The organism is Sphingomonas montanisoli (assembly GCF_008274695.1).
GTDB lineage: Bacteria > Pseudomonadota > Alphaproteobacteria > Sphingomonadales > Sphingomonadaceae > Rhizorhabdus > Rhizorhabdus montanisoli.
This window is the reverse complement of sequence record NZ_VTOU01000001.1, coordinates 672,766-1,123,989: the sequence shown is the minus strand read 5'-3', so window position 1 is coordinate 1,123,989 and position 451,224 is coordinate 672,766. Positions and strand designations below refer to the sequence as shown.

Here is a 451,224-nt window from a genome sequence, read left to right as displayed (position 1 = left end):
AGCGCCTCGACGAAAGTCTGGTGTCCCCATGGGCCGTCGGCCTCGCATCGATCGAGCCTGCGCCAGCGGTTGATGTTCCAGGCGCGCGGGATGGCGCGCCATTCACCGTCGACCCCGGCCGCGTTGGCGATATTGTTCGAACCGCCCAGGGGCAGGATGCCGATCGGTATTGCGGTGCGATCGAGCGTCGACACGACATCGGCGACCGTCCCGTCGCCGCCCGCCGCTATGACAAGGTCAACCGTGGTTTGCAGCGCTTCGGCGAGATCATCCTCGCCATGCGCGCAGTAGAGCGGTTCGATGGCGGCATCGCGCAACACGGCCTCTATTTCCGCACGCGACAGCGGATGGGTTCCCGCATTGGCATTGTGAACCAGCAATGCGCGCAGCATCTCCGTATCCCCGCCGATCAAGTGTTGTGCGACCCCGCCTGAAGCGCTTCGCTCATGTCGGCGACGGTGGCGCCGCGTTCACCCAGCGGGCGCGGGTGGCCGCTGGTCGTGTCGACTGCGGTCTGACGTTCGGCCTCGGCATTGACCAACGCGCCGATCAGGACGGCATAAGCGGATATGTAGAGCCACATCATCAGCACGACGATCGCGCTCAGCGATCCGTAGGTCACGTCATATCCGGCGAAATTGGCTGCGTAGAAGCCAAAGCCAATCGTTGCGAGAAACCACAGGACCGTCGCAAGCAGCGCGCCCACGCTTACCCATTGCCAGCGGGCATCGCTTCGATCGGGCGCAAAGCGGTACATTGCACCGATTGTGAAACTGGCCAGCATCGCGGCGATCAGCCAAGTCGCGATCCGCACGATCAAAGCTCCGATCGGTCCGATCGCGGCGACCATGTCGCCCACCAGGCCCAGCATCGATGCCGACAGCACGCCGACGATTCCGATCGCGATCGCGCCGACGATCAGGGACGAGGCGATCAGCGTAGAGCGCACGAAAGAGCGCCGATCCGCCTGCTCATAGACGACGTTGAGCGCGCTCATCATGCCGCCTGACGCGCGGCTGGCGCCGTAGATCGAAACGGCGAGGGCGATGATCAGGCCGAACCCCTTCTTGCTCGCCGCAGTCGTCGTGAGCGCGATCAGCTGATCGTAGATGAGCTTCGCGGCATCGGCTGGCACCAGATCGATGATCATCTGCATATGCCGCGCCACCACGGCCGGGTTGGCGATCAGTCCGTACGTCATGACCAGCGCGCCGAGCAGCGGCACGAAGGAAAGAAACGCGTAGAATGCCACGCCGCCGGCCATGAGGCCGACATTGTGTCGGCCCGCATTGATCCAGACGCGCCCCAGGATCGCCTTCCATGCCGGCCATCCGTAGGACGTGGGTGTCTCGGCCCGCGCGCCGAGTTCGATCTGCTTGTCTGTCGCTGTGGTCATCTCGCTTCCCGAACCGTCCAACGCGCAAAAAGTGCGACAGAGGGAGAAATTTATGTCCCGCAGGAACATTGCGACGAGTCAGTCTTTGTCGCGTTGATAAGGCGTCTGCGGCCGGCAAAGGCCGGCGTGGGTGCGACAAGGGGGTCTGGTTTGCGTTTCTGTTCGCTGCTGATGGTGTGCAGCGCCGGCATGGGTCTGGCGACGATTGCCAATGCCCAATCCAACGATGAATTGCTGAGCGATCCCGCCTTCGACGGGAGCCTGCCCGCGCTGTCGGCAACTGTGGCTCCGTCCATCGATGCGCCCGAAGCCGCGCCCGCCGCCGATCCCGAACTGACCGCGCCGCTGCCGCCGATCGCGACCTTCGATAGCAATCCGCCGCCGACGATCGACGTGGCCGACGAAAAGGCGCCCGAGGTCCGGTACAAGCTGGTCATCGACGGGTTGAAGGCGATCGGGCTCGAAAGCGAGTTCCGCGATCTTTCGGCCTTGCTCAGCGACGGTCGGGACGCCGCCAACGCCGCGCAGGTCTCCGCCCGCGCCGATGAGGACGTCCAACTCGCCGAGCGGCTGATGCGCAGCGAGGGCTATTATGACGCCATAGCCACCACCGCGATCGACACATTGCCCAACGCGACCAACAGCCTGACGGTTAAGCTGACGGCGACGCCCGGGCTGCGCTACACACTGGGCGACATCCGCATCACAGGTGCCGCGCCCGAGCCCGAGGGCATCGCTCGCGAGGCGCTGACGATCAAAACGGGCGATCCGATCGTCGCCGCAGACATCCAGAGCGGGGAGGCGAAGATTGCGCTGCGCCTGCCCGAGGCCGGCTACCCGTTCGTCAAGGTCGGGCAGCGCGATATCCTGCTCGACGAACGCGATCATCGCGGCGACTACAGCCTGCCCGTCGATGCCGGCCCCAAATCGAGCTTCGGATCGATCCGCACCGATGGCGACCCGGTGTTCACCCCCGACCATCTGACCGTCATCAGCCGCTTCGATCGGGGCGAACTCTATGACAGCCGGCAGGTCGACGATCTGCGCCAGGCATTGATCGCGACGAGCCTGTTGGGGACGAGCGCGATCGAGCCTGTACGCACCGGGCAGACTGCCGCCGACGGGACCGAAATCGTCGACGTGCTGGTCACGCAGAGCAAGGGACCGGCGCGACAGCTTGCCGCGAGCGCAGGTTACGGCACCGGCGAGGGTATCAAGCTCACCGGTTCATGGACGCATCGCAACCTGTTTCCGCCCGAAGGTGCACTGACGGTCGAGGCGGTGGCGGGCACGCTGCAACAGAGCGTTGGTACCACTTTCCGCCGATCGAATGCCGGGCAGCGCGACCGCGTCTTCGCGCTCGGTGCCTCGGTCGCGCGGCAGGATTTCGATGCCTATAATGCACAGACGCTCACCCTGTCGGGCAGCCTTTCGCGCCAGAGCACCCCGATCTTCCAGAAGCGGTGGACGTGGAGCGTGGGCGGCGAGCTGATTGCGACGCGCGAGACCCCGTTCGAGATTGCTACGCTCGATCGCGATCGAAATACGTACTTCATCGCCGCGATCCCGCTACAGATCGGCTATGATCGATCGAACAGCCAGCTCGATCCGACCAGGGGTTTTCGCCTGTCCGCGCGGCTCAGTCCGGAGGCGCAAAAGCGCAGCGGCGGCGGCTTCGATGTCTATGGCAGGATGCTGGCCGAAGGCAGCGCTTATTATCCGATCAGCGACGCGATTACGCTTGCTGGTCGCGCGCGCGTGGGATCGATCCTTGGTGCTGCGCGCGACGATATCGCGCCGTCGCGGCGGCTCTATTCGGGCGGCGGCGGATCGGTGCGCGGCTTCGGCTATCAGCAACTCGGCCCCAAGGATATCGACGACAAGCCGATCGGTGGCCGATCGCTGACCGAGTTCGCGCTCGAGGCGCGCTACCGCTTCGGCGACTATGGCATCGTGCCCTTCTTCGATGCTGGCCGCGTCGGCGAATCCTCGACCCCGTCGATCAAGAACATGCGCTACGGCGCGGGCATCGGCGTGCGTTACTATACCAATTTCGGGCCGTTCCGGATCGATGTCGCGACACCGATCAACCGGCAGCCGGGTGAATCGAGGCTCGCCCTCTACATTTCGATCGGGCAGGCTTTTTAATGGCCGACACCGAAACCGCCGCCGCCCGCCCGCGCTGGCTGGGCTTCGCCAAATGGGCGGGGATCGCCATCGCCGGCCTGCTATTGCTGGTGGTGTTGGCGGTGCTGGGACTCGATACCGCGCCCGGACGGCGCTTCGTGGTCGATCGGGTCGCCGCCTTCGAGACCGCGTCCGGCATGAAGGTCGGCATCGGCCGGATCGACGGATCGCTTTACGGCCGGATGACGCTGCGCAGTATCGAGTTGCGCGACACGCAGGGTACGTTCGCCCGCGCGGGGGAGGTCACGGTCGACTGGCGGCCCTTCGCTTATCTCGGCAGCAGCAAGGTCGACGTGCGCGAATTGCTGTCGCCCGAGATACGCTTGCTCCGCATGCCCGCTCTCAAGGCAGTGCCGCCCGATCCGGACGCGCCGATCCTGCCCGATATCGACGTGGCGATCGGCCGGATCGCGATCGATCGGATCGTGATCGAACCGCCGGTGACTGGGAAGCTCCATGTCGGGCGCCTTGCCGGATCGGCCGATATCGCGAGTGGCCGTGCGCGGGTGACACTCGACGCGCGCACGCTGAAGGTGGCGGGCGCCGCCGGGGGTGACGTGCTGACCCTGCGTCTCGATGCCGTGCCAGATGCCAACCGCCTTCAGGTCGACGCCGCGCTGGTGGCTCCGATCGGCGGCTTGGTCGACAGTTATGCGGGCCTCGGCAAGCCGCTGGCGGTCAAGCTCGCCGGACGGGGTGACTGGAAGGCGTGGGACGGTTCGCTCACCGGCCGGGCCGGCGATGCGCCGCTCGCCGATATACGCCTCACTGCGCGCGACGGCACCTTCACGATAAAGGGCGATGCGATGCCGGGCGCGATCCTGGCCGGCCCCGCCGCGCGGCTGACCGCGCCGAAGCTGGTGATCGACATGGCCGCGACGCTGGGCGAACGCCGCGCCGACCTGCGCTTTGCCGCGCGGTCTGATGCCGTAGCAGTCGACGGATCGGGTCTCGTCGATCTTGGCCGGAACAGCTTCGGCAATCTGAAGATCGCCGCGAAGCTGCTGACGCCCGGGGCGATCGCCGACAATGTGCGCGGGCGCGATGTGGCGCTCAACGCCACGATCGACGGCCCGTTCTCGACCCCGACGATCGCCTATGATCTGTCGGCGACCACGATCGGCTTCGGATCGATGGGAATCGAAGGGCTGCGCGCGCAGGGCAGGGCCGTGATCGATGCCAAGCGCATCCTGATCCCCGTCCATGCGACCGCACGGCGCGTGACCGGGCTTAACGCCGCGGCTGGCGGGCTCCTGACGCGCCTGGCGATCGACGGCGACCTCGCCTGGTCCGACGGCCGGCTGATGTCAGATAATATGCGCCTGCGATCGTCGCAGATCGACGCGACCGCGCTGATCCTCGCCGATCCGGCGAAGGGGCGATATACCGGCGCGATCAAGGGTCGCGTCAACGATTACCGGATCGACGGGCTGGGTCGGATCAGCCTGACGACCGATGCAAAGCTGGTGCCGGGCCCCAAGGGCGGCTTTGGCATTCAGGGCGTCGTTCGCCTCGTCACCCGCAGCCTCGACAATGCCACGCTGCGCGACACGCTGGGCGGCAATGCGGTTACGACCGCGCGCTTCGGCTTCGACGAGAACGGCACCGCTTCGCTCACCGGTCTGCGGCTGACCGCTCCGGCGTTCAGGATCACGGGCGGACGCGGCAGCTACAATATCGATACGGGTCGAATCGCGCTCGATGCGCGGGCGATGTCGAAACTCTACGGCCCTATCGCTGTCACCGCATCGGGCACGCTCGAACGCCCGCTGGTCCGGCTTCGCGCCGCGCGACCGGGGCTTGGTGTCGACCTGCGCGATCTCCGGGCCGAACTGCGCGGCGTGCCGGCGGGCTATGCGGTGCGCGCGACCGGGCAGACGGCTTATGGTCCCCTCGCCGCCGACCTGATCGTGCGAAGCGGGCGCGGACCGTTGGCGATCGACATCCGCAAGGCGACCTTCGCCGGAATCGATGCGAGCGGACGTCTCACCCAGACTTCGGCGGGCCCGTTCGCGGGTATGCTCACGCTTGCCGGATCGGGGATCAACGGCACCGCGCGCCTCTCCGCCGCTGGTGCGGATCAGCGCGCCGACCTCGACGTCAGCGCCAATGCCGCGCGGATTCCCGGCACGGTTCCGATCACGATCGGCGCAGGCAAGATCAGCGCCAGCGCGGTCCTTGCTTCCGCCGGCCCGTCGGTCACCGGTCGCTTCGCGTTGCAGGACGTGCGCCAGGGCGAGACGATCCTCAACCGTGCGCAGGGGCGCGTGGCTTATGACAAGGGGCGTGGCACGATCGCGCTGGTGGCGGATGGACGCAGCGGCGTGCCGTTCGACGTGCGGATGCAGGCATCGCTGGCCCCAGAACGGATCGTGGCCAATGCAAAGGGGCGCGCCAACGGCATTGCCTTCTCGCTCGCCGCTCCCGCCGTCATAACCAGGACGGGCAGCGATTGGACGCTCCAGCCGACGACATTGGTGGTCCCGCAGGGCAAGGTCGACCTGAGCGGCACCTATGGGCGCGCGACCACGCTCAAGGCGCGGCTCGCCAATATGGACGTGTCGATCGCGCAAGCCTTCATGCCCGGCCTCGGGCTGGGCGGCCGGGCGACGGGCACGATCGACTATAGTCAGCTTGCCGGGGCTACGGTGCCGTCGGTTCGCGCGCGTTTGGATATCGCGCGCTTCACCCGCACAGCGGCTTATGTCGTATCGACCCCGGTCGATATCGCGCTGCTTGGCACGCTCGGCGATGGTGGTGGCGAACTGCGCGCGCTGATCCGGCGCGGAGGTGGCATCGTCGGACGGATGCAGGCGCGGCTCGCGCCGTTGGGTGAGGGCGCGACCCTGTCCGATCGCCTGTTCGCAGCGCCGCTATCCGGAGGCATCCGGTATAATGGCCCTGCCGAGGTGCTGTGGACGCTGACGGGCATCGGCGGGCAGACCGTCAGCGGGCCCGTTGCGGTCGGTGCGGATTTCGGTGGGCGGCTCGACCGGCCGACCCTGACCGGCGTGGTGCGCGCCAATGCGCTGCGTTACCAGAATGACAGCTACGGCACGGTGATCAGCGATCTCACGGTCGATGGGCGCTTCACACAGTCGTCGCTGATCCTCACGAAGCTGACCGGCAAGGCGGGCAGCGGCACGGTGAGCGCCAGCGGCACGATCGGCCTCGATGCGGCGAGCGGCTTCCCGATTGACCTGAAGGCGGAACTCCGCCGTGCACAGCTCGCGCGCAGCGATGCGCTGGGCGCCACTGTGTCGGGCACGATCGCGATCACCAACAGCAAGGCTGCCGGCGCGCTGATCAAGGGCGATCTGACGATTCCCGAAGCGCGCTACCAGATCATCCGGCAGGGTGCCGCCGAGGTACCCGAACTGACCGGCATCCGCCGCCGTACCGACCAGCCGGTGAAACCGGGCGCAGCGCCGGATGGCGGTGTTCCGAGCAACTGGAAGCTCGACATCCGCATCCGCGCCGACAACAAGTTGTTCGTCAGCGGCATGGGGCTGGAGGCCGAATGGGCGACGGACCTGCGCGTCGGCGGCACGGCCACCGACCCACGCGTCACCGGCGCGCTGAAGGTCGTGCGCGGCACCTACAGTTTCGCCGGCCGCCGCTTCGATCTGGATGAGGATGGCGAGGTCCGCTTCCAGGGCGGACAGATCGCCGATCCCCAGCTCGATCTTTCGGCCGATACGACGGTCGAGGGGGTCACGGCGACGATCAATATCGGCGGCCGCGCGATGAACCCGCAGGTGACCTTCACGTCGACGCCCAATCTGCCGCAGGATGAGGTGCTGTCGCGCCTGCTGTTCGGAAGCTCGGTGACATCATTGTCGCCGACCCAGGCGATCCAGCTCGCCGCCGCACTCAATTCGCTGCGCGGATCGGGCGGCGGGCTCAATCCGCTCGGCAAGTTGCGCTCGGCGTCGGGGATCGATCGGCTGCGCGTGCTGGGCGCGGACAAGACCGCCGGTCGCGGCACCGCGCTGGCCGCCGGGCAATATATCTCGAACGATATCTATGTGGAGATCATCACCGACGCGCGCGGCTTCACCGCCACGCAGATCGAGATCGCCTTGTCCAAGGCGCTGAGCATCCTCAGCCAGACCGGCTCGTTCGGTGGATCGAATGTCGGCCTGCGCTATTCGAAGGATTACTAAGCCGCGCGGGCCTGCTGTTCGCGGTCCAGCGCGCTGAGCAGCGGATAGAGGACGGAGATTTCGCTCTGGATCCGCTGGCGGACGTGGAAGCGGATCCGACCGGCCGCCTGGAGATATTCGTCCCAATGGCGCTCGATCTCGGGGGCGTTCCACCGGGCGATATGCCCTGCCGCGTCGCTCATCCGCTGCCGTGCATCGTCGCGCAGGGCCATTACTGCCGGATCGTTGCGGTCCTTGAGCAACGCCGGATAGACGTCTGTCTCCAGAAAGGTGAGCCGGTTGCGGCTCGTTACCATCAGCCGCAATCGCGCGCTGGAGAGGACGGCGATGGCCGGCCGGCCGCTCCGGACGAGGGCATCGATGGTGCCTGTGGCGTCGAGCGCGTCGGCATGGAAGGAGCGAAGTCGGTTGAGCACGCTTAAGCTAAGCGCGCATCAGGTTAACGGCTTCTCTGCCTTTGCCGGAGCGTCCGACTAAAGTTGGGCGCAGCGCGCGATTAGTGGCGCGCTTTGGCGATCATGTGGACGATGCCGGCCAAGGCGATACCGGCCACGAGACCCAATATGCCCGAAGCAGTGGCTGTCACGACCCAGTGGATGACGGCCGATCCGGCGCTCGACAGGCTGGCTGCTGTTCCGGCCAGCGCCTCTATCATATGGGCCGGCTGGGGCCATCCGAGCTGTTCGAGGCCGTGGACGATAATCCCGCCGCCCACCCAGATCATCGCCGCCGTGCCCACCGTCGCGATGATGCGGAACACGACAGGCATCATCCGGACCAGCCCATCGCCGATGCTGCGCAGCGGCTCGGCCCGGCGCGCGAGATGCAGGCCGATATCGTCCATCTTCACCAGGATACCGACCACGCCATAGACCACGACAGTGATCGCCAGGCCGACGGCGGCGAGCGCGATCGCCTGCGTCAGCAGGGGAAGATTGCCGACCTCGGCGAGCGCGATCGCCATGATTTCCGCCGACAGGATAAGGTCTGTACGGATCGCGCCAGACACACGTTCCTTTTCCAGCGCGACCGGATCGGTAACGGGCGCTGCCTCGGTTTCGTGCGAGGCTCCAGAAACCGCTTCCCAGACCTTTTCTGCACCTTCGAAGCAAAGGTACAGGCCGCCCAGCATCAGGATCGGCGTGATGGCCCAGGGCGCGAAGGCGCTGAGCAGAAGCGCGGCGGGCAGCAGCAGGAGAAGCTTGTTGCGTGCCGAGCCGAGCGCGATCTTCCAGATGATCGGCAACTCGCGTTCGGGCGTCAAGCCGACGACATAGCTTGGAGTCACGGCGGTATCGTCGACCACGACGCCCGCCGCCTTTGCACCAGCCTTGCCTGCAGCGCCCGCGACATCGTCGAGCGAGGCCGCAGCCAGCTTCGCGATCCCGGCCACGTCGTCGAGCAGCGCGATCAGTCCGGTCGCCATGTTCCTGTCGTCTCCCCGCGTGTAAAACCCACGGCACGAATAGATCGAGGCGGGCGAAGTTCCCCGCTCGGATCGGTCGAAGCCTGACGGCGTCTATGACGGTGAAAACGCGAACGGGCCATGGCAGATGAGGCGTCGGGCCAAAAAGACTAGATCGAACGAGCCTCGGCAAGGCGGGTCTGCAAGTCCGCGACCTGCGCTTCGAGTCGGGCGACGGTCTCGCGAAGCGGCTCGACCGCGGTGGCGATCTCCGCCTCGGTAAAGCGTGGCGTGATGTGCTGCGGGCAGTTCCAGTCGAAGGACTGGAGATGCAGCCGGTAGATGCGCTCGATCCGCGCGCGATAGCCGGGGACGGTCACGTCGCGGGTCAGGTCGGGATCGGCGTGAACATCGAGCACGTCGATATGCACGTAGATCTTGAGCCGCGCGCGGCGCGGATAGTCCATCAGGAACAGGCACGCCCGGTCGCTGGCGCGCAGATTGCCGGTGCTGATATATTGGCGGTTGCCGGCATAGTCGGCGAAGGCGAGGGTGCGGCTGTCGATCAGCCGCACGAAGCCCTTTGGGCCGCCCCGATGCTGGACATAGGGCCAGCCCGTTTCGGACACCGTGGCGATGTAGAAACTATCGCGATCGGCGATGAACGCCGCCTCGCGATCGGAAAAGGCATCGAAGGCGCGGTCGCCCGCGAAGTCCATCCAATGCTTGTCGACGCCCATGCCCGCCTGAACCTCGCGAACGCTGGGCGTGATCGCGGTCTCGAGAAAGCCGTAGGGCATCGCCATCTCCCCATAACGTCGGCGCCGGCTGTCGATCGACGGCCGGCGCGCGGAACGACATCATGCTCTTACGCAAGCGGGGGGGCAACGGGCCCGTAAGCGTCGAAGTAGAAGGCGAAGCGCTTGCGCAGTTCATCGCGCGACGCGCCGAAATCACGCTCGATATTATAGCTGACCTGGCCATGTTTCCCGCGGGGGTGCGTATCGACGAAGTGGCGGATTTCGGCATCGGCCTTGTCCGATAAAGGCAGCCCCGCCTTGCGCTGGACGGCGTGCACGAACGACATCTCGTCCTTCATCAGCGCCTCGAAGGGCACATCGACGCGCTGCGCCTCGGGCCAGACATCGCGATCCTGCACGCTGGCGCGCAGCAGTTGCTCGACGCGGTCCGCCCAATAGTCGAATACCCAGCGGGCATCGATATCGGGGTAACGGGCACGTTCGGCATAGGTCATCATCGTCGCCGCCGACTGGATCGCGTCGACGGGGTCGCGATAGGTCATCACCACGATCGCGTCGGGATAGACCTTCTTGAGCACCGGCAACTGCTCCAGATGCTGCGGGCATTTGTTGACCCAGCGGGTCGGCCCCCTCTTGTGCTGGAGAATCTTCAGGACCGTGCGCTGATATTCGTAGTGTGACGTCTGGTCGGTCGATGTGTGGAAATCGCGCCACTTCGGCACGCGCGACATCCATTCCCAGAAATAGGTCGCGAAGTCGGGGCACATGAGGAACAGATCCTCATCGAAATCGTCCGGCCCGACGAGGTGCATCGCGGCGGTCAGCGGGGAGGATGCCATCGCCGCCTCATGTTCGGCGACCGCGCGGGTGTAGCGCGGATCGATCCCATCCGGGCCGATGGGCTTCAGCGGATTGGGCAGCGGCTCGTTACCCTCCCACATTGGCAGCGATCGCAGGCGGCTGTCGGCGGCGAGCAGGTTGAGCAGGTGGGTCGTGCCCGATCGGGGCAGGCCAACGACGATGATCGGGCGGTCGATCACCTCGTCATGCACGTCCGGATGTTTCTTCAGATAGTCCTGGATCAGCAGGCGATTGGCGGCATGACGGCTGGCGACGTCGAACAGGATCATGCGATTGAGCGCGGTCATCCGCGTATCGCCGTTCCATTCGTCGACCAGGCGCGTTAGCCGGGGCCGGAAATCGTCCGGGCCGAAATCGGTGAGGCCGGTATCCTTGCGCGCCTTGCCGAGGATAGCTTCGACCGACAGCTCGATCGGATTGGCGGCGGCGTAGGCGAGCCCGCCCTTCACCGCGTCGGACAAGACCGGGTTCAGCAGGTCGGTGATCTCGATCTTGTTGCTCACGCTGCGCCTCCAACTGCCTGTTCGAGTTTCGCGACATGCGCGCGCAGCCATCCGGCCTCCCAGAAATTGGGCGGATCGGTGCGGGCGAGCAGCGCGCGATGTGCGTCGAGCGAGAGGGCGAGCGCGCTGCGATCGGCCGGCGCCTTGGCCAGCGCGACTTCGGCGAGGAGTTGCGCCACCTCCGGATCGCCCGCGTCGAACTTGGTCCGTCCCAGCGCCACAACGGCATCGACGCCCGCGAGTGCCGCCAGATCGGCGTAGATATCGGCGGGTTGCGCCGCATACATCTCGCTGGTCGCGCGGGCCTTGAACCAGCCCATATATTGTTCCCAAACGGTGCGGACGACAAAGCTGATCTTGCCGTAGCCTTCACCGACATAGAGGTGATCGGGCAGCTTCACCTCGCGCATCAGTGTGAAGATGTCCTTGCCCGCATTCATCCCGTCGAGCGTGGTCTGGTGGACGTAGGATACGGCGTCGTGGAGCCGATCGAGGCAGGTGCGGATCAGGTCGCGCCCGACGATCGGTTCAAAATGGCCGGTGATCAGCAATGCGGGTTCGAGATCGCGCACGCGGCGCAATGACGCCAGATAGGGTTCGGCGAAGCGGTAACGATCGCCCCGGATTGTGACGAGGTTCGGGAAATGCGGGAACAGTGGCCCGAACATATTGCCGGTGAAAACGATGCGATGCTGCGGCAAGTGGATGGCGAGGCTGTCGACCGTCTCACCCCCCGGAACCGAGAGCAGTTCGAGATCCAACCCGCCCAGCGTGAAATCTAGGCGATCGTCGACAAGGATGTCGGGCTTCGGCACGTCCTGCAGCGGCGCGGTGCCGGGCGCGTGCAGCGTCGCGGTCTGCATGGGAAACCAGGTCGACGACTGGATATTGCGGACCGTCTTGATCCGCTGATCATCGGCCTGGCAGTCGCCATTGTTCTTCTGCGCGATCACCTTCGTCTCGGGCTGGCGAAGCTGCGCGACGCCGCCGACATGATCGACATGCCCCTGCGTCAGGATCAGATAGGGCAGGGGGCCTGACCGGACGGGGGCGAGTTCCTTCGCGATTGTCGGTGCCTCGAAGCCCATGCCGGCATTGATCTGAATGTCGCCCTCGGTCGTCTTGATCAGATACACGTTGGAAACCGAAGGCACGCAGTGGATGAAATCGTTGATCTGGAAACGCTGACCCTCGCGAGCAATTTGCAGGCTCCACATATCGGGTCGCTTGGCGACGAGATCCCGGACGACGTCCATAGTTATTCTCCGTGTCAGCCGAGGGTGAGGATGCGGATGGGATCGCTGCCGTCCCAGTCGCGCGCAGCCTCGCGCGTCATCGCGGCGAGGCCGGGATTGCCGCCGGGCATGCACAGGATTTCCAGCAGGGTGCCGTCGCCGCCCTTGGTGTCGACATAGATCCATTCGGGACCGAAATGCCGACCTTCGTGGACCACGTCATATCCTTTCTCCGCCGCCAGCGCACGCGCGGCGGCCATGTCGTCGACGACGATGCAGGTGTGGTGGACGCCGTCCTTCCCGGCGTCGAACCAGTCGCTGTAGATCGATTTTCCGGGGTTCTTCTGCCGGATGATCTCGATCTGCATCTCGCCCCAATTGCCGAGTGCGATGTCGAGGACGATGTCCTTCTCGACCCCATAAGCCGCGGTCCATTCGGCCTGATTGTCCTGCAGGATGAAGAAGGGGCCGGCGCCCTTGTTCAGCCAATGCTGGATCGCGCCATCGAAATCCTGCGGCACGAACGCGATCTGCATGATCCCGCCCATGTCCGCCAAAGTCGGTGTTTTTGCCATGTCGATCACCCCTGAATGGAAAAGCCGCCGTCGACGGCGAGGGTCTGTCCGGTAATGAAGGAGGCCGCCGCGCTGCTCAGGAACAGCGCCGGCCCCGCGCAATCCTCGGCCTGGCCGATGCGGCCCAGCGGGGTGCGCGCGACGAACGGCTCCGCAAAGCCGGGATAATCGAGCGCGGGCTTGGTCATCCGCGTCTCGATCATGCCGAGTGCGAGCACGTTGGCGCGAATATTGTGGCGGCCCCAGGCGACCGCCATCGCGCGGGTCAGGCCCAGCAGGCCGGTCTTGCCCGCGCCATAACCGGGCACAGCCTCGATCCCGAACAACGACGACATCGATCCGATGCCGGTGATGACCCCGCCGCCGCGCCGCTTGCTCGCGCCCAGCCGGTCCTTGAGCGCATGCGAGAGGCGATATGCCCCGACCAGGTGCATGTTCACGGCGCGCGCGAAGACGTCCGGCTCCCACTCGTCGAGGCCCACCGCCATCATGCTCATGCCGGCATTGTTGATGAGGATATCGACTTCGCCGACCGTGGCCGCCACCGTATCGATCGCGGCGGCATCCTCCATGCTGGCGAGTTGGAGGTAGCGATAGGCCGACAGATCCTCGTCATAATCGGCGGGCCCACCGCGCGTGCCCGTGATCGTCACGCTCGCGCCGTCGGCGGCATAGGCCGCGGCGATCGCAGCGCCGATGCCGCTGGTGCCGCCGGTAATCAGAACCCGTGCGCCCTCATGTTCCATGGTGGCTTCCTCCCCTTGATCTTATGAATATTCGACCAGCACCTTGGCGGCCCGTTCGGGATCGGAGGCGATCGCGAACGCCGCCAGAAAATCGCCGCCTTGAAAGCGGTGGCTGACCATCGGACCGACATCGACCGCGCCGGAGCCGACCAGATCGAGCATCTGCGCGAACTCATCACCATAAGCGCAGGCGGTGGTGATCGTCAGTTCGCGCGCGAGGAGTTGCTGAAAATCGATCTGGACCGGCTTCTTCTGCACCGAAACCACGCATAGCCCCGCGCCCGGCGCGGCCATCGCCAAGATGTCGCCGATCACTGGCGCGCCCGAAGCCTCGATATAGCGGCTCGTCGCGGCCATCTCGCCGAACCAGCTTTGCGCGGTTCCGTGCAGACGCTTGAGTGCGTCGGCGACGTCCTCCGCGCGCGGATCGATCACGGCGTCGGCGCCCAGCACCAGGGCACGCTCGCGGCGAAAGGCCGACAGGTCGATCGAGACGATATGGTCGACGCCGTTACGCTTCAGGTTGATGATCGTCGCCAGCCCGATCGGCCCGGCGCCGAAGACCGCGACGCGATCGCCCTTGCCCGCGCCCGAGCGGTTGGCCGCATGCGCGCCGACAGCGAGCGGCTCGACCAGGGCGGCGTCCTCGAACGCGACATGATCGGGTATCGGCAACAGCGCTCCGGCTTGGTCGGCAACGCCGCGCACGAGCAGATGCTCGGCAAAGCCACCTTCCGGGCCGCCATTGCCGATCAGGTTCGTCGTCGGATTGACGATCACGCGCTGGCCAACCGCGAATCCTTCGACCGCTTCTCCAACCTGCGCGATCGTGCCTGCGAGTTCATGGCCCAACGGAACGGGGCGATCGGATGGCCCCGCGACGCCACCCATCGCGACATAGCCGATATCGCTGCCACAGATACCGGCACGCGCGATGCGGACGACGACATCGTCGGGCCCGGCGACGGGCGCGTCGATCTCGTCGAGGCGCAGGTCTCCCGGTCCGTGAACAAACGGAACCTTCACGACATCCTCTCCTATCCGCCCGGTGGTTCTAGGCCGCTCGGGTCGATGGGATGATCAAGCCGCGACTTTGCCGGCGGATCAACCGCCGCGGTTTAGGCGTTTCGGAGTTTCGGCCACGAAGGCCGCGATCAGTGTCGCGAGCGCAGTCGGAAGGCGGTTGGCGTCTCGCCGGTCGCGCGGCCGAAGGCGGTGGTGAAGCTGCCCTGCGTGGTGAAGCCGAGCCGCGCTGCGATCATCTTCATCGGCATGTCCGTGGTCGTCAGCCATTCGCACGCCCGCGCGCAGCTTACGTCCTGCAGCCGATCGCGCAGCGTTGTGCCGAACGATTGCCTGAACGCGCGGCTCAGATGGCGCTCGCTCAACCCGAGCAGGGTCGCAAGCTCGCCGACGGTCGGTATCGGCCACTGCGCATCGTCTAGCCGGGCGTCGAGCCGGGCGATCTGATACGGCGTCAGTCCACCCTGATCGTAGCTGTTGTCCTGCCCGAAACCCAAGGATCGCAGCAGATTGACGATCAGCAGCGACGCCATGCCGTCGACATAGGATCGGCTGGCAAAGCCCGGCTGCGCCAGCTCGGCCGACAGACCTTCGAGCAACTGGCGAATCGGTGTAGCGGACAGGTTGACGCTTTGTGTGAGCTGTTGCGCCTCCCAGTTGAGCTTGCGTCCGCTCACGGCGTCGAAGCGCTTCTGGCTGATCCGGCAGCGCAGGATCGTCTGCCGTCCTCCGTCATTGCGGGCCAGCAGGGTTCGGCCTGCGGGCTGGAAGGCAATCTGGCCCGTGGGCGTATAATCCATGTCGGCGCCGACGAAGCGGCTGCGGCTGTTGCGCGGCGCTTCGGACAGGCACAGTCCGAACGAGTGGTGGTCGTCGACGAACGCCATCTCGGTCGCGCTGTCGAACCGAAAATCGGAGACGTCGAGCACCATCCCGGGAAGTGCGATCCGGCGCACGACGTCCACATCATAAGCGGCTTGCTGCATCGTGATCGCCACGGCGCTCTCCTGTCGGTCCCGCTCTGTGGCGAGTTCATCGCCGAGGCTGATCTCGACGACGGCGAAATTGTGCACCGTGCAGCTTCGCTCGTCCAGCGTCCGTAGTATCAGGACTCCGGATCGGCTCCGGCGAGGATGGCTTCGATCTTCGCTGCCGACGTTTTGAATACGGTAGCGAGTCCATCGACCGTCGCACCCCGCCGCGCGAGGTCGCGGATCCGTCCCGCATCGACGACGGTGGTGAAATGGCGGGTGTCGCGCTCCACACGGATTTCGCCGGTACGGCGAAGCGATCCGGACGGGCGGCGCTTGGGTGCCGGCTCCTGATCGCTCGCCTCGGAGGATCGGCGTGCGGGGAGGGCGTCCAGCCGCGCGGACCGCCGCGCCTCGCGCTCACGCGATGCCTCCTCCCGCTCGGCCGCTCGGCGATCGGCGCGTCCCTGCGCCATCTCCGCACGTTCGGCGGAGCGCCGCTCGCGGGCTTCCTCGCGGGCACGGGCGCGATCATCGCGGTTCGAAGGGAGCAGTGGGTCGGTCACGGATCATCCGGGTTAGAGGACGGGGCCGTCCTCATAGCGAGGCGGCAGAATCGCGCCAGCTAGAACCAGATGCGGATGCCCGCGACGAAGCCGGTGCTCTTGGGATCATCGCCGTCGGCGCGGGCATAGCGGGCCGTTTGCCCCACCTTCGCTTCGTGCGAGACGCCGACATAAGGCGCGAACTGGCGAGTGATCTCATACCGCAGTCGCAGGCCAAGCTCGGCGCTGCTCAGGCCCGCGCCGATCCGGTTTTCGCTAACGTCCTGCGCGGCGAGATTGAGTTCGACGCGCGGCTGGAGGACGAGGCGTTGCGTGAGTCGCTGGTCGTAGTAGGCTTCGAACCGACCGAGCACGTCGCCCTTGTCCGACAGGAAGGCGGCGGCTTCGACCTCGAACCAGTAAGGCGCGAGACCCTCGACCCCGACGACTGCATAGGTGCGCGACGGATCGGGTCGGAAATCGTGACGGATACCCGCCTGCAGGTTGAAATACGGGCCGATCGCGCGGCTGTAGAGCGCCTGGATCTCTGCGGCTTCGACGCCCCCGCGCCGCGCGCCTTCGCCCTCGGTCTTGATCGTCAGCCGGTTTATGTCGCCGCCGAACCAGCCTTCACCGTCCCAGCGATAGCCGTCGCTGCCTTTGCGTGCCTGCACTTCGGCGATGTTGAACATGATCAGCGCCATTGTCTGTCCGCCGCCTTCACGCATCATCATGTGCCGCGCCTCGGCCATGGCGGCGGGGGCAAATTGGCGGTCGGCATAATGATCCATCGGGGCGGCCGGGGCGGGGGCGTTGCCGGCAGGAAGGTTGGTGCCCGTCGGCTCGCCCGGCGACATGTCGTGGCCTTCATGGCCGGCCGACATGTCCATGTCGCCCATGCTGCCCATGTCGAGCCCCTCGTGGCCGGTGGCCGGCTGGGCGGCGGGTGGCGGCATGTGGTGCGAATGATCCTGCGCGACGGCGGGCGAGGCGAGCGCGACAAGAGCGAGGCAGGCAAGCCGCATCATGCCGCATCCCCCTTCGGACGAACGCTCACGACGCGCATCATCCCGGCCGCCATGTGGTAGAGCATGTGGCAGTGGAACGCCCAGTCGCCCACGGCATCGGCGGTAAAATCCCACGTGACGATCCCGCCCGGCTGGACGATCACGGTGTGCTTGCGCGGGGCATGATCGCCGTGGCCGGTCACCAGTTCGAAGAAGTGGCCGTGAATGTGGATGGGGTGCGCCATCATGCTGTCGTTGATCAGCTTCACGCGCACCCGCTCCCCTTCGACGAAGGGGATGGGTTCGTGCACGTCGGACATCTTCGCCCCATCGAACGACCACATGAAACGTTCCATATTGCCGGTCAGGTGGATGTCGATGCTGCGCGAAGGGGCGCGGACGTCGGGGTTGCGATCGAGCGCCATCAGGTCGCGATAGACCAGCACCTTGTGCCCGACATCGGCGAGGCCCTGGCCCGGATCGCCGGTGCGATCGACCGGCATGGGGGATAGGGTCTGGACGCCCGGCCCGCGCTTCACCTGCGGGGCATTGGCGAAGTCGCGCATCGCCATGTCGTGGTTCATGCCGCCCATGTCGTGGCCGCCGTGGCCCATCGCGGCGTGATCCATGCCGGCGTGGGGTGGAGGGGCTTCGGTGGTCGTCGCCAACTTGCGCGAGGCATTTTGTTCGGCGCTGGGATCGACGGCGCGGGGCGCGGCCTCACCGCCCATGTCCATCCCCATGTCCCGCATCGTGGCGAGCGGACGGGGGCGGAGCGCGGGGACGGGGGCGACCATGCCCGCGCGCGGAGCGAGCGTGGCGCGCGCCATGCCCGATCGATCGACCGCCTCGCCGACGAAGGTGAAGGCGCGGTCCTCGGCCGGGGTGACGATGACGTCATAGGTTTCGGCGACGCCGATCTGAAACTCGTCGACCTCGACCGGCATCACATTCTGCCCGTCGGCCTGCACGACCGTGAGCCGCAGGCCGGGGATGCGGACGTTGAAGTTGGTCATCGACGATGCGTTGATCACGCGCAGGCGCACGCGCTGCCCCGGCGTGAACAGGGCCGTCCAGTTGTCGGCGGGGCCGTGGCCGTTGATCAGATAGGTGTAGGCCGCACCCGTCGCGTCCGAAATATCGGCCGGGTCCATCCGCATCGCGCCCCAGGCGAGCCGATCCTTTAGGCTCTGGTCGCGATCGCCGATCAGGCCCGACAATGTCTGGCGCTGGAAGTTGAAGTGGCCGGGATTGACCTTCATCCGGTGGAAGATCGCCTCGGGCGACAACTGGCTGTGATCGGACAGCAGGATCACATGCTCGCGATCGGCGGCGACCGGATCGGCGCCGGCGGGATCGATGATGATCGGGCCGTAGAGGCCGATCTGTTCCTGAAAGCCCGAATGGCTGTGATACCAATAGGTGCCGTTCTGCCGCACCGGGAATTGGTAGAGATAGCTCGATCGCGGCCTGATGCCGGGGAAGGAGACGCCGGGCACGCCGTCCTGTTCGGGCGGCAGCAGCAGGCCGTGCCAGTGGAGCGAGCTGTCCTCGTCGAGTTCGTTGATCACGTTGAGGCGGACATTCTGCCCCTCGCGCAGCCGGATCAGCGGGGCGGGGACGGTGCCGTTGATCCCGACAGCCGGCGATCGGCGGCCGTCGATCGTCATCACCTGCCGCGCGATGCGCAGCGTGATATCCTCGCCCGAGACGGTGGGCAGCCCTTCGGACACCGGCTGGGCCCAGGCGGGCATGAACGCGGCAATGCCGCCGAGAGCCAGCGACCCACGCAGGATCGCGCGGCGATCCACCATCGGCCGGTTCACTTGACGAGCATCCAGATTGCCATTGCCACCATCATCAGATTTTCGACCAGCGACACGAAGCCGAGCGGCACCTTGCTCGAACCGCCCACACAGGCGCATTTGATCTCGCGCTTGTCGATATAGACGGCCTTGAACACCGATACCGCGCCGATCCCGCCGATGACCAGCGCGATGGGTGCCGAGAGCCACGTCAGCACGCCCGCCGTCATCAGCACGCCTGCCGCGCCCTCGGCAAAGGGATAGGCGTAGGAATAGGGCACCCAGCGGCGTGCGAGCAGATCGTAATTCAGGAACATGGTCGCGAAGCGCTCGACATACTGCAGCTTGAGCAGCGCCAGCACGCACATGCTGATCGAGATGAACCATTCGCCCGCGCGCATCCCATGTTCGGCCTTGAAGGCATCGGTTTCGGCGCGCGTGGTGAGCCAGCGATCGTCGACCGTGTAGCCCCGGCTTTCGAGCAGGTGTTTGGCCTTCAGGCCATAGGGGCAGATGTGGGTCGGCATCACCATGCGGTGGAGCGTCGCCTGCCTGGGCGGATGGGCGGTCATATGCGGGTCTCGTCGGCCTTGCGATGGATCGGACCCGACCCCTATAGGTGCCGTACCATAGTACGGAGTCAAGGCGTGAACGGGCTGACGATCGGGAAGCTGGCGGCAAAGGGCGGCGTGGGCGTCGAAACGATCCGTTATTATCAGCGGCGCGGGCTGCTGACGGAGCCGGCGCGCGGCGATGGCGTGCGCCGTTACGGTGATGAGGATGTGCGGCGGCTGCGCTTCGTGCGGTCGGCGCAGTCGGCGGGCTTCACGCTGGAGGAGATTGGCGAGTTGCTGGGGCTGGACGCGGTCGACGATCGGGCGCGGGCGCGCGAACTTGCGCGGGCGCGGATCGCGGCGATCGACCTGAAGATCGAAGAATTACAGGCGGCACGCGCCTCGCTGTCGCGGTTGACGAAGGATTGCGCGAAGGGCGGCGCCGGGCCGTGCCCGATCATCGCCGCCTTCGATCATTGAGGGGCAGGCGCTTCCTCAGCCAGCCTCCGACATCGGCCGGATCTCGATGATCCGATCGCCCGGTTCGAGCGCGGCGGAACCCGGCTCCCAGAAGCCGATCGCGCTGCGCTCGCGATAGATGCGGACGCCAAGCCCGGTCTCGATCGCCGACAGCGGCTTACCGATTTCGGCCGGCGCCACCGCGCGTTCGCGCAATGAAACCCGCCCGCTATGATTGGCCAGATCGGCCAGATAGTCGGCCAGATGCTCGCTCTGTGTGGAGCCGGCGAGGAGCAGACCGGCGAAGCTGGCCGGGTTGATCACGGTGGTCGCCCCCGCCTCCCGCGCCAGCCCTTCATTATCCTGCGAGCGGATGATCACGCTGACGGGCACGCCCGGTGCTACGCCGCGCGCGGTGAGCGCGATCAGGATAGTGGTGTCGTCGCGCCCGGCGGCGATGATGATCGATCGAGCGCGGACGATCTGCACGGCTTCGAGCGTCGCGTTGCGCGTCGCGTCGCCCAGCAGGACGTTGACCCCGCAATGCTCCGCCGCGTCGATCGCATCGGCATTGGCATCGATGACCACGATCGTGGCGGGATCGGTGCCGCGGCGCACGAGTTCGGCGACGGCCTCCGTGCCTGAGGTTCCATAGCCCACGACGACGATATGATCGTGGAGCCGGTTCTGTATCAGCTTCATGCGCCAGCGCTCCCAAACGCCCTTGAGCAGAAAATCATAGGCCGTCCCCAGGAAGATGAGCCACACGAACAGGCGGATCGGGGTGACGACAAAGGTATCGAACAGGCGCGCCTGTTCGGTGACGGGTACGATGTCGCCATAGCCGACGGTCGTGACCGTGATCATCGTGAAATAGAGGACGTCGACGAAGCTGACCGATCCATCGACATTGTCGCGCAGCCCGTCGCGATCGAACCAGTGGCCCGCCAGCGCAATCCCGACCAGGGCGAGAGCCAGCCCGATCCGCCAGAGGATCGACAGCCAGACGGGCACATCGCTGCGGCGACGCAAGGGTGCCGATGTCTTGAGCCGCCCTCTGGTCAACCGATGTCCCTTCATCCATCGCGCGCTGATAGACGCCTCACGACGCCGATCGATCCACGCGGGGATTAGCGCTCCAGACTATATTCGTCGATCAGCGGCGGGATGGGGTGGAAGTGGCCGAATTCGTCGCTGAAGCCATGATCGGCGCCCAGTTCGGCGGACCAGCGGTGCTGGCCGGATAGCGCCGCGCGATCGGGGCTGGCGGCGAGGTGGGCGATGGCACGGCCGGTGTAACGCGGAGTTTCAGGCGGCTGGCCGGGCAAGGCATGGCCGTTGGGCCAGACCGAGGCGATCGTGACGCCCAGTTCGCGCAGATCGAGCGCGGCGTCGCGGGTCAGCCGCTCGATCGCGGCTTTTCCGACGCCATAAGCGACGTTGTAACGATAGGCGGTCCCCGCGCGACCCGAGATGTTGACGATCAGCCCGGCGCGACCGGCTTTGGCGGAGTCTGCGAGCAGAGGCGTCGCGTGGCGGATCGCGGCATAAGCGGCGCGGGTGGGGATGGTGACGACCTGTTCGAACAAGTCGGCGGAGGTTTCCCAGATGCGCTGGCCGATGGAGGGGAAGAATTCGCCTGCCAGGAACACGCTGTTGATCAGGATGTCGATCCCGCCGTGCCGCGTGCGGATATCGTCGATCAGGCGGCCGACCGCGTCATAATCGGCGCAGTCGCAGGCGATCGCCTCACCGTCTCCGCCCATCTCGCGGATCATGTCGATCGTCTCCTGCGACGATCCGCCGCGTGCGCCTTCGCTCGCGCCGGTCGAGCGCGAGACGGCGATGACATAGGCGCCTGCCCCGCCCAGCTCGATCGCGATGCCCCGGCCTATGCTGCGGCTGGCGCCCAGCACGAGCGCGACCTGGCCGGCCAAGAGATTTGGGTTCGTGTCGGTCATGGTCCTGCTCCTCGCGCCTTTTTGGGGAGCTTCGCACCCGATCCTCCGCCCATCAATGCGCGAAGTGCGATTTTCCGGAGGGCGACAGGATCGCCTTGATGTCTGCCGAATAGAGGCGGCCGACGTTGAGTTCGACGCCCGATGTCAGGCGCACGCGGAAGCGACCGTAACCGGCGGGGAGCAGGCTTTCGATCCGCTGGCGCTGGACGATGGTCGATCGATGAACACGCAGGAAGCGTTCGGGGTCGAGCCGCGTCATCATCCCGGCCATCGTTTCGCGCAACAGGAAGCCGCCATCACCGCTGTTGAGCCGCACATAGTCACGCTCGGCACCCACCCATTCGATGTCGTCGACATTCAGGCGGACGAACTCGCCGCGCCGCTGCACCCAGATCTCGCGCTCGTAGCGGTCCTGCACCTCCAGCGCGCGGCTGGGTGCGCGCAATGCTTCGATCAACGCGCGCAGTTCGGCCTCGCGCCCTTCGGCGTCGGCGGCGTGGATCCGCTCGCGACAACGCGCGAAGGCGGCGCGGAGGCGATCGAAGTCGACGGGCTTGAGGACATAATCGACAGCGCTCACCTCGAACGCGCGGGTGGCGAAGGCGTCATAGGCCGTGACGAACACGACCTGCGGGGCGCGCTCGCCCGAAAGCGCACCGACGACGTCGAAACCGGTCATCCCATTCATGCGGATGTCGAGCAGCACGACGTCGGGATCAAGCCGCGCGATCGCGTCGAGCGCTTCCGGCCCGTCGCTCGCGGTGCCGATCAGGCGCGCTTCGTCCATATGGTTGACCGCGATTTCAAGCCGGCGAAGCGCCAGCGGCTCGTCATCGACCGCGAGGACGCGCAGCGGGGCCGACATCAGGCGGCCACCAGCGGCATGGTGAGTTCGACGCCGAAGCCGTGGGTGGACGCGACCGCGCGAACCTGAGCGCGATCGCCGAAGCGCGCGGTCAGTCGCTGGCGGACATTGTCGAGCCCGACGCCGGTGCCGACAGGCGCGCGCGTGTCCATGCCCGCGCCGTCGTCGCGCACTTCGATGATCAGATCCTGCATATTTTCGCGTGCGCCGATGTGGAGGTTGAGCCGCTTGCGTCCGTCCGACATGCCGTGGCGGATCGCATTTTCGACGAGTGGCTGGAGGAGGAGGCCGGGAAGCCGCGCCTCGTCCAGCGCGGGCGGCAGATCGATGTTAACGCGCAGACGGCTGCCGAAGCGCGCCTGCTCGATCTGCAGATAGAGCCGCTGCAGCGCCATCTCGTCCGCCAGCCGCACGTCGCGCAAGGGATCGCCGTCCAGCGTGGTGCGGAAGAAGGTGGCAAGCGCGAGGAGCATCCGTTCGGCATCGCCGCTGCGCCCGTCGAGGATCAGGGCGGAGATCGAGTTGAGCGTGTTGAACAGGAAGTGCGGATTAACCTGGAAACGCAGCGCGCGGATCTGCGCGACATGCGCCTGGCTTTCAAGCTGCGCGAACTGGCGCTCGCGCTCGCGCATCTCGCCATTATAGGCGAAAGCCAGGGCCGCGCCGGCCCACAGACCGATCGGGGCAAGCCAGACGATCGATCCGCGCATGAAGCGGATCAACGTCATTGGCTCTGGATGCAGCAGCAGGTTGACAGACAGGTTGGTGAGCAGGGTGAAAGCGCAGGCGCCGGCCGTCATCGCCGCTATGGCGGAGAGCAACTGCCAGCGCAGCCGCCAGCCGCGACCCGCGTGGATCGCCATATAGATGGCGTAGCAGATCAGCGCCCCGAACGCGCAGCACAGAAGCTCGACCGGCTGCAGGAAGAAGATCGCATAATCGATCGCGAAGCCGATCAGCGAATAATCCTCGAGCGCCTTGAGCCCCAGATATTCGGGATCGGTCAGCACATAATAGACGCAATAGATGAACTGGAACGCGACCCAGTAGATCGCGATCAGCGCGAACAACAGGCCATGATCGGCCGGAATGCTCCGCCTGCTATGATCGATTCCGTTATTGGGAACAGCATCTTGGCCCATGAAGGCCATGTCCCATCCACAAGCGGCGAAGTCGATTGCCGTTCGTCGATGCGTCGTGCCGTTCGTCGATCAGCTTCGCCGTTGAAAGCGTGCCGCGCCTCTTCGTCGCGTCGCATCTTACCGGCTGCTTCGGCGCCAGCTTAGCAATGCCTCAGTTTGATCGGCGCAGAGTGCGAAAGAAGCATGCGCCGGACAATCGACAATCAGAACGGATGCGCGCGGGCCGGGAGGGCCGCGACAGCCATCATTGGGGCTTAAGCAAGATGAACCTTTCACGATCCCTGATCCTCCGCGCACTATTGGGCGGCGGTTCGGTCCTGTCGGCCTGTGCCGCACTGGCACCGATCAGCCCGGCGCACGCGCAGGATATCAGCTCGGCCGCGATCAGCGGACAGGTGGTCGATCCTACGGGCGCTCCCGTAGGCGGCGCGACGATCACCGTCAGTGCTGATGCGCGCGCTCTCAGCCGCACCGTCACCAGCGGCCCCGATGGCTCCTTCTCGGTCGTGCAGCTTCCTGTCGGCAGCTACACGCTCAAGGCCGAGAAGGCGGGCGTCGGCGCAGTCGAGATGACCGGCGCGATGGTCGCGCTGGGCGGATCGAGCTTTGTCGTGAAACTGGCCGAAGTCGATGGCGCGCCGATCATCGTCACCGCCGCCAAGGCGCGTGAGCTCGATTTCTCGCAATCGGCGACCGGCCTCGTCATCGACGTCAAGGAAACCTTCGATCGCGTGCCGATCGCGCGCGACGTGGCCGCGCTCCAGCTGCTCGCGCCGCAGACGACGGCGGGCGACAGCGCGTTCAACAGTTTGACGGGTGGCACCAACGTCGCGTTGTCGGGCGGTTCGGTGGCCGAGAACATTTATTATGTGAACGGCATGAACATCACCAACTTCCGCACCTTCCTGGGCGGCGGTCTGGTGCCGTTCCAGTTCTATGATCAGGTGCAGATCAAGACGGGCGGCTATCAGGCCGAATTCGGCCGCGCGACCGGCGGTGCGGTGATCGCGCTGACGCGGTCGGGCAGCAACGACTATGCTGGCGGCTTCAACGCCTACTGGTCGCCCAGCGGCCTCCGGTCGCGGGCGCGCGACACCTACATTTCGAACAATGATCGCGACAAGCGACAGGATTATGAGGGCAATCTCTGGGCCTCGGGTCCGATCATCAAGGATCGGCTCTACTTCTTCGGCTTCTTCAACCCGCGCTACCGCAGCGAGTTCGACGCGACCCAGCCGATCAACGGTTCGGTGACCGAAACCTTCGCCAAGTCGAAGAAGCCATTCTTCGGCGGAAAGATCGATTTCGACGTGACCGAGGATCACCGCCTGGAATTTACCTATTTCAACAACAGCAATGCGGAAGAAGGCACGATCCGCACGCGGGTGCTGTCAGGGGCGGTGCCCGATCTGGTGACGCCGTACAGAGTGTCGGTCGGCGGAGACAATTATATCGGCAAATATACCGGCCACATCACCGACTGGCTGACCATCTCGGCGCTCTACGGTCGCACCGATGCGGATCAGACATCGTCGAGCACGCAGCCCTATATCGTCGATCAGCGTTCGGGCACGGCGGTGCAAATTGCGGGCCATCCCGATGCGACGCTCGACAGCGGTGCGGATCGTCGCGAACTCTATCGCGCCGACGTCGACATCTTGGCCCACCTGCTGGGCGAACATCACATCCGCTTCGGCGTCGACCGCGAGGATCTGTCCTCGCGCGTGTCGACCACCTATTCGGGCGGCGTTTCCTATCGCTATCTGCGGGCGGGGGCCACGGGCGCGCTCAATGGGTTGATCCCGGCGAACACCGATTATGTCCGCGTCCAGTATCTCGACCGCGCCGGCGCGTTCAAGGCGCAGAACACCGCCTTCTACCTGCAGGACAATTGGGACGTGAACGACCGGGTCAACCTGAGCCTGGGCGTCCGCAACGAGACCTTCGAAAACCGCACCGCCTCGGGCGAGGTGTTCACCAAGCTCAAGAATCAGTGGGCGCCACGCCTGGGCGCGACCTACGATCTGTTCGGGGACAAGAGGACCAAGTTGTCGGGATTCTTCGGCCGCTATTACCTGCCGGTCGCCGCCAACACGAACATTCGGATGGCGGGCAACGAATATTTCACGCGCGCCTTCAACATCCTGAACGGGGTCGATCCCGCCACCCGCCTGCCGACGCTGGGCCGGGAGGTCAGCTTCCAGGTCCTGTCCGATAGTGCGGGCTCCGATCCGCGCACGCTGACCTCGCAGAACCTTAAGCCGCAATATCTCGACGAGTTCATGATCGGCGTGGATCAGCGGATCGGCGAACGGTGGCGCGTGGGCCTGAACCTCACCCACCGCAACCTCAAGAGCGTGCTCGAGGATACCGACCTCGGCTATACGATCGCCAATTTCTGCGCGACGCAGAATATGCCCGGGTGTAACCCGAATGCGGTGCCGGCATCGTACGGATCGGGCGGCTATGTACTGCTCAATCCGGGCAAGGACGCGATCATCAATGTTGATCTGACCGGCAACGGTCAGCTGACCCAGATCACCATCCCCGCCGCGATCGTCGATCTGCCCAAGGCCAAGCGCAAATATTGGGCGGCAGAGGCCAATTTCGATCGTACCTGGGATGGCACCTGGCAGCTTTCGGGCAGCTATGTCTGGTCGAGCCTGAAGGGCAATTACGAAGGCGGGGTGAAGTCCGACAACGGGCAGGACGATACCGGACTGACGCAGGACTTCGACGAGCCCGGCTGGATGGACGGCGCCAATGGCTATCTGCCGAACCACCGCCGCCACACCTTCAAGCTCTACGGCGCCTATGCGGTGACCGATCAGATTCAGCTCGGCGGCTTCGCGCGGCTACAGAGCCCGCGCAAGTTCGGTTGTATCGGCGTTTATGACGAGGCGCTGGGCGGCGCGGGCCGCGCGGCTACCGACACGTCGGCGTCCTGGTATTGCAACGGCCGGCTTGTCGGTCGCGGCAAGGCGCTGGAAAGCGACTGGCTGAAGCAGATCGATCTGTCGCTGTCCTACACCGTCAAGATCGCTGGGCTAAAATCGTTCCAGCTACGCGCCGACGTGTTCAACGTCTTCAACTGGAAGTCGAAGCTCGATCTTCGCGAATATGGCGAGGACGACGGCGGCAACCCCGATCCCAATTATGGCAGGGTGACCAGCTATCAGGCGCCGCGCCAGGTCCGCTTCGGCGTGTCGATGGATTTCTGACACGCCGGGCCACGGCCGGTTTTCCCTCTACGCACCCCAAGAAAGCCGGCCGTGGCATATCGTTCATCCCCGGATGACGCTCCATCGAGCAGCATCTGCTTCCTCCGCTCCGATGTTTTCGCGCTTGTCCGCATGAGCGCCACGCCCGATCCGCGCGTCCGCGCGAGCGAGATCGAGGCGGCCTGTCCCTTCCCGATACGCCTTGCCGCGATCGAGACGGGCGGGCCGCAGCGCGAGGCGGAGCTGGCGCTGATGTTCGCGCGCGACCGCATCTGTCCGGGCTGGTTCAACCTGTCCCCCGCGCTCGACCGCTACATCGCGCGGCTCGGGGGCGGGCAGGTCGCTTTGGCCCGCTTAGTTTCCTGTCAATGAGTTGCTTTCATGTCCATCGACGTTGTCGAGGCGCCCGAGTGCGCTTCACTCCTTCCCGCTGAATCCGTTCCTATGTTGCCGCGTCGCCCCGCGTTTCGCGCGCGCATTCTGATGATCGTCGCGATCAACAGCCTGCTGTGGGGCGCGATCCTGTGGCTGCTGCTCGGTTGCGCCATGCCGTCTGCCCAATCCGCGACGATGCGGACCGGCGGGATCACGATGCCGCCCGCCGGTTGGCTCGGCTATTGTGGCCGCCATGCTGGCGATCCGGGGTGCGGGCCGGTCGCGCTCGACGACAGGCGCTGGCGCGAACTCGAAGGCGCGTTATCAAGCGTCGCCCACGTCATGCGGCGCCATGATCGTCGGGAGCAGTGGGAAACGGCTGGCAAGACCGGCGATTGCGAGGATATCGCGCTTGCGATGCGCGCAGATCTGCTCGGTAAGGGCTGGCCGGTGGAGGCGGTGCGGCTGGCGACGGCCTGGACCGAACGCGGTGATTATCACGTCGTTCTCACGCTGGATGGCGCGCGGCGGGGGCAGGGGCCGTCCACTTTCGTCCTCGACAGCCGCTTCGACCGGATCATGACCTACAGCGAACTCATCGCGCGCGGCTATCGCTTCCATATGCGGCAGGCGGGGCGAGGCCCGTACTGGCTGACCGCCGCTTAGCCGAAATCCGCAAGTCCGGACAACGCACGGCAAGCTTCTCGTCCATACCCCAACCGGTATAAGCTTTCTGCAAATCAGACTGTCAGATCTGAAAAACAGAATCAGAGAGGCCCGATGGCGATGAAAAAGATCTATTATGGCTGGTACCTCGTTGCCGCCTGCATCCTGATCTACATGGCTGTGATAGGAACGGGCTCGGCCGCTTACGGGCTGTATGTGAAGCCGGTCGCAGCCGAGTTCGATTTGTCGCGCGCGACGATGAACACCGGCATGATCCTGTTCAACGTCGGCATGGCGCTGACCGCTTTGGTGGTGGGGCGGCTGATCGATCGCTTTCCGTTGCGGCCGATCATGATCGTCAGTGGCATCGTGCTGGGTGGATGCATGGCGCTGCTGGGCCTGTCCGACAATCTGATGCTCGACGCCTTCGTCATCGTCCTGCCGCTGGCGGCGGGAACGGTGGGCGCGGGCACGCTGACCGTCACGGTGCTGCTGGCGCGCTGGTTCACCAAGCAGCGCGGCCGCGTGCTGGCGCTGGCCGCGATGGGTATGTCGCTGTCGAACCTGACCGTCATTCCGGTGATCGGCCATCTGATCGCGCAATATGGTTGGCGTCATGCGCTGGTTCTGTCGGGTATCGGCATCGCCGTCGTGGTGTGCGCGCTCGCGATGATCGTCCGCGATCGGCCCAACCCTGACGAGGTCGAGCCCGGCAAGCCGTCCGTCGCCGTCGCCGGGGCGCCCGCGCTGGGCGTGCGGCTCACGGTGCGCGACATCCTGACCAACCCGCATTTCTGGCTGATCGGCATTGGCGCGGGCATCGGGCTTGCGATCATGCAGACGCTCGGCGTCTCGCTCGTTCCGCTGGCGACCGACGGCGGGCTCACCATTGTGCAGGCGACCAGCCTGCTGTCGGTCATGGGGATAACGGCGGTGGCCAGCAAGCTCACGCTCGCCGTCGTTGCCGACTATTTCGATCGATCGACGCTGCTCGCGAGCTGCTTCACGCTGCTTGCCATCGCCAACGCCACGCTGTTGATCGATCATAGCTATGGCGTTCTGTTGGCGATCTGCGTGCTGATCGGCATGGCGAGCGGCACGGGTGCCCCGCTTTATTACGCGCTGGTCGCGGATCGCTTCGGGACGATCTCGCTGGGGACGGTGCGCGGTCTGATGACGCCGCTCACCGCCGCGCTGGCCGCAGTATTCCTCCGCTTCGGCGGGGAAGTGTTCGATCGCACCGGCAGCTACCGCGTGATGTTTGTCAGCTTCGCCGCTGCTGCCGTCATCGCCGCGCTCCTGCTGCTCGCGCCGCGTATCTTCCCGACCAAGCCTGAACTGGCGCTGACCCCCGCGACCTGAGGACAAGGCGATGGTGACCGACGCGATCAACCGCCAGTGGGTGCTCGCGCGCCGCCCGCGCGGCGCGGTGCGCGAGGATGACTTCGCTTATGTCGAAACGGCGCGGCCGACGCCCGATCTCGGCGCGGGGGAGATCCTCGTTCGATCGGCGATGTTCAGCTTCGATCCGGCAATGCGCGGCTGGGTCGACGATGTGCCGAGCTACCTGCCGCCCGTCGCGATCGGCGCGCCGATGCGGGCGTCTGCGGTCGCGGAAATCGTCGAGTCCGCCGATCCCGCCTTTCCGGTCGGTCGACTCGTGATAGGGTTGCTGGGCTGGCAGGATTATGCGGTCGTCAATCGCGCCGGCGAGCGGCCGATCACGCTGTTGCCCGAAGGCGTATCGCCAGCCATTGCGCTGGGCGTGATGGGCGGCAGTGGACTGACGGCTTATGTTGGGCTGTGCCGGGTAGGTGGCCTTAAGCCCGACGATAATGTGCTGGTAACAGGCGCGGCGGGTGCGGTCGGCAGCGTCGCGGCGCAGATCGCGCGTATCAGGGGGGCGCATGTCGTCGGTGTCGCGGGTGGCGCCGAGAAGGTCGGCTGGCTGCGTAGCGCGTGCGGGATCGCGGAGGTGATCGATTATCGCGCAGAGGATCTCGACCGGCGGCTGGGCGAGCTGTTTCCCAAAGGCATCGACCTGTTCTTCGACAATGTCGGCGGCAATCAGCTCGAAGCCGGGATCGCGCATATGGCGGATCATGGTCGGATCGCTTTGTGCGGTGCCATCGCAACCTACAACGATGCCGAGCCGCGCCCCGGCCCGCGCAACATGATGAAGGTCATCACCGCGCGGCTGCGGATGGAAGGCTTCATCGTCATGGATCATGGCGCGGCGGTGCCTGGCATCATGGCCGAACTGGCGGGCTGGGTGGCCGAGGGGCAGATCGTGTTCCGCCACGACATCCAGACCGGTTTCGCCAATATCCCGGCGACGCTGCTGCGCCTGTTCAGCGGCGAGAATCGCGGAAAGCAGTTGCTGGACGTCGACTGACGATCAGCCGCGCAGCATATCCTCAAGCCCGAGGATGATGTTGCGGACGCCCAGATCGTAGATCTCGTCCGCCGCGTCCATTCCCGGATCGGACATCGAGACCGCGACGATCAGCGCGCGGTCCTCGTCGGACATATCGGCGAGCGGGGCTGCGAAGTCGCGGACCGACGTGCCCTCTTCGGGCAGTGCGCCGCGCGCCATCAGCAGAGACAGGCTGACGCGCGTGATCCAGTTCGACGTGACGAAAATCTCGTGGTCGCTCAGCCCCATATTGGCGAGCACGCGCACCAGCGGGGTCAGCACGCCGATCCACGACGGCGAGACTTCTCCCTCCAGCTTGATCAAATAGAGGCCGACCGGATAGCGATCCAGCAGGCGGCGCAATTCGTGGAGCCACGCGGTCATCGCCTCGCGCCAGACGAGGCCGGGCGCCGGCGCTTCGAAGCTGCTGAAGATCGTGCTCGCGACCTCGTTGAGCAGCGCGTCGCGGCTGGGGAAGTAGGTGTAGAGCGTCATCACCGACACGTTGAGCCGCAGCGCGAGCTTGTGCAGCGTGAAGCTGGCCAGCCCCTGATCGGTCAGCATATCCAGCGCGGCGGCGATGATCCTGTCGTGATCGAGGATCTTCGGGCGCCCGCGCTGCGCGGTCCGCCGGCGCTTTTCGGGTTCGGGGCCGGGATCGACGGCGGCGGGGGCGTTACGGGTCATGCCGGGCGACACTAGGGCTCCCGGCATGACCCCACAAGCTTAGCCGAGCAGGCTTTGATCGGCGTCGCCCCACAGGTCGCCCGGTCCGCGCGTAAAGCCCAGATCGGCGGCGATGTCGTCGAGCTGCCAGTCGAGATACTCTTCCCAGTTGACGATATGCAGCGGCTTCTTGAGCCCACGGCCGGCCGCGATGCCGAGTTCGGTCGCCTCCAGCAGGCGCGGCATGCCCGCCGAATAATGCAGGCCGCTGCGCATCAGGTTCGCCGAAGCGAGGAAGTACGGCGAGCGCGAGAGATAGGCGGCCAGTTCGGGCCGGAAGAACCCGGCATTGCCGGTCACGTTCATCATGATCAGCGCATGTTCGCCGGCGATATTGGGGCCGAAGCCGGACACCATATGCTGGATGTCGTGGCACTCGCTCGACCGCTTCATCAGATATTGCAGGTCGTTCGCGGGGGTTACGCCCTTGTCCATGAACTCGATGTCGAAGCCCGACTTGAGCATGAAATCGCGGATCGTCGCCCCCAGCGTGCCCGCCGCATACTGCGCCATCTCATGCGGGTTATAGCGGGTCGAGCGACGCTGGTTCAGCCAGTCGGCGAAGACCGGATTCTCAGCCTTCTCGATCGCGACCTGCTGCGCCCAGTCGGCATAGTCGGTCACGTCGTCGATCCCGCGCGACATGTCCGGAATGTCGTAGGTGGTGGGCACATCGTCGCCCAGCCGGCGCAGCGACAACTGGCTATAGGCGTGGACGAACAAGGGGCTGTTGAGGAAGCGCGAGGTCGACATCGGGACGCTGCCGGCGACGGGCTCGATACCCTGTCGCATGTAAGCGATCTCGGCCGGCGTCATCCCGCCGCGCTTGCGGGCCGGCTCGGCATCGTTGGCGGCGTTTTCGATGGGTTTTGCGGTCGCCATGTCGATCACTCCGCTGCTTGCGCCAGGGGTGGGACGGTCGATGCGGCGGTGACCACCTCACCCGGAAACTTGCCGGTGAACTCGCCGCGCACGAAGGTCGCCTCGCCATTGACCAGGGTGAGGCGCATCGGCGCCGCCTCGCGGCTGTAGCGATAGGTGACGCCGCCTTCGCCATCGGGAACGTCGAAGCGCTTATATTCGGGGCGCCGCTCGATCTCGTCGAGGTTGAACACCGTCACGTCCGCCTTCTTGCCGACATGCAGCGTGCCGCGTTCGGGCAGCAGGTTGAAGAAGTCGGCGATCCGCCCAGTGAGCAGGTGCACCGCCTGTTCGATCGTCAGATCCTGGCTGTCGCGGACATGGCGGGTGAGCAGCAGGACGTTGTCGCCGGCACCGCAGAACATCTTGCCGTGTGCCCCCGCGTCCGAGAGGTTACCGATCGCGAGGTCGTCGGCGAACATATAGGGCAAGGCGTCCTTGTGCTTGGGTGCTTCCTCCATACGCAGGTTGGAATGGACGCCGTTCTCGATCACCCAGTCGGCCAGCGCGTCCGAGGGATGGTCGTAGCCGCGGTCCTTCATGAACTGGCTGAGCAGGATGCCCGTCGGCCCGGCATTGGTTTCACTGTCGAACAGTTCGAAGGCGTCGGCATGTTTGGCGCGCGATACGTCGCGCACGCTGTTCCAGCTTTCGCGGGCACGAGCGCGCCAGGTGGGATCGGCGAGCATGTCGAGCTTCTTCTGCTCGTCGCGCTCGTCGATGATCTCGTTCCAGACATAATTGTTGATCTGCGCCCAGACGAGCGAGTTCATGAAGCCGATCAGCACGGTCGACGCGACGTGATGATAGCCGGCCCAGATATCGAGACCCTCGGCCTTGCGCGCCTCGTGCATCTCGATCGCGGGGGCGACGATCTTGTCCTGATAGGCCAGCGTCGGCACAGCGCCGGTGAATTGGGTGCGGATGTTGCGGCCGCGCAGCAGGCGCACGAAGCGGTCCATCGTGGCGGGCGCATCGACGCGCATCACCCAGTCGACGATCACCTGGAACACGCGGCCGGGATAGCGTTCGAGCACGTCGAACAGAGCGTTCATCTCTGCATCGTCGGCCAGCTTGGTGACGATGCGGCGATCCTTGCCGTCATTGTCGAGATAGTTGGTCGACAGCCCGATTGCGCCGGCGGCGAGTGCCTCATCGAGCAACTCGGCCATCTTGGCGATCTCGTCCGGCGTGGCCGCGCGGTCCCAGGCCTCGAGGCCCATCACGGTCAGGCGCAGCGGGATATGGCCGCAATAGGAGGCGAAGTTGAGCGGCAGCTTCAGGTTGCGTTCGATCGAGCTGCGATATTCGCCCCACGTCGTCCAATCCCACGGCAGGCGATCCATGAAGGGCTTTTCGGGAATATCCTCGAAGAAGGAAAAGATCTTCACCGCCTCCAGCCGCACGTTCGGATCGTCGCTGACCGGCGCTGCGCCGAAGCCGCAATTGCCGTTGATCGAGGTGGTCACGCCATAGCCTGGCATCGGCTCCATCGACGGTAGCCACCACATCGGCGCATCGAAATGGTTGTGCGTTTCCATGAAGCCGGGGGCTACATAGCAGCCGGTCGCGTCGATCACCTGTTCGCGCCCGCGCCGTTCCAGATTTTGGCCGATTTCCGAGATCACGTCGTCGGTGACGCGGACGTCCGCGCGATAGGCTGGGGCGCCGGTGCCGTCGACGACCGTACCGCCTTTGATCAGGAATCCGAGTCTCATGCTGCCTCTCCTCTGTCCCGCGAATCCACCTAAGTGCCTCGTCTGGATCAATAATTTTCTTATGGCGTATATATAATATAGTGGAGCGCCTAACTATCGGTGAAAGCTAGACAATCCGGAACCCCGGAAAAGTCCGCGATGCGCGTTGCCGTTTCGTGATGCGGGAACCAGCAATCCGCGGCCGAAGCCTGAAACCAGCACGAGATCTGGATCGGGCCATGACTATGGGAGAGGGTAATGAGGGCATCTATCGCCCCGCTTTTTGCGGGCATTTCGATTCTGGCCGCCACACCGGCGCTGGCGCAATCCACGACGACGACGACGACGACGACGACGACGGCGCCGGCGGCCGAGGCGGATCAGGCGGAAGGGCTGCAGGACATCGTCGTCACCGCGCAGAGGCGCGAGGAAAGCCTGCAGAAGGTGCCCGTCGCCGTCACCGCCGTCACCAACGCGCAGCTGACCGATCTGCGCATCACCAGCATCCGAAATCTCTCTGTCCTCGCGCCGGGTCTCCAGATCGTGACGCAGGGTCGCCAGACCGTCCCCACCGTCGCGATCCGCGGCATCAATTCGGGCAGTACGATCGTCGCGGTCGATCCCAAGGTCGGCATCTATGTCGACGGCGTTTACATCGGCCGTGTTGTCGGTTCGGTGTTCGAAGTCGCCGAGCTTGACCGGGTCGAGGTGCTGCGCGGTCCGCAGGGCACCCTGTTCGGCCGCAACGCGACCGGTGGCGCGATCAGCCTCGTCACCGCCGCGCCGACCGGCGAGTTCGGCGTGCGCGGCACGGTTTCCTACGGCAATTATGATGCGAAGCGCGCGAAGGTGTCGCTCGATCTGCCGCAGTTCGGCCCGTTCTCGGTCCGGATCTCCTACCTGCATGACGACATCAAGGGTGACGTCCGCAACCTGATCGGCGGGCAGAGCTTCGACATTTCGGCCGTGGTGCCCAAGTTCGGCAAGATCAAGGCGGCCAACCGGCTCGGCGGGCGCAATGTCGACGGCGCGCTGCTAAGCGTGCGGGGCGATTTCGGCGCGGTGCAGGCGGACTATCGCTTCGACTATACCGACAGCCGCTCGGTCGGCCGGGTGCAGCAGAGCTATGGTGTGCTGCCGACGGACACGCTCGGCCGCCTCGTTGCGCCGATCCTCGCGCTCCAGCCGCTCTACGGCGGCATCACCAACGTCTCGACGACCCCGCTCGATGCCGTCGCCAACGCCAGCAGCGTCGATCATATCAAGACGCAGGGCCACAGCCTGACGCTTCAGGCCGAAGCGACCGACTGGCTGTCGCTGAAGAGCATCACGTCGTTCCGCAAGCTCGATCAGTCGCCGTCCAGCTTCGATCTCGCCGCGTCGGGTGGCCTGCTGTTCAGTCGCGCGCAGTTGCTGGGTCTCGTCACCGGGAACGCCGCCGCGATCACCAATCCGGCGAACCGGCCGGGGCCGAACGACCACTTCTTCTCGTTGTTCAACGTCTATGAAAACCACCAGAAGCAGTGGAGCCAGGAAAGCCAGGCGACGATCACCACCGATGCGTTCAACCTGATCGCGGGCGTCTTCTACTTCCACGAACAGAACCCGACGACCAACTTCCTGGCATCGCTCGCGTCGTTCACGAACAACGTGTTCACGCCGATCTCGCCGGTGCCGCCGATCACGCGGCTCAGCACCGATAACGATGCCTGGGCCTTCTACGCGCAGGGCACCTGGCACGTGACCGACCAGTTCGATCTGACCGGTGGCATACGCTATTCGCTCGACGATCGGCGGACCAACATCTTCCAGCTGTCGGGTGCGCAGCAGGGCGCGATCGGTGTCGGCAATTTCCGCGCGACCTTCGATCGGATCAACTGGGCGGGGATCGCGACCTGGCGGCCGACCGACGAGATCATGGCCTATGCCAAGGTCAGCACGGCCTATGTGTCGGGCGGCATCTATGCCGGCGCACGGTTCGATCCCGAGGATCTGACCGCCTATGAACTCGGCCTCAAGGCCAAGCTGCTCGACAATCGCCTGCGCGCCAATTTCTCGGTCTATCAGAACGATTACAAGGATCTGCAGACGCAGGTGTTCGCCAACGGCGTCTCGATCATCGCCAATGCGGGCAAGGCGCGGATCAAGGGCGCCGAGGCGGAGATCGAGTTCGTGCCGGTGCGCGGCCTGACCCTCAGCGGCAACATGGCCTACACCGACTTCAAATATCTGCGCTATGTGCTGGGCGGGGTCGATGTCGCGGCGATCGCGCGGCCGCCGTTCAACTCGAAATGGACCGGCCGCGCGTCGATAGGCTATAAGGGGCCGGAGTTCGGCAGCGGCGCGCACCCGATCGCGCGGCTCGACGCCAGCTATCGCAGCAAGACCCAGCTCGGCCCGCTCGCGGTGCTCGACACCAACGGGCAGCGTGCAGCGGTTGACCAGTTCAACACCGCATCGGGTTATTGGCTGGTCGACGGCCGGCTCGGCATCGCCGACCTCCCCGTGAGCAACGGCACGATCGGCATCTCGGCCTTCGGCGCCAACCTGCTGAACGAGAAATATACGGGCTACGGCGCCAACATCGCCCAGCTCGTCCGCGGCGTCGAACGCGGCCGGACCTACGGTGTCGAGGTCGGTTTCAAGTTCTGAACCCCTTAGGTCCTCCCCCTGATGGGGGGAGGATTGAGGTGGCTGCGCGCCCTATCTATAGTCGGCGCAACACCTTCAAAAAACAGGGGAAGCGCTCATGAAATCCCGGCTCCTTCTCGCCCTCTTCCTGGGCGCATCCGCCCTTTCGCCCGCTACCGCCGCGCAGGATGGGCCCGAGCGCGCCTTTACCGGGCGCGACCTCTTCAGCCTCGAAGGCGCGACCGAACCCGAGATCAGCCCCGACGGCACGCAGATCGCCTATGTCCGCCAGTCCGCGGACATCATGACCGACAGCATGCGGCCGAGCATCTGGCTGATCGACGTGAAGACCGGGCACCAGCGTCCGCTCGCAGCGGGTGGTGGCTCCGCTTCATCGCCGCGCTGGTCGCCCGATGGCCGGCGGCTGGCCTATGTCGCAGGCAATGGCGAAGGCGCGCCACAGCTTCACGTTCTGTGGCTCGATAGCGGCGCCACCGCCAAGGTCACTGGCCTGCCGCAGAGCCCGGGTGCGCTCGCCTGGTCGCCCGATGGTCGCTCGATCGCCTATCTGATGCGCGTTCCGGGCGAGGGGCTGAAGCTGGGCAAGGCGCCCGACAAGCCCGAAGGCGCAAAGTGGGCCGAGCCACTCGAGATCATCGATCGCGTGACCTATCGCAGCGACGACGGCGGCTATGTGAAGCCGGGCTATCGGCACATCTTCGTCGTGCCCGCCGATGGCGGCAGTCCGCGCCAGCTCACCTTCGGCGATTTCAACGATGGCGGCCCGCTCAGTTGGACGCCCGACAGCCGTTCGATCCTGTTCAGCGCGAACCGCAGCGCCGATTGGGAGCGCGAGGGGAAGAACAGCGAACTCTTCACGCTTGACGTCGCCAGCGGCGCGCTGAAGCAGATCACCACCCGTAAGGGCCCGGACCAGGAGCCGCTGGTTTCGCCCGACGGTCGCCGCGTCGCCTATCTCGGCTTCGATGACCATAACCGCAGTTACGAGAACGCCCAGCTGTATATCGCCAATATCGACGGCAGTGGCGCGCGTTCGTTGACCGCGAAACTCGATCGCAGCGTCAACGAGATGCACTGGGCGGGCAATGGCGGCCTCGTCATCTCTTATGACGATCATGGCCTGCGCAAGATCGCCCGTGTCGGGCTGGATGCCGCGATCCGGCCGGTGGTCGACGATGTGGTTCCGGGCGAGGATTTCGACCGGCCCTATACGGGCGGGTCGTTCACGGTCTCGACCGGCGGGACAATCGCCTACACAGGGGGCGGCGCGCTGCGCCCCGCAGACGTGAAGGTGGTTGCGGGCGGGGGATCGCGCCAGCTGACCCAGCTCAATCAGGGGTGGATGGCGGCCAAGGCGATGGCGCCGGTCACCAAGCTGCCCGTCACGGCGCCCGACGGACGCGCGATCGATGCGTGGCTGGTGACGCCACCGGGGCGTCAGCCGGGGCAGCGCGTGCCGCTGATCCTCGAAATCCACGGTGGGCCCAATGCGGCCTATGCGCCGACCTTCTCGACCGACGATCAGCTTTATGCCGCGCATGGCTATGCGGTGCTCTACATCAATCCGCGCGGCAGCACGTCTTATGGCGAGCAATTCGCCAACCTGATCGACCGCGCCTATCCGGGCACCGACTATGACGACCTGATCGCCGCGGTGGACGCCGCGATCGCCGAAGGGACCGCAGACCCCGACAATCTGTTCGTCACGGGTGGATCGGGCGGCGGCGTGCTCACCTCATGGATCGTCGGCAAGACCAACCGCTTCAAGGCGGCGGCGACGCAGAAGCCGGTGATCAACTGGACGAGCGAGGCGCTGACGATGGACGGCACCACCTTCACCTCGCGCTACTGGTTCGACAAGAAGCCGTGGGAAGATCCCATGTCCTATTGGAACCGCTCGCCGCTCAGCCTCGTCGGCAACGTGACGACGCCGACGCTGGTGGTCGTCGGCAGCCAGGACTATCGGACCCCGGTCAGCGAGGCGGAGCAATATTATGCCGCGCTTCAGATCCGGGGCGTGCCGACCGCGCTGGTCAAGGTGCCGGGGGCGAACCATCATCTGCTTGCCGGCCGCCCGTCGCAGTCGGCGGCCAAGGCGGCGGCGATCCTCGCGTGGTTCGACAAATACCGGGTAAAGCCGAACTAAAAGTCCCTCGCGACCGTCAGCTTGGCGGTGCGGGGGCGCAGCGGGGTCATCTGATTGCGGTTGCCGACGCCGAAGGGGTTGCCGAGCGAGAAGCGGTTTGCGTGGCTGTTGGCGATATTGTCGATATCGAGCATCACGCTTAACTTCCCGCGCTGCCACCCCGCACCCGCGCCGAACGTCGCATAGTTGCCCTGCATGATGTTGAGCATCGGGCCGAAGCCGACATAGGAGCGCCCGACATAAGCGGCCGTCCCGCGCACATGCCATTGCGAGGTCGAGGGATCGCCCCACTGATAGGATGCACGCGCACTGCCGTTGGCGCGCGGCGTATCCGCCAGTTCGTCGCCCTTTTGCGGGGTGAGCGCGAGGATCGGGTCGTGCAGGCTGCTATGGTTGAGGAAGATCGATCCGCCGAGGTTCAGCCCGCGCATCGGCACCCAATCCGCCGTCGCCTCGAATCCGCGGATGCGGCCGTTGCCGATATTGGTCGAATAGGGAAAGCCGAACCTGTCCACGAGATCGGCCTGGATCTGCTTCCAGCGCGCATAAGACAGGGTGGCGGTGGCGGACAGGCCGGTCACGCCGTCGCGATCCAGCCTCAATCCGGCCTCAGCCACACGGATGCTGTCGGGGGTGAAGTTGGCGACCCGCCCGATCCCCGGCGCGACCGCCAGCCCGCCCGTGCGGAAGCCTGATCCGTAGCGCGCGAACAAGGCGAACCGTGGGGAGAGCGCGTAGGACGCCGCCGCCATCGGGCTGTAGCGGATGCTCTTGCGCCCACGGATGAAGGCGGTGCCGCGTCGCACGAAGGTCGGATCGCTGTCGGTGCGGGTGCGCGTAAGCCGCCCGCCGCCGGCGATCGATAACGCGGGGGTCAATGCGATCGTCACTTCGCCGAAGATCGATGTGTCGCGCGCTCGATTGGTGACGCCGGTGATGTCCTGTGGCCGCCCGGGCTGGCCGAGTTCCCGCTCGATCCGATCGTCGTCGTCGATATAGCCGACGCCGATCAGCCAGCTATTCCCGTTGGACAGCGAACGGGACAGCCGCGTCTCGTGCGTCGTCATGCGGTTGCGATCGTGGCTGTCATAAGCGAGCGGCGTTGTGGGGCGCAGGCTGGTTGCGTCGAAGCGGTCGTCCGAATGATGGCGCACCTTCGCGGTCGCGCTCACCAGTTGCAGCCCGCTGTCCCAGCTCTTGCGGATCACGATCTGGCCCAGGCTGAAATCGCCCTCGAACGGCTGGGCGATCGTCGATGCGCGGGTCAGCGCCGGCATGCCGCGCATCGTGTATTGGCTGTCGATCGCCTTGTTTTCCTGCGCGACGGCGCCGAGATCGATCGTCCATCCGTCACCGGGAGCGAAGCGCAGCGCCGCCCGCCCGCCACGCGTGCGCTGGCGGTTGATGTTGCGCAGGGCTCGCTTGCTGTCGTCGATGAACCCGCCGTCGCGAGTCTGATAGCCGACGAGCCGGATCGCGATCATGTCGTTCACCAGCGGCACGTTCACCATCGCCGCCAGCTCATGTCCGTTGGCGCCGTCCTGCGTGGCGCTCGCCGATGCCAGTACGCCTGCCGCGATGCGATCGAGTGCCGGATCATGGGGTACGATCCGCACGATCCCACCGATCGATCCGGCGCCGTAGAGCGCGCCCTGCGGTCCTTCCAGGATCTCGATCCGCTGCACGTCGTAGAGGTTCAGATTGGGGTCGGCGCCGTTATAGCCAAGCTGCGTTTCGCCGAGATAGACCGATGCCGTCGATCGGGTGGGGCCGACGAAGCTGCTGTCGGCGATGCCGCGGATGAACAGCTTGTTGCGGCCGCTGCCCAATTCGGTGCTCTGCAGGATGGGCAGGCTGTCGGCGATCGAATGCACGTCGCGCCGATCGCCCGCACCCAGCATGTCGCCCGCCTTGGGCTGGATCACCGCGATGCTGCCGGGATACCGCAGGAGCGGCGCGTCGCGCTTGCTGGCGACGACCAGGATGGTTTCGGCGGCTGGTTCGGTTTCCGGCGCAGACTGGATCGGGCGGGGCTTCGCGCGTGCTCGCACCGGCGCGCGTTCGATCCGGAAGCTGGTCGGGTCGATTCTGACAGCGCGATAGCCGGTGCCTTGCAGCATCCGACCGAGTGCGGCGTGCGGCGAAAGGCGGCCGTGGACGGCCGGGCTGCGCGCGAGCGCGACGGCGGGATCGGTCGTGCCGATGTCGACACCCGTCAGCTGCGCCAGCCGCGCTATAGCGATATCGAGCGGCCCGGCCGCGATCTCGATGTCCCGGCGGTCGCTTCCCCAGGCGACCGAAGGGATGGCAGTGATCAAAAGCAGTGCGGCAGCCGCAAGCCTAGCGGCTTTCATCACCCTTGGTCGTCAGCATCCAATTGTCCCCCTCGCGCCGCCAATCGGCACCGACCAGCGTCGCAACGCGGGGGATCAGTCGTCCTTGCTCTCCGGTCAAGTGGATCGTGCCGGTGAAGGTCCGGTTGGCCAGCGAAGGTTCGACTTTCAGATGAGCCCCGGTCGAACGTGCCACCGCATTCGCCACGGTTTCGATCGGCGCGCTGCGGAAGCTGACGACGCCGCGCCGCCATCCGCCCACGCTGTGCGCTGCGATTCGATCGAGTTTCGGTTCGGCCAGGTCCTCGTGCGCGGAGAGCGCCATACCGGGGGTCAGCGTGACGTTCTGCCGATTCGGTTCGAACGCGACCGAACCCTCCGCAACCTCGACGCCCAGTCTCTTGCCCTCTCGGGTCACGTTAAACACGGTGCCCAGATCGCGGATCGCGTAGCGGCCCGATTGAAGCTCGAAAGGATGATCGGCATCGTGGCGGACGTGGAAGGTCGCTTCGCCGGCTTTGAGCGCGGCAAAGCGCGCGTCGCCCTGGCGGAAGCTCATCTTCGTGCCGCCATTCATCTCGATGGTCGTGCCGTCGTCGAGCTTGACGGTGCGGGTTTCGCCGGGCTTCGTCTCGACCGTGTAGGACGCGACCGCCTGCGTCTCGGGCAGCAGCATTGCGACAGCCAGCGCGGCGGCGGCGGCACCCCCGCCCAGACCCGCCCAACGCCCAAAGCGGCGCGGCGGCGCGGCGTCGTTGGCGGCAACCGGCGGCTTTCCGAGGTCGAGCGACGGCGCGATCAGTGCATCGTCCATCGTCACCTGATCATAGGCCGTACGATGCGCTTCGTCGGCCTCCAACCATTCGACGAAACCACGCCATTCCTCGGCGCCAGCATCCGCCAGACGCAGGTGCCAGGCAATGGCCTGATCGACGATATCCTCTGAACCCACAGTCAAGACCGACGGTCCTCCTCATCAACATGACGTCGCGGCAGGGCGGGAGCCGTACTATTTTTTCTTAAGGCGTCGTGAATGGAGCGGTATCCCTGTTGCAGCAGCTTCTCGACCGAACTGAGGCTGAGGCCCAATTCGGCCGCGATCGCCTTTTGCTGGCGACCTTCGAAACGGAACAGGCGAAATACGCGCGCGGTCCTTTCGGGCAGAGCGTCGATCGCGGCCTCGATCTGGCGCAGCCGCTGGCGGGCGATCAGGTCATCCTCCAGCGTCGGCATCTCTTCCGCTGTCGACTGCACCGACAGCCATTCGGTGTCGCGAACGGCGTGGCGCGCAGCAGAGCGACGACGGTCGAACGCGAGGTTGTTGGCCATGCGGAACAGATAGGCGGCGGGCTGCGCTACGGGACCGGACGGCAGCGTCTCCAGCTTCAGCCACAGATCCTGCAGCACGTCCTCGGCATCGTCGCGACTGCCCAGCCGCGCGGTCAACAGCCGCAGCAGCATCGGCCGTTCGGTCAGGAAGACACCGCGAAGCCCTGAGTCGCTCATGATGCCCTTTTGACATCCTGCGTGAAAAAGAGCGCGACAATGACGAGCGCGACCGCATTCTGGATCAGGCCGTGCCAGCCCGCGCCGTCGACCCCGATCCACCACAGCAAGGCGGGCAGCGCCGGATAGAGCGCGAGGTTGGTAATCAGCGCGACCGCCATCGATCGCTGCGGATGGCCGAGCGCGGTCAGCCCTGCGGCGATCGGCGTGGCGGCGAGAGCGGTGAGCCGGCCGATCGCGACGAGGATCAGCAGCGTGGTCCCGCCGGTGAAGCTGTGCCCGCCGAGCAGGACGAGCAGCCGATCGCCCAGCAGCCCCAGCACCGCCACGATCGGCACCGCCACCGCGCCCGCAATGGCCGCGCTGCGCCACACGGTGTGGCGCAGCAAAGCGAACTGGCGCTTGGCGACCTGATCCGCCAGCACCGCATAGCTCGCCTGCGACAACAGGGTCGCGGGCTGCTGGAGCAATGCCGAGGCGCGTTGGGCGAGCCCGAGCAGCCCCGCCGCCGTCGGCCCCAGAACCCAGCCGACCGTCAGGGGCGCGAGATTGGGCGCCAGTTCGCGCAGCGTGATGTCGAAATTTGTGAGCAGGATGAAGCGCCCGAAGCCGCCGCGTTCACGCAGCACGCCGCGCCAGGGGCCGGTCAGCCGGCGCCCGTCGGCCAGCTTCCTCCACGCGATCATGCCCAGCCACCACATCGCCACGCCTTCGACCAGCGATGCGATCAGCCACACGGTGATGAACCCAGCCAGCCCGCCGCTCATTGCCCAGACGATCGCTGCACCCATCAGCCGCACTATTGGCGATATCGCCTGATGCAGCCCGATCAGGTCAAAGCGGCCGGCGATCTGCAGGATGCCCTGCGGTGTCGCGCGGACGGTGGCGAGGACGGCGAGGCTGTAGGGTATAGCGAGCATCATCGCGTCGTCCGACCAACCCAGGCGTGGCCCGACGAAAGGCACGATCAGCGCCGCCAGAACTAGCGCGACCACACCGAACCCAAGCTCCACTACCGCCATGAAGCGCACGATCCGCGCCATGCCGTCGATATCGCCGGCCTCCAGCGCCTGCGATCCATAGCGCACGACGCCGTGATAGCCGGAGAAGGCGACCACACTGCCCATGAACACCGCATAAGCGTTGACGAGGATCAGCACGCCGTAATCGCGCGCGCCCAGACTGTGTGTGACGATGATCAGGTAGATGATGCTGACGATCCCCGCGATCGCCTTGCCCCCCAACAGGTGGAGCAGGTTCCCGATCACGCGACGCACGCCCGATTGCGGCGCGGCGCCTGTCATGTCGGGATTCGTGTCGTCGGCCGGCGGCATGATCGATTGCATAAGGGGGTGCGCCGCCAATTGCACCCTCTTGGGAACGGCCTGCTTTGTCCTAAAAATGTCTTACGGGTGGATTCGGACGGCGACGTCTTGCCGATATGAGGATCGGCTTTCTGTTCAATCACGACCAGGTTCACCAGGTCGCCCACTCGTTGCCCGTCGCGCTTGCGATGCGCCGGAACCATCCCGCGGTCGAGGTCGTCATCGCGACGACCAACGCGCGCCTCACCGCCGAGGTGAAGCGGCTCGCGGCGCGGATCGGTGATCGTGTCGATGTAGTGGAGCTTGGCCTGCGCAGCGCGATGACCCGCTTTGCGGCGAAGCATTTGGAAGCGGTGCTGCCGGTTTCGAAGATCGCGATCTACCGCGACAATCTCGATTTCTTCCGCAGCCTCGATGCGCTGGTCGTCGCCGAAAAGACCTCGCTGCTGCTCAAGAGCCGCTACGGCCTCGATGATCTCAGGATCATCCACACCCGCCACGGCGCGGGCGATCGCGCGATCGGCTTCAACAAGGCGAGCGCGGGCTTCGATCATGTGCTGGTGTCGGGCAGCAAGATCCGCGAGCGACTTATCCGCGATGCGGGCGTTGCGCCCGATCGGATGAGCCAGGTCGGCTATCCCAAGTTCGATCTGCTGCCCGAACGCCCGCAGAAGCTGCCGTTCCAGGACAATGGCAAGCCGACGGTGCTCTACAATCCGCATCCGTCGCCGCATCTCTCGTCGTGGTTCGAACATGGCCGTCAGGTGCTTGAACATTTCCTGAAGGACGATCGCTACAATCTGATCTTCGCGCCGCACGTGATGCTGTTCCACCGCAGCTTCGTGGTGACGATCGACAAGTTGCGCATCGATCGGCCGGGTCGGATCGACCGGCGCTTCTACGATGCGCCCAACATCCACATCGACCTGGGCAGCAGCGCGTCGACCGACATGACCTATACGGCGGCGGCCGATATCTATCTGGGCGACGTCAGCAGCCAGATCTACGAATTCCTGCACACCCCCAAGCCGTGCCTGTTCCTCGATACGCACGGCGCCGACTGGCGCGGCAATCCAAACTATGCGCATTGGCAGGCGGGGGAGGTGATCGCCGATCCCACTAATCTGGGCGCGGCGCTCGATCGCGCGGTGCGCAGCCACGATCGCTATCGCCCGATCCAGCGCGAACTGTTCCAGCGCAGCTTCGAGCTGACCGCCGAGCGTTCGGCCGATCGCGCCGCGCGTGCGATCGTCGGCGTGCTCGCGCCCGCCGCGCCGATGCCGATATTCGATCCGCAGCCTGCGATTGCGCCCAATGTCGTGCCGCTTCGCCGGCGTCAGGGCGGCATCGCGGCCTGATCGATGGGATTGCGCAAGGACATCTGGCGGCCGGCGATCGTGTCGGCGACGATCGATCAGATCGTGGCGCGCGGCACGGTCGAGGGTTTCGACATAAGCTGGCTGCCGCCGATGGGGTCGTTCCGGTTCATCGCCGATCCCTTCGGCCTGTGGCGCGACGACAAGCTGTATCTGTTCGTCGAGACTTACGACTATCGCGTCCGCGTCGGCGCGATCGAGGTGCTGGTCTATGACCACGACTTCACGCTGATCGATCGACGGATGGTGATCGAGGAGCCGTGGCATCTGTCCTATCCATTCGTGTTCGAAGCCGATGGCGAGACGTGGATGCTGCCCGAGGCGCATCGTTCCAACAGGCTGACGCTGTACCGCGCGGTCGACTTCCCGTTCCGCTGGGAGCCGGCACATGAGATCGTCCTCGATCATGTGCCCGTCGATGCGACGCCGTTGTTCCACGAAGGCCTGTGGTGGCTGTTCTACACATCGGCCAGCCGCGAGCCCGACAAGATGAGCGCGCTTCACGTCGCCTTCGCCGAGAAGCTGACCGGGCCGTGGCGCCCGCACCCGATGAACCCGGTGCGTGTCGACATCACCAGTTCGCGCCCGGGCGGCACGCCGTTCCTGCTCGACGGGCAGGTGGTTCTGCCGGTGCAGGATTGTTCGGCGACCTATGGCGGCGCGATCCGCCCGCTCGCGATCCCGATCCTCACCCCCGACCGCTTCGAGGCGGAGGCGTGCCTGCCGATCCGCGCGCCGGCCGACTTCGCGCCTTATGTCGAAGGGCTGCACACGCTGGCCGCGGCGGGACCGGTGACGTTGATCGACGCGAAGCGCACCGAGCTATCGGCGCATGGCCTGTCGATCGAGATTGCGCGCGAGACGAAAAAGCTCCTCCGCCGGGTGCGCGCCTAGAAGCTCGCCATTCGCTCGACGATCGAGCGGCCGATCGCTTCGAAATTCTCCGGACCGAAACGGTCGAGGACGCGGGTACGCCCGGCCATTCCCATCGGTGCGAACCGTTCGGGACGGGAAAGAGCGGTACGCAGCGCCTTCGTCAGCGCATCCGCATCCCCCGGAAAGGCGGTCCAGCCAGTCTGCCCTTCGGCGATGCTGTTGGGCATCTCGCCGACCGCGCTTGCGACGACGGGCAGCCCGGCCTGCATCGCCTCATGTGCGGCAACGCAGAAGCCTTCGGACCGAGACGGCTGCGCATAGAGGTGGATATCGGCGAGGAAGCCGCGCGGATCGCCGACATAGCCCGCAAACCGGACATTGGAGAGGCCCGCCGCGCGTACTGCCGTTTCCAGAGCCGCACGCTCGCCGCCGTCGCCACCGATGATCAGTTCGTGCGAGACGGGGTGGTCCTTCAGCCGTGCGAGTGCATCGATCAGCACGTCATAGCCTTTGACCGGATGGAGCCGGCCGAGCGTGCCGATCCGCACCGTCTCCCCCGGGCTCCAGACCCGCGCCAGCGGTGCGGCGGGATCTGCGCGGAAGATCGGCCAGGTGACCAGCCGTTCCTGGCCGATCCCCAGCCGTTCGGCGCTCAGTTGCGTCACGCGATCGGAATCGCCGATCCACAACCGCGACAGCCGCTGGGTCGTGCGTAGCAGGCGGCGGTTGGCGGGCTTGAGATAAGCGGCATGCTGCCAGCTGACGACGGGTATGCGGCGCCTGAGCCCTGCGATCTGGCCGAGCAGGGTCGCGCGGGTCAGTGAGGTCCATAAATGGCTCGGTTGCCATTCGGCGATCTGCCGATCGAGCCAGGCGAGGGCCGCGCCATGATCCTTCTCGCCGCCGCCGCGTACGATCGTTTCGAGCCCGACATTAGCCATGGCGGGCAGGGCGCGGCCATCGCGGCATGTGAGCGCGAACAGCCGGACTTCGGCGCCCGTGCGGCGGAGGACTTCGGCGATCGACGGTACAGGCAGGGCCGCGCCCCCGCCTTCGACGGAGTTGATGACATAAGCGATACGCATGATCTTAGATTACAATCTTCCGTGCGGCCGAAGCCTGTTCGAACAATGCCATATAGGCTTCGGCGACCGGGCCGATCCGGTGGTGAGCGACGCAGTCCGCCAGCATCCGCGGGTCGGGATCAGGTGCCTTGAGTTGCGCCGCGATCGCGCGCGCCATGGCCGCCGGATCGCCGATCGGCACGACCGCGCCGCTGCCCGATCCTTCGATCAGCGGCGCGGCAGCCGCGGTGCAACGGGTGGCAATGACGGGACGGCCAGCAGCCAGCGCTTCGACCATCACCGCCGGATAACCTTCGAAATGCGACGACAGCACGAACAGCCGCGCATCATCCAGCCAGGGACGAATATCGGCGACATAGCCGGGCAGGATCAGGCGATCGCTCACACCGCGCGCGGCGGCCCGATCGATCAGCACCTTGCGATCGGGGCCGTCGCCGACGATCACCAGCCTGGCGTCGTGATCGTCGAGTAAAGCGAAGGCGTCGATCAGGTCGGCGAAGCCCTTTTCGGGGACCAGCCGTCCCGCCGCCATGATCGTTCGGTTGGATGGGATCGGGCGCGGCGATGTGACATCGTCAGCCAGTGCGGGCAGGGCGATCGTCGTGGCGCGGCGCCCGCCGGCGATCCGATCGGCGGCATCGCGCGCCTGATCGAACAGCGCGACGATCGCGTCGGCCCCCTGCAGCAAGCGACGCATGCGCAGGCCGAAGCCCCATTGGCGCAGTCGCCCGCGCTGCGGCTTGTCGAGCGAGGCGCTGACCTGCGCGATGATCGCCGGGCGGATCTCGGCGGGAAGAGCGGCGGTCGCCGGCACCGTTTCCCAGTGGAAGTTACCGGGGACGAACAGCGCATCGACCGGTTGCCGTGACCAGAATGCCGCGGCGGCCTTGCCCAGCTTGCGGCGCGATCCCGGTCCCCGGGGAATCGCCGGCTTGGCGCTGATCACCTCGACCGAATGGTGCAGAAGCCCGATCAGTGGCCCGTTCATCGATCCGCAGAAGATCGTCACCCGCGCGCCGGCCTCGACCCAGGCCACCGCCAGGCGCACCGCGATCCGCTCGGTCCCGCCCAGCGCGAAATCATGCAGTACGATACCGATCCGCAACGGCCGCTCCATCGTGGTTCGCGCGCGCTGCGGGGCATGGCGATACCAGCGACGATCCTTCATAGTCATACGCCGCATCTGCATCAGGTGTGTGGGCCCGCAAGCGTAGGGCGCCGCCAGTCATAATAAGCGATATAGCCGACATGATCGGACAGCATCGTGCCGTCGGCTTCATGGCCGAAGGGGGTCGCGATCTGGCGGGTGTCGAATGCGATCCCGCCGCCATGGCCCAGGAACTGCCAGTCGCGACGGCGCTTCATCGAATAACGCGCATCGTCCGAAAGGCCCGCCGCGCACGCATCATCGGCGGCGCAGGCATGCATCGCGTCGGGAAGCACGGTCTGACCGGCGCCGTTCCACCAGCGCGTGGCCGCCTGTTCGACATAAGCGGCGCGCGCCTTGTCCTTGCCGATATTGAAGTCGCCCGCGACGATCAGCGGTGCGCCCGAAACATAATTGGCCTTCAGGAAGGCGCTGAGCGCGTCGACTTGGCGATGATAGGCGTAGAGCGACCGATCGAACGAGACGCCAGCGGCGTAGCGCGAATTGAGGTGGGTATCGACCACCGCGACCGGCGCGGAAAGGGCGGGTACCTTGATCAGCGCCATGACCGCGCCCTTGTTGGCGAGGCAGTCGAAGCCTCCGCACGCAAAGGCGGGGAAGGCTATGCGCCTGACGCCCACGATCGGATAGTCGGACAGGATGCGCAGCCCGCTGCCGGTCCACTTGCCGTCGGCCTCACCCTTCAGCTGGCTCGCCTCGTTCGCGAAGGCGATATCGGCGGCGGTCCGTGGCAGCGCGCCGGCCAGATCGCGCGACGGCCCGTCCGCAATATAGCGATAGCCGCCCAGCGCGCCGATCTTCGCGGCGTCTTCGGAGAATGCTTCCTGCAGCAACACGATGTGGGGCTGGCGCCCGACGCTACGCAACTCACGCAGCCGCTCGCCGATCGCGGCAAGCGATCTGCTACGCCCGATCCGCGCCGGGAAGGGCAATCCTTCGACATTGTAGGTCATCACCGACAGCGGATGATCGATCGGGATCGCGCTGTTCAGATTGGGGGTGCCGCCGCGCGCAGGGCGCACAGTGAACATGATCGCCACGGCGACCAGGAGCAGAAGCACCAGGGCGAGGGAGCGCGACGAACGCGGCGGCGCAGGGCGGATCATCGTCAGAATCCCGTGCTGAAGGAGAGTGCGATGCTCGAACGGTCGCGGCCGGACATCGTCATCACCTGCGCATCGCCGCTTGCGATCCGATCGCGTCGCGCGGCGATGCCGACGCGGGGGGCCACGGCATTCTGGAAGTCGGGGCTGTACGAAATGCCCGCGACCATGCTGCTGCCGCTGGCTCGCGCACCGGCCGAAAGCTCGATCGCGCGGCGCCAATTGGCATGGCGGCTCGACAGCTGATCGATCAGGTAGCGTGCGCTCAGCTGCCAATGATCGTCCTGCACCCAGCCGGCGGAGATGCTCGCCTCGCCGGTCTTCATGACATGGCCGCCGACGATCGCGGTCATCAGCCGTTTGCGCTGCGCGCTCAGCCCCGCCGAAACCCAGAGCCGACCCGCATCCTCGAACGGGGTCGCATAGGTGACGAGCATCGACGAATGCGATTCCCGCTCGCGCCGCGCGCCGAGGCGGTCCGCCTTGCGCCCCAGGTTTGCCTGCCGCTCGATCGTGAACAGGACGATGCCGAGCGACGATATGTCGGTGAGCGTCGTCAGCCGCTGCACCCGGCTCGCCCCTACGGACGATGCGCGATAGCTGTGCCAGAGCTGGTTGCGACCGGCCATCGCCCAGTGCGGATCGATCCCAACCGTCGGCCCCTGCAACGCTGTCGGATCAGCCGCGTCCGTTGCGGCCGAAGCCCCCGATGACACCAACGCACCCAGCACCGCAGATATGCTCCACGCCTTCCAGCCCAACGTCGTTCCCCCCGAAACCCCTCGATAGGAAGACGTCGCCGTTGAAACGGAGCCGCAAAGAAAGTGTCGTACTTTTCCTTTTTTAACTTTTCTGCGCGTGAGCGCTCAGTTCCTCGAGGTCGAGATCGCGCTCGAGGTCGTGGAGAGTCTCCTCGTCGATGTCGCCGGCGCGGTGGAGGCGGATCAGTTCGGTACGGCCAACCGCGACCAGTTCGAGGACCATGTCGAAATGGGCGACGAGGCCCGATCGCATCTCCGCTTCCTGCTCGACATAGCGATCGGTCATCGATGCGCGGCGCTGATAGCTGTCGAGCAGGCGGGGGTGGATCAGCTTGCCGTTGGCGTCATAGGCGCGTTCCTCCAACATCGCGACCTGGGCCCGGCTGATCGACGCTTCGGCCTGACTGAGCGAGAGCCGGGGGCGATCGTCTTCGCTTTCGGCGGGTTTGAGCTTGCGGATCAGCCAGCCCAAGGTCGTTCCTTGGATCAGCACGGTGCCCAGGATGACCGCGAAGGCGGTGACGAGCATCAGATCGCGGCCCGGGAAATCCTGCGGCACGCTGAGCGCCACCGCCAGCGTCACCACGCCGCGCATGCCGGCCCAGGCGATAACGGTCGATCCGCGCGCGCCGACGGCGGTGTAGCGGCGGATGCCCAGGCGCCGCACGAGCGCGATTATCGCGTCCGAACCATACATCCACGCAAAGCGCGAAGCGGTGAGTGCGAGGAGGATCAGCAGGACCGGGCCCGCCATCTGCGCCACCACCACGTCGACACCGCCGACGCGATCGATCACCCCGCGCAGCGACGATCCGATCAACATGAACACCGACGCTTCCATCAGGAAGATCATCACCGCCCAGAAGGAGGTGCCGCGCATCCGCACCGATGCGGGGAAGACGACATGCTGATACCAGCCGCAGATCAACCCGGTTGCCACCGTCGCGAGCACGCCCGAGACATGCGCGGTCTCGGCGAGGAGATAGGCTGCCCAGGGGACAAGGATCGACGAGGCTATCATCAGATAATCATCGCCCAGCCGCCGGACGAGCAGCACCCAGGCGGCGCCCACGGCCGCGCCGACCGCAAGACCGCCCGCCGCGAGCAGCAGGAAACCGCCGATCGCCTCACCGGCGCTGAACGCGCCGGTCAGCCCCGCCGCGATTGCGAAGCGGAAGAGGACGAGGCCGGCGGCGTCGTTAAGCAGGCTTTCGCCTTCGAGCAGGATCGACAGGCGTCGCGGCAAGGTCACGCGCTGGAGAACCGCGCGGGCCGATACCGCGTCGGGCGGCGAGACGATCGCGCCCAGCGCCGCGCACGCTGCCCATGGAAGGGCGGGGAACAAGGCGTGGGTGACGATCGCGACGACCGCAGTGGTGAATACGACCGCGCCGACCGCGAGCGAGAGGATACCGATCATGTGCCGCTTGAGATGGCCCAGCGCGATGAACCATGCGCCGTCCATCAGCAACGGCGGCAGGAAGATCACCAGCACCAGTTCGGAATTGAGTTCGATCACCGGCAGGCCGGGCAGGAAGGCGAGCAGCGCGCCTCCCGTCAGCAGCGCAACTGCGGGCGGCAGACCCAGCCGGTGTGCGCCATAGTGGAGCGCGATGATCGCGAGCAGCATCGCGATCATCAGTTCGAACAGTTGCAGCGGTTCCATCAAAGCTCCTCGGGTGTCGCGCCCACCATAGCGAAGTCGCGCCTGGCGACAATTTGGCGTTCGGGAGCAAAGGCGTGTGCTTGTCAGGGTGTCGCGGCAGGCTATGCACAGGACAATCGGCGCCGGATCAACAAGCGCCGGCAGGGACGAGGGGACGGCGATGCAGCGGATCGGGCGCGGGGTTCTGGCGGGCATGGTCGCGACGGGACTCGCAATGGGGGCGGTGGCCACGGCGAAGATGGGCGCGGGCAGCGACATCGGCTGGCCGATGCACGGGTTCAACGCCGGCGAGGATCGCTATTCGCCGCTGACCGCCATCGACAAGACGAACGTCTCGCGCCTCGGCCTTGCCTGGTTTCACGAGTTCGATACCGATCGCGGCCAGGAATCGACCCCGATCGTCGTCGGCGACCGGCTCTACGTCACGACCGCGTGGAGCAAGGTCGGCGCGTTCGACGCCGTCACCGGTAAGCAAATCTGGTTCTTCGATCCCAAGGTGCCGGGTGGGCGTGGCTTCGATGCGTGCTGCGACGTCGTCAATCGTGGCGCCGCGGTCGATGGCGATCGTCTGTTCGTCGGCACGATCGACGGCCGCCTGATCGCGCTCGATCGGCGTACCGGCAAGCAGCTCTGGTCGGTCCAGACCACCGATCCGACCAAGCCTTATACGATTACGGGCGCGCCGCGCGTCGTCCGCGGGAAGGTGATCATCGGCAATGGCGGGGCCGAATATGGCGTGCGCGGGTACGTCACCGCTTATGATGCGGCGACCGGCAAGCAGGTCTGGCGCTTCTACACCGTCCCCGGCGATCCCGCGAAGGGCCCGGATGGCGCCGCATCCGATCCGCAGATGGCCGAGGCGACCAAGACCTGGTTCGGCAAGTGGTACACGATGGGCGGCGGCGGGACCGTGTGGGATTCGATCGTCTATGACGCCGATCTCAACCGGCTCTACATCGGCGTCGGCAATGGCGGCCCCCACAATCAGGGCGTGCGATCGGAAGGGAAGGGCGACAACCTGTTCATCGGATCGGTCGTCGCGCTCGATCCCGACACCGGCAAATATATCTGGCACTATCAGGAAACGCCGGGCGACACGTGGGACTATACCTCAACCCAGTCGATCATCCTGGCCGATCTTCCGATCGACGGCGTCAATCGCAAGGTCATCCTTCACGCGCCGAAGAATGCCTTCTTCTATGTGATCGACCGGCAGACGGGAAAGCCGATCTCGGCCACGCCCTATTCGAAGCAGACCTGGGCGACGGGCGTCGACATGGCGACGGGCCGGCCGATCGAGGCGCCGGGCGCGCGCTGGTTCAACAGCGACAAGCCATTCCCGCTGCTGCCCGGGCCCAACGGCGCGCACAATTGGTATCCGATGGCCTACAGCCCCAAGCAGCGCCTGGCCTATATCCCGACGACCGAGAACAGCCTGTCGCCGCTGTCGCCCGCGAAGGAGTTCAAATTCCGCCCTGGCTCGTGGAACATGGGCACCAATCTGGGCGCGGGCAAACTTCCCGATGATCCCGCGATCATCAAGAAGGTCGCGGCGTCGCGGACCGGCGCGCTGGTCGCGTGGGATCCGATCGCGAACAAACAGAAATGGCGCGTCGATTATCCGACCAACTTCAATGGCGGCATTCTGGTGACCGCCAGCGACCTGCTGTTCCAGGGCACGGCGACCGGTCATTTCCTCGCTTATGGTGCGGATGATGGCGCGAAATTGTGGGATTCGGGCGATGTCGGCACGGGTGTGATGGCTGGCCCCGTCACCTACACCGTGAAGGGCGTCCAATATGTCGCGGTGATGGCGGGCCTGGGTGGTTCCGCAATTTCGTCGGGCATCCTCGCGCCGCAGCAAGGGCGGCGCAACGGCCGGCTGCTGGTCTTCCGGCTCGACGGCAAGGCAAAGCTGCCGCCCTATCAGCCGATCGAATATCCAGACTTCCGCGCGCCCATGCCGCAGGCTTCGGCCGAAGTGCTCGATAAGGGTCGCGTGACCTATGCCGACAATTGCATGGTCTGCCACGGCCCCTCGGCCGACGGCGGCATCCTGCCCGATCTGCGCCGCTCGCCGCTGATCGCGGAGAAGGCATCGTTCGATGCGGTCCTGATCGACGGCGCGCTGGTCCCGAACGGGATGATCAGCTTCAAGGGCAAATTGTCCGAGGAAGAGATCGAAGCGACGCGCCTCTACCTGATGCAGCGATCGGCCGAGCGGAAGTAGGCCGTTAGACGTCGGGGTGGCGCGTCCATGTCACCTCGACGATCCGCTCCTCGATACCGGCGGACAGAACCAGGGTGTTGCCGTCGAATGTGTAGGCGCGCGGCTGATCGGTGTTGGCCATCGCCGGATCGAACGCGCCGATGACGTGGTGCGTCACCACCTTCGCGGCTTCGTCGATCGTGAAGGGGCCGTGATAGCTGCTATAAGACGATCCGATCGTGCCCTCGCCACCGAATGCCATGTGGCACGACATCCAGCGTTCGGGCGTGTAGAGGATCACGCCGATCGGCGCGGTGCCATAGGGGCGATAGATCGTCCCGTCGGGAAAGCGGATCGCGCAGGCGGTCAGCTTCCATGTGCCGGTCAGGCGCTCGATATCGGTCATGGCAGGCCATCCCCTTGTGTCTTTCGGGGCACGCTAGCCTATCGCGCGCGTTCCGTCGCGGGCCGATCGACGCTCTGGTCGCCGCCAAGTGTCTGATAGAGGGTCACGAGGTTGCGCGCCTTTTCCAGCCGCGTCGCGATCAGAGTGCGGCGCGCACCATAGGCCGTGCGCTGCGCGTCGAGCGCGGTGAGGTACGTCCCGATCCCACCGCGATAGCTTGCATCGGAAAGAAACGCATTGTCGCGCGCGGCAGATTCGAGCTGGCGGTCCGAGGTGAGCTGTCCATCGATCGTGCCACGGCGGGCGAGCGCGTCCGAAACTTCGCGGAACGCGGTCTGAATCGCGCGCTGATAGGTGGCGACAGCAACGTCGCGCTGCGCCTTGGCCGAACGCAGGCTGTTCAGGTTGCCGCCCCAGTCGAAGATCGGGAGCGTCGCCGAAGGTACGACCGACCAGGTAAAGGCGTCGCCCTGAAACAGCGACGACAGCGCGGTGCTGGTGAAGCCGGTGAGCGCGGTCAGTGCGATGCGCGGGAAGAAGGCCGCGCGCGCCGCGCCGATCCGGGCATTGGCGGCGTAGAGCTGATATTCGGCCTGCACCACATCGGGCCGGCGCAGCAATATGCCCGAATCCAGTCCCGCGGGCAGTTCGGCGAGCAGCCCGTCGACATCGTCGAGCCCGCCCGGCAGCTCGGCATCGGCGACGGGACCGCCGACGAGCAGTTCGAGCGCGTTCCTGTCCTGCGCGACGGCGGTGATCTGGCGTGCCTGGTCCGACCGGGCTTGCGCAAGGATGGTTTCGGCCTGGCGCAGATCGGTGCGTGGTGCGATCCCGCCCTTGAGCCGCGCGCTGGTCAGCTCGACGCTGCGGCTCGCGCTCGCCTCGGTGTCTTTCGCGATCGCCAGCAGGCTGCGGTCGGCGGCGAGCTGAAGATAGGCATTGGCGACTTCGGACACGAGCGTCAGCCGCACCGCGCGGGCCGCCGCTTCGGTGCCCAGATATTGGTCGAACGCAGCGTTGGACAGGCTCTGGAGGCGGCCGAACAGGTCGACCTCCCAAGATGTCACGCTCGCCTGCGCCTGATAGGTGGTGCGCACGCCGCCGCCACCGCCCTGGCCAATATTGGCGCCGCTGCTGTTATCCGGGTTGCGCCGTTTGGTTATGTTGCCCGCGGCGTTGAGCTGCGGGAAGATATCGGACCAGGCGACGCCATATTCGGCGCGCGCGACCGCGACATTGCCGATCGCCACGCGAAGATCCTGATTGCCCACCAGCGCGCGCTCGATGATCGCCTGCAGCTTGGGATCGCGCAGGATGTCGCGATAACCGACGCTCGGCAGCGTGGCCTCGCTCTGGCGCAGATAAGCGTCGCCCTGCGGCCAACTGCGCGGGATGATCGGTTCGGGCCGTTTGGGATTCGGGCCCATCGAACAGCCTGCGAGCAGAGCCGCCGCGGTCAGGGCGAATAGGCGCTTCACGCCTTCGCCTCCTGCGCGTGGCCGCGGAACAGCTTGCGGATGAGGACGAAGAACAGGGGCACGAAGAAAATCGCGAGGAAGGTCGCAGTCGTCATGCCGCCGATCACGGCGGTGCCGATCGCGACGCGACTCTTGGCGCCCGCGCCGCTCGCGATCGCCAGCGGCAGCACGCCGAAGATGAAGGCGAGGCTGGTCATCAGGATCGGCCGCAGGCGGATGCGCGCGGCCTCCAGCGCGGCCTCGAGCGGTGCCTTGCCCTGCTTCTCGGCCTGCTCGGCGAACTCGACGATCAGGATCGCATTCTTAGCGGACAGGCCCATCGTGGTCAGCAGGCCGACCTGGAAATAGATGTCGTTCTCCAACCCGCGCGCCAGCACCGCCAGCGTCGCGCCGACCAGGCCCAGCGGGATGACCAGCATCACCGCGATCGGGATCGACCAGCTTTCGTAAAGCGCCGCGAGGCACAGGAACACGACCAGCAGCGACAGCGCGTAAAGATAGGGCGCCTGGCCACCCGACAGCCGCTCCTGATAGGAAAGGCCCGCCCAGGCGATCGAGGTGCCGGGGATTTCGGCCGCAAGCTCGGCGATGCGGTTCATCGCGTCGCCCGAGCTCTTGCCCTCGGCCGCCTGTCCCTGGACCTCGTAGCTGGAGACGCCGTTGAAGCGCGCCAGCGTGTTGGGCGCTCGGGCCCAGTGGAAATCCGCAAAGGCGGAGAAGGGCACCATTTGCCCTGTGGTCGATCGCACGAACCAGTCGTTCATATCCTCGGGGCGCGAGCGGAACGGCGCATCACCCTGCACATAGACGCGCTTCACACGACCGCGATCGACGAAGTCGTTCACATATTGGCCGCCCCACGCCGTCGACAGGGTATTGTCGACGCTCGCCTGCGAAACGCCCAGCGCCCCGACCTTTTCCTGATCGATATCGATCGCGATCGTGGCGGTGTCCTCAAGATTGTTCTGACGGATCTGCGCCAGCGCCGGATCATTGTTCGCGGCCTGGATCAGTTCGTCGCGGCGGGCCTTGAAGTCTTCACGGCTGAGACCGCCCGAATTGAGCAGTTCGAGGGTGAAGCCGCTCGACTGGCCGAGGCCACGCACCGCGGGCGGGCTCAGTGCATTGAACTGCACGTCGCGCAGTTGGCGTCCGACGGCGGCGGTCGCGCGCTTGGTGATCGCTTCGACCGTGTTTTCCTTGCCCTTGCGATCATCCCAGTCGGCCAGCGAGATGAAGCCGCGGCCCGTATTCTGACCCTGTCCCTGGTTGGACGAACCGATCACCATATAGATGGTATCGACGTTCTTCCTTTCCTTGGTCAGGAAGTAGCGCTCGACTGCCGTCGCCGCCTCCAGCGTGCGGCTCTGCGTAGCGCCGGGCGGCAGCGTATATTGAAGCTGACCGATACCCTGATCCTCGACCGGCAGGAAGCTGGTCGGCAGATTCAGGAAGACGACGATCAGCAATGCGACGAGCGCCCCGAATACCAGCAATGCCGCCGTCACATGGTTGAACAGCTTCTGGACGCCCTCGACATAACGGTCGGTCGTCCGCTTGAACCAGTCGTTGAAGCGGTCGCCATATTCATGGGCCTTGGTGACCCAACCCGCCTCATGCGCGATCGCATCCTTGTCGCGGCGCTTGAGCAGGGTGGCGGCGAGCGCAGGCGACAGGATCAGCGCCACGAACACCGACAGCACCATCGACGAGACGATCGTGATCGAGAACTGCTTGTAGATGACGCCCGTCGATCCGCCGAAAAAGGCCATCGGCAGGAAGACCGCCGACAGGACCAGCGCAATCGCGATCAGCGCAATGTTGATCTCACCCATCGATTTGATGGTCGCCTCGCGCGGGGTGAGATCGGGTTCCTCCTCCATCACGCGCTCGACATTTTCGACCACTACGATCGCGTCGTCGACGAGCAGGCCGATCGCCAGGACCATGCCGAACAGCGTCAGCGTGTTGATCGAGAATCCCGCCGCCGCCAGCACGCCGAACGTGCCCAGCAGCACCACCGGCACCGCGATTGCGGGGATCAGGGTCGCGCGCCAGCTCTGCAGGAACAGGAACATCACGATGACCACCAGGACGATCGCTTCGATCAGCGTGATGATTACGTCCTCGACCGACAGCTTGATGAAGCGGGTGCTGTCGTTGGGGAATTTGTAGGCGAAGCCGTCGGGCAGCGACGATGCGCGATCGTCCATGAAGTTGCGCACCAGTTCGGCGGTCTTGAGCGCATCCGAACCGGGGGCGAGCTGGATCGCGATGCCCGCGCCGGGATGCCCGTCCAGCCGGCTGACGTTGGTATAGCTTTCGCTGCCCAGTTCGACCCGGGCAACGTCCTGCAGCAGCACGCGCGACCCGTTGCCCTGCGTTTTGACGACGATGCGCTTGAACTGATCGACACTGGTCAGTCGCGATTTCGCGGTGACGATCGCGTTGAGCATCTGGCCTTCGGTCGACGGCAGGCCACCGATCTGGCCGGCCGCGACCTGCGTATTCTGGGCCTGTACCGCCGAAATCACGTCGGCAGGGGTCAGTTGCACCGCCGCCAGCCGGTTGGGGTCGAGCCAGATGCGCATCGCATATTGCGCGCCGAACACGTTGACGTCGCCAACACCGGGAAGACGGCCGATCGGATCCTGCAGGTTCGACACCAGATAGTCACTGACATCGCGGCTCGTGATCCGGTCGGTCGTGTCGTAGATGCTGACGACCATCAGGAAGTCCGAATTGGACTTGGTTACGGTCAGGCCCTGCTGCTGCACCTGCTGAGGCAGGCGGGACAGCGCCTGCTGCACCTTGTTCTGAACCTGCACCTGAGCAATGTCGGGGTCGGTGCCTTTCTGGAAGGTGACGGTGACGTTCACCGAACCCGACGAACTCGATGTCGACTGAAAATAGATCAGCCCGTCAATCCCGGTCAGTTGCTGTTCGATAATCTGAGTGACGCTCGATTCGATAATTTCCGCCGACGCGCCCGGATAGCTGGCGCGGATGTTGACCGTGGGTGGTGCGATGTCGGGATATTGCTCGACCGGCAGCGTCAGAATGCCGCCGACGCCAAGCAGCATCACGATGATCGCGAGCACCCAGGCGAAGATGGGTCGATCGATGAAAACGCGCGACAGCATGGGTTAGCTGCGATCACCCTGCTTCTTGCCGCCAGCGGGCGGCGAGCCTGCGGGAACCGGCTTGATGTCCTGCTTGGGCCGGATCTTGCCTAGCCCCTCGACGATCAGCTTGTCGCCGGGCTTGAGCCCCTGGGTGACAAGCCATTTGTCGCCGATGGTGCGACCGGCGGTGACGGTCTTCTGAACCGCCTTGTTGTCGGGGCCGACCAGCATCACGGTGGCGTCGCCCTTGGCATCGCGGGCGAGGCCGCGCTGCGGTACGAGGATCGCATTGGTGGCAGTCGCCTGGCTCAAGGTCGCACGGACATACATGCCCGGCAGCAGCAGGCCCGAGGGGTTGGCGAAGCGCGCGCGCAGCGTGACCGTGCCCGTGGCCGGATCGACCATCGCTTCGGTGAACTCAAGCCGCCCGCTTGCCGGATATTCGCTGCCATCCTCAAGCTTCAGCTTCACCGCGGCCGAGGAAGGGGTGGCCGTGCCGCCGCTCGTCAATGCGCGGCGCAGCGACAGATATTCGCTCGCCGACTGCTGGATATCGACGAAGATCGGGTCGAGCCGCTGGATCGTGGTCAGCGGCTCGGCCTGGTTCGCCGTGACGAGCGCGCCTGTGGTGAACAGCGAACGTCCGACCCGCCCGGTGATCGGCGCAGGAACGCGGGTGAATCCCAGGTTGATGCGCGCAGTTTCAAGGCCGGCCCGATTCTGTTCGACCGTGGCGGCCGCCTGGCGCGCGGCGGCGCTGGCGTCGGTATAGTCCTGTTGCGACACCGCCTCGATCTTGGCGAGCGGTTCGAGACGCTTGGCGCGGGTGGCAGTCGCTTCGCGATTGGCCTGGGCGTTGGCGAGGTTGGCGTTCGCCTGATTGAGCGCGGCGCGATAGAGGCGAGGGTCGATCTGGTACAGCGTTTCGCCCGCGCGGACGATGCTGCCTTCGGTGAACAGGCGGGCCTGGATCAATCCGGAGATTTGCGGGCGGACTTCGGAGGTTTCGAAAGCGGACGTGCGACCGGGCAATTCGACAGGCAGCGCGACCGACTCCGTCTTGACGACGATATAGCCGGCTTCGGGCGTAGGACGCTTCTGTTCGTCCTTCTTCCCGCATGACGACAGCAGCATCGTTGCGGCGAGCAGTGCCGCATATTTCCACTCCGACCCCGCCTTCATTGCCGGAGTTGCACCGTCGTCATCGTAATCCTCGCTTTGCTGCGCTGCGTTATAAGCAGCAGTCGCGGGCAATCGGAAGCGATTAGCTGCATAAACAGCGAATTTCACGCGTTACGCAGCCGTAGCATCGCGCCGCTCCGATCTCGCCGCTGCGGAACAGGATCGGTTTCCCGACTGTTTCTCTCTCGTACCGACAAGAAAATGTGGAGAGTCTGCGATGCTCGGAACCGTGCTTCTCGTGATCCTGATCCTGATCCTCGTCGGCGCGCTGCCGACATGGGGTTATAGCAGCGGCTGGGGTTATGGCCCGTCGGGGATCCTTGGCGTGGTCGTTGTAATCCTGCTCGTGCTGCTGCTGCTCGGCCGAAACTAGGCGCTCAACCGGTCGACCAGCGCCTGCGCTGCGCGATCGACCTGATCCCACGTTGTATCGAAGCCGTCGTCGTCCCCGAAATAGGGGTCGGCGACGGACTTTCCTTCCATTCCGCCCACGAGATCGAGCAGCAGAGCCACCTCGGCGGTGCCATCGGCCGGAGCTACGCGCGCAAGATCGGCAAGGTTCTGCGCGTCCAGGGCGAAGATGTGGCTGAAGTTACGGAAATCCGCCGGCGCGATCTGGCGTCCACGATAGCCCGAAATATCGATCCCGTTCGTCTGCGCGACGGCCTGTGCGCGGTCGTCGGGCGGTCGGCCGATATGCCAGTCGCCCGTGCCCGCGCTGTCGATGGTCACGTCGATCCCCGCCGCCTGCGCGCGCGCACGAAACGCGGCTTCGGCAAGCGGCGACCGGCAGATATTGCCGAGGCAGACGAAAAGGATCGAATGCTTGCTCAGTTGCCGCGCTCTTCGCGACGGGCTTCGAATTCCGCGCGCGCCTTGGCAAGTTCGGCCTTGTCGACAGTACCGTCGCTGTTGGCGTCGAGCCGATCGAACATCGGCGCGGGCGCCCTGTCGAACTCCGCGCGGCTGACCTTGCCGTCCTTGTCGAAATCGGCCTGCGCGATCATCCGCTCCATGCGGCGACCGCCGCGTTCGTCGCTCGCGGCGTCGGCGCTCGACAGGAAGCCGTCCTTGTTGGCGTCCATCTCGGTGAAGTGCGATCCGCGATAGGCGAGATATTCGGCCTTGCTGATCGCGCCGTCGCCATTGGTGTCGGCCGCCTTCAGCATCGACATCGGATCACCGCCACCCATCTGCGCGAGCACCGGCGCGCCGAGGCTTAGCATCGTCACCGCGGCAAATGCCGTCATCCGCTTGGTCATCACAATTCTCCCGACAGGAATTGGCGCCGCTTATACAGCGGCGCCTTTTTCCTGCATGAACGATTTGTCCGTCAGGCGACTTCGGCGGCCTTGGCCTTTTCCGCCGCCTCGGCCCGCGCGTTGCGGATGTTGGAGAAGAGGTAGCAATAGGTGTCCTCGGGGATCTGATCGTGCGGCAGCGGCTGATCGACCTGTTCCTTGGTCGGGCCATATTTCGCCGCGAGCGGCTTGAGTGCCTCGAGATCGAACTTGTAGAGCTTGGCCGCATTGAGGCCCAGCACCTTGCGGCGCCGCGTCTCGCTCATGTCGTCGAAGGTGAGGCGCAGCGATTCCAGCGTGTAGGGATAGGTACCCTCATAATGGGGGTAGTCGTTGCCCCACAGTACGTTGTCTTCGCCGACCGCTTCGATCCCGTCGAGCTCAGCCTTGCTGGGGAAGCTGGCGCCGTAGAAGCAATGCTCCTTGGCATATTCGCTGGGCAGCTTCTTGAGCACCCAGTCCTTCGGATCATAGACGATCTCGCCGGAAACCCCGCGCATGATGCTCTTGTGGATGCCGTCGAGCTGCTGGAGCATCGGGCCGGCCCAGGCGCAGCCGGACTCGGTCAGGATATATTTAAGCTTCGGATAGCGTTCGAACACGCCCGACAGCAGCAGGTAGCGATAGCCCGCCTGCGCATAATAGCCGACCTCCGACATCCACACCGCCTGGCCGACAAGCGAGGTGCCGTGATCGGGGATGCCCGCGCCGGTATGCTGGTTCATCACCAGATCGTGATCCTGGATCGCGGCGAACACGCGCTCCCATGCCGGATCGTAGAGCCGCTTGAGCCAGGTCGCGTCGGGCGAGATCAGCGGCAGCAGCACGCCGCCGCGCAGGCCGGCCTTGGCGATGAACTCGATATCCTTGACCGCTTCGTCGAGGTCGTTGGGCAGGAACACGCCGATGCCCGCGCGCCGTACCGGATCCTCGGCGCAGAAATCGGCGAGCCAGCGGTTATGAGCGCGAATGCCGGCGTTATAGAGTTCGTAATCCTCGGGCTTCACGGCGGCCGGCGGCATCACCAGTGGCTTTTTCCAGAAGGGCGGCACCGTGTTGGGATAGATGACCTCGCCGACGACGCCCTGGCTGTTCTGATCCTGCGAGCGGACTTCGAAATCCCAGTTCTTGAGCTTCTTGGTGCCGTAATGCCCGGTCTGCGGATTCTTGTACGCGCCGCGCCACTCGTCGAACCGCTGGCGATACTGGGGATCCAGATATTCGCGATACGTGGCATGGTTGGCACCGGCATGGGTGTCGGCGGTGATCAGGATATAGGGGTCGTCGCTCACGGCAGGCTCTCCAAGATTATAACGCAGTATAATCATGGTTCGAGAGAGCGTGCAACCGAGTCGCTGCGCCGACGCTCTGAGGACGCGGAATTACCGTCTCTGGCTGCGCCAGCGGTTCACCACTGCTTCGACCGCCTCGTCCTCACCGCCCGTGCGCCGCCACAGTTCGGAGAAGACCGGGTCGTTCGATGCGGGACGCAGCGCTTCCTCCAGATCGTCGAAGCGCAGGCGGATCGGGATCGCGACGCCTTCGCCACACACGATGGCCTCTCGATTGCGTAGCGCAGGGATCGATTCGAGGAAGCCGCGCGACCCTTCCGGCATTGCCGCCTTCACGAACGCCTGGTCGCGATCGTTGTTGAGGCGCATCGCGATGATCGTGCCACACTGGCTCAACACGCCCTCGGCCAGATCGGACGGCCGTTGGGTGATCAGGCCCAGCGACACGCCATATTTGCGGCCTTCCTTGGCAATCCGTTCGAGCACCTTGCGCACCGCCTGCCCCCGCCCGGTATCGGCGGCGGGGATGTAGCGATGCGCCTCCTCGCAAACGAGCAGCACCGGATGCTCGGCCACGCCGCGTGCCCACAAGGCATAATCGAATACCATCCGCGCCAGCACCGATACGACGACCGACGTAATCTCGGACGGCACGCCCGACACGTCGATCACCGAGATCGGCCGCCCGTCGCCCGGCAGGCGGAAGATGCGGGTGATGAACGCCTTCATCGCGTCGCCGACAAGCATGCCGGAGAACATGAAGGTGTAGCGCGGATCGTTGCGTATCTCGTCGATCTTGGTCCTGAGCCGCAGATAGGGCGCGCTGTTGTTCGCCTTGTCGAGCTTGCCCATTTCGGCGGAGATGATCGCGGTCAGTTCCGACAGGACATAGGGGATGGGGCTGTCGACGGTCAGGCGGGTCAGCCCCTCGGCCATCCGGCTTTTCTGCCGCGCGGCGAGCAGGCATTTGGCCAGGATGTCGGCATCCATCTGCCGCTCGGCGCCACTGGTGGTCAGCAGCACCTCGCAATGCTCTTCGAAGTTCATCAGCCAATAGGGCATGGCGAGGTTGGAGACGTCGAAGGTCGCGCCGACGTCACCGAAGGCCGCGCCATATTCGCCATGCGGATCGATCATCACGACATGGCCGGCCGGCGCCATCTGGCAGATGCGGTGCAGGATCAGCGCGGTCGCGGTCGATTTGCCCGTGCCCGTAGATCCCAGCAGCGCGAAATGCTTGCCGAGCAGTGCATCGACCTGCAGCGCGGCGGGGACGGCGTCGGTCGGATAGACGGTGCCGACGCGAATGTCGGGTACCCCCGCCGTCCCGAAGATCGCGCCCATATCGACGGTCGACACCGGTGAGACGATGTGGCCGGGCAGGGGGAAGCGGGTGACACCACGGCGGAATGCCACGATGCCGCCATCGGGTGCGGCCTTGCCTTCGCCCAGAAAGTCGATGTCGGCGACGATGCCGCCGTCCGCTGCGCGCAGCCCTTGGATCGCCGCAACGACGATCTGGGATCCGACACCGATTCGGACCAGCGATCCGACCTCGCCCGCCATGGCCGTCACCGCATCCGGATGCCGCCCCGCCGCCGCGATCGCGGCCGCATCGATCCGCGCCGTCGCGACTGATCCCGAAACGGCCTCGATCGAACCGATGGCGATGCTGTCGTTGGTGGGGGCGAAGCTGCTGTGCGCGACGAAATCGTTCATCCCGCCCGCTTATGCGCGCAGGCGTTAATTCAGCGTTTCAGGCGATCGGAAATCTGCCCGGCGATCCAGCCGAGTGTGAGCGATAGCGCGATCGCGAACAGGCCGTAGATGATCGCGTGTTTTTCGGACCAGCGCGACACGAATGCCTCGAAACCCGATTTGGCGATATCGATATCGCGCGTCGCCGCCGCCACCACGCGCCCATCCTGAATCAGATAGGTTTCGGCGGTATATCGTCCGACCGGAACGCGTGCCGGGATGGCGATGCGCGCGCGATAGAGGACGCCTTCGCTGATCTCCACGCCGTGCGCCGATTCCGAATAATATCCGCCACGGCGCTTCAGATCGACCACGCCCTCCTCGAACCGCCGTGCCTCGGCCGGATCGCCCCCGCTCGACGGCGAGAGCTGGAGATTGTCGATGCCGAGTTCGTAAATGACGGCAGTGCGCGGCTGGACGATCGTGCCGATCGGCTTCGATGATGCCAGAGCGTAAAAGGAGGGAACCGATCGATAGGCGTTGCTGTCGGCGTTGATCCAGATGCCCGCGATCCGCGCCTTTTCACGCACCAGCACCGGCTCGGGCGGTCCCTTTATGACCACTGCGATCTCGGGCGGCTTCGTGGGCGCGCGGCCGCCCGGATAGAGGATCGCGCCGAACAGCAGCAGTTCGGCGCCGGTGAAGCTGTATATGATGTCGATCTGCCGCTGCGACACATCGGGCACCAGCTTGGGTTGCTCCGCGCCCATCAGCATCGGCGCGATCGTCAGCAGAGGGAGAAGCCGGCGGCGCTTCATGCCAGCGGCTCGATTGAATAGATTTCGGCCGGCCGCCAGCCCAACCCGAGCCCCATCCGAATCGCCACCACCAGCACGATGAAGGCGAGCGCGAGACGCAGATATTCGGGCTTGATCCGCTGGGCGAAGCGCGCGCCGATCTGGGCACCGGTGACACTGCCGATCAGGAGCAGAGCGGCCAGCACCATATCGACGGCGTGGGTCGTCAGCGCGTGGACCATCGTGGTCGCGGCGGTCACGAACAGGATCTGGAACAGCGAGGTGCCGACCACCACCCGCGTCGACATGCCGAGCAGGTAGATCATCGCGGGAACAAGGATGAAGCCGCCGCCCACCCCCATCAGCACCGTCATCATGCCGGTCGCGAAACCGAGCAAAGCGGGGGCGAGCGGCGAGATGTAGAGGCCCGATTTGTAGAAGCGCCAGCGCAAGGGCAGAATGGCGATCAGCGGATGATGTCGTCGCGCCGCCGGACGGGGCGCCGCACCGCGCCACTGGCTGACGAGCAGGCCGATCGATTCGCGTGCCATCATGATGCCGATGCTGCCCAGCAGGACGACATAGAGCAGGCCAACGACGGTATCGATCTGCCCGAGTCGCTGCAGAGTCCGGAACAGCCAGCCGCCCGCAAGCGAGCCAATCGCACCACCCGCCACCAGCACCCAGCCCATGTGATAGTCGACCCCGTCGCGTTTCCCGTGCGCGATCACGCCCGATACGCTGGCGCCCGTGATCTGCGTCGCCGACGATGCGACCGCGACGGCGGGCGGGATGCCGTAGAAGATCAGCAATGGCGTCGTCAGGAATCCGCCGCCCACGCCGAACATGCCCGACAGCAGCCCGACGACCCCGCCGAGGCCGACGATGACCAGCATGTTCACCGACAAGCCGGCAATGGGCAGGTAAAGGTCCATTGCTAAGACCGCTAAACCATTTCGGTCCCGGGGGCCAAGAGGCGAGCGAGCAATGATTCCTCACCGGAAAATGGCAGACCGTTACAAGATTCCGGCGCTATAGGGGCGGCAGCAATCGATTCGAGGAATGTGATGAAGTCGGCCGATGCCGTAAACAAATCGGGCCAGGCGCTGGGTCGCAAAGGCCACGGAACGCGGCAGCGCGTGATAGAGGCAACCGAGGCGCTGCTGAAGGAATCACGTGGTATCGCGCCCCCGGTTGCCGCGATCGCACGGGAGGCGGGCATCTCGCCGCCGACCTTCTATCTCTATTTCACCGATGTCGGCGAAGCGATCTTCGCGGCCATGGAAACGCTCAACGAACGCTTCGACCCCGTCGTCGCGCTCCTGACGGCGGACTGGCCGGAAGCCGAGCGGCTCGTCCATGCCCGCGCTTATGTCGAGGCATTCTTCGCATATTGGCGCGACAACGCCACTTTGCTGCGCGCGCGAAACCGTCTGGCCGACGAAGGCGACGACCGCTTCGTGCAGATGCGGCTGGAATCGGCGGCGCGCCTCGCCGAACCCTTCACCCGCAAGATCCCCAACGCGATGGCTGACGGGAAGGTCGTCGCCGAAAGCTACGACATCGCGGCCGGGCTGATGGTGGCGATGGAGCGGATGGCGACCGTCATCACCCTCGAACTCTACCCCGAAGCCCGCACCGCGCCCGAACCGAACATCAACGGCCTCGCCTGGCTGCTGGCGAGCCACCTGACGCGGTAACTTCTTGATCCTCCCCGGGACGGGGAGGGGGACCGGCGAAGCCGGTGGAGGGGGCGAGAGGCTGGGCGGAATCGCTTGTGGCCAACCCCCTCCGTCGCCTTCGGCGACACCTCCCCGTTCCGGGGAGGATTTGGCTAAACCCGCGCCGTCAGCCCGCCATCGCACGACATCACCGATCCGGTGATGAAGGATGCGTCGTCAGACAGCAGGAACAACACAGCCTTCGCCTGATCCTCGGGTGTGCCGATGCGCTTCACGGCCTGGTTGCCGATCAGCATGTCGACATATTCCTGCGGCGTCTGGCCGCGGAAGGCGGGCGTGTCGGTCATGCCGGGGGCGAGCGTGTTGATGCGGATGTTGCGCGGGCCGAGCTGTTTCGACAGCGACAAAGCGATCGAATTGAGGCCGAGCTTCGCGGCGCTGTAATGCCCGCCCGCCATCCACGCGGCCGACGAACTGACGTTCACGATCGCGCCGCCGCCTGCCTTTTCCATGTAGGGCACCGCCGCGCGCGTCATCGCGAGGCTGCCGAGCAGGTTGATGTCCATCAGCCGCTTGAGTTCGTCCCAGTCGATATCGAGCAGCGACTGCATCGACATGCCGCCGAACAGAGCGGCATTGTTGACCAGATAGTCGATTCGCCCGAAGCGTTCGGCCGCGAGCGCCGCCAGCGCGGTGCAGCTTTCGAGCGAGGCGATGTCGACGATGCCATAGGTCGCCTCGCCGCCCGCCGCCTCGATCGCAGCCACGGCCGCCTTGCCGCTCTCATCCTTTGTGGCGCCGACGGCGATTTTCGCGCCCTTGGCGACCAGCGCATCGGCGATCGCCTGGCCGATATTGCCCGGCTTCACCCCCGTCACGATCGCGACCTTGCCTTCGAAGCTCATCTCGCATCCCCTCCTGTCTTTGGCCAACCGCTACCATCGCGTTCCGAACCGCGCTACCGCTGGCAAAAATCGGGAGAGAGACATGAGGAATTCTGTTCGGCGCAAGGCAGTTATCACGGGAGCGAGCGGCGGCATGGGCCGCGCACTGGCGCGACGCTTCGGCGCGACGATGGACCTGGTGCTGACCGACGTGGCGGCTGACAAGCTGCGCATGTTCACTGAGGAACTGCGCGGCGAAGGCTATACCGTCGCCGCCGCGCTCCCCGGTGATCTGGGCGAAGATGCGCTGCTGACCGAACTTGTGAGCGTGACCGGCGGCGAAGGCGGCCTCGGCGCGCTGCTGCACGCGGCCGGCCTTTCGCCCCAGCTCGCGGACTGGGATCGCATCATCCGGGTCAATCTGGTCGCGACCGAAAAGCTGCTCCGCGCGATCGAACCCGCGCTGGCGCCCGGTTCGGTCACGGTGCTGATCGCGTCGGTCGCGGGGCATCTGATGGGGCCGAATATCGAGATCGATACCTTGCTGTCCGACCCGGTCGACCCGGCTTTGATCGATCGGCTGCGCCCGAAGATCGCTGCACCGGGGACGAGCGATTTCGGCGCGTCGGCAATGGCCTATGGCGTGTCGAAGCGAAGGGTGATCGACATGGCCGAACGTCGGGCCGGCCGCTGGGCGGCGAAGGGCGCGCGAATCGTCTCGATCTCGCCAGGGCTGATCCACACCCCGATGGGGCTCCGTGAGGTGGAGGATCCGAGCGCGGCCGGCATGCTTGCGATGACCCCCGCCGGCCGCTGGGGCACCGTTGCCGACATTGCCGAGGCGGCTTGGTTCCTGTGCGGGGAAGGCGCGAGCTTCATCACCGGTTGCGACCTGCGGGTCGATGGGGGCGTGATCGGAGCGATCCGGACATCGATCGATCCGGCGATGCGCCCGATGCTGGCAAACGCGGAGTGATCCGGAGCAGCGGAGAAATCCGCCGCCGCGCTTTCCAAATCTGCGACAGGATGTAACGTCCAACGAGCATGGGGGATCGGCGATCACAGCCGACCCGACACAGGAGAGACGAATGGCGATCACATTGACCTACCCCGAAGGCTGCGCGCTCGTTTGCGGCGGCACGGGGCGTGTCGGGCAGGGCGTCGTTCGGCGCATGGCGCAGACCGACGTGCCGACCATCTTCACCTATCGCAGCAACAAGGACGCCGCCGACGCGCTCGAGGCCGAGCTGCGCGCCGAAGGGCTCAAGGTCTGGGCGCGGCAGATGGATATGGAGGACGATGCCTCGATCGACGCGACGATCGCTTTCGCACAGGAACAGGCTGGTCGCCTCCACAGCGTCCTGATCCCCGCGGGCGCGCCGGTGCCGTTCAATCGCATCGCCGATTTCACGACCGAAGAGGTCGAAACCTTCTTCAAGGGCGATGGCCTCGCCTTCTTCCGCGTCGTCCAGCGTGTCGTGCCGCATTTCCGCAAGGCGGGTGGCGGCAGCTTCGTTCTGTGCACCACCTTCGCGAACAAGCGCGTCATCGACTTCGATGGCATCTCGCCTTTCTCCAAGGGTGCGGTAGAGGCGCTGATCCGTCAGGTCGCGGCGGAGGAAGCTCCGCACAATATCCGCTGCAACGGCGTGGGCATCAGCGTTGTGGTTCCCGCGACGATGGAGCAGTTCAAGGCGATGTTGCCGCCGGATCCGGGCGCGGGTCTCGATGTCACGACGCCTGAGCAGATGATGTGCAACCTGCTCAACCGCGTCGTCAGCTGGTTGCGCACCGGCCGTCCGGCGGCTCCGGAAGAAGCGGGCGACCTGTTCGCTTATCTCGCGTCGAACCAGGCGTCTTACGTCAGCGGTCAGATCGTCATCGTCGACGGCGCTGCGGCGCTTTAATTCTTGCGCGGCTGGCCCGCGCAGAAGCTGATAAGGCTCTCGCTGCCATCGGCGGCGAGGGCCGAGACGCCGAAGAAGGTATCGTCTATGTTGACGTCCTTCAGGAAAAGCTCGGCAGCGCCCTTCACATCGCGATGGTCGGTCCAGTCCATCCCGTCGGCGCGGCGCCAATAGACGCGGTAGCCGGCGGCGCCCGGCACGGCATCCCACTTCACCGTCGTATCGTTCGATAGCGCGCCGGCTATCGTCGCATTGGCTGGCGCGGCCGGCGCGTTGGCGAGGGCCGCGATCGTGGCGACATTGATGTCGGTCACGCGCGCCAGATATGGGAAGTCCATCGCGTCGATCGTGTCGCCATAGACGCGGCCATTTTCGGTCCGCAGATCCTGATGCTCGCGATCATAATTCTCGGTCGCTTCAGAAAAGCGGATCGCGGGATAGCCGAGGTCGAGCGACGGGCTGTGATCGCCCCCGCGCTGGAAACGGTCGGGGCGGCGGATCGCCAGAACCTCCAGCCCCTTGATCCTGGTCGCGACCCCGTCGACATATTTGGCGAGCGCGCGCGACGGGCCGTCATCCTCGCCGCCGATTCCGCGCCGCAGCTTGGCCGCATCGGCATCTTCGGAGGAGCGTATGCCTTCGCTGAACACACGGACCTTGTCGTCGATATGATTGCCGGCGGTGCCGTGGGTGTTGCCGACGATGTCGTTGTTGAGCATCGCGGTCACCTGCCAACCGCGATCCTTCGCGGTGCGCGCAAGCAGTTGGCCACCCCACAGCCCCTGCTCCTCGCCCGACAGCAACGCGTAGACGATCGTTGCCTTGGGTCTTGTCTTCGATAGGATCCGTGCGGCTTCGACCACCAGCGCACTGCCCGATCCGTCGTCGTTCGCACCGGGGGCGTCGGACGTGAAGTTCATCACGTCGGTCACGCGACTGTCGATATGGCCTGCGATCATGATCACGCGGTTGGGTTCTTCCGAACCCTTCTGGATCGCGAGCACGTTGGCGACGACGATCCCTTTGGGCGCGCGCGGGCCGGTGAACGTGTCGGCGACCTGCTCGACGGTCAGGCAACCGCCGCACGCCTTCGAAATCTCGCCGAAGCGATGCGCCGCCCAGGTCCGCGCCGCACCGATGCCCCGCCGGGGATCGGTTGTCGTCGACAGCGTGTGCCGGGTGCCGAAGCTCACCAGCTTCTCGACAGTCGCGTGCAATTCCTTGGGGTTCGCCGCCTCCGGTGCTGCCAGGGCCGGCGCCGCGGTGAGGAGGAGGGCGAGAAGGACCGGAGATTTCATGGCAACCTCAGCTCAGGCGATCGAGGGCTTCGTCGGACAACGAACCCGGGATGATCATCAGCGGGCAGGGGAGGGCGCCCGCATCGGCGCCCGCGAAATGCGCGATCAGCTTGCCGGGCGATCCCGATGCCGCGGCGCCCAGCACCAGCGCCGCGACGCCAGGCCGCTCCTCGAGCAGCGCGCGGACCACGGCGACTCCGTCGCCCTGCCGCACCGTGATCGACGGACGCAGGCCGGTTTCCTCGATCAGGGCGCCCGCCGCCTGAGCGACCAGAGCCTCGGCGCGCAGCCGCGCTTCCTCTTCCATCGCCTGCTGAACCGCGCCCCACTGGACGAATTCGGGCTGATCGACGAGCGCTAGAATCTCGACCGCGCCGGCCGTCTTGGCAGCGCGGCGCGCGGCGAAACGCAGCGCAACGCGTGCCTCGTCGCTGTCGTCGATGACGACCAGATATGTCCGCATTGCCCCACGCCCTCTCGAATTTTCGCATGAAAGCTGGCGCAATCATGACGAATGTGCAAGTCGAGGCCTTGACCTTCCGTGGGCCAGCGCGGAAATGAACCCCGCATTCCTGAGCGTCCCCTACGCCGAGGTCCATTCATGCCGATCGAACTGAAAATGCCCGCGCTTTCCCCCACGATGGAGGAGGGCACCCTGTCCAAATGGCTCGTAAAGGAAGGGGACGCCGTCAAGTCGGGCGATCTCCTGGCCGAAATCGAGACCGACAAAGCCACGATGGAATTCGAGGCCATTGATGAAGGCACGATCGAAAAGCTCGTCGTTGCCGAGGGCAGCGAAGGCGTGAAGGTCGGCGCGGTGATCGCGATCATCAAAGGTGAGGATGAGGGCGATGCGCCCGCACCCAAGGCCGAGCCGAAGAAGGAAGAGGCTCCCAAGGAAGCGCCTAAGGCCGATGCTCCAAAGGCTGAAGAACCCAAGGCTGAGTCCAAGCCCGCTCCGGCGCCCACCGCTTCGTCGGGCGATCGCGTGAAGGCGAGCCCGCTCGCCCGCCGCCTCGCCGCCGATGCGGGCATCGATCTCGCGCAGGTCAGCGGTTCCGGCCCGAACGGTCGCATCGTCAAGGCCGATCTCGACGGTGCGCCGAAGGGCAGTGCCAAGCTGGCCGAGGCTCCCAAGGGCGAAGCCAAGCCGTCCGAGGCGCCCAAGGCCGAGGCCGCGAAGACTGCGCCCGCTCAGGCCGCATCGGGCGCCGGCAATCCGGACATCCCGCATGAAGAGGTCAAGCTTTCGGGCATGCGCAAGACGATCGCGCGCCGCCTGACCGAATCGATGCAGCAGAGCCCGCACATCTACCTGACGGTTGATATCGTGCTCGATCCGCTGCTCAAGCTGCGCGGTGAGCTCAACAAGTCGCTCGAATCGCGCGGCGTGAAGCTGTCGGTCAACGACATGCTGATCAAGGCGCTGGCGATCGCGCTGATGGAAGTGCCCGACTGCAACGTCAGCTTCGCCGGCGACACGCTGATCAAGTATAAGCGCGCCGACATCTCGATCGCGGTGGCAATCCCGGGCGGCCTTATCACCCCGATCGTGACCGGCGCCGACACCAAGAGCCTGTCGGCGATCGCAACAGAGGCGAAGGATCTTGCGGCCCGCGCCAAGGAAGGCAAGCTCGCCCCCAACGAATATCAGGGCGGCACCGCCTCGATCTCGAACATGGGCATGTTCGGCATCAAGCACTTCACTGCCGTCATCAATCCGCCCCAGGCGATGATCCTGGCTGTGGGTTCCGGTGAGAAGCGCCCGCATGTCGTGGGTGACGAACTGACGGTCGCCACGCTGCTGACCGTCACCGGCAGCTTCGATCACCGCGCGATCGACGGCGCGGTCGGTGCCGAACTGATGGCCGCATTCAAGCGCCTCGTCGAAAACCCGCTGGGGATGCTGGCGTGATCTGCCGCTCTCCCCGAAAGGGAGAGGCGCGATGAGCGATGAGCTTCCCCCAATCGGCGAGCCCGCGATCCGCGTGGTTGCGATGCCGGCGGATACCAACGCCTATGGCGACATCTTCGGCGGCTGGCTGCTGGGGCTGATGGACCAGGCGGCGGGGGTAGTCGCGGCGCGCTATTCGCGGGGGCGGGCAGTCACGATTGCGCTCGACGGGATGACCTTTCACCGGCCGGTCAAGATCGGCGAAGTGGTGTCGGTCTATGCCGAACTGGTCCATGTCGGACGCACCTCGATGAAGATCGACGTCGCCGCCTGGCGCCGGGAGCGCAATGGCGAGGAGACCGACAAGGTTACCCACGCCGTCTTCACCTTCGTCGCGATCGGTGAGGATGGCCGACCCCGCGTCATCGAAAATATCAAGGGAGTCTGACCCAGTGGCTGACAGCTATGACCTGATCGTTCTCGGTTCCGGCCCCGGCGGCTATGTCGCCGCGATCCGTGCCGCGCAGCTCGGCCTCAAGACCGCGATCGTCGAGCGCGAATTGCTCGGCGGCATCTGCCTCAACTGGGGCTGCATCCCCACCAAAGCGCTGCTGCGCTCGTCCGAGATTTTCCACTATATGAAGCATGCCGACAGCTTCGGCCTGTCGGCGGGCAAGCCCGATTTCGATCTGGCCAAAGTGATTGCGCGTTCGCGTGGCGTGGCCAAGCAGCTCAACCAGGGCGTCACCGGCCTGATGAAGAAGCACAAGATCGCGGTCCATTTCGGTGACGGCAAACTCGTCGCCAAGGACAAGATCGCGGTGACGAAGGACGGCGCGACCACCGAGATCAGCGCCAAGAACATCATCATCGCCACCGGCGCCCGCGCCCGCGAACTGCCCTTCGCCAAGGCGGACGGCGACAAGATCTGGACCTATCGTCACGCGATGACGCCCAAGGAGATGCCGACCAAGCTGCTCGTCATCGGTTCGGGCGCGATCGGGGTCGAGTTCGCCAGCTTCTATAACGATATGGGCGCTGAGGTGACGATCGTCGAAATGCTCGACCGGATCGTGCCGGTCGAGGACCAGGAGGTCAGCGCCTTCATGACCAAGGCTTTGACCAAGCAGGGCATGAAGATCCGCACCAAGACCGGCGTCCAGAAGATCACGTCGTCGGCCAAGGGCATCACCGCCGAGATCAAGGATCCCGACGGCAAGGTCACGACCGAAGAGTATAGCCACGTCATCGTCGCGGTCGGCATCGTGCCGAATGTCGAAAATATCGGGCTGGAGACGGTCGGCGTCGAACCCGACAAGCGTTACCACATCAAGACCGACGAGTATGGCCAGACCAACGTGCCGGGCATCTATGCGATCGGCGATGTCACCGACGGCCCCTGGCTCGCGCACAAGGCGATGCACGAGGCGGTGATCGCGGTCGAGCATCTGGCCGGCCAGCATCCGCACGCGATGGACCGCAACAATATCCCTGGATGCACCTATTGCCACCCGCAGATCGCGAGCGTGGGCCTGACCGAGGCGAAGGCCAAGGAAGCGGGTTACGAGCTGAAGGTCGGCAAATTCCCGTTCATCGGCAATGGCAAGGCGATCGCGCTGGGCGAGCCGGAAGGCTTTATCAAGACGGTGTTCGACGCCAAGACCGGCGAGCTGCTGGGTGCCCACATGGTCGGCGCCGAAGTGACCGAACTGATCCAGGGCTATGTGATCGGCAAGACGCTCGAGACCACCGAGGCTGAGCTGATGGGCACGATCTTCCCGCACCCGACGATCAGCGAGACGATGCACGAAGCGGTGCTGTCCGCTTACGGGCGCCCGCTGCATATCTGAACCATGCGCTTCGTCGAACGCCGTCGTGCGTTCGGCGAAGCGACATTGTCTTGGCGGCCCGTTGGTCGCCCTCTCCGATGGGGTCGCTCCACTCGGGGTCTAAGGAAGCGTTTTGAGTATCAAGAAGATGGTGCCGGGGCTGTTGCTCGCCTCGTTGATCTGGATTGGTTGCTTCGCATTGCTGCAATGGCACCGCGCGACCCTTGATGACGATGTCGCGGTTCAGGGGGAGGAGCAGGCTCCCGGCCTCGGCAAGCTGCTCCCAATGCCGGAGCGCGTCGTAGAGGCGGTTATCCTCAACTCGCTCGGCTGATCATCGGCGAAACGTAGTCGGCGTCGTGTGCGAAGGGCATTTCTGTGCCCGACCGCAGGGCATCGAGTATAGCGGCGAAATCGGTCGGGCATCGATAACCCAGCCGTCGCTCCATGTGCCCCGCATCATAGACGCGTCCGATGCTTTGGGGCAGCGACCAGCCGCGTGCCGCGTAGAGTTTGGCCGCGTCGGGGAAATGGCGCACGATCAGCGAAGGGGCATCTGCCTTGAGCTCGGCGGCCTCATCCGGCGTGAAGGGCGTTGCGGCCGAAACGATGAAGATGTCGTGACCGATGTTTGGCGCGCGTTCCAGCGCGGCGAGGTGCGCGGCGGCGGCATCCTCCACCGTCAGGCGCCGGTTTAGGAACTCGTTCGCCTTCATATTCTCGCCGGAAAGCGCGCGATGCGTATCGTCCTCCTCGGGGAAGAAGCGCCCGGTGCGTAGGACGATCGCGTTCAGGCCGTGATCGGCGCTGTAGAGCCGGCAAAGCCCTTCGGCCGCCAGCTTGGTGACGCCGTAGATATTGCGCGGGGCGAGGGGGCCGGTCGCCTCGGTCAGCCATACCGCCTTGTCACCGTCTTCGTCGCGGATCGCCTGGGTGATCATCAACGACGTGGTCGAGGTGAAGACGAAGCGATCATGCCCGGCCCGCGCCGCCGCCTCCAGCAGGTTGAGCGTGCCTGTGACGTTGGTGTCGACGAAGCTCTGCACGGGGAAGCGCACGATATCGGGCTTGTGGAGTGCGCCGCCGTGAATGACCGCCTCGATCCCATGTTCGCCGAAGATGCGATCGATCAGTGCACGATCGGCGACGCTGCCGATCACGTCGGTATCCGGCCCACCGACGACGTCGAGTCCGACGCAGTGATGCCCCGACCGACGGAGCAAAGGGGCGAGATAGCGGCCCAGCCATCCGCTCGATCCTGTCAGAAGCACGCGCATGCGGGGCATTTAAATGGGAACCGCCGCATCGTCACCCCCGCGAAGGCGGGGGCCTATCCAATGTTTTCTCGTGCGGGCAGACTGGATAGGTTCCCGCGTGCGCGGGAATGACGACAGGAGGTGGGGCGAGGTTAGCGGCAGACGCGGACACGGTTGCCACGGCGCCATTCGGTCCAGCAGCGGTTGCGATGGTTGCCATACCAGCCGCGTCCGTCGCGCCAGCGGCGCTCGTTGCGCCAGTCGCGGCGATTGTCCCAACGGCGATGGTCACGCCAGTCGCGGCGATTATCCCAGCGATGGTCGCGGCTGTCATGCCAGCCATCACGGGCCTGTGCGGGGGTAGCGGCAACGCCGAGCGACGCGATGGCGATGCCGACGGCGGTGAGCATATGGGCGATCTTCATGACGAACATCCTCTTGCCGCCCGGGGGGATCGGGCAAGGAGGAGGATGGCGTGATTCGCTCGAATCCGCGCTGAACGCGGTTGTCAGCGAACGTTAATCCGCGTCGCCTTGCTGGACGGGATTGAGCATCATCGCGGGAATCGGCCGCTCGGATCGGTTGAGCGCGAAGCCCGACGAGGCGAGCAGGGCCGTCATGTCGGGCTGCCCACCCTGTGCGCGGATCTGGAGCGCGGTGAAACCGCTGTCGAGCAGGCGGGTGATATCGCGGTCGCGCGACCAGCCTGTGGGGGCGCCAAGCACCACCGCGATCAGCCGGCGCCCGTTACGCTCGGCCGAAGCGGTCAGCGTGAAACCGCTGTCGACCGTGAAGCCGGTCTTGATCCCGTCGAGCCCGACATAATTGCCCAGCAGATGGTTGTGATTGGCCATGCGCAGCTTGCCGTAGCTGTAGCTGAGCGCGCTGAAATTGCCGTAATATTGGCGATGATTGCGCAGTAAGGCGGCCGACAGCGTCGCGATGTCGCGCGCCGACGTGAAGTGTGCGGGATCGGGCAGACCGCTGGCGTTGACGAAATTGGTCTGACGCATGCCCAGCGATCGGGCCTGCTGGTTCATCATCCGGGCGAAGTTCGCTTCGCTGCCACCGATCTTCTCGGCTAGCGCGACGGCGATGTCGTTGGCGGATTTGACCGCGACTACGCCGATCGCGTCCGAAACACTGATCGACTGGCCTGAGCGCAGGCCCAGTTTGGACGGCGCCTGCCCTGCGGCATGCCAGGAGATCGGCACGCGATCGTCCATCCGCAGCGTCCCCGCGTCGAGCGCGTTGAACGCCAGATAGAGCGTCATCACCTTGGTGATCGAGGCGGGGTGCCGGATCGCGGTCGGCTGTTCCTCGTAGAGAACCTCGCCGCTGTCCGCGTCCATCAGCACCGTCGCGAAGCGCGCGGGGCCGAGCGGGCTCGCCGCAGTGGCGGGTGTCGCCACGATCGCGAACGTCGTCGGAAGCAGCGCGGCCGCAATAGTCAGAGCCAGCGCGCGGGATGTCGTGAGCCGTTTCGCCACATCCAGTCCCCTTTGTTATCGACTAGATGCGATTGAATCTACGCCGTTTTTCCGGGATGGGACAGTCGTCACGCGGCCCCGGATCAAACGATTGGACTCATTTCAGGCACGGTCGACCTTGTCGGCATAGATCAGGCGGCCGGGGCCAAGGCGCTGCATGACATAATTGAGGTCATTCTGGCCAAAGGCGAAGCAGCCTTCCGAACGGCCCAGTTTGCCGTGCTGCGCGATCATCTGCCGTTCGGCATACCAGGCGCCATGGACCACGACCGCGCGCGCGCGGGCGTTGCTGTTCGTGGGGTCAAGCCCGTCGATGCGGCGCGAGCGGCCATGATTGCCGACATATTCTTCCGCCGTGACGAAAGCGCCCTGCGACGAGGCGGCCGATCCCGGGGCGTTCGAAAACTGCTTCAGCCATCCGGTGTGCGCCGGATCCGAACCACGGCCATGGGCGACCAGCAGGCTCTCCAGCTTACCCGACTGAACATCCAGCAGGTGGAAGCGCGGCGACGACGAAGCCTCGTCGAAATCGCAGATGCCGATCACGTCACGGCATTTGATGCGGCTAATATGGCGGCTCATCGCGGCGAGCGCGCGGGTCCGAACTTCGGGACGCAGAACCGGGCGGCCGATCGTCGCGGCAACGGCCGTGCCGCTGCCCGCCAATGCTATACCCCCGACGAGCCCCGCTCCAATGCCCGCACCCAGCAGTCCGCGCCGGCTAACCGGCGTGTTGATCAAATCGGTCACTAACCCACCCGCTCATTACGCTTACTAATGAAGACGTTTTATCAGGGATGGTTAACGATTTCGATCAACGAGTGGACGTTTGTTCCCCAGTTTTCAGAGGTTTCACCTCAAACGTCACACGGTTCGTCGGTATGTTTAGTCTTTCGTCGAATTTCCCGTCCTTCCTTCACTCAAGTTGGAAGGGCGGGTTTTCGTCTCAGTTCGAAGCCATCTGCATGTGCGGATTGAGCCGCGCGGTCATCTTGGTGTCGCGATCATAGGGGTCGTCGAGATAGCGGATCGTCCCGTTGGCGTCGGCCTGTGCGGTGAAATAGACGATATAGACCGGCATGGACTTTTGTAGCTGCAGCACCTTGGTCTTGGGCTGGGCGAGCGCCTCGTTAAGTTGGCCGCTGTCGCCTTCGAGAGACGAAGCGAGCTCGCTGATGTTCTGCACCCGGATGCAGCCGTGGCTCAGCGCGCGCTTGTCGCGTGCGAAGGCTGATTTGGTCGGCGTGTCGTGCAGGTAGATCGCATAGGGATTAGGCATGTCGATCTTGATCTGGCCCAGCGCGTTACGCGGTCCCGGCGGCTGGCGATAGCCGATGCTGCCGTCGGGGCGGCGGAACGCGGCGACGCCACGGCCAAGCTCGCCCTTGTTGATGATGCTCTGCGGCACTGTCCAGCTTGGGTTGGCGACCACCGACGAAGCGTGGAGCAGCAACTGCGGGGTGGGGGTCTTCGGCGCGCCCACCACGACATTATAGATAGCGGCCTCGCGCCCATCCTCCATCACCTGGAGCTGATAAGTTGGCACGTTGACGTAGATATAGCGATCGCCCAGGTCGCGTGGCATCCAGCGCCAGCGCTCCATATTGGCGGCCAACCGTGCGCGGCTCGCGCTGTCGACCGGGTCGGCCTCGGCATAAGCGGCCTTGAGCGCGCGATACTGGTGGTTGTCGGGCAGGAGCGAGTCCAGCCACGTGTCGACCTTGTCGTCATCCAATGCCTGATCCAGCCCAACCTTCAGGGCGTTTAGGTCCGTCTGCGGTTGGATATGCCAGTCGAATGCGGCCTTGTCGTCGATCCGACCGTCGGCATAATCGTGCGCAAGGCGGAGTGCGGCGCCGTTGGCGAGCTGATCGAGCGCATCGCCCTTTTGTCCGGTCGCAACGGCGCTGCGCAGCGCATCGGCCGAATAATCGGCGGGGTCGAGCCCTTCAGCGGCCGACGCTTCTACAGCCTTGAGAAGATCCTTGGCGTCGCCGACCGACCACCGGCCTTCGACGGGGGCGGGGCGCGCCATCTCGATCGTGTCGACAGATGGGCGCTCTTCAGCCTGTGCGGGGGCGTTGCCGCGCAATATCGCAACCAGCGCGATGACGGGGAGGGCGGCGATGACGCGGGTGGCGCGCATCTGGCGCTTGCGACGCTCAGCCCACAAATTGGTGGGCGATACGCTCTTCCGAGAAGCAACACGAAACATGGCGAACCTCCTGAACCGGTCCGCCAATAACGTGGATGTGCGCAAACCGATCCGGATCGATGCGCAAATATAGATGCTCGCTGCATAGGAACTATTTCGTTCCTGCGCAATTCAAAAGCGGTGTTGTCGAAACTTTTTCGTCGGCCGCTTCCGTGCGGGCGCGGCGCCGCTACAAAGGCCGTCCCATGACAAGCATATTCGCATGAGCGGTGATACGCCCCACGGCAACAAGCTGACCCTCTACGCCGCGCTCGGCGCCAATCTCGGCATCGCGGTGGCCAAGTTCGTCGCGGCCTCGATCACCGGTTCGTCGGCGATGCTGACCGAAGGCTTCCACTCGGTCGTCGACAGCCTCAACCAGATCGTGCTGCTCTACGGGCAGAAGCGATCGAAGCGCCCGCCCGACGAGCGTCATCCGCTTGGCTATGGACGCGAGCTCTATTTCTGGAGCTTCGTCGTCGCGATCCTGATCTTCGCGACGGGCGCGGGACTGTCGATCTACGAAGGTGTGCTCCACATATTGGAGCCCGAGCCGATCCGATCGCCGATGATCAACTATGTCGTGCTGGCCTTCTCGATACTGCTCGAGGGCGGCAGCTGGTGGATCGCGGTTCGCGAGTTCGATCGATCGCGGGGCGACCTGGGCTGGTGGCAGGCGATAGTCCGGTCGAAGGACCCGCCGAGCTTCATCGTGTTGTTCGAGGATTCGGCGGCGATGTTCGGCCTCGTCGTTGCGGGGTTCGGCATCACCGCCAGTCTGGTGACGGGCGATGCGCGCTTCGACGGCGTCGCTTCGGTCGTGATCGGGATCGCGCTGGCGACGGTCGCCTTCGTCCTCGCGCGGGAATCGAAGGATCTGCTGATCGGGGAGCCCGCCGATCCGGTAATGGTCGAAGCGGTTGGCAAGGCGATCAACGGCCGCCCCGAAGTCACAGGTGTCAACGAGGTGACGACGATCCATATCGGCCCCGACAACATCTTCCTCGGTCTCTCTGTCGATTTCGAAGATCATGTCCCCGTCGGCCGGATCGAGGCGATGATCGCCGAGGCGGAGACCGAATTGCGCAGCCGTTGGCCGGCGATCCGCGCGATCTACATCAAGCCGCAGGCTAAGCCCAAGGGTTGACTCGGGCGGCGGCCTGATGATCAGCTATCCCCGACAAAAAGGGGATTTCATGCGCTTTCGCCTGCTGGCCGCCGCTGTGGCCTGTGCCTTCGCTACGCCATCCTTCGCGGCGAGCACCGTCGTCACCGCGGCCCATCTGTTCGATCCCGCCAGCGGCAAGACACTCGATGCTCCGATCGTCGTCATCACCGACGGCCGCGTGGCCGCGCTGGCGACCGGCAACAACATGCGTATCGCGATCCCTGAAGGTGCGAAAAGGATCGACCTGGGCGACGTCACGATCCTGCCTGGCCTGATCGACATGCATGTCCACGTCACCGGCGACCCGACGATCGATACCCAATCCGCGCTCGAACATAGCGACGCCTTCTGGATGACGGTGGGCGTCCACAATGTTCAAAAGATGCTCCGGGCGGGGTTCACGACAATCCGCAACGTCGGCAGCGCGAACTTTGCCGATGTCGGGCTCAAGCAGGGGATCGACGACGGCTATATCCCCGGACCGCGCATCGTCCCCTCGGGCTATGCGATCGGCGCGACCGGCGGCCATTGCGACGGGACCGAAGGGCTCCCGCAGAGCTTCGATAAGATCGACAATCCTGCGGTCGCGGACGGTGCCGAGGCTCTGCGCGCCAAGGTCCGCTGGATGCGCAAATACGGCGCGGAGGTGATCAAGTTCTGCGGGACCGGCGGCGTCCTCTCGCGCACCGACGCGGTCGGCGCGCAGCAATATACGCTCGACGAGATGAAGGCGCTGGTCGAAACCGCGCACGCTTTGGGCATGAAGGTCGCGGTCCACGCGCACGGCACCAGCGGCATCAACGACGCCCTGCGCGCGGGTGCGGACACGATCGAGCATGCCAGCCTGGCCGATGCCGAAAGCTTCAGGCTCGCCAAGGCATCGGGCGCGTGGTTCTCGATGGATATCTATGACGACGACTATATCCTGTCGGAAGGCGAGAAGAACGGTCTGTCCAAGGCGTCGCTCGACAAGGAGCGCGCGATCGGCCGCAAGCAGCGCGAGACGTTCCGCGATGCGTGGAAGGCGGGCGTGAAGATGGTGTTCGGCACCGACAATGCCGGCGTCTTCCCGGCGGGGCAGAATGCGCTCCAGTTCGCCAAGATGGTCGAATGGGGCATGACCCCCGCCGAGGCGATCCGCGCCGCGACCAGCGAGGCCGCCAAGGCGCTCGGCAAGCCCGGCGACGTCGGCTCGCTCGAACCCGGCCATTATGGCGATATCGTCGCGGTGGCAGGCGATCCGTCGAAGGATGTTCGCCTGCTCGAACATCCGGTGGCGGTCATCAAGGGCGGTGAACTGGTCGCGGGGGTGTCGCGCTGACGCAGGCGGTCATCATCTTCACGAGCTGCGGCTCGGCGGGGGAGGCGGAACGCCTCGCCGAGGCGCTCGTCGCCGAACGCCTTGCCGCGTGCGTGCAGATGCAGCCGGTGACGAGCATCTACCGCTGGCAGGGCGCCGTCGAACGCGCGGCGGAGGTGCTGCTCCATATCAAGACCCGGTCGAGCCTCTCGGCGGCGGTCGAAGCACGAATCCGCGCGCTGCACAGCTATGATGTGCCCGAGGTCGTCGTCGTGCCCGTCAGCGCGGGATCAGCCGACTATCTTGCATGGATCAGGGGCGAGACCGACTAGGGAGCACGACCCGACCGTGGCGAGCGCGTTCGGCAGGCGACTCGGTTGACCCGCCGCGACTCCTCACCTATAGGCGCGCCCTCTGCTCTGGGCCGGTTCGCCGTGTTCGGGGCTGAGCTTGAACATTGCTGATGCGTGAGAAGGTTTCGGGAGGTCGCAGGATCGCCGGGGCTTTCGTGCATTTTCGTCGTTTCCGGTCATCGGCTGGTCGGCGGGAGGCAAGTTGGGCATTGGTAAAGTAACACTCTGAAAGAGGTGAAGGGCTTCATGCCAACGATTAACCAGCTGGTCCGCAAGGGCCGCGACCCGCAGAAGGCCAAGTCGAAGGTCCCTGCGATGGAAGCAAACCCGCAGAAGCGTGGTGTTTGCACCCGCGTCTATACGACGACCCCGAAGAAGCCGAACTCGGCGCTTCGTAAGGTGGCCAAGGTCCGTCTGACCAACAGCCGCGAAGTCATCAGCTACATCCCCGGCGAAGGCCACAACCTTCAGGAGCACTCGGTGGTCCTGATCCGCGGTGGCCGTGTGCGCGACCTTCCGGGCGTGCGCTATCACGTCCTTCGCGGCGTGCTCGATACGCAGGGTGTCAAGGATCGCAAGCAGAGCCGTTCGAAGTACGGCGCCAAGCGTCCTAAGTAAGAGGTAGTTTGAAATGGCTCGTCGTCGTCGTCCAGAAAAGCGTGAGATCCTGCCGGACCCTAAGTTCGGTGATGTCATCCTTTCCAAGTTCATGAATTCCGTCATGCTCGACGGGAAGAAGTCGATCGCCGAAGGCATCGTCTATTCCGCGCTCGAGACCGTCGAGACCCGCGCGAAGCGCGATCCGATCGGCGTGTTCCATGACGCTCTCAACAACATCCGTCCGGGCATCGAAGTCCGCAGCCGCCGCGTCGGCGGTGCGACCTACCAGGTCCCGGTCGAGGTTCGTCCGGAGCGTTCGCAGGCGCTGGCGATCCGCTGGCTGATCTCGGCGGCGCGCTCGCGCAGCGAGACCACCATGTCGGCGCGTCTTTCGGGCGAATTGCTCGATGCCTCGAACAATCGCGGCAACGCGGTTAAAAAGCGCGAGGACACGCACCGCATGGCGGAAGCGAACCGCGCGTTCAGCCACTACCGCTGGTAGGAGCGGGCTTCGGCCTTTCGCTGGTAACAAACCGCACTATATCATGGGGAGCCGGACCGTCCGGCTCCCCATAAGCTTAAGGAAGCAACGATCATGGCCCGCAGCCATCCGCTCGAGCGTTATCGCAATATCGGCATCATGGCGCACATCGACGCCGGTAAGACGACGACGACTGAGCGCATCCTCTATTACACCGGCAAGTCCTACAAGATCGGCGAAGTGCACGAAGGCACCGCCACGATGGACTGGATGGAGCAGGAGCAGGAGCGCGGGATCACGATCACGTCGGCTGCCACCACCTGTAAGTGGAAGGCCGAAGAGGGCAATGGCCCCGAACATCTGATCAACATCATCGACACCCCGGGCCACGTCGACTTCACGATCGAAGTCGAGCGTTCGCTGCGCGTGCTCGATGGCGCGGTTGCGTGCTTCGACGGCGTTGCCGGCGTTGAGCCGCAGTCGGAAACCGTGTGGCGTCAGGCCGACAAGTACGGCGTGCCGCGCATGTGCTTCGTCAATAAGCTCGACCGCACCGGCGCCGACTTCTATTTTTGCGTCAACTCGATCATCGATCGCCTGGGCGCGCGTCCGGCGGTGCTGTATCTGCCGATCGGCATCGAGGGCGGCTTCAAGGGTCTCGTCGACCTGGTCGAGAACCGCGCGATCATCTGGCTCGAAGAGAGCCTGGGCGCGAAGTTCGAATATCAGCCCATCCCGGACGATATGGCCGAAAAGGCTGCCAAGTATCGCAGCGACCTGATCGAGATGGCGGTCGAGCTCGACGACGAGCTCATGGAAGCCTATCTCGAAGGCAACGAACCTTCGGTTGCCGACCTCAAGAAGCTGATCCGCAAGGGTACGCTCAGCATGGCGTTCGTTCCGATCGTCTGTGGCTCGGCCTTCAAGAACAAGGGCGTGCAGCCCCTGCTCGACGCCGTCGTCGATTATCTGCCGAGCCCGCTCGACGTTCCTGCGATCAAGGGCATCCTGCCCAATGGCGACGAGGCCGATCGTCCGTCGTCCGACGAGGCGCCGTTCTCGGCGCTGGCGTTCAAGATCATGAACGATCCGTTCGTCGGCACGCTCACCTTCGCGCGCATTTACTCGGGCAAGCTCGAGACCGCGTCGCAGGTGATGAACTCGGTGAAGGACAAGAAGGAAAAGGTCGGTCGCATGCTGCTGATGCATGCGAACGAGCGCGAGGACATCCAGGTGGCTTATGCGGGCGACATCGTCGCTCTGGCGGGCCTGAAGGACACGACGACCGGCGACACGCTGTGTGCGTCGAACGCGCCGATCATCCTGGAGCGCATGGAGTTCCCCGAGCCCGTTATCGAGCTTTCGGTGGAGCCGAAGACCAAGGCCGACCAGGAAAAGATGGGCGTCGCGCTCAATCGTCTTGCGCGCGAAGACCCGTCGTTCCGCGTGTCTTCGGACAATGAGAGCGGCCAGACGATCATCAAGGGGATGGGCGAACTCCACCTCGAAATCATCGTCGATCGCATGAAGCGCGAGTTCAAGGTCGAAGCCAATGTCGGCGCGCCGCAGGTGGCGTATCGCGAATATCTCGCGAAGCCGGTCGACGTCGACTACACCCACAAGAAGCAGTCGGGCGGCACCGGCCAGTTCGGTCGCGTGAAGCTCAAGCTGGTTCCGGGCGAGCGCGGTTCGGGCATCATCTTCAAGGATGAGGTCAAGGGCGGTAACATTCCGAAGGAATATATCCCCGCGATCGAAAAGGGCATGCGCGAGACGGCGGCTTCGGGCGCGCTGGTCGGCTTCCCGATCATCGATTTCGAGATCAACCTGTATGACGGCGCCTACCATGACGTCGACTCGTCGGCGCTGGCGTTCGAAATCACGGGCCGTGCCGCGATGCGCGAAGGTGCACAGAAGTCGGGCATCAAGCTGCTCGAGCCGGTGATGAAGGTCGAGGTGGTCACGCCTGAGGATTATCTCGGCGACGTGATCGGCGACATGAACAGCCGTCGTGGGCAGATCCAGGGCACCGACAGCCGGGGCAATGCCCAGGTCGTCGAGGCGATGGTCCCGCTCGCCAACATGTTCGGCTACGTCAACCAGCTGCGTTCGTTCACGCAGGGGCGCGCGCAGTACTCGATGCAGTTCTCGCATTATGACGAAGTGCCGCCGAACGTGGCCGAAGAGGTCAAGGCAAAGCTGGCGTAATCGTTTTTTTGAGGTTATGGGCGCGTCCGCATCGGGCGGCGCGTCCCGAAGATGATTCGAAAGAAGGTAGGAAAAAATGGCGAAAGCTAAGTTTGAGCGGACGAAGCCGCACTGCAACATCGGCACCATCGGCCACGTCGACCATGGCAAGACGTCGCTCACGGCTGCCATCACCAAGGTTCTCGCCGAAACCGGCGGCGCGACCTTCGTCGACTATGCCAACATCGACAAGGCTCCCGAAGAGCGCGAGCGCGGCATCACCATCTCGACCGCGCACGTCGAGTATGAGACCGAGAAGCGCCACTATGCGCACGTCGATTGCCCGGGCCACGCCGATTATGTGAAGAACATGATCACCGGCGCTGCGCAGATGGACGGCGGCATCCTGGTCGTCTCGGCCACCGACGGCCCGATGCCGCAGACCCGTGAGCACATCCTGCTCGCTCGTCAGGTCGGCGTGCCGCAGCTCGTCGTGTTCATGAACAAGGTCGACCTGGTCGACGACGCCGAGATCCTCGAGCTCGTCGAACTCGAAATCCGCGAGCTGCTGTCGTCGTACGACTTTGACGGCGACAACATCCCCGTCATCGCTGGTTCGGCCGTCTGCGCGCTGAACGGCACCAAGCCCGAGATCGGCCATGAGGCCGTTCTCAAGCTGATGCAGGCTGTGGACGAGTTCATCCCGCAGCCGGAGCGTCCGCTCGATCGTCCGTTCCTGATGCCGATCGAAGACGTGTTCTCGATCTCGGGCCGCGGCACCGTCGTCACGGGCCGCGTCGAGACCGGCATCGTCAAGGTTGGTGAGGAAGTCGAGATCGTCGGCCTCAAGGACACCCGCAAGACCACCGTCACGGGCGTTGAAATGTTCCGCAAGCTGCTCGACTCGGGCCAGGCTGGCGACAACATCGGCGCGCTGATCCGCGGCGTCGGCCGTGAAGAGGTCGAGCGTGGCCAGGTTCTCTGCAAGCCGGGTTCGATCAAGCCGCACACCGACTTCTCGTCGGAAGTGTACGTTCTGTCGAAGGAAGAGGGCGGCCGTCACACGCCGTTCTTTGCGAACTATCGTCCGCAGTTCTACTTCCGCACGACCGACGTCACCGGCACCGTCGAGCTGCCCGAGGGCACCGAGATGGTCATGCCCGGCGACAACGTGAAGCTCGGCGTCAAGCTGATCGCTCCGATCGCGATGGAAGAAGGTCTTCGCTTCTCGATCCGTGAAGGCGGCCGCACCGTCGGCGCCGGGGTTGTCAGCGCGATCTCGAAGTAATATAGGCGCAAGCCTTACGAGCCGGCCGGCTCCCCCTTGGGAGTCGGCCGGTTTGCTATTTATGGAAGGGTGGCTCGCCACCCGCGGCTCTTTGAATCGGTAGGACCATGGAAACGCAGAACATCCGCATTCGTCTGAAGGCGTTCGATCATCGAGTGCTCGACCAGGCGACCGGCGACATCGCCGACACCGCGCGCCGCACCGGCGCGCTCATCCGTGGCCCTATTCCGCTGCCGACGCGCATCGAGAAGTTCACGGTCAACCGTGGCCCTCACATCGACAAGAAGTCGCGCGAGCAGTTTGAGGTGCGCACCTATAAGCGCCTGCTGGACATCGTTCAGCCCACCCCGCAGACCGTCGACGCTCTAATGAAGCTCGATCTCGCTGCAGGTGTTGATGTCGAGATCAAACTGGCGTAAAGCGCCGGCTCCCGTGAGGTCGAATCGACATCGCGGTGTTATTTGTCTCTCCTGATGGATTGAGGCCGATAGCGAAAAGACAGGGATACCGACCGGCCCGAGGTTCTTAGAACCGAAGGTGCCGGTGTCCGAGTCCCCGCCTTCGCATCCTGGATAGTCCGGGATGCGATAACCGAGCCCGGGCGGGGGCTGTCAGAATATGGGCTGGAGGCTTCGGTTCACCGAAGCCTTTTTCGTTGGCACGCTCGACGCTAACTCGAGCCTCTGTTTGGGAAGGAGCAGATCATGCGCACAGGCGTGATCGCGAAGAAGATGGGGATGACCCGCCTGTTTCAGGACGACGGCCGGCACGTGCCGGTGACCGTTCTGCAGCTGGAAAATGTTCAGGTGGTGGCGCGCAAGGAAGCGGACAGCGACGGTTATGTCGCGGTTCAGCTCGGTGCCGGCACTGCCAAGGCGAAGAATGTCGCCAAGCCGCAGCGCGGCCACTTCGGCAAGGCCGAGGTGGAGCCCAAGGCTTTCGTCGCCGAGTTCCGCGTGTCGGAAGACGGCCTGCTTGACGTCGGCGCGGAAATCACCGCCGATCACTATGTCGCGGGCCAGTTCGTCGACATCCAGGGCAGCACCCAGGGTAAGGGTTTTGCGGGCGGCATGAAGCGTTGGGGCTTCGGCGGTCTGCGTGCGACCCACGGTGTTTCGGTCTCGCACCGTTCGCTCGGTTCGACCGGTCAGCGCCAGGATCCGGGCAAGGTCTTCAAGAACAAGAAGATGGCCGGCCACATGGGCGCCGCCAACCGCACCCAGCAGAACCTCGAGATCGTCCAGACGGACGCCGAGCGTGGCCTGTTGTTCGTGAAGGGCTCGGTGCCCGGCTCGAAGGGTGGCTGGTTGCTGGTGAAGGACTCGGTGAAGATCGCGCGTCCCTCCGACGCGCCGTATCCCGCTGGTCTGCGCGCCGCCGCCAACAGCAATGTTTCCGACGTGGCCGAGGCTCCGGCCGACGTCGCACCCGAAGCGACCGAAGGCCAGGAGGGCTGATCATGAAGATTACGGTTCAGACCCTCGACGCCAAGGCGTCGGGCGACATCGAGCTCAACGACGAGATCTTCGCCGTCGAGCCGCGCGCCGATATCCTGCATCGCGTCGTCACCTGGCAGCTCGAGAAGCGCCGCGGCACAGCCCGCGGTGCGCGCGAGCGCTCGGACGTTGCCCGCACGGGTAAGAAGTTCGGCAACCAGAAGGGCGGCGGTACGGCTCGTCACGGCGATCGCCGCGCCCCGAACTTCATCGGTGGTGGTAAGGCTCACGGTCCGCGTGTCCGCGACTTCAATCCGTCGCTGAACAAGAAGGTTCGCGCGCTCGGCCTGAAGATGGCGCTTTCGTCGAAGGCGAAGGACGGCAAGCTGGTCGTGCTCGACACGCTGGCGATGGCCGACGCCAAGACCAAGGTGCTGGTCGGTCAGATCGGCAAGCTGGGCTTCGGCAACACCACGCTCGTCATCGATGGCGACATGGTCGACAACGGTTTCGCGCTGGCGTCTTCGAACATTCCGAAGCTCAACGTGATGCCGGCCGTCGGTGCCAACGTCTATGACATTCTGAAGCATGAGACTCTGGTGCTGACCCGCGCCGCGGTCGAGAAGCTGGAGGCGCGCTTCAATGGCTAAGAAGCAGGAAGCCGTGGTGGACATCCGCCACTACGACGTGGTGCTCAAGCCCCACATCACCGAGAAGACGACGCTGCTCTCCGAGCATAATGCGATCGTGTTCCAGGTCGCCGGCTCGGCTACCAAGCCCGAGATCAAGGCAGCCGTCGAGGCGCTGTGGGGTGTGTCCGTCAAGGGCGTCAACACGATCGTCGCGAAGGGCAAGACCAAGCGCTGGAAGGGCGAAGCCTACAAGCGCTCGGACGTGAAGAAGGCGATCGTGACGCTGGCCGAAGGTCAGTCGATCGACGTGACGGAAGGCGTGCGCTGAGATGGCACTCAAGCATTATAACCCGACGAGCCCGGCCCGCCGTGGCCTGATCCTCGTCGACAAGTCGAGCCTGTTCAAGGGACGCCCGATCAAGGCGCTCACCGAAGGCAAGTCGAAGTCGGGTGGCCGTAACAACCAGGGCCACGCGACTGCGCGCGGCATCGCTGGCGGTCACAAGCAGAAGTATCGCATCGTCGACTTCAAGCGCCGCAAGTGGGATCAGCCCGCGACCGTCGAGCGTCTTGAGTACGATCCCAACCGTTCGGCGTTCATCGCGCTGGTGAAGTATGAGGATGGCGAACTCGCCTACATCATCGCGCCGCAGCGTCTCGCCGTCGGTGACAGCGTGGTGGCGGCCAAGAAGACCGACACCAAGCCGGGCAACGCGATGGAAATCGGTCAGGCTCCGGTTGGCACGATCGTCCACAACGTCGAGATGAAGCCCGGCAAGGGTGGTCAGATCGCACGTGCTGCGGGCACCTATGTGCAGATCGTCGGTCGCGACAAGGGCATGGTGATGGTTCGCCTGAATTCGGGTGAGCAGCGCTATATCCGTTCGGATTGCATGTGCACGGTCGGCGCGGTTTCGAACCCGGATAACGCCAACCAGAACCTGGCGAAGGCCGGTCGCAACCGCTGGCTCGGCAAGCGTCCGCTGACCCGCGGCGTCGCGAAGAACCCGGTCGACCATCCGCACGGCGGTGGTGAAGGCCGCACCTCGGGCGGCCGTCACCCGGTCACCCCGTGGGGCAAGCCGACGAAGGGTGCGCGCACGCGCTCCAACAAGTCGACCGACAAGATGATCATCCGTTCGCGTCACGCGAAGAAGAAGAGGTAATCCATGGCCCGTTCCGTCTGGAAAGGTCCGTTCGTCGATCTGCACCTTCTTCGGAAGGCGGAAGGCGCTCAGGACAGTGGCGCGCGCGCTCCGATCAAGACCTGGTCGCGTCGCTCCACCATTCTCCCGCAGTTCGTTGGACTCACGTTCAACGTCTACAACGGCCGCAAGTTCGTGCCGGTGTCGGTCAACGAGGACATGGTCGGTCACAAGCTGGGTGAATTTGCGCCGACGCGCTACTTCCCCGGCCACGCCGCCGACAAGAAGGGTAAGCGCTGATGTCGAAGCCCGCATCTCCGCGTCGGGTTGGTGAGAAGGAGGCCCTTGCGGTCGCCACCACCGTCCGCGGCAGCGCCCAGAAGCTCAATCTTGTTGCGGCTCTGATCCGCAACAAGAAGGCTGGCGACGCGCTCAACATCTTGGCCTTCTCGAAGAAGGCGATGGCGGTTGACGTTCGCAAGGTGCTCGCTTCGGCGATCGCCAATGCCGAGAACAATCACAACCTCGACGTCGACGCGCTCGTGGTGAAGGAAGCTTCGGTCGGCAAGTCGATCGTCATGAAGCGTTTCGCCACCCGCGGTCGCGGCAAGTCGACCCGCATCATCAAGCCGTTCTCGCGCATCCGCGTGGTCGTGCTTGAGCAGGAAGAGGCCGAATAATATGGGTCAGAAGTCAAACCCGATCGGTATGCGGTTGCAGATCAACCGCACCTGGGACAGCCGCTGGTACGCCGAAGGCGCCGATTATGGCCGCCTGCTTCTTGAGGACATCAACATCCGCAAGAAGATCTTCAAGTCGCTGCCGCAGGCCGCGATTTCGAAGGTGGTTATCGAGCGTCCGGCCAAGCTGTGCCGCATCTCGATCTTCGCTGCTCGTCCCGGTGTCATCATCGGTAAGAAGGGCGCGGACATCGAGAAGCTGCGTCGCATGCTCGGCAAGATGACCACTTCGGAAGTCTCGCTGAACATCGTCGAGATCCGCAAGCCGGAGATCGATTCGAAGCTCGTCGCGCAGGGTGTTGCCGATCAGCTCGAGCGTCGTATCGCCTTCCGTCGCGCCATGAAGCGTGCGGTTCAGTCGGCGCTGCGTCTTGGTGCCGAGGGTATCCGCATCACCTGCGCCGGCCGTCTGGGCGGCGCGGAAATCGCCCGCACGGAGTGGTATCGCGAAGGTCGCGTGCCGCTGCACACGCTGCGCGCAAATGTCGACTATGCCGAAGCCGAAGCTCACACCGCCTATGGCGTGTGCGGCATCAAGGTCTGGATCTTCAAGGGTGAGATCCTGGGCCATGATCCGATGGCTCAGGACCGGCTGATGATGGAAGCTCAGACGTCGGGGGTCCGGCCGGCGCGATAAGGGGTTTCCCCTTATCAGCGTCGCCTGATCGACCGGACAATCGGTGTCAGAAGGCGATAGAAAATGCTGCAACCAAAGCGCACAAAATTCCGCAAGGCCCACAAGGGCCGCATCCACGGCAACGCGCCTGGCGGCGCGACGCTGAACTTCGGTTCCTTCGGCCTCAAGGCCATGGAACCGGACCGGATCACCGCTCGCCAGATCGAAGCGGCCCGCCGCGCGATCACGCGTCACATCAAGCGCCAGGGGCGTTTGTGGATCCGCGTGTTCCCGGACGTGCCGGTTTCGTCGAAGCCCGCCGAAGTCCGCATGGGCTCGGGTAAGGGTTCGCCCGAATTCTGGGCGGCGCGCGTCAAGCCCGGCCGTATCCTGTTCGAGCTCGACGGTGTTCCCGGCCCGCTCGCCCGCGTCGCTTTCGAGCGTGCGATGGAAAAGCTGCCGATCAAGACCAAGGTCGTCGCTCGCTTCGGCGAGTCGATTTACGAGGAAGCGTAAGATGGCGAAGATTGCCGATCTCACCGGTCTCACCGACGACCAGCTCTCGCAGGAGCTGGGCACCCTGAAGCGTGAGCAGTTCAACCTGCGCTTCCAGGCGGCGACCAGCCAGCTGGAGAAGCCGACCCGTGTGCGCGAAGTTCGCCGCACGATCGCGCAGATCAAGACCCTGCAGACGCAGCGCTCCGCTGCGGCTGCGAAGTAAGGAGAACAGCCATGCCGAAGCGCGTGCTGACCGGAGTGGTCGTCTCCGACAAGACCGACAAGACTGTCGTGATCAAGGTGGAGCGTCGTGTGAAGCACGGCCTCTACGGCAAGATCATCAAGCGGTCGAAGAAGTATCACGCCCATGACGAAGCGAATGAGTTTCGCGAGGGCGAGACGGTGCGGATCGAAGAGACCGCGCCGATTTCGAAGCTGAAGACGTGGAAGGTGATCGAGCGGGTTGATACCCACGCGACGCCGAACCACGCCTGATAACGGAAGGGTCTGACACATGATCCAGATGCAGACGAACCTCGACGTCGCCGATAACAGCGGCGCCAAGAGGGTGCAGTGCATCAAGGTGCTGGGCGGGTCGAAGCGCCGTTTCGCGACCGTGGGCGACATCATCGTCGTCTCGATCAAGGAAGCGGCTCCGCGCGGCAAGGTGAAGAAGGGTGACGTGCATCGCGCGGTCATCGTTCGCACTGCCAAGGATATCCATCGCGCCGACGGATCGACGATCCGCTTCGACGGCAACGCTGCGGTTCTGATCAACAAGAACTCGGGCGAGCCGATCGGCACGCGTATCTTCGGTCCGGTGGTTCGCGAACTCCGCGCCAAGAACCACATGAAGATCATTTCGCTCGCTCCCGAGGTGCTGTGATGAGCGCGCTGAAAATCAAGAAGGGCGACAAGGTCGTCGTCCTGTCGGGTAAGGACAAGGGCAAGACCGGTGAGGTCACCAAGTCGTTCCCCAAGGACGCCAAGGTGATCGTGTCGGGCATCAACGTCTCGACCCGCCACCGCAAGCCGAGCCAGGCCAACCCGCAGGGCGGTCTGGAGCGCATCGAGGCACCGCTGCACGTTTCGAAGGTCGCGATCGCGACTGCGGACGGCAAGCCGACCCGCGTGCGCTTCGAGGTGAAGGACGGCAAGAAGGTCCGCGTGGCCGTCAAGACCGGGGAGACGATCAGTGGCTGATGCTTACACTCCGCGCTTCCGCAAGCTGTATGACGACACGATCGTCAAGGCGATGACGGAAAAGTTCGGCTACACGAACCCGATGCAGGTCCCGAAGATCACCAAGATCGTCCTCAACATGGGCGTTGGTGAAGCGACGCAGGACAAGAAGCGGGTCGAGCAGGCAGCGAACGAAATGACGCTGATCGCCGGCCAGAAGTCGGTGATCACCAAGGCGAAGAAGTCGATCGCGCAGTTCAAGCTGCGTGAAGGCATGCCGATCGGCGCGAAGGTCACCCTCCGCCGCGAGCGCATGTACGAGTTCCTCGACCGCTTCGTCACCGTCGCACTGCCGCGCGTTCGCGATTTCCGTGGCCTTTCGGACAAGTCGTTCGATGGCCGTGGCAATTATGCGACCGGCCTCAAGGAACAGCTGATCTTCCCGGAGATCAGCTACGACAAGGTCGACAACATCCGCGGCATGGACGTGATCATCGCGACATCGGCGAACACGGATGAAGAGGCGCGCGAACTGCTGCGTCTGTTCGGCTTCCCGTTCCCGCTCGCTAACCAGGACCAGAAGCAGGCCGCGTAAGCGGTCTGCTGGATAAGGAAGAACTTAAGTCATGGCGAAACTGAGTTCGATCAACAAGAATGAGAAGCGCAAGAAAATGGTCGCGGCTTACGCGCCCAAATATGCGAAGCTCAAGGCGATCGCGAACGACAAGAACGCGGACGAGACCGAGCGTCTGATCGCTCGTCTGAAGATGGCCGAGTTGCCGCGCAATGCGAACCCGACCCGCGTCCGTAACCGCTGCGAAGTGACGGGCCGTCCCCGCGCTTATTATCGCAAGTTCCGGCTTTGCCGTGTGCAGCTGCGTGATCTGGCCAACAAGGGCCTGATCCCCGGCGTCACGAAGTCGAGCTGGTAAGGAAAAGAACAGATGGCTCTGACCGATCCCTTGGGTGATTTGCTCACCCGCATCCGCAACGGGCAGCGCGCCCGCAAGGACAGCGTGGTTTCCCCCGCGTCCAAGCTGCGCGCCCGCGTGCTCGACGTTCTCCAGCGCGAAGGCTACATTCGTGGCTATAGCGAGGAGCTGGTCGCCGGCCATGATGGCCTGCGCATCGAGCTGAAATACTTCGAAGGCCAGCCGGCGATCCAGCATGTCGCCCGCGTTTCGAAGCCTGGTCGCCGCGTCTATTCGGGCTCCAAGGAGCTTCCGCGGGTGCGCAACGGCCTGGGTATCACCATCGTCTCGACGCCTAAGGGTGTTCTGTCCGACGCGGAAGCGCGTGAGCAGAATGTCGGCGGCGAGGTTCTTGCGGAGGTCTTCTGATGAGCCGCATTGGTAAGAAGCCCGTCCCGGTTCCGGCCGGCGTGACTGCTTCGATCGAAGGCAAGACGCTGTCGGTCAAGGGTCCGAAGGGCACGCTCAGCATTGGTCTGGCCGATGAGGTCACCTATGCCGTCGAGGACGGCTCGATCACGGTCCAGCCGGCGAACGAGACGAAGCGGGCGCGGTCCTTCTGGGGCATGCAGCGCACGCTGGTCCAGAACCTGATCACGGGTGTGACGGAGGGTTATTCCAAGACCCTGCAGATCACCGGCGTCGGCTATCGCGCCAACGTCCAGGGCAAGAATCTGAAGCTGCAGCTTGGCTACAGCCACGACGTCGACTTTGCGATCCCCGAGGGGATCACGATCGCGACGCCGGATCAGACGACCGTCCAGATCACGGGTATCGACAAGCAGAAGGTCGGCCAGGTGGCCGCGGAAATCCGCCGTTGGCGCAAGCCCGAGCCCTACAAGGGCAAGGGTATCAAGTACCAGGGCGAGTTCATCTTCCGCAAGGAAGGGAAGAAGAAGTAATGGCCAAGGGTCTCTCTCTCTTCGAACGCCGCCGTCGGCGCGTTCGCACCGCGCTCCGCGCTCGTGGTGGCATGCGTCCGCGCCTGTCGATCCATCGCTCGGGCCGGCACATCTACGCCCAGGTGATCGACGACGCGCAGGGCCGTACCCTGGCGGCGGCTTCCACCCTCGACAAGGATCTGCGCGAAGCGACCGGCGCCACCACCGAGGCAGCAGCCTCGGTCGGCAAGGCGGTTGCCGAGCGTGCCAAGGCGGCGGGCGTCACCCAGGTGGTGTTCGATCGTGGTGGTTTCCTGTTCCACGGTCGCGTCAAGGCGTTGGCCGATGCGGCCCGCGAAGGCGGATTGGAGTTCTAAATGGCTGACGAAACCGAAATCCAGGCAGCCGCTCCCGCGGCAGCCGCTCCCGGCGCCGAAGGCCAGGGTGAGCGTCGCGGTGCACGTGGCGGCCGCGGCCGTGGCGGTGGCGGCGGCAACGATCGTGGTGGCGGCCGTGGCCGTGACGGCAATCGTGGTCGTCGCGACGATCGCAACAAGAACCCGGAAGATCAGGGCGAGGAGCTGATCGAGAAGCTCGTCCACATCAACCGCGTCTCGAAGACCGTGAAGGGTGGTAAGCGTTTCGGCTTCGCCGCGCTCGTCGTGGTCGGCGATGGCAAGGGGCGTTCGGGCTTCGGCCACGGCAAGGCCCGCGAGGTTCCTGAGGCGATCTCGAAGGCGACCGCCGCTGCGAAGAAGGCGATGATCCGCGTTCCGCTGAAGGAGGGCCGCACCCTCCATCACGACGGCAAGGGCCATTTCGGCGCGGGCCGCGTCAGCGTTCGCACCGCGCCTCCGGGCACCGGCATCATCGCCGGCGGTCCGATGCGCGCCATCTTCGAGAGCCTGGGCGTTCACGACGTGGTGACCAAGTCGGTCGGCACTTCGAACCCCTACAACATGATCCGTGCGACTTTCGAGGCGCTCAAGGAACAGACGTCGCCGAAGTCGGTGTCGCAGCGCCGTGGCAAGAAGATCGCCGACCTGCTGGGTCGTGGCGGTGTTTCGAGCCAGGCTGCCGAGGCCGAAGCGGCCGCGATCGCGGAGTAATCGAACATGGCTACCGTCAAGGTCACTCAGATCGGTTCGCCGATCCGCCGCACCCCCGATCAGCGCGCAACGCTGATCGGCCTCGGCCTCAACAAGATGCATCGCACCCGCGAGCTGCAGGATACCCCTGAAGTGCGCGGCATGATCAAGAAGGTGCAGCACATGGTGAAGGTCGAGGACTGATCCTCGATCGCACCCGATGCCGGCATGGCCGGCGTCGACGCAAAGTTCAGGCCCGCCTGAGGAAACCTTGGTTTTCCTCGGCGGGCCTTTTCTTTTCCGACGGCAGGCGCCGCTCTCATTGCGGCTACGACCACATCCTTGGGGAGCAACTGACATCCGGATCCGAGACTGATCGGCTTCGGATCAGTATCCCGGGCCAGGCGCAGTAATTCCCGAAAATCTGCGTAATTAATTCGCGTCATTCGCCGAGGGGGGACGAAATGACGCGAGCGTTGAGCATCATGCTGGTCGGGCTGGTCTTTGTTCTGGCGGCCATCGTGAAGTTGCCGTCCATTGCAGATGGCGCGCCCAATCTCGAAGCGACGTATCATGTTATCCTAACGGATCGGGCGCTCGCCGAAAGCCCGGCGTCGGAGCATCATTTCCTGCCCACCATCTCGCTCGGAAAGCCACAGGACAAGCGCCTCGCCTGGGGTGCGACGCTCCCGCTCTCGTCGGGGCATTATGTTTATGCGTCGTTTCCGATCGCAGGCTTTCTGGCGCCCTATCTCTATTTCCGTGTAACCGGGCAGGAGCCGGGGCGGCTGCCGTTGTTTCAGTTCACCATCCTTCTCCAGGCAGGGGTGGTACTCGCGCTGATGGCCTTGCTGGTGCGGGTGCTGCGTGCAGTGAATGTCCCGAAGGATCGCATCTGGCCCGCCGCCGCCGCTGGCGCGCTGACGCAGATACTCGCGTGCGAGGCGATGCTCTCTTACGGCCCGATCTATTGGACGCAGCAACTCTACCAACTGGTGCTGATCCTCGGTCTCCTGTGCCTGCTCGAAATCGTGCGGCGCGATGCGCGCGGCTGCGCAGTTCCGCTGGCCGCGCTTGCGGTGATTTGTTTCGTGGGGCCGTGGTTCGAATGGACGTGCCTGGTGTTCAGCGCGGGCATTCTGGCCCTTTTTGCGTGGAAGGGGCGGCAGGCGCCATCCTATCGGCGACCCGCGCTGCTGATCGCGGGCGCAACCGCGCTCGGCATTGTCCTGATGATCGCGCATTACGCGGTCTTTGCCGGGTTCAACGACACGCTTCGGGCATTGGCGCGGCAAGGTGTGACGCGCTCGGCGTTGGCGGCGAATCCGCTCAAGTTGGCGATGGGCTACGGGACGTCCTATGGATTGCTCCTGCCGATCGGCTTTGCCGCGGCCGTGCTCGTCTGGCAACGGAGGGCGCGGCTGCCCGAACCGTTCATCCGCATCTTTCTGCCGATCCTGTTCCTCGCAGCCTTTCCGCTCCTCGAAAATCTCGTCGTGCTTCAGCACGCCGTTCGGTTCAGCTATGATCGCCTCAAGTTCATTCTGCCGCTGGCGATTCTGATTGCCTACGCGATGACGTTGATGGGCCGGCGCATCTGGATTGCCTGGGCACTGCTCGCGATCGCATTCGCACAGAATGTCTGGAGCTATCAGCACTTGCTCGATGCGAGATCCGGATGGGCAGCCGTCGATGTCCACAACCGGCGCTTTGCCGCCGCGGTTGGAGCGCGCACGGATCTATCCTGCGCCACGATCGCGATGGCCGGCCCTGCGCGCGCTTATATCAACCTCCTGTTCGATCGCGGCATCCGTGAGCAGACCCATTTTGCGGATTTCCGCCGGGTGGCCGAAGGCACGGGGGGCGCGGGATGCGGTTTCGTTCACCTCACCGCGGTCCGATTCGGGCCAGATCTGCCGCGCTTCACGCAGGCGCGCATCTGGCGTGACGGCCGGTGGAGTGAAGTCGTGGCACGCTGATCCGGCGATTCCGGCGTGACAAAGCTCGCATCAGCCGTTATGGGCCGCGCCTTCCATCAAGCGCGAACATAGCGAAAGCGAGTGCACAGACATGAAACTCAACGATCTTCGTGACAATCCCGGCGCCCGCAAGGGCCGCGTCCGTGTCGGCCGCGGTATCGGTTCGGGCGTGGGCAAGACGGCCGGCCGTGGTCAGAAGGGCCAGACGAGCCGCTCGGGCGTTTCGATCAACGGCTTCGAAGGCGGCCAGATGCCGCTCCACATGCGCATCCCGAAGCGTGGCTTCAACAACATCTTCGCCAAGGACTTCGCCGAAGTGAACCTGGGCGCGATCCAGAAGCTGGTCGATGCCGGCACGCTGGAAAGCAAGGGCGTGATCGATCATGCCGCGCTCAAGGCCGCTGGCGTCGCTCGCGGCGGCAAGGACGGCGTTCGCGTTCTGGGCAAGGGCGCGCTGACCGCGAAGCTCTCGTTCAAGGTCGCCGGCGTTTCGGCCGGTGCCAAGGCCGCGATCGAAGCCGCTGGCGGTTCGGTCGAGGTGATCGAGGTCATCGATCCGGCTGACAAGCACAAGGCCAAGCACCGCACCGTCCAGAAGGCGCGTGCGGCCGACAAGGAAGCCAAGAAGGCCGCTGCGAAAGCCTAAGCCTTTCGCCGCTTGTCCGCTTTCGGGCTGACAAGCCCTTAGCATGCACTATATGGAGCGGCGGGGCGGGCCATCGGGCTGCTCCGCCGTTCTTTTTTGGGGTCAAAGCACATCATGGCATCCGCCGCCGAACAGATGGCCGCCAATCTGAGTCTGTCGCAATTCGCGAAGGCTACCGAGCTCAAGAAGCGCCTGTGGTTCACGCTGGGCGCGCTCATCGTCTTCCGTCTGCTCAGCCATGTTCCGCTGCCGGGTCTCGATCCGCGCGCGTTGCAGACGCTGTTCGACACGACCAAGGGCGGCGTGCTCGATTTCTTCAACACCTTCTCGGGCGGGGCGCTGACGCGCATGTCGCTGATCGCTTTGGGCGTGATGCCGTACATCACCGCCTCGATCATCGTGCAGCTGGCGACCTCGCTGTCGCCCGCGCTCGCCGCGATCAAGAAGGAAGGCGAAAGCGGCCGCAAGAAGCTCAACCAGTACACGCGCTACGGCACGGTGCTGCTGACCGCGATCCAGGGCTATTTCATCGCTGTGGGCCTTGAAACCTGGGGCACCAGCTCGGGTATCGAGGCGGTGATCGTCAATCCATATCTTTTCCGCGTCACCACCGTGATCTCGCTGATCGGCGGCACGATGTTCCTGATGTGGCTGGGTGAGCAGATCACGAGCCGCGGCATCGGCAACGGCATCTCGCTGATCATCATGGCGGGCATCGTCTCGCAGCTGCCGACCGCGCTCGCCAACGTGTTCGAAGGTGGTCGCACCGGTTCGATGTCGCCGATCCTGATCGGCGGCGTGATCATCGGCGTGATCGGCCTTGTTGCGTTGATCGTGTTCATGGAGCGTGCGCAGCGCAAGGTGCTGATCCAATACCCCAAGCGTCAAACGGCCAAGGGTATGATGCAGGGGGACAAGAGCTTCCTGCCGCTGAAGATCAACACCGCCAACGTGATCCCGCCGATCTTCGCCTCGTCGCTGCTGCTGATGCCGCTGACGATCAGCCAGTTTGCGGGCCAGCGCGTCGCGGGTGAGAGCACCTGGGGTGATTTCATCATCACCGTGAACCAGTATCTGCAGCACGGCACGCCGCTCTACATGGCGCTCTATGCGTTTGGCATCATCTTCTTCTGCTTCTTTTACACCGCCGTCGTCTTCAATCCGGAAGAGACCGCGGACAATCTGAAGCGTTATGGCGGCTTCATTCCTGGCATCCGTCCGGGCAAGACGACCGCCGATTATCTCGATTATGTGTTGACGCGCATCACAGTGTTGGGTGCGGCGTACCTGACCTTCATCTGTCTGGTGCCTGAATATCTGGTCGCGCAGGCGGGCATCCCTTTCTATCTGGGAGGCACCAGCCTGTTGATCGTCGTCAACGTCACGATCGACACCGTCACGCAGATCCAGAGTCACCTGCTCGCGCATCAATATGGTGACCTGATCAAGAAGGCGAAGCTCAAGGGGGGAATGCGTAGGTGAACATCATCCTGTTGGGCCCCCCGGGGGCGGGCAAGGGCACGCAGGCGGAGAAACTGGTGGCGGAGCGGGGCATGGTCCAGCTCTCCACCGGGGATATGCTTCGCGCGGCCGTGAAGGCCGAAACCCCGATCGGGTTGCAGGCGAAGGCCGTGATGGAAGCGGGGCAGCTCGTCTCGGACGAGATCGTCTCCGGCCTCATCGGCGAGAAGCTCGATTCGATGGCCAAAGATGCCGGCGCGATCTTCGACGGCTATCCGCGCACCGAAGCCCAGGCGCTCTCGCTCGACGAAATTCTCAAGAGCCGTGGTCGCACGCTCGATCATGTGATCGAACTCGAAGTGAACGAGGATGCGCTGGTCGAGCGCATCACCGGTCGTTTCACCTGCGCCAAGTGCGGTGCGGGCTATCACGACACGTTCAAGCAGCCCAAGGTCGAAGGCGTCTGTGACGTCTGCCAGTCGACCGAGTTCAAGCGCCGTCCCGACGATAATGAGGAAACCGTGCGTACGCGCATGGCCGAATATCGCGCCAAGACCGCACCGATCCTGCCGACCTACGAAGCGCGTGGACTGGTCAAGCGGGTCGACGGCATGGCCGCGATGGATGCCGTTTCCGCGCAGATCGCCGCGATCCTCGACGGCAAGTGATCCTCGATCCTCTCCCCACGCGCGGGGGAGGCGAAGAAATGCAGGGGGCGGATATGGCGCGATGGCGACCATATCCGCCCCTTCTCCGTTTTCGCGATTATCCCCTTTTTGAGGGATGATCGGTCGAGTGGTCGTCGTTACGGCGCTGTCGTCCCAAAACTGAAATTCTCTTGGCTTTACGGTATTTTCATGGTTGCCTAAGCTTTAGAGACCGGATGCCGAACGCGATGGAGCCCCAACCGAAGATCAGGAAACGCCGCCGGCGCCGCCGGTCACGCGCACTGCAGGAAACGCAGGCGTGGATCGTTTTGCTCATCCGTTATGCCAGGACATTGTGGCATTGGGCGATGCTGATCGCACTGATCCTGTTCATCCTGCTGGTCGGTTTCGCCTACCCCACGCTCGCCTGATTTAGACGATAATATTTCTGCGCCTTCGCAATTATTTGGGTCGTAAGTCGCTTATCCCCTTGCCGTCGTAACAATTTCGCGGGATGCCTGTGATCAGAGCCTCGTCCCAGGGCAATGGACTTGGCAGTTTTCAGCAGGGGGAGGTGCCAGATGGCCGTTTCAGATCATGTCGACTTGCCGACGTTCATCGATGGCGTGAAGAAGCGCAATCCCGGTCAGCCGGAGTTCGTTCAGGCGGTGCAGGAAGTCGCCGAAGACATTTACGACTTCATTGCCGACAAGGAAGAATATCACAAATATCAGATCCTGCGCCGCATCGCGGAGCCCGATCGCGTGATCAGCTTCCGGGTCTGTTGGGAGGATGACAGCGGCAATATCCGCGTCCAGCGCGGTTGGCGCGTCCAGAACAACAATTCGATCGGGCCTTACAAGGGCGGCATCCGCTTCCACCCGTCGGTGACCGAAAGCGTGCTAAAGTTCCTGGCGTTCGAACAGACGTTCAAGAACGCGCTCACCGGCCTCCCGATGGGCGGCGGCAAGGGCGGCTCGAATTTCAACCCGAAGGGCAAGAGCCCGAACGAAGTGATGCGCTTCTGCCAGAGCTTCATGAACGAGCTTTATCGCCATATCGGCGCCGACGTTGACGTCCCCGCGGGTGATATCGGCGTGGGCGGTCGCGAAATCGGCTTCATGTTCGGTCAGTATAAGCGCCTGACCAACGAGTTCACCGGCGTCCTCACCGGCAAGGGTCTCGAATATGGCGGCTCGCTGATCCGTACCGAGGCGACCGGCTATGGCGCGGTCTATTTCCTGTTGGAGATGCTCAAGAACAAGGGCCAGGACCTCGTCGGCAAGACTGCGGTCATCTCGGGCTCGGGCAACGTCGCGACCCACGCGGCCGAAAAGATCAACCAGCTCGGCGGCAAGGTGCTGACCCTCTCGGACTCCGAAGGCTTCATCTATGATCCGGAAGGCATCAGCCAAGACAAGGTGAACTGGGTCAAGGATCTGAAGAACAAGAAGCGCGGCCGCATCTCCGAATATGTCAAGGAGTTCAAGGGTTCGGAATTCCACGGCGGCGGTGCGCGTCCCTGGGGCGTCACCTGCGACGTGGCGGTGCCCTGCGCGACCCAGAACGAGCTGAACGGCGATGAAGCCCGCCTGCTCGTGAAGAATGGCTGCATGGCGGTGTCCGAAGGCGCCAACATGCCGACCACGCTGGAAGGCGTCCACGTCTTCAAGGACGCCAAGATCCTCTACGCCCCCGGCAAGGCCGCGAACGCGGGCGGCGTCGCCGTCTCGGGCCTCGAAATGAGCCAGAACTCGGCGCGCATTTCGTGGAAGGAAGAGGAGCTTCAGCGCCTCCTGGTCGACATCATGCAGGGCATCCATTCGCGCTGCGTCGAATATGGCACCCAGTCGGACGGCCATATCGATTATGTGAAGGGCGCCAACATTGCCGGCTTCAAGAAGGTCGCCGACGCGATGCTCGCCTACGGCGTCGTCTGATCCTTCACGACAGTTGAAACGAAGAGGGGCGCCGGAGATGATCCGGCGCCCCTTTTGCTTTCTTGATCCTCCCCGGAACGGGGAGGGGGACCATCCGCAGGATGGTGGAGGGGGCAGAAGGCTGGCGGTATCGCCCGAGACCAGCCCCCTCCGTCGCCTTCGGCGCCACCTCCCCGTGCCGGGGAGGATTTGCGGTTAGAACCCCACCGCGATGCTCTTGTGCTCCAGGTAGCTCTCGATGCCGTACTGGCCGAGTTCGCGGCCCAGGCCCGAGCTTTTGAAGCCACCGAAGTCGAGGTCGCCCAGGAAGCCGTTGTTGATCGTGATCGTGCCCGCATCGAGCCGCGCGGCCAGCCCATGCGCGTTGCGCAGGTTGGTGGTCCAAATGCGCGCGGCCAGCCCGTATTGCGTGTCGTTGCCCCACGCGGCGAGCGTGTCGAGATCGTGCGAGTCGGTGAAGCGCTGAGCGACCAGCACCGGACCGAAGATCTCTTCTTTCACCAGCGTCTTGGTCTGGTCGACATTGGCGATCAGCGTCGGCTCGATGAAATAGCCATCACCGGGCAGCAGGTTGCCGCCGGTCACGATTTCGCCGCCTTCCTTGCGGCCGATCTCGAGATAGTTGGTCACGCGATCAAGCTGCTTCTGCGAGATGATCGGGCCCATCGTCGTGTCGGTTTCGAGCGGCTGACCGACCTTGGCGGCCTTGGCATGCTTCTCGAAGCCCGCGACGACCTTGTCGTAGATCTTGTCGTGGATGTAGAGGCGCGTGCCCGCGGCGCAGAACTGGCCGGTCTTGTAGAAGATGCCGTTCGAAATGCCCGCGATCGCCGCATCGACGTCGCAGTCGGGGAACATGAACACCGGCGACTTGCCGCCGAGTTCGAGCGTCACGCGCTTGAAGGTGGGGGCGGCGAGGCGCAGGATTTCGGCGCCGGTCGCGGTCGATCCGGTGAAGCCGACCTTGGCGACGCCCGGGTGCGACGCGAGCGGGGCGCCGGCTTCGGGGCCGGTGCCGGTCACGACGTTGAACACGCCCTCGGGGATGCCGGCTTCGAGCACCAGTTCGCAGAAGCGCAAAGCGGTCATCGGCGCCAGTTCGGCGGGCTTGTGGACGAAGGTGCAGCCCGATGCGAGCGTCGGCGCGATCTTGAACATCGACAGGATCATCGGCGCGTTCCACGGCGTGATCGCGGCCGCGACACCGACGGGCTGGCGCGTCGAATAAGACAGCATTTCGGGGCCGCTGTTCGACATCGGCACCTGCCCGAACAGCTTGTCGGTCCAGCCGGCATAATAACGCAGATAGGCGACGGCCATGGCGATATCGCCGTGGCGGACGTGCATGATCGGGTTGCCCGCGTCCATGACTTCCAGCGTCGACAGTTCGTCGATGTTCGCTTCCATCAGGTCGGCGAGCTTGTGCATGATCGCGGTGCGTTGCGCGGCGGTGAACTTGCTCCACGGGCCGTGGAAGGCCTTCTCCGCCGCCTTCACCGCCAGGTCGATGTCCTTGGCGTTGCCCGCTGCGACAGTCGCCAGCTTCTGCTTGGTCGACGGGTTATAGACGTCGAGCGTGCCGCCATCGACGGGGTCGACCCACTGGTTGTTGATGAACAGCTTGTGCTTCCGGGGCAGGAAGTCGGCTTTCAGCTTCTCGGCGTGGTTCGCGAATGGCGACAACATGGGTCAGGCTCCTCCTGGGGACTCCGCGCGTGCACGGCGTCTCGCTTTGCGTGTCGAGGAAATAACCGAACCGCTCGGGCCGACCTACCAGTTCTGGGGTAGGCGATAACCCGGTCCGTCTTGCCATTTCGTCATTGCGAGGAGCCGGAGGCGACGCGGCAATCCACTCCGCAGTTCGGAATGGATTGCTTCGCTATGCTCGCAATGACGAGTCTAGCGGCGGGAGATCATTCCGCCGCGATGGGCTCCGGGCTGGGCGCGCTGTCCTTGAACGCCGGATAGACCTCCTTCGCCAGCAGCTTCAGGCTGTCGGCGGTGTCCTTGTGGTCGAGATATCCTCCTTGGCCCATCATCAGGAAGTGGCCGAGGCCGCCGACCTGATCGGCGAAGCGCTGGATCTGATGCACCACTTGATCGGGTTTACCCCAGAAGAGCAGCCCGGCTTCGGCCAGTTCGTCCAGCGTGGGTTTTGCGGGCAGCGGCTTGCCATCGGGCAGCAGGCCCATCGACATCTGCTTGGCCGGCCCGGACAGATAAGCCTGCGCATTCGCCTCGACGGGCGCATAGCCGGCGGGGTTGAAGGTGCCCGCGGGCGAACGCGGCACGGTAGACCAATAGGCATAAAGCGCATGCGCGCGCTTCTCCGCTTCGGCCTGATTGTCCGCCGTCACCGCCATGCCCAGATAGGCGAGTCGATCGAGCGGACATTCGCGCCCCCACGTCTCTTCATAGACCTTGCGATAGCCCGCGAAGGTCGCCTTCGCCTGATGCCCGCACAGGAAGCTGGCGAGCGTATAGCCCTTTTGCGCGACGATCTTCGCCGACATCGCGCTGCTGCCCGGCATCCACATCGGCGGGTGCGGGTGCTGCCAGATGCCGGGGATCACGTTGACCGTGCGGTAATGGAAATGCTTCCCCTCCCAGCTGAAGGGGCCGTCGCGCGTCGCCCACGCCTTCAGGATCAGGTCGTGCGCCTCCCAGAAACGCTCCATCATCCGCGCGGGGTTCGAATTGGAGATGTAGAGTTCCCAGCCCGACCCCTTGACGAAGCCGAACTCCAGCCGCCCGCGCGAGATCATGTCGATCATCGCCAGTTCCTCGGCGACGCGCAGCGGGTCCATCCGGTTCGCCATCGGCACGCCCAGGCACAGCAGCCGCGCCTTCTTCGTCTCGCGCGCCAGCACCGCCATCGGGATGGCGGGGACGGAGGACATGCACGTCATCGACGCATGGTGCTCGTTGACCATGATGTCGAAGCCGAGTTCGTCGGCCAGGCGATATTCGTCGAGATAACGGTGGAACAGATCGGCCACGACCTCGCGGTCCATCATCGAACTCGGTGGCACGATGCGAAGCGGGTCGGTCGTCTTGTCCCAGCCGGGGTGATAGCTTTGCTCGGTGAAGTGCCAGAAACGCATATTGGCTCTCCTCAGGCCGTGACGGGCGCGACGAAGGTTTCGATCGCGCGCGCGGTCGCTTCGGTCTGCTCGACATGGGGGAGGGCGCCGGCCTCCTTGATCAGTTCGAAGCGTGCAGCCGGGATGCGTTCGGCATAGGCGCGGCCATAATCGACCGGCGCCAGCCGATCGCTCTCGCCCCACAGCACCAAAGTCGGCGCGGTGATGCGGTGAAGCCGGTGCACCAGCTTGGGATTGTGGAGCAAAGGCGACCAGCCGTAGAGTGAGTGGCTCTCGCGGTTGCGCGCGATCCGCCGCGCGCCCTCGATCGTCGGCGCCTTGGTGCCGGGGCGCGGGCTGTGCCAGCCCATCTCGGCGATCACTTCGGGCAGCAGGTAGAATATGTCGGCGACATCCTGCTTGTCGCGCGAACCGACCTTGATGCCATAAGCGTCGATCAGCACGACCTGGCTGATGCGGTCGCTCCCCATCGTCGCGATCTCTGCGGCGATCCACCCACCAAACTGCGCGCCAACCAGCACGACGTCTTCCAGCCCCTCCTGCTCGATATAATCGAGATAGAAGAAGGCGAGATCATCGACGCTATCATAATGGCTGGGCAGGTCGCTGCCGCCGAAGCCCGGATGCGAGAGCGCGTGGACCTCGTAATTCTGGCTCAGCCGCTCGATGAACGCCGCGCCGAACTCGATCCCGCCGCCATCGTGCAGGTAAAGTAGCGGCCGCCCGCTCCCCATCTTGACGCGCTCGGCACCCACGCTCGCGACGTCGATCCTCTCAAGAGGCAAACTCTCCAACACGCGCTCTCCTTTCTGCCGTGGAGGCGTTGATTGGAGCGCAATATCGAACCGATCGGTCCATGACGCCAATGATTTTTGGGAGCGCGTTTCGATCGCAAAAGCGCATCAACTCTAATCCTCCCCCTGGCGGGAGAGGATTGAGGGGCGGCCTACCCCATTTGAGGAAGCCGCCCTTGCGCCCGCCGGGCAATGACCGGCAGGATCGTTCGGCCAACGAACGGATGGGGAGGAAGTGCGTGAGCGAGGCGGACAGCCCGAAGCTGAACTATGACCTGCTGATGGCCTATGAAGGCAAGGGCAAGCAGGACTGGTCGGTCAAGGACACGATCATCTACAATCTGGGTGTCGGTTTCGGCATTTCGGCGATCGACGATCCCGAACAGCTTCGCTTCGTGCTGGAAGACAAGATCGCCAGCTTCCCAACGATGGGCGCGGTCGTCGCGATTTCGGCGGGTATGTATGCCGATCCGCGCTACGGTATCGCCTATAACAAGATCCTGCATGGCGAGGAGGCGATCGAGCTGCTCCGTACGATGCCGCCCAGCGCCAATTTCACCTCGACCAACAAGGTCGACGGCATCTGGGATCGCGGGGCGGAAGGCGGCGCGATCATGCAGGTCAGCCGCACGGTCTTTGCGGATGACGAGGCGGTCGCGATCAACCGATCGGTCTATATGCTGCGTGGAAACGGCGGCTTCGGCGGATCGATGGAGGGCGCGCCCAAGGCGGCCGCGGCCCCCGATCGCGATCCGGACGGCTATTATGATCTCGCCACCCGCGACGAGCAGGCGTTGATCTACCGCCTGTCGGGGGACACGAATCCGCTCCATTCGGTGCCCAAGGTCGCCGCGAAGGCGGGCTTCCCCAAGCCGATATTGATGGGCCTGTGCAACTGGGCGATCGCCGCGCGCGGCCTGGTCGCGGGCCTCGCCGATGGCGATCAGACCCGGCTCAAGCGCGTCGGCGCGCGCTTCGCCAGCGTGGTCTATCCGGGCGAGACGATCCGCACCGAATATTGGAAGCTGGGCGACGGAGACGTCGCCTTCCGCTGCCGCGTGGTGGAGCGTGACCAGATCGTGCTGACCGGCGGCAAGGCGACCATCGCGTAACAAGATACGGGAGAGCGACGATGAAGGACTTCAAGAGCAAGGGCGTGTTCATCACCGGTGCGGCCAGCGGCATCGGCTTCGGCCTCGCGCAGTCGTTCAGTGAGAAGGGCGCGAAGGTCGCCATCGCCGATATCCGCGTCGAAGCGGCCGAGGAAGCCGCCGCGAAGATCCGCGCCGCGGGCGGTGAAGCGGTCGCCGTCCAGCTCGACGTCGGCAATCCCGAAAGCTGGAAGGCGGCGGCGGATGCGGCCGAGGCGGCGATCGGCCCGATCTCGGTCCTGTGCAACAATGCCGGCACATCGGGCGCGCAGGCCGTCGTGGGCGTGAAGCCGCTCGACGAGATGATGCCTGCGGAGTGGGAATTGCTGACCCGCGTCAACTTCTCCGGCCCCTTTTACGGCATTCAGACCTTCGTTCCCCGCTTCAAGAAGCGCGGAGGGGAGGCGCATGTCGTCAACACCACCTCGATGGCCGGGATCATGCCGCAATATGCGGGCCTGCCGCCGGCCTATGTCGCGACCAAGTTCGGCGCGGTCGGCCTGACCGAACAGCTTCGCCTCGAGCTGATGGACGAGTTTCCGAACATCGGCGTCTCGATGCTCGCGCCGGGCACCGTCGCCACCGACGTCCGCAAGTCCGCGCTCCAGGTCGCGACCTATGGCGACGACGTGACGCCCGACGGCTTCAAGGATGGCTATGCCGAGTTCATGGAAGCCGCGATGAGCCCGTATAAGGTCGCGCAGGCGGTTCTGAAGGCGGTCGAGGAGAACCGCTTCTACGTCTTCACCCACCCCGAATATAAGGGCATGTCGGACCACTTCGCCGCCCGCATCGCCGCCGGTTGGGGCGAAAGCGCCGATCCCACCTACACCGATCCGCTGCCCGAGCCGCGCTAAGCCATGACGATCACCGGCGGATGCGTGTGCGGTAGCCTGCGTTACGCAACGCAGGATCCGCCGCAACTTGCCGGCAAATGTTATTGCCGCGATTGCCAGCGGGAGACGGGGACGGGGCACATGACCTTCGTGGTCTTCCCCGCGGCGGGCCTGGCGATCACCGGTGAGGCGAAGGACTATGTACGCCAAGGCGACAGCGGCAGCGAAGTCGTGCGGACCTTCTGTCCTTCCTGCGGCAGCACGATCTTCGGTCGTCCAGCGATGCTCGGCGATGTCGTCATCGTCCGCGCCGGCACGCTCGACGATCCTTCGGCCCTCGACATGGGTTTCGCCACCTACGCCAGCCGCGCCCACCCGTGGGACGCACCGCCGGCTGGCCTAACAACGTTCGACACGATTCCGCCGGGGGTTTAGCGCCGCCCTTCAGGCGAAGTTCGCCTGCCCGCCATCCAGCGGGATCACCGCGCCGGTTACATAGCCAAAGGCCGGCCCGCACAAGGCGGCGACCGCCGCGCCGATGTCCTCCTCGCACCGGCCGATGCGGCGCAAGGGGATCGTCTTGAAGAAGGCGGCGGCTTCCTCGGAGTTGTTTTCGATCCACCATTTGAGGCCCGGCGAGTCCGCATGGGGTGCGACGGCCAGCACGCGGATATTGTCCTCGCCCCATTCGGCCGCCGCCGCGCGGGTAAGGGACTCGGTCGCGCGCTTCACTGCGCCATAATGGCCGAACCCCGCCATGTCCCAGCGCCGCGTGGCCGATGTGGTGAGGTTGATGACGATCCCGTGCCCCGACGTCTTCAGATAGGGATGGCACAGCCGCATCAGCCGCAGTGCTGCGAGCGGCCCGGAATCGAAGCTCGCCTCGAAATCGGCGTCCGACACCGACAATATCGTGCCGAGCGCGACCTCCTGAGCATTGTTGACGAGGATATCGACCCCGCCGAACGCCGCCACCGTCCCCTCGACGAGCGCGCCAATCGACGCCGCATCCTTGACGTTGCATGCGAACGCGTGCGCGACGCCGCCCGCAGCCTCGATCTCGCGCACGACGGTATCGAGCTTGTCGACCGTTCGCCCCGCCAGCGCGATCTTCGCCCCCGCCCTGGCGAGCGCCAGCGCGATCCCGCGCCCCACACCCTGCCCGCCGCCTGTCACGATCGCGGTTCTTCCCTCCGGCATCGTCCATCCTCTCTATTGTTGAGACGATGTGTAACGAGCGTCGTGGCGCCCACAAATCACGCGATGCGGCTTTCCGGGAAGGAGGAAGGGCTATCCCCAGGATAGGGTTGATCGCTCCTGCCTGATGCTGCACCCCTCTGCTGCAAAAGAGGAGGGGACGGTGGCGGACGAGTTTTTGGACCTGTCGGCGCATGAGCAGGTCGCGGCGCTGGCGGCGGGGACGATCGGCGCGGTCGAGTTGACGCAGGCGGCGATCGCCCGGATCGATGCGCGCGACGGCGCGATCAACGCGGTCGTGGTGCGCGATTTCGATCGCGCGCTGGTGGCAGCGGGGGAGGCCGAGGCGGCGATCGCGCGCGGTGAGCGTCGGCCGCTGCTGGGCCTACCGATGACCGTCAAGGAATCGCACAATGTAGCCGGCCTACCCACGACATGGGGGTTCGAGCCGTTCCGCAACGCCGTCGCCGGTTCGGATTCGCTTGGCGTTGAGCGACTGAAGGCGGCGGGCGCGATCATCCTGGGCAAGACCAACGTGCCGACCTGGCTTGCCGACTGGCAGAGTGTCAATCCGATCTACGGCCGCACCAACAACCCCTATGATACTGGCCGCTCGCCGGGCGGCTCATCGGGCGGATCGGCGGCGGCGCTGGCGGCGCGGATGGTCGCGCTCGAATTCGGATCGGACATCGGCGGATCGATCCGCGTGCCGGCGGCCTTTTGCGGCGTCTATGGGCACAAGCCCAGCTGGCAGCTGATCCCTGGACGCGGCCATGTTCCGCCCGCTGGCGAACCGGGCGCCTTCCCGCCTTTGTCGGTGGTCGGTCCGATGGCGCGGACGGCGCGCGACCTGGAGATCGCGATGACGGTGCTTGCCGGGCCGGATAGCGACATGGCGGCCGGTTACAGTTTGGCGCTACGCGAACCGCGTGGAAAGCAACTGTCGGACTATCGTGTGCTGGTGGTCGATGCGATCGGCGACCTTGCGATCGATCCTGAAGTTGCGGGCGCACTATCCGACCTGGTCGACAGGCTGGCGATGGCGAATGTGACGATCATCCGCGACACGTCGATCCTGCCGGACCTGGCGGCGGCACGCGCCGCTTATGGAACGATGGTGACGACCATCACGAGCGCGCGTTCGGGTCAGCCCGCGGCGATCGATGCGCATGGCTGGATCGAGATCCTGAACCATCAGGCGCGCTTTCAGCGGGCGTTTGCGGCCGCATTCCGACAAGTCGACATCGTACTGAGCCCCGTATTCGGCACGGCGGCCTTTCCGCATAACGACGCCGAACCGATGAAGCGTGTGTTGAGCATCGGCGGAGAGGACAGCCCCTATTTCGGTCAGATCGGCTGGATTGCGCCAGCGACCTTCGGCCATCTGCCCGCAACATCGGCTCCGATCGCGCAGACGGCGGGCGGACTGCCGATCGGCGTCCAGATCATCGGCCCGTCGCTGGAAGACCGCACCCCGATCCGCTTTGCGAGGCTGATCGAGGAAGCGTTCGGTGGATATCGGGCGCCGGCCGGATATTGAATGGCAACGAAAAAGGGCGGCCCCCGCAGGAGCCGCCCTCTTCATTTCAGCGTCACTGGCTCAGGCGATCACGCCTCGTCGGGCGCGCTGTAATATTCGTACAGGACGCGGTGGAAGTTCGAGACCGAGACTTCCTGGACCGGGTTGGTGCGCCCGCCGTGGAAGCCGCGCGACAGCATGCCCTTCTGGGTCGCTTCCATGTTGCCGAAATCTTCCTCGAGGAACGGGTTCTTGCCCTCGAATTCCTTCGGCGACGGATAGAAGTCGCGGCCCACTTCGGGTTCCTGGCCCTCGGGAAAACGTTCGAGCGCCCAGAAGTCCCACAGGCACGATGCGGGGTCGTCACCATTCGGGCGCATCCGGTGCCACAGGGTGGCGTCACCGCCCGGCACCAGGGTGGTGTTGGGGAAGATGTGGATGTCGGTCGGCGCGTCGCTCATCAGGAACTCGCCGGTCAGGCCGGCGGGCCACTCGATGCCGGCCTTGGCCAACTCTTCCTTGTGGAACTCACCGAGCTTGATCAGCACCGTCATGTCGTCGGCGTCGGCGGGCAGCTCGTCGAGCCGCTTGGTCGCCTCCAGCAGCATCGGGGTGATCATGCTGCCCGCATAATCCCACAGACGCTGGGTCTTGTACTGGATCTTCTCCTTCACGCTCGCATCGACGACCGAAGGCAGCACCTTCTCGCTGCGGTCGATCGAAGGTTCGCCCGGCTGGTAGAAGGCACCATGCTTGCCCAGTGCCTTGGTGGTCGACGAAGGCCAGCCATGCTTGAACACCGACGGGTGCGTCGCGGCCGAGTGATAGGCTTCGTTGAAGGCGTCGACGACGACCTTCCAGTTACACGGCACGACGATCGTGGTGTAGGAGCGGAAGCGCTGCTTCTCCAGCTCGAACGGATCGAGCAGCGCCGTCACCGGCTGCAGATAATCGTGCAGCGGCTCGATGTTCGGATCCATGCTGATCCAGATCCAGCCACCCCAGGTGTCGTGCTTCACTTCCTTCAGGTTGACCTGGTCGTCGGAGAAGCTGTCGCAGCCGTCCCAGTCTTCGCGGTTCAGGATGCTTTCGATCGAACCGTCGATGTTGAAGCGCCATCCGTGGAAGTTGCAGCGGATGATCTTGCCGGTGCGCCCGCAATGCGTGTCTTTCAGGCGGCGGCCGCGATGCTGACAGACGTTGTAGAACGCCTTGATGCTCTTGTCGGCCTGACGGACGACCAGGATCGAATCCTTGCCGATGTCGAAGGTCACGAAGTCGCCGGGGCGCGGCATCTCCTCCTCGCGCGCGGCGAGCAGCCACGTCTTGGGCCAGAGTTTCTCTTCCTCCAGCTGAACATAGCTCGGATAGACATAAGCGTCGGCCGGCACGAAATCGGGCCGGACGGGCTCGGGCAGTTTGATCGACACGTCCTTCATGGTCATCCCCGCAGATTTCAAAGGCGCATTCCGCGCCGGCTAATGGCATTCCCTGAAAAAATACAACGCGCTTTGACAATTCTCAATCGCGACGCTTTTTCCTCTATGGCGACGCTCTATCCGATCATCCCTGCTTCGGCGGCACACGGACGACGAGGCCGTCGAGCGCCTGCGTCAGCGCGATCTGACAGGAGAGGCGGCTGTTCGGAGCAACATATTCGCTGAACTCGAGCAGCTCGTTCTCCACCTCGGATGCGGCTCCCACCGCGTCCATCCATTCGGGCTCGACCAGCACATGGCAGGTCGCGCACGAACAGGCGCCGCCGCATTCGGCGATGATGCCTTCGACGCCCGCCGACTGGGCGACTTCCATGACCGAGAAATTCGGCTTGCCTTCGCCGGTTCGCTCGGTGCCGTCAGCTTCTATATAGGTTACGCGGATCATCTTTTTAACTCATGCGCCTCAATCGTGGCCGATGTTGATGCTGCCCTTGTTCGGGTGACGCGAGTGCCAGACCTCGACGTCGGGCGCGCTCGCCAGCTGCGGGCGCATCACCTGCGCCAGGCCTTCAAGCGCGTAGCTGCCCGGATGCTCGTTGAAGAGGCGGGTCTTGATATATTGCGTCATCGTCAGCCGCGTGTTGCGCAGGGTGACGGGCGAGCAGGTCTTGATCAGGTTTTCGGCGACTTCATAGGCCCGCGCCAGCAGCTTTTCGCGCGGGTGCTTTTCCGCGACGAAGCCCTGCGTCACGGCGTCATCGACGCTGATCGACTGGTGGAGATATTGCATCGCCCGCGCGCGGTTGATCCCGACCAGCATCTGCCACAGCACCTGGATGCCGTCGCCCGCGACCACGCCGACCGCGATGTGCGAATCGTCGCGGAAGAAGGCGTCATCGGCGGCCAGCACGACGTCCGACAGCAGCGGGATTTCGGCGTGATAGGTCGCCGGCCCGTTGACGATGCCGATCACCGGGACCGGAATGTCGAGTAACTGGGTGAACAGGTCGCGCTCTGCGCGGTAGAGATAGTCCCACCACAAAGGCGTCACGCCTTCCTGATCGGGATAATTTTCCAGGTCGTAATCGGTGCACCAGCGGTCGCCGCCGCTCGTCAGGATCACAATCTTGTTTTCGGGATCGTGGCCCACGTCGAAGAAAGCCGCACCCGCCTCGTGCTGCGGACCGTCGGGCATCGCGCTCCACTTGAGCGGGCCACCGTCGGTCGTGAAGGTCATCAGGAGGATGCCGTCGCGGCGCTCGAACGTGATGTTGCGATACTTGTTCTTATAGTCGTCGAGCTTTGTGAACATGTCCGCTCCTCTCAGGCCTCTTCCGTTGGGTCTCTATGGACCCACTGCGCGTCGATTCTTCCTACCGTGCCTGTCCTACGCCGAGCTACCATATTTGGAGTGGATCGCCGGTTGCGCGCGCCTACCTATTTTGGGATAGGGCATCCATGTCCCCCGATCCCGCCACCCTGATCGACGCCATCTACGCGGGCAGTCTCGAAGATCCGCCGTGGGATCGTTTCCTCAAGCTGCTGGCCGAGGCGACCGGATCGAGCTACGCGACGCTCCACCTGAGCTTTCCAAACGAGCGGCGGCGCGGGATCATGCTCAATTCAAAGGTCCACCCATCGGGCATGGACAGTTTCGAGCGGGTCCCGCGGGAGACCGATCCCTTCCGCACTCTGCCCGATCGCAAGGCGGCGATCTTGTCCGAATTGCTGCCGGGCAAGGAATTGGAGCGGCATCCTTATTACCGCGATCACCTGCGCAAACTCGGGCTGATCGATCTGCTGGCGATCAACGTGGTCGATCCCAAATCGGGCCTGCGCGTCTTCCTGCGCTGCGCCCGGGTGGAGGGGGAAGGGCGTTTCGGTGCGGCAGAGCGCGAATTGTTCGAGTTGCTGGAACCGCGTCTGCGCGTGGCGCTGCGCGGTTATGCAGGCTCGGTCTTGACCGGTTATCAGCGTGACGTTCATGACGAGGTGACGCGCAGTCTGGCGATCGGATCGATCGTCCTCAACCGCGAGCGCCACGTCCTCCTCGCCAACCAGTTCGCCCAGAAGATTGTCGACGGTCGCGACGGGCTGTTCGTGGCGCACGAGACGCTCCACTGCGTCGATCGCGACAGCGAGAGACGGTTCGAGCGCGCCTGCGAGGCGCTGTTGGCCGGGGAGGAACCGCGCCAGCGCACGCTGATCGCGCGTGGCCGTGCCGATGGCGGCTTCTGGAGCCTGCAGCTTCGCGCGGTCGATCGTGAGGTTCTGGTCGACGAGGATCATGCCGCCGCGATCATCGTGCTGCTGAAAGGCGGCATCCAGCGCGTCGTCCCGCCCGCCTTCCTGATCGACGTCTTCGGTTTCACCGCGCGCGAGGCCGAACTGGTCAGCGCCCTGGCGGGCGGGATGAGCATCAAGGAAGCGGCGGTGGCGATGTCGATCTCGGAAGGGACGGCACGCGTCCACCTCCGCTCGATCTTCGCCAAGGCCGATGTCGAGCGCCAGTCGCAACTGGTGGCGCTCGTATTGGCCCACGCAAACGCAGTGTGGTGACATTTGATTCCTCCCCCTGGCGGGAGAGGATGACGAAGCTACCGCGCCAAAAACTCCAGCAGGTCGGCGTTCAACCGCTCGGGCGCGGTGGCGAACAGGCCGTGAGGTTCGCCGTCATATTCGATCAAGGTCGCGCCGGTGATGCCAGCCGCGGCCGCGCGGCCGGTTGGATCGATCGGCACGGTCTTGTCTGCGGTTCCGTGGATCACCAGCGTCGGGATCGTGAAGGACTTCAGATCCGGACGGAAATCGGTTTCGCCGAACGCGGTGATACAGTCGAGCGTCGCCTTCGGGCTAGCCATGATGGCGAGGATGAAGGTCCAGTCGAGCAGCGCGCTCGACACCGGTTTGGAGACCAGACCGACGCCGTAGAAGGTCTTGGCGAAGGTTTGCAGGAAACCAAATCGGTCCTTTCGGATCTCTGCCTTCATGTCGTCGAACACGTTCAGCGGAACGCCGTCGGGATTGTCGTCGCGCTTGAGAAGGAACGGCACCACCGAACTCACTAGCGCGGCGCGCTTCACCTTCGACGCGCCGTGGCGCGACAGGTAGCGCGCAATCTCGCCGCCACCCATCGAGAAGCCGACCAGCGATACGTCGCTCAGCGCCAGATCGTTGATGATGTCGGCCAGATCGTCGGCGAAATTATCATAGTCGTAGCCGCGCGCGGGATGCGCCGAATGGCCGAAGCCGCGCCGGTCGTAGGTGATGACGCGATAGCCGGCCTCGATCAGCGCGAGTGTCTGATATTCCCACATGTCGCCCGTCAGCGGCCATCCGTGAATCAGGATCACGGCGGGGCCGGTGCCCATATCCTTGACGTGAAGCGGCGCTCCATCGCGGGCGTTGACGGTGGGCATGGGGAGGTTCTCCTGTTGTAGAGCCCCTGAACCCTGTGCGGCCGATTTCGATCCGGTCGTTACGGCTTCGACTTAGCTGGAACCCAGCAGCGCCCGGCGACGTCCATAGCCGAAATAGACCGCCAGCCCGATCGCGTTCCAGATCAGGCAGTAGAGCAGGGTCCGGCTCGGCAGGCTGACGAACAGATAGAGGCAGCCGGCGATCGCGCCGACCCCGACCAGCCATGCCAGCGGCGCGCGGAACGGGCGCGGCAGCTCGGGCGAACGCTTGCGCAGTACGATCAGGCACGCGCCGACCGACATGAACGCGATCAACGTCCCCGCATTGGCCAGCGCTGCGATCTGGTCGATCGGCAGCACGCCCGCCAGGATCGCGACGAGCACCGCGGTCAGCGCGGTGATCCGTGCGGGCGTACCGCGCTTGGAGATCGCAGCAAGGCTCGGCGGCAGGAAGCCGTCGCGCGCCATCACCAGAAAGATCCGGCTCTGCCCGTAGAGGAAAGCGAGCAACACCGTCGGCAGCGCGATCACGGCGGCGGCTGCGACGATCTGTGCCACCCCCGGCCGCCCGATTTCGCGCAGGATCAGCGCGAGCGGCTCGGGGCTGTCGGCGAAGCGGGTGAAGGGGATCGCGCCCACCGCGGCGGCCGCGACGCCGATATAGATGAGCGTGCAGATCACCAGCGAGCCGACGATCCCGATCGCCAGATCGCGTTCGGGTCGCTTGGTCTCCTCGGCCGCGGTCGAGATCGCGTCGAAGCCGTAAAAGGCGAAGAAGATGATCGCGGCGGCGGCCATCACGCCGCGCTCTACGCCGTCGGGGCTGGCCATCTTGGCGAAGCCGAATGGCATGAAGGGGTGGAGATTGTCTGCCTGGAAATAGGGCAGGGTGACGGCGACGAACAGGATCAGGGTTGCGATCTTGATGATCACCAGCACGCTGTTGAGCCGGGCGCTTTCGCGCGTGCCGACCATCAGCAACCCCGCCACCACCGCGATGATGAAGATCGCGGGCAGGTTGATCAGGCCGCCCAGTTCCGGCCCCTTCGCCAACTCGGCCGGGAAGCCCACGCCCGCGAGCAACGGCGCCGCATAGCCCGACCATCCGACCGCGACGGTGGAGACGACCAGCGAATATTCGAGGATCAGGCTCCATCCGACGACCCAGGCGAATATCTCGCCCAGCACGACATAATTGTAGGTGTAAGCGCTGCCCGCCGCGGGCATCATCGTCGACAATTCGGCATAAGCCAGCGCCGCGCACGCGCAGATCGCACCGGCGATCGCGAAGGACAGAAGCACCGCCGGACCCGCGCGGTCGACGCCGACGCCGATCAGGGTCAGGATACCCGTCCCCACGATCGCGCCCACCCCGAGTGCCAGCAGATGCGGCCAGGACAGGCTCTTGACGAGTCCTGCACCGTCGGCCTGCGCCGCGAGCCGCCCGATCGGCTTGCGCCGCATCCAATCCGCCATTGTCGTTGCTCCGTTCGTGTTGGGGCGGAGCGTATCGCCGTTTGGGGACGTCGTCACCCCAAGCCGCCGTGTGAAGAGGCTAGATCGCCCATCCGGCAATCTACGAGGCGGGAAGAGGAGCGATCTGCCGCGGACGCATTTGTGGCGTAGAATCAGGACAGGGAGAGGTCGACGCGTCCTGCCAATGGGGCACCCGGACGCGGGTAACAGGGTGGTCTGGTGCGGGCATGGCTGGGGCCGGCGGAGCGTGGGCCCGAGCCTGTCACCAGGCTATGGGCGCGCCCAACGATTGGCTGCGGCCGCCCTTGCGAGGCGACCCCGGTGATGGGATTGGGAAAAGGTCTGTCCGGTCGGGGCTACCCGGGATGCGGGCTGTGACGCCCGCAGTGGATCGGCCCTGTCTTTCCTTCGAAACCCAAATCCGCTTCCGCACACCGGCGGTTTTACCAGCACATGCCGGCGGGAGTCCGGATGACTTCGCGCCGACCTTTTCACGGCCCGGAAACGGAGCGAGCTCTGCTCCGGGCCGGTCCTGCATCCGTCCCGCCCGTCGGCGAGGGGATGGGTAAGTGAATAACCTAAATGGTTCATTTTGTCAAGACTCTCGTCATTGCGAGCTTAGCGAAGCAATCCAGGCCCGCATGTGAGAGGCTCCTGGCCTTCTCCAGTACGGGTCCGGATTGCTTCGTCGTCTGCGACTCCGCGCAATGACGATGAGCCCGGGTCAGGCTGTCTCGCGCTCGGCATAACGCGCGGCGATGTCCTCCAGCGCCCTGACCAGTTCGGGTACGTGCGTCACGTTGGGCATGTGATCGCATTCGAAGGTGATGACCTCGGTCGGCCTCGACACGGCGATCATCGCGCGCTGGTTCGAGATCGGGAGGGTGCGGTCGAGCGTCGTTTCGATGTAGATGCGCGGGATAGATCCGTAACGCTCGGCGGTCAGCGAGACCGGGGTTGCCAGCGGGATCATCGGTTCGTGGCCGACCTGCGGGATCGCCCAGGCGCGGTCCTCCTCACTGCAATCGCCATAGAATATCTCGTCCGCGCCTTCGTTGGGGAGCAGGGCGGTGCCGTCGGCATTGGGGCGCGGCGTGATCAGGCCCATCTGCAACTCGATCCCGGCTTCGGCGCCGATATCGGCCATGTGCATTGCGGCTTTGCCATTCGGCAGCATCAACGCGGTCAGATAGACGAGCGCGGCGATCTTCTCAGGCACCGTCTCGGCGACCTGGCTGATCGGCAGGCCACCGCGGCTGTGGCCCAGCAGCACGACCTTGCCGTCGATCCCGTTGAGCAGCGCTGCCAGATCGTCGGTCCAGCGCTGCAGCGTCACCTGCATCGGCGGGGTCTGATCCTTGCCGCAACCGGCGAGATCGGGCGCGTGGACGATGTGGCCGTCCGCCTCCAGCGCGGCCTTCACCTTGTCCCAGCACCAGCCGCCATGAAACATTCCGTGGATCAGTACGAAGGTCGCCATCAGTCTCTCTCCTGTTTCTTGTGTCGAAATCAGACGCGCCGCGCGGCATCCTTCTTCATCACCCCCTTGCGTGCGACGTTTCGCATCGCATCGGGGAAGATCCGCGCGAACAGCCGGAAGATCTTGGTCGGCCGCCCCACCGGATAGTGCAGCGCCTTGCCGTGCACCGCGTCCCACACCGCCGCAGCGGGCATGGCGGGCGCATGCGAACCATTGCGCGCCATCTCGTCATTGAGCGAGGTGTTGCGATCGAACCCGCTCTGGTGGACCATCGGCGTGTCGGTAAACCACGGCATCACGCAGCGCACGTCGACGCCCAGCGGCGCGAACTCGCCGTCCAGCGCCTCGGAAAGCCCGCGCACCGCGAACTTCGTTGCGCTGTAAACCGCCAGGTCGGCCCCGCCATAGATCGCGCCGGCCGAGGCCATGTTGACGATAGCCGGACGGGTTCCGGCACGCAGATGGGGCAGCGCGATGTGGCAGCCGTTGATCACGCCCTTGATGTTGATGTCGACCAGCAGATCCGAATCCGTCGGATTGCTCGCGACGAAGCGGCCGTAGCGGACGATGCCGGCATTGTTGACGAGGACGTCGAGCGCGCCCTCGGGGCCGCCGCAAAAGGCATCGAGCGCGGCGTGCCACTGATCGCGATCGCGCACGTCGAGGGAGAAGAAGGCGACGCCGTCGATCGGTTCCTTCGGCTGCTGGATGTCGCCGATCCCGACGCGCCAGCCCTTGCTCGCGAACAGTTTTGCGGTCGCATGACCAATGCCGCTGGCACCGCCCGTTATGAAGATCGACCTCATCGCCCCTGCCTCCCCTTTATGGTGTCGCGTCATACTCCGCGATCAGCCGTTCGAGCGCCCGCTCATAGTCGCCCAGCGCGGGCGGCAGGCCGGCGGTGGCAAAGCCTTCGCCCAGCGCCGGAAGGCCGCTGGCGTCGCAGGCTGCGATCAGTTCCTGGCGCAAGGCGTCCGGCCCGCCCGCTGCCGCTTCGGCCGACGCGCGATAATGCATGCCCACCGCGGCGCCGACCACGATCTGGTTGACTTCGAAATAGAGCGACAGCGCGCGCGGGGCAGCGATCCCGCGATCGACCAGCAGCTTCACTACATGATCGAAATAGACGATATCGGCCAAGGTGCGGCGCGTGCCGTCCATCATATGGCCGATCAGCTGCGGGTGGCGGCGATAGACCGCGAAGATCGCGGCGGCATGTTCGCGCAGCACCGCCTGCCAGCTCTGTCCATGATCGACGATCAGCGTGCTGCGCGCCAGCCGCTGCAGCGTCAGGTGAACCAGGTGATCGTAATTGTCGACATAGCCGTACAGCGTCGCAACCCCGGTGCCGAGCTTCGCGGCGAGCCCCGCCATGTCGAGCCGGTCGATTCCGATCTCGCAGGCCGTGTCGATGATGGTGTCGATCGTCAGCCGGCGCGGGCGGCCCTGTGGGCGTCGCGGGGTGGGGGATGCGGATATGGTCTGGTTACGCGCGGTCATGGACGTTGGATAGCGGACCATTTTCGGAAGGCAATTCGGGAAATGCTTACTGACATAACTGAAGGTGATTCGGCGGCTTGTCAGGTTCGCGCAGACCTTCGCGCCATGGGCGGTTCGGGGCTTCGACCTTAGTATAAACGCGCCACCCAAAGTTATACCTCAGTATTAGAATGGCGATTAGCAAATGGCGTCGAGACCGTTTGTCGCGACCGAAAATAACTCCTGATTAAGCAAGCGAGCGCACCCCCGAACATGCGTTAGGGGAGTTGCGTTCTGTTGCGTTTGCTTGAACTTCGGATTGGTCGCCGGGCATGGGCCGGCGCTGTTGCTTCGGCGACAGCGCTGATCGCCTGCCTGTCGATCAATCCGGTTCATGCGGCGACCGAAGCGGGCACCGCCATCCGCAACGTCGCCCAGGTCCAATATGGCATCGACGGCCAGACCAGCACGATTGCGTCCAACCCCGTCAGCACGCGCGTGGACGAACTGATCGACTTCACCGTCGATCCGCTGCCCGCCTGCAGCAACCCGACCGGGGATGTGACCGCGGTCGGCTTCGAAATCCTCAACACCGGCAATGGCGATGAGAGCTTCATCATCGGCGAGCCGGTCGCTACCGGCAATTTCCAGGTCACCGGCCTCGCCGCCGACGCCAATGACAATGGCTGCTACGAGCCGGGCATCGATCCCCGCATCCCTGCCGGCACCGAAACCCCGCTGCTGCGCCCGTTCGCGCGCTATCGCGTGTTCGTGCTGGGCACCGGGACGCTCGACGGCAGCACGGTCGAACTGCCCGTATCCTCGCGCTTCGGCCGCCGTCGCGTGGGCGAGGTAATCACCGGCGCGGGCGAAAGCGGCAGCGACGTCGTGATCGGCGGCACCGGCGGCCACGTGAACGGTCGGCCGATCCGCACCACCTCGGTTCAGGAAGTCCAGGCCGAACTGGTCAAGACGCAGGCGATCAAGGCGCGCGACGGCAGCGAGACGCCGATGCGCGGCGCGATCATCACCTACACGCTGGAAGGCCGCTTCACCGGGGGGGGCACCGCGAGCGATGTCGTCATCGCCGATCCGATCCCGGCCGGCACCGCCTATGTCGCGGGTAGCCTCAAGCTCGACGGCGCCGCGCTGAGCGACGCGGGCGATGGCGATGCGGGCAACTTCAACGGATCGGGCATTTCCGTCGCGCTGGGCAACGTGCCCGCGCCCGCGACCCGCACCGTCAGCTTTCAGGTTCGAATTCAATGAAATGGAGTGACACCATGACCCGCACCACAGCCCGGCTGGCCGCGATGTTCGCGGCCTTTTCGGCCGTTCCGGCGCTGGCCGGCGGCATCACCCTCGATGCCCGCGTACTGCGCGTGGAGACTGTCGCGGGCACCGAACGTCTCACGCCGGCGGCCAAGGCCGTGCCGGGCGACCACATGGTCTATGTCCTGGCCTACAAGAACACCGGCGATCAGGCCGCGCGCGATGTGGTGCTGAACAACCCGGTTCCGGCCGACATGCTCTATCGCGGCGCTGGTGACGGCGGCGAGCCCGAAATGTCGGTCGACGGGGTCCAGTTCGGCCCGCTCGCCTCGCTCACGGTCGCCGGCACCGACGGCAGCCGCCGTCCCGCCCGCCTCACCGATGTTCGTCAGCTGCGCTGGCACCTGAACCAGGCGATCGCGCCGGGCGCATCGGGCCAGGTTTCTTTTCACGCGGTCGTCCGCTGATTTTCGTTTTCAACAGGGAGTAGTCTGTCATGTTGCGTAAGCTTATCAAACCCTTGCTGCTGTCGGGCTCTGCCCTGGCGCTGGCAATGCCCGGCATCGCGCATGCCGCCGGCACCGTCGCGGGCACGACCGTGACGAACACCGCGACCGTGAACTTCTCGGTCGGCGGCACCGCGCAGAATGCGGTCTCGTCGAACGCCGCGAACTTCCTGGTCGATCGCAAGGTCAACGTCACGGTGTCCGAAGTCGGCGGCGCGGCGACGACCGTGACCTTCGGTTCGACCAACCAGGTGACGACCTTCGCCGTCACCAACAACACCAACTCGGTGATGGACTATCGCCTGTTCGCGATCGAGCAGCTCGCGCTCGTTTCGACGATCTTCGGGCATCAGGACAATTACACGGTCAGCAACATCCGCGTTTTCGTCGATAGCAACGGCAACGGGATCTACGATGCGGGCGTCGACACCGGCACCTTCGTCGACGAACTGGCGCCCGACGCCAGCGTGGCGGTGTTCATCGTCGCCGACATTCCCGCGACCGGCCCGTCCAACGCGGTGGCCGGGATTTCGCTGACCGCCGTCGCCGCGACCGGCGGCACGGGCGGCGCGCTGGGCGCCGATACGATCGCGTCGCTGCTGGGCGACAATCCGGGCGCCGTCGACAACGTCTTCGCCGACGGCGCGGGCGCGATCGATCTGGTCCGCGACGGCCGTTTCTCGGCCTTCGACGAATATGTCGTGGGCACCGCCGCCGTCACCGCGATCAAGACCGCGACGACGATCATGGATCCGGTCAACGGTTCGCTGCTGCCCAAGGCGATTCCGGGCGCGACCGTGGAATATTGTATCCAGGTGGCGAATGCCGGCCCCGGTACGGCGCAGGACGTGGTGGTGGAAGACGCCATCCCCGCCAATTCGACCTATGTTCCGGGCAGCCTCTATGTCGGCGGTTCGACCCTGCTGGGTGCGTGCGTCGCCGACGGCTCGTTCGAGGATGACGATACGAGCGGCGCCGACGATGCCGACGGCACGACGGGTTCGTTCGACAATACGAAGATCCATTCGTTGATCGCGGCCGTCCCGGCGTTGAGCACGGTGACGACCCGCTTCCGCGTGACCGTCAACTAAAGCGCACTTGCGCCTATTGTCTGCCTTGAACGCGCGGCAGCGCGCGGGCGGCGGCGAAGCCAACTCCCTGGGCTTCGTCCGCCGCCCGCTGGCGCGCGCGCTATGTGCCTTCGCGGCGGTCGTATCGACCGCTTCGGGGGCCGCACCCATTTCCAACACGGCCACGATGTCCTTTCGCGCAGGCGGTGCCGCGCATGTGTCGACGTCGAACACCGTGCAAGTCACCCGCGCGGCAGGAACGCCCGCAAAGATCCATTTCACCCGCCTTGCCGCCAATTATGCCGGGGAGATTCCCGCGGCGATCTGCACAAGCGGGATGAACGCGCTCAACGGATCCGATCATGCCCATGATCATAACGATCTGAGCAACGAACCACCCGCGAGCGCCTATAGCGATACGCACAGCTATTCTTCGACGGCGCCGATCCTGATCGAACTGATCAACCCGACCGGCAACCTCGACCCCGAAGCGCGCGATCATGCCAAGGTCACGCTCACGTCGGGGCGTGGCGACGTCGAACATCTTACGCTCGACGAGACCGGTGTGGACACCGGCGTCTTTTCGGGGGCCATTCCGAGCGCCATCGCCCAGGTCGTTCAGGATGACTGCCAGATCCAGACGCTGCGCCGCGACAAGCTGCACGTTAACTTCGACGGCGACGACGAAGGAACCAATGACAGTGACGATGATGCGCTGATCGATCCATTTGGGTTCGTTTTCGACTCGGTTACGGGCCAGGTCGTCAACGGCGCCCGTATCACCGTGATCAACGACGCCACCGGACTGCCCGCCCAGGTGTTCGGTGACGACGGGGTTAGCGCCTATCCCAACACGATGCTGAGCGGCGAGACCGTCTCCGACGCCAGCGGCGCCCTCTATCCCGGCTCGCCCGGCCGGTATCGCTTCCCGCTGCTCGCGGCGGGCCGTTATCACCTCAAGATCGAACCGCCGGAAGGCTATGCCGCTCCCTCTGTCGCGACGCCCGCCCAGCTCGCGACCCTGGAAGGGCCGGCCGGCAGCTATATCATCGACGGCCCGTCCTATGGACAGGCCTTCCTGCTGTCGGATCCCGAGCCGCTGCAGGTCGATATTCCGCTCGATCCCGGCAATGCCGCGCTGACCCTCGACAAGGTGGCTTCGACCCGCACCGCTTCGCCCGGCGATGTGATCCAGTACCGCCTGCGCCTGGTGAACCGCGACGCCAATCTGTCGGCGGTCGGCGTGACGATCAGCGACGTCCTGCCCGCCGGGCTTCGCTATCGCCGTGGATCGACGCGCGGCATTGCCGAGCCCGATGTTTCGGGCGACGGACGCAGCCTGACCTTCCGTGCGCCGCTGATGCGGCCGGGAAGTGCGGCCGAAATCCGCTATACGGTCGAGGTTACGCCCGGCGCGCCCGTCGGCGAGGCGCTGAACCGCGCGATCGCGATGAACGCCAATGGCGAACGCAGCGCCGAAGGGCGCGCGACCGTGCGCATCCGCTCGCTGCTGAACACCGACGCCATCACCATCATCGGCCGCGTGACCCAGGGGCCGTGCGAGATTCCCTTCGAACAGCGAAAGGGCGTGGCCAACGCCCGGATTCTGATGGAGGATGGAACCTATGTGGTAACAGACAAGGATGGTCTGTACCATTTTGAAGGGGTTCGCGCTGGCAGGCACGTCGTTCAGCTCGATGTCGGCGGATTGCCGGCGTCGCTGACGCCGATCGACTGCGAAAAGGACACCCGCACCGCCGGCAGCGCGATCTCGCGCTTCGTAGAAGGGCAGGGCGGCACGCTGCAGCGCATCGATTTCGTACTCAATCGCGATCCGGCGAAGGAGAAGGCCGAGGAAGTGCTGATTCCGCAGGCCGCCGACGATGCGAGCGCGGCGGGCAACGGGATCGACTGGCTCGACGGGATCGAGCCGGGGGTCGATTTCCTGTTCCCGACCACCGACCACAATCCGCGCGCGCCGGTGCTGCGCGTCGTGATCAAGCATCTGCCGGGGCAGAAGGTGGCGTTGCGCGTCAACGGCGCGCCCGTCGACGAACTGCTGCGCGATCAGGGCGACGGCAATGGCCAGATCGCGATCGCCAAGTGGAGCGGCGTCCCGCTGAAGGATGGCGACAACCAGGTCGAGGCGCGTGTGACCGACGCAAACGGCCGCGAAGTCGCCGTCCTGCGCCGCACGGTCCACTATGCCAACGTCGCCGCGCATGCCGAATATCTGCCGCAGCGTTCCAAGCTGATCGCCGATGGCGTGACCAAGCCGGTGATCGCGGTGCGGCTGACCGACCGCGAGGGCAAGCCCGTGCGCGCCGGCACCCCCGCCGCCTTCACGATCGACGCGCCCTATCGCGCGGCGATGGAGACGGCAGCGCAGGAAGCACGCCCGCTGCAGGGGCTGGGCAACAGCAGCCCGGCCGCGCGCGTGACGGGTGACGAAGGCATCGCCTACATCCCGCTCGATCCCACCGCACAGGCGGGCGCCGCGCGGATGGTGTTCAGCTTCCCCACCGACGGCCGTGCGCGCACCGAGGAGGTTCGCCCCTGGCTGCAGGCGGCGGCACGCGACTGGGTGGTCGTGGGCTTCGGCGCGGGCACGTTCGGGCATCAGGTGCTGTCGGGCCAGGCTAAGAAGGCCGGCGGCCTGAAGAAGAGCGACACGATCACCGACGGCCAGGTCGCGCTCTATGCCAAGGGCCGGATCAAGGGCAGCTGGCTCGCCACGATCGCCTATGACAGCGACCGCAAGGTCGATCGCGATCGCGGGCTGATGGGCGTGATCGATCCCGATCGTTATTACACCGTCTATGGCGACGGTAGCCAGCAGGGCTATGACGCGGCAACGCGCGGCAAGCTGTACCTGCGGTTGGAGCGGCAGCAATTCTACGCTCTGTTCGGCGATTTCCGCACCGACCTGACCGAAGGGCAACTGACCAAGTTCAATCGCACGCTGAACGGCTTCAAGAGCGAGTTCCGCGCCAAGAGCGTGTCGATCGCCGCCTTCGCCGCGAACAGCGACGACCTGCACGGCCGCGACGAGATTCAGGGCAACGGCCTGACCGGTCCCTATCGCCTGCGGGCGCGCGAGATCGTGCCGAACAGCGATCTGGTGCGGCTGGAAACGCGCGATCGCTTCCGTTCCGAACTGGTGATCGCGACGCGCCAGCTGAGCCGCCACATCGATTATGATGTCGATGCGACCAACGGCACTTTGACCTTCAAGGCGCCGGTGCCGACCCGCGATCTGGACGGCAATCCTGTCTTCATCGTCGCCGATTACGAACTGTACGGTACCGGCACGAAGCGGCTGGTGGCGGGCGGCCGCGCGGCCGCGACCCTGCTGAACGGCCGGGTCGAGGTGGGCGCGAACCTGATCCGCGACGAGACGTTGGGCAATGCGACGCTGGGCGGCGTCGACCTGAAGGCCAAGATCACGCGCACCACCACTTTGCGCGCCGAGGCGGCGACGGGCGGGCCGGACGGGCTGAAGCAGAACCGCGCCTATATCGCCGAGGTCGAGCATCACGACAGCCGTACTGACGTGCTGGCCTATGTGCGGCAGCAGGATGCGCGCTTCGGCCTGGGCCAGCAGAATGTGGTCGAGGCGGGGACGCGCAAATATGGCGCGGACGGGCGGATCCGCATCTGGAAGGGCCTGTCGGCCTCCACCTCCGTCTGGCATCAGGAATCGCTGACCGGCCCGGCGACGCGCGACGCGATCGACGCGCGGCTGGAGTGGAAGGGCAGCGACATGACCCTGCACGCCGGGGTCAAGATCGCCGACGACAAGGGCAATGCCAATGTCGAGCGGGACTCGCGCCTGATCGCCGTCGGCGGCACGCGCGATTTCTTCAACCACAAGCTGACCGTGGCGGCCGAGAACCAGTTCGCGCTGGGCGGCAAGAAGGACAGCCTCGATTTCCCCGTGCGCCGCACCGTATCGGCCGCGTGGACTATCAGCGACAGCGTGCGCCTGATCGGCGGCACGGAGTTTGCGGAAGGGGCGCGTTATTCGGCGCGCAACATCCGCGCAGGTTTCGAACTGAGCCCCTGGGCGGGGGCGAAGATCAGCACGACCGGCAACCGGGAGGTGGTGGGTGAGAACGGGCCGCGCAGCTTCGCGCAGTTCGGCCTGGCCCAGTCGCTGCCGATCGGCGAGCATTGGACGGTGGACGCCGGATTCGACAGCAGCCGCACGATCAAGGGCAAGATCGCTGAGGGTGATATCGTCAATCCGCTCCAGCCCGTATCGACGATCGGGTCGATCGGGCAGGACGGCCGGCTGAACGAGGATTATGACTCGATCAGCCTGGGTGCCGGCTTCCAGTACGGCCAATGGTCGTGGAACGGCCGCATCGAAGGGCGCAAGGGCGAAAGCGCCGATCGGTGGGGCATTTCCAGCAACGTCATGCGCCGGCTGGGTGAAGGGCGCACGATCGCATCCAGCCTGCGTGCCTACCGGATCAAGAACCAGAACGGTTCGGTGGCGGCGTTGATGTCCGGCGATGTTGCGGTGGCGTGGCGGCCGCTCGACAGCCGCTGGGCGGTGCTGGAGCGGCTGGAGGTGCGGCACGAGCGCGGCGACGCGGGCGTGGGCGCGGGCAATGTCCTGGGCGTGGGCACCGCCAACGGGCAGGACGCGCTGTCGACCCGGATCGTCAACAACCTGGCGGTCAACTGGCGCTCGGGACTGGAGGCGTGGCCGAGCAAGTGGGAGGCAACCCTCTACAGCGGCGTGAAATATGTGCGGGGCAAGTTCGACGACGACAAGTTCGATGGGCTGATCGACGTGACGGGCTTCGATCTGCGCCGCGACATCGGGCATCGCGTCGACGTCGGGCTGAGCGTCAACGTACAGCACAGCTGGACGCAGAAGACTTTGGCCTACAGCTTCGGTCCCTCGGTGGGCGTATCGCCGGCGGACAATCTGTGGATCAGCGTGGGTTATAACGCGAAGGGCTTCCGCGACCGCGATTTCGAGGACAATCGCTATCTGAAGCAGGGGCCGTATGTGACGCTGCGCCTGAAGTTCGACCAGCAGTCGATCGCGACGATCGGCGGCAAGGCGAAGGGGGTGTTTCGGTAATTAAATCCTCCCCGGTACGGGGAGGGGGACCGCGAAGCGGTGGAGGGGGCGAGAGGCCGGGCGCATCGCTTGCGGCCAACCCCCTCCGCCGCCTTCGGCGCCACCTCCCCGTATCGGGGAGGAGCTTTTTGGTGCGCGCCTCGTTACGGCTTCATTCCCAATTCAGCCCGCGCCCGGCATAGGGGCAGCGTCCTGACATAAAGAGAAGCCCATGCGCCCCTTCATCCTGCCTATCATCGCCGCCATTTCGATCGCGGCCCCCGCCGCCGCGGCCGAGCCCACGATCGATCAGGTCCAGGCGCATTTGCGCGGGATCACCACGATGACCGCCGATTTCGTGCAGACCGACAAGATGGGCAAGGCGGTGGGCGGAAAGCTCACCCTGCGCCAGCCCGGCCGCATCCGCTTCCAATATGAAAAGGGCGTGCCGCTGTTGATCGTCGGTGACGGAAAGTGGCTGACGATGATCGACTATTCGGTGCGACAGGTGTCGCGCTGGCCGGTCGGAGGATCGCCCTTGTCGGTGCTGATCGATCCCAAGCGCGACATTGCGCGCTATGTGAAGCCGGTTCCCTCGCCGATGCCGGGCACGATCATGCTGGAGGGTCGCGATCCCAAGCATCCCGAATTCGGCACGATCAGCATCGTTTTCGCCAAGGGCAGCGGCCCGGGCGGGCTCGCCCTGCAGGGCTGGACCGTGCTCGACGCGCAGAACGGACGATCGACCGTGCGGCTGTCGAATCAGGCCTATGGCGCACCGATCAGCGACAGGACGTTCAAATGGGACGATCCCCGCCCGCGCAGCCTCGGTAAATAATCGCCCTGTTCATGTGGGCGACAGGAACGCTTGTCTAGAGATGGTCATGCGGTCGCGGTGCCCGGAATTCCCCCTGTTGTCCGGGGTCACATCGCGTCCCGCCTCGCGTGAAGAACGCCAGGTAGGCCCTCGCTCCTCGCCCCCGGAGCGAGGGCCATTCCTTTTCCGGCCGCTTCGATTATCCTTGCGCTCATGAAGCAGACCATGACCGGCGGCTGCCAGTGCGGGCGCGTGCGTTACAGCGCGCAGATATTTAGCGACGACGCTTATCTGTGCCACTGCCGGATGTGCCAGCGCGCGACAGGCGGGGTTTCGATCGCGTTCGTCAATCTGAAGAAGGCCGACCTGCACTGGGCGCATGAGCCGGACTATTATGCGAGCTCGCCGATCGCGCATCGGCCGTTTTGCTCCGCATGCGGAACGCCGCTCGGCTTCGCCTATCCCGACAGCGAGAATATCGACCTGACCGTCGGCAGCTTCGACGATCCGTCGCGTTTCGTGCCCAGGCATCATTTCGGCGTGGAGACGATGCACGAAGCATGGATCGACACGACGGACTTGCCCCGCTACCGGATCGATCAGAACCCCTCCACCGTCGACCGATGGATGAACAAAGTTGGCAAACTCCCCGACTGACCTGACCACGCACCATTTCAAGGGCGCGCACGGCGACCAGATGGCCTGGCACGAGATGGGCCCGGCCGATGGTCGCCCGCTGATCCTGATCCATGGCCTATTCTCGAACGCTTTCACCAACTGGGTAAAATATGGTCATGCGGCAAAGCTGGCCGCGAAGGGCCGGCGGGTGATTATGCCCGATCTGCGCGCCCACGGCGAAAGCGCGCGCAGCCACGACAAGGCCGATTACACGCCCGATATTCTGGCCGACGACAATCTCGGTCTCGTCGAGCAACTCGGCTTCGGTCCGGGCGACTATGACCTGGGTGGTTATTCGCTGGGCGGGCGCACGACTGCGCGGATGCTGGCGCGCGGGGCGAAGCCGGGCAAGGCGATGCTGTCGGGCATGGGCCTCGAAGGGCTGCTCGATCTGGCCAACCGCGCGGATTTCTATCGCGGCGTCCTCGAAGGGCGCGGCACGCATCAGAAATTCTCGACCGAGTGGATGGCCGAAGCTTTCCTGAAGACCACGGGCGGCGATCCCGAGGCACTGCTCCTGCTGATGGACAGCTTTCCCGCGATCCCGCGCGCAGCGCTCGACGGGTTCGATATGCCGATCATGGTGCTGACCGGCGCCGACGATAATGACAACGGTTCGGCCAAGTCGCTCGCCGACGCGCTGCCCGACGCTGCGTTCGTGGAAATTCCCGGCAATCACATGAGCGCGGTGACGCTTCCCGACATGGGCGACGCGATCGCGAACTGGTTCTGACCTTTATCCTCCCCCGCCAGGGGGAGGTGGCGCCGAAGGCGACGGAGGGCCGCGGCCAACTCCAGATCATCGCATCCTCCCCCTCCGTCAGCTGCGCTGACACCTCCCCCTAGCGGGGGAGGATTGATAAGAGGCGTTCTATGACCATCGCCACCCTCTTCGCCGCCGTGGTCCGCGCCAAGCCGATCACCGGTTTCATCGTCGAGGACGATCCCGACAGGCCGCAGCTCGCGCGATCGATCGGGCTGCTGCACCTGACGATGATGGGCGTCGGGGCGACGATCGGGACGGGCATCTTCGTCGCGCTGACGACTGCCGTGCCCGAGGCGGGGCCGGCGGTGACGCTCTCCTTCGTCATCGCGGGGATCACCGCCGCGCTGACCGCATTATGTTATGCCGAGCTGGCGTCGGCGGTGCCGGTCGCGGGATCATCCTACTCTTATGCCTATGCGACGCTGGGCGAGTTGCCGGCCTTCCTGATCGGGGCGTGCCTGCTGCTCGAATATGGTGTGTCCTGTTCGGCGATCGCGGTCGGCTGGGGGCAATATTTGAACGAACTGCTCGCGATCACGACCGGCTGGCACATCCCCGACGCGCTCGCCCGGCCGCCGGGCAACGGAGGCGTGGTCAATCTGCCTGCGATCCTCCTGATCGGCATGTGCCTGATCCTGCTGTTGCGCGGGGCGAAGGAATCGGCGACCGCGAACACGGTGCTGGTGTTCGCGAAGCTGGCGGTGCTGGCGCTGTTCGTGGGGATCGCGATCGCGCATTTCTCGGCCGCCAATTTCCACCCCTTCGCGCCCAAGGGGATGGTGGGGATCGGAACGGCGGCTTCGTCGATCTTCTTCTCCTATATCGGCATCGACGCGGTTTCGACCGCGGGCGAGGAGGTCGAAAACCCCCGGCGCAACCTGCCGCTTGCGATTATCCTGTCGCTGCTGATCGTCACCGCCGCCTATATACTCGTGTCCATCGCCGCGATCGGCGCGCAACCGTGGACGGCCTTTGCAGGCCAGGAAGCCGGGCTGGCGGTGATCCTCCACAATCTGACGGGCGCGGCGTGGCCGGCGGTGCTGCTGGCGTTGGGTGCGATGGCGTCGATCTTCAGTGTGACCCTGGTCGTGCTCTACGGGCAGACTCGCATCCTTTACGCGATGAGCCGGGATGGCCTGCTGCCCAAGCTGTTCCAGCGGGTCGACGGGCGGCGCGGGGTGCCGCGGCAGAACAGCTATATCGTGGCGGCCGGCGTGGCGCTGCTCGCCGCCGTCTTTCCGCTCGACGTGCTGGTCAACCTGACGAGCATGGGTACGCTGATCGCCTTTGCCGCGGTCTCGATCGGGGTGATCCTGCTGCGCCGATCGCGGCCCGATCTTCCGCGGGGGTATCGCGTGCCGCTGTTCCCGATCCTGCCGATCGTGAGCGCCGGCTTCTGCGCCTATCTGATCGTCGGCCTGCCGGCTGATACCTATGCCTTGTTCGCGGTGTGGATCGCGGCGGCATGCGTCATCTACTTCGGCTATTCGATTCATCGGTCCGCGCTCGCCTAAAGTTGCACGATTCCCTAAATGGTAGGTGGCGCAGGGGCAGTCTTTGGGTCAGGTGAGATGCCGTCATGCTCGGCGCGTTTCGACGGTGTCACGATGTCCCTGATTTCTCTCCTCTATATCAGCACCAGCACCCTGTCGGCGGACGAGGCGTCGCACGAGGTCGCCCGTATCGTCGCTGTATCGCGCGATTTCAACGCGACCGCCGACATCACCGGCGCGCTGCTCTTCACCGGGCCGCACTTCGCCCAGATACTGGAGGGCGATGAGGCGCCGGTCGCGGCATTGCTCGAGAAGCTGCACCACGATCCGCGTCACCGGGACCTGCGGGTCGTCCAACGCGGCCCTGCGATGATGCGGCGCTGCGCGGGTTGGAACATGGCCTATTCGGGATCGTCGACCGGGGTCGCGAGCTATGTGATGCGCGTCCTCGAGGCGTCCAACGAGGCGACCCGCACCGCCGCCGCCCGGGCGCTCGCGAATCTGATGGTGGAGTTCGTCGGTTAGCGCTTACCCTCTCTCCAAACATGGGAGAGGACGATGGCTGGACGGCTGGACGGCAAGGTGGCGCTGATCAATGGCGGCGGCGCGAAGAGCGATGACTGGAGCAACGGCAAGGCGGCGGCGGTGCTGTTCGCGCGCGAAGGGGCGAGCGTCGTTATCTCCGACATCGATCCCCAGGCCGCTGCCGCGACCGCTGCGATCATTGAGGACGAGACCGGCACGCGCCCGCTGACGATCGAAGCCAATGTCGCGGTCGCGGCCGACATGGACCGCGCGGTTGCGGAGACGATCGCGGCGCATGGCCGGATCGATATCCTGCTCCACATCGTCGGTATCGCGAGCCGGGGCGATCTGCTGACCGAGACCGAAGAGGATTTCGATCGGGTGATGGGCGTCAACATGAAGGGCGCCTGGTTTGCGGCGCGCGCGGCGGTTCCGCCGATGATGGCGCAGGGGCGGGGCGTGATCCTCACCGTCTCCTCGCACCACGGCAATGTCGCGACCGACCGGGGCCAGGCTTTCTCCTACGCGATGTCGAAGGCGGCGCTGAAGCAGATGACGCGCAAGATTGCGTGGGAATATGCGCCCAAGGGCATCCGCGCCAACGTGCTAACGATCGGGATGCTCGATACGCCGATGACCTATCGCAACATGGGCGAACGCGGCGAAGCCTATCGCGCGGCGCGGCACGCCGCATCGCCGACGGGCAAGCAGGGAACGGCGTGGGACAGCGCCTATGCCGCGCTGTATCTGGCGAGCGACGAGGCGGGCTATATCAACGGGCTCGATCTTGTGATCGACGGCGGGCTGACCGTTGGTGTGGTGCCGGTGTTCCGGGAGAATTCCCACTGATCCGCCCCCTGGCGGGGGAGGATTGGTAGTGACCCACTCTTGACCCGCGCGCGTGGGCGATGTTCACATCGCGGCAATCAAGATATTTTCGTGAAGGGGTTTCCATGAAGATCGCGATCCGGGCGGCATCGTCCGCGCTGGCGCTTGCCGCCATTCTCGCGTCCGCCACGCCTGCGCTGGCCAAGAAGAAGGAAGCGGCCGCGCCGGTCGCTGCCGCCGCCGCGCCCACCGCCGCCGATGCCGACGCGTTCGTCGCCTCGGTCGAAAAGGAATATGGCGATTTCTCGCTCTACGGCGCGCAGGTGGCGTGGATCAACGCCACCTATATCACCGACGATACCGACGCGGTTGCTTCGCGCGTCGGCGCCGAGGGCACCGAAATGGGTGTGCGCTTCGCCAAGGGCGCGGCGAAATATGACGGGGTTTCGGGCCTCAATTACGATACGCGCCGCAAGCTCGATTTCCTGAAGCAGGGGCTTGTCCTCCCCGCGCCGTCGACGCCGGGCGCCGCCAAGGAACTCAACGACATCGCGACGCGCATCCAGTCGCAATATGGCAAGGGCCGCGGCACGTTGAATGGCAAGGAAATCAACGGATCCGACATCGAAGCCGAGATGGGGAGCAACCGCAACCCTGCTCAGCTGAAGGAGATGTGGGTCAGCTGGCACGACAATGTCGGCGCGCCGATGCACGACGATTATGCCAAGATGGTCGGCATCGCCAACAAAGGCGCGGTCGAACTCGGCTACAAGGATGTCGGCGCGATGTGGCGCGCGGGCTACGACATGCCTGCCGACGATTTCGCCAAGATGATGGACAAGCTGTGGCTGCAGGTGAAGCCGCTCTACGATCAGGTTCATTGCTACACTCGCGCCAAGCTCAATGCGAAATATGGCGATGCGGTGCAGGCCAAGACCGGCCCGATCCGTGCCGACCTGCTCGGCAATATGTGGGCGCAGGAATGGGGCAATATCTACGACATCGTCGCACCCAAGGGCGCCGGCGACATCGGATATGACATCGGCGACCTGCTGACCGCCAAGGGCTATGACCCGGTCAAGATGGTGAAGACGGGTGAGGGATTCTACTCGTCGCTGGGCTTCGCGCCGTTGCCCGACACCTTCTGGAAGCGATCGCAGATTGTAAAGCCGCGCGACCGCGAGGTGATCTGCCACGCATCGGCGTGGGATCTCGACAACAAGGACGATCTGCGCATCAAGATGTGCACGAAGGTGAACTCGGACGATTTCGTCACGATCCACCACGAACTCGGCCACAATTACTATCAGCGTGCCTATAACAAGCAGCCGTTGCTCTATATGGGCGGCGCGAATGACGGCTTCCACGAGGCGATCGGCGATTTCGTCGCGCTGTCGATCACGCCCGAATATCTCGTCCAGATCGACCTGCTCGACAAGGCGAAGGTCCCGAGCGCGGACAAGGATATCGGCCTGTTGCTGCGCCAGGCGATGGACAAGGTCGCCTTCCTGCCGTTCGGCCTGTTGATGGACAAGTGGCGCTGGGGCGTCTTCTCGGGCGCGGTGCCGCCGCAATATTACAACAAGGCGTGGACCGATCTTCGCCTGCAATATCAGGGGATTACGCCCCCTGTGGAGCGCAGCGACGCAGGCTTTGATCCCGGCGCGAAATACCATATCCCGGGCAACACGCCTTATGCGCGCTACTTCCTCGCGCGGATCCTGCAGTTCCAGTTCTACAAGGCGGCGTGCGACCAGGCGGGCTGGAAGGGGCCGCTCCATCGCTGCTCCTTCTACGGTGACAAGCAGGTCGGCGAGAAGCTGAACGCGATGCTCGAAATGGGCAATTCGAAGCCGTGGCCCGACGCGCTGGAGAAGTTTACGGGCAGCCGTGAAATGGATGGATCGGCGATGATCGCCTATTTCCAGCCGTTGATGACGTGGCTGCAAGAACAGAACAAAAATCAACAGTGCGGCTGGTGATCCGAATTCGGATCATTTGCGTCGAGTCGAAATTGTAAACTGATCGGCCGACAAGTCTGTGCCGCCTTGGGACAGACTTGTCGGCTTTCTTTACAGTCGGAACGGATGCGGATCGAACCTTTGCAATAAAGCTGTCGATTCGATCCCAATTGGCCTTGCTTTTTTGCTTGGAGAGCGGCAGGGCGACGCGCATTCTAATAAAGGGGCGCCGAAATGGGCGGGGGAGCTGGATGAGCAGGACGTCCGGCAACGGTCGAAGGGTGGCATGAACGCGGCACAAATCAATGTCGTGAACCTGCAGTTCATTGCAGTGGTTCTCGCTGCGATTCTTACGGTCGCCTGGCGCAACTTCGCGCGCCCGCAACATGCTGCGGTATGGGCGTGCGCTTATGGCGTCGCATTCTTCGCGTGGCTCACCAATTTCGTGATGCTCACCTATTTCCCGGGTAACGTCTATTTCTTCACGGGGATATCGATCCTCACATGCACGTCGAACGCGCTGATCGCGATCGGCTATATGCAGCGCGCTGGTCAGCCGAAGGCGTGGGTCCGGATCTACAGCGCGCTGATGGTCGCCGCGATCGGCATCGCGATATTCGGTTTCGGCCTCCCGCATCGCGGGCTGCGCGATGCGACGTGGTTATGCTTCAGCGGCGCGATGCTGGCGATCAGCGCGGCCAACGTGACCCGCAGTATCCGCACCGCGACCACGCCCGAGCGTGCGACCGTGGTGATGCTGGTGCTGTTCGCGGCGCTCGACTTCGTGTCAGCGGGCATGGCTCTGCGCCAGGGCGCGGCTGGGCAGGGGGGCGGGCTGGCGGCGTTCCGCCTGACCTTGATCCTGCTCTATCCGCCTGCCTTTGTCGGCGTGGGCCTGGCGACCGTCTTTCTCGTGGCTGCCGATCTGGCGGAGCGGATGCGCTCGCTGGCGGTGTCGGACCTGCTGACCGGCATCTTCAACCGGCGCGGGTTCGAGGAAGCGGCCGAGCGCGCGATCCGCAACGCACAGCGCCAGCGGCAGCCGCTCGCCCTCGTCGTCACTGATATCGATCGGTTCAAGGCGGTCAACGATCGCTTCGGTCACAATGCCGGCGATCGTGCGATCAAGCATTTCGCGATCCGCATGGAGCGCATGGTCCGCCGTGGCGATCTGGTCGGTCGCGTCGGCGGGGAGGAGTTCGCGCTGCTCCTGATCAACACCAACGCCAGCGATGCGCTGGACGTGGTCGAGCGCATCCGCCGCGACGTTGCGGCGATGCCGGTCGCGGGGCCGGAAGGGATTTCGCTGACCGCCAGCTTCGGCATCACCGGGCTGCGGCCCGGCGATACCTCGCTCGCCAGCATGTTCGCCCGCGCCGACCGCGCGCTCTACCGCTCCAAGGTGGAGGGGCGCGATCGCGTCACCTGCGCCGAGGTGATGGAGGAAGCGGGCGGCGGGGCGAAGGCGCTGACCGCGGGCGAGGCGATCTGACCTTCTAATCCTCCCCCGCCAGGGGGAGGTGGCGCCAAAGGCGACGGAGGGGGAGGAGACGGCCAATTCGAATGTGCCCCCGTCCGCCCCCTCCGTCAGCTGCGCTGACACCTCCCCCTGGCGGGGGAGGATGATAAGTTACCTAAAGGGCGGCTCGTTGAACGCGCGCAGCTTGCGGCTGTGGAGGCGTGCGCCTTCGCCGCGCAGCTGGTCGACCGCGGCGATGCCGATCTGGAGATGCTCGGCAATCGCGCGCTCGTAGAAGCGGTTCGCCTGGCCGGGCAGCTTGATCTCGCCGTGGATCGGCTTGTCCGACACACATAGTAGCGTGCCGTAGGGGACGCGGAAGCGATAGCCCTGCGCCGCCAATGTCGCCGACTCCATATCGATCGCGACCGCGCGGCTCTGGCTGAAACGCAGCGCCGAGGCTGTGTAGCGCAGCTCCCAGTTGCGATCGTCCGACGTGACCACAGTGCCGGTGCGCATGCGCAGCTTCAGCTGCTCCATGCTCTCGCCCGAGACGATTTCGGCGGCGTGGGTGAGCGCGTTCTGCACCTCGGCGATGGCCGGGATCGGAATTTCCGGCGGCAGGACGGCGTCGAGGACGTGATCGTCGCGCAAATAGGCGTGGGCGAGGACATAGTCGCCGATCCGCTGGCTGGGGCGCAGGCCGCCGCAATGGCCGATCATCAGCCAGGCGGCAGGGCGCATCACCGCCAGATGATCGGTGATCGTCTTGGCGTTGGACGGGCCGACGCCGATGTTGACCAACGTGATGCCCGAATGATCGTCGGCCATCAGGTGATAAGCCGGCATCTGATGCTTGCGCCACGCGCTGTCGGCGATCACGCGATGCGGATCGGCGTCACCGCGCCGGATCTCAACCCCGCCCGCGCCCGACAGCATCGTGTAGCGATTATCCTCGTTCAGCTGATCGATCGCCCAGCTGACGAACTCGTCGACATAGCGGTGATAGTTGGTGAACAGGATGTAGTTCTGCGTGTGGCCCGCAGGCGTGCCGGTATAGTGGCGCAGTCGCAGCAGGCTGAAATCGACGCGCTGCGCATCGAACAGAGCAAGCGGACGGGGCGCTTCCGGATCCTGCAGCCATAGGCCGTCGGCCAGTTCGTCGCCGATCGCGGCAAGCTCGGTCGACGGGAAGATGCGCGCAAGCTCGGTCGGCGCGGCACCGGTCAGATCGAGATCGTCGCCCGCGTCGAGCACGAAATTGTAGGGGATTTCCTGGCTGCTGAGGCCGACGGCCACTTCGACGCCGAAATCGTCGACCAGCATGTCGATCTGGCGCGCCAGATAGTCGCCGAACAAGGTCGGCTGGGTGACGCTGATCGCATAATCGCCTGCGGTCGACAGGCGGCCATAAGCGCGGCCGAGCGGACCGGGATCGTGGAGGCCGTCATAGCTGACGCGGATTTCGGGATAGGCGAAGGCGCCATTGGAGCGGTCTTCGGGGGCGGGGCGCTTGCCTTCGCGTATATAGAGCGTGAGCGCCGCACGCAGCCGCGAAACCGACTGCCGATAGAGGTCGTCGAGCTGTGCGACGATTTGGGTGGCTTTATCTGATGCCATCAAAACTCCTGTTCTGCTTTTGCGCCGAGGGGTTCGGATCGACCTGCGGTCGCCGGCTTGCCGAACTCCTCTGACGGATTATCGCGACGATTTGCGGAACACGCGCCTCGCCGTGAGGATTTTCCTTACACGAAAAATGACCGCTCTCCAATCCTCGCGGGGGAGCATGTTTGAGGTCACACCCGGTCGCGGAAGCGGATCAGGGGGCCGGCGAGGAAAGGCAAAGCGCGGATCAGGACCATCGCGATCCGCCAGCGCGCGCTGCGTTCATGGACTGCCGCGCTGCGAAGCATCGAGACGCCTTCGCCCGTCGCGCCCTCGCGGATGCGGTCGAGGCCTTCCTCGGCCGCGATTGCGCGTTCGGTCTGGCGGCACATGGCACGCGCATCGCTGGCTTCCGGCCGATTTCCGAGCCGTTCGGCGGCACGGGTGTAAACGGTCAGCGCCGACTGGAGCATCACCGGCACGTTGCTCGACATCTGTCCGGGGCGGCGGCGGTAGCGGGCGAGCGCCTCGGGAACGTAGCCGACCTCCCAGCCGGCCTCGGCCAACCGCAACCACAGGTCGAGATCTTCGGCCGATTTGAGCGTCGGATCGAACCCGCCGACCTCCAGCACCGCGTCGCGCCGCAGGGTCGCGCAGATGAAGACATTGAACTCGCGCCGGATCAGCCGACCAAGGTTCACCGGCGGGCGCTGCGGCACATAGGTCGAGAAGCGCTCGCCCACCCGATCATGCCCGAAATAGGTCGCGTCGCAGCTGACGACGCCACGCTTGGCCGATGCCTCGATCGCCGCGATCATCCGCGCGACATAATGCGGCATATAGGTGTCGTCGGCATCGAGCAGCGAGATCAGGGGCGCGCGTGCTTCGGCGATGGCGCGATTGCGCGCGACGGGCAGCCCGCCATTCTCGGTCCGGAGCAGGCGGATCCGCGGATCACCCGAAAAAGGCTCGAAATATTCCGCGACGCGGGCATCGCCATCATCGATGACGATCGCCTCCCAATCGTCGCGCGTCTGTGCGCGCAGCGAATTGAGCGCGTCGGCGAGCATCGTCGTCACGCCATAAGCCGGGACGATCACCGACAGTGCAGGCGTCCCCGCAGCGGCTTCCCCAGCGTCCATTATTTGCGTCCCCATCGGACCTATCTATAAAATCGACATCATGGATGCGCCAGTCTCTCTCGCGGGCCAATATCTGCTGGCCCTACCCGGCATCGGCGACCCGCGCTTCGAACGCGCGGTGATCGCGATGTGCGCGCACGATACTGACGGGGCCTTGGGAATCGGGGTCGGACGGCTGATTCAGGGCATCACGCTGCACGGTCTGCTGGAACAGGTGGACATCGAACCTGGCGTGGCGCCCGATGCCGCGATCCACGTCGGCGGGCCGGTCGAGCCGCAACGCGGCTTCGTCCTGCACTCCCCCGAATGGAAAGGCGGCGACACGATTCGCATCGACGACCGCTGGGGGCTGACCTCGACGCTCGACGTGCTGCGCGCGATTTCAGAAGGCGTCGGCCCGACACGCTGGCTTGTCGCGCTGGGCTATGCGGGATGGGGCGAGGGGCAGCTCGACGGCGAGATGCGGCGCCACGGCTGGCTGGCGACTCGGGGCGACGACTCGATCCTGTTCGACCGTCACGCGGCCGATCGCTGGGAAGCCGCGATGCGATCGACCGGGATCGATCCGCGATTGTTGTCGGCGACAAGCGGCAGAGCGTGAACTGGGACCGATATCAGCGTGCCTTTTGCGGATAGAAAGTCTCACCCCGCGCAAGCATCTCGACGAAGGCCGCAATCTTTCGCCGCCGCCCGGCGTCAGTCTTCACATTGTGCATGCGGAAGGCGAGGGCGAAGCGGTTCTTCTCGGTCAGCCGGGAGAGCATCGCCCGGGCGGCGGGATCGGCATCGATCGCGGCCTGAAGGTCGTCGGGGATTACGAAGTCCTTACCGCTGCCATAGGCCTTGTCCCAGCGGCCATCGGCCTTGGCGGCGTCGACCTCTTTAAGACCATGTTCGGTCATCCGGCCCTCGGCGATCAGCCGCGCAACATTATCGACGTTGATCTGGCTCCAGATGCTCTTGCGCGTGCGGGGCGTGTAACGCTGGAGATAACTGGTCGCGTCGAAGCTCTTGCGGATAGCGTCGATCCAGCCCCAGCACAAAACCACGTCGATCGCCTCCTTCGGGGTGATCGACGGGCGGCCCGAGGCAACCTTGTGGATCTTGATCCACAGTTCGTCCTCGCTGCCATGATGCCCGGCAAGCCAATCGTAGAAGGATTGCGCGTCGGCGAATTCGCGAACCTTGTCAGGGTTTACGGCAACCGGCGGCACGGATCCCCCTACCGCGCCAGCAGCCGCCGGGCCTGTGCCGCGATCTGCGCGAGCATCGCGGCGCTGGGCGTGGCAGTGATGCGGGCGCGGTCGACCAGCTCCTTGAACTGGGCGACACGCGGGCCGTGGGTCGATAGCCATTCGCGCACCGCGCCGATCGGATCCTTACGGCCATGCTTGCCGAGGAAATCGAGCCGTAGCTGACCGAACTCGCGCACCAGCCCCGCGACAAGCAGGCGATCCCACGCGTCGCCGCTGCGGAAGCGGGCAGCCTCCGCCTTCGCCCAGTCGAGCCCGAGCGCCTCGCCCAGCGTGACATAGGCATCGGTGACGTCGAGTTCGTCGACCGCGAGTTCGCTGGCGAGTGCGGCGGTGCCGATCGCGCCTTCCATCTCGGCCAGGCGCGCGATGCGGTCGACCAGGGCAGCATCGACACCGTCAGCGCTGATATGGTCGCGAAGCTGGCGCGACAGATCGACCGCCTCGGCCTTCAGCAACGTGTCGCGTTCCTTGTCGAGCCGCGACAGGCCGGGCTTGAGGAGGTCGATCCGCGCGCCGATCTCGGCTGCCGGATCGAGGCTGCGGAGCAGATCGGCGACATGCGCGCGGGCGGCGGCGCCCAGCACTTCGAACAAGGTCAGGCGCGGCTGTTCGTCGAGCTTCGCATCCTCGATCGCTTCGAAGATCGCTTCGATATCGAACAGGCGATCGACGGTGATATAGGCCGCGGCGACCTGCGCCATCGATACCGCTTCCTCCTCTGCCATCTCGAACGGGCCGACGAGGCCGAGCCGGTTGATGACGCGGTTGGCGAGCTTGGTCGCGATGATCTGCGGACGCAGGCGGTGCGCGTCGATCGCGGCACCGAAGCGGTCCTGCATCGGCTGCGGGAAGGCGGCGTGGAGCATCGGTGTCAGCGCCGCATCGGCGGGCACATCGCTATTCTCGATCGCGTCCTGCAGCGACAGCTTGCCGTGGCTCAGGATCACCGCGAGTTCGGGGCGGGTGAGGCCATGGCCATCCTGCGCGCGGCGCAGCAGCAGATCGTTGCCGTCGAGCCCTTCGACCGCGCGGTTGATCCGGCCCGACGCTTCCAGAACGTCGATCACGCGGGTCTGCGATGCGACGGCGTCAGCACCGCCACGTTCGGCGAGCGAGAGCGCCAGCGTCTGGAGGCGGTTGTCCTCCAGCACGATATGCGCGACATCGTCGGTCATGCTGGCGAGGAAGCTGTTGCGGTCCTCGAACTCCAGCCGGCCTTCCTGCATTTCGCGGTTGAGCGCGATCTTGATGTTGACCTCGTTGTCCGAACAATCGACGCCGGCCGAATTGTCGATGAAGTCGGTGTTGATGCGGCCGCCTTTGGTGGCGAAGGCGATGCGCCCCGCCTGCGTCACGCCCAGATTGGCGCCTTCGCCGATCACGCGCGCGCCGACATCCTCACCGTCGATGCGGTGGGGATCGTTCGAACGATCGCCGACCTCGGCATTGGTCTGGCTCTTGGCCTTCACATAGGTGCCAATGCCGCCGAACCACAGCAGATCGACCTTGGCCTTCAGGATCGCGGCGATCAGCGCGGAGGGATCGAGCACGTCGGCATCGATGCCAAGCGCCGTCTTCACCTCGGCGGAGAGCGGAATCTCTTTCATATCGCGCGGGAAGATGCCGCCCCCCTGCGAGATCAGGCTCGTGTCGTAATCCGCCCAGCTCGACCGGGGGAGCGCGAACATGCGCTCGCGCTCCGCCCAGCTCCTGGCCGGATCGGGATCGGGATCGAGGAAGATGTGGCGATGATCGAACGCCGCGACGATCTTGAGCGTCTTCGACAGCAGCATGCCGTTGCCGAACACATCGCCCGACATGTCACCGCAGCCGACGACACGGACCACGTCGGACTGAACATCGACGCCCATTTCGGCGAAGTGGCGCTGCACCGAAACCCACGCGCCCTTTGCGGTGATGCCCATCGCCTTGTGATCGTAGCCGTGGCCACCGCCCGATGCGAAGGCGTCGCCCAGCCAGAAGCCGCGATCGGTCGCGATCTTGTTGGCGACGTCGGAGAAGGTGGCGGTACCCTTGTCGGCGGCGACGACGAAATAGGGATCCTCGCCGTCGCGGATCACGACCCTCGCGGGATGTACGACCTTGCCGCCTTCGATATTGTCGGTGATCGACAGGAGCGCGCGGATGAAGATGCGGTAGCTCTCGGTCCCCTCGGCGAGCCACGCGTCACGATCGGACGCGGGCGGCAACACCTTGGGATAGAAGCCGCCCTTCGCGCCCGTCGGCACGATCACGGCATTCTTCACGACCTGCGCCTTCATCAGGCCCAGGATCTCGGTGCGGAAATCGTCGCGGCGATCGGACCAGCGCAGGCCGCCACGCGCGATCGGCCCGCCGCGCAGGTGGATGCCCTCCACGCGCGGCGAATAGACCCAGATTTCGCGCCACGGCACCGGCTGCGGGAGGCCGGGAATGCCGCTGGAGTCGATCTTGAACGCCAGTGCTTCGTCCGATGCGGGCGAGAAGGCATTGGTGCGCAGCGTCGAGCGCACGACCGCGCGGAAGCGACGGAGCATGCGATCATTGTCGATCGCGCTGACCGCCTTCAGCCCCTGCTCGATCGCGTCGTGCAGCTGTTCCGCCTTTTTGTCGTCGCGGCCCTTGGGATCGTGGAGCGCGCGGAAATAGCCGATGATGTCGCGGCCGACGTCGGGCGCGACCGTCAGCGCCTCGATCGCGGTCGCCAGCCCGTACGAAAAGCCGGTCTGGCGCAGATAGCGAAACCACGCGCGGAACAGCACCGCTTCGTGCGGGGCGAGGCCGATCGTGACGGTCAGCGCGTTGAACAGGTCGTTCTCCGCGCGGCCCTCCAGCGTCGCGGCGATCGCGGCCTCGACCACGTCGGTCCGATCGAGCAACGCAATAGCGACATCGGCGCTCGACAGGTCGACGCGGAATTCGTGGATATGGCCGATGCCTGCGAGCGCGGTCGGAACTTCCTCGATCACGCGGAAACCGAAATTCTCCAACACCGGCACTGCTTCGGACAAGGGAATCAGCGGGCCGCGGCGATAGATCTTGAGCCGCAGGCGGGCATCGCCCTCGGTCTCGTCGTCATAGATGCGGACGTTGCGGCCATCTTCGTCGTCGAGCTGGATCAGCCGGGCAATGTCGGCGGCGGCATCGGCTGGCGTCGCTGTGCCGCGATAAGCGGCGGGGAAGGCGGCGGCATAGTCGATTGCCAGGCGCGCCGATCGGCGCGCGGGCAGCAGTTCGGCCAGGCGCGCCTCGACCGCCGGCTCCCAGCCGCGCAGCATCTCACCGATGCGATGATCGAGCGCTGCGACATCGGGCAGGGCCGCGCTTTCGGGGAAGCGCAACGTGTAACGGATCAGCGCAAGATCGCCGTCGCCGAGCTGCAGCGCATAGCTCATCAGCGCGCCACCGGTCGCTTCCGCCAACATCGTGCCGATCTGTTCGCGCCGTCCGGTGGTCAGCAGGTCGCGCGGCAACCAGAGAAACGCGATCAGGTGCCGGCCGAGCGCGGAGGACACCATCTCCAGCTTCGGGCGCGGGCGATCGGCCAGCGACATGGCGGTCAGGACGACCTGCTCGGTCGCGCTGGGGGCGAGGGTGAGCGCCAGATCGTGCGGCAGCTCGGCCATCGCATGGCGCAGCGCCTTGCCGGCATGGCCGCGCGGATCGAAGCGCAGCTTCTCGTCGAGTGCCTTCAGCATCCCGCGCAGGACGGGAATGTTCTCGGTGGGGCTGCGCAGGGCGGCGCTCGTCCACAGACCGACGTGGATCGACAGGCCGGCGATCGCGCCGCCATCGCGCACCGGCACCACGATCATGTCGAGCGCGGCGCGGCGGTGGACGTTGGTGATCGCATCGGCCTTCACCAGCATCGGCACCGCACCCCCGCGCTCGAACCAGGCGAAGGCGTCGGCGCGCGCCGAATCGGACCAGAGCACGGTGTCGCTAACGCGCAGCACGCCCTGCGGATCGCCGGCTTTGCCGTCGCGCGTCTCGATGCGGTGGCCCAGCAGCGTCATCTTGCCGTCGAGGAACCAGCGCAGCAGCGCCGCACCCTCGCCGTCGGGGAGGCGTTCAGCATCGTCGCGCAGCTTGACCTGCAGCGTTTGCCAGTCGCGCACCGCGGCGCGGACCTCGGCCAAGGTGGTTTCGAGTTCGGTGACGAGGGTGCGCCGATTGCGCGCGTCGATGCGATCGGCCTCGACATAGATCACCGACTCGCGGCGTTCACCCTCGGCATCGTCGACGATGTCGGTCAGGGCGCCGGTCGCGTCGCGGCGCACCGCGATGACGGGGTGGAGAAGACGACGGATCTCGATGTCGTGCGCGGTCAGCACGCCCGCGATCGAATCGACCAGGAAGGGCATGTCGTCGTTGACGATAACGATACGGATCGCGCGATCGGTGGCACTGCCCGACACGCTCTGGATCGCGATGGCCGGGACGCCAGGCGCGCGGAGCGCGGCGGTCTCGGCGGCGAAGGCGGCGGCGCTGGCCATATCGGCCTCGCCCATCCCCTCGGTCTCTCCCGGCAGCGCGCCGCGGCCGAGCAAAGCGGCGAAGCGGGCGACGAGTTGGGGGGAAAGTGCGGAATCCTGAGGCCGGTTCATCGGTTCGGCAACATCCATGCTGGTCCACTCCTCGGGCCGCCGCACCTCTGCTCGGGCGCTGGCTATCGAAGGTGAACCATATGGACCCCCTCGCGAGGCGTAACAAGCGCAGGCGCGCCCGTCCGTTCATTTAGCAACGGTCGTGCGCGCGGCTAAGATGTCGCGAAAGCTTGTTAGGCAGGACGTATGCCGCGCGACATTTCGCGGGCGTTATGGCGTTGCTCAGCCCTCGATCGAGCGCAGCACCCGATCGACCAGCGCGTCGGACGCGGGGGCTGGGGCCATTACCGCAAGCGTGCCATTCCCCTCGCGCCGCGCGACGAGCAGAACGAAGTCGCCGCCCGCCGCATCGATCGACACCGTGGCGACCGGCGCCGCATCGCGCAGCCGTTGACGCACGAGGCCGGCCTTGTCGGTCTTGAGCGCGGGGCGGCGTTCGAGCCGTTCGGCGGTAACGACGCCCTTGATGCCGCCGTCGAACTGGCTCAGCCATGCTTCGACCATTCCCGCGCCCAGGCACAGGCGGCGGGCGTGGGTAAGGACGGCGGCATATTCGGTGACGCGCTTGGCATCATAATCGGCACCGAACACCAGCTTGACGATCGGGGTCATCGGCGCGCGCGCCTGAGCCGCGATGCCGGCGCCGTCGATCAAGGCGGTGATCGTCTCCGGATCGGCGTCTCCGGCCAGCGCGATGTCATAGGCCAGGCCGATCGCGCGATAGAGCGACGCGCGACCGCGCTCCTCGCCTTCGCGCGCGGCGGCGGCATGATCGCGTGCGGTCTGGACGAGCGCTTCGATGCGGACTTCGGTCTCGTCTTCCTCGGCGTCGAAATCGGCCCAGTCGATCGCGCCCTCTTCGGGTTCGGGCAGCGGCTGGGCGGGGCCGGCGAAGGCGGTGGTGACGGCGGCAACCACGTCGGCTGGCAGGTCGGTCTCCTCGGCCAGCTTCCAGTTGATGACGCCGTGGACGAAATCGATCGTGTCGCCACTCGACGAATAGGGCATCAGGATGCCGCGATAGAGCGTGGGCTCGCCGCGATTGTTGGTGAACTCGGCCTCGAAGCCCACAGGCGCGCGGTTGCGCAGCACCTCGTCATAATGATCGGTCAGCCGCGACAGGAGCGAGCCGGCAGGCACATCGCCTATCGTTTCGAGATCGCCGTCGAGATCGCCTTCCTCGCGCAGCGCGCGGCCCAGGAAGGTGATCGCCGGATTGCGTGGCGAGATCGAGAAATCGAGGAGGGTGCTGTAGGGGCCGAACTCGCCCAGCATCGCGGCGTCGAGATCGGTGATCGCGGGATAGGATCGCCCGTCGAGCAGCGACACCCAATGTTCATAGGCGCGCACATGCATGCGGCGCTCATCGGTGCCGATCATCGGGGGCATGTCCATGCACGGCTCGTCAGCGACCGGGAAATCCCACTCGGCCGATCCTGCGCCCCACGAACGATAATCTTCCATAGTCCCGATTCCCCGGCGATTCTCTGCCGGCCAGATGGCCCGGATCGCGTTGAGGAATGGTAAACCACGCGGCAATCGCCACGGGTTCGCCAACAAAGCGCGGTCGACGACGCTCGGCACTTGCATGGAGGCTAAGCCGCTGTTAATGGCGCCCCCCTGTCCCCGGGCCGCTTTAGCTCAGTTGGTAGAGCATCGCATTCGTAATGCGGGGGTCACAGGTTCGAGTCCTGTAAGCGGCACCACGACCCCATTCGCCAGCGTCCGCGAAACGGTCGAAAACCATTGAAAAATATGGCATTATCGCCCTCGGTTCATCCGTTGGCGTTCGCCTGAATCCGCCCCCGTCCGGGCGATTTGGGGGCCACGGTGGGGCCACGAGATCAACCCCCAAAAGTCGTGGCCCCACATGGCGCTCAGTCCTCTCGAAGTCAGTTCGGCCAAGCCCGGCCCGAGTCCCTACAAGCTTTCCGACGAGAAAGGCCTGTTCCTGCTCGTCCAGCCATCGGGGGCCCGGCTGTGGCGGCTGAAATATCGCATCCACAAGGTGGATCGGAAATTGTCGCTCGGCGCCTATCCCGAAGTCTCGCTGAAGCAGGCGCGCGACCGGCGCGACGAAGCGCGGCGGATGGTCGGTGAAGGCATCGATCCCGTCGCCGTCCGTCGGCGCGAGAAGCTGTCGCAGGAGGTGCGCGCGGCGACGACCTTCCGCCTCGTGGCCTACGAATATCTCGAGAAGATGGAGGCCGAGGAGAGGTCCGAAGCGACGATGAAGAAAGCGCGATGGTTCCGTGATCTGCTCGACCGCGACATCGGCCCCTTGCCCGCTGCCGACATCACGCCCCAGGAATTGTTCGCCGCGCTCCGCAAGATCGAGCGGCGCGGGCATCGCGAGACCGCCAATCGGACGCGGGCCTTTGCCTCGCGGGTCTTCCGCTATGCGATCGTCTCGGCGCGCGCCGAGACCAAGAGCCTGTCGGAATTCTCATCTGTTCCGGCAGTTCTCGCCCCAGTTGCAGACATCCGCATGAGAGGGCACGCTCGTAATATGCGATGGCAATTTGTAGCCTTGCTGAGCGTGGCTCTCGGAGGCTGTAGCAGCAGCGTCCCCGACGCTACTTCTTTGTGCGATTTGCCTCGGAGCCTTGCGGGATGGTCGGGCGCAACTGTGCGTTGGAAAGGACTAATCGTAAACGCTCAGCCACACGGCATTAGCTTGATATCCGAGGATTGCCGTCATCGAGGAGTTACTATCATCGGTTTTTCTCGCGAGGCAGGTGCCCAATACGCCTTACTACAACAGCGATCCTTTGGATGGGCTTGGGCAGACCTTACCGGGAAGGTCGTAAGCGGCGGGCTGCGGATCGAATCATTCCATCGTGTTGCTTCCCTCTCGGGCGAGGAGGCGTATCAGCGCGCAAGGCGCGTGGGTTTTTGAGCGGCAGCTAACCACCCCAAAGCCGTCGAGTGGGACGCAAAATCGGACTGACAGCTCACAAGTGGCTGCGATACTGGCCCCTATGTCCGATTATAGGGCGCAAACCTGACTTTCACACGCGCGATCGACAGCCTGCCAGACGATAGGGAAGCGTTGTCGGATCAACGGCCAGTAGAGGCGCATTTCAAACGCAGGCACTGTCCTCGTCACGGTAAATAGGATTGGCGATGCGAACCTCAGCTGAAACGAGACTGTACATCCACGAGACGATCGAGATCACCGTTCGTCACCGGCAGGATTTCTAGGCGCATTTCTTGAGCTGGGCAGAGCCGGCGCGCGAGCTTTACGGCATGCGCCTGTTCGGGACGTGGGCGGTCAACGGATCGACCCACAGGTGGCCTGAAGCGATCCGGGACAACCGATTTTGGGGCGCTTTGCTGCCCTTAACTGCTATTTGCAACAACCTGTAAGGTCCGTATCTGCTCGTTCAGGACCGGTCCACTGAGAGAAGGTCTTCCCAGTAAAAAGCCTTGCGCTTCCGAACAGCCTTCCGAGCGCAGCATTTCGAGCTGGGCTTCAGTTTCAACCCCTTCGGCCAGTACCGGCATCCCGATCGTCGACCCCAGCGCGATAACGGCGCGGATTATCGCGCGCGCCTGCTCGCTGCGGTCTGACTCCATCACGAACGAGCGATCGATCTTGATCTTGTCGAACGGAAAGGAGTGGAGCGTTTCCAACGATGAATAACCCGTGCCGAAGTCATCGATCGCGATCGACACGCCCATCGCCTTGATCTGGCGTAAGATATGAAGCGCGCTGGCCTTGTCGGCGATTAACGCGGTCTCTGTGATCTCGAGTTCTAGCCGGCTGGGCGGAAGCCCGGTTTCAAGCAGGATCTCGGCCACGGTCGTGGCAAGGATCGGGCGCGTAAGCTGCACCGGCGACAGGTTCACCGCGACACGATAGGGCTCCGGCCACAGCACGGCCTCGCGGCAGGCCCGGCGTAATACGCAGTCGCCCAGTTCAATGATGCAGCCGCTCTCTTCGGCCACCGAGATAAATTCCTGCGGCGCGATCCAGCCGGCGACCGGGTGATGCCACCGCGCGAGCGCCTCATAACCGGTGACTTCATTGGTCACGAGCGAACGCTGAACCTGATAAGCGAGCGACAAGTCGTTGGCGGCTATCGCATCGCGAAGATCCGCGGCCATCGACCTACGCTTTCGCGCGACCTCGTCCATGCCATACTCATACTGGCACAGCTGCACGCCATGCGTCGCCTTGGCCCGGTACATGGCAAGATCGGCGTTGCTCAGTACTTGCTCCCGATCAGAACCATCGTCGGGAAAGAGCGCGACGCCGAGGCAGGCGCTGGGCTTAATCTCAAGTCCGTTGGCTTCGACCGGCGTGTCCAACACTTGCCTCAGCTGATCGAGGAAGGTTGTCAGTTCCGTTTCGTCGTCGAAGCTGTACGACGCCGCGAATTCATCGCCGCCAAAGCGAGCGAAAACTTGGCCGTCGCCGAGCATCGCTGACATCCGATGTCCCAAGCTTCCAAGGATCCGATCCCCCGTCGCATGACCATAGGTGTCGTTGATCTCCTTAAAGCCATCGAGATCGATCACCACCAGCGCAACCTTGCTGTGGCCCGCCTCGGCGCGCCGCAAGGCGTCGTCAACCTGCCCATTGAAATTGGTACGGTTCGGCAGGCCGGTCAGATCGTCGTGCATCGCCATATGTGCGATGCGGGCCTCGGACCGGTGACGCTCGCTCACGTCCTCGAAGGTGGCGACGAAGCCACCTTCAGGCAGCGCTTGGTAGGATATGTCGACCACGCCGCCATCGTCGAAATTTGTCGTCACCGATCCGCCGCCACCCGGCTGCGCGAGGCAGGCACGCAGCCATCCGCGACCGGCTTCGATACGCTGTTGATCGACGATGACGTTTCCGCGAGCGAGCAGCGACGTGCGCATGAAATCGGAGAAGCTCAGTCCTTCGAGCGGCAGGTCGGGATCCAGCCGGTACATCATCCGGAACCGCGCGTTGACGAGAGCGACCCGTTCCTCGCGATCGAACAAAGCGAGACCCTGGTGCATATTGGTGAGCGCCGCATCCAGCTTTTCGGTCAGCGCAATTAAGCGATCCTGATCCTCTTTCTGGCGGCTGATATCGCGTGTGAGCTTGGCGAAGCCAATGATATCGCCCTGTTCGTCTACGACAGCCTCGATCGTGACATTGGCCCAGAAGCGGCTGCCATCCTTGCGGTGACGCCATCCTTCGGCGGTGAACTTTCCCGCATCGCGCGCCGCGGCGATCGCGCGCTGGGGAATGCCAGCCGCCTGATCCTCCTGCGAGTAAAAGCTCGCAAAGTTGAGACCGATTGCCTCGTCGGATGTAAATCCCTTGAGCTGTGCCGCACCCGCGTTCCAGCTCACAACGCGCCCATCGAGGCTGAGCATGTAGAGCGCGCAATCGGTGATACCCTCGACCAGTATGCGGAACTCGCGGCCCTGCGACCTGATCGCCGCGACGGCCGTGGCGTTGATGACCGACGCACCGATGCCGATCAAGAGAACTGCAAATGCCAGCGCACCGATCACGATCCCAAGTGTGACCGGGGACAGGATATTTTCGCCCTGGCCGCCGTCGGCGTCCGGGACCACCTGAAGCGCCATCATGCCGGTAAAGTGCAGCGTCAGGATCGCCAGCATCAGCAAGCCGCCCGCGGCCAGCCCGCTTGCCGAGCCGCGTGTGCGCAACGCGAGGACCAGGGCCGGGATTGCGAAGGCCACGGCAGAGAGGGCCGACAAGGCTACCAACTCGGCATCCCACCCGAAATGACCTGGAAATTCGACGGCGCTCATGCCGATATAGTGCATCGCGACGATGCCCGCGCCGACGAGGGCTCCACCGGCAGCCAGAAACGGCAATGAAAGATTACGCACATAGGGCAGCATGAAGCCGCCGATCGTGACGCCGATCGCGACCATCAAAGACAATGCGGTCGGCCCGTAAGCATAGCCGACGACTACGGGGCCAGTATTGTAGCCCAGCATCGCGACGAAATGGGCCGACCAGATGCCGAAACCGGTCATCACGCCTGCCGTGAGCCGCCACCTGCGATCGATGGATGGCGTCTCGCCGCGCTGCTGACGGAGAAGCGTGACGGCAGCGAGGCAGGTAAGGCCGCAGACTAGGCCCGCGAGCGCGACCAACCGCCAATCATGCTGATAACGCACACAATACCAAAGGCTAAGCAACTCGTGTCCTCAATGGAAATAAGAGGCAACCGGCGAATCAAGAACGCCATTGGTCCACAGCATTACCGCCTAGCCTCGAATTCCTTGATATTCAGCAAACGATACCGGAACTTCGGCGACACGATGTAAACAATTGTTACGGCATCTCTGATGTGCGTTGGCGTAGAGTCGCTGCCGGAGACACTGACTCCCCTTGCGAGCCGATCGGCACCCTGACCACGCGATCATTCAGACCGTTTTGCTCGAACAGGACCGAGTACGTCGGTACAACTGAATGGCCGCTTCTGGGGGCGCCTCGGTCCACGCGGAATGTCCGCACTTAGGGCGTATTCCGTTGAAAAACTCGGCTGCGGGAGCGTTTGGGGTGTGGGCCGCGACAGGGGCGAGTGGCGTTCCACGCCCGTCAGGCCAGTGCCGGTCTCGCCATGGGGATGATCTTGGCCATTTTTCGCAGGTTCTGGGCTGCGGCGGCCAGGTGGAACTCGTCTCTTGCACCATTCGGCCCTCTTAGCGCAGACGATCCAGCTTCAGGATGCGCTTGAGGTGGGCAAGCAGCATCTCAACCTTCTTTCGCTGGCGGCGTGACGCAAGATAAGCGTCTGTGGTGGCGATATCGCGCGCCAGGTCGCGTGCGCCTTCATGGATCGATCGAGTAACTTTGCGAGCGGGCATGTTCGGGGTGCATTGCTGCCGCAGGTCGCAGCTCTGACAGTCCTGCTGACGCGCGCGGTAGCGGATCGAACCGTCCTTATTCACACCATCGCGCGGGATGCTGAAAATTGCGATTGGATCGCCGCAGGCGGTTGCCAGTCGGGCAGACGTAGCTGGCCTCGAATACATCGCATGTCCTTCTCCATGAGTTGTTTGGACAGCGCCTTGTTGTACGGCCCGCACAAGACGCTCTACAACCGTTGGAAGCGGTCTATAATGGCACCAAGGCCTTCGTCGACAATTTCACCGACGCGATCAGGAACGAGATCAAGGACGCCAAGGGCGTCACCTTGACCACCCTGATGCCGGGGCCGGTCGAGACCGAGTTCTTCGACCGCGCCGACATGAACGATACTTCGGTCGGCGCCGACCCGAAAAAGAGCAATCCGGTCGATGTAGCGCAGGATGGCTGGGACGCGCTGATGGACGGCAAGGCGAGCGTCGTCTCGGGCTGGAAGAACAAGATCCAGCAGGCGATGGCGAACGTGACACCTGCCGGCATCCTTGCTGAACAGCACCGCAAGATGGCCGAGCCCGGCAGCGCGACTCCCGAGGCGCTGGCCAAGGCCGAGCGGGCGGACCACTGATGTAGGCGAAGACTATCGGCCGTGCGATCGGCGCGGCCAACCTCGCCTTCGGCGTCACCGACATCCTCGCGGGCAGGAGCTTCGGCGGCGGCATCGGCGCGGGCGCGGTCGAGGGCGGCACGCACCACTCGCGTTAGAACGACGTTCCCGAGGGCCTGGAAATTGGCTCGATCACAAAAGCGGTGCCGACGCATTTTTCCGGCTTCGAGCATTCGGTTACGTCTGTCAGCAGTGGGTATGCGGATCAGCGGTGAGAAGCGCGATGCTTCTGGCTGAAATCCCATTTCGGAATTTTAAATCTATGAAGCGTGATGGCGGCGGCGCGTTCGGGCTTTTCTAGAGGCGGCTGACGCCGAGGTTGTGCCGGCCTGGGCATAGCCGCCGCCGCGGCCATCGCGGCGCTTATCCTGCTGATCGCTTGGATCTGATATCTGTCAGGTTCATCCCGCGCGGCTGAAGGCAGAAGGTTACGTCCAGCGCGCATCGCCAAAGTGTAGTGCGAGGATGGCACTTAGAGGTAATCGCTACCCTCATCTGCGCCGACCGCGACATTGAGCTTGAGACGGCGCGAACTCTCCCTTCGCTCGCCGTTATTGATGTATTGTAAGGCAAAGATTGGTTTTGCTGCGCCAGATAATTGACTAACCTAACCTGTCAGTGGGCAGGCACTTCGCCAGCACACACGACCCGATGCAGAACACGATCGCTTGAGACCGCATCGCCTACCGCCGAATGCATGGTGCAGCGATTGTCCCAAATGACGACATCGTCCTGCATCCACCGATGCCGATAGACATTTTCCGGCCGGCAGGAATGATCGTAGAGAAACTTCAGTATCGCAGCGCTCTCCTGGGCAGGCACGCCGTCGATATTCTGCACACGATCGAGCGATGTTAGATAGAGTGCCGTCCGTTTAGTCAGTGGATGCACGCGCCGGAGCGGATGGTGCGGGACACCTTCGGTAAGCTGGCTGGGATCGGTTAGCCGGGCGGAGCCGTGCCGTGCGGTGGCATCTCTGAGGTAATCCTGCAGTGCCGGAGAAAGCGTCGCCCAAGCCGCATACTGGTTCGAGAACATCGTGTTGCCGCCGAATGCCGGGACTTCCATACCGGCCAGGATTGAGTAGGACGGCGGACGCGGCAGGAACGACGCGTCGGAATGAAAGAAGTCGGCGCCAGCGCTGCTGCCCGCCGGATTCTCGACCACGAACAACTCGGGTTGTTCGACATGTCGCTTCACGCCCGGCACGATGAGAATGTCTCCCAAGCGCCTGGCGAACTCGACCTGCTGAGGCGGCGTCAGGGGATTGTCACTTATCACAACCACGCATGCGGAGCTGATCAGCATAGCGAGCTGCCTATATTGCGTGTCGTCGAGGTCCAGGAGGTCCATCCCGCTGAGCCGCACACCCGTTTCAGCGGACAGCCTCTCCGCTGCCCCCGGCAACATGGGAATCTCCCACGCAGACGCGTCCCGTGATGCGCTGAGGCTTTTCATTTCATCCACTCCCAGGACGGCCATCTTCGCGTGTCCGTCCTGGGAGCATTGGTAGGCTCGCTTCGCCAATGATTTCAAGTTTAGCCCAGCGGCACCGACGTCCCCGCCGCTGCTCGGGATGGGTGCAGCAGCAGCGCGTGAGGAGGTCGCCGAAAATATGCTCGAAGCCCTGACCTTCGACTTGCCGCTTCGCGACAAAGGAACAGCAAAGGACCATTTCCGTTGTGCCTTTCGACAGGAGAGAAAAATGGCGAAAGTTGATCAGGCCGCGAGCATTTGGAGCATGCTCATCGTGATCGGTCCTATTATGCTAGCGCTTACAGTAGCATGGGCGCTTTCACGCAATTACTGGCTCGTTCGTGCCCATCAGAAGCGCAAGGAATGGCGCGCACACCGCAATCGGACGGCTCCCACGCCCCGTATCATTCGAGCCGCGCATCGGGCGGTGTATTAAGTGGCTGCGTTGATGGCAACGGGCGGCACCGCCTGGGGTGTAGCCACTATGTTCGCCCCTCTCGCGATCGGCGCTTTCATCTTCGGCGCGGCCGTAGTGCAATCGCGCACACCCGAAGGAGATCTGATGCACCGCGAGCTTGAAGACCGCGAACGCTAGGACCGGTCGGGGCAGATGATCCCGGAGTTTGGCTGGGCGCCCACCAGCTAAATTATTGTGGCCGTCGTCATTATTGTGGCCGTCGTCTTGATCACGACCGTCGGTGTCGCTGGCATCGCCGCAGCGTTCCCCGACGACGTCACAATCGCGACCAGTGGCGGCAGCGCGCACGGCATCGTCCTGCAGCATGGCGCACGGGTCGCTGCCCGCGACACCGATGTCGGCGTGACCGCTGCGGCGCTCTACGTTCTCGGCGATGTCGGCCCCGCGTCGATCGCGAACTTGGCCAACAGCGGGCTAGCCAACGCGGGGCCGACGATCGGCGCGGGCGGCCAAGCGAATATCGATCTCACCAACACAGTGGTCGGCGCGCAGCTCGGCTCCGCAGGCTTGCCGGGCGGCAATGTGCAACGACTGCTGGTCGGAACGAGCGCGGACTTTCCGCTGCTCGCCCCATCCTTGCACTCAGCCCCGTCGTCGACGGTCGCGCCGATTGCTTATTCGATCGGGAAGTAGCCGATCACGTCAGAAAGCCTTTGAGCGGCAGGTCGTTGACGGGCAAACCGAGGAGTGCAGCAAGTGCGTTAGCGACGGCGGGCGCGACGGCGGATACCGCAATCTCGCCGACGCCCGATGGCGGCTCTTCCGATGGCGTGAGATGAAGGTCGACCAAGGGGACGTCGGTGATCCGCAGCACCTTGTAGCTGTCGAAATTGCTCTGTTCGGGAACGCCCTTGTCGAGGGTGATCTCACCCGACAGGGCGGCCGAAAGGCCGAACATGATCCCGCCCTCGATCTGGGCCGATACGAGATTGGGATTGATCACGCGCCCGCAATCCACGGCCGTGGTGAACCGCTCGACACGGTAGCCCTCGCCGATGCGCCGCACTTCGGCGACGTGCGCGACATAGCTTCCCGCCCAGGTGGAAATGGCGAGGCCCAGCGCGCGATCGGCGGGGCGGGGGCGGTGCCAACCCGAACGTTCCGCCACCACGGCCAGCAACGCGTGGAAGCGCGACTTGGCAGGAAGCATCAACCGTCGGAGCGCCAGCGGATCCTGTTTCGTCCGCCGGGCGATCAGGTCGACGAAGCATTCCATCGCGAACACATTGTAGCTCGACCCCACCGATCGCCACGGCATCACCGTCACACCGACCTTGGGCGAATGCAGCTCAAGCGCCATGTCGGGCAGGTCATAGGGCGGATCGATTGCGTTGCGGATCGAGATCGGGTCGATGCCGTTCTTGACCAGCCCGGGAATGGGGATCGTTTCGGCGATCGATTGCACGACGATGCGATGGCGCCAGCCCCGCAAGCGACCATCGGCATCGACCGCCGCATCGAGCCGATGACGCGACATCGGACGATAGCAGCCGCCGGTGATGTCGTCCTCGCGTGTCCATTGGACGCTGACTGGGATGCCAGGGGGCAGCGCCTTGGCGATCTCGACCGCCTCGACGACGAAATCGGCGGTGAAACTGCCCCGCCGGCCGAAGCTGCCGCCCGCCGGAAGCGTGTGGATCGTCACCCGGTCTGGGGGCAGGTTCAGCGCCGCGGCGACGTGTCGGCGATCCCCGCCCGGGAACTGGCAACCATACCAGAGCTCGCAGGACCGATCCTCACGCCGCACGACGCAGTTCAACGGTTCCATCATCGCGTGGGCGAGATAGGGCGCCCCATATTCGGCGGTGATGGTCGTCGGCGCGGCAGCCAGCGCCGACGCAATGTCGCCTTGTGCGCGCGCGACGGAGCCGGGGCGCTGGGCCAGCGCCCGAAAGGCGACGTCCAACTCCTCGCTTCCGCGCTGTTCCGCGTCGCGATCGTCCCACGCGATCTGCAGGCTCTCGCGCCCCTGGAGTGCCGCCCAATGGGTGCGCGCGACCACCGCGATGCCGGTCGGGATCTGCACGACTTGCAGGACGCCGGGGGTGGCGAGCGCGGCTGCCGCATCGAACGAACCGACGCGCGCACCGAAGCGCGGCGGCCGCCGCACCACCGCCCGCACCATGTTCGGAAGATCGAAATCGGCGGTGAAGATGGTCGCGCCGCGAATCTTGCCGGGCGTATCGAGCCGATGGACGTTTTGCCCGACCAGGCGGAAATCCGAAGCGGCCTTGGGGACGGGTTTGCTCGGCGCGGGGATGGCGCCTGCCGCCTGCGCGAAGGTCTCCAGCCTGGCTTTCTTGCCCGATGCGACATGTCGAACGACGCCCCGTTCGATCCCGATCTCTGCTGCCGGCACATCCCATTGCAGCGCGGCGGCCTGCACGATCATCGCGCGGGCGGCGGCACCGGCATCGCGCAGTTCGGCGTAAGAGCCCATCATCGAATTGCTGCCGCCGGTACCCTGATCGTGCATGACGGGGTTGGCGTAATGCTGCGGATTGACGGGGGCGGCCGCCACCTTGATCCGCGTCCAATTCGCATCCAGTTCCTCGGCTACCACCATCGCCAGGCCCGTCTCGATGCCTTGCCCCATCTCCAGATGCTTGCTGACGATCGTGATTCCGGTCGGCGAAATGCGGATGAAGGCGTTCGGCGCGAAGGGCTCCGCCGCCGCGAGCGCCGCCGCGCCGCGAACCGGCAGGGCGAAACCGATCACGAGCGCCGCGCCGACCCCTTTGAACAGACCGCGGCGATCGATCTCGCCGGTGGTCATGCCGGTGTGCTCAGACTGGCCGCCGCCGACTTGATTGCCGCGCGAATGCGACTGTAGGTTCCGCAGCGGCAGATATTCCCGGCCATCGCGCTGTCGATTTCGGGATCGTCGGGGTTGCGGACGCCGCTCAGCAGTGCCGTGGCGCTGACGATCTGGCCCGACTGGCAATAGCCGCATTGCGGAACATCGATTGAGGTCCAGGCCGCGCGGATCGCATCGGCCTCGCGCCCGCTGAGCCCTTCGATCGTCGTCACCGGGCTGGTGCCGACGCTCTCGACCGGGGTGATGCAGGAACGGATCGGTTGGCCATCGACCAGCACCGTGCACGCGCCGCACTGGGCGATGCCGCATCCGAATTTCGTGCCGGTCAGCTTCAGCGTATCGCGCAGCACCCATAGCAATGGCGTGCCGCCATCGTCCGGCACCGACCGCAACTTCCCGTTGACGCGTATTTCCACGAGGCCCTCAACTCTCCGGTCGTATGACCTTTGCTATGTCGAGGTTCGCATGATTGACATGATCCATGCCGATCGCAAGGTGACGGACAAGAACAAGTGCGTGAAACGACGCGAGGGGAGAAACCAGGATGCGCCGAAGCTTTTGTGGCGTGATCGCTAATATCGGAATCGCGGTGTCAGCATCGAACGCTGCGTCGCCAAGCCTGCAGGATCCGGCGATCGGAAGCCACTGGCCGGCGGAATCGAGCTTCGCGACGCCGCCCGTTCGTGCGAAACCGGTGCCGGGTTCGGCATGCGACGTCGCCGACCGCTATGTCACCTTGCAAGGCGCAGGGCGCCAGGACGAAATCACCGCGCTGTTTGCGCCGACCGCGAGTCTGCTCGGAATTTCCGAAACTGTCGTCCGCGGGCGCGATCAGTTGACGGCGCATTTCAGCCACGCGATCTCGCGCAAGGTGATCCCGATCAGCTTCGTCGACCGTGGCCGCGAATGCTTCATGGAACTCGCGTCGCCCCGCCTTGGAGACGATGATGGCCCTTATCGGCTCGCCGCGATCGACCATTTCGTCCTGGATCAGAATAACCAGATCGAGCGGCTTGTGATTTACATCAAGCCGGGGATAGCGAGCGCAGCCACAGGAAAATGAGCATTCTGCCCCGGCCATAGCCGGTCCGGGCGGTGGCTAGAGCCCGGGCCTCTGCCACAATGGCTCCGATATAATCTTTGTACAGGTCAACCAGCAGGCTGATTACAGCCGACACGCCGTCATTCGAACAGGCTGTCGATCGCGTTGGCGATGTTATGGGTGGTGTAGGGCTTCTGCACGACTGGGGTCGATCGGTGCTGCATCGGCAAGCTCGCCTGTTCGCCATAGCCCGACGCGAAGAAGAAGGGCACGCCGAGTTCCACCAGGCGGTCCGCGATCCCGAAGCTCGTCTGGTCGCCCAGATTGATGTCGAGGATCGCGAAGTCCATCTTCGCCTTGTCGAGGATGTCGTGTGCGGCTTCCGGGGTCGATGCGGTCGATACATCCGCGCCGAAGCGGTCGAGAATGTCTTCGGCGTCGAGCGCGATGATCAGGCTGTCTTCGACCAGCAGCACCGTGCGGCGGTCGAGCAGGTGCGGGTTGACGATCTCCTGGCTGGACGCGCCGACGCGCTGAGGACGCACCACCGCGGCACCGTAACTCTTCGGTTCGGACACATGGCGCGCGGGGATGCAGAACTCCGCGCGCACGCCGTCCGGCGCATAGTCGATGCTCGCGCTGCCGCCGAGGTCATATGGCACCGATCGTGTTACGATCGTCGTGCCGAAGCCCTTGCGCTTGGGCGGCTTGACCGTCGGACCGCCCGTCTCGTGCCACGTGAATTCGAGATCGCCGTGGTGGTTGCGCGACCAGTCGATATGCACCTCGCCACTGGCCGACAGACTGCCATATTTGGTCGAGTTGGTGACGAGTTCGTGGATCACCAGCGCCATCGTCGAATAAGCCTGCGGGTTGAGCAGGACAGGCGATCCGTTCGCGATGATCGCGCTTCGTCTGTCGGCAGCAAAGGCCGCCGCTTCCGCGTCGATCAGCGCGTCGAGCGGCGCGGGCCCCCAATGATCGTCGGTGATCTGGTTGTGCGCGCGGGCGAGCGCGTGGATCCGCCCGTCGACCAGCCGCACGAACTCCTTCACCTCGGGGCTGTCGGGCTGTGACTGGCGGATAAGCCCACGGATGACGCCCAGGATGTTGCGCACGCGGTGGTTGAGTTCGGCGATCAGCATCTCCTGTCGCGCGGTCGACTGACGCCGCTCTGCCGCAGCCTCGTCGGCCAGTCGCAACACCACCTCGATCAAGGTCGCGCGGAGCGTTTCGGCGACGCGCAATTCGGACAGGGTGAACGGCTCCGAATGACCGTCGACGGCCTCCTTCCACTCTTCGAAACTCTCGCGCGGGGTAAGGCGCGGGCCGTTCGGGCCATATTCGATGGGCTTGTGCGGATCGCCAGCCCAGCGCACCGATTGCTTGAGCTCGGATCGGAACAGGATGACATAGTCGCGCGGGGAGCGGGAAATGGGAATAGCCAGCAGACCGGCCGCGCGATCGGCGAACTTGCCCGCATCGGGGATCAGGCTGCCAATATTGTCGGTCGTGAAGACGCGGCCCGCTGCCGTGCCGTTGAGCGCGCGCACGATCCGGCGAAAATCCTCGGTCGGCGGTGTGACGCCTGAAAAAGCGTAATTGCCGTTGATCCATACGCCGACGCCATCGGCGGGGATGGCGCTGGTCAAGATGTCGCCCAACCAGTCGGGATCGTTCAGCAGCGTTTCGTCCGACGCGACCGCGCCCAGCAACTGATCGGATATGTCGCGCGCGCGCCGCTCATATTCGACGATCTGTCGCCGCTCGCGCGATTCCAGCCGCATCGAGAACATTTGCGCGAACAACTCGCACACCGATCGCCGCTCGAACGTTGGTGATCGTGGGGAATAATTGTGGCAGGCGAACAGGCCCCACAATTCGCTATCGACCAGGATCGAGATCGACAGTGTGGCGCCGACGCCCATATTCTTGAGATATTCGATATGGATCGGTGACACCGATCGCAGGATCGACAGCGACAGATCGATCGACCTGCCCGCCGGATCGAGCGTAGGGATGATCGGGATCGGATCGGCATTCACGTCGCGAACGATGCGGACGAGGTTGCGCTTATAGAGCGCGCGCGCCTGCACCGGGATGTCGCTGGCGGGATAATGGAGGCCCAGAAAGCTGCCGATGCCCGACTTCACTGCTTCCGCGACGACTTCGCCCGCGCCGCTCGCCGCGAATTTATAGACCATGACGCGATCATAGCCGAGCAGGGCGCGCACCTGTCGCGCGCCCTCGCGATAGAAGGCGGTGATATCCTTGGCCTGATCGAGCCGCGCCATCATCGCGCGCACCGAATTGGTTGCGTCGCCGGCATGGGCGGTCCCCGCTTCGGCCTCGATGACGATCTGCCCGCCCGAAAAATGGACCGCAACGTCATAGGGCTGGCCCGACGTGCCGATCTGGCAACCGAACTGCCGTTCCACCATGTCCGGACCGGACAGATAGGACACGCGGTTGCGCAGTTCGTGCAAAAGCGACGCGGGCACGAAATCGACCAATGGCTGGCCGATCAACTGGTCCGGGTCATGGCCCAGAAGGTCGCGAATGTTCTTCGAAACGCGCGCGATGATCCAGTCGGTGCTGACCGCGATCAAAAACCCGCCGGGTTGAATCGCCCCGAGAAGGTGGATCGGCTCACGATCGCAGTTGGTCAGATCGACCCTATCGAACTCGGACACGCATTCCCCATCATTGCTACGGCAGCCACGGTAACGCGGCTATGCCACCCAGGTTCAATCGTGTGCGGGATGCGCCGATCTTGAACGTCCCGCAATCGTTGGTAATTGTCGCGCGACTGCAATTTGCCAGACACTTCCATCGGCGAGAATGGCTGAGTCGGGATGAATCTAAGAAGGACGAAAGGTTGTTTATGACCGAACTCGACGATGAAGCAGCCTATCTGCTGCGTCGAGCGCGTGAGGAAAAGGAGCAGGCCGCAGCGGCTGCGCATCCAAACGCCACGGCCGCGCACCGCGCTCTCGCCGAGCGTTATACGACTCGCGCCTTGATGGCCCAGATCGACGCCGATGAGGATCCGCTGATCAAGAAATAACCTGGATCGCGCGGATCACGACGATAGTCGCTGGCTTCGCCGTTCGGTCTTGAATGTCGTCCGATCGAACACCTCGGTCGACCGGGTCGTCAGCGACGGCAGGAACAGCCATTCGTTGCTGGCGGCGCTGCGGGTGAGGTTAACCACCATATAGCCGCGGCGGCTGGTGTCGCACCACTTCAGGAGCGGGTTTGTCGCGGTAAAGTCCGCCGCAATCGCTTTGGGGTCGCCGCCGAAGCGCTTGTCGATACCGAAAGACGAGACGCTGTGGCCCGCAAACTCGACGCCAACGGGCTTTCCGTCGTGGACGAGATCTGACGCCCACGCATTGTGGCTGTCGCCGCTCAACACGACCAGATTCGCCTTCGCCTGCGCGGCACTGCCCAGCAACCGATCGCGCGCGGCGGGATAGCCATCCCAGCGGTCGAGCCCTTCCGGAATGCCCATCTGCGTCAGCATCGCGGCAAAGCGCAGCTCGGCTTCCGCCTTCGGGGCCGGGGCGACGTTCGGTGCATACCAGGACGGCTTGACCGTCGGCAGAAGCAATGGGGCCATCACTGTCTGCTGCGCCAGTATCTGCCACCGCGTCCCGTCACGGGTGGAACGGGCGATCCCGTCGCGCAGCCATTGTTCCTGTGCGGCGCCCATCATCGTTCGCGCGGGGTCTGCAAGCGGTCCCTTGCGGAATGCCTCCGCCGCGGCACGCGGATCGCCGCCGGCGCGCAAAATCTCGCTCAGTTCGAGCTGCTTCGTGCGGCCGATCAATCGGGTTTCGAGTCGGAACATCGTGGCGAGATCGCCGATCTGATAACTGGCATAATCCGCATTGGCCATCGGCAGCCATTCGCGGAAGGCACGGATGCCCGCCGCCTTGCGTATCTCCCATGGCCCGTCTTCGGGGCCATGGTTCTTCGCGCCGTTGGTCCAACTGTTGTTGGCGGTTTCGTGATCGTCCCACATCGTGATCATCGGGAAACGGCGGTGGAGTTCCTGCAATGCGGGGTCGGCGCGATAGCTTGCGTAGCGCAGCCGATAATCGATCAGCGAGATGGTCTCACCCGTCGGTGCGATCTCCCGCGCTTTCGCCAGCGCCGGGATCGCGTCGGACCGATCGGTCGGCGATTCATAGATATAGTCACCGAGGTGAACGATGAGATCGATATCTTCGCGGGTCGCGGCGTGCGCATAGGCATTGAACCAGCCCGACGTGGCATTGGCGCAGGAGAACACGCCGATGCGGAAGCTTTCGATCGATCCCGCCGGCAGCGTGCGGGTTCGGCCGACGGGCGACATACTGCCATCCGGCGCGGTGAAGCGATAATAATACCAGCGGCCCGGCTTCAGCCCGGCCGGACGCGCGTGCGCGCAATGATCGTTAATCGGCGACGCGGTCGTCGTCCCGCGCGCGGCGATGCGCTTGAAGCGATCGTCCTCCGCGACCTCAACCGCCAATGTCGTCTCGCCGCCTTCGGCGGCAATAAAGCGCGTCCAAAGCACGATACTGTCGCGTGTCGGATCGCCGCTCGCGACCGAATGGGTGAAGCCCGCGAGCGGCGCCGCCCCCAGCCGCATCGGTGCGAGCAGCGAGACGGCCGGCGCCAGTGCGGCGGCGCGGAGAAGAGTACGGCGATCCCAGAGAACAGGCATGGTGGCTCCAATCCCGATGCCGCCTAGCACGCGCTTTGTGACAGCGCGGTGACGCCCGCGAGCCTTGGTTTTCGGCATGGGCACTGTCATCGATCGGTCTTGTGGAGGCAATATGAGAGTCTTAACTCTCGTTTAGGCGCTCCCCCGATGGCGCGGCGCAACGCCGCTTTCCGGGGGACGATCCAATGCAGAAATTCTCATCGAAGATGGCGGGCGCCAGCAGTTTCGCACTGCGTCTCGCGATGCTGGCGGGTGTCAGTATTCCGACGATCGCATATGCGCAGGATGCGGCCGACGGCATTCAGGGCGACGAGATTGTCGTCACCGGCGCCCGCGCCCAGCGTGAACTCGCGATCGAGCGCAAGCGCGACCAGGTGACGATTTCGGACGTCGTCGCGTCGGACGGGATCGGCAAGCTGCCCGACTATAATACGGCCGAGGCTTTGCAGCGTCTCCCCGGCGTGTCGGTCCAGATCGACCAGGGCGAACCCCGCTACGTCGTGGTGCGTGGTATCGATCCCAATCTCAATCAGGTCACCGTCGACGGCAATCTGGTCGGCATTCCCGAAGCCGAGGGGCGCCGCGTCGCGCTCGACACCATCCCGTCCGATCTGGTCGCCGCGATCGAGGTCGTGAAGGCGGTCACCCCCGATTATGATGCCAATGCCATCGGCGGCAGCATCAACCTCGTCACGCCGACCGCCTTCGACAAGAGCGAGCCCTTCACCTACGGCACGCTGCGCGGATCCTATAACAACAAGTCCGAAAAGCTGGGCTATGGCGGCAGCCTGACGCACGGCGGCACGTTCGGCGCCGACAAGGAATTCGGCATCGTCGTCGCGGCGAGCTATTCGAAGCGCTACATCGACAGCGATCTGGTCGAACCGACCAACTGGGCAACCTTCACCACCGCCGGCACCTCGATCAACGCGCCGACCAATCTGGTGATGTTCGATTATCGGATCATGCGCGAACGCATCGGCGGGATCGTCAATCTCGACTGGCGGCCGAACGACGACACCCGCGTCTATCTGCGCACGATCTACAACCAGTTCACCGATCATGAGGAGCGCGATCAGTTCAACTTCGTGCTGCTCAACGGTGGCACGCCGACGGTGCTGAGCCCGACCTCGATCCGTTTCCCCAATGGCCGCGCCACCCGCCAGTTCCGCCAGAACAACCAGACGCAGAAGCTCTACAACATCTCCCCGGGCGTCGAATGGACCTTCGGCGCGGTCGAGGCGGAGCTGAACTACACCTACGCGCATGCGCAGGAACATACGCCGATCCGAGACGACCTGGAGTTCCGCACGGCCGCGAACCGCACCGCGACGCTCGATCTGTCGGGCAAGCGCCCGGCCTTCGCCGCGATCGATCCGACGCTCTATGATCCGGCCGCTTTTCCGCTGCGGCGTATCCGCGAACGGCGCGAACAGATTGACGAGGATCTGCACACCGCCCGCGCCGACTTCAAGATCGCACTCGATGACGGTGCCACCAACACGTTCGTGAAGGTCGGCGCCAAGTTCATCGATCGCGTGAAGGATCGCGATAACCAGCAGTCGCAGCGCGACGCCGTCGGCAATTCGACCTTCGCGCAGACGGGGCAGGTGCTGTCGCCGCCGGACGATTTCTACAACGGCGAATATATGTTCGGCCCGCGCATGAACTATCAGGGCGTGCTCGATTTCTACAATCGCAACCCGCAGCTGATCGCCCTCAACGCCGGGCAGACGGCGATCAACAATGCGTCGCTCGATTATCGCATCCATGAAAAGATCTACGCCGGCTACGTCATGGCCAATGTCGAGCTGGGCGATCTGACCGCGATCGGCGGCGTGCGCATCGAGCGGACCGAGGGGCGATACAACGCCAACCAGCTCCGCACGACCACGGGCATCACGCCGCTGCGCTTCGGCAAGAACTACACCCACGTCCTGCCCAGCCTGCACCTGAACTACAATGTCGCGCCCGACTTCAAGCTGCGCGCGGCATGGACCAACACGCTCGGCCGCCCGAACTATGATGCGGTCGTGCCGACCTTTACCGAGGATGCGGGCGTCGGCACGGCGGGCAATCCCAACCTCAAGCCCTATACGTCGATGGGCTTCGACGCCTCGGCCGAATATTATCCGGGCAGCGACAGCATCGTCGCGGTGGGCATGTTCTACAAGCGGCTGAAGAACCCGATCTTCACTCAGACGATCCAGAACACCAGCTTCGCGGGCGTGCCGCTCACCTCGCTGTCGCAGCCGCAGAACGCCGATCGTGGCGAACTGTTCGGCATCGAGGCGAATGTGCAGAAGCGCTTCACCTTCCTGCCCGCGCCGTTCGACGGCTTCGGCATGTCGGCCAACGCGACCTATGTGAAGTCGAACGTCGACGTGCCCGGTCGTGAGAACGAGGATCTGCCCTTCTTCCGCCAGTCGGACTGGATCGCCAACGCGACCCTGTTCTTTGAAAAGGGTCCGTTCGAGGCGCGCGTCGCGCTCGCCTATCGCTCATCCTATATCGAAAATGTCGGCAATGCGGCGCAGGGGACCACGGCCGATATCTATGCCGGCCCGCGCACCGTGCTCGACGCGCGGGTCAGCTACCGGGTGATGAAGGGGGTCGAACTGTTCGCCGCAGCGTCCAACCTCAACGAAGCGCCGATGACCTTCTATCAGACGACCAAGCGCCAGACCTATTCGCGCGAAGTCTATTCGTGGAATGGCGACTTCGGCGTCAGCGTGAAGTTCTGATCTTGCGAATGCCCCGCGTGGCAATCACTGGCGCGCGGGGCAACATCTCATATTCGATGGCTCAGCGGCCGCCTTGTTGCGGCTTCGGACAAGTATAGAAGATGATGCATCCTTCATGATCGGGTGCCGACGAGAGGATCAGCAATGCCAACCGCGGACGGGCGGGCTAAACCGCAGCAGGGTCGTTCGCAGCAGACCTATGAACGCCTGCTCGACGTCGCGGGCGAACTCGTCGCCGAACAGGGTTTCGAAAGCATCTCGACCAACCTGATCTGCGCGCGCGCAGGCTTCGCCCCGTCGGCGCTCTATCGCTATTTCAAGGATAAATATGGCGTCCTCGAGGCACTCGGCGAACGCCTGATGGTCCGGCAGAACGAGGCGCTGGAAGCGTGGGTCGCACGCCATCAGCCGGGCGGGCTCGATCATATGCGCAGCCATATCGGCGAGCTGTTGCACGATACCGCAGTGGCCACGAACAGCGTGCCCGGCGCTGTGTGGATATTGCGCGCGCTCCACGCTTCGCCACGGATGGTCAGCATCCGTCTGGAATCGCACCGATATGTCACCGATCGGCTGACGGAGGCCTACGCCTCCTATCTTCCCGGAGTTGATCGTGAGGAATTGTGGCGTCGATTGCGCCTGTCGGTGGAAGTCGGTTTCGCGATCGACGAGATGTTGCAGGAGGAGGATCGCGTCTCGCCGGAAGCGGTCATGCGGCAGACCGCCCAGATGCTCCGCGCCAGCGCGATCGAGTGACCTTCGAAGCGGCCGGCTCATCCAGCGCTGACGCTTATCGCACCAACGCCACACCGATACGAAAACGGGTGATGCGGCGATTATAGTCGAGCAGATTTTCGCCATAGCCATGGAAGCTTTGGCCGAAGAGGTAGAAGTCCGGCCCGCCGCCCAGCAGCGAGCGCAACGGATAGGAAATGTCGGCGGATATCGCACCCTTGCCGCTATCGATATTGAAGCGGGACGAGGTGGACAGCCGCGGGCCGTCTTCCTGGCCGATTTCCAGGAACAGACCACTATTGCCGCGATAGCGCCGGATATCGGGATTGTCGGATCGATCGCCGACATACAGCCATAATCGTGGAGCGACCGAAAGGCGCCAGCCGTCGCCCAGCGAAAAGGCGCCCATCGGCGCGACATAGGCCATGTTGATGCTGCGCGACGCGGCGCCGGCGCGGCCGTTCGATTCATGGCGCAAGCCGATCTGTCCGCTCAGCGTCGCGCGGTCCGACAGCGCCAGGGGCTGCGACAGATAGAAGAGTTCAGGCTGATAATCGACGTTGCGAAAGGGAGAGGACGACGCCCCCAGATCCCAGAACATGCGCTGGGTATAAGCGAAATAGAGGCCGTCGCGGATCGAGGCATGCCGGCTCTCCCGCGCGCGGCTGCCGTAGAGCTGATATTTGAAGCTGATCTGGATGCGCGCGTCGGTGTTGGTGCCCGGGCCATAGACCGCATAGATCGGGTCATAGGCCGACAGATTGTCGAGGAAGGCGTTGCCGACCGAGCGATCCGTCGCCGGCGGCGTCACCGGCGCGGGGGACGACGCGGCCATCTGCTCCGCGGGCGTCGCCAACGCCGGGGTGAGCGCAACCTGCTGGGAGCTCCAGCGCGCTATCGACAACAGGGCGCCGGACGTCGCGTCGACGGCGCTCAGGCGATAGTGCGCGGACACGAAGCCACCGGCCGGGATCGTCAGCGAAGTGGGCGTATCCGCCGCGCGTTCCAGCCAGATCGCGCGCGATGCACCGTCGGCGGTGGCGATTTGCGCTTCGACCCGATCCGGCAAGTCGAGGGTGCCGGCCGCCGCACCAGGGTTCAGCAAGCGCAGATCGACAAGCGCGCCGCCGCCGATTTGTACCCCTGCCCGACCGATCACGACCTCGATGCCGCTGCCCTGCGCATAAGCGGGCGTTGCGACCAGAACAGCGGCGACGAGCGCCGGCAGCCTCCAGCGCAAACGGCACGCGCGTTTGATCATTTCCGCGTTGCTCATCGCCTGCGTCTCCCGTTGGCGGACTCAGCGACCGGCCGTAACGACCTTGATGCGCAATGGGGCATCGCCGGCTGCGATGGCGAGGAGACGATCGACATTCGGATGCGCGCCCGGCCGATTGCGCGCATCTTCCGTATGTTCGCCGAACACGATCAACCCATGTTCGGCCGCCTGTCCATCCAGCATGTCGAAGCACTGGGCGAGATAATTATAGACGGCCAGCGAACCCTGCTTGCCAGGCTGATTTTCGATGCTGGCGGCCACAGTGCCGGCGCTGTCGATCAGGTCGATACGCTGCACATCATCGATCGGCGGCAGCTGCTGAAGGGTGTCCTTGAACGTTGCGCCTGGTTGAATCATCGCAGCTCTCTCGAACCTCGTGGTTGTGATGCGCGGCGCTCTAACAGGTTGATGGGCCGTCCGCCACGCTGTGCGGGGTGGCAAGCGGCGGGACGCCCGGATAGGGTCGATCGATGCTTCGATCGATGTTCCTTGGTGCGCTGCTCCTGCTCCTGACCGGCTGTTGGACCAGCCGTCCCTGGTTTGCCGCATCGGATGGCAAGCCGGTCATTCCGGATGGCCATTATCGCTTCGTCACGGGCGAAATGCCGGGGGAGGGCGATCTGCTTTCGACCCACAACGGTCCCGACGGAAGCATGGCGATCGACGGTGGCGATCAGCGACTGGTCGCGATCCTCGTCCCGCTCGGCAAAGGCGATACGCATCGCCACATCGTCCAGCTCCAACGCGATGATGGCGTGGCGCGCAACGCGCTGTTCATGCTGCTCGACGACAGCAAGGGGCGATATCGGCTGGCGCTGCTGCCCTGCGCAAAGCCGTGGTCGGAGCGTGCCGAGGCATCGGGCGGTTCGATCGTGCGCGATCCGCAATCGGCGGCGAGCTGCATCTTCGCGACGCGCGCGGCACTGCTCGCCGCACTCACGGCGGTTTCGAAAAGCGCCAGCTTTGACCTCGAATTGATCCCGGAGGCACGATGAACCGCCGCGCTACGATTGTTGTCCTGATGTTCGCGCTGCTCGCTCCGGCATCGGCGGGGGCGGACGAGACGCCGAAGGGCGCGATCGTCGCCAAGCCTTCGTCGGCGAAGGTGTTTCCGTATGAGGCGGGTATTGTGGACCTGCTCGTCACGGGGGCGGCCGCGCGTAGCCTGTACGACGCCCTGCCCGGACAAGGGCAGGAGCAGGCGTGCGGCGCGATCGGGCTACACAAGGGCGACGGCAAGATGAGCTGCGCGAAAACCGGCGATGATTACGCGTGCCACATCTGGCTCGACGTGAAGGCGCAGGCACTCGCCCTGCCCGAGACCGACGACTGCTGAGACGCGTCAGGCCCGATCGCGGAAGGGCGAGGGGACAAGAAAAGTGAACAACCCGGCCCACAACAGCCCGAAACCCCAGCCAGCCAGAACATCGCTCGGCCAGTGAACGCCCAACGCCAGGCGCGAGAGGCCGACGAGGATCGGGAAGATCAGGCAGGCGGCGGCAGGGGTCGGCGGCGTCCTGAACAGCAGCAGCATGGTGGCCACGGTCAGCATCGATCCGGCGGCGTGTGAACTGGGGAAGCTGGCGGAGGACACGTCGACCAGATGGCCTGCGGCGTCTGGCCGGACCCGCCCGATCGTCTCCTTCAGCAACTCGATCGCGATCCGGCCCGATCCGATCGCCGCGAACAACCATAAGCCGGCCTGCTGCGCACCACGAAGCACCAGCATAAGCACGACGGCCAAAGCGAAGGGGATCAGCGCCGCGGCGCCGCCCATCCGCGTGACCGCGATGATCGCGGGCACGGAGCGCCCGTCCGCAGCGGCATGAAGCCACGCGGCTACCGGCACTTCCTGTTGCTGATGCCCGAACCACAAAGCGAGGCCGGCGAGCAGAAGCACGGTCCCCAGCCATATCGCGATCTTCGGTTTCATGCCGCCCCCTAGCAACCGATGCCCTGCCGCGTCAGCAATCTATTTGACGGGCATCTTTTCGAGCTTGCGGGCCAGAGTGCGCCGGTGCATGCCCAAGCGGCGGGCGGTTTCCGAGATGTTGAAGCCGGTTTCAGCCAGCACCTCGTTGATCATCTCCCACTCGTGGGTCTTGATCGATGAGGATCGCGCCGTGACCCGAACGTCGGGATCGCCTGACGCCCGGCCGAAAGCCGCCTCGATATCGTCGGTGTTGGATGGCTTTACCAGATAGTGGCACGCACCCAGCTTGATCGCCTCCACCGCCGTCGCGATGCTGGCATAGCCGGTCAGCACGACGATCAGCATTGCGGGGTCGATTGCATGGAGCTTCGCCACGCACGGCAGGCCCGAGGCATTGCCGAGCTTGAGATCGACGACGGCATGGCCCGGCGTTTCCGCGTCGAGCAGCACGTCCAGCTCGGCCGGGCTGGCGGCAACCCGGACGCGATAGCCGCGCCGTTCGAAGGACCGTTGCAGCGTGCGCGCGAAGGTCGCGTCGTCCTCGACGATGATCAAGCTGTGATCGTCCATCAGCGGGCTCCCGCGTTGACGAGCGGCAGCAGCAGCCGGACTTCGGCGCCCCCGCTTTCCCGATTCCGCGCTTCGAGCCGACCGCCGAGATGGCGCATGGTGTTGCTGGCGAGGAACAGGCCGAGGCCGTGGCCGACGCCCTTGGTCGATTGATAGAGGGTGCCGACCTTGCCCAGCGCGGCGGGTGCGAAGCCGGGGCCGGAATCGCGCACCACGATCGCCAGCATCTCGTCCTCGATCGTCGCGTCGAGCCATATCCCGTCGGGCGATACTTCGGCGGCGTTGTCGAGCAGGTTCCAGATCGCCTGGCGTAGCGCGGGATCGGCCGCGATGACGACGCCGGCGGCTCCCGCGCGATCATAGGCCAGCGGGACTGGCATATGGGGGGCGCGCCATTCCGCGACGGCCGCGTCGAGGAACGCGGCGGCGGCGAGGCTCTCCATCGCTTCGCCGCGCGGCTGCCCCGCCGAATGCAGAATGTCCGACACGATCGCCTTGCACCGCTGGACCTCGCCAACCATTTCGTCGACTTCGCCCGCGAGTTGATCGTCCTGCCGGATTGAAGGCACGCGGCGCCAGTCGGCCAGGATGACCGAGAGCGTGCCAAGCGGGGTTCCGAGTTCGTGCGCGGCGCCGGATGCGAACAGGCCCATGCGGACGATGCCCTCTTCCTCTGCCGCATGCTGGCGCAGATCGGCGACGTGCGCGTCGCGGGCGCGCAGGTTGCGGATGATGCGGATGATGAACATGCCGAGCAAGGTCGCGACCATCACGAAGCTGATCCAGCGGCCGATCGCAAACAGATCGACGCCCCCGGCGGCGAGTTCCGGTGGCAGCCGCAAGGGCACAGAGCGAACGCTCAGCAGCGCGTAGCTGAGGGCCGTCGCAGCGCCCAGAACAGCCGCCGACGCGGCTTCCAGCAGGATTGCGCCCAGCACCACCTGCAGCAGATAGAGCGAGATGAAGGGATTGCCCGCGCCGCCGCTGAAATAGAGCTGGAGCGTGAGGACGCCCATATCGACGAGCAGCGCGAGCATCACCTCCCGCTCGCGGACGTGATGGCGCTGCCTTGCCAGCGTCGCGAGCAGGTTCGTTGCCGCCAGCAGCAGCGCCACGCCCAGCATTTCGGCGACGGGCAGCGCCACGCCCAGCCCATAATGGACGAACAGGATCGCGATCGTCTGCCCCGCCACGGCAATCCAGCGCAGCTGGATGAGCTGGCGCATATTCTCCGCCGCCACCGTTTCGGTGGTGGAGCCGGCGGGCCTGCGCGCGAGCGCGAGGAGCGGGGCGTCCATCAGCGCGGCCGGGCCTTTGCGAGCAGGAAGGCCGCAAAGCCGCTCAGCCCCGCCAGACCGAACCAGGTGAGTGCATAGACCAGATGGTTGTTGTTGAAGCGGACCACGGTGAGACCGCCTATCGGATAGGCGGCGGAATTGGGAGAGGCATCGGCGTCGACGAAGACCGGCGCGATCGGGCCAAGCCTGCGCGCCGCGGCAATCGCGGCGACGTCACGCGAATACCAGCGGTCGGCGACAGGGGCGTTCGCGCGCAGGAAGCCGCCATGCGGTTCGGAGATGCGCAGCAGCCCCGTCACCGTGACGTCGTGCGCGCGCTCCCGCGGCGCACGCCATCCCGCCGGCACGAAGCCCCGATTGACCAGCACTATGCCCTGCGCGGTTCGCAAGGGGGTGAGCAGCCAGAAGCCCGCACCACGCTCGGTCAACGCCTGAACCCGCGTCGTCTTGTCGTGCAGCAAGGTGCCGGTCGCGGTGACCCGGCGATATTCGTCGCCCCGCGCGTCGGCGATCGGCACGGGTGGGGCGTGGATTCGTGCCTCGACGCGGGCGATCAGGTCGAGCTTCCACGCCCGCCGCTCGACCTGCCAGACGCCAAGCGCCCCGAAGCCGAGCATGAGGATCAGCGCCAGCGCGATCAGGGCCGCCCGTTTCATGGCGCGGCGCTCAGGGTTGGGCGTCCATCCCCGAACCCATCATCGGCATCATGTTGGAGTTGAGGTGGTACATGATCCACAGCGAACCGATGATCACGATCAACACCAGGACGGCGGTGAACGCATAAGCCAGCAGGGTCCAGCCGCCCTCCGAACTGGTGTTGACGTGGAGGAAACAGACGGTGTGCACCAGGATCTGGACGACGGCCGCCACGATGATCGCCAGCGCGGTGGTCTGCGGATCGAACACATGGTTTATCACCAGCCAGAACGGACCGGCGGTCAGCACCACCGACAGCAGGAAGCCGATCAGATAGGTGCGGCGCGAACCGTGCGGGGCGGCGGCGTGGGTGGCGTGGCTCATCACAGGACCCCGAGCAGATAGACGAAGGTGAAGACGCCGATCCAGACGACGTCGAGGAAGTGCCAGAACATACTAAGGCACATCAGCCGGCGCTGGTTTTCCGGATGCAGCCCGCGCTGCGACAGCTGCACCAGCATCACCACCAGCCACAATATGCCGAAGCTGACGTGCAGCCCGTGCGTGGCGACCAGAGTGAAGAAGGCTGAGAGGAAGGCGCTCGTCTGCGGCGTTGCGCCTTCGTGGATCAGCGTGCTGAACTCGTACAGCTCGATTCCCACGAACGCGGCACCGAGCAGGCCGGTGATTGCCAGCCACGCCTTGGTGCCGCCCAGCTTGCCTTCCTGCATCGCGATCATCGCGAAGCCGTAGGTGATCGACGAGACCAGCAGGATCGCTGTGTTGAGCGCGACGAGCGGCAGTTCGAAAATCTCCCGAGGCGAAGGGCCACCGGCAAAACTGCCACTCAGCACGCCATAGGTCGCGAACAGCGTCGCGAAGATGAGCGCGTCGCTCATCAGGTAGATCCAGAAGCCCAGCAGCGTCGCGCCGCCGGCGTCGTGATGCTCCTCCTCGGTGACGAAGAAGGTGGTGTCGGGCACGGTTTCGGCGCTCATGGTCACGCTCCCGCCGCGAGCAGCTTCGTGCGCGCGTCTTCCTGTTCGGCTACCTCATCCGCCGGGATATGGTAGTCGCGGTTATAGTTGAAGGTGTGGATGATCCCGCCGATCAGCAGCGCACCCGCAGACAGCGCGGCGAGCCACCAGATATACCAGACCATCGCGAAGCCCAGCACCATGGCCAGCCCCGACAGGATCACGCCCGCACCGGTGTTGCGCGGCATGTGGACCGGAAGGAAGCCCTTCACCGGCCTTTCGGCACCACGATCCTTCATGTCGTACCACGCGTCCAGATCGTGGACCTGCGGCGTGAAGGCGAAGTTATAGGCGGGCGGCGGCGAGCTGGTCGACCATTCGAGCGTGCGGCCGTTCCACGGATCGCCCGTCGTATCGCGCAGCTTGTCGCGGTTGATGATGCTGACCGCGATCTGGATCACGAAGGCCAGGATCCCGATCAGGATGATCACGGCGCCGATTGCGGCGATCACGAACCAGATCTGCAGGCTGGGATCGTCGAAATGGTTCACGCGGCGCGTCGTGCCCATCAGGCCGACGATATAGATCGGCGTCCAGGCGACCCAGTAACCGATCACCCAGCCCCAGAAGGTTACCTTCCCCCAGAACCGGTCGAGCCGGAAGCCGAACGCCTTGGGGAACCAGTAATCCATCCCCGCGAACAGGCCGAACACGACGCCGCCGATGATGACGTTGTGGAAGTGTGCGACGAGGAACAGCGAGTTGTGCAGCACGAAGTCGGCCGGCGGCACCGCGAGCAGCACGCCCGTCATCCCGCCCACCACGAAGGTGAGCATGAAGGCGACCACCCACATCATCGGCAGTTCGTAGCGGATTTCGCCGCGATACATCGTGAACAGCCAGTTGAAGATCTTCGCGCCCGTCGGGATCGAGATCACCATCGTGGCGATGCCGAAGAAGCTGTTGACGCTGGCGCCCGATCCCATCGTGAAGAAGTGGTGCAGCCAGACCAGGTAGCTCAGGATCGTGATGACGACCGTGGCATAGACCATCGACGAGTAACCGAAGAGGCGCTTGCCGGTGAAGGTCGACGTGATCTCGGAATAGATGCCGAACACGGGCAGGACCAGGACGTACACCTCCGGGTGCCCCCAGATCCACACCAGGTTCCAGTACATCATCGGGTTGCCGCCGAGATCGTTGGTGAAGAAGTTGGTGCCGACATAGCGATCGAGCATCAGCAGCGCGAAGGCACCGGTCAGAACCGGGAAGATCGCGATGGCCAGCACGTTGCTGCACAGCGCCGTCCAGGTGAAGATCGGCATCTTCATCATCGACATGCCGGGCGCGCGCATCTTGATGATCGTCGTGACCATGTTGATCGCGGATAATGTCGTGCCCACGCCCGCTATCTGCAGCGCCCATAGATAATAATCCGGCCCGGTATCGGGGCTGTTCTGCAGGTTGGTGACCGGCACATAGTTGAGCCAGCCGCCGCGCGAAAATTCGCCGACGAACAGCGATACCATCACCAGCAGCGCGCCCGCCACCGTGAGCCAGAAGCTCAGGTTGTTGAGGAAGGGGAAGGCCACGTCGCGCGCGCCGATCTGCAGCGGCATGACATAATTGACGAGGCCGACGATCAGCGGGATCGCGACAAAGAAGATCATGATCGTCCCGTGTGCCGAGAAGATCTGATCATAATGGTGCGAGTTGAGATAGCCCTCGCTCGCCCCGAACGCGATCGCCTGCTGTGCGCGCATCATCAGCGCGTCGGCAAAGCCACGCAGCAGCATGATGATCCCCAGGATCATGTACATGATCCCGATCTTCTTATGATCGACCGAGGTGAACCATTCGCGCCACAGGAAGCCCCACAGCTTATACTTGGTGACCGCGGCGACGATGCCGAGGCCCAGCGTCATCACCACGATGAAGGTGACGAGCAGGATCGGTTCGTGGACCGGGAAGGATTCCCAGGTCAGGCGACCGAAGATCGTCTTGATGACGGATTCGTCGAACATGATGGCTCCGTCGATCAGGCGGCGGCGACGCGGGCGGTGCCCGGCGCGGCGTGATTAAGGTTGAGCGAGCTGTGGTGGTCGTGGTGCTGGCCGGCCGCGGGCGGCGGTGACTGGCTGCCGGGCTGCGGGGTGACGCTTTCGCCACCCTTTTTCTCCTGCCCTTCCTTGAAGACCGCGCCTTCCGGCTTGCCTTCTTCGGGCTGCGAACCGTGCATTCCGGTCATGCAGGGGGTGCCCGGCTTGGTGCAGCGCTGCAGGATGCGGCGGAACAGATCGCCATCGACCTGCGAGAAACGCATGACCGGCACACGCTGGCTGGGCTTTTCGAGCTCCAGGTAGCGATCGGTGTCGAGCGCCACGCCACGGGCACGGACGCCCGCCACCCAGGTCGCGAACCCATCGTCCTTCACGCCATGCAGCTTGAAGCGCATATGCGAGAAGCCGGCGCCGCTATAATTGGCGGACAGGCCGTCATACGTTCCTTCGCGGTTGATCACCGCGTGGAGCGTGCTGCGCATCCCCGGCATCGTATAGATCATCCCCGCCAGCGTCGGCGCGTAGAAGGTGTTCATCATGTTGGTGGACGTCAGATCGAACCGCACCGGCCGATCGACCGGCAACACCAGCTCGTTCACCGTGGCGACGCCCTGTTCGGGATAGATGAACAGCCATTTCCAGTCGAGCGAGACGACCTGGATCACCAACGGCTTGACCTTGGGATCGACCGCCTTGGTCGCCGACACGCGGTCGAGCGGGCGGAACGGATCGAGCAGGTGCGTGCTCCACCATGTCAGGGCGCCCAGGCAGATGATGATCAGAAGCGGCGCCGACCAGATCACCAGTTCCAGCGCGGTCGAGTGATCGAAATTGGGGTCGTATTTCGCGCCCTTGCCCTTGCGATACCGCAAGGCGAACACGACGATCAGCACCATAACCGGTACGATGATCAGCAACATCAGCGCTGTCGAGATATAGATGATGTCGCGTTGCTGCGCCGCGATGTCGCCCGCTGGATCGAGCACGGCCCGGCTGCAGGACGACAGCAGCATCGCCGCCGAAAGGATGGTCGCGGCCTTCAGGGGACGCGGGATTGCAGGAAAAGGATGTTCGCGCATGATCACCGCCTATCCCGGTGGGCCGCCGTGCCGACATTGGACATTTTGTCCTATCCCCCTGACGATGCATTTCTGGTGCAAGGAGCGCCGAAACAAAATACTATCAGGCTTGTCCGCCGGAGCGAACCCTTATGACTGCACCGATCGCCGGATCGAATTCGACCTCCCTTGAGCGCGACGCGCGGCACCTGTCCGCGCGCGATCATCGCATCGCGCCCGGCGAGATCGCCATCGGCGTCGTCGTGGGGCGCACCAGCGAATTCTTCGACTTCTTCGTCTATGCGATCGCGTCGGTGCTGGTGTTTCCGTCGCTGCTGTTTCCCTTCGTCGATGCGGTGACGGGCACGCTCTATTCGTTCGGTCTGTTCTCGCTGGCGTTTCTCGCACGGCCGCTCGGTTCGGCTTTGTTCATGTGGATCGATCGCCATCACGGCCGCGGCGTGAAGCTTACCATCGCCCTGTTCCTGCTGGGCGGATCGACCATGTCGATGGCGTTCGTGCCCGGTTATGATCAGATGGGCACGGCCGCGATCTGGATGCTGGCCGTGCTGCGGATCGGGCAGGGCATGGCGCTGGGCGGCGCATGGGACGGGTTGCCGTCGCTGCTCTCGCTCAACGCGCCGGCGAACCAGCGCGGATGGTATGCGATGATCCCGCAGCTCGGCGCGCCGCTGGGGCTGATCGTGGCGGCGGGCCTGTTCGCGTTCTTCCTGACGACGCTGTCGGATGCCGATTTCCTGTCATGGGGCTGGCGCTATCCCTTCTTCGTCGCCTTCGCGATCAACGTGGTGGCTTTGTTCGCCCGCCTGCGGCTGGTCGCGACGCCCGAATTCCAGCATCTTTTCGAAAGCCGCGAGCTGCAGCCGGCGCCCTTCTGGGAAACCGTGCGCCTCGATTGGCGCACGATCGCGCTGGGCTCCTTCGCGCCACTGGCTAGCTTCGCCTTGTTCCACCTCGTCACGGTGTTCCCGCTGTCCTGGGTCATCCTCAACACCGGCGAATCGGCAGAACGCTTCCTGTTGATCGAGATCGTCGGTGCGATGGTCTGCGTGCTGGCGATGCTCGCGTCGGGCGTCGTCGCCGATCGGGTCGGGCGACGCGCGGTGCTTGGTATCTCGGCCGGGCTGATCGCTGCCTATAGCGGCTTCGCGCCGCAACTGCTGGGCGCGGGCGGGCTTGGCGAGGCGGTCTATATGCTCGCGGGCTTCGTCCTGCTCGGTATCGCCTTCGGCCAGTCCTCGGGAGCGGTGAACGGCAGCTTTTCCAGCGAGCGCCGCTACACCGGCGCCGCCACGGTCGCCAATCTCGCCTGGCTGATCGGCGCGGGCTTCGCGCCGCTGGTCGCGCTGGCGCTGGCGACGCGGTTCGGCCTGTGGTCGGTCGGCGCCTATCTGCTGTCGGGTGCGATCTGCACGCTGGCCGCGCTCCTGATCAACCGTGACTGGGCGCGGCCGACCAGCGCGGGATAAGCCGCAGTCCCTCATCCTTAAGTCTAACCCTACCGAGCCGTTTACTGAATCCACACACCGCGCGGGCCATGGGGCCTCGCTTGTAGTTGTGTGCCGGGGTTCAGGCGTTGCGTTGGGTATCGAAAGGCGAAGGCTTTCTTCAGCGCCTGCGGAGGGACGTCCGCGGGAACGTGCTGGTGATCAGCGCCATGACGATGGTGCCGCTGATGGCCTTCTCTGGCTGTGCCGTCGATACCGCCCGCATGTATTTCGTGAAGATGCGGCTGCAGCAGGCGTGCGATGCCGGCGTGCTGGCCGGGCGGCGCTTCATGGCCGACACGTCGATGGCGAATACGACACTGGATACCACCGCGTCGGCGCAGGCGAACGCCTTCTTCAACAATAACTTCCGCACCGGCTGGTTCGGCGCGAAGGCGGTCGGCTTCACGCCCACCAAGACCAGCGAGGCGCAGGTCGCGGGCACGGCTGTCGCCACCTTGCCGATGACGTTGATGTCGATGTTCGGCGTGCCCGCCCAGCAGATCCGCGTCGCGTGCGAGGCACGCTACGACGTTGCCGACACCGACGTCCTGTTCGTACTCGACACCACCGGATCCATGGCCTGCCTGCCGCAGGACGATGATGTGACCTGCAACAACTATGTTCGTGATGCGGGAACGACCAGCTTTTCGCGCCCAGCCGATGGCACCGGCAGCGGCAATGTCAGCACCGCAGGCTATCCCGGCTCGACAGCCTTTTATGTGCCCGAAAAGAGCGGATCGCGAATGGCGGCGCTGCGCGCTGCGGTGCTCGGCTTCTACGACACGTTGGCATCGGCGGCCGATCCGTCGACCAACATCCGCTACGGCTTCGTCACCTATGCGTCGTCGGTGAACGCCGGCAAGGCGATCATGCAGATGTCGCCCGCGTACATGGTCGGCGGTACGGGCAATGCCAACAAGATCTGGAACTACCAGAGCCGTTCCCGCAACGGCAATTCGTGGAATTACCAGCAGATGAGCTACGACGTCAGCATGTTCGTCGGCCAGACGAGCGTGACCGATCCTAGCAAGACGGGCGGCAACAGCAGCTGGCCGGGCTGCATCGAGGAACGCTTCACCACGTCGGGTACGACGACGTTCAGCCAGTTGAACCTGCCGAACGACCTCAATCCCGACCTGATCCCGACCGGCGATATCCAGACCCAGTGGAAGCCGGCGTGGTCGGACGTCGTCTATATCCGCAATGCTGTGGCCTCGTCGTCGGCCGGCGAGCTGCTCGCGACTGCCACCGGCTATGGCGGCCCTGCGGCGGTCGCGTGCGGCAAGCCGGTATCGCGCCTGAAGACGATGACGCGGACTCAGGTGTCGAACTACGTCAACGCGACCGATTTCCGCGCGTTGGGCGGCACCTACCACGATATCGGGATGATCTGGGGTACCCGGATGCTGTCGACCAAGGGCATCTTCGCCACCGACAACGGCCCGTGGCCCGGCCACAATGCGACCAACAAGGTGATCGTGTTCCTGACCGATGGGGATATGTCGCCCAACTATACGGTCTATGGCGCCTATGGCGTCGAATTTTTTGACCGGCGAATTTCCAAGACGACGGATTTCGACAGCGCCACCCTGAAAGCCTATCACAACGCCCGCTTCCTGGCCGAATGCACGGCGGCGAAGGCGCGTAACATCAGCGTGTGGACGGTCTCGATCGATTCCGCGGCGACCAGCGAGATGACGAAGTGCGCGACTGTCCCGGCGCAGGCGCTCTACAGCACCACCGGCACCGGCCTTTCGGATGCGTTCGCTGCGATCGCCAAGCAGATCGCAATGCTGCGGATCACGCGATGAGGCGGGCGATCCGAAGCGATGCGCGTGGCGCGGCGGCGATCGAGTTCGCCTTGGTCGTGCCGTTTCTGCTGCTGCTGATCATGGGCCTGTGTGAGCTCGCCTATCAGGGTTACATTCGGGCGATCCTGACCGGCGCGGTCGAGAAGGCCGGTCGCGACAGCACGATCCAGGGCGCGGACATCGACACGATCGACGATCAGGTGCTGACCCAGGTGCAGCAGGCGGCGCCCCGCGCGTCGTTTTCGACCGGCTTCCCGCTGCGCAAGAGCTACACCAAGTTCGGCTATATCCAGCCCGAACCGTTCACCGATCTGAATGGTGACGGCGTCCGCCAGACCGGCGAATGCTATACCGACATCAACAACAACAAGTCGTGGGATGCCGATCCGGGCTCGAACGGGGCGGGCGGCGCCAGCGACAGCGTCGTCTATACCGTGACGATCAACTATCCGCGGCTGTTCCCGCTGGCGGCATGGCTCGGCTGGACCGGGCGGCAGGTGTTGACCGCGACGACCACGCTCAAGAACCAGCCTTATGGCACGCAGGCGGTCACCGCCCCTGCGACCGTGTGCCTATGAAGAGCGCGCTGACGCGGTGGGTGCGGCGGCTGCGGTCGGACCGGCGCGGCATTTCGACAATCGAGTTCGCGCTGTCGGTGCCGCTGCTGCTGGTCGCCGGCGGCTACGGTATCGAGATGACCAATTACGCCATCGCCAACGTCCGCGTCAGTCAGGCGGCGCTCGACCTGGCCGACCACGCGTCCCGCGTCGGCGCGGCGACGTCGTTGTCGATCACCCAGTTGCGCGAGGTCGACGTCAACGATGTGCTGCAGGGCGCCCGGATTCAGGGCGATGCGATCAACCTGACGACCTATGGCCGGGTGACCCTGTCCAGCCTCGAAAACGTCAAGCAAAGCTATGACAGCGCGGCCGTGCAGCGGATCCACTGGCAACGCTGCGTCGGCCTGGCGAGGGGCACCGGCTACGACTCCAGCTATGGCACGACCTCTGCCGCAGCGGGCACCGACGCGACCCAGGGGGCGGCGGGAACGACGGCGGTTTCGGGCATCGGCGATCCGGGTTTTCAGGTGAGCGCGCCGTTGGGAGCGGGCCTGATGTTCGTCGAAGTGAACTACGATTACCAACGACTGTTCGGATCGCTGTTCATGAAGCCGACGAAGATCCACCATGTCGCATCGCTTATCGTCCGCGACCGGCGCGATTATTCGCAGATGTTCAACCCCTCGCCCACGGCCGCGCGCGCGACCTGCAACCTGTACGCGGCCTAGAGCTTCAGCGCATCCTCGGTCTCGACCAGGATGTTGCGGACCGAATTGAGGTCGAGCAGGTGGGCGCTGCTCCTTACCCGTTCCTCGCTCAGAAAGGCGTCGCTGTTCATCTCGCGCTCCATCGTCTCGCGGTCGTCGAAGGCGAGTTCGACGATCGCGTGGGCATCATAACCGTCCAGCGCGCCGTCGACCGGGAAGCAGCCTTCGTAATGGCGCAGCCCCGGCAACAAGGATCGCACCAGCGGGACATGCGTGTCGCGCCAATAGGCGCGGAACTCGTCGGGTGTCAGCTTCGGGTTGCGGCGGAGGAGCGAGATGATCTTGATCATGAGGCCAGCGTAACGGCGGTCGCGGCGCCTGCCCATAAGGTTTCGCTTTGGCCGCGCGCGGCTTTCCGTTAGCGGGACGTCGAGCATCAGTATCGCGGGGGAAGGACGATCACGAACACCGATCCGGGCAGGCGCCGCCATCGGGCGCTGCTCCCCATCGCCGCATTGCTGGTCCTGCTTGCGGCCTTCGCATCGCTCGGCTTCGGCGCGGTCTCGATCGCGCCGGGGCGCGTGGCCGCCGCGCTGATGGGGCAGGGCGACTGGATTGCGCGGACGATCGTGATCGATCTGCGCGTGCCGCGCATGGTCATCGGCCTGCTGGTCGGCGCGATGCTCGGGCTCGCGGGCGCGGTATTGCAGGGCTATCTGCGCAATCCGCTGGCCGAACCATCGGTGCTGGGCGCGTCGAACGCGGCGGCCTTGGGGGCGGTGGCGGCGATCTATTTCGGGCTGGCCGAGGCCCATGTCGTCGTACTGCCCCTGCTCGCGATTCTGGGCAGCCTCGGCTCGCTCCTGCTGCTGTTTGCGCTGGCGGGCCGTTCGGAAAGCAGCCTGACGATGATCCTCGCGGGTATTGCGGTGTCGACGCTGACGGGGGCGGGGATCAGCCTCGCGCTCAACCTGTCGCCCAATCCCTTCGCGGCTATGGAGATCATGAACTGGCTGCTCGGATCGATCGAGAACCGTTCGGTCGAACATATCTGGATCGCTCTGCCGTGCATCGTGATCGGTATCGCCTTGCTGCTGGTCGACGGACATGCGCTCGACGCATTGTCGCTGGGCGATGATGCGGCACGGTCGCTGGGCTTCGACCTGCGGCTGACGCGACTGCGCATCCTGATCGGCGTGGCGATCGGCGTGGGTGGTGCGGTCGCGGTGTCGGGGGCGATCGGGTTTATCGGGCTGATCGTGCCGCACATCGTCCGCCCGCTCACCGACCGGACCCCGTCGGCGATCCTGTTGCCGTCGATGATCGGGGGTGCTGCCTTGCTCACCTTCGCCGATGTGCTGGTGCGGCTGATGCCGACGACGAACGAGTTGAAGCTTGGGGTCGTCACCGCCTTTCTGGGCGTGCCGGTCTTCCTGGTTCATCTCCTGCGGGAGCGGCGCCTGTGGTGATGGTTTCGATCGAAAACCTGTCCGTGGCGCTCGGCCAGCGGACGGTGGTGCAAAATGTGACCGCCGAACTGCGGCCGGGCGCGCTGATCGGGGTGGTTGGTCCCAATGGCGCGGGCAAGTCGACTCTGGTGCGCGCGATGCTGGGGCTCGTGCCGCGATCGGGCGGGCGCGTGCTGCTCGACGGGCGCGACGTGGCGGGGCTGTCGCCGCGCGATATCGCCCGGTCGATCGCCTATCTGCCGCAGGGTCAGATCCTGCACTGGCCGCTTGCGGTCGAACGGCTGGTGGCGCTGGGGCGGCTGCCGCACCTCGCACCGATGTCGGGCATGAGCGCGGCGGATCGCGATGTGGTGGCCGATGCACTGGCCCGCGTCGATGCGGGGCACCTTGCCGGCCGTATCGCGACCGAATTGTCGGGCGGCGAGCGCGCGCGGGTGATGCTGGCGCGCGCGCTGGCGGTCGGCGCGCCGGGTCTGGTGGTGGACGAACCGCTCGCCTCGCTCGATCCCGGCCATCAGATTGACGTGATGGAATTGCTGGCGCGGGAAGCGCGCGGCGGCGCGATGGTGGTCGCGGTGCTGCACGATCTCACGATGGCCGCGCGTTACTGCGACCGGGTGCTGCTGCTCGACAAGGGCGCGATCGTGGCGGACGGAACACCGGCGCAGGTTCTCGACGCTGATCGGCTCAGCGCGACCTACGGCATCTCGGCGATGATCGACCTGAACGGAGCGGCGCCGCTGGTGGTGCCGCTCCGCCGGATCTAGGCACCCGCGCTCTTCATCGCGAAGGCGACGAGCGCCTTGCCGGCCAGCGCAAGCTGTGGATCGAGATCGGACGCTTCGAGGCTTTCGGCGGCAAGCGTCAGATCCTTCTGGCCGATGCCGGTCTGGCTTTTGAGCAGTTCGGATCGCTGGGGGCTGGCCGCCGCGTCGCCCGCGATCCGCGCGTCGAGCAGCGACTGGACCGCGGGCGTCAAATTGCCGTTGGCTTTCAGGATCGCACGCATCTGATCGAGCTGGACGCCGTTCGCCGCCGCCAATGACGCCGCCTGCATGCCGACGACGATGTGGGTCCACGTGATCATGTTGTTGGCGATCTTCGCCGAAACCCCGGCGCCCAGCGGCCCCATATGCTGGACCTCGGTGGAAAAGGCGTCGAGCATCGGTCGCGCGCGGGCGACATCGGCATCGTCCCCGCCGACGATCGAGACGACGAACTTGTCGTCGTCGGTCATCCGCGTGCGTGACACGGCGGCATCGATCACGCCGACACCGCGTTCGGCCAGCTCGTCACGGATCGCGCGCACCGTATCCGGGCGGATCGTGCTGTGAATGGCGATCAGGCCGCCCGGCGCGATCCCCGCTGCTGCCCCGTCATCGCCGAAGATCGCGCCGCGCACCTGTTCGTCGTCGCGCACGCAGATGCCGACCAGCTCGGCGCCTTGCGCTGCGTCCTTCGCCGATGCGGCAAGCCGGGCGATACCGGAGAAAGCTTCGATCGCGGCGGGGAAGGGGTCATAGACGGACAGGTCGAATCCCGCCTTTGCGATCAGGCGTGCCTGCGGGGCACCCATGCTGCCCAGGCCGATGAACGCGATCTTGGTCATGATGTTGCGATTTCCTTTAGCGAGCGTGTCTTCAGCATGGCCGCGAGCATGACGAGCCCCAGTGTCGCCGCCATGACGGCGATGGCGAGCAGCGAGGCGGGCGTGCCGGCGCGGTGGTTGATCCACTCGAGCGCGAATTGGGTGAGGAAGGGGCTGCCGAAGTAGACGCCCTTGACCAGCCCGATCATCGCCGCGCGCCTGTCCGGCGGCGATAGCTCGATGGTATAAAGTGAAAGGTTGGGGGTGAGCAGGCCGACGCCGACCCCCTCGAGCAGCAGCCCCAGCGCAACCTGTGCTGGCGTGCTGGCGATCGCCATGATGATCAGGCCCAGCGCCGACATGAACCCGCACAGCATGAACACGCCATGGATCGACAGACGCCGCCGGACGATGCCGTAGGAGAAGGCCGCCGCGCCGATCAGCAAGGTGTTGGGCAGCGCATAGAGCGCGATGTCCTGCGCCGATTCCAGGCCCACTTCGCGAAGCCGGAACGGCCAGTAGAGCGACGTGCCGGTCGCCAGCGTCCCCGCCGCAACGCCGAGCAGCAGCGCGGCGAACGGCACACGCCCGCGCGGGGCCACCGATTGTGGCGCCGCCGATAGAATCCGGCGTGGCACGCCGATCAGCAGCAGGATCAGGCAGGGAAATGCCATCGCATAGACGAGGAACGCCTCTCGCCAGCCCAGTTCGGCGAGCATCCCGGTGATCGGGTTCAGCGCCACGACCAGGAATGTCGCCAGCGCCCCGTTGATGCTCAGCCATTTGCTCTGCGCGGAGCCGCTGAAATGATCGCCGATCAGGGCGATGTAGCCAGTGGATATCGTGCCGACCATCAGCCCGACGATGAAGCGGCCGAGGATCAGCTGCCACAGCGCAGCGGCGAAGGCCATGCCGCAGCCGACCAGCCCGAAGATGACCGTCGCCGTGGCGAGGATTGGGGGGCGGCCCCAACGATCGGACAGCCAGCCGCCGATCGGCGCGCCGATCATCATGCCCAGGCCGGTGGCGGTGGCCACCATCTTGATGAACAGGCCGTTCTCGCCATTGCCGAAGGCGTCGGCGATACCGGGCAGCATCACCGATATCGTGCCCAGCGCCACACCGGGCAGCACGCCGCCCAGCGCGATCGCGGTCTTGCCCGCAGCGTTCACCGGCGCATGGGTCAAAATGACGGCGGTTGCACCGGCGCGCCGCTCTGCACCTTCGCGATCACCTGTTCGGACGCCATCATGCACACCGAGGCGTTGGGAAAGCCGATATAGGGCAGCGCCATCAGGACGACGCCGCGCAGCTCGTTCGCGTCCATCTCCCCGTTGCGCAGTGCGCATTCGGCGTGGATCGTGAACATGTCCGCGCGGCCATGCGACAGCAGGCCGCCCAGGATCACCATGCGCTTGTCGCGCATCGAAAGCTGTTCGATCCCGCCCCAGAAATCGTTGAACATCTTCATCGTCATGCCGCTGAACCCCTTGGGGTCGATGCTGGGCGGCTGCGGCACGACGCCGCGATAGCAATCGTCGAACACGGCCTGGCCGCGCGCGATCATGTCCTGTTCGGTGGGATTATGGTCGGCCATGCAACACCTTGGGAAAGGGCCCGGCGGGAGGGCACCCGCCGGGCCAGGGAGATCAGAATTCCACCGCCAGATCGACGCCGTAGGTGCGCGCGCGCTCGTAAAGCGCCGAGCCTACGGGGCCGAGGCCGACGAACTGGATGATGTCGTCATTGTCGAGGATGTTGCGGCCCCACACCGCGACGGTCGCCTTGGTGCTGCCAAGGTCGAAGTCGGTCAGCGCCACGCGCCCGTTGACGATCCACGCAAAGGGCTTGGTCGCGGCCTTCACGAGGACCGGATCGGCCTGCGAGGTCGGGCCGGTGCCGGGGGTGAGATCCGAGGTGAGCGAGTTCTTGCTCTGGAAGTTGCCGTCGACGCGGAACATCATGTGGCCGCCCGCGATGATCGGTGCGGTTTCATATTGCGCCGAAAGATTGCCGGTCCACTTCGGCCGCGCGAACTCGCGATAGCCGGGCGCACCCGACTGGAGCACGAAGCCGCCGGTGCAGCTTGGCCCCTGGCATCCGATCCCGCCGAACACGGTATCCTGATCAAACTTGAAGTGCAGGTAGCCGAAGTTCGCGCCCAGCGTCAGGCCGTCGACCGGAATGAATGTATTCTCCCATTCCGCGCCATAAGCCTTGGCATCGGCTGAGGAGATGATCGCGACCGAGAAGGGAAAGGCTGCCGGCACGCCCGAAATCGTCCCCGACGTGTTGTACTGGATCGCCTTATACTTCACGTCGAAGACCGACAGGTTGGTGCGCAGGCGCCGATCGAGCAGATCGGCCTTGATGCCGGCTTCCCACGACTTGGCGGTTTCGGGCTGGAACGGGATCGTCGCCAGCTGACCGCCCGAAATATAGCCGGTCGAATATTTGGCGTAGGTGAGGATGCCGTCGACGGGCCGATAGTTCACGCCGACCAGGAAGTTCTGGTGCGAGCTGCGATAGCGGATCGGCGAGATCAGGCGCGGCAGCGCGGGGTTGGTCGGCTGGTTGGGCAGATATTCGTTGCCCTTCTTGCGATCCTTGGTGATGCGCCCGCCGAGAACGAGGTCGAGCCGATCGGTCAGGTGGAATTCGGGCTGCACATAGACCGCGTTCGAATTGACCTTGATATTGCCGGGCTGGAAGCCGGGATTTTGCGGGATCACGAAGGCGGTGCCCTGCGCGCTGGTCCCCTGGCCGTAGAAGGCGGTCAGGATGTTCGTGTTGAACACGTCGTTGAGACCGCCGGTCTGCTGGAACATGTGGAAGTAGAGGTAGCCGGCGGTGATCGTGAACCAGTCGGTGTTGATGTTGACCTGGAACTCGTTGCTCCACTGCTTGAGGTTGTTGAACGAGTTGTTGGTCAGATAGGCGAAGGGCTTGCCCACGCTCTGCAGACACGACGTCGACGGGACGGGCGCAAGGCAGGCTTGACCCGGATTGCCGCCCGGCAGCCAGGCCGGCGGCACGATCGCGGTGGCCGATACCGGAACCGCCGGCGTATTGAGCAGGCCGCCCAGACCATCGAGCTGGAAGGTGTTGTAAAGCCGGGTCGTGCGGCGGGCGAGGATGTTCTTCACCGACACCGTATCGTTGATCTGCCACTTCGCGGTCAGGTTGTGGCCGACATTCTTGGAATAGCCCGGCGTGGTGAAGTTGTTGTTCACCGCCTTGGGCCGCTTGAGCGTGACAGGGGTGCGGGTCGCCGCGCTCTGCGCCGCATAGAGGCCGGACAGGAAGCCGGTCGGGAAATAGGCGACGCCGGCGGCTTCGGGGGTGAAGTCGTTCTGCGAATAATCGAACTTGTAGATCAGATCGAGATCGGGGTGCAGATCGAGCTTGGCGGCCGCCGACACGGCCTCGACATTCTCGTCGCCCAGATATTTGGGTGATGTTTTCACGCCGATCTTGCCGCCGGTGGCGGGGCCGTAATCCCAGCGCGTGCCTGCGCCCAGGTTGCGCGTGTCGCCGCGGCGTTCCTTGTGCAGATAGGTCGCCGACAGGCTCAGCGGGCCGAATTGCGGCAGGTCGACACGCGTGCGCGACCGGATCTGATCGTAATTGCCGTAGGTGAACTCCTGCCGCACCCCGAACTCGCCGGTCGGGTTGCGGGTGATGAAGCTCACCGCGCCGCCGGTGGCGTTGCGGCCGAACAGGGTGCCCTGCGGACCCTTCAACACTTCGATCCGCTCGAGATCGGCGGTTTCGAATACCGAACCGGCCGTCGCCTGAATGTAGACTCCGTCGATGTAGAGTGCGACGCCCTTGTCGGTGCCGACCGCCGAACCGCCGGTCAGGATACCGCGCAGCGTATAGTTGGGCAGCTGCGAGCCGCCGCCCGACGGACGGACTGTCAGGTTGGGGACGACAGCGCTCAGATCGCGCACGTCCTGCACACGATTCGCCTGCAGCGCATTGGCGGTCATCGCGGTGATCGAAATCGGCACGTTCTGCAGGTTCTGTTCGCGCTTCTGCGCGGTGACGATGATCTCTTCGACGCCGGTGACGCGGTTGTCGTCCGCAGGCGCGCTCTGCGCAAAGGCGGGCGCTGTGACGGCGGCTGCCGCCGACGCGAGGAACGCGACACGAGTCCTGTTCAGAATTTTCATTAAATCCTCCCCTCCATCGCGCTCGCCCCGGTGGAACGGCGCTTTCTCCTAAGGTTCCGTGCTGCGTCTTGATCGCGTCAGCATCGGAACGATTCGTTTTCGAATCGATTCAATTATATCTTTGCATCGCAAAGCGCGCTGCATCTGGCAACCGTCTCTGAAAGATCGGTCGATGAGCAATGCATAAAACAGAACATACGTCAGTTAAAGTCGCGCTTTTTGCGACACGGTTTTTCCGGTCCTGCCGCAAGCGCGTGAAACGATATTGTGAACCTGTTCAGTTGCGCGATAGAGGGCGCGCATGTTGAAGCCCGCCGCCCGCCCTGCCGGTCGCCCCCGCCGCCTGACCCTCGAACGCGTGCTTGACGAAGCCTGGGCGATGGGCATCGACAATATCGAAATGGCGCCGCTCGCCCGGCGGCTCGGCGTCGCGGTCGGCACGCTCTACAGCTACGTCAACAGTCGCGAGCATCTGATTTTCCAGGTCGCGTCGCGGCGGGCGCAGGCGATGGTGGTCAAGGATGTCGGCCAGGGATGGCAGGACATCATCCGCGAACATGCCGCGCTCACCTTCGAACGGATGCGTGGATGGCCGCAGCTGATCGCCAATCTCGTGTCGGGCAATGCCGGCACGCATTTCGGCGCCGAGACCCGCCGCGTGATCGTCGATCTGCTCCACACGCGCGGCTTGACGAAGCGGGTGGCGAACGATCTCTATTTCGAAACCAACCAGACGGTGCTGGGCGCGGTTGTCGCCACGCAGTTCATGGAAACGACGCTGGTGCCGCTGGCCGAAGGACGAAGCTCGGCCGAGGCGTTCGGCATTCCGGCGAACTTCGGCAGTTACGAACCCGCGCTCGAACGGATGATCGCCTGTTATGAAGGCTTGCTGGCCGGCTGACCGCCGCGCAGCGCCTGCACCAGCAGCACCAGTTCGGGCAGCCGCCGCGTCCCCGTCTTGGCGTAGATCCGGCGCATGTGTGTCTTGAGCGAATTGGCGCCGATGCCCAGCCGGCCATGCGCCTCGGCGCGGGTGACGCCGCCGGCCATGACGCGCAACGCCCGCACTTCGGCGGGCGTCAGGCCATATCGCGCCGCAAGTTGGCGATCGAACGGATCGTCGCGGACGAAGGCGGGGGCCAGCCGGTCTTCATCGTATAGGATCACCTGCAGCCCGCGTTTCGCCTGAAAGGGGGAGAAGCGCCGCGCGTCTTTCGCGAAGGCACGGCGGAGGTGCGGGCCGATCCGGTCGAACAGGTCGACATCGTCCTCGCTGAAATTGGGCGCACCCGTGCTTCGGACCGCGAACAGCCGCACGCGTATGCCGGCAATGTCGACGTCGATCATCACGCCGTGGCCCAGACTGGTCAGCGCGCTCTGTTCACGGAACCAGCGCGCATGCCGCAATTGCGGTTCGGGGACGATATCGGTGAAGCGCCGCGCCAATGGGAAGCGCGCGCCGGTGACAAGGCCGGCGCCCGGATCGTCGGTCATCGGCAGCAGCTTGTCCATCAGCCTGCGTGAGATCGACCGGCCCGATCGCACGAGCGTGTGCGTGAGCATCAGATCGTCGGCGTCGTAGATCGTCACCCCGGCGCCGGCCGCGCCCACCGCATCGCGGATCAGCTCGAACATGTGCGACAGCGACCCGCCCGCGATGCCCGCGTCGTAGATTCCGCTGATCAGAGCGTCATATCCGTCCATATCGAACATCGCAGATATCACCCTTAAGGGTGACGACGCGCTTGCGCCAGCGTGACAAGCATCGCCCCAGACAGACCCGCCGGCACAGGCGGGCGATCCCAAGAGGAGCCAGCGATGTCCGATATGGAAACCCAGCTTCAGCAATTGCTCGACAAGCAGGCGATCACCGAACGCATCTACGATTATGGCCGTTCGATGGACCGGCTCGACAAGGAACTGGGCTATGCCGTGTTCCATGCGGATTGCGCTGCCGACTATGGCGAGCAGATGTTCCAGGGGACGGGACACGGCTTCGTCGACATGTGCATGTCGGTCCACCCGCACTTCCACGCCCATTCGCACCAGTTTTCGAACATCCGCATCTGGATCGACGGGCCGGACAAGGCGCGCAGCGAAACCTATGCCGACGTCACCCTGCGCCGGTACGAAGGCGAACAGGCGCAGGATATCCGCAATCTTGGCCGCTACATCGATCGCTGGGAAAAGCGTGACGGCGAATGGCGCATCGCCGAACGCAAGTTCGTGCTCGATTTCGACGTGAGCGGCCCCGCGACCGGCGCCTTCGCCACCACCGGCAAGCGCGACCGCACCGACCCCAGCTATTTCGGTAACTAAGGAGAGACCCCTCATGGCATCCGTTCTCGAACCGTTCGACCTCGGCCCGATCCGCCTCAACAACCGCCTCGTCATGGGGCCGATGACCCGCGCGCGCTGCCCAACCGGCACGCCCAATGCGATCATGGCCGAATATTATGCGCAGCGCGCCTCGGCCGGCCTGATCCTGACCGAAGGCGTGTGGCCGGAGATCAATGCGCAGGGCTATTTTTCGACCCCCGGTATCGAAAATGACGAACAGACCGCCGGATGGAAGGCCGTCACCGACGCCGTCCACGCGCGCGGCGGCAAGATTTTCATGCAGCTGATGCACTGCGGCCGCGTTGGCGATCCGGTCAACAATGGCGGGCACCAGCTGGTCGCGCCCTCGGCGGTGCAGGCCGATTTCCAGATTCTGACCATCGGCGATGACGGCAATGTCCAACTCGTCCGCATGGCGATGCCCCGCGCGCTCGAGACCGACGAGGTCGACGGCGTGCTCGACGGGCTGGAACGCGCGGCGGTCAACGCCAAGGCTGCCGGCTTCGACGGGATCGAACTGCACGGCGCGTCGGGCTATCTGCCGATGCAGTTCCTGTCGACCAACACCAACCAGCGCGACGACAAATGGGGCGGCACCCCCGAAAAGCGCACCCGCTTCGCGATCGAGGCGATGGAGCGGCTGTTCAAGGTGTTCGGGCCGGAACGGACCGGCATCAAGATCGCACCCGGCATCCGCTACAACGACATCGACGATGCCGAGGTCGAGCCGACCTACGACCTGCTCGTCCGCAAGCTCGACGCGATGAAGCCCGCTTATCTGCATTTCCAGACAAGCCTGTCCTACCAGCATCTCAACGAATTCTCGACCGTGGCAAGCACCGAGGGGCAGGTCGAAGTGTGGTCGCACTGGCCGTACCAGTTCCTGCGCGACCGCTTCAGCGGTCCGATCATCGCCTCGGGCGATCTGACACTCGATCTCGCGCAAAAGACGCTCGATGCCGGTATGGCCGATTTGTTCGTGTTCGGCCGCCGCTACATCTCCAACCCCGATCTGTTCGAACGGTTCAAGATCGGCGCCGAACTCGCCGATCCGAACCAGATGACGATCTATGGCGGCGCCGAGGCAGGCTATACCGACTATCCGGCAATGGCCGGGTGATAGGGGCGTTGGTCCGGCATTACCGCCGGACCAACCATCTTACCGGAGGGTAAGGCCCTTCATGTCGCCCGCATCGCGCCACGTCTTGAGCAGCGCGTTGAAGGCGGTCGCTCCGGGGGCGTAGCTCTCCGCCCAGATCGTAACGCCGCCCTTGCCCTCGTTGTTGTAATAGCCGGGCGTGCAATTCTCGTAGAATTCGGGCGGCCGCTTGTTCGATGCGCGGATCTCGTCGAGCCAGCCCTGCTCAGCCTCGGCGGTCGGTTCGATCACCGTCGCGTCGCGCTTCTTCGCTTCGGTCAGGATATAGGCGAGGTGCTTGGCCTGATCGTCGACCGTGGTCGTGTAGTTCGCGGCGACCGCATTCTGCCCCTGGCCGATGTAGAACCAGTTGGGGAAATTGTGCGCGGTCAGGCCGTGGAGCGTGCGCATGCCCGCGCCCCAATGATCCTCCAGCATCACGCCGTCGCGGCCCTTGACCGGGAAGGTCACGCGCTGGCCGACCGTACCGATCACCTGGAAGCCTGAGGCGTATATGATCAGGTCGACCGGATAGTCTTTGCCGCCCGCGACCACGCCGGTCTCGGTGATTTCGCTGATCGCATCGTCGCCGCTGGCGTCGACCAGGGTCACGTTCGGACGGTTGAAGGCGTCGAGGAACTCGTCGTTGAAGGTCGGTCGCTTGCAGAACAGATTGTACCAGGGCTTGAGCTTCTCGGCGGTCTCGCGATCCTTGACCGTCTCGTCGATCCGCGCGCGCCGGCCGTTCATCACCTGAATGTCGGCCATCATCGCGCGCTTGCCCATCTCCTCGGGCGTTTCGGGATGCGCCGGCTTGCCTTCGCGCAGGATGCGGCCGGTCTCGGTCCATCCGTCGCGTATTTCGCTGTCGTCGCACAGCCCCGATGCGGCATCGAGGAACAGCGACCGGCGATATTCCTGCCAGCCGGGCTTCTGCGACTTATACCATTCGACGTCGGTCGCATGGTTGCCGCGGATGCCGACCGACGATGGCGTACGCTGGAACACGGTCAGATGCTTCGCGGTTTTGGCGACGCGCGGGATCAACTGGATGCCCGTCGCGCCGGTGCCGATCACGGCCACCCTCTTGTCGCCCAGTTTGTCGAGATCGGCATGGGTATCGCCGCCCGTATAGCCATAGTCCCAGCGGCTGGTGTGGAAGCTGTGTCCCCTGAACTTTTCGATGCCGGGGATGCCGGGCAGCTTGGGCCGGCTGACCCGACCGACCGCGAGCATGAAATAGCGCGCGGAGAAACGGTCGCCGCGATCGGTGTTCACCTGCCAGCGTTGCGTGGCCGCATCCCACTCGACGTCGGTCACCCTGGTCTGGAAGCTCGCCTTGGGATAGAGATCGAAATAACGACCCAGAAACTGCGAATATTCGCGGATCTCGTCACCATAAGCATAGCGATGCTTGGCGACATAGCCCGTCTCCTCCAGCAGCGGCAGGTACGAATAGGACTCGATGTCGCACTGAACGCCCGGATAGCGATTCCAATACCATGTGCCGCCAAAGTCCGACGCGAGGTCGAGGATGCGGACATCGGTGATTCCCGCTTCCTTGAGCCGTGCGGCGGTCAGCAACCCGCCGAACCCCGCGCCGACGATCAGCACCTCGACCTCGGCCGTGATCGGATCGCGCTCGATGCGCGGCGCGGCATTGGGATCGGCATCGCCGAAGCGCGCGAGCGTCCCGACCGCGTCGACATATTGGCCGTTGCCCTTCGCATCGATCCGCTTGTCGCGCTCGGCGCGGTAGCGGGCGAGGATCTCGGCGGGACTTTCGGGGCTGATCGTGGCCATGTCTTTCTCTCCTATGCAGCAGGTGCGAGTGCGGCCTTCAGGCCGGCGGTCGCGCGATCGAGGGCGTCGTCGGCTTCGGGCAGGATCCCGAAAGTGCTGACGAAACCGTGGAAGACACCCGGATAGACCTTGGTATCGACGGGCACGCCCGCCGCTTCGAGCCGGGCGGAAAAGGCGAGGATGTCGTCGCGCAGCGGATCGCATTCGGGGACGATGATCGTAGCCGACGGCAGACCCGCGACGCTGTCCGCGCGCAGCGGCGATGCATTGGGTTCGGTGCGGCGGGCAGGGTCGGGCGTATAGGCGCCGACGCACATCGCCGAAAAGGCGGCGTCGAGCATATAACCGCCCTGTCCGAATTCGCGCTTGGACTCGGTGTCGCTTTCCAGGTCGAGGCCCGGATAGATCAGCATCATGTGCCGGATCGCCGGGCCGTTGCTGTCGCGTGCGTTGAGCGCCGCGACGATCGAGAGCGTGCCGCCCGCGCTGTCGCCGCCGATCGCGATCCGGCTGGTGTCGATGTCGTGCTTGCCGCCCTCGCGCGCGACCCAGCCGAGCGCCGCGATCGCGTCCTCCACGGCGGCGGGATAGGGATGTTCGGGCGCCAGGCGATATTCGACCGAGACGACCGCGCAATCCGCCTTGCGCGCAATCCGGTGGCACAGCCGGTCATAGTTGTTGACCGTACCCGACACGAAGCCGCCGCCATGCATGAACAGCAGCACTGGCAACGGATCCGTTCGTTCGGCGGGGCGATAGATGCGCACCGGCACGCCATCGGCATCGGCATCCCGCGCAACGATATTGTCTTCGCCCGTCGGCGGCTGTCGATTGGCGGTCAGGTAGTCGCGAAACGCGACCGGACCAAGTTCGGCCCAATCATGTCCGCCCGCCATCCGATCGACCAGCATGCGGCTGAGCGGCGTCAGCTTATCCATCATTCTCTCCGACTCGCTTTATTTTTAAAGCATGCTATATTTTTGTGATTGGTCGGCAAGAGGCAAATTGCGAGGGGGACAAAGTCGCCTTATGGCTAGGGCATGATCGAAGCGGCTGCGGGGCGCCGGGAAAGCGCGAAGGAGGGACGGCGCCAGGCGCTGGTGAAGGCCACGCGCGCCAGCCTGGCGAACGGCGAATTCTCAATGCGCAAGGTCGCCGAACTCGCGCAGGTATCCGAAGTCACCCCCTATAATCTGTTCGGATCGAAGGCAGGTTTGCTCGCCGCGCTCTACGAACGGATGATCCGGGAGAGCGAGACGCGGTTGCTGTCGGCGGGACAGATCGATCCGCTGTCGCGCGTCTTCGCCGCGATCGACGGCTTTGGCGACAATCTCGATCGTCACCCGGCCTTCTATCGCGCCTTCTTCGCCGCGCGGCTCGAAAGCCGGGGGGGCAAATCCTATGTCACGCAGGTCGATGAAGGCGTTGATTACTGGCACCGGCTGATCGGGGCCACGATCGATGCTGGGCAGATCAAGGCCGGTCTTTCGGCCGATCTCGTTGCGCGCCACTTCATCCATATACTCAGCGGCGCGGTGCAGGAATGGATCGACGACGCGATCGATCCGGCCGAATGGCGCGCTTTGGTCGCGCACGGTTTCGCGCTCGTCGCGCTGCCGCTTGCCTCGGCCGAAGGGGCCGCGATCCTGCGCCGCGAGATGGCCGATGCCGCGCGCGGTTTGCGGCCGATGGGGGAAAGGCGCTAGAGGCCGCTTCCGGATGGGGAGAAGCGTGCCGTAGCGATGGCGGAGTCGGGCCTCGAAGCCATATTGATGCAGAACCGCGGGGCGTTGCTCCGCTTCATCGCCGCGCATGGCGGGGGCGAGGAGGCGGAGGACATCCTTCAGGAATTGTGGATGCGCGTCCGCGCGAATCCGCCGACCAAACCGATCGCGCAGCCGCTTTCCTATCTCTATCGGGCGGCGAACAACCTGATGCTCGATCGCTATCGTTCGGCGAAGCAGGCGGCCAAGCGCGATTCCGACTGGTCGGACAGCGCGGTTACCGAACCGGGGCGCTCGGACGAACCGTCGACCGAACGTGGGCTGATCGCGCGCGAACAGCTTGATATCGCGCAGTCCGAACTCGACGCGCTGGGCGAACGGACCGCGCAGATCTTCCGCAGGCACCGGATCGACGGTGTCGCCCAACGCGACATCGCGCAAGAACTCGGCATCAGCATCAGCACGGTCGAATCCGACCTCCGCCGCGCCTATCGCGCGATGATCGATCTCAGGAGACGCTTCGATGAGGTTTGAGGCGATCGACTCCGTTTCGTCTTCCGGAGGCATGAGATGACGACCGAAGACGAAGCGCTCGACTGGGTGATCCGCCTGCGCGATCCCGGTTTCGAAGACTGGGAGGCGTTCGGCGCATGGATGGCCGGCGATCCCGCGCGCGCCGAAGCCTATCATGCACTGGCCATCGCCGAGGAGGATCTGGGCGAGATGCTGCCGGCCGAGACTGCGCCTGTCGTCGTGCCGAGCATCGCGGATGCCGCCCGCCTGCGCCACGGCCGTCGTACCACGCGCCGCCTGTGGCTGGGCGGGGCGCTCGCGGCGTCGGTCGCGGCGTTGGTCGGATCGAACATGCTCGATCATCGCGGCGGCGACATTTCGGTCGCGACCGCACCGGGCGAGCGGCGCAGCGTCGCGCTGGCCGATGGCAGCCGGATGATCCTCAACGGCAATACCGTCGTCCGCCTGGACAGCGCAGACCCGCGCATGGCGACGCTCGATCGCGGCGAGGTGCTGTTCGAGATCCGGCATGACGAAAAGAACCCGTTCCGCGTCTCGGTTGGCGGTGATCAACTGCTCGACGTCGGCACCGCATTCAACGTCGTGCACGAGCATGGCGTCACCGCGGTCCAGGTGTCCGAAGGTGCCGTGATGTACAATCCTGATAGCGACGCGGTGCGGCTCGACGCGGGCAAGTCGTTGCGGGTCGCGGGCGATCAGGCTGTCGTCGGATCGGTCGTGCCCGGCGATGTCGCGGCGTGGCGCGACGGCCGCCTGATCTCGGACGGGCAGACGATGGCCGAGGTCGCGGCGCATCTGAGCCGCTATACCGGGGAGCGCGTGTCGGCGACGGCCGAGGTTGCGAACCGGCCGTTCCGCGGCGTGCTGTCGCTCGGCACCCGGGAGGATATCGCCGCGCTCGGCCCGATCCTTGGCGTTGCCGTCCATCGCACGCCGAAGGGCTGGGAGCTGGCGGCGCGCTGACGATGAGGCAGGTCGGGGCCATCCTGTCGGGAGTCGCGCTGGTCGTTGCCGCGCCCGCATCGGCGGAGCGTTTCGATCTGCCTGCGGGAACCCTGCGCGACGCGGTCGGCGCGATGGCGCGGCAGGCGAGCGTCAACGTCGCGGTCGACGATCAGGCGCTCTGGCTGCGCGCAGTGCCTGCCGTTCGGGGCGACATGAACGCAGGGTCCGCGCTGCGCCGGATGCTGGCGGGCACGGGCGCGAAGGTGCGGCGAATCGATGCGCGCAGCTGGCGCGTGTCGCTGCCGCCCAAGGCCGTCCGCAGGCCCACGACGATCCGCATTGTCGAGCTTGCGCCCCGGCGCGACGACATCGTCGTCACCGCCAGCAAGCGCGACACGCGGCTGCGCGACTTTGCCGGATCGGTCGGCATGCTGAGCGGCCGCGACCTGATGTTCGGCGGCGAACAGGGGATGGAATCGATCCTCGCGCGGATGGCCAGCCTGTCGTCGACCCATCTCGGCGCGGGTCGCAACAAGCTGTTCATCCGGGGCATCGCGGATTCGAGCTTCACCGGCCCGACCCAGGCGACGGTCGGGCAATATCTGGGCGATCTGCGCCTGACCTACAACGCGCCCGATCCCGACCTGCGCCTCTACGATATCCGCTCGGTCGAGGTGCTCGAAGGGCCGCAGGGCACGCTCTACGGCGCGGGGTCGCTGGGTGGCATCATCCGGATCGTGCCGAACACCCCCGATCTCGATCGGCCGTCGGGCAGCGTTTCGGGCGGCCTGTCGGTGATCGCGCATGGCGATCCCGGCGGCGATGTCGGCGGGACGATCAACCTTCCGGTCAGCGAGAAGCTGGGCCTGCGCGTCACCGGCTATGGCGTGCGCGAGGGCGGCTATATCGACGATGTCTGGCGCGACCGGAAGGATGTGAACCGCACCAGTATCGGCGGCGGTCGCGCGACCCTGCGGGTGGCACCGGGCGACGGCTGGACGATCGACCTCGGCGGCGTCTTTCAGGATACCGACGGCCGCGACAGCCAATATGCCGATCGCGGCCAGCCGCCGCTGACGCGCGCCAGCCGCACCGACGGTGGGTTCGATGCCGATTATGTGCTGGGCCAGCTGGTGGTCGGCAAGGCGTGGGACGGGCTCTCCTTCCTCTCGTCGACCGGCTATGTCCGCCAGCGGCTGGCCGAGCGTTATGACGCGACGGCGACCGGCGGGCCCGATCGCATCTTCCTGCAGAGCAATCGCACCCGCATGTTCGCCAGCGAGAACCGGCTGTGGCGGCCGATGGCCGAAGGCTTTGGCTGGGTCGCGGGCGTCAGCTACACGCGCAACCGCACCTACCTTGCCCGCGCGCTCGGGCCGGTCGGAACCCCGCCGCCGTCGACGGGCGTCGTCAACCGGATCAGCGAGCTGACCGGCTATGGCGAACTCAGCGCCCAGCCGCTCGACGGCCTGACCCTGACCGCAGGCGCGCGCTACACCCATGCGCGGCTGTCGGGCGACGGTGCCGACGTCGCGCCGGTCTTCGCGCCGGTCATCACCCGGCTGGGGCTCGAGGCGAAAAGGCGCGACAACCGCTTCCTGCCTTCGGCATCGGTATCGGGCGCGGTGATGCCCGGCCTGCTGCTGTTCGCCCGCTATCAGCAGGGTTTCCGCCCCGGCGGCCTCGCGATCGAAGGGCCGATCGTGCGCCGCTTCGAAAGCGATCGGGTGCGCACGATGGAGGCGGGGTTGCGCTATGGCGAACATGGCCGCGACCCGTTCGATCTGTCGCTCAGCATCGCGCATACCCGCTGGAGCGACATCCAGGCCGACTATGTCGACAGTTCGGGCCTGCCCTCGACCGCCAATATCGGCGACGGGCGCATCTGGTCGCTCAGCGCGGCGATGGGGTGGAAGCCGGTGCCCCGCCTGCTGATCGAGGCGTCGGCGGCCTACAACAACAGCCGCGTCACCAATCCCTCGCCCTCCTTCACCTTGTCGATCCTCAACAGCTTCACCTTCGCCGCGCTCGGATCGATTTCGAGCGGGGTCGTCGACAATGCCGTCGCCGTCCGCGCTGCGGCGGGGATGAAGCAGATCCCCAATGTCGCGCGCGTGTCGGGCCGGATCGGCGTCGACTACAGCATGCCGGTGGGCGACACGATGGACCTGCGGGTGGGCGGATGGCTGCGCTACGTCGGCAAGTCGCGGCTTGGCATCGGCCCGGTGCTGGGCGAGGAGCAGGGCGACTATCTCGACAGCGCGCTCACCGCCCGGCTGGGGACGGCGGAGTGGGGCGTAACCCTGGGCCTGACGAACCTGACCGACGAGATCGGCAACCGCTTCGCGCTCGGCACACCCTTCGCGGCGGGCGGCGGACGGCAGATCACGCCGTTGCGGCCCCGCACGATCCGATTGGGGCTAGATCGCAGCTTCTGACAAGATTTGATCTTCACTGGATCATAAAATCGCGCGACACTTTCCCCAACGAGAATCGGGAGAGCTGCCATGTCGAAATCGAAGTTGCTGATCGCATCCTGTGTTCTGCTTTTCACCGTGTCCGCGCAGGCGGCCGCGCCGATCACGGGGAACTGGATCACCGATGGCGGCAAGAACAGCGTTAGCATCACGAAATGCGGCGCGGCCCTGTGCGGCAAGATCGTGAAGGTGCTCAAGACCAAGCCCGGCGAACCCTCCTATCCCGGCGCGCTGTTGCTGTCCGAACTGGTGGATTCGGGCGGGATGTGGACGGGCAAGATCCACAATCCGGGTAGTGGCAAGACCTACAAGGCGAAGGTGAAGATCAATCCGGACCGGACGCTGAGCGTGTCGGGCTGCGTCGCGATGTTCTGCAAGGACATGATCTGGACGCCGGGGGCGTGATCGCGGTGTGAAGGCGAAGGCCAATATGGTTGTGGCTTTTGTGGCCTTCGAGATTCCCGACATTTCAAAGAGCGGAATAGGGTGGTGTATTTATCGATCCTCCCCCGGAGGGGGAGGGGGACCGGCGAAGCCGGTGGAGGGGTAGTCGCCGCGAGCGCAGGTGATGATGTGGTGCAACACCGCCTCGACATCGTCCAGAACCTCGGCGGCCGGAATGCGGAGGGTCGCTAAATTCTGCGCCCGTAGCCAGGCGTCGCGCTGAATATCGCGGGCGGGTTGGTCGCCGCGCGAATGGGCTTCACCATCGATCTCGACCGCAAGTCGGTGACGCGGGCAGAAGAAATCCAGCGAATATGGACCTGCGGGATGCTGGCGTCGAAATCGCAGACCGGCGGGCCGTTTGCGTAGTTCCTGCCAGAGAAGCACCTCGGGCAAACTCATATTCTGTCGAAAGTTTGCCGAACGTGTTTGCGTGGATTTCGGACCGTGCAGCATGTGACGAAATACCCCTCCACCACTCGCTCCGCGAGCGGTCCCCAGTGTCAGGTCGATCATGCCCCCGGCATGATCTTGGATTGCCGGGGGCAATCCAACCTGACGCTCCCTCCGGGGGAGGATCAAATGCAGCCGTCCACCGCGCACCCGTCTTTGCAAGCAGCAGCAGCGCGGCCACGATGATGATGATGATGATGATGAAAATGCCCATGTCCTGCTCCCCCTTCAGCACATCGACTCCACATAGAACAAAACACGAACATTGTCAAGTCCGCTGGAAAAAGTTCGCGTCGGCCCAAGGCTGCGCGTCCGTCGCTCCGTCCTGATCGGTGAACGAGGGGGAAGACCCCCGGCCACGGAAAGGGACCCTGTCCGACATGCGTACTCTGCTGACTTCGACCTGCCTTGTCTCGATCGCCGCGATGATTCCCGCGATCGGCCATGCCGAGACATTGGTCGATGCCAAGCGCACCGATCCGGTTCGCACTTCGACGATCAAGGCGGGGGCCGCCGATGATGTCCGCGTGACGAGCGCGGGCAATCTGAACCCGACATCGGGCGTCGCGCTGCTGATCGACAGCACCAACAAGGCGACCAACGAGGGGACGATCCAGGTCACGAACGCCGACGGTTCGGTCGGCATCGCGGCCGAGGCGGGGCGTGCCGGGTCGATCACGAACACGACCACCGGCAAGATCATCGTCGACGAAACCTATGCGCCGACCGATGCCGACAATGACGGCGATATCGACGGGCCGTTCGCAGCGGGCACCGGCCGCGCGGGGATCCGCACGCTGGGCGGGTTTACCGGCGACGTCGTCAACAATGGCGCGATCACGGTCGAGGGCAATGACTCGCAGGGCATCGACCTGCGCGGGCCGCTGAGCGGCAAGCTGACCACCGACGGCACGATCGCGGTGACGGGCGATCGCACCGTCGGCGTGCGGACGGGCGCGATCAGCGGGCCGGTGCGGATCGCCGGCACGATCACCGCGCAGGGGCAGGGCGCCCGCGCGGTTTCGATCGAGGGCGATCTGGCAGGCGCTCTGGTGGTGCAGGGGGCGCTGACGTCGACGGGCTATCGCACGACCACGGTGCCCGCCGACACGAGCAAGCTGGACGTCGACGATCTGCTGCAGGGCGGGCCGGCGCTGGCGATCCAGGGCGATGTGCTGGGTGGCGTGATCCTGGCGGTGCCGCCCAAGGACGCGAGCACCACCGACAATGACGAGGACAAGGACGGGATCGAGGACAGCAAGGAAGGCAGTGCTGCCGTCACGTCCTATGGCGCGGCACCGGCGGTGCAGATCGGCGCCACCAACCGCGCGGTCACGATCGGCCCGGTCGCGGGCACGGGCAGCGGCCACGGGCTGGTGATCGACGGCGCAGTGCTGGGCGCGGGCCTCTATGCGGGCGTCAACGGCACCGGCGTGCAGATCGGCGGGCTTGGTGGTGCGGTGAATATCGCCGGCGGCATGACCGTGAACGGCAAGGTCGACGCGACCTCCAACGGTGCGACGGCGACCGGCATCCGCATCGGCGCGGGCGCGACGGTGGCGCAGGTGCGCGTGGCGGGCGCGGTTTCGGCCGCGGGCCTGAATGCCACCGCGATCCAGCTCGATGCCGGTTCGGCGACGTTCAACATCGCGAACAGCGGATCGATCAAGGCAACCGCGACGTCGGCTGGCACGGCTTATGCGATCCGCGATCTTTCGGGCGAGCTCGACCTGATCGACAATAGCGGCGCGATCTCCGCCAGCGGCGGCGCGACCAATGTCGCGATCGATCTGTCGGCGAACAGCACCGGCGCCCGCGTGGGCCAGACATTGGTGGCGGCGGGCGTGACCGCGCCGTCGATCACCGGCGACATCCTGTTCGGCAGCGCCAACGACATACTCGATATCGCCGACGGATCGGTGAAGGGCGCGACCCGCTTCGGCGCGGGGGCGAACCAGCTGACGATGTCGGGCGACGCGACCTATGACGGCGCGGTCAGCTTCGGCGCGGGCAATGACCTCGTCGCGATGTCGGGCACGACCAACTTCAACGGCAGCATCGATTTCGGCGGGGGCAGCGACACGCTGACGCTCAACGGCGCCGCGCGGCTCAACGGTGCGCTCACCAACGCCGGCGGGCTCGCGGTGACGATCAACGGCGGACGGCTCGACGCGGGCAAGTCGACCGCGTCGATCGCGTCGCTGACGGTCGGCGCGGCGGGCACGCTGGGCGTCACGATCGACACGGCGGCGCGCAGCAGCACGCTCTATCAGGTCGCGGGCAATGCCAGCTTCGCACAAGGCGCCAAGGTGGCGGTGCGGATCGACGGCATCGCCAATGCCGAGGGACGCTATACCTTCCTGCGTGCCGGATCGGTGACGGGGACGACAGGTTTGGCGACCAGCGACACCGTGCTGCCCTTCATGTTCAAGAGCAGCATCGTGGCGACGACGCCCAACGAACTGGCGATCGACATCGCGCGCAAGACCACGACCGAGCTGGGTCTGAACCGATCGCAGGCGAGCGCCTACAACGCGATCTACACCGCGCTGGGCAAGGATGCGAAGGTGGCCGGCGTGTTCCTCGATACCACGGACGGCGTGCGCTTCCGCAAGCAGCTGCGCCAGATGCTGCCCGATCATGCGGGCGGCGCGTTCGAGACGGTGACGATGGGATCGCGTGCGACCGCCGGTTTCCTGGCGGACCCGAATGCGCCGTTCAAGGACGAGGGCAGCTGGGGCTGGTTCATCCAGCAGGTCGGCTGGGGCACGTCCAAGAGCCTCGACGATACCGCCGCTTATGACCTGACCGGCTGGGGCATCGCGGCGGGTGGCGAGATCAAGACGGGCAGTGCGGGCAATTTCGGCCTTTCGCTCGCCTATCTCTACGGCCGCAACGCCGATGGCGGGACCGACAATAACGTCAATTCCGGCCAGTATGAGGTCGCAGGATATTGGCGCGGCACCTTCGGCCCGATCACCGGCTGGGCGCGCGGATCGTGGGGGCATGTCGACTTCAAGGGCAAGCGCAGCTTCGACGGGACGATCGGCACCGAGGCGGTGGCGCGGCGCGCGCGCGGCGACTGGAGCGGGCAGCTTGTCTCGGCATCGGGCGGCGTGAACACCACCCTGCAGATGGGCAGCTTCAGCCTGCGCCCGATCGCGGCGGTCGATTATTATCGGCTGAAGGAAAAGGGCTATGCCGAACGCAATGGCGGCGATGCCTTCAACCTGATCGTCGACGGGCGCACCAGCGACGAACTGGCGGTGTCGGGCACCGTCGCAGCGGGCTTCGATTTCGGCGGGTGGGACCGGGATTCGGGCTGGTTCCGCTTCGAAATCGAAGGCGGGCGGCGCGAACTGGTCGGCGGCAAGCTCGGCAAGACCACCGCGCATTTCGCGGGCGGGCAGAGCTTCACGCTGACGCCCGAGGACCGGACGAGCGGCTGGGTCGGCAAGGTTCGCGCGATCGGCGGCAATGGCGACTTCCGCCTGGGTGGCGAGGCCGGCGCCGAACAGCAGCAGGGCCGCGTGGCGTTGTCGCTGCGCGCGAGCCTGGTGGTCGGCTTTTGATCTGACCTGACGCGTTCCCCTCCCGACCCCGGAGGGGTGGAGGGCGGGCAGCCCCCTCGGCCACCTGCGACCCCAGGCCGATGTCCGCCCTCCGACTTATGACCTCCCCTCCCTGTAAGGGAGGGGAGCTAAGTGGTCAGGCAATCGCCTCGATCGCGGCGAGGATCTGCCGGCGCCGCGTCGGTTCGCGCGTCACTTCCAGCATCGCGCTCAGGCTGTCCTTGGCGCCAGTGGGATCGCGCGCGACGAGGCGCAGGCGGGCGAGCTCCCACCAGCCCATGCCATCCTCGGGCGCGAAGACCGTCATGCGTTCGTACAGCGCGGCGGCGCGGGCGCCGTCACCCTCGCGTTCGGCGCGTGTCGCCTGGTTGAGCAGGAGGCGGACGAGGGTGCGGCGGTTGCTCATCGGATCGGCGCCGCCGTCGCCAGCTTCCATCAGCGCGGCCAGCTTTTCGTCGCCCACCGCGGCGCCACCGGAGAAGGCGTCGACCAGCAGGGTCGCCTCGGGCGTCGTCAGCCGGACGAGGACATGGCCGGGCGTATTGAGCGGTTCGGCGTGCCACCCCATCTGCCGCGCCAGCGCGACGTAGAGGATCGACAGGCTGACCGGCAGGCCACGCCGCCGATCGAGCACGCGGATCATGTCGGCGTTGACCGGCGCGTCATAGCTGTCGCGGTCACCCGCGAAGCCGAATTCGCCGGCGATCACCTGCGCCAGCGCGGCGCGCTGCTCCTCTACGGTCAGGGCCGCGGCGCCGACGATGCCGAGCCGTTCCTCCATCTCGTCGAGAAGGTGGATATAGGGGGCAAGATCGAGCGCCGGATGATCGAGCGCGCTGAGTTCGATCGCGGCGGTATCGAGCCGAATCTCGTCGTCGTCGACCAGACCGAGCCAGGTGATGCTGTCGTTCATCGATCCAAGATGGTCGCGGTGGGCGCGCCGTGCAACACGAAGAGCCTAAGCTGGCCGGAAAACGCACATCGGTCGCGCGCTTTTCGGGGGAGGGGCGGGCGGGCAGGCGCTTGACCTGCGCCCGGCGAACGTGAACCCGTAGCGGCAAGATCCGCGCGGATGAGCGGACGATCGGGGGATGCATGGCGAGCGTGGCCGAAGACCAGACCTATCCTTCGCCGATCGCGGCGTGGGGGGCGGTGGCGATCCTGTTCACGCTGTCGATCGTCTCGATGCTCGATCGCAACCTGCTGTCGCTGCTGGTGCCCGAGATCAAGGCCGATCTGGGGATCAGCGAGGTCGAGGCCGGGACGCTGATGGGCGTGGCGTACGCCTTGTTCTACGCGCTCGGGGCACTTCCGCTCGGCTGGGCGATGGACCGCTACAGCCGGCCCAAGGTGATCTGGTTCGGCGTGACCTTGTGGTCGCTGGGGACGGTCGCGTGCGGCTTTGCGCGCAGTTTCTGGCCCTTCTTCGCGGCGCGTGCTGTCGTGGGCAGCGGCGAGGCGGCGATCATTCCGGGCACCTATTCGCTGCTGCCCGACATGTTCCCGCGCCACAAGCTGGGCTTCGCCATGTCGATCTTCTCGATGTCGTCGAAGGTGGGGGCGGGGGCGTCGCTCGCGCTCGGCGGGCTGCTGACCGCGTTGATCGTGCCGGCGGCGGCGTTCGGGATGCCGCTGATCGGCGAGATGAAGGGGTGGCAGCTGATCTTCATCATCGCGGGGGTTCCCGGCCTGCTGCTCGCGCTCACGATCTTCCTGGTGCGCGATCCGCGTCGCGCGCGAGGCACCACGGCGCAGTCGGCCGCCAGCTTCGCCGATTATGGCCGCTTCGTCTGGGCCAATCGCCGCTTCATCTTCTCGCACCACATCGCGATCATGCCGCTCGTCGCGCTGATCTTCGGCTTCTATGCGTGGCTGCCGTCCTTCTATCAGCGTGTCCACGGCCTGAACCCGGCGGAGCTGGGCGGCTGGCTGGGCCTCGCCATTTCGACCGGGCCGGTGCTGGCGCTGCCGATCCACGGGCTGGTCACCGACCGGTGGTTCCGATCGGGGCGAAGCGACGCGCATCTGCGCTATCTGATCGGGTCGCTGCTGGTGTCGCTGCCCTTCGCGGTGGGGGCGTTCGTGGTGGCGTCGCCTTATGTGTCGTTCGTGATGATCGGAATCTTCTTCTTCGCGGCGTCGAGCTATCTCAGCCTGCCGACGGTGACGCTGCAACTGGTGCTGCCGCACGATCTGCGGGGAAAATCGGCGGCGGTGGTGTTGATGATGAACGGCATCATCGGCGCGGGCGGCGGGCCGATGGTGGTCGCCGCGTTGAGCGAGAAGCTGGGCGGGCCGGAAAAGGTCGGTCAGTCGCTGATGATCTGCGCGGCAGTGGCGCTGCTGTCGACCGCCTTCCTCTATCTGTTCGCGCTCAAGCCGTTGCGGACGATGCTGGCGCGACATGCCGCCTGACCTGCCTGTCATGAGCGCGATAAGCGGTCTGCGGCCGACGCTGGCGCGGATGAGCCTGTGGACCGACGATGCCGACAGGCTGGCGCGATTCTATGCCGATCTGTTCGGGTTCGAGATTGCCGCGCGCACCACGTTGCAGCCAATGGCTTCGGAGGCGTGGCACCTCGAGGCCGACGATCTGATCGAGGTGCTGCTGCTCCGTGCGCCGCGCGGCGATACCGAACTTGGGATCAGCGCGGTCAAGGGAAGGGCGCTGCCGCCGGGGCCGACGATGCGGGAGGCGCCGTTGGCGGGATCGGCCTATCTGGTCCTCTACGTGCCCGATCTCGACGCCGTGATCGCGCGGTTCGGCGGCGACTATAACCGCAAGCCCAAGCGATTGAGCGACCCGCAGGGCCGGGTCTATTACGAGATGGCGATCTACGATCCCGACGGGCGCGTGCTGCTCGTCGTCGAGGACGTGGTGTAGCCGAAGTTGGGCGGCAGGCCGGGTTCGGGCCAGTCCATCGATATCAACCGCCCGCTGGCTGCAAGCGTGATGAAGGCGGTGCGCATGTTGGCGCCGCCGAAGGCGATGTTGGTGACGTACAGATCGTCGATCGGGGTGAACTGCGTGCCGCCATTCGGGCCGATCGTGGTGATCCCCCCGGTCTTGAGCGTGCCGACGCAGATATTGCCCGATGCGGTGACGGCGAGGCTGTCGAAGCGCGTGTCGCCGGGCGCGGTCGCGACCCATGTCGGTGCGCCGAGGACGCCGGGTGCCTCGACCGCAAACCGCCACAGCCGCGCCGACTGGGTTTCGGCGACATAGACGAAGCGTTCGTCGGGCGAGAGGCCGATGCCGTTATACGAAATGCCGCCGCGCCAGGCCGCGACGCAGGTGCCGTCGGGGCGGAGGTAGCAGACCGCGCTGGTTTCGATCGCGCCGTCGATCGTCTTGCCCATGTCGGTGAACCACAGGCCGCCCGCCGCATCGAAGACGAGATCGTTCGGCGCGCGCAGCGGACGACCGTCGATCTGATCGCAGAGGCGTTCGACCTTGCCGGTCGACGGATCGATCCGCTCGATGCGGCCAGTATCGGGGGCGCTGAGGCCGCGCGCCCAGTCGATCCCGCCATTGTTGGCGATATAGAGCGCACCGTCGGGGCCGAGCTGTGCGCCGTTAGGGCCGCCGCCGGGGGTCGCGATCACCTCGAACTTGCCCTCGCCCCAGATGCGGCGGACGGTGCCGGCGCGCAGCTCGACGACAACGATCGATCCGTCGGGCATGACGACCGGACCTTCGGGAAAGGCGAGTCCTTTGGCGAGGATTTTCATAGGTTTTGTCTATCAAGAATCAGGCTTGCCGCGCGTTCGCCTATCATGATCGCGGTGGCGTTGGTGTTCGCGCTGATCTGGCGCGGCATGATCGATGCGTCGGCGACGCGCAGCCCTTCGACCCCGCGCACGCGCAGTTGCGTATCGACGACCGCATCGACGTCGCTGCCCATCCGGCAGCTCCCAACCGTGTGGAGGCCGGTGCGGCACACCGCCTTGAGCGCGCCGACGATCTCTGCGTCGGTCATGTTCGCGCGGAAGGGCGGGGCGTCGTCGATAACGTGGCTCGCCAGCGGTTCGGTCGCGTAGATGCGTTCGCACAGGCGGACCGCGCCGATCAACGCCTTCACGTCGCGTTCGTCGCCCATCATCTGGAAGTCGATCTTCGGCGCGCTGTCGACGCTGGCGTCGCGCAGCGAGATGCGGCCGCGCGCATGGGGGCGGGCGACGACCGCACCCAGGCCCACGGCGGGCTTTGCGTGCATCACCGGCGGCATCTTGGTCAGGTCCATCGCGAAGGGCAGCCAGCTCATGTGCAAATCGGGCTGTTCGAGCGCGGGATCGCTCTTGAGCCAGCCCATCACCTGCACCGATGGCGCGGCAAGCGGGCCGGCGCGGCGCAGGACATAGTCGATGACGTGCTTGAAGCCGTGGCGGAGGTTCATCTCGCTATTGTAGGTCGGGACGTCGACATGTTTGGCGATCGCGAAGCCGATATGTTCCTGCAGATTGCCGCCGACCTGTTCGCGATCGGCGAGCACGTCGATGCCATGATCGCGAAGCTGCGCGGCGGGGCCGATGCCCGATCGCAGCAGCACGAGCGGCGACTGCATCGTCCCCGCGCTGACGATCGCTTCGCGCCCCACTCCGATATCGTGTGACTGGCCGTCCTTGACGTAACGAACCCCGCTGACGCGCTTGCCGTCGAACAGGATGCGATCGACCCGCGCGCCGCTGATAAAACGCAGGTTGGGCCGGCCGAGCGCGGGGATCAGGTAGGCGCGCGCCGAACTGACGCGCATCCCGTTCGCCTGGCTGCCGACCGCATAATAGACGCCTTCGCCATCACCGGCGGCATTGTGATCGGCGAGGTGCGGAAAGCCGAGCGCCTCGCCCGCCGCGATCACGTCCTTCGCGAGCGGGTGCGGCCTCTTCATCGGCGAGACGGAGAGCGGCCCCATCTGCCCCAGCGCGCCATTGCCGGGGCCGGTATAGCCCTCGATCCGGCGAAACCACGGTTCGACATCGGACCAACCCCAGCCGGTTGCGCCCATCTCCGCCCAATCGTCATAGTCGCCGCGCCGGCCGCGAATATAGACCATGCCGTTGATCGAACTGCCGCCCCCCGCCATCCGGCCCGCATGCCAGAACAATTGGCGGCCATCGATCGACGGATCCGGTTCGGCGCGGAACAGCCAGTCGAAGCGGGGATTGGCCATCAGCAGCTTGGTGACGCCGGGAATCTCGCGAAAGCGGGTCGGCTGTTCGACCCCCGCATCGAGCAGGGTGACGCGGTTGCGCGGATCCTCCGACAGCCGCGCGGCGAGCGCGCAGCCCGCGCTCCCCGCGCCGATCACCACATAGTCGCTGTCGGTGTCGTTGCGCGCCATCATCCCCCGGCTCTCTTATCGTCGGGTCAGTGGAGCAGGACGGGTATGGCCGACATGCCCCGCTGTTCCAGACCGCCGACGATCCTAGGCGGCGGCGCGGCCGGGTCCAGCCGCATATTCGGGAAACGGTCCATCAAAGCGTTGAGCGCGACGATCATCTCCTGCTTGGCGACGTTCATGCCCAGGCACTGATGCGGGCCGAGGCCGAAGCCGAGATGGTATTTCTTCTCGCGGAACAGGTCATAGACGTCCGGATTTTCCCAGCGACTGGGATCGCGATTGGCCGAACCCAGGCACATGTCGATCCGCACGCCTGCGGGCACGGGCACGCCGTCGACGACCGCATCCTCGGTCATCAGGCGGGGGAAGACCGGATCGGTCGGCATCCAGCGCGCCGATTCCTCGATCGCCGCCTCGATCAGGCTGCGATCGTCGCGGCACGCTTCCCAGAAATGATAGTTGCTTAGCAGCGCGTAGATCGTGATCCCCAACTGCCGCCAGGTCGTGCCGCCGCCCGCCAGGATGACGAGGCGGCAGAAGCCGATGATCTCCTCGTCGCTCAGCTTGCGGGTGCCGCCGTCGGCCAGCTTGAAGTCGTTGTGGATCAGGCCGGTGATGACGTCGTCACCGGGTTCGGCACGGCGAAGCTGGATCAGGTCGCCGAGCATCCGGCCGACCTCGATATGCGAGGCATGTTGCTCCTCGCGCGTCACCTTGCGGACGCCGGTGGCCTTGAGCAGATGATCGCGGAAGACGAGCGCCATGCGCCCTTCCATCCCGATCCCGCGCGTGACGACGTTGACGGGCAGGCGCGCGCACAATTCGATGTTTAGTTCGGCAGTGTCGCGACCGTCGAGCCGCTGCATGAGCTGTTCGACGATCTCGTCGATCCAGTTCGGCCCCCACCAGTTCACGGCGCGGGGCTTCAGGAACATCGACTGGGCGACCGCGCGGGTGCGGCGATGCTCGTCGCCCGTCATCGCCAGGATGACCGGACCCATGCTGCGCACGCCCGGTGTTTCGAGATAACCGGCCGACGAGAAGGTGAGGTTTTCGCGCAGCGCCCGATCGCAGGCGGCGAAGGACAGGAGGGTGTAGCTGTCGCGCTCCACATCCCAATTGTTGATCGTATGGCCGTCGAGCTCGAGTAATTGCTGGAGCGACCCCGGCATCACCGGCGCCGCATCGCGCAGCGCGTTCATCGCCGGGACGATATCGACGTGGATCTCGTTGCCGATCTCCTTGGCTTCGTTCGAAACGTCGAACAGCTCGCGATAGAGCCGTTCCTCTTCCTCGACATCGATCATGGCGTCCTCTCCCGCTCGTTCGGAGGCAGAGCTATGCCCGTTGATCATGATGGTCAACAATATTGTCGACAATCCAAAGAGGGCTTCTACGATGGGTGGCGAGCGGTTAGGACGGAGCTATGGAAGGGCAGGCAGGCAAGAGCAGGATAGACGGCGCACTCGCGGCGCAGCGCGTCGTCGCGGGGGTGAAGGACGCGCTCGAGACAGGCGAGTTCGTGCCCGGCCAGCGGCTGATCGAGGCCGATCTGTGCCTGCGCTTCGGAGTGGGGCGCAGCCATGTGCGCGAGGCGCTGCACAGGCTGGCGTCCGAGAATATCGTCGAACTGTTTCCCAATCGCGGCGCCGCGGTGCGCAAGCTGACGCCCGAGCAGACGAGCGACGCGGTCGAACTGATCTCGCTGCTGATCGGCCATACCGCGCGCCTGGCCGCCGAGCGCGCCACCGACGAGAAAGCGCGGCGGGCGCTGAGCCAGGCGGCCGACGGCATCGATCTGGCCGAAAACGGCATCGATCTGCTGCGCGCACGCCGCACGGTTCATTACGCGCTGATCGATGTGGCGCGGAACGACGAACTCGCGCGCATTCTCAACTCGCTCCAATATCATGTGCTGCAGGTGCAGGTGCTGCTTCCCCGGCTGCATGACGAGATGAACAACGATCTGAAGGCCATCGTCGCCGCCGTGCTGGCCGGGAAAGCCGGCGAGGCAGAGGCGCTTGCCCGCGCGCACATCCGGAAGATGAGCCCGGCCTACTCTAGCTGATTCCGGGGCTGATTCCGGCATCGCGGAAGCCGGGAGGCGGACATGGGCCGCGCGGCGGCGACCTCCTATCGATCATCCGTTCATCCTCCCCCGCCAGGGGGAGGTGTCAGCTTTAGCTGACGGAGGGGGAGGGCGGCGACCAACTCGATCTGGATCGGGTCCGCCCCCTCCGTCGCCTTCGGCGCCACCTCCCCCTGGCGGGGGAGGATGAGAGAGGGAGGATTTCATGAAGGCACTGGTTTTCGAAGGCGCCAACAAGGTCGCGCTGCGTAACGACGTCGAAGTGCGCGAGCCGGGCGAGGGCGAGGTGCTGATCAAGATCGCGGCGAGCGGGCTTTGCCACAGCGACGTCAGCGTCGTGAACGGCACGATCGGCTGGCCGGCTCCTTCGGTGCTGGGCCATGAAGGCGCGGGCGTGATCGAGAAGGTCGGCACCGGCGTCGTCGATCTGGTGCCGGGCGACCATGTCATCATCCATACGCTCGCCAATTGCGGCCGCTGCGCGCAGTGCAATTCGGGTTTCCCGACGCGCTGCCGCCGCACGCTGGGCAACCGCACCGAGCCCTTCACGCGCGACGGACAGGCAGTCGGCAATTTCGCGGCAACCTCGACCTTCGCCGAATATACCGTGGTGAAGCAGGGCCAGGCCGTAAAGATCGACAAGAATATCCCGCTCGACGTCGCCTGCGTGGTGGCGTGCGGCGTGCTGACCGGCGTGGGATCGGTGATCAACCGCGCCGATGTTCGCGCGGGCGAGACTGCCGCGGTGTTCGGGATCGGCGGTGTCGGCCTCAACGTGATCCAGGGCCTGCGGCTGGCGGGCGCGTCGCGGATCATTGCGGTCGATCTGCTCGCGTCGCGTGAGGAGATGGCGCGGCAATTCGGCGCGACCGACTTCATCAACGCATCCGAAGGTGGCGCCGTAGAGAAGATCCGCGAGATGCTTGCCGATCCGATCGCGCCGACCGCAAGCGGGGTCGACTGGTCGTTTGAATGCGTCGGCAACAAGCATGTGCTGCGCGATGCGATCGCGGTGCTGGGCTGGGGCGGCAACTGCATCATCGTCGGCACGCCTTCGGCCGAAGCGACGATCGAACTGCCGATCGCGCCGATGGGCTTCGTCGACAAGGGGATCATGGGCGCGCGCTACGGCCGCTCGCAGCCGAACCGCGACATCCCCCGCATGGTTGCGCTCTATTCGAAGGGGCAACTCATGCTCGATGAGCTCGTGACCAAGCGCTACAAGCTCGAGGATTACGAGCAGGCGTTCCACGATCTGGAGGAAGGCAAGCTGGCGCGCGGGGTGTTCGTGTTCTGATGTTCCTTGATCCTCCCCCTGGCGGGGGAGGATCGGTAGGTTAGAGCGTCTTCTTCACCGCCACGATGCGGGGGTCGAAGATGTTGCTCGCGTTCCAGCCGCCGTCGACCAGAACCGCCGAGCCCGTCGTGTAGCTCGACATGTCGGAGGCTAGGAACAGGACGGCCTTGCCGATCTCGTCGGTGGTGCCCGAACGGCCGATCGGGAGCGGGCTCTGATCGAGGATCGCGCGCATCGAATCATTGTCGGGCAGGCGCGGGGTGGCGATCGATCCGGGGACGACCGTGTTCACGCGGATACCGCTGCGGCCCCATTCGGCCGCCATCGACTTGACCAGGCTGATCAGGCCCGCCTTCGCCGCGCCATAGGCCGCGTGGAAGGGCGATCCCATGATGCCGTCCATCGATGCGATGCACACGATCCGGCCGTCGACCTTGCGATCGATCATCGACTTGGCGGCCGTGGTCGCGGTGACATAGGCGTAGCGCAGGTTGCGGTTCTGATCGAAGTCCCACTCTTCGTCGGTGAGGTCGAACAGCGGCTTGAAGATCGCCTGGCCGACGATGGTGACGAGGATGTCGAGCCCGCCCAGCGCCTCTTCCGCGCGCTTGATCGCGTCGCGGGCAGACGTGGCGTCGAGCATGTCGGCGACGATCGCAATGCCCTTGCGGCCGCGCTTGGTGACTTCATCGGCGCCGTGCTGGGCGCGGCCTTCATCGACGTCGAGCACCGCGACGTCGCAGCCGGCTTCGGCCAGGAAGTTCGCGCTGCTCTCACCCATGCCGCGGCCACCGCCGACGACGATCGCCTTCTTGCCTTCGAGACCGAAAATCGCTGCGGCCATAGTCCCTCTCCCTTATGATTGTTCAGGCTACCGGCGCGTCCTCGAACAGCGCGCGCACATCGCGCAGGCTGGGCTTGAGCGAGGGCGTGCGCGGCAACGCGTCGACGATGCGGATCGCGGTGGGCACATAGGTGGGCGCCAGCGCATTGCGGATATAGTCGGACAGCTCGGCTGGCGTGGTCGTCATGCCATTCTTCAACTCGACCGCCGCGACCGGCACCGCGCCCAGCCGCGCATCGGGCAGGCCGACGACCGAGGCATCGGCGATGGCGGGGTGCGACCGCAGCACCTCGATGATCTTTTCCGGCAGGATCTTGAAGCCGCCGCGGACGATCGCGCCGTCGCTGCGCCCCTTGTGGAAAACGTAGCCGTCGGGATCGATCGCAACGAGATCGGTGGTACGCACCCAATCGGGGCGGATCTGGGGGCAGAAGACCTCCATCACGCCCGTCTCACCCGTGGGCAGGACCGCCCCGGTATCGACGTCGGCGACGCGCAGTTCGATCCCCGGCATGGCGGTGCCGATGCTGCCGCGCTTCGAATTGCCGACTTCGGCGCGCATCGCGGGGGTCCAGCGGATGATCGTGCCGCAAAATTCGGTCGCGCCCATCGCCCAGTAGATCGGGATACCGAACTTCGCCTCGAACTGGTCCTGGATATCGGGATCGAGATGCGCCGAACCGCCGAAGATGCCCTTCACGCTGGCGAGATCCTTGGGATCGAACTCGCCGTTGAGCAGCATCGTGACGGCAGTGGGCGAGAGGCCGAGGCTGGGCGGCTGGTGCCGCTTCACGGCCGCGACGAATTCCGCGACGTTGAAGCGATCGAGCAGGACCAGCGGGGTGCCGGTCGCCGCGCTGCCCGCGAACAGGCAGAGGCCGCCGACGCCCGACAGCGGCCAGACGCTGATCTGGACCGGCTGGTCGCCTTCGGTCTCGGCGCCCGGCGCGCTGAGCGCCGCGCGATCGAGGATGCGCGCGGGCATCGGGATGCGCTTGGGCGCGCCGGTCGTGCCGCTCGACAGCACTTCGACGGCGGCTTCCTCGAAGCTCAAGGCCGCGTCGAGGATGTCGGCGGGGACGTTGGACGTGCCTTCGAGGCGCGGATCCTTGTCGATCCCGTCGAGGATGATGCCGGCCGCGCCGATCTCGGTGGCGACCTCGCTCACCTTCGTCCAGTCGTCGACATCGGCGATGATCGCGACGGGGCGCAGATCGCGCAGCGTCTCGGCCATCTGCACGGGCGCGGCGATCGGATAGATGAAGCTGGCCGCGCGGCGGTGCGCGAGCAGGCCAGTCAGCGCGGCGGCATGGGCGGCGCGATTGTGGATGATGAAGGCGATGCGGCCCTGACGCGACGCGCCTGCGGCTTCGAGCGCGGCCTCGATCTTCTGGCCGAAGGCGCCGACTTCGCCCCAGGTGGACCATTGCCCGCGATACTCGATCCCCCGACCATCGGCGCGCGTCGCGAGGACGTTGCGGATATTCTCGATAAATTGCTCGGTCATCTCAGTCTCGCCAGCCCGCTAGAGTCCGCACCTATGTGGGTGCCCTTCGTCGTCTGCACAGCCCAGGGCAAGCAACCCCCAGATGGGTTCCATGGTGACGGAAGGGCCGGGGGCGGAAGGGTCATGCGGCCACCACCAGCTCGCCGCGATCCTGCGCCGCGCGCAGCTTGCGCATCGCCAGCGTCCAGTGGACCATCGCCCAGACCATCAAAGCCGCGGTGATCGTCATCGCCCAGCGCAACCCTTCGGCCTCGCTGCCGAGCCGCCTGGTCAGGATGTCGCTCAATATGCCGGTGAACATCGGGCCGGCGGCCATGCCGACGACATTGGCGATGATCATGTAGATCGCGCTCGCGGTCGCGCGGATGCGGACGGGGGCGAGGTTCTGGACCAGAGCGATCGACGGTGCGCTCCACACATAGGTCATCGAGATCGGGATGATCGACACCCACAGAGCGGTCGTCCCGTCGGCGATGAACAGCGTGGTGATGAAGGTGGGGATGGTGAGGCCGAGCGCCACGATCGGGATCGGCAGCATCGCATACATGCCCTTCGCGCCGAACTTCGTCGCCTGCCACCCGCCCAGCGACGTGCCGAGCAGCCCGGCGATGCCGGTGACGATGCCCAGGCCGATGCCCGCCTCCTGCAAGGTCAGGCCGTGCGCGCGGATCAGGAAGGACGGGGTCCAGGCGAGCATGCCGGTGCTGACCAGCGCCGACGTGCCCGTCGCCAGCAGCACCTGCACATAGGCCGGGCGGCGGACGAGGATCTTCATCGCGGCGATCAGCCCCTCCGGACCGTCCGCCGTCGCGATCGGATAATGTTCGCTGGCGCCGCGCTCGGGCTCGCGCGCGACGAGATAGTAGATCAGCGCGACGAGCAGGCCCGGCAGGCCGACGATGAACAAGGCGACGCGCCAATTATACCATTGCGCCACCGTGCCGCCGATCGACAGCCCCAGCATGATGCCCGACGGGATGCCGAGCGCGAGCAGCGCCATCGCCATCGGGCGACGGCGTTCGGGGAACATGTCCGACAGCAGCGAATGGGCGGCGGGGGCGAAGCCGGCCTCGGCCACGCCCACGCCCATGCGGCCGATCACGAACTGGATGAAGCTTTGGCTCAGGCCGCACAAGGCGGTCAGCAGGCTCCACAGGGCGGTGATCGACGCGATCAGTTTCACGCGATTGACGCCGCGATCGATCCAGCGCGCGATCGGCAGGCTGGCGGCGGTGTAGAACAGGCTGATCGCGGCGCCCGTCAGCACGCCCAGCTGCCAGTCGGCCAGCCCGAACTCATGCTTGATCGGTTCCTGCAGGATCGTGATGATCTGCCGGTCGATATAGTTGAGGACGTAGATCAGCGTCATCAGGCCGAGCATGAAGCCCGCGCGCTTGGTGCTCATCGGGGCTTTGGCGAGTCCGTGCATCATTGGCCTCCAGCGCGCTTCAATATGCCGTCGAAGGCGAAAACGGATTGGTCTTCGGCGGTGACGAGTCCCCGCAGGAAGCTCATGCTGCGCGTCCGCCGCGTCAACTCCCCTTTGGCGGTCAGCAACGCGCCGCCGGGGACCGAACCGAGATAGTCGCCGCGCAGAGAGACGGTGACGGTGTGGGGATCGCCCAGCGCGCCCGCGAGCGCGAACAGGCAGTAATCGGCGAAGGTCATCATCGCCCCGCCGTGGAACGCGCCGCCGCCGTTCAGATGGCGCGGCTCGACCCGCATCGCGCAGACCACCGCGTCATTTTCGACGCGGTGGTAGAAGGGGCCGGTGCCGTCGGCGAAGGGATCGCCGCGCGAACTCGACCAGCCGGCCCATTCGCCTTCGTCTATCGCGATTTCATAGGGCGGCATGAAGGGTCCGTATCATGGGTTGGTATATTGGCCGCCATTGACCATCAGCAGCGCGCCCGTGACGGGGGCGGCCCATTCGGACAGGAAAAAGACCACCGATCGCGCGCATTCCTCGTCGGTGGGCATCCGACCCAGCGGGATCATAGCGTTGAGCTCCGCAGTCCATTGCTCGGGCGTCTTGCCGCGTGCCTTGGCGCGATCGTCGAAGCCGTGGCGCATCGGCTCGCCATCCATCCAGCCCATCAGCGCGCCGTTGACGCGGATGCCGCGGCCGCCCAGCTCGGTCGCGAGCTGGCGGGTTGCCATGTCGAGCGCGGCCTTCGGGATGCCATAGCCGCCCAGGCCCACGGTCGGGATGCGCGTGCTGAGCGTGCTGACGTTGACGATCGCGCCCTTGCTTTTTTCCAGATGCGGGATCGCGGCCTGCATCAATTCGAGCGCACCCCAGAAGGTGACGTCGAACGCCTTGCGCCACGCCTGCAGATCGGACTCGGCGAAGAGGCCGACCTCGTGGCGATAGGCGCTGTTGACCAGACCGTCGATGCCGCCGAAGCGATCGACGGCCGCCTGGATCAGCGCCTTGCACGCGGCGGGATCGGCGACGTCGGTGGGGACCGCGATCGCCTCCGCCCCCAGCGCCTCGACCTCGCCGAGCACCTTGTTCAGGAACTCGGCCGATCGCGCGCCGAGGACGAGCTTCGCCCCCTGTTCGGCGCACAGTTTCGCCAGCTGCTGCCCCATGCCGGGGCCGACGCCGCTGATGACGACGGTCTTGCCGTCGAGCAGGGGGCCGACGTTCACAGCTGATCCGTGTAGGTATCGGTGCCGGGGATCGTCGACAGGAAGGGCGACGCGAAGCTGACGCGGCCGAGGCCGGCATCGGCGAACGCCTTGCCCAGCGGCGCATAACGCTCGGCCCACACTTCGCGCGGATCCTCGATCGAGAAATAGACGAGCACGACATGCTCGCCCGATCCGACCGGCACGTCCTTGGGGCTGTCGCCCAGCAGCGGCAGCGGATCGGCGATCAGCGCGACGTCGCCGGGGCAGGGGTTGGCCGCGAGATAGTCGCGCACCTTGTCGACGGTGACGCCCTCGGCGAGTTCGAGCTTCAGGGTGGCGATGCCGGCATAATGGCGGTCGAGCGCGAGTTCGAGCGGCATCGTGCTGCCCGGCGCGTTGAACTCGCCGGCATAGCGATAGAGGCCGGTGTGGACATGGTCGCGCTCGAGGAACATGCGGCCGTTCGAGTGGAGATAGTTGACCTGCTTGGTCGCCCACGCGTTCCAGTCGTCATGATGCTCGTCGAGCACCCAGTAGATCGCGATATAGCTGCCCTTGGCGGGATCGATATCGCCCGGCTGCCCGCCGCCATAGCGCAGCGCCTTGCAATCCTTGGTCGCGACATAACGGCCGCCCGCGAACTGATATTCGCCAATCATGCAGCCGCTGTAGAAATGGTCGCGCTCGTACCAGCGGTTGTAGGCGACCTCATAGCCGGCACGCGGGTTCACGATGGTGTAGAGCAGCGACCCCACCCGGATCGGCCGATCCGCGCGCGGCAGATCCGGCTTGCTGTAACGGTCTTCGCTGACACCCATGTTCCCGCTCCTATTTCGATGATTTGTACCGCTGGGTAGCGATCCCACGGAGCGGCCGAAATGCGCGGTGCGGGGGCTTCCGGCGATACGGAACATCCTCATCCTCCCCCCTGGTGGGGGAGGATTGTAGGGGTCACCGTCCCAAAAATACCGGCGCCCGGCGCTCCATGAAGGCGGCGGCGGCTTCCTTGCCGTCGTGGGACATGCTGGCGGCGACGTTGGTGATGGCTTCGTTCGCGATGAGGTCGCTGTAATTGGCCGTCTCGGCGGTGATCAGGTTCCGCTTGATGCCGGCATAAGCCATCGTCGGGCCCGCGGCCATTTCGGCGGCGAGGGCAGCGACGTGGGCGTCGAGTTCGGTATCGTCGATGACCTGGGTCGCGAGGTTGATCGTCAGCGCGCGCTGCGCGTCGATCTTTTCGTCGAGCAGGTAGAGCGCGCGGGCGGCGGCGGGGCCGACGATCTTGGTGATGAGATAGCTGCCCCCCGGATCGCCGCAGCGCCCGGCCGAGACGAAGCCGCCCCGGAACATGACGGTGGTCGATACGATGCGCAGGTCGCACGCGGCGGCGAGGATCAGGCCGCTGCCGACGACGGGGCCGCGCAGCGACGCGATCACCGGTTTTCCCATGCCGCGGATCAAAGCGAAGATCTCCGCATCGCGGATCAGCTTGGCGGCGAGCATGTCGAGCCGGATCGGGGCGTCGGGCGCATCGTCCGACGCGCGCAATTCCCACGCGGCCGCGTCGACGCCGCTCAGATCATGCCCCGCGCAGAAGCCGCGCCCCGCGCCGGTGATGACCACCGCGCGGATCGCCGCGTCGAGGTTCGCGCGTTCGAGCTGCTCGCGCAGGCCATCGATCATCTGGCTGGTCATTGCGTTCAGCCGGTCGGGCCGGTTGAGCGTGAGGGTCAGGACGCCCTTGTCGAGCGTGTGGAGAAGGGGCGTGTCGCTCATGCCTTCTTCAATTCCTCGAGGCCCATCAGGACCATGTAGTCGTTCTGGACGAGCGCGCTGGCGTGGCCGAGCTGGTGGATGTCGAAGCACGCCTGGAGCGCCGACTGCTGCCCCATGATGTCGGTGGTGACGTTGACGGCGCGCTTGGCCATTGCGAGCGCGTGGGGCGGCATCTTGGCGATCTGCTGCGCGAGCTTGTCGACCTCGGCCCACAGCTGATCGGTGGGGACGACGCGATTGACCATGCCCAGACGTTCGGCGGTGGCCGCGTCGAGCGCGCCCGCGGTGAACAGCATCTCCTTCGCCTTGCGCGCGCCGACTTCCCAGGTGTGGGCGTGATATTCGACGCCGCCGATCCCCATGCGGACCACCGGATCGCTGAATTTCGCATTGTCCGCCGCGACGATCAGGTCGCACGGCCAGGCGAGCATCAGGCCGCCCGCGATGCATGCACCCTGGACGGCGGCGATCGACGGCTTCGGCACGTCGCGCCATTTGCGCGAGAAGCCGAGATAATGCTTCGCCTCCCAATTGTGCAGGTTGAGCAGGCCGGTCTTGCGGAAATCGCCGCTGATCTCGGCATAGCTCTTGGCGTTCGCCTCGCTCTCCGAAAGATCGTGCCCGGCCGAAAAGTGGGGGCCGTTGGCGCGCAGGACGATGACCTTCACCTCCTTGTCCTCGGCCGCCTTCGTCCACAGCGAGTCGAGCAGTTCGAGGAAGGGCTGATCCTGCGCGTTGCGCTGTTCGGGGCGGTTCAGCGTGATCGTCGCGATGCGATCCGCGACTTCGTAGAGAATGACGTCTTCCATGGCTGCGCTCCTGCTCGTTGCCCGCCTGATAGCCATGCGGGATCGGCGCCCGCACGGCTCGTGCCGTCGATTCCGGCCCTGCGGAATCCCGGCCGCTCTTTCGGCTGTCGATCCTACCCCCAAACGGGGGCGGAAAAAGCGCGGAATGTAGCGGCATATAGTCGTGGGGCCCGCGCCGACTCGGCTTGAAGACCGATCGAGCGGGGAGCATATTGGCCAAGGTGAGGTAGCCGCAGAGCCACCCGCTTTTTAGGATGTGGGAGAGGGACATGGGTGAATGCACCGCGATCACCGCGCAGCGTCCGCTGGGCGCCGGCGACCGGGCGAGCGTGAAATCGGCGCTCCGTGCGCTTGATGTGATCGAATATTTCTCCGCCAACGCAACGCCCGCGCGCACCGTGGACGTCAGCGAGGCTCTTGGAATTCCCAACAGCAGCGCCGACGAAATCCTGCGCACGCTCGCCAAGCGCGGCTATCTCTGTTTCAACCGCACGACCAAGCGTTACGCGCCGTCCTACAAGATCGTCGGTACCGCCAACGCGATCGAACAGGGCTTTTTCGGCGGCGACCGGTTGCGCAGCCTGATGACCAAGCTGCGTGACGAGACCGGCGCGACCGTGTGCCTCACCACCCAGAACGACTGCTGGATCGAAAGCGTCGCCGAAGTGCGTGGCGACTGGCAGGGGCATACCCAGCCACTCGATTTCGAGCGCGAGCTGATCTGCTACGGCGAGGATGGCTGGCGTCCGGCGACCAATTTCTCGGGCGCGCTGCTCGCGTGGCACAGCAATGGCGAGATCATCGAACTGGCCGATCGTTCGCGTGAGATCGGCATCGGCCCGCGCGCGCCGTCGTTGATGAAGGAACTGATCGACCGGGTCAGCCGCATCCGCGCGCGGGGCTTCGCGCTCTGCCAGCGCAACGACAGCGTCCAGGTCGACTCGATCGCCTGCCCGCTGCGCGTTCCCAATGCGGTGACGCCGTTCGCGATCGGCATCCTTGGCCAGCACCTGTTCGATAATGAGCGGGACAAGGCGAAGATGGTGTCGACCGTGCAGGCGGTGATCGGGGGCCGGGCCTGATTTTCTAGATCCTCCCCGGCACGGGGAGGGGGACCATGCGCAGCATGGTGGAGGGGGCTTGAGGCGGGCGTTGTCGCTTGTGGCGAACCCCCTCCACCGCTTCGCGGTCCCCCTCCCCGTGCCGGGGAGGATTTTTAGCTCGCCCTTGGCAGCCCCAGCGCCTGTTCCGCGATGATCCCGCGATGGACCTCGCTGGTGCCGCCGTAGATCGTCTGGCCGATCGCCTGGCGCTGCTTCTCCTCGATCTCCGCCAGCGCGGGGGTGGCGTGGAGGAGGGAGTAGGGCGCGGTGAGGGCGACGAGGTCGGCGCCGTCCTCGACGAAGATTTCGGTGGAGAACATCTTCGCCATCGGCCCGGTCCAGCGCGTCGCCTTGCCATTTTCGCCCGCCCAGGTCGCGCGGCGGCTCAGCACGTCGGCGAGCGCGAGGCGCGTGGCGGATTTGGCGAGGCGTGCGCGCGTCGCGCGGTCGTCGATCGGCTTCGCGCCGTCGGAAGCCGGCGTGCGGGCCCAGGTGAGTGCGGCATCCATCAGGCTGTAGTGGAAGACATGATAGCCCTCGCCGCCATGTTCGATCGACATGGCCGCCGCCATCACCTGCAGCCCGCCGTCGACTTCACCCAGCCGGTAGCGGTCGGGGATGCGGACATTGTCGTAGAAGGTGATGTTGGTCCGCTCGTCCTGCATCGTGTGGACCGGCTGGATCGCGACGCCGGGCAGCGACAGCGGCACCAGGAAGATGGTGAGTCCGCGATGCTTGGTCTGCTGCGGATCGGTGCGCGCGAGCATCAGGACATAGTCGGCCAGATGCGCGCCGGTGGTGAACATCTTCTGCCCGTTGATGATCCAGTCATCCCCGTCGCGATCGGCGCGGGTGCGGGCGGCGTACATGTCCGAACCTGACTCGGGTTCGGTGAAGCCCAGGCAGGACAGAGCCTCGCCGCTGCGCAGGCGCGGAAGGATTTCGGCCTTCAGTTCGGGCGAGCCGAACTTCATCGTCATGTAGGCGCCCATATTGGTGATGCCGACGGGGATGCGCCCCCAGCGATATTCCTCGAACACGCGGCCGAGCGCGGTGATCTCCAGCCCGCCGGCATCTTCGCCGCCAAACTCGCTGGGCCAATCGGGAAAGAGCAATCCCGCCGCGCCGAGTTTCTGGTGGAAATCGGGATCGTGGCCGTCGGTGCCATGATGTGCCTTGGCGCGCAGCTCGGGCGTGAATTCCGCCTCGAAGAAGGCGCGGACACGGGCGGCGAGCGCCTCGGCCTTCGCGCCGAAGCCGAAGTCGATGCCCGGATCGCCCGCATCGGGGAGGGCGGGGCTGACGCCGGCCCACAGGCGGTCGCCCGCTTCGGCCAGCTGCCGCTCGGGATCGCCGCCGATCAGCGCGCGATGCTGGATCGCCGCAAAATAGAGGCTGACATCATATTCGAGGCTGAGGCCATAGCCGCCGAAGGTGCGTAAAGCGCGGCGGACGGCGGTGCGGGCGCTGGTCGCGGTCCACCATTCGAGCATCGCGGGGAGGGCGGCGGCATCGTCGGTGCCCTCGGCGATCGACCAGATCGCGCGCCACAGCAGCAGGCGGGCGGCCTCCAGATCGGTCGCGCTGTTGGCCAGCGGGTGGGCGATCGCCTGGAACGACCCGATCGGCCGGCCGAATTGCGAGCGTTCGCGGGCATAGTCCGATGCGAGTTCGAGCGAGCGGACGCCCGCGCCGATCAGCCAGCTCGCGCGCAGCAGGCCGCGCTCGATCGTCGCGGCTTCGAAGGCACGGACGGCCTCGGCACCTTGGGCCAGCACGGCATCGCCGGCAAGGATGCGGTCGCCGTCGAGGTGGAGGATTACAGCGCCATCGCCGCCCGCCTCATATGCGCCGAGCAGGACGGGTACCTTGTCCATTCCCTCGAGCAGCGCGTCGGCGCCGACGGTCGCGAGCAGGCGTGCCGCCGCGATGCCATCCTCGACCGGAATGGGCGCCAGTTGCCGCCCGGCTTCCTCGCACAGCAACGCCGCGTCGAGCAGGCCGGCGTCGAGCCCACCCTTCGTTTCGGGCACGCGCACGCCCAGGAAACCGAGAACGGTCGCCGCGCGCCACAATTTGGCGGAAAACCGCGCCGGCTCGATCGCGCGGACATGCTCTGGCCCCGCTTCATCCTCGAAGAAGCGGCGCGCGGTATCGCGCATCATGGTCTGCTGTTCGGTCAGATCGAGATTCATGCTATATCCTGGAAAATCGATCGGGCTTTCCGCGTCGGCGCGGCCTGCTGTCAAACGCAGGCCGGGGTGTTCCGTGCTTGTGGAAGCAGGCGTCGAACCGTGGAGACGAATGCCCGACCATAATAGGGCGAACGGGTGACGATGCGCTTTCATGCGCCCAGCCGGCCCACGGAGATGACCGATGAACCGTATGCTTCCCTTCCCCGTCTATGACGCGGACAATCACTTCTACGAACCCGAGGACGCGATCCTCCGCAACCTGCCCGCCAAGTGGAAGGGCGAACTGCAGTTCGTGACTGTCGAGGGGCGCAAGAAGCTCGCCATCGGAGGGCAGATTTCACAGTACATGCCGAACCCGACCTTCGAGCGCGTCGCAGCACCAGGTTCGCACCTCGATTACTACAAGGGCAAGAACCCCGAAGGTAAGACGATCCGCGAAATGGGCGGCAAGCCGATCAGCCCGCCCGACAGCTTCCGCTACGGCAAGGACCGCATGGGCGTCCTCGACGAGCAGGGCGTGCACGCCGCGATGTTCTTCCCGACGCTGTTTTCGGCGATCGAGAACCGCATGTCGTACAATCACGACCTGCTGCACGATGCGCTTCATTCGCTCAACATCTGGACCAGCGAGGAATGGGGTTTCGCGCGCGACAACCGCATGTTCGGCGTGCCGATCATCTCGCTCGCCAACATGGATCGCGCGGTCGCCGAACTCGACTGGATCCTGAAGGAAGGCGCGCGCACCGTCTGCATCCGCCCGTCCCCGGTGCCGGGCTATCGCGGTTCGCGCTCGATGGGCCTGCCCGAATTCGACGCGTTCTGGGCGCGGATCAACGAATCGAAGATCTTCGTGTCGATCCACGCGGCCGACACCGACTATAACAAGCTGATCGAGATGTGGACCGGCGGCGGCGAATGGCTGCCGTTCGAACCGAGCCCGCTGGTCGAGTGCTTGCGCACGATCGATCGCGCGATTTCGGATACGCTGGCCGCGATCATCTGCGACGGCGTGTTCGATCGCTTCAAGGACGTCCGCGTCGTCAGCGTCGAAAATGGCGCGACTTGGGTGCCCTCGCTGCTGCAGACGCTCAACTACGTCCACAGCAAGATGCCGCAGAAGTTCAAGCGTCACCCGGTTGAGGCGTTCCACGAGCACATCTTCATCGCGCCGTTCGCCGAGGACAACTTCCTCGAGCTCGCCAAGCATGTCGATACGTCGCGCATCCTGTTCGGCAGCGATTGGCCGCACCCCGAAGGCACGGCCACCCCGCTCGACTTCGTCGACGAACTGGAGGGCCTGAACATGGGCCAGGTCGAACAGATCATGAGCACCAACCTCAAGGGCCTGCTCGAAGGCGCGCGGAACTGATCGCGATCTAAATCCTCCCCCTGCGGGGGGAGGACATTAGCCCGGCTGCAGCCAGTCCGCTTCGGTGACGCTGGCCTCCTCGCGCAACTTCTTGCGATAATTGGTCGGCGACAGGCCGAAATGGCGTGTGAAGCTGCGCACGAAGGCGGCGTCGGACGAATAGCCGACCCGCGCGGCGATTTCCTTCGCCTTCATCCGTCCTTCGCCCAGCAGCCGCGCGGCGAGGTCCATCCGTAGCCGCGCGACCGAATCCATCGGCGTTTCTTCTCGAATCGCGCGGAATTTCGCGGCAAAGCCCGATCGCGACATGCCGACATGGCGTGCGAGCCGCTCGACCGACCAGGGGCGGCCGGGATCGGTGCGCACCGCCTCCATCGCCTGCGCGACCGCGGCGGCATCCGCGTCGCCCGGATTGAGCAGCCCTGGATGCGCAACGAAAAAGTCGCGCAGTTCGCGCACCAGCAGCAGCTCGGCATAGCGCGTCAGCGAGATCGATGCTCCCGGCTCGCGCGATGTATGGTGCAGCGCGCGCGAGGCGTTGGTCGCCGCTGCCGGGTCGGTTTGGTGGGCGCGGGTGCCCAGCATGATCCCCGGCAGCATGCGCAGGGGCGGGATGCTGGCCGGCCAGTCGACGCGCAGCCGGCCGATCAGGATGACCGCCGTCGGGATGCCCCGAATCTCGCCGACGTCGACGGTGGGCAATATGTCGTGGTCTTCGATCTCGTCGAAATAGCGCAGCGGCTCGATCGGGCCGCTGCCGATGCGGGCGACATGGGGAATGCCCTGCGGCAGAAGCGCACAGCCGCCTGCGCCGATCTCGGTCGGTTCGCCATTGGCGACAGTCAACTGCAACGTACCCCAGATGACGAAATGCACGGTCACGTCATCCGATGCCGGCATGCTGAATCCGCCCGTCCGGTCGACGCGCACGCGCACCCACTGCGCGCCGATCGATACGACGTCGCGCAATATCCGGGACAGATTGATAGGTGGCTGGGCCGATGCGGCCGGCATGTCCACTTTACGGCCTCGACTGTTCGAACATGCGGTGATGATAGGCCAAATCGGGCGCTTAGCACCATAGGGCGATGACATGCCCCGCATAAGGCCCCTTTGGGGGCATATCCTGTCTGGTCGTGGCCAGTGACTACACGCCGATCCGGAACGCACGTCGCCGATCTTGCATAAGGGGCCGCTTGACCTAGGCTGATCGCAAACAAGCCAAAAGCGGAGAGAGACGTGGACGAACAGGCGTTCGACTTCATCATCGTCGGCAGCGGGGCGGCGGCGATCCCGGCGGCGATCGCGATCAAGGACCGTGGACTGAAGCCACTGGTGATCGAGAAGACCGAGTTTTTCGGCGGTTCTACATCGATGTCGGGCGGTGTGGTCTGGATCCCCAACAATTCGGTGGCGAAGAAAGCGGGCGTGCCCGACGATCCGCAATCGGCGCGCACCTATCTCGACGCCTGCGTCGGCGATGTGGGGCCGGCGTCGTCGAATGCGCGGCGCGAAGCCTATCTCGCCACCGGCCCGGTCCTGATGGACAAGCTGATTGCCAAGGGCATGGAGTGGGTCCATGCCGAGGGCTATTCGGACTATCACGAAGGCCAGAAGCCCGCCGGAAACGCGCGCAGCCGATCCCTGGTCGCGCCGATCTTCGATGTGCGAAAGCTCGGCGCGTGGCGCAACAAGCTGCGCCGCACCGTCTTTCCGCCGATGATGATGCACGAGGCGGGGCATGCCGGGCAGAACGGGCGCACGCTGGCCAGCGTCGGCATGATGCTGCGCGTCGGATCGCGCATGATCCGCAACGCGCTGGGCGCCGACCTGGTCGGCGCGGGAAGCGCGATCCAGGGACGGCTGCTCGAGATCGGGCTGCGCGAGGATATCCCGATCTGGCTCGAGACGGTGATCGACCGCTGGATCGTCGAGGACGGCCGCGTGACGGGGCTGGAGGTGACGGTCGACGGCGCGAAGAAGCGGCTGAGGGCGGAGCGCGGCGTGCTGATCAATGCCGGCGGCTTTTCGCACAATGCGAAGCTGCGCAGCGCCGAGCAGCGCCAGCCGAACGACGGATCGTGGAGCCACGCCAATCCGGGCGACACCGGCGAGGTGATCGAGGCGGCGATCGAACTGGGCGCGGCGACCGCGCTGATGGAGGAAAGCTGGTGGGTGCCTGCATCGGAGATGCCGGGCGGGGCGCTGGGCATGCATCCGTTCGACATGACCAAGCCGCATTGCATCATGGTCGATGCGACCGCGCAGCGCTTCGTCAATGAATCGACCAGCTATATGGCGATCGGCATCGCGATGTACGAACGCAACAAGGTGGTGCCCGCCGTGCCCGCCTGGCTGATCATGGACCGGCAGCTGATGGACAAGTGGCGCTGGGCGAACGTCAACGGCAAGCCGCCCCAGGCATGGATCGACAGCGGCTATATGATCGAGGCGGACAGCATCGAGGCGCTGGCCGCCAAATGCGGGCTCGATCCCGCGGCGTTGCGAACGACGGTCGACCGCTTCAACGGCTTCGCCGACAGCGGAGTCGATGCGGATTTCGGACGCGGCGGCAGTGCCTATGATCGCTGGCAGGGCGATTACAACCTCAAGCCCAATCCCAATGTCGGCCGGATCGAGAAGGGGCCGTTCCGCGCTGTGCGGATCGTGCCGGGCGACGTCGGCACGGCGGGCGGGCTGATGACGGACGAGAATGGGCGCGTGCTGCGCGCCGATGGCTCTGCGATCCCCGGCCTATACGCGACGGGCAACTCGACGGCGTCGGTGTTCGGGCATAGCTATCCGGGCGCGGGCGCCAGCATCGGCGCCTCTATGATCTACGGCTATCGCGCCGCGCTCCACGCCGCGGGCGCCAACGACATGGGAGCCGCCGCATGACGAAGCTTGCCGATTATCAGGATCGCTTCCCCGACATCCGCTTCCGCCGCGAGGACGGGATCCTCGAAATGACGATCCACCGCAATGGCGGCACCGCATTGTGGGGCTTCAGCCAGGGCGGGATCCACGAGCAACTGGGCGACGCCTTCCATGCGGTCGGGCGCGATCGCGAGAACCGGGTGGTGATCCTGACGGGGACGGGCGACGTCTTTCTCGACAGCTTCGATCCGGCCGACTTCGAAAATCCCGAACCGTGGGACGCGGCCTTCCTCGATCGCATCTACAAGGAGGGGAAAGACCTCCTCACCAACCTGCTCGATATCGAGGTGCCGGTGATCGGTGCGGTCAATGGCGCGGCGCATATCCACGCCGAACTGCTGCTGCTCTCCGACATCGTCGTGGCGGCGGAGGGCGCGACCTTCGCCGATCATGCGCATGTTCCCGGCGGCGTGGTGCCGGCGGACGGCGTGCATGTGATCTGGCCGATGCTGCTGGGGCCGAACCGCGCGCGATACTTTTTGCTGACCGGTGAAGTGATCGACGCGGCCGAGGCGAAGCGGCTCAACTTCGTGGCCGAGGTGGTGCCGCGCGAAGACCTGTTGCCGCGCGCGTGGGAATTGGCGCGGATGCTGGGGAAGAAGCCGACCCAGATGCTGCGTTACTCGCGCGTCGCGCTGACGCTCGATCTGAAACGGCGTATGCTCAACGATTTGGGCCACGGCCTGCTGCTGGAGGGCGCGGCGATCATGGGAGGCACCGGCTGGTAGCCTCGCTGATCCGCCATCTCCCCTTCTTCGCGATCGCGGCGGAGGAGGAGAATTTCCAGCGCGCGGCGGTGCGCCTCCGCATCAGTCAGCCCGCGCTGTCGAAACGCATCCAGGATCTGGAGGCGAGCCTGGGCGTGCGCCTGTTCGAACGGAGCAAGGGGCGGGTGGTGCTGACCACCGAGGGGAAGGCTTTCGCGCGCGAGGCGAAGGTGCTGCTCGACGGCTTCGACGCGGCGGTGCGCGATCTGCGCCGGGCGGCCGCCGACGCGCCCGAACTGCTGACGATCGGCGCGAATGAGCAGGCGATGCGATCGGCCGGGCTGACGGGGGCGCTGCGGGCGTTTCGCGATGCCCATCCCGAAATCGGCGTGACGCTGAGCCTGATGGGATCGGCGTCGCAACTCAGCGCGCTCAAGGCCGGACAGGTCGACGCCGCGATCCTCTATATCGCCGAGGATGATCCGGCGTGGGCGCATAGCCGCGAAATCCGGCAGGATGATCCCTTCGTCATCGCGCTGCCCGACAATCATGCGCTGGCGGGCGCGGCGACACTGCGGATCGCCGATCTGGCGGGCGAGGATCTGATATGGCCGTCGGGGGATTCGTCGCCCGCGCTCCACGCCGATCTCGATCGCGCGTGGCGTGCGGCGGGGGTCGAGCCGCATGTCGCGGTCGAGATATTGAGCGCCGAAGCCGCGCTCAATGCGGTGTCGGCGGGGCTGGGGATCGCGGTGGTCCGCGCGTCCAATGCGGGGCGCGAGCCACCCGGCGTGGTGCTGCGCCCGATCGCCGATCTCGACATACGCTCGACCCTGCGCCTGGCCTGGCCGCCGACGCCGTCGCGGGCGCTTGGGCTGTTCAGAGACTTTCTCGACGGCTGGGGCGCTTAGGCTACCCGGTTCGCATAGTCCTTCGCACGCTGCGCAAGCTGTGCCTTGCGCTCGTGGTGGGTCAGGTGCCGCGTCTCGGGGGGCAGAACCGACTTGAGATCCGCCAGCTTGACGATCTTCGCGCTGCGCACCGTGCCGTCGGTCGAGGTCGTGCCCTTGGGAAGCCCCTGCCAGCGGACCTGATAGGTGCCCGCATCGATCCCGTCGGTGTCGAGCCAGTTGTGGACGCCGGGATCCTTGGCCGAGATCACCAGAGTATAGGTGCCGTCCGCGTTGCGATCGGCCTGGTCGCCGGTGAGGCTGCTCTGCTTGGTGACGTAGTTGCGGGCGACCGACCAGGGATCGCACAGCTGGAAGTTGAAGTAGCGCGCGCCGATCGCGTCGAGCGTGACCACCCAGGCTTCGTCGGCGCCCAGCTTGAAATTGCCCTGCTGGGTGCAGCCCCAGCCGGTGACGCGCAGCCACGGCTGCGGCACTTCGTTGACCGGCCGCGCATAGACATGGCTGACGACCCAGGCGAGCCAGTAGGGCGTGATCATATCGAGCATTTCCGCCGCACGCTTTGCCAGCGCGGCTTCGTCGCCCAGGCCCGGACCCGAGGGTGGATCGAGGCGGCGTATGTCGAGGCGGACGGGGCGCTCGACCGACCAGTCGGACATGGAATCGCGGCCGAGCAGGTGAAGCCCCTTCATGTCGGCGGGCGTCGTGATGTGGTTGGGGCGGCCGTCGGCGGGGGTGCTGTCGATCGTGATCGTGAAGCTGCCGTCGGGTGCGATCTCCAGCGTGTCGCTGCTGGTGCCCGACAGTTCGGCCATCGTGCCCTTCTCGTTCATCGCCTGGGTGATGCCGGGGATCGAGCGGAAGAGGACGAGGGTGTGCTGCTGCGGCGCTTTGCCGATGACCTGGCCCTTGATCTCGTAACGGACCCCGCCATCGACCTGCGCCATGCGGTAGATATTGTCCGGGTTGTCGAGGCCATAGCCTGATCCGGGTACGTCGAGGCCCATCCACTGATGTTCGGCGCAGGTCGACCAGAGGAGATAAGGATTGTCCGAATCCTCGATCGTCGCGAACAGGGCGGCCGTCATCGCGAAATGCGACGAGGCGCGCTCGATCGACGCCTTGCCCGCCGCGGTCTTGCCGAGATCGTGGTCGGCGTAGAGTTTGCGCACGCGGGCGAGCGCGTCCTGCATCGGCTGGCTCGCAAGGATCTTGAGCGCGAGGGCTTCGCGCTCGCGCTGGCCGGGGGTGGCGAGGATCGTCTCGGTCATTTTCTATCTCCTCAGGCGATCTGGTCGCCGAAGCGATCGATGTAGAAAGCGAAGTCCGAGCGGATGCGCTCGGGTGTCAGACCGAACTGCTCGGCGGTATATTTGTGCGAACCGTGCGCGCCGGTGGCGTTGGTGTCCGAATAAGCGCGCACCGCATCGGCATAAGCGGGGGTGAAGGGCAGGCCGAGGCCGTCATAGGTGGCCTCCAGCGTCGCGATCGGATCGCGGTTGAGCGCGTTCTGGCTCATGTCGACGAAGCGATCCTCGCCCAGCCGGTCGCGATCGGCCATCGCGGTCTTCATGCCTTCCAACAGGTGGGTGTAGATCTCGTTCGCGATCACCGGCATCCCGATCCGGTCGACCGTGCCCTTCGGATAAAAGTGGGTGACGAAGCTGATGTAGGACGGCAGCGTCTTGGCCGGATCGCGGTGGGTGAAGACGTAGCGGACATCCGGATAGACCTCCGCGATCTGGGCCATATGGAATTTGTAGTGCGGCGCCTTGAGCAGCCAGGGGCGGGGCATATGATGCGCCTGCAGGATCTGCAGCGCCTTCTTGTGGAAGGCATAGGCTGGCCGCGCATCGGCCGCGCGCCACCAAGTCCGATATCCGCCCACGGGCAACGTGTTGTGCTGCGCCATGAAGCCGAGGCCGATGATGTCGTGATCTTCTTCGGTTGCGTCGATCTCGTACAGGTGCATCGCCATCTGGTCGGGGTTGGCCGCGACGAAGCTGCTCTGCCGCTCGATCGTGGCGATGCGGCGCGGGTCGTTTTCCTTGTCGCCGGCGAACTCGGTGTACCAGGGGTCGATCTGCTCCCAAGGCGGCAACGCCCGGAATTGCGGATCGAGCGACATCATGTTGGCGAGCGCGGTCGTGCCGGTGCGCGGCAGCCCGGTTATCATGATCGGATCGGTGATGTCCGCCGACTGATGCTGGCTGTGCCACGCCTCGACCCGCAGGCGGCTGACGAGCCGGCGGACGAGAACGTCGAGCACGCCGATGCGGGACGGCTCGTCGAGCTGCGCGTCTTCATCGAGGCTCTGGAGCAGGCGGGCGAGGCCGACCTTGAAATCGGGATCGCCGAAGTCGTCGAGGCCGGTGCGCTCGCTCGCGGTGGCCAGCAGCGCGTCGACCGGGGGCCATCCGTCCTTGAGATGCGCGAGCATCTTCGCATCGGGCGCGCGCGCCTGCAGGACCAGCGTGACCATCCACCTCTCTCCCTTATCGTTGGCCGGAGGGATGCGGCTGTGATGCATTCCGCGCAAGTCGGAGTGGTGAGCCTACGCCATTCCGGAAGTTGCGCCGCCCCCCGCTATCGGCAAAGGTGGAATGGATTATAGATGGCTGTGCGACGGCAGATCGCGTCACCAACAAGGGAGAGAGTTATGTCCAAGACGGTACGAATTGGCGGGGCTTCCGCCTTTTTCTCGGACAGCACCCTCTCGGTCGCGCAGCTCCTGGCGGCGGATCCGGCGCCGCAATATCTAATGTTCGACTTCATGTCCGAAGGCACGATCGGGATGATGGCGCGCAGCCTCGCGGTCGATCCCGACGGCGGTTACATGCGCGATTTCGCGACCGTCCACATCGCCAACAACCTCAACGACATCGTCGCCAAGAAGGTGAAGCTGATCGCCAATGCGGGCGGCATGAATCCGAAGGGGTGCGCGGCCTTCGTCGAAAAGCTGCTCAAGGAACGCGGCGTCGACCTGAAGGTCGCCTATGTCGAGGGCGACAATCTGACCGGCCGTGGTGAGGAGATGCGCGGCATCAAGGAGATGTTCTCGGGCGCGGGCTTCCCCGAGAAGGTGGACAGCATCAACGCCTATCTCGGCGCCTTCCCGATCGCCGCCGCGCTCGATGCCGGGGCGGACATCGTGGTGACGGGGCGCTGCGCGGACAGCGCGCTGGGCCTCGGCCCGCTGATCCACGAATTCGGTTGGAAGGCCGATGAGTGGGACAAGATTTCGGCGGGAACGCTGGTCGGCCACCTGCTCGAATGCGGATGCCAGGTGACGGGCGGGACGTTCACCGACTGGGAGGACGTGCCCGACTGGGTCGACATCGGTTACCCGTTGGCGGACGTCTCCGAAGACGGATCGTGCATCATCACCAAGCCAGAGGGGACGGGCGGTTTGGTGTCGGTGGGGACCGTCGCCGAGCAGCTGCTGTACGAGGTCAGCGATCCGCAGGCCTATATCGTCGCCGACGTGGTCTGCGATTTCTCCGACGTGAAGCTGGAGCAGGCGGGCAAGGACAAGGTGAAGGTGTCGGGCGCGCGCGGCTATCCGGCAACCGACAGCTATAAGGGCGTCGCGAGCTATCCGATCGGCTGGCGCGGCACCTACAGCCAGGTGATCATCGGCATGGACGCCGCCGCCAAGGCGAAAAGGATGGGCGAGGCGCTGGTCGAGCGCGGGCGCAAGATTTTGCGCGGGCGCAACATCGCCGAGTTCGATCGCGCCGACGTCGACATGATCGGATCGGAATTCGCCTATGGCCCGGCGGGCAACAGCGGCGCGCGCGAGGTGATGATGCGCGCCTCGGTCGATCATGCCGAACAGGCGCCGGTCGAACTGTTCCTGCGCGAGGCGAGCGCGACCACCTCCGCAATGGCGCCGGGCGCGACCGCGACGAGCGGGCGGACGCTGGTGCCGCTGTCGAAGCTGTTCCTGTTCCTCGTGCCCAAGGCGAATGTCGAGGTGAAGGTGACGGTCGCGGGCAAGACTATGGTGATGCCCAAGGCCGAGGCGCATCCGTTCGACCCCGCCACGATCGCGCGGCCGACACGGCCCGAACCGGTTGCGGCGGGCGCGGGCTGGGCCGAAGTGCCGCTGATCAAGCTCGCCTGGGGACGCAGCGGCGACAAGGGCAATCTGTTCAACGTCGCCGCGATCGCGCGCAAGGATGCATACCTGCCATACATCCGCGCGGCTCTGACCCCGGAGAGCGTCGGCCAGTGGTTCGGGCATCTCTACCCGGAGGGTGTGAAGCCGCGCGTGACGATGTTCGACGTGCCGGGATTCAACGCGATCAACTTCGTCGTCCATGACTCGATGGACGGCGGCATCCTCGTCTCCCCCAAGGTCGACAGCGCGGCGAAGGGCATGGCCCAGCAACTGCTCGAAATGCCGATCAAGGTGCCGGCGGAACTGGCCTAAACTTCATCCTCCCCCGCCAGGGGGAGGTGGCGCCGAAGGCGACGGAGGGGGAGGATATGATGATCCGGAGTTGGTCGCTGTCCTCCCCCTCCGTCAGCTAAAGCTGACACCTCCCCCTGGGGGTGAGGATTATAAGGCCCGTCCAGCGATGAAGCCGCCGACCCGGTCGCAGGCGGCGCGCAGCTTTTCGCCCATGGCGATCACGGCGTCGCCGGCGATCGGCTTGACGAACCCGGCGAGGCTGAGGCCGAACGCGACCTTGCCCGGTGCGCCGAACACAGGGGCGGTGACGTAGGCAAGGTTGTAGCTGTCACCCGGCACGATCGCCGACTGGGCATAGTCGGTCATTTCGGGGCGGTTCTGCAGCGAATGGGCGACCCCTTCGTCGTCCAGCGGCACGGTGCGCACGCCGAACGTATAGCCATGCGTGCGCAGGAAGCCGAGCGAGGCGAGCACGCGATCGCGCTCCGCCGCATCGAGCGGAGGATTGGCCTCGGCGATCCAGCGGTCGAGTTCGTCCTGTTGCCAGGCGTAGAAGATGCCCCCCAGCGGCGCGCGTGTCGGCGTCGCCACCAGATAGCGCGCATTCCAGTTGACGTGTGATAGCGCGGCAGCGCGCTCGCGGATCACCGCCTCGCCATTGAGCAACTGATAGGCCGAGCAGACTACGTCGAACTCGTCGGCGAGCAGCCGCATTTCGGGCCGTGCGACCTGCATCACCAGCGCGGGCGCGAGCGACGCCTGCGCCATCCGCGCGAGCGCGGGGCCCAGCACATAGGTCTTACCCATCGTGCGATAGACGAATTCGGCCTCGGTCAGCGAGATCAGGAGGTTGTGGCAGGTCGCGCTGCTGATCTTCAGCGACTTGGCGATCTCCGTCAGCGTGAACGCCTGTTCGGGATGGCTGGCGAGGAAATTGAGCACCGCGACGGCCCGCGCGACCGGCGGGGACATGTGCGGAGCGGGAGCGGATTTGGCCATATCGCAACGGCGTAGCAAGCACCGCAACCGAGCGCCACTGGATCGGGTAGATAATGTTCTCGATATTTCGAAAAGAAATTGTGGAATCATTGACAGGAGCTTTCGCGCCCCGCATGGATCGCGGCGAAACCGAGCTTTTGGGAGAGAGCAAATGGCCGGGCTGGAACTGATCGACGCCGATGCGCATGTGAATCCGCCGCCGACCTTCTGGGACGATTATCTGCCCGCCGCCTTCAAGGATCGCGGGCCGAAGATTGAGGAAGGTGCACCGGGCGAGGCGCATGACTGGGTGGTGTTCGAAGGCAGCCGCAAGCCGCTCAACCTGCAGGCGACGACGGTCGGGCAGGGTCGCAATTTCCGTCCCAACGGTCGGCAGAGCGACGTTCAGGCGGGCAGCTGGGAACCGGCCGCACGCCTGCAGGATATGTCGAAGGACGGCGTGGGCCGCGCGGTGCTGTTTGGCGGCGGGCCGCTCGGCGCGCTCGACAACGATCTCTATATCGCCAGCTTCGACGCCTATAATCGCTGGCTCGCCGACTTCTGCGCCTATGACGCGAAACGGCTGGTGGGCGTCGCCTATCTGCCGATGCAGGACATCGACCAGTCGATCGCGATGCTGAAGGATGCGGCCAAACGCGGGCTGAAGGCGGTTAACATCCCCGCTTTCCCGCAATCGAAGAAGGGCACGGCGGGCGGCGGTTTCGCGGCGCAGGTGCTGGCGCTGTCGGGCGATCCCGACGGCGACCTGCAATATGACAATCCGGAGTTCGATCGCTTCTGGCAGGCGTGCGTCGATCACGACATGGCGATCACGATCCATCTGGGCGCCCGCGTCGCGCGGCCCAACATGACCCGCTTCCTGCCCAATCTCGTCATGTCGAAACTGTGCATGGCCGAGCCGATCTCGATCATGATCTTCGGCGGCGTCTTCGATCGCTTCCCCAGCCTGCGCTTCGGATCGATCGAAAGCGGGGTCGGCTGGATGTCGTGGATGGCCAAATATATGGACGACATCTACGACAACCAGCGCCACTGGCTGCAGCTCGATCTCAAGGAGCGGCCGAGCTTCTACATGGATCAGAACGTCTATGGATCGTTCATCCGCGATCCCGTCGGCGTCCTCAATCGCCACCTGCCCGGGGGCAAGAACATCATGTGGTCGACCGATTATCCGCATTCGGAAACGACCTGGCCGGATTCGCTCGCGGTGATGGCCCAGCAGTTCGGCGGGCTGAGCGAGGCCGAATATCGCCCGATCGTCCACGACAATGCGATACGGTTCTTCGGCTTGGCAGCCTAGCGCAACCGCAGCAACCGCCGCGCATTTTCGCCCAGGACGGCCGCTTTCTCCGTGTCGGTCAGCACCGCGCAGTCGCGGATCTGGTAAACCGCCTCGGCCCAGGTGTAGCGGCCGCGCGCCTGGGTGATGTCGCTGGCCCAGACAATGCGGTCTGCGCCGAAGGCGTCGATCATCCGGCGCATGGGGCCGTGCATCTCGATATGCGGATAGGGGCCGGGGGCGACGAACAGAGGCCCCTTGCACCATTTGATATGGAGGTTGGGATGTTCGGCGAGCGCCAGCACGCGCACCAGTTGCTGCTCGCCGCGCACGGCATCCTCGTGCGGCATCGGGAAGCCCCAATGGTCGAGGGTGACGGTCAGGCCAGGGAAGCGGCGCAGATAGGGCATGATCGTGTCGACCCGGCCCGACAGGAAGGCGAACAGCGGCAGTCCTGCACGCTCGGCTGCGGCGAAATAGGGATCGAAGCCGCCGCTTTCGAATGCGGCCCAATCGGTGTCGCGCAAGGTTGGCGCGATCTGGGTGGCGACGACGCCGGGGCTCGCCTTCAACTCGCCCATCCGATCGTCGATCGCGGGATCGCGCCAATCGACGCGGGCGATGATTGCGAATCGTGTCGGATGCGCCGCCACCGCGCGATCGGCGAAGGGGTGCGCGAAGCGCTGCGCGCCGCCGGGCAGGGGGGTGGCGTTGGGATCGGGATCGTTGAGGATGTCGGGCGCGGCGCGCTCGTCGATCAGGGCCATCGTGATGCCCACCGCGTCCATCGCGGCGATGGCGCGCGCGATCAGGGCGTCGGGATCAGCGCCGATCCAGTCGTCGCTCAGCCGGTTGAGATGGACCTGCGTGTCGACAATATGAAGTCTGTCAGCTTCTGGCATGTCAGGAGGCGGCTTTGCCCGAAAAGCCGATCGCATCGCCGCCTGGATCGAAGCCGAACAGCTCCATCGCGATGTCCATCGAACTCTGGAAGGTCGGGATCGGCCGCTGGCGATCGGCGCTCATCACCGCATCCTGATTGTCGCGCAGGCTTTCGATCGTCATCGCGGGGTTCACATAGCCCTCGGTCTCCGAGAACAGGGTCCGCGCCACGCGCCCACCGCCGACCACGAAGGTCTCGCCGCTGATCGTGCAGTCTGGGTGCGCCAGCCATGCCACCAGAGGCGAGACGCGTTCGGGCCGCATCGTCGCGGTGAACCAGTCGCGGAAGGCGGAGGCGGGCATGTTATCGGACATCCGGGTCGCGCCCGCAGGGGCGATCGCGTTGACGCGGATCGCCTGCGTTGCCCCTTCCTCCGCCAGCGCGCGGGCGAGGCCGAGATAGCCGGCCTTGGCGGTAGAATAAGGCGTGCTGCGCGGCAGGCCATACATCGCGGTCGATCCGGTCAGGATCACGCTGCCGCCACCCTGTTTCTGGAAATGCGGCCACGCCTCCTGCACCAGCGCGTATCCCGCGCGGACGTTGACGCCGAGTTGCTTGTCGAGCCGGTCGAGACTTTCGCCCTCGAACGGCATCGACCCCAAGGTGAAGCCCGCATTGTGGACCAAAGCGTCGATCCGCCCGAACAGGTCGATCGCGCGGCGCACCGCATTGCGCGCGCCCTGCTCCTGCATCAGATCGGCGCTGTGGCCCTCCACAGTGCCGCCCAGCGCGCGGATCGCAGCGACCGCCTCGGCGACGATGCTGTCATCGCCGCCATTGCCGTAGAGATCGATCCCGACGTCGGAGATCAGCACGCTCGCCCCGCGCGACGCGAGCAGTTCGGCATGCGCCCGCCCCATGCCGCGCGCGCCGCCGGTGATCAGGACGACACGCCCGTCGAAGCGCAGTTCTTCACTCAAATCCCGTATCCGCCCGCCACCGCGATCTGCTGCCCGGTGACGTAGCTTGCGCGGTTCGAGGCGAGGAAGACGACGGCGTCGGCGACCTCCTCGGGCTTGCCGAGGCGCTTGAGTCCCTGACGCGCATAGGTCGCCTTGATCCATGCATCGTCGAACACGCCCTGTTCCTTGAACTTCAGGAACATGCCCGCCTCGATCACGCCGATCAGGACGGAGTTGGCGCGGATGTTGAAGCGGCCTTCCTCCTTCGCGACGCCCTTCACCAGCGCCTCGTTCGCGGCCTTGGGGACCACCGACAGCCCGTCGCGATTGGCCCAGGCGATGTCGCCGGCCGACCCCAGATGGACGAACGATCCGCCGCCACCCGCCTTCAACGCAGGAGTCGCGGCGCGCACAACATTGTAGAAGCCGTGGACCTCGACATCGATCGCCTCGTGCCAGGCCTCGTCCGAATATTGGGTGATGTAATCCTGCACAGGCAGCGCACCGGCGACGAAGACGACGCTGTGGAGCCGGCCGAAGCGCGCGACCGTGTCGGCGATCGCCTTCTCGATCTGCGCGCGATCGGTGACGTCGGCGGGGAAGGCGGCGGCGTGGACGCCCAGCCCCTCGATCTCCTTCACCACTTCGTCGGCGCGGGCGGCGTTGCTGCGATAGGTGACGGCGACGTTGGTGCCCGCTTCGCCGAAGCTGCGCGCGATCACGCTGCCGATCCCGCCGCTGCCCCCGAACACCAGAACCGCACCTTCGGGGAAATCACGTCGTCCGGTCATCCTGCATCCCTCAACTTGAACTTCTCGACCTTGCCTGATGCGTTGCGCGGCAGGGCTTCGACGAAGCTGATCGTGCGCGGCACCTTATAATTGGCCATATTGTCGCGCGACCAGCCGATCAGCGCCTTGGCATCCTTCGCAGCACCAGGGCGGGCGACGATGTAGGCATGGCCGACCTCGCCCAGCCGATCGTCGGGGGCGCCGACGACGGTGACTTCGGCGACTTCGGGATGCTGGATCAGGATCTGCTCGATTTCGGCCGGATAGACGTTGAAGCCGCCGCAGATGAACATGTCCTTGGCGCGATCGGTGATGCTGATGCAGCCATCGGCGCGCATCACCCCGATGTCGCCGGTGCGCAGCCAGCCGCCTTCGACGATCGCCTCGGCGGTGCCGACCGGATCGTCGAGATAACCGCGCATCACGTTGGGCCCGCGCACCCAGATCTCGCCTGGCTCGCCCGCCGGAACGTCACGACCGTCGACGCCGACGGTGCGCACCTCCATGTCGGGGATCGCGCGGCCCGATGTGTGGGCGATCGTCTCGATATCGTCGTCCGGCTCGCACATCGACACGGTGCCGCAGGTTTCGCTGAGGCCATAAGCCGTCACGACGCGATCGAAGCCGAGATCGTCGAGGATGCGCTGGATCAGCACGGTCGGCACTGTGGTCGCACCGGTGACGGCGAGGCGGAGCGACGAGAGGTCACGCCCTTCGCGCGGGCTGTCGAGCAGCGAGGTGAAGATCGTCGGCGGGCCGGGGAGCCAGCTGATCTTGTGCTCCTCCAGCATGTCGACCGCCTTGGCGGGGTCGAAGCTGAGAACGGGAAACAGGGTCGCGCCGCGCAGGATCGCGCACAGCCAGCCCGCCTTGTAGCCGAAGCTGTGAAAGAACGGGTTGATCGACAGCAGCCGGTCCGCGCTCGTCAGGCCCAGGCCGCGCGAATAGATGTCGTAGCAGCGGATGTTCTGCCCGTGGGTGGTGACGACACCCTTGGGATTGCCGGTGGTGCCCGACGTGAAGAGGATGTCGCAGACATCCTCGCCGTCGAGGCTGCCGAGGCGTTCCTCATAGGCTTCGCGACTGACGCCCTCGCCTTCCTTCAGGAACGCCGCCCAGCCGTTCGGCGCTTCATCGTCGTCGAGCAGGACGACGCGTTCGAGGCAGGGCACGTCCTCCCCCGCGATCATCGCCGGATAGTCGTTGCCCAGGAAATTGCCGACGGTCAGCAGGATGCGCGCGCGGCTCTTCTTCAGGATATAGGCGGCCTCGCGGCCCTTGTAGCGCGTGTTGAGCGGCACCACGGCCGCGCCGGCCGCCTGCAGGCCCAAAGTCGCGACGATCCAGCGGTCGAGATTGGGCGCCCAGATCGCGACCCGATCGCCGCGCTTCACCCCCGCCGCGATGAAGGCGCGGGCGGCGGCCTCCATCCGCCGGGCCAGTTCGGCATAACCGATCGCTTCGCCGCCCGGGGTCGATATCACGATCTTGTCCCCATAGGTCCGCGCGCTTTCCAGCGCGACGTGGGGGATGGTGGGGCAGTCCATAGAGGCCTTTCTCAGAGCGTGGCGCGCCATTCGAGCGCGTCGGACATCGCGCTGCGCATCGGCCGCATTGCACTGGCCAGCGCGATCACCGCGATCGGCAGCAATATCCAGCCCTCCACCGCGATCGCCCAGCCGAGTTTGAGATCATCCGCAAATCCGTAAGTCGCGATCGCGCCGACCAATGTAGGGCCGACCCCGTAACCCAGCAGGCTGAACACGAAGAGGTAGGCGGCGGAGATCTGTCCGCGATACTGATTGGGCGTGGTCAGCTGGATCGCGGCGACCGCGACGCCAGTGAATCCGGTCAGGAACACGAAGATCGCCTGGCAGATCGCGAGCAAAACGAGCGACGGCGCCATCGCCGCCAGCGTGAGCATCACGATCTGGATCGCGGCGATGATCGCGAACAGCAGGACGTGCGCATCCTGCCGCCCCCTCGCCATCATCCTGTCCGCAACGATCCCGGACACGATCGTGCCGAGAATGCCGAACGCGACCGAGATCGACGCCATCATCGTCGCGGCTTCGCCCAGGGTCAGGTGAAAGTTGCGGACGAGGTAGCTCGGCGTCCACGCGCTATAGCCGTTGGCCATCGCGCTGAGCAGCGCGAAGCCGAGGAAGTGGCCGGCCAGGAAACGCCAGCGGCCCTTGGCGAAGGCCAGCGCCTCGCGCCAGTCGGGCTTGGCTTCGTCGAGGCATTCGCGCCGGGGCGGATCGCGCAAGGTCCAGATCAGGCAACCGATCAGGATTCCGGGCAGGCCCAGGAAAATGAAGATCCCCTGCCAGTTTGCGACTTCGCCGACGAACGGCATGTTGAAGTGGCGCGGCAGCAGCCCGAACAGCAGGCCGCCGAGCAGCAGCGACGAGGCGACCCCCGCGTGGCTGCCCGCGCCATAGACCGAGAAAGCAAGGCCGCGCCGCGCGGGCGGGAATTCGTCGCTCAGGATCGAATAGGCCGAGGGGTTGAGCGCGGCTTCGCCCGCACCCACCGCAAAGCGCGCGAGGACGAGTTGCCAGATCGTCGCGGCGAGGCCGCAAAAGGCGGTCGCGACCGACCAGATGCTGACCCCGATGAAGATCAGCCAGCGGCGCGAATAGCGATCCGATGCCCAGCCGAGCAGCATCCCGAAGACCACGAAGAACAGGGCAAAGGCGAGGCCGTGCATGAGGCCCAGCTGGAAATCGGTGATCCCCAGATCTTCCTTCATCGGCGTGAACATCAACGCGATGACCAGCCGGTCCATCAGCGACATCGTGTAGAGAAGGGTGAGGACCGCCAATGCCCACCAGGCGCGTGGCCCCGTACGAGTCTGTATCCCCTCTCCGTCGCTCATATCGTCTCCTGTATGCCCTCTGGCGGGGCTTGGTGTGTCGTTCAGTCGGGGAGCAGCCAGCTTCCGTTTTCGACGAACACCTTGCGTGTGATGCTCTCGTCGAACTTGGCGAGCTTGCCGCTCACATCCGCCATCGGCGCGCGACCGCCTTCGGGATGCGGATAGTCGCTGGCGTAGCAATAGAGTTCGGGCATGTTGAACTGCTCGATATAGGTATCGACCGGCTCGATATCGAAGATCGAGAAGCGGGTGTTGCGGCGGATATAGTCGGACGGCTGGAGCCGGATCGGCAGCGCGCCTTCCATGTTGCCGAGCGAGAATTTGCGGCTGTTCGCGTGCCAGAAATCGAGATTTTGCGCGAGCGGGCCGACCCATTGCGCCGTCACCTCGCACGCGCCGAAGCGAAGGTTTGGGAAGGCTTCGAACACCCCGCCCAGCACCATCGTCGCGAGGAAGTTCTGGACGGGCAGATGGAGCGTGGAGAGCGTCCACGGGTCCATCTGGAATTCCTCGCCCGCCTTCCAGCCGACGAAGGCCGGCGCGTCGCGCCACTTGGCCGTCGTCAGGAACTCGAAGTCCGCGCCGACATGCGCGAGGACGGGCGCGTCGGCGGCCTGGAGCATGTCCCACAAAGGATAAAGGTCGGGATGCGCGGGGGAAACGCCACCGGGGAGCGCGGCACTCGGCAGCCATACCGCCCGCACGCCGCCGTCCATCAGCCGCTTCACCTCGGCGATCAGGCTGTCGACGTCGGGGGCGAGCGCGACGGCGACCATGCGCAGCCGATCGCTGGCGCGCGCGACCCGCAGCGCGAAGTCGTTATGCGCGCGGATCATCTGCAGCGCATAACCCTTCCGGTCGCCGGTGATGCCCCGATACATGTCGGGAAAGCCTTCGGCGCGGAAGAAGAAGCTCGCGCCGTAGAGGCCCACGCTGCCGGGGAAGATCAGCTGCCGGCGTACCCCGGTATAGTCCATCACCTCCAGCCGGCGATCGAAGTCGAACGCGCCGGGGGCTTTCGCGAACTTGGTGTTCCACACCTGATCGGCGTCGATCGGGGCGTCATCGGCGTCGACATGCGCGCGGATCGGCATCTTGCTGTCGAGATGCGCGTCGACGAAGGGGCGGACGACCGACCCGAACTGCTCCTCCCACATGTTGACCGGGGTATATTCGTGCGCGTCGGCATCCATGATCGCGCCCATGTAACGGCGCAGGCGCTCGGGAACGGGATGCGGAAGGGTGTCGATGTCAGCCATGTCGCCCTCCTATTCCGCCACGCCTTCATAGACGCGCAGTCGCCTCGGCACGCCCGATTCCATCGCGTCGCGCCGGTGCTGCAGGCCGACATTATCCCAGATGCAGATATCCCCCACCTGCCATTTGTGGGTGTAGACCGGCGCGGTCCGCTCGGCATGGGCGAGCAGGTCGGCGATCGCCGCGTCGCTCTCCTCCATCGGCATGCCGGCGATGCGGTGCGTGAACTCGTTGACGTAGAGCGTGCGCCGGCCGCTGTGGGGGTGGCTGGCGAAGACGGGGTGCATCGAATCCGCAAGGCGCGGCCATTTGGTCAGGTCGCGCTTGCGCGGATCGAGGTTGACGGTCTGCTTGTGCTCGAGCGGTCCGCGCTTTTCGAGCGGGAGCATCTCGTAGGCGGTGTACATGTCGCGGAACATCGTCGGCACCGCGCCCTGGCCAAACTCGATCGCCTCCAGCACGCTTAGCACCTTATACTGCGGGCGCTGAAAATGGTCGCAATGCCAGACGAGCTCGGTCTGCCCGTCATCGGTGTTGACGACATAGTTGAAGTGATCGGTGCGGTGGATCTGCTCGGCCTCGTCCGCGCTGAAGGTCGAATAATGGAAGCTGCCGTCATAGGTTTCGGACATCAGGCGTCCGAAGCGGCGGAAGAAGGTATCGAGTTGGTCGTGGCTGGGCGATTCCTGCCCGCGGAACACCAGCAGCAGGTGGCGACGCAGCGCGCGGGTGATTTCGAACACCGTCGCCTCATCGGGCTCGTCCCACTCGATCCCGTGGACGATCGCGCCGAAGGCTTCGCCGGTCGGCTCGATGGTGACTGTGCTGGCGCGTGGCGCCGCGAGGGTGGCGATGTTGCTCATGCCGTGATCCTGCGCCTCGCTTCTCAAGCGATCCAATATCGTCTGGTCGAGCGGTGATAACTTCAGGTTATCACTCACCCCGATCGTCAAAGATGCGCGATGCCTCCTCGGTATCCAGATCCTCGGCATGGCGGACGCCCAGCGCCGCGCGCGCCTCGGGCAGCGGCAGGTGCAGCACGTCTTCGAACTTCGCCATGAAAATCGGGTCGGACTCGAGCCCGATCCGGATGCCGCGCATCTGCAACTCCAGCACGGTCATGTAGATTTGCGGATAATGCAGCCCCGCGCGCACCGGGAAGCGATAGCCGCCGAGAACGTAGAAGCGCGTCAGCTCCCCCGCCAGTTCGGACGAGAGATGCCGGTGGACGTTCGACAGCCGCACAAAATAGGGCATCAGCTCGCCCAGCGTGTTGAAGCCGCCGCCCGCGATCAGATGCTCGAAATCGTGGATCTGGCCGAAACGGAAACGGATGAATTCGTAGCGCGATTTGGGCACGATCATCTCGCGCGCGAGGTTGGGCTGATAGCCGCCGTCGATCACGCTCCAGTAGCGGTGGCCGAAGCTGCCCTCGGGATAGCCCTTGAAGAAGTCCGCAGAATGCGGGGCGATATACGCTTCGTCGACCCAGTCGCGGAAGGCGGGATTCTTCTCGCGCTCCTCGTCGATCAGCCGCTCGATCTTCGGAACGTCGGTCATGCTATTGAGCGCGGGGATCAGGCCGTCGGCGGTGTCGCCTTCATTGCCGCGATCGGGGCCGTTCTTGCGCAGATAATGGGTCGCCACCCAATCGCGCAGGCCGGCATGATTGAGGAAAGGCGAGGAGGAGATCAGCACGCTGCTGCGCGTCTCGGGCGTTTTCACCCGCGTCATCAGATAGTCGAGATTGTCCATGTCGCGTCAGCCCAGCTCTGCGGCGAGCGCGTGCGGCACCGCCACGGGGAAATCGAGGATCATCTGGCCATTGCCCTTGCCGGGGCTGTCGAAGCGGATGTTGGCGGCGAGGCCACCGCCCATCGACTCTCGGATCAGGAAGTTGAGCGCGTGGAGGCCCGGCACATAATGCCGCGCGGCGGGGACGGCCTCTCCGCTCGTGGTCAGATGCGCGTACCAGGCGCCGACCTTCGCCTCGGTCATCGACGCGGCAAGCCACGGCACGAAGCGCGGATCGCGCGCGATGACGGCGAGGTTGAACAGGTCGCCCTTGTCGCCGCTACGCACCCACGCGAGTTTCGACAGGGGGACTGTCGCGCCCGCCTCGCCCTGCGGCTGCGGGACGTCGGTGCGGACGATGCTCGCACGGTCGAAGGCGCCGTCGGTGGGGACCGGCACCTCCTCAGTCACGCCATCATATTCCATCGTGATGGTCGCGTGCGCCTTGTCGACCAGCACGCTCTGCAGATGCTGGACCATCGCGACCGAAGATGTGAGCGGCATCGTCGCGCCCGCGACGACCATTTGTGATGCGGAGGCTTCGGCCATGAACATCTCGACGGCCTCGCGCCGCTCATGCTCGACCGCGAAGCGCGCGACGACCTCGCGGATGCCGCCGCCCAGCCCATGCGGGCCGAAGCTGCTTTCGCTGCCCATCGCCTCGACGGAGGTGCGGGTCCACTCGCCCCAGTTGCGGTCGCGCAGCATCTTGCTGGTCCGCGCGATCAGGCTTTCGCCGAGATAGGTCGCCTTGGCCGCTGCCTCCTGCCCGACGATCGGGATCGCGTAGATCGCGCGCCAGCCATAATCGTAGGTGAGGCATGTCTTGTAGGTCGATGGGCGCGATCGGCCCTTCGGGCCCGAGACGCGGACGCGATCGGGGGCGATCTGTTCGAGCGTCACGCCGCTGAAATCGCAGGCGACGTCGGGGACGAGATAGGCCGAAGCATCCTCGACCTCGTACAATAATTGTTCGGCGACGGTACCGACCGAAACGAGGCCACCGGTGCCCGCGGGCTTGGTGATGACCGCGCTGCCGTCCGCGCGGCATTCGGCGATGGGGTAGCCGAGGTTTGCCCAGTCGTGCACCGCGCGCCAATCGGTGAAGGTGCCGCCGGTCACCTGCGTTCCGCATTCGATCAGATGGCCGACGAGCGTGCCGGCCGCCATCCTGTCGAAATCGTCGAGATCCCACCCGAATTCGTGGATCAGCGCGCCGAGCGCTGTCGCGCTGTCGACGATGCGGCCGGTGATGACGATGTCGGCGGCCTTGGCCAGCGCCTTGGCGATCGGCAGCGCGCCGAGATAGGCGGTGAAGGCGAGGACCGGATCGGCGCGGTCGAGCGCGTCGCCGAGGGTCGCGCCGGTGAACATCTCCGGCGTGTCGCGCAGTTGCGGGAGGACGTGGCTCAGGTCCGATCCGTCGACCACCGCGACCGTCAGCGGCACGCCCGCTGCCGCGATCGCCTTGCGCAGCGCCGCGCCACATGCCGCCGGATTGACCCCGCCCGCATTGGCGATGACGCGGATGCCGCGCTCGTGGATGGCGCGCAGGTGCGGGCCGATCATCCGGTCGATGAAGCCCGCGACATAGCCCGCGTTCGGATCGGCGAGCTTAAGCCGTCCCATCCGGCCCACGACCGACTCCGCGAGAAGATCGAACACCATATAATCGATCGGGGGTTCGGCCGAGAGGAACTGCGTCACGCCCAACGATGTGTCGTTCGCGGCGGCGCTCGCGCCCCCGATCCGCACGATGCGGTCTGCCATGCTCATCCTCTCTCGTTCTTGCCTGTCAGACTATGCGGGGTGGGGTGACGCGGCCACTGCCGATTGGGCAAGCGGCGCTTCGATTTTGCGCATGTCCGCCATGTCTTTTCGGTAATTGTGCGCGGACCCCGCACTCCATAGCCTGCGCGCCAGAGAGACGCCGTTTCGATGCGTCCGAACGGAGAGCCATGACCCCCGATCGAGCCCCCAGCATGTCGCGCGGCCGCGCCTGGTTCGGCCTGGCCCTGCTCACCGCGATGATGACGCTCAACCAGATCGACCGGCGGGTCGCGTCGCTGGTGATCGAGCCGTTGAAGGCCGAGTTCGGGCTGACCGACAGCCAGCTGGGGATGCTGACCGGCCTTGCCTTCGGGATGGTCTATGCGATCACCGCGATCCCGCTGGGTCTGCTCGCCGATCGGATGAGCCGGCGCAACCTGCTCGCGATCGTGCTGGCGCTGTGGAGCGCGCTCACCGCGCTGGCGGGGCTGGCGAACAGCTATGCGCACCTGCTGCTCGCGCGGGTGGGCGTGGGCGCGGCGGAGGCGGGGGCGTCGCCGACCGCGGTGTCGATGATCACCGACATGTTTCCGCGCGAACGGCGGGCGACCGCGGTGGCGATCTTCCAGACGGGGATATCGCTCGGTTCGTTCCTCTGCTTTCTGGTCGGCGCGTGGATCGTTGCCGAATATGGATGGCGGATGGCGTTCGTCGCCGCCGGCCTGCCGGGCATCCCGCTCGCCATCGCCTATCTCTTCTTCCTGCGCGAGCCGGAACGGGGGGCGCAGGAGGCGAAGAAGTTCGATTTTTCGGGCAACTGGCGGCAGCGGCTGGCCGATGCGTTCGGCTTCATCCGGCGCGACGGGCGGGTGATGTGCATCATCGTCGGCGCGGCGCTGCTGGCGGCGGCGAACACCGGGGTGCTCGGCTGGTTCGCGCCTTTCCTGATGCGCGAGCATGATCTGGACATCAAGCAGGCGGGCCTCGTCATCGCGCTGGGATCGGGCGTGTGCGGGGGGATCGGCCTGATCTTCACCGGCACGATCACCGATCGGCTGGCGAAGGGCGATCCGGGGCGGATGATGTTTTTATGCGCGGTTGCCGCCGGTATTACGGGCCTCTTCTCGGTGTGGGCGGTGCTGGCCGCGACGGTGGGTATGACGATCGCGGCGATCATGGGCTACAGCCTGTTCTGCTACGCCTTCCTCGGCATCAGCTATGCCGCCCTCCTGAACCTGACCCCGCCGCACTATCGCGGCACCGTGATCGCGATCGAGATGGTGATGGCGAACCTGCTCGGTTATGGCGGCGGGCCCTATGTGGTCGGCGTGCTGAGCGACCTCTACGGTGGTGAGCATTCGCTGCGCTGGGCGATGCTGACGCTCAACCTCTTCTATCTGGCGGGCGTTTTGTGCTTCTTCTTCGGCTCGGCGATCGATCGGCGGAAAGTGGCGGCTGTCGCCGTATGAAGGTGAAAGGCCACAATGGTTGTGGCTTTTGTGGCTTTTGGTTTTTCCTCTTAAATCCTCCCCCGCCAGGGGGAGGTGGCGCCAAAGGCGACGGAGGGGGAGGACGCGAGACCTCTAGTGAGCCGCCGTCCTCCCCCTCCGTCAGCTACGCTGACACCTCCCCTTGGCGGGGGAGGATTATGAGTGTTGCGGATTTCAAAGACCGTCGCATGATGGGGAGTGCATCGAGAAAGCCAACGGAGAAAGGCAAATGGTCGAGCCGGTTCTCGGGGAACTGTTGGACACTGTCACGACGCCACCCATCTTGCCGCCCAAGATAAAAGGCAAAAGGCGCGGTCGGAGTTGGTTGGTTTGGCTCGTTGGGATTGTGGTGGGCACCGGCGTCGGCCTTCTTCTAAGCAGATTCGGTTTCTAATCTGGAAACAGATATATAACCAAATCGGTAAAATGTCAAGCCGGTTGGCGTTTCTTTCCGAAGGCTTCGGCGCCGACGATCGAGTTGTTATATTCGCGCATCTGCGAGACCTTGCCCTCCCGCATCAGGAACAGGATGTGGTAATCGTTGCGGAAGGGCGTGTTGTCGATGAGGGTCGCGGTGCCGACCGCCTCGATCGAGACGCGGTCCTCCTCCGCCGTGACGTGGGCGATGTCGAACGTGATCGGCTCGGCGAGCATCGACTGGAGGCCGGCGGAGAGCTTGAGGAAGGTGTCCTTGTCGAGCAGGCCGCGCGTGGGCATCCAGAAGCTGAAATCGGGCGCGGCGATGGCCATGTCGGGATTGCGCGCGCTGATTGATCGCAGGAAGGCGATTGCGATCTGCTTGTTGGTCTCGATGCTCATTCGGGGTCTTCCTGTCCTGCGATCGGGTTGCGCTTGCCTCTGCGGGGGCTTGCCGCTTTGATAGCCGACAATGAAAATGGCTCGCTCCCCAAATGGGGAGAGACGGGCCGGGCGGCCGTCCGCAGAGCGAAGGCCGAACGGAAAAGGCGAGGATGATGAGCGACAGCCGGGTGGCATTGATTACGGGCGGCACACGCGGGATCGGCAAGGCGACCGCCGACCGCCTGCTGGCCGACGGCTGGCGCGTCGTGGTGTGCGGTCGCACGGCGCCGGCGGACGAGGGCGGCGCGGTCTTCATTCAGGCGGACATCCGCGACGCGCAGGTCGCCGAGGATCTGGTCGCGCAGGTCAAGGAGCGGTTCGGGCGGCTCGACCTGCTCGTCAACAATGCGGGCGGATCGCCCAATGTCGGGCTGGCCGACAGTTCGGCCAAGCTGGTCGAGCGGGTGATCGCCCTCAATCTGCTTGGCCCGATCTACCTCGCCCGTGCCGCGCATGCGGTGATGGTGGGGCAGGCCGAGGGCGGATCGGTTATCAACATCGCCAGCGTATCGGGCAAGCGCGCCTCGCCGGGCACGGTCGCTTATGGCGCGGCCAAGGCGGGGCTGCTCAGCGCCACCAGCGGCATGGCGATGGAATGGGGCCCGAAGGTTCGCGTCAACGCGATCATCGTCGGGCTGGTCGAGGCCGAAGAGGGGCAGGACGATCATTATGGCGGCCCCGCCGGGGTCGCGCGCATATCGGACATGCTGCCGATGAAGCGGATGGCGTGGGGCGCCGACATCGCCAATGCGGTCGCGTGGCTCGCCTCCGATCAGGCCGCTTATGTCAGCGGCGCCGAACTGGCGGTGCATGGCGGCGGCGAAGTGCCCGCCTATCTGGGGTTGGCGAAGGGCTGACCCTCCTAATCCTCCCCCTGGCGGGTGAGGATCGAGAAGGCGAGCTGCGGAGGGACGAAGATGGCGCAGAAGATTTCCGACACGCTCGCGATCAGCGACGATCTGGTGATGGCGCTCTATCGCGGGCCGCTCGAGCCCGTGCCGTGGCGGGGGTTCCTGTCGACGTTGGTCGATCTGGTCGGGTGCCAGAATGCGGCGATCACGCTGCAACTGAGCCGCAAGGGGCTGGCGCCGATGGTTCTGTGGGGCAAAACCCCACCGGTGCACGGCAAGGAAGCGCGCGACATCGGCAATGCCCACGCCGAGATCGGCCATCTCGATCCGCTGCGCAACGCGCTCCACCGATCGGGCGACATCGTCCTGCTCGAAGAGGTGGCGAGCCGCGAGGCGCTGGAGGAAAGCGAGTTCTACCGCACCGTCATGCGTCCCTACGGCATCGAACAGGCGCTGGGCATGTATGTGACCGAGCCGGGCGGGCTCGAATGCAATATCGGCCTGGTCCATTCGGGATCGGGGATGCGCTTCGGCGAGGAGCATAAGCGCTTCATGGCGGCGCTGCGCCCGCATTTCGAACAGGCGCTGGCGCTGTTCTCGCGCATCTATCGCGACGAATCCGAGCTGGAGGTGCTGACCGACGCGCTCGACCGGCTGACGATCGGCACGTTCATGATCGACGGACGCGGGCGGATGGTGCGGGCGAACGGCGCGGCACAGCAACTGATCGATCGCGGCGAGACCTTCCGCGTGATGGACGGGCGGCTGACGCTGACGGGCCGCAGCGACGGCGCGCGCTTCCGCGAGACGATCGACAAGGCGCTGGCGGCGCGGATCGCCGATCCCGAAAGCGACTTCGTCAAGGCGTTCCGCTGCGTCGACGATCGCGCCGACGGGCTCGGTATCCTCGTCCGCGCGATCCGGCGCGAGCGGCGCGCGCCCGCCGATCTGGGGCCGGCGGTCGTGGTCTATGCGACCGACGCAGGGCGCAGCGGATCGTTCGAGCAGCTGATCGCGACTTTGTTCGATCTGTCGCCGTCGGAGGCGAACCTGGCCGCGCTGCTGACGCAGGGGCTGACCCTGGCCGAAGCGGCGAAGGAGACCGGCCTGACCGAAAGCACGGTGCGCAGCTATTCGAAGAAGATCTTCGCCAAGGTCGGCGTCGGGCGGCAGGCCGAACTGGTGCGGCTGATCCTGCGCAGCGTGGCGATGCTGGGCTGAACGCGCGCAGGGTTGCGACGCCCGCAACGAGCCTATCGAATTTTCTCGCTCCCTCCTTCCGCCCAATCGAAGATACTGGTCTGCGGATAAGCACGCCACGGAAACAACGTGGCGAAAGACCAGAAGAGGGGATGGAGAGATGCACAGGATCGTGAAGAGCGGTGTCGCATGGTCGGCGCTCACGATAGCGCTGGCGGCGGGCGCCCCCGTCTGGGCGCAGGCACCCGCCGCGCCGGCCGAAATGGCGAGCGATAACGAGATCATCGTCACCGCACAGCGCCGCGAGGAAAAGCTGAAGGACGTGCCGCTGACGGTGACGGCGTTCAACGCGGCCGAGCTGGAGCGGAACGGCACGACCGCGACGCGCGATCTGGCCATGATCACGCCGGGCATCACGATCCAGAATACCGGCGCGCAGTTGCAGGCGACGATCCGCGGCATCGGCACGACGATCGTCGCGGGCGGCGCGGAATCGCCCGTCGCGGTCTATGTCGACGGCGTCTATATCGCGAGCCAGAACTTCGCGGTGTTCGATCTGGTCAACATTGACTCGATCCAGGTGCTGAAGGGGCCGCAAGGCACGTTGTTCGGCCGCAACGCCACCGGCGGCGCGATCCTGGTCAACACCAAGAAGCCGTCCGACACGCTGACCGGCAAGCTGACCGCCTCTTATGGCCGGTTCGACGAGGTCAGGGTGGGCGGCTATCTGTCCGGGCCGATCACCAACGGGATCAGCGCAAGCCTTGCCGCTTATTATCGCGACGATAACGGCTTCACGAAGGACGCGCTGCGCAACACCGATCTGTCGACCTACCAGGAATATAATATCCGCGGTAAATTGCTGCTCGAGCCGGGCGAGGCGACCAGCATCACGCTGAGCGGCGATTATGGACGGGTCGAGGATTCGACCGGCATCTCGATCCGTTCGATCGGCAGCGGCCCGCGCGCCACATCGTCGGTGGGCGCGTTCATCCCGAGCGATCCGTACAAGCTGGCGCTCACCTTCGATCCGTTCGCGCACAGCTGGGGCTGGGGCGGCAGCGCGGAGATCCAGCACGATTTCGATGGCGTGGTGGCGAAGTCGCTGACCGCCTACCGCAACACCGACCACCGATCCTTCACCGATCAGGATCGCGTGGCGGCGGCGATCAACCGCGTCAACGTGACGATCAACGAGAATGTCTTCACGCAGGAATTCACCCTGTCCTCATCCGAGCCGGGACCGTTCCAGTGGCTCGGCGGGCTGTATTATTTCCATCAGAAGGATTTCAATCCGGTCCTGTCGAACGGTGCGCTCGTCACCGAATCCCGGCTGAAGGCCGAGGCGGGGGCGGCGTTTGCCGAGGGCACGTACGAGGTGTTGCCGCAGTTCAAGGTCACGGCGGGTGTCCGCTACAGCAAGGAAAAGCGCGAGAATGCGCAGCGTCGCGCGGCGGGCAATCCGCTGACCACAAAGCGGGAAGCGACCTTCGACAGTTGGACCCCGCGTCTGTCGCTGGTGTACGAAGTCGATCCGCAGTCGAACGTCTATTTCACCTATTCGAAGGGCTTCAAGAGCGGCTTGTACAACGCCACGGCGTTCGGCCTGCCCGCGATCAAGCCCGAGACGGTTCAGGCCTATGAAGGCGGGTTCAAGCATTCGAGCAACGAAATCACGCTCAACGTGTCGGCCTATTATTATGACTATAAGAACCTGCAGCTGCAGACGCGCGATGCAAACGGCCTGGCGCTGACCCTCAACGCGACCGACGCGACGATCTATGGCGTGGATGGTGACTTCACCTATCGGATCACGCCCGCATTCCGGGTGCGGATCGCGGGAGCCTATACCAACGGCACATATGGCACGTTCACCAACGCGCCGTTCTTCGCGCCGGCCCCCGCGCCTGCGGGCGGCAATATCCAGTTCACGGGGAATGCCTCGGGCAACCCGTTGATCCGCACGCCGAAGGTCACCGGCAATGTCGGGGTGAATTACGACCGCGAACTCGCCAACGGCGACAAGATCGGCGCGGCCGTCACCTATTACTACAATTCCGGCTTCGCCTGGACGGTCGACAACCGGAGCCGCCAGAGCGAATATTCGCTGGTGAATGCCGAGGTGAGCTACACGCTGCAGAACAATCTGAAGCTGTCGGTGTGGGGCCGGAACCTCACCAACACCCGCTACGGCCAGGGCGTCTCGGTCACCGCCTTCGCCGACGCCATCGCCTATGCGCGGCCGATCAGCTATGGGGTGACGGGGACGTATTCGTTCTGATCCTCTCCTAGCGGGGAAAAGGAAAAGGCCGCGTCCCTCGGGACGCGGCCTTTTCCTTTTCGGCCGTCATGCTGAACTTGTTTCAGCATCCACTAGGAGGTTGACGCGGATAAAGCCGGATATATCCGTCCGGCCCGTTCTTTCTGGCAACTCGCACTTGCGGAGGAGTGGATGCTGAAACAAGTTCAGCATGACGGGTTGGACCGGGAGACTACGCCGCGCTCCTCGCCTCTCCCTTCGCGCGGAAGTGCGGGATCACCTCGGTGCCGATCAGGCGGATCGTTTCCATGATCGCCTCATGCTCGACGCCGCCCATCTGCGACAGGAACAGGATTTCATCCGCGCCCGCGTCGATCAGGCGCTGGACATAGGCGATGCAGTCGGCGGGCGTGCCGTAAGCATGCGGCACCTCGCCATAATAGCCGGGGTCGGGCGCCATCGCGACCTTGTCCTCGCCGATGATGGCGTGGCGATCGGTGCGCAGATGTTCGAGCGCCTCCAGATGCTCCTCGGCCGACAGGTCGTAACCGGTCGGCTTGGGCATGCCCTGATACCAGTGCGCCAGCGCCTCGGCGAAGAAGCGTTGCCCGCGCAGGCCCACGCGGCGCGCCTTCTCGCGATCGTGCGAGACGATCGTGGGGCATAAGGCCGCCAGATGTTCGAGGGGGACGAAGCCGACCTGATCCTCGGCTTTCCGCTTGGCATAAGCCTCGCGATAGATGCGGCTTTTCTTCGCCACGTCTTCCGGCCCGCCGAAGCCCATCACCAGTGCGCCGATCCCGCGCGATCCGGCCATGACCAAAGTCTCCGCCTTGGTCGTCGCCATGTACATCGGCGGATGCGGCTTCTGCTTAGGCGCCGGGTGGATCGGGCGGTGGGGGATGTCGATATACTCCCCGTGATGCTCGATCTCGCCGTTCGCGAGGATCTTGGGGACGAGATACATCGCTTCGTCGATGATCGGCTGGAGCGTGTTGAGGTCATAGCCGAAGGCGCCCGCCTCCTGCTGGCTGCCGCCCTTGCCGACGCCGAAATGGACGCGGCCGCCCGACAGGATGTCGAGCATCGCGACGCGCTCGGCCACCTTGATGGGGTGGTTCATCGCCGGCATCAGGCAGACGACGCCATGCCCGATCCCGATCCGCTTCGTGCGCCCCGCGACGAAGGCGAGGAAGGTTTCGGGCACGCTCATATGCGCATATTGGGTGAGGGCGGTATGCTCGACCGCCCAGACCGTGTCGAAGCCATATTCGTCGAGCGCTTCCGCCTGCTCGACCATCTCGAGCAGCACCTTCTCCTCCTCCGCCGGGCTCGGATCGAGCAGCTGGGCTTCGTAGATCATCGAGAATTTCATGGGAATCGCTCTCCTTTGGAAAGCGTTTTCGCGCTGTGCCGACACGCAAAAAAGCGCTCATTGCGAAGGGAAGGCTTCGCGAAATTCGAACGCCTCTTTCCATCCGTTCGTGTCGAGCGAAGTCGAGACACGTTCACGCATACCCAGCCAACGTGTCTCGACTACGCTCGACACGAACGGTGGAGGGGGTGGTTACAGGTGCGAGACCCGGTCGAGGAAATGCTGGGCGACGCGGTAGGGAAGGTCGCCGTCGGGTGTGGTGCGCCAGACCAGGCTGGCACGCATCGCGACGTCGAGGTCGACCGGGCGGACGAACGCGACTTCGGCGGGCGCGTGGCCGATCAGCGAGGCGGGGACGAAGCCGATCCCCATGCTGGCCGCGACGATCTTCATCGTGATGTCCGACGTCGGCGTTTCCATCGCGATGCGGGGGACGAAGCCGCGCCGGTCGCAGGCCTCCTGCAGCAGATCGTAGAGGCGGGGGTTCTTCTTGTGCGATGCCCAGATGATCGGCTCGTCGGCCAGGTCGGCGAGGCGGGGCTCGGCCATCGTCGCAATCGGATGCGCGGCGGGGACGGCGAGCAGGAACGGATCGTCGAGGATCGCCGCGCTCGCAAAACCCTGCCCGTTGCCCGACAGGGTCGCCGCGATATCCTCCCCGATCGGATGATAGAGCAGGCCAAGGTCGATCGTACCGGCGGTCAGCTCGCCGCGCTGTTCTTCCGAAATGAGCGGCTTCATCTGGATGTCGAGCGTAGAGTGCTGACCCGCAAATTCGCGGATCGCGTCGAGCATGTCGGTGCGCCGGCCGAGGATTTCGGCGAAGCCCACGGTGATCCGGCCCGCGACCCCGCTCGCGATCGCATCGATCTGCGCCTTCGCCCGGCCGATCGCGGCGAGGACGGTGCGCGTTTCGGTCAGCAGCGCCTCGCCCGCGGGGAGCAGGCGCATCCCGCGCGCGCTGCGTTCGAACAAGGGCACGTCGCCAATCTCGAATTCGAGCAGGCGGATGCGGCGTGAAATCGCCGACTGGGTGGTGTTGAGACGCGCCGCGGCCGCCTGCAGTGACCCCTCCTCGACGACCGCGAGGAAGTACGGCAGGTGCCGCAGGATGATCGTCGCGTCGCGGGCCATGACTTAACTTTCGTCATCCACGCGCAGGCGGGGACCCATCCAAGCCCACCGCTTGCGACGACACTGGATAGGCCCCCGCCTGCGCGGGGGTGACGGAAATTGGGCGCTCAATGCCACGAGCTTCCCCCATCCGACGTTAAAACGGCGCCGGTCGTGAAGCTCGATTCATGCGATGCGAGGAACAGGGCCGACTGCGCGATCTCCTCGACCGTGCCCGCGCGGTTCATCGCGAGGCGGGCAAGGGTGACGTCGCGGCGCGAGGGATCCTCGACATAGAGTGCGTCGGTCATCGGCGAGGCGATGAAGCCGGGGCACAAGGCGTTGGCGCGCACCGTCGGTGCGGCTTCGGCGGCGAGAACCTTGGTGAAGGCGATCAGCCCGCCCTTCGACGCGGCATAGGCGGACATGTTGAGATTGGGTCGGATGCCACCGAGCGAAGCGATGTTCACGATCGAGGCTTGGCCGGAAGCCTTCAGATGCGGAAGCGCGATGCGGCAGAGCTGGGCCGGGCCGAACAGGTTCACTGCCTGGATGCGGTCCCACATTGCGGGGCTGGTCTCCTCGATCGGTGCGGTGCGCAGGATGCCGGCGGCGTTGACGAGGCCGTCGATCCCGCCGAGCGCCTTGGCGAAAGTCGCGACGCAATCGTCGAGATAAGCGAGGTCGGACACGTCGCCTGCCAGATGCTCGGCGCCGGTTTCGGCCGCGATCGCCGCCAGCGGCTCGGGCGTGATGTCCATCAGCGCCAACTTTGCGCCTTCCGCCGCGAACAGGCGGGCGATCGCGCGGCCCATGCCCGATGCCGCCCCCGTCACGATGATCCGCCGCCCCGCCAGCCTGTCCGCCATATCCATCCTCCCTCGATTCGATCGGCCGATCATCAATCGCCCGAAGCCTTGAGAAAAAAGCGCCGAATGCGAAGTGCGGTGTTTACAAAATTCGATAGGCGGCTTCGGCGCATCTGTTTTGATGATATTTCCGGAGCGACGGTAATCGGCCGGGTCCGGCTCCCCAAATGGTGATTATCGACCTAGCGTGAACTCCATAGGCGCGGCTTCAAGACCGCATGACAAGAGGATGCAGGGACATAATGGACAAGCGCCTTTCGTTCGACGATTTCGTCGCCGAGCTTTCGGACGGCATGACGATCGGCATTGCCGGTTGGGGCCCGCGCCGCAAGCCGATGGCGCTGGTGCGCGCGATCCTGCGCTCCGATCTGAAGGATCTCACCATCGTCGCTTATGGCGGCGCGGATGTCGGCATGCTGCTGGCGGCGGGCAAGGTGAAGAAGCTGATCTTCGGCTTCGTCTCGCTCGATGCGATCCCGCTGGAGCCCTACTTCCGCAAGGCGCGCCAGGCGGGCGGGCTCGAGGTGATGGAGCTGGACGAGGCGCATCTGCAATGGGGGCTGAAGGCCGCCGCGCTGCGCCTGCCCTTCCTGCCAACGCGGGTGGGCTTCGGCACCGACCTGATGACGCATAACGGTTTCAAGACGGTCACGTCGCCCTATGACGATGGCGAGGTGCTCGTGGCGATGCCGGCGCTCAAGCTCGACGCGGCGCTGATCCATGTCCAGCGCGCCGATCATTGGGGCAATGTCCAGGCGCTGGGGCCGGACACCTATTATGACGAGTGGTTCGCCAAGGCGGCGACCCGCACCTATGTTTCGGCCGAGGAAGTCGTCGAGCGGATGGACTTCAGCCACCCCGACGACGCCCGCGCGAACATCTTCGAACGTTGTTTCGTCCACGGCGTGATCGAGGCGAAATGTGGCGCACACCCAAGCTCGCTGCCGCCCAGCTATGGCTGGGATATGGGCGCGCTCAAGGCCTACACCGCCAGCGCCGCCGAAGAGGGCGGCTGGGACAAATATATGGCCGAGGTGATCGGCGCCGACGAGGCCGGCTACATCGATCGCGTCGGTGGCGCGGACAAGATCGCGGCGCTGCCGCTCCCGATTTTCTGAGGATAGCGCAGATGAGCAATCCCACCCTCGCTGAACTCCTGATCGTCGCCTGTTCGGAGGCGTTTCGCGGCAATGGCGAAATCGTCGCGACCGGCATCGGCCCGATCCCGCGCCTCGGTGCGAGCCTGGCCAAGCTGACGCACACGCCCGAACTGCTGATGACCGACGGCGAAGCGTGGCTGGTCGAGGAGCCGGTGCCGATCGGCCCGCGTGCCTATGACGACCGCAAGGCTTCGGGTTACCTGCCCTTCTCGCGCTACTTCGACAGCGCGGTGTGGACCGGCAAGCGACACGCGATGGTCTCGCCCAACCAGATCGATCGCTTCGGTCAGATGAACATTTCGGCGCTGGGCGGCACGTACGACAAGCCCAAGGTGATGATGCTGGGCGCGCGCGGCTTCCCCGGCAACACGATCCACCATGCGAACTCGATGTTCGTCCCCGGCCATTCGAAGCGCGTCTTCGTCGAGGGCGAAGTCGATATGGTGTCGAGTGTGGGCTATAACCCCGCGCGGCGCGTGCCGGGTGCCAACTATTCGGGCGTCGACCTGCGCCAGATGATCACCGATCTGTGCGTGATGGATTTCGGCGGGCCGGACAATGCGGTGCGGCTGGTGTCGGTCCATCCAGGCGTGACGGTCGATCAGGTGAAGGCGGAGACCGGCTTCGATCTGGTGCTCGAGGGCGACGTGCCCACCACGCGCCTGCCGACGGCGGACGAACTCGCGATCATCGCGAAGCTCGATCCGCACAATGTCCGCGCCAGCGTGATCAAGGATAATCCGTCGGCCGATAGAAAGATCGCGGCATGAGCGACGAGGGTCTGGTTCCGCCGAAAGAGGTGGAGATCATCTACGAGACCGATGAGCCGGTCCTCTACGAGACGGACGGCGCGGTCGCCTACGTCACGATGAACCGGCCGAAGTTCAACAACGCGCAGAACAGCCAGATGACCTATGCGCTCGACGCCGCCTTTGCGCGCGCGGTCGATGACGATGCGGTCAAGGTGATCGTGCTGCGCGGGTCGGGCAAGCATTTCTCCGCCGGACACGACATCGGCACGCCGGGACGCGATCTGCACAAGAGCTTCGAGCGCAAGCACCTGCTGGCCGATCACGTCAACAAGCCGGCCGCCGAACTGCTCTATACGCGCGAGCAGGAGGTCTATCTGGGCATGTGCCGCCGCTGGCGCGATGTGCCCAAACCCACGATCGCGGCGGTGCAGGGGGCGTGCGTCGCGGGCGGGCTGATGCTGGCGTGGGTGTGCGACATGATCGTCGCGACCGAGGACGCCTTCTTCCAGGATCCGGTCGGCCGCATGGGCATTCCCGGCGTCGAATATTTCGCGCACGGCTTCGAACTGCCGCCGCGCGTCGCGAAGGAATTCCTCTACCTCGGTGAGCGCATGCCCGCGCCGCGCGCCTACAGCTTCGGCATGGTCAACCGCCTGTCGACGCGCGAGACGCTCGACGCCGACGTCAAGGCGATCGCCGACGAACTGGCGACGCGCCCGCGTCTCGGCAACTGGCTGATCAAGCAGGCGCTCAACCATGTCGAGGAACTGCGTGGCAAGCGCACCGCGATGGATGCGGTGTTCCACATGCACCACTTCGCCCATGCGCAGAACGACCTGACGTCGACCAACAGCCTGGGCGGGCTGGACGCCAAGAGCATGGCCGCCGCCAACAAGAAGCAGGCCGGGGACAGCTGATCGTGAGTGATCCGCTCGACACACCCGTAACCCGCGCGCTGGGCTGCCGCGTGCCGGTGATCCAGACCGCGATGGGCTGGGTCGCGACCGGGCCGCTCGTGATCGGATCGAGCGAGGCGGGCGCTTTCGGCTTCCTCGCCGCCGCCGTGATGACCCCGGCCGAGGTGCGCGCCGGGATCGCGGCGGTGAAGGCGGGGACGAACAAGCCCTTCGGCGTCAACTTCCACATGTTCCAGCCGGGCGCGGCCGAGATCGTCGAGATCATCCTCGCCAATGCCGATCAGGTGCGCGCGGTCAGCTTCGGGCGCGGCCCGGACGCCAAGATGATCGGCCGCTTCAAGGATGCGGGCATCCTGTGCATGCCGACCGTGGGCGCGGTGAAGCATGCGCAGAAGATGGTGCAGATCGGCGTCGACATGATCGTCGTGCAGGGCGGCGAGGGCGGCGGGCATACCGGATCGGTGCCGTCGACGGTGCTGCTGCCGCAGGTGCTGGACGCAGTGCAGGTGCCGGTGATCGCGGCGGGCGGCTTTGGCGACGGGCGCGGTCTGGCGGCGGCTTTGGCTTACGGGGCGGCGGGCATCGCGATGGGCACGCGCTTCCTGATGACGCAGGAGAGCGCGCCGCCGGCCGAGGTCAAGGCGCGCTATGTGAAGGCGGGGACCGACGACATCATCGTCTCCACCAAGGTCGACGGCATGCCGCAGCGGATGATCGTCAACGAGGCGCTGGGCAAGATCGAGAAGTCGAGCCGCATCGGCATGTTGTTCCGCGCGATGGAAGCCGGCCTGGAGATGAAGAAGCAGACCGGCGCGTCGTGGGGCGACATGCTCAAGGCCGCCAAGGGTATGACCAGCCATGGCGGCCTGTCGCTGCCGCAGGCGATGATGGCGGCGGCGGCTCCCATGATGATCCAGCGTGCGGTCGTCGACGGCGATGCAACGGGCGGGATCATGGCGACCGGCCTCGTCGGCGGGCGGCTCAAGGATCTGCCGACCTGCGCCGAACTGGTCGCATCGATCGAAACAGAAGCGCGTGCGCGGATCGCGGCGCTGGCGGGGACAAACTGATGCCGATCACCACGACCATCGAGAACCGGATCGCCGAGATCGTGTTCGACGTGCCCCCGGTCAACGCCTTCGACAGCGTGACGTGGAACAGCCTGCCCGAGACGATCCGCGCGGCGGGCGCGAACCCGGAGGTCAACGTCGTCCTTATCCGCGCGGCGGAAACGGCGCGCGGCTTTTGCGGTGGCGTGGATATCAAGGAGATGCAGGCGCATCCCGACCGGATCACGCTCCTTAATCGCGGCAATTACCTGACGTTCAAGGCGATCCGCGATTGCGAGGTGCCGGTGGTGGTCGCGGTTCACAAGTTCGTGATCGGCGGGGGCATCGGCATTTGCGGCGCATCCGATACGATCATCGCCGCGGACGACGCCTTCTTCTCGCTGCCCGAGGTCGATCGCGGGGCGATGGGCGGGGCGAGCCACCTGTCGCGCATGCTGCCGCTCCACAAGGTGCGTGCGGCCTTCTTCACCGGCGGCAATATCCCGGCGGAGGAAGCCTATCGCCTCGGCGGGGTCGAGAAGGTGGTGCCGCGCGACAAGCTGGTCGAGGAAGCGCGCGCTTTCTGCGCGGTGGTCGCCTCCAAAAGCCGCAAGGCGCTGGTGATCGCCAAGGAGGCGCTGAACGGCCTCGAGCCGCGCGACGTCGATCGCGGCTATCGCTGGGAACAGGGCTTCACCCTCGAAATGTACATGCACGAGGACAGCCAGAAGGCGCGCGACGCCTTCGTCGAAACGGGCAAGGCGGCCAAGTTCTGATGGACTTGGCCTACACCCCCGAGCAGCAGGCGTTCCGGGCCGAAGTGCGCGCCTGGATGGAGGCGAACGCGCCCAAGGAGCCGCTCGTCACGCTGGAGCGTGAGGAAGGCTATAACCAGCATGTTGCGTGGGAGCGCACGCTGGCGTCGGGCAATTGGGGCATGGTCACGTGGCCCGAAGCCTATGGCGGGCGCGGGCTGGACCTGATCCAGTGGCTGATCTTCGAGGAAGAATATTTCCGCGCCGGTGGCCCCAATCGCGCCAACCAGAACGGCATCTTCCTGCTCGGTCCGACGATCATGGAGTTCGGCACCGACGAGCAGAAGGCGCGCTTCCTGACGCCGATGGCGAAGGGCGAGATCATCTGGGCGCAGGCGTGGTCGGAACCGGGCGCCGGTTCGGACATGGCCGCGATCACCAGCAAGGCCGAGCGTGATGGCGATTACTACGTCCTGACCGGGCAGAAGACCTGGTCGAGCCGCGCGGCCTTTGCCGACTGGGGCTTCGGCCTGTTCCGCACCGAAGCGGGATCGAAGCGGCACAAGGGGCTGAGCTTCCTGCTGTTCGACCTCAATTCGCCCGGCATCACCCGCCGGCCGATCCGCCAGTTGCACGGCGACACCGGCTTTGCCGAACTCTTCTTCGACGAGGTGCGCGTGCCCGTCGCCAACCGGCTGGCCGGCGAAGGCGACGGCTGGGGGATCGCGATGGCGACCGCCGGGTTCGAACGCGGGCTGATGCTGCGCAGCCCCGCACGTTTCCAGGCGACCGCGCAGAAGCTGGTCGATCTGTTCAAGGAAAAGGGGGCGAACGCTCCGCCGTCAGCGCGCGAAGCGGTGAGCGCGGCGTGGATGGGGGCACAGGCTTATGCCTACAACACCTATTCGGTCGCGTCGAAGATCATCGCCGGTGGGCATATCGGCGCCGAGGCGAGTCTGAACAAGATCTTCTGGTCCGAACTCGATCGGTCGATGCACCGCGCGGCGATGCAGATACTGGGCGCGGCGGCCGAGCTGCGCGTGCTGGCCGACGACAGCATCAACGCTTGGCTCGAAGGCTATATCTTCTCGCTCTCCGGCCCGATCTACGCGGGTTCGAACGAGATCCAGCGCAACATCATCGCCGAGCGGCTGCTCGGCCTGCCGCGATAGGAGGCGGGTCGATGGACTTCCGTTTGACCGAAGATCAGACCGTCCTCGTCGAAGGCGTTCGCGACTGGCTGACCGGCGTGCATGGTCCCGATACGTTGCGGGCGCTCGACGAAACGCCGTCGCGCCGCTCGGCCGAGATTGCGCAGGGGCTGGTCGAGATGGGCCTGCCCGGCCTGCTCGCTTCGGAGAGCGCGGGCGGGCTCGGGCTGACCACCGTCGAGGCGGTGCTGATCGCGATCGAGGCAGGCAAGGCAGGGCTGGCCGAGCCGATGATCGACAGCGCCTTCGTCGCGCTTCCGATCCTTGCCGCCGCCGGCAAGACCGATCTGGTCGCGGCGATTGCGAGCGGCGAGGCGAAGGTCGCGCTCCAACATCCAATCAATCCGTGGATCGCCGACCTTGAGGGCGCGACGCATCTGCTGAGCGCCGAGGGCGGCCAGCTGTCGATAGGCACGGCGCCGTCGTCGACCGCGCTCGACAGCGTCGATCCGCTGCGCCGCCTGTTCGCGCCCGTCGCGGCGAGCGGCGAGGCGATCGATGCCAGCGCCGACGCTTTGCTCGATCGCGCGGCTCTGTTCGCCGCCGCGCAGGCGCTGGGTGCTGCCGACGCGATGCTCGCGCAGGCGGTGGAATATGCCAATACGCGCCAGCAATTCGGCCAGCCGATCGGCGCGTTCCAGGCGATCAAGCATCACTGCGCGACCATCGCGGTCGCGATCGAGTTTGCGCGGCCAGTCGTGCTGCGCGCCGCCTATGCGGTCGAACATGGCGAGCCGAATGCGGCGATCCATATCAGCCACGCCAAGCTCGCCGCGTGCGACGCCGCTTATGCCGCCGGGGAGACCGCGATCCAGGTCCACGGCGCGATGGGTTACACCTATGAGGTCAACCTCCACTTCTGGATGAAGCGCGCCTGGGCGCTCGCCGGCGGCTGGGGCGACCGCGCCTTCCATCTCGATCGCGTCGAAAGCGCGATCACCGGGTCGATGCCGATCGGCCCCGCAGCCACCTTCGCCTGAGGAGCTTCCAAGTGCCCGAAGCCTATATCGTCGACGCCATCCGCACCCCTACGGGTCGCAAGAAGGGAAGCCTCGCCGGCATCCACAGCGCCGATCTGGGTGCGATCGTGATCAAGGACGTGGTCGATCGCCTCGGTTTCGACCCGCTCGCGGTCGACGACGTCGTGTGGGGTTGCGTCGACGCGATCGGCCCGCAGGCGGGCAATATCGGCCGCAGCTGCTGGCTCGCCGCCGGCCTGCCCGAAGCGGTGCCGGGCGTGACGATCGATCGCCAGTGCGGATCGTCGCAGCAGGCGATCCACTTCGCGGCGCAGGGCGTGCTTTCGGGCACGCAGGATCTGGTGCTGGCGGGCGGCGTGCAGAACATGAACGCCATCCCGATCTCCGCCGCCATGTATGCGGGCCAGACCTATGGCCACGAAACCCCCTTCTCGGAATCGCCGGCCTGGACCGCGCGCTACGGCAGCGAGGAGATCAACCAGATCTACGCCGCAGAGAAGATCGCCGACACCTGGGGCATTTCGCGCGAGGATATGGAGCGTTTCGCCCTGTCGTCGAACCAGCGCGCCGAGCGTGCGATCGACGAAGGCCGGTTCGACCGTGAAATCCTGCCCGTCGGCGACTTCCGCATGGACGAGACGGTGCGTCGTGGCACTACGCTAGAAGGGCTCGCCGGCCTCAAGCCGGTGCGCGAGGGCGGCAAGATCACGGCCGGCGTTTCCAGCCAGATTTCGGACGCCGCATCGGCTGTGCTGATCGCCAGCGAAAAGGCGGTCAAGGATCACGGCCTGAAGCCGCGCGCGCGCATCCATCACCTGACGGTGCGCGGCGACAGCCCGGTCTTCATGCTGACCGCGCCGATCCCCGCGACGCGCCACGCGCTCGCCAAGGCGGGCATGAAGCTGAGCGATATCGACCTGATCGAGATCAACGAGGCGTTTGCCAGCGTCGTCCTCGCCTGGGCGAAGGAACTCGACGCCGATCTGGACAAGGTCAACGTCAATGGCGGCGCCATCGCGCTCGGCCATCCGCTCGGCGCCACCGGCACCAAGCTGATGACGACCCTGCTCCACGAACTGGAGCGGACCGGCGGCCGCTATGGCCTGCAGACGATGTGCGAAGGCGGCGGCCTCGCCAACGTCACGATCATCGAGCGGCTGTAAGGATCGCGTGGGGCGATGCCTTGCTATGCCTATCAAGGGATCGTCCCCGTCGTCGACCCGACGAGCTACGTCCACCCGCTTGCGTCGCTGATCGGCGACGTGATCGTCGGGCCGGGCTGCTTCATCGCGCCGGGCGCGTCGCTGCGCGGCGATTTCGGGCGGATCGTGGTCGAAGGCGACAGCAGCGTTCAGGATAGCTGCACGATCCACGGATCGGCCGACATCGACACGGTGATCGGGCGCGGCGCGACGATCGGCCACGGATCGATCATCCACGGCGCGACCGTGGGCGAAAATGCGCTGATCGGGATGAACGCGGTGGTGCTCGATCACGCGCATGTGGGGGCGGAGAGCCTCGTCGCCGCGCTCGCGCTGGTGAAGAACGGGATGCAGATCCCCGAGCGCAGTCTGGTGGCGGGCAATCCGGCGGCGGTGGTGCGGTCGATCGAGCCGAACAAGGTGACGTGGAAGAATGACGGCCACGGCGAATATCAGCGGCTGGCGCGCGAGGCGCTGACCGACTTCGTCGAGGCCGAGCCGCTCAAAGCGGTGGAAGCGGACAGGCCGCGCCTCAAGTCCGAGGCGGTCGGCGTGCGATTGAGCGGGCCGGTTGCGGACTATCGCGAGCGACAGATGGCCAAAAAGATCGAAGAGGGAAGGGCAAACTGATGGGTATCTGCGAGGGACGCACCGTCATCATCACGGGCGCGGCGCGCGGGCTGGGGCGCAGCTACGCGCTCGCCTTCGCGGCCGAGGGCGCGAACGTGGTCGTCAACGACATCGGGACCAGCCTTGGCGGTGAGGGCCGCGACACGTCGGCCGCCGATGCGGTGGTGGCGGAGATCATCGCCGCCGGCGGGCAGGCGATGGCCAATTATGACGACGTGACCGATTGGGACGCGACCAAGCGGATCGTCGAACAGACGGTCGAGCGGTTCGGCGGGCTGGACGTCGTCGTCAACAATGCGGGCATCGTGCGCGACCGCATGTTCGTGTCGGCGACGCCCGACGAATGGGATGCGACGATGCACGTCCACCTGCGCGGCCATTTCTGCCTGGCGCGCCACGCGGTCGATTATTGGCGCGCGCAGCAGAAGGCGGGCAATCCGGTCGACGCGCGGATCATCAACACCACCAGCGGCGCGGGCCTTCAGGGATCGATCGCGCAGGCGGCCTATTCGACCGCGAAGGGCGGCATCGCTGCGCTGACGCTGGTGCAGGCGGCCGAACTGGGCCGCTACGGCATCACCTCCAACGCGCTCGCCCCCTCGGCGCGCACGCGGATGACCACCGGCGCGTTCAGCGAGAAGATGGCCGAGGTTGCCGAGGGCTTCGACAAGCAGGATCCGGACAATATCGCGCCGACGGTGGTGTGGCTGGGCTCGCCGCAGTCGAAGCATGTCACCGGCTGCGTGTTCGAACTCGAAGGTGGGCGGATCACGCTGGAGCATGGCTGGGATCTCGGCCCGACGGTCGACCAGGATGCCAAGTGGGAGCCCGCCAATGTCGGCGCGGCCGTCGATGCGTTGCTTGGTCAGCGCAAGGCGCCGCGCGCCGTCTGGGGCAGCTGAGGCGTCATGCGCTTCGCCTTCACCGACGAACAGGCGATGATCGCCGAAACGGCCACGGATCTGTTCGTGGGCGAGGCGACGAGCGAGCGCACCCGCGCGGCGATGGCCGACGGCAGCGGGCGCGACGTGGCTTTGTGGGATAGCCTGTCGGGCACCGGCTTCGTCGGCGTGCATATGCCGGGTGATGTCGGCGGGTCCGAACTCGGCATGGTCGAGCTGGCGATCATCGCCGAGGCGGCGGGACGGCAGGTGGCGGCGGTGCCGTTGATCGCGACCCAGGCGGCGCTGAGCGCGCTCCACGCCGATGGCCGCGCCGACCTGATCGAGCGCGTGCTGGGCGGGCAGGTGGCGACTTTGGCGCTGGCGGGCGGACTCGCACCGCATGGCACGATCGCCGACCTGTTCCTGATCGAGCAGGATGGCGGGCTTGTGGTGGCCGATCGCGATGCGGTCGATGTGGTCGCGGGCACGACGATGGATCAGACCCGGCCGCTCGCGCAGGTGACGTTGACCTGGGCGCCGATCGCGACGCTCTCGGCGAAGGCGTTGGATGCCGCAAAACATACGGGCTGGATTGCGGTGGCGGCGGACGCGCTGGGCGGCGCGCAGGCGTGCCTCGATCGCACGGTGGAATACGTCAAGGAGCGCCAGCAGTTCGGGCAGACGATCGGCGGCTTTCAGGCGATCAAGCATCGGCTGGCCGACATGATGGTCGAGATCGAACAGGCGCGATCCGCGGTCTATTGGGCGGCGTGCGCGGTGGACGAGGGCGCGGAAGATGCCGAACTCGCGCTCCATTCGGCCAAGGCGTTCGCGGCCGATGCCTATGCGACCTGCGCGGGGGCGATGATCCAGCTGCACGGCGGGATCGGCTTCACCTGGGAGCATGACGCGCACCTGTTCTTCAAGCGCGCGCAGGCCGACCGGACCCTGTTCGGTTCCTCGGCGCAGCATCGCGAAGCCATTGCGCAGATCATCGGGTTGGGGGCGATCGCGGCATGAAACTAGGGTTCACCGAAGCCGAGGAGGCTTTTCGCGTCGAGGCGGCGACTTGGCTCACGGCGGCGTTGTCTGGCCCGTTCGCCGACGTGCGTGGTGTCACAAGCCTGGTCGAAATGCCCGAGCGGCGGCGCGAATGGGAAAAATATCTCGCGGCCTCGCGCTGGAGCTGCATCGGCTGGCCGGCGCAATATGGCGGGCGTGACGCGACGCTGGCGCAACAGGTGATCTTCGCCGAGGAATATGCGCGCGCGGGCGGGCCGCCCCGGCTCAATCATCTGGGCATCGAGCTGATCGGCCCGACCATCCTCGCTTATGGCAGCGACGAACAGAAGGCGCGTTTCCTGCCCGCCATCGCCAATGGCGACCATATCTGGTGCCAGGGCTATTCGGAGCCGGGCGCGGGATCGGACCTGGGCGGCGTGCGCACCAAGGCGTGGCGCGAGGGCGGCGATTGGGTGATCGAGGGCCAGAAGGTCTGGACCAGCCTCGCGCAATTCTGCGACTGGATTTTCGTTATCGCGCGCACCGATCCGGAGAGCGTGGGATCGAAGGGCCTGTCCTTCCTGCTCGTGCCGATGGATCAGGATGGCGTCACCGTCCGCAACATCGTCCAGATGACGGGCGAGTCCGAGTTCAACGAAACCTTCTTCGACGCCGCACGCACCGATGCCGCCAACATCCTCGGCGAGCCGGGGCAGGGCTGGGGCGTCGCGATGGCGTTGCTGGGGTTCGAGCGCGGGGTGTCCACGCTCGGCCAGCAGATGGGTTTTCGGAATGAACTCGACGACCTGATCGAAGCCGCGCGCGCCAACGGCTCGGCGGGCGATCCGGTGATCCGGCAGAAGATCGCGCAGGCGGAGATCGGCCTCAGGCTGATGCGCTACGGCGCGCTGCGCATGCTGACGGCCTCGGCCGATGGCGGCAGCAACCCGGCGGCCTTCACCTACAAGATCCAGTGGGCGAACTGGCGCCAGTCGCTCGGCGAACTGGCGATGGAGGTGCTGGGGCAGGCGGGCGAGATCAGCGACGCGCACGGCGAATATGCCTTTTCGCGCCTGCCGCACCTGTTTCTCTATTCGCGGGCCGACACGATTTACGGCGGCACCAACGAGATCCAGCGCAACATCATCGCCGAGCGCGCGCTCGGCCTGCCGCGCGAAGCCCGAACCCGCGCCAAATAAGGGATTTGACCTGTGAAGAACGTCCCCCCGCCTTATCCGACCCCGACCGGTCTCGTGAAGGGCAAGACCATGCTGATCACCGCCGCGGCGGGCAGCGGCATCGGCGGCGCACTGGCGCGGCGCGCGGCGGAGGAGGGGGCGATCCTGTTCCTGTCCGACACGCACGAACGCCGGCTGAACGAGACCGCCGATGCGATTGCCGAAGCCGGCGCGCCGCGCCCGCATGTGCTGACCTGCGACGTGACCAATGAGGAGCAGGTCCAGGCTTTGATAGCGACCGCTATAGAAAAGCTGGGCCACATCGACGTGCTGGTGAACAATGCTGGCCTGGGCGGCAATGCCGCGATCGTCGATATGACCGACGATCAGTGGTTCAAGGTGATCGACGTCACGCTCAACAGCGTGTTCCGCATGACCCGCGCGATCCTGCCGCACCTGTACGAACGCAAGGCGGGCGTGATCGTCAACAACGCCTCGGTCCTCGGCTGGCGCGCGCAGACGTTGCAGTCGCATTATGCGGCTGCCAAGGCGGGCGTGATGGCCTTCACCCGCTGCTCCGCGATGGAAGCCGCCGAACATGGCGTGCGGATCAACGCGGTATCGCCGAGCTTCGCGATGCACGCGGCGCTGAGCAAGGTCACGCCGCCGGGGCTGCTGGAAGAACTGGAGGCGCGTGAGGCGCTGGGCCGCTATGCCGAGCCGTGGGAGGTTGCCAACGTCATGCTGTTCCTCGCATCCGACCTGTCGTCCTACATGACCGGCGAAGTCGTCGCCGTTTCGAGCCAGCACGCATGAGCGCGCGCATCTTCGAAACGCCAGCCGCTTTGATCGGCAGCGCGGGGGAGACGCTGGGGCCGAGCGAGTGGGTGACGATCGAGCAGGATCGCATCGACCAGTTCGCACAGGCGACCGACGATCATCAGTGGATCCACGTCGATCCGGTGAAGGCCAAGGACGGGCCGTTCGGCGCGACGATCGCGCACGGCTATCTGACGATGAGCCTCGTCAACCGCTTCCTGCCCGAACTGATCGAGGTGCAGGGCGCGTCGATGGGGATCAACGTCGGTACCGACAAGCTGCGCTTCCTGACCCCGGTGAAGGTGGGGAGCCGCATCCGCGGCGTCGGCGAGATCGTGTCGGCCGAAGAGGCGAAGGGCGGCTATCAGGTCGTCGTGCGCGTGACTGTCGAGATCGACGGTGAGGCGAAGCCGGCCTGCGTGGTCGATACGATCAGCCGGTTCTTTCCGTAACCTACCGTCATCCCCGCGAAGGCGGGGACCCATCCACTGTCGTTACTCGCGAAGGGTCTGGATAGGCCCCCGCCTTCGCGGGGGTGACGATGAGAAGAAAAACATACGCAAATACTATGCGGCGCGCTGGTCCTCGACCTCGCTAAGCAACGCCGCACACGCCTAATCGGCTGCCCTCAACATGAGGGCTTTCACATGCAGGATCTGTTTTGGGTCGCGCTGTTGCTCGGGCTGGTGGGCGTCACGCTCGCTTATGCCCGGCTGTGCGACATGGCGTGAGGGGAACGCGCCATGACACTCGACCTCTGGCTCGCCGCGATCACCGCGATCGGTCTCCTCCTATATCTCGTGGCGGCGCTCGTCCGCCCCGAACGATTCTGACGGAGGTGGACCGATGACCATCACCGGATGGACGCTGATCGCCGTCTTCGTCGCGATCCTGCTGCTGCTGACCAAGCCCGTGGGAATGTGGCTGTTCGCGCTCTACGAAGGGCGTCGCACACCGCTCCACACCATATTCGGCCCCGTCGAGCGCGGCTTCTACAAATTGTCGGGGATCGACCCCGCAGAGGAGCAGAGCTGGCGCCGTTACGCGGTGCACATGCTGATCTTCAACGCCGCGCTGATGGTCTTCACTTATGCGGTGTTGCGGCTGCAGGCGATATTGCCGGTCAATCCGCAAGGGCTGGCGGCGCTCGGCGATCACCTCGCTTTCAACACCGCGATCAGCTTCACCACCAACACCAACTGGCAGAGCTATGGCGGGGAATCGACGATGTCGAACCTCAGCCAGATGCTGGGGCTGACGATCCACAACTTCCTGTCCGCGGCGACGGGCATCGCGCTGGCCTTTGCACTGTTTCGCGGTTTCGCGCGGCGCTCCGCCAAGACGATCGGCAACTTCTGGGCCGATGTGACGCGGGTGACGCTCTATCTGCTGCTGCCGCTCTGCATCATCATCACCCTTTTCTACATAGCGAGCGGCGTGCCGCAGACCTTGGCGGGCGTGGTCGACGTCTCGACGCTGGAAGGCGTCAAGCAGTCGCTGCTGCTCGGCCCGGTGGCGAGCCAGGAAGCGATCAAGATGCTCGGCACCAATGGTGGCGGCTTCTTCAACGCCAATTCGGCGCATCCGTTCGAAAATCCGAACGCGCTGACCAATTTCGTCCAGATGCTGTCGATCTTCGTGATCGGCTTCGGCCTGACGTGGACCTTCGGCAAGGCCGTGGGCAACACGCGGCAGGGGTGGGCGATCCTCAGCGCGATGCTGATCCTGTTCCTCGCGGGCGTGACCATCACCTATTGGCAGGAAGCGGCGGGCAATCCGGTGCTGCACGGTCTGGGTGTCGCGGGCGGGAATATGGAGGGCAAGGAGGTCCGCTTCGGGATCGCCGCGTCCGCTTTGTTCTCGGTCATCACCACGGCGGCCTCGTGTGGTGCGGTCAATGCGATGCATGACAGCTTCACGGCGTTGGGCGGCATGATCCCGCTGTTCAACATGCAACTGGGCGAAGTCGTGATCGGCGGCGTCGGCGCCGGCATCTACGGCTTCCTGCTGTTCGCGATCCTCGCGGTGTTCGTCGCGGGGCTGATGGTGGGCCGCACGCCCGAATATGTCGGCAAGAAGATCGAGGCGCGAGAGGTGAAGCTCGCGGTGCTGGCGATTGCGGTGCTGCCGCTGATCATCCTCGGCTTCACCGCGCTCTCGTCGGTGCTGGAACAGGGGCTGGCGGGTCCGCTCAACAAGGGGCCGCACGGCTTCTCGGAGATTCTCTACGCCTTCACCAGCGCGGTCGCGAACAACGGGTCGGCCTTTGCCGGCCTCACCGCCAACACGCCTTATTATAACGGCATGCTGGGCGTGGCGATGTGGATCGGTCGCTTCTTCATCATCGTGCCGATGCTGGCGATTGCGGGGAGCCTCGCGGCCAAGAAGCACACGCCGGAAAGCGCCGGTTCCTTCCCGACGACCGGTGGTCTGTGGGTCGGCCTGCTCGTCGGCATCGTGCTGGTGCTGGGTGGCCTCACCTTCCTGCCGAGCCTCGCGCTCGGCCCCATCGCCGATCATCTCGCGATGGTGAAGGGGCAGTTGTTCTGATGCGCGCCCTCCAAAATCCTACCCCGCCAGGGGGAGGTGGCGCCGAAGGCGACGGAGGGGGAGGTCAGCGACCAGCCGTCGGACGCGGTGCTTCCTCCCCCTCCGTCAGCTGCGCTGACACCTCCCCCTGGCGGGGGAGGATGATGATCGGTTTTCTCTTTTTCGAGGTTCCACGATGAGCCGCACCGCTACCAAATCCCTTTTCACGGCCGATCTGATCGTGCCGGCGATTGGCGACGCTTTCCGCAAGCTCGATCCACGCGAGCTTATCCGCAACCCGGTGATGTTCGCGACAGCCGTCGTGGCGATGCTGCTCACCGTCCTGCTTCTGGTCGGGAGCGACACCCTGGGCGCGGGCTTCAAGCTCCAGCTCGTCATCTGGCTGTGGCTCACCGTTCTGTTCGGCACCTTCGCCGAGGCGCTGGCCGAGGGGCGCGGCAAGGCGCAGGCGGCGTCCTTGCGCGCCACCAAGGCCGAACTGACCGCCAAGCGCCTGAAGAACGGCAAGACCGAGGATGTGCCCGCAAGCGCGCTGCGCGCCGGTGACATCGTCCTGGTCGAGACGAATGATCTGATCCCCGCTGATGGCGAGGTGGTCGAGGGTGTCGCATCGGTCAACGAAGCCGCGATCACCGGCGAAAGCGCGCCGGTGATCCGCGAGGCGGGGGGCGACCGTTCAGCGGTCACCGCCGGCACGCGGGTGATTTCGGACCAGATCAAGGTGCGCGTCACCGTCGATCCGGGGCAGGGCTTCCTCGATCGCATGATCGCGCTCGTCGAAGGCGCCGAACGGCAGAAGACCCCGAACGAGATCGCGCTGACGATCCTGCTCGTGGGTCTCACGATCATCTTCCTGATCGCGGTCGGCACGATACCGGGCTTTGCGAGCTATGCGGGGGGCAGCGTGCCTGTCGCGATCCTCGCGGCTTTGCTGATCACGCTGATCCCGACGACCATCGCGGCCCTCCTGTCGGCGATCGGCATTGCGGGGATGGACCGGCTCGTCCGTTTCAACATCCTCGCCAAATCGGGCCGCGCGGTCGAGGCGGCGGGCGATGTCGACGTGCTGCTGCTCGACAAGACCGGCACGATCACGATCGGCGACCGGCAGGCGAGCGAGTTCCGCACCGTCGGCGGCACCGCGCCCGACGATCTCGCCAATGCCGCTCTGCTCGCCAGCCTTGCCGACGAGACGCCCGAGGGCCGATCGATCGTGTTGCTGGCGCGCGAGAAGTTTCGCGTGTCGGCGGGCGGCCTGCCCGAAGGCGCGGAGATCATCGCCTTCACCGCCCAAACCCGCATCTCGGGCGTGAAGATCGGCGAGACGTTGATCCAGAAGGGTGCCGTGGATTCGGTGCTGAAGGCCAATCCCGGCCTCGGCGGCACTGCGGCGGCGACCGAATTGCGCCGCATCACTGATGAGATCGCGCGCGCGGGCGGCACCCCTCTGGCGGTCGCGCAGGACGGCAAGCTGCTCGGTGCGATCTTCCTGAAGGATGTGGTGAAGGCCGGCATCCGCGAACGCTTCGGCGAGCTGCGGGCGATGGGCATTCGCACGGTGATGATCACCGGCGACAACCCGCTTACCGCCGCCACCATCGCGGCCGAAGCGGGGGTTGACGACTTTCTCGCCCAGGCGACGCCCGAGGACAAATTGGCGCTGATCCGCAAGGAGCAGGAGGGCGGGCGTCTGGTCGCGATGTGCGGCGATGGCACCAACGATGCGCCCGCACTGGCTCAGGCCGATGTCGGCGTCGCGATGAACACGGGCACGCAGGCGGCGCGCGAGGCGGGCAACATGGTCGATCTCGACAGCGATCCGACCAAGCTGATCGAGGTCGTGGGCCTGGGCAAGCAACTGCTGATGACGCGCGGCGCGCTGACGACCTTCTCGGTCGCGAACGACGTCGCCAAATATTTCGCGATCATCCCGGCGATGTTCGTCGCGCTCTATCCGGGGCTTGGTGTGCTCAACGTGATGGGGCTGTCCAGCCCGGAAAGTGCGATCCTGAGCGCGATCATCTTCAACGCGCTGATCATCCCGCTGCTCGTCCCGCTCGCGCTCAAGGGCGTGACCTACCGGCCGATGGCCGCCGGTCCGCTGCTCGCGCGCAACCTCGCCATCTACGGGCTGGGCGGCCTCATCGCCCCGTTCGTGGGCATCAAGATCATCGACCTTGCCGTCACCGGCATCGGTCTCGCCTGAGGACTGAATCTCATGGGCAATGATATCTCGACTTCGCTGCGGCCTGCGATCGTCATGACGATCCTGTTCGCGCTCCTCCTCGGAATCCTTTATCCGTTGGCGATGACCGGCATCGGACAGGCGATCTTCCCTTCACAGGCGAATGGCAGCCTTGTCCGCGACGGCAAGGGCGCGGTGATCGGTTCGACCGTGATCGGGCAGGCTTTTACCTCCGAACATTATTTCCAGAGCCGGCCGTCCGCTGCCGGCAAGGGGTATGACGGCCTTTCCTCCTCGGGCTCCAATCTGGGCCCGACGAGCCAGGTGCTGATCGATCGGGTGAAGGGTGACGTGGCGAAGTTGCAAGCTACGACACCGGATCGCCCTGTTCCTCCCGATCTGGTGACAACCTCCGCCTCGGGACTCGATCCTGACATCAGCCCCGAGGCGGCTTTCTATCAGGTCGACCGGGTGGCGCGCCTGCGCGGCATTCCGGCGGCCAGGGTTCAGGCGCTGGTCGCAGCGCATGTCGAACGGCCGATGCTCGGCTTTCTCGGCGCGCCGCATGTGAACCTGCTTGCGCTCAACCGCGCGCTCGACAAGATCGGAGCACCTTGACCGATCGAGACCGCCCCGCCCCCGAAGCCTTCCTCCGCGCCGCTGCGCAGGAGGGCCGGGGGCGGCTCAAGATCTTTCTCGGGGCGGCACCCGGCGTAGGCAAGACCTACGAGATGCTGTCCGAAGGCGCCGCGCGGAAACGCGCCGGCGTCGACATCGTTGTCGGCGTGGTCGAGACGCATGGCCGCGTCGAGACCGAGGCGCTGACGCGCGGATTGGAAATCCTGCCCCGCCGCGCGCTCGATCATGCCAACCACGTCCTGACCGAGATGGACCTCGACGCCTTGCTCGAACGGCGCCCCGAACTCGCCCTGGTCGACGAACTGGCGCACACCAACGCGCCGGGCAGCCGGCACCCTAAACGCTATCAGGATGTCGAGGAGCTGCTGGAGGCGGGGATCGACGTCTATTCGACGATCAATATCCAGCATGTCGAAAGCCTCAACGATGTCGTCGCGTCCTTCACGCGGGTGCGGGTGCGCGAGACGGTGCCCGATCGCGTGCTGGAAGCCGCCGAGATCGAGGTGGTCGACATTCCCCCCGACGAGCTGATCGAACGGCTGAAGGACGGGAAGGTCTATCTGCCGCAGGAGGCGACGCGGGCACTGTCGCACTTCTTCTCCAAGACCAACCTGTCGGCGTTGCGTGAGCTGGCGCTGCGGCGTGCGGCGCAGGCGGTCGACGCGCAGATGCTCGATCACTTACGCGAACATGCGGTCGGCGGCACCTGGGCCGGCAGCGAGCGCATATTGGTCGCGGTGAGCGAACTGCCCTCGTCGATCGAGCTGGTCCGTGCGGCCAAGCGCCTGGCCGACGCCGCCCACGCGCCGTGGACCGCGATCCACGTTGAAACCCCGCGCACGCAGGGGCTGGGCGAGGCCGAGATGAAGCGTGTCGCCGATGCGCTCGCGATGGCGTCGAGCCTGGGCGCAGTCGTGGCGACGGTGCCCGCCGTGTCGGTGGTCGAGGGGCTGAAAAGCTACGCGGTCGATGCCCGCGCGACGCAGATCGTGGTCGGCAAGTCGCAAAGATCGCGCTGGTTCGAACTGCGCCACGGATCGGTGGTCGACCGGCTGGTGCGCGAAACGCCGGGCATCGCCGTCCACGTTCTCGCCACCGCCGCCGGGCCGGCGACGCCGACGGGTCGGCGCAAGGCGACGGGGGCGTGGGGAACGCGCGCGGGCTATGGCTGGAGCGCGCTGATGGTCGCGGGCGTCACCGCCGTCGCGTCCGGGCTGTTCCACATCCTCGACCTGGGCAATGTGGCGTTGCTCTACCTGCTGCCGGTGATGGCGGCGGCGAGCCTGTTCGGCCTGCGGACCGGCCTCTTCGCGGGGCTGGTGTCGAGTCTGGCCTACAATTTCGTCTTCCTGCCGCCGACGGGGACGCTGACCGTCAGCAATCCCGAAAACGTCATTTCGATCATCGTGCTGCTGGGGGTCGCCTTCGTCACCAGCCAGCTCACGTCGCGGGTGCGCGCGCAGGCGGATCTGGCGGCGGGCAGCGCGCGGACCAACGCCGCGCTCGCCAGCTATCTGCGCCAGTTGACCGCGCTGGCCGACGCGCATGAAGTTGCGAAGGCGGCCTGCGCGGAGATTGCCGGGCTGCTGGGGGTGAAGGTCGTGATCCTTGAGCAAGGGGCGACCGGCCTGTCGGTGATGGCCGCGAGCCTCGCCGATCCGCCGCTGGAGACGATGGAAATCGCCGCGGCGCAGTGGGTGTGGGATACGGGGCAGCCCGCCGGACGCGGCACCGGCACGCTGACCGCGTCCGACTGGCAGTTCCAGCCGCTCAGGGCGGGGGATCGCGTGCTGGCGGTGCTGGGCGTCGCGCGCGACGACGGCCGCGATCCGGTGCGATCGGATCAGCTCGCCTTGCTGGGGAGCCTGCTCGACCAGACCTCGCTGACGCTCGAACGGCTGCGGCTGGAAGTCGAGATGCGCGATGTCGATGCGGTGCGCGAGCGCGATCGACTGCGCGCGGCCTTGCTCTCCTCGGTCAGCCACGATCTGCGCACGCCGTTGACGTCGGTGCTGGCGGCGGCGGCCGAATTGCGGCGGCGGATCGACGATCCTCTGCTCGACACGATCGAAAGCGAGGCGCAGCGCCTCAACCGCTTCGTCGCGAACCTGCTCGATATGGCGCGGGTCGAGGCGGGGGCGCTACGGCTCAATCTGGAACCTGTCGACCTGACCGACGCGGTCGGCGGCGCGGTCCATGATGCACGCCGTGCGCTGGAGGGCCGGGCGATCCAGCTCGATGTGTTGCCCAGCCTGCCACTGGTCAATGTCGATCCGCAGCTGTTCCACCACTGCCTGCTCAACCTGCTCGACAATGCCGGGCGCTATGGCGATCCGGGCACGCCGATCACGATCCGCGCCGAGCGCAGCCACGATGCGCTCACCCTGTCGGTGATGGACGAAGGGCCGGGCCTGCCTGCAGGGCGCGAGAAGGAAGTGTTCGAGACGTTTCGGCGACTGGAGGGATCGGACCGGCAGGTCGGCGGCACGGGTCTCGGCCTGGCGATCGTGAAGGGCTTTGCCGAGGCGATGGGAATCGCGGTCGAGGCCGGCAATCGCGGCGATGGCCTGGTCGGCGCGCGGTTCAGCCTTCGCTTCCCCGAACGGCTGCTGGTAAAGGAGGCTGACCTATGAGCGGCCAGCGCGTCCTTGTCGTCGACGACGATCTCCACATCCGGCGGCTGCTCCACAGCACGCTGACGCGCGGCGGCTACGAGCCGATCGAGGCGACGAGTGCGAAGGAGGCGCTCGCGCTGGCGGCTGAGCACAAGCCCGATGCGGTGCTGCTCGACCTCGGCCTGCCCGATCGCGACGGGCTGGAGATCGTGCAGCTTCTCAAGAAGGCGTCGCCTGCGCCGATCCTGGTCCTGTCGGCGCGCGACTCGACCGACCAGAAGGTGGCGGCGCTCGATCTGGGCGCCGACGATTATGTCACCAAGCCCTTCGACAGCGAGGAGGTGCTGGCGCGGCTGCGCGTCTCGCTGCGCCACCGGTTGCAGGCGGAAGGCGCGATGCCGGTGGTGCGCGCGGGCGATCTGGTCATCGACCTGGCCGACCGGCGGATCATGCGCGGGGACGAGGAGATCCACCTGACGCGCAAGGAATATGAGGTGCTGCGCATCCTAGCCGCCAGCCCCGGCCGCGTCGTCACGCACCAGCGCGCGCTGGAGGCCGCCTGGCCGCGCGAATATGACCGGCGGATCGATTACCTCCGCATCGTCGTGCGCAACCTGCGCCAGAAGCTGGAGCTCGATCCGGCGCGGCCCAGCCTGATCGTCAACGAACTGGGGGTCGGATACCGGCTGATCACCGACGGCTAAAAAGCTACGAAAACTCTACGCAAACTCGCGCCCCGCCGGCTCGAAAGCCTATGGCGCCCGGCATAGATCGACCTGCGCAACGGTGGAGTGCGCGATGTCGATCAATACGAACGGGATCATCCGCGATCTGGGCATCAGGATCGGTGGTGCGGCGCTGGTGACGATCGGGGTGCTGGCGATCGGGCGGGCTGAGGCGCTCGAAGAAGTCGGCCCCCTGCATCCGGGCGTGCAGGAATATCTGATGGCGGCGATCGGCTTTCTGGCGCTCAGCACAGGGGCGATGCTGCTGATCCTGGGCATCCACATCTTCGATCGCGTGCGGATATCCAGCCGCTGGGCGTCGACGTCCGATCGCGATCCGCCGTCCGCCAATCCGGGCAGGCTGGCGTCCCGAACAGGAGGTTCGGCGCTATAATGCATTCCAGCGGCTTTCGGATGATGATATGATCGCGTCAAAAGCGATGGAGAGTCCGATGAAGGCCGAAGCCGACCGCAAGATCCTTGATTCCTATCTGGGCGCGGGCGTGAAGCGCGAGACGACCGACAGCAGCCTGTTGATCAGCAGCTCGCGCTACCTCAACAACCCCCAGATCCGCGACATCATCGCGACGTGGCTGCTGCGCAAGAATGGCCCCGATTTCCCGGTGGAGGCCGATCACACTTTGGGCCTTTCGACCGCGATGGCGCAGGTCAATCCGGCGCACGAGACAGCGGCGCTGATGGAGGAGGAGCGCAAGATCAACCCGGCGTTCGACGCCTGGTTGAAGGAAGGCTTCATCTCCACCTATACTAATGACGACTTCCACAAATATGCGCCCGGCACCGTCGGCGGCATCATTTCGAAGCAGATCAAGGAACGCGGCTTCGACATTCAGCTCGGCCTCGATCTCAACAATTTCGATCCGTCGAACGCTTATGATTATTGGCGCGTGCGCAGCCGCCAGACGCACGATTTCGAACACATAATCACCGGCGGCCAGTTCAACTCGCTGGGCGAAATTCCGGTGATTTTCGGCCGCACGGTGAACGAGGCGACGCACCTGAGCCCCGCGCTCGCATCGCGGCTCGCCGCCTACACGATGTTCGCGGGCCTGCGCATGATCTCGCGCTCGCTGCTCCACTATCCGGAGACGTGGCCGATGGCGATGCGGTTGCTCGAACAGGGCATCCGCGTGGGTCGCGAGTCGCCGCCTTTCTGGTTCTTCCGCTGGGAGGAGGTGTTCCACCTGACCCCGGCCGAGGCGCGCGTCCATTTCGGTATGCCCGAGGCGGAAGAGATCGAATGCTTCCGCGAAGCCTCGATCTTCCGCGAAGACCCGGAGATGATGGCGCTGGCGGCGGAGTAACGCGCCGCTCGCGACGGCTTGCGCAAATGCTGCATTGCGGCATTGTGGCAAGCCATGAACGAAACAGCCCCGCTTTCCCGCCGCGCCCTTCTTCAATCGGCTGTCGTGGCGTCGCTCGCCGTGCCGGCGATCGCGGGGGCGGCGGGGCGATCCTCGTTTCGCGAAAAGTTGCTGCTCGATCCGGGCGTGCGATATTTCAATGCGGCCAATATCGGCCCAGCTTTCCGCGCGGTCATCGAGGTGCAGGAGGCCGAATTGCGCGCCTTCCAAGCGAATCCGTCGCGCGAATATCGGGAGAAATATCCGGTCGCGGCCGATGCGTTGCGCGCGCGGCTGGCGAAGCGCCTGAACGTGACCGGTGCGGAGATCGCGCTGCTGCGCAACGCCAGCGAGGCGAACACGGTCGCGGTGCTGGGGCTGGACCTCAAACCCGGCGACGAGATCATCGTCACCGAACATAACCACCAGTCGACCCTCGACAGCTGGAAGCTGCGCGCGAAGCGCGAGGGGCTGGTGATCAAGGTGCTGCCGACCCCGGCCACGGCGCGCAATCCGCAAGTGGTGGCCGATGCCTTCGCCGCCGCGATCACACCGCGCACGCGCGCGATCTTCCTGTCGCACATGACCAACGTCACCGGCCTCGTCTATCCGGTCGCCACGATCGCGCAGGTCGCGCGGGCGAAGGGCGTGTGGCTGCATGTCGATGGCGCGCAGACCTTTGGCTGGATGCCGATCGACCTGATGGCTCTGGGCGTCGACAGCTACGCGACCAGCACGCACAAATGGATGATGGGGCCGCTTGAAAGTGGGATCCTCTATGTCCGGCGCGAAGGGCAGGATCGGCTGAATCCCACGATGATCAGCCACGGTTACTGGCTTAACGGCCCGCGCGACATGGAGACGGCGGAGCGATACGAGGTGCTGGGCCAGCGCGACGACCCCAAGCTGATCGCGATCGACCGCACGCTCGATCTGCTCGACGGGATGGGCGAGGCGGCGATTGAGGCGGGCGCGCGGCAGGGCGCGACGCGGATGCGCGATCTGCTGGCGAAGGCGCCGGGGGCGAAGTTCGTCGGCAGTGACCATCCGGCGTTGTCGGGGCCGGTGCTGACCTTCGCCTTTCCGGGGCAGGATGTCGGCGCGTTGCGCGCCCGGCTGTGGCGCGACGGCAAGGTCGCGACAGCGCAGGCGCTGGCGGACGGGCAGCTGCTCGTCCGTTTCTCGCCGCACCTCTACAATGATGCGGACGAGATGCAGGCGGTTGTGGATCTTCTGCGTTAACGCCGGTGATCGATCTCGCTGAGGGCGCGGTCGATGCCCTGCAGGGCGTTGGCGCGCTCGGCGTCGCTCAGACCATAAGCGGACGACAATGCGCGGCGAGCGCGGGTGAGGGAGGCGCGGACGATATCGGCCTGGTTTTCGCTGCAGGTCGCGAGCGTGCCAAAGTCGGCGGTCTTGGGCATCACCACGCCCCGCTGCGCGCAATCGCGCGCCATATCGGCCCGCGTGCGATCGAGTGAGGCGGCGACGATCTGCGGGATGTCGCGGGTCGCCTCCATAGCTTCGCGGCGTGCCTCGGCGGCCGCCCGCATCGCTTCGGCACGCGCCCTTCGCGCTTCGGCCCGTGCCTGCATTGCCTCGGCACGGGCTTGTGCGGCCTCGCGGCCGATCTCGGCGCGCTCAACGACAGGCGGGGTCGGCGGCGCAGGCGGTTCCAGTGGGCTGGGGGCGCTGGGCGCGATCGGCACGGAGCGGATCGGCGGGAGCGGAGGTGTCGGGGCTGCGGCGGCGATGGCGGCGGCGCCGACGGCCAGATCGAGGGCAAGGATTGCGACGCCGAGGGTGCGGATTTTCATTGGGGTTCTCCTGTTCTGGCGAATCCGATGACCCGCGTGGCCGCCGCCACGCCATCGGCGTTCGACAAACTGTCGGCGGGAAAAGACGAACGCGCATCGGTTGACAGGGCAGGGCGGCTTTCCGATCCTGTTTCGCAAAGACAGTGAGAGGGATGTGATGTCGGATCAGAGGAAGCTGCGCGCCGTGGTGATCGGCGCGGGAATGTCGGGCATCCTGGCGGCGATCCGCCTGCGGCAAGAGGGTATCGACGACGTCACAGTCTATGAAAAGGCCGATCGCGTCGGCGGCACGTGGCGCGAGAATACCTATCCGGGCCTCACCTGCGATGTGCAATCGCACGCTTATACCTATTCGTTCGAACTCAACCCCGACTGGTCGAGCCAATATCCCGATGGCGCCGAAATCTACGGCTATTTCGAGCGGACGGCGCAGAAATATGGCGTGATGGAGATGATCCGCTTCGGCGAGGAGATCGCCACGCTCGCCTTCGTCGATGGCCGTTGGGAGATCGAGACGAAGAAGGGGACGAAGGACACAGCCGACGTCGTGATCGCGGCGACCGGCGTGCTGCATCATCCGTCGACCCCCGACATTCCGGGTCTTTCGAGCTTCGAGGGCGCGTCGTTCCACAGCGCGCGCTGGGATCACTCGGTGCCGCTCGACGGTGCGCGTGTCGGCGTGATCGGGACGGGATCTACCGGCGTGCAGATCGTCGCCGCACTGGCCGATCGATCGGCGGTGGTGAAGCAGTTCCAGCGGACCGCGCAATGGGTGCGCAAGGGCGCCAACGATCCCTACACCGAGGAACAGCGCGCGGCCTTCCGCAAGGACCCCAGCCTGATCCTCGCGATCCGCAACAGCCCGGAGTCCGAAGCGAATGTCCGCCTTTGGTCGCAAGCGATCAGCGATGCATCCTCGCCCGAGATGCACATGATGGAAGGTTATATCGCCCAGAATCTCGAGCAGAACGTCGTCGACCCGGCGCTGCGCGAGAAGCTGCGGCCGAATTATCGTGCGGGCTGCAAGCGGATCGTGATCTCGCCCAATTATTACGAGCAGGTGCAGAAGCCGACGGTCGAGATTGTGACCGACGCGATCGACCGGGTCGAGCCGAAGGGCGTGCGCACCGCTGACGGCACGCTCCACGAACTCGACGTGCTGGTGCTCGCGACCGGATTCCACGCCGACATGTTCCTGCGACCGATGCATGTCACCGGTCGCGGCGGGGTCGATCTGGAGGAGAAGTGGGCGGAGCGGCCAATCGCCTATATGGGCCTGTCGATCCCCGATTTCCCGAATCTGTTCCTGCTCAACGGCCCGACCGCGCCGGTCGGCAACTTCTCACTGATCGACGTCGCCGAACGGCAGATGGACTATCTGATGGGGCTGATCGACATGCTGCGCACCGGCAAGGCGCGCGAGATCAGCGCGGGCGGCAAGGCGATGGAGGATTACGAAAGCACCCGCGCCGAGGCCGCGAGCAAGACCATCTTCGCGAGCGGCTGCCGAAGCTGGTATCTTGGTGCCGACGGCGCCCCCTCGATCTGGCCGTGGACCTATGATCGCTTCATCGAAGAGATGCAGGCGCCCAAGCTCGACGCGTTCGACGTGGTGGAGGGGTAGTTCCGGCTCATCCTCCCCCTGGCGGGGGCGGATAACATAAAACCGAACCGATCGGTTCGATTTTGTTGACGCGGCATCCCGGCCATGATCTAACTCTCCCCAGATAAAAGAGGCGGAGGCGAGGATGCGATTCGGGATCTGCTACAACGTCGACTATCATCCCGACGTTCACGGGACGGCGGAGCAATATACGGCCGAGTTGCTGGAGCAGGTCGATCTGCTCGAAGAGCTCGGTTACGACAGCGTCTGGTTTTCCGAGCATCATTGCGGCGCCTATTCGTTCGGCAATCCCGCGATCATGGCGACGGCGGCGGCGGCGCGGACCAAGCGGATCCGCGTGGGCACTGGCGTCTCGCTCGTCCCGCTCCACAATCCGGTGATGCTGGCGGAGCAATATGCGCTGCTCGACGTGCTGAGCGGCGGGCGGCTCGAATATGGTATCGGGCGCGGTTATCTGATGCAGGAATATGACTGGTTCGACGTGCCGGTCGCCGAAAGCCACACGCGCTATCGCGAGGCGATGGATTTCATCCTGCAGGCCTGGCAGTCGCAGGGGCCGATCGACTTCAACGGACAGCATTTCCAGATCGAGAATTACAACTGCTTTCCCAAGCCGGTGCAGAAGCCGTTTCCGGCGGTCTATGCCTCGGGTTCGACGACGCCGGACTCCTATGTCTGGGCGGGGCAGAAGGGGCTCAACCTCGGCACGGCCCTGTTCATGCCCGATCGCGACGCGATCCGCCGCAATATCGGGCTGTGGCGGCAGAACCTCGTCGATCACGGCCACGATCCGTCGACGCGCGAACTGTGCGCGATCACGCAGATGTATTGCGACGAGGATGGCGATCAGGCGGTGGCGGACGGCGCCGAATATGCGCTGAACTACTACAAATTCTTCGCGCAGCTCGACAAGCAGGCCAAGACGTCGACCGTGCCCGATTTCTACCAGAATGCCGATGTCAGCGCGATGACCGCGATGAACGATGCGGACCTCGTCTTCTTCGGCGATCCCGACAATCTGACGCGGCGGCTGCGCGCGGTGGGCGACGATCTGGGGATCGACCTGCTGCTGATGGAGGTCGCGCAGGGGCGGGCGCCGGTGAAGAAGGTGCGTAAGGCGTTGGAAATTTTCGGCAAGCAGGTGATGCCGCGTCTGCGCGAGCGGACGGCGGAACTGGCGACGGCATAAAAGGGAGAGGAAGCCCATGAAACTCGGCCTGTTCGCGCAGCCCGCGCATCCGCCGGAGCGCACGCCCTACGAATGCCAGGAATGGGATCTGCAGGTCCTGCGCTGGCTCGACGAACTGGGCTATGAGGAAGCCTGGCTGGGCGAGCACCACACGCTCCCCTGGGAACCGAACCCCGCGCCCGACATCCTGGTCGCACAGGCGTTGCGCGAAACGAGCCGGATCAGGCTGGGCACGGGCGGCGTATGCCTGCCCTACCATAACCCCGCGGTGGTCGCGAACCGGATCGCGTGGCTCGACCATCTGGCGCAGGGGCGGTTCAACTTCGGCATCGCGGCGGGATCGGTCCCGTCCGACTGGGCGCTGCTCGGTCTGGACGGCGAGAAAGTGCGCGATATGACGCGCGAGAGCCTGGAGATCATCCTCAAGATCTGGGGCGCCGAGGAGCCGTTCGACTATAAGGGCAAATATTGGAACTGCCGTTACGACGAGCCCGAAATGCCGCTGAAGGGCGCGCATATAAAGCCGTTCCAGAAGCCCTATCCGCCCATCGGCATTTCCGGGCTGACCGCCAAGTCGGAGACGCTCAAGATGGCGGGCCGGCAGGGCTTCATCCCGATGAGCCTCAACATCAGCGTCGGCTTCCTCAAGACCCATTGGGAAGCCTATGCGGAGGGCGCGGCGCTCGCCGGTCGCACGCCCAAGCGCGAGGATTGGCGGGTGTGCCGCGAGGTTGTGGTGGCGGAAACGGACGAGGCAGCGATGAAGCTCGCGACCGAAGGCAATCTCGGCCGGTTCGCCAAGGATTATGTCCTCAACGTCGCGAGCCGCTTCGGCTTGCTTCAGTGGTACAAGCATCACCCCGACGTGCCCGACAGCGATATGACGGTCGATTACATGGCCAAGCATGTCTGGATCGTCGGTTCGCCCAATACCGTGCGCGAGAAGCTCGAGGAGTTTCAGGAGCAGTCGGGCGGATTCGGCACCCTGCTGGTGTTCGGCTGCGACTATGCCGACAAGGCGTCGGGCTGGCATGAAAGCCTGCGCGCGCTGGCCGAGGAGGTTGCGCCCAAGGTGAAGGGCGGCGGCGCGCTGGAAGTCGCTTAAAGGCGCTGTTGGCCGGGCGGGAGGGCCGGGCGACAAGCCTCGGCGATGCTCGACTGCCTTCTGCTCGGCGGCAGTATGGGGCTCGACGCCAATCTGGCGCGGGCGCGCATGGCGAATAGTCGTTTCGATTAGAAGCCGGTGAATTGTGACAGCCGTGGTCGCCGAACCGCAACGGAGGCGTCACGGCTGGAGCCTAACCCATAGGTCAACATTGATCTAAGGGGATTTTCCAATGCGACCCGCACTGCTCGGGCTGGCGACCGCCGGCCTTGCCTCGCTTTCCGCGCCCGCTTTCGCCCAGTTGGCGCCCGTTGCCGAGGCGACCGGGGAAGCCGGCGACATCATCGTTACCGCGCAGCTGCGTGAACAGAACAGCATCGACGTTCCGGTCGCGGTCAGCGCGGTCACGGGCAACGAGCTCGATCGCTTCGGCCTGTCCGAATTCGAAGAAGTCGGCCGCTTCATCCCTGGCTTCGACGTGCAGAACCAGTCTCCGAACAATCCCGGCTTCGTGATCCGCGGCATCACGTCGGACAGCGGCACCGCGTATAACGAGCCGCGCGTCTCGGTCTTTCAGGACGGTGTCTCGATCTCCAAGTCGCGCGGCTCCTATGTCGAATTGTTCGACATGGAGCGGGTCGAGGTGGCCAAGGGGCCGCAATCGACGCTGTACGGGCGCGGCGCGCTGATCGGTGCGGTCAACCTGATCCAGAACAAGGCCGATCCGAAGAGCTTCGCGGCCTATGCCAGCGGCTCCTACGGCAATTACAACGCCTGGACCGCCGAGGGCATGGCGAACGCGCCGCTGGGTGAGGGCGTCGCGCTGCGCGTCTCGGGGCGGATCCGCAAGGCGGACGGCTATGTGAAGAACCTGCTCGACCGCGACCGCGACTTCAATTCGGACGACACCAAGGCGATCCGCGGCGCCTTCCATGCCGAAACCGGCGGGCTGACCTTCGACGTGATCGGCAATTATCAGAAGGACGAGCCGACCGGCACGTCGTTCAAGTCGATCGCCTATCGCCCGACCGATCCCGCCACCGGCGTTGTGATCGGCACGGCGGGGCGCAACAGCGGTGCGGCGCTGGCCCCGGGCGCGGGCTTCGAAGGCGGCAAGCCGCTGGGCCTCGATCGCGAAGTCTGGGGCGTGACGGGTATCGCGAACCTTGCGCTGGGCAACGGTTTCACCTTGACCTCGATCAGCGCCTATCGCCGCTTCGACGCGCTCGAGATTTTCGACGCCGACGGCATCTCGCTGCCGGTGCTGACCGCCGCCGAAGATGCGCGCGGACGCCAGACGAGCCAGGAACTGCGCCTGCGCTATGACGACGATCGCCTCTCGGCCTTCGTCGGCGCGAGCTACTTCCACGAAAAGGGGTCGCAGCGCGGACCGGCACAGTTTGACGAGCGGATGGTGCTCGGGCGCTTCGCGAGTGCGCTCAACGGCGGCGGCGCGATCCCGGGCCGCGCCGCGACCGATCCGACGCCAGCCGCCTTGTTCGGCAGCACCGCCTTCACCTCGCAGCTTCTGCGCGGCGTCGCCGGCGCTTCGGGCGTCGCCCTGTCGGCGGCGCAGGCGACCGCGATCGCCGCGAACCTCAAGTCCAACCATCTCGAAACCAGCACAAATTTCGCGCGTACCAAGGCGTTCGACATCTTCGGCGATGCGACATTCAAGGTCAGCGACCAGTTCGAGATCGGCGCCGGCCTGCGCTGGACGCGCGACGACAAGGATAGCAGCTTCACCTCGGCGGTGCTCAACGGGCGCTCGATCCTCGGCACGCTCATCGCGGCGCTCGGCCAGCCGGCGGCGCAGCGCACCGCGCTGCTCGGTGCGCTGGCGGTGCCTGGCGCGGCGACGATCCCGCCTTCGGTGGCCTATCCGGTCCCGCTGATCGGCCTCGGTCTGCAGCCGACTGCGGGCAATGGCGGCACGGACAGCGCCAGCCTGAAGGATGATGGCCTGAGCTGGCGCCTGACCGCGCGGTACAGCCCCACCGACGATGCGAGCATCTATGCCAATTATGCGCGTGGCCGGCGTCCGCGCGTGCTGGCGGCCTCGTCGCCATCGGCGCCGTTCGGCCCGACCCGCTTCGGGCGCCTGCCGAACGAGACGGTCGACAGCTACGAAGTCGGCGCGAAGGGCGCATTCATGGATCGCAAGCTGATCCTCGACGGCTCGGTGTTCTATTACAAGTACAAGAACTTCCAGACGACGGTGCAGCAGGGCACCCAGATCATCACCACCAATGCCGGCCGTGCCCAGACCTACGGCTTCGAAGGCGACATGCGCTATGTGCCCAACGATACCGTCGCGCTGATCGCGACCTATGCCTACAACCACAGCCGCCTGAAGACCGGGGTACGCGACGGCAACCGCCTGCGCCTGTCCCCCGATCATTCGGCCTCGATCGGCGCGATCGTCGGCGTGCCCGTCGGCCCCGGCCGCGTGACCTTCACCCCCAGCCTGACCTGGCAGTCGAAGGTGTTCTTCGACGACGATAACGATCTGCCGGCGCTTCAGCAGGTCGCGACCGGCGCGCTCGTCGCCGACAATATCCAGGATGAGCAGCAGAAGGGCTATGCGCTCGCCAATGCGCGGATCGGCTACGAACTCGACAACGGCCTGCAGATCGAGGCCTATGTCGATAACCTCTTCGACAAGAAATATATCAAGGACGCCGGCAATACTGGCGACTCGCTGGGCCTGCCGACCTTCATCGCGGGCGAGCCGCGCTTCTATGGTGTCCGTGTCGCCTATCGCTTCGGCGGCGCGAAATGATCCGCGTCGATCGCCGCTCCGCGCTCGGCCTGCTTGGCGCAGGCGCAGCCCTTCCGATCGGGGAGGCGCGCGCGGCCTCCCCGGCGAAAGTGTCCTTCGATCATGGCGTGGCGAGCGGCGATCCGACGCCGGCCTCCGCGATCCTGTGGACCCGCGCCACCCCCGCCGACCCGGCGCACAACGCGCCCGTCACCCTCAAATGGACGGTCGCCGAGCGCGCCGACGGACCCGCGATCCGATCGGGCACGGTCGAGGCACGGCCCGCGCGCGACTTCACCGCGAAGGTCGATGCCAAGGGTCTGACTGCGGGCGCCGAATACCACTACTGGTTCGAGGCGGCGGACGGCACGCGTTCGCCCATCGGCCGCTTCCGCACGCTGCCGCAGGGCAAGATCGCCGACACGGTCCTCGCGGTCGTCACCTGCCAGCTTTATCCGGGCGGGCTGTTCAACGCTTATGACGCGGTCAGCAAGCTCGATCGGGTCGATGCGATCGTCCACCTCGGCGACTATATCTACGAATATGGGCCGGATGGTTATGGCGGCGGCACCGGCAAGAAGCTCGGCCGCAACCACGAGCCGCCGCACGAGATCGTGACCCTCGCCGATTACCGGACCCGCCACGCCCAATATAAGGGCGACCGCGACCTGCAGGCCGCGCATGCCCGCGCCGCCTTCATCTGCGTGTGGGACGATCACGAAATCGCCAATGACGGCTGGACCGGCGGCGCCGAAAACCACCAGCGCGAAACCGAGGGTGAGTGGAAGAAGCGCAAAGCCGCCGCACTCCAGGCCTATTTCGAATGGATGCCGATCCGCGATGCGGCTCCCGGCAAGCCGTGGGATGCGATCAATCGCAGCTTCCAGTTCGGCGACGTCGCGACCCTGTTGATGGTCGAGACCCGGCTGCTCGCGCGTTCACGGCAGGTCGATGCCGATGATCGTGCGCCCAACGCCGAAACCTTCGCTGCACGCCTTGCCGAGCTCAAGCGGCCCGAACGGGAGATGCTGGGCGCACCCCAACAGACGTGGATTGCCGATACGCTGACCGCGTCGGTCAAGGCAGGCACGCCGTGGCAGGTGATCGGCAACCAGGTGGTGATGGGCCGCGTCAACGGGCCGAAGCTGCCGGCGGCACAGGCGGGGCCGCTGCTCGGCACGCTGCCTGACTATGTTCGCAAACAGGTCGAGGTTTCGATGGCGAGCTTCGCGGCGGGCCTGCCGTTCAACCTCGATGCCTGGGACGGCTATCCCGCCGCGCGCGAACGGCTCTATGCCTCCTTCCGCAAGGCGCAGAGCCGGCCGATCGTGCTGTCGGGCGACAGCCACGCCTTTTGGGTGAACGACCTCCACGACGCCGAAGGGCGGCTGGTCGCGGCTGAGTTCGGCACCTCGTCGATCACCAGCCCGTCGCAAGGGGACATGCTGCCGCAGCTTCCGCTGGGCCAGATGCTGATGCAGTCGAGCCCCGAAGTCGCCTTCTGCGATCAGAAAGCCAAGGGCTATATCGTCCTGACGCTGACCCACGATCGCGCCTCGGCCGACTATGTCGCCGTCTCGACGATCATGGCGAAGCCTTACAGCGCCAGATCGATCGGAATCTTCGAGGTGGCGGCGGCGGCGCGCGAAAGGATTGCACGACGGGTCTGAGGCCGGGAATTGTCGCATGGAATGTGGCGGAGAGGGTGGGATTCGAACCCACGTTACGGTTGCCCGTAAACCGCATTTCGAGTGCGGCGCATTCGACCACTCTGCCACCTCTCCGCAGAGGTCATCACCGGGCCCCTGGCGGGCCCGTCCGGTCGATGGAGGCGGCGCTCTAGCCCAAGAGTTTGGGCTTGCCAAGCCCACGCTTGCATGTTGCGCCGCCCACCCTACATTATCCCTTGTGATAGAGAAGAATCTGCCTTCCCCGCCCGCGCCGGACAGCGCGATCATCGCTGGAATCGCCGTTCCGCCCATTTCGCATGCGCGCTTTGCGATCGGCGACGTGGTGCAGCACCGCATCTTCGAGTTTCGCGGCGTCGTGTTCGATATCGATCCGGTGTTTGCCAACAGCGCGGAATGGTACGAATCGATTCCCGAAGACATGCGCCCGGCCAAGAACCAGCCCTTCTACCATCTCTTTGCGGAGAATGAGGAGGGCAGCTACGTCGCCTATGTCAGCCAGCAGAATCTGGTGCGCGACGACAGCGACGAACAGATCGAGCATCCGGCGATTGCGGGCCTGTTCGACGGATTCGCCGATGGGCGCTATAATCTGCGGCGCGAACACAGGCACTGATCCGGCCTTTCCGGGCAGGAAAGGCTGAATCTCTTCGTTGACAATCGGCCGCTCTGCCCATAGGGAGCCGGTCTTTCCGCGCGGAGGCAGATGGCCCTGGTCATCACGTTCGCGCTAACAGCTTTGAAGAAGTGATGAGGGCCATGTTCGCTATCGTGCGCACGGGCGGCAAGCAGTATCGCGTTGCCGCCGGAGACAAGATCGTCGTCGAGAAGATCGCGGGTGACGCGGGCTCGACCGTGTCGCTTAGCGACGTGCTTCTCGCTGGCGAGGGTTCGGATCTCAAGGACGTTTCGGGCCTGACCGTTTCGGCCGAGATCATCGCGCAGGCGAAGGCCGACAAGGTCATCGTCTTCAAGAAGCGTCGTCGCCACAACTATCGCCGCCGCAACGGCCACCGCCAGCAGCACACGATCCTCAAGATCACTGCAATCGGCTGACCCCGCGAAGCGAACCCAGGAGTTTAGACAATGGCACATAAGAAAGCAGGCGGTTCGTCGCGTAACGGTCGTGATTCGGCCGGCCGTCGCCTTGGCGTCAAGAAGTTCGGCGGTCAGGAAGTGATCGGCGGCAACATCATCATTCGTCAGCGCGGCACCCGCGTCTATCCGGCGGTCAACGTCGGCATGGGCAAGGATCATACGCTGTTCGCGCTCACCGATGGCCGCGTCCGTTTCCACGATGGCAAGCTCGGCCGCAAATATGTGAGCGTCGACGCGGTGGCCCAGGCGGCCGAATAACCGGCGATCCGAAATACGGGTCGCCTTGAGGGCGACCCGAGCACCCACTCAGATGGGCTGCAAGGGGAGGGTCTAGGACCGCTCCCCTTTTTCGTGTTTCCCTCAGCTTCGAAGCTGATTTCGGCTTGGTTTTTCAACGCCGAAAATTTTTGTCGCTCTCGTGTAACCTTTTGCGAGCAAAGGCGTTTTCGGGGCGGCGAGAGGGAGAGAATCCACGATGTTCGCACGGACTGAAAGGCTGCTGTTGCGGCCTGCATGGAGAGAAGATGCACCCGCGCTGGCGGCTGCGATCGCCGATTTCGCGGTGGTCAGCAAGCTCGCCCGCGCACCATGGCCTTATGGGCAGGCCGATGCCGAAGCGTTCGTTTCGGCAGAGCATGGGCCTTTGCCCAATTTCTTGATCTTCGCGCGCACCGGCGCGTCGCCGCGGCTGATCGGGGGAATCGCGCTCGATTCGGCCGATGACGGTATCGAACTGGGTTACTGGATCGCGCGCCCCTATTGGGGTCTGGGCTTCGCGACGGAGGCCGGACAGGCGGTGTGCGACATCGCCGATTCGAGCCTGCGTCTGCCCAATCTGGTCGCCGGCCATTTCGCCGACAATCCGGCGTCGGGCCGGGTGCTACGCAAGCTCGGTTTCGAGCCGACCGGTCGCACCGTTACGCGGCCCTGTCGTGCGCGGAGCAGCGTGGAGCCCTGCATCGAATATCGGCGCAAGGCCGGTAGTCGCGGCACGCCCCAGGACGGTGAAATGCATTATGATCGCGAGGATGCGCTGGCGGCCTGACAATGGTCGCCAGTAATCGCGCCAATTCGGTGACAGTCTCGGGTCTATCCTCTTTCACCGAAAGCCTCTAAAGCCGCTCAATATGCGGCGGGGGCGGTCGCGATTGGGGACATATCGATGCCGCAGCAGCGTGCACGACTGAACAATGTGGAAATGCGCAAAGTCGCACTGGATGCTGCCTGCGGGATTTTAACGGACGACGGGCCCCAGGCGGTGACGCTGACGGCGGTCGCGGCGCGCATCAACCGAACCCACGCCAATGTCCTGCATCATTTCGGTTCCGCCGAAGGGCTTCGTCGCGCGATGGCGGAGACGATGGCGACGCGAGTCGTCAGCACGATCGCGGCCGAAGTGCTGCGGATGCGCGAGACGGAGGACGATGCCCGCGCGGTGGTCGATCTCGTCTTCGACATCTTCGAACGCGAAGGTCTGTCGGCGCTGATGTCGTGGATGACATTGTCGCGCGACCATGCCGCGCTGTCGCCGATCCTCGAATCGCTCCACGATCTCGTCGAACAGCTGGGTGACCATCGCGGAGCGTCCGTGCGCCGGATCACCCAGGCGCTGGTCATGGGCGCGTTGGCCGACGGCCTGCTCGGCGCGCCGATCGCCAGCGCCCTCGAACTGCCGCGCGATGCGATGCGCGAGACGATGGCGATGCAGATCCAGCATATGCGGGGCTGGTGAACGTCGCCGAGGGTTCAATTCGCGCGCAGATAGTATAAAGGCGCGCGATGCATTTTCTAGATCAGGCCAAGATCTTCGTCCGTTCGGGCGCGGGTGGGCCGGGGGCGGTAAGCTTCCGGCGTGAAAAGTTCGTCGAATATGGCGGCCCCGACGGCGGCAATGGCGGCAAGGGCGGCGACATCATCTTCGAGGCGGTGGCCGGCCTCAACACGCTGATCGACTTCCGCTACACCCAGCATTTCCGCGCCCAGCGCGGCCATGGCGGCGCGGGTTCGAACCGCACCGGCGCGGGCGGCGACGATCTGGTCATCCAGGTGCCGATCGGCACGCAGATCCTGGCCGATGACGAGGAGCGGTCGCTGCTGCTCGATCTTACCAAGGCGGGTGAGCAGGTGCTGTTCCTGCGCGGCGGCGACGGCGGGCGCGGCAATGCCAGCTACAAGACGTCGACCAACCGCGCCCCGCGCCAGCACGGCACCGGCTGGCCCTATGAAGAGGCATGGGTCTGGCTGCGGCTCAAGCTGCTCGCCGATGCGGGCCTCGTCGGGCTGCCCAATGCCGGCAAGTCGACCTTCATCAACCAGGTGACGAACGCGCAGGCCAAGGTCGGCGCTTATGCCTTCACGACCACGCGGCCGCAGCTGGGCGTCGTGCGGCACAAGCAGCGCGAGTTCGTGGTCGCCGACATCCCCGGCCTGATCGAAGGTGCGGCCGACGGCGCGGGGATCGGCGATCGCTTCCTGGGCCATATCGAGCGGTGCCGCGTGCTGCTCCACCTCGTCGACGCCAATGACAAGGATGTCGCCGAAAGCTACCGCATCGTCCGCGACGAACTCGAAGCCTATGGCGCGGGTCTGGTCGACAAGCCGACGATCGTCGCGCTCAACAAGATCGACACGCTCGACGACGAGCTGATCGCCGCGCTCTCCGCCGAACTCGAAGAGGCGAGCGGCGGCACCGTGATCCCGATTTCGGGCGCGAGCGGGGTCGGCGTCGATTGGGTGCTGGACAAGCTGCTCGAAGCGATCGGCCCCGAAGCCGGCGTCGTCGACGATGGCGACGAGGGCGAGGACGTGATCGAATGGTCGCCGATCTGAACGGCGCGACCCGCTTCGCCCCCGCCGCCTGCCCGCGCCTGGTCATCAAGATCGGGTCGGCGCTGCTTGTCGATCCGGACGGCAAGGTGCGGCGCGACTGGCTGGAGGGCGTGGTCGCCGATATCGCGGCACGCCATGCGGCGGGGCAGCGGATCGCGGTCGTCTCCTCGGGCGCGATCGCGCTGGGCGCGCGCAGGCTGAAACTGCCCAAGGGGGGGCGCGCCAGCCTGGAGGATGCGCAGGCGGCCGCGGCGACCGGGCAGATCGCGCTGTCGCACTGCTGGGCCGAACTGCTGGGCGCGAAGGGGCTGACCGCCGCGCAGATCCTGGTGACGCTGGACGACCTCGAGGATCGCCGCCGCTTCCTCAACGCCGCGTCCACGCTCGATCGGCTGCTGAGCCTGGGCGTCGTGCCGGTGATCAACGAGAATGACTCGGTCGCGACCGAGGAGATACGGTTCGGCGACAATGATCGGCTCGCCGCGCGGATCGGGCAGGCGGCGGATGCGCAGGGCGTGATCCTGCTGTCCGATATCGACGGCCTCTACACCGCCAATCCCCACCGTGATCCGACCGCAAAGCTGGTGCCCGAAGTCGCCCGGATCGATGCGAAGATCCGCGCGATGGCCGATGGCGGTTCGGCGTCGGGCATGGGATCGGGGGGCATGATATCGAAGCTGGAGGCGGCGCGGATCGCGCAGGCATCGGGCGCGCACCTCGCGATCATCTCCGGCAAGCGCGATCATCCGCTCGCCGCTTATGATGCCGACGGGCGCGGCACCGTGTTCCTGGGCACCAAATCCGGATCGGCGCGCAAGGCGTGGCTGGCGGGACGGCTGACCGCCAAGGGCCGGATCGCGGTCGATGCCGGTGCCGCGACCGCGCTGACATCGGGCCGCAGCCTGCTGTCGGCGGGCGCGACCGGGATCGAGGGGCGCTTTGCGCGCGGCGACGTGATCAACATCGTCGGGCCCGATGGCGCGGTCCTCGCGCGCGGGCTGGCCGAGTATGACGCCGCCGATGCCGCCGCGATCGTGGGCAAGCGCCGCGACGAGCTGGAGGCGATATTGGGCTATGCGCCGCGCTCCACGATGGTCCACCGCGATCACATGGTGCTGCTGTGAGGATTGCGGTTACGGGCGGCACCGGCTTCCTGGGCGGCCACGTCCTGCGCGTCGCGGCGGAGCGGGGGCATGAGATCGTGGCGCTCACCCGCCGTGCGCAGCTGCCGCGCCCCAATGTCGAATGGATGCCGGGCACGCTGGAAAATGCCAAGGCGCTGATGGACCTGGTCGACGGCGCCGACGCGGTGATCCACATTGCGGGCGTGATCAACGCGCCGACGCTGGCCGGCTTTGTCGAGGGCAATGTCACCGGCACCGCGACCTTGGCGACGGCGTGCGAGGGCGTGGGCGTGAAGCGCTTCATCCACGTCTCGTCGCTGTCGGCGCGCGAGCCGGACCTGTCCAACTATGGCTGGTCGAAGGCGGCGTCGGAGGCGGTACTGCACCAGTCCGACCTCGCCTGGACGATCGTGCGCCCGCCCGCGATCCACGGCCCGGGCGATCGCGAGATGCTGGAGCTGTTCCGCTGGGCGAAGCGCGGCTTCCTGCCGCTGCCCCCGCGCGGCCGCCTGTCGATCATCGCGGCGGACGATCTGGCGCGGCTGTTGATCGACCTGATCGACGCCGACGAGACGATCGATCAGGTTTACGAACCCGATGATGGAGCCGCGCATGGCTATAGCCATCGCGAGTTCGGCCGGATGCTGGGCGAAGCGGTCGGCACCCCGCGCACACTCGTCCTCCCCGTCCCCCGCTTCGCGCTGCGCCTGGGCGCCTTCTACGAAGAACAACGTCGCGGCCCCTCCGCCAAGCTCACCGCAGACCGCGTTGCCTATTTCTGCCACCCCGACTGGGTGAGCGAGAAGCGCCCGCCCGCAAGCTTGTGGAGGGCGGAGTTGCCGGGTCTGGTGGGCCTGAAGGCGACCGCCGAAGCCTATCGCAAAGAGGGCTGGCTCTAGGCGCTCGTGATACGAGTCGCAGCGTCACGCTGGGCCGCGAAAGTTGTCAAAGTTGTCACTACGTCATCGCGGGAAATCAGTCCCCCGCGAGGTTGTTGCGATTCACTTGCAATAAGTGCGATGCCGCCGACAGTGAGAAAGAGCCGATGCGCGAGTGCGCTACGGCAGAATATATACTTGGTTTGTTCTGATTTGTCAAGGTTTGATCTTGGCGTCCTTCTGATGCCGAAGGGGCCATCCGATACAATTTGACGACATTAAGTTGTGACTCGATGAAACTGCGTTACTTTAAACAAATGACGCAAAAATCTAAACTCTTTGATCATCCAGATATCGAACTCCATAAAATGGAAGATGTCCCTCTCGATCGCGACATCTTCTTAATGGGTGATGAGTGGATGGCGGAATATTCCATTGCCATGCTAAAAGGAATTGCGGGTGGTGATTGGGATAATGTGGGATATATTTCCTACGCCTGCGCACGAAGTGTAAGTGCAGATGGAATTGAATTATCTTGGTATCCAAATATCTATGATAGATTCCACGAAGTTCGTGTAAATCTACCGCGCCGTCATTTTGTAGCCTGTACGGAAATGTGGCAATACGACGAGAAGCCTCGTATTTTTGTCAGTGCCCAATGGCTCGAAGATCTTCATCTTCGAGTTTTTTCGGTGTTTGCTCTTGTGGATGTGATTGGTGTCAGGCGGGCATTGCTAAATGGATCAATTACTAAAGAGAAACTTGCCGCGCTACAGGGGCGTATAGACGCCATCTCCGCAAATCATACAGACGTTTCTTTCGTATCCTTTGCGGATAGTTTGTTGCTTAAGACCAATTGGACGGTTGGGCAATGGGATCGACCCATAAAATACACTTACGAACCTGAGAAAATAATCAAGCTAATGCCCGAGTTGGTTAAGGCATATAAAGATGAGCTTGGGCTGTCTATATATGCAGTAGTTACCCAAGGGCAGAACGAGTTTTATGAAGATTCGTTGATTCATAAATCATCATCTGGGAATCATATATCTTTGAACAGCCTTGGGCTTCCATTCGCTCAGCTTCAATCAATAGAGTCTGCTGCAAAGCATGCTTCAAAGACGGGTGTTCATCAATTTTCTGAACTTTACATGGACGTGAGCTTTTTTAAATCACTAAAAATGAAGCATGATTTTAAGAAAGATCACATCCAGCAGTATCCCTACGTGCCTCCGATGGCTGATTATCCGTGCCAGTATGTATTGGGGACTTTTGATATGGTGATAAGCAATTTGCAGATTGAGGCTTGATACGCCGAATGAGGGAGTTCTGAGTGCCTGCGCTTCCTAAATCCCCGCCAGCTTCCGCAGCGCCTCGATCTTTCCCGCCTGCCGCCCATCCGCGTCGGCCAGTTTCACCGCAGCCATCCGCGCCAGCCACTCCTCGGCCTCCATCATCGACATGAACACGCGCAGATTCGGGTGGAGGAGGGTGCGGGAGGCTTGTTCGAAGTTTTCGGGGGTGCCGACGACGATGGCGGCATAGCCTTTGGTCTGCGCCATGCCGGCGCGCATGATCTCGACGAATTTCTCGTTCACATCCTCATGCTGGAGCGGGAAATCGAGCGATTCCACGAGGACGTCGAAATCGTCGCTGGCTGCGCCCGCGCGGTGCGCCGCGCTGACGAGGGCGGCGGCGAGGGCGGGGACGTTCTCCATTTCATAGAGCCCCTCCACATTGATGCGCAGGATGTTGGCATCGGCATCGTGAACGAAGCTGAACATCAATAATTGATCACGAAATGGCCGACGAACAGCACGAAGCTGAAGATCAGCCCGCCCAGCAGCACGCGATAGGCATAGCCGAGCAGCCGATACTTCTTGCGCGCGAGGACGCGGCCATTCTGGTAGATATCGTGCGCGAAGGCGGCATAGACGACGTCGCTGTCGCCGACCGAATCCAGGATCATCTGCACATATTGCTCCTCGGTCAGTTGGGTGAAGCTGCCGAAGAACAGCATGTTGGCGGGGCCGTCCGCCTTGGGCGGAACCTTGGTCGACGGCAGGACCGCCAGCACCGCGAGCAGCGCCGCGACGAAGGCCGATGCGCCCAGCACCAGAAGCGCCAGCGGCGCGCCGCCATCCGATTTCACCATGCCGATCGTGATCGTGAAGATCACGAAGGTGGCGCCCATCAGCATGCTCGCCTTCTGATCGGCCATCTGGCTGAGCTGATACTGGATCTGCTGGGTGGTGCGCAGCAGGTGAACCGCGTCGGGCGCGAAGGTGCCCTTGGGCTTGGGACGTGGCGGTTCGTCGTCGCGGCTCATCGGCTTCGTTTCCCCCCGGAAATGTGAAGCGAACGATGGCACTTCTTTGCCTGCGCGTCACCCCGGACGTGATGCGGTTGGCACGCATTTCCCACCTCCCTCGTCATTGCGAGCGGAGCGAAGCAATCCAGGCCCGCACTGGAGTGTGTCGCGAGCCTCTCATATGGGGGCCTGGATTGCCGCGTCGCCTTCGGCTCCTCGCAATGACGAGGTGAGAGGCGGGGTGGCGCACCGGCCTCCTTCTTATCCTCCCCCGCCAGGGGGAGGTGGCAGCGCCAGCTGACGGAGGGGGAGGATGCGATGAACTGGAGTTGGCCGTGACCTCCCCCTCCGTCGCCTTCGGCGACCCTCCCCCTGGCGGGGGAGGATAGATAAGGCGATCGTCACGTCGCCGCCCCGATCCCGCCGCATTCGCTTGGCAAGCCCGGTACGACCATCCTAAAGGACGCCCCATGAGCGACAGAGACGAGATTTTCGAAACGGTGGCCGAGCAGATCGCGCCGTTCAACAAGAAGGGCATCAAGCTCACCGACGCGACGACCTTCGCGGGCGATCTCGAATGGGACAGCCTGACCGTGATGGATTTCGTCGCCGCGATCGAGGACGAGTTCGACATCATCATCACGATGAACATGCAGGCCGAGATCGAGACGGTCGGCCAGCTGGTCGACGCCGTCGCCAAGCTCAAGGACTGACGCAAGACCGTGGTCGACCTCTTCACGAAATTCGATCCGCTGATCAACGAGCGCGAGGCGTTGCTCGCCACCGGCGTGCGCGATCCCTACGGCATCGTGATGGACAAGGTGCTGTCGCCGACCGAGGCGATGGTCAACGGTAAGCGCACCATCCTGCTCGGCACCTATAATTATATGGGGATGACGTTCGATCCGGACGTGATCGCCGCGGGCAAGGCCGCGCTCGACAAATTCGGGTCGGGGACGACGGGCAGCCGCGTCCTTAACGGCACCTATGCGGGCCACAAGGACTGCGAAGACGCGCTCAAGGAATATTATGGCGTCGACCACGCCATCGTCTTTTCGACCGGATATCAGGCCAATCTGGGCATGATTTCGGGCCTGGCGGGCAAGGGCGACTACATCATCCTCGACGCCGACAGCCATGCGTCGATCTATGACGGCTGCGCGATGGGCAAGGCCGAGGTCGTCCGTTTCCGCCACAACAGCGTCGAGGATCTCGACAAGCGCCTCGGCCGCCTGCCGGCGGAAGCCGGCAAGCTGGTGGTGCTGGAAGGCGTCTATTCGATGCTCGGCGACGTCGCCCCGCTGCCCGAAATGGTCAAGGTCGCCAAGAAGCATGGCGCGATGATCCTGTGCGACGAGGCGCATGGCATGGGCTTCTTCGGCCCCAATGGCCGCGGCGTCTATGAAGAGATGGGCTGCGAGAAGGATATCGACTTCGTCGTCGGCACCTTCTCCAAATCGGTCGGCACGGTCGGCGGCTTCTGCGTGTCGAACCATCCGAAGTTCGAGGTAATGCGCCTGGTCGCGCGGCCCTATATCTTCACCGCATCGCTGCCGCCGTCGGTGGTCGCGACCGCAGCGACCTCGATCCGCAAGCTGATGCACGCGGGCGAGAAGCGCGCGCATCTGTGGAAGAATTCGAAGCGGCTCCACCAGGGGCTGCGCGACATGGGCTACAAGCTGGGCACCGACACCGCGCAATCGGCGATCATCGCGGTGATCCTGACCGACATGGCGCAGGCCGTGTCGCTGTGGCAGGGGCTGCTGGAGGCGGGGCTGTATGTGAATACGGCGCGGCCGCCCGCGACGCCGGCAGGCATGTTCCTGCTCCGCTGCTCGCTGTGCGCAGAGCATACCGACGAGCAGGTGGGCGAGATCCTCGGCATGTTCGAACGCGCCGGCCGCGCGACGGGGGTCATTCCTTAACGTCTAAATCCTCTCCCGGAGGGAGAGGGGGACCGCGCCGAAGGCGTGGTGGAGAGGTATTGGCCGGCAACGGGACTGGGCGTTTGTGGAGAATACCCCTCCACCGGCTGCGCCGGTCCCCCTCCCCCTCCGGGGAAGGATCTAGGGCCGCAGTGCCGTTCGTCGAACTCCCTCCAATCCGTACTGGTCCCAAAGCTGGGACGTGCTAAACTGTGCGCATGGCGACATTTTCTCCCGCCGCGATCGACAAGGGGCTGCCACCGGCGCTGTTGCGGCTGGCGGCGGCTGTCATCGCGGCGTTGGCGGTGGTCGGGCTGCTGCTGGCGGTCGTCACGATGGTCGCGCGGTCGAATGCCGAGCGCGATCTGGCGCTCAAGCGCGAACAGCACAGCTATGACGTGATGGTGCTCACCCGCTCGCTCGACGCGTCGATCGCGCGGGCGGAGGCGGCGCTGGGGCGTTATGTGGTGAGCTCGGATCGGCGCACCGGCACGATCTTCTACGACGAATGGCGCCGCGCGAAGGCGCAGTTGCGCCAGTTGCGCGACCTAACCGCCGACGAGCCCGAACAGACCGCGCTGGTCGGCCGGCTCGGCACCGTGCTGGACGATCGCGAGCGCGAACTGGCGGCGGCGGCGGCCTTCGCGAACGTCCGCAAGGGCTGGTATGCCGTCGGCATGTTCGGCAAGGCGGGCGAGTCACCCAATGTCGGCCGCATCACGACATTGCTCAGCGAGATCGCCGCCAATGAGCGCGAGCGGCTGGGCCAGCGATCGCAGGCGACGATCTTTTCGGGCGAGCGGGCGAACAATTTCTCGACCCTGCTGTCGGTGCTGGGGCTGGGGATGGTCGCGGCCGCCCTGCTGCTCGGCTGGCTGGCGGCGGCGGCGGCTTCGGGGCGGCGATCGGCCGACGCGCTGGCCGAGGCCGAGGGCGATCGTGCGACCGCGCTCGAAACCGCGGTCGCCGAACGGACGCGCGAACTGCGCGAGGCCAATGCGCAACTGAAGGAAGAGGCCGAGACCCGCGCCCGCGCCGAGGCGCAGCTCGCCCAGGCGCAGAAGATGGAGGCGGTGGGCCAGCTGACCGGCGGGATCGCGCACGATTTCAACAATATGCTCGCGGTCGTCGTCGGCGGGCTCGACATGGCGCGGCGCAAGTTCGCGCAGAAATCGGACGAAACCGGCCAATATCTCGAAAGCGCGATGGAGGGGGCCGATCGCGCCTCTGCGCTGACCCGGCGGCTGCTGTCCTTCGCGCGGGCCGAGCCGTTGTTGCCCGACAGCGTCCACCCCGATCGGCTGGTGCAGGGGATGACCGACCTGCTCGATCGCACATTGGGCGAGCGGATCGCGGTGCACACCTCGTCGGGCAGCCGCGTCTGGCCGATCTGGGTCGACCGGCATCAGCTGGAAAATGCGATCCTCAACCTTGCGGTCAATGCGCGCGACGCGATGGAGGGCGAGGGGCGGCTCGACATCGACGTGCGCAACATCAGCGTGGGCGCGGGCGAAGAGGTCGTGGCCGGCGATTATGCGCGGATCGCCGTCACCGATACCGGCAGCGGCATGAGCGAGGCGGTGCGCGCCCGCGCTTTCGAGCCCTTCTTCACCACCAAGCCGGCGGGCAAGGGGACGGGGCTGGGGCTCAGCCAGATCTTCGGCCTCGTGCGCCAATCGGGCGGGGATATCCGGATCGAATCCGAACTCGGGCGGGGCACGACGATCTCGCTCTATTTCCCGCGCCACGCGACGGCGGCGGGGCGCCGCGAGCGGACGATCCCGCCGATCGCAACGCTGCCCGGCGGCGGCACGCTCGACGTGCTTATGGTGGAGGATGACAGCCGCGTCCACGCCGCGACCCGCGCCGCCCTAACCGAACTCGGCCACCGCGTCACGGGCTGTGCGAGCGGGCAGGAGGCGCTGGCGCTGCTCGAAGGCGGCATAAGGCTCGACCTGTTGATGACCGACGTGATGATGCCGGGGATGACCGGGCCGGAGCTGGTTGCGCGCGCGCATGCGGTGCGGCCCGACGTCGCGGTCTTGTTCGTCACCGGCTATGTCGGCGAGGCGGGGCAGGCCGACGATTTCGCAGGGCATGAGGTGCTGCGCAAGCCCTTCACGATCGCTGCGCTTGGCGGCGCGATCGACAAGGCGATGGCGCGGCAGGTGCGGGCGACGCCGGGCGTGGCGGCGGCCTGATTATTCCTCCCCCGCCAGGGGGGGGTGGCGCCGAAGGCGACGGAGGGGGAGGTCAGCGACCAACTCGAATGAGCCGCCGTCCTCCCCCTCCGTCAGCTTGCGCTGACACCTCCCCCTGGCGGGGGAGGATAAGAAGTTAGCGCACCGAACCCTTCATCAGCAGCTTCGGCAACAGGCTGATCGCGCCCAGGATCGGCCAGCGGCGTTGCCAGGGGCGGATGGTGATGGCGGCGTCGGCGTGGCGGTTGATCTTCCACGCGAGATAATCGATCCCGCCGGCATAGGTGGTCGTCGCCTTGGCGAGGCGGGCGAGGGTGAGCAGCTTGCCGTGGCGCTGCAGGCGCGGCCAGCGGCGGGGGGCGTCGGCGATCGGCTTCGCAATTGCAAGGGCGGCGGCGCCGAAGCGGGCATAGCGATCGGGGTCGGCATCGATGACGCTGTTGTTGCGGCCCTTGCGTTCGGCGCGAAGCTCGGCGCCATAAGTGAGTGCAAAGCCCTGCCGCCAGATATCGAGCGGATTATCGTTCGTCGCCATCGGCAGGGTGAGCGCGAACAAGGTGACGGGCGCCTGCGATATCGCCGCCACCGCCGTCCCGCGCGCCGCATCGTCGGCGGCCCACGCCAGCCGCGAGGGCTGCGCGAAGCGCGCCCACACCGACACGCTCGACGCTGGCGCGCGGTTGAGCGCGGCGAAGTCGGCTTCGCTCAACACCGCATATTTGGCGATGAGGCCGTCATGTTCGAACGGAAAGACGTTGGGCGGGATCTGCGCATTCGCCCAGGCGAGCCAGCCGCCACCATAGGCCGCGCGATAATCCGACACGATCAGGTAGAAATCGAGCATCAGCCCGTCGAGCCGCGTCTCGCGCAGGCACGATCCGTAGAAAAGAACGGCGCGTGCGGCGTGCGGATAACGTGCGGCAATCGCCGCCGCCATCGCGCTCACGGCCGGTTCGACGGGCAGGGCCAGCTCCTCCGCGACCAGAGCGGAGAGGGGGGATGTCACAAGATCAGGCCGCGAGCTTGACGAACGAAACCGGCGCGGTGGGGCGGAGCGTCAGCGCGCCGCCAGCGATCGGCTGGAAGATCTCGCCGTCGAGGATCACGCTGGAACGGTCGCCTTCGATGCGGATCTCGTCGCCCTGTTCGATATGGACGCCGTTGATGCGGTTGCGCCCGAACAGGCCGAACAGGCCCGCGCCGATCGCGCGGACGAGCGCCATCGGGCGCTGTTCGACTGCGATCATCTGCAGCATGCCGTTGGTCGTCCGGCCCAGATCGCTGCCCAGCAGGAGGCGGTGAAGCGTGGTAACGATCAGCACCGCGAACTTGCCCTGCAACTGGCCCTGACGAACCATCGTCACCTTCATCTGCGTCGCACGCGGCGGCAGGAAGGCGGCGGAAATGTTGAGGACGAGCGTGACGATCACGGCCAGCGCCGTCAGCACGTGGCTCAATCCGTTGGGCAGGCCCAGCGGGTAGATCTTGTTGCGGCAATAGAGGATCGAGTCGGCCAGCCCCGCACCGCCCAGGAACATGCCCAGCACCGGCTTGCCGGTCTCATGCCCCGACAGCGCGATCAGTTCGCGCACGACGACATGGTCGCCCATGTCGCTGCGGGCGATCTCCAGCACGCGCTTGAGCGCATCGATCGGATCGCCGACCGCGCCGAGATCGAGCGCGATCAGGTTGGTCTTGCCGTTGGGCAGCACCGCGACCGGGGGCGGCGATCCATCGAAATGGCCACCGAGATAAAGTTCGGTCAGCGCGGCCTGCACCGTGCCGTCGCCGCCATTGACGACCAGCACCTTGGGCTTCACCCGCGCGATCGTGCGCAGCGCCTCGCCGATCTGCTCGACGCTTTCGACCTCGTAGTGGAAAATCTCGCTATGCTGGGCGCAGAAGCTGCGCACCCGCGGCAACAGATGCTTGTTGCCCGTCGATCGCGGGTTCGAAAGAAGCGCGACTTCGACCATCAACGAGACGCCATGGCGACGGGGCCGATCGAGAAGCCCTGCCGATATTGCATCGTCACGGGCACACGACGCACGCCATTTTCGGTGCGGATCACCACCTTGTCGTAATCGGGCTTGAGCGAGAGCAGCGACAGTCGCGGATTGCGCGAGAAGCCGCCGCCGTCATTCCAGTTCGACTTCCCGCTGCCGTCGACATCGTGGCGGACCGCGATCGCATAATCGCCGGGTGCGGGCAGCGCCACGCACACCTCCATCACCCCACTGGGGGTGACGGGCAGTTCGATCCGCTTCATTTTCTTGCCCTTGGCCAGGAAGTCTTCGGGGTTGGCGCCATAGAGCTGGACCCTGAGGTCGCCCGTGCGCGCCTTGAACCCGTCGATGCTGACCAGCAGAGCGGGGCGGTTGGCACCGGGCGCGCAAGCGGCGGCCTCGGGACCGAGGATGGCGGCATGCGCGGGAAGGCCGACGCCGATGGCGCCAGCCACCGCGATCACCGCTCCCATCACTCCGCGTGCAAGTTTCGACATGACCTCTCAACTCCCGGAGGCTATAGCCCGCGCTCGAAGCGCATGGCCGGCACTCGCCTCCATGAGTCGACAGATGGGTCGCGATTGCGGCCAGAACATGGTCATGAGGCGTCTAAAAGTTGAGATTTGGCACGCTAACCGACCGTTATCTGGCCAGGTTGATCGCCACGCCGCTCATCGCGACGCTGGTGATCGCGGCCATGCTGCTCACGCTCGACAAGATGCTGCGCCTGTTCCAGTTCGTGGTTCAGGAAGGCGGCCCGGTCAGCGTGGTGTGGCGGATGCTCGCCAACCTGATTCCCGAATATATGTCGCTGGGTATCCCGATCGGGCTGATGCTGGGCTGCCTGCTCGCCTTCCGGCGCCTGGCCATGTCGTCGGAGCTGGACGTGATGCGCGGGGTCGGCATGGGCTATGTCCGCCTGCTGCGCGTGCCGTATGCCTATGCGATCGCGCTGGCGCTGCTCAACCTGGCGATCGTCGGCTTCATCCAGCCTTATTCGCGCTATGCCTATGAAGGCATACGGTTCGAACTGCGGTCTGGCGCGCTGGGCGCGTCGATCAAGGTCGGCGAGTTCACCAAGCTGGGCAAGGGGCTGACCGTTCGCATCGAGGATAGCCGTGACGGCGGGCGCGAGCTTTCGGGCATCTTCGTGATGAACGACTCCAAGGACGGCAAGAACCTGGCGGTCACCGCCGAGCATGGCCAGTTCCTGGCGACCGACGATCCCGACACGATCATCCTGCGCCTGCGCAACGGCGTGCTCGTCCACGACGCGCCGAACTTCAAGGAGCCGCGCGTCCTGAGCTTCGTCGGGCACGATCTGCCGATCGATCTGCCGAAGATGGAGGCGTTCCGCCAGCGGGGCGGCCGCGATCTGGAAATGACGATCCCCGAACTGGCGCGGGTCGCCCATGACGATCGCACGCCCGCGAAGGTGAAGGCCGAATATCGCGCCGAATATCATTTCCGCCTGGTCGAGGTGGCGACGATGTTCCTGCTGCCGATGCTGTCGCTGGCGCTCGCGATCCCGCCAAAGCGATCGTCCTCGGCGCTGGGCGTATTCGTGTCGATCGTGCTGCTGGTGACGCAGCACAAGATCAACGAATATGCCGCCTCTGTCGCCGCACTGGGCCGGATCGATCCGATCATCGCCTTGTGGGTGCCGTTCCTCGCCTTCGGGGCGCTGACGTGGTGGATGTTCCGCACGATCGCCTTCGTGCCGGGCGGGCAGCCGATCGGCGCGCTGGAGCGTGTCGCCGACAAGGGGCTCAAGATGCTGATGCGCTGGTTCAAGGCGGTTCGCAGGTATCTGCCGGCATGAAGCTCAACCTCAACTTCTTCACGTCGCGCACGCTGACCTTCTACATGATGCGCATGTTCCTGGTGCGGTCGGCCGCGGTGCTGGCGGCGCTGGTGATCGTGCTGATGGCGCTCGATCTGCTCGGGGAATCGGGGGATATTCTCGCGTGGCCGGGCAATGGCGACCATGAACTGTGGGTCTATACCACGCTGCGCGTGCCGCAGATCGTCCAGCGCTTCCTGCCCTTTGCGGCATTGCTGGGCACGCTGATCACGCTCGTCACGCTGAACCAGAACAGCGAGATCATCTCGATGAAGGCGGCGGGCGTCTCGGCGCACCAGATCCTGGCGCCGCTGGTGCTGGCGAGCATCGGCGTGGCCGCGCTCAGCTTCGCGTTCAACGAGCGTGTGGTGGCGCGCTCCACCGCGACGCTGACCGCGTGGCAGAACGCCAATTACGGGCCGATCCCGGTCGATCGCGGCGTCGTCGCGAATGTCTGGGTGCGCGATGGCGACGATCTGGTTCACGCGAACAGCGCCAGCGGACGGGGTGCGGCGACGCGGCTCGACGGCGTATCGATCTACGATCGCGACGGCGGCACATTGTTGTCGATCATCAAGGGCGCGCGCGCGATCCAGATTTCGGGCGGCTGGCGGGTCAGCGACGTGACGCGATTCGACGTGAAGCGCGGCGTGACCGAGAAGCTGCCTTATTTCGACTTCGCCAAGGGCGTGACGCCCGATCGCTTCACGCTGGCGGCGGTCGATCCCAACGCCAAGTCGCTGCCCGCCCTGCGCGACGCGATCGCCGATCTCGACGCCGCGGGGCGGCCGACCGGCACGCTGGAAGCCAATATGTGGCACAAGATTTCGGGGCCGCTGTCGGCGGTGCTGATGCCGTTGCTGGCGGGCGTCGCGGCGTTCGGCCTTGCGCGATCGGGGCGGCTGTTCATCCGCGCGGTGATCGGCATGGCGCTGGGCTTTGCTTATTTCGTGGCCGATAATTTCGCGCTCGCGATGGGCAATCTTGGCGCCTATCCGCCTATCCTGGCCGCGTGGGCGCCGTTCCTGCTGTTCCTGCTGATCGGCGAAACCGTCCTGATCCGGACGGAGGAGTAGCAACGTCATCCTCTCCCTGGCGGGGGAGGATAAGGAACATAGGTCGGTCGCAAATCCGCCTTATTGCCAAGCCATTGGCTTCCCCCAATATGGAAGCCTGCGCGCGGATGCAGGCGTCGCCGAGGAACATCTAGTGAAGCTTTCGACCGCCAAGCCATCCTTCTGGTCCAAGGAGCATCATCTGGACCGGATGACGCTCAAGCAGCTCTGGATCGCCTATTTCCAATATCCGGCGATCATCGGCTATCTGCTGTCGGCTGCGATCGCGATCGGGCTTTTCTTCGTCTATCCGTCGGCGCCGCTGCCGACGCTGGCGGCGATCGGCATCTCGATCTTCGTCTATCCGCTGGTCTGGTACTGCCTGCACCGCTGGGTGCTGCACAGCCAGTGGATGTACAAGGTGCCGATGCTGGCCGCGACGTGGAAGCGGATCCATTACGATCATCATCAGGATCCGAACCGTCTGGAGATCCTGTTCGGCGCGCTGCACACCACGCTGCCGACGATCGCCATCGCGACCGCGCCGATCGGCTATGCGCTGGGCGGCACCGGCGCGGCGCTGGCGGCCTTCGCGACCGGCCTGATCACGACCTGCGTGTACGAATTCTTCCACTGCATCCAGCACCTGGCCTACAAGCCGAAGATGAAGATGATCGTCGATATGAAGGCGCGCCACATGGCGCACCATTTCCATGACGAGCGCGGTAATTTCGGCATCACCAATTATTTCTGGGATCGCCTGTTCGGCACCTATTACGAGAAGATCGAGAAGGCGAAGAAGTCCGAAACGGTCTTCAATCTGGGCTACACCCCCCAGGTCGCGGAGCGCTATCCATGGGTCGCGCAGCTTTCGGGCGGGGTCGCCACGGGTCATCCGAGCAGCCGCATCCAGCACTGATGCCGCTCCAGATTCGTCCCATCAGCAGCAAGGCGGACCGCAAGAGGTTCGTCGAGGTCGAGTTCACGCTGAATGCCGGCGATCCCAATTGGGTGCCGCCGCTGCGCATGGAGGCGCTCGAGCTCGTCACGCCGGGCAAGAACCCCTTCTACGAACATGCCGACCAGCAGCTCTATCTGGCCGAGCGTGACGGCAAGCTGGTTGGGCGCATCTCGGCGCATATCGATCGTCTGATCCTCACCATGTCCCCCGAACAGGGCGGCGGACCCGGCATCGGCCAATGGGGTATGCTGGAGGCGGAGAGCGAGGAGGTCGCCCACGCGCTGATCCGCGCCGCCGAGGATTGGCTGCGCGGCATGAACATGACCAGCGTCATGGCGCCGATCAGCAATTCGATGTGGGAGAAGCCCGGCCTGCTGGTCCAGGGGCACGATCATCCGCCGACGGTGGAGATGGGGCATAACAATCCGGCCTATCAGGGCTGGATCGAGGCGCTGGGCTATGGCGGGATCAAGGATCTGCTGGCCTATGACCTCGACATCGTCCGGGAATTTCCGCCGCTCGTGCAGCGGATCATCCAGTCGGGCGAGCGCAACGCGCGCATCCGCATCCGCCGGGTGGACAAGTCGAAGTTCGACGCCGAAGCCACGCTGATCCTTTCCATCCTGAACGAAGCATGGTCCGACAATTGGGGCTTCGTCCCGATCACGGCCAGCGAGATCGCGCATACCGGCAAGAAGCTGCGCCCGATCGTGTTCGAGGATCTGATCCGCGTCGCCGAAGTCGATGGCGAGCCGGTGGCGTTCATGATGACGTGGCCCGACCTGAACGAACTGACCCGCGACCTGAACGGGCGGCTGTTCCCGTTCAACTGGATCAAGCTGCTCCATCGGCTGCGCAAGCCGCAGGTGCGCACGATGCGCGTGCCGTTGATGGGCGTGGTCAAGAAGTTGCAGGCGACCCGCCTGGCGAGCCAGCTCGCCTTCATGATGATCGAATATATCCGGCGCGATGCGGTGGCGAAATTCGGCGCGTCGCGGGGCGAGATCAGCTGGGTGCTCGACGACAATCAGGGCATGCGATCGATCGCCGAGGCGATCGATGCGACGGTGAACAAGGTCTATCGGATCTACGCGAAGCCGCTCTGACGCTTCGTCCCAGTCACTGATTGCTTCGTCGCCTTCGGCTTCTCGCAATGACGAGGTGGAGAGAGGGTGTCAGCCCTTCTTCAACGCCGCCGCCAGGCTCGCCGTTGCGCTCCCGCGCTTGGCCGGCTTCGGCTGCGAGGCATCGGGCGACCAGCCCGTCATATAGACGATCTCGAACCGCTCGCGCAGGCGGCCGTCGGCCCCGGCATCGGCGGCGAATGTCTCGAACAAGGCCGTCAGCCAGGCGCGGGTGAGGGGGCGGCGGTCGCGGTTGGCCAGGATGTTGGTGGCGGCCATTCCGCGCAGATCGCCGATCAGGCGCAGCGGATCGCCATAGCCGACGTCGATCCGCTCCCCGTCCGCCACCTGCAGCGAAAAGCCCGCGCGCGACAGCAGGTCGCCCGCCGATCGGACGTCGATCTGCGGATGGATACGGGGCGACACGCTCTCGCCCACTGCCATATCGGCCGCGAGCGTTGCGGAGCGCAGCCATTCGAGCGTGCCCGCGCCCAGAAACGCACCAAGGAACAGCCCGTCAGGGCGCAGCGCGCGGCGGATCAGCGCGAGGGCGCCGGGAAGATCGTTCACCTGATCGAGCACGCCGACCGATATGACCAAGTCGAAGCTGCCGGCCGCGAAGGCGGGCTGGTCCTCGTCCGCCTGCGTGCCGTCGCTCCATGATGCGAAGCGCGCGCCGGCATCGGCCTGCACGATCGTCCGCCCGGGCGCGGCGAAGCGCAAAGCGACGCGGCCGTCATGGCTGCCGAGGATCAGGACGTCCTTGAACTCGCGCTGCACGGCGGACAGCCGCTCGGCAAGCTCATCGGCCATATGGTCGATCAGGAAGGCATGATCGGCGAAGATGCGTGCGGCGCGGTCACGGCGGAGGCGGCGGAGCGCGCGGTCGAAGATTTCGGGATTGTCCACGCGCGCGCTTGTGCGACGCGCGGGCGCAGGTGACAAGGTGCGCATGGGGGCTTTGGCGACAATCTGGCGCGCGGGCGATGCGGTGGTCCGCTACGCGCTGCCCCCGCGCTGCCCGGGATGCGGGGTCGTGACGCAGGACGATCACAGCTTCTGCCTCGCCTGCTGGTCGGCGCTCGATTTCCTCGACGGACCCGCCTGCGCGACGTGCGGGGAGCCGTTCGAACTCGCGGCCGGGCCCGGGGCGCTGTGCGGCGCCTGCCACGCCGATCCACCGCCGATATCGGGCATGCGGGCGGCGGTCGCCTATGGTGAGACGGCAAGGAAGCTGGCGCTGCGGCTCAAATATGCACGGCGGCCCGGTGTCGCCAAGACGATGGCGGCGCTGATGCGGCGGCATGTGCCGGCCGACGCGCTGCTCGTGCCGGTGCCGCTCCACCGCTGGCGGCTGTGGCGGCGCGGCTATAACCAGGCGGCGCTGATGGCGCGGGCGCTGGGGCGGATGTCGGGTGCGGAGGTGGCGGTCGATCTGCTCGAACGCCATCGCGCCACGCCGAGCCTGCGGGGACTTGGCCCCAAGCAGCGCCAGCGCACGGTGCAGGGCGCGTTCGCGATCCGGGCTGGGGCAGAGATAAAGGGCCGCCACGTCCTGCTGATCGACGACGTCTATACGACGGGCGCGACCGTCAACGCGTGCGCTCGCACGCTGAGGCGGGCAGGGGCCGGGACGGTCTCCGTCCTGTGCTGGGCGCGCGTGGTGCGCGATGCGGGGCCCGTGCGTTGACAATCCGACCCGCCGACCACAATTCGGCGGAAACGAAGGAACACACGATGGCCAAGGTCGAAATCTACACCAAGCAATATTGCCCCTATTGCTCGCGCGCCAAGGCGCTGCTGAGCCAGAAGGGTGTCGACTTCGAGGAATATGACATCAGCATGGGCGGCCCCAAGCGCGCCGAGATGCTGCAGCGGGCGAATGGCGGCTCCACTGTCCCGCAGATCTTCGTGAACGACCAGCATCTGGGCGGCTGCGACGACATCATGGCGCTCGATCGGCAGGGCAAGCTCGACCCGCTGCTCGCGGCCTGACCGTGAAGGCCGCCGTCCTCCAGATGCGGTCGGGCATCGATCCGGCGGCCAATGCGCGCACGATCGTCGATGCGATCGGCGAGGCGAAGGCCGGTGGTGCGGCGATGCTGTTCACGCCCGAAATGTCGGGCCTGCTCGATCGCGATCGCAAGCGCGCCGCCGCCCACCTGCATGTCGAAGGCGAGGACGAGGTGCTGGCGCAGGTGCGCGCGGCGGCGAAGACGGCAGGGATCTGGGTCCACATCGGCAGCCTCGCGCTCCGGAGCGGGGATGACACGCGGCTCGTCAATCGCGGTTTCGTGATCGACGACACGGGCGCGATCCGCGCGCGTTACGACAAGATCCACCTGTTCGACGTCGATCTGCCTACCGGCGAAAGCTGGCGCGAGAGCGCGGCCTATGTCCCGGGTGATCGATCGGTGCTGGCGCCGTCGCCGTGGGGCGAGCTTGGCCTGTCGATCTGCTACGACATGCGCTTCCCCGATCTGTACCGGGCGCTGAGCAATGCGGGCGCGAAGCTGCTTGCGGTGCCGGCGGCCTTCACGGTGCCGACCGGCAAGGCGCACTGGCACGTCCTGCTGCGCGCGCGTGCGATCGAGGCGGGGGCTTTCGTCATCGCTTCGGCGCAAGCCGGCTTGCATGAAGACGGACGCGAGACCTATGGCCATTCGCTGGTGGTCGATCCCTGGGGGGAGATACTGCTCGACATGGGGGACGAGATCGGCGTGGGCTACGCCGAAATCGACATGGCGAAGCTGGAGGACGTCCGCGCGCGAATGCCCGCGCTCGCGCATCGCCGGCCTATCGCCGCGGTGGAGAAGATGGCGTGATCGTTTTCGACCTGCAATGTGCGCAGGAGCATGTGTTCGAGATCTGGTTCGGATCGTCCGAGGATTATGAGGCGCAGAAGGCGCGTGGGCTCGTCGCCTGTCCCTATTGCGGTTCGGACAAGGTCGAAAAGGCGGTCATGGCCCCGCGCGTCGCGGCCAAGGGCAACCAGCGGCAGGAAACGATCCCCGCCAATGCGTCGGTACCGATGGCGGGCGGCGCAGTCGATCCGGCCGCGCACAAGGCGATGATGGTCGCGCTGTCGAAGATGCAGGCCAAGATGCTCGAAGGATCGGACAATGTCGGCGATCGCTTTGCCGACGAAGCCCGCGCGATGCACCTGGGCGAGACCGACGCCCGCCCGATTCATGGCCGCACATCGATCGACGAAGCGCGCGCGCTGGTCGAAGAAGGCGTGCCCGTCGCCCCGCTGCCATTGCCCGTGAGCGATCCGGGCAAGGTGAACTGACAGACTCCGGCTGACGGTCGCGATCGGCGCGCTGGGGAACAGGCACGCCGATCGCCCGGCCATTACAGTTTGATCCGCTCACGCGGATAAGCCGCAGGTTTAGCCTTGCTGAACCTGCCCCTATTTCACGGGCCGGAACCGCTGCTTGAACCCGGTCAGGTCGATCGTGAAATCGTCCTGCCTGTGGAACGCCTCGTCGGTCAGCTTCGGCTTCTCGGCCGCCTTGTACCAGGCGGCATAATCGGCCGTGTCGCTGCTCTGCTTCTTGTAGTGCGTCGAATAGGTGCGCACGCGGATGGTTGGCGTCGCCGCCGCCATGTCGAACGTCATGGTGCGCAGCCAGCCGTCACCGATGCCTTCGCCCATCTGCAGCTTGACGCCCGCGTCGATCGCGGTCTGGCGCCGGTCCTGATAATCGGCCAGCACCTGCCACACCTTGTGGCCCGCCGCATTGTCGTCGACGCGCATCGCCTGGCCATGTTCGTGGCCGCACAGGACCAGGAAGATCTGGTCGTGCTTGGCGATCAGCTTGTCCCAGACCATCTGGGGCGAGTTGTCCTGCGGATCGACGGCGGCATTGTCGATGATCGGGTTGGGGATGCGGCGGCCTTCATTGTCCATATAATCGTGGGTGGAAATAATGGTCGGCAGGCCCGGATGCTTGGCGATCACGCCTGCCGCCCATTCCAGCGAGGCGTTGGGCGCGTCGAACTGCAGCCCGATATGCAGGAAGCGATATCCGCCCGCGGTGAAGATCTGTGCGCTGTCCGCGCCGCCATCATGGCTGTCGACATACCAGTCCTTGCCCTTGAAGAAGGGCTTGTCCGCGCCGAACAGCGACCGGAAATTGTCGAGGCCGCCCGCGTGCAGCATGCCGATGTCCGCCGCGCTCTTGATCTGCGCGGCCGGCGGGTGGTTCGCGTCGGTCCACATCGCGTCATAATCGTGGTTGCCGGGAACGACCGAGAAGGGCGTCTTGCCGGCGATCATCGCATAGCCTTCGCGCGCGGTGGGGATTTCGACGGTCGTGACCTTGGTGGTCGGCGCGAAATGGCTGTCCATGATGGGATTGGCCGCGCGCTTGAAACCGCGCGCGACATGGTCGGCGTCCATCATCTTGGTCTGGTGCTGCCACACATCGCCCAGCGCGGTGACGAACGCGACGTCGCCGCCATTGGCGACCAGATTGCTCTCGATGAAGCGCATCTGATCGAGGAACATCTTGTTCGCGTCGAACTTGAAACCCTCGGCCGTCTGGTGCGTGTAATCGATGTAGTTCTGCGTGTCGGGGATCGCCACGATCGTGAAGCTCTGGTCCGCCGCGGCGACGGGGCTGACCCCGGCCAGAAGGGCCGCGAGCGATAAAAGACGAACGGAATTGCGCATGATGGTCTCCCTGTCAGTCGATCAGAATTTCACGCCGAATTCGGCGCGATAGTTGCGGCGAGTGCCGGCGATGAAGGTGGGGATGCCGAAATTGTCGCCCGTATTGCCCGCATCGACGATGAACTTCTTGTCGGTCAGGTTGTCGCCGACCAGCGCGAAGGTCCAGCGATCATCGGACGCGGTGAACGCCAGCCGCGCGCTGAGCAGGCCGAAACCCTTCTGGAACTCGTCCACCACCTTGTCCGAATAAGCGGCCGGGGTGCGCTGCTGCAGATCGAGCCGGTCATTATTGTCGTCGAAGAACATCTTCGACTGCCAGCTGTACATCGGCGCGAAGCTGACGCGACCGCCCTTCGCCTCGACGCCGAAATCGGCGCCGATCGCGAACTTGTGGTCCGGGCTGTTGCGGAAGCGGTTGCCCTTATAGGCCCCCGCCTTGAAGCGCGCATGGTTGTAGCCATAGCTGCCGAACAGCGTGGCGCCCCTGACGACCGTATAGCTCAACTGGCCCTCGAAGCCGGTCGCATCGGCCTTGCCCGCGTTGATCGTCGCCAGCGCGCCGTTGATCACGCCGAACGTCTGGAAGTTGCTGTAATCATAGTGATAGACCGACACGTCGCCGACCAGGCGGCCGCCCAGCAGGCGCACCTTGACGCCAGCCTCGGCCGACTTGAGCGTTTCGACCGGGATGATCGAGACGCGTGTGGGCGGCGAGACCTGGACGACTTCGGGCCGCTTGCCGATGCCGTAAACCGCGTAAAGGTTGAGCGCGGGCGTCGGCGCATAGCGCAGGCCCGCACGCCCGGTGACGGTGTTCGATCCGTTGCTGGCCCGGACGACGCTGCCGTTCGGCGTGGGTTGCAGCAGCAGGCCGCCGCCGGTCAGCCGGCTGGCGCCCAGCGGCAAAAGGCCCTGCGCGCTGGCTTTCTTGTCATCGAAGGTCATGCGCCCGCCCGCGAACAGCTCCAGCTTCGGCGCGATGTCGACCGTGACGTCGCCGAAGATGTCGTAGGTCTCGATCGTGGCGCCGGTGATCGCCTGATCCAGATGGAAGGGCTTCAGTGCGGCGGCGGCTGGCCCGAGCGCGGCGATGATCTGCGTGTTCGTCAGGCCGCGCGGGGCGAGGCGCTGGAGGTTGCCGCCGAGCAGCAGGGCCATTGCGCGTTCGTCATAGCCCAGGCTGAAGTCCATGCTGTTCTTCGCGCGGAAGGCGCTGACGCCGACGAAGCCGTTGACGGGACCGAGATCCTTGAGGTTGAGGCGGAGTTCCTCCGACCACTGATCGCTCTTGTTGCGCTGGACATAGCCGATGATGTTGGTGGGCGTGCCGTCATTGTCGCCCGACTGGATCGCGTCGGACCAGCGATAGCCGGTGATCGAGGTGAGGCTGAACCGGTCGCTGATCGTCCAGTCGGCGATGCCGCTGACGTTCACGATCTTGCGGTTGAAATAGGATGGCGGGAGCGTGCCGAAGCTGTTCAGGCGTGTCGGGGTCCAGAAGGCGAGATCACCTACAACGGCGCCGGTCGCCTGATCGAGTGGCAGGAAGGTGCGCGACTTGAACGGCACGCCGCCGGCAACATCATCACGATCGAACGAGGCGACCAGATTGAAGGTGAAGTCGTCGCCCGGTTCCCAGCGCGCGGCGAAGCGATAGGCCTGTGCGTCGACCGCGTTGTAGGAGCGGCGCTTGTCGATATCCTTGACGTATCCGTCGCGCTTGCGCGCCAGTGCGCCGGCGCGGATCGCGAATGTCTCGCTGACCGGCAGGTTCACCACGACCTGGCCGGAAACATAATCGTAATTGCCCAGGCCGCCCTTCGCTTCGAAGCCGAACGTGTCGGTGGGGCGCTTCTGGAAGATCGAGACGCCGCCGTTGAGCGCCGAGCGGCCGTGGAGCGTCGACTGCGGACCCTTTTCGACCTCGATCCGGTCGATATCGAACAATTCGCCATAAGCGGCGGTCGCCTGCGTCACCGGTACGCCATCCTGGAAGATCGCGACACGCTGTTCCGCCTGGGGCTGGAAGTCATTCGAGGTGATGCCGCGGATCGAAAAGCCCGGGGCGAACTTGTCCTGAAGCTGCACGACGAAACCCGGCGTGAGCGCCGCGACTTTCGAAAGCTCGGTCCCGCCGACGGTTTCGAGGAAGTTGCCGTCATAGGCGCTGATCGCCATCGGCACATCGGTGATGCGCTGTTCGCGCTTCTGCGCCGTGACGACGATGTCGCCGCCGAGGCCGGTGTCACTGGATTCTCCCGCCACATCTTCGGCATAAGCGGGAATCGAAGAAAGAATTAAGGCACTCGAAAAAAGAAGAATCTTGGCGACCACGGATAGCACTCCCTGTATTTACGAGGCGGGCGTGTATCGTTAATATATGACAAAATAACTGCGGGAGACGGACGTGCCGGAGGTTATGATCGAGGCGCAGCGACGCCGAGGGCGACCGCGCGATACCGACAAGGATGCGAGCATTCGCGACGCGACGTGGCAGTTGCTGGCGGAGCGGGGCTATGACGGCCTGACCTTCGAAGGGGTCGCCGAAATCGTGGGATGCAGCCGCGCGACGCTCTATCGGCGTTACGCGACGAAGGCCGAGCTTATCGCCGCGATTCTCGATTCGACGTCACGATCAGTCGAGCCCGATCTTCCGCCCGAGATGTCGCCGCGCGATGCGCTGATCGCGCATTCGCTGGCGGGCGCCATCTATCTGTCGGGCCACCGTGGTCCGGCTCTGATAAGCCTGGGGTTCGTCGCGGCCAAGATTCCCGAACTGGTCGCCGCCATAACCGGCCATGTCAGCCACGAACTCGAATATTATCGGTTGGAGTTGCGGAAACTCTTTCCGTCGGTCGCGCCCGAGGAGATCGATTTCGCCTGCTCCACGCTGCTCGGTGGAATCGTCTATCATGTCGCTCTGGCGCAGCAGGAACTACCCCGCCGCCGGATCGAGCAACTGGTGGATCAGGCGATCAGGATGCTGGAGGACGTCGCTTAGGCGAACAGCCGCGCATGTTCGTCGGTCTTGCCGCGCGCGAGGAGATCGGCCTGCTCGCGCCAGCGTTCCTCGGCGATTTCGCCGCGTTCCATGCCCAGACGGGCTTCAAGATCAGCCTCGTCGGCGGCACTGAGCGCGAGAATGTCCTTGTAGCGGTAGATGCCGAGATCGTTGAGCCGCTGCTCGCCGCCGCGGCCGATCCCGAAGATGAGCGACAGATCGTCCCGCTGGCCCGATGCTGCGGCCGCGATCGATCCGGCGGTTGCGGCGGTCACAGGTGCGACGGGCGCGGCGGTCGTGGTGCGATGGCGTTCGAGTTCGGCGATGCGGGCGTCCTGCGCGGCGCGTTCCTTTTCCAGGATCGCCAGCCGATCGGCCTGCGCCTGATGCGCGGCGAGGCGGTCCTCATAGGTCGCCTGCTGCTTCTCGAGCTCGATCCGCCGGTTGCGTTCGACGAGATATCCCGACTTCCACTTGCGCCCACCCGCCATCGTGAACAGGCCGAGCAGCCAGCCGAGGATCAGGACGAGGCCGATGATCGCCCACTGGTTGGTCGTGAAATCGAACATCCAAAACACCCTCAGTAGTTGTTGCAGCGCAACGAACAGGGGGCGTTATGAGTTCCCGCGTCTCGTTAGTGGAACATGTTGTCGCTGATCGAGCAGGCCGCCGGGCCGAGGATCACGATGAACAGAACCGGCAGGATGAACATGATCAGCGGCACGGTCATGATCGCGGGCAGGCGCGCGGCTTTCTCCTCGGCCTTCATCATGCGCTCATGCCGGAATTCGGCCGACAGCACGCGCAGCGCGGCGGCGAGGGGGGTGCCGTATTTCTCGGTCTGCACCATCGTCGTCACCACGCCGCGGATCGATTCGAGGTTCACGCGGCGCGCGAGATTTTCGAACGCCATGCGCCGATCGGTGAGGAAGCCCAATTCGATCGCGGTCAGCGCGAATTCGTCGCCCAGCTCGGGATAGGCCTTCGAAAGTTCGCGCGCGACGCGGTTGAACGCCATGTCGACGGTCAGGCCGGCTTCGGCGCAGATCACCATCAGGTCGAGCGCGTCGGGAAGCGCCTTGCGGATTTCCTTCTGCCGCTTGGTGATCAGGTTCTTCACATAGATGTCGGGCGCCTTGTAGCTGAGCACCAGCGAACCCGCGACGATCATGTACTTCTTGAAGGCCGATGCCTCCGGGAACCAGTGGAGCAGATAGACGCCGATCGCCGCGGTGCCGCCGATCAGGATCGGGGCGACCAGGCGGAAGAAGATGACGGTGATCGCCGCGTCCTTGGTGCGGATGCCCGCGCGCGACAGGTTGAGCGACGCGGCCTTGAGCTGCGTATCCTGCAGCATCTTCATCGAACCCAGGATCGCCTTCATCCGGTCGATCTTGGCGTTCTTCTGCTCCAGCTTGGCGCGGCGGCGCGTCTTGGAGGCGGCGACGCCGGCCTTGAGCTGTTCGCGGCGGTCGTTCAGCGCCTTCACGCGGCGCGTCATCGGATCGCGCGCGACGCTCTTCACCACCGAATGGCCCAGGATCAGGACGACGACGGCGGTCGCCAGCGCCATCCCGATCGATACGATCGTGTGGAAGAAAGCGGCATCGGGTGTGTGCGGAGGCATCGCGTCAGATCTCGAAATTGATCATTTCGCGCATGATGAACGCGCCGATGGACATCCAGATCAGGCCCACACCACCCGCGATCATCAGCCGCGTGTCGTGGAAGAAGCCGCCCATGTAATTCGGGCTGATGAAGCTGATCAGGCCGAAGACGACGAAGGGCAAGGCGCCGATGATATAGGCAGACGCCTTGGATTCGGACGACATCGCCGATATCTTGAGCTTCATCTGCATGCGCTTGCGCAGCACATCGGCCAGGTTGCTGAGCGTTTCGGCCAGATTGCCGCCGGTCTCGCGCTGGATGGCCAGCGTGATGACGAAGAACTGGAATTCGGCCGTGCCGATCCGGTCGGCGGTGTCCTGCAACGCGCCTTCCATCGTGCGACCGATCTTCATGCGATCGGCGACGGTGCGGAATTCCTCGCCCACAGGCCCTTCGATCTCGGCGCCGACCGCGCCGATCGTCTCCGAAATGGGCAGGCCCGCGCGCAGGCCACGCACGAGCAACTCGATCGCATCGGGAAAGCGGCTGACGAAACCGTTCAGCCGGCGCTTGACCAGCGAGGTCAGCACCATGCGCGGGATGACCAGCCCGGCGCACGCGCCGAGGATCAGCGCCATCAGGAACGGGAAGCCGTAAATCCACAGGCCCAGGAACGGCACGACGCCAACAGCGCCGGATACGATGTAGAACTGGTTCGGCGTCCAATCCTTGCCCGCCGCGTCGATGCGCAGGGCGAGGTCGGCGGGGCCGGGGACGAGGCGGGCGAACAGGGACCCCTGCCGCGCGGCGAGGGCGGCGCGGCTGGACAGGAGCTTCTTCACCTGATCGCTGACCGCGGCCTCGCTGGCGGTGGCGTGGCGCGACTTGATCGACGCGAGCCGCCGCGCCTTGGCGCGCGCCGACGCCGGCCGGGCGATCGCCCAGGCGACGAGCAGCATGCTCACCATCAGGAAGGTGAAGAGGAGGAGGAAGGTCACGCCTTTGGGTCCGCCGTCCGCCGTTACTTGCTGGCCTTGGAGGTCTTGGGCTTGGCCTTGAAGATCGTCACCAGCTCATCGAGCAGCGACGCCTTCTTGGTTTCCGCCGCGTCATCGTCGGTGACGAGTTCGAGCAGCTTCTTGGCGATCTGGCCGATGCCCTGGCCAAGCTTGGACGATTTGCCTGCGTCGGCGACCGACTTGCCGAGCTTGGCGGCGTTGACGACCTGCTTGTGGTCGAACGGCAGCAGGAAATCGACCGAACGCTCGATCGAGCTTTCGAAGTCCTTGCGGCTGATCTCCGTCAGGCTGGGCGCGACCTTGTTGGCGACGATCAGCACGCCGGCCTGCGGCGCGTTGGTCTTGAGCCAGGCGAGGATGCGGATCGTGTCGCGGGTGGCCGCGAGCGTGAGGTCCACCACCAGCACCACCGACTGGACGTCGTGGAACATGTGCGGGTGCTGGATCATCATGTGGCGGGGAATGTCGACGACGGTACATTCGAACGCCGCCTTCATCTCCTCCTGAAGCTGATAATATGCCTGCCCGTCGGTGACGATCGGCGCGCCGATCGGCGCTTCGGCCGACAGGACCGACAGCTTGTCGTTCGCCTTCACCAGCGCGCGTTCGAGGAACAGCCCGTCGATGCGCGCGGGGTTGTCGATCGCGTCGGTCAGGCCGCGGCCCGGCTCGAGATCGAGCGAGAGCGCGCCGGTGCCGAAATGCACGTCGAGGTCGAGCAGAGCGGTCGAATGCCCGCCGGTATCGCCCATCAGCCACGCGAGCGAGCTGGCGATCGTCGACGCGCCGACGCCGCCGCGCACGCCGATGACCGCGGTCATCAGGTGGATTCGGATATCGCCTGCATCGCCGTGGCGCGGGCCCATCAGCATCATCTGCGCATTGGCGAAGCTGTCACGCACCTGATCGGCGGTGAACGGCTTGAGCAGATAATCCTGGATGCCGCTGTTCAGCAGCTCGCGATACATGCGGACGTCGTTGATCGCGCCGCACGCGATCACGGCGGTTCCGGGTTCGCAGACCTCGGCCAGCGCGTTGATATCGCTCAGCGGATCGGCACAATCGGACAGGTCGACGAACAGGATCGTCGGGCTCGCCGAAACCGACAGCGACTGGATCGCCGCGCGGATGCCGCCCTTGGCGACCGATTCCGGCGGCCAGCCGAGTTCGAACACCAGCGGCTTGAGCAGTTCGGCCGACAGATCGTCGCAGACATACGCCGCGAACGGGTGCCGAGTCGCCGCTGCGCTGGGATTGAAGGGCGCGTTCATCAATTGCCTCCCTTCGTGGATTCGCGCTTGAGACCCTGCTTCGACGTCGGCTCGGTCGTGCGCCAGGCGCGGATCGATCGGGTCGCGATCTCGGCATTGTCGGCGCCGGGGGCTTCGGCGCCGCGCACCAGATCTTCCGGGTTCGCGATCATCGCGGCGAGCGCGCTGTTGGTCGCGCAGCCATAGTTGGACGATGTCGACGCGGTGAAGTTGGGCTGCGAAGGCTGGCTGTAATCGGGGCAGCCGGGGACGCTGGCGGTCGATCGGCTGACGACGATGCGCAGATAGCCGGCGGGCACCGCGCCCTCGGTCGCGGGCGCGCCGCGGCTCATGAGCAGGCCATAGCCGCCGACGATCGTCGCGATATCGGCCGCAGCACCGCTGCTGCCCGCCTGCGACGCATCGAGGCTGACACGATCGCCATAGCCCAGGTCGATCGCGCGGAACCACTGATCGACCTTGTCGGCCTGCGCGGAGGTGAGGCCGCTGGCGGGCACGTCGAGCACGTAATCGGAGCGCGAGACGACCGGCTGGTGGATCGAGTCCACCGTCCGGTTGAAGCGATCCGCCAGCGCGGGTGCGAGGGGCATCGCCAGCGCCATCAAAACTACAACCGCTCGTGTCGAGCGAAGTCGAGACACGTTCCGCGAGCCGACATCCCTCGACTTCGCTCGGGACGAACGGGGGGTGGGGAGGTGGGGCATGTCAGTCGCCTCAGTAGATCGAGAAGCCCGCATCGGGGATCGACGCGGTCTGGTTGGTGGATTTGGGCGCCGCCTTCGACACCGGACCCTGCGGGGCGGGGATGGTGCGCGCGGGCGCGGACTGCGGAACGGCGGGCCTGGCGCCGGGCTTGCCGCTGAAGATCTGGCCGGCGATGATCGCCTCCCCATCGGTCGGCGCGCGCATACCGTCGGTCGGCAGCGCGATCTGCGAGGCCGAGACGGGGCGCACCAGATAGGGCGTGACGATGACCATCAGCTCGGTCTCGTTGCGCTTGAACCCGGTGGAGCGGAACAGATTGCCCAGGATCGGCAGGTCGCCCAGGAACGGCGCCTTGTCGATCGTGTTGTTCTGCGTGTTCGACAGCAGGCCGCCGATCACGAAAGCCTGGCCCGAACCGAGTTCGACCGTCGTTTCCATCCGGCGCGTGGTGATGCCCGGAATCTCGATCGACCCGATCTTGACCGCGCCGGCCGACGACAGCTGCGACACTTCGGGGCGCACCCGCATCGAAATGCGGCCGCCCGAGAGCACCGTCGGCGTGAACGACAGGCTGACGCCGTACTGCTTGAACTCGACCGACACGGCGCCCAGGCCCTGCGACAGCGGGATCGGGATCTCGCCGCCCGCCAGGAAGCTGGCGGTCTCGCCCGACATCGCGGTCAGGTTCGGTTCGGCCAGCGTCGTCAGCTGCCCGTCATTTTCGGCAAGGTCGAGCGTGGCCAGTATGTCCATGCCCAGCATATGCTTGGCAAAGCCCAGCGTAGTCGCGGTCGTGGAGTAATTGGCGCTGTACGATGGGCTGCCAGGGGGACCCGTGATCGTGCCGGCATCGCCGCGGCCTACGCCGAACAGAAAGCCGCTAGAGGTGTCGCGTGTCAGCAGGTTGACGCCGATAGACTTTGCGAAGGCGCGATTCACCTCGGCGATCCGGACGCGCAGCTGGACCTGCATCGGGGTGGCCGATTTGATGCGGTTCACCACCTGCACGCCGCCGGCCTGATCGCCATCCTTCCCGCTGTTGCCGACGAACTTTTCGACCAGCTTCTCCGCTTCCTCGACATCCGACGGGGATGCGACGGTGCCGGTGAGCAGGACGATGCCGTTCATCGTCGTCGCCTTGATGTCCGCTTCGGGCATGGCGAGCTTCAGCATCGTTTCGACGTTGGTGATGTTCCGGTCGACGCGCACCGTGGACGACCAGACGACCTTGCCGGCCGCGTCGGTCGCATAGACAACGGTCGATCCGCCGCCCTTGCCGAAGACATAGAGCTGGCTGCGCGAGCGCGCCTGCACGTCGGCGACGGCGGGATCGGCGATGAACAGATCGCTCATCGCCGCGGGCAGCTGCACCAGCTGGCCCTGGCCGATCGACAGCGTCATCACGTCGGTCGGCTTGGCCGTCAGCGCGTGGCGGGTGACGCCGCTCGACGGGATCGCGGCCGACGCGCCGTTGACGGGCGCGAGCGCGAGACCGAGCAGGATCGCGCCGGCGATCATCGGGGTGATCAGGGGCGAGGTGTTACGCATACGCATCTCAATTCTCTCCCGCCGCCGTGGCCGAGCCGCGGCGGATGGTGACGATCGGCTTGGGCGCGCCGCCCATGGGCATCGCGGTGCCGCCGGCGACTTTCGCGGGCACCGAGCTGCGCTGGAAGCGTGAGACGTCGGCACCGACGGTGTAGGTCGGATCGGTGTCGCTGGGCGTCGACGAAAGCTGGAGCAGCAGCTGGCGTTCGGCGCGGGCATCGGACGGCGCGTTGACCTGGCCGCTGGCGATCGCGTCCTCGAGCTGCGCCTTGTCGTCGGCGATCGAGCGGAGCGACAGCGAGAGCTGGCCCACGGTCTGTGCGACGGCGATCTTCTCGGCGATGCGCGGCGTCGCCTCCAGCGTGACGTTGCTATATTGCGCAACGACGGTCTTGCCGGCATCGTCGACGGTCTTGTCGGTCTTCTGATCGGTGGCGAGGACGCGGATGTTGCGGACGATGGTTTCGGCAGCCTTGAGCGGCGGACCGTCGCCGCCGCCGGGAATTTCCTGCGCCAGCAGCAGATCGACGCGATCGCCGGGGAACACGAAGCCCGCGACGCTCGACTGCGCCGACACCGCGACCGTCACGGCACGCATGCCGGGGCCGAGCGCGGCGGCCAGGAAGCCACGGTCGCCCGGCTTGACGAGCGAGCCCTGCGTGACCGGCTGACCGGCGGAAACGGGGACGCGGACGACCGTGCCCGTGAGCGAGGCGACGTCGGAGGCGCCCTTCACATAATAATTCTTGGCGTCGACCAGCTCGGCGGGCCAACGCTGATAGCGGACGCTTTCCGGGCCGATGATCGTGCCGACCGGCAGCGCGCGCGAGGCGACCAGCACCTCGGGCCCGGAGGGCGCGGGCGCCGCCGCCAGCGCCGAGGGCGCGGCGACCGCTTCGGGTTCGCCCCCGAACATGCCGCGTGCGAAGAAGGCGGATACCCCCGCCATCAACAGCGCCACGACCAGCAACAGCAACTTCCTAGCGTCCATCGTCGGAAAGCCTTGTACTTGGGCGCCACCGGGCACCCGATGTCGGGTTTATGCAGCCCGGATGGTTAACAACCCGTTTGCCATGACCCAGAAGCCGCCCAGCGCGATCGCGATGCCGTACGGCACCTCGGGCGGGGCTTCGTTGGGACGGAAACGGGCACGGATGGCGAGGAAGCCCGCGATCAGGCCGCCGGCCAGCGCAGTGACGAACAGCATCGGCAGCACCAGCGGCATCGGCAGCCACAAAGCAAAGGCGCCCATCATCTTCACGTCGCCCCCGCCCATGATCCGAAAGGCGAAGAGCAGCGCGAAAACGGCGAACAGGCCGAAGGCGAGCAGCACGCGCAGGCCGATGTCGGGCCAGATCGGATAGCCGCCGACGAACCACCACACGATCGCGACCAGCGCGATCGCAGCGTTCAGCTCGTTGCTGATGATCCGGCTGCGCAGGTCCGTCCACGCCGCGATCAGCAGCAGGACGGACAAAACAGCCGCGAAAATGTCGGATGCACCTGTAATCATGGTTAAGGAGAACTAGACGGGGGCGGTTACCAAACCGTAAGCGGGCCTTATGGACCTTAGTCTAACCCGCGCGGATATCCTGATCGTGGGCGCCGGGATTGCGGGCGCCAGCCTAGCGGCCGAAATAGGGGATGGCGCCCGCGTCATCCTGATCGAAGGCGAGGATCAGCCCGGCTATCACAGCACCGGGCGATCGGCGGCCTTCTGGTCCGAAACCTATGGCGGCCCCTCGATCCAGCCGCTGACGAGTGCGTCACTCGCGCCCTTGCGCGATGGCGGTTTCCTCAAGCCGCGCGGGTGCCTGCATGTCGCAGGGACCGACGCAGGGCGGGCGGCGCTCGATCGGCTCGCGGCGGAATTTGCCGGAACCGGCGTTGTCCTCGAACCGATCGACCGCGCTGGAATCGAACGCTGGGTGCCAGGGACGCGCGCGGATCGCGACACCGGGCTTTACGAGCCGAGCTGCGCCGACATCGACGTGGCCGCGCTTCATGCCGACTATCTGGGCAAGGCGCGGCGCACGGGCACGCAGATCGTGCGCTCGGCCCGATTGCTGGGCGCGGTGCACGCGGGGGACGGCTGGGTGGTCGAGACGACGGCGGGGCGCTTTGCCGCCGACATCCTCGTCAACGCCGCCGGTGCCTGGGCCGACGATGTCGCGAAGCTGGCGGGGGGCGCGCCGATCGGCATCCAGCCCTATCGTCGCACCGTGATCCAGCTCGCCGTCGATCCACCCGCGCCGGCTGATCTGCCGCTGGTAATGGACGCCGAGGAACTGTTCTACTTCAAGCCCGAGGCCGGCAAGCTCTGGCTCTCGCCGCATGACGAAACGCCATGCGACCCGTGCGACGCCGCGCCCGAGGAACTCGACGTCGCGATCGCGATCGACCGGATGGAGCATGCGGTCGACTGGCGCATCCTGAAGCGCGAACATGCCTGGGCGGGCCTGCGCAGTTTCTCCCCCGATCGCGCGCCGATCTATGGTTTCGACGTGCAGGTGCCCGGCTTCTTCTGGTGCGCGGGGCAGGGTGGCTTCGGCATCCAGACCGCGCCCGCCGCTGCCGCTCTCGCCGCCGCGCTGCTGCTGGGGCGGGGGGTGCCTGTGGGGCTCGATCCCGAACGCTACGCGCCGGGGCGGTTTCGCTCTTAACTCCCCTCCCTGCCAAGGGAGGGGAGGAAGTGTGATCCGTCACCCCGGAAAGCCCGACTTCGCGCTCCCGCCGCTGCTCTCACGCGCCATACCCACAGCCAAAGACTGAGGGGGTGCCGGGATGGCCGAGTTCGATCCGCACGATCCGCGCTTCGTGTCCGATGGCGTGCCGTTCGATGTGCTCGCGCGGATCCGCGCGGAGGAGCCGATCTACCGCACGCCCAAGGGCGCCTGGTATCTGTCGCGCTATGAGGACGTTGCCGCGGCGCTGACCGATGTCGATACGTTCCGCGCCGACCTCGGCCCGATCACCGGCATTCCGGCAGGTGTCGATGCGATCCCGCCCGAGCAGCATTATCTCAGCGAGATCGAGGAGCCGCGCCACAAGGCCATCCGGCGGCTGATCACCGCATCGATGTCCTCCGCGCGGCTGAAGGCGGTCGAGCCGGTGCTGCGCGAGGAGTGCGGCCGGCTGGTCGACGCGATGCTCGCAAAGCCTATCGCCAACCTGCACGACGATTATGCGATGGCGATCCCCGCCTTCGCGATGTCGCGGATCATGGACCTCGACGACGCAGCGGCGGAGGCGTTCATGCGCTGGTCCGAGGACGGCACGCTGATGCAGCGCCCCGCGACGCCCGGCGTGCCACCGGAGGGGCCGTCGAGCCACGTCTTCTTCTCCGCCTATCTCGTACACCAGCGGGCGTTGGAGCGGCCGTCGAACGACCTGATGGCGCTGCTGCTCGACGCGAAGATCGAGGGCGAGCCGCTCAGCGATGCCGAGATCGTCACCCAGCTTCACTTCATGATCCAGGCGGGGGTGCACACCACGCGATCCTTGCTCGCGCATCTCGTCAACCGGCTGGTGCAGGACGCCGATATCTGGGCGGCGCTCGCGGCCGATCGATCGCTGATCGCCAATTTCGTCGAGGAGTCGCTGCGCCGCGATTCGCCGGTCCAGCGAACGACGCGGCAGTGCACGCGCGATACGGTGTTCGGCGGGGTCGCGATCGGCAAGGGGGCGTGGGTCGAAATGGGGATCGGTTCCGCCAACCATGACGAAAGGCTGATCGAGGAGGGCGGCGCCTTCCGGCTCGATCGCCGCGAGCCGCGCAAGCATCTCGCCTTCGGCGCGGGTTCGCATGTCTGCCCCGGCGCGGGCCTTGCCCGGATGGAGGCGCAGATCGCGGTGGAGACCCTGATCGACCGGCTGGACCGGCTCGAAACGATCGAAGGCGAAACCTATCCGCCGCTGCCGGGAAGTCTGGGCCACCAGCCGATCCCGGCGCGACTGTTCGAACGAGAAGGATAAGCAGGATGCGCAGACTGGAAGGCAAGGTGGCGGTCGTGGCCGGCGGCGGCGGGATCGGCGGGGCGACCGCGCTGCGGCTGGCGGAAGAGGGCGCGTCGGTGATGATCGGCGACATCGACGCGGATTCGGCGCGTGCCACCGCCGAGGCTATCATCGCGGCGGGCGGGCAGGCGGCGTCGATGGCCTATGACGCGTCCGACGACGCCTCGATCGCCGGCCTCGTCGCGGCGACGGTGGAGGCTTTCGGGCGCCTCGATTTCATGCACGCCAATGCCGCCGACATGCGGGCGATCCTGGCCGACACGAACGCGCTCGACATCCCACTCGACATTTTTGACCGGACGATCGCGGTGAACCTGCGCGGCGCCCTGCTGTGCGCGCGCCACGCGCTGCCGCACCTGATCGCCAACAAGGGCGCCTATGTCGTCACCTCGTCGTCCGCCGCCCACATGGGCGAGCCGCAACGCGTGGCCTATGCGATGACCAAGTCGGGCGTGAACGCGCTGGTGCGCCATATCGCCAGCCGTTGGGGCAAGGACGGCGTCCGCGCCAACGCGATCTGCCCCGGCATGGTGATGACCGATTATCACCTCGCCCACATGCCCGCCGAGAATCAGGCCGCCATGCTCGCCGCCCACCGATCCCCCCGCCTGGGCCGCGTGGAGGACATCGCCGCGATGGTCGCGATGCTGTTCTCCAAGGATGGCGAATGGATCAACGGGCAGGTGATGGCAGTGGACGGCGGCGCGTCGCTGCGGCCGTAAACCGGCGCCTTCGCAAGACGCAAAAAAGCCCGCCAAGTCGCTGACCTGGCGGGCTTTTAATGGTGGGCGTGGCAAGGATTGAACTTGCGACCCCTGCGATGTCAACACAGTGCTCTACCACTGAGCTACACGCCCAACGCCGGCGTCTCTAGCGGGGTGATCCCCCCTGCGCAAGACCGAACGTAACATAATTTCAGAGGTCGGCGGCGGTGCCCACCTGGAACATGCGATCGACCTCGAGAACCAGGTCGCGCAGGTGGAACGGCTTGGACAAAACCTTGGCGTCGGGCGGGGTCTGGCCATTCTTGAGCGCGACCGCAGCGAAGCCGGTGATGAACATGACGCGCATCTCGGGCGCCAGCACGCTTGCGCGCTGGGCCAGTTCGATCCCGTCCATTTCGGGCATCACGATGTCGGTCAGCAGCAGATCGAAGCGCTGGCTCTCCAGAAGAGGCAGCGCCGCTGTGCCACGATCGACGGTCGTCACGGTGTAGCCAGTCTTTTCGAGCGCGCGCGAAAGATATTCGCGCATCGAATCGTCGTCCTCGGCCAGAAGAATTCGGATCGCCATGCTAGTCTGCCTGAAGCTCGCGCCAATGAAGCCGCCGTTGCGCTTATGCTGCAAGCTCTTAACAAAATCCATCGCACGCCGCAAAAGATGCGCGTCGGACAGTGTAACAGTGGAGTCGCATCGCGGACATGGACGTGCCGTTCTCGATCGAAGCGGGCGCGCCGGGGGGCAATCCGGTGGTGGTGGCAGTTCCGCATGCGGGGCGCATCTATACGCCCGCATTGCTGGCTGCAGCCCGGGTGAGCGAGGCCGTGCTGTCGGGGCTGGAGGACCGGCTGGCCGATCGGATCGCCGAAGGCGCCCGCGCGATGGGCGCGACCCTGATCGTCGCGCGGCTGGCGCGTGCGATGCTCGACCTCAATCGCGATCCGCGCGAGATCGACCCGGAGATGATCGCGGGGCCGATCACGATCGATCCGCTGCCCCCCACGCCCAAGCTGCGCGCGGGGCTGGGCCTGTTCCCACGCCGCCTGCCACATGCGGGCGAGCTATGGCGCGGGCGGTTGGCGGCGGACGAGGCGCTGGGCCGGATCGCGACGATCCATACGCCCTATCACCACGCGATCGCCGAGGCGCTGGGCGCGGCGCGCACGCAGTTCGGGGCGGCGCTGCTGCTCGATTGTCATTCGATGCCCGCGCTGCCGGCGAGTTACGGGCGCATGACCCCACGGATCGTGGTCGGCGATCTGCACGGTGCCGCCGCCGATATCGGTCTGATCGAGCTGGTGATGGAAACAATCGGGGAGACCGGCCTGCCGGCGATCCGCAACGCGCCTTATGCGGGCGGCCACGCGCTGCGCCGCCACGCCAACCCCCGCGGCGGCATCCACGCGATCCAGATCGAGTTCGATCGCACGCTCTATCTCGACGGTGCCGGCGCGATCATCCCGCAGGGACTGGCGGAGTGTCGCGCCTTGTTCGGGGAGATCACGGCGCGGTTGGCCGATCGTCTGCGCGACGCAGCGCTGCCGATGGCGGCCGAATAGCGGACAAGAAAAAACCACCTCGCGCGATGCGCGAGGTGGCCAAGGTTCAGGGAGGAGCGCATCCCAGAAGGATGCGCAGTGCGCCGCCGCGAAAGGGGGACACGGCACCGCACAACAACAAGATAGGTAGGGTCCATTACCTTTTCAAGGCATCTTCGGCGCTAGGGAATATTCCCTAGAATGCCATAAAAATGGCGCTAGTTCAGATGTTTGATCGTCACGCGGAAACGAGCCGCGAGAAATAAGGGCGGCGTATGCTGATAGCGATGTCAGTGGCGCTCACGACTCACATCGATCGTTTCGCTGCGGTAGCGATCGGGCGTTCCGCGCCTTCGACGATTTCCCGCGCGAGGGGGCTGGAAGCAAAAAAGCGATCCACTCCGCCTGGGAGTGGACCGCTTCTTCACGCTCGCAAGGGCGAGTCAGATGAGGCTTAGGAGGGCAGAACCAGCTCGGGCTGCGGAACCTTGCCCTGCTCCTGCTGCAGGCCGAACAGGGTCTGCATCAGCTGGAGCGAGAAGAGGTGGGCGTAGATCAGCGGCATCACGCCGGTCTGCACCAGCTTGCGCACCACATCGCCGCGCAGCTCGAGGACGCGCTCTTCCGAGACGATCTGGAAACCGCGATAGATGAAGGGCGCGCTGCCATCGGGCAGCTGGATCGTGGCTTCGCCGTCGATCAGCAGCTTGTTGTTGATCAGCTCGTTCATGAAGAAGCCCGACTGGGCGCCAGCCTGTTCGAACTTCTCGCAGAATTCCAGCGTGCCCTTGATGACGTCGGTGGGCTCGCCGTCGTTGAAGATCGCATCGCCTTCGTCGAACGCACCGAGCACGCCCGAGGTCGGATCGAAGCAGAGCGACAGCTCGTCCGAATCCGGGCGCAGGCGCGCCAGCAGGAACGGATAGCGACGGACATAGGCCGGGATGTACATTTCGCGCTGCGGCTGGCCGGTCTCGTCGACGAAGACGTTGACGCCTTCGTTCAGACCCATGAGCGCGAGCGGCACGGGATTGGCGCCGGCCGAGAAAACGATCGGGTGGAAACGCTGCGCCGAGATGAATTCCTCGACCGTCAGCGGTACCGCATGCGCCTGCGCGAAGAAGGTCGCCGAACCGATGTTGCGCGCCTTCCAGTCGGCATGATCCAGGCTCGAGAGCGGCTGAAGATCCTTGTAGAACAGCGGAAGGCCCTGGGCGGGTGCGCTCGCCATGACGTCACTTACTCCTGAAGATTCGGCCTAGAGATTCGGGCGGAGCCGCACCGGATGCACGCCCCCACGATCGGCAGAGCCTCTATGGCGTGGGCGCGCGCGAAGCAAGTGGGAGGAGCTTGCCCGGGTTCATCAGCCCCAGCGGATCGATGGCCTGTTTGATCGCGGTCATCGTGGCGAGCCGCACCGGATCGGCGAGGCGGACGAATTCGGCGAGCTTCGCCTGGCCAATGCCATGTTCGGCCGAAAGCGAGCCGCCGCGCGCGGCGACGCGATCGTGGACGAACGCGCTGACATCCGGGCCTTTTTCGGTCATCCACGCGCTTCGATCGGCCCCGGTGGGCGGCAGGATGTTGAAGTGGATGTTGCCATCGCCCAGATGGCCGAAGGCGATGATGCGGCAACCGGGGAAGGCGGCCTCGACAGCGCGCTCCTCCTCGATCAGGAAGGCGGGCATCGCGGTGACAGGAACGGCGATGTCGTGCTTGGCCGAAGCGCCGTCGATCCGCTCGGCCTCCGAAATCGATTCGCGCAAGGCCCAGAGCGCCTCGGCCTGCGCCTCGCTGGCGGCGATGGTCGCATCCTCGACCAGGCCATGGTCTATCGCGGCGCCCAGCGCGGTTTCGAGGAGCGCGGCGGGATCGGCGCCCCCCTCCGCGCCCGTTACTTCGATCAGCGCATTCCACGCGTGGCGGCCCTGAAGCGGCGCGCGGGTGCCGGGGATGTTGGCGAGGACCAGATCGAGCGCGCGGGCGGGGACCAGCTCGAAGCTTTCGACCGCCTCGCTCGTCACCTCCTCCAGCCGGCGGAGCAACGACAGCGCAGCCTGCGGATCGGGCAGGCCGACCCAGCCGACCGCGCGCGCCGCGGGCCGCGGCACGAGGCGAAGGCTGGCGGCGGTGACGATACCCAGCGTCCCCTCCGCCCCCGCGAGCAGCTGGCGCAGATCATAGCCGCGATTATCCTTCCGCAGCGTTTCGAGGCCGTGGAAGATCGAGCCATCGGGCAGCACCGCCTCGATCCCCAGCAGCAGGTTGCGCATCGTCCCGAAGCGCAACACCTGGGTGCCGCCGGCATTGGTCGACACGAGGCCGCCGATCGTGGCGGACCCCTTGGCGGCGAGCGAGAGGGGGAAGCGGCGGCCGATCGCGGTCGCGGCGTCGTGAAGGTTCGACAGGATCACGCCGGCCTCGGCGATCACGGCATTGTCGTCGGCGGAAATCGCGCGGATCCGGTTCATCCGGCGCAGCGACACGAGCAATGCGGAGCCGTCCGCCGGCGGTGTTGCGCCCGCAACCGTGCCGGTATTGCCGCCCTGGGGCACCAGCGGCACACGCGCCTCGGCCGCCTGCTTCACGATCGCGGCGACCTGATCAACGGAGGCGGGAGAGAGGAGGGCAGGGCTCGATCCCCGATAGCGGCCGCGCCAGTCGGTAAGCCACGGTTCGATGTCGGCGGGGTCGGTGGTGAAGCCCTGCGGCCCCAGCAGATCGGCCAGCCGGGCCAGCAGGTCGGAGGAGATTTCGGGCATATCCAAAACTTTATGCAGCTTTCCGGATTTTTGCCAGTTAATCCACGGTTCAACCAAGCTGCCGAAGGGACAGAGTGGCGGGGTAAAGGGTCGGGACGTTTGCGAATCGTGGGGACGACAGGGCTGGTGATGATCGCGGGCGCGATGATGGCGCCGGTGTCGGCTGCGCCTGTGCCCGCAGAGTTTGCGCAGGTCACGATCCAGCAGACCTTGATCATCAAGCGCCGTGTCGGCGCGCCCAAGCCGCTCAAGTGGAAAGAGAAGAAGGGGCCGAAATGCGTCGCCCTGTCGCAGATCGCGGGCGCCGCGGTCGTGACCGACGACGCGATCGACCTGGTGACGCGCGACGGCGATCGCTTGCGCGCGCGCTTCTCCTCGAACTGCCCTGCGCTCGATTATTATTCGGGCTTCTACATGAAGCCGACCCAGGACGGCCGCATCTGCTCCGATCGCGACGTCATCCGCACCCGCTCGGGCGCGCAGTGCGAGATCGAGCGCTTCCGGAAGCTCGTGCCGAAGGATTAGTGTCAACCGTCAATTGACACTTGACGGTTCTGACCGGCGACAAGGCCGGTCGCGGGGCAATGACGGTGACGCGCAACTGGCGGATGACGTTCGCATTGATCGACGAGCAAGCGATCGTCGATCTGGATCTGGAGGATTATCACTGATGGCCATGATCATGCATCCGTCTCTCGCGGTTCATGTGGGCGAATGGCTGCGCAGCGAGATCGTCGAGCCGCATGGAATCAAGATCGCGCCGCTGGCCCGCCACTTGGGCGTGAGTCGTCAGTCGGTGAGCGATCTGCTCCACGGCCATAACGGGATGTCGGCCGAAATGGCGCTGCGCTTCGAAAAGGCGTTCGGGGTAAAGGCCGATACGCTGCTGCGGATGCAGGCGAACTACGAACTGGCGCAAGCGCGAGCCAAGGAGGACCAGATTGCCGTGACGAGGATCGAACTGGTCGCGGCCTGAAGCGGAACGCGCGGTCCGCTCCACCGTTTCTTCCTCGTCGGGGGCATGACGGTGAAGGATATTGCCATGCGTGACCTGGCTTCGGGTGTCGAGATTCAGGCGATGGTGCAGGCCCGCGTCGACGCGGACGAGGTGATACAGGCGGCGAGCGACCGCAAGATCATCATCCCCATGCCCAAGCCGACCGCGAGCGAGAGCCCGACCGGCTGCAACTGGACGATCCACTATCTTGGCCAGTTTCCGGGCTGCGAAGGGCAGATCGACGATATCGTCAGCATCGTGCAGAACGATGTGAATCTCGCCCCGCCGAGCATGTTGGGCGTGGTGGCCTGAGGCCGGCCGGGACAGCAATCCCTTGACAAAATGGGCCTCTAGCGCCTAGCGCGACGGCGCTTGGGCGGGCGACATGCGCTGCCCTCATATTTTCCGGAACCGCACCACTTATGTCGTTCGCCGATCTCGGCCTTTCCGACGAACTCCTCCGCGCTGTCGAAGAGTCTGGCTATACCGAGCCGACTCCGATCCAGGCGCAGGCGATTCCGCCCGTACTCATGATGAAGGACCTGATCGGCATCGCCCAGACGGGCACCGGCAAGACCGCCAGTTTCGTGCTGCCGATGATCGATATCCTGGCACATGGCCGCACCCGCGCGCGCATGCCGCGTTCGCTGATCCTCGAGCCGACGCGCGAACTCGCCGCGCAGGTCGCCGAGAATTTCGAGAAATACGGCAAATATCACAAGCTCAACATGGCGCTGCTGATCGGCGGCGTGAACATGAGCGATCAGATCGCGGCGCTCGAAAAGGGCGTCGACGTGCTGATCGCGACCCCGGGCCGGCTGATGGATCTGTTCGGCCGCGGCAAGATCATGCTCAACGGCTGTTCGCTGCTGGTGATCGACGAAGCCGATCGCATGCTCGACATGGGCTTCATCCCGGATATCGAGGAAATCTGCACCAAGCTGCCCGCGCAGCGGCAGACCCTGTTGTTTTCGGCAACGATGCCCGCGCCGATCAAGAAGCTGGCCGACAAGTTCCTGACCAACCCCAAGCAGATCGAGGTTTCGCGTCCGGCGTCGAAGAATCTCGCGATCGAGCAGCGGCTGGTCGAGACGTCGAGCCGCGGCAAGCGCGAGACGCTGCGTGAGCTGCTGCGCGCCGACGACATGACGACCGCGATCATCTTTTCGAACCGCAAGACGATGGTGCGCGAACTGGCCAAAAGCCTGGAGCAGAGCGGCTTCAAGGCGGGCCAGATCCATGGCGACATGGAGCAGTCCGAACGGCTGCGCGAGCTCGATCGCTTCAAGGCGGGCGAGATCAACATCCTGGTCGCGTCCGACGTCGCGGCACGCGGGCTCGACATCAAGGGCGTGAGCCACGTCTTCAACTTCGACGTGCCATGGCATGCCGACGATTATGTCCATCGCATCGGCCGCACCGGTCGTGGCGGCGCGACCGGCAAGGCGTTCACGCTGGTGACGCCGGAGGATGCCGAGGCCGTCGAGGCGATCGAGAAGCTGACCGGCGGTGCGATCGAGCGTGTCGGCAAGGGCGCGCCTGTCGAATCGAGCGATGAACCCGCCGAGGCCGCGCCGCGCCGTGGCGCGCGCAAGCCGCGCGGCGGATCGCGCGAGGAAAAGCCGCGCGCCGAGGCTGTCGAGCCCGCGCGCGAGCCGCGTCCCGCCCGCGAACCCCGTCAGGATCGCGAGCCCCGCCCGGATCGCGAGCCCCGCGCCGAGCGCGAAGCCCGTCCGGCCCGCGAACCTCGCCCGCCCCGCGAGGCACCCGCGCCGCGCGATTCCCAGCGCGACGATCGTCAGCCACGCCGCGATGCCGATCGCGATGGGCGCCGCCGTCGCGACGAGTTTGCCGACGACGGACCCGACGATGGCTGGAACGGCCCGCTGCCCAGTTTCCTGGAGGTCAGCCTCGGCACGCGGTGAGCGATTAGGAGATATGGGCCAATGATGCTATGACACGGCATCGTCGGTACCATCCTAAGCCACCGACGGCTGAGAGACATAGGCGCTCCCGCTTTTCTGGTCGGAGCGCCCCCATGGACATCAATTATCTTCTTCGTCGCCAGCAGATAGAAACGATGCGCGCGGATGACGCAGCATGTCGTTGTTCGCGCATGGTGCATCAGCAACTCGCCAATCTCTACAGCCAGCGAATCGACACGTATAGCGGCCGCGCCGCCCGGATCGCCGGCTGATCGCGGATATACCATGAGCAGCACGAGCGATTTTTACCTGGCGCGCGCCGAAGAGTGCGCGCGCGAAGCCGAGCGGGCGCAGCTCGACAATGTGCGCGAACGGCATTTGCGGGCTGAAAAAGCCTGGCGGGCCTTGGCGGAGCAATTGCTGTTCGCCGATCGCCTGCGTCAGGCCCGCGAAGCGGAGCCCAAGACCGCCAGCGTCGGCTGAACAGCGCGACGCCCACCCTTTTCTTCCCTCCAGACCCCAGTGCCTTCGCACCGCGAGAGCACCATTTTTCGATATTCGAAAGGAACGACCACATGATCACCGGAACCGTCAAATTCTTCAACGCAGACAAGGGCTATGGCTTCATTTCGCCCGACGAGGGTGGCGCTGACGCGTTCGTGCACATCTCGGCCGTCGAGCGCGCCGGCATGCACACGCTCGATAAGGACCAGAAGGTCTCGTATGAGCTCGAAACCGGGCGCAACGGCAAGACCTCGGCCGTCAATCTGCAGGCTGCCTAATAAGTGGCGAAGGAGGAACTGCTCGTCCTGGAAGGCCAGATCGACGAGATCCTTCCCGATGGTCGTTTCGGCGTCATGCTCGAAAACGACCATCGGATCATCGCCTATACGGCCGGTAAGATGCGGAAATTCCGCATTCGATCGGTTGTGGGCGATCGGGTCCACGTTGAAATGACGCCCTATGACCTGAGCAAGGGGCGGATCATCTTCCGCGAGCGGACGCCTGGGGTCGGCCCCGGCCCGCGCAACGCCCGGCGGCGTTGATGCGGGACGGCCCGACCATCATCGAGCGCGCGTACGAACTCGCCAGGTCCGGCACATGTGCCGGCCTGGTCGAGATCGAACGCACGCTTTCACGCGAAAACTATCTGAACGTGATGGCGCACATGTCGTCGCCGAGTTTGCGACGCGAACTCGGCCGCTTGTGCCGCACCGCGCTCGCCGACAGCGCGGCGGCCCAGCCCGAGAGCGCCTGAAGCTTGCCCTCTCCCGTGCGCGGGAGGGGGCAAAGCCTCACATTCCCAGCATCACACGCGCTCGACCTCGTCGGCGATAGCGTCGCAGGTCTTGCCGGTTTCGCCGGTCGAGGCGATCTGATCATAGAGTTCGGCCTGCCGGGCGCGTAGCTTTTCACCAAGAGCGTCGAGGTCGACCTTGCCCTTGGCATGGGCTTCCTTGGCGTCCTCGAACAGATCCTCGTCCTCTTCGTCGATATGATGGACGGTTTCCTCGCCCAGCACATGAACCTTGGACGCAAACAGCTCCTCGGTGCCGTCGAGCTGCTCCAGCTCGGCGCAGATGCGCTTGCCCGATTGATGCTCGACGATGCCCTCGTCCACCTCATCGGCGCCGATCACGGGCTTGAGCGCGGGATAGAGGATCTCCTCCTCGATCGTCATGTGCACCGAAAGGCGCATGCACAATTCGCGCGCGATCTGCAGCAGGCGATCGTCGCTGGCATGGTTCGCCTCGTCGAACAGGCTGCGGAAGATGTGATGCTCCTCCTTGAGGACACGCAGGGCTTCCGGATCGTCCTTGGCGATCACATGCTTGCCCTGTTCGTTGCGCGGCGCATATTTACCTGACATCGTCGCACTCCTCTGATCGCCTCGATTTCGGCCAAACAACGAGCCTCGACGGTGGGATGTTCCGAAACGGGAATCCGAAGCGGCAACGCGCCCGCAACTTCCTCCATTTTCGAGCAATCGGGCTGACATGTCCGATTTGGCTGCTATTCTGGAACGAATGCCGAACACCAATGTCAGCATGGATCGGGGGCGATCCGCTGGCTTCGGCGGGGAAAAAGCATGGCCGATTGGGACGATTCACCGACCGTTTTGATCTTTGGTGACAGCGATGCCGGGATCGCCGCCGCCAGGCGCAGCGCGGCCAATGCGGGCGCGCGGGTGGCCGCGGCGATGCCGATCGCGGCGGCGATCGACCGGCTCAATATCCAGGTGACGACCGATCTGGTGGTGGTCGACGTGTCGACCGACCATGGCGACATGCTCGATCGCCTGCTCGACCGGCTCGATGCCGAAGCCGAGATGGGCAATCATGCCAGCGTGGTCACCGTCACCCCCGCGTTGATCGACATCGCCGCGGCGCGGATACGGCAACCTGGCGTGGCGTTGCTCGCGACCCCGGACGCCACCGAACGCGCGCTGGCGGTGGCGGAAATGCTCGGGCGACCGCGCCTCGGACTGCACGACATCAAGTCGGACGGCGGCCAGGCGCGGCTCCAGAAACTGAGCGAGGAGGTGGGCCGCATCGCACGCACCCTCGCGCGCTTGTCGGACGAGGTGCAGCCGGCGCCCGCGATGCGCGAGCGCGCCTCACCGCCACCCCTGCCGCCTGCGGATGCCGCCGCGATGACCGAAGCGAGCGATGCGTCGACGATCCGCGCGATGATCCGTGCGCGCCGCCTGCGCGACCAATATTTCGGCAATGAACTGTTCGCCGATCCGGCGTGGGACATGCTGCTCGATCTCACCGCCTCGCGGATCGAACAGCGGCCGGTCGCGGTATCGAGCCTGTGCATCGCCTCCGCCGTCCCCGCGACGACGGCGCTGCGCTGGATCAAGCAGCTGACCGACACCGGCCTGTTCAAGCGCATCGCCGACCCCCTCGACGGCCGCCGCGTCTTCATCGAACTCACCGACCGCGCGGCGCAGGGAATGCGGGGCTATCTGACGGCGGCGGCGCGGCTGGGGACGGTGGTGGTTTAGGGGAGGGGCTTCCCCACAGCTCGTCATTGCGAGGAGCCGGAGGCGACGTGGCAATCCACTCCGAGCTGCGGAGTGGATTGCTTCGCTCCGCTCGCAATGACGAGACTAGGGAATGAAGCGCTCCCTCTCCCCCACCGTCACCCCGGACTTGATCCGGGGTCCCGCTTCTTCTGTTTCTTCGCCATCAGATGGGCAGCGGAATGTCGGATATGGGGTGGTTAGCGGCCGTTCGGCTTTGAGGTCCACCAAACCGAGATAACGTATCCTGAAGGCGGCCATGCTGAAATTGATACATGGCGTCCAAGGTCGGTCTCGTAAGAAGCTATTCCATTCTTGCTTAGGCGAGCATCGATCTGCGCTATTGATGACGCTGGGCAGTAGCCCCCTACAATCGTCTGAACGGCATACTCCGGCATTTGCGCTCCGCTCTCCATCGCGGGATCACTAGTCTGAAACATGCTGGCTTTCTCGCAGATTGGGAGGCCTGTATCTGCCACAACTTTCCTGACCAGCGATGGATTGTGGTAGTAGCCTCCACAATCGTTGGTGCATCTCTGCGGCTTTGCCTGTGAGCAGCCGTCAATGAGCGGCGCAAGTAACATCAGAGCCCAAGCTGTCTTGCTCATAGGAATGATATTGCACTGGCTGCGAACGACCGCAATTGGGGGCGCTTGCTGACATCGCTCCTGCTTCCTCTCCCGCAAGCGAGAAAAGTCTTCAGAAGGAAGAAGCTGGACCCCGGATCAAGTCCGGGGTGACGATTGGGGGCGGTTCGGTCCTCAATCCGCCTCCCAAAATCACTCGCGCATTATTCATTGGTGGAGGTTCGTGCCCTTCTGCGGCAGCGGTCCACCAATCCTTAGGGAGACGGAGGCACCGCCGGGTGAAGTTGAGGGACTTCGCCATGCAGACTGCCAGCGTTCACACATCGCCTGATCCATTCGCTGTATCTTCGCGGGGTGTTCTCACCGTCGCGGTCGATCGGATGCAGAACCTGATCAAGGTGGTCGGGAAGGGATTCTGGTCGGTCGATTATGTCGCCGCGCATATCCGTGAATTCGAGGCGGTGCTGATCGAGGCGCGGCGCGGCGGGCAGCCGTCACGCACCCTGGTCGACCTGCGCGACGCGCCGGTGCAGGCACCCGAAGTCGCCGCCATGCTCCACAGCGCGATGTGCCGCATGTATCGCCCGCCCGAGCGCGCTGCGATCATCGTCGCCTCCAGCTTGGTCAAGATGCAGATGAAGCGTGGCTTCAACCCGCGGACCCACGGTGTCTTCACGTCGGAGACGGCGGCGGAGCTGTGGCTCAACGCCTATCACCGGGCCTGCTGATCACGCTTTCCCCGTCGATGGACGCATCAATATGCGCGGCCCCGCGCCTTGCCCGGCCAGCCGGTCCTCCGGGTTGCGCAGCGGGCAATCGGTGAGCGAGAGGCAACCGCAGCCGATGCAGCTGTCCACCTCGTCGCGCAGGCGGCGCAGCGTTTCGATCCGCGCGTCGATCAATGCGCGCCACGGTTCGGCCAGGCGGTGCCAGTCCTGCGCGGAAAGCACGCGATCGGTGGGGATCGTGGCGAAGAAATCCTTGATCGTGCGCAACGACAGGCCAACCCGCTGCGACACCTGGATCAGCGCGACATAGCGCAGGACGGGCGCGATCGAGCTGACCGCCGCGATGCTGCTCGTGCCGCTGCGCACCCGCGATCTGGGGCGCGTGCTGGCGGCCCTGGCGATGGCGGGCGCGATCGCGACCCTGCTGGTCGCCGGCGAATGGAGCCACGCCATTGCGCCTGCAACCCTGATCGCCGCCCTCGCGCTCAGCCGCTACCTGGACGAGAAAGCGCGCGAGGCACGTTGGGAAGGGAAGGTGTTTTAAGCCTCTTTTTACAGCGGCGGCGGGGGGCTGGTCGGTGGCGTTCCCCAACCGCGCCGCCATAGGTGTCGATGCCGCCTTCGGTGATGCGTGCCAGCCTGCATCGCATACGGTGCGCGTGGCCGCCCCAGCCGATGAACGTCCAAAAAATCCGTATGTGGATCAATTGTCGCAATAGAGTGTTGTTGTGAACGTTGGCGCGGATCCGTGGATCGGAAGCCGTGATGCTCCGGATCGGCGCGCCATACGTTCAGGGACGACAGCGCGATGCGGGACAGTCACTTTTTCGAAAGTCTTCGCCGGGGGCCGTTCTTCATGACGGCGGACATTTATGTCGATCTGGTCAAGGCGCTGTATTCCAGCGTCATTCCCCTCGTAATCGCAGGGATCGCTTTCGCGCTGATCGGTTTGGATGCGGTCGTCGAAACGCGCGATCGGCTGCTGGGCGCCTTGTGGCTGTGTGGGATTTTCGCGGTCACGATGCGGCTGATGGTCGTCGCGATGTTTCGCAGACGCGCCGAGGGGACGCCGCTAGACCCGGCGGAGGCGGGCCGCGCGGAGCGACGTTATGCGGCTTGCTTCTTTCTCTTCGCGCTGGCGCTGGGCGGGTTTGCGGCGCGCGCCATCCTGATGGGGTCGGCCGATGCGAAGCTGTCGATCGTTGCGCTCGTCTTCGGCTATGGCGCGGGCGTGGCGAGCAGCGTGAACTGCCGCCCGTGGATCGCCATACCCGGCATGATGATAGGAATGCTGCCGATGGCGGTGACGGGCTGCATCGCCAATGCCGGCGCGCATTTCGCGCTAGGCCTGTTCACCGTCGTCTTCATGGGCGCCGCCGTGGAGGCGCATCTGCGCCATTATCGTCAGCTCGCAAAGTCGGTCGCGATGAGCCAGGCGATCGCGCGGTGGGAGGCGAAGGCGCGCCCGCTGATCAGCCTGTGATGCACGCCTAGCCCGCATCCCTCAAATCCGACGCCAGCGGCTGCCGCGCCAGATAGCCGCCGTCGACGCGATAGCATTCGCCGGTGATGTAGCGCGCATCCTCGGAGGCGAGGAAGGCGACCATCGCGGCGATGTCGTCGCCCTCGCCAACGAACGGAAGCGCGATGTGGCGCGCGAACATGTCGATATAGCCGGGCATCATCGCACGCATCCCTTCATCGGCGATCAGGCCGGGGGCGATCGCGTTGCAACGGATGCGCTGATGCCCGTGCTGGGTCGCGACCGACTGGGTGAAGCCCAGGATGCCGGCCTTGGCGGTGGCATAAGCGATCCGCGCGACATCGCCCGCCAGCCCCGCGCACGACGTGGTGTTGATGATCGATCCGCCGCCGCCCGCGATCATGTGCGGGATGGCGTATTTCGCCGCGGCGAAATAGCCGCGCAGGCTCACCGCCATGCTCGCGTCCCACAGTTCGAACGAGGTGTCGATCGCGGTGCCGTCCCCCTTGCTTGGGAAGGCGGCATTGTTGTGGAGGATGTCGAGCCGGCCGAAGCGATCGACCGCCGCGGCGACCATCGCCTCGACCTGCTTCACGTCGGCCATGTCGCAGGCGAGGCCGATCGCGGCGTCGCCGTGCAAATCGGCCACTGCCTGCGCCGCATCCCCGCGCAGATCGACCACCGCCACCTTCGCCCCTTCGCCGATCAGCCGCCTTACCACCGCCGATCCGATCCGCCCCGCCCCCGCCGTGACGATCGCGACCTTATTGTCGAGGCGGTTGGGGCAGGGGTTCATGCGGGCTCTCCTTTATGCGTTTGCGCAGGAGGATAGCCCGGCGGGCGGCGGGGGCAATGCCGCCGCGTTTTATCCTATCAATGCGGAACCGCGCCCAGCTCCACCCCCGTCTTGTCGTGCAATGCGAAGCGATCGACGATGTCGGCGCTGGCGCGGTTATAGCCGATCACTTCGACGATCGCCCCGTCGCGGCGCAGGCGGGCGACGACCTTGTCGAGCGCGCCGACGCCCGAAATGTCCCAGAAGTGAGCGGCGGAGACGTCGATCGTCACGATCGCGGCCCCCTCCGGCTCGAAGGCGCGGGTGAAGCGATCGACCGAGGCGAAGAAGATCTCGCCCGTCACGCGATAGACGATCGGCCCGCCATTGGCGGCGGTCTCGCGCTCCACCGCGAACATGCGCTGCACCTTGCCCGCGAAGAAGATGCCCGACAGCAGCACGCCGGTCAGCACGCCCAGCGACAGATCGCGCGTCGCGACGACGACGATCACCGTCGCCAGCATCACGATCGACGATGTCGGCGGGTGGCGGCGCAGATTGGGGATCGAGTTCCAGCTGAACGTGCCGATCGACACCATGATCATCACCGCGACCAGCGCCGGCATCGGCACGCGCCCGACCCAGGGGCCGAGCACGGCGAGCAGGAACAGCAACACCACGCCCGCGGTAAAGGTCGACAGCCGGCTGCGCCCGCCCGAGGTGACGTTGATCACCGACTGGCCGATCATCGCGCAGCCGCCCATGCCGCCGAACAGCGCCGCGACGATGTTCGCCCCGCCTTGCCCCGCACATTCGACGCGCTTGTCGCTGTCGGTATCGGTCATGTCGTCGACGATCTGCGCGGTCAGCAGGGATTCGAGCAGGCCGACCGCCGCCATCGCCAGCGAATAAGGCAGGATGATGCGCAGCGTATCGAGCGTCAGCGGCACCTGCGGCAGCGCGAAGCCGGGCAGGCCATCGGGCAACTTGCCCATATCGCCGACCGTGTTGACCGGCAGGCCCATGCCGATGCTGATCGCGCTCAATACGAGGATCGCGACAAGCGGGGAGGGGACGGCGGTGGTGAGGCGCGGCAGCGCGTAGATGATCGCGAGGCCCCCCGCGATCATCGCATAAGTGTGCCACGTTACGCCGGTCAGCTGCGGCAGCTGCGCCATGAAGATCAGGATGGCGAGCGCGTTGACGAAGCCGGTGATCACCGATCGCGACACGAACTGCATCACCAGATTGAGCCGCAACAACCCCGCCGCGATCTGGATCAGCCCCATCAGGATGGTCGCCGCGAAGAGATATTCGACGCCATGATCGCGTACCAGCGGACCGACGAGGACGGCGACGGCGGCGGTAGCGGCGGAGATCATGCCCGGACGCCCGCCGATGAAGGCGATCATGATCGCGATCGCGACCGATGCGTAGAGGCCTACGCGCGGATCGACCCCGGCGATGATCGAAAAGCCGATCGCCTCGGGAATGAGCGCGAGCGCGACGACGATGCCGGCCAATATGTCACGGCGGGCGCCATCGGCGGTGCCGAACCACTGGCGGCGATAGGCGGACGACAGGAAGGGCATGGGATTGTCCACATCAAGGCACATGGCGTTTCGGGGCGCTTCGGGAGCGCGGATCGGGAACATGTGTGATGTTGTCCGGCGGATCGGCGGCCGGAATAGCCATCCGGAATTGCACCGGATCCTTGCGAATGTCGTCTCCTTAAACGGGCGCGGGACGGAAAAGCAACCGGCGACCCCCTAATATGCTCGTCGAAACATGATCCTGTCGTGAAACCGGGCATCTGCATTCGGGGGGATGACGATGCGGCTATTGTTCCTGGTGTTGGCTGGCGCGATTGAGATTGCTGCCAATGCAGCCGAACCTTCATCCGGATCGTTCGCAGCGCCCGACCCGCCGATGCCGACGGATTTCACGGTCGATTTTGCCAAGGCCAATGATCCGTGGTCGCTTGATTCGGCCGGATATGCCGAAAGGGCGGCGGCGCTGTTTCGCATCGGCGACCTGACGGGTGCATTGTCGGCATCCGCCAGCGCGACTGCGCTCGCGCCGCGCAATATCGACATGTATCTGCTGCGCGCGAACATCCTGCGGCGGCTGAAGCGCGACGAAGATGCGCTCAAGGAAGCGGCGGCGGCGCAGGCGGCGGCCCCCGATCTCGCCTATGCCCAACTGGCCGCCGCAGCGATCTATTCCAAGTTGGACCGGATTGCCGATGCCGTGAAAGCCTATGATCGCGCCATCGCGATCCGCCCCGATGCGTCGGCCTATCTCAATCGCGCGCTGAAGCGGCCGAAGGCGGACGTTGCGGGACGTACGGCCGATATCGATGCCGTTCTGAAGCTCGATCCCAGCTCGATCAATGGGCTTGAGGCCAAGGCCTTGCTGCAGACCGAACGGAATGATCACGCGGGGGCGGTTGCGACCTGGTCTGTGGTCATGGAGCGTATGCCCGGCTATCTGGTGCCGATCGTCCGGCGCGGGATTTCGCGGATGCGCGCAGGCGACAGCGCCGGCGGCAGGCGGGATTTCGCGCAGGCGCGCGCCCTGGCAACGAGTGCGCCGGCACTGAACGAACTTTGCTGGATGCTGGCCGTGGTCGGCGTGGGACTCGAAACAGCGCTTGCCGCGTGCGACGCTGCGGTCCGCTTAGCTCCCGATCAGGCCTCCTATATCGATAGTCGCGCATTCGTATTGTTGCGGTTGGGGCGGCTGGACGATGCGATTTCCGCCTACGACACCGCATTGGCCATGACGCCGACCAAACCGTCCTCGCTTTATGGGCGTTCGGTTGCCTGGGCCCGCAAGGGCGACGGGGTGCGCGCTGATATCGTTCTGGCGGCGGCGCTCAAGGCCGACCCGGACGTTCGCGATCGTTTTGAAGGCTATGGCATCGCGCGTTGACGATCGGCCACGCATGCCGGCCGGGTGGGTAATTCGGCCGTCGCAGTTCGCATGGCGGCTGCTACTCATGATGCTCCATCGGCAGATCGCCCGCCGCGAAGGCCCACGGATGGCGGCAGATCGAGACGCGAACGGGTTCGCCGGCGCACGCGACCGTGAGCTGCCCGCAGTTGCAGGCGGCGAGGCGCGTCACGCGCTTCTCCGGAACACGACCGTCAGGTTGTTCGCGGGCATCGCGAAGAAGACCATGTGGCGGAAGCCTGCGGCCAAGGCGGCGCTCTCGACTTCGGCCAGATCGCGCAGGCCCCATTCGGGATTGCGCGCGCGCAGATCGGCGTCGAAAGCGATGTTGCTGGGGGCGGTTTCGACGCCCTCGCGGACAAACGGGCCGTAGAGGACGAGCGGAGCGCCGGCGGGAAGCAGCTCGGCGGCGTGGCTGAGCAGGCCCAGGGTCGCGGCCCAGGGGCTGATGTGGATCATGTTGACCGCGACGATCGCGTCGGCGCGGTCGATCGGCCAGCTTTCCGCCGTAGCATCGATATCGAGCGGCGCCAGGATGTTGGGCGTGCCTTCCGCCACGATCCAGTCGGCGATCGAGGCGCGCGCCTCGGGCGAGGGATCGGATGGCTGCCACGTCAGCCCGGCCAGCCCCGCCGCGAAGTGGATGACATGTTCACCGGTGCCGCTGGCGATTTCGACGACCGTGCCCGTCGGCGGCATCACGGCGGTCAAGACCTCGAGGATCGGCGCGCGGTTGCGAAGCGCGGACGGGCTGGTGCGGCGGGCGTCGGTGCTCATGCGCCCTTCATGGCGCAATGGTAAACATGATGCCAAGCCTGACTGCGCACGGCATTTTAGTATGGATCAATTATTGGCGGCGGATGGAATCCGGCACCTATGATCTGCAGGCCACATGCAGCGGCGAGCGCATCGTCGCGACGCTGGCCGGCTTCTTCAGCCAGAGCGAGGTTTCGGCCTATGCCAGCGAGGCCGAACGGCTGATCCGACACGGCTTCGCGCGCCATCGCGGCTATCGCATGCTGATCGACGTTTCGGACTGCGCGATCCAGTCGCAGGACGTGATTGAGGCCTTTGCGCGCCACGTCGCCGCCGTGCCCCGCGCCCGAAGGCTGGCGGTGGTGGCGGGAAGCGCGGTCGCGCGCATGCAGATCAGCCGCGTCCTGAACCGGCCCGGAATTGAACTGTTCGACAGCCTGTCCGATGCGACGGCGTGGCTCGACACCGCCTGACGGGCGAACTGACAGCTGAACTGACGGGCGATCAATCGAACTCGTAGGCGCGTTCGCCGTGGAGGCTGAGGTCGAGGCCGTCATGCTCGGCCTCCGCATCGACGCGCATCGGCAGGAAGAGGCCGGCGACGAAGGCGATGACCCACGTCAGCACCGCCGAGAAGACCGCGACGACCGCTACGGCAAGCGCCTGTACGCCCAGTTGCGACGGGACATCGAGGCCGGCGGGCGAGGTGCCGCCGAGCGCCGGCTGCGCGAGGACAGCCAGCAGCAGCGAACCGAGCATCCCGCCGACACCGTGGACCGCGAATACATCGAGCGAGTCGTCGATCTTCCAGCGATGCTTGACCAGCATCACCGCCACGAAGCAGACGAGCGACCCGGCAACGCCCAGCGCGACCGCCGCGGTGGGCGAGACCCAGCCGGCCGCCGGCGTGATCGTGGCAAGGCCGGCAATCGCGCCGGTGACGAGGCCGATCGAAGTGGGCTTGCCGATCTTCACCTTCTCGATCGCGGCCCAGGTGAGCGCAGCGGCGCTGGCGGCCAGATGCGTGGCGAGCAGCGCGTTGCCCGCCGTGCCGTCCGCCACCAGAGCCGATCCGCCGTTGAAGCCGAACCAGCCGACCCACAGCATCCCGGCGCCGATCATCGTCATCGCCGCGCTGTGCGGCGGGATCAGCGATTGGGGGAAGCCGCGGCGCGGGCCGATCATCATCGCCAGCACCAGCGCCGAAATGCCCGCCGTGGTGTGTACCACAATGCCGCCCGCAAAATCGCGCACGCCCATCGCCGCCAGCCAGCCATTGCCCCAGATCCAGTGCGCGGCGGGCACATAGACCAGCACGATCCACAGCGCCGAAAACAGCATCATCCAGCCGAAGCGTACACGTTCCGGAAAGGCGCCGACGATCAGGGCCGGCGTGATGACCGCGAAGGTCATCTGGTAGAGCGCGAAGATGTTTTCGGGGACGGCAAGGCCGTCGCGCACCGGCGCGAGGTTCGCCAGGCCCATCGCGGAAAGATCGCCGATCCACGCGCCGTCGCCGCGGAAGACGAGGCTGTAGGCGCCGGCATACCAGAGGAGCGATGCGAGCCCCGTCAGCGCGAAACAGTGCATCAGAACCGACAGGAAGTTCTTCGCGCGGACAAGGCCGCCATAGAAAAGCGCGAGGCCCGGCAGCGTCATGAACAGGACGAGCGCGGAGCTGCTGATCAGCAGGGCGGTGTCGGCCTTGTCGACGGTCGCCGCATGGCCTGCGCCGGCCATGACGGCACAGAGGATCGCGCCGATCCGGCTCGTGGTGCGAAACATGGCTGGCATCCCCCCGAACGATATTTTTTGCGGCTGCTAACGGGGGAGAGAAGGGTGTGCAACTCACAATCCTCCCCCGCCAGGGGGAGGTGGCGCCGAAGGCGACGGAGGGGGAGGCTGCGACTCTTATCGAGTTTGCCGTTGCCCTACCCCTCCGTCAGCTGCGCTGACACCTCCCCCTGGCGGGGGAGGATGATTAGGCCGCGAGCCGGGCCAGCATGGGCGCTTCGTCGCGGCGCAACGTAAGGATCTCGACGCCGGTGGCGGTGACGGCCACGCTATGTTCGAACTGCGCCGAAAGCTTGCGATCGTTGGTCACGACCGTCCACCCGTCTTCCTCGACCGAGACCTTGCGGGTGCCCTGGTTCAGCATCGGTTCGATCGTGAAGACCATGCCTTCGCGCAGGCGCAGGCCGGAGCCGGGGCGGCCGAAATGGAGAATCGTCGGTTCTTCGTGCATCTCGCGGCCGATGCCGTGGCCGCAATATTCGCGGACGACCGAATAGCCGTTCTTCTTGGCATGGCGTTCGATCGCCGCGCCGATATCGCCCAGATAGGCGCCGGGGCGGACCTGCGCGATCCCCTTCCACAGCGCCTCCTGCGTCACCTTCACGAGGCGACGGGCGGCGGGGGAGACTTCGCCGACGATGTAGGTCTTGCTCGAATCCGCGATGAAGCCGTTGTTTTCCAGCGTGATATCGAGGTTGATGATGTCGCCGTCGCGGATCAACTGCGCCGCATCGGGCACGCCGTGGCACACGACATGGTTGATCGAGCAGTTGAGCACATATTTGAAGCCATATTGCCCCTTGCTCGCGGGGCGGGCGGCAAGGTCGACGGTGATGAAGCGATCGACCAGATCGTTGACCGCCATCGTCGAGAGGCCGGCCAGATCCTGCCCGTCGAGCATTTCGAACACGCTGGCGAGCAGCTTGCCGGAGATGCGCATCAGCGCGATTTCGTCAGGCGTCTTGACCATCAGGCGGTGATCAACGCGTCCGTGAGATGCACATTCGCGGCGGCCAGTTGCATGCGGACGATCTCGTTGAAGCTCAAGGTCGGATGCGCTTCGGCCAGCATGCCGATCTTCATCCAATATTCGGCCTGCGCGTTGATTGATCGGCACATCACGCTGGATGCGCGGCGGATATCCTCGTGCAGATCCTCGTCGATTTTCACGATGCCCATATGCGTCTCCCGATATATGGACCGTATATGGTTCGTATATCAGGAGGTCAATGTTGCGCGGTCAGGGCCAACCCGTCTCCGTTCGTGTCGAGCGAAGTCGAGACACGTTCACGCGCGCCTGGCCAACGTGTCTCGACTTCGCTCGACACGAACGGGGTGGGGGAGATGAGGGCTTTAGCGCATATCCCTGACGAGCCGCGTCGCGACCGCGAGCCAGGGGGCGTTGTCGACGACCTGCTGGCGCGTGCCGGGGCCGGGGGGCAGGATCTGGAGCCTGGCGCCCTCGCGGCCGATCAGACGGCCGAAGACGAAGCGACCCGCCGGGCGCGGGACCAGCACGTCGCGATTGAGCGTGGCGGCGAAGCCTTCGGGGGCGATGCGATCGCACCACAGGACGTCGCCGTGGCGATAGTCGCCGAAGCTGGCCGACACGGTGATCGCGACGGCGCCCTCCTCCGGATGCGGCGGGGTGATCGTCTGCGGATGGCGCGGGGCGACGGCGCCGTCGGGCGACAGGATCGCGGCGACGGGCAGGTCGGCGCGGTCGGGCAGCTTGACCAGTTCGGCGGCCTCGACCCCCAAAGCCCCTGCGATCCGATTGAGCCAGCCGACGGAGACAGTGCGCGTGCCGGTTTCAAGCCGGCCGATCGTCTGTGCGGTCGTGGGCGGCACGCAGGCATCGGCGACATCTTGCAGCGTCATGCCCTTGGCGCGGCGAACCTCGCGAATGCAGGTGATCATGTCGGGCTCCCGTAAAACCGATTTGGTTATCCTATGTCCTACAGATGCTCCGCGATGGCAAGTGTAAATTCGGTGATTCGGATGATGGAGAGTGCGATGGCGGGGCGGTTGATCGAGGAGCGGCGGCTGGAGCCGGGGATCGGGGCGGTGCGCGGCCCAAAGGATGGTTGCGCGGGCGCGCGGCGGGGTCGGACGGTGATGGTGAATGCGGCGGAATCGCCGCTCGGCTGGCTGTTCGCGCGCGGACTGGTGAGCGAACGGCAATATCTGGCGGGCGAGCGGCTGCGCGCGGATTACGAGATGGCGGGCCTCGGCGCGCGCGTGACGATGCGCTGGGATGCGGGCCCGTCGGGCAGCGGCCGGCGCGGGCCACCGCGCGGCGCCGACGCGACTACGGCGATGATCGACGCCAAACGCCGCTTCGAAGCGGCCGTGGCGGCGGCGGGCGGCGGGCTGAGCGACATCCTATGGCGCGTGGTGTGCGCGGGCGAGGGGATCGAGGCGGCGGAAAAGGCGCTCGGCTGGCCACGGCGCGCGGGCAAGCTGGTGCTGGGGATGGGGCTGGATCGGGTGGGGGATTATTATCGGATTGCGTGAGGGGCGTTCCGTCCCCTCGTCATCCTGGATTGCTTCGCTTCGCTCGCAATGACGAATGGGGTGAACGTCCGGGGGTGGGGCGAGCGAGGGTGGTTGACCCCCTGTCCGCCCATCCCTAAATCGCTTCGCGCGGAGACCACGTTCCCGTGCCCGGCCACGGGCGTTCAAGACCGGGACGGCCCGGCAGCACCGAAAGGGAAGCTGCCATGGCGTGGGTCATGCTCATTATAGCAGGGTTGTTCGAGGTCGTCTGGGCGACGGCGATGAAGCAATCGCAGGGGTTCAGCCGGCTGGTGCCGTCGATCGTGACCTTCGCGGCGATGTTCGTCAGTTTCGGGCTGCTGTCGTGGTCGATGCGGTCGCTGCCACTGGGGACGGCCTATACGGTGTGGACCGGGATCGGCGCGATCGGCGCGTTCATCATCGGGATCGCGGTGCTGGGCGAAGCGGCGTCGGCGATGCGGATCGGTGCGGCCGTGTTGATCGTGTGCGGGCTGGTGATGATGAAACTCGCCGAGGGTTGAGTTCGTCCTCGCGCGGTGGTGCAATGCGCCGCGAAGCGGGAGGGTCGAACATGATCACTGTCTGGGGCGAGGGGCGCGGGTTTCGGGTGGCGTGGATGCTCGAGGAGATGGGGCTGCCCTATCGTCTGCGCGACGTCGACATGCTCAAGGGCGTCGAGAATGATGCCGAGTTCCTGGCGATCAACCCGGCGGGGTTCATCCCGGCGCTGCAGGACGGCGACATGGTGATGGTCGAATCCGTGGCGATCATCGAATATCTGGCCGCGCGATACGGGCCGACGCCGCTGGCATTGGGCCCGGACGATGCGGGCTTCGGCGCCTATCTGCAGTTCCTGCACATGGGCGAAGCGGGGCTGGCCGGGGCGGCCTATATCGCCACCGTCAGCCGGATGCTGGCGCCCGAAGGCGAGAAGGACAATTGGGGCGCGCGGCTGGGGATGGAGATATTCGAAAGCCGGCTGGGGCTGGTGACGCGGCAGCTGGCGCGCGTGCCTTATGTGGCGGGCGATCGCTTCACGGCGGCCGACATCTCGGTGACATACGCGCTGGAGTTCGCGCAGCGGACGGTGGGCTATGCATTGCCCGACGCGGCGCTGGATTATGTGGCGCGGACCACGGCGCGCGATGGCTATGCCCGCGCGATGGATGCGTGCCCGGCGACCAGGGCATGGGTGGCGGGGCTGAAGGCGCAGGCTTGAATCGCGCATCTTTTCGTCATTGCTAGCGCAGCGAAGCAATCCATCCCGGACTGCGGAGTGGATTGCTTCGTCGCCTTAGGCTCCTCGCAATGACGAAACTCTGGAACAAGCGGCGATCATCACCATTTAATGATCCATGTTGGATCATATTCGTGAATTGATGGCGCCGCCGGCAGGGATGGCATTCGATTTTGCCGAGCCGAGGGGCGAGCCGGCACTGGTGCCAGCGGATTCGATATCGTGGGCGATCTTTCGCAACCCGGTGACGCTGTTCGTCGGCGGCGTGGCGGCGGTGGTGCTGGAACTGGCCGAGCCTTCGGTGCGCACGGGGGTGTGGGAGCATAGCTCGTTCCGGCGCGATCCGGTCGGGCGGCTGAAGCGCACGGGGTTTGCGGCGATGATGACGGTCTATGGCCCGCGCAGCGCCGCCGAGGCGATGATCGCGCATGTCGTGGCGATGCACGATCGGGTGCGGGGCGAGACGCCCGATGGCGTGCCGTATCACGCCAATGACGTACGCCTGCTCGATTGGGTGCAGGCGACGGCGTCTTTCGGGTTCATCCACGCTTATTCGGCTTATGCGCGGCCGCTCGACCCGCGCGAAGTGTCGCAAGCCTTTGCCGAAGGAGCGGAGGCGGCGCGGCTTTACGGCGCGACGGGCGCACCGACATCGGCCGAGGATTGGGAGGCGATGCTGGCCGCGACGCTGCCGGCGCTGGAGGAATCGCCGATCCTGCACGAATTTCTGGCGATGATGGGGGAGGCGCCTTTGCTGCCGCGGGCGATGCGGCCGGTGCAGAAGATGCTGGTGCGCGCGGCGGTGGATCTGGTGCCGGTCGAGGTGCGGGCGCGGATCGGACTGGGCGGAGCGCTTCACGGGCTGAGCGCGGTCGATCGCAAGGTGGTGAAGGTGATGGCGTGGGCGGCCGAGCATGCGCCGATGCCGGGCACGCCACCGGCGGAGGCAGCGCGGCGGCTTTCCTGATCCTCCTCCCGACGGCGGGCTGAAAGCGCCCTTTTCCGGACAAAGTCGATTGCTAGGCGCGATCCCGTCCAAGGAGCGCGTATATGGCGGAAGCGAAGAAGTTCGGTTGGGGCAAGTGGGTTGCGGGCGCGGTCGCCGTGGCGGCGGGCGGGGCGGCCTATCTGTACCTGAAGGAACGCCAGGCGAAGGCGCCGCGACACGAATTGCTGGCGAGCGAAGGTGCGTTCGAGCTGCGCCGTTATCCCGCGATGCTGGCGATCGAGACGATCCAGCATGGTTCGCGCGATCGGGCGCTGGGCAATGGCTTTGGCCTGCTCGCCGACTATATGTTCGGCGGCGCGCGCGCGGACAAGGATCAGGATGACGAAATCCCGATCGCGATGCCGATCCTGGCCGAACCGGCGAGCGGCGGCAGCTGGCGCATCCGTTTCCTGTTGCCCGAAGGCATGACCCGCAAGGACGTGCCCGAACCGGGCGAAGGGATCGCGATCGTCGAGATCCCGGCGCGCGACGTGGCGGCGGTGAAGGTGAGCGGCAAGCCCAACGACAAGCTGTTCGCGGACAAGGCGGCGGAGCTGCTGGGCTGGATTTCCGGGCGCGAGCGCGTGGCGGCGGGCGATGTCGAACATGCCTATTACAACTCGCCGCTGAAGCCGGGGACGGTGAAGCAGAACGAGATTCTGGTGGGTTTGAGTCTCTGATTTGCCCTCACCGGGCTCCCATCAAAATGGCATTTTGATGGGTTTCCTACGCCGGGCGGCGCGCATCCGCGCGCCTTGGCTTCGCGCCAATAAGGCGCGGCGGCCGTTCGGCCTTGCGGGCCTGCGGCCCGTTGCAGGACTCCTCTCCGCTTTGTCATTGCGAGCGATTGCCGCGTCGCCTTCGGCTCCTCGCAATGAGGAGTGCTTTCGCAAGTCCTCCCCCGGAGGGGGAGGGGGACCGGCGCAGCCGGTGGAGGGGTATTCTCCGCAAACGAGACCTTCGCTGCCGGCCAATACCTCTCCACCATCCTGCGGATGGTCCCCCTCTCCCTCCGGGAGAGGATTTAGATATTTCACCAAATCGGTAAAATCTCTTGACATCGTGACGCTCATCGGGTAGGTGAGTCGCAAGATCGAAAATTGCGTCGAGGGCCGGGGCGTCTCCAGAAGGGGGCGCTGTCCGGCCCTTGTCGTTTCCGGGAGAGGCGATGTGGGGACCGAAAGCAAACGCGCAAAGTTTCTGGACGTGCTGGGGCACAGCTTGAACGTGTCGGAGGCGTGCCGGGAGTCGGGGTTGAGTTCGACGACGGTGTATCGGCTGCGGCGCAAGGATGCGGCGTTTCGGGATGGGTGGATGGCGGCGCTGGGCGAGGCTTATGCGCGGCTGGAGACCGAATTGCTGGGCCGCGCCTTGTTCGGCGTCGAACGCGCGGTGATCCACGGGGGTGAGATCAAATGCTATGTCCGCGAATATTCGGATCGGCTGGGGCTGGCGATGCTGGCCGCCTATCGCGCGCGGATGAAGGACGGCGGATCGATCGAGACCGAGGACGAGATGCGCGCCGCGATCACCGATGAGGTGAAGGCGATCGCGAAGCGGCTGAAGGGCGACGATGGTCGCGGAGGGCGTGGCGAGCCTGGTGGTGACGGGGGAGGATGCGGCCGTCAGGCTCGTGTCGGCCGAGAGCGGCGGGCAGGGGCTGATGGAGACGATCGCGGCGCACCTGCTGCTCCACGGCAATGGCTATGTCGACGTGGCGGTGGATGCGGGTGGGCGGCCGGGCGAGCTGTTCGCGCTGCGGCCCGAGCGGGTGAGCGTGGAGGCCGATGCGAGCGGGTGGCCGGCGGCATACCTCTATCGCGTGGGGGATAGGGTGGCGCGGTTCGTGCCCGCCGATCGGGCGGCGGTTGGTAACGTTACCTCCGATGCGCGGGATCGCGTGATCCATTTGAAGCGCTTCCATCCGCTCGACGATCATTATGGGCTGGGGTGCCTGGGTGCTGCGGCGGGGGCGGTGGCGATCCACAATGCGGCGACGCGGTGGAACAAGGCGCTGCTCGACAATGCGGCGCGGCCTTCGGGGGCTTTGGTCTATGCGCCGGGGGAGAGCGGGGCGACGCTTTCGGCCGACCAATATGACAAGTTGCGCGCCGAGATGGATGCGAGCTTTGCGGGGGCGGCCAATGCGGGGCGGCCGATGCTGCTGGAAGGTGGCCTCAGCTGGCAGGCGATGAGCCTGACGCCGGCGGACATGGACTTCGTGGGGCTGAAGGCCGCGGCGGCGCGCGAGATCGCGCTGGCCTTCGGCGTGCCGCCGCTGCTGCTGGGCCTACCGGGGGATGCGACCTACGCCAACTATTCGGAGGCGAACCGGGCGCTGTGGCGGCAGACGATCGTGCCGCTGGCGACGAAGATTTTGGACGGGATTGCGGGCGGGCTGGGCGCGTGGTGGCCGGGCATGACGCTGGGCATCGACCTCGATCGGGTACCCGCGCTGGCCGAGGATCGCGAGCGGCTGTGGGCGCAGGTTACGGCGGCGGATTTTCTGACGACGGAAGAGAAACGGGTGATGGTTAGGGTGTGAGTTCCCAACTGGTAAGCCGCTAAGTTCCCATTCCTTTTCTGAACTGTATCCGAGTGCCGTGTATTCGGTGATCGTATAGTTGGTTGATCACCGGATCATCATGGATACCAAACGAACTCAACGCTGAGGCGATGCCATCGCCGGAGTCATCGACGTCATCGTGAGCTGCCCCCTTCTGAGTGGTCCATCGACTATGACAGTCTGGATCGAGGAAGGGACGACGAATGCCTTCGAAGAAGCACAAGCCCGAGGAGATCATCGGGAAGCTGCGTGAAGTGGAGATCATGCTGGGCCAAGGCGGCACGACCGCCGAGGCGTGCCGACGGATCGCGGTCAGCGAGCAGACCTACTATCGCTGGCGCAAGGAGTATGGTGGCCTGAAGACGGATCAGGCACGGCGGATGAAGGACCTGGAGAAAGAGAACCTGCGGCTGCGCCGCGCGATCTCCGACCTGACGCTGGACAAGCTGATCCTGCAGGAGGCGGCACGGGGATGCGCAGCTGCGCGCCTTCGCTTCGGTGGGCGATGCCGAGATCGCGATGTGGGGCGACAGTTTGACCGCGCGCAGCGAATATCCCGGCGGCCGATCGATCCCGCAGCATCTGGCGACGCTGACCGGGCGGCGGGTGATGAACGGCGGCATCGACGGGCAGCAGAGCGGGGCGATCCGCGACCGTTTCCTGAACGACGCCCTGTTCGGCCGCGAGACGATCATCATGGCAGGGCGCAACAACTTTTCGGCGGGCGCCACGGTGCAGGCCGACATCGCGGCGATGGTCGCGGCGCTGACGACAGACCGCTATCTGGTGCTCGCGGTGCCCAATGCGGCGCTGGCGGACGAATATGGCGGGCAGGCCAAATATGATGCGATTGTGGCGCTGAACGCGGCGCTGGCGGCGGCCTATGGCGCGCACTTCGTGAATGCGTGGGCCGCGATGATCGACGCTTATGATCCGGCCGATCCGATGGAGGTGCAGGACTTTGCCAACAAGGTGGTGCCGTGGCGCTTCCGACAGGCGACAATCATGAGCGCGCTGGTGGGGGGCATCGATGCGGGCGCGACGAGCTTTGCGACATCGGGCGTCGGCAGCGGGATCATCCGGCTGGGCCAGGAATATATCAACGTGACGGCGCGCAGCGGCAACAACGTCACCGCCTGCACGCGCGGCTTCGCAGGATCGAGCGCGGTCGCGCACGTCGCGGGCGAGCGGATCGAGCAGCGCGAGGCCATCCATTACAGCGACGCTGGCCGCGCCTTCGTGGCGCAGCAGATCGCGAACCGACGCGCGACGCTCGGCTGGTGATCGGGTAATGCGAATTGACCAGTCGTGCTGCACCGCATTATCGATCACGCATCAAGAGCTGGGGGTGGAATGGCGGCCGACGATCGACGATACGCCCTGATCATCGGGGCCATGAAGAGCGGCACCACCGCCCTTTTCCACACGCTTTGCCAGCATCCCGCCATTGTCGGGTCGACCCCCAAGGAGCCATATTTCTTCGCGGATGAAGAGAAGTTTTGTCAGGGGCGTGCGGCGTATCACGCCCTGTTCGAACAGGGGGATGGCGCGATCTGGAAGCTCGACGCCTCCACCGACTATACCAAATATCCGTTTGTATCGGGCGTTGCGGACCGGATCGGACAGTATGACGCCGACGCCGATATCCGGATGATCTATATCATGCGCCATCCGGTGCGCCGAATGGAATCGCACGCGCGACATGCGCAACTGTTGCACAGCGAGTTCTTGGAGATTCGAAATGATCTCGACCACTGTCTGAGCAACGGACCCAGCCCTGTCTCGCTCGCCATCAGCCGATATGCGGACCAACTGGATCAGTTTGCGACATTTTTCAAACAGGACCGCATCCTGCTGTTGGCCAGTGAAGATCTTGCGGTGAATCGCCAGTCCGTGGCGGCCGAAGTCTTTGCGTTTTTGGGCCTTCCGTCGATCATAACGACACCGCCTGCGAAGGCCAACCGCGCCCGGGATCATTTGCGCCGCAACCCGATTTCGAACGGGCTGCGCGCAATACCCGGCCTACGCGCTGCTGCAACCAAACTCCTGCCTTCCGGCGTCCGGCGTCTTTTTGAGGCCGCGACGCACCGCGAGGTTCAGTTGCCCGGGCGCTTCAGATTTACGGAAGAAGAAGAAGCGGCGTTGATCGCCGCATTGCGCCCTGATCTCGTGCGGCTTCGCGATGAATATGGCTTTGATGCCAAGGAACGCTGGGGCATCGACATTGGCGATGCTCGATCAGCCTGACCGTCAAATCGGTCTGACGCCTTACTGATCAATATCGATTGAAGTCGGGTCGCAGACGGGCGCTGCGGCGTCTGCGCTGTGGCGTCCTCATCGCTGAAGATCAGCGCGATCGATAAGCGACTATCACAGGAGATCATCGATGACTGGATGTAGCGGGCCGCGCATGCGCGGCGCCGGGGGACGGGTGCTGCCCGAAGCACTGGCGACGGAGGCGTCGGCGGTGACGGCGGCCAAGGCGTATCTGCGGATCGAGGATGGGGCGAGCGACGCGCTGCTCGAAGGGCTGGCGGCGAGCGCGGTGGCCTTGTGCGAGGCGTTTACGCGGTCCGTGCTGATCGCGCGCGAGGTGAACGAATATCTGCCCGCCAGCAGCGCCTGGCAGCGGTTGGCGCGGACGCCGGTGCGCGGGATCGACCGGGTTGCGGCGGTGACGGTGGACGGGGCCGAGGCGGAACTGCCGGTTGCGGCCTTTGCGATCGACATCGGGGCGGATGGCGACGGCTGCCGACCCGCTTGATCTGGCGTTGCTCGAAAAGGCCGTTCTGATCCGCAAACACGTGCCGGACCTCATGCAAAAGGCTGCGATGATCTGGCCTGATTTGGAAGTGCGCGAGCGCAAGCAGCATGAGCGTGATCTAATCGAGGCACTGGAAAAACTCTCGGCATCCGGCGAGCAGTTGCAAACAGAACGGCGGAAGTCCCTGATCGACGATTTCAAGCGGCTAATCGCCCATGTAGGCGATCGTACGAGGCCAGCGGATTGAAGAAAGCCATTCCGCAGGCCGGAGTGGATTGCCGCGTCGCCTCATGGCTCCTCGCAACGGCGAGTGGAGATAAGCGCGAGGCCAGAGCCTCCTGAGATCCCGGCCTCCGCCGGGATGACGATAGTGGAGAAACCTATGACCACTTGGGCGAACCCCGAGGTGACGGCGCTTGCCTTTTGCTGGCGGATCGATCGCAGCGATGGGGTGACGGTGGGCTTTACGTCGGCGGATCGGGATTTGAGCGTGGGCGGCCTCGATTATCGGGCGCGGCCGGGGATGCTGCCGTCGGCGGTAAGGCTGTCGGAGACGTTCGATGTCGATACGCTCGATGTCAGCGGCGCGATCGACGATGCGGCGATATCGGCAGGGGATTTGGCAGCGGGGCGATGGGATGGGGCGCGGGTGAGGCTCTATGCGGTCGATCGCGGCCATCCCGACGACGCGCCGATGCTGATCGCGCGGGGAAGGCTGGGCGATGTCGAGCAGCAGGATCGCGGGTTCACCGCCGAGCTGCGCGGGGTGACGGCGGTGCTGGAACGGCCGGTGATCGAGCAGACGTCGCCCGAATGTCGCGCCGAACTGGGCGACCGGCGGTGTCGGGTGGCGATGGCGGGGCGGCGGCGCATGGTGCGCGTGGTCGAGGCGGTGGATGCGACCAATGTGCGGATCGATGGCGATGCGGGCGGCGCGGAGTTCGGGCGGATCGACTGGTTCACCGGCGCGAACAGCGGGCTGACCGCCAATGTGCGGACGGGGGCGGGCGATATGCTGTCGCTGTTCGAGGCGCCGGCCTTTGCGTTGGCGGTGGGGGACATGGGGGAATTGATCGAGGGGTGCGACAAGGGGTTTGCGACGTGTCGCGACCGCTTTGGCAATGCGGCGAACTTTCGCGGGGAGCCGCATTTGCCGGGGAATGATCTGCTGCTGCGCTATGCGCAGGGTTGATCCAGCTCACGCTGGATGCGGCACCGGCCCGCTCCCCCACCCGACCTCCCAGCGGCAGTATCTTATGGGAGGTTGGGTGGGGGAGCGGGCCGGTGCCGCCGCTGGATCGGCTTTGCCGATCCAGCCAGACGACGTGGTGGCGCGGGCGCGGGGGTGCGTCGGCGCGCCGTTTCGCGCGCAGGGGCGGAGCGTCGAGCATGGGCTCGACTGTGTGGGCCTGGCGCTGATCGCATTCGGGATCGAGGGACAAAGGCCGCGCTATGCGCTGCGCGGCGGAGAGGTGTCGGCGGTCATGGCCATGATCGCGGATGCCGGGTTGGTTGCGGTTGCCGTAGGCGGGGCGGCGGCTGGCGACCTGATGCTGCACAGGGCGGGGGCGCAGCATCTTCATCTGACGATCGCGACGGGGGACGGGTACGTCCATGCGTGCGGGCGGATCGGGCGGGTGGTCGAGGTGCGGGGGGAGGCGCCTTGGGTTGTCGTCGGTCGATGGCGATCCCCTGAGAAATCCTCCCCCGGCGGGGGAGGTGGCAGTCTGCAGGACTGACGGAGGGGTATTGGCCGGCAGCGATGCCCCCGCGGAGAGCTACCCCTCCACCGGCTGCGCCGGTCCCCCTCCCCTTCCAGGGGAGGATCTTTTTAGAAGGAAATAAGATGGCGACGTTGATCCTGACGGCGGTGGGGACGGCTGTGGGTGGGCCGATCGGGGCCGCCGTGGGGGCGTTGATCGGGCAGCAGATCGATAGCCGGGTGTTCGCGCCGAAAGGGCGGCAGGGGCCAAGGCTGGGTGAGCTGACCGTCCAGACGTCGAGCTATGGCGAGGCGATCCCGCGTGTGTTCGGGCGGATGCGCGTGGCGGGGACGGTGATCTGGGCGACCGATCTGCGCGAGACGCGATCGACATCAGGGGGTGGGAAGGGCTCGCCGAAAACGACGAGCTATGCCTATTCGGCGTCGTTCGCGGTGGCGCTGTCGGGGCGGGCGGTGCGCGGGGTCGGGCGGATCTGGGCGGACGGGAAGCTGCTGCGCGGGGAGGCGGGCGACTGGAAAAGCGGGGTGGGCGCGTTTCGGCTGCACGAGGGCGGCGAGCGGCAAGTGGCCGACCCGCTGATCGCCGCGATCGAGGGCGCGGAGGGGACGCCGGCCTATCGCGGGGTGGCCTATGCGGTGTTCGAGGATCTGCAACTGGCCGACTTCGGCAATCGGATACCGAGCCTGTCGTTCGAAGTAATCGCCGACGAGGGCGCGGTGCCGGTGGCGGCGATCGTGGGCGAACTGGGCGGGGCGGACGTGACGGCGAGCGGGGCGGCGAGCGTCGACGGCTATGCGGTGAGCGGCGACAGTGTACGCGGGGCGATCGAGGCGCTGATGCTGATCGAGCCGATGGGCGCACGCGATGATGGCGCGGTGCTGCGGCTGGATGCAGCGGGGGCGGCCCCTGTGACGATCGCTGCGGGCGATCTGGGCGCGAGCGGTGGGCAGCGGCGGATCGCGCGGCGCGAGGAGGCGGCGCAGGGGGCAGGCAAGCTGCCCGACGAGATCAGCATCACTTATTATGAGCCGGATCGCGACTGGCAGGCGGGCTTGCAGCGCGCGCGGCGGCGGGGTGGCGCGGTGCGCACCGATGCGCGCGAACTATCGGCGGCGATGGCGGCGGGGCAGGCGAAGGCGATCGCCGAACGCGAGCTGGGGCGGGTGTGGACCGAGCGGCGCGGGCTGAAGGTGATGCTGCCGTGGCGTTACCTGGACCTGCGGCCGGGGAGCCGGGTGACGATCGCGGGCGATCCGACATTGTGGCGGGTGAGCGAGTTCGCGGTCGAGGATATGCGGATCGAACTGGGGCTGCGCGCCGAGCGGATCGCGCCGCTGCTGCCGGTCACCGCCATGCGCCGGGCGAGCGCTTCGTCCTGATCGAGGAGGACGCACTGCTGCCCGTCCCGGTGGCGATGGCGGCGGTGGGGGCCGAGCTGAGGCTGGTCGCGACCGGGGTGGGCGATCCGGCGGACGGGAGCGAAGCCGCGATCGTCTTTCGCGGCCGATCGCTGCGCCCGCCTGCGCCAGTGCACTTGCGCGCGGGGCGTGACGGCGCGGGCGGTATCGTGATCAGCTGGATCAGACGCAGCCGGACCGGAGCACTGTGGGGCGACGGCAACACGCCGCTGGGCGAGGAGGGCGAGCGCTATCGCGTTACGATCGATGGCGCGCGGGCGATCGAAACCGGGGCACCGGCATTCACATACAGCACGGCAGATCAGGCGGCCGACGGCGTGACGATCGGCGACGCCATCGACATTCATGTCGTCCAGCTCGGCACGCTGGCCGCGAGCGAGCCGGCGCATATCAGCTTCACCATCTAAGGATCATCACGATGACCGATCTCAGTCCGCGCTTCGGATTCCCCTTCCTGCTCGCCAGCCAGGCACAGAAAGAGGTGCTGCACAACGAGGCGCTACAGGATGTGGATATGCTGCTGCATCCGGTGGTGCAGGCCGTGGGGACGAACACGCCACCCGCCGGCCCGGCCAACGGCCAGTGCTGGATCGTCGGCGATGCCGCGACCGGCGCCTGGGCGGGGCACGGCGGCGAGCTGGCCTGCCGTAGCGCCGGCGGATGGCGCTTCGTCGCGCCCCAGCCGGGGATGGCGGTGTGGAGCGTGGCGGACGCCGTGTGGGCCTATCGTGTCGACACGGACTGGGTGGTTGGAGAGTTTCCGGCCGCAAAGGTTGTCATTGGCGGAAATCCGGTCCTGGGCGCGCGGCGACCCGCAATCGCCAATCCGGTCGGGGGATCAGTCGTCGATATCCAGGCGCGCAGCGCAATCGTTGCCTTACTCGATGCTGCACGCGCGCACGGGCTGATTTCCGCATAGCGAGGCTAAAAAAACACACCCGAAAATTTTTGTGAAATCGACGCAACCCTTTCGTCGGACCGGCGTTTCCCGGGCTGTCTGTCGTCGCCAAGCAGAGGGGTGGGGCTCATCCTCCCTGAGATTGTGTCTTCGCAGCAACAGGTATGTGCGCGCTTGCATATATTTGGTTATTTGGTTTAGGTGAAAGACAGTTCCTTCCCGGAACGAATGGAAAGGGGAATACTATGCGCAAGCTTGCCTTGATGGCAGCGCTCGCCTCGACCGCGATGGCCGCTCCGGCCTTTGCCAAGGATAAAGCTTGGTACGTGGGCGTTGAAGGCGGTGGGATGATCCTGGAGGATCTTCAGTTCGACATCACGACCGGTGCGGTCCCGTCCAACGCGACGGCCGACAGCAAGGTCGGTTTCGACGTCGACGGCATCGTCGGTTACGACTTCGGCATGTTCCGCCTCGAAGGCGAAGCGGCTTACAAGCGCAACCGCGTCACCAACTATGAGACGACGGCTGCTCGTACTCCTGCAGCTGTCGGTGGCGTTGGTGCCCCGGCCGGCAACTATGTCGATGCTTCGGGCAAGAACAGCGCGCTCAGCTTCATGGTCAACGGCCTGCTCGACTTTGGCGCCGACGACGGCTTCCAGGGTTATGTCGGCGGTGGTGCCGGTGTCGCTCGCGTGAAGCTCTCGGGCTACAACGTCTCGGGTGCCGATTTCATCAACGACAGCGACTCGCGCTTCGCCTGGCAGGCGATTGCGGGCGTTCGTTACCCCGTGACCACCAACATCGACGTCGGTGTGAAGTATCGTTACTTTGTCGTCGACGACGTCAAGGTTCTCGACCGTCTGGGCGCGAGCTACGAGACCAAGTGGCGTTCGCACAGCGTTCTCGCCAGCTTGATCTACAACTTCGGCGAACCGGCAGCTCCGCCGCCGCCGCCGCCGCCTCCGCCCCCGCCGCCTCCCCCGCCGCCCCCGCCGCCGCCGCCGCCGGTGGTTGAGACGCCGGGTCCGTTCATCGTGTTCTTCGACTGGGATAAGTCGAACATCACGGCTGAAGCGGCGTCGATCCTCGACAATGCGGCTAATGCTTATGCCACCACGGGTCAGGCCCGCGTCCAGCTTGCCGGCCACGCCGACAAGTCGGGTAGCGACCAGTACAACGTGGGTCTCTCGCAGCGTCGTGCCGACTCTGTGAAGGCTTACCTGGTTGGTAAGGGCGTGCCGGAATCGGCTCTCGCGACCGAAGCGTTCGGCGAAAGCCGCCCGCTCGTCGAGACCGCCGATGGCGTCCGCGAACCGCAGAACCGTCGCGTGGAAATCACGTTCGGCGCCGGCATGTAATGCCGAGGTTGCCGGGCAACCGGCGACCGTTCGAGAATTGGGGGTCGACCTTCGGGTCGGCCCCTTTTTCTTTGTCTGTATTATGGGGGCGAGGTCGCCGGTGGCCGTCCGGGCCGTGCGTCAGCGAACCTTCAGGCCAATCTCGCTGAGCAACTGAGCCGCCTGTTCGCGTGAGATCGTGGCACCGCGAAAGCGCGATGCATCACCAAGGCTGATGCCGCCCAGATCGGCGCCCCGCAGATCGGCGCCTTCGAAGCGAGCGGTATCGACCAACGCCTCGCGCAGGCTGCAATCCTCGAACGATGCGTGGCGGAAGTCGCATTTGCGCAGGTCGGCCTGCGAGAAATCGACCCGCTTGAGACGCGCCTTGTGAAAGCTGCGCCCCACGAGCCTGGCGTTGATCAGCAAAGTCTCTTCGAAATGAAGGTCGATGGCTTTGACGTCGGACAGGTCGGCGCCGGTGAGCTTGCAGCCGACGAACCGCGCAGCCTCCAGCGTAGTGCGTCGCATCGACGAATTGTTGATGTCGCTGGCGGTGAACGACGCCTCGGAAAGGTCGCAGCCCGAGAAATTGACGAAGGCACCGCGGCAGGATCGCCAGATCGTGCGGTCGAGATGGGCCCCGGCGAAATCGGCGCGGCGCAGATTGCACTGTTCGAAGGTCCATCCGGACAGGTCGAGCCGCGCAAGATCAGCATCTTCGAGATCGCAGCCAATGAGCGTTTGCACGCCGCCGAACGATTGGAGGTCCGCGCGGGTCAGCGTCCGATCGCGGATAGACCTGTCGGCAAAGAGATCATCCATGCGATGACGCAACGACGATCAGAGCGTCCAGCGCTCGACATCGGGGCGCAGCACCTTCCCGCTCCACATGCCCTTGATGTCGGCGACGAGGCCGTTGGGTTCGACGAGGTCGTTGATCAGCGCGGGATCGAGCCCCTTATAGTCGGCGTGCGGCACCGCGCCCACGACGACGTCATAGCGGCCCGAGAGCGCGTCCGACGAAAGGCCGACGCCATATTCGTGGCGCGCCTCGACCGGATCGGCGAGCGGATCGTGGAGGGTGACACGGTGGCCGAGCCAGCGCAGGCGCTTGACCACGTCGAACACCTTCGAATTGCGCAGATCGGGCACGTCTTCCTTGAAGGTGACGCCCAGCATCAGGACCGATCCGATCTTGCTGTGCCGCTTGGTATGGATCGCGTCGGCGACCCAGCCGGCCATGCTGTCGTTGATCGAACGGCCCGCGAGGATGACGCGGGGGAGGTGGCCCACGCTCTGCGCGCAATGGCTGAGATAATAAGGATCGACGCCGATGCAGTGGCCGCCGACCAGGCCCGGCTGGAACTTGAGGAAGTTCCACTTGGTGCCCGCGGCCTCGAGCACGTCCCAGATCGAGATGTCGAGCCGGGCGAAGATCTGGGTGATCTCGTTCATGAAGGCGATGTTGATGTCGCGCTGGGCGTTCTCGATCACCTTGGCGGCTTCGGCGGCCTTGATCGATGCGGCGCGAAAGGCGCCCGCGCTCGTCACCTTGTCGTAGATCTGGGCGATCCGCTCGGTGATCTCGGGATTTTCGCCCGCCACGACCTTGATGATCCGATCGACCGTATGTTCGCGATCGCCCGGATTGATCCGCTCGGGCGAGTAACCCAGGAAGAAGTCGGTGCCGCGCTTGAGGCCCGATCTAGCCTCCAGTTCCGGCCCGCACATATCCTCGGTCACGCCCGGATAGACGGTGCTTTCATAGACGATGACGTGCGCGCGGCCGGGCTTGAGCAGGCTCGCGACGGTGCGGGTCGCCGACATGACGGGGCTGAGATCGGGGCGGTTGGCGTCGTCGACCGGGGTGGGGACGGTGACGATATAGACGTCGGCGTCGGCCGCTTCGGATGGATCGGCGGTGAGGACGAGCGACGAGGCGTCGAGCGCCTCCGCGTCGACTTCGCGGGTGCGGTCATGGCCCTTGTGGAGTTCGGCAATGCGGCCCTGATCGATGTCGAGCCCGATCGTGGGATAATGTTTGGCAAGCTGGACAGCGAGCGGCAGGCCGACATAGCCCAAACCCACCACGACGATCTTCTGATCCGCAACCGCCACGCCATTCCCCCAGCACGCTTTCGGAATTCCGGGACCGGAACCCCTCTCGATCCGTCACTGTTATACGCTATGACCCGAAAGCGGAATATCCGTGGGGACGGACCAAAGGAGAACAATATGCGTGTTTCCCGCCTTTCGATCGCTGCCGCTGCAATCCTGTGCATGAGCGTGCCCGCGGTCGCCCAGATGGATCACGGCAAAGGGCATGGCGCCGGGGGCCATGCGACGGCCGAGTTGAAGGACGCCAAGGGCATGGCGAAGGGCAAAGCGATGTTCATGGAGGGCAAGGACGGCCTGTCCGTGATGCTGAACGTCGAAGGCGTGACGCCGGGCGTTCACGCGGTTCACATCCACACGACCGGTGCCTGCACCGCCCCCGATTTCAAAAGCGCAGGCGGCCATTGGAATCCGATGTCGAAGCAGCACGGCAAGGATAATCCGGCCGGCGCGCATATGGGCGACATGCCGAATATGACGGTCGGCGCCGATGGCAAAGGCAGCTTCAAGACGGTGGTGCCGCACGGCATGCTGACCGGCGGCGATCATCCGCTGCTCGACACCGATGGTGCGGCGATCGTGGTTCATGCCGCAGCCGACGACTATAAGACCGACCCCACCGGCAATGCGGGCGATCGCCTCGCATGCGGGGTGGTGACGAAGTGAACCTATATCCTCCCCCGCGAGGGGGAGGATGAGAGGTTAGACGAGTGGGTAGCGCTCGACCGCCGTATAGGTCGAACCCTCCGACCCCAGGTGGCTTTCGTACAGGATGAAATGCTCGCACCGGCCCTCGACGGGGGCGGGGGTCAATTGCGCGGCCGGGATCGGGCCGGTCGGTGCTTGCCCGCGTGAAAAGCGGGCGATCGTGATGTGGGGAAGGTAAGCCCGCGTCTCGGGCTTCACGCCAGCGCGGGCGAGCGCGCGAAGCACGGCATCGTGGAGCGAGCGGACCTCGTCCTGCGGCGTGATGCCGACCCACAGGGAATCGATCCGGTCGCGCCGATCGAAGCTGCCGAGGCCGGCGAGCGTGAAGTTGACCGGCGGGTGGCGCACATTTCCCAGGGCGGCGGCGATATCCTCTGCCTGATGGCGATCGACATCGCCGATGAAGCTCAACGTCAGGTGCAGTTGCTCGTCATCCTGCCAGCGCGCGCCGGGGACGCCGCCCATCGCGTCGAGCAAAGCAGAGCGCATCGGAAAAGAGGGTTTGAGGGCTACGAAGAGGCGGAACATTGCTGGATCGTTTCTGTGGCGTGAGGATCGTGCATTCACCGCGCATTCAACGCGCCTCTGCTTGAAAAGGGAATGGTTTAGTCCGATATTCGGATCAACCGGCTTCGGGTCGTTTTGGCCCGCCGCTTTTTGGAGAGTGACTCATCATGGCAAACTGGTCTGACCCCCGGGCGACTGCCGCGCCCAGCGCGACGCGCGCTGGCGTTGGCGAGGCCGCTTTCGATGCAGGGCTGCGGTCCTACATGCTCTCGATCTACAACTATATGGCGTCGGGCGTGCTGCTGACGGGTATCGTTGCGCTGCTGTTCGCGCAGTCGGGCGCGGCGCTGCAGATCCTGGGCGGCCCGGGCATCCTGAAGTATCTCATCATGTTCTCGCCGCTGGCGTTCATCCTGGTGCTGAATTTCGGGCTCAACCGCCTGTCGACCTTCGCGACGCAGGCTTTGTTCTGGGCGTTTGCGGTGTCGATGGGCCTGTCGATGTCGTCGATCTTCCTCGTCTATACGGGCGCGTCGATTGCGACGACCTTCTTCGCGAGCGCGACCGCCTTCGCGGGCCTGAGCCTCTACGGCTACACCACGAAGCGTGATCTGGCGCCGTTCGGCACCTTCCTGATCATGGGTGTTGTCGGTCTGCTGGTCGCGATGCTGATCAACATCTTCCTGCAGTCGTCGATGATGCAGCTGGTGATCTCGGCGATCGGCGTACTGCTTTTCGCAGGCCTGACCGCCTATGACACGCAGAAGATCAAGAGCCTCTACTACCAGGTCGCCGGCACCGATTTCGTCGGCAAGTCGGTGGTGATGGGCGCGTTGACGCTCTATCTCGACTTCATCAACATGTTCACCTTCCTGCTGCAGTTCATGGGCGATCGCCGCTAAGAACACGAAGGAAACGAGAGCTTTAAGGGGCTCGGTGGTTCGCCACCGGGCCCTTTTTCTTTGCGCGCTGGATCAGCATGGCGAAGAGGAAACGCGCATTGCCGATCAGGTAGCGACCGGCCATCCGGCGCGGCTCGATCGAAAGCCGGAAAAGCCACTCCCCGTGTAGCTTTCGGATCCACAAGGGCGCGCGCGGCACGCGGCCGGCGGCGAAATCGATATAGGCGCCGATGCACAACGTGACGCCTGGCCAGCGCCTCGCATGGCGCGCGACGAACAGTTCCTGTAGGGGCTGGCCCATCCCCAGCAGGACATAATCGGCCTGCACCGCCGCCAGTCGATCGACAATGGCGGCATCATCGGTGAAGAAGCCGTCGCCGATCACGTTGAAGCGATGCTGCGGGAAGGCGGCGGCGAGACGGGCGACCGCCTGCTCCGCGATACCTGGCGCGGCCCCAAGCACTGCAATGGTGCGCGGTCGCGCGGCGGCGAGCAGCGCTGGTACGAAATCGGTGCCGTTGAGATTGGCGGGGAAGTGCGCGCCGTAGAGCAGCTTGCTGCCCAGATCGACACCGATCCCGTCGTTCAGCACCAGCATGTCCGACAGCGCCGCGCGGAAGGCGCGGTCGCGCGCGGCGAGGTTGACGCTGTGGGCGTTGGCGAAGCTGACCGCCCGCCGTTCACCCGCGCCTACCCAGCCTTCGAGCAAGGCGATCGCCGATCCCCGATCATGGACGGCGATCGCGACATCGCCGATCGTACGCGTCTCAGCCGGTGGCACCGATCGTCCGCTGATAGGCCGGGCGCGCGGTGATGCGATCGATATAGGCGGTCAGCTTCGGCCGATCGGCAATGCCCGGCGCGCCGAAGGTCTTGGCCCAGGCAAGCTCTGCGCCGACATAGACGTCCGCCGCGCTGAACTGATCGCCCAGCACCCACGGACCGGGATCGAGCATCACGTCCAGCGCACCGAGCACATCGTCCCAGTCACCCCAGCCGGCCATCATCTTGTTGACGGGCTCGCGCTTCATCATCACGTCGACCATCGCCGGCTCGAACGAACTCGCGCCGAATACCAGCCAGCGCAGCATCGTTCCGCGGCGTGGATCGCCGAGCGCGGGAGCGAGGCCGGCCGCCGGAAAAGCGTCAGCCAGATAGCCGATGATCGCCGCCGCTTCGGTGACGACCGTATCGTGATGGACGATCGTGGGGATCTTGCCCATCGGATTGATCTTCAGGAAATCGGGCTTGCGGTTCTCTCCGCTCTCGAAATCGATGTGGACGAGCTTGTAGGGCGCGCCCGCCTCCTCGAGCGCATAATGCGCCATCTGCGCGCGCGAGCGGGGATTATAATAGAGGGTAACGTCGTCGCTCATGACAGCTTCTCCATGAAGAAGGCGATCGTGCGATCCCAGGCGAGATTGGCGGCCTCCGCATTGTAGCGCGCCGCCGACGTGTCGTTGTGGAAGGCGTGCTGCGTGCCCGGATAATCGTAGCGCGTAACCTCGGCGCCCGCCGCTTTCAGCGCATCGACCCATGGGCCGGCGCCGGCATTCACGCGATCATCGGTGCCCGCATAGTGCAGCAGCGACGCGGCCTTGACCTTGGCAGCCTCCGATGGCGGCGGGGGCGGGCCGTAGAAAGCGCAGGCGGCGGCGAGCGTGGGCCCGCAGGCGACCGCGAGCCGATCCGCCATCGCGCCGCCCCAGCAGAAACCGACCACGCCGACCTTGCCGTTGAGCAATTTGTGCTTCGAAAGCCAGTCGACCGTCGCCACGCCGTCCGCGACGGTCGCCGGCATATCGAGCGCGCCGATCATCGTGCGGGCCTTGTCCTCATCGGCGGGCGTGCCGCCCTGCGGCGACAGGAAGTCGATCGCGACGCCCACGAAGCCGGCAACCGCGAGGCGGCGGGCGACATCCTTCGTATAAGCCTGAAGACCCCGGTTCTCGTGGACGACGAGGACGGCGGCGGGCTTCTTCGCATGCTTCTTCGGGATCGCCATGTAACCGGCGAGGGTGTGGCCATTCGCGCCCTTCCACCCGACCATTTTCGCGTCGAGGCGCTTGTCGTCCTCCGCGATCACGGCTGCCGCTGCTGGATCGGCGGCGATCGTCGCGATCAGCGCCTGCGCGGCGGCGGCGCTGCCGGCCAGCCTGGTCATCTGGCCCATGAAGGCGCGCCGATCGTGCTGGCCGTGGGTGAAACGGTCGTAGAGCGCGATTGCGCGGGCTTTCAGATCGTCATCCATGTCGTCCTCCTGTCGCCCCCCGGCTCCTGCGATTATTCGCCTTCTGCTGCCGGCGGCGGTACGGCGGGTGCCGGCGTAGCAATCGGCGGTGGCACGACCAGCGGCGCTTCGACACTGTTGACCGTAACCTCTTCGGGCGCCGGCGCGGCTTCCTGCTTCGGCAGCTCGATAGCCTTTCCGCCATCGCGCGGCATACCCGACGCATCGCCCGTGCTGGCGTCGATCGCGGTGATCTCGGCCGATCGATCTTCGGGCAGCCCGGCAATGTCGACGATCTGCGGATCGGTGGGCGTGTCCGGGTTGACCGGATTGACCTCGGCCTTCTTCTCGCAGCCCGCGAGCGCCAGCGCCGCGAAGGCGATCAGAACGACACGCTTCATGCGTCAGAGCCCATGATACTGGCGATACCATTCGACGAAGCGCGGCACGCCCACATCGATGCTGGTCGACGGCTGATAGCCCAGATCGCGCTGGATCGCGCTGATGTCGGCGAAAGTGTCGCGCACGTCGCCCGGCTGCATACCCTGCAACTCGCGGATCGCTTTCTTGCCGCACGCCGCCTCGACCAGATCGATCATGTGGCTGAGTTCTTCGGAACGGTGGTTGCCGATATTATAAACCGCGTGCGGGCTCTTGCTGCCGCCCGCCTTCTCGGCGCCGTCATCGGCCGGGGGCGTGTCCGAACAGGCGATCACGCCGCTGACGATATCGTCGATATAGGTGAAGTCGCGGCGCATATTGCCTTCGCCGAACACCTGGATCGGGCGGCCTTCGAAGATCGCCTTGGTGAACAGCCACATCGCCATGTCGGGGCGACCCCACGGGCCATAGACGGTGAAGAAGCGCAAGCCGGTGAGCGGCAGGCGATAGAGGTGGGCGTAGGTCTCGCTGATCAGCTCGTCCGACTTCTTGGTCGCGGCATAGAGCGACAGCGGATGATCGACCCGGTCCTCGACGCGGAAGGGCAGGGTGTCGTTGCCGCCATAGACCGAACTCGACGATGCATAGGCCATGTGCGCGACCTTCCGGTGGCGCGCGATCTCGAGCATGTTGAGGTGCCCGACCAGGTTGGACTGGATGTAGGCGCGCGGATTCTCGATTGAGTAACGCACGCCCGCCTGCGCGCCGAGATGGATGATCTTGTCGAACTCCAGCCCGCCCAAAGCACGTTCGAGCGCCTCATGGTCGGCAAAGTCGACCTCGACGAAACGGAAGTCGCCGCCCTGTTCCATGGCGTGTTCCTGAAGCTTCGCGATGCGCGCGCGCTTGAGCGTGGGATCGTAATAATCGTTGACGCTGTCGATGCCGATCACGTCGGTGCCGCGCGCCAGAAGCCGCGTCGCGCAACTATATCCGATGAAGCCCGCCGCGCCCGTGATCAATACCGTCATCGTCCGCCCTTTTCCGTGTCGACGACAGACCTAGCCCAGCCTCATCGCATCGTCGAGGCTTGGCGCATCGTTGAGGCTTCCATCCGCGCGCACTCCGCGCTAGGGGAGCGCTCCGCCAGCGTAAGCGTCGGCTGCTGGGGCGTCGCCAAGCGGTAAGGCAGCGGCTTTTGGTGCCGCCATTCCCAGGTTCGAATCCTGGCGCCCCAGCCAACCGAGTCCTCAAGATTCGACGTCTTTGGCGCCAAGAGGCCGGTTGAAGTCGGTCAACACGATAAGTGTCGCGACAGGCGCGCTGCGACCGCGTTGTTGACGGTCTGCGGAGCCAGTCGCAAAAGAACGTGCTGGCTCACTATTCCTGCTCACTCTTCAATATGATGGCCCGCACGTGCTCCACGTGGTTTCGGGCAGCGCTTTCTGCGCAGTTCGCATTGCCCGAAACGATGGCGTCGCGAATGGCGCGATAGTCGGTCATCCGCAGTTGCTGCAACTTTGGCGACTGAAACTGCGAATAAATGATGTGCATCCCAATAGCTGGGAAAAGCCGTTCCAATTCGCGGTTGCCGCCGATCGAGAGGATCACGCGATAAAATTGTCGGCGGGCCCGGCTGAAATGTCCGGGGCCGGAGTCGGTGTCGACATTCTCGAGGGCGGCCATCGCAGTATCAAGTGCCAACTGATCCTGGGCGGCATCGAAGGCCCGCGCCGCAGCGTGCGCCGCAAGGCCGGTCAGGGCGGCCGCAACATCCAGGATCTCAAGTGTCTCTTTGAGGTCAATGCATCGGATCGCGGGAGATTTGTTGCGACTGGGATCGATCACGCCTCGCACGGCAAGGCGCTGAATTGCTTCGCGCACGGCGTTACGGCCGACGTTGAAGCGTTTGGCCAGATCCGTCTCGATCAATCGCTGTCCGGGCACCATGCGGCGCGCTTCCAGATCTTCCATTATGCCGAGATACACCCGCTGCGACGCCCCTAGATGCGTGGCATCCGACGCATCGTTCAGATCAAAATCCTCGGCCATCGCACCTTCACCGCCCCATCGACATCAAGCCGCATCTCGGCCTGTTGATTGTTCTACAATCTTGTTCCATCATATTTAGAGAATCAAGTGGGAGATGCAGAGTGAGCGAAGGGCCTTGGGACCTCTCCGGTCGCATCGCGTTGGTAACGGGGGCGTCGAGCGGGCTTGGCGCCCACTTTGCTAAGGTGCTCTCTCGCGCCGGCGCCGATGTTGTCCTTGCGGCGCGGCGAGAGCGACAACTTGCTGATGTGGCAGCAGATATCGCGGCTGCCGGAGGACGTTGCTCCACCGTGTCTCTCGACGTGACCAGCGAGGCGAGCATTGATGCGTTAGGCGATCGTCTCGGGATGATTGACATCCTGGTCAACAATGCAGGCCTTGTTCGTGAAGCGCCGGCGCTGGAGCAGTCTGCGGACGACTGGGACATCGTTCTGGACACGAATGTAAAGGGCATGTTCTTATTGACGAAAGCGGTCGCGCGAGCGCGACGATCGGAAGGCGCTGGAGCGTCGGTAATCAATATCGCCTCGATACTGGGACTGCGACAGGGTGGCGGCGTGCTGCCCTATGCCGTTTCAAAAGCTGCGGTAATTCAGTTGACGAAGACCTTAGGCCTTGAACTTGCTCGCTTCGACATTCGTGTCAACGCAATCGCCCCAGGTTATCTCGATACGGATCTCAATCGCAGCTTCTGGGAAAGCGACGCCGGAGCGGCGATGGTGAAACGAATACCACAGCGGCGCCTGGGCCAACTCGATGAACTCGATGGGCCGCTGCTCCTGTTGGCGTCAGACGCCTCACGATACATGACCGGTTCGGTAATCACCGTCGATGGCGGTCATCTCCTGAGCACATTGTAGGGGCGGGTGATGGCACAAAAGATATTTTCCGATGCGACGCAGGCGCTAGCAGGTCTTCTGTTCGACGGCATGACGATCGCTGCGGGCGGCTTTGGCCTCTGCGGTATTCCAGAAACCCTGATCGCGGCGATCCGCGAGAGCGGCGTCAAGGATTTGGAGATCATTTCAAACAACGCCGGCGTCGACGATTTCGGCTTGGGAATTTTGCTGCGGACCCGGCAGGTAAAGCGGATGATTTCCTCTTATGTTGGAGAGAATAAGGAATTCGAGCGGCAGTATCTTAGCGGTGAACTTGAGCTTGAATTCAATCCTCAGGGAACACTCGCAGAACGTATCCGCGCGGGCGGGGCCGGGATCGCCGGCTTCTACACACGAACGGGCGTCGGCACTATGGTGGCCGACGGAAAAGAAGAAAAGGTTTTCAAGGGCGAACGCTATATCTTGGAAACTGGCCTGACCGCCGATCTTGCGATCGTGAAGGCGTGGCGTGGCGATACGTTTGGCAATCTCGTTTATCGAAAAACCGCGCGAAACTTCAACCCAATGGTCGCCACATGCAGCCGGATGACGGTCGCTGAGGTAGAGCAGATCGTTCCGGGTGACGAGATCGAGCCGGATCACATTCATACGCCCGGTATCTTCGTGCAGCGGATGCTTGTCGCCGAGCATAACGAGAAGCGCATCGAGAAGCGCATTTTGCGCCAGGAGGCCGGATATGGGGTGGACGCGTAATCAAATGGCCGCCCGCGCAGCCAAGGAGTTGCGCGACGGTTTCTACGTCAACCTCGGCATTGGCATTCCGACACTCGTCGCCGACGCTGTACCCGCGGGCATCGATGTCACGCTTCAATCCGAGAATGGCATGCTGGGCTTGGGTCCTTATCCCACCGAGGACCAGGTGGACGCCGATGTGATCAACGCGGGCAAAGAGACGATCACCGAACTGCCCGGCACCAGTTATGTCTCTTCAGCCGACAGCTTCGGAATGATCCGCGGTGGCCATATGGACCTTTCGGTGTTGGGGGCGATGGAGGTCGCCGAGAACGGCGATATCGCGAACTGGATGATACCCGGCAAGATGGTGAAGGGCATGGGCGGCGCAATGGATCTCGTCGCTGGCGTGCGCAAAATCATCGTCGTGATGGATCATGTCTCGCGTGATGGCAGTGCCAAGTTCCGCGCGGCCTGCACGCTGCCACTGACCGGATCAAATGTGGTCGACATGATCGTGACCGACCTCGCGGTGTTCTGCCGCGACGATCGCGCGAGCCCGTTCCGTCTGATCGAAGTCGCCCCGGGCGTCGACCGCGCCCAAATCCGCGCGTCGACCGAAGCTCATTACGAGGAATGAAGATGTCTGAGACACAGCAGAACCCTGCGCTCGCGCGCGAGATCGCGGCGCGTGTAGAGGCGTTTGTTCGGAATGTCGTTGCGCTCTATGAGCATGATGCGCGCTTAGGCAGCCATGGGCCTTCAGAGGACCTCGTCACGGAATTGCGGACAAAGGCAAAGGCGGCGGGTGTTCTGACACCCCATATCCTGCCCGACGGCTCGCATCTCAGCCAGCGTGACACCGCAGCCGTTCTGAAAGCGTCGGGCCTTTCGCCCCTGGGGCCTGTGGCCGTCAACACGATGGCGCCAGACGAAGGCAATATGTATCTGATCGGCAAGGTCGGCTCGCCTGATCTGAAAGCCCGCTTTCTTGCTGCGCTCGTATCTGGCGATGCGCGTTCGGCCTTTTTCATGACCGAGCCCGCAGATGAGGGGGGCGCCGGCTCCGATCCATCGATGATGAAAACCACCGCGGTCAGGGACGGGGATCATTGGGTGGTCAACGGCCGGAAAGCGTTCATCACGGGTGCGCAGGGGGCCAAGGTAGGTATTGTCATGGCTAAGTCCGATGACGGCGCCTGCATGTTCCTCGTCGAGCTGCCCGATCCCGCGATCCGGATCGATCGCGTGCTCGATACCATCGACAGTTCGATGCCCGGTGGGCACTCGGTCGTCACGATCGACGATCTGCGCATACCAGCCGATCAAATGCTCGGGCAAAGTGGCGAAGGTTTCAAATACGCGCAGATTCGATTGTCACCCGCGCGGCTTTCACATTGCATGCGTTGGTATGGCAGTGCTGCACGCGCCCATGAAATTGCCTCCAATTATGCTTTCAGGCGCGAAGCCTTCGGCCGCAAGCTGATAGATCACGAGGGCGTTGGTTTCATGCTCGCGGAAAACATGATCGACCTTAAGCAGGCCGAACTCATGATCGACTGGTGCGCCGATGTGCTTGATACCGGTTCGTTGGGCACGGTCGAAAGCTCGATGACGAAAGTCGCGGTGTCAGAGGCGCTGATGCGGGTCGCGGACCGCTGCGTACAGGTCATGGGCGGAACGGGCGTTTCAGGCGACACAGTTGTCGAGCAAGTCTATCGCGAGATCCGTGCCTTCCGCATCTACGATGGCCCGACCGAAGTTCATAAATGGTCACTGGCGAAGAAGATCAAGCGCGACCAAGCGATGGTGCAGTCCGTATGAGCGCGGGCAGCAGTCAGAATGACAATAGCGGCACCACCTCGGTCCGCGAGGGCTTCGCCTTCGATGAGGTGAAGCTCAGCCGTTGGATGGCCGACCATGTCCCGGGCTTCTCCGGGCCTTTGACCGTTGAGCAATTCAAAGGAGGTCAGTCCAATCCGACCTACAAGCTCGTGACGCCTTCAAAAGCCTATGTTCTGCGCCGCAAGCCGCCGGGGCAGTTGTTGAAGGGTGCGCATGCCATCGAGCGTGAAGCGCGGGTGCTGACCGGGCTGGAGAAAGCAGCGTTTCCGGTGGCGCATGTGCACGCACTATGCACCGACGATAGCGTGATAGGCACTTGGTTCTACATCATGGATTTGGTGGAGGGCCGCATCTTCTGGGATGCGGCTATTCCTGAAGTCTCGCGTGAGGAGCGACCTGCCTTTTTCGACGCGATGAACACCACCATGGCGGCGCTGCACAATATCGATCCTGTCTCTGTCGGCCTTGGTGATTATGGAAAGCCAGGAAATTATTTTGAACGGCAGATCGGACGCTGGTCGCAACAATATCTCGATGATCTTGAAGCGGGGCGCAACGTCGATATGGACGCCGTAATCGACTGGCTGCGGGCAAACATTCCGCCTGGCGACGAAACTGCCATCGTTCATGGTGATTTCCGTATCGACAACATGATCTTTCACCCCACAAAACCTCAGGTCCTGGCGGTGCTTGACTGGGAACTGTCTACCCTGGGACACCCTCTCGCTGATTTCGCTTATCATGCAATGATGTACCACATACCGCCGCACATTGTGGCGGGGCTCGTAGGGGCCGATCTCGAGGCGCTCAATATTCCTAGCGAACGGGATTATATCGCGTCCTACTGCGCACGGACCGGGCGCAGCGGCATTCCAGCCTATCGCTTTTACATCGCATTCAATCTTTTCCGCCTCGCTGCAATCTTCCACGGCATAAAGGGGAGGGTGATTCGGGGGACGGCATCGTCGGCGCAAGCCGCCGTTCGCGCACAACTGTTCCCAGAACTGGCATCCATCGCGAAGCGGCTGATCGGCTAATCGCCTGGCCGGTACCCGTTCCTCACACTATTCAGTACCGACCACGCCTATGCGTGTCCCAAGCCTGGCGAATTGTTGAAATTCCACTGCCGGTATCGTGAAATGATGACGTCGGTTCTGATTTTTTGTTCTTCACGTGCTCTATCGGTGCTGACTGGTGCGCGACGCCGGTCGCCAGATGCTTTTCACGTGATCTCGATTGCTGGCGTGCATTCGTTCAACGCCGGGTTCATCTTTCACGGTCGTTTGGGGGCGGCGTCGATCCGATCTTCCGCCTGGCGATTGCTCAGGCGCGGGAGCCACAAACGAGCTCTTAATAAGCCGGCAAAGCGCCTATACCTTGCCTCTCCGCAAACCTGGAAAGCGCTGCCAATGTCCGACGACACGATCATCCAGACGCCGGATGGACCGATGACCTGGGCGGAATGGAAAAAGAAGAACCCCGTTCAAGTGCCGTCGCGACGGACGAAGGGCAAGGATCTGCCCAACAAGATCAAGCGGCGCACCAACGACTGACGCCGCTCCCGCGTCGTCACGCAACCGAAAAGGGCGTCGTTTCGCGATAGCGTTCGTCGTTCGCGTCGAAGTCCGGTAGCGGCTGGAAGGTTCTTGCGACCACTTCTGCGATATGGAGTCCGGCCAGCTTGAAGGTGCCGAGCTTGACCTCCCCAGGCTCCCGCCCCTCGCGCTCGACCGCGACGGCATCGACAAACAGCTCACCGTGGCGCGTGTAGAGGATGTGGGGGGCGAGTTTCATGCGGGTGCGATTGTAGGTCGCGTCAAGGCAGCGCCTTAGTGCGATCGCTTCGAGAACCAGCCTGCTGTCAGTCACTCGGCGCATTTGCGCTGAGTAGGCACGGCACGCAACAAAATTGTGCATCGCAGCATGTCTGGCCTGGCCATTGGCGAGGGGCGTTGGTTTTCGAGATTGGCGGGCACTCGGGCCGATTTCGTGCATTGAAGCGCCGATGAACGAACTATGTCGCCTCCCTGTCGTCAGGTCGAGAACCGCTCTGGCCTTGGCCACCATCCTGTTCCTGACCGGCTGCAACCAGGCACCCCAAGATCCAGGCCCGCCGGAGATCAGCGAGGAAGAGCGTGCAACGGGTGCCGAGCAACACCAGCAATTGCTCGCCTCGATGGGGGGCGAGTATCGCGGCGACGCTAAGAATTATGTCCAATCGGTCGGCGCGAGCGTCGCCGATGCCGCTGGTTTGGGCGGGCAGTGTCATTTTACCTTGGTCAACAGCGACGTGGTCAACGCCTTCGCGGTGCCCGGCTGCTATATTTATGTGACCCGTGGGCTGATGGCCGTGGTCACCAGCGAAGCGGAACTCGCTTCGGTGCTAGGCCATGAAGTGGGGCATATCGTAGCACAGCACAGCGCCCGACAGCAGGAACGGTCGCTATGGAGCATGCTCGGCGTCCTCGCGGTCAGTCTGACCGGGTCTGAGCGGCTGACGCGGATCGCTGGGCAGGCGGTTTCCTTGTTCGGGCTCCGCTATTCGCGCGAGCAGGAATATCAGGCCGACGATCTTGGCATCCGCTATGTCAGCACGGCCGGCTACGATCCTTTCGCCGCTGCCGACATGCTGGGCGCGCTGGGGCGACAGGAACGCTTCGTCAAGGAAACCGGCGGTCAGGATGCTGCACGCAGCCTGCCCGAGTGGGCCAGCAGTCATCCCTTGCCCGCCAATCGGGTCGAACGCGCAATCCAGGCTGCTGAAGATACCGGAATCGCCGAAGACGCGCGCGGAGAGAAGGAGGCAGTATATCTGGCGAAGATCGATGGCCTGCTGTTCGGTGACGACCCGAAACAGGGATTCGTCATCGGTCGTCGTTTTGCCCATCCCATCATGCGGATCGGTTTCGAAGCGCCGCCGGGCTTCACGCTCGCAAACAGCCCCGAAGCGATCGGCATCACCGGCCCGGGCGATATCAGGGGCGAGTTCGGCGGCGGCCAGCTTCGGGGCGGAGACCTTGACGCCTATATGCGCGGCCTGATCGGCGAACTGGTGGACGGCGCGCCCACCCAAGCGGATCTCGCGCGAAGCCCGATCAACGGCCTGCCGGCCCGGATTGCGCAATTGCGCGTGGAGGGCCCCGATGGCGGAGCGCATCTGCTGGTCGCCGCTTATGACGGAGGCGGAGGTCGCGCCTTCCATTTCGTGATCGCGACCCCGCCCAGGCAGGGCCGAGCAGCGATAGACCAGTTGTTCGCATCGTTTCACTTGCTCGGCCCGGGCGAAGTCGCGGCCCTGCGCCCGCGCATGATCAAGGTGGTCACCGCCGGCGCGCTCGCCAGTGCCGATAGCCTGTCCCGGCAGATGGCCGATCGCAACGGCCGCGCATTGTTCACAGCGCTCAATGGCGATGCGACCGTCAAAGCGGGGACGCAGTATAAACTCGTACGATACCGCAACCCCGGCACCAACTGAGGTCCAGCGCGTAATCGGGGGGGGAGGGGAGAGTCGGAAGCGGAACCGATGCCTTATCTCTGCGATGCTGCGCAATTCCATCTATGCAGAAGCGCAGCGCTACCATGCTGGATTAATTCGCTGCGCATCGGCAACTGATCGCCCTCACCTTGCTCGCAAGGCGCGTTGGATAGGATTGGACGCCGATATGGATCTGGGCTTGCCGGAAGAGAGCCTCGCGCTCGAAGATATGTTCAAGCGGCTGTTCGAGACGGAGTCCTCGCCCGCGCATGTCCGCGCGGCGGAAGCGGATCATCACGGATTCGATCGCGCGCTATGGCGCACGCTGGCCGAACTGGGCGTGCCGCTGATGCGCGTGCCGGCAGCGCGCGGGGGCAGCGAACTGGGCCTGCTCGATGCGACCATTTTGATGGAGGAGGCCGGGCGCCGGCTGGCGTCGGTGCCGATTGCCGAGGCGCTCATTGCGGCAAGCCTGATCGCCCGCAGTACCGCAACGGAGGCTGATGCCTGGCTCGAGGCGATCGGTAGCGGGGACAAGTTCGCGTCGATCGCGCTGGCGCCGATCGGCATTGGTGCGCAGATGGTCGCAGGCGCGGCCGTCGCCGATGCGGTCGTCGCGCTCGATGGCGAACGCTTGTTTCTCTGCCCGCAGGCCACACGGCCCCAGGCGCTGCAAATGGTAGCCGACAACGCGACGGCCTGGTTCGAACCGCAGGGGGAGCGCGTGCTCCTGCTGGAAGGCGCCGCCGCCGTCGCGGCTTTCCACGCCGCGGTCGAGGAATGGAAGCTGCTGTCCGCCGCCGCCTTGATCGGCCTTTCGGAACAGGCGCTGACGATGGCTGCCGAATATGCGTCCGAACGCACCGCCTTCGGACAGGTCATCGGCACCTTCCAGGGGCTGTCACATCCTTTGGCGGACTGCGTCGTCGATGTGGACGGCGCACGCATGTTCCTGCGCTGGATCTTCACGGCGCTCGCCCATGGCGATCCGGTCGAAGCGGGGGCGGGTATCGATCAATTGTGGTGGTTCGTGAACAAGGCGGCGACGCGCACCGTCGCGCATTCGCTCCACGTTTTTGGCGGTTACGGCCTGTCGAACGAATATGACATCCAGCTTTATCATCGCCGCGCAAAGTCGCTGGGGCTGATGCTCGGCGATCCGGAACTGGCGCTCGAACGCGCGGGACGGCGGCTTTATCTCGGTGAGCCGGCCTTTCTTCCCAATCCGGGCGCCGTCACGCTCGATTTCGCGCCGTCCGCCGATGCCCGGGCTTTGGCCGATGAGACCCGCGCCAAGTTCGAAGCGCTCCTGACCCCCGAACTGCGCGCCAAGGCGCATCACAGCTTCGAGGGGCATGACTGGGGCGTCAGCAAGGCGATGGGCGAGGCGGGGCTGCTGTTCCCGGCATGGCCCAAGCGCTGGGGCGGACGCGAAGCTTCTGCCGAGGCGGCGCGCGCTGCGCTCGACGTGTGGGAAACCATGCCCTGGACGATCAATCCGCAAGGGACGAGCAATCTCGTTGGCCAGATCATCCAGGCCTTCGGCACCGATCAGCTGAAAGAGGAGGTGCTGCCGCGTCTGGGGCGCGGCGAAATTACCGCAGCGCTCGGCTATACCGAACCTTCGGGCGGATCCGACGTGTTTGGCGCGAAGACCAGGGCGGAGCGCGACGGCGACGGCTGGATCATCAACGGGCAGAAGATGTTCACGAGCGGAGCCGAATGGGCATCCTATGCGCTGCTGATCACTCGCACCGATCCCGATCTGCCCAAGCATAAGGGCACGACGCTGTTTCTCGTGCCGCTCGACGGGGAGGGGGTCGAGATCCACCCGATCTTCACCTTCATGGACGAACGCACCAACGCGACCTTCTACAGCGACGTGCGCATCGCTGATCATTATCGGCTCGGTGACGTCAATGGTGGGGTAAAGGTGCTCGCGGCGGCGCTCCAGATGGAGCAAGGCGGCACGTCCTATTATCACAATCAGCGCAACATGGCGGAGAAGGCAATTGCCTGGGCGCGTGGCGCAATGCGCGGCGGCCGCCCTGCGATCGAGGACAATCGCGTCCTCGCCCGGATCGCACGGACGCATGCGAATGCAAGGATCGGGGAGTCGCTGGGCGCCCGCACCGCGTGGGTTGCGTCACGGAAGCTTCCCGACCATGCATATGGCCCCGCCGCCAAGATCTTCATCACGGAAACGTTCATCACCGATTCCGCCGACCTGATGGATTTGGCCGCCCCGGCGTCGCTCGTGCGGGGCCGCGAGGGACTTGGCGTGATCGAGGAAAGCTACCGCCACTCGACGGCGACCACGATCTACGCGGGAACCAGCGAGGTGCTGCGCAGCATGGTGGGCGAACGCCGCCTCGGCCTCCCGCGAAGCCGGGCTTAAGGCCGCCGCGAGCGAGCAGATACGCGCAAAGATGCTACCGTTCGCGAGTGGGAGATGGCGCGGAGCGCTTGCCCTTCGTTCGACTGGTGAGATGGAAATGCCTGCACCGGTCGCATCGGTAAGGCATCAGCGTAATATCGGCCGCTCGGGCGGCGGAGATCGCGTCGACCTCCGATCGGAAACGTCGTTTCCTCATACAAATGCTGAGCCTTGTACGCACGTGCGGCCCGCTTCGCTCAGCGCCCGTGCAGTCTTGCCAGCGCAATGCCCGCAAGGTTCTGCGTTCGTTTCACGTGCCGTATGCGCACGCGGCCCGCAGGCTGCGGCAGCGCGCGAAAGACCCGCAGGTGATGCACATAGGCGGGAGGGCAGCGAACGGATCCATTGGCCTGTGCGATCACCGCGACTGCGTCGCCGATCAACACCGGATCCGTCAGGTCGTTCTGATGGGCGAGACGCATGGCTTCTATCAGCGCCAGCCATTCTGCGTCCATGCCCGTTCCCGGACCCAGATCGCGTTTTATGGTACTGCGCCCGGCGATGACGACCGCCAACTCCATGCCCACCGGGTGAGGCCTGCATCCGCCGTCAAAGAAAATCTTCATCGCATGCACCATTCTCGTCCAACATTTATGTCATAGCAGCCGCCACGCACAGGCGCCCATCCAGATTGGTCGCGCGGGCCAAATCCGGCTAAGCTGCTTGCATTCCCCGGCGCATGGCGGTCAGGTGTATCGATGCAACCACATACTCGTGCCATGCTCGCCGCCTCGGTTCATGCTTTCGTTGCCGGCGAGAAAGTCGCCGGCATCTACGACCATTCGGCAAATCGCCACTTGCGGATCGCTGCGGAAGCTCGCGGCAATCATCTGCAGGGCTATGACGACGATCGGTCGATCAGGTTCGGCGGTACGCTCCCCGAGCTTTTCGACACCGGCGACAAGGTTTTCATTTCGTTGTTGATCGAAGGTAGTTCCGCCCAGGGATATGATCGGGGATCATCGGGCTTTTACACGGTTAATGTGGTCGATCGGCTGGTTCAGCTCTATGATCACAGCCGGTCAGAATGGTTTGCATTCAGCATCCAGATCGCCTGACCACTGGACGATGAGCGACGTCGCGAAGCAAATGGAGGCGACCGCGTGATCAGGGTATCATTTGACCGCTGATGGCGCAGCGCGTGATTTCAACGACCTGCGTCGCGGCGGTCGGTGTCTATTTTTGGCCAGGTTGCCTGGATTCCGATGCCGGCCCCTCGTCGAGCGCCTTTCCGGCGCGCTCGCGCAGATCCTGGAGTAGAACCCGCATCGCCCATCCACAGGCACGGGCGGTCTGGGTGCCCGTCAGGTTCCAGTTGTCGCGCATCTCGAGCCACGGCGTCGTGTGCAGCACCTGCAGGATGGCGGTGGCGAGGATGCGGTCTTCGGGCGGCAGCGCCGCGACAGCATCGGCTGCAGCGGCGGTGTAGCTTTCGATGCGGCGATCACGCTGGGACAGCCGCACGGCGCGCCCCTGCGGCGTCGAGCGGATCAGCGTGGCATAGTCGGCGATCTTGTCGAACCCTTCATAGATTCCCGGCATCGTCGCCAGCAAATCGGCCTCGGTCGTCGGAAACGCGACATCCGGTCCGGCCAGCGACGTGACGCCGGTCCACACCGATTGCATCAGCATCTCGCGATCCGGGAAATATCGATAGACCGTCCGCCGACCCACGCCCGCGCGCTCGGCGACGCGATCGTGGTTGATGTCCTCGCCATCGCGCAGCAGCGATAGCAGCGCGTCGACGATGCGTTGGCGGACGGCCTGTTTGCGTGGGGGGATCATGGCATCATCGGTCATGGTGGCAGCGGTTAGGATGTGGCACAAAAAATGTCAAAATAGTATTGACACTTTTTGTGCCATCTATCATTCGCCGCGTCGAAAGGGGTTCCCGATGCTGTTTCATGTTTCGATCAGTGCCGCCGATCCGAAGAATGTCGCCGACGTGATGGCGGAATTGATCGGCGGCCTTGCATTGCCGTTTCCGCCCGTGTCGGACGCAAGCTGGATCGCGCTTTCGGACGACGCGTATCGCACTGCGATCGAAGTTTACCCGCTTGGCACGACCCTGCGCGAGGCCGATGGCGATGCTGACGCCGTCGGCAGCTGGGAAGGGCGGGACCGCTATACGCCGACCCACGCGGCGGTCGGCACCGAGCTTGATATGGCGAATGTGATGGCCATCGCGCGGCGCGAGGGCTGGCCCGCCAAATATCGCAAGCGTGGGGGCATGTTCGGCGTAATCGAACTGTGGGTCGAAGGCCGCCAGATGCTGGAGATACTGACGCCCGACATGCAGGCCGAATATCGTGCGACGACGACGATCGACGGCTGGCGCAACCTGCTGGCGAGCATGCAGGCGGCGTGAGGGGCGGAACGCTGCGACGGTCAGGTCACAGCGTTCCGGCAATCCTTATTCAGACGTTTCCTTTTCGATCAGCGCCTTCGCCTCGGCGATCGCCGCATCCTGCTTGGCCTCGCCGCTGATGATGTCCTCGGCGGTCAGCATCAGTTCGTGGCCGGTGGTGGAACCGAATTCAGGTTCCTCGGCGAGCGTCACACCCTTCTTCGCCTTGATCACCCGATCCCAGTCGGCGCGGACGGCAGCCCAGTATTCGGCGGTCTTGGTCCAATAGTCCTCGGCCGCCTGCGCCGGGAAATCGGTCGCGGGAGCATAGGTGTTGATGACGATCTCGTGCGCGAAGGTCGCCGGCTTGCCATCCTTCGCGCCGATCTTGGCATTGTCCTGCTCATGCACCCAGCCATTGGGGGTCAGGGCATGACGGTTGGTGCCGATATAATGATCATAGGGCGGATGGCGGGTCGCGTCGCGGCGGGCGAGGGGGCGGTTTGTCTCGTCGCTCGTCCAGCGCGTCACCCCGTCGTCATAGCGCCAGCGCCCGATGCCGCCATAACGCGGACTGTCGTCGGTCTGGTATACGGTCTGCGACCAGGCGCCTTTCGCGTCGCCCGCCGAAACCGGCGTCAGCGTCCAGCGGCCCGGCCCGGCATAGGTCAGCACGGACTTGGGCTGCCAGGCCCAGTCCTGCCGCCAATGCTTGATCACCATCGGCTTCTTGCCGTCTTTCATGTCGACGACCAGCAAGTGCTGGAGCGCGATCAGATCGGGCGTGTCGACGACGACGCGCACCACTTCGTGCCCGCCGCTCAGCTTAGCCTTATAGGGTTCGTATCCTGCGACGAACGGGGTTGTCTCCCGCATGTCGAACGTCACCTTGAAGGTGCCGGCCATCTTCAGGATGGCGGCACGGTCCTGCGTCTTGTCACCATAGACGGGGGCCGCCAGCGCGGGGGAGGTGGCGAAGGCAAAGGCCAGCGCGACCGCAATCAGATTGGCTCGGATCATCATCGTCTTCCTCACAGGCTCAGCGTCAGCGACGCGCCGAAATTGCGGCCCGGCTGACTGAAGGCATCGCGGATCGTCGAGTTCGAAGCCAGTCCGCGCGCATCACTCCACCAGAAATATTTCTTGTCGAATATGTTGAACAGCCCGACGCGCACCGTGGCGTGTTCCATCAGCTTGTACGATGCCGTCGCGTCCAGCACCCAGAAACCGGGCGGCGTGAAGCAGACGGTGGTCGCGGTGTTGCAGCTGTTGTTGGTGCGCGACTGCTTCTTGCCCGCCGAATGGGTCCACACGACCTCGCCGCGGAAGGCGCCGCCTTCGGGCTGGTAGAAGGCGCCCGCGACGAACTTGAACGGTTCGACGCTGTCGAGCGGACGGGTGCCCGCCACGCCGGTCTGGCGCACCGAACCCTTGGCCCAGCTGGCGGCGGCGCGGACGCCCAGGCCCAAGTCGGTGCGATATTCGCCCTTCGCCTCGATCCCATGTATCTTCACCCGGCCCAGGTTCACATATTGATAGACCGCCGGATTGGCGGCGGTGAAGGTGCCGCCGATCTGGATCTGGTCGATGAAGTTGCGGAAGCGGCTGCTGAACCCGACCAGTTCGGCCGAACCATGTGCGTCGACGAAGCGCACGCCCCCTTCGACGCTGCGGCTCGTTTCCGGCTTCAGGTTCGGGTTGGGGATCGAGCGGTAATTGGCGACGACATTGGCGAAGCTGTTGTTGAGCTGGTTTGGCTCGGGCGCCTTGAAGCCCTGAGTATAATTACCGAACAGGCGGATGTTCTCGCTGGGCTTCACGACCACGCCGATCCGCGGGGTCAGCTTGGAATCGCTCTGCCCCTGCGGCACGAAGCCGCTGAACAGCGCGTCGGCCTTCGGCTTCAGCTTGTAATGATCCCAGCGGAGAGCCGGGAACAGGGTGACGAGGCCATCCGCGATGCTGATTTCGTCCTGCACGAACAGGCCGGTCAGGTCATAGTCGGTCGTCGGGAAGGCGCGGGTCGGATAGGCCTCGCCGGCCGGCGGAACGGTGCCGTCGCGCACACCGGTCTGCTTCGTTTCCGAATGATCGGCGCCATAGACGATCAGATGCTCGATATCGCCCGTCTCGAACTTGGTTTCGAGCTGGAGCATGGCGCCCCACACGCGGTTGTCGAAGCGGTTGATGCGAATGCGATCGGCGGCGGTGTTGCGATCCTCGATCGCGGTCTGCAGCGTTTCCGACTTCTGATACCAGATCGCCGCGCGTGCGCCGGACAGCAGCCCTTCGCCGACATAGCGATAGTCGATCGTGCCGCGGTTGCGCTTCATATCGTCGGCGGCGGTGAGGCCGAGGACCGACGTGGCGGCCAGCGGCGGCTTGGCGATCGCGCTCAGGACATTTGTGTCCACATCGCTGTCGAAATGTTCGTAAGTGAAGCGCAGGCGATGCGCGTCCTCGGGCTGCCAGACGAGCCGGCCGAGCACCGCATTCGATGCGGTATCCTGTGGGTTCGGCGTGGTGCGATCGACGTTTGCGGCGTCGTTGGAGCCCTTATTGTCCAGTTCCTTGCCGTCGCGGCGGGTATAGGCGACCATCGCCGAGATATCGCCCGCCTTGGCCGCCGCGACCCCGCCCTTGACCCAGCTTTCGTCCGACGAATCGTATCCGACGCGCACGCCGCCGCCGACGCTCTTGCCGTCCTTCAGGAAATCGATCGGATCCTTGGTGACGAAGCTCACCGCGCCCGCCACGCCGTCGCTGCCGTAAAGCGCCGAGGCGGGGCCGCGCAGGATTTCAACCGACTTGATCAGGTCGAGATCGACATAGTCGCCACGGCCGACACTCTGTGCGCCGAAGCTGAAACCGTCGGGCACACGCACGCCGTCGATCGTGATGAGGACGCGATTGCCTTCCAGTCCGCGAATGTTGAAGCCGCTGTCGCGATCACGCCCGGTCGAGCTGCCCGCCGCGGTGAAGCGCGCGGGGGCGCGGCGCACCGTGACGCCGGGTTCGTAGCGGACCAGATCCTTCACATCGTTGACGAAGCGATCGTCGATCGTCTGCGCGTCGATGACCGACACTGTCGCGGGCACGTCTATCACGGCTTTCTCGGTGCGAGTGGCGGTGACGGTGATCGTGTCCGCATCGGTCGCGGCGGTATCGGCGATTGCCGCCGCCTGCGCCTGGCAAGACACCGCCAGTGCCGCGAAGCACACGCTTCGCAGCAGGATGTTCGTCTTCATTCTTCAATTCCCTTTTTGCTCCGGCGCAGCTTGCTAATGCGAGTCGTTCTCGTTAGCAAGTGTGCAATCGACGACGTAACGAAGAGGGCGATCATGGTGGGTTCACGAACAGTGCGCGGACGTTGGCCGCTGAAGGCGCGGGCGAGTGTCGCCTGGCGCGACGTCGCTCTCGCGGGGCTGCTCGGACCGGCGATGGCCGCTCCGGCCTTAGCACACATGCCCTATATCGCGCCGGCGGTTTTCGACGTTGGCCAGCGCGACAAGGTTGCGATTGAGGCGAGCTTTACCGAAGATGCGTTCCGGCCCGAAATCGTGATGAACGACGCGCCGTTCGAAGTGACCGGTCCCGACGGCGCGACCCGTCGCCTGCCGGCGCCTGCGGCCTTTGCCGATCGCGCGGTGGCGGAGGCGACATTGCCCGCCGATGGTATTTATCGCCTGTCGTCAGGGCAGCGCTTCGGCCGGATGAACCAGATGTATCGCGATGGGACCGACTGGAAGTTCGTCGCCGAAGGTGTTGCCCCTCCCGCCGGCGCCGAATTGCGCAAGGTCCAGAGTGCGACATTGGCCGACGCCTATGTGCTGCGCGGCAAGCCGGGTACTACGGGCGCGCTGGGCGCGCGCAACGCGGCGCTCGAAATCCACCCGCTTGCCGATCCCACCGCGATCGGCGCGGGCGACGCCTTCGCGCTCGAAGTCCTCTATCGTGGTAAGCCGTTGGCCGGCGCGAACGTCACCTTGTTCCGCGAAGCCGGACTCTACGATGGCCGCAAGACAGTGGGCGAGGTGAAGAGCGGCGCCGATGGCAAGCTCAGCGTCTCCGTGCCAGATGCCGGTCGTTACCTGCTTCTCGTCCGTCATCGCGATGCCGCGCCCGCGGGGGCCGATGCGCCACATTACAGCTACACGATGACGCTCGCGTTCGAGGCGACCTGATCGGCGTCTTGCGTATGTCACGCAAACGGATGCATTGACAGGCTTGTCGATAACGCGCCGTTAAAGGGTGCGGTTTAACCACGGGATTGTCGTCAGGGATCCGCCGCGTGAAACCAACCGAACCACTGCCGTTGTTTCATAGCTGGCCGATCCTCGACACCGGTCGGCATTTCGATCTGGGACATCTGATCGACGGTGATGCGGTTGCCGATTTTCCGGCCGTCGACGACGCCTTTCTTGCGCGGCACGCGATCGGGCGGTGGGAGTGCGATCTGAAGGGCAGCCGCCTGACCTGGTCGGATGCGGTCTATGACCTGTTCGGCCTGCCGCGTGGCGCCGATCTCGCCCGCGCTGCAACTGTCTCGCAATATTGCGATCAGTCCCGTGCGGCGATGGAGCGGCTTCGCGCCTATGCGATCGAGCACCGCCGTGGTTTCACCCTGGACGCACAGATTCATGCGACCGATGGCACGTTGCGCTGGATGCGCCTGATCGCGGCGCCGGTTTGCGCGGGCAATCGCGTGGTCCGCCTCACCGGGCTGAAGCGCGGCATCACGCCCCGCCATTGATTTGGCAGCGGCCGCGCCGCCGCCTATAGCCGGTCGATGGCTGCGCGCAGACGGTCGGAAGGGGCGGGGATGGACGAACAGACCAGCGATCTCGATCGATCCTATCGCAAGATCGCGCTACGGCTCATCCCGTTTCTCTTCGTCTGCTATCTGTTCAACTATATCGATCGAGTCAATGTCGGCTTCGCCAAGCTGCGGATGCTCGACGATCTGGGGATGAGCGAGGTCGTCTATGGCCTCGCCGCAGGCATCTTCTTCATCGGCTATCTGGCGTTCGGCGTGCCGAGCAACCTGATCCTCCAGCGCGTCGGCGCGCGGCGCTGGATCGCGGTGATGATGGTCGTGTGGGGAATGTTCTCGGTCGGGCTGATGTTCGTGCGGACGCCGATGGAATTCTACGTCCTGCGCTTCCTGACCGGTGCAGCGGAGGCGGGCTTCTTCCCCGGGATCGTCTTTTATCTGACCCGCTGGTTCCCGGCCGAACGGCATGGCCGGGTGATGACCGTCTTCATGTCCGCCATCCCGATGTCGGGGGTGCTGGGTGGCCCGGTATCGGGCTGGATCCTCGCGCATTTTCGCGACGGGCAGGGCGGGCTGCTCGACTGGCAGTGGCTCTATCTGCTGCAGGGCGCGCCGACAGTGCTGCTGGGCGTCCTGGTGTGGTTCGTGCTGAGCGACGGGATCGAGGCCGCGCCTTGGCTGACGCCTGACGAACGTAAGGCGCTGACTGATGCGTTGCGCCGCGATGACGATGCGCACGGCGAGGCGCCTGCGTCGCTTCGAAGCGCGCTGTTCGAAGGCGGTCTGTGGACGCTCGGCCTGATCTATTTCTGCATCCAGAGCGGGGTCTATGCGATCAACTTCTGGCTACCGACGATCATCAGCGCGAGCGGCGAGACCGAGCCGCTGATGATCGGATTGATGAGCACGGTGCCCTATGCCGCCGCCGTCGTCTTCATGCTGCTGCTCGGCCGATCGGGCGATCGTCGCAACGAGCGGCGCTGGCACCTGATCGTCCCGATGGCCGTCGGAGCGGCGGGCCTGCTGCTCGCGGGCAGTGCGCCCAATGCCGTCGGCGTTTCGCTCTTCGGCATGACGCTGGCGGCGGCGGGGGCATTGTCCGCGCTGCCGATGTTCTGGCCGATCGCAAACCGATATCTGACGGCGTCCGTCGCAGCTGGCGGCCTCGCGCTGATCAATTCGATCGGCCAGATTGCGGGGTTCGTCAGCCCTTACATGGTCGGCTGGATCAAGCAGGCATCGGGTAGCACGAGCCTGGCCTTGTTCGTGCTCGCCGCTGCCCTGCTGATCGGTATCGCGCTGGTGCTGCGCGCGACGGCACGGCCCGGAATACGGTAGGTTCGTGCGCGTCGTCATCGCCCCGGACTCTTTCAAGGAAAGCCTCGGCGCGCGTGAGGTCGCACATGCGATCGAGGGCGGTTTTCGCGACGTTTTTCCCGATTGGACCTATGCCGTGATCCCGGTCGCCGATGGCGGGGAGGGGACGCTCGACGCGCTGATCGACGCAACCGGCGGGGAACGGATTGCCTGCACCGTGACAGGGCCGATGGGCGCGCCGGTCGAAGCCGTCTTCGGGATCACGGGGGATGGCCGCGGTGCGATCATCGAAATGGCGGCGGCGAGCGGGCTGATGCTGGTGCCGCCTGCGAAACGCGATCCGATGCGCGCGACGACATATGGGGTTGGTGAACTGATCGTCGCGGCGCTCGATCGGGGCGTGCGCGATATCCTGATCGGCATCGGCGGCAGCGCGACCAACGATGGCGGGGCTGGCATGGCGCAGTCGCTCGGCGTGCGCCTCCTCGACGCGGCGGGGCGCGACATCGAACGCGGCGGGGGTGGCCTTGGCAAGCTCGCTCGGATCGACGTCAGCGGGATCGACCCGCGAGTGGCAGAGAGCCGCGTCCGCATCCTGAGCGATGTCGACAACCCGCTGGTCGGCCCACGCGGCGCATCGGCGGTGTTCGGCCCGCAGAAGGGCGCGACGCCTGCGCAAGTCGAACAACTCGACGCGAATCTGCGCCGCTACGCGGAGCGCATCGAGGCGGACCTTGGCATCACGGTTGCCGACAGACCGGGTGCCGGTGCGGCGGGCGGGTTGGGAGCAGGTCTGCTCGCCTTCTGCCGCGCGACGATGGGGGCGGGGATCGACATGGTCGCCGATCTCGTCGGTCTGGATGCCGCGATTGCCGGTGCCGATCTGGTCATAACGGGCGAAGGCCGCATCGACGGCCAGACCGTCCACGGCAAGACCCCCATCGGCGTCGCCCGGGTCGCTCAGCGTCACGGCAAACCCGTGATCGCGATTGCGGGGACTTTAGGTGTGGGGGCGGAACAGACGCTCGGCCATGGCATCGACGCGATGTTCAGCATCATCCGGCAACCATGCACATTGCCGGATGCGCTTGCCGCCGCCTCGGAAAATATCCGTGCCGCCGCGCGCAACGTGGCGGCGGCGATTAAGATCGGCCTTGTCCATAAAACAGGGAGAGACGGAAATGGCTAGGGGTGCCGAGGCGCTGTGCGAAAACTACGGCCAGGCGATGATCGCGAAGGATGGCCGCGCCATCGCGGGTCATTATGTGTTCCCCTACGTCTCCTTCACGCAAGGGCGCGTCCACAGCTTCGATGATCGCGCGATGGCTGAGGCGGCCTGCGCGGGGCAGGTCGAGCGGTTCGATCGCGTCGGCGTGGGCACGGACATCCGCCTGATCGACTATAAGGTCGTCCCGGTGTCGGCAGGTTCGGCGCTCTGCCATCTGACGTGGGAGGTCTTTCCGGTGGACGGCACGCCCGGCTGGAAATGGACCAACGTCTATGGATATCGGAGACGCGGCGACGAAGAGGGGTTCGAATTCAACATCTCGGACAATGAGATGGGCGAACTGCTCAGCCGCTATCCCGATTTCTTCACGCGCTGAGCGGGCCAAATTGTCCGGTCGCGGAAGGGTTTGCGACCGGACCAGGTTGGAGATGAACTTCGGTGCTGGCGCCGCCGACACCGGTGTTTCATCGCCGACAAGCTAAGCGGCGACGCGGGTTGATGTCGCGGTCGCTTTGGATGAAAGTATCATCTGATGATGCCACAATCGCCACAGGATGATCCTTCCGTTGCCGAAATGGAGCAGATGCTGGCGCAACTTCGTCGCAAGCTGCGCGGCGCGGGCTGGACCCAGGCGGCGCTGGCGAATGACCTGGGCGTCGGTCCGGCGACGATCAAGCGATGGCTCCATGGGCGCGGTCTCACGGTCCAGATGCTTGGCCGGTTGTGCGCGCTGGCCCATACCAACCTTGCCGAACTGTCCGACGACAGCCGGGACCGAACACAGGCGCAGGGCGATCTCACTCTGGCGCAGGAAGAGGCGCTGACGCGCGACTCGAATCTCTCGACCATCTTCTTCCTGATCGTCAACGGTTGGCCGCCGGCCGAGGCGGTTGAGGCTTTCCACATCCCGGCGGACGTCGTCGATCGCCATGTCGAGCGGCTCGAACGGCTGGCGTTGATCGATCGGCTGCCCGGCGGACGGGTTCGCGCACGGCTGAGCCCGACCCATGCCTGGCAACGCGCGCCGATGCGGCGGCATTTCGAGCGCCACATGAAGCCAATGTTCTTTTCGATGGACTAGGGCGATCCGGAAACGATTTTCGGCGCCGAGACGCTCAAGCTCTCGCCACTGGGTGTCGCAATGGTGCGCGAGCGGATCGAGGCCTTTCGCGGAGACCTGCGCGCTATCGCGGTCGAGGATCGGCGCACCGCCACGCTGCCCGCCGAATGGTATGCGGTGCTCGCGGTCGCACGGTCGATGAAACCGATGCTCGGATGATGCCTCTCCGCCGCATCGTAGAAGCGCCGATCGCCTCTTGACGAGCATCGTTCTTGTCATAGTGTCACAGCAAATCAAAAGCGCGACTTGCGGCAAGGCAGGGATCCAAACTCTGCGCAGTTCGCCAAAAAACGAGAGAGGAAAGCTGATGAATCGAGGCACTTCCACCTGACGACCGACAGGGCGTTCGTCGACCGGAACAGCGGCGACGATCGATCCCCAGCATGGCGCCGCAAAACCATCGGCATCGCATTCCGGGCACGGGTGCGGGCCGCAACCATCTGCGCACATGATAAGAAACTGGGGAGGATTTATGCGTTTCAGCACCGTCGCCGCACTTACGAGCGTCTCCGTCTTGGCCACCGCGGCCCATGCTCAGCAGGCCGGCCCGCCGCTCGACAATGCTTCGCTCGAAGAGATCGTCGTGACCGCGCAGCGGCGCGAGGAGAGCCTTCAGAAGGTGCCAGTCGCGGTCACCGCGATCAGTAGCGAACAGCTCGATCAGATGCGGATCACCAACGTCAAGAATCTGGCGGGCCTCGCGCCCAGTCTGCAGATCAACACGCAGGGTCTCGCTTCGAACCCCACGATCATCATTCGCGGCATCGCATCGGGCACGTCGAACAATGCGGTCGATCCCAAGGTCGGCATCTATCTCGACGGCGTCTATATCGGCCGCACGGTCGGTTCGGTCTTCGATCTGGCGGATATCCAGCGGGTCGAGGTGTTGCGCGGTCCGCAGGGCACGTTGTTCGGGCGCAACGCAACCTCGGGCGCGATCAGCCTCGTCTCCGCCGCGCCGAAAGGCGAATGGGGGCTCAAGGCCACGGCATCCTACGGCAATTACGATGCGTGGCGCGGCAAGGCGGTGCTCGATCTGCCCGCGTTCGGCCCGTTCACGATCAAGCTCGCCTATCTCCATGATCAGATCGACGGTGACTATACCAACCTGGTCGGCGGCAAGACTTTCAACCTGTCGCTGCGCGATCCGTCTTTCGGCACGCAGACCTACGCAAAGAAGCTCGGCGGGCGGAATATCGACGGCGGGCAGGTCGCGATACGTGGCGAGTTCGGCGCGCTGATCACCGACTACCGCTTCGATTATACCGACTCACGCTCGGTCGCCCGTCCGGCGCAGAATTTCGGCGTGATCCCCGATCAGTCGGGCCAGATCCTCGCACCGATCTTCGCGCTCCAGCCCTTGTTCGGCGGCATCACCAACACCTCCCCGACCCGGCTCAAGGCGGTCGCCAACGCGACCAGCGAGGAACATGTGGTGACGCAGGGCCACAGCCTGACGATGACGGTCAACGCGACCGACCGGCTCACCGTCAAGAGCATCACCGCCTATCGCAAGTTCCGGCAGGATCCGAACCTGTTCGATCTCGCTTCGACCGGCGGCCTGCGCTTCACCTTCGCGCAATTCGGTGCGTTGATCACGCCCGGCCTCACCCCGGCGCAGATCCAGGGAGCGTTGTTCGCGCCCGCCAATGTGCCGGGGCCGAACGACTATTTCTTCTCGCTGCTCGCCGCGCGCAAGACCAGCCAACGCCAGTTCAGTCAGGAGGTCCAGTTCCAGATCGATGGCGACAATTACGATCTGACCACCGGCGTATTCTATTTCCACGAACGATCGCCCGCAACCGATGTGCTCGGCATCCTTCAGCCGATGCCGGGCGGCGTGAACGTGCCGAGCCCGCTCGATGCCGCATTTGGCAGCGGCGTGACCCGTACGCTCGCGGTCAATGACAGTTGGGCGGGCTACGGCCAGCTGACCTATCACCTCACCGACACGTTCGACGTCACCGCCGGCCTGCGCGGCACGATCGACGATCGCGAGAACGTCATCTCCTCGGTATCGGGCGCGCAGGGCGGGCAACTCGGCGTCGGCGACTACAAGGTTTCGTACAAGCGGCTCACCTATACAGGGATCGCGACGTGGCGGCCGAACAATGACGCCACGGTCTATGCCAAGATTTCGAGTGGCTATGTCGCGGGCGGCATTCTGAGCGGTATCGCGTACAAGCCCGAGACTCTGGTCGCCTATGAAGTCGGCGCCAAGACGCAGCTGTTCGACAATCGCGTGCGCCTGAACGCGGCGGCCTATTACAGCGATTACAAGGATCTGCAGACGCAGAACTTCATCAATGGGCGCCAGTTTTTCGACAATGCCGGCAAGGCCGATATCAAGGGCTTCGAACTGGAGGCCGAATGGCTGCCGGTGCGCGGCCTGATCCTCAGCGGCAATATCGGCTATGCGGATCTGGGCTACAAGACCTTCATCCTGAACGGCGTGGATGTGGCCGACTTCGCCCGGACGACCTACAGCTCGAAATGGACCGGCCGCGTCGCCGCGCAATATGATGCGCCCGACATGGCGAACGGCATGCATCTGCAGGGCCGCGCCGAGGGGCGCTACCGCAGCCATTATTTCCTGACATCGACCCCGCAGGTGAATATCCTGACGGGGCAACGTGTGCTGGAGGAGTTCAACCGGCGGCCGGGTTACTGGCTGGTCGACGGGCGGTTCGGGCTGGTCGACATTCCGGTTGGCGGTGCGAAGGCGTCGATTTCCGCCTTCGGACAAAACCTGTTCAACAAACAATATGTGTCGTTCGGCGCGTCGGTGCTGGCGCTGTCGGGCAGCTATGAGCGCGGGCGCACCTATGGCGTCGAACTCGGCTTCGCCTTTTGATGGGGGCGCGGTCCCGACGCAATTGAGGAGATGGATATGCTGTTGAAGGACAAGGTCGTCGTCATAAGCGGTGTCGGACCGGGCATGGGCCAGTCGCTCGCCCGGATCGCGGCGGCGGAAGGTGCGAAGGTCGGTCTTGGCGCGCGCAACAAGGCGTTCATCGAGGGAGTCGCCGACGAGATCCGCGCAGCGGGTGGGGAGGCGGTTGCCGTCCCCACCGACGTCACCAGCGCCGATCAATGCCGTGCGCTGGCGGCGGCCACCGAGAAGGCGTTCGGCCGCATCGATGGCCTCGTCAATTCGGCCTATATCCACGGCCCCTGGCAGACGACCGACGAGGTCGACGTCGCCGAGTTCGCCGCGGTCTATGACGTCAACTGCGCCGGCGCGCTGCGGATGGCGCAGGCATGCCTGCCCGCGCTCAAGGCGAGCAAGGGCGCGATCGTCAACGTCTCGACCCAGTCGACCGTCGATCCCTTTCCGGGCGAAGGCGCCTACGGCACCGCCAAAGGCGGCCTCAACGCGCTGACCCGCCACATGGCGAAGGATTTCGGCCGTCATGGCATCCGCGTGAACCTGACCCGCATGGGCTGGATCGGCGGTGCGCCGGTCTATGGCTATATCGACAGCCAGGTCGCCGCGGGCCGCGATCGCGATGAGGTCGTCGGGGAGATCACCGCCCGCATCGCGCTGGGCATCATTCCGCCCGAGGAGGATTGCGCCAAGGCGGTGCTGTTCCTCGTCTCCGATTATTCCAAGGTGATGAGCGGCGCTTCGGTCGACGTGAACGGTGGCCAGTACATGGCGCCTTGAGGGGGAGGGTATCGACGATGATGTCGCTTCAGGAAATGTCGGATCGACTGGAGATCCAGGATTTGTTCGCGCGCTACAGCTTCGCGATCGACGATCGCAACTGGGATGCGCTCGACAGCGTGTTCACCCCCGATGCGGCGATCGACTATACCGAAACGGGCGGCGCGAAGGGCAATGTGACCGAGATCAAGGCGTGGCTGCCCACGGTTCTCGGCAACTTCCCAAAATATCAGCACATGGTCGCGACGACCCAGCTGACGCTCGACGGCGATCGCGCGAAAAGCCGGACGATCCTGTTCAACCCGATGGTGATCAAGGGCGAGGACGGGGGAGCGCAAACCTTCTTCATCGGCCTGTGGTATCGCGACGAACTCGTCCGCACACCCGATGGCTGGCGCATCGCCTCTCGCTATGAGGAGATGGCCTATAGCCACAACGCGCCGATGATGCCGCCCGCCTAAGTAAAGCTGATCAGGTGCGAGATGTCGCGCACCTGATCGGTCGGCCGCCCCGCCTTGGCCAGATGATGCGCGGTGATCCGTTCGTCGGGGCCGAGCGGGCGCACGACCTCGATGATGCGATCATATTCGGTGCGCGCGATCTTCCAGCGCCCGTCCTCGCGCCGATAGACGTCGCGATAGATCGCGCTGCCCATCGTGTGCCGCCGCTGGCCGAGCGAGATGAAGATGTCCTCCAGATACCAGATGCCCGTGGCGCTGTCGGGGCCGGTCAGCTCGATCTCGGGCATATGGCCGTGGTGCATCGCCACCGCCTGCGCGTTGAAGCTGTTGGCGAGGAACTCGATCATGTCCGCCCGCCCGGTCAGGTTCACGCGATAATCCCCGCCGCGATATTCGACCACCAGGTCGTCGGTGAACAAGGTATCGAGCAGCGCCAGATCGGCGGTGTCGATCCCCCGGAAATAGCGATGCTTGAGAGTGCGGATATCCTCGAAATCCGAAAGCTGCTGAAGCGTGTAGGTCATGGCGAATCCCGTCGCTGATAGCTATTCAGATTGGGCGCCGCGGTGCCGCGGGGCGAGGCCATCCGGCCAGAATCCGGTATGGCGGTTTCAGGCTTGGTCTTTTCGATTTTGTTGAACGCCCGCGACGATTTTATCGCTCTGCATCGCAATTTCAGTTTTGGTTAGACCGTTCTCATCAGCTTCTTCGAGACGAAAGGGACTTCCGATGAGCAACTTTGTCACCACCAAGGACGGCGTCGAAATCTTCTACAAGGATTGGGGTTCGAAGGACGCGCAGCCGATCATGTTCCATCATGGCTGGCCGCTGTCGGCGGATGATTGGGACGGCCAGATGCTGTTCTTCCTTTCGAAGGGCTATCGCGTCATCGCCCATGACCGTCGCGGTCACGGCCGTTCGCAACAGGTCGATTTCGGGCATGACATGGCGCACTACGCCGCCGATGCCGCGGCGATCGCCGAGCATCTCGACCTGCGCAACGCCATCCACATCGGCCATTCGACTGGCGGTGGTGAGGCCGCGGCCTATGTGGCCCGTTTTGGGCTGCCGCGGGGCCGCGTCGCTAAGGCGGTGCTTGTGAGTGCGGTGCCGCCGATCATGGTCAAGACCGATGCCTATCCGGGCGGCCTGCCGATCGAGGTTTTCGACGGCCTGCGCGCCGGCCTTGCCGCCAACCGCGCCGATTTCTTCCGCGCCGTCGCCTCCGGCCCCTTCTACGGCTACAACCGCGAAGGCGCCGACGTTAAGCCTGCCGTGATCGACAATTGGTGGCGCCAGGGCATGATGGGCAGCGCGCTCGCCCATTATGAAGGTATCAAGGCGTTCTCCGAGACCGATCAGACCGACGATCTCAAGGCGATCAGCGTGCCGACCCTCGTTCTCCACGGCGACGACGATCAGGTCGTGCCGTACAAGAATGCCGGGCTGCTGCAGGCCGAACTGCTGCCAAACCCCACCCTCAAGATCTACGAGGGTTATTCGCATGGCATGCTGACGGTGAATGCAGACGTGCTCAACGCCGACATCCTCGCCTTCATCCAGGGCTGATGAACCTGCAGCCGGCGGGGTCGCAAGATCCCGCCGGCTTTACGGTGCCGGCGTTATCACCGCGCGGCACTCGCCGAAGCCGATCGAGGCGCGCCCTTCCGCCGATGCGGTCGCACGCAGGATCACCTCGTCGCCATCCTCCAGGAAGGTGCGGCTCTCGCCGGTCGGCAGCGGCACCGGCTCCTTCCCGCCCGCCGAAATCTCAATCAGGCTCCCGAAGCCGTCCTTGGTCGACGCGGAGATCGTGCCCGTGCCAAGCAGGTCGCCCGGACTGAGGTTGCACCCGTTCGATGCGTGGTGGGTCACGATCTGCTGGATGGTCCAATACATGTTCGATGCGAGGCCGCTGCTCAGTCGCATCGGCGCGACGCCATCGGCGCGCATCTTCTCGCTGCTCAGGAATACCTCCAGCCTGAGGTTCAGCGCTCCCTCCGCCTGATCGCCTTCGTCGAACAGATAGGGCAGGGGTGCCGGATCACCTTCGGGGCGCGGCGGCTGGGCAATGCGGAAGGGCGCCATCGCCTCGGCAGTCACGACCCAGGGCGAGACGGTCGAATGGAAGTTCTTGGCGAGGAACGGCCCCAGCGGCTGATATTCCCACGCCTGAAAATCGCGCGCCGACCAGTCGTTGAGCAGGCAGAAGCCCGCGACATGGCGCCCCGCCTCGCCGATCGAGATCGGCTGACCCAATGCATTGCCCGGCCCGATCCACACACCGAGTTCGAGTTCGTAGTCGAGACGGCGGCTCGGGCCGAATTCGGGCGCGTCGGCGTCGGGCGCCTTGCGCTGGCCGTTCGGCCGCACGACCGGCACATTCGACGGTCGAACCGATGAAGCACGGCCATGATAGCCGATGGGCACATATTTATAGTTGGGGAGCAGCGGATTTTCGGGCCGGAACTGGCGGCCGATATTGGTGGCGTGATGAATGCCGACGAAGAAGTCGGTATAGTCGCCGATCGTCGCGGGCAGGTGCAGCGTGCATTCGGCTGCGGGATAGAGGTGCGGCGCGATCGCTTTGCCGTGGCGCTCGTCCGCCAGCATCGCCGATAGCGCCTTGCGGAGCAGGCGCCGGTCCTCGGCGGACAGCGCGAACAAAGTGTTCAGTGTCGGTTGGGCGATCGCATCCTGAACCGTATCGGGCAGGCGATCGGCGATCGCGGGCAGATCGAGGATCATGTCGCCGATCGCGACGCCCGCGCGGCGGCCGCCTTCCCTGGCGGAAAAGATGCCGAACGGCAGGTTCTGGATCGGGAAATCGGCATGGCCGTTCGCGCTCTCGACCCAGCTGGTGCGGGCGGGATCGTGGGTTTCGTCTATCATCGCGGCAACTCCGCCTTGGGGAAATCGGACCAGCAGGCATCATAATCCGGCTGGAGCAAGGGCGTCTCCATCGCGAAGCGCGTCGGGCGGAAGACGTGGCAGCTTTCGAACATGAAGGCCATCGTGTTGGCGATCTTGTGCGGCTTCAGATCGGCGGCGACGGCAGCCTCGTAACTCGCGCGATCGGGGCCGTGCGCGCCCATCCGGTTGTGGAGCGACGCCCCGCCAGGCGCGAAGCCGCCAGCCTTGGCGTCATAGGCGCCTTCTATCAGCCCCATGAACTCGGACATGATGTTCCGGTGGAACCAAGGCGGTCGGAACGTCCCTTCCGCCACCATCCAGCGCGGGGGAAAGATCACGAAGTCGATATTCGCGGTGCCCGGCGTGTCGCTGGGCGACGTCAGCACCGTGAAGATCGACGGATCGGGATGATCGAAGCTGACCGTGTTCATCGTGTTGAACCGGCGCAGATCGTAACGGCAGGGCGCGAGATTGCCGTGCCAGGCGACGACGTCAAACGGCGAATGGTCGATCGTGGTGGTCCACAGCCGGCCTTCGAACTTCATCACCAGCTCGGTCGGCGTGTCGTCATCCTCATAGGCGGCTCCCGGCGTCTCGAAGTCGCGCGGATTGGCGAGGCCGTTCGATCCGATCGGGCCGAGATCGGGCAGGCGGAAGGTCGCGCCAATATTCTCGCACACATAGCCGCGCGCCGTGGCGTCGATCGGATCGACCCGGAAGCGCACACCGCGCGGGATCAGGGCGATCTGGAGTGGTTCGACATCGAACACGCCCATCTCGGTCGTCAGCCGCAGCTGCCCCTCCTGCGGGACGATCAGCATCTCGCCATCGGCATTGGCGAAGGCGCGCGCGTTCATCGCGCGGTTGATCGCGTAGAGGTGAACCCCGCAGCCCTCGTTGCCCGCATAGGTCGTGAGGCCATCGATGAAATCGGTCGGCGCACCGGTGATCGGCATCGGATCCCAGCGCAGCCGGTTGGGGCTCACCGGCCCTTCGGGCGCGCGCAGCAGGCCGCCGCCGTCATAAGGCGCGAACGGCGCGTGGTTTGCCGATGGGCGCAGGCGGTAGAGCCAACTCCGCCGGTTCTCGTGGCGCGGCGCCGTGAAGGCGGTGCCGGAAAGCTGTTCGGCGTACAGCCCGAACGGCACCTTTTGCGGCGAGTTCTGCCCCACCGGCAGCGCGCCGGGCACCGCCTCCGTGGCGAAATGATTTCCGAAGCCTGTCAGCATCGGCGCTCTCCCTGTCCGGCCTGTTCAGGCGTCGACCGCGATCACGCCGCGCCGGATCTGATCGAGTTCTATCGACTCGAACAGCGCCTGGAAATTGCCGTTGCCGAAGCCTTCATTGCCCTTGCGCTGAATGATCTCGAAGAAGATCGGGCCGAACATATTCTCTGTGAAGATCTGGAGCAGGATACCCTCGTCGCGCTCGATGCTGCCGTCGATCAGGATGCGGTTGCGCTTCAGGCGGTCCAGATCCTCGCCGTGGCCGGGCACGCGCTTGTCGACCAGCTCGTAATAGGTCTCGATCGTGTCCTGCAGGCGCACGCCGCGCGCGCGCAGTTTTTCGACCGTGTCGTAGATGTTGCCGGTGGTCAGCGCGAGGTGCTGGATGCCCTCGCCCTTATATTCGCGGATGAACTCCTCGATCTGGCTCGTCTCGTCCTGGCTTTCGTTCAGCGGGATGCGGATCGCATGATCGGGCGCGATCATCGCCTGGCTGAACAGGCCCGTCGCCTTCCCCTTGATGTCGAAGAACTTCTGCTCCTCGAAGTTGAAAAGGGTGCGGTAGAATTCGCTCCACACCCGCATCTGCCCGCGGCGGACATTGTGCGTCAGGTGGTCGAGCAGGTCGAGCCCGACCGAATTCTCCGCCTCTGCCTCGCGCCAGCCCGGAAACTCGGCCCAGTCGGTGTAGAAATCGTCGCCATCCTTGATGAAGTAGAGGTAGGAGCCGCCGATCCCCTGGATCACGGTATCGTCCTCGTCGGTCCGCTTCGCGCCATGCTCCAGCGCCCAGGTCATCGCGGCAGCCGGATCGGCGACGCGGAAGGCCATCGCGCTGGCCGAGGGCCCATGCTCACCCCGGAACGCCGCGACCCGGCCTGCATCGTCGCGATTGAGCATCAGGTTGATGCGCCCCTGCTTGTAGCGGGTGATGTTCTTGCGCGGGTGGCGGTGCGTGGGGACGAAGCCGAGCTGTTCGAACTGCGCGGCCATCGCCTCGGGATCGGGCGAGGTGAACTCGACGAATTCGAAGCCGTTCAGGCCCAGCGGGTTGGCATCCTCAGCCATGGTCACATCCTCTCATCGTTGTTTTTGTCGCGCGCATAAGCCTGCGTGCCATGCGTGTAGATCCGGTCGGTCGGCAGCACCGCGTCGACCGCGATATCGGGCCGGCCGTCGAGCGCGGCGTAGAGCGGGGCGAAATCGGTCTCGATCGTCTGGCGCAGCAGATCCTCGAAACTGTCGATCACGAAATAGCTCTGCTGGTAATCGTCGATCCGATACTCGGTCTGCATGATCCGGCGCAGATCGAAGCCGATCCGGTTGGGCGACGGATCATCAAGCGCGTAGATCGACTCCCCGTGTGAGGAGACGATGCCCGCACCGTAGAGTTTGAGGTCGCCCCCCTTTCGGATCAGCCCGAACTCGACCGTGTACCAGTAAAGGCGCGACAGCCGCTCGATCGCGCCCAGCCCATCGGCGCGCAAGCCGCCCTGGCCATATGCCTGCATATAATCGGCGAAGACGGGATGGGCGAGCAGAGGCACATGGCCGAAAACGTCGTGAAAGACGTCGGGCTCCTGCAGATAGTCGATCTGGTCGGGGGTGCGGATGAAACTGCCCGCGACGAAGCGGCGATTGGCGAGATGTTCGAAGAACACCCGATCGGGGACGAGGCCGGGTACCGCGACCACCTGCCACCCTGTCGCCTTCATCAGCCGATCGGAAAGCGCCTCGAAATCGGGGATGCCGGGCTTGTCCATCCGCAGCATATCGAGCCCGGTCATGAACTCGGGGACAACGCGATCGGGCAGCATTTTCGCCTGCCGCTCGAACAGCCGATCCCAGGTCGCGTGTTCGGCGGCTGTGTAGGCATCCCAATTTTGCGGGACGGTCCAGTCCGATGCGGCGCCTGTGGGCGGGGAGGGGTCGATCGACGCCATACGAGAAAATTCCCACAGTCTGCCGGGAATTTCCTTCCAAAGGTTCAGATCATCGGCGGCATCGTGAATTATCTGTTTCGATAATGCGGAAATATCGAAATGGTTTCATAGTCCTGCATGATTCTCGCCACGCACCCGATTTGGATGCGTCCATCGGCGAGCGGTTCCAATCTGCGTGAGGGTGCAGAAAGCGCGAGTGCCTATTTTTTAATCGTCTCCCGCTAAACGAGCAGGCGGAGTTGAACTAAATCGCTTGAAAACGGCAGAAAACAGCCGCCTTTGCAGGAGGCAGATAGTGCCGCGCAAGACCATCCTTTCGCCAGGCGAACAAAGCGGTTCAACTTTGTTGTGACAGTTTGGTTGCTCCCTAGCTTCCATGCAGCAAGGCAGCGAAGGGAGGCGCTAATGCGCAAGAGGGAATTCATGGTCGGGGCGGCAACGCTTGCGATCGCTATCGGGGCGCCGACCGGCGTTTATGCTCAAACCACGCCGGCCGATACGGCCGCCGACAGCGGGACCGAGATCATCGTCACGGCTCGTCGCCGCGAGGAATCGCTGATCGACGTGCCGATCGCGATCAACGCGCTCGGCGAAGGCAGCATCGTCGAAAAGGGCGTCAACTCGGTCGACAAGGTCGCGCAGCTGACCCCCGGCCTGCAGATGGATCGCGGCTTCTCGCCCGCCGAAATCCGTCCCAGCCTTCGCGGTATCGCGCTGACCGAGGGACGGTCGAACGTCGCGATCATCGTCGATGGTGTCGACGTCACCGGAGTTACGCTCAACAACATCCTCGGCGGTTCGGGCGCGCAGACCGCGGCCGCGCTGATGGATCTCGAGCGGATCGAAGTCGTGAAGGGGCCGCAGACCGTCTATTTCGGTCGTTCGGCCTTCGCCGGCGCGATCCAGTTCATCAGCCGCGAACCATCCTTCACCACCGGCGCGAAGATCGACGGTGCGCTGGGCGATCGTGGCCGTCGCGAAATCACGGCGCACATCACCGGGCCGGTCGTCGACGACACGCTGGCGGTCAAGCTTTCGGGCACGTACCGCAACTTCAACGGCTTCTATAAGAATCCGGGCAACGGCCAGCATCTGGGCGGCAGCGAGACCTATGGCGTCGGCGGCTCGGCGCTGCTGAAGACCGGTGCGCTCAAGCTCAAGACCCAGCTCAGCTATTTGCGCGATCATATCCAGCCGAACGCCGGCTATATCACGCCGCGTACCAACACGACCCTGTTCGGGGTCAACTATATCGGCGAGAAGGAGTTCGATCAGAGCCAGATCGGCATCTCCACCAACACCGATTATTACGGGTACAAGGCGAACACCTGGCGCGGCGTCATCAATGGCGAGCTGGATCTGGGCGACGGCTTCACGCTGAACGCCATCACCGGCTACAACCGCACGAAGGGCAGCATCAAGCTGGACTTCGACAACAAGCCGGACAACACGCCGGCCGGCACGATCACCAACGGCATCCAGAACTGCGTGCCCGCCATCTGCGTGGGCATCTTCGACAGCGATACCTCGCTGCGGCAGCTCAGCCAGGAAGTCCGCCTGAACTACGATAACGACGCGTTCCACGCGCTGCTCGGCGGTTACTATTTCGACGAGAACTATACCGAGGTGGATTATACCCGCTTCGTCGGCTCGCAGTCGTTTGTCACCGGCAGCCGTTCGAACATTCCGGGCCGTCCGTCCGGCCTGTTCACCAACACCTACTCGGCCTTCGGCTCGCTCGAATATGAGTTCGCCGATGCCTTCACGCTGACCGGTGAACTGCGCTTCAATCATGAGAAGATCCGGGCCTATGCCGCGACCCTGTTCAACTCGCTGAACTCGTCGGGTTCGACCGCGATCAACTTCCGGGGCAAGACCAGCTTCGACGCCTGGCTGCCGCGCGTCAGCGCCAGCTACAAGATCGATCCGGACACCAATGTCTATGCGACGATCTCGAAGGGTTCGAAGCCGGGCGGCTTCAACACCGGCGCGGTTGCGGACTCGGTCCGTCCGTTCGGTCAGGAGAAGATCTGGACCTACGAACTTGGCACCAAGGGCCGCTTTCTCGATCGTCGCCTGACGCTCGACGCCGCGATCTACTATTCGGACTGGCGCGACATTCAGGTGACGACGGTCTGCTTCGGTCAGAACAGCCCGTTCGGCCCCGAGGCGCAGTGCCCGGCCTTCGCCGGCATCACCACGAACTACATCATCAACGCCAAGAAGGCGACGGTGAAGGGTTTCGAGCTTGGTGCCGGACTGAAGGCCACCGACTGGCTGACCTTCAACGCCAACTACGCTTATACCGACTCGAAGTATAAGGACTTCGCGGCCCGCGACGTGTTCCCGGCGGTTGCGGGTGCCACCCCGCGCCAGTTCGGCGGCAATCGCGTGCAGTGGATCCCGAAGCACTCGCTGTCCGGTTCGACCCGCGTCGAAGCGCCGGTGATGGATGATGGCACCAAGGGCTTCTTCGAAGTCAGCGGCCGCTATCGTTCGGGCAAATATGTCCGCTTCGACAACCGCGTCCGTCTCGATGCCAAGGCCGTGTTCGATCTGCAGTTCGGCCTGAAGGGCGACAGCTGGTCGGCTTCGATCTTCGTCGACAACGTCCTGAACGACACGACTCCGGATTTCAGCCGCTATTACGGCAACTGGAACCCGAACCGGACGAACGGCGAATATATCGTCGCCCCGCCCAAGCGTGCCTTTGGCGTCCGCGCCAGCAAGGAGTTCTGATCCCCGACATCCGGCGGGCCTCGTTCCCCCGCCGGATGTTCTTCCAAGGCAGGCCGCGGTCGTCCCCACGATCGCGGCCTGTTTTGTTTTCGGCGGAAAAGCGGCCACTCCGCGCTGCCATAAATATCGCTATTGCAATATTAAACTTGCAATATTGACGCCTGAATCGAGCTGACATAGCATCGGTTCATGAGCAATATTCCTGATCTCGCTGCCTCGACCGATGCCGTCATCGAAGATGCCGTGTCCCACGCGGATCCGATGGTCTTGCGGGGGGTCCTCTATCAACTCACCGGCGACGACGATCTGGCCAACATGGCTATGGCGCGCAGCAAGCGTGAGGATCTGACGATCAGCGATGTCGAAAGCGTCGCGGACGTCGATCTGCTGCGTGCCAAGGCGATCACCTATCTGCGATCCCGCCGGGACCAAGGCGCCACCGACGCCGATCTGGGGCCGCAGGAACGGCTGCTGAAAAGCCTGAGCATGACTGCGGGCTATGAACTGCCAGAGGTCGAGCGCGATCTGTGGATCGAACAGGCCGCCTTCGATCCGATGCAGCGCGGCGTGCATTGGTCGAGCGGCATCGCGCCAGAAGCGCGCAAGGACTTCCTGGTCGCGGTCGTCGGCAGTGGGCTTTCGGGGCTCGCCGCGGCAGTGCAGCTCAAGCATGCCGGCATTCCCTTCATCGTGTTCGAAAAGAATGCGGAGGTGGGCGGCACCTGGTATGAAAACCGCTATCCGGGTGCGCGTGTCGATACGGCCAGCCGGGGTTATTCGCACCAGTTCGGAATCAACTATCCTTTCCCGCTCGCTTTCTGCGCGCGTGACGAGCAGCTTAAATATTTCAAATGGATCGCCGACGAATTCGGCCTGCGTGAGCACACCCGCTTCAACACCGAGGTCAAGGCGATGACCTGGGATGACGCGGCGCAGATGTGGGGCATCCGCGCTGAGGGGCCGGACGGCGCACACGACGTGCGGGTCAACGCCGTCATCAGCTGTGTCGGCTTCCTGTCGCGTCCGCAGCTTCCCACCATTGCGGGGATGGAGAGTTTCGAAGGGACGGCCTGCCATTCGGCGCAGTGGCCCGAGGGATTGAGCGTCGACGGCAAGCGTGTCGCGGTGATCGGATCGGGTGCGTCGGGCTATCAGACGCTGCCGGTGATCGCGAAGACGGCAGAGCAGACGTACCTGTTTCAGCGGACCGCGAACTGGTGTTTCGACGATGCGGAATATCTGCAGCCGACGCCGAACCAGCTTCTGTGGCTCGAAAAGAACATTCCCTTCTATCTGAACTTCGAACGGCTGCGGCTGAACGCTCTGCGCCATCCGGATTCGGTGATGAGCGGCTGTCGCGCCGACCCGCACTATGTCGACGACCATGCGCGCAGCGCCGCCAACAAGCTCGTCCGCGACAATCGCGTCGAATATATCAACAAGCAGCTCGCGAGCCGGCCGGAACTGATCGACAAGATGATCCCGCCGACGCCGCCGCTCTCGTCACGGCCGATCCGCGTCGACCCCAACGACAATGTCTATGGTGCGTTGCTGCGGGACAATGTTGCGCTTGTCAGCGATCCCATCGAACGCATCACGCCAACGGGCGTCCGCGCGGGTGGCAAGGACTATCCGGTCGACATCCTTCTCTACGCCACCGGGTTCAAGGCGAACGATTTCCTATGGCCGATGGAGGTCCGCGGCCGCGACGGCGCCAGGATCGAGGATCTGTGGGCGAAGGATGGCCCGCGCGCTTATCTCGGCGCCATGCTGCCCGGTTTCCCGAACCTGTTCATGTCCTACGGGCCGCATTCGAACAATTTCGGTGGCTTCCACGTGATCGATCTGTTGGAGCTCGCCGTGCAATTTGCGGTGCGTTCGGTCGCCGGGCTGATCGAGCAGAACAAGAAATCGGTCGAAGTTACGGCGGACGGCTATTGGAAGTTCGCGGAAGAGCTCGACCGCGAGGAACGGCATATGCTGTACATCGATAAGCGCGCGCAGAATTACTACCAGAACGAGTTCGGAAGGTCCGCCGTAAACGGACCGATCGACATCCGTCGGATGTGGCGATGGATGCGCGATCCCGCGCAGGTCAGGGACGGGCCGCGTGTGGCGGATGCCGGGATATCACCCTATTTCGGCGCGGATCTTGCTGTCGCCTGACCGGCGACGGCGGATCGACATCGCCTACATGCGCGTCAGGGGAAGGTCAGTTCCAGTCCGCCCGATACGGTGATCGCCTGACCGCTGATCGCGGCGGCGGCGTCGGACAGGAGGAAGGCGATCATGCCCGCGACATCGTCGGGCGCGCCGACGCGACCCAGCGGGGTGCGCGGCTCGATCATCGCGCGGAAGGCGGCGGCGCCTTCGGCCCCCATCGAATCCGCCACGCTGTCGCTCCAGATGAAGCCGGGCTGCAGCGCATTCACACGCACGCCGGTCGACGCGAAATCGCGCGCATAGGCCAGGCTGAGCCCGATCATAGCCGCCTTCGATCCGCCATAGGCCGACGCGCCATAGCCGGCGCGGATGCCCGCGACCGATGCGATGTTGATGATCGCGCCCCCGCCGCTCGCCGCGATCGGGTGGAGCGCCTCGTCCATGCCGGTGCGCATGCCGCGATAGTTGATGTCGGTCAGGAATTGCAGATCGGCCTGCGCCAGTTCGGCGATCGTCCGGTTCTTCTGCTCGCCCGCATTGTTGATCAGGCCGTGGATCGCGCCGCGCGCGGCGATCACAGCCGCAATCGCGGCGGTCCAGGCGTCCTTGCTGGTGACGTCGAGCGACACGGTCATCCCGTCGCCACCTGCGGCGCGCACCAGATCGAGCGTCTCCTGCGCCAGCGGCTGCTTGCGCCCGCCGACCGCGACGAAGGCGCCAAGGCGCCCCATCTCGATCGCGGTTTCGCGGCCGATGCCCGATGTCGCGCCGGTGATCAGAATTGTCTTCCCTTCGAGCCGAGGCGATGCCGCGCCCGTCGCGCCGCGCCCGTCGAGCGTGATGACCGCGCCGGTCATGAAGCGGCTGCGATCGTCGATCAGCAGCTCGGTCGCCGCGCGGACATGCGCGGGGTCGGCCGATGCGGGGAAGCCCAGCCGGTTCGATCGCAGCGTCAGCCCGGCCTTGGTCGCGTCGAGCAGGGCGCCCGACAACGCGAGCGTGAAGGCGTTGGCGCCGGCGTCGAGTTCGGGGGCGGGCTTGCCGGGTTCGACGGTCAGATATTGGACGAGCAACGTGCCCTGTCCGCGCATCAGCCGGTTGGCGTTGCGCGCCGCGAGCCAAGCCGAATGGAGAGCGACCTCGGCCTTCACGTCGCCCAGCGCGGCGGGTGGACAGTGGACTTGCAGGTCGATCGCGTCATCGCCGATCAATGCCGCGATCCGATCCCAGTCGGCCTCGACAGCGCAATCGGCCTCGATGATCTCCGCACCCGCCAGAGCCCCCAGCGTGTCGCGCAGTCCCGCATCGCAATCGCGATCGACCGTGAGGATCAGCCGATCGCGCCGGCCAGCCAGCAACTCAGCGGCGATCAGGCCGAAACGGGTGCCGGCGTTGGACAGGAGCGCGGTCGCCATCGTCTCAGAACCCGATCGACGCGCCGAAATTGACGTAGAGCTGCGTCTCGCCGGTCGTCGCCAGCGCGCTGATCGCGTCGGCGGGGGGATAGAAGAAGTAAGCGTGGCGCGGGCCGGTCTCGCCGCCGTCGACCGCCAGGCCGCCTTCGATCACGAACATCTCGAGATAGGTCGGCAGGCTGCCGACGCTGCTCGTCCAGCCGGCGGGAAGCTTCACGAAGGCGGTGCCTTCACCTGTATCGGGATCGGTGCTGAGCACGCAGACTTCAGCCGTGCCGCCCAGGAAGGTCGTGACCGTCCAGCCCTTGTCCGCCACCGGATCGCGCATCGCGGTCGGCGCGCGGGGCGGGGTGGCGCCTTCGACGGTGTAGAGATCGGCCTTCAGCGGCTCAGGCACGAAGTTGAAATCGAGATCGCGGCCGACGCGCGACAGGAACAGCGATTCCTCGCGGATCGCGCTCTTGAAACCATGCACGGTCAGCGGCGGATGAAAGACATAGGTGCCGGGCTTCACCCACAGCCGGCTGTCGAAACTGAAATCGCCCGCGACGCCGAGAATCTCTTCATAGGTGTGGTGATAATGCGCGACCTTGGGCGGCTCGTAATTGTCCGCCGGGCACAGCCGCTGCAGCGCGGTGCGCGCGCCCGTTTCGGTGTCGCGGCTCAGCATCTTGCTGTAGAGACCTGCGGGGCCGAGCGACGCCCAGTCCATCGCATCCACATCCAGAGCCTCGATCCGCGGCCGCATTGGCAAGTCTCCCAATTTCCAGTGATATGACATTATCATGGCCGCGAGGGTGGGACAGGGTGATTGGCCGTTTGTTCGCCACGCGACGGTTCATTGGGACGGATTCGCCATTTGCGATCGCTACGACCAAGGGCAGGCTTTCCGGAATCGCATAGGGGCAGTGCGGTGATCGAGACTTTTCGCGTCGATATTTCCGAGTGCCGGCACGATCATCAGATCGGGGTCGAGCCGTTCGAGGGCTGGGGCAGTCCGGCGCAGGTGCGCGCGCTGCGCCGGCTCGACGACGGATCGTTGCGCAGCGGCCTGATCGCGCTTCCCGCGGGATGGAGCGGCACGGCGGGCGATGCGCCGCTTACGCAGATCTATGTCCGTTCTGGCCGGTTCGAGATCGACGGGCGCAGCCTTGCGGCGGGCGCGTGGATCGTGATCGGCGGCGGTTATGTGGCGGCGTGTGGATCGGACGAGGGATGCGAACTGATCGCCATCTTCGATGCGCCGTGCGAACAGTCGGCGGAACGCGCGCCGATCTTCGAGGTCAACGAGGACGTGTTCGCGATCGAACCGTTCACGCCGGTCATCGGCGGCAAGCCGTTCACCGGGTTCGAACGCCGCGTGCTGTGGCTCGATCCGCTGACTGGCGCCGACACGCGGCTGCTGCGCGTCCCCGGCGGCTTCAAGGGCGGCGGGCCGAACTGGCATCCGGTGCAGGAGGAGATCTTCTGCCTGGAAGGCGACATCCAGCCCGACGACACCCGCCCTATGAGGGCGGGCTCGTTCCTGTGGAACCCCGCTTACAGTATTCACGGCTTCGGCGAGCAGAGCGTGGGCGGATGCCTGCTGCTCGAATGGCATGATGGCCCGTGGGCGATCACGCTGGAACCGGGCATCACGCGGCCCTGAGGGGGGCGTCGTCCACAAAATCATCGTCATTGCGAGCATAGCGAAGCAATCCACTCGGCAGTTCGGAATGGATTGCTTCGTCGCCTTCGGCTTCTCGCAATGACGAGGTGGGGAGAAGGGGAGAGAGCGTTGCCCTCTCCCCAATCGCTTACGCGTTCACCGGCTCGGCGCGGCCCGCATAGGGGACGTCGCGGTTGCCGTAGCGGCGGACGCGGATGTTGGCCTGTTCGCCATGACCCGCAAAGCCTTCGAGCGAGCACAAGCGGCTGCAATATTCGCCGACCATCGCCGACGCGGCGTCGGTCGTGACCTTCTGATAGGTGCAGGTCTTCAGGAACTTGCCGACCCACAGGCCACCCGTATAGCGCGCCGCCTTGCCGGTCGGCAGGGTGTGGTTCGTGCCGATCACCTTGTCGCCGTACGACACGTTGGTGCGCGGGCCGAGGAACAGCGCGCCATAATTGGTCATGTTGTCGAGGAAATAGTCGGGATCCTGGGTCATGACCTGGACATGCTCCGACGCGATCTCGTCGGCGATGCGGACCATTTCCTCGTCGCTTTCGGCGACGATCACCTCGCCATAATCCTCCCACGCGCGGCGGGCGTGCGGCGCGGTCGGCAGGATCAGGAGCAGGCGCTCGATCTCGGCCATCGTCTCGCGCGCCAGCTTCTCCGACGTGGTGAGCAGGATGGCGGGGCTGTCCGGGCCATGTTCGGCCTGGCCGAGGATGTCGGTGGCGCACAGTTCGCCGTCGACACTCTCGTCGGCGATGACGAGCGTTTCGGTCGGGCCGGCGAACAGATCGATGCCGACCTTGCCGTACAGCTGGCGCTTGGCCTCCGCGACGAAGGCATTGCCCGGGCCGACGAGGATGTCGACCGGCGCGATCGACTGGGTGCCCAGCGCCATCGCGCCGACCGCCTGGATGCCACCGAGGACGTAGATTTCATCGGCGCCGGCCATCACCTGCGCCGCGACGATCGCGGGAGCGGGCTTGCCCTGGAACGGCGGTGCGCAGCTTATCACGCGCGGCACGCCCGCGACCTTGGCGGTGATCACCGACATGTGCGCTGATGCCAGCAGCGGGTACTTACCGCCCGGAACGTAGCAGCCGGCCGCGTTCATCGGGATATTCTTGTGGCCCAGGATCACGCCGGGCATCGTTTCGACCTCGACGTCTTTCATGCTGTCGCGCTGGATCTGCGCGAAGTTGCGGACCTGTGTCTGCGCAAACTCGATGTCCTTCAGGTCCTGCGCGGTCAGCTGGTCGAGGCACGCCTGCTTTTCCTTGTCGGACAGGATGAAGTTCTCGGGCGACCAATTGTCGAACTTCTGCGAAAGCTCGCGCACCGCCGCGTCGCCGCGCGCCGCGATGTCGGCCAGCGTGCGTTCCACGGTCTCGCGGACGCTCGCGTCGATCGCCTTCTTCTCGTCGGCTTTCGCGCCGCGCTTCAGCCAGATAGCCATGTTACGGAAACTCCTTGGGAAATCGCTTTTGGATTATTCGGGGCGCGCCCATTTGCGTTCGAAGGCCCAGACGTCCTCGAACCCGATGAGCGAGCAGAATTGCTTGAAATCGAACAGGCGGCGTTCGCCACCCGAGCCGTCGCCGCCTTTCAGCGTGCGCAGGCAATCCTCGACCGCGGCCGCCGCGACCAGGCTGGTCAGCGCCGGGAAGATCGCGAGCGCGAAGCCGATCTCTTCAAGCTGCTTGGGCGGCAGGATCGGGGTGATTCCGCCCGATGCCATGTTGGCGAGGACGGGCGTGTCGACCCCGGCGCAGAAGGTGCGCATCTGCTCCTCGGTCGTCAGCGCCTCGGGGAACAGAATGTCGGCGCCCGCGGCGGCATAAGCGTCCATCCGGCGGCGCACGCCGTCGAGCCCTTCGCTCTGCATCGCATCGGTGCGCGCGATGACGAGGAAGTCGGCGCTCTGCTTCGCGTCGACCGCAACCTTGATCTTCTCGACCATGTCTTCGATCGGTACGATCCGCTTGAACGGGGTGTGGCCGCACTTCTTGGGGAAATCCTGATCCTCGATCTGGATCGCGGTAACGCCCGCCGCCTCATAGCCGCGCACGGTGTGGTGGACGTTCAGGAGACCGCCATAGCCGGTGTCCGCGTCCGCAATGACCGGCGCGTTCGAGCTTTGGACCAGCGTCGCCATCCGGTCGGTCATCTGCGTGACCGATGCGATCCCCGCGTCAGGCAGGCCGTAGGCGGAGGCCGTCAGCCAATAGCCGCTGCCATAGACCGCGTCGAAGCCGACCTCGCGGGCGATCACCGCGGTGATCATGTCCTGAATGCCCGGCGCCACGACGAAGTGGCCCGCGCGCAGCATCTCGGCAAGTTTCGGATCGGCCATCAAATCTCTCCCTCGGATGACCGTCTGGCTAATCGCGTCGCAGCCGCGCTCAACGGTGCGTCGGAGGCATGTTCGCCTGGCGGACAAAGTGGGAGACGCTGTGTCCTTGTCGCGCGATCGTCATAGTGTGACACCGATGTTAGGATGGGCGGCACTATGACGATGAACAGCGGGACCGATCGACGCGGATGGACTTTGGTCTGCGGCCTGCTGCTGGTGATGACGATCTGTCACGGGACGATCAGTTCGGGCTTGCCGACGCTCGACAAGGCGCTGCTCGCCGATCTCGGCATCTCGCGCGGCGATCTGAAGCTGCGCGAGACGATCTTCCTGATGTCGTCGGGGCTTGCGGGCCTTGGGATCGGCATCCTGACCCGCCATATCGCGCCGCGCCGGATCGTGATCGCCGGACTGCTGCTGATGTCGGCCACGCTCTACGCCTATAGCAAAGCCGCGACGATCGGGCAGATCTATGCGCTCTACGTCCTGTTCGGGTTGTGCTTCGCCAGCTCGCACGTCGTGATCATCGTGCTGCTGATCCGTGAACGTTTCGAGACGCGTCGGGCCTTTGCGACGTCGGTGGCGCTGTCGGGCACCAGCATCGGCGCGTCCTTGTTCCCGCCGCTGATGGTGCTCGCGCAGGAGCATATGGACTGGCGGCACCTGCTCGCTTCGCTGTCGATCGTGCCGCTGCTGATCCTGCCCGTCGCGGCCTTCCTGATCCGCCCGCCGCGTGGGGCCGCCGATCCGACGGCGGAGGTTCTCGTCGCGCCTGTTTCGATGGCGTCGACTCCGCGTAGCCGTCTGGGCGTGATCCTGCTGATCGTCGCGACCTTCGGCACCTTTTTCGGATCGACCGCTTTCCTGCTCAACCTGTTCCTCCACCTGCAGGATATCGGGCTGAGCCCGCGCACCGCGGCGGCGGGGATGACGGTGGTGTTCACTCTGGGTCTGGTCGGCAAGGTGGCGGTCGGCGCTGCGGCCGAACGCTGGGGCGTGCAGACGGTGTGGTCGACGCAGCACGTCCTGCTGCTGGGCGGCGCGATCCTGCTGACGATCAGCAAGCCGGCTTTCGCTTGGCCGGGGCTGGTGCTGCTCGGCCTCGGCTGGGCGGGTTGTTATGTGCTGACCCAGGTCGTGATCGCGGACTTCTTCGCGGGGCCGAAGCTGGGGCAGCTCACCGGCTGGTTCATCGTGCTCGAAGCGATCGGATCGGGTAGCGGCGTGTGGCTGGCGGGCGTGTTCTACGACCACTTCGGCAGTTACAAGCCTGCCTTCATGCTGTGCTGCGCGCTAATCGTGGTGGCGTTGGTTGCGGGGCTGTTCTTCCGGCGCGAGGCGATGGCGTTGAAGCGGGCGGCGCTCGTCTAACACACCTCGTCATTGCGAGCGTAGCGAAGCAATCCAGGCCCGCACTGGAGAGGCTCGCGACCTAACTCTAGTGCGGGCCTGGATTGCCGCGTCGCCTGCGGCTCCTCGCAATGACGATGAAAGGGCGGGGAGGGGGGGTTACTCCGCCGCCGCCATCTCGTCGCCGATCGCCTTCGCGCAATCCTTGAGCGGCTCCAGGAACCGGCGGATCGCGTCGGGGATCGACAAAGCGTTGGCGAAGAACACCATCGTCAGCGCGCCCAGCAGGTGTTCGCCTTCGAAGATCGGCACCGCCATCGACGATGTCTTGCCCGGATTGGCCGAATATTGGGTGCGCGTCGCGGCGGCATAACCCTGCCGCCGGATCTTCGCAGTCGCCTCGCCGCTTTCGAACTCGCGCAGGGTGAGGTTGTCGACGCCGCGCTGGTTGACGCGATAGGCCTTGAGCAATTCCTCCTGCTCGTCGGGCGAGGCGAAGGCGAAATAGACCCGGCCCGACGACGATGGCAGCAGCGGCACCTGCCAGCCCGGATAATAATTGTTGAAGGTGAGCGAGGTGAGCGCGCTGGTCGAATCGCGCACCACCATGGCCTGGCCGACGCGCGTCACCACGCTGATCGGCCAGTCGATCAGCCGGGTCAGCCGGGTGATGTGCGGGCGCGAAATGCTCACCAGACGATCGTGATTCTGAAATCCGCACGACAATGTCTGGATCAGGGCGGTCGGGCGATAGCGCTTGCGCGAAGGCTCACGCTCGATCAGCCGCTCCTCCAGAAGCGTTCGGACGATCCGGGTCGCTGTCGGGTGCGGGATGCCGGCATTGTCGGCGATCTCGGTCAGCGTCAGCGCGCCGTTGCGATTGATCGCCTGCAGCACCGCTATGGCGCGGCTGATCGCGCGAATGGACCCGTCTTTTTCGGCCTTCTGGTCGTCTTCCATGCGTTGAAAGGTTCCCCTCCGTCGAACCCGAGTCAAGCGTGGGCGACTACGCCCGTAAGGCACTGTCCGCCAGGCGAACAAATAGCGCAACTCATTGGCGCCATTGCGCAACCGAATGCCATTGCCGGGGTGTGACATACAGAAGACTTGGGTGGGCATAGATGCGTAAAGTCGAAGTTCTGGTGGTCGGGGCCGGCCCCGTCGGGACGGTATGTGCGGCGCGACTGGCTTCGCTGGGTTTGTCGGTGATGCTGTGCGAAGCGGAGTCGTCCTGCGCGAACGATCTGCGCGCCTCGACCTTTCATGCCGCCTCGCTCGAGATGCTCGATGAGATCGACGTCGCCGAGCCGTTGATCGCGCAGGGGCTGAAGGCGCCCGTCTATCAGTGGCGCGATCGGCAGAGCGGCGAGCGGCTCGAGTTCGACCTGAGCGAAGTCGCCGATCGCACCCGCTATCCGTTCCGGCTTCAGTGCGAGCAGTTCTTCATGGCGAACCTGCTTGCCGAGCGGCTGGCCGGTGAAGCCAATGTCGAGGTGCTGTTCAATGCGCCGCTGATCGATGCGCGCGACAATGGCGATGAGGTGATCGCCACGATCGAGCAGAATGGTCAGCTGGTCGAGGTCGCGGCCAAGTTCCTGGTCGGCGCGGACGGATCGCGCTCGATCGTGCGCAAGCTGGTCGGGGCCGAGTTCGGCGGGTTCACCTATGAGGAAAAGTTCCTCAGCATGTCGACCCAGTTCCCGATCGAGGACGTCGTCCCCGATCTGTCCTACGTGAATTACATCTCCGATCCTGAAGAGTGGCTGGTGCTGCTGCGCGTGCCCAAATTCTGGCGCGTGCTGGTGCCGGCGGACGGCGATGCGACCAACGAGGAGCTGACGTCCGACGCGAAGGCGGCCGACGTGTTCCGCCGGATCGTGGGCGATCGGCCGGTCGTCACCGACTATCGCCAGATCTACCGCGTGCATCAGCGCGTGGCCGACAAGTTCCTGAAGGGCCGTATGGCGATCGTCGGCGATGCCGCGCACCTCAACAGCCCGATGGGCGGCTTCGGCATGAACAGCGGCATCCACGATGCGTGGAACTTGGCCGACAAGCTGCACCGCATCCTGCGCAAGGGCGGCGACGCGAGCCTGCTCGGCCTGTTCGAGCGCCAGCGGCGCACCGTGACGCACAGCTTCATCCAGGCGCAGACCATCGAGAATATGGCGCTGATGGAGCAGGGCGCGGGCGAGGCGGCGAAGGTTCGTCGCGAGCGCATGGCCGCGCTCCATGCCGACCCTGACCTGCGCCGGCAATATCTGCTGCGCCAGGCGATGTTCCTGAGCCTCGAGGAAGCGGAGAGCGTCCAATGACCGACCTTCAGATCGCACCCCCCGTTGAGCGTCGCAACAAGGACGTTCAGGGCTATCGCTATAAGTTCGGCGTGCTCGGCCCGTCGACCAACACGATCGTCCAGCCCGATTTCGACGACCTTCGCCCCGCAGGCGTGACCAACCATTACAGCCGCATCGTCGTCGACAATGCCAAGGCGGTGTCGAACGAGAGCTTCATGGCCGGCGCTTGGGAGATCAGCCACAACACGATCGACGCGGTGAAAGGCGTGCTGACCTGCGCGCCCGATTATCTGGTCATGGGCATGTCGGCCGTGACCTTCTTCGGCGGCGCCGAGGGCGCGGTGAAGTGGCGCCAGAATGTCGAGCAGGTCTCGGGCCTGGGCGTGTCGACCGGCGCGGAGTCGGTGGTCGCGGCGCTCAAGGCGTACGGGCAGAACATCAAGAAGGTGGCGTTCTTCTCGCCTTATTATCCGACCGCCAATGCCGAGGTCAGCAACTTCCTGTCCGACCACGGCTATGAAACGGTGCGCGACATTCCGCTGCAGTGCCCGTCCTGGCTGTCGATCGCCGAGCAGACGCCCGAGACGATCCGCGATACGTTCAAGGCGCTCGACGGCGACGATGTCGACGCGCTGATCCAGTGCGGCACCAACGTGTCGGCGATGCGGATCGCGGCGGCGGCCGAATTGTGGCTCGGCAAGCCGGTGATCGCAATCAACACCGCGACCTATTGGCACGCACTGCGCGCCAACGGCGTCATGGATCGCAAGGAAGGTTTCGGCCGTCTGATGGAGGAATTCTGATCATGGGCGTGATGCGCAAGACCGAGAAGCCGCTTCAGCGCGTTCGCGCGTCCGAAATGCCCTGGGAGCCGCTGGGCAAGCACGGCCTGCGCCGCCGCCTGCTGGGCCTCGACGAGGCGACCGGGCATGTCACGTCGATCGTCGGCATTCCCGAGAACTGGCGCGGCGGTGGCGTCGCCCATTATCATGACGCGGTCGAGGAAGTGTTCATCCTCGAAGGATCGGTCACGCTCGACGACGTGCATTATTGGAAGGAGGGCGACTATTTCTATCGCCCCGCGCATATCGTCCACGGCCATGATGAAAAGTCGCATATCGGCGCGATGGCGCTGACCCGCAGCGACGGCGTCCTCGTCCTCAATCTCGTCCACGAACCGGCCGAGCCGAAGGAATATCCGCTGCCGGAATCGAACGATCCGCGCGGCCACGTCTTCAGCCTGCCGGTCGCCGATGTCGCGGCAGGCCCCGACGCAGCCTTTCCGGCCGAATGGGGCATCAAGCCGCTCAGCGCCGATCCGGTGTCGGGCGCGCGCACTTTGATCGCCGAAATCCCCGCCGGCTGGCAGGGCACGGCGCCGGTGCTGGGTGCGGATTGGGAGGCGTTCATCCTCGCCGGTTCGGTCGATGGCACCGCGGGCGACTTCGTGCCGCAGGATTATACGTCGGGTGAGGCGGATACGCCGCTGCTGGGCGCGACCGGCTCCGCAAAGGGCTGCACCGTCCTCGTCTGGCAGTTTGGCCGTCAGTAATGCGAGCGGCACGACTACACGGTCCGGCGGATCTGCGGATCGACGACATCCCTATTCCTACGCCCGGTCCGGGTGAGGTGCTGGTGCGCGTGTTGGCTTATTCGCCCTACGGCACCTGTCTGGGCGTCTATCTCAATCGCGGCGGGCGCTACGTCACCGAATATCCGATCGGCATCGGCGCCGATTTCTCGGCGGAGATTGCGGCGCTCGGGCCGGATGTGACGGGCTTCGAAGTCGGCCAGCGCGTGACCGCGCAGTCGCTCGACAATTGCGGCACCTGCGCGAACTGTTCGGCGGGCCGCACCAACCTCTGCCTGTCGCCCGATCTCGGCCGCTACGTCCGTCAGATCTGCGCGCAGGATTATGCGCTCGTTTCGGTGCGCAAGCTGTGCGTGATGCCCGATGGCGTCAGCGATGAGGCGGCGGCGATGATCACCGGTTTGGTCGACGCGCTCAACGCCTTCGACAAGCTTGGCCTGCCCGAAGGTTCGCCGGTCGCGATCGTCGGGGTCGGCGCGATGGGGCATGGCGCGATCGCCACCGCCCGCGCAATCGGCCTCAAGCCCATCGCCATCGGCGGGCGCGGCGCCAAGGCCGGCATGGCGGGCGAACTGGGCGCCGAGCGCGTGTTCCGCATCAATGCGCATGGCGAGGATGTCTCGCCGGCGGTTCTCGAAGCCTTTCCCGGTGGCTTTGCTGGTATCGTCGAAACCTCCGCGACCGAATGGGGCATGGAGCAGGCGTTCAAGGTCGCGGCCCCCGGCGCCACGATCGCGCTGACCGGCGGCGGCGCGCTGCCCGTCACCAACTGGGATATCGTCAACCGCGAACTCCACGTCGTCGGCGTGCGCGGCGGCCCGGATCAGGCGCGCGCGCTGCGGCTGATTGCGGAAGGCAAGCTCGATCTCTCCCCGACGATCAGCGCGCGTTTCCCGCTCGAACAGGCGGCGGACGCCTTCGCGCTGCTGACGGGCGACGAGGCCAAGGATGTCGGCCGCGTGATCATCAAGATCGCCCGATAAGCCGATGGCGGGCCGCACCCTCTACGACAAATTGTGGGACGCGCATGTCGTCGCCGACATGGGCGACGGATCGACTTTGCTCTATGTCGATCGCCACCTGTTGCAGGAGGTGAGTACCCACCAGTCCTTCCTCGCCCTTCGCGACCGCGATCGCCCCGCGCGCCGGCCCGACGTGAACCTCGCCGTGCCCGATCATGCGGTGCCCAGCGACGGGCGCAGCGAGGCGCTGACCGGCCTTGCCGCCGCGCAGGTCGCGCGGCTCGCGGAGAATGCGCACGACTTCGGCCTGCCGCACATCGCGCTCGATGATCCACGCCAGGGCATCGTTCATGTGATCGGCCCCGAACAGGGCTTCACGCTTCCCGGCATCACGCTGGCCTGCGGCGACAGCCACACCTCGACCCACGGTGCTTTTGGCGCGCTGGCCTTCGGTATCGGCGCGAGCGACTGCGCGACGGTGCTGGCGACGCAGTGCATCGTCCAGACGCGCGCCAAGACGATGGAGGTCCGGATCGAGGGCGAACTGCCGGCCTGGGTCGGGGCGAAGGATCTGGCGCTCTACCTGATCGGCCGCTTCGGCGCGGGCTTCGGCACCGGCTATGCGGTCGAATATCGCGGCGAGGCGGTGTCGGCCATGTCGATGGCCGCGCGCATGACCCTGTGCAACATGACGATCGAGGCGGGCGCGCGCATCGGCCTCGTCGCGCCGGACGCGACCACCTTCGCATGGGTCGAAGGGCGGCCTTATGCGCCGCAGGGCGACGCCTTCGCCGCCGCCGTCGATTACTGGCGCACGCTGCCGAGCGATGCCGACGCCGTCTATGACGCGACCCTGACGGTCGACGTGTCCAACCTCGCGCCGCAGGTGACGTGGGGCACCAACCCGCAGGACGCCGCCGCGATCGGCGGGTGCGTGCCCGATCCCGAAGCCGCGCCCACCGAGGCGGCAAAGGCGCAGCAGCGTCGCGCGCTCGATTATATGGGCCTGACGGCCTGCGCGGCGCTGACCGACATCGCGATCGACCGCGTCTTCATCGGCAGTTGCACCAACGGCCGGATCGAGGATCTGCGCGAGGCCGCGAAGGTTGCCGCCGGCCGCCGCGTCGCACCGAACGTCCGCGCGCTCGTCGTCCCCGGCTCCACCCCGGTCAAGCATCAGGCCGAAGCCGAAGGGCTCGACCGCATCTTCCGCGACGCGGGCTTCGAATGGCGCGAGGCGGGCTGTTCGATGTGCGTCGCGATGAACGAGGATCGGCTGACCCCCGGCGAACGCTGCGCCGCCACGTCGAACCGCAATTTCGAAGGCCGTCAGGGCCGGGGCGGGCGCACCCATTTGATGAGCCCGGCCATGGCCGCCGCCGCCGCCGTCACCGGCCACCTCGTCGACGTGCGGGATCTGGTATGAAGCCGTTCACCACGCTCGAAGCCCCCGCACTCGCTTTGATAGAGGATCGGATCGACACCGACGTGCTGTTCCCGGCGCGCTTCTTGCTCATCATGGAGAAGGACGGGCTGGGCCGGTACCTTTGCTACGACCGTCGCTTCGATGCGCAGGATCAGCCCGTCGACAATCCGGTCGATCCGGCGCTTGCGGCCGGCGCGGGCATCGTGCTGGCGGGGCGTGAGTTCGGTTGCGGATCGAGCCGCGAGCAGGCGGTGTGGGCGCTCGCGGGCGCGGGCATCACCTGCGTCGTTGCCGAAAGCTTCGGCGAAATCTTCGCAGCAAACTGCCTGCGCAATGGCGTACTGGCGATCCGGCTGGGCCGCGAGGCGATCGGCCAACTGGCCGATGCCGCCGCGCAGGGCGCGCTGAGCGTCGACCTTCCGACGCAGCGCGTCGGGCGCGGCGACATCTCGATCGCGTTCGATATCGACGCGCCCGCCAAGGAACGCCTGCTCAACGGCTGGGACGAGATCGACACGATCATGGCCCGCGCCACCACCGACATCGATGGGTTCGAGGCCGCACAGCGCCGCGCCCAGCCCTGGCTCTACTGAAGGACGAGAAAGATGAGCGACGACCTGTCCGAAAACTATGCCCGCGCCTTCGGGCGTCGCGTCGGCTTCGGCGACAAGCTGGCGCTGATCGTGATCGATATGGTCGAGGCGTACTTCAATCCCGAATGCGATCTCTACATGGGATCGGACGCCTCGCTCCTCTCCACCCTGCGCGTGCGCGAAGCGGCGCGGGCGGCGGGCGTGCCGGTGATCCTGACCAACGTCGTCTATCATCCGCTCGCGCTCGACGGCGGCCGCTTCTTCGAAAAGTCGAAGCCGCTGCGCTATTTCCTTCAGGGCAATCCGATGGGCGCATGGCCCAAGGGGCTGGTGCCGGAGGCCGACGAACTGATCGTCTCGAAACAATATCCCAGCGCCTTCTTCGGCACCTCGCTCGCCTCGACGCTGACGGCGATGGGCGTGGACGGCGTGATGCTGACGGGCGTTTCGACCAGCGGTTGCGTGCGCGCGACCTGCGTCGACGCGATGTCGCACGGTTTCCGGACCTCGGTGATCGCCGATGCCTGCGGCGACCGCCACCCCGCGCCGCATGAAGCGAATCTGTTCGACATGAACGCCAAATATGCCGACGTCGTCAGCGAAGCCGAGACGATCGCGCACCTTAATGGGCTCGCCGCCAGGCGCGCCTGACGTTCGAACACCCGCAGGAGGGCGTAGCGCCGGGCGAGGGCTGGTCCCCTTGTCCGGCGTTTTCCGTTGCGGTCGAAACATGCATGTCCGCCAGGCGAACAAAGCCCTTTGACCCCGTTCCGTCATACGGGCGCGCCACGCAAAACTCTTTCCCTGGACGGTGGCGCCGCGCGCCGCCTTGGGAGGGAGACCCGGCATGACCAGCATAGAGATCGTCGAGGTCGGCCCGCGCGATGGCCTTCAGAATGAAAGTGTCGTCGTCGCGACTGTGGACAAGATCGAGCTTGTTCGCCGTGCGGTGAGCGCGGGTGTCCGGCGGATCGAGGTGGCAAGCTTCGTCAACCCAAAGAAGGTGCCGCAGATGGCCGACGCCGCAGAGGTGATCGCCGGCCTGCCCGACATCGACGGCGTCACCTATATCGGCCTCGTCCTCAACGTGCGCGGCGCCGAACGGGCGCTGGCGACCAAGGTTCACGAACTGGGCGCGGTGTGCGTCGCGACCGACAGCTTCGCGATGCGCAACCAGGGGCAGACGGCGTTCGAATCGGTCGATGTCGCGCGCGACATCATCCGCCTCGGCCTCGCCGAAGGGCGCAGCGCGCAGGTGACGATCGGCGCGTCCTTCGGCTGTCCGTTTGAAGGCGATGTTTCGCCCGATCATGTCGTCGAAATGGCAAAGCGTCTCGCCGACGCCAACCCCCGCGAAATCGCGCTGGCCGACACGATTGGCGTCGCGGTACCGTCGCAGGTAACCGACCTGATCGGCCGCGTCCGCGATGCGATCGGCGACATTCCCGTCCGCTGCCATTTCCACAACACCCGGAACACCGGCCTCGCGAACGTCTGGGCGGCGGTGGAGGTGGGAGCCGCCACGATCGACGCCTCGCTGGGCGGGCTGGGCGGCTGCCCCTTCGCGCCGGGCGCAGCGGGCAACGTTCCCACAGAGGACGTCCACTATCTGCTCGATCGCTCAGGTGTGGCGACCGGGCTCGATCTCGACGCGCTGATCGCGGCGAACCGCTGGTTCACCGATGTGATGCGCAAGCCACTTCCTTCGATGGTCGCCCGCGCCGGCGGCTTTCCGCAGAATATCCGGAGCAACTGAGACATGGCATATCGTCTGGGCGTCGACGTAGGCGGCACCTTCACCGACCTGCTTCTTCTTGAGGAGGAATCGGGCAGCTTCTGGCGGCACAAGACGCCGTCGACCCCGGCCGACTCTTCGGTTGGCATCCTGAACGGGGTGACGGCGATCTGCGAGAAGGCGGGGATCACGCCCGCCGATATCGAGACCTTCCTGCACGGCACGACGGTTGCGACCAATGCGGTGTTGGAAGGGAAGGGCGCACGCGTCGGCCTGATCGTCACGCGCGGCTATCGCCAGATCATGCAGATCGCGCGCAGCTTCGTGCCGGGGGGGCTTGCGGGCTGGATCATCTGGCCGAAGCCCGAGCCGCTGGCGGCTTTGCTCGACACGTTCGAGATCCAGGGACGTCTGGACGCGCGCGGCAACGAGATCGAAGCGATCGACGATGCCGATATCCGCGCGCAGCTTGAGAAGCTGAAGGCCCAGGGCGTCGAGGCACTGACGGTCAGCCTGATGAACGCCTATCTCAACGGCGCGCATGAAAAGCGTGTCGCCGAACTGGCGGCCGAGATCATGCCCGACATTCCCGTCTCCTTGAGCCATGAAGTCCTGCCCGAAATGCAGGAATATGAGCGCACGCTGACGACCGTTGCCAACGCCGCGGTGCGCCCGGTGGTCGGCCGCTACGTCCGCAACCTGCGCTCCAAGCTGCGCGAGAGCGGGATGGCGGGGCGCCTGTCGCTGCTGCGGTCGGACGGCGGGCTGATGTCGTCGGAAATGTCCGAACAGCATCCGGTGTCGCTGCTGATGTCCGGGCCTGCGGGCGGCGTCACCGGCGCGCTCTGGGTCGGCAAGAATGCGGGCATCAAGAATATCCTGACGCTCGACGTCGGCGGCACCTCGACCGACGTTGCTTTGATCGAGAACCTGGAAGCCCGGCGCGTGCGGACTACCGAGGTCGGCCACCTCGCGGTTCGCGCCTCGGCGCTCGACGTCAAGACGGTGGGCGCGGGCGGGGGTTCGATCGCCTATGTCCCCGAACTGACCAAGGCGCTGCGCGTCGGCCCGCAGTCGGCGGGCGCGGTGCCGGGGCCGGTGGCCTATGGCAAGGGCGGCACGCTGCCGACCGTGACCGACGCGAACGTCGTGCTGGGCTATCTCCCCGAGGCTTTGCTCGGCGGCACCTTCAAGCTCGATCGCGAAGGATCGATTGCGGCGGTCCAGACGATCGCCGACGCGCTGGGCATCGGCCTCTACGAAGCCGCGCGCGGCATCATCGATATCGTGAACGAAAATATGTTCGGCGCGCTGCGCATGATCTCGGTCCAGCAGGGTTACGATCCGCGCGACTTCGCGCTGATGGGCTTTGGTGGCGCCGGTCCGCTCCATGTGAACGCCGTCGCGCGCCTGATGGGCAGCTGGCCCGCCGTATCGCCGGTTTCGCCGGGCGTGCTGTGCGCGCTGGGCGACGCGACGACCCGCACCCGCACCGAGACCGCGCGCAGCTTCTCCAAGCGCTTCGTCGAAACCAACGAGGCCGAAGTCATCGCGATCCTCGAAGAGATGCGCGCGCAGGTGGAGAAGCAGCTGACCGATGACGGCATCCCGGCGTCGGAGATCACCGCACAGTTCGAAATCGACGTCCGCTATGAAGGGCAGGCGTTCGAAGTGCCGCTGTCGATCGATCCCGAAACGCTGCGCCGTGACGGCCTTGCCGGCGTCGAGGCGCGCTTCGACGAGGAGCATCACCGCCTCTTCACCTTCAACATGGAAAGCCCGCATGAGCTGGTGAACCTGCGTGCGGTCGCGATGGGCGCGACGCTCGATCTGCCCGCGGCCGATCTGCCGGTCGGCGACGGCGATCCCGCGCAGGCCAAGATCCGCGATCATCAGATCTGGCTCGACGGCGATTTCCGCCCCGGCGCGATCTACGACCGCGCGAAGCTGGAGCAGGGGGACGTCATCCCCGGCCCCGCCATCGTCATCGAGATGGACTCGACCACGCTCATCGAGGGCGGCTGCGTCGCCACGGTCGACCGCGTCGGCAACATCCTGATCAATCCGGCCGCCTGAAGGAGGCTATAGAAGATGCCCGCACAGATCATCGAAACCCATCCCGCCCCCTTCGCGTCGAAGCCGATCGATCCGGTCACGCTGGAGGTCATCGAAAACGCGCTGCGCAATGCGCGCGTCGAAATGGACGCCACCCTTGTCCGCACCGCGATGTCGCCCGGCATTCGCGAACAGGGCGACGCCTTCCCGTTGATCGCCGACCATAAGGGCCGCATGATCGTCGGCCAGTTCGGCAGCTTCATCGGCGGCTTCCTGGCCGGCTATGAAGGCACGATCGAGGAAGGCGACATGTTCATGATGTCGGATCCTTATTCGGTCGAAGGCGCGATCAGCCATTCGAACGACTGGATGGTGCTGCTCCCCGTCTATCGCGAGGGCCGCCTGCTCGCCTTCACCGCGATGTTCGGGCACCAGAGCGACATCGGCGGCAAGGTCGCCGGTTCGATGCCGATCGACGCGCATTCGATCTTCGAGGAAGGCGTGCGCATCCCGCCGGTGAAGATCTATTCGAAGGGCGTCTATAACGCCGATCTCGTCCGCCTGATCATGCACCAGTCGCGCAAGGCCGATTGGTGCAAGGCCGATCTGAACGCGCTCATCGCCTCGTGCCGCGTCGCTGCGCGCCGGATCGAGGAGATGGCGGTCCGCTTCGGCGAGGACGTCTATGTCTCGGCGACCGAGGAGCTGCTCGCGCGCAACTATCGCGCGATGAAGCACCTCATCTCGACCTCGATCGGCGAAGCGCCGGTCAGCTTCGAGGACTTCATCTGCGATGACGGTATGGGCTTCGGCCCGTACCGCATCAAATGTTCGATGTGGCGCGAGGGCGAGACCGTCATCCTCGATTTCGACGGCACCGATCCGCAGAGCCCGGCCGCGATCAACTTCTTCCTGAACGAGAACATGTTCAAGATGTTCTTCGGCATCTACATGATCATGGTCTTCGATCCGCAGATCCTGTTCAACGACGGCTTCTACGATCTGATCGAGGTGCGCATTCCCAAGGGTTCGCTCCTCAAGCCGAATTACCCCGCCGCGCTCTCGGGTCGCACCCACGCGCTCGGCCGCATCTTCGACATTTTGGGCGGATTGCTGGGGCAGAAGACCCCGGAATTCCTCAACGCGGCCGGCTTCTCCTCCTCGCCCCATCTCTTCTATTCGGGCGTGGATGGCGAAGGGCAGTGGTTCCAGCTGTTCCAGATCGGGTTCGGCGGCATTCCGGGGCGTCCGATGGGTGACGGGCCGGACGGCCATTCGCTGTGGCCGGGCTTCACCAACGTGCCCAACGAATTCCTCGAGCGTTACTTCCCGCTCGTCATCGAACGCTATGAGACCGCCCCGGATTCGGGCGGGGCGGGCCTCCACCGCGGCGGCAACGGCATCCACATGACCTACCGCTTCACCGAGCCGGGCACGATCGCGATCCACGACGATCGCTGGTTCACCAAGCCGTGGGGCGTCAACGGCGGCAAGCCGGGCGCGCGCGCCAGGAAGATCCTCGAAAAGGCCGACGGCACCCAGACCATCGTCGGCAACAAGCTCGAGAATATGGCCGTCGAAGCGGGCGACATGCTCCACTTCATCACGTGGGGCGGCGGCGGCTGGGGCGATCCGCTCCAGCGCGATCCGGCGCTGGTCGCGAAGGAAGTCGCCCAAGGCCTCGTCACCGTCGAAGGCGCGCGCGCTTATGGCGTGGTGATCGTCGACGGCGCGGTGGACGACGCCGCAACGGCAATGCTGCGCACGGAGATGACCTCGCCCGATCCGCTGCCTCTGTTCGATCATGGCGGCTCGATCGAGGAACTGCGCGCCACCTGCGAAGCCGAAACGGGCTTGCCCGCGCCGCAGCAGCCGGTGTGGCGTCACCTCGCGGTCGCAGCGGAGTAAGGCGGATGACCGAAGTGACGAACAATGGCGCCCTCAAGGGCATCCGCGTGGTCGAAATGGGCCAGCTCATTGCCGGCCCCTTCTGCGGCCAACTGCTCGGCGACATGGGCGCCGAGATCATCAAGGTCGAGCCGCCCGAAATGGGCGATCCGATGCGCAACTGGGGCCACGGCGACGAGAAATTGTGGTGGGAGGTTGTCTCCCGCAACAAGAAATCGGTCTCGGCCAATCTGCGCGTGCCCGAAGGGCAGGAGATCGTGCGCAAGCTGGTCGCCCACGCCGATATCCTGATCGAGAATTTCAAGCCCGGCACTCTGGAGAAATGGGGCCTCAGCCCCGAAACCCTCCACGCGATCAACCCGCGCCTGATCATCGTCCGCGTCTCGGGCTACGGCCAGTCCGGCCCCTATTCGAGCCGCGCGGGCTTCGGCGGGATCGGGGAGGCGATGGGCGGATGGCGCTACATCGTCGGCGATCCGGATCGCGCGCCCAGCCGCATGGGCGTCTCGATCGGTGACAGCCTCGCCGCGACCTATGGCTGCATGGGCGCGCTCGCCGCGCTCCACGCCCGCCAGACCACCGGCAAGGGCCAGGTCGTCGACAGCGCGCTCTACGAGGCCGTGCTGCAGGTGATGGAAAGCCTGGTCCCCGAATATATGATCTCGGGACACGTCCGGAAGCGCACCGGATCGATCCTCGAGGGCGTCTCCCCCTCCAACGTCTATCCGTGCAGCGACGGCGAATATCTGATCGGCGCCAATCAGGACGGCATCTTCGCGCGCCTCGCCAAAGCGATGGGCCAGCCTGAACTGGCGCAGAACCCGCGCTACGCCACCCACGTCGCCCGCGCGAACAACCTGCGCGAGCTGGACGACATCATCGCCGATTGGACCCGCACGCTGACGGTCGACCAGCTCGAAGCGCTGATGATCGAACACTCCATCCCCGCCGGCAAGATCTACCGCGCCGCCGAGATGCTCGAAGATCCGCACTTCGCCGCCCGCGACGCGCTGGTCGAGGTCGACAGCCCGCGCTGGGGCAAGTTCAAGATGCAGAACGCCTTCCCGCGCCTGTCCGACACGCCCAGCAGCATCCGCACCACCGCGCCGACCGAGATCGGTCAGCACAATGCCGAGGTTTTCGGCGCTCTGCTCGGCATGAACGACGATCAGATTGCGGGTTTGAAAGCCCAAGGGGCGATCTGATAGGGGCTTCGGTCATGACGACCGAAGCCGACCTTTCCATCCGCCTCGCCCGAGCCGCCTTCAACCGCGCGCTCGCCGAGGCGGATCTTGCCACGATCGGGCCGCTGCTCGCGCCCGACGCCATTCTCGTCACCGGCACAGACAGCGCGCTGATATCCGGCCGCAAGGCGCAACTCCTCGCGTGGAAGCGTGAATTCGCCGCGCCCGAGCGCGTCATCTACACGCGTACGCCCGAGCGGGTGATCGCGTCGTCGGTCGAACCGATCGCGTTCGAGCATGGGACCTGGCAGGGCGTCGTCTGCGACCGGCTCATCGCCAGCGGCGACTATACCGCGAAATGGCGGCAGGCGGGCGCGGCGTGGATGATCGAGGCCGAGGTGTATCTTACGCTGACCTGACGTTTCCAAACGGGGACCGCACAAGTCCGGGTTCGAAAGCGGAAAAAAACGGGCTAAAGGGCCGCATGCGAATCGAAGGCGATTATCGGAAAGACGGCTACGCGACGATCAGGGGGCTGATCCCTCCGGAGGTCGCTTCCAACCTCTTCAAGCAGATCCAGATCGATCTCTCGGCGGCGGGCAAATCCTTCAACCTATTTGCCCAGTCGCATCCTTTGTCGCGCCAGCAGACCGTCGATATCTCCGGCCATTTCTATCGGCCGCTGACCACCTTCCTGTGGGGTCTGACGCCGATTGTGAGCGAGCTGACCGGCGCGGACCTGCTGCCGAGCTACGACTATTTTCGCGTCTATCAGAAGGGCGACATCTGCCGGGTCCATTCGGATCGCCCGTCGTGCGAACACAGCGTGTCACTCACGCTCGTTTACAGCGATGATCTGCCGTGGCCGCTGGAAGTCGGGTCGATACCCGTGGAAGGCGAAGGTCCGTGCTTCGACGATTTCGGGGACGAGCCGTCGTCCGCCGTCGCGATGCAGCCGGGCGATGCCGTCCTGTACCGCGGGATCGATCTGCGCCACGGCCGGACCCAACCCAATCCCAACCAATGGTCGGCACATCTTTTCCTGTTCTGGGTCGAACGTGACGGCCCGTTCGCGCAGCATGCTTTCGACGAGGAACGCCTGCGATCGGAGCTTAAGCGCGTCAGCAATGTCGGCTGAGCCCGGGGCTCAGTATCGCGTCAGCCGTTCGCGTGTGTCGGCGTCGGTGATGAAGACCGAGATATTGTCGGCATCGTCATAGGGGGCGCGTGCCATCGCGCCGCCGTCGACGCCGAGGATCTGCCCCGACACGTAGCGCGACAGATCGGACAGGAAGAACAGGATAACGTTCGAAACGTCGTCGGGCATACCGCGCCGGCCAAGGGGGATGACCGCACGCTCGGCCACCTTTTCGGCGTCCGCCTGCTCGGCCGAATTGGTGTTCAGGCTGTCGCGGCCGATCTTCGCGGTCTTGATCGTGCCTGGGGAAACGGCGTTGACGCGGATGCCGATCCGCCCCCATTCGACCGCCATCGTCCGCGTCAGGTTCATCAGCGCGGCTTTCGACGCGCCATAGCCGGCGGCATAGGCCATCGAAACCTGCCCGACCATCGACGCGGTGTTGACGATGCTGCCGCCTTCGCCATGCGCCTGCATCATCCGCGCCACCGCGCGTGAGGCGGCGAGGCCGGGGAGCAGGTTGAGCCGGATCAGTCGTTCGAAATTGGCCTGCCCGTCTAGGTCGAGCAACGGGGCGACCAGCTTACGGTCGGGAATGCCGCCAACGATGTTGGCAAGACCGCGTATGGTGCCCAGGTCGCGCTGCGCGTCGGCCAGGACTGCCTCGAGACGGGCCTCGTCCTCCAGGTCGATCTGCACAACGCGGTGCCCGTCACCCAGCACGGCGCGGGCCGTCTCACAGCCGAGCGCGGTTTTGTCGAGGCCCAGCACCGTCCCGCCGGCTTCGGCGATGCGGACACAGGTGTCCGTCCCAATCCCGCCGCCGCCGGCTCCCGCCACGACATAGAGCCCCGCCGCCAATTCGAGCATCGTCTGTCCTCTCCGATCTTTTGGCGATCGATAACGCACAGTCGTCGATCGGCGCACATGATAAATTGGCGATCTTCTCGATATATGGAGAAACTATTCCAATATGCTTGACGGCCTGTGCCCGGGATGGTTCGCTTTCACCAAGCCCGACGTCGATACGGGCAGCAGGGAGCAGCGGAAACGCATGACCGATCCGAAATCTATCGCCTTGTTCGGCGCCGGTGCGGTGGCGGCCGAACTGTCGGCGGGCCTGGAAGCAAGCGGCGCGCGCGTGGCCGTCATCGATCCGGGCGCCACGGATGATGTGTCTGCCGCGCTTGGGGCGCTGGGTAAGGTCGACGCCTTGGTCTGGGCGTGGGTGGACCCGCGATCGGGCCGTCCGACCAAAATCCACAAGATGTCGGCGGAGGATTGGGCCGCGATCGCCGAGGCGCCGCTCCATCACATCCTCGCTTTCTTCAAGGCGGGCTATGATGCGCTGCGCGAACGGGGCGGGGCGGTGATCCTGCTGGAGCCGTCGCTGGCGATGACCGGCGCGGCGGGGCTGGTTGCGTGGGCGGCCGCCGCCGAGGGGCAGCGATCGATCGCCAAGGCCGTTGCGCGCAAATGGGGGGCGTTGGGTATCACGGTGAACAGTCTCGCCGTACCGGGCGCATTGCTCGCGGACGAGCAGGAAGCCGACCTCGAGCGGCCTGGCCTTCCGGCGATGAGCTTAGCGTCGCCCGATCTGCGCAACGATATCGCACCGCTCGTGGCGTCGCTGCTGACGCCCGCGTGGCGCAGCGTGACCGGCACGACGATCAGCGCGGACGGCGGAAGGTGGATGACGCCATGAGCGGAAAGAAGGCAAATCAGCCGGCGAACATGAAGCATTATATCGACGGCCGGGTTGTTCTCGTCACCGGCGGCGGATCGGGGTTGGGACGGAGCATCTGTCATGCCTGCGCCGATGCTGGGGCGCGTATCGTCATCCTGTCGCCGGGAGACAATGGCGGCGCGACCGAGGCGGCGATCCGCGAGAAGGGCGGGCACGCCATCTGGGTGAAAGGCGACGTCAGCAGGATCGAGGACGTCACCGAAGCAGTCGAGCGCAGCATTGCGGTGTTCGGGAAGCTCGACGCGGTCGTCCACAACGCGATCAGTCGGGGCGGCGGGACGCTCAGCGAGGTGCAGGACATCGACGAGGATGTGTGGCGCGGCGGCGTCGCCGTGTCGTTGCGCGGCGCTTATAATCTCGCGGTCACCGCCAAGCCGTATCTCAAGCGCGGGCGGGGCCGCTTCGTGGTCTTCACCTCGCCTGCGGGGATGGAGGGATCGGAGCGCATGCCGGCCTATGCCGCGGTGAAAGGTGCGTTGCGGGGCTTTGCCAAGAGCCTCGCGGTCGAATGGGGGCCGCTCGGCATCGCTGTGTCCGTCGTGTCTCCGCTCTCGCTCAGCGACGCGCTCGCAAAGGCGTTCGAGATCGATCCGGGATTGAAGGCGCGGATGGATACCGTCGTCCCGCTCGGCCGCGTCGGCGATCCGACCACCGACGTCGCGCCGGTCGTCGCCTTCCTCGTCGGCGACGGCGCCCGCTATATCAACGGCCAGACGATCATCGTCGACGGCGGCCGCTACACGACATTGTGAAGGAACGCTCCGTGGCCGACCCTGCAACCGCCCCTTTCGCGCCGGGATCGGTATCGATCCGCATCTACCTGCACGACGGTTTGCCCGCACCCGAGATTGTCCGCCACGAACTGGCGCAGGCGAAGCGCGCTGTCGAGGTCGGCTTCGACGGGGTGATGATGGGGGAGCATCACGGTGGCTTCCCCGGCTATATCCCGAACACGATCCAGACCGCAGGCTGGATGCTCAACGCAATGCCGCACGGGTGGGTCGCGCCCGCGCCCGTCCTGCTGCCGCTGAAGCCCTGGGCGCTGATCGCCGAGGAGATCGCCTGGCTCAGCGCGGCCTTTCCCGGCCGCGTCGGCTTCGGCGCGGGGACCGGATCGTGGCAGGCGGACTTCGACATCATGGAGCTGTCGAAGGACGACTATATCGAAACCTATCACCGCTCGCTGGGCCTGATCGCGAAGGCATTGCGCGGCGAGGCGGAGGGCGAGTTCGCCAAGGACTGGGCGATCATCCATTGCCGGGAGGCTCCCGTCCCCCTCGTCACCGCCAGCGCCACGCCGCGCGGGGTGCGTGCCGCCGCCGCCAACGGCGCGGGCATTCTGTTCGAGTCGATGACCGCACCCGAACGTCTGCGCGAGCTCGCCGGTAAGTATCGTGATGCTGGGGGCACCGGCCCGATCATCCTGATCCGCCGCGTGTGGATGGGGGAGGGGACGTTCGGGCGACAGGACAAGCAGATGGGCGTCTATCGCGGCTATGGCAGCGATACGACCGCGCAATATTGGCAGGGCAACCAACTGATCAACGGCGAGGCCGACGAGGTGGCCGAGCGGTTGGCCGAGGCCGCGCGAGACGTCCACGCCGACGCGATCAACCTGCGCATCCAGGTGCCCGGCGTGCAGCCCGACGAGATGATGGACCAGATCGAGCGGCTCGGCCCGATGGTGGCCAAGCTCAAGGCGATGTGGCCTTGGGCCTGAAAATCCTCCCCCGCCAGGGGGAGGTGGCGCCGAAGGCGACGGAAGGGGAGGGCGGCGACTCAAAACGAGTGAGCTGCATCCTCCCCCTCCGTCAGCTGGCGCTGACACCTCCCCCTGGCGGGGGAGGATTATTCAGTCAGCTCCCGTCCTTCGTCACCGCATTGCGCGGATCCTTCATGAACGCCGGCATCTCGATATCCATGTCGGGCAGTTGCTCGACGCCGCGCTCCTGCCGCAGCTTTTCGAAGCCGGCAGGGTCGGCCGGGAAGCTGCCCGGATCGCCCATCATGATCATGTAGGTCGTGCAGCCGTCCGGCCCCGCGATGAACGGCCCGAACGTGTCGCCATGGTCAAGCGCCAGATGCGTGCCCGGCAGGCATTCGCGATCCCCGCACATCATCGAACCAGCCATCACGAACACGATGTGATCGCTGTTGTGGCCATGCGCGCGGATCATCATCCCCGGATCCCATTCGACATAGGCCGACAGGTAACGCGGGTTGAACTCCATCCACTTCTCGCGCGCCTCGACGGTGCGGTCGCCGATCTTCTGGCGGCGCACGATCTGCCAGCGGTGATCGTCGAGCGTGGTGATCCGCACCTTCTTGTTGATATCCGGCAGCGGATATCGGTCTTCCTGGTCTGCCATCTCAAGCCTCTCCCAAAGCCTAGAAAGTCAAAACGACGCTCAGTTGATGTCGCGCGGCCCCTTGGGCTTGTGGCCGCTCAGCGCGACCCGCTTCATGATGCGGCGGGTGTCGTAATCGGCGATCGCGCAGTGGAGCGCGGTGCGATTGTCCCAGAAGGCGACGTCGTTCAGGTTCCACTGGAACCGCACCTGAAACTCCGGCCGCTTCGAATATTCGAACAGGAAGTTGAGCAGCATCTCGCTCTCGTCCGCGCTCACCCCCTCGATCGCCGTCGTCCAGTTGGCGTTGACGTTGAGCGCCTTGCGCCCCGTCACCGGATGCACCTCGACCAGCGGATGCACTGCGCTCGGCCAGCTGTGGATCTTGTCGCCCAGCGTGTCGCGGACGACCTGGCTGCGCGAGGCGAGGCGCTGGATCGAATGGGTAGCGTAAAGCCCGTCGATGAACTCCTGCATCGGTTTCGACAGCGCCTCATAGGCCGCGACGGAACTCGCCCAGCAGGTGTCGCCGCCGATATCGGGCTTCTTCATGCACTGCAGGATCGATCCCAGCGGCGGATTTTCCAGGAAGGTGCGGTCGCGGTGGAACAGCTCGGCGCCCTGGCCCTTGCCCGTCATCTGATCGAGGATCAGGATTTCGGGATGGGCGGTCGGCTTGGGCTGCACCTCGGATTTGTCGAGCACGCCGAAACGGCGGCCCGCGCGGATATGCTCCTCCTCCGACAGCGGCTTCTGGTTGCGGAAGAACACGACATAATTGTCGTGCAGCGCGTCCATCACTGTCGTCACAGCCTCGTCCGAAATCTCCCCCGCCAGGTCGATGCCAGCTATCTCGGCGCCGATCGCGCCGGTGAGCTTGCGAACTTCGATCATTGGGCGGCCTCCAGCGCCGGAGCCGCTGTCTGGCCTTCCGATCCCGGCGAGACGATATGGCCCGGCAGCTTGCCGGTCAGTTCGCCGTTGAGCACGATCGGCACGCCATTGACGATCGTCGCCGCCACGCCCTTGCCCAGCGCCTGCCAGCGGCCGATGCCACCCGGCAGCGTGTGCGCGAACTCCTTGCGCCACGGCGCGATCGTCGCCGGATCGAACACCATGATGTCCGCCCAGCCGCCGACCTTCAGCGTGCCGCGATCGCTGAAGCCCAGCAGTGCCGCCGGCACCTGCGTGATCTGCCGAATGCCTTCTTCCAGCGTCCACGCGCCGCGATCGAGCACCCAGCTGCGCAGGAAGTAGGAGGACCAGTCGGCCCCGTCATCCTTGTGCAGATGCGCGCCGCCGTCGGACGTGCCGACGATCATGTTGGGATGCTTCTGCGCGATCCCCACGGCCTCGCTCCATTCGGGCGTTTCGGTGCGCCAGCGGAAGTTGGTCCGGAAATCCTCGTCGAGCGCGAGGTCGAGCAGCGCGTCCATCGGCGCGATGCCCAGCTTTTCGCCCAGCTGCTTGACGGTCATTCCCTCGGCCCAGCGATTGCGCTCCTCGGCCACCTGCACGACGAACACGGTCGCAAGGCTGGGCGGCGGCAGGGTCGTGCCCTTGGCCGGATCGCGATTGTAGTTCTCGATGGAGGTGCGCAGCCTGTCGCGCCACGTCGGATCCTTCGCCGCCGCGCGCCTTTCCTCGATCGGCAGATTGAGGAAGTCGTGAAAGTCGAAAACCGCGCGATAATGGACGTTGTTGGGCCCGATCTCGACCGTGCGATCGAACGGCCGCGTGATCAGCAACGAATAGACCGGCGATCCTTGCGCGGTCGCATCGGCCAGGAAATCGACGCACGCATCCCAGGTCGCGGTCGGCGCGTCGACCTTGCTGCGCCCGCCCAGCCCCTGGATGATCACAGGGATGCCGCCGGCCAGCCCCAGTTCGATCAGCAGGTTCTGATCCTGCTCGTTCAGTCCGCCGATTGCGCTTTGCGGCAGATAGCAGATCGAACCCGGCCGGGTGCGGCCCGCGGTCTCGACCAAAGCGATCAGTTCCTCCTTGGTCGCCGCGCGCGACGGCACCGGACGCCCCTTGATATCCAGATGGGTGGGGGCGGACGACGAGGAGAGCCCCGCCGCGCCCGCCGAAATCGCCTCGGCCACGATCGCCTGCATCGCGACGATCTGCTCCGGCGTCGCTTCCTTGTCGTAGCAATCGTCGCCCATCACCCAGCGGCGGACGTTCGAATGGCCGACATAGCAGGCGAAATTGACGCCCAATTTGCCGTGCAGCGATCCCAGAAACTCCGGAAAGCTTTCGAAATTGTCCCACGGCACACCGCTCAGCGCGACCGGGTTCATATCCTCGACGCTCGCGAAGATATCGGTCAGGAACTCGATGTCATCATGCCGCACAGGCGCGACCGAAAAGCCGCAATTGCCCGCGACCACGGTGGTCACGCCGTGGAAGCACGACATGGTCGCGTGCGGATCGAACGTGATCTGCGGGTCGTAATGCGTGTGCGGATCGACGATGCCGGGGGCGACGATCATGCCCGTCGCGTCGATCTCGTCATCGGCCCGGCACCCGTCGAGCTTCGCGATCGCCACCACCTTGCCGCCGCTTATGCCCAGGTCGACCCGCCGCCGCGGCAGGCCGGTGCCGTCGACGACCATGCCGCCGCGAATGATCAGGTCGAAATGCTGGTCGGTCCAGCTGTCGATATGGACGGTCATGGCTGCCCTCCTTCTCCGTCTTATCTCGTCCGGTCTGCCGGAAGTGGCGCCTGTTTCTCTGGCGTGGCCGATCCTGTCCAATACAGATTGGCGGCGGCTCCATCGCAAAATAAGATGGCGTCTTGGGAGGCTGTTATGTCGTTGAGACGCTTTCGCTATTTCGTGGCCGTCGCCGAACGCGAAAGCTTCAGTCGGGCTGCGGCCGATCTCAACATCGCGCAATCGGCATTGTCGCGGCATATCGCCCTGCTCGAAGCGACGGTGGGCGCCCCCCTGCTCGAACGATCGACTCACGGTGCGAAGGTGACGCCGGTGGGCCGCGTGATGCTCGACGATGCCCGCCGCCTGCTCGCGCAGGTCGATGCGACCTACGATCATGCGCGCCGCGTTGCCGACGGCACGACGGGGCAACTCACCGTCTCGATGATCAAGCTCGCGGTGCTCAGCCCGCTCGCAACGGGCGCGGTCGCCTCCTACATCGCCGCGCGTCCGCGCGTGGACCTGCAACTGATCAACATGTCGTCGACCGAACAACTGGCCGCCCTGCGCAACCGCAAGATCGACGCGGGCTTCATCATCGAACGATCGAGCCAGCTGCCCGAAATCGACTATCTCCCGATCGTCAGCGATCGCTTCATCGTGGTGATGCGGGAGGATCATCCGCTCGCGGTCCACGACAGCCTGACCTTCGATCAACTGCGTGATCAGGCGTTCGTCACCGTCTCGATGGACCAGTATTTCCTGGGCCAGGCGAAGCTGCACGCCGCCTTCCATGCGCACGGCTTCAAGCCGCGCGTCGCGCTGGAGGTCGGGGGCGACGTCTTCCTCCAGCTTGCCCTGATCGCGCGCGGAACGGGGATCGGCTTCGTCAACGAATCCGTCCGCAACGCGCTCCCCAACGGCGTCGTCATGCGCCCGGTGCCCGAACTTCAGGTCAGCCTCGACGTCGACCTCATCTGGATGCGCGCCAATCAGGATCCGGTGCTGATGGACTTTGTCAGGGCGACGCGGGCCTACGTTCAGGCGCCCCAATCCTGATCCTCCCCCGCCAGGGGGAGGTGGCGCCGAAGGCGACGGAGGGGGAGGGCGGCGACCAACTCGATGAGCCTCTGTCCTCCCCCTCCGTCAGCTCGCGCTGACACCTCCCCCTGGCGGGGGAGGATAATGTCTCAAACCCGCCGTTCACTTAGCCGATAAACCACGCTGTACCCGATATGGTCGGACAGCATCGCGCCATTGGTGTCGCGGCCGAACAATTGCACCCGGCGCAGTGGCCTGATGTCGGTTGTCCTGTTGCCCGCGAAGAATTGCCAGTCGGTCGCGTCGCCCAGCGGCAGGTTGGACGCGATCGGCAGTTCGTATCCGCACGATGTTTCGCCCGGCACGCCGCAATAGCTGGCGGGCATACGAACCATTCCCATCGCAGTTGCGGGCTGCACCTTCCACCGGCGGCTATGCGCCTGCAGCGCGGCGAGGCGATCGGGCGAGTGGACGTTGAAGTCGCCCGCGAACAGCCGGACATGCTTGCCGCCCGACGCCGCCAGCGCCGTGTCGATCGCATCAAGCTGCGCGCGATAGGCGTAGAGATTGCGCTCGGGGCTGGTGAGCGAGGCCGCGCGCGAATTGAGGTGGGTGGTCGCTACCTCGATCGGTTCGGGCAGGCCCGGCACCTTGATTGTCGCGATCAGCACGCCCTTGTTCGCCGCGCAGTCGATCCCCGCACAGGCGGCAAAGGGCACGCTGCGCGTCGCAAGGATCGGAAAATCGGAAAAGATGGCAAGGCCGCTGTCGAGCGTCGGATCGCTCTTTTCGGCGCGATACCATGTCCGGTCGCGCACGAAATCGGCCGCCAGCGCCACCTTCGGCCGTGCATCGTCCGGGCCGGGGCCGATCGCCTGATAGCGATAGCCCGCCGCACGCCCGATCGCCTGCGCCTCGTCCGTAAACGCCTCCTGCACCACCACGATCTGCGGCGCGGCGCCGGTGCTGCGCAGCGTCTTCAGCCGCGCGGCGATGGCGTTCAGCGCGTCGGTGCGGTTCGCAATCGGCCAGGGTAGGGCTGCGACATTGTAGGTGAGGAGGTTGATCTCGCCGGGTCGGTTCGCCGAATAGTCGGTGAAGATCGCGCCGCCGGTGGTCTGCGCCCCCGGGCTCACGGGCACGGGGTGCGACGCGATGACGAGCGTCAGCGCGGCAAGGCAGGTTGCCTTGATCCTTGCTATCATCCTCGTCTCCCGCCCGATCGGTCCGTCGATATGCTCGACGTTTGTGAGCGCGATTTGTTTCCTGCGATTATCGCAACGTGGCTAGTTTCCCGCGCGCTCTTGACAATGTTCTCTTTTTGTTCTATTCGACGCAATTGGCTTGGTGGGGGAAGCTGATGTTGGCCGTTTTCGGGATTCTTATCGTCGCCGCTTTGTTCGGCCACCTGTTCGCCTGTCTGGCGCGTGCGCCGGGTGGAGCCTTGCAGCTATCGCCGATGTGCAGCCATCTCTCCTCCTTCTCTCGTCATTGCGAGGAGCCGAAGGCGACGAAACAATCCAGGCCCGCACTGGAGAGGCTCGCAACCATCTCCAGTGCGGGCCTGGATTGCTTCGCTATGCTCGCAATGACGAGGAGAGGGGATCTCGTCCCAATGCAGCCCCTCATTCGCGCTAAGTCCCGGATTTCACGCCCCGAATCCAAAAGCCACAAAAGCCACAACCATTGTGGCCTTCGCCTTCACACAGCCTTTCACCCATCCGCCTCGGCAACCGTCTTCAGCGTCGAAATGAACAGGTCCTGCAATGGGGTGGGATGCCATTCGCGCCGGGTGATGATGCCGATGCGGCGCATGGTATCGGGCACGATGCTGTCGATCCGCCGCAGCGCGCCCGCCTCGATCTCCGTCGCGACCTGATCGGTGGACAGCATGGTGAGGAAGTCGGAGCGCATCAGCATCCCGCGGATCAGCTCTACCGAGCCGCACTGGATCGGCGCGGTCGGGCGCGGCTTGCCCGCCTGATCGAACATCTCCTGCCATTTTTCGAGCAGGCCCGATGCGCGCCGCGCGACGATCCAGGGATAAGCGGCGAGATCCTCGAAGCTTGCGGTGCCTTTGGCCAGCGGATGATCGGCGCGGCCGATAATGGTCAGCCGATTGGTGAACAGGGGTTCCTGATGCAGATCGCGCGCCGGATGATCGCGCAGCGCGCCGATCAGCGAATCGATCCGGCCCGATCGCAGGAAGTCGACCAGCTCCAGATAGGATCCGTCGATCACGTCGATCGTCGCCTCGGGCACCTGCCGCAGCAGTTCGGCGAGGGTCGCGGGCAGCAGCGAGGATCGCGAGAGGGCCATTGCCCCGATCGCCAGCCGCTGCCCACCGCCGCCGCATTCGTCGAGCGCGGTCGAAAGCTCCGACATCGCCAGCCCGAAACCACGCGACAGCCGGGTTCCGGCGTCGGTCAACGAGACGCCACGCCCCGATCGCCGCACCAGCGACACGCCGCACAATTGCTCCAGATCGCGGACGGCGCGGTGCAGCGCGGGCACCGATACGTCCGCCGTCTTGGCCGCGCCTACGAAACTGCCGGCTTCGGCCAGACTGAGCAGTCCGCGCACCTGCGCGCTGCTCAGCAGCCGTTCGGAGTCGCGCGCGCCCTGCGCGCCCTTGGTTGCGCGAATCGCCTTGCCCAGCGTCTCCATCGCCCGATCGACGCGCTTGAGCACCCGTGTGCCGATCGCCGTCAGCGTTACGCCTGCGGGCGTCCGATGGAAGAAGGACGCGCCGAAGCTCGCCTCGAGCTTGCTGAGCGCCTGGGTGAGCGCGGGCTGGGAAATCCCGGCATTCCGCGCCGCGATGCTCACGCTGCCATAGCTGTCGATCATCGCCAGCAGGCGCAGGTGTCGAAAATTCAGGCCGTATGGATTCGCCATTTCATGTCACGTTTAACATCAGCTTATATCTCTCCACTATTCATATTTGATCGAAAGGCGAAGAGCCGCGATCATTGCGTCAATCACTTGGCCAGGAGTGGATAGTATGACGCCCAGTTCCGCCGTTCAGGAGGCATCCGCTCCCGAGCTCATCGCAGCGCCCACGAATAACGCTGCTCTTATCGAATGGGTCGAGCAGATTGCTGCCTTCACCCAGCCCGACTCGATCCGCTGGTGCAACGGTTCGGAAGCCGAAGCTTCGGAGCTCGCCGCCGAGCTTGTCGCCGCCGGCACGCTGATTGCGCTCGATCCGGAGAAGCGCCCGAACAGCTTTTATGCACGGTCCGACCCCGGCGATGTCGCGCGTGTCGAAAGCCGCACCTTCATCTGCTCGGATCGTCCCGAGGATGCCGGCCCCACCAACAACTGGCGCGACCCGGCCGAAACCCGCGCGACGCTGGACGGCCTGTTCGAAGGCTGCATGCGTGGCCGCACGATGTATGTCGTCCCCTTCTGCATGGGCCCGCTGGGTTCGGACAAGAGCGCGATCGGCGTCGAGCTGACCGACAGCGCCTATGTCGTGCTTTCCATGCGGGTTATGACGCGCATGGGCAAAGGCGCGCTCGATATGCTGGGCGAGGGCGGCTTCTTCGTGAAGTGCGTCCACTCGGTCGGCGCACCGCTCGCGGCGGGCCAGCAGGACGTGCCGTGGCCGTGCAACCCCGACAAGTGGATCGTCCATTTCCCGGAATCGCGCGAAATCTGGTCTTATGGTTCGGGCTATGGTGGCAACGCACTGCTGGGCAAGAAGTGCTTCGCGCTGCGCATCGCTTCGGTGATGGCACGCGATGAGGGATGGCTTGCCGAGCATATGCTCATCCTCAAGCTCACCTCGCCCGAAGGCGCGGTCCATTATGTCGCGGCGGCCTTCCCCAGCGCGTGCGGCAAGACCAACATGGCGATGCTCGAACCGACCATCCCCGGCTGGAAGGCCGAGACGATCGGTGACGATATCGCCTGGATGCGCTTCGGCGCGGATGGCCGCCTCTATGCGATCAATCCGGAAGCGGGCTTCTTCGGCGTGGCGCCGGGCACGGGCGTGAAGACCAACAAGAATGCGGTCGACACGTTGTTCGCCAACACGATCTACACCAACACTGCGATCACCACCGATGGTGACGTGTGGTGGGAGGGGCTGACCGATACCCCGCCCGAAAACCTGATCGATTGGCGCGGCGAAGCCTGGAGCCCCGACAAGGGCACCCCGGCGGCACACCCGAACGCTCGCTTCGCTGTTCCCGCCGCCCAGTGCCCGTCGATCGCGGACGAGTGGGCGGATCCTGCCGGCGTTCCGATCTCGGCGATCCTGTTCGGCGGTCGTCGCGCATCGGCGATCCCGCTGGTGACCGAGAGCTTCGACTGGCGCCATGGTGTCTATCTGGCCGCCAACATCGCGTCGGAAGGCACGGCCGCTGCCGAGAACAAGATCGGCGAGTTGCGCCGCGATCCGTTCGCGATGCTGCCCTTCTGCGGCTACAACATGGCTGACTATTTCAGCCATTGGCTGGGCATCGGCGCACGCGCCGACGCGCACAAGCTGCCGAAGATCTATCTGGTCAACTGGTTCCGCAAGGGCGCGAACGGCAAGTTCCTGTGGCCGGGCTTCGGCGACAATTCGCGCGTCCTGAAGTGGATCGTCGGGCGTGCCGAGGGCACGGCGGATGCGGTGGAAACGCCGATCGGTCTACAGCCTACCGCTGACGGCATCGACCTGAGCGGCATCGACATGCCCGCCGGTGCGATGGAAGAACTGCTGACCGTCGATCGCGAGATCTGGCGCGAGGAAGCCAAGCTCAGTGCGGCCGATCTTCGTAAGCTCGGCGATCGCGTCTCGCCCGGCATCTGGGCGGAACAGGAAGCGCTCGAAGCACGACTGGGCTGATATCTGCTGCGCGGATCTCGCGGTCCGCGCCTTAGACCTGGTGTCGTCATCCCAGCGGACGCTGGGATCTCTGGAGAGGCGCGAGGCGCTTCACCTCATGAGATCCCAGCTTTCGCTGGGATGACGTGCTTCTGGGGCAGTTTGATCAGAGGTGGTGGGTGCAGAACGCCAGCAGCAGGATGATCGGGATCGGCACGCCGATAAGCCAAAGGAAAATGGACCGCATTTCAATTCCTCCGCCCCGTTGATCAGGGTCGAAGGATAGAAGGCGCGAACAGTGTTTCTGTTCCGTTGCTGACGGGGAGTTCAGCTTCGACCGATCTGCGCCTATGATGCCGCGATGATCGCCGATGCCGCACCAGCTGCCGAACGCCCCGATGTCGAACGGGCGATCAGCATCACGGAATTGTTCACGATCGGGATAGGCCCTTCGAGTTCGCACACCGTGGGCCCGATGCGCGCCGCCTTTGCCTTCGCGCAATGGGCGGTAGAGCAGGGCGATGTCGTGCGGGTGGTCTGCGAACTGTTCGGCTCGCTTGCGCTCACGGGACGTGGCCACTCGACCGATGTCGCGATCCTTCTGGGACTATCCGGGCAGACGCCCGAGGCGATCGACCCGGACAGCATCGTCGACAGGATCGCGACGATCCGCGCCGGGCGTAGGCTGACATTGGGTGGTGTTCGACCGATCGATTTCGACGAGGCGAGCGACCTGCTGTTCCGCAAGGGCGAGTTCCTCGCGGGCCACGCCAATGCGATGCGATTTACCGCGACCTATGCCGACGGTGCGAGCGAGGAGCAGACGTGGTTCTCGATCGGAGGCGGCTCGATCCTGCAGGAAGGCGCCGTCGCGCCGCGCGTGAATTTCGCGCTGGCCCACCCTTTTTCGTCGGCGGCCGAGTTGTTGGCGGCGGGCGATCGGACTGGCCTGTCGATCGGCGAAATCGTCGCGGCGAACGAATTGGCGTGGCGACCGCAGGAGGAGAGCGACGCCTTTCTAGACGCCGTCCGTGCCGCGATGTTCGGCTGTATCGACCGTGGCCTGCGCGGGGAGGGGGAATTGCCCGGTGGCCTGAAGGTGCGGCGCCGTGCGCGCGACCTACATGCCAGTCTGACTGCGCGCGGCCCACGCAGCGATCCGTCCGCGGTGTTCGAATGGGTGAGCCTGTGGGCGCTGGCGGTGAATGAGGAGAATGCGGCGGGGGGCCGCGTCGTCACGGCGCCCACCAACGGGGCCGCAGGCGTTCTGCCCGCCGTTCTCAAATATTATGAGGTGTTCACTGCGGCGCCGACCCGCGCAGGCGCGCGGCTGTTCCTGACGACGGCGGCGGCGATCGGCTTCCTCTACAAGAAGCGCGCGTCGATCTCGGCGGCGGAGATGGGGTGTCAGGGGGAAGTGGGCGTCGCCTGCTCGATGGCGGCCGCCGGTCTCGCCGCGGCGCTGGGCGCGACCAATGCGCAGATCGAAAATGCTGCCGAGATCGGGATGGAGCATAATCTGGGCCTCACCTGCGATCCGATCGGCGGGCTCGTCCAGATCCCCTGTATAGAGCGCAACACGATGGGGGCGATCAAGGCTATCAACGCCGCCTATCTCGCGCTCCACGGCGACGGGCGCCATATCGTCAGCCTGGATGCCGTCATCGAAACGATGCGCCAGACGGGCGAGGACATGCGATCCAAATATAAGGAGACGAGCCTGGGCGGGCTCGCGGTCAACGTCGTCGAATGCTGATCAGGCGTGGCTGCGGCGCGCCTGCCGGGCGGCTTCGAAACCTGCGGCAATGGCGTTCAGCAGCACTTCCTGGTGCACTGGCTTGGCGATGAAGCCGATCGCGCCAGCCTCAAGCGCGCGTGCCTCCATGATGTCGTCACCATGTCCGGTCAGGAAGATCACCGGCAGTGCCGGCAATCGGCTGGCGAGCGCCCGCTGAACCGCGAGGCCATCGAGGTCGGGCATGTCGATGTCGAGCAGGATAACACCCGAGAGGTCAGCGAGATCGAGGAGATGGCGCCCGGACGTGTAGCAGCGCACCGTATAGCCCGCCGCTTCGACCAGACAGGCCGCCGAATGGAGGACGACCTCGTCATCGTCGACGATGTGCACGACGCAGTCTGTCATCAGCGAAAAGCACCACGCCGCACAGACAGCATTCTGCAGCTCCCATCCCGACACTGAACAATTGAAGCACGCTTCGTGACGCGACGCCGAACCGCGCGGTACTTTTGAAGCCATTCTACCGTTTGCGCAACGTTTGCGTTTCCGCGTCGGCCTTGGCGCGACGGGATTCTCTGTTTTTGTATTTCGGCCAGATAGTTGCGGGCGTCTGCGTCACGAAAGCGGCGCCGGTAAGGTGCGGATTCGTCCCAAAACAGGGCGTCATTTTACGCCCTAAGCAGCGCGACGGCCCGCGAATCGCTGTTCTGGCTTCACGCTGAATCGAACAGCTCGGCTTGCTGTGGAGCAGGCCGATGCTGTCCAGGCCTTTGCCGCCGCACGTCGTCTGCGTGCGGATGGGCAACCGCAGACTAGTCCTTCGCCGCGTCCTTGCGGCGGTTCGTGTAGAGCAAGGCGGCGACGATCGCGGCGGAACCGATGCCGACTGCGGCACCCACGCCAGCGATCTTCTTGATGTTCGCCTTGCCCTTATTCGCATCCTCTTCGACCTTCTTCTTGGTCTTGGGGGCGGGCTTGACGGTCGTCGCGTCGAGCGTGTGGGGCAGCGGGTTGGCGGGCCAGGGCGGCGTTGAGTCCTCTGGAACGGAAGTCGGGCTCACGATTAACTCTCCTAACGCTATTCGAACGAACAACGAGATGCGCAAGCTTAGGTTGCCTGACGCTGAACCTGAACTGCCAGAACGATCGGAAGCTTTCAACAATCATTCGGGTCCGAAACGATCAATATACCGAATTATGGTAATATAGACTAAATTGTGGCGTTAAAAATCCTACGGCGAGTCGGTCATTTGTTGATTTTATTGGATTTTTATAACTGGCACAGTCTCTGCAGTGTACCTGGCATCGATAAACGCCAGTTGAGAAAGGGACTTAGAATGAACGCCACCAACAAGATCTTCGCCGCCGTTGCCGCCGTTGCGGCTGCCACCGTGAACATCGCCTTCGCCGCTCCGGTGAACGCCGCACCCGCCGTGACGGTCGCCTATGGCGACCTCGACCTGAACAGCGAGCAGGGCAACACCGAACTGCAGGGCCGCCTGCACCGCGCCGCCGACAAGGTCTGCGGCCGCCGCGAAGCTGCGATCGTGACTGCGGTGTGCCGCCAGAAGACGGTCAGCATCGCTCGCCAGCAGATGACGGATGCAACCCACGCAGGCGTGGTGCTGGCATCGCGTTGATGCCGATGCTCACGAACCGCCGGGCCTGAACTTCCGGCAAGGCCCGGCGGACATCGTGACAGCTATCGAAAGGCGGGAGGCACCTCCCGCCTTTTCGCTTAAGCGACTTCGTCCGCTGCCGCCGCGATGGCGGCATAGATTGCGTCGAGATCGTCGGATTCGATGCAATAAGGCGGCATCACATAGACGGTGTTGCCCATCGGGCGGAGCAACAGCCCGCGTGCACGGAAGAAAGCGCCGAGTTTCGGGCCGATCCCGTCCAGATAATCGGGCGTGTCGCCGGCCAGTTCCATTGCGGTGATCGTGCCGATCCGCCGCCTGTTGACGATCTTGGGGTGATCGAGCGCGGCGAGATGCGCGGCCTGACGCGCGGCAAGATCGGCGATGCGATCGAGCACCGGCTCGTCGCGCCAGATGCCGAGATTGGCGAGGCCCGCCGCGCAGGCGATCGGGTTGGCGGTATAGCTCGACGAATGGAAGAACATCTTCGCGCGATCATCAGATCGATGCGCCTCGAAAATCTCCGACGTCGCCATTGTCACCGCCAGTGGCACGGCGCCGCCGGTCAGCCCCTTCGACAGACAGAGGATGTCGGGCACCACGCCGGCCTGTTCGCAGGCCAGCAGCGTGCCCGTGCGGCCCCACCCGGTCATCACCTCGTCGGCGATGAACAGCACGTCATGCCGTGCACAGATCGCCTGCATCTCGGCAAGGATCGCGGGCGTGTAGATCAGCATCCCGCCCGCGCCGAGGATCAGAGGCTCGACGATCAGCGCGGCGGGCTTCTCCCGGCACGCCGCCTCCAGCGCATCTAGCGTCGCCTGCCCGTCCCCGGTCGGGAAGGGCAAAGCGGAAACGTCGAACAACAAAGGCTGATAGGCGCGATTATAGACCCCGCGCTCGCCCAGCGACATCGTGCCGACCGTGTCGCCATGATAGCTATGCTCCATCACGACGATGCGATGGCGCGGCTCGCCCCGGTTGAGCCAATAGCCCAGCGCCATCTTGATCGCGACTTCGACGCTGGTCGATCCGCTGTCCGAATAGAAAACGTGCGCCAACTCGGCGGGCATGATCTCGATCAACCCGGCTGCCAGTCGCTCGGCGGGTTCGTGGGTGAAGCCCGCAAAGATGATCTGGTCCATCTTGGTGGCCTGTTCGGCGATGGCACCCATGATGCGCGGATGGCGGTGGCCGTGGGTCGTCACCCACCAGGACGAGATCGCGTCGACGAAGCGCCGCCCATCGGCAGCGTGGAGGATCGCGCCCTCGGTCCGCGCGATCAACGGGATTTCCTCGCCCAGCCCGTGCTGGGTGAAGGGGTGCCAAATGGGCGAACTCATCCGAAATCCTCGATACGGAAATTCTCGGCGAAGGCGGTGCGCAGGCTGGCGGGATCGAGCGTGGGCAGGTGGGGCAGGCGGCCGAGGCGTTTGACACGGCCGATCGCGGCGATCGTCGCTTCGCTATCCTCGTTCGCGTCGCCGACGAAGGCGATGCCCAGGATCGGCACGTCGCGGTTGCGCAATGCCTCGATCGTCAACAGGCTGTGGTTGATCGTGCCCAGGCTGGTCCGCGCGACAATGATCGTGTCGTAGCGCCAGCGCGCGAAGATGTCGGCGTAGAGGATGCCGCCCGTCAGCGGTACCAAAGCGCCACCGGCGCCTTCGATGACGAGGCGGCGGTCGCAGGCGGGGGGCGTCAACGCCTCCGGCTCGATCAGGACATTGTCTATGGCGGCGGCGAAATGTGGGGAGGCGGGGGTCTTGAGCCGATAGGCTTCGGGCAGGATGCGATCGGCGGGCAGGCCGGAAAGGCGCGCGACCCGCTCGCTGTCCGTCCCGTCGTCGAGCCCCGCCTGCACCGGTTTCCAGTAACAGCCGTCGATCGCGGCGGTGAGCGCGGCGGAAAAGACCGTCTTGCCGACGTCAGTGTCGGTCGCGGTGACGACCAGGGTCATGCCAGTTCCTCGATGCGCGCGGCGAGGCCGCTGACCTGATCGCGCGTGACATTGTTGGTGAGCGAGATGCGCAGGCGCGAGGTGCCGGGCGGCACCGTTGGCGGGCGGATGCCGCGCACGTCGAAGCCGTTGGCCTGTAGTTCGGCCGCGATCGCCATCGTGCGGGCATCGTCCCCGATGATGACGGGCACGATCTGGCTGCCGGTCGCGGGCAGGACGGTGGCGGCGTGGGCGATGAGGTCGTGGAGTTGCGCGCGGCGTTCGGGTTCGGCGACGAGCAGGTGCAGGCTCGCGCGGGTCGCTGCGGCCATCAGCGGGGAGGGGGCGGTCGAGAAGATGAAGCCGCGCGCGCGGCTGACCAAGGTGTCGATCAGGGCCCGCGCCGCACAGACCAAAGCGCCCTCGGTGCCCAGCGCCTTGCCGCAGGTGCGCAGGGTGACGACATTCTCGCGGCCCTCCAGATTGGCGGCGAGCCCGCGTCCGTCGGGGCCGAACACGCCGGTGGCATGCGCTTCGTCGATGACGAGGAAGGCGTCCTCACGCGCCGCGATTTCGGCCAGGTCGGCGAGCGGCGCGATGTCGCCGTCCATGCTGTAAAGGCTTTCCACCGCGATCCACGCGCGGCCCTTGCCGCCCCCCGCGCGCCATGTGCCGATCGCGTCGGCGAAGGCCTGCGGATCGTTATGGGCCGCCGAAACGGTCGTGGCGCGGCCCAGGCGCATCCCTTCATGCGCGCTCGCATGGATCAGCGCGTCGTGGACGATCAGATCGCGTTGGGCAGGCAGCGTCGCAAAGATCGCGCTGTTCGCGGCAAACCCGCTCGAAAACCACAACGACGCTTCGCTGCCGAAGAAGGCGGCTGCCTCCGCCTCCAGCGCTTCGTGCTCGGGATCGTTGCCCCGCAGCAGCCGCGATCCGCCCGCGCCGATCGCCACCCCGCGCTCGATCGCGGCCGCCACGGCATCGCGCAGCGCCTGCGATCCCGACAGGCCGAGATAGTCGTTGGAGGCGAAATCGGCGCCCCTGCGCGCGATCAGCGAGCGGGTTCGCGCACGTTGGGCAAGGACGTCGAGCGCTTGTTTATGGCCGTCGAGGATCGACATGTCTTACTTCTTCCGTTCGTGTCGAGCGCAGTCGAGACACGTCTCCACACGCCAACGTATCTCGACTTCGCTCGATACGAACGGTGGGTTGGGGGCGCGATAGCGGCTCGAAGATCGCACTGCCATCTTTTCGTGGCGCTGCGTTTGACTATATCGGCCCGCGACACCGAACATCGGACGAGAGCATGAACGAAGAACCGATCAACGAGAACGACATCGAAACGCCCGAAGTCGAGCAGGCGGAGGCGCCGCCCGAAAGCCCCGTCGCCGCGCTCGAAAGCGAGATCGTGCGCCTGAAGCAGGACGTGCTCTACGCACGCGCCGAGACCGAGAATGTCCGCCGCCGCGGCGAGAAGGAAAAGGCCGATACCGCCGCCTATGCCGTCACGAAGTTCGCGCGCGATATCCTGTCGGTGGCCGACAATCTGTCGCGCGCCATCATCGCGATCCCGGCCGAACTGCGCGAGGATGAGCGGGTCAAGTCGCTGATCGCCGGCATCGAGATGACGGGCAAGGAACTCGACAACATCTTCCAGCGCAACGACATCTCGAAGATCGAGGCGATGGGCGAGAAGCTCGACCCCAACAAGCATCAGGCGATGATCGAACTGCCCAGCGACGCCGAGCCCGGCACCGTCGTTCAGGAGATGCAGAGCGGCTACATGATCAAGGACCGCCTGCTGCGCCCGGCGCTGGTCGCGGTGGCGAAGGCGGCGGAGTAAGACACCCAGCTAGCTCGTCATTGCGAGCGAAGCGAAGCAATCCAGGCCCGCATTAGAGAAGCTCGCGAGGCTCTCTAGTGCGGGCCTGGATTGCTTCGTTGCCTTCGGCGTCCCGCAATGACGAGATGTGTGCCCGGCCTACTTCAAATGCCGGTCGATGATCACGTTCTGCGCGCGCACGATTCGCGCATGCTGCTTCTTCGATCCGAAGCGTGAGTAGATGAGGCTTTCGAGCCACAGCTTCGTGCCGAATTTCTTGCGCCGATAATTGGCGATCACGACACGATCCTGCACGCGGAACATCGCGCGGCGGAAGATCGACGGCGCCTTGATGGTGCCGCTGAGCAGATAGCCGTTCTGAAGCAGCCAGCGCGCGCCGCGAAACTCGGCGGCAGACAGATCCTTGGGATCGGCCTTGCGCCACTTGCCCACGCTGTCGCCATGCGGTGAACTATAGGTCGAGCTATCCGAATAGCGCAGCATTTCGGGGCCGAACGGCAGGCCAAGGAAGTCGGTCACCCGCCGCAGTTCATATTCGGCGTCGCGCGCCACATGTTCGTATTTGACCGTGATGATCCGATCATCGGGCAGGCGTTCGGACAGCGCGTGCCAGCAATCCTCCGCCTCGACCCACAGCCGGATGCCGCGCCACATATTGCCCGCCCACCCCATCGGGATCGTCGAGAGCGCCACGTCCCGCCCGTCGCGGACGAGATGGATGAAGCGCGCGTCGGGCCACAGGTGCAGAAGCCGGTCGAAATGGCGGTGGACCGTCATGCCAACGACCGCGGGATTGCCTTTGGTCGCCGCGATCTGGTCGAGGAAGTCGTTGGCGAGGCCGACGAAGTTCAGGCCCTGCGCGATATTGAGCTTGCGATTGCCGAACACGCGATCGAGCGAGAGCATCCGCAGGAACGCCTCGCGCTTCATGAAACGGCCCTCGGGCGTGATCGCATCGACGATGAAGTCGCTCTCGCCCGCAAAGGCGATGTCGGGATGATGGTTGAGCATCAGCCGCATCATCGTCGATCCGGACCGCTCGGCCCCGACCAGGAAGACCGGCGATCGGCGTTCTGTTTCGACCGCAGGCATCGTCAGTGCGCCATGCCTCCCATGTCGTGATCGGTGCCGGCCGCAACCGTCTTCGCCTCCGCTTCGAAGCTTTTGCCGCTGGCGAAGCGGAAGAGCAGCGGGATGGCGGTGCCCGGTTTGATCGCGGCATCGACACCGTAGAGCATCGCGTGATTGCCCTCGGGTGAGAAGGCCACCTTGCCGCCCGCAGGGATCGCGACTTCGGCGATCGGGGTCATTGTCATCATTCCGCCGGACATGGCGCTCTGGTGCAGTTCGATCTTCTCGACGACGGCGCTGTCGATCGCCACAAGCTTGTCGTCTGCGGTGCCGCCCTTAAGCTCAAAATAGCCTGCCGCCGGCCGTCCGGGGACGGGAGAAAGGCGAACCCAGGCATCCTTGACGCGCGGCTGATCCGCCAGCTTGGGCTTGCACGCAGTGACGGCGATAGCGGCCGTCGCGAGCAGGATGATGTGCCGCACAGGAATCTCCTTCGAAAATCTGCTGTCGAATAGGCGCGGCGAAGCCTTGCGGCAACAAAATCCCCCCCTATATCGCGCCAGTCAATTGCAGACCGAAACCCAAGCTCGCCTCGTTATCTGGGGGCCTGGGTGTCTGAACAGAATGGGGCTGAAAGGAACATAATGGCTAAGGTTATCGGTATCGATCTGGGCACGACCAACAGCTGCGTCGCCGTGATGGAAGGCGGCAAGCCCAAGGTTATCGAAAATGCGGAAGGCGCGCGCACCACGCCGTCGATCGTCGCATTCGCCAAGGATGGCGAGCGTCTGATCGGCCAGCCTGCGAAGCGCCAGGCCGTCACCAATCCGGACAATACGGTCTATGCGGTGAAGCGCCTGATCGGCCGCCGCTTCGACGATCCGATCACCAAGAAGGACACCGAGCTGGTCCCCTATCACATCGTGAAGGGTCAGAATGGCGACGCATGGGTCCAGGCGGGTGGCAAGGATTACAGCCCGTCGCAGATCAGCGCTTTCACGCTGCAGAAGATGAAGGAAACCGCCGAAGCCTATCTGGGCGAGACGGTCACCCAGGCCGTCATCACGGTTCCCGCTTACTTCAACGACGCGCAGCGCCAGGCGACCAAGGACGCCGGCCAGATTGCGGGCCTCGAAGTGCTGCGCATCATCAACGAGCCGACGGCGGCAGCGCTGGCCTATGGCCTCGAGAAGAATGATGGCAAGACCATCGCGGTCTACGATCTGGGCGGCGGCACCTTCGACATCTCGATCCTCGAGATCGGCGACGGCGTGTTCGAGGTGAAGTCGACCAACGGCGACACCTTCCTGGGTGGTGAAGACTTCGATTCGCGCATCGTCGAATATCTGGCGGCCGAGTTCCAGAAGGCCGAGGGCATCGACCTGACCAAGGATCGCCTCGCGCTCCAGCGTCTGAAGGAAGCGGCCGAGAAGGCGAAGATCGAGCTGTCGTCGGCACAGACGACCGAAGTCAATCTGCCCTTCATCACCGCCGATGCAACCGGCCCGAAGCATCTCGTGAAGGCGATCAACCGCGCGGATCTCGAGCGCCTCGTCGATCCGCTGATCCAGCGTTCGATCGAGCCGCTGAAGAAGGCGCTCGCCGATGCGGGCCTCAAGACCGGCGACATCGACGAAG

General features: G+C 65.2%; 432 protein-coding genes, 4 tRNA genes, 4 pseudogenes and 1 other annotated feature (2 of these 441 cut by a window edge). Of the genes and pseudogenes, 249 read left to right on the top strand and 191 right to left on the bottom strand.

All coding sequences use genetic code 11. The annotated features are described in order from the left end of the window. Positions 1-392, bottom strand: partial view of a diacylglycerol/lipid kinase family protein gene (locus FYJ91_RS05570; protein ID WP_149521247.1) — the start only. The gene continues 487 nt to the left of window position 1, outside the view; only the first 392 of its 879 coding nucleotides appear in the window; it begins with the start codon at positions 390-392; the stop codon falls past the left edge of the window. A 17-nt stretch (positions 393-409) separates the two neighbouring features. Further along, a complete protein-coding gene (locus FYJ91_RS05565) occupies positions 410-1,396 on the bottom strand; it encodes a YihY/virulence factor BrkB family protein (protein ID WP_149521246.1) in 987 nt (328 codons plus the stop codon). A 150-nt stretch (positions 1,397-1,546) separates the two neighbouring features. On the opposite strand from FYJ91_RS05565, the gene FYJ91_RS05560 reads away from it, so the two are divergent. After that, positions 1,547-3,544 carry an autotransporter assembly complex protein TamA gene (locus tag FYJ91_RS05560; RefSeq protein WP_246152445.1) on the top strand — a complete coding sequence of 666 codons (1,998 nt, stop codon included), beginning with the start codon at positions 1,547-1,549 and terminating at the stop codon, positions 3,542-3,544. Next, positions 3,544-7,749 (top strand): translocation/assembly module TamB domain-containing protein, encoded by a 4,206-nt coding sequence (locus FYJ91_RS05555; RefSeq protein ID WP_149521245.1) that lies wholly within the window; start codon positions 3,544-3,546, stop codon positions 7,747-7,749. The genes FYJ91_RS05560 and FYJ91_RS05555 overlap by 1 nt, the downstream gene beginning before the upstream one ends. On the opposite strand, the gene FYJ91_RS05550 is transcribed toward FYJ91_RS05555, so the two are convergent. The 13 genes from FYJ91_RS05550 to FYJ91_RS05490 form a co-directional block, all read right to left on the bottom strand. After that, on the bottom strand, positions 7,746-8,165 hold the full coding sequence (locus tag FYJ91_RS05550) for a hypothetical protein (RefSeq protein ID WP_149521244.1): 420 nt from the start codon (positions 8,163-8,165) through the stop codon (positions 7,746-7,748). The genes FYJ91_RS05555 and FYJ91_RS05550 overlap by 4 nt on opposite strands. Positions 8,166-8,245: 80 nt before the next feature. Beyond that, the gene (locus FYJ91_RS05545) at positions 8,246-9,175 is read right to left on the bottom strand and encodes a DUF808 domain-containing protein (protein WP_149521243.1); all 930 of its coding nucleotides are present in this window, start codon (positions 9,173-9,175) and stop codon (positions 8,246-8,248) included. A gap of 149 nt (positions 9,176-9,324) precedes the next feature. Next, positions 9,325-9,954, bottom strand: a complete 630-nt coding sequence (locus FYJ91_RS05540) for a pyridoxamine 5'-phosphate oxidase family protein (protein ID WP_149521242.1) — start codon at positions 9,952-9,954, stop codon at positions 9,325-9,327. Positions 9,955-10,022: 68 nt separating this feature from the next. After that, on the bottom strand, positions 10,023-11,279 hold the full coding sequence (locus FYJ91_RS05535) for a sulfotransferase family protein (protein WP_219822557.1): 1,257 nt from the start codon (positions 11,277-11,279) through the stop codon (positions 10,023-10,025). After that, on the bottom strand, positions 11,276-12,535 hold the full coding sequence (locus FYJ91_RS05530; RefSeq protein ID WP_181008363.1) for an MBL fold metallo-hydrolase: 1,260 nt from the start codon (positions 12,533-12,535) through the stop codon (positions 11,276-11,278). The genes FYJ91_RS05535 and FYJ91_RS05530 overlap by 4 nt, the downstream gene beginning before the upstream one ends. A gap of 14 nt (positions 12,536-12,549) precedes the next feature. After that, the gene (locus tag FYJ91_RS05525) at positions 12,550-13,089 is read right to left on the bottom strand and encodes a VOC family protein (RefSeq protein ID WP_149521239.1); all 540 of its coding nucleotides are present in this window, start codon (positions 13,087-13,089) and stop codon (positions 12,550-12,552) included. Positions 13,090-13,094: 5 nt separating this feature from the next. Continuing rightward, positions 13,095-13,835, bottom strand: coding sequence for an SDR family NAD(P)-dependent oxidoreductase (locus FYJ91_RS05520; protein ID WP_149521238.1), 741 nt, complete (start codon positions 13,833-13,835; stop codon positions 13,095-13,097). 21 nt (positions 13,836-13,856) lie between these two features. Then, the gene (locus FYJ91_RS05515; protein ID WP_149521237.1) at positions 13,857-14,861 is read right to left on the bottom strand and encodes a zinc-dependent alcohol dehydrogenase; all 1,005 of its coding nucleotides are present in this window, start codon (positions 14,859-14,861) and stop codon (positions 13,857-13,859) included. A gap of 128 nt (positions 14,862-14,989) precedes the next feature. Continuing rightward, complete coding sequence (locus FYJ91_RS05510; protein ID WP_149521236.1) at positions 14,990-15,931, bottom strand: AraC family transcriptional regulator; 942 nt, start codon at positions 15,929-15,931, stop codon at positions 14,990-14,992. Positions 15,932-15,963: 32 nt separating this feature from the next. Then, entirely contained in the window at positions 15,964-16,395 is a 432-nt protein-coding gene (locus FYJ91_RS05505; RefSeq protein ID WP_246152444.1) for a hypothetical protein, read from the bottom strand. Between the two features lie 59 nt (positions 16,396-16,454). Next, complete coding sequence (locus FYJ91_RS05500; protein WP_149521235.1) at positions 16,455-17,402, bottom strand: copper resistance protein B; 948 nt, start codon at positions 17,400-17,402, stop codon at positions 16,455-16,457. Then, positions 17,399-19,195: a copper resistance system multicopper oxidase gene (locus tag FYJ91_RS05495; protein WP_149521234.1), complete on the bottom strand. Its 1,797-nt coding sequence runs from the start codon at positions 19,193-19,195 to the stop codon at positions 17,399-17,401. Before FYJ91_RS05495 ends, FYJ91_RS05500 begins: the two co-directional genes overlap by 4 nt. A gap of 8 nt (positions 19,196-19,203) precedes the next feature. Continuing rightward, positions 19,204-19,758: a MauE/DoxX family redox-associated membrane protein gene (locus FYJ91_RS05490; protein ID WP_149521233.1), complete on the bottom strand. Its 555-nt coding sequence runs from the start codon at positions 19,756-19,758 to the stop codon at positions 19,204-19,206. 75 nt (positions 19,759-19,833) lie between these two features. Here FYJ91_RS05490 and FYJ91_RS05485 point away from each other — a divergent pair, with 75 nt between their 5' ends. Then, positions 19,834-20,220, top strand: coding sequence for a MerR family transcriptional regulator (locus FYJ91_RS05485; RefSeq protein WP_246152443.1), 387 nt, complete (start codon positions 19,834-19,836; stop codon positions 20,218-20,220). 15 nt (positions 20,221-20,235) lie between these two features. Here FYJ91_RS05485 and FYJ91_RS05480 read toward each other — a convergent pair whose 3' ends face one another. Genes FYJ91_RS05480 through FYJ91_RS05465 form a run of 4 tightly spaced genes read right to left on the bottom strand, consistent with a single transcriptional unit; the run spans position 20,236 to position 24,176 of the window. After that, positions 20,236-21,279 (bottom strand): potassium channel family protein, encoded by a 1,044-nt coding sequence (locus FYJ91_RS05480; RefSeq protein ID WP_149521231.1) that lies wholly within the window; start codon positions 21,277-21,279, stop codon positions 20,236-20,238. Between the two features lie 50 nt (positions 21,280-21,329). Further along, positions 21,330-22,160, bottom strand: a complete 831-nt coding sequence (locus FYJ91_RS05475) for an SDR family NAD(P)-dependent oxidoreductase (protein WP_149521230.1) — start codon at positions 22,158-22,160, stop codon at positions 21,330-21,332. A 52-nt stretch (positions 22,161-22,212) separates the two neighbouring features. After that, positions 22,213-23,025, bottom strand: coding sequence for a LytR/AlgR family response regulator transcription factor (locus tag FYJ91_RS05470; protein ID WP_149521229.1), 813 nt, complete (start codon positions 23,023-23,025; stop codon positions 22,213-22,215). Next, positions 23,025-24,176, bottom strand: a complete 1,152-nt coding sequence (locus FYJ91_RS05465; RefSeq protein ID WP_149521228.1) for a sensor histidine kinase — start codon at positions 24,174-24,176, stop codon at positions 23,025-23,027. The genes FYJ91_RS05470 and FYJ91_RS05465 overlap by 1 nt, the downstream gene beginning before the upstream one ends. Positions 24,177-24,430: 254 nt before the next feature. On the opposite strand from FYJ91_RS05465, the gene FYJ91_RS05460 reads away from it, so the two are divergent. The 5 genes from FYJ91_RS05460 (at position 24,431) to FYJ91_RS05440 (ending at position 30,824) form a co-directional block, all read left to right on the top strand. Further along, a complete protein-coding gene (locus tag FYJ91_RS05460; protein WP_181008362.1) occupies positions 24,431-27,388 on the top strand; it encodes a TonB-dependent receptor in 2,958 nt (985 codons plus the stop codon). A 132-nt stretch (positions 27,389-27,520) separates the two neighbouring features. Beyond that, on the top strand, positions 27,521-27,760 hold the full coding sequence (locus FYJ91_RS05455) for a hypothetical protein (protein ID WP_149521226.1): 240 nt from the start codon (positions 27,521-27,523) through the stop codon (positions 27,758-27,760). Between the two features lie 9 nt (positions 27,761-27,769). Further along, complete coding sequence (locus tag FYJ91_RS05450) at positions 27,770-28,429, top strand: transglutaminase-like cysteine peptidase (protein ID WP_149521225.1); 660 nt, start codon at positions 27,770-27,772, stop codon at positions 28,427-28,429. Between the two features lie 114 nt (positions 28,430-28,543). After that, positions 28,544-29,791, top strand: a complete 1,248-nt coding sequence (locus FYJ91_RS05445; protein ID WP_149521224.1) for an MFS transporter — start codon at positions 28,544-28,546, stop codon at positions 29,789-29,791. Positions 29,792-29,801: 10 nt separating this feature from the next. Then, the gene (locus FYJ91_RS05440) at positions 29,802-30,824 is read left to right on the top strand and encodes an NADP-dependent oxidoreductase (RefSeq protein WP_149521223.1); all 1,023 of its coding nucleotides are present in this window, start codon (positions 29,802-29,804) and stop codon (positions 30,822-30,824) included. A gap of 3 nt (positions 30,825-30,827) precedes the next feature. Here the strand turns inward: FYJ91_RS05440 and FYJ91_RS05435 are convergent, their stop codons facing one another. The 3 genes from FYJ91_RS05435 to FYJ91_RS05425 are packed head-to-tail and all read right to left on the bottom strand — an operon-like array spanning position 30,828 to position 34,210. Further along, positions 30,828-31,532 carry a TetR/AcrR family transcriptional regulator gene (locus FYJ91_RS05435; RefSeq protein WP_181008361.1) on the bottom strand — a complete coding sequence of 235 codons (705 nt, stop codon included), beginning with the start codon at positions 31,530-31,532 and terminating at the stop codon, positions 30,828-30,830. A 39-nt stretch (positions 31,533-31,571) separates the two neighbouring features. Continuing rightward, positions 31,572-32,453 (bottom strand): Coq4 family protein, encoded by an 882-nt coding sequence (locus FYJ91_RS05430; protein WP_149521221.1) that lies wholly within the window; start codon positions 32,451-32,453, stop codon positions 31,572-31,574. Between the two features lie 5 nt (positions 32,454-32,458). Beyond that, a complete protein-coding gene (locus tag FYJ91_RS05425) occupies positions 32,459-34,210 on the bottom strand; it encodes an N-acyl-D-amino-acid deacylase family protein (protein ID WP_149521220.1) in 1,752 nt (583 codons plus the stop codon). A 237-nt stretch (positions 34,211-34,447) separates the two neighbouring features. Between FYJ91_RS05425 and FYJ91_RS05420 the strand changes: the two genes are divergently transcribed. Continuing rightward, entirely contained in the window at positions 34,448-36,841 is a 2,394-nt protein-coding gene (locus FYJ91_RS05420) for a TonB-dependent receptor (protein ID WP_149521219.1), read from the top strand. A gap of 97 nt (positions 36,842-36,938) precedes the next feature. Continuing rightward, positions 36,939-38,987 (top strand): alpha/beta hydrolase family protein, encoded by a 2,049-nt coding sequence (locus tag FYJ91_RS05415; RefSeq protein WP_149521218.1) that lies wholly within the window; start codon positions 36,939-36,941, stop codon positions 38,985-38,987. On the opposite strand, the gene FYJ91_RS05410 is transcribed toward FYJ91_RS05415, so the two are convergent. From FYJ91_RS05410 to FYJ91_RS05395, 4 genes are read right to left on the bottom strand one after another with little or no spacing between them, the layout of a single operon-like run. Continuing rightward, positions 38,984-41,341 carry a TonB-dependent receptor gene (locus tag FYJ91_RS05410; protein WP_149521217.1) on the bottom strand — a complete coding sequence of 786 codons (2,358 nt, stop codon included), beginning with the start codon at positions 41,339-41,341 and terminating at the stop codon, positions 38,984-38,986. The two genes, FYJ91_RS05415 and FYJ91_RS05410, sit on opposite strands and share 4 nt — an antisense overlap. Further along, a complete protein-coding gene (locus FYJ91_RS05405) occupies positions 41,328-42,272 on the bottom strand; it encodes a FecR family protein (protein WP_246152468.1) in 945 nt (314 codons plus the stop codon). The genes FYJ91_RS05410 and FYJ91_RS05405 overlap by 14 nt, the downstream gene beginning before the upstream one ends. 2 nt (positions 42,273-42,274) lie before the next feature. Continuing rightward, positions 42,275-42,781 (bottom strand): sigma-70 family RNA polymerase sigma factor, encoded by a 507-nt coding sequence (locus FYJ91_RS05400; protein ID WP_149521215.1) that lies wholly within the window; start codon positions 42,779-42,781, stop codon positions 42,275-42,277. Positions 42,782-42,822: 41 nt separating this feature from the next. Then, the gene (locus FYJ91_RS05395; RefSeq protein ID WP_246152441.1) at positions 42,823-44,160 is read right to left on the bottom strand and encodes a lipopolysaccharide biosynthesis protein; all 1,338 of its coding nucleotides are present in this window, start codon (positions 44,158-44,160) and stop codon (positions 42,823-42,825) included. A 107-nt stretch (positions 44,161-44,267) separates the two neighbouring features. On the opposite strand from FYJ91_RS05395, the gene FYJ91_RS05390 reads away from it, so the two are divergent. Together FYJ91_RS05390 and FYJ91_RS05385 are read left to right on the top strand one after the other, a co-directional pair. Continuing rightward, a complete protein-coding gene (locus tag FYJ91_RS05390; RefSeq protein ID WP_246152439.1) occupies positions 44,268-45,509 on the top strand; it encodes a hypothetical protein in 1,242 nt (413 codons plus the stop codon). Positions 45,510-45,512: 3 nt separating this feature from the next. Continuing rightward, a complete protein-coding gene (locus tag FYJ91_RS05385) occupies positions 45,513-46,421 on the top strand; it encodes a glucosamine inositolphosphorylceramide transferase family protein (protein WP_149521214.1) in 909 nt (302 codons plus the stop codon). Here FYJ91_RS05385 and FYJ91_RS05380 read toward each other — a convergent pair. From FYJ91_RS05380 to FYJ91_RS05360, 5 genes are all read right to left on the bottom strand, one after another. Next, positions 46,418-47,488 (bottom strand): glycosyltransferase, encoded by a 1,071-nt coding sequence (locus tag FYJ91_RS05380; RefSeq protein WP_149521213.1) that lies wholly within the window; start codon positions 47,486-47,488, stop codon positions 46,418-46,420. The two genes, FYJ91_RS05385 and FYJ91_RS05380, sit on opposite strands and share 4 nt — an antisense overlap. A 4-nt stretch (positions 47,489-47,492) precedes the next feature. Then, positions 47,493-48,656, bottom strand: coding sequence for a glycosyltransferase (locus FYJ91_RS05375; RefSeq protein ID WP_181008360.1), 1,164 nt, complete (start codon positions 48,654-48,656; stop codon positions 47,493-47,495). A 20-nt stretch (positions 48,657-48,676) separates the two neighbouring features. Then, positions 48,677-49,762, bottom strand: a complete 1,086-nt coding sequence (locus FYJ91_RS05370; protein ID WP_149521211.1) for an endonuclease/exonuclease/phosphatase family protein — start codon at positions 49,760-49,762, stop codon at positions 48,677-48,679. A 2-nt stretch (positions 49,763-49,764) separates the two neighbouring features. Then, on the bottom strand, positions 49,765-50,490 hold the full coding sequence (locus FYJ91_RS05365; RefSeq protein WP_149521210.1) for a hypothetical protein: 726 nt from the start codon (positions 50,488-50,490) through the stop codon (positions 49,765-49,767). A 112-nt stretch (positions 50,491-50,602) separates the two neighbouring features. Next, positions 50,603-52,186 carry a Na+/H+ antiporter gene (locus tag FYJ91_RS05360; RefSeq protein ID WP_149521209.1) on the bottom strand — a complete coding sequence of 528 codons (1,584 nt, stop codon included), beginning with the start codon at positions 52,184-52,186 and terminating at the stop codon, positions 50,603-50,605. A 160-nt stretch (positions 52,187-52,346) separates the two neighbouring features. Between FYJ91_RS05360 and FYJ91_RS05355 the strand changes: the two genes are divergently transcribed. Beyond that, the gene (locus tag FYJ91_RS05355) at positions 52,347-54,416 is read left to right on the top strand and encodes a PQQ-dependent dehydrogenase, methanol/ethanol family (RefSeq protein ID WP_149521208.1); all 2,070 of its coding nucleotides are present in this window, start codon (positions 52,347-52,349) and stop codon (positions 54,414-54,416) included. 4 nt (positions 54,417-54,420) lie between these two features. On the opposite strand, the gene FYJ91_RS05350 is transcribed toward FYJ91_RS05355, so the two are convergent. From FYJ91_RS05350 to FYJ91_RS05335, 4 genes are read right to left on the bottom strand one after another with little or no spacing between them, the layout of a single operon-like run. Continuing rightward, entirely contained in the window at positions 54,421-54,801 is a 381-nt protein-coding gene (locus FYJ91_RS05350; protein ID WP_149521207.1) for a lipocalin-like domain-containing protein, read from the bottom strand. A 38-nt stretch (positions 54,802-54,839) separates the two neighbouring features. After that, positions 54,840-56,279, bottom strand: a complete 1,440-nt coding sequence (locus FYJ91_RS05345) for an efflux transporter outer membrane subunit (RefSeq protein WP_246152437.1) — start codon at positions 56,277-56,279, stop codon at positions 54,840-54,842. Beyond that, entirely contained in the window at positions 56,276-59,422 is a 3,147-nt protein-coding gene (locus tag FYJ91_RS05340) for an efflux RND transporter permease subunit (RefSeq protein ID WP_149521206.1), read from the bottom strand. Before FYJ91_RS05340 ends, FYJ91_RS05345 begins: the two co-directional genes overlap by 4 nt. 3 nt (positions 59,423-59,425) lie before the next feature. After that, positions 59,426-60,586 carry an efflux RND transporter periplasmic adaptor subunit gene (locus FYJ91_RS05335; RefSeq protein ID WP_149521205.1) on the bottom strand — a complete coding sequence of 387 codons (1,161 nt, stop codon included), beginning with the start codon at positions 60,584-60,586 and terminating at the stop codon, positions 59,426-59,428. Between the two features lie 217 nt (positions 60,587-60,803). Here FYJ91_RS05335 and FYJ91_RS05330 point away from each other — a divergent pair, with 217 nt between their 5' ends. Then, entirely contained in the window at positions 60,804-60,959 is a 156-nt protein-coding gene (locus FYJ91_RS05330; RefSeq protein WP_149521204.1) for a DUF3309 family protein, read from the top strand. Here FYJ91_RS05330 and FYJ91_RS05325 read toward each other — a convergent pair. The 6 genes from FYJ91_RS05325 to FYJ91_RS05300 form a co-directional block, all read right to left on the bottom strand. Then, complete coding sequence (locus FYJ91_RS05325; protein ID WP_149521203.1) at positions 60,956-61,420, bottom strand: low molecular weight protein-tyrosine-phosphatase; 465 nt, start codon at positions 61,418-61,420, stop codon at positions 60,956-60,958. The genes FYJ91_RS05330 and FYJ91_RS05325 overlap by 4 nt on opposite strands. Further along, the gene (locus FYJ91_RS05320; protein WP_149521202.1) at positions 61,417-61,848 is read right to left on the bottom strand and encodes an EF-hand domain-containing protein; all 432 of its coding nucleotides are present in this window, start codon (positions 61,846-61,848) and stop codon (positions 61,417-61,419) included. Before FYJ91_RS05320 ends, FYJ91_RS05325 begins: the two co-directional genes overlap by 4 nt. A 71-nt stretch (positions 61,849-61,919) precedes the next feature. Further along, positions 61,920-63,179 carry an amidohydrolase family protein gene (locus FYJ91_RS05315; protein ID WP_219822556.1) on the bottom strand — a complete coding sequence of 420 codons (1,260 nt, stop codon included), beginning with the start codon at positions 63,177-63,179 and terminating at the stop codon, positions 61,920-61,922. Positions 63,180-63,269: 90 nt separating this feature from the next. Then, entirely contained in the window at positions 63,270-64,898 is a 1,629-nt protein-coding gene (locus tag FYJ91_RS05310; RefSeq protein ID WP_149521200.1) for an ATP-binding protein, read from the bottom strand. Between the two features lie 29 nt (positions 64,899-64,927). Next, positions 64,928-65,695 (bottom strand): TIGR02186 family protein, encoded by a 768-nt coding sequence (locus FYJ91_RS05305; RefSeq protein ID WP_149521199.1) that lies wholly within the window; start codon positions 65,693-65,695, stop codon positions 64,928-64,930. After that, a complete protein-coding gene (locus tag FYJ91_RS05300; RefSeq protein ID WP_149521198.1) occupies positions 65,692-66,609 on the bottom strand; it encodes a sulfite exporter TauE/SafE family protein in 918 nt (305 codons plus the stop codon). Before FYJ91_RS05300 ends, FYJ91_RS05305 begins: the two co-directional genes overlap by 4 nt. A 132-nt stretch (positions 66,610-66,741) precedes the next feature. Between FYJ91_RS05300 and FYJ91_RS05295 the strand changes: the two genes are divergently transcribed. Beyond that, positions 66,742-67,374: a TetR/AcrR family transcriptional regulator gene (locus FYJ91_RS05295; protein WP_149521197.1), complete on the top strand. Its 633-nt coding sequence runs from the start codon at positions 66,742-66,744 to the stop codon at positions 67,372-67,374. 134 nt (positions 67,375-67,508) lie between these two features. Here FYJ91_RS05295 and FYJ91_RS05290 read toward each other — a convergent pair whose 3' ends face one another. After that, positions 67,509-68,261: an SDR family oxidoreductase gene (locus tag FYJ91_RS05290; protein WP_149521196.1), complete on the bottom strand. Its 753-nt coding sequence runs from the start codon at positions 68,259-68,261 to the stop codon at positions 67,509-67,511. Positions 68,262-68,343: 82 nt separating this feature from the next. On the opposite strand from FYJ91_RS05290, the gene FYJ91_RS05285 reads away from it, so the two are divergent. Together FYJ91_RS05285 and FYJ91_RS05280 are read left to right on the top strand one after the other, a co-directional pair. Beyond that, positions 68,344-69,216: an SDR family oxidoreductase gene (locus tag FYJ91_RS05285; protein WP_149521195.1), complete on the top strand. Its 873-nt coding sequence runs from the start codon at positions 68,344-68,346 to the stop codon at positions 69,214-69,216. A gap of 112 nt (positions 69,217-69,328) precedes the next feature. Continuing rightward, the gene (locus FYJ91_RS05280; RefSeq protein WP_149521194.1) at positions 69,329-70,147 is read left to right on the top strand and encodes an SDR family NAD(P)-dependent oxidoreductase; all 819 of its coding nucleotides are present in this window, start codon (positions 69,329-69,331) and stop codon (positions 70,145-70,147) included. Here the strand turns inward: FYJ91_RS05280 and FYJ91_RS05275 are convergent. Together FYJ91_RS05275 and FYJ91_RS05270 are read right to left on the bottom strand one after the other, a co-directional pair. Continuing rightward, positions 70,144-71,445, bottom strand: a complete 1,302-nt coding sequence (locus FYJ91_RS05275; RefSeq protein ID WP_149521193.1) for a M28 family peptidase — start codon at positions 71,443-71,445, stop codon at positions 70,144-70,146. The genes FYJ91_RS05280 and FYJ91_RS05275 overlap by 4 nt on opposite strands. 7 nt (positions 71,446-71,452) lie before the next feature. Next, on the bottom strand, positions 71,453-71,908 hold the full coding sequence (locus tag FYJ91_RS05270) for a universal stress protein (RefSeq protein WP_149521192.1): 456 nt from the start codon (positions 71,906-71,908) through the stop codon (positions 71,453-71,455). Positions 71,909-72,046: 138 nt separating this feature from the next. Here FYJ91_RS05270 and FYJ91_RS05265 point away from each other — a divergent pair, with 138 nt between their 5' ends. From FYJ91_RS05265 to FYJ91_RS05250, 4 genes are all read left to right on the top strand, one after another. After that, positions 72,047-73,360: a pyruvate dehydrogenase complex dihydrolipoamide acetyltransferase gene (locus FYJ91_RS05265; RefSeq protein WP_149521191.1), complete on the top strand. Its 1,314-nt coding sequence runs from the start codon at positions 72,047-72,049 to the stop codon at positions 73,358-73,360. Between the two features lie 31 nt (positions 73,361-73,391). Continuing rightward, a complete protein-coding gene (locus FYJ91_RS05260; protein ID WP_149521190.1) occupies positions 73,392-73,787 on the top strand; it encodes an acyl-CoA thioesterase in 396 nt (131 codons plus the stop codon). Between the two features lie 4 nt (positions 73,788-73,791). Continuing rightward, positions 73,792-75,189, top strand: coding sequence for a dihydrolipoyl dehydrogenase (lpdA, locus tag FYJ91_RS05255; RefSeq protein ID WP_149521189.1), 1,398 nt, complete (start codon positions 73,792-73,794; stop codon positions 75,187-75,189). A gap of 112 nt (positions 75,190-75,301) precedes the next feature. Then, positions 75,302-75,502 carry a hypothetical protein gene (locus FYJ91_RS05250; RefSeq protein WP_149521188.1) on the top strand — a complete coding sequence of 67 codons (201 nt, stop codon included), beginning with the start codon at positions 75,302-75,304 and terminating at the stop codon, positions 75,500-75,502. Here the strand turns inward: FYJ91_RS05250 and FYJ91_RS05245 are convergent. The 5 genes from FYJ91_RS05245 to FYJ91_RS05225 form a co-directional block, all read right to left on the bottom strand. Further along, complete coding sequence (locus FYJ91_RS05245) at positions 75,486-76,445, bottom strand: NAD-dependent epimerase/dehydratase family protein (protein WP_149521187.1); 960 nt, start codon at positions 76,443-76,445, stop codon at positions 75,486-75,488. The two genes, FYJ91_RS05250 and FYJ91_RS05245, sit on opposite strands and share 17 nt — an antisense overlap. A gap of 131 nt (positions 76,446-76,576) precedes the next feature. Then, positions 76,577-76,849, bottom strand: coding sequence for a hypothetical protein (locus FYJ91_RS05240; RefSeq protein ID WP_149521186.1), 273 nt, complete (start codon positions 76,847-76,849; stop codon positions 76,577-76,579). A 93-nt stretch (positions 76,850-76,942) separates the two neighbouring features. Next, entirely contained in the window at positions 76,943-77,914 is a 972-nt protein-coding gene (locus tag FYJ91_RS05235; RefSeq protein WP_246152435.1) for a D-alanyl-D-alanine carboxypeptidase family protein, read from the bottom strand. A 102-nt stretch (positions 77,915-78,016) separates the two neighbouring features. After that, positions 78,017-78,664, bottom strand: a complete 648-nt coding sequence (locus FYJ91_RS05230; protein WP_149521185.1) for a murein L,D-transpeptidase catalytic domain family protein — start codon at positions 78,662-78,664, stop codon at positions 78,017-78,019. A gap of 196 nt (positions 78,665-78,860) precedes the next feature. Continuing rightward, positions 78,861-80,129 (bottom strand): L,D-transpeptidase family protein, encoded by a 1,269-nt coding sequence (locus FYJ91_RS05225; protein WP_149521184.1) that lies wholly within the window; start codon positions 80,127-80,129, stop codon positions 78,861-78,863. A 202-nt stretch (positions 80,130-80,331) separates the two neighbouring features. Here FYJ91_RS05225 and FYJ91_RS05220 point away from each other — a divergent pair, with 202 nt between their 5' ends. The 33 genes from FYJ91_RS05220 (at position 80,332) to gdhA (ending at position 103,347) form a co-directional block, all read left to right on the top strand. Further along, a complete protein-coding gene (locus FYJ91_RS05220; RefSeq protein WP_149521183.1) occupies positions 80,332-81,255 on the top strand; it encodes a cation diffusion facilitator family transporter in 924 nt (307 codons plus the stop codon). 49 nt (positions 81,256-81,304) lie between these two features. Next, positions 81,305-82,597 carry a Xaa-Pro dipeptidase gene (locus tag FYJ91_RS05215; protein ID WP_149521182.1) on the top strand — a complete coding sequence of 431 codons (1,293 nt, stop codon included), beginning with the start codon at positions 81,305-81,307 and terminating at the stop codon, positions 82,595-82,597. Then, positions 82,594-82,908 (top strand): divalent-cation tolerance protein CutA, encoded by a 315-nt coding sequence (gene cutA / locus FYJ91_RS05210; protein WP_149521181.1) that lies wholly within the window; start codon positions 82,594-82,596, stop codon positions 82,906-82,908. Before FYJ91_RS05215 ends, cutA begins: the two co-directional genes overlap by 4 nt. Before the next feature lie 267 nt (positions 82,909-83,175). Continuing rightward, positions 83,176-83,547 carry a 30S ribosomal protein S12 gene (gene rpsL, locus FYJ91_RS05205; RefSeq protein ID WP_093226361.1) on the top strand — a complete coding sequence of 124 codons (372 nt, stop codon included), beginning with the start codon at positions 83,176-83,178 and terminating at the stop codon, positions 83,545-83,547. 13 nt (positions 83,548-83,560) lie between these two features. Then, on the top strand, positions 83,561-84,031 hold the full coding sequence (gene rpsG / locus FYJ91_RS05200; RefSeq protein ID WP_149521180.1) for a 30S ribosomal protein S7: 471 nt from the start codon (positions 83,561-83,563) through the stop codon (positions 84,029-84,031). Positions 84,032-84,124: 93 nt separating this feature from the next. Further along, positions 84,125-86,218, top strand: coding sequence for an elongation factor G (fusA, locus tag FYJ91_RS05195; RefSeq protein WP_149521179.1), 2,094 nt, complete (start codon positions 84,125-84,127; stop codon positions 86,216-86,218). 76 nt (positions 86,219-86,294) lie between these two features. After that, positions 86,295-87,485, top strand: coding sequence for an elongation factor Tu (gene tuf / locus FYJ91_RS05190; RefSeq protein WP_149521178.1), 1,191 nt, complete (start codon positions 86,295-86,297; stop codon positions 87,483-87,485). A 107-nt stretch (positions 87,486-87,592) separates the two neighbouring features. Further along, positions 87,593-87,904 (top strand): 30S ribosomal protein S10, encoded by a 312-nt coding sequence (gene rpsJ, locus FYJ91_RS05185; protein WP_011952197.1) that lies wholly within the window; start codon positions 87,593-87,595, stop codon positions 87,902-87,904. A 285-nt stretch (positions 87,905-88,189) separates the two neighbouring features. Then, positions 88,190-88,942: a 50S ribosomal protein L3 gene (gene rplC / locus FYJ91_RS05180; protein ID WP_149521177.1), complete on the top strand. Its 753-nt coding sequence runs from the start codon at positions 88,190-88,192 to the stop codon at positions 88,940-88,942. 2 nt (positions 88,943-88,944) lie between these two features. Beyond that, positions 88,945-89,571, top strand: coding sequence for a 50S ribosomal protein L4 (rplD, locus tag FYJ91_RS05175; protein ID WP_149521176.1), 627 nt, complete (start codon positions 88,945-88,947; stop codon positions 89,569-89,571). Then, the gene (locus tag FYJ91_RS05170) at positions 89,564-89,881 is read left to right on the top strand and encodes a 50S ribosomal protein L23 (protein WP_149521175.1); all 318 of its coding nucleotides are present in this window, start codon (positions 89,564-89,566) and stop codon (positions 89,879-89,881) included. The genes rplD and FYJ91_RS05170 overlap by 8 nt, the downstream gene beginning before the upstream one ends. A gap of 1 nt (position 89,882) precedes the next feature. After that, complete coding sequence (gene rplB, locus FYJ91_RS05165; protein WP_149521174.1) at positions 89,883-90,719, top strand: 50S ribosomal protein L2; 837 nt, start codon at positions 89,883-89,885, stop codon at positions 90,717-90,719. A 3-nt stretch (positions 90,720-90,722) separates the two neighbouring features. Then, a complete protein-coding gene (rpsS, locus tag FYJ91_RS05160) occupies positions 90,723-90,998 on the top strand; it encodes a 30S ribosomal protein S19 (RefSeq protein ID WP_127746285.1) in 276 nt (91 codons plus the stop codon). Continuing rightward, on the top strand, positions 90,998-91,378 hold the full coding sequence (gene rplV, locus FYJ91_RS05155; RefSeq protein ID WP_149521173.1) for a 50S ribosomal protein L22: 381 nt from the start codon (positions 90,998-91,000) through the stop codon (positions 91,376-91,378). The genes rpsS and rplV overlap by 1 nt, the downstream gene beginning before the upstream one ends. Position 91,379: 1 nt before the next feature. Further along, the gene (gene rpsC / locus FYJ91_RS05150; RefSeq protein WP_149521172.1) at positions 91,380-92,075 is read left to right on the top strand and encodes a 30S ribosomal protein S3; all 696 of its coding nucleotides are present in this window, start codon (positions 91,380-91,382) and stop codon (positions 92,073-92,075) included. Between the two features lie 63 nt (positions 92,076-92,138). Next, the gene (gene rplP / locus FYJ91_RS05145; RefSeq protein WP_149521171.1) at positions 92,139-92,570 is read left to right on the top strand and encodes a 50S ribosomal protein L16; all 432 of its coding nucleotides are present in this window, start codon (positions 92,139-92,141) and stop codon (positions 92,568-92,570) included. A gap of 1 nt (position 92,571) precedes the next feature. After that, on the top strand, positions 92,572-92,775 hold the full coding sequence (gene rpmC, locus FYJ91_RS05140; RefSeq protein ID WP_149521170.1) for a 50S ribosomal protein L29: 204 nt from the start codon (positions 92,572-92,574) through the stop codon (positions 92,773-92,775). A gap of 11 nt (positions 92,776-92,786) precedes the next feature. Next, complete coding sequence (gene rpsQ / locus FYJ91_RS05135) at positions 92,787-93,047, top strand: 30S ribosomal protein S17 (protein ID WP_149521169.1); 261 nt, start codon at positions 92,787-92,789, stop codon at positions 93,045-93,047. Between the two features lie 19 nt (positions 93,048-93,066). Continuing rightward, a complete protein-coding gene (rplN, locus tag FYJ91_RS05130; RefSeq protein ID WP_127746271.1) occupies positions 93,067-93,438 on the top strand; it encodes a 50S ribosomal protein L14 in 372 nt (123 codons plus the stop codon). Continuing rightward, the gene (gene rplX / locus FYJ91_RS05125; protein WP_149521168.1) at positions 93,438-93,755 is read left to right on the top strand and encodes a 50S ribosomal protein L24; all 318 of its coding nucleotides are present in this window, start codon (positions 93,438-93,440) and stop codon (positions 93,753-93,755) included. The genes rplN and rplX overlap by 1 nt, the downstream gene beginning before the upstream one ends. Beyond that, on the top strand, positions 93,748-94,329 hold the full coding sequence (gene rplE, locus FYJ91_RS05120) for a 50S ribosomal protein L5 (RefSeq protein ID WP_149521167.1): 582 nt from the start codon (positions 93,748-93,750) through the stop codon (positions 94,327-94,329). Before rplX ends, rplE begins: the two co-directional genes overlap by 8 nt. A gap of 31 nt (positions 94,330-94,360) precedes the next feature. Continuing rightward, complete coding sequence (gene rpsN / locus FYJ91_RS05115; RefSeq protein WP_127746263.1) at positions 94,361-94,666, top strand: 30S ribosomal protein S14; 306 nt, start codon at positions 94,361-94,363, stop codon at positions 94,664-94,666. 12 nt (positions 94,667-94,678) lie between these two features. Continuing rightward, the gene (gene rpsH / locus FYJ91_RS05110) at positions 94,679-95,074 is read left to right on the top strand and encodes a 30S ribosomal protein S8 (protein ID WP_149521166.1); all 396 of its coding nucleotides are present in this window, start codon (positions 94,679-94,681) and stop codon (positions 95,072-95,074) included. Continuing rightward, positions 95,074-95,607 carry a 50S ribosomal protein L6 gene (gene rplF / locus FYJ91_RS05105; RefSeq protein ID WP_149521165.1) on the top strand — a complete coding sequence of 178 codons (534 nt, stop codon included), beginning with the start codon at positions 95,074-95,076 and terminating at the stop codon, positions 95,605-95,607. The genes rpsH and rplF overlap by 1 nt, the downstream gene beginning before the upstream one ends. Next, positions 95,607-95,963 (top strand): 50S ribosomal protein L18, encoded by a 357-nt coding sequence (gene rplR, locus FYJ91_RS05100; protein WP_127746255.1) that lies wholly within the window; start codon positions 95,607-95,609, stop codon positions 95,961-95,963. The genes rplF and rplR overlap by 1 nt, the downstream gene beginning before the upstream one ends. Continuing rightward, positions 95,964-96,695, top strand: coding sequence for a 30S ribosomal protein S5 (gene rpsE / locus FYJ91_RS05095; protein ID WP_149521164.1), 732 nt, complete (start codon positions 95,964-95,966; stop codon positions 96,693-96,695). A gap of 6 nt (positions 96,696-96,701) precedes the next feature. Continuing rightward, positions 96,702-96,878, top strand: coding sequence for a 50S ribosomal protein L30 (gene rpmD, locus FYJ91_RS05090; protein WP_127746249.1), 177 nt, complete (start codon positions 96,702-96,704; stop codon positions 96,876-96,878). 260 nt (positions 96,879-97,138) lie between these two features. Continuing rightward, the gene (locus tag FYJ91_RS05085) at positions 97,139-98,653 is read left to right on the top strand and encodes a hypothetical protein (RefSeq protein ID WP_149521163.1); all 1,515 of its coding nucleotides are present in this window, start codon (positions 97,139-97,141) and stop codon (positions 98,651-98,653) included. Between the two features lie 91 nt (positions 98,654-98,744). After that, positions 98,745-99,299 carry a 50S ribosomal protein L15 gene (gene rplO / locus FYJ91_RS05080; RefSeq protein WP_149521162.1) on the top strand — a complete coding sequence of 185 codons (555 nt, stop codon included), beginning with the start codon at positions 98,745-98,747 and terminating at the stop codon, positions 99,297-99,299. Between the two features lie 114 nt (positions 99,300-99,413). Further along, positions 99,414-100,781 (top strand): preprotein translocase subunit SecY, encoded by a 1,368-nt coding sequence (gene secY, locus FYJ91_RS05075; protein ID WP_149521161.1) that lies wholly within the window; start codon positions 99,414-99,416, stop codon positions 100,779-100,781. Then, positions 100,778-101,428 (top strand): adenylate kinase, encoded by a 651-nt coding sequence (locus FYJ91_RS05070; RefSeq protein ID WP_149521160.1) that lies wholly within the window; start codon positions 100,778-100,780, stop codon positions 101,426-101,428. Before secY ends, FYJ91_RS05070 begins: the two co-directional genes overlap by 4 nt. Before the next feature lie 215 nt (positions 101,429-101,643). Continuing rightward, positions 101,644-101,838 carry a hypothetical protein gene (locus FYJ91_RS05065; protein WP_149521159.1) on the top strand — a complete coding sequence of 65 codons (195 nt, stop codon included), beginning with the start codon at positions 101,644-101,646 and terminating at the stop codon, positions 101,836-101,838. A gap of 150 nt (positions 101,839-101,988) precedes the next feature. Beyond that, a complete protein-coding gene (gene gdhA, locus FYJ91_RS05060; protein WP_149521158.1) occupies positions 101,989-103,347 on the top strand; it encodes an NADP-specific glutamate dehydrogenase in 1,359 nt (452 codons plus the stop codon). Positions 103,348-103,542: 195 nt separating this feature from the next. Here gdhA and FYJ91_RS05055 read toward each other — a convergent pair whose 3' ends face one another. The 3 genes from FYJ91_RS05055 to FYJ91_RS05045 form a co-directional block, all read right to left on the bottom strand. Further along, positions 103,543-105,033 carry an aldehyde dehydrogenase family protein gene (locus tag FYJ91_RS05055; RefSeq protein WP_149521157.1) on the bottom strand — a complete coding sequence of 497 codons (1,491 nt, stop codon included), beginning with the start codon at positions 105,031-105,033 and terminating at the stop codon, positions 103,543-103,545. 227 nt (positions 105,034-105,260) lie between these two features. Further along, the gene (locus FYJ91_RS05050) at positions 105,261-106,451 is read right to left on the bottom strand and encodes an LLM class flavin-dependent oxidoreductase (protein ID WP_149521156.1); all 1,191 of its coding nucleotides are present in this window, start codon (positions 106,449-106,451) and stop codon (positions 105,261-105,263) included. An 11-nt stretch (positions 106,452-106,462) separates the two neighbouring features. Beyond that, positions 106,463-107,245, bottom strand: coding sequence for an alpha/beta fold hydrolase (locus tag FYJ91_RS05045; RefSeq protein WP_149521155.1), 783 nt, complete (start codon positions 107,243-107,245; stop codon positions 106,463-106,465). 239 nt (positions 107,246-107,484) lie between these two features. Between FYJ91_RS05045 and FYJ91_RS05040 the strand changes: the two genes are divergently transcribed. From FYJ91_RS05040 to FYJ91_RS05030, 3 genes are read left to right on the top strand one after another with little or no spacing between them, the layout of a single operon-like run. Continuing rightward, on the top strand, positions 107,485-108,357 hold the full coding sequence (locus FYJ91_RS05040) for a MaoC/PaaZ C-terminal domain-containing protein (protein WP_246152433.1): 873 nt from the start codon (positions 107,485-107,487) through the stop codon (positions 108,355-108,357). Between the two features lie 20 nt (positions 108,358-108,377). Continuing rightward, on the top strand, positions 108,378-109,253 hold the full coding sequence (locus FYJ91_RS05035) for an SDR family oxidoreductase (RefSeq protein ID WP_149521153.1): 876 nt from the start codon (positions 108,378-108,380) through the stop codon (positions 109,251-109,253). A 3-nt stretch (positions 109,254-109,256) separates the two neighbouring features. Further along, a complete protein-coding gene (locus tag FYJ91_RS05030; RefSeq protein WP_149521151.1) occupies positions 109,257-109,667 on the top strand; it encodes a GFA family protein in 411 nt (136 codons plus the stop codon). 9 nt (positions 109,668-109,676) lie between these two features. Here FYJ91_RS05030 and FYJ91_RS05025 read toward each other — a convergent pair whose 3' ends face one another. Further along, positions 109,677-110,432 carry an SDR family NAD(P)-dependent oxidoreductase gene (locus tag FYJ91_RS05025; protein ID WP_149521150.1) on the bottom strand — a complete coding sequence of 252 codons (756 nt, stop codon included), beginning with the start codon at positions 110,430-110,432 and terminating at the stop codon, positions 109,677-109,679. Between the two features lie 160 nt (positions 110,433-110,592). On the opposite strand from FYJ91_RS05025, the gene FYJ91_RS05020 reads away from it, so the two are divergent. Then, entirely contained in the window at positions 110,593-111,969 is a 1,377-nt protein-coding gene (locus FYJ91_RS05020; protein WP_219822555.1) for an amidase family protein, read from the top strand. A 68-nt stretch (positions 111,970-112,037) separates the two neighbouring features. On the opposite strand, the gene FYJ91_RS05015 is transcribed toward FYJ91_RS05020, so the two are convergent. The 3 genes from FYJ91_RS05015 to FYJ91_RS05005 all read right to left on the bottom strand — a co-directional run bounded on the left by FYJ91_RS05015 (position 112,038) and on the right by FYJ91_RS05005 (position 114,699). Further along, complete coding sequence (locus FYJ91_RS05015) at positions 112,038-113,393, bottom strand: aromatic ring-hydroxylating oxygenase subunit alpha (protein WP_149521148.1); 1,356 nt, start codon at positions 113,391-113,393, stop codon at positions 112,038-112,040. A 118-nt stretch (positions 113,394-113,511) separates the two neighbouring features. Continuing rightward, positions 113,512-113,832 carry a 2Fe-2S iron-sulfur cluster-binding protein gene (locus FYJ91_RS05010; RefSeq protein WP_149521147.1) on the bottom strand — a complete coding sequence of 107 codons (321 nt, stop codon included), beginning with the start codon at positions 113,830-113,832 and terminating at the stop codon, positions 113,512-113,514. Between the two features lie 18 nt (positions 113,833-113,850). Then, on the bottom strand, positions 113,851-114,699 hold the full coding sequence (locus FYJ91_RS05005; RefSeq protein WP_149521143.1) for an enoyl-CoA hydratase/isomerase family protein: 849 nt from the start codon (positions 114,697-114,699) through the stop codon (positions 113,851-113,853). Between the two features lie 146 nt (positions 114,700-114,845). Between FYJ91_RS05005 and FYJ91_RS05000 the strand changes: the two genes are divergently transcribed. Further along, a complete protein-coding gene (locus FYJ91_RS05000) occupies positions 114,846-115,946 on the top strand; it encodes a helix-turn-helix transcriptional regulator (RefSeq protein WP_181008359.1) in 1,101 nt (366 codons plus the stop codon). A gap of 38 nt (positions 115,947-115,984) precedes the next feature. Here the strand turns inward: FYJ91_RS05000 and FYJ91_RS04995 are convergent, their stop codons facing one another. The 5 genes from FYJ91_RS04995 to FYJ91_RS04975 form a co-directional block, all read right to left on the bottom strand. Next, a complete protein-coding gene (locus FYJ91_RS04995) occupies positions 115,985-116,806 on the bottom strand; it encodes an alpha/beta fold hydrolase (RefSeq protein WP_149521141.1) in 822 nt (273 codons plus the stop codon). Positions 116,807-116,878: 72 nt separating this feature from the next. Further along, complete coding sequence (locus FYJ91_RS04990) at positions 116,879-118,282, bottom strand: amino acid permease (protein ID WP_149521140.1); 1,404 nt, start codon at positions 118,280-118,282, stop codon at positions 116,879-116,881. Between the two features lie 724 nt (positions 118,283-119,006). Further along, positions 119,007-119,762, bottom strand: coding sequence for an alpha/beta fold hydrolase (locus FYJ91_RS04985; protein ID WP_149521139.1), 756 nt, complete (start codon positions 119,760-119,762; stop codon positions 119,007-119,009). A gap of 29 nt (positions 119,763-119,791) precedes the next feature. Next, positions 119,792-120,568: an SDR family oxidoreductase gene (locus tag FYJ91_RS04980; RefSeq protein WP_181008358.1), complete on the bottom strand. Its 777-nt coding sequence runs from the start codon at positions 120,566-120,568 to the stop codon at positions 119,792-119,794. A 16-nt stretch (positions 120,569-120,584) separates the two neighbouring features. Next, entirely contained in the window at positions 120,585-121,262 is a 678-nt protein-coding gene (locus FYJ91_RS04975) for a TetR/AcrR family transcriptional regulator C-terminal domain-containing protein (RefSeq protein ID WP_181008357.1), read from the bottom strand. Positions 121,263-121,538: 276 nt separating this feature from the next. Between FYJ91_RS04975 and FYJ91_RS04970 the strand changes: the two genes are divergently transcribed. From FYJ91_RS04970 to FYJ91_RS04915, 12 genes are all read left to right on the top strand, one after another. Then, positions 121,539-122,510, top strand: coding sequence for a DUF11 domain-containing protein (locus FYJ91_RS04970; RefSeq protein ID WP_149521136.1), 972 nt, complete (start codon positions 121,539-121,541; stop codon positions 122,508-122,510). A 14-nt stretch (positions 122,511-122,524) separates the two neighbouring features. Continuing rightward, entirely contained in the window at positions 122,525-122,980 is a 456-nt protein-coding gene (locus tag FYJ91_RS04965; RefSeq protein WP_181008356.1) for a DUF11 domain-containing protein, read from the top strand. 29 nt (positions 122,981-123,009) lie between these two features. Next, positions 123,010-124,110, top strand: a complete 1,101-nt coding sequence (locus tag FYJ91_RS04960; protein ID WP_149521134.1) for a DUF11 domain-containing protein — start codon at positions 123,010-123,012, stop codon at positions 124,108-124,110. A gap of 16 nt (positions 124,111-124,126) precedes the next feature. Then, positions 124,127-129,187: a DUF11 domain-containing protein gene (locus FYJ91_RS04955; RefSeq protein WP_149521133.1), complete on the top strand. Its 5,061-nt coding sequence runs from the start codon at positions 124,127-124,129 to the stop codon at positions 129,185-129,187. A 211-nt stretch (positions 129,188-129,398) separates the two neighbouring features. Beyond that, the gene (locus FYJ91_RS04950) at positions 129,399-130,004 is read left to right on the top strand and encodes a LolA family protein (protein ID WP_149521132.1); all 606 of its coding nucleotides are present in this window, start codon (positions 129,399-129,401) and stop codon (positions 130,002-130,004) included. Between the two features lie 192 nt (positions 130,005-130,196). Beyond that, positions 130,197-130,640, top strand: coding sequence for a GFA family protein (locus tag FYJ91_RS04945; protein WP_149521131.1), 444 nt, complete (start codon positions 130,197-130,199; stop codon positions 130,638-130,640). After that, a complete protein-coding gene (locus FYJ91_RS04940; protein ID WP_149521130.1) occupies positions 130,621-131,394 on the top strand; it encodes an alpha/beta fold hydrolase in 774 nt (257 codons plus the stop codon). The genes FYJ91_RS04945 and FYJ91_RS04940 overlap by 20 nt, the downstream gene beginning before the upstream one ends. A 140-nt stretch (positions 131,395-131,534) precedes the next feature. After that, the gene (locus tag FYJ91_RS04935) at positions 131,535-132,941 is read left to right on the top strand and encodes an APC family permease (RefSeq protein WP_149521129.1); all 1,407 of its coding nucleotides are present in this window, start codon (positions 131,535-131,537) and stop codon (positions 132,939-132,941) included. A gap of 93 nt (positions 132,942-133,034) precedes the next feature. After that, on the top strand, positions 133,035-133,445 hold the full coding sequence (locus FYJ91_RS04930) for a BLUF domain-containing protein (protein ID WP_181008355.1): 411 nt from the start codon (positions 133,035-133,037) through the stop codon (positions 133,443-133,445). 33 nt (positions 133,446-133,478) lie between these two features. Next, on the top strand, positions 133,479-134,294 hold the full coding sequence (locus tag FYJ91_RS04925; protein WP_149521127.1) for an SDR family NAD(P)-dependent oxidoreductase: 816 nt from the start codon (positions 133,479-133,481) through the stop codon (positions 134,292-134,294). Between the two features lie 104 nt (positions 134,295-134,398). Continuing rightward, a complete protein-coding gene (locus FYJ91_RS04920) occupies positions 134,399-136,255 on the top strand; it encodes a M2 family metallopeptidase (RefSeq protein WP_149521126.1) in 1,857 nt (618 codons plus the stop codon). Positions 136,256-136,520: 265 nt separating this feature from the next. Beyond that, positions 136,521-137,726 carry a GGDEF domain-containing protein gene (locus tag FYJ91_RS04915; RefSeq protein WP_149521125.1) on the top strand — a complete coding sequence of 402 codons (1,206 nt, stop codon included), beginning with the start codon at positions 136,521-136,523 and terminating at the stop codon, positions 137,724-137,726. Positions 137,727-137,864: 138 nt separating this feature from the next. On the opposite strand, the gene FYJ91_RS04910 is transcribed toward FYJ91_RS04915, so the two are convergent. Further along, positions 137,865-139,313 (bottom strand): AMP nucleosidase, encoded by a 1,449-nt coding sequence (locus tag FYJ91_RS04910; protein WP_149521124.1) that lies wholly within the window; start codon positions 139,311-139,313, stop codon positions 137,865-137,867. Positions 139,314-139,489: 176 nt separating this feature from the next. Continuing rightward, entirely contained in the window at positions 139,490-140,440 is a 951-nt protein-coding gene (locus tag FYJ91_RS04905) for a glycosyltransferase family 2 protein (RefSeq protein ID WP_181008354.1), read from the bottom strand. A 40-nt stretch (positions 140,441-140,480) separates the two neighbouring features. Between FYJ91_RS04905 and FYJ91_RS04900 the strand changes: the two genes are divergently transcribed. Continuing rightward, a complete protein-coding gene (locus FYJ91_RS04900) occupies positions 140,481-141,041 on the top strand; it encodes a YqgE/AlgH family protein (RefSeq protein WP_149521122.1) in 561 nt (186 codons plus the stop codon). Between the two features lie 13 nt (positions 141,042-141,054). On the opposite strand, the gene FYJ91_RS04895 is transcribed toward FYJ91_RS04900, so the two are convergent. From FYJ91_RS04895 to FYJ91_RS04885, 3 genes are all read right to left on the bottom strand, one after another. Next, positions 141,055-141,654 (bottom strand): YdeI/OmpD-associated family protein, encoded by a 600-nt coding sequence (locus FYJ91_RS04895; RefSeq protein ID WP_149521121.1) that lies wholly within the window; start codon positions 141,652-141,654, stop codon positions 141,055-141,057. 8 nt (positions 141,655-141,662) lie between these two features. Further along, entirely contained in the window at positions 141,663-146,303 is a 4,641-nt protein-coding gene (locus FYJ91_RS04890; RefSeq protein ID WP_149521336.1) for an NAD-glutamate dehydrogenase, read from the bottom strand. A 222-nt stretch (positions 146,304-146,525) separates the two neighbouring features. After that, entirely contained in the window at positions 146,526-147,767 is a 1,242-nt protein-coding gene (locus FYJ91_RS04885; protein ID WP_149521120.1) for a PAS domain-containing protein, read from the bottom strand. A gap of 166 nt (positions 147,768-147,933) precedes the next feature. On the opposite strand from FYJ91_RS04885, the gene FYJ91_RS04880 reads away from it, so the two are divergent. Together FYJ91_RS04880 and FYJ91_RS04875 are read left to right on the top strand one after the other, a co-directional pair. Then, positions 147,934-148,009: transfer RNA gene (locus tag FYJ91_RS04880), tRNA-Thr, on the top strand. Between the two features lie 164 nt (positions 148,010-148,173). Beyond that, on the top strand, positions 148,174-149,202 hold the full coding sequence (locus FYJ91_RS04875) for a tyrosine-type recombinase/integrase (RefSeq protein WP_149521119.1): 1,029 nt from the start codon (positions 148,174-148,176) through the stop codon (positions 149,200-149,202). A 443-nt stretch (positions 149,203-149,645) separates the two neighbouring features. Here the strand turns inward: FYJ91_RS04875 and FYJ91_RS04870 are convergent, their stop codons facing one another. Both FYJ91_RS04870 and FYJ91_RS04865 read right to left on the bottom strand, forming a co-directional pair. Then, entirely contained in the window at positions 149,646-152,417 is a 2,772-nt protein-coding gene (locus FYJ91_RS04870) for a bifunctional diguanylate cyclase/phosphodiesterase (protein ID WP_246152430.1), read from the bottom strand. A gap of 448 nt (positions 152,418-152,865) precedes the next feature. Further along, positions 152,866-153,149, bottom strand: a pseudogene (locus FYJ91_RS04865) (transposase); the annotation flags it as partial. 227 nt (positions 153,150-153,376) lie between these two features. On the opposite strand from FYJ91_RS04865, the pseudogene FYJ91_RS04860 reads away from it, so the two are divergent. After that, positions 153,377-153,760 (top strand): annotated as a pseudogene (locus FYJ91_RS04860) (SDR family NAD(P)-dependent oxidoreductase); the annotation flags it as partial. A 654-nt stretch (positions 153,761-154,414) separates the two neighbouring features. Here FYJ91_RS04860 and FYJ91_RS04855 read toward each other — a convergent pair. Next, positions 154,415-155,257, bottom strand: coding sequence for a TauD/TfdA dioxygenase family protein (locus FYJ91_RS04855; protein ID WP_181008353.1), 843 nt, complete (start codon positions 155,255-155,257; stop codon positions 154,415-154,417). Positions 155,258-155,414: 157 nt separating this feature from the next. Here FYJ91_RS04855 and FYJ91_RS04850 point away from each other — a divergent pair, with 157 nt between their 5' ends. Beyond that, complete coding sequence (locus FYJ91_RS04850; RefSeq protein WP_149521116.1) at positions 155,415-155,711, top strand: hypothetical protein; 297 nt, start codon at positions 155,415-155,417, stop codon at positions 155,709-155,711. A gap of 246 nt (positions 155,712-155,957) precedes the next feature. Beyond that, positions 155,958-156,386 (top strand): hypothetical protein, encoded by a 429-nt coding sequence (locus tag FYJ91_RS04845; RefSeq protein ID WP_149521115.1) that lies wholly within the window; start codon positions 155,958-155,960, stop codon positions 156,384-156,386. 4 nt (positions 156,387-156,390) lie between these two features. Here FYJ91_RS04845 and FYJ91_RS04840 read toward each other — a convergent pair whose 3' ends face one another. After that, positions 156,391-158,529, bottom strand: a complete 2,139-nt coding sequence (locus tag FYJ91_RS04840) for a xanthine dehydrogenase family protein molybdopterin-binding subunit (RefSeq protein ID WP_149521114.1) — start codon at positions 158,527-158,529, stop codon at positions 156,391-156,393. After that, on the bottom strand, positions 158,526-158,987 hold the full coding sequence (locus FYJ91_RS04835; protein WP_149521113.1) for a (2Fe-2S)-binding protein: 462 nt from the start codon (positions 158,985-158,987) through the stop codon (positions 158,526-158,528). Before FYJ91_RS04835 ends, FYJ91_RS04840 begins: the two co-directional genes overlap by 4 nt. A 149-nt stretch (positions 158,988-159,136) precedes the next feature. On the opposite strand from FYJ91_RS04835, the gene FYJ91_RS04830 reads away from it, so the two are divergent. Continuing rightward, positions 159,137-159,634, top strand: coding sequence for a hypothetical protein (locus FYJ91_RS04830; RefSeq protein WP_149521112.1), 498 nt, complete (start codon positions 159,137-159,139; stop codon positions 159,632-159,634). Between the two features lie 119 nt (positions 159,635-159,753). Here the strand turns inward: FYJ91_RS04830 and FYJ91_RS04825 are convergent, their stop codons facing one another. Further along, positions 159,754-162,306 carry an HWE histidine kinase domain-containing protein gene (locus FYJ91_RS04825; protein ID WP_149521111.1) on the bottom strand — a complete coding sequence of 851 codons (2,553 nt, stop codon included), beginning with the start codon at positions 162,304-162,306 and terminating at the stop codon, positions 159,754-159,756. A 191-nt stretch (positions 162,307-162,497) separates the two neighbouring features. On the opposite strand from FYJ91_RS04825, the gene FYJ91_RS04820 reads away from it, so the two are divergent. Beyond that, the gene (locus FYJ91_RS04820) at positions 162,498-162,680 is read left to right on the top strand and encodes a hypothetical protein (RefSeq protein ID WP_149521110.1); all 183 of its coding nucleotides are present in this window, start codon (positions 162,498-162,500) and stop codon (positions 162,678-162,680) included. A 15-nt stretch (positions 162,681-162,695) separates the two neighbouring features. Here the strand turns inward: FYJ91_RS04820 and FYJ91_RS04815 are convergent, their stop codons facing one another. Then, positions 162,696-164,327 (bottom strand): alkaline phosphatase D family protein, encoded by a 1,632-nt coding sequence (locus tag FYJ91_RS04815; protein WP_181008352.1) that lies wholly within the window; start codon positions 164,325-164,327, stop codon positions 162,696-162,698. Positions 164,328-164,512: 185 nt separating this feature from the next. On the opposite strand from FYJ91_RS04815, the gene FYJ91_RS04810 reads away from it, so the two are divergent. Continuing rightward, complete coding sequence (locus FYJ91_RS04810; RefSeq protein ID WP_149521108.1) at positions 164,513-167,071, top strand: TonB-dependent receptor; 2,559 nt, start codon at positions 164,513-164,515, stop codon at positions 167,069-167,071. Positions 167,072-167,215: 144 nt separating this feature from the next. After that, complete coding sequence (locus tag FYJ91_RS04805) at positions 167,216-167,827, top strand: TetR/AcrR family transcriptional regulator (protein WP_149521107.1); 612 nt, start codon at positions 167,216-167,218, stop codon at positions 167,825-167,827. 34 nt (positions 167,828-167,861) lie between these two features. Here FYJ91_RS04805 and FYJ91_RS04800 read toward each other — a convergent pair whose 3' ends face one another. After that, entirely contained in the window at positions 167,862-169,082 is a 1,221-nt protein-coding gene (locus tag FYJ91_RS04800; RefSeq protein ID WP_246152429.1) for a phospholipase A, read from the bottom strand. A gap of 24 nt (positions 169,083-169,106) precedes the next feature. Further along, complete coding sequence (locus tag FYJ91_RS04795; RefSeq protein WP_149521106.1) at positions 169,107-169,442, bottom strand: DUF2322 family protein; 336 nt, start codon at positions 169,440-169,442, stop codon at positions 169,107-169,109. Between the two features lie 113 nt (positions 169,443-169,555). Between FYJ91_RS04795 and FYJ91_RS04790 the strand changes: the two genes are divergently transcribed. Both FYJ91_RS04790 and FYJ91_RS04785 read left to right on the top strand, forming a co-directional pair. After that, complete coding sequence (locus FYJ91_RS04790) at positions 169,556-170,080, top strand: hypothetical protein (protein WP_149521105.1); 525 nt, start codon at positions 169,556-169,558, stop codon at positions 170,078-170,080. After that, positions 170,077-170,421 carry a hypothetical protein gene (locus FYJ91_RS04785; RefSeq protein ID WP_149521104.1) on the top strand — a complete coding sequence of 115 codons (345 nt, stop codon included), beginning with the start codon at positions 170,077-170,079 and terminating at the stop codon, positions 170,419-170,421. The genes FYJ91_RS04790 and FYJ91_RS04785 overlap by 4 nt, the downstream gene beginning before the upstream one ends. A gap of 6 nt (positions 170,422-170,427) precedes the next feature. On the opposite strand, the gene FYJ91_RS04780 is transcribed toward FYJ91_RS04785, so the two are convergent. From FYJ91_RS04780 to cyoA, 8 genes are read right to left on the bottom strand one after another with little or no spacing between them, the layout of a single operon-like run. Next, positions 170,428-171,018, bottom strand: coding sequence for a phosphatase PAP2 family protein (locus FYJ91_RS04780; protein WP_149521103.1), 591 nt, complete (start codon positions 171,016-171,018; stop codon positions 170,428-170,430). Between the two features lie 39 nt (positions 171,019-171,057). After that, a complete protein-coding gene (locus FYJ91_RS04775; RefSeq protein WP_149521102.1) occupies positions 171,058-171,588 on the bottom strand; it encodes a response regulator transcription factor in 531 nt (176 codons plus the stop codon). Continuing rightward, positions 171,588-172,886, bottom strand: coding sequence for an ATP-binding protein (locus FYJ91_RS04770; RefSeq protein WP_246152427.1), 1,299 nt, complete (start codon positions 172,884-172,886; stop codon positions 171,588-171,590). Before FYJ91_RS04770 ends, FYJ91_RS04775 begins: the two co-directional genes overlap by 1 nt. Beyond that, on the bottom strand, positions 172,886-173,542 hold the full coding sequence (locus FYJ91_RS04765; RefSeq protein ID WP_149521101.1) for an SURF1 family protein: 657 nt from the start codon (positions 173,540-173,542) through the stop codon (positions 172,886-172,888). The genes FYJ91_RS04770 and FYJ91_RS04765 overlap by 1 nt, the downstream gene beginning before the upstream one ends. A 10-nt stretch (positions 173,543-173,552) precedes the next feature. Then, on the bottom strand, positions 173,553-173,906 hold the full coding sequence (gene cyoD, locus FYJ91_RS04760) for a cytochrome o ubiquinol oxidase subunit IV (RefSeq protein WP_149521100.1): 354 nt from the start codon (positions 173,904-173,906) through the stop codon (positions 173,553-173,555). Continuing rightward, positions 173,906-174,520, bottom strand: coding sequence for a cytochrome o ubiquinol oxidase subunit III (gene cyoC, locus FYJ91_RS04755; RefSeq protein WP_149521099.1), 615 nt, complete (start codon positions 174,518-174,520; stop codon positions 173,906-173,908). Before cyoC ends, cyoD begins: the two co-directional genes overlap by 1 nt. A gap of 2 nt (positions 174,521-174,522) precedes the next feature. Beyond that, a complete protein-coding gene (gene cyoB, locus FYJ91_RS04750) occupies positions 174,523-176,523 on the bottom strand; it encodes a cytochrome o ubiquinol oxidase subunit I (protein ID WP_149521098.1) in 2,001 nt (666 codons plus the stop codon). Positions 176,524-176,537: 14 nt separating this feature from the next. Further along, on the bottom strand, positions 176,538-177,572 hold the full coding sequence (gene cyoA, locus FYJ91_RS04745) for a ubiquinol oxidase subunit II (protein WP_425473985.1): 1,035 nt from the start codon (positions 177,570-177,572) through the stop codon (positions 176,538-176,540). A 197-nt stretch (positions 177,573-177,769) separates the two neighbouring features. Here cyoA and FYJ91_RS04740 point away from each other — a divergent pair, with 197 nt between their 5' ends. The 4 genes from FYJ91_RS04740 (at position 177,770) to FYJ91_RS04725 (ending at position 182,227) form a co-directional block, all read left to right on the top strand. Then, positions 177,770-179,107, top strand: a complete 1,338-nt coding sequence (locus FYJ91_RS04740; RefSeq protein WP_149521096.1) for an MFS transporter — start codon at positions 177,770-177,772, stop codon at positions 179,105-179,107. A 176-nt stretch (positions 179,108-179,283) separates the two neighbouring features. Further along, positions 179,284-180,939, top strand: a complete 1,656-nt coding sequence (locus FYJ91_RS04735; RefSeq protein ID WP_246152425.1) for a Tad domain-containing protein — start codon at positions 179,284-179,286, stop codon at positions 180,937-180,939. Further along, positions 180,936-181,517: a TadE/TadG family type IV pilus assembly protein gene (locus FYJ91_RS04730; RefSeq protein ID WP_149521095.1), complete on the top strand. Its 582-nt coding sequence runs from the start codon at positions 180,936-180,938 to the stop codon at positions 181,515-181,517. The genes FYJ91_RS04735 and FYJ91_RS04730 overlap by 4 nt, the downstream gene beginning before the upstream one ends. After that, positions 181,514-182,227: a TadE/TadG family type IV pilus assembly protein gene (locus tag FYJ91_RS04725; protein ID WP_149521094.1), complete on the top strand. Its 714-nt coding sequence runs from the start codon at positions 181,514-181,516 to the stop codon at positions 182,225-182,227. Before FYJ91_RS04730 ends, FYJ91_RS04725 begins: the two co-directional genes overlap by 4 nt. Here FYJ91_RS04725 and FYJ91_RS04720 read toward each other — a convergent pair. Beyond that, on the bottom strand, positions 182,224-182,592 hold the full coding sequence (locus FYJ91_RS04720; RefSeq protein WP_181008351.1) for an EthD domain-containing protein: 369 nt from the start codon (positions 182,590-182,592) through the stop codon (positions 182,224-182,226). The two genes, FYJ91_RS04725 and FYJ91_RS04720, sit on opposite strands and share 4 nt — an antisense overlap. A 129-nt stretch (positions 182,593-182,721) precedes the next feature. Between FYJ91_RS04720 and FYJ91_RS04715 the strand changes: the two genes are divergently transcribed. Both FYJ91_RS04715 and FYJ91_RS04710 read left to right on the top strand, forming a co-directional pair. After that, positions 182,722-183,675 (top strand): FecCD family ABC transporter permease, encoded by a 954-nt coding sequence (locus FYJ91_RS04715; protein ID WP_246152423.1) that lies wholly within the window; start codon positions 182,722-182,724, stop codon positions 183,673-183,675. Further along, positions 183,669-184,442, top strand: coding sequence for an ABC transporter ATP-binding protein (locus tag FYJ91_RS04710; protein WP_149521091.1), 774 nt, complete (start codon positions 183,669-183,671; stop codon positions 184,440-184,442). The genes FYJ91_RS04715 and FYJ91_RS04710 overlap by 7 nt, the downstream gene beginning before the upstream one ends. Here the strand turns inward: FYJ91_RS04710 and FYJ91_RS04705 are convergent. From FYJ91_RS04705 to FYJ91_RS04690, 4 genes are read right to left on the bottom strand one after another with little or no spacing between them, the layout of a single operon-like run. Next, positions 184,439-185,284 (bottom strand): NAD(P)-dependent oxidoreductase, encoded by an 846-nt coding sequence (locus FYJ91_RS04705; protein ID WP_149521090.1) that lies wholly within the window; start codon positions 185,282-185,284, stop codon positions 184,439-184,441. The genes FYJ91_RS04710 and FYJ91_RS04705 overlap by 4 nt on opposite strands. Then, on the bottom strand, positions 185,281-186,450 hold the full coding sequence (locus FYJ91_RS04700) for an MFS transporter (RefSeq protein WP_181008350.1): 1,170 nt from the start codon (positions 186,448-186,450) through the stop codon (positions 185,281-185,283). The genes FYJ91_RS04705 and FYJ91_RS04700 overlap by 4 nt, the downstream gene beginning before the upstream one ends. Continuing rightward, entirely contained in the window at positions 186,447-186,860 is a 414-nt protein-coding gene (locus FYJ91_RS04695) for a carboxymuconolactone decarboxylase family protein (protein WP_149521088.1), read from the bottom strand. The genes FYJ91_RS04700 and FYJ91_RS04695 overlap by 4 nt, the downstream gene beginning before the upstream one ends. Before the next feature lie 52 nt (positions 186,861-186,912). After that, entirely contained in the window at positions 186,913-189,438 is a 2,526-nt protein-coding gene (locus FYJ91_RS04690) for a TonB-dependent receptor (protein ID WP_149521087.1), read from the bottom strand. Positions 189,439-189,739: 301 nt separating this feature from the next. Between FYJ91_RS04690 and FYJ91_RS04685 the strand changes: the two genes are divergently transcribed. Then, on the top strand, positions 189,740-190,339 hold the full coding sequence (locus FYJ91_RS04685; protein ID WP_149521086.1) for a TetR/AcrR family transcriptional regulator: 600 nt from the start codon (positions 189,740-189,742) through the stop codon (positions 190,337-190,339). Here FYJ91_RS04685 and FYJ91_RS04680 read toward each other — a convergent pair. Then, the gene (locus tag FYJ91_RS04680) at positions 190,315-191,151 is read right to left on the bottom strand and encodes a helix-turn-helix transcriptional regulator (RefSeq protein WP_149521085.1); all 837 of its coding nucleotides are present in this window, start codon (positions 191,149-191,151) and stop codon (positions 190,315-190,317) included. The genes FYJ91_RS04685 and FYJ91_RS04680 overlap by 25 nt on opposite strands. 105 nt (positions 191,152-191,256) lie before the next feature. Here FYJ91_RS04680 and FYJ91_RS04675 point away from each other — a divergent pair, with 105 nt between their 5' ends. Together FYJ91_RS04675 and FYJ91_RS04670 are read left to right on the top strand one after the other, a co-directional pair. Then, positions 191,257-191,757, top strand: coding sequence for a nuclear transport factor 2 family protein (locus FYJ91_RS04675; protein WP_149521084.1), 501 nt, complete (start codon positions 191,257-191,259; stop codon positions 191,755-191,757). A 13-nt stretch (positions 191,758-191,770) separates the two neighbouring features. Beyond that, the gene (locus FYJ91_RS04670; protein WP_149521083.1) at positions 191,771-192,898 is read left to right on the top strand and encodes an alkene reductase; all 1,128 of its coding nucleotides are present in this window, start codon (positions 191,771-191,773) and stop codon (positions 192,896-192,898) included. 39 nt (positions 192,899-192,937) lie between these two features. Here FYJ91_RS04670 and FYJ91_RS04665 read toward each other — a convergent pair whose 3' ends face one another. Beyond that, a complete protein-coding gene (locus tag FYJ91_RS04665; RefSeq protein ID WP_149521082.1) occupies positions 192,938-194,719 on the bottom strand; it encodes a flavin-containing monooxygenase in 1,782 nt (593 codons plus the stop codon). Between the two features lie 11 nt (positions 194,720-194,730). Beyond that, a complete protein-coding gene (locus FYJ91_RS04660) occupies positions 194,731-195,660 on the bottom strand; it encodes an alpha/beta hydrolase (protein ID WP_246152422.1) in 930 nt (309 codons plus the stop codon). Positions 195,661-195,759: 99 nt separating this feature from the next. On the opposite strand from FYJ91_RS04660, the gene FYJ91_RS04655 reads away from it, so the two are divergent. The 5 genes from FYJ91_RS04655 to FYJ91_RS04635 all read left to right on the top strand — a co-directional run bounded on the left by FYJ91_RS04655 (position 195,760) and on the right by FYJ91_RS04635 (position 200,804). Then, a complete protein-coding gene (locus FYJ91_RS04655; RefSeq protein ID WP_149521081.1) occupies positions 195,760-196,425 on the top strand; it encodes a TetR/AcrR family transcriptional regulator in 666 nt (221 codons plus the stop codon). 36 nt (positions 196,426-196,461) lie between these two features. Beyond that, complete coding sequence (locus tag FYJ91_RS04650; protein ID WP_149521080.1) at positions 196,462-196,977, top strand: RNA polymerase sigma factor; 516 nt, start codon at positions 196,462-196,464, stop codon at positions 196,975-196,977. A gap of 36 nt (positions 196,978-197,013) precedes the next feature. Continuing rightward, positions 197,014-197,940, top strand: a complete 927-nt coding sequence (locus tag FYJ91_RS04645) for a FecR family protein (RefSeq protein WP_149521079.1) — start codon at positions 197,014-197,016, stop codon at positions 197,938-197,940. A gap of 2 nt (positions 197,941-197,942) precedes the next feature. Further along, positions 197,943-200,360 carry a TonB-dependent receptor gene (locus FYJ91_RS04640; RefSeq protein ID WP_149521078.1) on the top strand — a complete coding sequence of 806 codons (2,418 nt, stop codon included), beginning with the start codon at positions 197,943-197,945 and terminating at the stop codon, positions 200,358-200,360. A gap of 69 nt (positions 200,361-200,429) precedes the next feature. Next, on the top strand, positions 200,430-200,804 hold the full coding sequence (locus FYJ91_RS04635; protein WP_149521077.1) for a DUF2147 domain-containing protein: 375 nt from the start codon (positions 200,430-200,432) through the stop codon (positions 200,802-200,804). 90 nt (positions 200,805-200,894) lie between these two features. On the opposite strand, the gene FYJ91_RS04630 is transcribed toward FYJ91_RS04635, so the two are convergent. Next, a complete protein-coding gene (locus FYJ91_RS04630) occupies positions 200,895-201,359 on the bottom strand; it encodes an endonuclease domain-containing protein (RefSeq protein WP_342787988.1) in 465 nt (154 codons plus the stop codon). 317 nt (positions 201,360-201,676) lie between these two features. Here FYJ91_RS04630 and FYJ91_RS04625 point away from each other — a divergent pair, with 317 nt between their 5' ends. Continuing rightward, positions 201,677-204,868 (top strand): autotransporter outer membrane beta-barrel domain-containing protein, encoded by a 3,192-nt coding sequence (locus tag FYJ91_RS04625; protein ID WP_149521076.1) that lies wholly within the window; start codon positions 201,677-201,679, stop codon positions 204,866-204,868. Positions 204,869-205,004: 136 nt separating this feature from the next. Here the strand turns inward: FYJ91_RS04625 and FYJ91_RS04620 are convergent, their stop codons facing one another. After that, positions 205,005-205,781 (bottom strand): SirB1 family protein, encoded by a 777-nt coding sequence (locus FYJ91_RS04620; RefSeq protein WP_149521075.1) that lies wholly within the window; start codon positions 205,779-205,781, stop codon positions 205,005-205,007. A 182-nt stretch (positions 205,782-205,963) separates the two neighbouring features. Between FYJ91_RS04620 and FYJ91_RS04615 the strand changes: the two genes are divergently transcribed. Together FYJ91_RS04615 and FYJ91_RS04610 are read left to right on the top strand one after the other, a co-directional pair. Next, positions 205,964-207,283 (top strand): MFS transporter, encoded by a 1,320-nt coding sequence (locus tag FYJ91_RS04615; RefSeq protein ID WP_149521074.1) that lies wholly within the window; start codon positions 205,964-205,966, stop codon positions 207,281-207,283. Positions 207,284-207,293: 10 nt separating this feature from the next. Beyond that, the gene (locus tag FYJ91_RS04610; protein WP_181008349.1) at positions 207,294-207,752 is read left to right on the top strand and encodes a VOC family protein; all 459 of its coding nucleotides are present in this window, start codon (positions 207,294-207,296) and stop codon (positions 207,750-207,752) included. On the opposite strand, the gene FYJ91_RS04605 is transcribed toward FYJ91_RS04610, so the two are convergent. Genes FYJ91_RS04605 through FYJ91_RS04595 form a run of 3 tightly spaced genes read right to left on the bottom strand, consistent with a single transcriptional unit; the run spans position 207,704 to position 211,517 of the window. Further along, the gene (locus tag FYJ91_RS04605) at positions 207,704-208,600 is read right to left on the bottom strand and encodes an SMP-30/gluconolactonase/LRE family protein (RefSeq protein ID WP_149521072.1); all 897 of its coding nucleotides are present in this window, start codon (positions 208,598-208,600) and stop codon (positions 207,704-207,706) included. The genes FYJ91_RS04610 and FYJ91_RS04605 overlap by 49 nt on opposite strands. Next, positions 208,597-210,213: a GMC family oxidoreductase gene (locus tag FYJ91_RS04600; protein ID WP_149521071.1), complete on the bottom strand. Its 1,617-nt coding sequence runs from the start codon at positions 210,211-210,213 to the stop codon at positions 208,597-208,599. The genes FYJ91_RS04605 and FYJ91_RS04600 overlap by 4 nt, the downstream gene beginning before the upstream one ends. Positions 210,214-210,236: 23 nt before the next feature. Beyond that, entirely contained in the window at positions 210,237-211,517 is a 1,281-nt protein-coding gene (locus FYJ91_RS04595) for a cytochrome P450 (RefSeq protein WP_181008348.1), read from the bottom strand. 119 nt (positions 211,518-211,636) lie between these two features. Between FYJ91_RS04595 and FYJ91_RS04590 the strand changes: the two genes are divergently transcribed. Next, a complete protein-coding gene (locus FYJ91_RS04590) occupies positions 211,637-212,278 on the top strand; it encodes a GntR family transcriptional regulator (protein WP_149521069.1) in 642 nt (213 codons plus the stop codon). 226 nt (positions 212,279-212,504) lie between these two features. Beyond that, positions 212,505-213,596: a Zn-dependent alcohol dehydrogenase gene (locus FYJ91_RS04585; protein ID WP_149521068.1), complete on the top strand. Its 1,092-nt coding sequence runs from the start codon at positions 212,505-212,507 to the stop codon at positions 213,594-213,596. 40 nt (positions 213,597-213,636) lie between these two features. Here FYJ91_RS04585 and FYJ91_RS04580 read toward each other — a convergent pair whose 3' ends face one another. From FYJ91_RS04580 to FYJ91_RS04550, 8 genes are all read right to left on the bottom strand, one after another. Then, positions 213,637-214,440, bottom strand: a complete 804-nt coding sequence (locus tag FYJ91_RS04580; protein ID WP_149521067.1) for an SDR family NAD(P)-dependent oxidoreductase — start codon at positions 214,438-214,440, stop codon at positions 213,637-213,639. Positions 214,441-214,462: 22 nt separating this feature from the next. After that, positions 214,463-215,947: a class I adenylate-forming enzyme family protein gene (locus tag FYJ91_RS04575; RefSeq protein WP_149521066.1), complete on the bottom strand. Its 1,485-nt coding sequence runs from the start codon at positions 215,945-215,947 to the stop codon at positions 214,463-214,465. Between the two features lie 121 nt (positions 215,948-216,068). After that, complete coding sequence (locus tag FYJ91_RS04570) at positions 216,069-217,379, bottom strand: spinster family MFS transporter (protein ID WP_149521065.1); 1,311 nt, start codon at positions 217,377-217,379, stop codon at positions 216,069-216,071. Next, positions 217,376-217,801, bottom strand: a complete 426-nt coding sequence (locus FYJ91_RS04565) for a PaaI family thioesterase (protein ID WP_149521064.1) — start codon at positions 217,799-217,801, stop codon at positions 217,376-217,378. Before FYJ91_RS04565 ends, FYJ91_RS04570 begins: the two co-directional genes overlap by 4 nt. Before the next feature lie 12 nt (positions 217,802-217,813). Next, the gene (locus FYJ91_RS20515; RefSeq protein ID WP_181008347.1) at positions 217,814-218,602 is read right to left on the bottom strand and encodes an SDR family oxidoreductase; all 789 of its coding nucleotides are present in this window, start codon (positions 218,600-218,602) and stop codon (positions 217,814-217,816) included. Next, complete coding sequence (locus FYJ91_RS20510) at positions 218,599-219,402, bottom strand: hypothetical protein (protein ID WP_181008346.1); 804 nt, start codon at positions 219,400-219,402, stop codon at positions 218,599-218,601. The genes FYJ91_RS20515 and FYJ91_RS20510 overlap by 4 nt, the downstream gene beginning before the upstream one ends. A gap of 133 nt (positions 219,403-219,535) precedes the next feature. Then, positions 219,536-220,360, bottom strand: coding sequence for an enoyl-CoA hydratase-related protein (locus tag FYJ91_RS04555; RefSeq protein WP_149521062.1), 825 nt, complete (start codon positions 220,358-220,360; stop codon positions 219,536-219,538). Continuing rightward, positions 220,357-221,169 (bottom strand): enoyl-CoA hydratase, encoded by an 813-nt coding sequence (locus FYJ91_RS04550; RefSeq protein WP_149521061.1) that lies wholly within the window; start codon positions 221,167-221,169, stop codon positions 220,357-220,359. Before FYJ91_RS04550 ends, FYJ91_RS04555 begins: the two co-directional genes overlap by 4 nt. A 269-nt stretch (positions 221,170-221,438) precedes the next feature. Between FYJ91_RS04550 and FYJ91_RS04545 the strand changes: the two genes are divergently transcribed. Beyond that, positions 221,439-222,251 (top strand): IclR family transcriptional regulator, encoded by an 813-nt coding sequence (locus tag FYJ91_RS04545; RefSeq protein ID WP_149521060.1) that lies wholly within the window; start codon positions 221,439-221,441, stop codon positions 222,249-222,251. A gap of 134 nt (positions 222,252-222,385) precedes the next feature. On the opposite strand, the gene FYJ91_RS04540 is transcribed toward FYJ91_RS04545, so the two are convergent. Then, entirely contained in the window at positions 222,386-224,467 is a 2,082-nt protein-coding gene (locus FYJ91_RS04540) for an acyl-CoA dehydrogenase family protein (protein ID WP_181008345.1), read from the bottom strand. Positions 224,468-224,648: 181 nt separating this feature from the next. Here FYJ91_RS04540 and FYJ91_RS04535 point away from each other — a divergent pair, with 181 nt between their 5' ends. Continuing rightward, complete coding sequence (locus FYJ91_RS04535) at positions 224,649-225,836, top strand: amidohydrolase family protein (protein ID WP_149521058.1); 1,188 nt, start codon at positions 224,649-224,651, stop codon at positions 225,834-225,836. 36 nt (positions 225,837-225,872) lie between these two features. Here the strand turns inward: FYJ91_RS04535 and FYJ91_RS04530 are convergent, their stop codons facing one another. After that, positions 225,873-226,850, bottom strand: a complete 978-nt coding sequence (locus FYJ91_RS04530; RefSeq protein ID WP_181008344.1) for an AraC family transcriptional regulator — start codon at positions 226,848-226,850, stop codon at positions 225,873-225,875. 225 nt (positions 226,851-227,075) lie between these two features. Between FYJ91_RS04530 and FYJ91_RS04525 the strand changes: the two genes are divergently transcribed. From FYJ91_RS04525 to FYJ91_RS04515, 3 genes are read left to right on the top strand one after another with little or no spacing between them, the layout of a single operon-like run. Beyond that, positions 227,076-228,734, top strand: a complete 1,659-nt coding sequence (locus tag FYJ91_RS04525) for an FAD-binding protein (protein ID WP_149521056.1) — start codon at positions 227,076-227,078, stop codon at positions 228,732-228,734. Beyond that, positions 228,731-229,501: an enoyl-CoA hydratase/isomerase family protein gene (locus FYJ91_RS20865; protein ID WP_149521055.1), complete on the top strand. Its 771-nt coding sequence runs from the start codon at positions 228,731-228,733 to the stop codon at positions 229,499-229,501. The genes FYJ91_RS04525 and FYJ91_RS20865 overlap by 4 nt, the downstream gene beginning before the upstream one ends. After that, a complete protein-coding gene (locus FYJ91_RS04515; protein WP_281290569.1) occupies positions 229,495-230,391 on the top strand; it encodes a LysR family transcriptional regulator in 897 nt (298 codons plus the stop codon). The genes FYJ91_RS20865 and FYJ91_RS04515 overlap by 7 nt, the downstream gene beginning before the upstream one ends. Here the strand turns inward: FYJ91_RS04515 and FYJ91_RS04510 are convergent. Further along, positions 230,388-231,662, bottom strand: coding sequence for a DUF1214 domain-containing protein (locus tag FYJ91_RS04510; RefSeq protein WP_149521053.1), 1,275 nt, complete (start codon positions 231,660-231,662; stop codon positions 230,388-230,390). The two genes, FYJ91_RS04515 and FYJ91_RS04510, sit on opposite strands and share 4 nt — an antisense overlap. Positions 231,663-231,673: 11 nt before the next feature. Further along, positions 231,674-232,873 carry a sulfotransferase family protein gene (locus FYJ91_RS04505; protein ID WP_181008343.1) on the bottom strand — a complete coding sequence of 400 codons (1,200 nt, stop codon included), beginning with the start codon at positions 232,871-232,873 and terminating at the stop codon, positions 231,674-231,676. Positions 232,874-233,050: 177 nt separating this feature from the next. Here FYJ91_RS04505 and FYJ91_RS04500 point away from each other — a divergent pair, with 177 nt between their 5' ends. Beyond that, positions 233,051-234,826: an acyclic terpene utilization AtuA family protein gene (locus FYJ91_RS04500; RefSeq protein ID WP_149521051.1), complete on the top strand. Its 1,776-nt coding sequence runs from the start codon at positions 233,051-233,053 to the stop codon at positions 234,824-234,826. 129 nt (positions 234,827-234,955) lie between these two features. On the opposite strand, the gene FYJ91_RS04495 is transcribed toward FYJ91_RS04500, so the two are convergent. Beyond that, positions 234,956-235,807, bottom strand: coding sequence for an IclR family transcriptional regulator (locus tag FYJ91_RS04495; protein WP_181008342.1), 852 nt, complete (start codon positions 235,805-235,807; stop codon positions 234,956-234,958). Positions 235,808-235,958: 151 nt separating this feature from the next. Between FYJ91_RS04495 and FYJ91_RS04490 the strand changes: the two genes are divergently transcribed. Next, positions 235,959-237,107, top strand: a complete 1,149-nt coding sequence (locus FYJ91_RS04490; RefSeq protein ID WP_149521049.1) for an amidohydrolase family protein — start codon at positions 235,959-235,961, stop codon at positions 237,105-237,107. On the opposite strand, the gene FYJ91_RS04485 is transcribed toward FYJ91_RS04490, so the two are convergent. The 9 genes from FYJ91_RS04485 to FYJ91_RS04445 all read right to left on the bottom strand — a co-directional run bounded on the left by FYJ91_RS04485 (position 237,104) and on the right by FYJ91_RS04445 (position 247,424). Further along, positions 237,104-237,988, bottom strand: a complete 885-nt coding sequence (locus FYJ91_RS04485) for an amidohydrolase family protein (RefSeq protein ID WP_181008341.1) — start codon at positions 237,986-237,988, stop codon at positions 237,104-237,106. The two genes, FYJ91_RS04490 and FYJ91_RS04485, sit on opposite strands and share 4 nt — an antisense overlap. 1 nt (position 237,989) lies before the next feature. Beyond that, positions 237,990-238,949 carry an SDR family NAD(P)-dependent oxidoreductase gene (locus tag FYJ91_RS04480; protein ID WP_149521047.1) on the bottom strand — a complete coding sequence of 320 codons (960 nt, stop codon included), beginning with the start codon at positions 238,947-238,949 and terminating at the stop codon, positions 237,990-237,992. Beyond that, positions 238,946-239,722, bottom strand: coding sequence for an SDR family NAD(P)-dependent oxidoreductase (locus FYJ91_RS04475; protein WP_149521046.1), 777 nt, complete (start codon positions 239,720-239,722; stop codon positions 238,946-238,948). The genes FYJ91_RS04480 and FYJ91_RS04475 overlap by 4 nt, the downstream gene beginning before the upstream one ends. After that, positions 239,719-241,269 carry a FadD3 family acyl-CoA ligase gene (locus FYJ91_RS04470; RefSeq protein WP_149521045.1) on the bottom strand — a complete coding sequence of 517 codons (1,551 nt, stop codon included), beginning with the start codon at positions 241,267-241,269 and terminating at the stop codon, positions 239,719-239,721. Before FYJ91_RS04470 ends, FYJ91_RS04475 begins: the two co-directional genes overlap by 4 nt. A gap of 11 nt (positions 241,270-241,280) precedes the next feature. Continuing rightward, positions 241,281-242,603 (bottom strand): spinster family MFS transporter, encoded by a 1,323-nt coding sequence (locus FYJ91_RS04465; RefSeq protein WP_181008340.1) that lies wholly within the window; start codon positions 242,601-242,603, stop codon positions 241,281-241,283. A gap of 41 nt (positions 242,604-242,644) precedes the next feature. Beyond that, complete coding sequence (locus FYJ91_RS04460; RefSeq protein WP_149521043.1) at positions 242,645-243,862, bottom strand: amidohydrolase family protein; 1,218 nt, start codon at positions 243,860-243,862, stop codon at positions 242,645-242,647. 9 nt (positions 243,863-243,871) lie between these two features. Then, positions 243,872-244,723: a TauD/TfdA dioxygenase family protein gene (locus tag FYJ91_RS04455; protein ID WP_181008339.1), complete on the bottom strand. Its 852-nt coding sequence runs from the start codon at positions 244,721-244,723 to the stop codon at positions 243,872-243,874. 70 nt (positions 244,724-244,793) lie between these two features. Continuing rightward, the gene (locus tag FYJ91_RS04450) at positions 244,794-245,615 is read right to left on the bottom strand and encodes a Coq4 family protein (protein ID WP_149521041.1); all 822 of its coding nucleotides are present in this window, start codon (positions 245,613-245,615) and stop codon (positions 244,794-244,796) included. A 6-nt stretch (positions 245,616-245,621) separates the two neighbouring features. Next, a complete protein-coding gene (locus tag FYJ91_RS04445) occupies positions 245,622-247,424 on the bottom strand; it encodes an acyclic terpene utilization AtuA family protein (protein ID WP_246152418.1) in 1,803 nt (600 codons plus the stop codon). Between the two features lie 188 nt (positions 247,425-247,612). Here FYJ91_RS04445 and FYJ91_RS04440 point away from each other — a divergent pair, with 188 nt between their 5' ends. Beyond that, complete coding sequence (locus FYJ91_RS04440) at positions 247,613-248,893, top strand: spinster family MFS transporter (protein ID WP_181008338.1); 1,281 nt, start codon at positions 247,613-247,615, stop codon at positions 248,891-248,893. A gap of 450 nt (positions 248,894-249,343) precedes the next feature. Here the strand turns inward: FYJ91_RS04440 and FYJ91_RS04435 are convergent, their stop codons facing one another. Continuing rightward, complete coding sequence (locus FYJ91_RS04435) at positions 249,344-249,733, bottom strand: nuclear transport factor 2 family protein (protein ID WP_149521038.1); 390 nt, start codon at positions 249,731-249,733, stop codon at positions 249,344-249,346. Positions 249,734-249,885: 152 nt separating this feature from the next. Here FYJ91_RS04435 and FYJ91_RS04430 point away from each other — a divergent pair, with 152 nt between their 5' ends. The 3 genes from FYJ91_RS04430 (at position 249,886) to FYJ91_RS04420 (ending at position 254,107) form a co-directional block, all read left to right on the top strand. Further along, on the top strand, positions 249,886-250,632 hold the full coding sequence (locus FYJ91_RS04430; RefSeq protein WP_219822553.1) for an SDR family oxidoreductase: 747 nt from the start codon (positions 249,886-249,888) through the stop codon (positions 250,630-250,632). 60 nt (positions 250,633-250,692) lie between these two features. Further along, the gene (locus FYJ91_RS04425; RefSeq protein ID WP_149521036.1) at positions 250,693-251,847 is read left to right on the top strand and encodes a helix-turn-helix transcriptional regulator; all 1,155 of its coding nucleotides are present in this window, start codon (positions 250,693-250,695) and stop codon (positions 251,845-251,847) included. Positions 251,848-251,986: 139 nt separating this feature from the next. After that, entirely contained in the window at positions 251,987-254,107 is a 2,121-nt protein-coding gene (locus FYJ91_RS04420; protein ID WP_149521035.1) for a TonB-dependent receptor, read from the top strand. Positions 254,108-254,318: 211 nt separating this feature from the next. Here the strand turns inward: FYJ91_RS04420 and FYJ91_RS04415 are convergent, their stop codons facing one another. From FYJ91_RS04415 to FYJ91_RS04405, 3 genes are all read right to left on the bottom strand, one after another. Next, positions 254,319-255,461, bottom strand: coding sequence for an LLM class flavin-dependent oxidoreductase (locus FYJ91_RS04415; protein WP_149521034.1), 1,143 nt, complete (start codon positions 255,459-255,461; stop codon positions 254,319-254,321). A gap of 192 nt (positions 255,462-255,653) precedes the next feature. Continuing rightward, positions 255,654-256,595, bottom strand: coding sequence for a LysR family transcriptional regulator (locus tag FYJ91_RS04410; protein WP_149521033.1), 942 nt, complete (start codon positions 256,593-256,595; stop codon positions 255,654-255,656). 107 nt (positions 256,596-256,702) lie between these two features. Beyond that, a complete protein-coding gene (locus FYJ91_RS04405) occupies positions 256,703-257,443 on the bottom strand; it encodes an SDR family NAD(P)-dependent oxidoreductase (RefSeq protein WP_181008337.1) in 741 nt (246 codons plus the stop codon). Positions 257,444-257,685: 242 nt separating this feature from the next. Between FYJ91_RS04405 and FYJ91_RS04400 the strand changes: the two genes are divergently transcribed. The 23 genes from FYJ91_RS04400 (at position 257,686) to FYJ91_RS04290 (ending at position 281,302) form a co-directional block, all read left to right on the top strand. After that, a complete protein-coding gene (locus FYJ91_RS04400; RefSeq protein ID WP_149521031.1) occupies positions 257,686-258,561 on the top strand; it encodes a CoA transferase subunit A in 876 nt (291 codons plus the stop codon). 11 nt (positions 258,562-258,572) lie between these two features. Beyond that, positions 258,573-259,373: a CoA-transferase subunit beta gene (locus FYJ91_RS04395; RefSeq protein ID WP_149521030.1), complete on the top strand. Its 801-nt coding sequence runs from the start codon at positions 258,573-258,575 to the stop codon at positions 259,371-259,373. Beyond that, entirely contained in the window at positions 259,370-260,272 is a 903-nt protein-coding gene (locus FYJ91_RS04390) for an enoyl-CoA hydratase (protein ID WP_149521029.1), read from the top strand. Before FYJ91_RS04395 ends, FYJ91_RS04390 begins: the two co-directional genes overlap by 4 nt. A gap of 2 nt (positions 260,273-260,274) precedes the next feature. Beyond that, positions 260,275-261,342: an NAD(P)H-dependent flavin oxidoreductase gene (locus tag FYJ91_RS04385; RefSeq protein WP_149521028.1), complete on the top strand. Its 1,068-nt coding sequence runs from the start codon at positions 260,275-260,277 to the stop codon at positions 261,340-261,342. Further along, a complete protein-coding gene (locus FYJ91_RS04380) occupies positions 261,342-262,097 on the top strand; it encodes an enoyl-CoA hydratase family protein (RefSeq protein ID WP_149521027.1) in 756 nt (251 codons plus the stop codon). The genes FYJ91_RS04385 and FYJ91_RS04380 overlap by 1 nt, the downstream gene beginning before the upstream one ends. After that, complete coding sequence (locus FYJ91_RS04375; RefSeq protein ID WP_149521026.1) at positions 262,097-263,248, top strand: acyl-CoA dehydrogenase family protein; 1,152 nt, start codon at positions 262,097-262,099, stop codon at positions 263,246-263,248. Before FYJ91_RS04380 ends, FYJ91_RS04375 begins: the two co-directional genes overlap by 1 nt. A gap of 11 nt (positions 263,249-263,259) precedes the next feature. Beyond that, positions 263,260-264,267: an acyl-CoA dehydrogenase family protein gene (locus FYJ91_RS04370; protein ID WP_149521025.1), complete on the top strand. Its 1,008-nt coding sequence runs from the start codon at positions 263,260-263,262 to the stop codon at positions 264,265-264,267. An 11-nt stretch (positions 264,268-264,278) separates the two neighbouring features. Beyond that, positions 264,279-265,430, top strand: a complete 1,152-nt coding sequence (locus FYJ91_RS04365; protein ID WP_149521024.1) for an acetyl-CoA C-acetyltransferase — start codon at positions 264,279-264,281, stop codon at positions 265,428-265,430. Between the two features lie 15 nt (positions 265,431-265,445). Then, on the top strand, positions 265,446-266,099 hold the full coding sequence (locus FYJ91_RS04360; RefSeq protein WP_149521023.1) for a gamma carbonic anhydrase family protein: 654 nt from the start codon (positions 265,446-265,448) through the stop codon (positions 266,097-266,099). Further along, complete coding sequence (locus FYJ91_RS04355; protein ID WP_181008336.1) at positions 266,099-267,001, top strand: SDR family oxidoreductase; 903 nt, start codon at positions 266,099-266,101, stop codon at positions 266,999-267,001. Before FYJ91_RS04360 ends, FYJ91_RS04355 begins: the two co-directional genes overlap by 1 nt. A 6-nt stretch (positions 267,002-267,007) precedes the next feature. Continuing rightward, the gene (locus FYJ91_RS04350; RefSeq protein WP_149521021.1) at positions 267,008-268,003 is read left to right on the top strand and encodes an acyl-CoA dehydrogenase family protein; all 996 of its coding nucleotides are present in this window, start codon (positions 267,008-267,010) and stop codon (positions 268,001-268,003) included. Next, entirely contained in the window at positions 268,000-269,184 is a 1,185-nt protein-coding gene (locus tag FYJ91_RS04345) for an acyl-CoA dehydrogenase family protein (protein WP_149521020.1), read from the top strand. The genes FYJ91_RS04350 and FYJ91_RS04345 overlap by 4 nt, the downstream gene beginning before the upstream one ends. Positions 269,185-269,196: 12 nt before the next feature. Then, positions 269,197-269,979, top strand: coding sequence for an SDR family oxidoreductase (locus FYJ91_RS04340; protein ID WP_149521019.1), 783 nt, complete (start codon positions 269,197-269,199; stop codon positions 269,977-269,979). Then, a complete protein-coding gene (locus FYJ91_RS04335) occupies positions 269,976-270,434 on the top strand; it encodes a MaoC family dehydratase (protein WP_149521018.1) in 459 nt (152 codons plus the stop codon). Before FYJ91_RS04340 ends, FYJ91_RS04335 begins: the two co-directional genes overlap by 4 nt. Positions 270,435-270,725: 291 nt before the next feature. Beyond that, positions 270,726-270,815 carry a K(+)-transporting ATPase subunit F gene (kdpF, locus tag FYJ91_RS04330; RefSeq protein ID WP_149521017.1) on the top strand — a complete coding sequence of 30 codons (90 nt, stop codon included), beginning with the start codon at positions 270,726-270,728 and terminating at the stop codon, positions 270,813-270,815. Between the two features lie 13 nt (positions 270,816-270,828). Next, on the top strand, positions 270,829-272,532 hold the full coding sequence (gene kdpA / locus FYJ91_RS04325; RefSeq protein ID WP_149521016.1) for a potassium-transporting ATPase subunit KdpA: 1,704 nt from the start codon (positions 270,829-270,831) through the stop codon (positions 272,530-272,532). Between the two features lie 175 nt (positions 272,533-272,707). Continuing rightward, complete coding sequence (kdpB, locus tag FYJ91_RS04320; protein WP_149521015.1) at positions 272,708-274,738, top strand: potassium-transporting ATPase subunit KdpB; 2,031 nt, start codon at positions 272,708-272,710, stop codon at positions 274,736-274,738. A 12-nt stretch (positions 274,739-274,750) separates the two neighbouring features. Beyond that, positions 274,751-275,335: a potassium-transporting ATPase subunit KdpC gene (gene kdpC / locus FYJ91_RS04315; RefSeq protein ID WP_149521014.1), complete on the top strand. Its 585-nt coding sequence runs from the start codon at positions 274,751-274,753 to the stop codon at positions 275,333-275,335. Then, positions 275,332-277,989: a sensor histidine kinase gene (locus FYJ91_RS04310; RefSeq protein ID WP_149521013.1), complete on the top strand. Its 2,658-nt coding sequence runs from the start codon at positions 275,332-275,334 to the stop codon at positions 277,987-277,989. Before kdpC ends, FYJ91_RS04310 begins: the two co-directional genes overlap by 4 nt. Next, on the top strand, positions 277,986-278,675 hold the full coding sequence (locus tag FYJ91_RS04305; RefSeq protein ID WP_149521012.1) for a response regulator: 690 nt from the start codon (positions 277,986-277,988) through the stop codon (positions 278,673-278,675). The genes FYJ91_RS04310 and FYJ91_RS04305 overlap by 4 nt, the downstream gene beginning before the upstream one ends. A gap of 94 nt (positions 278,676-278,769) precedes the next feature. After that, entirely contained in the window at positions 278,770-279,090 is a 321-nt protein-coding gene (locus FYJ91_RS04300; protein WP_149521011.1) for a hypothetical protein, read from the top strand. A 58-nt stretch (positions 279,091-279,148) separates the two neighbouring features. Then, positions 279,149-280,021, top strand: coding sequence for a Coq4 family protein (locus FYJ91_RS04295; RefSeq protein ID WP_181008335.1), 873 nt, complete (start codon positions 279,149-279,151; stop codon positions 280,019-280,021). A gap of 54 nt (positions 280,022-280,075) precedes the next feature. Further along, the gene (locus FYJ91_RS04290) at positions 280,076-281,302 is read left to right on the top strand and encodes an aminotransferase class V-fold PLP-dependent enzyme (RefSeq protein WP_149521009.1); all 1,227 of its coding nucleotides are present in this window, start codon (positions 280,076-280,078) and stop codon (positions 281,300-281,302) included. On the opposite strand, the gene FYJ91_RS04285 is transcribed toward FYJ91_RS04290, so the two are convergent. After that, complete coding sequence (locus tag FYJ91_RS04285; RefSeq protein ID WP_149521008.1) at positions 281,299-281,877, bottom strand: hypothetical protein; 579 nt, start codon at positions 281,875-281,877, stop codon at positions 281,299-281,301. The genes FYJ91_RS04290 and FYJ91_RS04285 overlap by 4 nt on opposite strands. 157 nt (positions 281,878-282,034) lie before the next feature. Here FYJ91_RS04285 and FYJ91_RS04280 point away from each other — a divergent pair, with 157 nt between their 5' ends. The 5 genes from FYJ91_RS04280 (at position 282,035) to FYJ91_RS04260 (ending at position 290,226) form a co-directional block, all read left to right on the top strand. Then, a complete protein-coding gene (locus tag FYJ91_RS04280) occupies positions 282,035-283,501 on the top strand; it encodes a flavin-containing monooxygenase (RefSeq protein ID WP_149521007.1) in 1,467 nt (488 codons plus the stop codon). A 124-nt stretch (positions 283,502-283,625) separates the two neighbouring features. Beyond that, on the top strand, positions 283,626-284,690 hold the full coding sequence (locus tag FYJ91_RS04275; RefSeq protein WP_149521006.1) for an LLM class flavin-dependent oxidoreductase: 1,065 nt from the start codon (positions 283,626-283,628) through the stop codon (positions 284,688-284,690). A 16-nt stretch (positions 284,691-284,706) separates the two neighbouring features. Further along, entirely contained in the window at positions 284,707-285,795 is a 1,089-nt protein-coding gene (locus tag FYJ91_RS04270) for an LLM class flavin-dependent oxidoreductase (RefSeq protein WP_149521005.1), read from the top strand. Between the two features lie 232 nt (positions 285,796-286,027). Continuing rightward, positions 286,028-288,577, top strand: a complete 2,550-nt coding sequence (locus FYJ91_RS04265; RefSeq protein ID WP_149521004.1) for a TonB-dependent receptor — start codon at positions 286,028-286,030, stop codon at positions 288,575-288,577. After that, complete coding sequence (locus FYJ91_RS04260) at positions 288,574-290,226, top strand: alkaline phosphatase D family protein (protein ID WP_246152417.1); 1,653 nt, start codon at positions 288,574-288,576, stop codon at positions 290,224-290,226. The genes FYJ91_RS04265 and FYJ91_RS04260 overlap by 4 nt, the downstream gene beginning before the upstream one ends. A 24-nt stretch (positions 290,227-290,250) precedes the next feature. On the opposite strand, the gene FYJ91_RS04255 is transcribed toward FYJ91_RS04260, so the two are convergent. After that, a tRNA-Ser gene (locus FYJ91_RS04255) sits at positions 290,251-290,340 on the bottom strand. Between the two features lie 139 nt (positions 290,341-290,479). On the opposite strand from FYJ91_RS04255, the gene hspQ reads away from it, so the two are divergent. From hspQ to FYJ91_RS04210, 9 genes are all read left to right on the top strand, one after another. Further along, a complete protein-coding gene (hspQ, locus tag FYJ91_RS04250; RefSeq protein ID WP_425473984.1) occupies positions 290,480-290,860 on the top strand; it encodes a heat shock protein HspQ in 381 nt (126 codons plus the stop codon). A 143-nt stretch (positions 290,861-291,003) separates the two neighbouring features. Further along, the gene (gene rplU / locus FYJ91_RS04245) at positions 291,004-291,300 is read left to right on the top strand and encodes a 50S ribosomal protein L21 (RefSeq protein ID WP_149521002.1); all 297 of its coding nucleotides are present in this window, start codon (positions 291,004-291,006) and stop codon (positions 291,298-291,300) included. Positions 291,301-291,330: 30 nt separating this feature from the next. Then, positions 291,331-291,600, top strand: coding sequence for a 50S ribosomal protein L27 (gene rpmA / locus FYJ91_RS04240; RefSeq protein ID WP_149521001.1), 270 nt, complete (start codon positions 291,331-291,333; stop codon positions 291,598-291,600). Between the two features lie 217 nt (positions 291,601-291,817). After that, on the top strand, positions 291,818-292,387 hold the full coding sequence (locus FYJ91_RS04235) for a GNAT family N-acetyltransferase (RefSeq protein WP_149521000.1): 570 nt from the start codon (positions 291,818-291,820) through the stop codon (positions 292,385-292,387). Positions 292,388-292,504: 117 nt separating this feature from the next. Continuing rightward, complete coding sequence (locus tag FYJ91_RS04230; protein ID WP_149520999.1) at positions 292,505-293,074, top strand: TetR/AcrR family transcriptional regulator; 570 nt, start codon at positions 292,505-292,507, stop codon at positions 293,072-293,074. Positions 293,075-293,121: 47 nt separating this feature from the next. Continuing rightward, positions 293,122-294,171: a GTPase ObgE gene (obgE, locus tag FYJ91_RS04225; RefSeq protein ID WP_149520998.1), complete on the top strand. Its 1,050-nt coding sequence runs from the start codon at positions 293,122-293,124 to the stop codon at positions 294,169-294,171. After that, the gene (gene proB, locus FYJ91_RS04220) at positions 294,156-295,295 is read left to right on the top strand and encodes a glutamate 5-kinase (protein ID WP_149520997.1); all 1,140 of its coding nucleotides are present in this window, start codon (positions 294,156-294,158) and stop codon (positions 295,293-295,295) included. The genes obgE and proB overlap by 16 nt, the downstream gene beginning before the upstream one ends. Then, complete coding sequence (locus FYJ91_RS04215) at positions 295,292-296,194, top strand: NAD-dependent epimerase/dehydratase family protein (protein WP_149520996.1); 903 nt, start codon at positions 295,292-295,294, stop codon at positions 296,192-296,194. Before proB ends, FYJ91_RS04215 begins: the two co-directional genes overlap by 4 nt. Positions 296,195-296,466: 272 nt before the next feature. Continuing rightward, the gene (locus tag FYJ91_RS04210) at positions 296,467-297,483 is read left to right on the top strand and encodes a hypothetical protein (RefSeq protein ID WP_149520995.1); all 1,017 of its coding nucleotides are present in this window, start codon (positions 296,467-296,469) and stop codon (positions 297,481-297,483) included. A gap of 36 nt (positions 297,484-297,519) precedes the next feature. On the opposite strand, the gene FYJ91_RS04205 is transcribed toward FYJ91_RS04210, so the two are convergent. Together FYJ91_RS04205 and FYJ91_RS04200 are read right to left on the bottom strand one after the other, a co-directional pair. Next, positions 297,520-297,957 carry a hypothetical protein gene (locus tag FYJ91_RS04205; protein WP_149520994.1) on the bottom strand — a complete coding sequence of 146 codons (438 nt, stop codon included), beginning with the start codon at positions 297,955-297,957 and terminating at the stop codon, positions 297,520-297,522. Beyond that, positions 297,957-298,502: a Pycsar system effector family protein gene (locus FYJ91_RS04200; RefSeq protein WP_149520993.1), complete on the bottom strand. Its 546-nt coding sequence runs from the start codon at positions 298,500-298,502 to the stop codon at positions 297,957-297,959. Before FYJ91_RS04200 ends, FYJ91_RS04205 begins: the two co-directional genes overlap by 1 nt. Positions 298,503-298,954: 452 nt before the next feature. Between FYJ91_RS04200 and FYJ91_RS04195 the strand changes: the two genes are divergently transcribed. The 3 genes from FYJ91_RS04195 (at position 298,955) to FYJ91_RS04185 (ending at position 302,610) form a co-directional block, all read left to right on the top strand. Then, positions 298,955-299,197, top strand: coding sequence for an acyl carrier protein (locus FYJ91_RS04195; protein ID WP_127741829.1), 243 nt, complete (start codon positions 298,955-298,957; stop codon positions 299,195-299,197). 9 nt (positions 299,198-299,206) lie between these two features. Further along, on the top strand, positions 299,207-300,409 hold the full coding sequence (spt, locus tag FYJ91_RS04190) for a serine palmitoyltransferase (protein ID WP_149520992.1): 1,203 nt from the start codon (positions 299,207-299,209) through the stop codon (positions 300,407-300,409). Between the two features lie 218 nt (positions 300,410-300,627). Next, entirely contained in the window at positions 300,628-302,610 is a 1,983-nt protein-coding gene (locus tag FYJ91_RS04185) for an ATP-binding protein (protein ID WP_149520991.1), read from the top strand. A gap of 136 nt (positions 302,611-302,746) precedes the next feature. Here FYJ91_RS04185 and FYJ91_RS04180 read toward each other — a convergent pair whose 3' ends face one another. The 3 genes from FYJ91_RS04180 to FYJ91_RS04170 are packed head-to-tail and all read right to left on the bottom strand — an operon-like array spanning position 302,747 to position 305,113. Beyond that, positions 302,747-303,616 carry a hypothetical protein gene (locus tag FYJ91_RS04180; RefSeq protein WP_149520990.1) on the bottom strand — a complete coding sequence of 290 codons (870 nt, stop codon included), beginning with the start codon at positions 303,614-303,616 and terminating at the stop codon, positions 302,747-302,749. A gap of 4 nt (positions 303,617-303,620) precedes the next feature. Further along, entirely contained in the window at positions 303,621-304,586 is a 966-nt protein-coding gene (locus FYJ91_RS04175) for a diacylglycerol/lipid kinase family protein (protein ID WP_149520989.1), read from the bottom strand. Then, positions 304,586-305,113 (bottom strand): DUF2141 domain-containing protein, encoded by a 528-nt coding sequence (locus FYJ91_RS04170; protein ID WP_149520988.1) that lies wholly within the window; start codon positions 305,111-305,113, stop codon positions 304,586-304,588. Before FYJ91_RS04170 ends, FYJ91_RS04175 begins: the two co-directional genes overlap by 1 nt. Before the next feature lie 119 nt (positions 305,114-305,232). On the opposite strand from FYJ91_RS04170, the gene lptF reads away from it, so the two are divergent. From lptF to FYJ91_RS04150, 4 genes are all read left to right on the top strand, one after another. Next, positions 305,233-306,438 (top strand): LPS export ABC transporter permease LptF, encoded by a 1,206-nt coding sequence (gene lptF / locus FYJ91_RS04165; protein ID WP_149520987.1) that lies wholly within the window; start codon positions 305,233-305,235, stop codon positions 306,436-306,438. Then, positions 306,435-307,535 (top strand): LPS export ABC transporter permease LptG, encoded by a 1,101-nt coding sequence (gene lptG, locus FYJ91_RS04160; RefSeq protein WP_149520986.1) that lies wholly within the window; start codon positions 306,435-306,437, stop codon positions 307,533-307,535. Before lptF ends, lptG begins: the two co-directional genes overlap by 4 nt. Before the next feature lie 190 nt (positions 307,536-307,725). Next, the gene (locus tag FYJ91_RS04155; RefSeq protein WP_149521329.1) at positions 307,726-308,433 is read left to right on the top strand and encodes a sterol desaturase family protein; all 708 of its coding nucleotides are present in this window, start codon (positions 307,726-307,728) and stop codon (positions 308,431-308,433) included. After that, complete coding sequence (locus FYJ91_RS04150) at positions 308,433-309,581, top strand: N-acetyltransferase (protein WP_149520985.1); 1,149 nt, start codon at positions 308,433-308,435, stop codon at positions 309,579-309,581. Before FYJ91_RS04155 ends, FYJ91_RS04150 begins: the two co-directional genes overlap by 1 nt. A 69-nt stretch (positions 309,582-309,650) precedes the next feature. On the opposite strand, the gene FYJ91_RS04145 is transcribed toward FYJ91_RS04150, so the two are convergent. Then, positions 309,651-310,508, bottom strand: a complete 858-nt coding sequence (locus tag FYJ91_RS04145) for a methyltransferase domain-containing protein (protein WP_246152415.1) — start codon at positions 310,506-310,508, stop codon at positions 309,651-309,653. Positions 310,509-310,551: 43 nt separating this feature from the next. Here FYJ91_RS04145 and FYJ91_RS04140 point away from each other — a divergent pair, with 43 nt between their 5' ends. The 4 genes from FYJ91_RS04140 to FYJ91_RS04125 are packed head-to-tail and all read left to right on the top strand — an operon-like array spanning position 310,552 to position 312,891. Continuing rightward, on the top strand, positions 310,552-311,289 hold the full coding sequence (locus tag FYJ91_RS04140; RefSeq protein ID WP_149520983.1) for a ComF family protein: 738 nt from the start codon (positions 310,552-310,554) through the stop codon (positions 311,287-311,289). A 47-nt stretch (positions 311,290-311,336) separates the two neighbouring features. Continuing rightward, entirely contained in the window at positions 311,337-311,594 is a 258-nt protein-coding gene (grxC, locus tag FYJ91_RS04135) for a glutaredoxin 3 (RefSeq protein ID WP_149520982.1), read from the top strand. Between the two features lie 2 nt (positions 311,595-311,596). Beyond that, the gene (locus FYJ91_RS04130; protein WP_149520981.1) at positions 311,597-312,424 is read left to right on the top strand and encodes a carbon-nitrogen hydrolase family protein; all 828 of its coding nucleotides are present in this window, start codon (positions 311,597-311,599) and stop codon (positions 312,422-312,424) included. Further along, positions 312,421-312,891 carry a DUF1178 family protein gene (locus FYJ91_RS04125; RefSeq protein WP_149520980.1) on the top strand — a complete coding sequence of 157 codons (471 nt, stop codon included), beginning with the start codon at positions 312,421-312,423 and terminating at the stop codon, positions 312,889-312,891. The genes FYJ91_RS04130 and FYJ91_RS04125 overlap by 4 nt, the downstream gene beginning before the upstream one ends. 120 nt (positions 312,892-313,011) lie before the next feature. On the opposite strand, the gene FYJ91_RS04120 is transcribed toward FYJ91_RS04125, so the two are convergent. Continuing rightward, positions 313,012-314,277, bottom strand: coding sequence for a metallophosphoesterase (locus FYJ91_RS04120; RefSeq protein ID WP_149520979.1), 1,266 nt, complete (start codon positions 314,275-314,277; stop codon positions 313,012-313,014). A 21-nt stretch (positions 314,278-314,298) separates the two neighbouring features. Continuing rightward, entirely contained in the window at positions 314,299-316,542 is a 2,244-nt protein-coding gene (locus FYJ91_RS04115; protein WP_246152414.1) for a TonB-dependent receptor, read from the bottom strand. A 142-nt stretch (positions 316,543-316,684) separates the two neighbouring features. Here FYJ91_RS04115 and FYJ91_RS04110 point away from each other — a divergent pair, with 142 nt between their 5' ends. Next, complete coding sequence (locus FYJ91_RS04110; RefSeq protein WP_246152412.1) at positions 316,685-317,278, top strand: TetR/AcrR family transcriptional regulator; 594 nt, start codon at positions 316,685-316,687, stop codon at positions 317,276-317,278. On the opposite strand, the gene FYJ91_RS04105 is transcribed toward FYJ91_RS04110, so the two are convergent. The 8 genes from FYJ91_RS04105 to FYJ91_RS04070 form a co-directional block, all read right to left on the bottom strand. Beyond that, positions 317,275-317,847, bottom strand: coding sequence for a hypothetical protein (locus FYJ91_RS04105; RefSeq protein ID WP_149520977.1), 573 nt, complete (start codon positions 317,845-317,847; stop codon positions 317,275-317,277). The genes FYJ91_RS04110 and FYJ91_RS04105 overlap by 4 nt on opposite strands. Before the next feature lie 65 nt (positions 317,848-317,912). Continuing rightward, on the bottom strand, positions 317,913-318,905 hold the full coding sequence (locus tag FYJ91_RS04100; RefSeq protein WP_149520976.1) for a type II secretion system F family protein: 993 nt from the start codon (positions 318,903-318,905) through the stop codon (positions 317,913-317,915). A 4-nt stretch (positions 318,906-318,909) separates the two neighbouring features. Next, the gene (locus tag FYJ91_RS04095) at positions 318,910-319,854 is read right to left on the bottom strand and encodes a type II secretion system F family protein (protein WP_149521327.1); all 945 of its coding nucleotides are present in this window, start codon (positions 319,852-319,854) and stop codon (positions 318,910-318,912) included. Between the two features lie 53 nt (positions 319,855-319,907). Then, a complete protein-coding gene (locus tag FYJ91_RS04090; RefSeq protein ID WP_149520975.1) occupies positions 319,908-321,176 on the bottom strand; it encodes a pilus assembly protein CpaE in 1,269 nt (422 codons plus the stop codon). Then, complete coding sequence (locus FYJ91_RS04085) at positions 321,176-321,766, bottom strand: CpaD family pilus assembly protein (RefSeq protein WP_246152411.1); 591 nt, start codon at positions 321,764-321,766, stop codon at positions 321,176-321,178. Before FYJ91_RS04085 ends, FYJ91_RS04090 begins: the two co-directional genes overlap by 1 nt. A 124-nt stretch (positions 321,767-321,890) precedes the next feature. Then, a complete protein-coding gene (locus FYJ91_RS04080) occupies positions 321,891-323,435 on the bottom strand; it encodes a type II and III secretion system protein family protein (protein WP_246152409.1) in 1,545 nt (514 codons plus the stop codon). A gap of 1 nt (position 323,436) precedes the next feature. Next, positions 323,437-324,420 (bottom strand): Flp pilus assembly protein CpaB, encoded by a 984-nt coding sequence (cpaB, locus tag FYJ91_RS04075; RefSeq protein WP_149520973.1) that lies wholly within the window; start codon positions 324,418-324,420, stop codon positions 323,437-323,439. Positions 324,421-324,468: 48 nt separating this feature from the next. After that, positions 324,469-324,906 (bottom strand): A24 family peptidase, encoded by a 438-nt coding sequence (locus FYJ91_RS04070; protein WP_246152408.1) that lies wholly within the window; start codon positions 324,904-324,906, stop codon positions 324,469-324,471. 85 nt (positions 324,907-324,991) lie between these two features. Between FYJ91_RS04070 and FYJ91_RS04065 the strand changes: the two genes are divergently transcribed. From FYJ91_RS04065 to FYJ91_RS04055, 3 genes are all read left to right on the top strand, one after another. Next, positions 324,992-326,092 (top strand): NAD(P)/FAD-dependent oxidoreductase, encoded by a 1,101-nt coding sequence (locus FYJ91_RS04065; RefSeq protein WP_149520971.1) that lies wholly within the window; start codon positions 324,992-324,994, stop codon positions 326,090-326,092. A gap of 121 nt (positions 326,093-326,213) precedes the next feature. Next, complete coding sequence (locus FYJ91_RS04060) at positions 326,214-327,404, top strand: cytochrome P450 (RefSeq protein WP_149520970.1); 1,191 nt, start codon at positions 326,214-326,216, stop codon at positions 327,402-327,404. 5 nt (positions 327,405-327,409) lie between these two features. Next, a complete protein-coding gene (locus FYJ91_RS04055) occupies positions 327,410-328,168 on the top strand; it encodes an SDR family NAD(P)-dependent oxidoreductase (protein WP_181008334.1) in 759 nt (252 codons plus the stop codon). A 60-nt stretch (positions 328,169-328,228) separates the two neighbouring features. Here the strand turns inward: FYJ91_RS04055 and FYJ91_RS04050 are convergent. Then, positions 328,229-328,303 (bottom strand) — tRNA-Val (locus FYJ91_RS04050). 58 nt (positions 328,304-328,361) lie between these two features. Then, positions 328,362-328,739 carry a cell cycle two-component system response regulator CpdR gene (gene cpdR, locus FYJ91_RS04045; protein ID WP_149520968.1) on the bottom strand — a complete coding sequence of 126 codons (378 nt, stop codon included), beginning with the start codon at positions 328,737-328,739 and terminating at the stop codon, positions 328,362-328,364. Positions 328,740-328,867: 128 nt separating this feature from the next. Between cpdR and FYJ91_RS04040 the strand changes: the two genes are divergently transcribed. Continuing rightward, positions 328,868-329,725, top strand: a complete 858-nt coding sequence (locus FYJ91_RS04040; RefSeq protein ID WP_149520967.1) for an N-formylglutamate amidohydrolase — start codon at positions 328,868-328,870, stop codon at positions 329,723-329,725. Between the two features lie 433 nt (positions 329,726-330,158). Here FYJ91_RS04040 and FYJ91_RS04035 read toward each other — a convergent pair whose 3' ends face one another. Together FYJ91_RS04035 and FYJ91_RS04030 are read right to left on the bottom strand one after the other, a co-directional pair. Further along, positions 330,159-330,935, bottom strand: coding sequence for a SapC family protein (locus FYJ91_RS04035; protein ID WP_149520966.1), 777 nt, complete (start codon positions 330,933-330,935; stop codon positions 330,159-330,161). 82 nt (positions 330,936-331,017) lie between these two features. Then, positions 331,018-332,466, bottom strand: a complete 1,449-nt coding sequence (locus FYJ91_RS04030) for an FAD-binding oxidoreductase (protein WP_149520965.1) — start codon at positions 332,464-332,466, stop codon at positions 331,018-331,020. A 108-nt stretch (positions 332,467-332,574) separates the two neighbouring features. Here FYJ91_RS04030 and FYJ91_RS04025 point away from each other — a divergent pair, with 108 nt between their 5' ends. From FYJ91_RS04025 to FYJ91_RS03985, 10 genes are all read left to right on the top strand, one after another. Next, on the top strand, positions 332,575-332,991 hold the full coding sequence (locus tag FYJ91_RS04025; RefSeq protein ID WP_246152463.1) for a hypothetical protein: 417 nt from the start codon (positions 332,575-332,577) through the stop codon (positions 332,989-332,991). A 20-nt stretch (positions 332,992-333,011) separates the two neighbouring features. Next, a complete protein-coding gene (locus tag FYJ91_RS04020; protein WP_342787986.1) occupies positions 333,012-333,137 on the top strand; it encodes a hypothetical protein in 126 nt (41 codons plus the stop codon). Further along, positions 333,137-333,442, top strand: a complete 306-nt coding sequence (locus FYJ91_RS04015; protein WP_181008333.1) for a HigA family addiction module antitoxin — start codon at positions 333,137-333,139, stop codon at positions 333,440-333,442. The genes FYJ91_RS04020 and FYJ91_RS04015 overlap by 1 nt, the downstream gene beginning before the upstream one ends. 66 nt (positions 333,443-333,508) lie before the next feature. Continuing rightward, positions 333,509-333,775 (top strand): hypothetical protein, encoded by a 267-nt coding sequence (locus FYJ91_RS04010; RefSeq protein ID WP_149520964.1) that lies wholly within the window; start codon positions 333,509-333,511, stop codon positions 333,773-333,775. 110 nt (positions 333,776-333,885) lie between these two features. Continuing rightward, positions 333,886-335,388: a DEAD/DEAH box helicase gene (locus FYJ91_RS04005; RefSeq protein ID WP_149520963.1), complete on the top strand. Its 1,503-nt coding sequence runs from the start codon at positions 333,886-333,888 to the stop codon at positions 335,386-335,388. Positions 335,389-335,501: 113 nt separating this feature from the next. Beyond that, positions 335,502-335,660, top strand: coding sequence for a hypothetical protein (locus FYJ91_RS20505; protein ID WP_181008332.1), 159 nt, complete (start codon positions 335,502-335,504; stop codon positions 335,658-335,660). Positions 335,661-335,673: 13 nt separating this feature from the next. After that, positions 335,674-335,871, top strand: coding sequence for a hypothetical protein (locus FYJ91_RS04000; RefSeq protein ID WP_149520962.1), 198 nt, complete (start codon positions 335,674-335,676; stop codon positions 335,869-335,871). A 92-nt stretch (positions 335,872-335,963) separates the two neighbouring features. Further along, entirely contained in the window at positions 335,964-336,170 is a 207-nt protein-coding gene (locus FYJ91_RS03995) for a cold-shock protein (protein WP_149520961.1), read from the top strand. Positions 336,171-336,173: 3 nt separating this feature from the next. Further along, the gene (gene infA, locus FYJ91_RS03990) at positions 336,174-336,434 is read left to right on the top strand and encodes a translation initiation factor IF-1 (RefSeq protein ID WP_149520960.1); all 261 of its coding nucleotides are present in this window, start codon (positions 336,174-336,176) and stop codon (positions 336,432-336,434) included. Continuing rightward, a complete protein-coding gene (locus FYJ91_RS03985; protein ID WP_149520959.1) occupies positions 336,434-336,646 on the top strand; it encodes a hypothetical protein in 213 nt (70 codons plus the stop codon). Before infA ends, FYJ91_RS03985 begins: the two co-directional genes overlap by 1 nt. A 51-nt stretch (positions 336,647-336,697) precedes the next feature. On the opposite strand, the gene FYJ91_RS03980 is transcribed toward FYJ91_RS03985, so the two are convergent. Beyond that, positions 336,698-337,258: a hemerythrin domain-containing protein gene (locus FYJ91_RS03980; protein WP_149520958.1), complete on the bottom strand. Its 561-nt coding sequence runs from the start codon at positions 337,256-337,258 to the stop codon at positions 336,698-336,700. A 219-nt stretch (positions 337,259-337,477) separates the two neighbouring features. Between FYJ91_RS03980 and FYJ91_RS03975 the strand changes: the two genes are divergently transcribed. Both FYJ91_RS03975 and FYJ91_RS03970 read left to right on the top strand, forming a co-directional pair. Continuing rightward, positions 337,478-338,398: a winged helix DNA-binding protein gene (locus tag FYJ91_RS03975; RefSeq protein WP_149520957.1), complete on the top strand. Its 921-nt coding sequence runs from the start codon at positions 337,478-337,480 to the stop codon at positions 338,396-338,398. Between the two features lie 904 nt (positions 338,399-339,302). Then, entirely contained in the window at positions 339,303-339,731 is a 429-nt protein-coding gene (locus FYJ91_RS03970; protein WP_149520956.1) for a hypothetical protein, read from the top strand. Here FYJ91_RS03970 and soxR read toward each other — a convergent pair whose 3' ends face one another. After that, the gene (soxR, locus tag FYJ91_RS03965) at positions 339,732-340,097 is read right to left on the bottom strand and encodes a redox-sensitive transcriptional activator SoxR (protein ID WP_181008331.1); all 366 of its coding nucleotides are present in this window, start codon (positions 340,095-340,097) and stop codon (positions 339,732-339,734) included. On the opposite strand from soxR, the gene FYJ91_RS03960 reads away from it, so the two are divergent. Both FYJ91_RS03960 and FYJ91_RS03955 read left to right on the top strand, forming a co-directional pair. After that, on the top strand, positions 340,075-340,275 hold the full coding sequence (locus FYJ91_RS03960) for a hypothetical protein (protein ID WP_149520954.1): 201 nt from the start codon (positions 340,075-340,077) through the stop codon (positions 340,273-340,275). The genes soxR and FYJ91_RS03960 overlap by 23 nt on opposite strands. A 312-nt stretch (positions 340,276-340,587) precedes the next feature. Next, positions 340,588-341,214: a hypothetical protein gene (locus FYJ91_RS03955; protein ID WP_149520953.1), complete on the top strand. Its 627-nt coding sequence runs from the start codon at positions 340,588-340,590 to the stop codon at positions 341,212-341,214. A gap of 7 nt (positions 341,215-341,221) precedes the next feature. On the opposite strand, the gene FYJ91_RS03950 is transcribed toward FYJ91_RS03955, so the two are convergent. Together FYJ91_RS03950 and FYJ91_RS03945 are read right to left on the bottom strand one after the other, a co-directional pair. Further along, positions 341,222-342,010 carry an SDR family NAD(P)-dependent oxidoreductase gene (locus tag FYJ91_RS03950; protein WP_149520952.1) on the bottom strand — a complete coding sequence of 263 codons (789 nt, stop codon included), beginning with the start codon at positions 342,008-342,010 and terminating at the stop codon, positions 341,222-341,224. A 77-nt stretch (positions 342,011-342,087) separates the two neighbouring features. Further along, a complete protein-coding gene (locus FYJ91_RS03945) occupies positions 342,088-343,581 on the bottom strand; it encodes a SulP family inorganic anion transporter (protein ID WP_149520951.1) in 1,494 nt (497 codons plus the stop codon). Positions 343,582-343,650: 69 nt separating this feature from the next. Continuing rightward, positions 343,651-343,706 (bottom strand) — a sequence feature (sul1 is cis-regulatory element that is thought to sense ions involved in sulfur or methionine metabolism; They are found in Alphaproteobacteria). 116 nt (positions 343,707-343,822) lie between these two features. Between FYJ91_RS03945 and FYJ91_RS03940 the strand changes: the two genes are divergently transcribed. After that, positions 343,823-344,923 (top strand): tetratricopeptide repeat protein, encoded by a 1,101-nt coding sequence (locus FYJ91_RS03940; protein ID WP_181008330.1) that lies wholly within the window; start codon positions 343,823-343,825, stop codon positions 344,921-344,923. 61 nt (positions 344,924-344,984) lie between these two features. On the opposite strand, the gene FYJ91_RS20975 is transcribed toward FYJ91_RS03940, so the two are convergent. Together FYJ91_RS20975 and FYJ91_RS03935 are read right to left on the bottom strand one after the other, a co-directional pair. Continuing rightward, complete coding sequence (locus FYJ91_RS20975; protein ID WP_281290567.1) at positions 344,985-345,116, bottom strand: hypothetical protein; 132 nt, start codon at positions 345,114-345,116, stop codon at positions 344,985-344,987. After that, positions 345,113-345,721: a DUF938 domain-containing protein gene (locus tag FYJ91_RS03935; RefSeq protein WP_149520949.1), complete on the bottom strand. Its 609-nt coding sequence runs from the start codon at positions 345,719-345,721 to the stop codon at positions 345,113-345,115. The genes FYJ91_RS20975 and FYJ91_RS03935 overlap by 4 nt, the downstream gene beginning before the upstream one ends. A gap of 26 nt (positions 345,722-345,747) precedes the next feature. On the opposite strand from FYJ91_RS03935, the gene FYJ91_RS03930 reads away from it, so the two are divergent. Next, complete coding sequence (locus FYJ91_RS03930) at positions 345,748-346,173, top strand: STAS/SEC14 domain-containing protein (RefSeq protein WP_149520948.1); 426 nt, start codon at positions 345,748-345,750, stop codon at positions 346,171-346,173. A 31-nt stretch (positions 346,174-346,204) separates the two neighbouring features. Here the strand turns inward: FYJ91_RS03930 and FYJ91_RS03925 are convergent, their stop codons facing one another. The 4 genes from FYJ91_RS03925 to FYJ91_RS03910 all read right to left on the bottom strand — a co-directional run bounded on the left by FYJ91_RS03925 (position 346,205) and on the right by FYJ91_RS03910 (position 349,414). Beyond that, positions 346,205-347,485, bottom strand: a complete 1,281-nt coding sequence (locus FYJ91_RS03925) for an ammonium transporter (protein ID WP_149520947.1) — start codon at positions 347,483-347,485, stop codon at positions 346,205-346,207. A gap of 196 nt (positions 347,486-347,681) precedes the next feature. After that, the gene (map, locus tag FYJ91_RS03920; protein ID WP_149520946.1) at positions 347,682-348,464 is read right to left on the bottom strand and encodes a type I methionyl aminopeptidase; all 783 of its coding nucleotides are present in this window, start codon (positions 348,462-348,464) and stop codon (positions 347,682-347,684) included. Next, positions 348,464-348,673 carry a ParD-like family protein gene (locus FYJ91_RS03915; protein WP_149520945.1) on the bottom strand — a complete coding sequence of 70 codons (210 nt, stop codon included), beginning with the start codon at positions 348,671-348,673 and terminating at the stop codon, positions 348,464-348,466. The genes map and FYJ91_RS03915 overlap by 1 nt, the downstream gene beginning before the upstream one ends. Before the next feature lie 174 nt (positions 348,674-348,847). Continuing rightward, a complete protein-coding gene (locus tag FYJ91_RS03910) occupies positions 348,848-349,414 on the bottom strand; it encodes a helix-turn-helix domain-containing protein (protein WP_149520944.1) in 567 nt (188 codons plus the stop codon). A 96-nt stretch (positions 349,415-349,510) separates the two neighbouring features. Here FYJ91_RS03910 and FYJ91_RS03905 point away from each other — a divergent pair, with 96 nt between their 5' ends. The 17 genes and pseudogenes from FYJ91_RS03905 (at position 349,511) to FYJ91_RS03830 (ending at position 362,967) form a co-directional block, all read left to right on the top strand. Continuing rightward, positions 349,511-350,011 (top strand): DUF6456 domain-containing protein, encoded by a 501-nt coding sequence (locus FYJ91_RS03905; protein ID WP_219822552.1) that lies wholly within the window; start codon positions 349,511-349,513, stop codon positions 350,009-350,011. Positions 350,012-350,217: 206 nt separating this feature from the next. Next, complete coding sequence (gene sugE, locus FYJ91_RS03900; protein ID WP_149520943.1) at positions 350,218-350,535, top strand: quaternary ammonium compound efflux SMR transporter SugE; 318 nt, start codon at positions 350,218-350,220, stop codon at positions 350,533-350,535. 50 nt (positions 350,536-350,585) lie between these two features. Next, a complete protein-coding gene (locus FYJ91_RS03895; protein WP_149520942.1) occupies positions 350,586-351,233 on the top strand; it encodes a glutathione S-transferase family protein in 648 nt (215 codons plus the stop codon). 178 nt (positions 351,234-351,411) lie between these two features. Beyond that, positions 351,412-352,218 carry an oxygenase MpaB family protein gene (locus FYJ91_RS03890; RefSeq protein ID WP_219822551.1) on the top strand — a complete coding sequence of 269 codons (807 nt, stop codon included), beginning with the start codon at positions 351,412-351,414 and terminating at the stop codon, positions 352,216-352,218. An 83-nt stretch (positions 352,219-352,301) separates the two neighbouring features. Then, positions 352,302-352,919, top strand: a complete 618-nt coding sequence (locus FYJ91_RS03885) for an SOUL family heme-binding protein (RefSeq protein WP_149520940.1) — start codon at positions 352,302-352,304, stop codon at positions 352,917-352,919. Between the two features lie 893 nt (positions 352,920-353,812). Next, a pseudogene (locus tag FYJ91_RS03880) lies at positions 353,813-354,784 on the top strand (phage portal protein); the annotation flags it as partial. Between the two features lie 224 nt (positions 354,785-355,008). Continuing rightward, positions 355,009-355,278: pseudogene (locus FYJ91_RS03875) on the top strand (transposase); the annotation flags it as partial. 25 nt (positions 355,279-355,303) lie between these two features. After that, complete coding sequence (locus tag FYJ91_RS03870) at positions 355,304-356,089, top strand: GDSL-type esterase/lipase family protein (protein WP_149520938.1); 786 nt, start codon at positions 355,304-355,306, stop codon at positions 356,087-356,089. A gap of 69 nt (positions 356,090-356,158) precedes the next feature. Next, positions 356,159-357,052 carry a sulfotransferase domain-containing protein gene (locus FYJ91_RS03865; protein WP_149520937.1) on the top strand — a complete coding sequence of 298 codons (894 nt, stop codon included), beginning with the start codon at positions 356,159-356,161 and terminating at the stop codon, positions 357,050-357,052. 139 nt (positions 357,053-357,191) lie between these two features. Next, positions 357,192-357,569 carry a head-tail connector protein gene (locus tag FYJ91_RS03860; protein ID WP_149520936.1) on the top strand — a complete coding sequence of 126 codons (378 nt, stop codon included), beginning with the start codon at positions 357,192-357,194 and terminating at the stop codon, positions 357,567-357,569. Then, complete coding sequence (locus FYJ91_RS03855; protein ID WP_149520935.1) at positions 357,544-357,816, top strand: hypothetical protein; 273 nt, start codon at positions 357,544-357,546, stop codon at positions 357,814-357,816. The genes FYJ91_RS03860 and FYJ91_RS03855 overlap by 26 nt, the downstream gene beginning before the upstream one ends. A gap of 135 nt (positions 357,817-357,951) precedes the next feature. Next, a complete protein-coding gene (locus FYJ91_RS03850) occupies positions 357,952-358,761 on the top strand; it encodes a DUF2163 domain-containing protein (protein ID WP_246152405.1) in 810 nt (269 codons plus the stop codon). 76 nt (positions 358,762-358,837) lie between these two features. After that, complete coding sequence (locus FYJ91_RS03845; protein WP_246152403.1) at positions 358,838-359,308, top strand: peptidoglycan endopeptidase; 471 nt, start codon at positions 358,838-358,840, stop codon at positions 359,306-359,308. 107 nt (positions 359,309-359,415) lie between these two features. Further along, positions 359,416-360,672, top strand: a complete 1,257-nt coding sequence (locus FYJ91_RS03840) for a phage tail protein (RefSeq protein WP_246152402.1) — start codon at positions 359,416-359,418, stop codon at positions 360,670-360,672. A gap of 44 nt (positions 360,673-360,716) precedes the next feature. Continuing rightward, entirely contained in the window at positions 360,717-361,118 is a 402-nt protein-coding gene (locus tag FYJ91_RS20860; protein ID WP_246152399.1) for a hypothetical protein, read from the top strand. 11 nt (positions 361,119-361,129) lie between these two features. Continuing rightward, positions 361,130-361,630 carry a DUF2793 domain-containing protein gene (locus FYJ91_RS03835; protein ID WP_149520933.1) on the top strand — a complete coding sequence of 167 codons (501 nt, stop codon included), beginning with the start codon at positions 361,130-361,132 and terminating at the stop codon, positions 361,628-361,630. Positions 361,631-361,854: 224 nt separating this feature from the next. Continuing rightward, on the top strand, positions 361,855-362,967 hold the full coding sequence (locus tag FYJ91_RS03830) for an OmpA family protein (protein ID WP_149520932.1): 1,113 nt from the start codon (positions 361,855-361,857) through the stop codon (positions 362,965-362,967). A gap of 120 nt (positions 362,968-363,087) precedes the next feature. On the opposite strand, the gene FYJ91_RS03825 is transcribed toward FYJ91_RS03830, so the two are convergent. Continuing rightward, complete coding sequence (locus tag FYJ91_RS03825) at positions 363,088-363,771, bottom strand: pentapeptide repeat-containing protein (RefSeq protein WP_149520931.1); 684 nt, start codon at positions 363,769-363,771, stop codon at positions 363,088-363,090. A gap of 18 nt (positions 363,772-363,789) precedes the next feature. Further along, on the bottom strand, positions 363,790-365,067 hold the full coding sequence (locus FYJ91_RS03820; RefSeq protein ID WP_149520930.1) for a nucleotide sugar dehydrogenase: 1,278 nt from the start codon (positions 365,065-365,067) through the stop codon (positions 363,790-363,792). Positions 365,068-365,184: 117 nt separating this feature from the next. Here FYJ91_RS03820 and FYJ91_RS03815 point away from each other — a divergent pair, with 117 nt between their 5' ends. Further along, a complete protein-coding gene (locus tag FYJ91_RS03815) occupies positions 365,185-365,730 on the top strand; it encodes a superoxide dismutase family protein (RefSeq protein WP_246152397.1) in 546 nt (181 codons plus the stop codon). A gap of 36 nt (positions 365,731-365,766) precedes the next feature. Here the strand turns inward: FYJ91_RS03815 and thpR are convergent, their stop codons facing one another. Next, entirely contained in the window at positions 365,767-366,300 is a 534-nt protein-coding gene (gene thpR, locus FYJ91_RS03810) for an RNA 2',3'-cyclic phosphodiesterase (RefSeq protein WP_149520929.1), read from the bottom strand. A gap of 146 nt (positions 366,301-366,446) precedes the next feature. Here thpR and FYJ91_RS03805 point away from each other — a divergent pair, with 146 nt between their 5' ends. Next, positions 366,447-367,181: a Bax inhibitor-1/YccA family protein gene (locus tag FYJ91_RS03805; protein ID WP_149520928.1), complete on the top strand. Its 735-nt coding sequence runs from the start codon at positions 366,447-366,449 to the stop codon at positions 367,179-367,181. Between the two features lie 22 nt (positions 367,182-367,203). On the opposite strand, the gene FYJ91_RS03800 is transcribed toward FYJ91_RS03805, so the two are convergent. The 5 genes from FYJ91_RS03800 to FYJ91_RS03780 are packed head-to-tail and all read right to left on the bottom strand — an operon-like array spanning position 367,204 to position 370,823. Beyond that, a complete protein-coding gene (locus FYJ91_RS03800; protein ID WP_149520927.1) occupies positions 367,204-367,962 on the bottom strand; it encodes a WecB/TagA/CpsF family glycosyltransferase in 759 nt (252 codons plus the stop codon). Continuing rightward, positions 367,949-368,557: a glutathione S-transferase family protein gene (locus tag FYJ91_RS03795; protein WP_149520926.1), complete on the bottom strand. Its 609-nt coding sequence runs from the start codon at positions 368,555-368,557 to the stop codon at positions 367,949-367,951. Before FYJ91_RS03795 ends, FYJ91_RS03800 begins: the two co-directional genes overlap by 14 nt. Further along, positions 368,554-369,432 carry a dienelactone hydrolase family protein gene (locus FYJ91_RS03790; protein WP_149520925.1) on the bottom strand — a complete coding sequence of 293 codons (879 nt, stop codon included), beginning with the start codon at positions 369,430-369,432 and terminating at the stop codon, positions 368,554-368,556. Before FYJ91_RS03790 ends, FYJ91_RS03795 begins: the two co-directional genes overlap by 4 nt. Before the next feature lie 32 nt (positions 369,433-369,464). Then, on the bottom strand, positions 369,465-369,812 hold the full coding sequence (locus FYJ91_RS03785; RefSeq protein WP_149520924.1) for a hypothetical protein: 348 nt from the start codon (positions 369,810-369,812) through the stop codon (positions 369,465-369,467). Between the two features lie 3 nt (positions 369,813-369,815). Continuing rightward, positions 369,816-370,823, bottom strand: coding sequence for an SDR family NAD(P)-dependent oxidoreductase (locus tag FYJ91_RS03780; RefSeq protein ID WP_149520923.1), 1,008 nt, complete (start codon positions 370,821-370,823; stop codon positions 369,816-369,818). Positions 370,824-370,958: 135 nt separating this feature from the next. Between FYJ91_RS03780 and FYJ91_RS03775 the strand changes: the two genes are divergently transcribed. After that, positions 370,959-371,033: transfer RNA gene (locus FYJ91_RS03775), tRNA-Gln, on the top strand. A 139-nt stretch (positions 371,034-371,172) separates the two neighbouring features. Here FYJ91_RS03775 and FYJ91_RS03770 read toward each other — a convergent pair. Further along, positions 371,173-371,844, bottom strand: coding sequence for a GntR family transcriptional regulator (locus FYJ91_RS03770; RefSeq protein WP_149520922.1), 672 nt, complete (start codon positions 371,842-371,844; stop codon positions 371,173-371,175). A gap of 101 nt (positions 371,845-371,945) precedes the next feature. Between FYJ91_RS03770 and FYJ91_RS03765 the strand changes: the two genes are divergently transcribed. The 6 genes from FYJ91_RS03765 to FYJ91_RS20500 all read left to right on the top strand — a co-directional run bounded on the left by FYJ91_RS03765 (position 371,946) and on the right by FYJ91_RS20500 (position 376,813). Next, entirely contained in the window at positions 371,946-372,704 is a 759-nt protein-coding gene (locus FYJ91_RS03765; RefSeq protein ID WP_149520921.1) for an SDR family NAD(P)-dependent oxidoreductase, read from the top strand. Between the two features lie 9 nt (positions 372,705-372,713). Then, positions 372,714-373,436, top strand: coding sequence for a CoA transferase subunit A (locus tag FYJ91_RS03760; RefSeq protein ID WP_149520920.1), 723 nt, complete (start codon positions 372,714-372,716; stop codon positions 373,434-373,436). Further along, on the top strand, positions 373,420-374,055 hold the full coding sequence (locus FYJ91_RS03755) for a 3-oxoacid CoA-transferase subunit B (RefSeq protein ID WP_149520919.1): 636 nt from the start codon (positions 373,420-373,422) through the stop codon (positions 374,053-374,055). Before FYJ91_RS03760 ends, FYJ91_RS03755 begins: the two co-directional genes overlap by 17 nt. A gap of 2 nt (positions 374,056-374,057) precedes the next feature. Next, entirely contained in the window at positions 374,058-375,239 is a 1,182-nt protein-coding gene (locus FYJ91_RS03750) for an acyl-CoA dehydrogenase family protein (RefSeq protein ID WP_149520918.1), read from the top strand. After that, entirely contained in the window at positions 375,236-376,297 is a 1,062-nt protein-coding gene (locus FYJ91_RS03745; RefSeq protein WP_149521320.1) for a phosphotransferase, read from the top strand. Before FYJ91_RS03750 ends, FYJ91_RS03745 begins: the two co-directional genes overlap by 4 nt. A gap of 372 nt (positions 376,298-376,669) precedes the next feature. Further along, positions 376,670-376,813, top strand: a complete 144-nt coding sequence (locus tag FYJ91_RS20500; RefSeq protein WP_181008328.1) for a hypothetical protein — start codon at positions 376,670-376,672, stop codon at positions 376,811-376,813. A 16-nt stretch (positions 376,814-376,829) separates the two neighbouring features. Here the strand turns inward: FYJ91_RS20500 and FYJ91_RS03740 are convergent, their stop codons facing one another. Next, entirely contained in the window at positions 376,830-377,129 is a 300-nt protein-coding gene (locus FYJ91_RS03740) for a hypothetical protein (RefSeq protein ID WP_425473971.1), read from the bottom strand. Positions 377,130-377,316: 187 nt separating this feature from the next. Here FYJ91_RS03740 and FYJ91_RS03735 point away from each other — a divergent pair, with 187 nt between their 5' ends. After that, positions 377,317-378,735 (top strand): M48 family metalloprotease, encoded by a 1,419-nt coding sequence (locus FYJ91_RS03735; RefSeq protein WP_181008327.1) that lies wholly within the window; start codon positions 377,317-377,319, stop codon positions 378,733-378,735. A 175-nt stretch (positions 378,736-378,910) separates the two neighbouring features. Further along, positions 378,911-381,133, top strand: a complete 2,223-nt coding sequence (locus tag FYJ91_RS03730; protein ID WP_181008326.1) for an acyl-CoA dehydrogenase family protein — start codon at positions 378,911-378,913, stop codon at positions 381,131-381,133. Positions 381,134-381,369: 236 nt separating this feature from the next. Here FYJ91_RS03730 and FYJ91_RS03725 read toward each other — a convergent pair whose 3' ends face one another. Beyond that, positions 381,370-381,738: a reverse transcriptase-like protein gene (locus FYJ91_RS03725; RefSeq protein WP_246152394.1), complete on the bottom strand. Its 369-nt coding sequence runs from the start codon at positions 381,736-381,738 to the stop codon at positions 381,370-381,372. A 153-nt stretch (positions 381,739-381,891) separates the two neighbouring features. On the opposite strand from FYJ91_RS03725, the gene FYJ91_RS03720 reads away from it, so the two are divergent. After that, on the top strand, positions 381,892-382,230 hold the full coding sequence (locus tag FYJ91_RS03720; protein ID WP_246152392.1) for a hypothetical protein: 339 nt from the start codon (positions 381,892-381,894) through the stop codon (positions 382,228-382,230). Positions 382,231-382,348: 118 nt separating this feature from the next. Here FYJ91_RS03720 and FYJ91_RS03715 read toward each other — a convergent pair whose 3' ends face one another. Continuing rightward, entirely contained in the window at positions 382,349-382,972 is a 624-nt protein-coding gene (locus FYJ91_RS03715; RefSeq protein ID WP_149520913.1) for a TetR/AcrR family transcriptional regulator, read from the bottom strand. Between the two features lie 94 nt (positions 382,973-383,066). On the opposite strand from FYJ91_RS03715, the gene FYJ91_RS03710 reads away from it, so the two are divergent. Beyond that, positions 383,067-383,540 (top strand): hypothetical protein, encoded by a 474-nt coding sequence (locus FYJ91_RS03710; protein ID WP_149520912.1) that lies wholly within the window; start codon positions 383,067-383,069, stop codon positions 383,538-383,540. Positions 383,541-383,585: 45 nt separating this feature from the next. On the opposite strand, the gene FYJ91_RS03705 is transcribed toward FYJ91_RS03710, so the two are convergent. Beyond that, complete coding sequence (locus FYJ91_RS03705) at positions 383,586-384,542, bottom strand: DUF6607 family protein (protein WP_149520911.1); 957 nt, start codon at positions 384,540-384,542, stop codon at positions 383,586-383,588. 8 nt (positions 384,543-384,550) lie between these two features. Further along, positions 384,551-386,767, bottom strand: a complete 2,217-nt coding sequence (locus tag FYJ91_RS03700; RefSeq protein ID WP_149520910.1) for a TonB-dependent hemoglobin/transferrin/lactoferrin family receptor — start codon at positions 386,765-386,767, stop codon at positions 384,551-384,553. A 93-nt stretch (positions 386,768-386,860) separates the two neighbouring features. Between FYJ91_RS03700 and FYJ91_RS03695 the strand changes: the two genes are divergently transcribed. From FYJ91_RS03695 to FYJ91_RS03655, 10 genes are all read left to right on the top strand, one after another. Next, positions 386,861-387,703 carry a DUF4198 domain-containing protein gene (locus tag FYJ91_RS03695; RefSeq protein WP_246152390.1) on the top strand — a complete coding sequence of 281 codons (843 nt, stop codon included), beginning with the start codon at positions 386,861-386,863 and terminating at the stop codon, positions 387,701-387,703. A 107-nt stretch (positions 387,704-387,810) separates the two neighbouring features. Next, entirely contained in the window at positions 387,811-388,272 is a 462-nt protein-coding gene (locus tag FYJ91_RS03690) for a hypothetical protein (RefSeq protein ID WP_246152389.1), read from the top strand. 69 nt (positions 388,273-388,341) lie between these two features. Then, positions 388,342-389,631 (top strand): MFS transporter, encoded by a 1,290-nt coding sequence (locus FYJ91_RS03685; protein WP_149520909.1) that lies wholly within the window; start codon positions 388,342-388,344, stop codon positions 389,629-389,631. 4 nt (positions 389,632-389,635) lie between these two features. Next, entirely contained in the window at positions 389,636-390,799 is a 1,164-nt protein-coding gene (locus tag FYJ91_RS03680; RefSeq protein ID WP_149520908.1) for a glycerate kinase, read from the top strand. Further along, complete coding sequence (locus FYJ91_RS03675) at positions 390,792-391,214, top strand: hypothetical protein (RefSeq protein WP_149520907.1); 423 nt, start codon at positions 390,792-390,794, stop codon at positions 391,212-391,214. The genes FYJ91_RS03680 and FYJ91_RS03675 overlap by 8 nt, the downstream gene beginning before the upstream one ends. A 156-nt stretch (positions 391,215-391,370) precedes the next feature. After that, complete coding sequence (locus FYJ91_RS03670) at positions 391,371-391,919, top strand: helix-turn-helix domain-containing protein (RefSeq protein WP_246152388.1); 549 nt, start codon at positions 391,371-391,373, stop codon at positions 391,917-391,919. Between the two features lie 60 nt (positions 391,920-391,979). Continuing rightward, positions 391,980-392,117, top strand: coding sequence for a hypothetical protein (locus tag FYJ91_RS20850; RefSeq protein ID WP_246152386.1), 138 nt, complete (start codon positions 391,980-391,982; stop codon positions 392,115-392,117). Between the two features lie 313 nt (positions 392,118-392,430). Beyond that, positions 392,431-394,812 carry a TonB-dependent receptor gene (locus tag FYJ91_RS03665; RefSeq protein WP_149520906.1) on the top strand — a complete coding sequence of 794 codons (2,382 nt, stop codon included), beginning with the start codon at positions 392,431-392,433 and terminating at the stop codon, positions 394,810-394,812. Between the two features lie 36 nt (positions 394,813-394,848). Further along, positions 394,849-395,625, top strand: coding sequence for an SDR family oxidoreductase (locus FYJ91_RS03660; protein WP_149520905.1), 777 nt, complete (start codon positions 394,849-394,851; stop codon positions 395,623-395,625). Between the two features lie 17 nt (positions 395,626-395,642). Further along, on the top strand, positions 395,643-396,086 hold the full coding sequence (locus FYJ91_RS03655; RefSeq protein ID WP_149520904.1) for a nuclear transport factor 2 family protein: 444 nt from the start codon (positions 395,643-395,645) through the stop codon (positions 396,084-396,086). Here FYJ91_RS03655 and FYJ91_RS03650 read toward each other — a convergent pair. Then, complete coding sequence (locus FYJ91_RS03650; protein WP_149520903.1) at positions 396,083-396,610, bottom strand: nuclear transport factor 2 family protein; 528 nt, start codon at positions 396,608-396,610, stop codon at positions 396,083-396,085. The genes FYJ91_RS03655 and FYJ91_RS03650 overlap by 4 nt on opposite strands. Positions 396,611-396,815: 205 nt before the next feature. Here FYJ91_RS03650 and FYJ91_RS03645 point away from each other — a divergent pair, with 205 nt between their 5' ends. Beyond that, positions 396,816-397,655: an alpha/beta fold hydrolase gene (locus FYJ91_RS03645; RefSeq protein WP_149520902.1), complete on the top strand. Its 840-nt coding sequence runs from the start codon at positions 396,816-396,818 to the stop codon at positions 397,653-397,655. Between the two features lie 39 nt (positions 397,656-397,694). Here FYJ91_RS03645 and fahA read toward each other — a convergent pair whose 3' ends face one another. The 4 genes from fahA to phhA are packed head-to-tail and all read right to left on the bottom strand — an operon-like array spanning position 397,695 to position 402,168. Beyond that, positions 397,695-398,978, bottom strand: coding sequence for a fumarylacetoacetase (gene fahA, locus FYJ91_RS03640; RefSeq protein WP_149520901.1), 1,284 nt, complete (start codon positions 398,976-398,978; stop codon positions 397,695-397,697). Beyond that, complete coding sequence (gene hmgA, locus FYJ91_RS03635; protein ID WP_149520900.1) at positions 398,975-400,228, bottom strand: homogentisate 1,2-dioxygenase; 1,254 nt, start codon at positions 400,226-400,228, stop codon at positions 398,975-398,977. The genes fahA and hmgA overlap by 4 nt, the downstream gene beginning before the upstream one ends. Before the next feature lie 24 nt (positions 400,229-400,252). Continuing rightward, positions 400,253-401,293 carry a 4-hydroxyphenylpyruvate dioxygenase gene (gene hppD, locus FYJ91_RS03630; protein ID WP_149520899.1) on the bottom strand — a complete coding sequence of 347 codons (1,041 nt, stop codon included), beginning with the start codon at positions 401,291-401,293 and terminating at the stop codon, positions 400,253-400,255. A 2-nt stretch (positions 401,294-401,295) separates the two neighbouring features. After that, the gene (gene phhA, locus FYJ91_RS03625; RefSeq protein ID WP_149520898.1) at positions 401,296-402,168 is read right to left on the bottom strand and encodes a phenylalanine 4-monooxygenase; all 873 of its coding nucleotides are present in this window, start codon (positions 402,166-402,168) and stop codon (positions 401,296-401,298) included. Positions 402,169-402,573: 405 nt separating this feature from the next. Here phhA and FYJ91_RS03620 point away from each other — a divergent pair, with 405 nt between their 5' ends. Next, a complete protein-coding gene (locus FYJ91_RS03620) occupies positions 402,574-404,907 on the top strand; it encodes a TonB-dependent receptor (RefSeq protein ID WP_149520897.1) in 2,334 nt (777 codons plus the stop codon). A gap of 189 nt (positions 404,908-405,096) precedes the next feature. Further along, entirely contained in the window at positions 405,097-407,073 is a 1,977-nt protein-coding gene (locus FYJ91_RS03615; protein WP_149520896.1) for a flavin-containing monooxygenase, read from the top strand. A gap of 35 nt (positions 407,074-407,108) precedes the next feature. On the opposite strand, the gene FYJ91_RS03610 is transcribed toward FYJ91_RS03615, so the two are convergent. Further along, a complete protein-coding gene (locus FYJ91_RS03610) occupies positions 407,109-408,485 on the bottom strand; it encodes an SDR family NAD(P)-dependent oxidoreductase (protein ID WP_149520895.1) in 1,377 nt (458 codons plus the stop codon). Between the two features lie 4 nt (positions 408,486-408,489). Next, entirely contained in the window at positions 408,490-409,233 is a 744-nt protein-coding gene (locus FYJ91_RS03605; protein ID WP_181008325.1) for a cupin domain-containing protein, read from the bottom strand. Between the two features lie 165 nt (positions 409,234-409,398). Between FYJ91_RS03605 and FYJ91_RS03600 the strand changes: the two genes are divergently transcribed. Continuing rightward, on the top strand, positions 409,399-410,133 hold the full coding sequence (locus tag FYJ91_RS03600) for a cupin domain-containing protein (RefSeq protein ID WP_149520893.1): 735 nt from the start codon (positions 409,399-409,401) through the stop codon (positions 410,131-410,133). Between the two features lie 148 nt (positions 410,134-410,281). On the opposite strand, the gene hisD is transcribed toward FYJ91_RS03600, so the two are convergent. Continuing rightward, positions 410,282-411,601, bottom strand: a complete 1,320-nt coding sequence (gene hisD / locus FYJ91_RS03595; protein WP_149520892.1) for a histidinol dehydrogenase — start codon at positions 411,599-411,601, stop codon at positions 410,282-410,284. A 33-nt stretch (positions 411,602-411,634) separates the two neighbouring features. Continuing rightward, the gene (locus FYJ91_RS03590) at positions 411,635-412,498 is read right to left on the bottom strand and encodes an isocitrate lyase/PEP mutase family protein (protein WP_149520891.1); all 864 of its coding nucleotides are present in this window, start codon (positions 412,496-412,498) and stop codon (positions 411,635-411,637) included. A 156-nt stretch (positions 412,499-412,654) separates the two neighbouring features. On the opposite strand from FYJ91_RS03590, the gene FYJ91_RS03585 reads away from it, so the two are divergent. Further along, entirely contained in the window at positions 412,655-413,869 is a 1,215-nt protein-coding gene (locus FYJ91_RS03585; protein WP_181008324.1) for an MFS transporter, read from the top strand. A 138-nt stretch (positions 413,870-414,007) separates the two neighbouring features. Here FYJ91_RS03585 and FYJ91_RS03580 read toward each other — a convergent pair whose 3' ends face one another. Further along, positions 414,008-414,808 (bottom strand): helix-turn-helix domain-containing protein, encoded by an 801-nt coding sequence (locus tag FYJ91_RS03580; RefSeq protein ID WP_181008323.1) that lies wholly within the window; start codon positions 414,806-414,808, stop codon positions 414,008-414,010. A 161-nt stretch (positions 414,809-414,969) separates the two neighbouring features. Between FYJ91_RS03580 and FYJ91_RS03575 the strand changes: the two genes are divergently transcribed. The 13 genes from FYJ91_RS03575 (at position 414,970) to FYJ91_RS03515 (ending at position 428,737) form a co-directional block, all read left to right on the top strand. Beyond that, positions 414,970-416,163 carry an FAD-dependent oxidoreductase gene (locus tag FYJ91_RS03575; protein WP_149520888.1) on the top strand — a complete coding sequence of 398 codons (1,194 nt, stop codon included), beginning with the start codon at positions 414,970-414,972 and terminating at the stop codon, positions 416,161-416,163. Beyond that, entirely contained in the window at positions 416,160-416,948 is a 789-nt protein-coding gene (locus FYJ91_RS03570; RefSeq protein ID WP_149520887.1) for a maleate cis-trans isomerase family protein, read from the top strand. Before FYJ91_RS03575 ends, FYJ91_RS03570 begins: the two co-directional genes overlap by 4 nt. 2 nt (positions 416,949-416,950) lie before the next feature. Beyond that, positions 416,951-417,697, top strand: coding sequence for a cupin domain-containing protein (locus FYJ91_RS03565; RefSeq protein ID WP_149520886.1), 747 nt, complete (start codon positions 416,951-416,953; stop codon positions 417,695-417,697). Then, on the top strand, positions 417,697-418,719 hold the full coding sequence (locus tag FYJ91_RS03560) for a zinc-dependent alcohol dehydrogenase (RefSeq protein ID WP_149520885.1): 1,023 nt from the start codon (positions 417,697-417,699) through the stop codon (positions 418,717-418,719). The genes FYJ91_RS03565 and FYJ91_RS03560 overlap by 1 nt, the downstream gene beginning before the upstream one ends. Positions 418,720-418,723: 4 nt before the next feature. Beyond that, positions 418,724-420,124: a 3-isopropylmalate dehydratase large subunit gene (gene leuC, locus FYJ91_RS03555; RefSeq protein ID WP_149520884.1), complete on the top strand. Its 1,401-nt coding sequence runs from the start codon at positions 418,724-418,726 to the stop codon at positions 420,122-420,124. Continuing rightward, complete coding sequence (gene leuD / locus FYJ91_RS03550) at positions 420,121-420,717, top strand: 3-isopropylmalate dehydratase small subunit (protein WP_149520883.1); 597 nt, start codon at positions 420,121-420,123, stop codon at positions 420,715-420,717. The genes leuC and leuD overlap by 4 nt, the downstream gene beginning before the upstream one ends. A 12-nt stretch (positions 420,718-420,729) precedes the next feature. Beyond that, positions 420,730-421,368, top strand: a complete 639-nt coding sequence (locus FYJ91_RS03545) for an isochorismatase family protein (protein ID WP_149520882.1) — start codon at positions 420,730-420,732, stop codon at positions 421,366-421,368. A 196-nt stretch (positions 421,369-421,564) separates the two neighbouring features. Continuing rightward, positions 421,565-422,473: a hydroxymethylglutaryl-CoA lyase gene (locus FYJ91_RS03540; protein WP_149520881.1), complete on the top strand. Its 909-nt coding sequence runs from the start codon at positions 421,565-421,567 to the stop codon at positions 422,471-422,473. A gap of 3 nt (positions 422,474-422,476) precedes the next feature. Then, positions 422,477-424,528, top strand: coding sequence for a hydantoinase/oxoprolinase family protein (locus tag FYJ91_RS03535; protein ID WP_149520880.1), 2,052 nt, complete (start codon positions 422,477-422,479; stop codon positions 424,526-424,528). 15 nt (positions 424,529-424,543) lie between these two features. Next, complete coding sequence (locus tag FYJ91_RS03530) at positions 424,544-426,415, top strand: hydantoinase B/oxoprolinase family protein (protein WP_149520879.1); 1,872 nt, start codon at positions 424,544-424,546, stop codon at positions 426,413-426,415. 5 nt (positions 426,416-426,420) lie between these two features. Further along, a complete protein-coding gene (locus FYJ91_RS03525; protein ID WP_149520878.1) occupies positions 426,421-427,620 on the top strand; it encodes a CaiB/BaiF CoA transferase family protein in 1,200 nt (399 codons plus the stop codon). A gap of 14 nt (positions 427,621-427,634) precedes the next feature. Beyond that, on the top strand, positions 427,635-428,018 hold the full coding sequence (locus FYJ91_RS03520; protein ID WP_149520877.1) for a nuclear transport factor 2 family protein: 384 nt from the start codon (positions 427,635-427,637) through the stop codon (positions 428,016-428,018). Next, complete coding sequence (locus FYJ91_RS03515) at positions 427,979-428,737, top strand: hypothetical protein (protein ID WP_246152385.1); 759 nt, start codon at positions 427,979-427,981, stop codon at positions 428,735-428,737. Before FYJ91_RS03520 ends, FYJ91_RS03515 begins: the two co-directional genes overlap by 40 nt. A 9-nt stretch (positions 428,738-428,746) precedes the next feature. Here the strand turns inward: FYJ91_RS03515 and FYJ91_RS03510 are convergent, their stop codons facing one another. Next, complete coding sequence (locus FYJ91_RS03510; protein WP_149520875.1) at positions 428,747-429,607, bottom strand: SDR family NAD(P)-dependent oxidoreductase; 861 nt, start codon at positions 429,605-429,607, stop codon at positions 428,747-428,749. 184 nt (positions 429,608-429,791) lie between these two features. On the opposite strand from FYJ91_RS03510, the gene FYJ91_RS03505 reads away from it, so the two are divergent. From FYJ91_RS03505 to FYJ91_RS03495, 3 genes are read left to right on the top strand one after another with little or no spacing between them, the layout of a single operon-like run. Beyond that, positions 429,792-430,442 carry an SDR family oxidoreductase gene (locus FYJ91_RS03505; protein WP_181008322.1) on the top strand — a complete coding sequence of 217 codons (651 nt, stop codon included), beginning with the start codon at positions 429,792-429,794 and terminating at the stop codon, positions 430,440-430,442. Further along, complete coding sequence (locus FYJ91_RS03500) at positions 430,439-431,236, top strand: SDR family NAD(P)-dependent oxidoreductase (RefSeq protein ID WP_149520873.1); 798 nt, start codon at positions 430,439-430,441, stop codon at positions 431,234-431,236. Before FYJ91_RS03505 ends, FYJ91_RS03500 begins: the two co-directional genes overlap by 4 nt. A gap of 11 nt (positions 431,237-431,247) precedes the next feature. After that, positions 431,248-432,204: an LLM class flavin-dependent oxidoreductase gene (locus FYJ91_RS03495; protein WP_181008321.1), complete on the top strand. Its 957-nt coding sequence runs from the start codon at positions 431,248-431,250 to the stop codon at positions 432,202-432,204. Between the two features lie 136 nt (positions 432,205-432,340). Here FYJ91_RS03495 and FYJ91_RS03490 read toward each other — a convergent pair whose 3' ends face one another. The 3 genes from FYJ91_RS03490 to FYJ91_RS03480 are packed head-to-tail and all read right to left on the bottom strand — an operon-like array spanning position 432,341 to position 435,513. Continuing rightward, positions 432,341-432,853: a hypothetical protein gene (locus tag FYJ91_RS03490; protein WP_149520871.1), complete on the bottom strand. Its 513-nt coding sequence runs from the start codon at positions 432,851-432,853 to the stop codon at positions 432,341-432,343. 39 nt (positions 432,854-432,892) lie between these two features. Further along, positions 432,893-433,726: a TauD/TfdA dioxygenase family protein gene (locus FYJ91_RS03485; protein ID WP_149520870.1), complete on the bottom strand. Its 834-nt coding sequence runs from the start codon at positions 433,724-433,726 to the stop codon at positions 432,893-432,895. Then, a complete protein-coding gene (locus FYJ91_RS03480; RefSeq protein WP_149520869.1) occupies positions 433,723-435,513 on the bottom strand; it encodes an N-acyl-D-amino-acid deacylase family protein in 1,791 nt (596 codons plus the stop codon). The genes FYJ91_RS03485 and FYJ91_RS03480 overlap by 4 nt, the downstream gene beginning before the upstream one ends. 135 nt (positions 435,514-435,648) lie before the next feature. On the opposite strand from FYJ91_RS03480, the gene FYJ91_RS03475 reads away from it, so the two are divergent. Then, positions 435,649-436,551: a LysR family transcriptional regulator gene (locus tag FYJ91_RS03475; protein ID WP_181008320.1), complete on the top strand. Its 903-nt coding sequence runs from the start codon at positions 435,649-435,651 to the stop codon at positions 436,549-436,551. A gap of 131 nt (positions 436,552-436,682) precedes the next feature. On the opposite strand, the gene FYJ91_RS03470 is transcribed toward FYJ91_RS03475, so the two are convergent. Next, positions 436,683-437,738 carry an endonuclease/exonuclease/phosphatase family protein gene (locus FYJ91_RS03470; RefSeq protein ID WP_149520867.1) on the bottom strand — a complete coding sequence of 352 codons (1,056 nt, stop codon included), beginning with the start codon at positions 437,736-437,738 and terminating at the stop codon, positions 436,683-436,685. A gap of 508 nt (positions 437,739-438,246) precedes the next feature. Continuing rightward, positions 438,247-439,431: a LysR family transcriptional regulator gene (locus tag FYJ91_RS03465; RefSeq protein ID WP_149520866.1), complete on the bottom strand. Its 1,185-nt coding sequence runs from the start codon at positions 439,429-439,431 to the stop codon at positions 438,247-438,249. 106 nt (positions 439,432-439,537) lie between these two features. On the opposite strand from FYJ91_RS03465, the gene FYJ91_RS03460 reads away from it, so the two are divergent. Together FYJ91_RS03460 and FYJ91_RS03455 are read left to right on the top strand one after the other, a co-directional pair. Further along, positions 439,538-441,373, top strand: a complete 1,836-nt coding sequence (locus FYJ91_RS03460; RefSeq protein ID WP_149520865.1) for a phosphoenolpyruvate carboxykinase (GTP) — start codon at positions 439,538-439,540, stop codon at positions 441,371-441,373. Positions 441,374-441,713: 340 nt separating this feature from the next. Next, positions 441,714-443,108 (top strand): L-serine ammonia-lyase, encoded by a 1,395-nt coding sequence (locus FYJ91_RS03455; protein ID WP_149520864.1) that lies wholly within the window; start codon positions 441,714-441,716, stop codon positions 443,106-443,108. Here FYJ91_RS03455 and FYJ91_RS03450 read toward each other — a convergent pair whose 3' ends face one another. Continuing rightward, the gene (locus tag FYJ91_RS03450) at positions 443,109-443,495 is read right to left on the bottom strand and encodes a response regulator transcription factor (RefSeq protein ID WP_181008319.1); all 387 of its coding nucleotides are present in this window, start codon (positions 443,493-443,495) and stop codon (positions 443,109-443,111) included. Between the two features lie 407 nt (positions 443,496-443,902). After that, entirely contained in the window at positions 443,903-444,151 is a 249-nt protein-coding gene (locus FYJ91_RS03445; RefSeq protein ID WP_149520862.1) for a hypothetical protein, read from the bottom strand. A 276-nt stretch (positions 444,152-444,427) separates the two neighbouring features. Here FYJ91_RS03445 and FYJ91_RS03440 point away from each other — a divergent pair, with 276 nt between their 5' ends. Then, positions 444,428-444,730, top strand: a complete 303-nt coding sequence (locus tag FYJ91_RS03440; RefSeq protein ID WP_149520861.1) for a UrcA family protein — start codon at positions 444,428-444,430, stop codon at positions 444,728-444,730. A 98-nt stretch (positions 444,731-444,828) separates the two neighbouring features. On the opposite strand, the gene FYJ91_RS03435 is transcribed toward FYJ91_RS03440, so the two are convergent. The 3 genes from FYJ91_RS03435 to FYJ91_RS03425 are packed head-to-tail and all read right to left on the bottom strand — an operon-like array spanning position 444,829 to position 447,793. Then, a complete protein-coding gene (locus FYJ91_RS03435; protein ID WP_149520860.1) occupies positions 444,829-446,073 on the bottom strand; it encodes an adenosylmethionine--8-amino-7-oxononanoate transaminase in 1,245 nt (414 codons plus the stop codon). Beyond that, positions 446,070-446,690: a dethiobiotin synthase gene (gene bioD, locus FYJ91_RS03430; protein WP_149520859.1), complete on the bottom strand. Its 621-nt coding sequence runs from the start codon at positions 446,688-446,690 to the stop codon at positions 446,070-446,072. The genes FYJ91_RS03435 and bioD overlap by 4 nt, the downstream gene beginning before the upstream one ends. Beyond that, complete coding sequence (locus FYJ91_RS03425) at positions 446,687-447,793, bottom strand: 8-amino-7-oxononanoate synthase (RefSeq protein ID WP_149520858.1); 1,107 nt, start codon at positions 447,791-447,793, stop codon at positions 446,687-446,689. Before FYJ91_RS03425 ends, bioD begins: the two co-directional genes overlap by 4 nt. Positions 447,794-447,978: 185 nt before the next feature. Between FYJ91_RS03425 and grpE the strand changes: the two genes are divergently transcribed. Continuing rightward, the gene (gene grpE / locus FYJ91_RS03420) at positions 447,979-448,515 is read left to right on the top strand and encodes a nucleotide exchange factor GrpE (protein ID WP_149520857.1); all 537 of its coding nucleotides are present in this window, start codon (positions 447,979-447,981) and stop codon (positions 448,513-448,515) included. A gap of 138 nt (positions 448,516-448,653) precedes the next feature. Here grpE and FYJ91_RS03415 read toward each other — a convergent pair whose 3' ends face one another. Then, the gene (locus FYJ91_RS03415) at positions 448,654-449,607 is read right to left on the bottom strand and encodes a sulfotransferase family protein (RefSeq protein WP_149520856.1); all 954 of its coding nucleotides are present in this window, start codon (positions 449,605-449,607) and stop codon (positions 448,654-448,656) included. Positions 449,608-449,609: 2 nt separating this feature from the next. After that, positions 449,610-450,068, bottom strand: coding sequence for a copper chaperone PCu(A)C (locus FYJ91_RS03410; protein ID WP_149520855.1), 459 nt, complete (start codon positions 450,066-450,068; stop codon positions 449,610-449,612). Positions 450,069-450,230: 162 nt separating this feature from the next. Between FYJ91_RS03410 and dnaK the strand changes: the two genes are divergently transcribed. Next, positions 450,231-451,224, top strand: the 5' portion of a protein-coding gene (gene dnaK / locus FYJ91_RS03405) for a molecular chaperone DnaK (protein WP_149520854.1). The gene runs 902 nt beyond the window's last position; only the first 994 of its 1,896 coding nucleotides appear in the window; its start codon is at positions 450,231-450,233; its stop codon lies beyond the right edge, outside the window.

Excerpts from the sequence above, each read along its gene's own strand:
- FYJ91_RS04010 (WP_149520964.1), top strand. The coding sequence starts at position 333,509 with ATGCGTGACCTGGCTTCGGGTGTCGAGATTCAGGCGATGGTGCAGGCC.
- FYJ91_RS04195 (WP_127741829.1), top strand. The coding sequence starts at position 298,955 with ATGAGCGACAGAGACGAGATTTTCGAAACGGTGGCCGAGCAGATCGCG.
- FYJ91_RS04305 (WP_149521012.1), top strand. The coding sequence starts at position 277,986 with ATGAGCGGCCAGCGCGTCCTTGTCGTCGACGACGATCTCCACATCCGG.
- FYJ91_RS04850 (WP_149521116.1), top strand. The coding sequence starts at position 155,415 with ATGCTCGAAGCCCTGACCTTCGACTTGCCGCTTCGCGACAAAGGAACA.
- grxC (WP_149520982.1), top strand. The coding sequence starts at position 311,337 with ATGGCCAAGGTCGAAATCTACACCAAGCAATATTGCCCCTATTGCTCG.
- FYJ91_RS05380 (WP_149521213.1), bottom strand. The coding sequence starts at position 47,488 with ATGCGTATCGCTTATGTCATCAACTCCGTCGAAGGCGGGGGCGCGGCC.
- FYJ91_RS04705 (WP_149521090.1), bottom strand. The coding sequence starts at position 185,284 with ATGACCAAGATCGCGTTCATCGGCCTGGGCAGCATGGGTGCCCCGCAG.
- FYJ91_RS03520 (WP_149520877.1), top strand. The coding sequence starts at position 427,635 with ATGACGACCGAAGCCGACCTTTCCATCCGCCTCGCCCGAGCCGCCTTC.
- FYJ91_RS05000 (WP_181008359.1), top strand. The coding sequence starts at position 114,846 with ATGTCCCCCGATCCCGCCACCCTGATCGACGCCATCTACGCGGGCAGT.
- FYJ91_RS04370 (WP_149521025.1), top strand. The coding sequence starts at position 263,260 with ATGGACTTCCGTTTGACCGAAGATCAGACCGTCCTCGTCGAAGGCGTT.
- rplX (WP_149521168.1), top strand. The coding sequence starts at position 93,438 with ATGAGCGCGCTGAAAATCAAGAAGGGCGACAAGGTCGTCGTCCTGTCG.
- FYJ91_RS04425 (WP_149521036.1), top strand. The coding sequence starts at position 250,693 with ATGGCGCAGAAGATTTCCGACACGCTCGCGATCAGCGACGATCTGGTG.
- FYJ91_RS04440 (WP_181008338.1), top strand. The coding sequence starts at position 247,613 with ATGACCCCCGATCGAGCCCCCAGCATGTCGCGCGGCCGCGCCTGGTTC.
- FYJ91_RS03470 (WP_149520867.1), bottom strand. The coding sequence starts at position 437,738 with ATGATAGCAAGGATCAAGGCAACCTGCCTTGCCGCGCTGACGCTCGTC.
- FYJ91_RS05520 (WP_149521238.1), bottom strand. The coding sequence starts at position 13,835 with ATGGAACATGAGGGCGCACGGGTTCTGATTACCGGCGGCACCAGCGGC.
- FYJ91_RS05350 (WP_149521207.1), bottom strand. The coding sequence starts at position 54,801 with ATGACCGATATCGAGCGCCTGACCGGCACATGGAAGCTGACCGCCTGC.
- FYJ91_RS04335 (WP_149521018.1), top strand. The coding sequence starts at position 269,976 with ATGAGCGCGCGCATCTTCGAAACGCCAGCCGCTTTGATCGGCAGCGCG.
- rplF (WP_149521165.1), top strand. The coding sequence starts at position 95,074 with ATGAGCCGCATTGGTAAGAAGCCCGTCCCGGTTCCGGCCGGCGTGACT.
- FYJ91_RS03805 (WP_149520928.1), top strand. The coding sequence starts at position 366,447 with ATGGCAAACTGGTCTGACCCCCGGGCGACTGCCGCGCCCAGCGCGACG.
- FYJ91_RS04615 (WP_149521074.1), top strand. The coding sequence starts at position 205,964 with ATGGCGAGCGTGGCCGAAGACCAGACCTATCCTTCGCCGATCGCGGCG.
- FYJ91_RS04120 (WP_149520979.1), bottom strand. The coding sequence starts at position 314,277 with ATGCGCAATTCCGTTCGTCTTTTATCGCTCGCGGCCCTTCTGGCCGGG.
- FYJ91_RS04065 (WP_149520971.1), top strand. The coding sequence starts at position 324,992 with ATGGACCTTAGTCTAACCCGCGCGGATATCCTGATCGTGGGCGCCGGG.
- FYJ91_RS03760 (WP_149520920.1), top strand. The coding sequence starts at position 372,714 with ATGGCACAAAAGATATTTTCCGATGCGACGCAGGCGCTAGCAGGTCTT.
- FYJ91_RS03955 (WP_149520953.1), top strand. The coding sequence starts at position 340,588 with ATGACGGCGGACATTTATGTCGATCTGGTCAAGGCGCTGTATTCCAGC.
- FYJ91_RS03565 (WP_149520886.1), top strand. The coding sequence starts at position 416,951 with ATGGGCGTGATGCGCAAGACCGAGAAGCCGCTTCAGCGCGTTCGCGCG.
- FYJ91_RS04670 (WP_149521083.1), top strand. The coding sequence starts at position 191,771 with ATGGCATCCGTTCTCGAACCGTTCGACCTCGGCCCGATCCGCCTCAAC.
- cpdR (WP_149520968.1), bottom strand. The coding sequence starts at position 328,739 with ATGGCGATCCGAATTCTTCTGGCCGAGGACGACGATTCGATGCGCGAA.
- FYJ91_RS03425 (WP_149520858.1), bottom strand. The coding sequence starts at position 447,793 with ATGTCGATCCTCGACGGCCATAAACAAGCGCTCGACGTCCTTGCCCAA.
- FYJ91_RS04960 (WP_149521134.1), top strand. The coding sequence starts at position 123,010 with ATGTTGCGTAAGCTTATCAAACCCTTGCTGCTGTCGGGCTCTGCCCTG.
- FYJ91_RS05475 (WP_149521230.1), bottom strand. The coding sequence starts at position 22,160 with ATGACCGACACGAACCCAAATCTCTTGGCCGGCCAGGTCGCGCTCGTG.
- FYJ91_RS04805 (WP_149521107.1), top strand. The coding sequence starts at position 167,216 with ATGCCAACCGCGGACGGGCGGGCTAAACCGCAGCAGGGTCGTTCGCAG.
- FYJ91_RS03785 (WP_149520924.1), bottom strand. The coding sequence starts at position 369,812 with ATGAAGCGTGTCGTTCTGATCGCCTTCGCGGCGCTGGCGCTCGCGGGC.
- FYJ91_RS04040 (WP_149520967.1), top strand. The coding sequence starts at position 328,868 with ATGGACGTGCCGTTCTCGATCGAAGCGGGCGCGCCGGGGGGCAATCCG.
- FYJ91_RS04435 (WP_149521038.1), bottom strand. The coding sequence starts at position 249,733 with ATGAGCATCGAGACCAACAAGCAGATCGCAATCGCCTTCCTGCGATCA.
- FYJ91_RS04925 (WP_149521127.1), top strand. The coding sequence starts at position 133,479 with ATGGCTGGACGGCTGGACGGCAAGGTGGCGCTGATCAATGGCGGCGGC.
- FYJ91_RS04015 (WP_181008333.1), top strand. The coding sequence starts at position 333,137 with ATGGCCATGATCATGCATCCGTCTCTCGCGGTTCATGTGGGCGAATGG.
- FYJ91_RS03710 (WP_149520912.1), top strand. The coding sequence starts at position 383,067 with ATGCTGTTTCATGTTTCGATCAGTGCCGCCGATCCGAAGAATGTCGCC.
- FYJ91_RS05445 (WP_149521224.1), top strand. The coding sequence starts at position 28,544 with ATGGCGATGAAAAAGATCTATTATGGCTGGTACCTCGTTGCCGCCTGC.
- FYJ91_RS05565 (WP_149521246.1), bottom strand. The coding sequence starts at position 1,396 with ATGACCACAGCGACAGACAAGCAGATCGAACTCGGCGCGCGGGCCGAG.
- FYJ91_RS03905 (WP_219822552.1), top strand. The coding sequence starts at position 349,511 with ATGGCGGGGCGGTTGATCGAGGAGCGGCGGCTGGAGCCGGGGATCGGG.
- FYJ91_RS03815 (WP_246152397.1), top strand. The coding sequence starts at position 365,185 with ATGCGTGTTTCCCGCCTTTCGATCGCTGCCGCTGCAATCCTGTGCATG.
- FYJ91_RS20850 (WP_246152386.1), top strand. The coding sequence starts at position 391,980 with ATGGTGCGCGAGCGGATCGAGGCCTTTCGCGGAGACCTGCGCGCTATC.
- map (WP_149520946.1), bottom strand. The coding sequence starts at position 348,464 with ATGGTCAAGACGCCTGACGAAATCGCGCTGATGCGCATCTCCGGCAAG.
- proB (WP_149520997.1), top strand. The coding sequence starts at position 294,156 with ATGGTCGCCGATCTGAACGGCGCGACCCGCTTCGCCCCCGCCGCCTGC.
- FYJ91_RS03725 (WP_246152394.1), bottom strand. The coding sequence starts at position 381,738 with ATGAAGATTTTCTTTGACGGCGGATGCAGGCCTCACCCGGTGGGCATG.
- hmgA (WP_149520900.1), bottom strand. The coding sequence starts at position 400,228 with ATGCTGACAGGCTTCGGAAATCATTTCGCCACGGAGGCGGTGCCCGGC.
- FYJ91_RS03655 (WP_149520904.1), top strand. The coding sequence starts at position 395,643 with ATGATGTCGCTTCAGGAAATGTCGGATCGACTGGAGATCCAGGATTTG.
- FYJ91_RS04155 (WP_149521329.1), top strand. The coding sequence starts at position 307,726 with ATGACGCTCAAGCAGCTCTGGATCGCCTATTTCCAATATCCGGCGATC.
- FYJ91_RS04875 (WP_149521119.1), top strand. The coding sequence starts at position 148,174 with ATGGCGCTCAGTCCTCTCGAAGTCAGTTCGGCCAAGCCCGGCCCGAGT.
- FYJ91_RS03935 (WP_149520949.1), bottom strand. The coding sequence starts at position 345,721 with ATGAGCACCGACGCCCGCCGCACCAGCCCGTCCGCGCTTCGCAACCGC.
- rplB (WP_149521174.1), top strand. The coding sequence starts at position 89,883 with ATGGCACTCAAGCATTATAACCCGACGAGCCCGGCCCGCCGTGGCCTG.
- FYJ91_RS03590 (WP_149520891.1), bottom strand. The coding sequence starts at position 412,498 with ATGGCCGATCCGAAACTTGCCGAGATGCTGCGCGCGGGCCACTTCGTC.
- FYJ91_RS04260 (WP_246152417.1), top strand. The coding sequence starts at position 288,574 with ATGATCCGCGTCGATCGCCGCTCCGCGCTCGGCCTGCTTGGCGCAGGC.
- FYJ91_RS04280 (WP_149521007.1), top strand. The coding sequence starts at position 282,035 with ATGTCGGATCAGAGGAAGCTGCGCGCCGTGGTGATCGGCGCGGGAATG.
- FYJ91_RS04930 (WP_181008355.1), top strand. The coding sequence starts at position 133,035 with ATGTCCCTGATTTCTCTCCTCTATATCAGCACCAGCACCCTGTCGGCG.
- FYJ91_RS05335 (WP_149521205.1), bottom strand. The coding sequence starts at position 60,586 with ATGAAGGCGGGGTCGGAGTGGAAATATGCGGCACTGCTCGCCGCAACG.
- FYJ91_RS05480 (WP_149521231.1), bottom strand. The coding sequence starts at position 21,279 with ATGAAGGGACATCGGTTGACCAGAGGGCGGCTCAAGACATCGGCACCC.
- FYJ91_RS03605 (WP_181008325.1), bottom strand. The coding sequence starts at position 409,233 with ATGCGGCCGCGGATCGAGGCTCTGGATGTGGATGCGATGGACTGGGCG.
- rpsG (WP_149521180.1), top strand. The coding sequence starts at position 83,561 with ATGGCTCGTCGTCGTCGTCCAGAAAAGCGTGAGATCCTGCCGGACCCT.
- FYJ91_RS20500 (WP_181008328.1), top strand. The coding sequence starts at position 376,670 with ATGTCCGACGACACGATCATCCAGACGCCGGATGGACCGATGACCTGG.
- FYJ91_RS04910 (WP_149521124.1), bottom strand. The coding sequence starts at position 139,313 with ATGGCATCAGATAAAGCCACCCAAATCGTCGCACAGCTCGACGACCTC.
- rplD (WP_149521176.1), top strand. The coding sequence starts at position 88,945 with ATGAAGATTACGGTTCAGACCCTCGACGCCAAGGCGTCGGGCGACATC.
- FYJ91_RS03560 (WP_149520885.1), top strand. The coding sequence starts at position 417,697 with ATGCGAGCGGCACGACTACACGGTCCGGCGGATCTGCGGATCGACGAC.
- cyoA (WP_425473985.1), bottom strand. The coding sequence starts at position 177,572 with ATGCTGCTGTCGTCCTGCAGCCGGGCCGTGCTCGATCCAGCGGGCGAC.
- FYJ91_RS04465 (WP_181008340.1), bottom strand. The coding sequence starts at position 242,603 with ATGAGCGACGGAGAGGGGATACAGACTCGTACGGGGCCACGCGCCTGG.
- FYJ91_RS03510 (WP_149520875.1), bottom strand. The coding sequence starts at position 429,607 with ATGCTCGAATTGGCGGCGGGGCTCTATGTCGTGGCGGGAGCCGGCGGC.
- FYJ91_RS04080 (WP_246152409.1), bottom strand. The coding sequence starts at position 323,435 with ATGCGTATGCGTAACACCTCGCCCCTGATCACCCCGATGATCGCCGGC.
- rplC (WP_149521177.1), top strand. The coding sequence starts at position 88,190 with ATGCGCACAGGCGTGATCGCGAAGAAGATGGGGATGACCCGCCTGTTT.
- FYJ91_RS05450 (WP_149521225.1), top strand. The coding sequence starts at position 27,770 with ATGTCCATCGACGTTGTCGAGGCGCCCGAGTGCGCTTCACTCCTTCCC.
- FYJ91_RS04780 (WP_149521103.1), bottom strand. The coding sequence starts at position 171,018 with ATGAAACCGAAGATCGCGATATGGCTGGGGACCGTGCTTCTGCTCGCC.
- rpsH (WP_149521166.1), top strand. The coding sequence starts at position 94,679 with ATGGCTCTGACCGATCCCTTGGGTGATTTGCTCACCCGCATCCGCAAC.
- FYJ91_RS04680 (WP_149521085.1), bottom strand. The coding sequence starts at position 191,151 with ATGTTCGATATGGACGGATATGACGCTCTGATCAGCGGAATCTACGAC.
- FYJ91_RS04685 (WP_149521086.1), top strand. The coding sequence starts at position 189,740 with ATGTTGAAGCCCGCCGCCCGCCCTGCCGGTCGCCCCCGCCGCCTGACC.
- FYJ91_RS04450 (WP_149521041.1), bottom strand. The coding sequence starts at position 245,615 with ATGGACAATCTCGACTATCTGATGACGCGGGTGAAAACGCCCGAGACG.
- FYJ91_RS05545 (WP_149521243.1), bottom strand. The coding sequence starts at position 9,175 with ATGGCGACCGGACTGATCGCGCTGCTCGACGACGTGGCCGGGATCGCG.
- FYJ91_RS03910 (WP_149520944.1), bottom strand. The coding sequence starts at position 349,414 with ATGATCACCTGCATTCGCGAGGTTCGCCGCGCCAAGGGCATGACGCTG.
- rpsS (WP_127746285.1), top strand. The coding sequence starts at position 90,723 with ATGGCCCGTTCCGTCTGGAAAGGTCCGTTCGTCGATCTGCACCTTCTT.
- FYJ91_RS05240 (WP_149521186.1), bottom strand. The coding sequence starts at position 76,849 with ATGAAGATCGCCCATATGCTCACCGCCGTCGGCATCGCCATCGCGTCG.
- FYJ91_RS05320 (WP_149521202.1), bottom strand. The coding sequence starts at position 61,848 with ATGACCAAGCGGATGACGGCATTTGCCGCGGTGACGATGCTAAGCCTC.
- FYJ91_RS03475 (WP_181008320.1), top strand. The coding sequence starts at position 435,649 with ATGTCGTTGAGACGCTTTCGCTATTTCGTGGCCGTCGCCGAACGCGAA.
- FYJ91_RS04655 (WP_149521081.1), top strand. The coding sequence starts at position 195,760 with ATGATCGAAGCGGCTGCGGGGCGCCGGGAAAGCGCGAAGGAGGGACGG.
- FYJ91_RS04665 (WP_149521082.1), bottom strand. The coding sequence starts at position 194,719 with ATGGCCACGATCAGCCCCGAAAGTCCCGCCGAGATCCTCGCCCGCTAC.
- FYJ91_RS04690 (WP_149521087.1), bottom strand. The coding sequence starts at position 189,438 with ATGAAAATTCTGAACAGGACTCGTGTCGCGTTCCTCGCGTCGGCGGCA.
- FYJ91_RS05340 (WP_149521206.1), bottom strand. The coding sequence starts at position 59,422 with ATGCTGTCGCGCGTTTTCATCGATCGACCCATCTTCGCCTGGGTGCTC.
- FYJ91_RS05490 (WP_149521233.1), bottom strand. The coding sequence starts at position 19,758 with ATGACCGCCCATCCGCCCAGGCAGGCGACGCTCCACCGCATGGTGATG.
- FYJ91_RS04590 (WP_149521069.1), top strand. The coding sequence starts at position 211,637 with ATGGAAGGGCAGGCAGGCAAGAGCAGGATAGACGGCGCACTCGCGGCG.
- FYJ91_RS03540 (WP_149520881.1), top strand. The coding sequence starts at position 421,565 with ATGACCAGCATAGAGATCGTCGAGGTCGGCCCGCGCGATGGCCTTCAG.
- FYJ91_RS03950 (WP_149520952.1), bottom strand. The coding sequence starts at position 342,010 with ATGAACCCCTGCCCCAACCGCCTCGACAATAAGGTCGCGATCGTCACG.
- FYJ91_RS04810 (WP_149521108.1), top strand. The coding sequence starts at position 164,513 with ATGCAGAAATTCTCATCGAAGATGGCGGGCGCCAGCAGTTTCGCACTG.
- cyoB (WP_149521098.1), bottom strand. The coding sequence starts at position 176,523 with ATGTTCGACGAATCCGTCATCAAGACGATCTTCGGTCGCCTGACCTGG.
- FYJ91_RS05555 (WP_149521245.1), top strand. The coding sequence starts at position 3,544 with ATGGCCGACACCGAAACCGCCGCCGCCCGCCCGCGCTGGCTGGGCTTC.
- FYJ91_RS04400 (WP_149521031.1), top strand. The coding sequence starts at position 257,686 with ATGGACAAGCGCCTTTCGTTCGACGATTTCGTCGCCGAGCTTTCGGAC.
- FYJ91_RS04595 (WP_181008348.1), bottom strand. The coding sequence starts at position 211,517 with ATGATCGATGTCGAGGAAGAGGAACGGCTCTATCGCGAGCTGTTCGAC.
- FYJ91_RS03530 (WP_149520879.1), top strand. The coding sequence starts at position 424,544 with ATGCCCGCACAGATCATCGAAACCCATCCCGCCCCCTTCGCGTCGAAG.
- hppD (WP_149520899.1), bottom strand. The coding sequence starts at position 401,293 with ATGGCTGAGGATGCCAACCCGCTGGGCCTGAACGGCTTCGAATTCGTC.
- FYJ91_RS05460 (WP_181008362.1), top strand. The coding sequence starts at position 24,431 with ATGAACCTTTCACGATCCCTGATCCTCCGCGCACTATTGGGCGGCGGT.
- FYJ91_RS05270 (WP_149521192.1), bottom strand. The coding sequence starts at position 71,908 with ATGCGGACATATCTGGTCGTCATCGACGACAGCGACGAGGCACGCGTT.
- rpmA (WP_149521001.1), top strand. The coding sequence starts at position 291,331 with ATGGCACATAAGAAAGCAGGCGGTTCGTCGCGTAACGGTCGTGATTCG.
- FYJ91_RS03850 (WP_246152405.1), top strand. The coding sequence starts at position 357,952 with ATGACCACTTGGGCGAACCCCGAGGTGACGGCGCTTGCCTTTTGCTGG.
- FYJ91_RS04235 (WP_149521000.1), top strand. The coding sequence starts at position 291,818 with ATGTTCGCACGGACTGAAAGGCTGCTGTTGCGGCCTGCATGGAGAGAA.
- FYJ91_RS03685 (WP_149520909.1), top strand. The coding sequence starts at position 388,342 with ATGGACGAACAGACCAGCGATCTCGATCGATCCTATCGCAAGATCGCG.
- FYJ91_RS05355 (WP_149521208.1), top strand. The coding sequence starts at position 52,347 with ATGCAGCGGATCGGGCGCGGGGTTCTGGCGGGCATGGTCGCGACGGGA.
- FYJ91_RS03945 (WP_149520951.1), bottom strand. The coding sequence starts at position 343,581 with ATGCCCTTCCTGTCGTCCGCCTATCGCCGCCAGTGGTTCGGCACCGCC.
- rpsJ (WP_011952197.1), top strand. The coding sequence starts at position 87,593 with ATGGAAACGCAGAACATCCGCATTCGTCTGAAGGCGTTCGATCATCGA.
- FYJ91_RS03465 (WP_149520866.1), bottom strand. The coding sequence starts at position 439,431 with ATGGCGAATCCATACGGCCTGAATTTTCGACACCTGCGCCTGCTGGCG.
- FYJ91_RS04200 (WP_149520993.1), bottom strand. The coding sequence starts at position 298,502 with ATGAGCCGCGACGACGAACCGCCACGTCCCAAGCCCAAGGGCACCTTC.
- cyoC (WP_149521099.1), bottom strand. The coding sequence starts at position 174,520 with ATGAGCGCCGAAACCGTGCCCGACACCACCTTCTTCGTCACCGAGGAG.
- cpaB (WP_149520973.1), bottom strand. The coding sequence starts at position 324,420 with ATGGACGCTAGGAAGTTGCTGTTGCTGGTCGTGGCGCTGTTGATGGCG.
- FYJ91_RS05500 (WP_149521235.1), bottom strand. The coding sequence starts at position 17,402 with ATGATGCGGCTTGCCTGCCTCGCTCTTGTCGCGCTCGCCTCGCCCGCC.
- cyoD (WP_149521100.1), bottom strand. The coding sequence starts at position 173,906 with ATGAGCCACGCCACCCACGCCGCCGCCCCGCACGGTTCGCGCCGCACC.
- FYJ91_RS03585 (WP_181008324.1), top strand. The coding sequence starts at position 412,655 with ATGACGATGAACAGCGGGACCGATCGACGCGGATGGACTTTGGTCTGC.
- FYJ91_RS05010 (WP_149521147.1), bottom strand. The coding sequence starts at position 113,832 with ATGATCCGCGTAACCTATATAGAAGCTGACGGCACCGAGCGAACCGGC.
- FYJ91_RS05370 (WP_149521211.1), bottom strand. The coding sequence starts at position 49,762 with ATGATCCGCCCTGCGCCGCCGCGTTCGTCGCGCTCCCTCGCCCTGGTG.
- FYJ91_RS04285 (WP_149521008.1), bottom strand. The coding sequence starts at position 281,877 with ATGAAAATCCGCACCCTCGGCGTCGCAATCCTTGCCCTCGATCTGGCC.
- FYJ91_RS04645 (WP_149521079.1), top strand. The coding sequence starts at position 197,014 with ATGACGACCGAAGACGAAGCGCTCGACTGGGTGATCCGCCTGCGCGAT.
- FYJ91_RS04475 (WP_149521046.1), bottom strand. The coding sequence starts at position 239,722 with ATGACCGGACGACGTGATTTCCCCGAAGGTGCGGTTCTGGTGTTCGGG.
- FYJ91_RS03930 (WP_149520948.1), top strand. The coding sequence starts at position 345,748 with ATGATGCCAAGCCTGACTGCGCACGGCATTTTAGTATGGATCAATTAT.
- FYJ91_RS03650 (WP_149520903.1), bottom strand. The coding sequence starts at position 396,610 with ATGACCTACACGCTTCAGCAGCTTTCGGATTTCGAGGATATCCGCACT.
- FYJ91_RS04775 (WP_149521102.1), bottom strand. The coding sequence starts at position 171,588 with ATGGACGATCACAGCTTGATCATCGTCGAGGACGACGCGACCTTCGCG.
- FYJ91_RS04410 (WP_149521033.1), bottom strand. The coding sequence starts at position 256,595 with ATGGCCCGCGACGCGACGATCATCCTGCGGCACCTGCCGTACTTCCTC.
- FYJ91_RS04995 (WP_149521141.1), bottom strand. The coding sequence starts at position 116,806 with ATGCCCACCGTCAACGCCCGCGATGGAGCGCCGCTTCACGTCAAGGAT.
- FYJ91_RS05055 (WP_149521157.1), bottom strand. The coding sequence starts at position 105,033 with ATGTTGTCGCCATTCGCGAACCACGCCGAGAAGCTGAAAGCCGACTTC.
- FYJ91_RS04905 (WP_181008354.1), bottom strand. The coding sequence starts at position 140,440 with ATGGACGCTGGGGAAGCCGCTGCGGGGACGCCTGCACTGTCGGTGATC.
- FYJ91_RS04975 (WP_181008357.1), bottom strand. The coding sequence starts at position 121,262 with ATGACCGCGCGTAACCAGACCATATCCGCATCCCCCACCCCGCGACGC.
- FYJ91_RS04210 (WP_149520995.1), top strand. The coding sequence starts at position 296,467 with ATGAAACTGCGTTACTTTAAACAAATGACGCAAAAATCTAAACTCTTT.
- FYJ91_RS04980 (WP_181008358.1), bottom strand. The coding sequence starts at position 120,568 with ATGAGGTCGATCTTCATAACGGGCGGTGCCAGCGGCATTGGTCATGCG.
- FYJ91_RS04415 (WP_149521034.1), bottom strand. The coding sequence starts at position 255,461 with ATGAAATTCTCGATGATCTACGAAGCCCAGCTGCTCGATCCGAGCCCG.
- FYJ91_RS03830 (WP_149520932.1), top strand. The coding sequence starts at position 361,855 with ATGCGCAAGCTTGCCTTGATGGCAGCGCTCGCCTCGACCGCGATGGCC.
- FYJ91_RS05395 (WP_246152441.1), bottom strand. The coding sequence starts at position 44,160 with ATGCCGCCGGCCGACGACACGAATCCCGACATGACAGGCGCCGCGCCG.
- FYJ91_RS03855 (WP_149520935.1), top strand. The coding sequence starts at position 357,544 with ATGGCGACGGCTGCCGACCCGCTTGATCTGGCGTTGCTCGAAAAGGCC.
- FYJ91_RS05385 (WP_149521214.1), top strand. The coding sequence starts at position 45,513 with ATGGGATTGCGCAAGGACATCTGGCGGCCGGCGATCGTGTCGGCGACG.
- FYJ91_RS04935 (WP_149521129.1), top strand. The coding sequence starts at position 131,535 with ATGACCATCGCCACCCTCTTCGCCGCCGTGGTCCGCGCCAAGCCGATC.
- FYJ91_RS04185 (WP_149520991.1), top strand. The coding sequence starts at position 300,628 with ATGGCGACATTTTCTCCCGCCGCGATCGACAAGGGGCTGCCACCGGCG.
- bioD (WP_149520859.1), bottom strand. The coding sequence starts at position 446,690 with ATGACCCTGGTCGTCACCGCGACCGACACTGACGTCGGCAAGACGGTC.
- FYJ91_RS04060 (WP_149520970.1), top strand. The coding sequence starts at position 326,214 with ATGGCCGAGTTCGATCCGCACGATCCGCGCTTCGTGTCCGATGGCGTG.
- FYJ91_RS04625 (WP_149521076.1), top strand. The coding sequence starts at position 201,677 with ATGCGTACTCTGCTGACTTCGACCTGCCTTGTCTCGATCGCCGCGATG.
- FYJ91_RS03860 (WP_149520936.1), top strand. The coding sequence starts at position 357,192 with ATGACTGGATGTAGCGGGCCGCGCATGCGCGGCGCCGGGGGACGGGTG.
- FYJ91_RS04620 (WP_149521075.1), bottom strand. The coding sequence starts at position 205,781 with ATGAACGACAGCATCACCTGGCTCGGTCTGGTCGACGACGACGAGATT.
- FYJ91_RS04915 (WP_149521125.1), top strand. The coding sequence starts at position 136,521 with ATGAACGCGGCACAAATCAATGTCGTGAACCTGCAGTTCATTGCAGTG.
- rpsL (WP_093226361.1), top strand. The coding sequence starts at position 83,176 with ATGCCAACGATTAACCAGCTGGTCCGCAAGGGCCGCGACCCGCAGAAG.
- FYJ91_RS03525 (WP_149520878.1), top strand. The coding sequence starts at position 426,421 with ATGACCGAAGTGACGAACAATGGCGCCCTCAAGGGCATCCGCGTGGTC.
- FYJ91_RS20510 (WP_181008346.1), bottom strand. The coding sequence starts at position 219,402 with ATGGGTGTCAGCGAAGACCGTTACAGCAAGCCGGATCTGCCGCGCGCG.
- FYJ91_RS03580 (WP_181008323.1), bottom strand. The coding sequence starts at position 414,808 with ATGGAAGACGACCAGAAGGCCGAAAAAGACGGGTCCATTCGCGCGATC.
- FYJ91_RS05280 (WP_149521194.1), top strand. The coding sequence starts at position 69,329 with ATGGCGATCACATTGACCTACCCCGAAGGCTGCGCGCTCGTTTGCGGC.
- FYJ91_RS05495 (WP_149521234.1), bottom strand. The coding sequence starts at position 19,195 with ATGGTGGATCGCCGCGCGATCCTGCGTGGGTCGCTGGCTCTCGGCGGC.
- FYJ91_RS03620 (WP_149520897.1), top strand. The coding sequence starts at position 402,574 with ATGCGCAAGAGGGAATTCATGGTCGGGGCGGCAACGCTTGCGATCGCT.
- FYJ91_RS04100 (WP_149520976.1), bottom strand. The coding sequence starts at position 318,905 with ATGCCTCCGCACACACCCGATGCCGCTTTCTTCCACACGATCGTATCG.
- FYJ91_RS04630 (WP_342787988.1), bottom strand. The coding sequence starts at position 201,359 with ATGATCGACCTGACACTGGGGACCGCTCGCGGAGCGAGTGGTGGAGGG.
- FYJ91_RS03705 (WP_149520911.1), bottom strand. The coding sequence starts at position 384,542 with ATGATGATCCGAGCCAATCTGATTGCGGTCGCGCTGGCCTTTGCCTTC.
- FYJ91_RS03670 (WP_246152388.1), top strand. The coding sequence starts at position 391,371 with ATGATGCCACAATCGCCACAGGATGATCCTTCCGTTGCCGAAATGGAG.
- grpE (WP_149520857.1), top strand. The coding sequence starts at position 447,979 with ATGAACGAAGAACCGATCAACGAGAACGACATCGAAACGCCCGAAGTC.
- FYJ91_RS04380 (WP_149521027.1), top strand. The coding sequence starts at position 261,342 with ATGCCGATCACCACGACCATCGAGAACCGGATCGCCGAGATCGTGTTC.
- FYJ91_RS03450 (WP_181008319.1), bottom strand. The coding sequence starts at position 443,495 with ATGACAGACTGCGTCGTGCACATCGTCGACGATGACGAGGTCGTCCTC.
- FYJ91_RS05170 (WP_149521175.1), top strand. The coding sequence starts at position 89,564 with ATGGCTAAGAAGCAGGAAGCCGTGGTGGACATCCGCCACTACGACGTG.
- FYJ91_RS03610 (WP_149520895.1), bottom strand. The coding sequence starts at position 408,485 with ATGGCGACCGCGCTCCTGTCCAACGCCGGCACCCGTTTCGGCCTGATC.
- FYJ91_RS04785 (WP_149521104.1), top strand. The coding sequence starts at position 170,077 with ATGAACCGCCGCGCTACGATTGTTGTCCTGATGTTCGCGCTGCTCGCT.
- tuf (WP_149521178.1), top strand. The coding sequence starts at position 86,295 with ATGGCGAAAGCTAAGTTTGAGCGGACGAAGCCGCACTGCAACATCGGC.
- gdhA (WP_149521158.1), top strand. The coding sequence starts at position 101,989 with ATGGCCGTTTCAGATCATGTCGACTTGCCGACGTTCATCGATGGCGTG.
- FYJ91_RS03795 (WP_149520926.1), bottom strand. The coding sequence starts at position 368,557 with ATGAGCGACGACGTTACCCTCTATTATAATCCCCGCTCGCGCGCGCAG.
- FYJ91_RS05275 (WP_149521193.1), bottom strand. The coding sequence starts at position 71,445 with ATGAAATCTCCGGTCCTTCTCGCCCTCCTCCTCACCGCGGCGCCGGCC.
- FYJ91_RS03695 (WP_246152390.1), top strand. The coding sequence starts at position 386,861 with ATGGTGGGTTCACGAACAGTGCGCGGACGTTGGCCGCTGAAGGCGCGG.
- FYJ91_RS03505 (WP_181008322.1), top strand. The coding sequence starts at position 429,792 with ATGACCGATCCGAAATCTATCGCCTTGTTCGGCGCCGGTGCGGTGGCG.
- FYJ91_RS04570 (WP_149521065.1), bottom strand. The coding sequence starts at position 217,379 with ATGATGCACGGACTCGCCAAAGCCCCGATGAGCACCAAGCGCGCGGGC.
- hisD (WP_149520892.1), bottom strand. The coding sequence starts at position 411,601 with ATGGCTATCTGGCTGAAGCGCGGCGCGAAAGCCGACGAGAAGAAGGCG.
- FYJ91_RS04230 (WP_149520999.1), top strand. The coding sequence starts at position 292,505 with ATGCCGCAGCAGCGTGCACGACTGAACAATGTGGAAATGCGCAAAGTC.
- fusA (WP_149521179.1), top strand. The coding sequence starts at position 84,125 with ATGGCCCGCAGCCATCCGCTCGAGCGTTATCGCAATATCGGCATCATG.
- FYJ91_RS04965 (WP_181008356.1), top strand. The coding sequence starts at position 122,525 with ATGACCCGCACCACAGCCCGGCTGGCCGCGATGTTCGCGGCCTTTTCG.
- FYJ91_RS03660 (WP_149520905.1), top strand. The coding sequence starts at position 394,849 with ATGCTGTTGAAGGACAAGGTCGTCGTCATAAGCGGTGTCGGACCGGGC.
- FYJ91_RS03770 (WP_149520922.1), bottom strand. The coding sequence starts at position 371,844 with ATGGCCGAGGATTTTGATCTGAACGATGCGTCGGATGCCACGCATCTA.
- FYJ91_RS04030 (WP_149520965.1), bottom strand. The coding sequence starts at position 332,466 with ATGCCCGAAATCTCCTCCGACCTGCTGGCCCGGCTGGCCGATCTGCTG.
- FYJ91_RS04495 (WP_181008342.1), bottom strand. The coding sequence starts at position 235,807 with ATGGCCAAATCCGCTCCCGCTCCGCACATGTCCCCGCCGGTCGCGCGG.
- FYJ91_RS04535 (WP_149521058.1), top strand. The coding sequence starts at position 224,649 with ATGAACCGTATGCTTCCCTTCCCCGTCTATGACGCGGACAATCACTTC.
- FYJ91_RS05225 (WP_149521184.1), bottom strand. The coding sequence starts at position 80,129 with ATGTTTCGTGTTGCTTCTCGGAAGAGCGTATCGCCCACCAATTTGTGG.
- FYJ91_RS05065 (WP_149521159.1), top strand. The coding sequence starts at position 101,644 with ATGCCGAACGCGATGGAGCCCCAACCGAAGATCAGGAAACGCCGCCGG.
- FYJ91_RS04150 (WP_149520985.1), top strand. The coding sequence starts at position 308,433 with ATGCCGCTCCAGATTCGTCCCATCAGCAGCAAGGCGGACCGCAAGAGG.
- FYJ91_RS05295 (WP_149521197.1), top strand. The coding sequence starts at position 66,742 with ATGAAGTCGGCCGATGCCGTAAACAAATCGGGCCAGGCGCTGGGTCGC.
- rplV (WP_149521173.1), top strand. The coding sequence starts at position 90,998 with ATGTCGAAGCCCGCATCTCCGCGTCGGGTTGGTGAGAAGGAGGCCCTT.
- FYJ91_RS03570 (WP_149520887.1), top strand. The coding sequence starts at position 416,160 with ATGACCGACCTTCAGATCGCACCCCCCGTTGAGCGTCGCAACAAGGAC.
- FYJ91_RS04635 (WP_149521077.1), top strand. The coding sequence starts at position 200,430 with ATGTCGAAATCGAAGTTGCTGATCGCATCCTGTGTTCTGCTTTTCACC.
- FYJ91_RS05430 (WP_149521221.1), bottom strand. The coding sequence starts at position 32,453 with ATGGCGACCGCAAAACCCATCGAAAACGCCGCCAACGATGCCGAGCCG.
- FYJ91_RS04985 (WP_149521139.1), bottom strand. The coding sequence starts at position 119,762 with ATGGCGACCTTCGTACTGATCCACGGAATGTTTCATGGCGGCTGGTGC.
- FYJ91_RS04055 (WP_181008334.1), top strand. The coding sequence starts at position 327,410 with ATGCGCAGACTGGAAGGCAAGGTGGCGGTCGTGGCCGGCGGCGGCGGG.
- leuD (WP_149520883.1), top strand. The coding sequence starts at position 420,121 with ATGAAGCCGTTCACCACGCTCGAAGCCCCCGCACTCGCTTTGATAGAG.
- FYJ91_RS04900 (WP_149521122.1), top strand. The coding sequence starts at position 140,481 with ATGGATGCGCCAGTCTCTCTCGCGGGCCAATATCTGCTGGCCCTACCC.
- FYJ91_RS04460 (WP_149521043.1), bottom strand. The coding sequence starts at position 243,862 with ATGGCTGACATCGACACCCTTCCGCATCCCGTTCCCGAGCGCCTGCGC.
- FYJ91_RS04470 (WP_149521045.1), bottom strand. The coding sequence starts at position 241,269 with ATGGACTGCCCCACCATCCCCCACGTCGCGCTGGAAAGCGCGCGGACC.
- FYJ91_RS04725 (WP_149521094.1), top strand. The coding sequence starts at position 181,514 with ATGAAGAGCGCGCTGACGCGGTGGGTGCGGCGGCTGCGGTCGGACCGG.
- FYJ91_RS03995 (WP_149520961.1), top strand. The coding sequence starts at position 335,964 with ATGATCACCGGAACCGTCAAATTCTTCAACGCAGACAAGGGCTATGGC.
- FYJ91_RS05360 (WP_149521209.1), bottom strand. The coding sequence starts at position 52,186 with ATGGAACCGCTGCAACTGTTCGAACTGATGATCGCGATGCTGCTCGCG.
- FYJ91_RS04770 (WP_246152427.1), bottom strand. The coding sequence starts at position 172,886 with ATGGACGCCCCGCTCCTCGCGCTCGCGCGCAGGCCCGCCGGCTCCACC.
- FYJ91_RS03940 (WP_181008330.1), top strand. The coding sequence starts at position 343,823 with ATGCGGCTATTGTTCCTGGTGTTGGCTGGCGCGATTGAGATTGCTGCC.
- FYJ91_RS04600 (WP_149521071.1), bottom strand. The coding sequence starts at position 210,213 with ATGATGGCGCGCAACGACACCGACAGCGACTATGTGGTGATCGGCGCG.
- FYJ91_RS03675 (WP_149520907.1), top strand. The coding sequence starts at position 390,792 with ATGGCTAGGGGTGCCGAGGCGCTGTGCGAAAACTACGGCCAGGCGATG.
- FYJ91_RS04765 (WP_149521101.1), bottom strand. The coding sequence starts at position 173,542 with ATGAAACGGGCGGCCCTGATCGCGCTGGCGCTGATCCTCATGCTCGGC.
- FYJ91_RS04840 (WP_149521114.1), bottom strand. The coding sequence starts at position 158,529 with ATGACCACCGGCGAGATCGATCGCCGCGGTCTGTTCAAAGGGGTCGGC.
- FYJ91_RS03480 (WP_149520869.1), bottom strand. The coding sequence starts at position 435,513 with ATGACCGTCCATATCGACAGCTGGACCGACCAGCATTTCGACCTGATC.
- FYJ91_RS03485 (WP_149520870.1), bottom strand. The coding sequence starts at position 433,726 with ATGATCGAAGTTCGCAAGCTCACCGGCGCGATCGGCGCCGAGATAGCT.
- FYJ91_RS03750 (WP_149520918.1), top strand. The coding sequence starts at position 374,058 with ATGTCTGAGACACAGCAGAACCCTGCGCTCGCGCGCGAGATCGCGGCG.
- FYJ91_RS05085 (WP_149521163.1), top strand. The coding sequence starts at position 97,139 with ATGACGCGAGCGTTGAGCATCATGCTGGTCGGGCTGGTCTTTGTTCTG.
- FYJ91_RS04885 (WP_149521120.1), bottom strand. The coding sequence starts at position 147,767 with ATGGAAGATTATCGTTCGTGGGGCGCAGGATCGGCCGAGTGGGATTTC.
- FYJ91_RS04950 (WP_149521132.1), top strand. The coding sequence starts at position 129,399 with ATGCGCCCCTTCATCCTGCCTATCATCGCCGCCATTTCGATCGCGGCC.
- fahA (WP_149520901.1), bottom strand. The coding sequence starts at position 398,978 with ATGATAGACGAAACCCACGATCCCGCCCGCACCAGCTGGGTCGAGAGC.
- FYJ91_RS03455 (WP_149520864.1), top strand. The coding sequence starts at position 441,714 with ATGATCGCCGATGCCGCACCAGCTGCCGAACGCCCCGATGTCGAACGG.
- FYJ91_RS03975 (WP_149520957.1), top strand. The coding sequence starts at position 337,478 with ATGGCCGATTGGGACGATTCACCGACCGTTTTGATCTTTGGTGACAGC.
- FYJ91_RS05245 (WP_149521187.1), bottom strand. The coding sequence starts at position 76,445 with ATGCGCGTGCTTCTGACAGGATCGAGCGGATGGCTGGGCCGCTATCTC.
- rplO (WP_149521162.1), top strand. The coding sequence starts at position 98,745 with ATGAAACTCAACGATCTTCGTGACAATCCCGGCGCCCGCAAGGGCCGC.
- FYJ91_RS05425 (WP_149521220.1), bottom strand. The coding sequence starts at position 34,210 with ATGAGACTCGGATTCCTGATCAAAGGCGGTACGGTCGTCGACGGCACC.
- kdpF (WP_149521017.1), top strand. The coding sequence starts at position 270,726 with ATGACACTCGACCTCTGGCTCGCCGCGATCACCGCGATCGGTCTCCTC.
- FYJ91_RS05305 (WP_149521199.1), bottom strand. The coding sequence starts at position 65,695 with ATGAAGCGCCGCCGGCTTCTCCCTCTGCTGACGATCGCGCCGATGCTG.
- FYJ91_RS04085 (WP_246152411.1), bottom strand. The coding sequence starts at position 321,766 with ATGCCCCTCGCACCCGCGCTGGCGGATCGCTTCAACCGGACGGTGGAC.
- FYJ91_RS04740 (WP_149521096.1), top strand. The coding sequence starts at position 177,770 with ATGACTGCACCGATCGCCGGATCGAATTCGACCTCCCTTGAGCGCGAC.
- FYJ91_RS04720 (WP_181008351.1), bottom strand. The coding sequence starts at position 182,592 with ATGGGCAGGCGCCGCGACCGCCGTTACGCTGGCCTCATGATCAAGATC.
- FYJ91_RS04345 (WP_149521020.1), top strand. The coding sequence starts at position 268,000 with ATGAAACTAGGGTTCACCGAAGCCGAGGAGGCTTTTCGCGTCGAGGCG.
- FYJ91_RS04920 (WP_149521126.1), top strand. The coding sequence starts at position 134,399 with ATGAAGATCGCGATCCGGGCGGCATCGTCCGCGCTGGCGCTTGCCGCC.
- FYJ91_RS05435 (WP_181008361.1), bottom strand. The coding sequence starts at position 31,532 with ATGACCCGTAACGCCCCCGCCGCCGTCGATCCCGGCCCCGAACCCGAA.
- FYJ91_RS05530 (WP_181008363.1), bottom strand. The coding sequence starts at position 12,535 with ATGGACGTCGTCCGGGATCTCGTCGCCAAGCGACCCGATATGTGGAGC.
- FYJ91_RS05455 (WP_149521226.1), top strand. The coding sequence starts at position 27,521 with ATGAGCGCCACGCCCGATCCGCGCGTCCGCGCGAGCGAGATCGAGGCG.
- sugE (WP_149520943.1), top strand. The coding sequence starts at position 350,218 with ATGGCGTGGGTCATGCTCATTATAGCAGGGTTGTTCGAGGTCGTCTGG.
- FYJ91_RS04675 (WP_149521084.1), top strand. The coding sequence starts at position 191,257 with ATGTCCGATATGGAAACCCAGCTTCAGCAATTGCTCGACAAGCAGGCG.
- FYJ91_RS05390 (WP_246152439.1), top strand. The coding sequence starts at position 44,268 with ATGAGGATCGGCTTTCTGTTCAATCACGACCAGGTTCACCAGGTCGCC.
- FYJ91_RS04485 (WP_181008341.1), bottom strand. The coding sequence starts at position 237,988 with ATGCCAGAAGCTGACAGACTTCATATTGTCGACACGCAGGTCCATCTC.
- FYJ91_RS05030 (WP_149521151.1), top strand. The coding sequence starts at position 109,257 with ATGACGATCACCGGCGGATGCGTGTGCGGTAGCCTGCGTTACGCAACG.
- FYJ91_RS04500 (WP_149521051.1), top strand. The coding sequence starts at position 233,051 with ATGTCCAAGACGGTACGAATTGGCGGGGCTTCCGCCTTTTTCTCGGAC.
- FYJ91_RS03780 (WP_149520923.1), bottom strand. The coding sequence starts at position 370,823 with ATGACGGTATTGATCACGGGCGCGGCGGGCTTCATCGGATATAGTTGC.
- FYJ91_RS04350 (WP_149521021.1), top strand. The coding sequence starts at position 267,008 with ATGCGCTTCGCCTTCACCGACGAACAGGCGATGATCGCCGAAACGGCC.
- rplR (WP_127746255.1), top strand. The coding sequence starts at position 95,607 with ATGGCCAAGGGTCTCTCTCTCTTCGAACGCCGCCGTCGGCGCGTTCGC.
- FYJ91_RS04205 (WP_149520994.1), bottom strand. The coding sequence starts at position 297,957 with ATGTTCAGCTTCGTTCACGATGCCGATGCCAACATCCTGCGCATCAAT.
- FYJ91_RS03500 (WP_149520873.1), top strand. The coding sequence starts at position 430,439 with ATGAGCGGAAAGAAGGCAAATCAGCCGGCGAACATGAAGCATTATATC.
- rplU (WP_149521002.1), top strand. The coding sequence starts at position 291,004 with ATGTTCGCTATCGTGCGCACGGGCGGCAAGCAGTATCGCGTTGCCGCC.
- phhA (WP_149520898.1), bottom strand. The coding sequence starts at position 402,168 with ATGGCGTCGATCGACCCCTCCCCGCCCACAGGCGCCGCATCGGACTGG.
- FYJ91_RS03535 (WP_149520880.1), top strand. The coding sequence starts at position 422,477 with ATGGCATATCGTCTGGGCGTCGACGTAGGCGGCACCTTCACCGACCTG.
- FYJ91_RS04540 (WP_181008345.1), bottom strand. The coding sequence starts at position 224,467 with ATGAATCTCGATCTGACCGAACAGCAGACCATGATGCGCGATACCGCG.
- FYJ91_RS05410 (WP_149521217.1), bottom strand. The coding sequence starts at position 41,341 with ATGAAAGCCGCTAGGCTTGCGGCTGCCGCACTGCTTTTGATCACTGCC.
- FYJ91_RS04290 (WP_149521009.1), top strand. The coding sequence starts at position 280,076 with ATGAACGAAACAGCCCCGCTTTCCCGCCGCGCCCTTCTTCAATCGGCT.
- FYJ91_RS05540 (WP_149521242.1), bottom strand. The coding sequence starts at position 9,954 with ATGCCCTACGGCTTTCTCGAGACCGCGATCACGCCCAGCGTTCGCGAG.
- FYJ91_RS04695 (WP_149521088.1), bottom strand. The coding sequence starts at position 186,860 with ATGGCCGACCATAATCCCACCGAACAGGACATGATCGCGCGCGGCCAG.
- FYJ91_RS05525 (WP_149521239.1), bottom strand. The coding sequence starts at position 13,089 with ATGGCAAAAACACCGACTTTGGCGGACATGGGCGGGATCATGCAGATC.
- FYJ91_RS04890 (WP_149521336.1), bottom strand. The coding sequence starts at position 146,303 with ATGAACCGGCCTCAGGATTCCGCACTTTCCCCCCAACTCGTCGCCCGC.
- FYJ91_RS04360 (WP_149521023.1), top strand. The coding sequence starts at position 265,446 with ATGCCTTGCTATGCCTATCAAGGGATCGTCCCCGTCGTCGACCCGACG.
- secY (WP_149521161.1), top strand. The coding sequence starts at position 99,414 with ATGGCATCCGCCGCCGAACAGATGGCCGCCAATCTGAGTCTGTCGCAA.
- FYJ91_RS04580 (WP_149521067.1), bottom strand. The coding sequence starts at position 214,440 with ATGGCCGCAGCGATTTTCGGTCTCGAAGGCAAGAAGGCGATCGTCGTC.
- FYJ91_RS05375 (WP_181008360.1), bottom strand. The coding sequence starts at position 48,656 with ATGAAGGATCGTCGCTGGTATCGCCATGCCCCGCAGCGCGCGCGAACC.
- FYJ91_RS05265 (WP_149521191.1), top strand. The coding sequence starts at position 72,047 with ATGCCGATCGAACTGAAAATGCCCGCGCTTTCCCCCACGATGGAGGAG.
- lptG (WP_149520986.1), top strand. The coding sequence starts at position 306,435 with ATGAAGCTCAACCTCAACTTCTTCACGTCGCGCACGCTGACCTTCTAC.
- thpR (WP_149520929.1), bottom strand. The coding sequence starts at position 366,300 with ATGTTCCGCCTCTTCGTAGCCCTCAAACCCTCTTTTCCGATGCGCTCT.
- FYJ91_RS04455 (WP_181008339.1), bottom strand. The coding sequence starts at position 244,723 with ATGAGCAACATCGCCACCCTCGCGGCGCCACGCGCCAGCACAGTCACC.
- FYJ91_RS04820 (WP_149521110.1), top strand. The coding sequence starts at position 162,498 with ATGACCGAACTCGACGATGAAGCAGCCTATCTGCTGCGTCGAGCGCGT.
- rpsQ (WP_149521169.1), top strand. The coding sequence starts at position 92,787 with ATGCCGAAGCGCGTGCTGACCGGAGTGGTCGTCTCCGACAAGACCGAC.
- FYJ91_RS03440 (WP_149520861.1), top strand. The coding sequence starts at position 444,428 with ATGAACGCCACCAACAAGATCTTCGCCGCCGTTGCCGCCGTTGCGGCT.
- FYJ91_RS05220 (WP_149521183.1), top strand. The coding sequence starts at position 80,332 with ATGAGCGGTGATACGCCCCACGGCAACAAGCTGACCCTCTACGCCGCG.
- FYJ91_RS03895 (WP_149520942.1), top strand. The coding sequence starts at position 350,586 with ATGATCACTGTCTGGGGCGAGGGGCGCGGGTTTCGGGTGGCGTGGATG.
- FYJ91_RS03715 (WP_149520913.1), bottom strand. The coding sequence starts at position 382,972 with ATGACCGATGATGCCATGATCCCCCCACGCAAACAGGCCGTCCGCCAA.
- FYJ91_RS04105 (WP_149520977.1), bottom strand. The coding sequence starts at position 317,847 with ATGTTCGATTTCACGACCAACCAGTGGGCGATCATCGGCCTCGTCCTG.
- FYJ91_RS04660 (WP_246152422.1), bottom strand. The coding sequence starts at position 195,660 with ATGATGGATAAGCTGACGCCGCTCAGCCGCATGCTGGTCGATCGGATG.
- rpsE (WP_149521164.1), top strand. The coding sequence starts at position 95,964 with ATGGCTGACGAAACCGAAATCCAGGCAGCCGCTCCCGCGGCAGCCGCT.
- FYJ91_RS03490 (WP_149520871.1), bottom strand. The coding sequence starts at position 432,853 with ATGGCAGACCAGGAAGACCGATATCCGCTGCCGGATATCAACAAGAAG.
- FYJ91_RS04585 (WP_149521068.1), top strand. The coding sequence starts at position 212,505 with ATGAAGGCACTGGTTTTCGAAGGCGCCAACAAGGTCGCGCTGCGTAAC.
- FYJ91_RS04795 (WP_149521106.1), bottom strand. The coding sequence starts at position 169,442 with ATGATTCAACCAGGCGCAACGTTCAAGGACACCCTTCAGCAGCTGCCG.
- FYJ91_RS03720 (WP_246152392.1), top strand. The coding sequence starts at position 381,892 with ATGCTCGCCGCCTCGGTTCATGCTTTCGTTGCCGGCGAGAAAGTCGCC.
- rpmD (WP_127746249.1), top strand. The coding sequence starts at position 96,702 with ATGGCTACCGTCAAGGTCACTCAGATCGGTTCGCCGATCCGCCGCACC.
- FYJ91_RS04545 (WP_149521060.1), top strand. The coding sequence starts at position 221,439 with ATGGGTGAATGCACCGCGATCACCGCGCAGCGTCCGCTGGGCGCCGGC.
- FYJ91_RS05285 (WP_149521195.1), top strand. The coding sequence starts at position 68,344 with ATGAGGAATTCTGTTCGGCGCAAGGCAGTTATCACGGGAGCGAGCGGC.
- FYJ91_RS03745 (WP_149521320.1), top strand. The coding sequence starts at position 375,236 with ATGAGCGCGGGCAGCAGTCAGAATGACAATAGCGGCACCACCTCGGTC.
- rpmC (WP_149521170.1), top strand. The coding sequence starts at position 92,572 with ATGGCGAAGATTGCCGATCTCACCGGTCTCACCGACGACCAGCTCTCG.
- FYJ91_RS04505 (WP_181008343.1), bottom strand. The coding sequence starts at position 232,873 with ATGGTCACGCTGGTCCTGCAGGCGCGCGCGCCCGATGCGAAGATGCTC.
- FYJ91_RS04140 (WP_149520983.1), top strand. The coding sequence starts at position 310,552 with ATGGGGGCTTTGGCGACAATCTGGCGCGCGGGCGATGCGGTGGTCCGC.
- kdpA (WP_149521016.1), top strand. The coding sequence starts at position 270,829 with ATGACCATCACCGGATGGACGCTGATCGCCGTCTTCGTCGCGATCCTG.
- rplP (WP_149521171.1), top strand. The coding sequence starts at position 92,139 with ATGCTGCAACCAAAGCGCACAAAATTCCGCAAGGCCCACAAGGGCCGC.
- FYJ91_RS04490 (WP_149521049.1), top strand. The coding sequence starts at position 235,959 with ATGGCCGGGCTGGAACTGATCGACGCCGATGCGCATGTGAATCCGCCG.
- FYJ91_RS03645 (WP_149520902.1), top strand. The coding sequence starts at position 396,816 with ATGAGCAACTTTGTCACCACCAAGGACGGCGTCGAAATCTTCTACAAG.
- FYJ91_RS03890 (WP_219822551.1), top strand. The coding sequence starts at position 351,412 with ATGGCATTCGATTTTGCCGAGCCGAGGGGCGAGCCGGCACTGGTGCCA.
- FYJ91_RS05015 (WP_149521148.1), bottom strand. The coding sequence starts at position 113,393 with ATGACCATGAAGGACGTGTCGATCAAACTGCCCGAGCCCGTCCGGCCC.
- FYJ91_RS03665 (WP_149520906.1), top strand. The coding sequence starts at position 392,431 with ATGCGTTTCAGCACCGTCGCCGCACTTACGAGCGTCTCCGTCTTGGCC.
- obgE (WP_149520998.1), top strand. The coding sequence starts at position 293,122 with ATGCATTTTCTAGATCAGGCCAAGATCTTCGTCCGTTCGGGCGCGGGT.
- FYJ91_RS03415 (WP_149520856.1), bottom strand. The coding sequence starts at position 449,607 with ATGCCTGCGGTCGAAACAGAACGCCGATCGCCGGTCTTCCTGGTCGGG.
- FYJ91_RS03615 (WP_149520896.1), top strand. The coding sequence starts at position 405,097 with ATGAGCAATATTCCTGATCTCGCTGCCTCGACCGATGCCGTCATCGAA.
- FYJ91_RS04095 (WP_149521327.1), bottom strand. The coding sequence starts at position 319,854 with ATGGTGAGCATGCTGCTCGTCGCCTGGGCGATCGCCCGGCCGGCGTCG.
- FYJ91_RS04550 (WP_149521061.1), bottom strand. The coding sequence starts at position 221,169 with ATGGAAGACGTCATTCTCTACGAAGTCGCGGATCGCATCGCGACGATC.
- FYJ91_RS05260 (WP_149521190.1), top strand. The coding sequence starts at position 73,392 with ATGAGCGATGAGCTTCCCCCAATCGGCGAGCCCGCGATCCGCGTGGTT.
- FYJ91_RS04265 (WP_149521004.1), top strand. The coding sequence starts at position 286,028 with ATGCGACCCGCACTGCTCGGGCTGGCGACCGCCGGCCTTGCCTCGCTT.
- kdpC (WP_149521014.1), top strand. The coding sequence starts at position 274,751 with ATGGGCAATGATATCTCGACTTCGCTGCGGCCTGCGATCGTCATGACG.
- FYJ91_RS03840 (WP_246152402.1), top strand. The coding sequence starts at position 359,416 with ATGGCGACGTTGATCCTGACGGCGGTGGGGACGGCTGTGGGTGGGCCG.
- FYJ91_RS04565 (WP_149521064.1), bottom strand. The coding sequence starts at position 217,801 with ATGCCGCCCTATGAAATCGCGATAGACGAAGGCGAATGGGCCGGCTGG.
- FYJ91_RS05440 (WP_149521223.1), top strand. The coding sequence starts at position 29,802 with ATGGTGACCGACGCGATCAACCGCCAGTGGGTGCTCGCGCGCCGCCCG.
- rplN (WP_127746271.1), top strand. The coding sequence starts at position 93,067 with ATGATCCAGATGCAGACGAACCTCGACGTCGCCGATAACAGCGGCGCC.
- FYJ91_RS05215 (WP_149521182.1), top strand. The coding sequence starts at position 81,305 with ATGCGCTTTCGCCTGCTGGCCGCCGCTGTGGCCTGTGCCTTCGCTACG.
- FYJ91_RS03980 (WP_149520958.1), bottom strand. The coding sequence starts at position 337,258 with ATGTCAGGTAAATATGCGCCGCGCAACGAACAGGGCAAGCATGTGATC.
- FYJ91_RS04555 (WP_149521062.1), bottom strand. The coding sequence starts at position 220,360 with ATGAGCGACACGCCCCTTCTCCACACGCTCGACAAGGGCGTCCTGACC.
- FYJ91_RS20865 (WP_149521055.1), top strand. The coding sequence starts at position 228,731 with ATGACGAAGCTTGCCGATTATCAGGATCGCTTCCCCGACATCCGCTTC.
- FYJ91_RS05005 (WP_149521143.1), bottom strand. The coding sequence starts at position 114,699 with ATGTTCACAAAGCTCGACGACTATAAGAACAAGTATCGCAACATCACG.
- FYJ91_RS05415 (WP_149521218.1), top strand. The coding sequence starts at position 36,939 with ATGAAATCCCGGCTCCTTCTCGCCCTCTTCCTGGGCGCATCCGCCCTT.
- FYJ91_RS05025 (WP_149521150.1), bottom strand. The coding sequence starts at position 110,432 with ATGCCGGAGGGAAGAACCGCGATCGTGACAGGCGGCGGGCAGGGTGTG.
- FYJ91_RS05035 (WP_149521153.1), top strand. The coding sequence starts at position 108,378 with ATGAAGGACTTCAAGAGCAAGGGCGTGTTCATCACCGGTGCGGCCAGC.
- FYJ91_RS04640 (WP_149521078.1), top strand. The coding sequence starts at position 197,943 with ATGAGGCAGGTCGGGGCCATCCTGTCGGGAGTCGCGCTGGTCGTTGCC.
- FYJ91_RS03460 (WP_149520865.1), top strand. The coding sequence starts at position 439,538 with ATGACGCCCAGTTCCGCCGTTCAGGAGGCATCCGCTCCCGAGCTCATC.
- FYJ91_RS03545 (WP_149520882.1), top strand. The coding sequence starts at position 420,730 with ATGAGCGACGACCTGTCCGAAAACTATGCCCGCGCCTTCGGGCGTCGC.
- FYJ91_RS04420 (WP_149521035.1), top strand. The coding sequence starts at position 251,987 with ATGCACAGGATCGTGAAGAGCGGTGTCGCATGGTCGGCGCTCACGATA.
- FYJ91_RS04005 (WP_149520963.1), top strand. The coding sequence starts at position 333,886 with ATGTCGTTCGCCGATCTCGGCCTTTCCGACGAACTCCTCCGCGCTGTC.
- leuC (WP_149520884.1), top strand. The coding sequence starts at position 418,724 with ATGGCGGGCCGCACCCTCTACGACAAATTGTGGGACGCGCATGTCGTC.
- FYJ91_RS04170 (WP_149520988.1), bottom strand. The coding sequence starts at position 305,113 with ATGTCGAAACTTGCACGCGGAGTGATGGGAGCGGTGATCGCGGTGGCT.
- FYJ91_RS04650 (WP_149521080.1), top strand. The coding sequence starts at position 196,462 with ATGGCGGAGTCGGGCCTCGAAGCCATATTGATGCAGAACCGCGGGGCG.
- FYJ91_RS04355 (WP_181008336.1), top strand. The coding sequence starts at position 266,099 with ATGGGTATCTGCGAGGGACGCACCGTCATCATCACGGGCGCGGCGCGC.
- FYJ91_RS20505 (WP_181008332.1), top strand. The coding sequence starts at position 335,502 with ATGGACATCAATTATCTTCTTCGTCGCCAGCAGATAGAAACGATGCGC.
- FYJ91_RS04405 (WP_181008337.1), bottom strand. The coding sequence starts at position 257,443 with ATGGCGGACAGGCTGGCGGGGCGGCGGATCATCGTGACGGGGGCGGCA.
- FYJ91_RS03835 (WP_149520933.1), top strand. The coding sequence starts at position 361,130 with ATGACCGATCTCAGTCCGCGCTTCGGATTCCCCTTCCTGCTCGCCAGC.
- FYJ91_RS05420 (WP_149521219.1), top strand. The coding sequence starts at position 34,448 with ATGAGGGCATCTATCGCCCCGCTTTTTGCGGGCATTTCGATTCTGGCC.
- FYJ91_RS04295 (WP_181008335.1), top strand. The coding sequence starts at position 279,149 with ATGAAGGCCGAAGCCGACCGCAAGATCCTTGATTCCTATCTGGGCGCG.
- FYJ91_RS05465 (WP_149521228.1), bottom strand. The coding sequence starts at position 24,176 with ATGGCCTTCATGGGCCAAGATGCTGTTCCCAATAACGGAATCGATCAT.
- FYJ91_RS04990 (WP_149521140.1), bottom strand. The coding sequence starts at position 118,282 with ATGGCGGATTGGATGCGGCGCAAGCCGATCGGGCGGCTCGCGGCGCAG.
- FYJ91_RS04855 (WP_181008353.1), bottom strand. The coding sequence starts at position 155,257 with ATGAAAAGCCTCAGCGCATCACGGGACGCGTCTGCGTGGGAGATTCCC.
- FYJ91_RS03755 (WP_149520919.1), top strand. The coding sequence starts at position 373,420 with ATGGGGTGGACGCGTAATCAAATGGCCGCCCGCGCAGCCAAGGAGTTG.
- FYJ91_RS04605 (WP_149521072.1), bottom strand. The coding sequence starts at position 208,600 with ATGAAAATCCTCGCCAAAGGACTCGCCTTTCCCGAAGGTCCGGTCGTC.
- rpsC (WP_149521172.1), top strand. The coding sequence starts at position 91,380 with ATGGGTCAGAAGTCAAACCCGATCGGTATGCGGTTGCAGATCAACCGC.
- FYJ91_RS05290 (WP_149521196.1), bottom strand. The coding sequence starts at position 68,261 with ATGAGCTTCGAAGGCAAGGTCGCGATCGTGACGGGGGTGAAGCCGGGC.
- FYJ91_RS03925 (WP_149520947.1), bottom strand. The coding sequence starts at position 347,485 with ATGTTTCGCACCACGAGCCGGATCGGCGCGATCCTCTGTGCCGTCATG.
- FYJ91_RS04530 (WP_181008344.1), bottom strand. The coding sequence starts at position 226,850 with ATGCCGGCCGCATCGGCCCAGCCACCTATCAATCTGTCCCGGATATTG.
- FYJ91_RS03790 (WP_149520925.1), bottom strand. The coding sequence starts at position 369,432 with ATGGATGACGATCTGAAAGCCCGCGCAATCGCGCTCTACGACCGTTTC.
- FYJ91_RS03865 (WP_149520937.1), top strand. The coding sequence starts at position 356,159 with ATGGCGGCCGACGATCGACGATACGCCCTGATCATCGGGGCCATGAAG.
- FYJ91_RS04790 (WP_149521105.1), top strand. The coding sequence starts at position 169,556 with ATGCTTCGATCGATGTTCCTTGGTGCGCTGCTCCTGCTCCTGACCGGC.
- FYJ91_RS04945 (WP_149521131.1), top strand. The coding sequence starts at position 130,197 with ATGAAGCAGACCATGACCGGCGGCTGCCAGTGCGGGCGCGTGCGTTAC.
- FYJ91_RS04395 (WP_149521030.1), top strand. The coding sequence starts at position 258,573 with ATGAGCAATCCCACCCTCGCTGAACTCCTGATCGTCGCCTGTTCGGAG.
- FYJ91_RS04575 (WP_149521066.1), bottom strand. The coding sequence starts at position 215,947 with ATGACCGAGCAATTTATCGAGAATATCCGCAACGTCCTCGCGACGCGC.
- FYJ91_RS04035 (WP_149520966.1), bottom strand. The coding sequence starts at position 330,935 with ATGGCGAGCGCACCCGCCCAGGGCCTTCCGCTGTTCTACAAGGATCTT.
- FYJ91_RS03825 (WP_149520931.1), bottom strand. The coding sequence starts at position 363,771 with ATGGATGATCTCTTTGCCGACAGGTCTATCCGCGATCGGACGCTGACC.
- FYJ91_RS05050 (WP_149521156.1), bottom strand. The coding sequence starts at position 106,451 with ATGCGTTTCTGGCACTTCACCGAGCAAAGCTATCACCCCGGCTGGGAC.
- FYJ91_RS05330 (WP_149521204.1), top strand. The coding sequence starts at position 60,804 with ATGCTCGGAACCGTGCTTCTCGTGATCCTGATCCTGATCCTCGTCGGC.
- FYJ91_RS03960 (WP_149520954.1), top strand. The coding sequence starts at position 340,075 with ATGCTGCTCGTGCCGCTGCGCACCCGCGATCTGGGGCGCGTGCTGGCG.
- FYJ91_RS04090 (WP_149520975.1), bottom strand. The coding sequence starts at position 321,176 with ATGAACGCGCCCTTCAATCCCAGCGCAGCGGCGACTCGGCACCCGTTC.
- FYJ91_RS03700 (WP_149520910.1), bottom strand. The coding sequence starts at position 386,767 with ATGAAGACGAACATCCTGCTGCGAAGCGTGTGCTTCGCGGCACTGGCG.
- FYJ91_RS03435 (WP_149520860.1), bottom strand. The coding sequence starts at position 446,073 with ATGAGTTCGCCCATTTGGCACCCCTTCACCCAGCACGGGCTGGGCGAG.
- FYJ91_RS03970 (WP_149520956.1), top strand. The coding sequence starts at position 339,303 with ATGCAGACTGCCAGCGTTCACACATCGCCTGATCCATTCGCTGTATCT.
- FYJ91_RS05470 (WP_149521229.1), bottom strand. The coding sequence starts at position 23,025 with ATGTCGGCCCCGCTGCGCGTCCTCGCGGTCGATGACGAGCCGCTGGCG.
- FYJ91_RS04270 (WP_149521005.1), top strand. The coding sequence starts at position 284,707 with ATGAAACTCGGCCTGTTCGCGCAGCCCGCGCATCCGCCGGAGCGCACG.
- FYJ91_RS04375 (WP_149521026.1), top strand. The coding sequence starts at position 262,097 with ATGGACTTGGCCTACACCCCCGAGCAGCAGGCGTTCCGGGCCGAAGTG.
- FYJ91_RS05300 (WP_149521198.1), bottom strand. The coding sequence starts at position 66,609 with ATGGACCTTTACCTGCCCATTGCCGGCTTGTCGGTGAACATGCTGGTC.
- FYJ91_RS04445 (WP_246152418.1), bottom strand. The coding sequence starts at position 247,424 with ATGGCAGACCGCATCGTGCGGATCGGGGGCGCGAGCGCCGCCGCGAAC.
- FYJ91_RS03915 (WP_149520945.1), bottom strand. The coding sequence starts at position 348,673 with ATGGGCATCGTGAAAATCGACGAGGATCTGCACGAGGATATCCGCCGC.
- FYJ91_RS03575 (WP_149520888.1), top strand. The coding sequence starts at position 414,970 with ATGCGTAAAGTCGAAGTTCTGGTGGTCGGGGCCGGCCCCGTCGGGACG.
- FYJ91_RS04275 (WP_149521006.1), top strand. The coding sequence starts at position 283,626 with ATGCGATTCGGGATCTGCTACAACGTCGACTATCATCCCGACGTTCAC.
- FYJ91_RS04510 (WP_149521053.1), bottom strand. The coding sequence starts at position 231,662 with ATGACCGAGACGATCCTCGCCACCCCCGGCCAGCGCGAGCGCGAAGCC.
- FYJ91_RS04800 (WP_246152429.1), bottom strand. The coding sequence starts at position 169,082 with ATGAGCAACGCGGAAATGATCAAACGCGCGTGCCGTTTGCGCTGGAGG.
- FYJ91_RS04610 (WP_181008349.1), top strand. The coding sequence starts at position 207,294 with ATGAGCGCGATAAGCGGTCTGCGGCCGACGCTGGCGCGGATGAGCCTG.
- rpsN (WP_127746263.1), top strand. The coding sequence starts at position 94,361 with ATGGCGAAACTGAGTTCGATCAACAAGAATGAGAAGCGCAAGAAAATG.
- FYJ91_RS04430 (WP_219822553.1), top strand. The coding sequence starts at position 249,886 with ATGATGAGCGACAGCCGGGTGGCATTGATTACGGGCGGCACACGCGGG.
- FYJ91_RS04730 (WP_149521095.1), top strand. The coding sequence starts at position 180,936 with ATGAGGCGGGCGATCCGAAGCGATGCGCGTGGCGCGGCGGCGATCGAG.
- FYJ91_RS04175 (WP_149520989.1), bottom strand. The coding sequence starts at position 304,586 with ATGGTCGAAGTCGCGCTTCTTTCGAACCCGCGATCGACGGGCAACAAG.
- FYJ91_RS04390 (WP_149521029.1), top strand. The coding sequence starts at position 259,370 with ATGAGCGACGAGGGTCTGGTTCCGCCGAAAGAGGTGGAGATCATCTAC.
- kdpB (WP_149521015.1), top strand. The coding sequence starts at position 272,708 with ATGAGCCGCACCGCTACCAAATCCCTTTTCACGGCCGATCTGATCGTG.
- FYJ91_RS05310 (WP_149521200.1), bottom strand. The coding sequence starts at position 64,898 with ATGAACGATTTCGTCGCGCACAGCAGCTTCGCCCCCACCAACGACAGC.
- FYJ91_RS04000 (WP_149520962.1), top strand. The coding sequence starts at position 335,674 with ATGAGCAGCACGAGCGATTTTTACCTGGCGCGCGCCGAAGAGTGCGCG.
- FYJ91_RS04300 (WP_149521011.1), top strand. The coding sequence starts at position 278,770 with ATGTCGATCAATACGAACGGGATCATCCGCGATCTGGGCATCAGGATC.
- FYJ91_RS03885 (WP_149520940.1), top strand. The coding sequence starts at position 352,302 with ATGGCGGAAGCGAAGAAGTTCGGTTGGGGCAAGTGGGTTGCGGGCGCG.
- FYJ91_RS05400 (WP_149521215.1), bottom strand. The coding sequence starts at position 42,781 with ATGCTGCTGCGGCTGTTGACCGCGCGGCTGGGCAGTCGCGACGATGCC.
- FYJ91_RS04815 (WP_181008352.1), bottom strand. The coding sequence starts at position 164,327 with ATGCCTGTTCTCTGGGATCGCCGTACTCTTCTCCGCGCCGCCGCACTG.
- FYJ91_RS03985 (WP_149520959.1), top strand. The coding sequence starts at position 336,434 with ATGCGGGACGGCCCGACCATCATCGAGCGCGCGTACGAACTCGCCAGG.